Origin of the sequence: Brevundimonas balnearis, assembly GCF_042434805.1 — a bacterium.
Taxonomy (GTDB): domain Bacteria; phylum Pseudomonadota; class Alphaproteobacteria; order Caulobacterales; family Caulobacteraceae; genus Brevundimonas; species Brevundimonas balnearis.
This window is the reverse complement of record NZ_JBHLSW010000007.1, coordinates 109,955-526,893: the sequence shown is the minus strand read 5'-3', so window position 1 is coordinate 526,893 and position 416,939 is coordinate 109,955. Positions and strand designations below refer to the sequence as shown.

The window sequence follows — 416,939 nt, the reverse complement described above, 5'->3', positions numbered from 1 at the left end:
GAGCAGATTCATCGGTCTCTCCAATGAAGAGACCTTCGCCTAACAGCGAATCCCCGTCAAGCCCATATCTACTTATTCCGAAACAAGATCGCAGTCCTGCTTGGCGGGCGCGCAGAAGAGAAGATCATCTACGATCATGTCTCGACCGGGGCGGCGGACGATCTGGTCAAGGCGACCGACATCGCCCGCGCCATGGTCGCGCGGTACGGGATGGACGAAGACCTCGGGCATGTCAGCTACGACAGCGATCGGCCCGGCTTTCTCGGCACCGGCGACCAGTCGTCCTGGCTGTGACGTGACCCCCGTTTCTCATCCAGCCATAACAAGAGTCCGTAGTTGATCTGAGCTGGGGTTGTTGGGGTTGGCAAGAGGCCGGTCTGCGCAGCCATCAACCAGCGCAGCAGGCCGGCCGATCTTTCCGGCAAGCGCCTCGGCATAGGCCTTCGGCGTCAGCCAGCCGAGCTTGGAGTGCGGCCGGGCTTCGTTGTAGTCGCGCCGCCAGGATTCCAGCACGATGCGGGCGTGTGGCAGCGACCGGAACAGAGTTTCGTTCAGCAGCTCGTCCCGTAGACGGCCGTTGAAGCTCTCGTTGAAGCCGTTCTGCTGGGGCTTGCCCGGCGCGATGTAGTGCCAGCCGACGTTGGCCTCGTCGGCCCATGTCAGGATGGCGTTTGAGGTCAGCTTCGTGCCGTTATCGCTGACGATTGTCTCCGGACGCCCGCGCTGCTGGATGATGGCGTCCAGCTCGCGCGCCACGCGTGCGCCCGACAGCGACGTATCGGCCACCAGCGCCAGGCACTCGCGGGTGCAGTTGTCGATCACCATCAGGATGCGGAAGCGCCTGCCGTCGGTCAGCTGGTCGGAGACGAAGTCCAGCGACCAGCGCTGGTTGGCCCCCAACGGCGTTTCCAGCGGTCGTCGCGTGCCCATGGCCCGCTTGCGACCGCCGCGGCGGCGAACTGACAGCTTCTCCTCGCGGTAGAGCCGCTGGACCCGCTTGCGGTTCACCGCGTGGCCTTCGCGTCGAAGCAGCACGTGCAGGCGTCGATAGCCGAACCGCCGTCGTTCCTGCGCCAATGCCTTCAGTCGATCCCGGAGGACTCCGTCGTCCGGCCGGGCGGCCTGGTAGCGAACGCTCGCACGATCGACGCCCAGCACCCGGCACGCCCGCCGCTCGCTCATCTCGTAGGCAGACCGCAGGTGCGCCGCCGCCTCACGACGCGCAGCGGGCGTCACCACTTTTTTCCCAGAAGGTCCTTCAACGCGACGTTGTCCAGCATCGCGTCCGCCAACATCCGCTTCAGCTTCGCGTTCTCGTCCTCCAGCGCCTTCAGCCGCCTGGCCTCCGACACGTCCATGCCGCCGAACTTGGCCTTCCACTTGTAGAAGGTCGCCGAGCTGACGCCGTGCCGCCGGCAGACCTCCGACGTCGCTACACCGGCCTCCTGCTCCCGCAGGATCCCAATGATCTGCTCTTCCGTGAACCTTGACCGCTTCATTCTGTCCGTCCTTTCAAGGGGCGGACTCTAGCTATTCCTGGAGGAGTTTCAGGGGGTCACGTCAGCTGAACCGCCGCTACCGCGACGCCACTGCTGAGCGGATGGACGCGAAGGTGCGCGACATCGTGGATGGCGTGTTCAAGCGCACCCTCACCCTTCTTGAAACCAATCTGGATATTCTCGAGCAATCGGCGCAGGATCTCCTGCAACGAGAGACACTGGACGAGCCCAATCTTGTGGCAATTGGGTCCAAGGTGAAAAGAACGGAAGCGGCCGCTGCGTGACACTGTCACTGGCGCAGATGATAGGCGAACAACCCTGACTGGATAATGAAAACGGAGAAGACGAATGGCGAACGGAGCTTGCGATATTTGCGGTCGCCCGGCGACGGCGCGCGTGCGCGCCTCGGTGAACGGCAGGGTTCAGAACATGGAGCTTTGCGACCAGCACTACAGCGAAATGGCGCGCCGGTCGGGGAGCAGCGCCTCGCCGCTGGAGTCCTTGTTCGGACGGCGTTCCCTTCTTGACGAATTCTTCGGCGAGAGCGGTTTCGGCAGCCTCTTTGGTGACAGTCCGCTGCGAGGCGGCACGCTCGGCTCTATGGGTGATGGCGATGACGCTGTCGTCGACGCCACTTTCGGCGAGGGCGCGCCGCGGCGTGGATCGCGGCGCGGCGGCGGACGCACCATCGCCGACCGGCTGAGCGAACAGGGCAACAAGCTGCTGCAGGATGCAGCACAGAAGGCCGGGGAATTCGGGCGTAGCGAGGTCGATACCGAACATCTGCTTCTGGCATTGACCTCGTCTGACGTCGTCAAGACGATCCTGGAACAGTTCAAGGTCGATGTGGACGATCTGCGGCGCCAGATCGAGAAGGAAGCGAAGCGTGGAGACGCCAAGACGGAAGGCGAAATCGGCGTAAGTCCTCGCCTGAAGGACGCGCTGAACCGGGCCTTCATGGCCTCGAACGAACTCGGCCATTCCTATGTCGGTCCCGAGCACCTTCTGATCGGCCTTGCCGAGGAAGGTGAAGGCCTGGCCGCGTCGATCCTGCGCAAATACGGATTGACGCCGCAGGCGCTTCGCCAGCAGGTGACCAAGGTCGTGGGCAAGGGAGCCGAGGAAGGCCGCGTGGAGGCGCCTTCCAGCACGCCCGATCTCGACCAGTTCAGCCGTGACCTGACGAAGCTCGCCCGCGAGGGCAAGCTCGATCCCGTCATCGGCCGCGCCCGCGAGATCGAGACGACGATCGAAGTGCTGGCCCGCCGGAAAAAGAACAACCCGGTGCTGATCGGCGAGCCCGGCGTGGGCAAGACCGCCATCGTCGAGGGACTTGCACAACGGATCGTCGCGGGCGAAGTGCCCGAGGCGCTGCGCGACAAGCGGCTGGTCGAGCTCAACATCAACTCGATGGTGGCCGGGTCGAAGTATCGCGGCGAGTTCGAGGAGCGAGTCCAGAAGATCCTCAAGGAGATCACCGAGGAGAAGGACAGCCTGATCCTGTTCATCGACGAGATCCACACCATCGTCGGCGCCGGCCAGGGCGGTGGCGAAGGTGGTCTCGACATCGCCAACACCTTCAAGCCGGCGCTGGCGCGGGGCGAGCTGAACCTGATCGGCGCGACGACGCTCAACGAGTACCAGAAATACATCGAGAAGGACGCGGCGCTCGAGCGACGGTTCCAGCCGGTTTATGTCGAGGAACCCACGGTAGCTCAGGTCATCATGATCCTGCGCGGCCTGCGCGACACGCTGGAGGCGCACCACAAGGTGACGATCACCGACGAGGCCATCGTCGCGGCAGCCGAGCTTTCTGATCGCTACATCACTGGCCGCTTCATGCCCGACAAGGCGATCGACCTGATCGATCAGGCAGCCGCACGGGTGAAGATCAGCGCCACAGCGCGCCCTGTGGACGTCCAGGAGTTGGAGGCCGAAGCCGCGCAGATCAAGCGCGAGCAGGATTATGCCGCAGCCCGCAAGCAATTCGACCGAGCAGCAGAACTGAAGAAGGAGCTGGAGCAGAAGCAGAAGGAGCTGGACGAGCTTCTGGAAATCTGGAAGCGCGACCAGGCTTCGGCGACCGCCGAGGTGCGCGCCGATCACGTCGCGCAGATCGTCTCCAAGATCACCGGCGTTCCGGTCACGGAGCTGACCACCGAGGAGAAGGACAAGCTCCTCAAGCTCGAGGAGAAGCTGCACGAGCGCGTCATCGGCCAGGAAGAAGCGATCCGCGCCGTGGCCGATGCGGTGCGCCTGGCGCGTGCGGGTCTGCGCGAAGGTTCCGGTCCGACTGCGACCTTCCTGTTTCTCGGGCCAACCGGGGTTGGCAAGACGGAACTGGCCAAGACGCTCGCCGAGGTGATCTTCGGCGACCAGGATGCGATGATCCGTATCGACATGTCGGAGTATGGCGAGCGCCACTCGGTTGCCCGGTTGGTTGGCGCACCTCCGGGCTACGTCGGATACGACGAAGGCGGGCAGCTGACGGAGAAGGTGCGCCGTCGGCCCTACTCGGTCGTGCTCCTCGACGAGATCGAAAAGGCGCATCCCGATGTCTACAACATCCTGCTTCAGGTGTTCGACGATGGCCGCCTGACAGATGGCAAGGGCCGCGTGGTGGACTTCACTAACACCATCATCATCGCCACCTCGAACCTCGGTTCGGACATCATCCAGCGCAACCTCACGAAACGCGGCAGCAGGGAGTTCGACGAGGCCAAGCAGAAATCCGAACTGATGGAGGTGTTGCGCGGTCATTTCCGGCCAGAGTTCATCAACCGGATCGACGAGATCATCGTCTTTCATTCGCTGAATCAGTCGGAGATCCGCCAGATCGTCGAGTTGCAGCTCAACCGGGTGAAGCGGACCGCCCTTACCCAGGGCGTCGAACTCGAACTCGATGTGAGCATCCTGGATCACTTCGGCGCGGTCGGCTTCCGTCCCGAATTCGGTGCCCGCGAGCTACGCCGGCTGATCCGGTCGGAGCTGGAGACCGAGTTGGCTCGCGAACTGCTCTCGGGGCGGATCGAGGATGGCGACAAGGTCCGCGTCGCCTGGTCAGCGGACGAACAGAAGGTCGTGTTCGAAAAGATCGCAAGGGACACCGGTGACGACAGCCCGGACGATCCGGCCCAAGCCGGGATCGGCGAGTCCAGCGCAGTTGCCGAAAACAAGGCGGACGCTCCGACGCCCGATGTCCCAGTCGACGCCAATGATAAGGAGCAGTCCAAGGACGATAAGTCTACCGGGTGACGTCGTGAAGGACTGGCCGGCGCGATGACGGTCGCGCCGGCTCATCTCGTTAAAAAGCGACAAGCAAGGTCACACGGCATGGAAGTCATCAGAGCATTTCGCAATCTTGACCGGCACGGCCAACAACGCGCGCCTGAGGTCATCGAGGAAGAGGTGCGGCAACTTGAACCGCATCTTGTACGCTTCCGCGAGGATCTCGTCCGGCTCGAGGTCGTCGCTTCCCAGACAAGGAACAAGACCCGCATCCATGTCAGCCTGCGCCTGCAACTGCCTTCCGGCGTTATCGCAGCGCAGGAAGAGGGATTCGAGATCGAACCTGTCCTGCGCAAGGCCTTTGCCGACCTGCGCCGCCAGGTCGATCGGCATGTGGCGCGCCTCAAGCACGAGCCGGAGTACAAGCGTCCAGCCCGCCGGCGCCGGATCGGTGCCCCGCTGCCGCCCGCGCGGGATGCGGCGGAGGCGGAGCGGCGCCAACTCTTCTTCGACCTGATCAAGGATCATCTCGATACGGTCTACGACGCGGTCCGGCGTGAGTTGACCTATCTCGAGTGTAGCGGGTCTGTGCCGGCTGGCTACCTGAGCGTTGGCGATATCGTCGATGCGACGATCCTCAACGGGCTCAACCGCTTCGAGCGGCGGCCGACCGAATTCTCCGTCCGGGACTGGCTGACGCAGCTGGCCTTCGAGACCGTCGAGGCCGAGGCGCAGGCTGCGCGCCGCGCGGTGCCCGAGGATGCCGCCTCGATCTACGAAGCGCCCCAGGCGCCTGGCGGAGAGCTTACCGAGTCTGATGAGGAGATGTTCGAGTTCTACCAGCCCGACGACGTGTTGAGGCTGGAGGAACTCATCGCCGACGACGGCGGCACGGATCCTGAGACCGAAATGAGTCGTCATGATATCGCCGTGACGCTGCACCGGGCAATCGCCGATCTTCCGTCGGTCGAACGCCGCGTTCTCTATCGGCTCCACCTAGACGACGCCACGCTTGCGGAGACGGCGGACCTCCTCGGCCTTTCCGAAGCAGAGGTCGAAGAAATCGCCGAGAAGGCGGGCGAGACACTGCGCAGCAAGCTTGTCGAAGCGGGGTTGATCAGCGAGGCATCGGGGCGCGCGCCCATCGAACGGGAAATTGCCCTGACGCAGCGCCTGCCCCAGCCAGTCGAGTACCGGCGCCGCGTGGCTGCCGCGCTCGCCGGCGCGGCGACAAACGCAGAAAACTGAGTTGAAACAGGAACAGGAAATGGACCAATGAGAACGGCCTCTGAAAACCCGACCGACCAGATGCAAGACATGCTGTGCAGCCTGTCCCGGAATTGGTGGGCATTCGTGTTGCGCGGCGTGCTCGCATTGATCATCGCGGTGCTGGCCTTCGTCATGCCTGCGGAATCGCTTCTGGCGCTCACGCTGGTCTTCGGCGCGTTCGCCTTTGCCGACGGCGTGTTCGGCCTCGTCGCCGCGATACGTAACATCCGCAAGGGCAAACGCTGGGGCTGGCTGATGTTCAGCGGCCTCCTGGGGATCGCCACCGGCGTCGTCGTGGTTGTCTCGCCCTTTGTCGCGACGCTCGTGCTTGCGACATTCCTCTGGGCCAGCATCGCATTCTGGTCCGTGTTCTCCGGCGTCCTGGAAATCGTGGCGGCGATTCGCCTGCGCAAGGAAATCAAGGGCGAAATCTGGCTCATCCTGAGCGGCCTTCTGTCCGTCACCCTGGGGGTCTTCGTGACCTGGATGCTGCTGACGCGCCCGCTCGAAAGTTTTCTTGCGCTTGGCTGGCTTCTTGGCTTTTACGCCGCCTTCTTCGGAGCAATGATGCTCCTGCTGGGCCTGCGGCTGCGCCGCGCCAATCACACGGAGCACGACAAAGGTCCCGACGTCAACCAAGCCGCTGGCACATGACTCGCGGAATGACGACCGGGCGGCCCATCGGCAACGAGGATGATTTTACTCGATGGGACGAGACAATCTTTGACCGCTGTCTAAAGGCTGGTTTCAATCCTTTCGGCAGCGGTCCGACGCCGGTTTTCCCGCAGCCGAGTGGCGAAGAACAAAGCTGCGAGAAGCCCAATGTTCGGCTGAGGGCAGATTGCAAAGAGGACGATCGCCAATGAACTACAGACTGCGCGATCTTGCCTACCTAGTTGTCGCCACCTCGTTTGGGGTCGGCATCTATTTTATGTTTCGCGCAATGTATATGTCGGAAGAGCCTCTGCCGTTTGCCCAAGAGGTGACGCTGGTCTTTCTGGGCGCCGTCGTCACGATCGCACTTACCGCCGCTCTCCTCAATCGTCAGACAGAACTCGAGCTTCGGAAAGAAGGAAGGGTGATCATCCTTCAGCAGCAATGCGATATATACATGTCGTGCATAGAAAAGGTCGCGGAAATTGTCGAGAACGCAAAGCATGAGGCCGGGCTGATCGATGATCTGAGGGTTCTCAATCATAAGCTTGCGGTGGTAGCCAGCGAAGAGGTTGTGATCCGCTTTGAGGTCGTTCTCGACGCCCTGTTGTCCGGCTTTGCGGACGGCGCGCTTTCCGAAGCTGACGGCGAAAAGGTGATGCAGTCCGTTGCCGATCTGACAACGGCAATGCGATCTGACGTCCTCCAGAACACGGCCTTGACCTCAACGAATGCGGCGAGCGCCATTCGCCGCAACTCGACGCGAATGGAGAAACTTGACGATCTCAATTTTGAAGCGGAGGTCGCAAAGATTAAGAAGGAGAAACGTCATGATGCGCGGCCATAACCGCCCGCCCTTTCCGCCGACGATACCCGGGACCAACATGAGGTCTTGGGACGTTCCGACCGCGATCATTTACCGGCCGGCTCGTTCCGCGATGACGTCGGCGCCGCGGCCCAACTACTGGATACTGGAATTCGAGCCGTCTCGACCCCTGCAGGTCGAGCCGCTGATGGGATATACCTCCAGCAACGATCCCTACCGTTCGATCCGGCTGAAATTTCCCGACCGCGAAAGCGCCGTGGAATTCGCGGAGCGGCAGGACTGGCGCTATTTCGTGCGTGAGGACGTGGCTCACCGGCATGCGCCTGACCGCTGGCGGGGAGAGGAACGGCATCGACTCCACAAGGGAGCCGATGCGCCGGAAGCCTTCCGCATCCCGTCCCGCGTGGATCACGGTCGCTCGGATCACCGCCTCCGGCGCGCGGTCGAGCAGAAAGGCACGGTGGACCTGTCGTCGCAAGAAGAGGCCGAATTCGATCCGGTGCTCGAAGCCTCGCTCGAATCCTTCCCGGCCTCCGATCCCCCGGCCTGGACGGGCGGGACGATCGCCGGGAAAGAACAATGAACGGAATGTCTAGAGCGAGGGAGGATCTGCCGCTTGTTTCCCTACCATGACAGCGTCGCGCGCCGTTACCCGCCCGTCATCGTATGGGCGGTCATCGGCATTGACGTGCCTCTGAGTTTTCATCCAGCGGCGACCAGAGTCCTTGGGTTAGTTACGCCTCGCAGCGTGGGGTGAGCAACAGGCCGAGCCGCGCAGCTTTCAACCTGCGCAGCGGGTCGGCCTGTTGCGGTCAGACTGGCGGCAAAGGCCTCCGGGGTGAGGTAGCCGATCGACGAGTGCGGCCGGCGGGTATTGTAGTCCAGCGCCCAGGCGGCGACCTTCTGGCGGGCGTGATCGAGGCCGAAGAACAGGCTTTCGTTCAACAGTTCGTCGCGCATCCGCCCGTTGAAGGATCCACAAACCCGTTCTGGGTCGGCTTGCCCGGCGCAATGTAGCGCCAGTCGACGCTATGATCCTGCGCCCAGGCCAGGATGGCCGTGGACGTGAACTCCGTGCCGTTGTCGCTGACGATCATGGCGGGAGGTCCGCGCCGAGCGATCAGTGCTGTCAGCTCACGCGCAACGCGGCGTCCCGAGATTGAGGTGTCGGGGATCGCCGCCAGGCACTCGCGGGTGACGTCGTCGACCACGTTGAGAATGCGGAAGCGGCGGCCCGTGGCGAACTGGTCGTGCACAAAGTCCAGCGACCAGCGCGCGTTCGGCCTGGCCTCGACCAGGATCGGCGCCCGCGTGCCGATGGCGCGACGACGGAAGCGGCGCTTGCGCACCGTCAGGCCTTCCTCGCGATAGAGCCGGTAGATCCGGTTCTTGCCCGAAGGCTCGCCCTCACGCCGCAGCAGCACGAACAGCCGCCGATAGCCGAACCGTCGCCGCTCCACAGCCAGCGCGCGCAGCCGCTCCCGCAGCGCCGTGTCCGGCGGGCGGCAGGACCGATAGCGCACCGACTTACGGTCCGCCTTGATGATGGAGCAGGCCCGCCGCTCGCTGACGCCGAACGCCGCCTTCAGATGGGCGACGGCCTCGCGCATCGCCGCGGGCCCTACCACTTTTTTGAGAGCAGATCGTTCGGCGCCGCCTTGTCGAGCATGGCGTCCGCGAGCAGACGTTTCAGCCGGCCGTTCTCGTCTTCCAGGGCGCGCAGGCGCTGGGCGTCCGACACGCTCATCCCGCCGAACTTGGCTTTCCAGGCGTAGATCGTGCCCTCGGACACCCCGTGCTTGCGCGCCAGCTCGCCCGCTTTCGCGCCGGCCTCGTTCTCCCGCAGAATCCCGATGATCTGCTCTTCAGTGAATCTCGCTCGTTTCATTCCGTCCGTCCTTTCAAGGGCCGGACTCTAGCTCCGCGTGGAGGAAATTCTCAGGGGCACGTCAACCGGAAGCTGCATTCAGTAGTGGGATCTTACGTCGCGACTGCAATCTGGATTGAAGGTCTGGCGTCAGGAGTGACATCAGAGTCCGCTGCTGGCGCTGTGCTGACCTGGAGCACGCCGGCGCACTGGTCGTCCGCTATGAGTGGGTAGCGGGCCTCAGTCGGTGATCTGCGCCACGTAAATTTCATAGTAGGCAGGTCCGCCGATCTCGGCCGTCCATCGGTTTCGAACCCAGAACTGTCCACCGCCATCTGAGTAGTATTGGTCGCACAATTCGTAAGGGGCGACTTGGCCGTATCGGCGACAGACGCGGTCGCCCTTGACCTCCCACGTGCCTTCACGCGCGCCGGGCCCCACGTCCTCAACGCGTCCGTCCGCGAAGTAGCGGTGGCTGTGGGGCGTGTGGGTGACGTGCTCAAGCTCGGTCCAGCCGATCTGTCGGCCCAAGAGGAATTCCCGAAGGTTCTGGCCGGTGATCGCCTGTTTAGGACGATGTCCTGACGCCGGCTCGGCCTGATCGGCGGCCTGAGGCGCGGAAATCCCAAAGAGCACCAAGACGGCGATGAGGTTGATCATCTCGCTACTCTTAAGGCAGCAATGGCAAGCGAAGCCAAGTCGCGGAACGTCCGCTCAGGGAGGGGCGCGGTCCTTCAGCGGGCCCCGGACCGAAGGTCAGGTTCTCGCCGCGGCGGCAATGTCCGCATCTGGCGCTAAAGTCACCCGCCAACGCTAGCGCCATGGGCTAACCGCGCGACAGGCCCGCACAATCCAGGGCATTCAACCGGCGAGGGGTCAGGGAACAACAGTCGCCGGTTGTGCGTCCGCAGCTCTTTCGCCTAAGCTAATCTTGGGGGGCCGATGCTGTTTCGTGCGTTGAACGCTGACATCTTCACCTTGTTCGCGGGAGGCAATCGCCGCCTGTACGAGGCTGTTCTGCTCGACGTCTACGACGAGTTCTTTCGCGCGGAGATGTTGTTTCCGGCCCAAGGCGAGGTGGTCAGCGCCATCTATTCAAGTCTCGCGCGGAACGCCGAGCATTGGCGGGACGACGAGGCCGAGGTCGTCCTCGACACCCTTTCCGTTCGAGGATCGCGACGGCTCAGACGACGTCGGTCCGAGACCGCGGATGCGGAGGCGAGCGGGGAGGCGATGGCGCGGGCGCGCCATATTTACAATCGCCTGCTCCAGACCGGATGGCTCGACGAGAACCGCTACGGGCTGAAGGTCACCGTCGACATGCCGGCCGGCGCGTTGCGGCTGGCTGAGTTTCTCTGGAGTCTGACCCAGGGGGTCTCCGAGCAGGTCGGCGGTCTGGTGGTTCAGGTCAAGAACGCGCTGGACGCCGCGCGCGTCAATGCGCGGGACAGTGCGCTGGGCGTCAACAAGGCGGCCAAGGATGCGGCCGCCTTCGGCCGCTACCTTCGCAGCGTGCTTTCGGCCTTGCGAGACGTCGACCGTCAGGTGATGGGCAGCCAAAGCGTCGAAGAGCGGCTCAAGTACTACTTCCACGACTTCGTCGAGCAGGTGTTGCTCCGCGATTACGCCGATATCTCGACGACGTCGCATCCTTATCGATTTCGGCACCACATCTTCGAGACCATTCAGGCGATCGAGGATTCGGCCATGGACATGGACTCCCTCGCCGAAGCCTATTTCGAGGCCCGCCTAGGACAGGATATTCGGGATGCGTCCGCGGTGGTCCAGGACGATCTGCTGACGATCCGAACGGTTTTCGACCGGATCGAGGACGCCTTCCGGCGCATCCAGCAGCATCGGGGCCGCCTGGAAACCCGACTGAGGAACACGGTCCGATACGCCGGTCGCCAGACGGGTGGCTTTTTGCAGAGAAGCGAGCGCGTCGTGATCCTCCTCGATCGCATGCTACAGACGTCGGTCGCCATCGAAGCAAAGGGGCCCATGGAGGCGCAGAGGGAGTTCCTGTCTCCATTCCTGCTCGCCCGCCCGCGAAGCGCTCGCCCGGCGGTCGTGAGCGGCGTCCTCGATCTGCAAAGCCTGACGCCGTTGCAGATGTATCGCCGCGACCTCCAGCGGCGTTACCTCGACCGCCTCAATGTTCGTCCGGCGCAGGTACAGCGTTTCCTTGAACGGCGAGTGCTTCCGTTGACGAGCCAGGCGGCGAGCGATCTCCATATTGGCGATCTCGATGATTTCCTCGCCTTCGAAGCGCTTCGCGTCGCCGTGGCTGGCGCGGACGGCGGCCAGTCCGCAAAACGACTCCTGACCGCCCTGTCTCAGGATTTCGAGTTCGAGACCAGGGAGGGAGACCTCGTGGACAATGAGTGGATCGCCTGCCGAGGCTTCATCGTCCGGCGCAAGACCGACGCCATCACGCTGGAGCGCTCGCATGCTGATTGAATTTCAACAGTTGGAGGAGAAAGACGCTCGGCTGTACGCGCGTGTCACCCAGGTCATCGCCCACCTGCTTCGTCACCAGTTCCTGCATATCGACGACCGCGGCGCAGCCGGGCTGATGGAGACGCTGCGAAGAGCGGCGGCCGTCACCCTGCTCAGGGACTATTTCGATGTCGCCGGCTACCGGCTGGTCGTGCGCGAAAGTGAGGGCTGGGCCGGGCTTTTCCCGGACCTCGACCGGATCACGGCGCCGAGGATGCGCATCGAGGACTCTCTGGTCCTGCTCGTCCTGCGCAGGCTCTGGGAAGAAGAGGTCCAGAACGGCGACATACAGCCTCATGCCAGTGTTCTGCTGACCCTCAACGCGGCCTACGACGCCTATCAGGAAACAGTCTCGCGAGCTCGGCGACCGGCGCTGAAGGTCGGGGAGTTTCGCGATGTCCTGCTGTCGCTCGAACGGCGCGCCATAGTACGGCTCGGTCCGGAAGATGATCAGGCGCAGGACCGCGAACTCACGATACGGGCGCTGGTCAGCGAAGTGGCCGGCGACGATTTCCTCACCTCGCTTGAGCAGCTTCTTCAGAGACCGGATGTCGTCGAGGACGATGCCGATGAGGAGCCTGCCGCTCCCGAGGCCGATCGGGCCGAGGTGGAGGTCTCCGCATGATGACCCTCAGCCGCATCGCCCTGGTTCAGTGGCATCTGCTGGCCCGAGCCGACCTTGATATCGTCGGCAACGGCGCGATTCTGGGTGAGAACCGGTCCGGAAAATCGACCCTGATCGACCTGATCCAGACGGTGATGTCGGGCGGGGCGGCCAGCCTTTACAAATACAATCGTTCCGCCGGCGAGGGCTCCGGACGTTCAGAGCGCACGCTCCAGAGCTACTGCCTTGGACGGTTGGACGAGGGCGTGAGCCTGCGCGATCAGACAATCACCCACATCGCCCTGACGTTCGAAGACGCGGAGGGAGATCGCCCTCCGGTCACTCTCGGCCTCTGCGTGGAAGCGACCTCTCGCGACAACGCCGTAATCCTCGGGCGATATGTCGCCGAGGGCGTTCGCGCGGATTCCGCGCTGTTTGTCGAGGAGGTGGATGGCGTCGCGCGTTCTGCGGAGTGGCCGGTCGTGAAACAGAGGCTGGAGGCGGCCTGCGCAGCGGGCGGCTACGAACTCCGGCGACAGACCAAGGCGCGCGACTTCATCCGAGAGTACATGCGTCTGCTGTTCACAAAGGGACAGCGGTCTGAGCCCGAGCGCTTCGCGCGGGCGTTCGTCCTCGCCCTGTCGTTCCACCACATCCCGTCTGTCGAAGCCTTCGTTCAGACCTATCTGCTGGAAAAGGACGACATCGACATTGGCGAGCTTCGCGCGTCCATCCAGCGCTACCGCCAGATTCAGCAGGACATTCACGACCTGGAGGACAGGCTTGCCGCCCTTCGGGAACTCAAAATGCAGGCGGATTCGTTCGAGGATCTTCTGCGACGGGAACAGATCGCCCGCAGCGTCGAACAGCTTGCCCAGGTAATCGAAGCGGGCGGCGCCCTGTTCGACAATCTGCGAGCGCATCGCGAGGCCGAGGACCAACGCCGGCGGGTCGAGGAGGATCTTGATCGCTGCGAAGCAGAACTCGCGCTCGCGAAGGATCTCGTCGTGTCCCTGACGGCCCAGATTCAGGCGCAGGGTCGCGGTGCGGAGGAGGCCGTGCTGAACAGCGAAATGAAGCTCGCCTTGAAGGAACGGGCCGAGCTCCTTGGCCGGCTTCAGGCGCGCTTTCTCCGCGCCGCCCGCGGAGTGTCCCTCCTCGACCAGAGGGCGCTGCTGCAGCCGCTCCGGCTGGGTCAGCTCACGTCCACGCTCGAAGCGATTCAGAAGCAGAGCGAAGGCCGCAATCCCCCCGACTGGCCGCAGGATCCGGCCGGGATGGAAACGCTGCTGAGCACGGCGGCGATCATCGCGGCTGAGAAAGTCGACGGTGTGCGCGAAGAGCGGAACAGCCGCATCGGAGCAAGGGAGGGCATCCGCGCCGAGCTGAAGGAAGCGAAAGCGCAGCTCGACAAGAGCCAGCAGGGCGCGGCCTTGCTGGACCCGCGAACGGAAGCGCTCATGGCCAAGCTCGCGTCGCTGGGAATGGAGCCCCGCGCCGTATGTGAGGCTGTCAGTCTGACCGACGAAAGCTGGCGCAATGCTGCGGAGGCCCTGCTGGGCCGAGACCGGGAAGCGGTGATCGTTGCACCGGAGCACGCCTCACGTGCGGTCGAGATTCTTCGCGCCGGACGAGAGGCCTTCCGCGGGTGCCGGGTCGTCAACACGCGTAAGCTCCAGGGATCGGCCCGTGAAGCGACGCCGGGGTCTCTCGCCTCGGTGTTCACAAGTGAGGACGGCCTGGCCATGGCATTCGTTGTCCAGCGCGCCGGTTCCGTGCGGCTGGCCGAGACGCAGGAGGAACTGATGGCCGGCCCGCGCGCCATTATGCGGGACGGCGCCTACAACAGCGGCCTGGTCGTCGAGGTGCTTCATCCGCAAGGCCTCAAGATTGGCCGCGCCGCCGCGGGCCTCATGCAGGCTCGCCTCACCGATGAGATCCGAGACCTGACGGCCATCCTGTCCAAACACGATGCGAACGTCGCCTTCATCGATGACGTGGTGCGGCGACTGGAAGACCTCTCCAGCCCGGTAGAGGCGGCCGATCGCCTCGATACCCTCGTCTTCAGCATCGCCGACGCCGAGGAGAAGGCGGAGGACCGAAGACGACGCTTGGCCGATCTGGCGGCGAACGTCGATCCGGAGCTTGAGCAAGCGCTGGCGGTGGCGCGGCGGCGTCAAGAGATGGCGGAAGGGGAAAGGCTCGCCCTGGTCGAGCAACGCGGTTCACTGGGCCAGACCCTCCAGGATCTCCAACGCCGTCTCGAGAGCGGCGAGGCCCAGCCAGGCTCAAGGCTGTGCCTGGCCCTGAGGTGGCGAACTTTCCGCCAGCGGCTTCCGGGCCGCCAGGGGTTCCTTCCGGTGCGACAGGCCTACGCGGCGCTCAGAGCGGGCCGTCGTCCGGAGAAGATCGCCCGCGATCAGGCGGCGGAGGCCGAGACGCTTGTTGCTCAATACCGAGACGTCGAAAGCGCGCTGCGCGTCGACCTCGGTCGCTTCCGCGCGAAGTTCGGGTCCGCATCGGTCCCGGAGCCCCAGGCGCGCATCATCGCGGAAATCATGCCCTGGCTCGAAGAAGGGATCGCTCTTCTCGAGCGGAATCAGCTGATCCAGTATCGCGAACAGGCCGACCGGGCGGCCGAGGAAGTGAGCCATCTCTTCCGGACGTCCTTTGTCCATGAACTGAACGGTCGGTTCAGCGGTCTCAGGAGCGAGATGCTGGCGCTGAACGCAGCCTTGCAATCCCGGCCGCTTCACGGCGAAGTCTACTCGGTCCACTGGGAGATCAAACCCGCCTTCGACGCGCTGTACCGCCTCGCCCGCGACAGCGAGTCCGATGAAGACGTGCTCGCGGCGCTGTTCGGTCGGGGTGAGCCTCGGGACGAGAAGCACGCGCTCGCGCTCAAGGAGGTCGAGCGCCTGATGCAGGACGAAACGCTCGATTTCACGATCTACCAGGACTATCGCAACTACTACGCCTTCGAGCTCCGGATGAAGGACGTGGCCACCGGTCGGCAGACAAGTTTCGACCGGCGGCGCGGTGTGGCGAGCGGCGCTGAACTTCAGGTGCCCTTCTACGTCATCATCGGCGCCGCCCTCGCCAGCATCTATCACGGACGGCGGGTTACGCCCGGCGTCGAACGTGGCATCGGTCTGGCCGTGTTCGATGAGGCGTTCAGCAAGATGGACGGCTCGAACCAACGCATCCTGTTGGACTTCTACCGCGACATCGGTCTGCAGGTGGTTGTGGCCGCGCCGCCGGAAAAGCGTTCGGTCATCTTCGAGAATTTGGACAGCGTCATCGACGTCTACCGCTTCGGCGACGCGGTCACCGCGGAGTCGGCGCGCATCAAGCCGCTCGTTCATGAAACCCTCAGGCGGGCCAATCCGCGTAACAGGACGGATGAGGATCTGATCGCGGAGATGGCGGCCGCGCCCTTGCCTGCTCAATGACGGAGATCCAGGACCCAGTCGCGCTCCTGCACGGGCTGCTGGACCGTCACGAACGCCAGGCCGGCAGCGCGGCGGCGACGGCGCGGATCGACGAGGACCGCTTTCATTCAGTGGCCGACTGGGATGCCTTTCTCGCTGTCCTCGGGACCGTCGAGCGGAAGGGCGGGGTTCGCCTCGTTCGGACCCGCCGAGGCGGCGTAGAGCACATTCGGACGGTTCGGCTCATCGACCCCGAAGTCGTCTATCAGGTGTTGGGACGTAAACCCTCGCGGGAGGGCGCGGCCGCCGCTGTCGCCTCCGTCCCGCAAGAGGCGGATGGAGCCGGATTCGCGTCGGTCATCGCCCGGATCGAAGCGGGGTGGGCGAGGCACAGGACCATTTTTGGGCTGAGGCCTGGCCAAACCGACCGTCTCGACAAGGCGGCGCGCCTGGCGCGGGCGCTCCGACGCCGTTCGCAAACCGACGAGAGCGTCCGCCAGATCGATTACCGCAGCTTCTCCCGGGATGCGGCGGGGGACAGCAAGGCCTTGGCCGATACGCTTGTGGCGGTGGCGGCCCTGCTTCAGGCCGACGACCCCGCGAGGCTGGCCGATCTGATCCCGGAGGATGTGGTCGCACTTTACGGAGTGGAGCGTCTGCCCGCGCCGGTGCTCATCAGCGGAGCTGTCGCCTTGGATGGGGCGGTCCTCCCGCGGGCTGAGTATCTCGGGTTCCCGGGAGCGGTCGCCGAACATCTAAGCCCGGGCGCGCCTCCGGCCTACCTTCTGACCATCGAAAACTACACCTCCTTCATCCGACATTCGCGCGAATGCGCGGCAGACGATGGGGGGCTGGTCATTTACACCGGCGGCTTCCCCTCGCGCGCCGTCCTCGCCGCCCTCCTGCGCCTCGCGCGCCTGAGCCAGTCGACGGTTTATCACTGGGGCGACATCGACCCGGGCGGGCTGCGCATTTTCCGATCGCTCGAGCAGGCCTTGGCTGCGGAGGGCCGCAAGCTGCGACCTCATCTGATGAGCCTTGAGCTCCTTCGCGAACGCGGTCGTCCCGACCCTCAACGAAGGCGGCTCTCCGTCGGCGCCGCCCAGGGAAGCGCTATCGCCCCGCTCTGGGATGCGATGGCGCGAATGGAAACGCCATGGGAGCTTGAGCAGGAGGGAGTGGCGCCGTCACGTCCAGAAGACCCAGGCGCCTAGAACTGGTCGCTCTCAGCGGTGCGATGCACCGGACCGGCGCGCCTTCTCACCCGCTAGTGAAGCCGCACGCCATCCGGGGCGGACGTGACCATGACGAGGCTGTCGACCATGGCGTCGATCTCGGCGTCCAGCCCGGAAATGTCCAGGCCGGCGAACCGCTCGCGGGCGGCCTCCCGCGAGGCCGCTCTCAGGAGTTCGCGGGCCGCCTCGGGATCGAGATCCTCCAGATAGATCAAGCCTCCCTCCGCGAGCAGGCGACCGGCGACCACGCCGGCGCGCCCGGCCAGTTCCTGATAGATCTCCGCTTCTTCATCGGAGAGGTCTTCGGTCAGGGCGGTCCTCCGCGAAGACGAATGGGGGACGGGCCTGGAACTTCTGCGAGGAAGCCCGGTGTTTCGGAGCGGATCGCCGCCGACGCTTGGACGTCCCCCGGCTCCCGATCGGCCCCTATCGTCCCGGAACCCGTCACCCCCAGACTACAGCGCGAATGGGAAGGAGCAACACACCCGTTCATCGCCGACCGGAGAACGCCGCGAACAGGCGCATGCGGTGCAGGGAAGGGCTAAGGGCTCCGCCCTCGCGCAGGCCAGGGTGAAGCGGCTGCGCCGCCGGACCGGCCGGTCTCCCCCGCCTTCCGCGCCGGCGACGAGGGCAGAGCGATCAGAAGGGTCAGGCTTGTGCAGGCCGGGCGATCCCCCTCCGGCCGGTCCGCCCTGGCCCTTGCTACCCCGGTCTCGCCGACGGGCAGGGTTTCAGGCGCGCAGTTCGCGTGCCTGCAACCCTTGCCCAAAGGAGGCAGACATGACTGTTCAATCCACCCAAACCCGCGCGGCGGCTGACGCCGCCGCCACCGCAGCGGATCAGGAGCCGGGACACGGCGCGGAGATCGTGGTTCCGCTGAACCGGTTGAAGGCGTCGCCGAAGAACGCCCGGAAGGTGAAGCACACCGAGGCCGGGATCGAGGCGCTGGCCGCCTCCATCAAGGTCAAGGGGGTGTTGCAGCCGCCCGTGGTCGAGATCGAGCGCGGCGAGGGCGGCGCCGCGACCGGCGCCTACCTCGTCACCATCGGAGAGGGGCGGCGCCAAGCGCTGCGGCTGCTGGTCAAGCGCAAGGCGATCAAGCGGACTCACCCGGTCAAGGTGACGGTCGACACCGAAAACGACGCTCACGAAATCAGTCTGGACGAGAACGTCACCCGCGAGGCCATGCACCCGGCCGATCAGTTCGAGGCCTTCAAGCGGCTCGCGGACGAGCGGGGCTATGGTCCCGAGGAGATCGGCGCCCGGTTCGGGGTGTCCGCGCAGACCGTCCGTCAACGGCTGAGGCTCGGAGCGGCGGCGCCCGAACTCATGACGGCCTATCGCGACGGGACGCTGGCGCTGGACCAGCTGATGGCCTTCTGCGTCAGCGCCGATCAGGAGCGCCAGCGTCAGGTGTTCGGACAGTGCGGACCGCACACGCCGGTCTATGCGATCCGGCGGGCCATGACCGAGGCCAAGGTCCGGGCCGACGACAAGCGGGTCCGCTTCGTCGGCATCGAGGCCTATGAGGCCGAGGGCGGGACGGTCCTGCGCGACCTGTTCACCGAGGACGGCGGCGGCTGGCTGGACGACCTCGTTCTGCTGGACCGGCTGGTCGGCGACAAGCTGGCCGGGCTGGCGGACGACGCCCGTCAGCGCGAGGGCTGGAAGTGGGCCGAGGTCGGGTCGGACTATCAGGACGCCGCCGCCCTGGGCCGGGTCTACCCGGTCGAGGTGGTCCGCTCCGAGGCGGACGCCGCGCGGATCACGGCCCTGTCGGAGGAGTACGACCGGCTCGTCTCCGAGACGGATGCGGCGGACACCCTGCCCCCCGAGGTGGACGCCCGGCTGGAGGAGATCGACAAGGCCCTGCAAGCCTTCGGTCCGGACTTCGACTACCCCGCCGAGGCCAAGGCGCGGGCCGGGGTCATGGTCCTGCTCGGCCACGACGGACTGGCCCGCTTCGAGCGTGGTCTGGTCCGGGCTGAGGACGAGACGCGTCGTCCTGATCCCGAGGCGCCGGAGGGGTGGACCGAAGGCGAAGAGGAGGCCGAGACGCCCCCCGCGCCCGAGCCGGAAGCGGACGAGGGTCTGGCGCCTCTGTCCGAGCGGCTGCTGATCGACCTGACGGCCCATCGGACCATGGGGCTGCGCGACGCTGTTCAGGCCGACGTGAACGTGGCTCTGACGGTCGTGGTCCACGCGCTGGCCTTGCAGGTCTTCTATCCCGCTTGGGGGACGTGGACGCCGCTGCAACTGCGGTTGAGCGTGACCGGTCTGGAGCGGCTGGCGCCCGGCGTCAGCGACGGTCCGGCCGGACGGCGCGTAGCCGACCGGCTGGAGGCGTGGGGCGCCCGGCTCCCGGAGGAGGCCCGCGACCTCTGGGCCGTGCTGTCGCCCATGGCGCCGTCGGACCTGCTGGACCTCATGGCCTGTTGCGCGGGCGTGGGCCTCTATGCCGTGCGTGACCCCCACGACCGCAAACCGGATGCGCTGGCCCATGCCGAGACGCTGGCGACGGCTACGGGTCTCGACATGACCGGAACGTGGTCGGCCACCGCCGCCAGCTATTTCTCGCGGGTGTCCAAGGCGCGGGTGCTGGAAGCGGTGACCGAGGCCACGACGCCGGAAGAAGCCGGGCGGATCGCCGGGTTGAAGAAGGCCGATATGGCCGAGGCCGCCGAGCGGCTGGTCGAGGGGAGGGGCTGGCTACCGCCCGTGCTGCGTACGGCGCCTGCGGTCGATCCGGACGCCCCGGGGCCGCAGGGCGAGGCGACGGAGCCGCCGCCGTCCGATGACGACACCTACCGCTTCGCCGCCGAATAGACGGCGACACGTCGAAAAACTCGCCGCGCGCCCTTTGGGGGCGCGCGGCTTTTTTGCTGTCGGCGTCGGCTAGCCGGCGCCGGTGAAATAGACCATGGCCATGAGGGCCAGCACCACCACCACGGCGAGGCCGAAGCCACTGGCGGAAAGCCGCCACCCCGGGCCTTCGAAGTCGAAGCGATGGTTGTCGGGATCGTTGGTCGTCATTCGAACTCTAGCCTTTCATCAAAGGCCTCGGCTCTGTCGCGTGTTGCGGATGCAGCAGCAGGCAGAGATCCGAGACCGGTTGGGTCTGGGCCGTTCCAACCGGTCTGGCGCCGGGGGCGAACGGATATCTCGCGGAACCCGTTACAAAGGGGGTTCCATTACCTGCCGCGGTAGTCACGCTCAGACGTTCTTATGCGGCGCCACCAGGATGATTTCGAGGTGAGAGCGTCAATCCTGTAACGCGGCGCCGCCGCGCGGGTTGCACGCTGGCGGGTTCCGATTATCCGCGACGGATAGGTCACTGAACGGGGCGAGTCGTGAGCGCGATATCCAACAGCACCAAGTATAAGGCGCAGGTCTACGATCTGGCGCTGAACGCCTTCTTCCGCGCCCGCGATCTCGACGCCGAGAGCCTCGGGATGCCGAAGGCGGACGTCGGCTGGGACATCGCCGAGGCGATGGTCGCCGCCGCCGTCAGCGGCGTGACCTACAAGACCCGCAGCCAGGCGACGCTGATCGACGCCGCGATGCTGCTGCGAGGTCTGGCCGACAAGATCGAACAGGACGGGCTCGCCAGCCTCGATTGGGGCTACAAAGGCGACATGCTTTCGCGCCATGCCTGGCGACCCGACATCCGAACGTCTGAAGGCCTCGACGAGCTCGACAAGCGCACGGCCGCGCTCATCGACGGCCTGATGGGGACGACCCGGTCGCTCACCGTGGCGGACAAGCGGGCCATCGTGTGCTTGTCTTTCGTTCGCATGGCGCTCGATCAGGTCTGCGACCTGATCGATCAGGAGCCGGAGAACGCAGAACCGATCCGCAGCCTGGCGGTCGCGATCGTCGAGAACCGGCTCGAAGAACTGAAGACGACGTCGTCGGCTCAGTAAGGCGGCGGCTCGGCAAGCCGAGGGCGCGGGCTTGAGCAGAAGATTCAATCATGCCTTGCCCGCAGGCAGGTCATCGGGGAGACTCGCCGAGTGAAGAAAACCCTCGATCATCTGCCGCTGCCCAAGCAGTCCGAGCTGCGTCACGTCGTTGATGTGATCCGCGCCTCATTCGAGGAGGCGATCTCGACGCGACGCGCCGAGCGCTTGAAGAATGGCAAGATCCTTAAGGTCATCCTCTATGGCTCGTATGCGCGGGGCGACTGGGTTCACGATCCGGTCGGTCGCTATTTCTCGGACTTCGACCTGTTGGTCATCGTCGACCACGAGGACCTGACCGACGGTGAGTTCTGGTTCGACGCCACCAACCGGACCATGCCGGGCGAGGGCGAAATCCGCACGCCGGTCAGCATCATCGTTCACAGCCTCGACGATGTGAACGAGCAGCTGGATCGGGGTCGCTACTTCTTCGCCGACATCCTGCGCGACGGCGTCGTCCTTTACGACACGCCCGGCGCCAAGCTGCACAAGCCCGCCGACATCAAGGCGAAGGCCGCGCTGGCTGAAGCCGAGGGGTATTTTGCAGAATGGATGTCGAGCGCTGCTAGCTTCTCGAAGGTCGCCGCCTTCTGTGTGGCGAATGACGAGCCAAAGCTCGCTGCCTTTAATCTGCATCAAGCGTCGGAACACCTCTATCACTGCGTCTTGCTGGTGGTGACGCTGTACAGCGGCAAGGCCCACAACATCGCCTTCCTCCGCAAGAAGGCCGAGGCGATCGATGCCCGCCTCGCCGAAGCGTGGCCGCGCGAGTCAAAGTTCGAGCGCCGCTGCTTCGAGCTCCTGCGAGAGGCCTATGTGAAGGCCCGTTACTCGAAGCACTACAAGATCAGTCAAGAGGAGTTGGCCTGGCTGACGTCCCGGGTCGAGGTGCTGCGCGGGCTGGCGAAAACGGTTTGCGAGGAGCGTCTCACCCAGCTCCGTCGAGATGCCGGAGACGAAGACTAGTGATCCAGCCGGCGCGGATCGGATGAACAGGCGGCGATGAGCAGCAAGAAGCAGTTCGAAGCCCTGAAGGCTATCGGCATCCTTCCGGATGAAGGGCGGACCCAATGGCTTTCGGGCGCCGAAGACAGCGTCAAGTTTCTCGGGACGAACGCAGCGAGCGAGTTTGTCGTTCTGTACGCTAGTATGCCCTGTGCGTGGATCGCCAGCGCATTTGCACTCACTGAGCGCCTGTATCCGGTCGATCGCGAGAGTCTGCGGGAAGCGAGCGTTTCTCTCGATGACACCTGGGTCATCCAGAGGAGTTACGGCGGAGGGGAGGGACATCGGGTTTACCTTGATCCGCCTCTGTCCTTCTCCGCCAAGGCGCTGGAAGGCGGCGATCTGCCGGTCTTCCGTCGGACGTTCTACGGAATGGATCGCGTCGAGCCTTTCGAGATCAATCAGAAGCTTCTGCACTGCCTGGGACTGTTCTTCGTCGAGCACCGGAAGGCGTACTGCCGCCTCGACCCAAACGGCGACCTTGAAGACGTGATCAACATCCACTGCGAAGAGGGGACCGACTCTTTCGATCGCAGAGAAATGGTGACGATCCGCATCCAAGATCTGGCTGAGTATCTCGCGCTGAGCAAAATGACGCTTGTTCGCAGGTTTGATTTCACCCGGGTCGATCATCGCACCTTCACGGGATGGGGCGAGCCGCAGCGAGAGACCAAGGGGCAGGACGAACTCTACTACAACCTCGGCCTCGGGGGCGGGAACGGCAGCTGGGCGAACGGCTATCAGCTTTTGCGGACCTCAATCACCGTCGCGGATCTGGAAGAGCGCTTCGCCGCTGAGAGTTCGTCCAAGGCGGAGCGAGAGTACGAGACTTTCATAGCCTACGACTGGAAAAACCGGCGGGTCGTGGAGACCTCGTGTTCACCTGCCGCAACTGGAAACTACTTCACGCAGAATGATCTGCCATTTGAGCTCTCGCCGGCTTTTTTCCGCGCTGAGGTCTTGGCCCGTTATAAGGCTGACCCGGAGAAATATCGGCTCGACGACCGGTCCATCAGCTGTCGAAATGCTTGGACCCTTAAAACTTTCGACATCAACGAAGCCGGTCAGGTTCACACTTATCTGGTCTACCTCGCAGACTTGCCCATCGCGGAGCAACGCTACTGGAAGGCGTTCAATGAGGCCCCGAAAGCGGGCATTTCCAAGCGTGCCTTCGAGACCGACTTCCAAGGTGAATGGTCATCCCAATACGACCCTCTGTATGAGGTGAAGCAATCGGTCGATCTGCTGAACAAGGCCGGAGTGGATTGGTGGTCACCCCGCTCAATGACTCTGTCGGACACGACCCGCTACCCCAATACGGACTCGGAAAAGGAATGGTCCGACGAAATCTTAGCCCTCGACCAGCTTGTCGTTGAGGGTTTCATTGAGCGGGCGCTCAAGGCCCTAATCGAACATGCGGGCGGAGATTCCCCTACTCATCCTGGAGGACTAAACGCACTAGCTGCGGCGTTACGCGCTCGCGGGTTGAGAGAGGATGAGGCGGCGAAGACCGTCCAACCGTTCAAGACGCTTCGCCATCTTCGTTCGAAGGTGAAAGGTCACTCATCGCCGAGGGAAAGGGCTGACTTGGTCCGCGCCGCTCTTGAGAACCACGGTTCGTTTCCGGCTCATTTTCGAGCCCTGACTTCAGAGGTCGACGTAGCCCTCGCAAAAGTGCTGGCCTCAATGGATGTCCCTGGCCGTGCAAGCAGCACATAGCCGTTAGAAGGGGGCGACTAACGTTGGCGAGGACCCTGGCCCATCATCCGGACCGATGCGAAGGGCCTAAGGCCGTAGTGACCCCATGGGCTGGAAGGGGCCGAGCGGGCGTCCGATGTTCAACTTCCGATCCGACGAACGGTCCTTCGAAGGGTTGCACAGGTCCGATACCGGCGGACGCGCTCTTCGAGTTCACCAACCCCGAGCCCGGGCAGAAGCGGAAGATCAGGTGGCGCTTAGCCTGTCCGGCCAGCGGCTCTTCCGGGTGGCCGGCCTGATCAAGGATGGCGCCTTCGCCATGCTGACCACGGAGCCGGGCGAGGGCATGGCTCCTATCACGATCTTCAGATCATGCTCCTCCGTCCCGAGAGGGTGCGGACTGGCGCAGTCTTCATAAGCCGGGGGCCGAACTCTTGCGGGCGTTGCCCGCCGGAAGCCTCGACGTCGAAAGGTCTTCCCGCTTACGGCCTGAGCCTCGGACGTCGGGCGGGGCCTGAGCCGCCGTAGGGTTTCGTCCATGGCTTCCTGGAGCGCGGCGGCCATTGTCTCGCATCCTGCTCGCGCCAACCGGCGCGGCCTCTCGATGAGGCGGATCTGACCGAAACCCGGTCGGCTGGCGCAACCGCTCTCGCGACTTTCATCCCCGGCCTGACGGCCTTCCTCGCGAAACAAGAAAGTCTCTCATCGCGGTCCTCCGCTTCGCTGCGGGGACTCGCTTCGCTCTCCCTGCGCGCCGCCCGGGCCCCGGTCCGTCGATCGCCATCGAGGCCGCGGCAGGCGTGGCCCGAAGCAAAGGAGAGACTGACATGGCCACCATCGGCACCTTCACCGCCCAGGGCGACGGCTACACCGGGTCGATCAAGACCCTCACCCTGAACGTCAAGCAGGCGGTCCTGCGGCCCAACGAGAAGACCGACGACAAGGCCCCGGACTTCCGGATCTTCGCCGGCCAGACCGAGTTCGGCGCCGCCTGGAAGAAGACGAGCCAGCAGAACCGCGAGTACCTCTCGGTCAAGCTCGACGATCCCAGCTTCCCGGCGCCGATCTACGCCTCCCTGGTCGAGGTCGAGGGCGGGCACAGCCTGATCTGGTCCCGCTGATCCAGGAGCTGCGGCGGCGCGGGGACCGCGCCGCCGCTCCTTCTTCCCACAATCCATTTCGAGGAGGCCGCCATGACGCGCCCCACCGATTCCGCACGCCCGGACATCCATACCCGGATCACCCGACAGATCCTCGCCCAGCTCGAAGCCGGGGTCCGCCCGTGGACCCAGCCCTGGAAGGCCTCAACCTCCGTCAGCCGCCCTCTTCGCCATGACGGAACGCCCTACAACGGCATCAATGTCATCCTGCTCTGGGGCGAAGCCGCCAGCCGAGGATTCAGCCGGTCGACCTGGATGACCTTTCGCCAGGCGCTGACGCTCGGCGCCCACGTCCGCAAGGGCGAGCGCGGCGCCACCGTGGTCTACGCCAACCAGGTCGTCCGCGAAGAGACCGACGACACGGGGACGAGCGTGGAGCAGCGCATCCCGTTCCTGAAGGCCTACACCGTCTTCAACGTCGACCAGATCGATGGCCTGCCCGAACGCTACGGCGAGCCGGAGACGATCGAGATCAATCCGGACGAGCGGATCGCCCGCATCGACGCCTTCTTCAGCAACTGCGGGGCGGAGATCCGCCACGGCGGCGGCTGCGCCTATTACGCGCCGGGGCCGGACCATGTGCAGATGCCGCCGTTCGAATGCTTCGAGAACGCCGACGCCTACTACAGCAGCCTTGGCCACGAGATGACGCACTGGACGCGCCATCCCGCCCGCCTCGACCGGGACTTCGGTCGCCAGCGCTTCGGCGATCCCGGCTATGCCCGCGAAGAGCTGGTCGCCGAGATCGGCGCCGCCTTCCTCTGTGCGGATCTTGGTCTGGCGCTCGAACCCCGCGAGGACCACGCGGCCTATATCGCCAGCTGGCTGCAGGTGCTGAAGAACGACACCCGCTTCATCGTCTCGGCGGCCGCGCACGCGCAGAAGGCTATCGACTATCTGCGGTCCTTGCAGTGAAGCGATCCTCGGGCCGGCGGCGACGCCGGCCCGGGGATGGCGAAGAGCGGTCCGCTCAGGCCTCGTCGTCCCGGAGGCGCGCCAGGCGCATTCGCTCCGGCGGATGAAGCTGATCGAACCGGTCGAGCGTCGCGCGCCAGTCATCCATCGCCGGGGACAGCCAACGCGTCATGTCCGCGATCGCCCGATGATGCTTGGGAAGATCCCAGTAGAGAATGGGCTCGTGGTGGGCGATGCGGTTCCGCAGGAGACGCACCTGGGTCAACGGGGTGGCGAACGCCTTGCGCGACAGGAATTTGCCATCGCGGGTCGCGATCCGGTGCAGGGTGCGCTTCCACAGATCGTCCTGCTCGCGCCCGAACATCGAGGTCCAGAAGCTGAAGGTCAGGGCGGCGACGACGCGGCCATCCTCGATCGGCTTGCCCGCTTCCGTCAGTTCGGCGATCGCCGCACGCACCTGTTCAGCTTGACGGTCGGTGACGTGACCGGCCTCGGGCTGGAACCAGCCCGCGCCGGAGGCTTCGGTCATCACCGCGTGAATGCGGTTTCTCAGCGCCACCTCCAGAGCCTGGAGCGGCACATAGAGGGCTTCGGACACCCGGGTGTTCAGCGTATAGAGTTCGACGGCGCGGTGGCGATCGCCCCCGGCCCAGGCCACATAGCGCGCGAACCGTTCGAGGGAGAGCGCCGCCTCCACCCCGTCGGCGTCGGCGACCGCCCTTGCATCAGGGTGGGTCATGGATTATCTCTACCAGCGTACACCCCGGGATCGCCTCTGCTGCAAAGCATGCCCCCGGGGTAAATCAATTTCAGCCCCAGCGATTACGACCGTCGGCGACCCACCGGGGTGGACACGCGCGCACGCCCGGCCTCCCGTTCCTTGCGCGCTTCGGTGAACTCCGGCTCGAGCTTCTTCACCCGTTCGACCAGGCCGTCGAGGTGATAGATGTTGGACGCCCAATCCCCCGCCGCGGTCTTGCGCATTTCCCGGCGCACCAGACCGGCCTGTTCGAGCTGGCGCATGTTGGTCTGGATCGTCTTGGGCTTCACGCCGATCCGACGGCCGAGCTCCGCGCGGGACGGGAAGGGCGCGCGATGGGGGTCGCGGTAGTAGTCCAGCAGCTGAACGAGGATGTTGAACTGCATGGCGGTCAGTCCCAGCCGGGACTGGGCCTGGATCAGGATCGACGGAATGCCGGCGTATCCGTTGGCGACCACCGCCTTGCTCCAGATCTTCTCCTGGGAGGAGGCGGTCTTCGTGCTCGCCTTGGGCGGAAAGGCGAGCACCGTGGATGAGGTAGGCGCGGTCATGAGTGAACTCCTTCGCAGCGAACCTATGGGCCTCGCCGTCGCCGAACAAGAATCCCACTGCGGCAGGGTATGGTCTCTTGAGGACCTACCCGACTAGACCTGATTACGCTCGTTCCCGTGATGCGCTGATTCCCGTTGCGCTGATTCAGCGGCAGCCTGGCGCCCGAGGTGGGGCGGGAACGCGCCACACCGGTGGGTCGTCTAGATACCCTACCCGCGCGGGTCTTTGGGCGAGGATCCCCGAGCCCCCGCCCTGGATGGGGCGCCCTTCAGGGCGGCGGGCGAGCGGCCGGAACCGGCCGCCGAGGGGAGGGCGGGCAGACCCGTAGGCCTACGGGGCGAAGGGGGTGACGGTCTAGGGCAGGATAGGCTTTGCGCCGGCAATGTCTGACAGACCGACACCCCCATGGACCGCCTCACCCTTCGGGTCCCGTCCGATTTGATCCGCCGGTTCGACGCCGCCGCGGCGTCCCGGGGCGGGCGGTCGCGGCTGCTGCGACGTCTGATGGAGGAGGCAGCGCTGGCGGCCTTGCCCGAAGCCGTGGAGACGTCGTCGGCGCGGCTGAGCGGCAAGCTTGGACTTCGGCTGGCGCCCGCCGACCTGGCTGTCCTGGAGGCGGAGGCGGCGCGCGTGGGCATGACCCGGACCCAGTGGACGGTCGCCCTGATCCGGGCGCGGCTGCATCATCGGCCGCAGCTGAGCCGTGGAGACGCCCTGACGCTGATCGAGGTGCAACGCGAGCTCCGGCGTATCGGGGTCAACGTCAACCAGATCGCCCGAGCCCTGAACACGGCGGTGATGGAGGGCGCGGTGCTGGACCTGGAGGTGGCCCAGCTGGCCGCCTTCTCGGAGGAGATCCGCGGGCATCTGGTCGGGGTGCGGGACGCCTTTCAGGGCAATCTCGCCTATTGGTCGGTCGAGACGTGAACGACTTCCGCATCCCATCGGGTTTCGAGGAGGCTCTGCGTCCGCCCGTCCGCACGAGACGGGCGCGTCTCGCCCAGGCGGTTCTTCGCGTCGGCGTGTCCGGAGAGGCCGGCGCGGCCAGAGCCCAGCTCCAGCGTGTGGTGCGGCGAGCGCCCGAGGTGATGGTCAAGATCACCGGCCGGACCCGGGACGGGAGGCATCTCCAGCGCCATCTGGACTACATCACCCGCAACGGGAAACTGTCCCTGGAGGGGCCGGACGGCGAGCGTCTGATCGGCCGCGCGGAGATCCGGACGTTGGCCGAAGACTGGCGCGCCGAGCTGTCGGTGGCGCCGCAGCGGCGGGACGCGCCGGTGTCCCTGTCGATCGTTCTGAGCATGCCGGCCGGCACCGATGCGGGGCGACTACACGATGCGGCGCGCGCCTTCGCCACGGCCCTGTTCGCGCAGCGGCACCCCTATGTGTTCGCCCTGCATACCGATGACCGGCACCCGCATGTTCATCTCACCGTTCGCGCGCTCGGTCGCGACGGCGAGCGGCTCAATCCCCGCAAGGCCGACCTGCAGCTTTGGCGGGAGACCTTCGCCGCCGCCCTTCGGGATCGCGGCGTCGAGGCCGAGGCGACGCCGCGTCGTGCGCGGGGCGTGGTGCGCAAGGCCGAACGCACGCCGGTGCGCAAGTTGCGCGAACGGTTCGAGCGCGGTGAGGGGCCGATGCCGAAGACCCTGGCGGGGGTGCTGGATTCGGCGGCACGGCCACCGCCCGCCGAACCGCCTTGGGAGACGCGCCTGCGCCAGCGGCAAGCGGCCATCCGACGCACGCTGGTGGTCGAGGCCTTGCGGCTGCAGGCGTCGAAGGCGGATGACGACCGTCGGCTTGGGCAGGATCTGGAGCAGTTCATCCGCACCCTGCCGCCCGTCCTGACGCGCCGGGAGATCCTCGCCCGGGCGCTGGCGGTGGATCGAGAGAGGCCAGATCGTCGCCGCGACCTCACGCGCGAGCGGTAGCCGTGGATCCGTTCTTTCGCCTGCGCTTCGCTCGAGCGGGGCTGAAGTCTGTGAGCATCCTCTACGTCCTCTTTCCTGATTCGATAAAACGAGTATTATCGAAGTATGGACGCCAGACTCGCCACTGATTGCTTCTCCGCGCTGGGCCATCCGCGCCGCCTCGAGGTTCTCCGGTTGCTGATCAGGCACGCGCCCGAAGGAGTGAAAGCGGGGGACATCGCGCTCGAGTTCGGACAACCGCCCAGCACCATGTCGTCTCACCTGAGAATCCTGACGGACACGGGCCTTGTCTCGTCCCAACGTAAGGGCCGCGAAATCTACTTCACACCCAACATCGAGCGCTTGCGGGGCCTTGTGCTCTACCTCGTCGCCGACTGCTGCGGCGGCCAGGCCGAACAGTGCGAGCCGCTCCTGGCCGAACTCCTTCCCTGTTGCCCCTGAAGGTCGCCGTGGACATCGTCATCTATCACAACCCCGCTTGCGGGACGTCGCGCAACACGCTCGCGCTAATCCGTCACGCCGGCGTCGAGCCGCACGTCATCGAGTATCTGAAGACGCCGCCGTCGCGGACCATGGTGGCCGGGCTGGCGGCGCGTACCGGCCAACCGTTGCGGGCCTTGTTGCGGGAGAAGGGGACGCCCTACGCTGAACTCGGCCTGGACGACCCGGACCTGACCGACGACCAGCTTCTGGACGCCATCGAGGCGCATCCGATCCTGCTGAACCGGCCCCTCGTGGTGTCGCCGCGCGGGGTCCGGCTGTGCCGTCCCTCGGAGGCGGTGCTGGACCTGCTGCCGGACGAAGGTCTGAAGCCCTTCATCAAGGAGGACGGCGAGGTCGTTATCGACGAGACCGGCCGGAGGGTCCGCTGATGGTTGATACGCCCGTCCGCTACGACGCCGCCCCGCGGCGGCTGTCCTTCCTCGATCGCTGGCTGACGCTTTGGATTTTCGCGGCGATGGCGCTGGGCGTGCTGCTCGGGACGGCCGTACCGGGCCTGCCGGCCTGGCTCGACAGCCTGTCGGTGGGGACGACCAACATCCCGATCGCCATCGGCCTGATCCTGATGATGTACCCGCCGCTGGCCAAGGTGAAGTACGAAGAACTGCCTCGCGTCTTTGCCGACAAGCGGGTGCTCGCCCTGTCGCTGTTCCAGAACTGGGTGCTGGGGCCGGTGCTGATGTTCGCCTTGGCGGTGATCTTCCTGCGCGACCAGCCGGAGTACATGACTGGGGTGATCCTGATCGGCCTGGCGCGCTGTATCGCCATGGTGCTGGTCTGGAACCAGCTGGCGCGCGGCGACAACCAGTATGTCGCCGGGCTCGTGGCCTTCAATTCGGTCTTCCAGATCGTCTTCTTCAGCGCCTATGCGTGGTTCTTCCTGTCGTTCCTGCCGCCGCTGCTGGGATTGGAGGGCAGCGTCGTCGATGTCAGCTTCTGGACCGTCGCCGGCGCCGTCCTGATCTACCTCGGCCTGCCGTTTGTCGGCGGCTTTCTGACCCGCCGGACGCTGGTCGCGCGCAAGGGCGCGGACTGGTATAGCCGCCGCTTCCTGCCCCGCGTGGGGCCGATCACCCTGATCGCGCTGCTGTTCACCATCGTCGCCATGTTCAGCCTGAAAGGCGGGGATGTCGTCGCGTTGCCGCTTGACGCCCTGCGCATCGCCGCTCCGCTGACGATCTACTTCCTCGTGATGTTCGTGATCAGCTTCCTGATGGGCAGGCTGATCGAGGCCGACTATCCGCGCACCACCGCCCTGGCCTTCACCGCCGCTTCCAACAACTTCGAGCTGGCGATCGCCGTGGCCATCGCCGCCTTCGGCCTGGCCTCACCAGTCGCCTTCGCGGCGGTGATCGGCCCGCTGGTCGAGGTGCCGGTGTTGATCCTGCTGGTGTCGGTCGCGCTGTGGATGGGGCAGCGCTGGTTTTCGGCCACCGCGCCGAAGAAGGACGCCTGCTGATGACGCGCCTTCGCGAACTACCGGATGCCGATCGCCTGCCGGCGCTGGACCCCGCCTACCTCTCGCCCAGCCCGGCGCGAGGGCTGGGTCCGGACGACAAACCGCCCCGCATCCTGCTGCTCTACGGCTCACTGCGTCAGCGGTCCTACTCGCGCTTCTGCGTGGAGGAGGCGGCGCGGTTGCTGCGCTTCATGGGCTGCGAGACCCGTATCTTCGACCCCTCCGACCTCCCGTTGCCCGGTTCGCCGGGCGACGATGATCACCCGGCGGTCAAGGAGCTGCGTGAGCACGCCTTCTGGTCTGAGGGGATGGTTTGGTGCAGCCCCGAACGCCACGGGCAGGTGTCCGGCCTGATGAAACTGCAGATCGACCACCTGCCGCTCAGCATCGGCGGCTTGCGCCCGACCCAAGGCCGCACTCTGGCGGTCATGCAGGTGTCGGGCGGCTCGCAGAGCTTCAACGCGGTGAACACTCTACGCCTGTTGGGTCGCTGGATGCGCATGATCACCATCCCCAATCAGTCTAGCGTCGCGAAGGCTTTTCAGGAGTTTGACGAGGCGGGGCGGATGAGGCCGTCCAGCTATTACGACCGGATCGTGGACGTGATGGAGGAACTGGTTCGGTTCACCGTCCTGACCCGCCTGCACGCCGCCGGCCTGGTGGACCGTTACTCCGAACGCAAGGCCGCCGGCGTGACCGTCGATCCCGACGCCGGCCTTTCCGGCATCGCCGTTCGCCTCGGCTGAATGCCCATAATCGAGGCTGCTGGACGGACGCCAGCACCGACCGCGCCGCGCCCCCCGGCAGACCTTTGGGCGCCGCCGTCTGATCCGAGACACCTGCGGACAGCGTCTGAGGTGAATTGATCTGTCCTAGCGCTCCCGACGCCGCTCTGTGCGCCGGTTCCGATCGGCATCGCGGGTGCGAGGCTTCTCCCTCTCCGGCCGTACGCGAGCCCAGGCCCGTTCCATCAGGCGCGCCTGGGCGGCCGGGTCGGCGATGAGGGTGCGGACCACCACGGCCGCCATTTCGAGGCGGCGCTTGACGGTTTCGGGGGAGGGCTCTTTCCCGGGCTCTGTCGCGGTGCGCCGGCCGGCGGCGCGATCGGGGTCCTCGTTCGCCGCCTGACGGTCCCGTTCACTGGGTTTGTAGCCGACCACCTCCAGACCGAGGCTCCGCCCCTGGACCCAGACCTCGCGACGGAAGGCCTCGTCTCCCGACACCTTGATCTGCGACCAGTTCCGGTGCTGCGCGACCCGAAGCATGGACGCGACCGTGTCCGGATAGGCGTGGAGCGACGAGAGGGCGCGACCATGATCCCGGAACACGGGATCTGCGGTCTTGTGGTCGCGATAGTAGCGCTCGGGGCGACCCTGCCGGTCGCGCTCGATCAGATAGCGGTCCAGCAGCTGGGTGGGCACATCCCCCTTGTCGAGCGAACGCCACTCCTCAGAGGCGGCGGGCTGCGGCGCCAGCCGGTTAGCCGGAGCGGTTCTGGACGGCGAACGGGTCATGGTTGACGCTCAAGGCGTGGCGGAGACGCGGTCGGCGCGGCGACGACGCGGTCGAGCCAGGCCTGCACCTCGGCTTCGCCGGCGCCGGGCGGCGGCGGCCTCAGACCCTCCGCGGCGAAGCGGCGCACGATGCTGTCGAAGTTCATGTCGGTGTCCTCGATCGCCCGGGGGCCAGGCGCCGCGATGGGCGGCGAGATCGGCGTCGGGGCGCGGGCGGCTTCCGGCGCCGGACGGAGCCGGCCGGTGAAGCGCTTGTCCCGGTAGTAGACGAGCTTGCGTCCGCGGGTGGGCGACAATCCGGCCTTGAGGACAATCAGCGCCTTGTCCGAGAGCTGCATCAGCTCCTGGGGAAGCATCAGGGCGCGCTTCTGGTCGGAGTCGGTCAGGCTGCGCCGGCCCTGACCGAGGCCGGTCGGGCGGCTGCGGCTGCGCGCCCGATAGGTGTAGTAGCCGAGCCGCTCGCTAAGCTCCTGGGCCACCTTCAGCTCCTTGGGGGCGAAGACGATCTCCAGTCCGCAGTTGGTGAGAATGTCTTCGGTCAGGTCCGGGCCATACAGGGCCCGCAGCTGGGAGGGGCTCTGAATGACGGGCAGCAGGCGCAGGCCATAACCGGCCACCCAGGCGAAGGCGTGCGCCAGCACCGGAGCCCGACCGAGCCGGGCGAACTCGTCCAGCAGCACGAGGGTCGGCCGGTCGGCCGGCGCGGGAAGGGCGCGGCTGTTCAGGTCCACCAGCTGCTGGAACAGCAACCCATAGAGCGGGGCGACCCGATCCATATTCTCGGGCGAAGCAGCCAGATACAGCGACAGACGACCGCTCCGGATCGCTCGCAGATCGAAGTCGCTGCCGCTGGTGGCGGCGTCCACGAGGGGGTTGAGCCACAAACCCATTCGGGTGGTGATCGACTGACGGATCGAGGCGAAGGTGTTTTCACTGGAACTGCAGAAGTCGGTCAGCGCCGTCTCCACCCCCCTGGGCAGGGGATCGCCGTTCTTGCGGCGCTGCTCCAGCAGCTTGGGAAAACGGTCCCGCGGATCGCCCTCGGTCAGCTGGCGATAGATCTCGCCCAGGGTGAACGGCAACTCCGGCGTGGCGGCGACGTAGGCGCCCACGCCGATGAAGCCGGTGCGGGCCGCCTCCGACCAGAAGGGGTCCGCATGGCTATGGGCGGGGAACAGCATGCCCGCGATGCGCTGCAGCTCGTCCAGCACTGCGACCGGGCATGACCGGTCGATGTGGTCGAGCGGATTGAACCGCGCCGTGCGCCCGTCGGACCCCAGCGGGTCGAACAGATGGACGGTCTGGCCGGCCTCCGCGCGAAAACCGGCGGTGGCGCTGAAGTTCTCCCGCTTGATGTCCAGGACCACGACCGAGTGCGGCCAGGCCAGCAGATTGGGAATTACCACCCCGACGCCCTTGCCGGTCCGGGTCGGGGCGTAGAGCATCACATGCTCCGGCCCGTCGCTGATCAGGAGTTCGCCCGCCGCCTCGCCCAGCAGCAGCCCGCTCGTCGCGCGAAGGCCGTGCCTGCGCTGTTCGCCCGCCGTCGACCAACGGGCCGCGCCGTGAAGCGGGCGGCGCCCGCCCAGGGCCGCGGCCGTCGCAAGGATCAACAGAACGAGGCTCATCATGCCGGCGCCGATCGCCAGCCAGCGCCGGACGTCGGGATCATGACGGTAGTAGAGGAACCAGCCCGGCACGCGGGCCGGCTCGATGTCGGCGGAGAAAAGCCCCAGGCCGATCAGCGCGATGGTCAGGGCTCCGACCGCGAACAGGGCGGAGGCGGCGAGGACGGCGACCGCGACCAGACCGGCCCTAGTCGCCGGCGCGGCGCTTGCGAAGCGGGTCATGCCAGACCTCCGTCATCAGGAACCGGCCGTCCGTCTTCTTCATCTGCACCACCACATCGATCATCAGGTGCAGCAGGGTGCGGATGTCGTCGCGCGGCAGATCGCGGCCGCCCTCGGACTCGCGGACCAGCAGGGTCAGTTGCTCGAAGGCCAGGGCGGCGGAATCGGCGTGGACGGTGGTGATCGACCCGGGATGGCCGGAGTTGACGGTGCGCAGGAAGAAGAAGGCCGTTCCGTCGCGCAGTTCCTGCAGCAGAATCCGATCCGGCCGCATCCGCAGCGCGCTTTCCAGCAGCGCCTTCGGGCCGACCCTGGCCAGACCCTGGCCGTCCTTGGAGTAGACCAGGTGAACGACGTTGCGCTGGGGCAGGATCAGTTCGCGCGTGTCCTCGATGGTCAGCAGCCGCTCGTGATCGGGGATGAGCTCGACCAGCCCCTTGGCGAAGGTCGTCTTGCCGGACCCGGTCGCGCCCGAGATCAGGATGTTGCGACGGCTTTCGACCGCCAGCCGGAAGAAGCCGACCCAGTCTCCCGCTTCCCGCAGCTGGATCAGGGCGGCGTCGGTCTCGTCGATCTCCCCGCCGCGCACGGTCTCGGCCGCGTCGAACAGACCGGCGACGCGGAAGTCCTCGAGACTCATGCGCGTCGCGGACGGCTTCCGGATCGTCAGGGAGACGGCGCCGGCGGGGACGACCGGCGGCAGCACGATCTGGCAGCGCGCGTCGCCGGGGAGGACCGTCGAACAGATGGGCCGCTCGGCGTCGACATCCTGTCCCGTGCAGGCGGCGGCCGCCACCGCCAGGGTGCGCAGCCAGCTTTCCGTCAACTCGGGCACCTCATGCCAGCGCCAGCCGTCCGGGTGCTCAACCCCGACCTCCTTGGGCCGGTTGACCACCACCTCGGTGACCGACGCCGGCGCCAGGAAGGGCCGGAGCGGGGCGAGGTAATGGTCGATGACGGAGGTGTCGCGCATCATCGCGGCCGCAGGCGATAGACGTCCGCGAAGTCGAGGTCCTGCGCCACGAAGATCGACACCTCCGACCCATGGGCCTTGCGCAGGGTGGGGCGGATGCCGATCGAGCCCTGGAGGGCGACGGATGCGGCGTCTGACGGAACGCGGCCCGTGGTCTGAAGGGACTGGCCGCCGCCGGCCGCGGCGTAGGCGGCGTCGTCCACGACCGACAGCAGCAGGGCCGCGCCGAATCGGTCCCAGAACCGGGTGTCCACCGCGCCATCGAACCCGGCGCGGCCGAGCGCGTCCGCCGCGGGCGAGGCCAGGGCGACCGCGACGCCCGTGGGCGTGACCGCGCGGGTCCACAGCACGAACAGCCGACCCCGGCCAGGCTCCACCGCCCCGCGGTACTCGCCGAGCACGCGCGTTCCCCGTTCCAGCAGGACGACCGCGCCGTTCTCGGAATAGACATCCCGTGAAATCAGGCAGCTGACATAGCCTGGGGTGGCGCTGTCCATCGCCGTCTGCAGGACGCAGGGCAAGCTCGAGCCGGCGGTAATCAAGAGGTTGCGGTCCGGCAGGCGGCCCGCCCGCGCGGAGACGATCGGGCTCACCCGACGCAGTGCGTCGAGCTCATGACCCGCTTCGTCCGATCGGTCCGCGGCGACGACGGCGGCCCGATCCGGGGCGCGGCCGGGGCGGCTGTAGGCGAGCACGGGCGCGCGCTGGGCGCTTTCGGCGAGCGCGCGCCGCTGCTCCGCCGGCGTCGGCCCGGACGACGAACCGCCGGGCGGAGCCGGTTCGATCGCGGGCGCGGGGTCGCCCTCGTTCACGAGCGTCGGCGCGAAGGGGTCCGTGTCGGCGGTCTCGAGCAGGGGCGGCTCGGGTCGACGCGCCGGTTCGAACGGCGCCAGCTGGCGCGGCGGCGTGTCGTCCGCCTCCCGATCGCGGTTCCGGGTGTCGCCGCGGTCCCAAGTGGCGAACAGGAAGACGCCGCAACCCGCCGCGAGGGCGGCGAGCGTGATCATCCGCCCGTGCCGGCCCCCGAGCCGGCCCGCGACAGGGGAAACACCCCGATCTCGCACGGCCGTGGGCGTTTCCGGCGTCTCTGCGGGCGGGGGCGGGGTGTCGGCGCTCATGGATGGTCTCCGGTCACGGTCCGATCCACCGCCGGTGAGGCCGTCCCGGTGCCGGTGGCGCGCCCGCGTGGATCGAAGGCGTCGTTGAAGATGCAGAGGACCGACCCGCCATGGCGCAGGCGCAGGCCGGCGACCACGCCGTGGATCACCACGAATTCGCCGCGGACGTCATAGGGCACGAGCCGCTCGGATCCGTCGTGGGTGACTTCGAAGATGGCGGGGACCGGCTGGGCGCCGGGGAAGCGCAGCACCGTGAACCGGCCGTTATCGGTGACTTCGCTGGGCTGGAGCGCGGGATCGCCCTGGACGGAATAGGCGAGGTTGCGCCGTCCCTCGAGAGCGCCGGCCTGAAGCTCGAGACCGACGAGGCGTTCCTCCGCCGCCTCGGCCGACGCGGCGAGGGCGGCCGCCGCCCGGGCCTGTTCGTCGTCGGGATACCGGAAGCGGATCTGGTAGGCGGCCTCCCTGGCGGACCGGTCGTGAGCCCGCAGTTCGAAGACGTAATGGCGGGCGACGCCGCCCCTCTCCGTCACGACCAACAGATTGGTGGACTGGTGTCGCTCGCGCGGCTTCAGGAAGAGGACGGACCCCTCCGCGGCGACCTCCCAGGCCACGCTGTCGCCGATGGCGGCATGCCGGATCGTCTCGTCAGGCGAGAAGATGATCTGGGTCGCCGTGCGAAAGGCGCCGGAGACCTGATAGACTTCATGCGGGGCGTAGGTGAACTCCTGGATGCGGGCGCCCCCGTCCGATTGGGCCAGGGCCGGGCCGGCTGTCGCCAGGACGGCGGCGGCGAGAAGGAGCGTCGGGGTATTCATCGGATGACCTCCGGGTCGGCGCGATAGGACGTCACCTGGAAGCCGAGCGGGTTGCGGAGCCGGTCCGCCTCCGACATCGGGGCGCGGGTGTAGGCGAAGGCGATCGTGGCGATCCAGTCGCTCTCGGTGACCTGCTGGGCCTGGCGAACGGTCCGGCGGAACCGGACGTTGGCGACGCTGTCGTTGATGAAGCCGATCGCGCGGATCGACACCACGGCCTCGCCGTCTCGCCCGTAGAGGTTCTGGGGGCTGTCCGGATTGGAGCCGCGGTAGAGTTCGGCCCAGCGACGCTGTTCCGCCGGGGCGGACAGGATGGAGACCTGACGGAAGGCATCCTCGGCGGCCGGATCGAGGTAACCTTCGCGAGCCCGAACGTACTGGCCCAGGAAGTATTTGCTGACCGCCTCGTCGTAGCGAACCGGCCCGTCCTCCGCGGAGAGGCCGCGCACGACGTCCACCGATCCGGTCGTTCGGTCGACGCGGATGACGAACGGTTCGCTGGTCTTCAGCGGGGTCAGGAAGGTCACGGCTGTCGTCGCCGCGATCGCCAGGGCCGCCGCGACGCCGGCCACCGTCCAGGCCAGACCGCGCGACCGCAGGGCGCCGGCGAGACGATCCTGGTCCCACCGCCGCGCCTCTCTGAAATAGCGCTTCAGCTCGTCGGACGGGACGCCGGTCATGCGCAGCCCCCGGCGGAGGGTTCAGACGGGTTCGGCTGCGCCGCGGATGCAGGCGGAGCCGCCGGCGCAGAGGGAACGAGGATCGAGCCGTGGGGGTTGGCGGGACGGCGATCGCGCCCGTCGCACGTCGGCGGCGCATCCGCGCGGCCGGTGGCGCATCCGCCCAGCAGGGCGCTCAGGATCAACAGCAGGCGAAGGCTCATGTCAGGCTCCGTTCGGTCGGATGGTTCCACCGCCTCGGGGCGGCTGACGGCTGGCCTCCTGCGGCCCGCGGGCGCGACCGGACGAACTCGAGCCGAGCGCGGCGGCGTTGGCGAAGTCGGCGAGGCCCGCGCTTGCGCCGCCGGCGATCCCGGCGGCGATCGCCGGCGTCTGCAGGAAGAAGATCGCGCCCAGCAGGCACAGGGCGATGAAGATCAGACCGCCGATCATCGGGTCGGCGCCCTGGATCGAGCCCCACTGGTCGCGCACCAGCGACAGGACCAGCTGGAAGATGACGATGATCAGGGCGAACAGGACGAGGTAGTTCACCGCCTGGCTCAGCCAGCCGAAGAAATAGCGTCGCGTCGCGTCGAACAGGGCGCAGGCGATGAAGATCGGCCCAAGGGTGACGAGAAGCGCCAGCGCCAGCTTGGCGACCAGCACGACCCCGAAGCCGAGGGCGGCGGCCAGGGCTCCGATGATAAAGACACCGGCCGCGACGATGTAGGGAGCCGGGTTGAAGGCGGAGGCGTCCCGGGAAATATCCTCGCCCAGCCAGGCGGCGTAGGCGAAGAACTGGTCGAACGCGGCGCCCACGCTGTGCGTCTCCGAACCGCTGACGGCCCGGGTCAGGGCGTTCGGCAGGTCGGTGAACAGAGGTTCCGTGACGAAGGTGGAATAGGCGGTCGTCGTCGCCAGCGCATAGAGCAGGGCGAGCTTGATGGAGCGGACGGCGAAATCCCTTACCGGCTCGGTGATGGCGCCGCGCAGGATGGCGAAGCCGTACAGGACCACATAGAGGAGCAGGGCGACGCGCAACGGCCCGTCCACCTGGGCGATCACCGACGACAGCCGGTCGCCGAGGAACACATTGAGGCTCTCGTCGATGAAGTCGTAGCTCGGCTCGAAGACGCGGAACGACATGGTCAGGGCTCGCCGAACGTCCGGGCGTAAGCGTCCATCCGGTCGCGCCGGCGGGCTTCCGCCAGGCCTTCCCGCGAGGCTGCGCAGTCGGGGTGACGAGCCCCGGCGTCGCAGTCGGCGACGGCGCGGATAGCCGCGTCAGGGTCGTCGGCGAAGGCCTTGGCGTCGGGGGGCGGCGGCGAGCAGGCCGCGAGAGCGATGATGCCCAGGAGAAGCCCGCGCCTCACTGGAACACGCGCTCGTAGGTCGCCTGCCGCGCTGCCCGGGCGGCCTCGGCGCGCTCGCGGCTTCTCTGCTCCTCCAGCCTGGCCTCGGCCGCCTGGGTGACGGCGAGTCCCTGGAGGCGGAGTTGCTCGTTCTGGATGAGCGCCTGTTCGGCCGCCAGCCGGGCCTCGAGATCCATCACGGCCCGCGCGCTCGGCGCGGTGTCCAGGGCGCGGCGCAGCGTCTCCAGCCCTTCAAGTCGACGGTCCGAGGCTTGGCCCACGGCCTCGCCGATCGCCAGATCCCGGGCCGTTCGGGCTCCGGCCCGCTCCAGGCTGTCGCGATAGTAGGCGTCAGCCTCGGACAATTCGCCCGCGGGCGGGGTGAACAGGCGCGTCTCGCGCCGGATCGCGCCGGCCCGCTCGGCCAGGGCGCCAAGGGCCGACAGATCGCCTTCGGCGGCGGCGCGCAGGGACCGGCTGTCGGGCAGGGGATTGCGAACCTCGGGCAGGCCGAGCGCCTGAGCCAGTCCATTGACGTCGGAGATTTCGTTGAGGCTCTCGAAGAGCGCCCGCTGCTCCGCGATCTGCGCCTGCAGGGCCTGGAGCTGCTGCAGGCTGGTGCGGGCGTCCTCGATCATCTGCCCGAGGGCGCGCGGGTCGTGGACGAGCTGCTGGGCCTGGGCGGTGGGGCCGGCGAGCAGCAAAGCGCCGGCCAGGGCGGCCGACGCCAGATGGCGAAGGGTCATGACGTTCTCCTTTGGGCATCGAAGGGGGCGCGCCAGAGCGCGTAATCGTCGCCGACCTCGGCGCGGATGCGGTCCAGCAAGCCGACGGTCCCGGCGCGACCGGACAGGATCGCCAGGGCGTCGTCCATGCCGTCGAGGTTCAGTTCGACGACGACGCTGTCGTGGCCCTGCTTGACGAGGAAGCGGTGGGACTCCGGCGTAAGCTCCTCGCGCACGAGCCGGAATTCCTCCTGCGTCAGCCCGAAGCCGTCAACATAGTCGCGCGCCTGGCCGTGGGCGTTCGGCAGGAAAATCTGGGTCGCGCACTGCTCGAGGATGGCGTGGGCGATCGGCGAGCGAAGGACATCGGCCGGCGACTGGGTGCCGAACACCATGAAGGCGTTCTGCTTGCGCCAGGTCTTCAGCCCGTCCTGGGCGAGATCGGTGAAGGCGGCGTCGCCCAGCACCTTCCAGAACTCGTCGATATCCAGGACCAGCCGACGGCCATCGACCCGCTCCGTGATGCGGTGGAACAGGTAGAGCATGGCCGGGGTCCGGACCTCGTCGTGATCCAGGACGTGAGTCATGTCGAAACCGGCGAAGCGCGCCTCGAGGCTGAGCGCGTCCTCGTCGTTGTCGAGCACCCAGCCGAGAGGGCCGCCCTTCTGCCAGCGTTCCAGCCGTGCGCCGATCCCGCCGGCGTCCGCCTGACCCAGAAGGCTTCGCAGGGCCGCGATGGAGCGCCGCTCGCGCGGCAAGGCCTCGAGCGCCGAGACGCCTTCGTCGATGACCCGGGCCTGCGCCACCGACAGGGTCTCGTCGGGGCGGGCCACCAGCGCCCGGATCAACCGGACGAGGAAGGCTCGGTTGCCCGGAGACGGCGGGAGCGCCTTGAAGGGGGCGAAGCCCGTCGGCTCGCCGTTGCGAAGCGCGAGATAGGTCCCGCCGCTGGCCCTTACGAAGATTTCCGCGCCACGATCCTTGTCGATGAAGATCTGCTGGGCGCCGAACCGCTCCAGCTGCGCCAGCATGAAGTTCTGGACAACCGTCTTGCCGGAGCCGGACGGGCCGCAAATGAAGGTGTGGCCCACGTCGCCGACGTGGAAGTTGAAGTGGAAGGGCGAACCGGCCGTCGTCCGCAAAAGGGCGACCGCCGGACCCCAGTGGTTGCCGTCCGCCTTGCCGACGGGGTGGGCGTGCAGGGGCGCCAGCGCCGCGAAGTTGCGCGAGGAGATCGCCGCCGGTCGGGTGCGGCGGGAGAAGACCCCCGGAAACTGCGACCAGAACGCCCCCTCCAGCCCCAGATCTTCGCGCGCCACCACCAAGCCGGAATCAGCGAGGATGGCGCGCGCCTTCGACAGATGGTCCGCCAGGGCGGCGGGGGTGTCGCCATGGACCAGGACCGACGCCTGATGTTCGCCCATCACGAACCGGTTGCTGACCAGATCGTCCAGGGCGTCGGACAGGCCGGCGATCTGGGAGCCGGCCTTGTCGCGGGCCGACACCATCTGGTTCTGCTTGCGCTCCATCACCGCACGCGCCGCCGCCTTCGACAGGAAGGCGAAGGACTGCGACATGACGAAGCCGAAGCGGGCGTTGAGCAGCGCGTCCCAAAGGCCCGGGCGGGTCGTCGCCGGGTACTCCTTGATGGCGAGGATTCCGCCGAAACGCTCGCCGGCCGCGCCCCGCAGCTCCACGGTTTCGCGGCCGAAGATCGCCCTGATCGTATAGGCGGCCGCGCCGAGGTGGCCGAAGACGAGCGGCGCGGGCGAACGTCGTCCCGTCAGGATCAGCCCCACGACCTCTAGGGGCTCCGAGAACCAGAGACCGCCGCGCTCGTGCAGCCCCAGGCGGCGCGGGGCGTAGCGATCCAGATACTGGGCCAGATCACGACCGGCCTCCTCGAGCCGGCGGACCTGCGCGGCCATCGCCTCGCCGTCGTCGCGACGCGCCTGCCGCAGGCGTCGCATCATGGCGGCGGCGCGGTCGGCGCCGTCGCGGCCGGGATGCAGCACGAGAGTGACGAACAGCTCGTTGATCCAGAGCCGCCGGCGCGACATCTGAGTGTCGTAGTCGGCGGCCAGGCCGGCCGCGAACGCCGACCGATGGCCTCGGGAAGGCTCCGGGTGAACCTCCCGCCGGACGATATGATGCCAGACCGCCAGCCTCTCGTCGGCCAGGTTTCGCCAGGCCTGGTTCAGCTTGAGATGCCAGTCGTTGAGGTCGCGCGCGTCGGCCGTCTCGAAACTCGCGCCCGCGACCTGGAAGACCATCATGAGCGCGCCGCTGTCGAGGGCGACGACGTGGTCGTTCACATGGCGCGCATAGGGGAGCTGGGACCGGACTTCGGTCTCGCGGCGCAGACGCGACCGGGCGGCGACACCGTCAGCCACGGCGCAGCTCCCGGACGACGTAACGGCGCACGACGGGCAGGGGCGACACGGAGCTGCCGCCCCACAGCGCGCCGTTGCGGCAGCGGCCCTTGGTGTCGACGTAGACGAAGAGGAGGCGGAAGGCGTTATGATCGGCGCGGCAGATTGCCCGGAACACCAGATGAAGAGCCGGTGCGACGAGCAGGTAAAGCAGGCTCCCGCCGATGAGGAACACCACGCCCGAGAGGATGACGTTGACCCCCATCGCCTCCATCGGCACCCCCATCACCATGGCGGGACGGGTGCAGGCGAGGAAGAGGGGATCCTCCGTCAGGCGTTCCTCAGCCATGGGCGCCGCCCTCCGCGAGCCAGACGCCGGCGCAGATGAGAGCGACCCCGCCCGATGCGCCGCCCACGATCTGGGCGAACCGCTTCGGTGAGATCAGACCAAGGCCCTGGGCGAGACAGAGCGCCAGCAAGGCGGCGATCGCGCCGATCAGGAGGGTCGCCGCCGGGGAGGGCATCACGAGCCCCCGGTGATCAGGTTGACGATCTCGGCCGCACCGAAGACCACGACGATCCCGAGCACGACGATGGCCGCCCGACGAAGGTCGAAAAGCCCGAACATCCACAGAATGCCGACCACCACCACCGCGAGCACCGCAAGGAGCCGGGCGGTGTTGCCCGTGAGCATGTCGACCACATTCTGCAGCAGCCCTTCGACGTTGGCGGACGCCAGGGCGGGCTGGGCGGTCAGCGCAGTCGCGGCGAGCGCGATGCACAGGAGCGCGCCCAGATGACGGGCAGGGCGACGAAGGTGCGCAGCTGAAGTCATCGGGATCACCGTGGGGCAGGGATTGAGATGACGAACAGGTCGGCCCGGGCGCGGCCGAAGATGTCCCAGGGCGGCAGCGGCTCGGCTTCAAGCGAAAGCGAGGTCGGCGGCGCGCGCGTGTCCGTGGCGGCGGCTGCGGCCGCTGGACGGGCCAGCCCGAGCGCTATCGCGGCATCCTCGACCCGACCGACGTATCCGTTCCGGAAGCCTCGTTCCGCATCCCCGGTATTGTACCGGGAGAGCGCGATGCGCAGGGCGGCTTGCTGGTCCGAAGCGGCGCTGCTGGTAGGCCGATATCCCGTGCGCAGGACGGTCGCGGCCGCCGCGAGGTTGCGACAGGGGTCGAACGCATCTTCCACCGTCAGGCCAAGCCAGGACAGGTTGCTGCTGTTGATCTGCCCCAGACCGAGGTCGATGTTGGCCCCCCGGGCCAGCAGACCCCTCGCCAATCGCGCGGCCTCGGCGGCGTCGCGGGCGCGGGGCGGACGACGTCCGCCGCGGTTGACGCCGATCGCCAAGGGATCGAAGCGACTCTCGACGTGGGAGATGGCCGCCAACGTCTCGGGAGCGACCGAGGGCGCACAGGCCTGGGACAGGGCGAGAACGGCGACGAGATCGAGCATGCAGGGCTCCTGGCTTGAGGCCGTCACCTCATCCGATCCGTCGCCCGCGAACGACCCGCGACCTTCCCGCCGGAAATTTACGGACGGAAACTGCGGGCCTCGCCGCGGCGCTCGCCTTGGGCCAGCCGGGCAACCGCCTGAATGCGAGTCCGAACACCCAGCGCCTCGCACGCCGAGGTCAGATGCTCGTCAACTGTTCGGGGTGAGACGCCGAGTCGTTCGGCGATCGCCGCCGAGGTCAGGCCTTCGGCGGCGAGTTCGAGACACGCCTGCTGGCGCGGAGTCAGGTCGGTCAGGACGGCGTTTGATGAGGATGGGGAGGGATCAAGGCGCACCCCGCCATTGGCCGCCGACACGGCCGCCGCGTCGATCCCGGAAGGTTGCGGACGGGAATTCGCGGTCGGTCAGGCGTCGCCGGAGCCGTCGTCGCGCGCGGGCGTCACCAATCGGCCTTTCCGCTCCTCGAGCCAGGCTTCGGCTTCAGCGTCCTTGCGGACGGACTGGTCGGCCAGATCCTTCAGCGTCTTGGTGAAGGCGTTGATGATCGTCCGGGCGTCGAGGTCGGCGATCGCGTCTCCCGCTTCTTCGTCGAACTCCTGGAGGACGACCGCGATGATGGTCGCCAGCTTGTTGTCCGCGCACCGCAAGGCGAAGGCCGGAGAGCCGATCGCCAGCGCGGCGAGGATGGCGTGCGCGTCGCTGTTGGTGACCTCGGCGAAGCGGTGGATCCGCTCCAGGTTGATGCGGCCGGCGCCGGACTCGAAGTGCTCGTAGGACCTCAGGGCCATGTTCATGCCGACGGCCACATCAATGGTCCGCATTCGCCTGTGAGACCGGATGAGACGAAGGCTGGCGGAGAGCACCGCGTTGGGTGACGGGGATTGCCGACTGTCCATGCTTCGGTCCACCACCCCGTCTCTGGCTTCAGGAAGGGCTCCCTTCACCCCTGCAGGTTGAAAAATGCCTCAGCCTCGCATCAAATGAAAGCCTAACAGGATCAATAGCATAAAAGCTGCGGTAATGGCGCAATGTTCTTGCGGGTTTGAGTATAGGCGCCGTCGTCTTGCGTGCACGCCCCGAAACCCGAACGTCGGCGATTTACGGGCTGAGACCGCTTCTCCCGGCGAGGGCCCATGAGACAGCGCGACCCTTTCGGTTCAGCGGTGACCAGCCTCCGCGCGGCTCTCGAATACGGGCTCGCGCCCGGACAACATCTTTCGGTCGCCGATATCGCCGCGTCGCTGAAGCTCAGCACCAGTCCGGTTCGGGAAGCGCTGTCCCGGCTCTGCGGGGAGGGGCTCGTCGAAGATCGACGGGGTCTCGGATACTTCAGCCGGGCCGCGCCCGTGGAGGACATTGTCGGTCTGCTGGATCTCGAGGCGGCCCACGTCCGGCTCGCGGCGACCTGCTCAACCGCCGCCCCGGCCCTGTCCGGGGGATCCGACGCAGTCGTGGAGGCCTGGATCGCCGGCTTGCTGGAGCATTGCGAGAATCAGCCGCTGGTCGAGAGCCTGTTGCGGGTTCGCAGTCGCCTCGCGCCATTGCGCCGGCTGAACGGGCCGATTTCACCTTCGGACGATCCGGAGCCGGACTATCTCGAAGCCTATTACGCGCGGTGGCGCGCCGCCGCCGCCGGGCTTGCGGCGCGGGTCAGGCGGCTGGATCCCGACGGCTCGGAATACACCCGCAATATCGTTTGAATCGATTTGGGGAAGGGCGCTGATGGTCCGTCGTCGACCTTTTGTCGACCTTCAGAAAGAGGAGACGACCATGACCGCCAAGACCACCTCGCGCCTCGTTCGCCTGGGCGCCGCTCGCACCCTCACGCGCGCCAACTCGCGCGGGGAATTCGACGAGCTGAACCCCGTGCTGAAGTACACGATTCCGCCGACCGAGTAAGCGGACGGGCCGCTTCGGCGGCCCGGACGTCCGGGCTGGGCCTCGTCCCGGACCCCGCGATCAGAGGCGTTCTTCGTGACAAGGAGATGGGTCGATGAAGATCCAGACTGATGCACCGATCCTGCGACTCGGGTCCGCTCGCCGGCTGACCCGGGCCATCGCGATGGGGCCGTTCACCGAACTGAACCCGGCCCGGCACTGGACGATGCCGCCCGAATGATCCGGACGGGGTCGCCTTCGGGCGGCCCCCGACGGCTCTTCGGCCGATCCACGGAGATGACCGATGCCGATCAACAGAGTGTCTCGACCGTTGCGGTTCGGCGCCGTGCGAACGCTGACGCGAGGCGGGGGCGGAATCCTGCATGAGCGCGATTCGACGCGGCGCCTCGAACAGCCGGCGGCGTGAGATGTCCCGGGCCGACGCAACTTTCGAAGCGGCACAGCCTGACCAGGCGTCGCTGGCCGAGGGAATTCATGCCGTTCGCATCGGCGACGATCTGATCCTCCTCGACCTGACCGCTGACGACTATCTCTGCCTGCCGGAATGCGGCGAGGTCGATGTCGTGGGACGAACCGTGTCGGGACCGATGGACGCGCTGCTCCGGCTCGCCGCGGAAGAGCTGCTGCATCCCACGAAGACCGACGAGGCCCGCGGCGAGGCGCCGGCCCTGCCGTCGGCCCGTCTCCCACCGCCGCCGCACATCCGGCCCACCCTTCGCGACATCCTCACCTTCGCGGCGATCTGGGTCAGGTGCGTGCGACGGCGACCGACCCTGCTTCATCTCAAGCAGCGCCATCATCGCCGGCGCGGGCGTCGGGATCCGGCTGCCCTGGCCGCCAGGGTGGAAGTGTTCCGACAACTCCTTCCCTTCGCGCCCGCGACCGGAGCCTGCCTCCTTCAGGCGGAGATGCTGCTCCGGTTCCTCAACGCCGACGATCTCGACGCCGATTGGGTCTTCGGCGTGCGGACGTTTCCATTCCTCGCCCACTGCTGGCTGCAGTGCGGCGACCAGTGTGTCAGCGAGGCGCCCGAGACCCTGAACGTCTATCGCCCGATCATGGTGATCTGACGTGGCGGCGGACTCGGCCGTCATCCTGGTGGGCGACGATCCCGCCGCTCTTCACGCCGCCATTGCGCCGGTGCGAAAGCGGCTGAGCCGGCGGGGTTGGTCCTGCAAGGTGAACGCTCCCTTCATTGCGGTCTTCGCACCGTCCGGCGGGCGGCTGGACATCACCGGCGGCCTGGATGGTCACGGGGTCCTCGTGGGGGAGATTTTCGACGGCGCCGGAGCCGCGCTCGCGCCCGAGGCGCGCGGCGTCCTCGGCTGTCGCCCTCTGGCCGAGGCGCGCGCCCGGGCGGTGTGTTCAGACTATTGGGGCCGCTATCTCCTCATTCGCCGCTCCGCCGGTGAGGTCGCCATTCTTCGGGACCCGTCTGGTGCGATCGACTGCGTCGTCTGGCGCAGGGGCGGCGTGACCTTCGTCGCGACCGGCGCCGACGATGTCATCGATCCCTGGCTGCCGGAGAGCTCGGGGATCGACTGGGGAGAGGTAGCCGCCCTCATCCGCCGCCCCGGAGAGCACCGTCATCGTCTGCCTCTGACCGACCTGACGCCCGTGGCCGCCGGGGAGTTACGGACGATCGGGACGGCGGGTGGACGCAGTCAGCAAATCTGGAGACCCGCGGACGTTTACAGACGCCGCGATGCGAACGAGCCGCCGGATCTCAAGGCAGCCGTCGTCCTCGCCGTCACGGCGCTCGCCGGGAGCCGGCGATGGGTCGCCGAACTGAGCGGTGGACTCGACTCGGCCATTGTCGCCGCCGCCTTGTCGATCGACCAGCGCGCCAAGGTCGCGGCCTGGGTCAATCATTACGTCGATCACCGCGAGGGGGATGAGCGGGACTACGCGAGAGCGGTTGCGCGGCATCATGGCGTGGTGCTGACCGAGGTGCGCCGCGAGGGGTTGCGGCTCAACGCCCAGCGTCTCGAGGCGGGCGCGGACGCCTTCCGGCCTGCGTCCAACGACATCGACCCCGACTACAACGACGATATCGCCGAACGGATAGAGGCGCTGGAGGCCTGGGGATCGCTGACGGGGCAGGGCGGCGACGCAGTCTTCTTCCAGATGCCGACTCTTCTTGTCGGGCTCGACGAGATCTGGGAGCGCCGGCTCGGAGCCCGAGCCGAAGTCCTGCACAGCATCTCCCGATGGCTGCGCCGCCCGCTGTGGCTCACCGCGCTCGCCCGGGAGTGGCGCGAGGAGGTCCGACACCGTGCCGCCTGGACCCACCCCTGGCTCGAGGATCTCAAGAGCGTTCCGCCGGCCAAGGCGCTCCAGGTGTCGGCCCTCGCCTTCTGTCAGACGTTTCAGGGCCCGGCGGTCCGCAGCCGCCGGGGAGCCTGCGTCAATCCCCTGCTCAGCCAGCCGGTCATGGAGGCGGGCCTTGCCCTGTCCTCGGTCGATCTCACCTGGGGCGGCCGGGATCGGGCGGCGGCCCGCGCCGCCTTCGCCGACGACGTGCCGTCCCTCATCCTCGATCGTCGCTCCAAGGGCGAACTCGGCGCCTATTATGGACAGGCCGTGGTCCATCGGCTCCCGTTCCTTCGCGAGTTCCTGCTCGGAGGTGCGCTCGCCCAGGCGGGGCTGATCGACCCCGCCCTGGACGCTCGTCTGACCCGCGATCACCTCCTGTGGCGGGGCGGCCATTCCGAGTTGCTCAGTCTCGCCCAGACGGAGGCGTGGGTGCGTCGCTGGCGTGATCGCCTGGGCCGTCGGCGGATTTGAGATAGCGGTCAAACCAGCGTCTGACCTGAGCGTAGTAGAGGCGGATGTTGCCCGGACTGCGGAGACCATGCTCCTCGCCGATAAGCAGGGTCAGGGCGACCGGTCGTCCGAGTCGGTGCAGGGCGCCGTAGAGCTGTTCCGACTGGCCGAGCATGAGGTCGTATTCACCGACCACCAGCAGCGTCGGAGCCTGGATCCGATCGGCCTGATCGAAGGGACTGTTGCGACGGTAGCGGTCGGCGGCGCTCCAGTAGGAGGTCCGCATGGCGGCCTGACCGGATTCGAGCCAACGCGCGCTGGCGGCGGCCGCCAAGTCATGTCCGCCTTCCAGCCTGAGCGTCGATCCGACATCTCCGATGACCGTGGCGAAGTTCATTGGGCCGTTGAGGCCCACGACAGCGTCGAAGCGATCGGACTGGGCGGCGCTCATCACCGCGGACCAAGCCCCGAAGCTCCAGCCCCACACGCCGATCCGGTCCGCGTCCACCAGGCCTGCGGCGCCCGCGGCATCGACAACCGCGAGGATACGCTCGGCCAGCCCGTCGGCGGGCTCGCGCATGGCCCAAGATCAGGGATGAGCACGGCGTAGCCCGCAGCGACGACAAGCTGCGGAGCCATGGACAGGCTCGTCGAGCCGCGTTCCATCCACCAAGGCGGCGAGGCATAGGTGTCGCCCTGGTAGGGCACGACGATGACGGGTGGCCTCGAGCCGTTGTCGAGCGGCAGATAGAGCCAGCCGCCCACGCCGCCGACGCCGGTTATCCGTCGCGGAGCGGCCACCGCGATCCGCTCAAGTTCCGGGTTGAGGCGCCAGACGATCTCCCGCCGGCCGTCTCTCTGAAGGCGCAGAACGTCGGGCTCCCCCTCTTGACCGCTCCGATCAAGACTCACGCGTCGGCTCCAGCTGACCGCGGCCCCGGGGGCGGCGACGACGCACTCTGTCTCGGCGGTCGGGTCGGAATGGACCTGACAGAGCCGGCCGTCGGGAGTCGAAGTGATGGCGAAGCGACGCTTCATGGCGCCGCTCTGGGCTCTCAGACCGAAGGGACCTTGCGGGTCGACCGCCGATCCGGCTCTTCCGAGAACCGTCTGACGACCGTCGGGCTCCAGGCGAAGTATGTCGCCTCCGCTGCTGAAGAGGACGCTGGAGCGGCCTTCCGCGACGAGCCGCGCGCCTGCGCCCAACCCCGACAGGGGTTGGGCCTCGGCGCCGGCGATGAACCATCCTTCCGTCGATCCGGAGCGGCCCTTGAACAGCGGCCTGTCAGCGAGCCAGCCGCCCTCCGCGGTCGGCATGCCCTGGAAATCGATCGGGATCGTCGGGGCCAGGCCGGGCGGGGTGACATCCCTGACGACCCCGGCTGGTGTCACGGTCAGGAGCCTCGCCGGATCCGGTGCGATCGTCGCCACCAGCAAGGCGTCCGAGGCCGGCGACCAAGCCAGAAGGCTCGTGGAGATGTCGGCGGCCTCCGGCGGAGCGACGCGGGTCCGATCCGCAAGAGATACGATCTGAAGGCCCCGGGCGCGCCTCACCTCGGCCGCCGCGTCCGCGGCCGGAGGCGGCAAAAGGGGCCCGTCGAGAAGAAGCGCCGCGTACTGTCCGTCTGGGGACATCTCGAAATCCAGAAAGGGCCCATCGGCGATCGCGGATGCGCTGCCGGTCGCGGCGGCGATCCGCCAAAGACGGCGCGGCGCAAGGGTCTCCGGCGCGTGTTCGCCAACGATCACCGCTGCGGCGGATCCGGCCGTCGCGGCGGCCCTGAGCGTCATCAACCGGTTCTGGTCCGTGCGTGGGCCCGCCAGCCGCGTCGGGAGCGTGCCGTCCGGTGTCCCCAGGACGATCAGGGTGTCGTTCCCGACCCATTCGACGGACCTTCCCCAAAGGCCGAGCTCGGGGGCGACATCGCTCCAGATCGCCCGGCCCGACGCGAGCTCGACGATGCCGAGCCGCCATTCATCGTCCCGCAGGCGGAAAACGACCAGCCGCCGGCCGTCGGGCGAGAAAGGTCCTGCCGAGTAGCCTGCATCCTCCGCCATCGGCAGCAGGGGGCGCGGCGGCCCGGACTGGTCGAGATCGAGCCGGAAGAGACGGGCATACCGGTTGGCGCCCTCGGCCTCGACATCGTGGCGCGGCAGGTCGATGCGGCTTCGGCGCTCCTCGAAGACGGCCACGGCGCCTGACGGATCGATCGCCACGCGACCGTAGCTTTCAAGGCCGAGCACGATCTCGACGGTGAGAGGATCGGCTCGAACGACCGACGGACAGGCGAGCGCAAGCGTGCTCGCCATGAGGACCAGGGCTCTGCGCACGACGGTTCACCAGCGCTTGACGAGCTGGAGAGAGATTTGGCGGCCGAGGACGTTGGTGTTGGCGGCATCGTAGCCGATGCCGACCGGGGCGTCATAGAAGGGCGGCTCCTCATTGAGGAGGTTGAGGACGTTCAGGGTGAGCGAAAGGCCCTCCGCCCAGCCGTTCTCCAGATCGACCCGGACCTGCCCGTCGAGCGTGATCCAGTCGTCGATCGCCTTGCCGCTGGTCGTGTCCCGCCCCCCGCTGACATGGTTGAGGGCGCCGCCGACGGTGATCGGACCCTGCATCCACTGGGCGCCGAACCGGCCTCGCCAGCGGGCCGGGAAGTTCGGCGCGCCGAGAAGGTCTTCTCGCGGGGAGGCCTGCGTGATCGTCCGGTCATTGGTGAGCAAATGGCTGACGGTCGCATCGAGCGAGATATCGCCCGATCCCAGGGCGAAGCGGTATCGCGTCGACAGATCAAGCCCCTCCACCTCGACCGCCGAAGCGTTGACGTAGCGGTTGTCGATCACGGCGCCGTAGGCCGTCGCGGGAAAGATGTTGGGGTTGTAGTTGCCCGGATGGGCGAGCAGCGACTGGACGTAGGCCAGATCCTCAGCGTTCGAACCCGGGCTGACATACCGGACGAAGGGCGCGAGCGTCGGGTCGTTGAGGGCGTCGATCAGGTTCTCCGCGACCGGGGTCGCGATCCGGTCCTCGAACGTGGTCCGGAACCAGCCGCCTTCGATCCGCAAGCCTTCGAACGCCCCTGGCGTCCAGACGAACCCGGCTGTCCAGGATTCGGCCGTTTCAGGGAGAAGGTCCGGATTGCCTCCATACTGGACGATGCTGATCACATTGGCGCCCGACCGGTCGAGGAAGACCGGTCCCAGACGGTAGGCGCTGTTCAACTCCCGCAGAGACGGGGCCCGGAATGAGGTGCCGTAGCTGGTGCGCAGCAGCAGGTCCGGCGTCGGCTTGTAAAGCAATCCCACCTTCGGATTGCTGGTTCGGCCGACGCCCTCGTGATCCTCGACCCGGCCGGCGAGCGAGATCTCAAGGCGCTCGACGCCGGGCATCACGTTGTCGGGGCCGACGATCGGGATGCGCAGCTCCGCGAACGCCGCCGCCACATCGCGTTCGAACCGGGTCGGCGCCGCGATCCTCGGCGCATCTCCTGAAATGAAGTTCTCGCCGGAGGTTTCGAACCGCTCGTGCCTGAAATCGACGCCCGCCGCCATGCGAAGGTCTCCGCCCGGCAGGGTGAGCAAGACGCCGTCGGCCTTGAGGTTGATGGAGCCGACCGTGCTGACGTTCTCGGAGCGGATGTATCCGGATCCGATGAATGCGAGCAGGGCGGGGCTATGGGCGGCGGGGTCGCCGTACGGGTTGAAGTAGCCGTCGATCGCGGGGCTGAACGGGGTCGCGGGGCTGTCCGGCGTGGCGCCTATGGCCTCATCGAGCCGTGTGGTCTGGACCCGGTTCGTGGCCAACAGGCCCGTCGTCTCCTCGCCGCCGCTCAGATAGGCGGCCGCGTTCCAGCCGAGAATCGTCCCGCTGACCCCCAACGCGCCGCCTACGCTTCGGGAGAAGCCCTCGTCCTGACCAGGACCCAGATCGTTGATGAAGGAGTAGGCGATCTCCTGGAAGGGCTCGCCCGCGACGGGCGTGAAGAACGGATTGTCGGGCGTGACGAACAGAATGCCGATATCGGCCATGGTGTCCTGTTCGTACTGTCGGTCGGTGTATCGGATATCGCCGTCCAGGCTGAGCCCCCAGGGCAGCTCCTGACGGCCGGCGACGAAGACGCTATGGCGCCGTTGATGGGGAAGGCTCCACTGGCCTTCCATCTGGTTTGTCAGATTGACCTCGCCCGGGCGAAAGTCTCCGGCGGAGAGGTTGAGGCCGCTCTGATCCCGCGGAATCGCGTGGGTCGGTTCATAGGACCCGCTGACCGGGTCGAAGGCCATCAGGTTCCCCGGAGCGCTATAGAAGAAGCGCCGGTCCGAGCCGCCGAAGGGACGAAGATCGGCGTCGGCGGTCGCGCGGCGATCTGCGGCCCGCAACTCGGCACGATCATGAAACTCGTAGGCCGCCACGATCCCCCCTCCGGACCAGTCGAAACCGCCGCTGTGGGACAGCAGCACCTCCTCGGCTCCGCCGTCACTTGTCCCGCCGAGGCGAAGCCGGCTCTCGGCGCCATCGAAGCGGGACTTGAGGATGATGTTGACCACCCCGCCGACGGCGTCCGCGCCGTAGAGGGCGGACGCGCCATCGAGCAGGACGTCCGTTCGCGCGACAGCGCTGGTGGGAATGTTCGAGATGTCGGAGAAGTCGCCAGCGCTGCCCGTTCCCGCGATGCGCCTCCCATTGACGAGGACGAGGGTGGCGTCCGCCCCCAGGCCCCGCAGGTTTACACCCGTCGCGTAGGCGAGGTTGCGGCTCGTGCGGTCGGCGCCGGTGCCGGCCGACCCCTCATAGGCCGCGCCGGTGAAATTCTGCGGCAAGGCGGCGAGCGTTTCGGCGACGGTGCCCCGTCCCTGTCGATCGATGTCGGCCTGGGTGACGACCGTGACGGGCGAGGGGCTGTCGGCGCCGCGCAGATAGGTGCCGGTCACGACGATCTCTTCGAGCTGGGTCGCGTCTGTCTCGCCTGCATCCGCCCGGGCCGTCGGATCGACGAGAACGAAGACCGTGGGGCGGCTCTGGCGATAGGTCAGCCCGGAATCGCGCAGCAGCAGCGTCAGCGCGGCCTCGGGCGTCAGGTCGCCGCTGACGGCCGGCGACCGGCGACCCGCCACGAGGGCGCTCGGATAGAGGATCTGAAGGCCGCTCTGGCGGGCGAAGGCGGGCAGGGTGCGGTCGAGCGGTCCCGCCGCGATATCGAAGCGGCGCGCGACATCGCTCGATTGCGCGATGACCGGCGTCGCGACGCCCAGCATCAATGCGGCAACCGCCGTCGAAGTGAAACCCTGGCCCATGACCATCCCCCATTTTCTACCCGCGGATGTGCGGGCTGGGGAGGAGACGTTGGGTCGCGGAGGTTCCCCTAAGTCGAGGGCGGATTAATTTCAGGCCGGACCGGTGAGAATGATTCGGCCATCGTCGGTCTCCGTCGGCCGAAGGGCGTAGAGGTCGCTCAGCGCGGCGACGAAGCCGTCGACGTCGCCGGTGTTGAACACGCCGCTGATCTGGATCGATGAGATTCGTTCGTCCCGCAGCTCGATCGACACGCGGCTGTAGCGGTTCATCTCCGCCACGGCCTCGCCGATCGGCGTGCTCTCGAACGTCAGCCGCCCCGTGGTCCAGCTGGTGGCGGCCGGCAGGTTCGCGGCCGCGACCGTCGGACGATCCGTCGAGGTCGTGACCTGCTGACCGGGCGCCAGGGTCCACTGACCGTCAGACGCGGCCTCCCGCCGGACATCGACCCGCCCTTCGACGAGAACAACCCGAGCGCCTGCGCCCGATCGTCGGACATCGAAGCGGGTGCCGACCGCCGTCACCCGGGTATTGCCGGCCGCGACAACAAAGGGCCGTCCCGGATCGCCTTCGACATCGAACATGGCCTGGCCGGTTGCGAGAGTGACCGAACGGCGGGAATCGTTGAAGCGCACGGCGACCTCCGACGCCGTGTCCAGCGTGATGCGCGAGCCGTCCTCAAGTTGAAAGGTGCGTTGTTCCCCTACCGCCGTGGCGTAGCGCGTCGGCTGCTGGGACAGCCAGACGAAAGCAGTCGCGCCGAAGGCCAGCGCCAAGGCGCCGGCGGCGCCGATCGGTAGGAGGCGGCCGGTCGTCGAACGCCGTTTGGGGGGGGGGCGCAGACCTGCCGCCTCTCGCGCGAGCGCCGACATCTCCGGGCTTTTGGCCAGGGCGCCGGCCGCGTCCCACATGGCCTCGACACGACTGAAGGCCCGCGCATTCTCGGGGTCGCGGCGCCACTCGCTGAACCCCTTCACGTCCGCGGTCGTGACCGTGCGCTGGTTGAGCCGAGCAAACCACTCAGCCGCTTCCCTCCGCCTGATGTCGACGTCACCCTCGATGGTCATCCGTCTTGCCTACAGATCCAGCCGAGACGCGCAGTACTCGATCGCCCTGGCCATTCGCCATTCCACCGTCTTCACGCTTATCTCGAGCGTCAGGGCGATTTCAGGATAAGTCATACCGCCAAAGCGGTTCAGAACGAAGACGTTGCGGTAGAGCGGCGGCATCGAGCGGATGACCTGAGACAGCAGGACATGATCGAACTGGTGGGCGGCCTCCACTTCCGGAGACGGGGCCCCCTCGGTCTCCCGGTTCTTGCGGGCCTCGCGGCGGCTCTCGTCGCGCAGGAGATTCATGGCGATCCGCAGAAGGAAGGCCTTGGGATGGCGGATGTCCGCAAGGGCGTAGGGCGCCGCGCGTATATAGGTCTCCTGTACGACGTCGGCGGCGGCGTCTGGGCCCACGCGCGCGCGAAGGCGGCGACCCAGCCAGGGGGCGTATTGACGGTACAGGCGGTTCAAACCGTCCCGTCCGTCCGCGCCAAGCTGCTTCGCCTCTGTCACCACACCTCTCCGGCCTCTCCGCGAGAGGTCCGGAATCCCGACGCAGCCGCGCCGCCGGGCGCACGCGCAAGAACGCACGGGTCCGAAGCCGTCGGCAACCGACATCCGCGTCGCGCGCGGGGCCGTCGATGATCAGATGTCGCACAGGGGATTCCAGGCCCCACCGGCGCGAGCGCCGGCGGGCGAACCATGAATCAAAGGCGACCTGGGCGCAAGTCAGGCGGTGTCGGCGGAGGGCGGACGCGCGATCTGCGCAAGTTTATTGCGGGCGGCCCGCAATTCTCTGTCGTTGCCGGGTGCGCTGATTCCCGCCGAACGTGCACGGACAACTGTGAGGATCAGCCATGGACTGCGATTCCCCGTCGGAACCTCGACCAGCCACCCCATTGAGCGCGCGCGAATCCGAATGTCTGCTTTGGGTCAGTCGAGGGAAGAGCTCCGTCGATATCGGTCAAATTGTCGGGCTTTCACCCCGCACGGTCGACAGCTATCTGGAGAAAGCCTGCGCCAAATTGAGGGTGCGCACCCGGATCGAGGCCGTGGCGGTGGCGGTGCGCGCCGGGATCATCGACCCGGATGTCGATTGAAGTTCGGCCGTCGGACGGATGAGGGAAGGGGGCGGGTCTGGAACTTCTGTACGGAAGCCGGGAGTTTCAGTTCTGATCGCCGCCGACGCAAAGCGTCCCCCGGCTCAAGATCAGCGCCTATCCATTCCGGAACCCGCCGACGCGAAGTGTAGAGGCCCCCTTCACGGAGTCCAGCATTCCGGCCTGACGCGCTGCGCGATCCGCCATGAGCAGAGCGGCCAGTCGCATACCTCCCAGGACTCCGGATTTTCCGATTACATCCCGATGGTGTCGGACCTTGACGTTCGGCACCAAGGATCTGACCCAGTGCATCCGGCTCGATCTCGACTGCGTCAGGACGCTGCCAGGGCGTGCTTCGGCGAGCGGCGGGACGTCTTCACCGTTGCGCTCGCAGGGGCGGCGCCCGAGGCGGACAGGTCGGTGAGGATCGGGCAGTCCGGCCGGTCGTCGCCTGCGCAGCACCGCGCAAGGTCGCGCAGGGTGTCGGCCATGGAGGTCATCTCGGCGATCCGCGCGTCGAGGTCGGCGACATGCTTGTCGGCGATCGCCTTCACCTCCCGGCTTGATCGGTCCCGGTCCCGCCAGAGCGAGAGCAGATGGGTGATCTCCTCGACCGAGAAGCCAAGGTTGCGGGCTCGGCGAATGAATCTCAACTCGTTCACGTCACGGTCCGAGAAGTCCCGGTAGTTGCTCTCAGTCCGGTCCGCCGGCCGGATCAGGCCGACAGACTCGTAGTAGCGGATCATCTTGGTCGAAACGCCGGTCGCCTTGGAGGCCTGGCCGATATTCATGCGACAACTCCTTCGAAGCGGGTCTTGAAGCCACGGAGGCGCAGCGCGTTGGTGAGGACGCTGACGCTGGACAGGGCCATGGCGCCGGCGGCCAGCATGGGCGACAGCAACCAGCCGAACACGGGGAAGAGCAGTCCTGCGGCGACCGGGATCAGCACGACATTGTAGCCGAACGCCCAGACCAGGTTCTGGCGGATGTTGCGCATCGTCGCCCGCGAGAGGGCGACGGCGTTCACGGCGCCCCGCAGGTCGCCACCGGTCAGGACCACATCGGCGCTCTCGATCGCGACATCCGTGCCGCCGCCGACGGCGAGCCCGACATCGGCCGCCGCCAGAGCCGGCGCGTCATTGACGCCATCCCCCACGAAGGCGACCCGCCGGCCGCCGGTCTGAAGGGCGCGAACGGCCTCCACCTTGCCGTCCGGCAGAACTTCGGCGCGCACCTCGTCGATGCCCAAACGTCGAGCCACGGCCTCCGCGGTCCGGCGGTTGTCGCCGGTGACCATGGCCACCTTTAACCCGAGGGCGTGAAGGGCGGCGATAGCGGCGGAGGTGGTGGCCTTGATCGGATCGGCGACCGCGATGATGGCGGCGAGACGGCCGTCGATCGCGGCATAAAGGGGGCTCTTGCCTTCTTCACCCAGCCACTGCGCCTGATCGGCGAAGGCGGACAGGTCGAGGCCGAGACCGAGCATAAGGCGGTCAGCGCCGACTTGCACAAACCGGCCGCCGACCCGACCCTCGGCGCCGAAACCGGGACGCGAGGAGAAGGTGTCCGGATCAGGAACGGGAAGGCCTTGCGCCTCGGCGGCCTGAATGATGGCGCGGGCGATGGGGTGCTCCGAGCGCGTCTCCAGCCCGGCGACCAGGCTCAGCACCTCGTCCTCGATGAAGCCCTCGGCCACGGTGAGGTCGGTTAGTTCCGGCCGCCCCTCGGTCAGGGTGCCCGTCTTGTCGAAGGCGACGACCTCGACGCCCTGAAGCGCCTGAAGCGCCTCGCCCTTGCGGAACAGGACGCCGAGTTCGGCGGCGCGGCCGGTCCCGACCATGATCGAGGTCGGGGTGGCCAGTCCCATGGCGCAGGGGCAGGCGATGATGAGCACGGCGACGGCGTTGACCAAGGCGAAGCCCAGCGCCGGCTGCGGTCCGAACACCACCCAGACGCCGAAGGTCACGACAGCGATGGCGATGACAGCGGGAACGAACCAGCCGGTCACCTTGTCGACCAGCGCCTGGATCGGCAGCTTGGCGCCCTGGGCCGCCTCGACCATGCGCACGATCTGCGCCAGCACGGTCTCGGAACCCACCTTCTCGGCCCGGAAACGGAAGGCACCCGTCGTATTGATCGTGCCGCCGACGACCTTGGCGCCCTCGACCTTCTCCACCGGGATCGGCTCGCCGGTGAGCATGGACTCGTCAACGAAGGAGGCGCCGGACAGCACCGAGCCGTCGACCGGAACGCGCTCACCGGGCCGAACCACGATCACGTCGCCTGGCGTGACCTGATCGATCGGCAGCTCGATCTCAGACCCGTCCCGCTCCACGCGCGCCGTCTTGGCTTGGAGCGTCATCAGGCGACGAATGGCCTGGCTGGTCTGCCCTTTGGCGCGGGCCTCGAACCAGCGGCCGACAAGGATCAGCGTGACGATCACGGCGGCGGCTTCGAAATAGACGTTGGCGGTTCCGGCCGGCAGCCACTGAGGGACGAAGGTGGCGACCGTCGAGAAGGCCCAGGCGGCGGTGGCGCCCAGCACGACGAGCGAGTTCATGTCCGGCGTCAGCCGGATCAGGTTGGGCACGCCCTTTCGATAGAAGCGCAGACCCGGGACGAAGAGCACGAAGGTCGCCAGCAGGAAGCTGACGATCCGCCAGGGCGTCATGCCAATCGAGTCCATAAGCCAGGCGTGGGCGCCCGGAACGAAGTGCAGCGCCATCTCGATGACGAACAGCGGCAGGGTCGCGGCGCCCGCGATGGCGACGGCACGACCGAGACTAAGGATTTCCGCCGCCCGCGACGCCTGCTCCCGATCCTCGCTGGTCGTGTCCGGCGCGGACGCCGCCTCGGCGGTGTAGCCCGCCTTGGCCACTGCATCCGTCAAGGCGCGCGCATCAGCGGCGCCCTCCAGCACCCGGACCGTGGCTCTCTCGGTCGCCAGGTTGATGCTGGCGTCCAGAACGCCCGGCGTGGCCTTCAGCGCGCGCTCGACCCGGCCGACGCAACTCGCGCACGTCATGCCGCCGATCTTCAGTTCGATAATGCGTTCGATCGGTTCGTAGCCGGCGGAGCGGATCGCCTGGGTCACGGCCGCCGCAGACCCCACGTCATCCAGTTCCACCCGCGCACGTTCGGCGGCGAGGTTCACCGTGGCGCTTCTGACGCCGGGGGCTGCCCGGATAGCTTTCTCGACCCGCCCCACACAACTGGCGCAGGTCATGCCGAGCACGGGAATATCGAGCGTTCGCAGGGATGTGGCGGTCATCGGGATGTCTCCAGGATGGAAGTCCCTCTCCTGATGAACGTTCCAGTCATGGGAAGGTCAAGGCCCTTTTGGGAACCTCGCGCTACGCCGCCGGTTCGCTAGGCTTCACCATTGGAGAACCACCCATGTCGATAAGACTTAAGACGGGCCTTGCCGGCGTCGCCCTAGCCGCACTGCTGATGGCCTGCACTCCGGCTGAGGACCCCGAGACGAACGATGGCGATACGGCGGCTACGTCGTCCGATCCCGCAATGGCCGCCGGCCCGAGCGGTATGCCGGCCGGCCCTGATACGCCTTACTCTGCGGCTGAGCAGCAGATGCATCTCGCCATGAGCCGGGCGAACGGCGCGGACCCGTCGGAAACGTTCGCCCTCAAGATGATCGAGCACCACCGTGGCGGCATGGCCATATCGGAGGTGCTGATGCAGCAGAACCCCGACCCGGAGCTCCGCCAGATGGCGGAGAAGACCATGACCATGCAGCGGCAGGAGATCGCCGAACTGGAGCAATGGGTGGCCGAGCACCGCTCGGGCGCGGCCGCTCAAGCGCCGGGAACGGGTCAGCCGACTGGCTGATCAAACTCACGTCAGCGAAATCGCACGGGAGTCGAAACTCCCGTGCGAACTCGTCTCGCTGGTGGCTAGGCGGAAGAGCGCAACAGTTCGGAGGGGCCGTTCTTACCGAACCGCTTCTCGAATCTTCGGCTGCATCTCCGGGGTTAGAACGGCCGGGCGCGGAGGAAGGGGGCGCTCGCCGCGCTTCCCATCACGCTCAATCTCAGCGATGAGCAACTTCATTTCCTCGATCTCGCGGACCTGGCTGGCGATGATTTCGTCGGCCAGTTCCCTGACTCGGGGGTCGCTGATCTGCGAGTTGCTGGCGTTGTTGATGGCGATGGAGTGGTGCGGGATCATGGCGCGCATGAAGGTGGTGTCATCCACCAGGGTCTGTGCACGGTTCATATAGAGCATCAGGGCGCCGAGAATTGCGGCCGCCACGACGATGGCCACCTTCGTGCGTCTGCCCTCATACATGCTCCACATGAATCCCAGCATGATCATCGCCATGACGCAGCCCATGATGAGCGACGCCATCAGGCGGTTGAGGCTGAACAGTGCATGGTCGAGGCTGTAGACCAGCTGATACATCAAGAAGAACATCACGACCGTCGAGGTCGCGATCATCGCCGCGAAGCGGCCCCAGCTCATTTTCATCTTCCACGCTCCCGGAATATCGCTGTCGTCCGGCCAACGCGAACAAACGTGGCCTGTTCCAGAAAGCCCCAGCCGACAGGGCCGGGGTAGGTGGCGCCCCCGCCGGCCCAGGTCGGATCAATGCGCATGACGCCTGTGCACCACCGCGTGCCCCTTGCCTCGCGAAATCAGCCAGCGATTGACGGGGAAGGCGACGGCGCCCGCAATCACGAGCGCGGCTCCGAGGCTGCCCCAGAACAGAAACGAGTCCAGATGTGCGTCCATCGCGCCGGGAATGACCAGCATGATGGCGTTGTCGACGATCTCCATGATGGCGATCGAGACAGTGTCCGCCGCCAGAGCCAGCTTCAGAACCGCCCCGAACGCCAGTCCGGCCCGCAGCAACGGGATCATGGTGAAGGCATAGCCGAAGAGGAAGGCGAGCCCCACGGCCAGGCCGATGGTCGACAGGGCGCTCCATCCGAGCGCCGTTCCAATAACCATCCCCAGCACCTCTCCCACGGCGCAGCCTGAAAGGCAGTGCAGCGTAGCGGTAAAGGCGAGACGGTTCAGCGAGGTGCCGTGGGCTTGGACCTGCCCGGCAGGCGTCGTCGAATGGCTGTGGTGTTCATGATACATCATCGTTCTCCTCCGCGCCTCTGCTGCCCCTTCCCATCATGGCAAGGTCAAGTCCGTAGTTGCCCCTTGACCCTCCCACGCTGGGAAACCCCACCTGCCTCATCGTCGATCAATAAAGGAGATGACGATGATCGAGCTAAAGGTTGAACGCATGAGATGCGGCGGCTGCGCCGCGACGGTGAGGGCCGCCGTGGCCGAGGTGGCGCCAAAAGCCCGGATGGAGATCGAGATCGCCACCGGGACGCTGCGGGTGGAAGGCGAGGCCGACGAAGCCCGCGTCCGGGCCGCTATCGAGCGAGCCGGCTACGGCGTCGCATAAGGGTGTCGCGGCCGGTCCTTGGATCGGCCGCGATCCTCCCTCACGAGGGAAGCGCCCGTATCGCGCGTAGTGAAGCACAGGGCCGGAAGCGGCCGAATGTCTGGAGACTGAGTATGCGTAACTTCAATTCCGCGCCCTTCATCGCCGTCGCGGCGGCCGCGGCCTTCATCGCTGGGCCGGCGGCGGCCCACGCCCGTCTCGTCAGCGCGACGCCCGCGCCCAACTCGGCTGTGGCGTCGACCCGAACGCTCACCCTGACCTTTAGCGAGCGCACGGTTCCCGCCTTCTCCGGCTTCGACGTCGTCAATGCGGCGGGGGACAAGGTCGCGATCCGCACTTTGGTCGGCGAGGACGGCAAGACACTGACCGGCACTCTCGCCCGTCCGCTGGCCGCCGGCGCCTATCGCGTCGATTGGCGCATCGCATCGAGCGACGGGCACCGCATGACGGGTTCCTACACCTTCTCGGTGCGTTGACGCCGTGCTCGAAGTCGCGGTCATCGCCCTCCGCTGGCTTCAATACAGCGGCGCTGTCGTCTTGCTCGGCGCGCCGCTGTTCCTGCTCTACAGCTTCAGGCGGGACGACGGTCCGAACCTGACCTGGGCGCGGCAGACGCTGGCCTTCGCCGCGATCGTGGTCGGACTTGGATCGCTTGCTGCCTTGGTGGCCCAGACCGCCGTCATGGCGGGTTCCCTGAGCGAAGCGGTCAAGCCAGCGTCCTTGTCCTTCATGATCACCGGGACCGGACTTGGCATGGCCATGGTGGCGCGGGCCGCGATCGCCCTCCTTGGCCTTGTCGTGGTTGTCGCCTTGACGCCTGGCAGGGCGATCTGGTGGCTGATGGTGGTCCTTGGACTCCTTGTCGCCGCCAGCTTTGCCTGGACCGGCCACGGCGCGGCGACCGAAGGACCGGGCGGCGTCATCCATCTCGTCGCCGACGTCATCCACACGGTCGCAGCAGCCTTGTGGTTGGGAGCCTTGGCCGCCCTGACGATCCTGCTGCTGCGCCGAACCGCGCCGGACGATCTCGCGATTCATAGAGCCCTGCACGGGTTCGCCGGGTTGGGGACCCTCGCCGTTGCTCTGTTAGTGGTGACGGGCTTGGCGAACAGCTGGTTCCTGGTCGGCCCGGAGCGGCTCGAAGGCCTGGGAACCAGCCTCTATGGGCAGTTGCTGATCGCCAAGCTGGTGCTGTTCGTCCTGATGCTGGCGTTGGCGGCGGACAATCGCTACCGCCTCACGCCCTCGCTCGGGCTGAAGCTGCAGGGCGCGGAAGATCCAGTCGCGGCCCTCCAGCGGCTTCGACGCAGCATCGCGGTGGAGGCCGCGCTTGGCGCCGCCATCCTCGGCGTCGTCGCCGTCATGGGAACGCTCCCGCCGCCAGCCGCGCTGTAGCGCCTCTACGCAGGCGCGCCCGACTCCCCTCGCGCTGCCCTCCTCACTTTTATGTTCCGGAACCGCCCGAACGACGACGGGTTGGCTTCGCATCCCCAGCCAAGGAGAGCGCCATGCACGCCCAAGAGATGATAAGCACCCACCCGCACGTCAGGGGTTCGGTCAACACCGCCCTCGCCCGGTGCATCGACGAATGTTATGACTGCGCCCAATCCTGCGTGATCTGCGCTGACGCCTGTCTCGGCGAGGAGATGGTGCAAAGCCTGCTCCAGTGCATTCGACTGAACCAGGACTGTGCTGACATCTGCACTGCGGCTGGCGCCGTCGCCTCTCGCCGGACGGGCTCGAACGAGGGAGTCATTCGGCTGACCTTGCAGGCGTGCGCCGAAGCTTGCCGGCTGTGCGCCGAGGAGTGTGAGCGCCACGCGGACATGCATGAACACTGCCGCATCTGCGCCGAGTCTTGCCGCCGCTGCGAAGAGGCCTGCAACGCCGCCTTCCAGAGCGTTCAGTAGGGCGAGCCAGGCGGCGGCTGGCAGGCCTTCGGTGACGAGCCTTCACGCGTCGTCGTATCCTCGTCTAGCGAGGCGCGCGTGACGACCAGTGGATGTGGTGGATGCGCCAGCCGTGGGCGTGCCGCTTCAGGACCATCGTCTCCGTCGTGAGTCGATCCACGGCGCGGCCGTTGAACTGGCCAGTCGTGCGGCCCTCGCTGGTGATCCACGCGATGTCGCCGTCGGCCCAGCCCGATCTGCGCGCCACCGTCGCCTCCGAGGCGGCGGCGAAGGCGGCGTCCGATCCCAGGTGATGGGACGCATATTCGTCGCGCGACCGCTCCGCGCCGCCTTCTTCGAAGATCATCACATCGGGCGCCAGAAGCGTCAGCGCGCCGACCGTGTCGCCGGCCTTGAGCGCGGCGTGGAAAGCATCGACGGCGGTGGCCGCGTCCGCCGCTTCCGCAGCGACCGAGCCTGCGTCGGAATGGCCGTGGGCGTGGTCCTGGGCGAAAGCGGGTGTCGCCGAGAGCACAGCGAACGACAGGACGAGGGCAAGGGGTGTGCGAGACATGGCAAGCTCCGGATTGTGGATCACCTGAATGGCCTGAGCATCAGGCCGGTCGGTTGTGGCGATTGAACACGCGGGTGGCTCCTGATCGGAGCACCAGCAAAGTGTCGTAAGGTTCCTTTTGCCCCTGGGGCGTCTCCATGCCGGGCGAACCGAGCGGCATGGCCGGCACGGCGATGCCTACCGCCGTCGGTCGCTCGGCCAGCAGACGGACGACGTCAGCAGCCGGCACATGACCCTCGACGAGATAGCCGTCGATCAGCCCAGTATGACAGGAGGCCAAGGCGTCCGGCATTCCTCGACTGCTGCGGACTGACTGGAGGCTCGGAAGAACCGTGATGGTGGTGCTGAAGCCTGCCTCGCGCATGTGCCCGATCCACGCGTCGCAGCAAGCGCAGGTCGGCGTCTTGAAGACCGTCAGGTTCCTCGACGGGCGCGTCTGGGTACAGGCCGTTCCGCTCAAGCCGATGAGGACCCCCCCGCCCAGGAACAGGCGACGGTTCAGGTTCGCAGGGTTCAAAAGGGTTCTCCCTGATCGCTGTGAACGGATCGTTTGGCTTCGATGGGATCGGCGCGCTGCGGCGCCATCCGCCCCCGGAGCCAGCGGCGGCCGGGCTGCTCGACGAGGACATGGATGGCGGCGGCGACGACGAGCGTCAACACCAGCATGGCGATGAGTTCAACTACGCCCATCCGGTAATCTCCGGGCCAACCCGCGACGGCCTGCGCCGCATTGCGCCAGACCATCAGGATGGGGATGTGGACGAGGTAGAGCGCGAACGAGGCTTCGCCGGCGAACAGGGCGACGGGGTGGGACAGGAAGGTCCGAACGTCCGCCTTGGCCAACAACGCGAGCGACAGGATGAAGGGCCCAGCGGCCGCCACGATGATGCGATCGTCGGCCCCGATCTGCATCAAGGCGAGCAGCGCGACCGTGGCGGCGAGAGCACCTATGACCGACACGCGCGCTGAAGGCGTCCAGCGCTGCCCGAGGTAGTAGAGACCGATGCCGTAGAGGAATTCAGGGATGATCCGCAGGATGCCCATGCTGTCTTCGGCCCGAGGCAGCACGCGTCCGAACTGCACGCGATAGATCGCATCCAGCGCGACGAACAGTATCGCGGCGAGCGCGATCAGCACCCATGGTCGGGCCCGCAGTCGTAACGCCAAGGCGGCGTAGGCGGGAAACGCGAGATAGGCGAACCACTCCGCAGACAGTGACCAGGAGGGACCATTCCAGAGCACCAGGGTCTCACGCGGAAACCAGGCCTGAACAAGAAGGAGGGTGCCGGCGAAATCGACCGGATTGAAACGGCCCTGCTCCAGGCCGACGCCGAACAGGGGCGCCGCAAGCACGAGCCCCAGCATGGCCAGAAGGATGAACAGGTGGGCCGGATAAATGCGCGCGAACCGCGCCGCCAGGAACCGCCGATAGTCCAGCGGCCGGTCCCCTTGCAGATAGACGTGCGTCAGGATGAAGCCCGACAGGATGAAAAAGACGTCCACACCCAAGCGGGCGCGGTTCAACAAGCCTGCGCTCTCCGGCGGCAGCGTCCAGTAGAGTTGGTAATGGAACAGCACGACGCCGAGCGCGAGGAAGAACCTGACGCCGGTGAGCGGATCGAGCACGTCGGGAAACGGAGCCCTCGCGGGGCCTGACCAGGCGCTCACATCGCTTCCCCCGGACGACAGGGCCGTTCCCGGTCGTTCTCTGGTATCTACGCGGGCGACGGCTCGCCCCCTCGCGAGGGAAAGATTCAGCGGGCGCGTATGGGAGAGGGGGCGTGACGCAGGTGCGCAATGACTGACGACATAGACAGATTGATCGGCCAGGTCGCGCCGGGCGACATCGCCGGGCTCGCAGGCGTGGAGGAAGAGGTCTGGGCGCGGATCAGAGAACGCGGAGCGCGGGCTCGTATGGGGCAGGTCCGGCTCGCCGCCATCGCCTTCGCCCTGGTGATCGGCATCGCAAACGGAGGTTTGATGCTCGTGGCGCCCCGACCGGGGCCGTCCGAGTTGCGGGTTTTCACCGTGTCGGCCGGGCTCTCGCCCTTCGCCGGTCTGGAGGCTCGCGGATGAGGGCGACGTGGAAGTCCATCGTCATGACCGCGGTTTTGGCGGCCTTGGCCAGCGGCGCGGCGACCTGGGCAAGCGCAACCTGGATCATGCGCGAGCGCCAACCGCCGAGTCTGCACAGCGTCCTTCATGAAAAGCTCGATCTGAGCGCCGAGCAGGATCGCCGGCTCGACGTCATCGAGGCCCGCTTCGCCGCGAGGCGACCAGCGTTAGAGGCGGAAGTCCGCGCCGCCAATCGCGAACTGTCGGCTGCGATCGCAGCCAGCGATGGCGATACGCCCCAGGTCCAGGCCGCAGTCGATCATTTCCACGCCGCCATGGGCGATCTGCAGAAGGCGACCATCGCCCATGTCTTCGAGATGCGATCGGTGTTGACCCCGGCTCAGGCCGAGGTGTTCGACGCCGCGGTGGTCGACGCCCTGCGCGACGACGCCGGCTAAGCGCGGCGCGTGAGGGCCGAAGACAGCATAGAGGCCCGTGCGGCGCGCGGCGATGCAGCCGCGTTCACCGCCCTGATGACCGCGTCGAAGGCCGAGCTCTACCGGTTCGTTCGCCGCTATGTCGGCGACGAGGCCGAGGCTCACGACGTGCTTCAGGAAGCCTACGCCTCCGCCTGGCTGGCTTTGCGGCGGTATGATCCGGCGCGGCCATTCGATGTCTGGCTCCGCTCCATCGCCCTGAACAAATGCCGCGATTGGAGCCGTCGGCGTGCGGTGCGCCGTGTCGTGCGAGGGGTCATGGGACTGGATGCGCCCGAGGCGACCGCGGTTGGCGACGAGGCGCCCCTGCCGGAGACCCGTCTGGACGACCGGCGCAGGGCCGAGGCCCTGCAACGGGCGCTGTCCGACCTGCCGGACGCCCTCAAGGCGCCGCTCCTGCTCGCCACGCTCGAAGGGCGGTCTCATGCCGAGATCGCCTCTATCCTGCGCATCACGCCCAAGGCCGTGGAGACCCGCGTGGCTCGCGCCCGCAGGAAACTGGCGGAGGCGCTGGCCTGGTCACCGAACGCAGACGCTTGACCTTGCCATGATGGGAAGGTGCACAAGGCCACGATCCCGTTGGCTGTGGCGTCCTGACGCAAGGGGCGCGCCGCCGGGATGCGTATTTGAACGAACGGCCGAATAGCCGACCAAGGACTCAATCGCCCATGTCGACCCCAAGTCTCGATCGCCGAACGCTTCTCCGTGGCGCCGCCGCCGGCGGTGGGCTGCTGGGGCTGCAGGGCCTGCTGCCGGCTTGGGCGCAGACCGGCTCGGCCGGCCTGCGGGCGGACATGCCGACGCTGACCGGGCCGAACGTCGATCTGACGGTCGGCCACTCGCCGTTCACCGTCGGAGGTCGGACGGGGCACGCGATTACCATCAACGGCGTCCTGCCGGCGCCGCTGCTTCGCCTGCGGGAGGGCCAGAACGTCCGGCTGTCGGTGGCCAACACCCTGGACGAGGACACTTCGATCCACTGGCACGGCTTGCTGGTGCCATTCCAGATGGACGGCGTGCCCGGCATCAGCTTCCCTGGCATCAAGGCGCGTGAGACCTTCGTCTACGAGTTCCCGATCCGGCAGTCGGGGACCTTCTGGTACCACAGCCACTCCAATCTCCAGGAGGCGATGGGCCACTATGGACCGATCATCATCGATCCGGCGGGCGCCGATCCCGTCGCCTACGATCGAGAGCATGTACTGGTGCTGTCGGACTGGAGTTTCATGCACCCGCACGAAATCCTGGACAAGCTGAAGAAGAGTCCCGGCTATTTCAACCAGCAGCGAACGACCCTCGCAGGCCTGCTCGACGGCAGCGACCGGATGAGCCTGGAGGAGCGCCGCATGTGGGGCCAGATGCGGATGGACCCGCGCGACATCCTCGACGTCAACGGATCGACCTACACGTACCTCATCAACGGCCACGGACCGCAGGAGAACTGGACCGGGCTGTTCCGGCCCGGCGAGCGGGTCCGGCTGCGCGTCATCAACGCCTCGGCCATGTCGATATTTAACGTGCGTATTTCGGGGCTACCGATGACGGTGGTGCAGGCCGACGGGGAGAATGTGCGCCCGGTCGAGACCGACGAGTTCCAAATTTCGGTGGCGGAGACCTACGACGTCATCGTTCGGCCGACCGAGGACCGCGCCTACACCATCGTCTCGGAAGCCATCGACCGTTCCGGCATGGGCCGGGCGACCCTGGCGCCGCGCCTGGGCATGACCGCCGAGGTCCCGCCACTGCGTGAAGTCCCGAACCTGACGATGCGCGACATGGGCATGGGCGGGATGGACCACGGTTCGATGGACGGTATGTCCGGGATGGATCATGGCACGATGACCGGCATGGATCATGGAGCCTCGACGCAAGGCGGGGCTCCGGCGGGAGACATGGCCGGAATGTCCATGGCCGGAATGAACATGCGCGACCCCGAGAACGCTCCGCCGGACATGGCGGTCGGCGTCGGCGTAGACGCCATCGCCATGGACCCGGCCAATCGCCTGGGTGAACGGCCGATCGGGCTGGAGGACGTGCCGCACCGGGTGCTGGTCTACACCGATCTGGTGTCCCTCGCCCCCAACAAGGACCAGCGGGCCCCGTCTCGTACCATGGAAATCCATCTGACGGGCAATATGGAGCGGTTCATGTGGGGCTTCGATGGCCGCAAGTTCAGCGAGCTGGTCGAGCCCATCCGCTTCGAGCGCAACGAGCGAGTGCGGGTGACCCTGGTCAACGACACCATGATGGCCCACCCAATCCACCTGCACGGCCACTTCTTTGAACTGGTCACAGGCGGCCCGGCCGGGCACCAGCCGCTCAAACACACCGTCAACGTCGCGCCCGGCGGCAAGGTGACCTTCGATCTGACCGCCGACGCGCCTGGCGACTGGGCCTTCCACTGCCACATGCTGATGCACATGCACGCCGGGATGTTCAACGTCGTCACTGTGCGGCCCATGGACGGAGCCGCGTCATGAACCGCGTCGCCATCGCCCTCGCGCCGCTGATCCTCGCGGCCAGCCCTTTCAGCGCCCAGGCCCAGGACCCTCATGCAGGCCATGCCATGCCGGCGCCAACACGGCCCGCGGCCGAACCGGCCCCCCGCCCCCAAACGCCGGCCCGGCCGACGGCGCAGGACCCGCACGCGGGCCATGTCATGGCCCCCGCCCAAACCGCGCCGGTGAGCGATCCTCACGCCGGCCATCAGATGCCGGCTCAGCCCGCGACGCTGGATCCGCACGCGGGGCACGACATGTCGACAATGCCGCCTGTCGAGCAGATTGATCCGCACGCGGGCCACGACATGTCGACCATGACCCCCGCCCAAGCCGACCCTCACGCCGGCCACGACATGTCGGCGATGAGCATGGGGCCGCCGGACGTGCCGACCAGCGCCGACAACCCTGGGAGGCCGCCCGAGGACCCGCTTCCAGTCGCGGCCCTCGCCGGTCCGGCCCACGCGGCTGACCTGGTCTTCGGAACCGAGGCCATGGCAGCCGCCCGTCAGATCCTGGTGCGCGAGAACGGCGACGTGCGCACCACGGCTGTCATCATCGACCGCCTCGAAGCTGGGTTCGGCGACGACGAAGAGACCTATCTCTGGGACGTCCAGGGCTGGACCGGCGGAGACATTAATCGCTTCTGGTGGAAGTCGGAAGGCGAGGGCGACTTCGGGGGCGATCTCGAAGAAGCCGAACTCCAGGCGCTCTACAGCCGCGCGGTCACGCCGTTCTGGGACGTTCAGGCGGGCGTACGCCAGGATTTCCGACCCGACGGCGAGGACACGACCCATCTTGTCCTCGGGCTTCAGGGACTGGCCCCTTACTGGTGGGAGGTCGACGCTGCGGCCTTTCTGTCGACCGAGGGCGACCTGACCGCCCGCGTCGAGGCCGAGTACGACCAGCGCATAACCCAGCGCCTGATCCTCCAGCCGCGCCTCGAAATCGACGTCTCCGCCAGCGAGATTCCAGAACTGGAGATCGGCTCCGGCCTGTCCTCGGTCGAGGCAGGCCTGCGGCTGCGCTACGAGTTCCGCAAGGAGTTCGCGCCCTACGTCGGCGTCGAGTGGAGCCGCGCGCTTGGAGACACCGCCGATTACATTGAGGCCCGGGGCGGCGAGCCCGACGACACCCGCTTCGTCGTCGGTCTCAAGGCCTGGTTCTAGATTGAAGGAGACCTTCCCATGATCCGCACTCTCGCCATCACAGCCGCGCTCGCGTTCGCCGGAGCCGCCGCCGCGCAGGATCCGCATGCGGGCCACACCATGCAGGCCCCGGCGGCAGCGCCCCAGTCGGGCGTCACAACGGTCCCCGCTGACGGCGCGATGACCCATGGCTCGCCTGAGCGGTTCAGCGTGACCTTTCCCCATCCGATGATCCTGAAGACGGTGACTTTTACTGCGCAGGGTCAGGCACCGATCGTCGTCGATGTCCCAGCGGCCGCGGCCGAATCGACCGTCGAGGTTGCGTTGCCGCGCCTCGCGCCGGGGACCTATACCGCGGCGTGGACCGCCGAAGGCGCGGACGGCCACGAGATGTCCGGCTCAATTCGCTTCATGGTTCACTAGGAGGACGACGATGAATGTTTCCAAACTGCTGGCGGCGGCCGGGGCGGCGTTCGTGCTGAGCGCTGGCGCGGCGCTCGCGGCCGAAGGCTGCGAATGCTGCAAGGACATGGCGGCCGACGCCGAGATGAAGTGCTGTGACGAGACCCCTTCAGCTCAGGAAGAACCGGCGCCGCCGTCGCAGCCGGCGACCGGTTCGGCTTCGACCTCCGCGCCGGAAACCGTTCCTCATAGCTGACGTCCTGGCCGGAAGCCGGGCGTTTTAGTCCTGATCGCTGCCGCCGTGCGTCCGCCGGCTCAGGACTGCCGCCCTTTCTGTTCCTGAACTCGCGAGGCGGAGTTCCAGGTTTCCCCTCGCGGAAGGTCCAGCGGGGAGGGCGCCCCGGCAGCCTCCTTTCACCGAGCCCTCGTGACGCGTCAGTGGTGCGGACAAGTCGCATCCTGCAGGACCTCGATCACCTTGCAGGCGGACACCTGCCCGCCGGCGCAGTCCGCCGTCATGCGTGACAGTTCGCGTTCAAGCGCCTTCAGCTGTCGAATCTTTTCCGAAACCGCCCTGAGGTGCTGCTCCGCAATCCGGTTCGCTTCCGCGCAGGTGCGGTCCGGCTGGTCCGCCAGATCGAGAAGAGAGCGGATCGCATCCAGATCGAAGCCCAGTTGGCGTGCATGGCGAATGAAGGCGAGCCGGCGAAGGCCAGCGTCATCGTACAGTCTTCGATCGCTGGCGGTCCGTGGCGGCGCGGGCAACAAACCGGCCTGTTCGTAGAAACGGATCGTAGGAATCTTCACGCCCGTCGCGGCGGAGAGCTTGCCGATGGTGAGGAGAGCAGTGGCGGCCATGAGGGGAAAATAGGCGCTTGATCCTCTAGTGACTAGAGCATGTAGGCAGGTTTCATGGAACAGAATGAAGCCTCATGCGGGTCGGCCGTAGGGTGTTGCGGGTCTGCGGTTAAGTTTGACGGTGCGTCGCCTGCCTACCGGCGCGTGCTGGTCAGCGTGATAGCCATCAACCTCGTCGGCTTCGGCGCCGTCCTGATCGGAAGCATCGCCCAGGGATCTGCCGCGCTCGCGGCGAATGCGTTGGACTTCCTCGCGGACAGCGTCACCTACACCGTGAGCCTCTGGGTCATAGGGCGTTCTGTTCAGGTCCGCGCGACTGCGGCGCTCGTGAAGAGCGCGAGCCTTGCAGCGCTTGGTGTCGGCGTGCTCGCGTTCGCGACATGGCGGGCTCTGACGGGCGCAGCGCCAGAGGGAGTTGTCATCACCGGGCTTGGCGCTTTCGGATTCGCGGCCAATCTACTGGCCGCGGCCTTGCTCATTCGCTTCCGGGACGGCGACGCCAACGTGCGATCCGTTTGGCTCTGCACAAGAAACGATCTGATCCACAGCCTTGGCGTGGCTGCGGCAGGCGGGTTGGTCTGGCTGACGGGCTCGCGTTGGCCCGATCTGGTTGCGGGCGCGCTGTTGGCGGGGATCTTCCTGCATTCCGCCTGGTCGATCACACGTCAGGCGCTTGAGGAAGCTCGTGGCGTCAGAAGGCGCGAGCCTGCCGGGAGGCCGGCATGATTGCCGCCCGACACAGCACCGCCCTCTGTGGAAGCGCTCATCGCGCCGACGTTAACGCGCGGGCCCGGTCAAGCTCAGGCGAGCCGCCTCCAACGTGGCGTCGCACAGGCGCATTCATCGGCCGGTCTCCCGCCCTAGCGGGACAAGCAGCCTCTGTAACGTACTGTGTAACACATTGGCTGGGGCCCCGAACGATAGTATGGAGCGCGCGATGACCTGGTCGACGACGACATGGGCGAAGTTGATTGTGGCGATGACACTTGGCTTCGCCGCCTTTTTCCTCGCGCCCGCCGTTGATGCCGCGACGTGCATCCCGGAGCCTCCGGCCGCCCATGCCGTGGCCGAACACGATCCAGGCGAAGGAGACCACAGCAGCAAGATGGGCGGTCACGGCATCTGCGCCCACGGCCACTGTCACCATACCGCCACCGCTCGAGCCCAAGGGGCGGAACCGATCGCGGCCGCCTTCGGCGAAGCGCCGCTGCGAGGCGGCCGACAGGACGATTTCCGGGCTTCGTTCGCGCCCGAAGGTTTGAAGCGACCGCCCAGACTCTGACCGGAGACCTGCGCCCGCGCGGGCGCCTCTTCGTGATCAGAAATCTGGAAATGGAACATGTCTCCCTCGTTTCGCCGGCGACCGCGTCTCGCGGTGGGCTGCGCGCTCGTCGCCCTCACGGCGACCCTGGCCAGTCCCGCTTGGGCTGACCCCGCCCCGACCTATGCCGAGTTGCTCTCCCAGCTCGGCCAAACCCCCGCCGCCCTCGAGGCCGGCGCCAACTACGACGCCGCGGAAGCCCGCGTCCGGCAGGCGGGCGTGCGCCCCAATCCGGTGCTGGGGCTCGATGTCGAGAATGCGTTCGGCTCGGGTCCCTTCTCCGGAATGGACAACGCCGACACGACCCTGGCGCTGAGCCAGGATCTCGAGCTCTGGGGACGCAGGCCGGCGCGGATCGCCGCCGCCCGCGCCGAGGCCGGCGCTGTCGGCGTGGAGCGCGATCTTGCGGTGATCGACGCGGCCGGCCGTCTGGCCCTGGTCTATGCCGAAGCCGAAGCCGCCCAGCGCCGGGCGACCTTGGCGGAGGAGGCCCTCAATCTTACCGTGGCGGACGCCCGCGCGGCCCTGGCCCTGGTCGAGGAAGGACGCGAACCCCTGCTGCGCGGCATCCAGGGCGAGGCAGAAGCCGCCTCGGCTCGGGCGACCTTCGACGAGGCGGTCGCGGAACGCGACGCGGCCTATGCCCGCCTCACCGCCGTGGCGATGATCCCTGTGCCGGTGACGAGCATCGACGTGAGCCTGCTGGACGAGGCGCCGATGACCGGGCGCTCGGTCATCGGCGACGCTCCCACGGTGCGCGTCGCCGAGGCGCAACGTTCGGCCGCCGAGCGCCGGATCGACGTGCAGCGCACCCAGGTCCGGCCGGACATAAATGCGAGCGTGGGCATCCGTCGTTTCGAGGCGGAGGACGCCACGGCCCTGACTTTCGGGATCAGCATGCCTCTGCCCCTGTTCGACCGGAACCGGGGGAACATCGAGGCGGCACAGGCCGAGTTTCGCGCAGCGGACGCGCGTCTGATGTCGGCCCGGCAGGAGGCGCAGGCCGACCGCGCCGCCGCCGTGGCGCGCCTGTCGGCTTCGGCCAGCCGCGTGCGGGCCGCCGACGGCGGCGTCACCGCGGCCGAGGAAGCCTATCGCCTGTCGCGGATCGGCTTCGAGGCCGGGCGCATCTCGCAGGTCGAGCTGCGCGTCACCCGTACCGCCCTCATCAACGCGCGGTCCGCCGCGGTCGACGCCCGTCTCGCGCGCGTGCGCGCCGAGATCGATCTCGCGCGCCTGGATGGCCGCGCCCCGTTCCAAGGAGCCCAGTGATGCGAAAGATCACGTCCAACAAGACCCTGCTGATCGGCGGCGTCGCCGCCCTGGTGATTTTCGGTGGCGGCGGTCTCTGGCTCACCGCCCAGCGGTCGGAGCCGGCCCCCGCCGCATCGCAAGGCGAGGCCGCTCATGCCGAGAGCGAGCCCGGTCCTGAAGGCGAGGCGCCCGAGGGACGGATCGAACTCTCGGCCGCGCAGATACAGGCTGCCGGCATCACGGTGGTAAGTGTCGGCCAGGGAGGCGGTGGAGAGACCCGTCTCGCCGGTCGGGTCGAGCCCATGGTCGATGCCCGGGCCGCGGTCGCTGCGGCGGTGGGCGGCCGGATCGAACGCGTCCTGGTCGCGCCCGGCCAGTCTGTTCGCGTCGGCCAGCCCTTGGTCAGCGTCGTGAGCGGCGAGGCGGCGACCTTCCGGGCGGAAGCCGATGCGGCGGCTGCCGAGGCCGAGGCGGCGCGACAGGCCTATCAGCGCAATCGCAACCTCGCCGACCAAGGCATCGTCGCCCGGCAGGAGGTGGAGGCCTCCCGCGCCCAACTGCTGAGCGCCGAAGCGGCGACCCGCGCCGCCCGCGCACGTTCCAGCGCGGCCGGCTCGCCGAACGCGTCCGGACGATTGAGCGTAACCAGTCCCATCTCGGGGGTCGTGAGTAGCGTGCAGGTCGGACCCGGCGGCTTCGTCGCCCAAGGCGGCGTGGTCGCCGAGGTCAGCAATCCTGCCCGCGTCGAGATGGTGTTCAACGCACCGCCGGCCTTGGCCGCCAATGTTCGGGCGGGGTCCGCCATGCGGGTCACCGGACCGAACGGCGAGTTCGACGCGGTCGTCACCGGGGTCGCCGCCGACGCCGGTACGGGCGACAGCGGCGCGACCCTCATTCGCGCCCGCCCGGTTGGCGCCGGCCTCCCTCCGGCCGGCTCCGCCGTAACCGGCGCGGTCGTGACCGGTCAGGCCACCGGCGGTCTGACCGTCCCGACCGAGGCGGTCCACACCGTCGAAGGGAACACCGTCGTGTTCGTCCAGGTCGAGGGCGGCTTCCAGGCCACCCCCGTCCTGGTGGGACGCCAGGCGGCCGGCCGCACGGAGATCCTGCGGGGCCTGACCGGCAGCGAACGCATCGCCGCCGCCAACGCCTTCCTGCTCAAGGCTGAGGTGGCCAAGGGCGAAGCCGAGCACGGCCACTAGGGAGGCATCGAATGTTCAAAGCCATTATCGAGGCCTCCGTCCGCTTCCGCTGGTTCGTGGTTCTCGCCACGGCCCTGGTCGCGGCCGTGGGTCTGTTCAACCTCACCAAACTGCCGATTGACGCCGTCCCGGACATCACCAACCGGCAGGTTCAGATCACCACCGTCGCCCCGGCGCTCGCGCCGGAGCAGATCGAGCGGCAGGTCACCTATCCGCTGGAGACGGCGATGGCCGGGATTCCCGGCCTGACCTCGACCCGCTCCCTGAGCCGCAACGGCTTCAGTCAGGTCACGGTCATCTTCACCGACCAGACCGACATCTATTTCGCCCGCCAGCAGGTGGCCGAGCGGTTGGCCCAGGCCCGCGAGTCCATGCCCGACGGGGTCGAGCCGGCTCTGGCCCCGATCACGACGGGTCTTGGCGAGGTGCTGATGTGGACGGTTGATTATAGGCCGTTCAACTCCGAGAACCTCGCACGTCCGGGCCAGCCGGGCTGGCAGGCGGGCGGGGACTACCTTACGCCCGAAGGCGAACTCCTCACCACGCCCCAGGCGCGCGCCACCTATCTGCGGACCGTGCAGGACTGGATCATCGCCCCGCAGATGCGGACCGCACCCGGCCTGGCCGGCGTCGACACCGTCGGCGGCTATGTGAAGGAATACGCCGTCCGTCCGGACGCGGCCCGACTGTCGGCCTATGGCCTCGGCATGGGCGACCTGATCCAGGCGCTCGATCGAGCCAACACCCAGGCCGGCGCCGGCTACGTCCAGCGGGCCGGCGAAGCCCTGACCGTCAGGACCGACGCCCTGGCTCTCACGATCGAGGACCTCGCGCAGGCGCCGGTCGTGAACCGCAGCGGCCTGGTCGTCCGGGTCGCCGATGTCGCCACCGTCGAGATCGGACAGGCCCCGCGGCTCGGCGGCGCCAGCCGTGACGGCCACGAGGCCGTCCTCGGCACCGCTCTGATGATCGCCGGCGGCAACAGCCGCACCGTCGCCCAGGCGGCCGGCGACCGACTTGAGGAAGTGCAGAAGACCCTGCCGCCAAGCATCGAGGCGGTGACGGTCCTGGACCGCTCGGCGCTGGTCAACTCCACCATCGCCACGGTGGCGCGCAACCTGACCGAAGGGGCCCTGCTGGTCATCGTCGTCCTGTTCCTGCTGCTCGGCAACATCCGCGCCGCCTCGATCACGGCCCTGATGATCCCGATCAGCTTCCTGTTCGCGGTCATCGGCATGAACCGCTTCGGGATCAGCGGCAACCTGATGAGCCTCGGCGCGCTCGACTTCGGCCTTCTGGTCGACGGCGCGGTCGTTGTGGTCGAAAACACCCTGCTTATGCTCAGCCAGCGCCGCGCCGAACTCGGCCGGATGCTGACACGGCGCGAGAGGCTCGAGGTCGCTGGCGCGGCCGCGCGGCAGATGGTCAAGCCGGCCGCCTACGGCCAGCTGATCATCCTGCTGGTCTTCACCCCCCTGCTGATGCTGGAAGGGGTCGAGGGCAAGACCTTCATCCCGATGGGGGCGACGGTGATGCTCGCCCTGGTCGGCGCCTTCATCTTCTCCTTCACCTTCGTGCCGGCCATGACCGCGCTGCTGGTGCGGGATCCCAATAAGGTCGAGGTCGACGAACACGGTCACGCGCACGAACACGAGACCTTCATCCTACGGAAGGCCCGGCGCTGGATCGAACCCGCGATCCGCGCGGCGGTCGATCGGCCGAAGATCGTGCTGATCGCCGCTCTAGGCGCACTCGTCGTCGGCGGCGTCGCCTTCACCTCCCTAGGGCGGGAGTTCATCCCGACCCTGGACGAGGGCGACATCGCCATGCAGGCGCTGCGGGTCCCTTCGGCCTCCCTCGAGCAGTCCCTCGCCATGCAGATGGCGCTGGAGCGTGCCATCGCGGCCCAGCCCGAGGTCGAGACCATGTTCTCACGCACTGGCACAGCCGAGGCGGCTGTCGACCCGATGCCGCCGAACATCTCCGACAGCGTCATCGTTCTGAAGGACCGGCGTGACTGGCCCGATCCAAACCTCGAGAAGGAACAGCTGATCGCCCGGATCGAGGAGGTCGCCTCCCAGCAGATCGGCAACAATTTCGAGTTCAGCCAGCCAATTGAGCTTCGCTTCAACGAGCTGATCTCTGGCGTGAGGACCGATCTGGCCGTCATGGTCTACGGCGACGACTTCGCCACGATGCAGCGGGTCGCCGACCAAGTCGCGGACGCCCTGCGCCAGACCCCGGGTTCGGCCGACGTCCGTGTCGAACAGGCCTCAGGCCTGCCGACCCTGACGGTCAGCGTCGACCGGTTCGCCGCGGCCAACTACGGCCTGTCGGCCGCCGACGTGTCCGAGACGGTCTCGGCCGCCATCGGCGGCGCGGAAGCGGGCCGGATCTTCGAAGGCGACCGCCGCTTCGATGTGGTGGTCCGCCTTGCCGATGAGGCGCGCAACGATCCGGCCGCCTTGGCAGCCCTGCCCATCGTGTCCTCGACCGGGGTGACCGTGCCCCTGTCCTCGGTCGCCCGCATCCAGAGCGCCGAGGGGCCAAACCAGATCAGCCGCAACGACGGCAGCCGTCGTATGGTCGTTCAGGCCAATGTGCGCGGTCGCGATCTGGGCGGCTTCGTTTCTGACGCCCAGCAGCGGGTCGATCAGGTCCAGCTTCCGACCGGGGTGCGCCTCGACTGGGGCGGCCAGTTCGAAAACCTGAAACGCGCCGAGCAAAGGCTCGGTCTGGTCATTCCCATCGTCTTCATCCTGATCGGCGTTCTGCTGTTCATGGCTCTGGGATCGTTCGCGGAGGCCGGCCTGGTCTTCGCATGTGTGCCGCTTGCTCTTGTTGGCGGGGCCTTGGCGCTGCTGCTGAGAGGGATGCCCTTCTCGGTGTCAGCGGCTGTCGGCTTCATCGCTGTGTCTGGGGTTGCAACACTCAACGGTCTGGTGCTGATGCAGGCCATTCGGGAGCGGCTGACGGCGGGGGCAGTCCCGACCCTCGCTGCTATCGAGGGCGCCTTCAGCCGGCTTCGCGCCGTGCTCACGACCGCCATGGTCGCCATCGTCGGCTTCATCCCGATGGCGATCGCTCACGGCGCCGGAGCCGAGGTGCAGAAGCCGCTGGCCACCGTCGTCATCGGCGGCCTGCTGACGGCGACCGCCCTGACCCTTCTGGTCCTGCCCACCTTCGCGGCCAAGGCCGTGAAGCACCGGAAAGCGGAAGGGATCGAAGAATGAGCGGAGCCCACGAAACGAACCAGCTCCAGCGCCGCACTCTTCTGGTGGTGTTGGCCCTGAACGCTCTGCTGTTCGTGAGCTTGGGAGTCGGCGGCCTTGCCGCCGACTCCAGCGCCTTGCTCGCTAACGCGGTCGACAACGGGTCCGACGCCGCCGTTTACCTGATCAGTTTTATCGCCGTCGGGCGAGCCCTGATCTGGAAGACTCGCGCAGCCCAGGTCTCCGGAGTCATGCTGCTGATCTTCTCGGCTTTGGTCCTGCTCGACGCCCTGCGACGGACGCTCACCGGAACCGAGCCGGTTGGTCCCACGATGATGGTCCTCGCGGTCGTGGCCGCAGTTATCAACTTGGTGTGCTTGCTCCTGATCTGTCGGCAGCAGAGCAACGACGTCAACATGAAGGCGGCCGAGACCTTCAGCCTCAACGACTTCGCCTCCAATGGGGGCATCCTGATCGCCGGAGGACTGGTCATGTGGCTGGATCAGTCTTGGCCCGATCTCCTGGTCGGCGTCCTAGTCGCAGCCTTGGCCGCCAAGGGGGGCCTCGACATTCTTGGCGACGCGCGGGAGGTGCAGCGGGACGCCAACTCGCCGCCCCCGGGGTGAGCCATTCCTGTTCCTGACCGACACCGCCGTCGGCTTGTTGGTGATGCTGACTAGACCACTTCCGCCCGGATCACTGGCTGAACCAGCTCGTCGAAGGGTTTGAACAACCCCCGGGGCGGGCCGCCTGCGAAGGCTAAGGGCTCCGTCCAAACAGGCTGGTGCAAAAGGCAGACCTTGTTGCAAGCGACCCGGATCGTTGTTCAGCGCTTACACACTCTCTTACACAGTGGGGCGACCTGTGATAGAAAGACGAGCGGTATCAGATGGTTGGAACTGGCCTGTGTGACTTAAAATCGCTCGACCTCGGTCATGCGGGTTCGACCCCCGCCGCTCGCACCATCGGCTCACTTCGTGTTTCCGGCCGGGGCCCGCCCTTAACAGGCGCACGGATTCATTGGCACAAGGGGTCAGGGGAAACGCCGGTCGATACGGAAGCCGCATGAAGAGAGTCCGCCAATGAACCGGGCGAGGAGGGCGCGCATCGTCGCCACGCTCGGGCCCGCCAGCCGCGCGCCCGGGACGGTGAAGGCCCTGGCCCAGGCCGGGGTGGACGTGTTCCGGCTGAACTTCAGCCACGGCTCGCACGAGGACCACGCGGCGGCGCTGAAGGCGGTGCGCGGCGCGGAGATGGCGCTCAAGCGTCCGCTGGGCGTGCTGGCGGACCTACAGGGACCCAAGCTGCGCCTGGGCAAGTTCGCCGAGACCTCGATCGCGGTGAAGCCGGGCCACACCATGCGCTTCGACCTGGACCCCACGCCCGGCGACGCCACGCGCGTGCAGATGCCGCATCCGGAGATCTTCAAGGCGCTGAGGACCGGCATGGCGCTGCTGATCGACGACGGGCGGGTGCGCCTGCGCGTCGGCGAACGGGCCGACGATTGGGCCGAGGTGACGGTCGAGAGCGGAACCAAGCTGTCGGACCGCAAGGGCGTGGCCGTGCCGGACGCCGTCATCCCCGTGTCGGCGCTGACGCCCAAGGACCGCGAGGACCTGAACTTCGCGCTGCGCATCGGTGTGGACTGGGTGGCCCTCAGCTTCGTGCAGAAGGCCGAGGACATGGCCGAGCTGAAGTCCATCGTGAAGGGCCGCGCCGCGTGTCTCGCCAAGATCGAGAAGCCCCAGGCGCTGGCGGCGCTGGACAGCATCCTGGACTACTGCGACGGCGTCATGGTCGCGCGCGGCGATCTGGGCGTGGAGATGCACCCCGAAGAGGTGCCGGTGGCCCAGAAGACCATCATCCGCGCCGCCCGCCAGCGCGGCGTGCCGGTGATCGTGGCCACCCAGATGCTCGAATCGATGACGGCTTCGCCGGCGCCGACCCGCGCCGAGGCGTCCGACGTGGCCAACGCCGTCTATGAGGGCGCCGACGCCCTGATGCTGTCGGCGGAGACGGCGTCGGGCGACTATCCGCTTGAAGCCGTCGGCATCATGAACCGGATCATGGAGCGGATCGAAGGCGATCCGCTGTGGCCCAGCCTGATGGACGCCGAGCACGCCGGCATGGAGGGCTATGACGCCGACGCGCTGGTGGCCGCGGCGCGGAAGGCGGGCGAGGCGTCTTCGACCGGCTGCATCGTGGTGTTCACGACCCTGGGCGGCACGGCGCGGCGGATGGCGCGGGAGCGGCCCCTGCATCCGGTGCTGGCGCTGACGCCCAACCCGGACACGGCGCGGCGCCTGGCGCTGGTGTGGGGGCTGGAGCCCCGGCTGGGCCGTCAGCCGGCGTCGCTGGAGGAGGTCACCGACGACGCCGTCGGCGCGGCCATGGAGTATGGCCTCGCCCAGCCTGGGCAGCGCATCCTGATCCTGGCGGGCACGCCCTTCGGGGCGCCGGGCGCGGCCAACCTGCTGCGGCTCGCCCACGCCCCGAGCCAGGCCAAATCCCGGACCCGAAAAGCGGGCTAGCGGCCCGTCACAAGCTTGGCGAACAACAGGGCGGTGGTGTCGACCACGTCGTCCAGAGGCGTGTCGCCGCGCTGCATCAGGCGCAGGCCCGCGGCGACGGAATCGACCATGCTGGCGGCCTCGTAGGACGCGAGGCGGGCGTCCAGCCGAGAATCGTGGCGGCCGTTGACCCGCGCCTCGGCGATGCGCCGCTCGATGGCCAGGTGGACGCGGCGGAGGCGCCGGATGCGCTCGCGGGCGAAGGCGTCATGGCCCTCGTCGGCCAGGGCGTTCTCGATCCTGAGCACAGGCCCGTGCTCCGCCCAGATGTCCACGACCGCCAACACATAGGCGCGCGCCTGTTCGAAGGCGCGCTCGCCGGACCAGTCGGCGTCGAAAAGAGCCGCGAGGCCCTGATAGGGCGCGCCGGCGGCCTCGCACAGCGCCAGCACCGGCTCGTCGACGGTCTTGAAATAGGTGTAGAAGCTGGGCGCGCTGACGCCGGCGGCCCGGGCGACGTCGGCGGGACGCAGGTCCGCCAGCTTGTGGGTCTCGAGCAGGCCGCGCGCCGCCGCCAGCAGGGCTTCGCGGGTGCGGCCGCCGCGCCGCCCGATGCGATGTCCCAGCTTGTTGACCGGCCGCTCGCCCGTGTCGCCCATCGCCGCCTCCACGCCCACAGTGGCGGGGCGAGTGAGCAACTGCAACATGCGTCGTGGAAGCGGAGCCATTGCGGGGCAGAGACGTTGACTCGCCGAACGCTGTCTCTGGAGGATGCCTATGCGTCGCCTGATCGCCCTGTCGCTGATCCCCGCAGTGGTCGCCGCCTGCTCGCGCGAGGACGCCCAGCCGCCCCGGCCGGTCGAGGCCTCTCCGGCCACGTCGACGCCCGCCGCACCGGCGGTCGGCTACGCCTGCGAGAGCGGTCAGACGGTCAGCGTCGCCTACGCGGCCGACGAGACGGCGCGGCTGACCTATCAGGGACGGGTCTATGACCTCAGGCTGGCCCCGTCCGGCAGCGGCGCGCGCTACACCGGCTCGAGCCTGGAGTGGTGGAGCGCCAGCCGCGACGGACAGGAGCGGGCGACGCTGAGTCGGCTGGGCCCGAACGAGCAGGTCGGCGCGGCCATCCTGGAGCGCTGCGCGCGGCCGACCAGCGGGGGCGCGAGTTCGGCCGGCGAGGGCGGCATGGTCGCGGTCACGGCCGTGTGCCGCGCCGAGGATCTGTCGGCGCGCATCGCCGGCGGAGACGCGGGCGCGGGCAATCGCGGCGCGGTGGTGGAGCTGACCAACATCGGCGACGGGCCCTGTTCGCTCAGCGGCCATCCCTCGGTCCAGGCCCAGGACGCCCAGGGCCGCACCCTGACGGCGCTGAGGGTCGAGGAGCGGAGCGGCGACCTCCGGTCGGGCGAGACTCCGGCGCCGGTCAGTCTGACGCCGGAAGGCAAGGCCTTCTTCGACGTCACCTGGACGGTGGTGGAGGGGCAGGGGCCGTGCGCCCGCGTCGCGCGCCTGGCGATCACGGTGGGCGAGGACCGCACGCCGCTTCTGCTGTCGACCGAGTTCCAGCCGTGCGGCGGGCGCATCGGCGTCACCCCTTTCCGGGCCGAGGGCGGGGCCTCGGTCGGCAATCCCCCGACGGGTGCGGCGACCAAGCTCTGACCGCCGCGCTGGAAACGGCCGGCGATCCGGCGTAACCGTCCGCGCGTTCGCCGACGGAGACGCCATGCCGACCGACTTCCAAACCCGCATCGCCGCCGAACTTGCGGAGATCGACGCCCAGGGCCTGACCAAGCCGGAGCGGGTGATCCACTCGCGTCAGGGGCCGGTGATCGAGACGGGCGGGCGGCGCGTTCTGAACTTCTGCGCCAATAATTATCTGGGCCTGGCGGGCGACGAGCGGGTCGTGGCGGCGGGGAACAACGCGGCCGAGGCCTATGGCGCGGGCACCGCGTCGGTGCGCTTCATCTGCGGGACGCTGGGCATCCACAAGACGCTTGAGCGTGCGATCGCGGACTATCTCGGCTTCGAGGACGCGATCCTCTTCGCCGCCGCCTTCGACGCCAACGGCGGCCTGTTCGAGCCGCTGTTCGGGCCCGAGGACGCCATCGTGTCGGACAGCCTGAACCACGCCTCGATCATCGACGGGGTTCGGCTGTGCAAGGCCAAGCGCTATCGCTTCGCCAACTCGGACATGGCCGACCTGGAGGCGCAGCTGAAGCAGGCCCGGGCGGACGGCGCGCGCGACATCGTCATCGCCACCGACGGCGCCTTCTCGATGGACGGCTACATCGCCAAGCTGGCCGAGGTGCGGGCGCTGGCGGATCGCTACGACGCCCTGATCATGGTGGACGACTGCCACGCCACGGGTTTCCTTGGGCCTCAAGGGAAAGGCTCGTTCGCCCATTGCGGAGTGAAGGTCGACTTCGTCACCGGCACCTTCGGCAAGGCGCTGGGCGGCGCCATGGGCGGCTTCATCTGCGCCACCGCCGGGGTGGTCCAGCTGCTGAAGCAACGGGCGCGGCCCTACCTGTTCTCGAACGCGCTTTCGCCGGCCGTCTGCGGCGCTTCGCTGGAGGCGATCCGGATCAGCCAGGGCGAGGAGGGCGACGCGCTGCGGAGCCAGCTGTTCGCCAACGCCGCCCGATTCCGGGGCGCGATGACGGAGGCCGGGTTCGATCTGCTGCCCGGCGAGCATCCGATCATCCCGGTGATGCTGGGGGACGCCAGGCTGGCCCAGGATTTCGCGGCGCGGATGCTGGAGCTGGGCGTCTATGTGATCGGGTTCTCCTTCCCCGTCGTGCCGCGGGGACAGGCGCGCATCCGCACCCAGATGTCGGCGGCGCACACCTTCGAACACATTGATCAAGCGGTCGCGGCGTTCACGACGGCCGGCAGGGAACTGGGAGTGATCCGATGACGCAAATGATGAAGGCCCTGGCCAAGACCAAGCCCGCCGAGGGGCTTGAGCTGATCGAGGCGCCGGTCCCGGAGGCGGGGCCGGAGGACGTGCTGATCAAGGTGCATCGCGCGGCGGTCTGCGGCACCGACATCCACATCTGGAACTGGGACGAGTGGTCCCAGAAGAACGTGCCGGTGCCGATGATCACCGGCCATGAGTTCTCCGGCGAGATCGTCGCCATCGGCAAGGAGGTCGACCGGCCGCTGAAGATCGGCCAGCGGGTGTCGGTCGAGGGCCACGTCATCGACCTGAACTCGGAAGCCGCGCGGGCCGGCCACTTCCACCTCGATCCCGCGACCCGGGGCATCGGCGTGAACCGCCAGGGCGCCTTCGCCGAGTTCGTGGCGGCGCCGGCCTTCAACGTCATCGAGCTGCCCGACGACGTGCCCTATGAGATCGGGGCGATCCTGGACCCGTTCGGCAACGCGGTGCACACCGCCCAGCAGTTCGACCTTCTGGGCGAGGACGTGCTGGTCACCGGCGCCGGCCCGATCGGCATGATGGCGGCCGCCGTGGCGCGGCACGCGGGCGCGCGCACCGTGGTGCTGACCGACATCAACGACTTCCGGCTGGAGCTGGCCCAGAAGGTGGCGCCGGGCGTGCGGACGGTGAACACCACCCGCGAGGACCTGCACGACGTCATGAAGGAGCTGGGCCTGAAGGTCGGCTTCGACGTGGCGCTGGAGATGTCGGGCTCGCCGATCGCCTTCAAGCAGTGCGTCGACACCCTGATCATGGGCGGCGGGCTGGCGATGCTGGGCATCCCGTCCAAGCCCATGGAGACCGACTGGGGCGCGATCATCCTGAAGGCCCTCACGATCAAGGGCGTCTATGGGCGCGAGATGTTCACGACCTGGCGCAAGATGCTGGGCCTGCTGAAGGCCGGGCTGGACCTGACGCCCCTCATCACCCACGAGTTTCCCTACGACCAGTATCGCGAGGGCTTCGAGGTGATGAAGGCCGGCAAGTCGGGCAAGGTCGTCCTGGACTGGGCGGCCTAGGCCGACAGCGCCCTCGCCAGTCGGGTCTCGAAGGTCTTGGCGTCGGGCGCCGGCAATACCGTCCCCAGCAGGTCCCGCTCGAACATCTCGAACACACGCGGATGGACATAGGAGGTCCGGCAGACCGTGGGGGTGTTGCCGAGCAGGCCCGAGACCGCCTTCACGCAGACGGTGATCTTGCGCTTGGCGTCGCTCGCCGAGGTGGGCGCGGGCGTATCGCGCAGGGCCCGCGCGGCCGACACCGTCGCGGCCCAGGTGCGGAAGTCCTTGGCCGAGAAGTCCTCGCCCATGGCCCCCCGGATGTAGGCGTTCACCTCGTCCGAGGTGACGGCCACGAGGTCGCCGTCGGCGTCCCGGTACTTGAACACCTGCTGGCCCGGCAGGTCCTGGAGCGAGCGGATGACACGGGCCAGGCGCCGGTCGCGCACGCTGACGGCGTGATCCTTGCCGCTCTTGCCACGGAAGCTGAACAGCAGGGCCGAGCCGTCGACCTCGAGATGGCGCTTGTGCAGCGTCGTCAGGCCATAGCTGCGGTTCTGCTTCGCATACTGGGCGTTGCCGATGCGGATGAGCGTCAGCTCCAGCAGCCGGACGGTGGTGGCCAGCACCTTCTCGCGGCAGACGCCGCGCCGGTTCAGATCGGCCTCGACCCGGCGCCGCAGCCTGGGCAGGGCGCGGGCGAAGGCGGGCATGCGGTCGAACTTGCCGGTCGAACGGTGGCTGCTCCAGTCGGCGTGGTAGCGGTACTGTTTGCGGCCCTTCTGGTCGCGGCCGGTCGCCTGGATGTGGCCGGTGGCGCGGGGGCAGATCCAGACGTCGGTCCAGGCGGGCGGGATGGCGAGCGTGCGGATGCGGTCCAGCGTCCGCTCATCCGTCACCTCCCGGCCCTTCGCGTCGATGTAGGAGAAGGCGCCGGGCGTCCCGCGCCGGGTCAGGCCGGGCTGTTCGTCGGAACAGTAGCTGAGACCCTTCGGGATCTCGACCTCGACAGCCAGCGCGGCGGATCCGTCGGGCACGTCAGGCCTCCGACTTCGCGGCCTGCGGGAGGCGATGAGGCGCGGCGGGGTGGGAGGATGTCGCCATGGCGGGGTCCGAACGTCGGGCGCGTCCCCCGGTTCCGGCTTGACCGGAGGCCGACCCCCGCGCCACGAGGCCGCATGAACTATCGCCACAGCTTTCACGCCGGGAACTTCGCCGACCTGGTCAAGCACGCGGTGCTGATCAGCCTGACGCGCGCGCTGGCGCCGAAGGGTTCGCTGACGGTCGTCGACACCCACGCGGGGGCCGGCCTCTATGACCTGGACGGGGACGCGAAGCGCTCGCGCGAGGCCGAGGAGGGGGTGCTGAGGCTGATGGGAGCGGACGACCTGCCTGAGCCGCTGGCGCGTCTGAAGGCCGAGGTTCGGGCGCTGAACCCGGACGGGCGGACCCGGTGGTATCCGGGCTCCCCATTGCTGGCCGCGCGGCTGATGGGCGAGGGCCGATACCTGGGGTTCGAGCTGAACCCGCCGGTGGCCGAGGCGCTGAAGGACGCGTTGGCCGACCAGACTGACGCCGAGGCGATCGAGGGCGACGGCTATGAGCGGGCGCCGACCGCGTGCAGGGCGCCCGGCCTGCTGCTGATCGACCCGCCGTTCGAGCGGCCGGACGACTATCTGCGCGCGGCTGAATGCGCGGCCGAGACGCGGCGGCTGCGGCCCGGCGTGGCGGTCGCGATCTGGACGCCGCTGAAGGACCTGGAGACGTTCGACGGCTTCCTGCGCGCGCTGGCGAAGGCCGGGGCGGGGGAGGCTCTGGTGGTCGAGGCGCGCCTGCGGCCGCTGCTCAATCCGATGAAGATGAACGGCTGCGCCATGGTGCTGATCGGCGCGCCGGGCGGGGTCGAGGCCGAGGCGCGGGCGACGGCGGAATGGGTGGTGGCGAACCTGGGCGACGCGGGCGGCAAGCCCAACGTCTGGCGGACCTGACGTACCGAACGGGTTTTGAGACGGTCGGAAACCGCGTCTCTATCGTCTCGAAAGTCTCAAAACCTCCCGGGTCCGCGCTGATCGAGCGACGACGCTACCACGCCCCGGCAGGGGGGAAGGCGTGATGTCGTGCGGAACGGCGGCACGCGGTCCGGCGAATGAACCCGCACCAGGCCTTCCGGTCAGGACGTGGGAGGCGCAGCCGGCGCCGCGCGGGCGATCTCGACGACGATCGGGCTGTGGTCCGATCCCGTGGGGCGGCCCAGACGGCGCGAGACCACCGTGAGCTCGGGCGACACCCAGGCGTGGTCGATGCCGATGCGGGCGAAGGCGGGCGCGCCGGCGGGCCAGGTGCCGGGAAAGCCGCGCGCGGGCGTGAGCCCCATGTCCTTCAGCTGTCGTCCGATGCGGGCGTTGCTGACGCTGTTGAAGTCGCCGGCGGCGACGAAGGGGCCGGGCTGGGCCTCCATGCGGTCATCGAGCGCCATGGCCTGGCTGATCTGTCCCCACTGATACTGAAAGGGCCAGGGCCGGGTCAGGTGGGTGGCGAAGACGGTGATCGGGCCGAGCGCCGTCTCCACGCGCGCGCCCTGCGCGAACAGACCGTCGGCGGGGGCGCGCAAAGGCCGGAGGGGCCGTCGCGAGGCGACGATGTTCTCGCGCCAGCCGATGCGTTCCGGTGCGCGATGGGGATAGCCCGCCAGCACGCGGTCGATCTCGGCCTTCACGGCCGGCCCCACCTCCACCAAGGCCACGACGTCGGCGTCGGCCTCGGCCACCGAGGCGGCGATGCGATCCACGTCGTCGTTCTCGACGTGCAGATTGGCGACGTAGAGCGTGACCCTCGGCGAGTCCGGCTCCGGGACGCCCCGGGCGGGGAAGGCCTGGCCCCAGACCGCGACGGCGAGCAGCAGGACCGACAGCGCCGCCGAGGCCGCGGCCGCGCGGAAGCGAGCGACCAGACCCAGCACGAGCGCCACGATGGCGAGGCTCAGCGCCGGGGCCGCGAACTGGGCCAGGAGGTCGATCCAGCGATGCCCCACGCCGGAGAGCGCCGCGACGCCGACGCCAAGACACGGCAGCACCGCGACCGCCGCCAGCGCGTCGGCCAGACGCCGAATGGAAATCATCGCCCGGTCCCCGACCTGTTGAACGTCCGACGTATGACGGCGTTATGTTGCGGCTGTCAGAAGGGGAGCGCCGCATGGCCCGCCGGTCCGTAACCGATATCGAGAAAATCTGGTCCGGCGTCGAGGGGGTGAAGAAGATGTCCGACCGGGTCGTCGGGATCGGTCCCTTCGGCGTGGGGCTGGACGGCCTGCTGACCTGGGTGCCGGGGCTGGGCCTCGCCTATTCGGTCGGGGCCGGCGCCTATCTGATGATTCAGGGGATCCGCGCGAAGGCTTCCCCAGGAACGTTGGCGCGCATGCTGGCCTATCTGGTGGTCGACAGCGCCACGACCGAGCTCTTCCTGGTGGGCGACGTCGTCGACTTCTTCTTCCCCGGTCACCTGATGGCGGCGAAGGCGCTGCAGAAGGAGATCGAGGCGACACACTGGGTCGAGGGGTCCGAGCGCGACGCGCGGGCGTCCGGCGAGCATGAGCAGCATCTGGCGCGCATCCGGGGTGACCGGAAGCTGAAGCGCGTGGTCTATCTGCACGACTGACGGCTTGACCGTTGGACCCGCCGTCCGCCGAGTGGTCGCGACTGAGCAGGGCCCTTGCATGGCGAGCAGCTTGACCCGGGACGAACTCGCAGACGCGCTGGGCCGTGTCGCCGACGGCGACCGTGCGGCGTTTCGCGTCGTCTATGATGCGACCTCGGCGAAGCTGTTCGGCGTGGTGCTGCGTATCTTGGGCGATCGCCAAACCGCCGAGGATGTGTTGCAGGACGTGTATGTCACCGTGTGGAGCCGCGCCGGAGGGTTCGACGCCGGCCGCGCCAGCCCCATCACCTGGCTGGCCACGATCGCGCGGAACCGGGCGATCGACCGGCTGAGAACGCGGAAGCCCGTGTCGAGGGCCGCGCCCGTCGAGGTGCTGGAGACGGTGGCGGACGAGGCCGAGACCCCGGCCGAGGCCGTCGAGGCGGCGTCGGAGCGGAACCGGCTGAACGGGTGCCTGAACGAACTCGACGCGCGCGCGTCCGACGCCATTCGCACCGCCTTCTTCGACGGCGAGACCTATGAGACGCTGGCCGCGCGCGCGGGCGTGCCGCTGGGAACCATGAAGAGTTGGATCCGGCGCGGGCTGCTGCGCCTGAGGCAGTGTCTGGAACGATGAGCGAGGACCTGGACAGGGACGCCCCGGCCGATCTGGCGGCCGAGCTCTCGCTGAGGCTGCTGAGCCCGGCGGAGGAGGCGGGTGCGCGGGCGCGCGCGGCCTCGGACCCGGCCTTCGCCGCCGAGGTCGAGGCGTGGGACGCGCGGCTGGCGGGCATGATCGACGAGGTGGCGCCGGTCGACGCGCCGCCGGGCGCGTGGGCCGCGATCCTGCGCCGGCTGCCGGCCAACGACGACGGCCGGACCGCCTTCTGGCGGCGCTGGGCGGTCGGGGCCACCGGATTGCTGGCCGCGAGCCTCGTGGCCGTGGCCGTGCTGTCGGCGCAGCTGGCCGGCCGTCCCGCGACGGTCGAGGCGCCCGCGCCCCAGCCGATCCGGGTGGCGACGCTGAGGCTGGAGACGGGCCAGTCCGCCCTGATCCTCGCCTACGACCCGGCGACCGGCGCCCTGTTCGCCTCGCCCACCGAGGCCATGGCCGGCGACGAGCGCGTGCCGCACCTGTGGCTGGTCGGGGCCGACGGGGGCGTGACCCTGGTCGGCGCGGTGGACGGCGAGGCGGTGTCCCGCATGGCCATGCCGACCACCCTGGGGTCCGCGGCCGGGGGCGCCGTGGCGGTGGCGGTCTCCATGGAGGCGCCCGGCCATACGCCCGATCTGCACCGGCCCGACGGCCCCGTCGTGGCCTCCGGAGAACTGGAGCGCCTGTAGCTGCATCCGGGAGACGACCCCGTTCGTATCTGTGTTCGGATCGGGTGCGATGACGTCCCCCGGCGTCAGGTCCTGACAGCCCGCAACCGGTTCGGCGGGGAGGCCGCTCCAGCCCTTCCTTAGGTCTCCCCGCCCTATCCTTTCGTCCGCGCCGATCGTCCGGACTGCCTTCCGGGGCGGAAAATCAACCGCGCGATCAATCCCTTGAAGCCTCGGCAGTCCATCGGGCCTGCCAGCGTCCGCGCGTCCGTCAGCTTCGGGTCTCCAAACGCCGGAGATCGCCATGAGCCTGGACACGAGCGGCCGCCTCAACCTGCCCTATGTGGCGGCCGGGCAGTTGCAGAAGCACGTCACCGTCAACGAGGGTCTGACCCGCCTGGACGTCCTGGTCCAGGCGACGGTCCGGAGCCGAAGCGCGCCGCCGCCGACGGACCCCGAGGAGGGTGACCTCTATCTGGCGAACGAGGGCTGGGCCTTCCCCGCCGGGGCGCTGGTGCGGTTCGATCTGCCCGGCTGGCTTCAGACGCCCGTCCCGGACGGCCTGAGGGTCTGGATCGCCGACGAGGGCCGGATGGTCGTCCGGCACGCGGGCGCCTGGCGCGAGCTCGGGGAGCGACTCGGCGCGCTTCAGGCGCTTGATCGCCTCGGCCTGGGGACGACGGCCGACGCTTCCAACCCCTTCGCCGCCAAGCTGAACAAGGCGCTCTGGACGGCCCGACCGGTCGCGGAGGGCGGCGACGGGTCGCTCCGCTACACGCTGAACAAGGACGGCGCGGGCGACGTCCTGTCGGTGCTGCTGCAGAGCGGCTACGGCGGGCGGGCCGAATTCGGCCTGATCGGGGAGGACGCGTTCAGCCTGAAGGTCAGCCCCGACGGCGCGAGCTGGCGTGAGGCCCTGAGGGTCGATCCGGCGACCGGCCGCATCAGCGCGCCGGCCGGGGCCGGCCGGGTCGAGGCGACGCTGTTCTCCAGCGAGGGCGACTACGCCCCGCCCGCGTGGGCGCGGCTGCTTCTGGTGTCCGCCGTCGGCGGCGGCGGAGGGGGAGGCCCGGGGCTGGCCGGCGCGGGCGGCGGCGGCGGCGGCGCCGGCGGGCTGTCGCGACGCTGGCTGAGCGCCGACGAGATCGACGGCGAGCTCAGCGTTTCCCCGGGCGCGGGCGGGGCGCCGGGCGCGGACGGAGGCGACACGCTGGTCGCCGACGGCGGAGGCGTCATGCTGAGAGCCTTCGGCGGCCGCGCGGGCGCGACCGGGGGCGCGGGCGGTCAGGGCGGGCTCGGCGAAGTCCTGGGCAACGCGGGCGCGTCCGGCGGGTCCGAGGCTGCGCTCATCAACGGCGAGGGGCCCGGCGGCGGCGGAGGCGGCGGCTCGGGCGGCCCCGGCGGCGCGGGCGGCGTCGGCGGCGTGGTCCTGGGCGACGATGCGGGCCCTGCGGGAGTCGGCGGCGGCGCGGGCGGGGTGTCAGCCACTGGGCTGGTGGGCGGCGGCGGGAGCGGCGGCGGTCCGGAAGCGGCCGGCGGACACGGCGGGCCGGGCGCGGGCGGCGGAGGTGGCGGTGCGGGCGCCTCGCCGGGCTCTGGAGGATCGGGCGGCGCCGGCCGCGTCCTGATTCTGGCGATCGGGTGATCCATGGGCCGGACGAGAGATCGGGGCGCGACGCCCGCCTGGGACGAGCCGCCGCTGCTGGATCGGGACGTGGACGACGCGCCCGAGCGGCTGACGGATGAGGATTGGAACGCCGAGGGCGGCCCCGGCTGGGGCTGGACGCCCGCGCGCCGGATGGAGGACGACCCATGGGAGAACTGATCGAGCGAAGCCTGGCGGAGGGGCGCTGGTTGTGGCGGCGGCTGTTCGTGTTCGGGGTGACCTTCGCCCTGTGGACGCTGCTCGCCGACGTCGTAGCGCGGGCCCCGGTGCAGGACCTGCGCGCGCTCGGGCTCAATCTGATGGGCCTGCTGGCGCTGGTGCTCGTGCTCTATCTGGTGGCGCCGACGGCGCAGCAGCTGGTCGAGCTGGCGGCCAACGTCCGGCTCAGGATGCTGGAGCGCGGTCGATGAGCCTGGATGCGCGCAGCCGAGCCCGGCTGAAGGGCGTGCATCCGCGACTGGCCGCGGTGACGGAGCGGGCGGCGGAGATCACGCCGGTCGGCTTCATCGTCACAGAGGGCCTGCGAACGCGGGCGCGCCAGGCCGCCCTGGTGAAGGCGGGCGCAAGCCGCACCCTCAACAGCCGTCACCTGACGGGGCACGCGATCGACGTCGCGGCGGTGGTCGACGGCAAGGTGCGCTGGGACTGGCCCCTCTACCCGCGCATCGCCGACGCCTTCCGGCGGGCGGCCGCCGAGCAGGGGACGGCCCTGATCTGGGGCGGCGACTGGCCTCGCCTGCGCGACGGGCCCCATTTCGAGCTGGACCGAAAGGCCTTTCCGTGACGCGGGCCGGCTTGCGCACCCTGATCGGGCTCGCGCCCTGGGCGCTGGCGCTCGCGGGCGTGCTGGCGCTCGCCGGTGGGCTCGGCGTCCGCTGGGACCCGTTCGGCCTCGCCGCGCGACGGCTGGACCGCGCCGAGGCGCGGGCGATCGCGGCCGAGACCGAGGTCGAACGTCTGAACGCCGCCCTGGAGGCTGACCGCGCGCTGGCGGCCGTGCGGGAGCGGGCGGTCGAGCGGGTGACCGTGGCGCGGGCCTCGGTCGACGATCTGACACGAAGAGCTGAAGGAGCGCCCGATGCGCGCACGCCGTTGGACCCTGATCGCCTGGCTCGCCTGCGCGAGCACGACCGCCGCCTGTGCGGGATCGCCCCGCACCTCGTCGGTTGCGCCGGTGACGCTGAGCCTGCCGCAGGCGGCGGCGACGCCGTGTCGCCTGGCGGTCCTGCCGGCTGACGCGACCCTGGCGGATCTGGAGACGGCCTATGCGCGGCGGGGCGCGGACCTGGTCGCCTGCGACGCCGCCCGGGCGCTGGCGGTGGCGACGCTTGAGGCGGAGCGAAAGGCCAACCGACCCCGCTGAGCCCGGCAGTTTCTGCCGGGGCCCGGCACTTTCTGCCGGGTCAGGGTCGGAATTGCCGGGCGCCCGAGGGCCCCGAAGCGCCCGCAGAACCCCCGTGCCGTCGCGATTTGGCGCATGGCCCGGCGCTTGCTTGGAGGTCTGCCGAGCAAAATGCTCCCGACGGCCAAAATGGCGGTCGGACACCTTGAAAGAAGGACTGTCGTCATGGCGCTGAACAGCGTTAACACGAACTATGGGGCGATGATCGCCCTGCAAAACCTGAACTCGACCAACGCGGAACTCACCACCGTTCAGGGCCGGATCAACACCGGCAAGAAGGTCGCCACCGCCAAGGACAACGGCGCCATCTGGGCCATCGCCCAGGGCCAACGCGCTGAAATCGGCGCGCTGAACGCCGTGAAGGAATCCCTGCAGCGCGGTCAGTCCGCCGTCGATGTCAGCCTCGCGGCCGGCGAATCGATCTCGGACCTGCTCGTCCAGCTGAAGGAAAAGGCCCTGGCGGCCACCGACACCTCGCTGTCCAGCTCGGCCCGTGACGCCCTCAACGAGGACTTCACCGCCATCCGCGACCAGATCACCACCGTGATCGAAAACGCGGAGTTCAACGGCCTGAACCTGCTCGACGGTTCGCTGACCGGCGGCTACGCCGCGCTGGCCAACGTCTCCGGCGGCACCATCGACATCGACGGCGAGGACCTGAGCCTGTCGGGTTCGATCGTGACCCTGGGCGCGGCCGACGACATCGCCACGTCGACCGACGCCACCGCCGCGCTGAGCGCCGTCAACGCCTCGATCGCCAACGTCTCGGCCGCCCTGGCGCGCCTGGGCACCGGCTCGAAGGCGCTCGGCACCCACCTGACGTTCGTCGGCAAGCTGTCGGACGCTCTGGAAGCCGGCGTCGGCAACCTGGTGGACGCCGATCTGGCCAAGGAAAGCGCCCGACTGCAGGCCCTGCAGACCAAGCAGCAGCTTGGCGTGCAGGCGCTGTCGATCGCCAACTCCTCGACCTCGGTCCTGCTGGGTCTGTTCCGTTAATCGGAAGGGGCGGGGCCTTCGGGTTCCGCCCCACCCTTTCGCCCCTTTAGGAGGCGCCGGTCGGATACCCCGGCGTGAAAGGAGATGGGTTCAAACGTCACAGTTCTGCCGATCAACGCATCGGCTTCCGCCGCCGGGTCAGACGACTTCGGCGGTCAAGCATATAGAAACCCGCCGCAGCCGGACGTGCCGGCGCCGACGCGGCTGGTGATCGAGGAGGGGCCGAGCCCCGGCGCCTTCATCTACAAGGCCCTGGATCCGGTGACCGGCGAAGTGATTCGCCAACTGCCTCGCGAGGAGTTGCTCAGGCTCATGGGCGACCATCGCACCCCGGCCGGCTCGGTGATCGACACCCGCGCCTGACCGGCAGGTTTCTGAGCCGTCTCAACCGCTTCGGACCCGTCCGAGGCGGCGATCGTCATGGTTAGCGCGCGTTAACCATACGCTCACGACTTCGCCGATAGCGTCGGCGCAAACCGTCGGGGCCGAACGCCATGTCCACCAACAGCGTCCACACCAACACCTCAGCCGCCATCGCGCTCCAGAACCTGTCGCGCACGAACGAACGGCTCGAGGCCGTTCAGGGCCGGGTCAGCACCGGGCTGAAGGTGCAGGGCGCCAAGGACAACGCCTCCATCTGGGCCATCGCCCAGGGCCAGCGGGCCGACGTCGGCGCCCTGGCGGCGGTGAAGCAGAGCCTGGAGCGGGCCACCTCCCTGGCCGACGTGGCACTGTCGGCCGGCGAGTCGATCTCGGACCTGCTCAACCAGCTGAAGGAAAAGGTGGTCGCGGCCCAGGATACGTCGCTCAGCACCCAGTCGCGGGCTCTCCTCAACGACGACTTCCAGGCGATCCTCCGGGCCATCGCCTCGGCCGTCGAGAACGCGGAGTTCGACGGCGGGAACATCCTCAACGGCTCCCTGACGAACGGCATCGCCTTCCTGGCCAATGCGGACGCCACGTCCTTCATCACCCTGGCGTCAAAGGATCTGACGCTGTCGGGCTCGATCATCAGCCTGTCGACCAATGACACGCTGACGACCTTCAGCGGCGCGGCCCAGGCGCTGACGCGCCTCAACAGCTCGATCACCTCGCTGAACAGCGCTCTGGGCGAACTCGGCGCCCAGGCCAAGCAGATCGCGGCGCACACCACCTTCGTCTCCAAGCTGACCGATACGCTGGAGGCGGGCATCGGCAATCTGGTGGACGCCGACCTGGCCAAGGAAAGCGCGCGGTTGCAGGCGCTGCAGGTCCAGCAGCAGCTGGGCGTGCAGTCGCTGTCCATCGCCAATCAGGCGCCGCAGATCCTGCTGTCGCTGTTCCAGAGCTAAGCTCGGCGCGCTCAGCGGCTCCAGTGCAGGATGCGGATCGGCTGCGGTCGCCGGCGCGCCGGGGCCTCGACCAGTCCGTAGGCGGCGAGGCACCTCAGCAGGGCGTGCTTCAGGGCGTGCAACATCGAAACCTCCGACCCCGGATAACATGGATCGGCCGAGTCGGTTCCGCGCGCCTTAACGTCGTGTTTGCCGCAGACCGCCAGACTGGGCCCGAAAGGTGCCCGCGCGGTGATCAACAACAGCTATCTGCTGGGCCTCTACGGCGTGTCCTCGGACACGACGAGCCTGCTCGGCCAGACGGTGGCGACCCCGCGCCGCGCGGCCCAGCCGACGCCGCCCTGGTCCACCACGGTCACAGCCACGCCCGCCAGCGACCTGGTGCGGGCCGCCCTGGGCGGTCGCCGCCTGATCGACGAGAGCGCCGTCCGTCTGGACCTGAGCGACGGCTCCGACACCTACCGACAGCTTTTCAGCCTCTACCAGGGGCTTGAAACCCTCAGCGCGCTGACCAATCGCTCGCGCGAGACCGGCGTGGCCGCGACCGAACAGGCCCTGCTGCAGAAGCGGTTCGACAGCGGCCTGCAGGAGATCTCGACCTATGTCGCTGGGCTCGATCTGGAGGGCGTCCGTCTGGTTGGGGGCACGGCCGCCGCGACCGCTAAGACCAGCGCGGGGGTGGCGCGGGACCGGCCGACCTTCACCACCGCTCCGGTCCACGAGGGGGCGGTCGAGACCCCGGTCGCGGCCTTTCAGGGCGATGTGGTGTTCGACATCACCGTGGCGCGCACCGCCAGCACGACGCAGACCCTCCGTATCGACCTGTCGGAACTGGGGGGCCAGCCGCGCACGCTCGACGCGGTGACGGGGCTGATCAACGACAAGCTCGAGGCCGCCGGGCTGGAGACCCGCTTCGGGCGCGAGCAGCTGCCGTCGGAGACCCGCACGGTTCAGGTCGGCACGCGCACGGTCACCCTGCCGGACGGGCCGGACCGCTGGGCGCTGAAGATCCAAGGCACGTCGGTGGAGACCGTGTCCTTCGCCCCGGCCACGTCCGCCGACGCGGTCTATGTGGCCCAGGCCGGCGCGAACGGCGCCCAACAGCTTCTGAAGTTCTCCGCCGACGGCGTCGGCGGCTCGTCGCGCATCGGCGAGACCCAGTGGGTCGACGGTCGCCTGTCCCAGACGGCCCTGCCCGAGGGGGTGGCGGCGGTGCGCGCCAGCGCCGTCGGACCGGACGGATCGCTGTGGCTGGTCGCGGACCTGAACGCGGAGGGGCTGACCGGCCAGCCGATCAAGGGCGAGAGCGACGTCGCCCTGTTGAAGTACGACGCCTCGGGTCGGCTGGTGGCCAGCCGCGCCCTGGGGGCCGCGTCGGAGGCGTCCGGCTTCGCCATCGCCGTCGCCGCGGACGGCAAGGTCGCGGTGGCCGGATCGGTCACCGGCGCGCTGGAGCCGGGGCGCACGGTCACGGACGCGGCCGTCAGCGACAGCTTCGTCACGGTCTATGACAGCGCCGGAGTGGAGCTGTGGACCCAGCGGCGCGGCGCGCGGGCTGCGGACGAGGCGACGGCGGTGGCCTTCGCCGACGACGGCGCGGTGCTGGTGTCGGGACGCGCGGCCTCGGCCATGCCCGGCGCCGCCGGCGTCGGCGGCTGGGACGGCTATGTGGAGAGCTTCCGCGCCAGCCAGCTCTATCCCGGCGCGCCCTATACGGTGCGGGTCGAGGCCACGCGCCAGTTCGGCACCACCGGCGAGGACGGGGTCGCGGCCATGACGGTGGTCGGGTCGGACCTCTACACCGCCGGCGTCGAGAGCGGTCGGGCGGTGATCCGGCGCTTCACCCTGAACGCGCAGGGTCGGCCGACGCTGCAGTCGACGCGGGATCTCGGCGTGCTCAGCGGCGAGATCGCGACCATCGCCGTGGACGGCGGCCGCGTCATCGTCTCGGGCGCGAGCCGCAACGCGGCGCTGCAGGCGGGCTCCGTGGTCAACGCCCACGCGGGCGGAACCGACGCCTTCGTGGCCAGCCTGTCGACCGATCTCGCCGCCTCGGCCAGCGATTGGGTCAGCTACTACGGCGGGGCGGGCGAGGACACCGCCGCCGACGTCAAGGTCAGCGGCGGCAAGGTCTATGTGACCGGCGTCTCCAACCGACCGTTCGACGCCGAGGACGAGGATCCGACCCGGGGCTATCTGGCGCGCATGGACGCCGCGAGCGGCGCGGTCGACTGGGCCCGGACCTGGTCGGGCGACGGCGATCAGGCCTCGCCCGCGACCCTGGCGGTGGCCTCGGGCGGGGCGAGCGTGCTGGACCGTCTGGGCCTGCCGAACGGGGTGGTGGCCCAGAGCGATTCCCGGCTGCTGACGGCGGCGACGAGCCTTAGGGTCGGAGACCGGTTCACGGTGTCGCTCGGCGACGGCGGCCGGGCGCGCACGGTCACGGTCGACGGCCGCGACACGCTGCAATCCCTGGCGCGCAAGATCGAACAGGCTTCGCAGCGCCGGCTGATCGTCACGGTGGCGACCGGCACGGACGGCGTCCAGAGGCTGAATATCCGCCCACGCGACCCGGAGCAGGGCGCCGTGCTCAACTCCGGCGAGGCCGGGAGGGACGCCCTGGCGGGGCTGGGACTGTCGCCCGGCTACATCGGCGCGACCTCAGGCGACGACGTCACCCAGACCTTCGGCCTTAACCTCGGCTCGGGCCTCAGCCTCAAGGATGAGGAGGCCCGCCGGGCGGCCGGCGAGGCGATCCTGAAGGCGATGAGCCAGGTCCGCGCAGCCTATCGCGCGCTGGCGCCGCAATCGGAGACGCAGCGCATCACCGGCCAGGCGCCGGCCTATCTGACGGCGCAGCTGGCCAACTATCAGGCGGCGCTGAGCCGGCTGACCGGCGGCGGCTGATCGCCGCCCGCCTTATCGGTTGACGCCCGACCGCCCGCCGGGGTTATTGGCGAGAAACCCAGCCGCGCGAGCACCGATGGCCGAGCCCGACCCCGCCTCCAAGGCCTCCAACCGCACCGTCATCATCATCGGCCTGGCGCTCGCCGTCGTGGCGGCGGTGATCCTGGCCCTGGTCCTGGGCGGTCGCGGCGGCGCGCCGTCCCAGGCGGTGGACGAGGACGCGCCCGGCGGCCTGACCGTCGACGTCGCCGACGCTCCGGCGCTCGAGCCGACGCGCGAACTGCGGTGCTTCGTCGACGGGCAGTTCGTGGGCATGGCGACGCTCCAGGACTGCGCGCGCCGCAATGGGCTCGCGACCGACGCGCTGGACGTCGGGCTGGACGCCACGGGCGCGCTGGCCGCGGCGCCGACCGCCGCCTTCGATCCTCCGCCGGAGGCTCCCGCCGTGGCCCTGGTCGAGGCGCCCCGCCCGCAGCCTCAGCCGCAGCCGGTGGATCAGCCTCAGCCGACCGCCCCGGCGGCCGGGCCGGCCTGCCTTCGCTACGCCGGTTCCGAATGGCGCAACATCGGCGACGGCCTCAGCCAGACGGCCTGCGTGCGCGCCCTGTTCGCCGGGACCTGCGTGCGGCCGGGCGAGGCGCTCTACGGCCGGTACGGCGACACGACGCTGCGGCTGGTGCCGCGCCGGGTGGAGCAGTCGCCGGACAACACCAGGTTCCGCACGCTGGTCGAGCAGGACCGCAACTGTCAGTTCCCGAGCCTGGGGTGAGTATGAAGGCCGTCACCGTCACCGTCGCCGCCGCCCTGAGCCTGGGGGCCGCGGCCTGCGCAGAGCGTGTCGAGGCGCCGCGCGATCCCGGCGTCTGCTGGTATGTCGTCCTGCCCGAGGCCGAGGGCGGCGAGCCGCGCTTCAACATCGTGGCGCGCGACCAGCCCCAGATCGAGTTCTGCGCCGCGCGGCTGGAGGAGATGCGGCTGCGCTTCCTGCGGCTGGGCGGGTCGAACCGCGAGATCGTCGGCGCCTACCAGGGGCAGTTCATCTTCATCGATCGGCGCGGCGTGCAGTTCGGCAAGGATCTGAACGGTCCGCGCTTCTTCGCCCTGGCGCGGACCGGCGACGGCCGCCTGGCCATTCCGGGCGCGATCCAGCGGGACATCGACGGCCAGCCGACGGCCGTGGCTCCGGCCGCACCCGCGCCGGCGGGATAGTAGAACAAAGTTGGAACATCCGCCCGTTCACGCTATGCAGCGGGCGCAATCAGAAGAAAAGGAACCGCGCGATGGCGGGCAGCGTCAACAAGGTCATCCTGGTCGGCAACCTCGGCAAGGATCCGGAGATCCGCACCCTGAACAGCGGCGAGCGTGTCGCGAACCTGTCGCTCGCCACGTCGGAGACCTGGCGCGACAAGTCGACCGGCGAGCGCAAGGAAAAGACCGAGTGGCACCGGGTGGTGATCTTCAACGAGAACATCGTGAAGGTGGCCGAGAACTATCTGAAGAAGGGCTCGACCGTGTACGTCGAGGGCGCGCTGCAGACCCGCAAGTGGACCGACCAGCAGGGCGTGGAGAAGTACTCCACCGAGGTCGTGCTGCAGAAGTTCCGGGGTGAGCTGACCATGCTGGGCGGTCGCGACGGCGGCGGCGGGGCCTCGCGCGGCGGCGACGACGACTATTCGTCCGGCTTCTCGACCGGCGGCGCGGCCAAGCCGTCCGGCCCGCGCGAGAGCTACGACCTCAACGACGACATTCCGTTCTGAGGCCGGGGCCCGTCGGCGAAACCTGCGCTCACCGAATGTGAGGCCCGCCGCGCCGCGCCCCATGCCATAGGCGACGGGTGCCCCTCAGCGAACGCCTGACCCCGATCGAGCTCCTCGCCATCCTCGCGGTGGTGGTGATCTGGGGCGTGAACAACGCCGCGGCGGCGGTGGCGACGGATCACATTCCGCCGATGGCGACGGTGACCCTGCGCTTCTTCATGGCCGCGCTGTGCCTCGCGCCCTTCATCCGGCCGCCGTTTCCCAACTGGAGGAGCCTGCTGGTCATCGTCGGCCTGGGCGGACCGCTCCACTACGGGCTGATCTATCTGGCGTTCTGGCTGGCGCGGGACGTCAGCCCCGTCTCGGTGGCGGCGCAGCTGTGGATCCCCTTCACCAGCCTGTTCGCCTTCCTGATGCTGGGCGAGCGGCTGTCCAAGGCGGCGATGGTCGGCATGGCGGTCGCCTTCCTGGGGGTGGCATGGATGGGGATCGACCCGGCGGTGCTCAGCGAATGGGACGCCATCGCCGTGACGGTGGCGGCGTCGGCGGCCTGGGCGATCACCACGGTCGTGGCGCGACGCACCACCTCCATCCCGCCCCTGAAGATGCAGGGACTGCTGGCCCTGACGACCTTTCCGCTGGCGGGGCTGGCGTCCCTGGCGTTCGAGACCGGCCAGGTCCAGGCGGTCGCCGCCGCGCCCCCGATCGCCTGGGCGGCCGTCGCCTGGGGCGGACTGGCGTCGTCGCTGGTGGCGACGAGCCTTCTGTTCTGGCTGGTGCAGCGGCGCGAGGCGGGGCGGGTGACGCCCTATCTGCTGGCCACGCCCGTGGTCTCCATCGTCATCGGCGCGGGGGTCCTGGGCGACGTCTTGACCGCCCAGATCCTGATCGGCGCCGCGCTGACCATCTGCGGCGTGGCGGTGGTGGCCCTGGCCGAGCGCGGGCTCCGCGCCGGCGCCTCGCGGGGCTGAGCGGCCCCGCGAGGCCCGGCCTCAGAAGCGGCCGTCCGCGAGACGCCGGGCGAACCGGTCGAAGGTCCGATCCGCGTCCTGCCAGGTGGAGGAGCCCCGCACCTCCGAAAGGCTCGAGCTGTACCAGTCATAGCTCACCGGGCGGACCGACCCGTCGGCCAGGACCACTTCGCCCTCGATGTCGGCGCCGCCGATGCTGATGCTCCGGATCGGATCCAGGCCCGGCCTGTCGGAAAGCTGCTGCAGGGTCGGCCGGTTGGGCTTGGCGTCCGCGAGCACCAGGCGCACCTCGGCGCCGGCGAGCGCGCCGGAACGTTCGAGTTCGCGCTCGACGGCCCGGCGCAGGTCATCGGCCAGATCGTCGATGTCGCGCCGCCCGAGCTGCTCGGCGCGTTCCTGAAGCTCGGGACCGATGGCGACGGTGACGCGGGCCCCGGCGGCCGGCGCCTGGAGGCCGTCGGCCTGGGCCGCGCCGGCGAGCGCCGCGACGGCCGCGAAGGGAAGGAGAATGGCGAGAGGCCGCATGGCGACGACTCCTGTGTTGCAAGCCCCCTTGCCGCCTCAACATAAACCTTGGCCGTGGGCGCGCCAGTCCCCTCAGCCGGGAATTCTCAGGGCCGCCCGCAATCCGCCCAGGTCGCTGTCGTCGAGCAGGATTTCTCCCCCATGCCCCCGCGCCACGTCGCGGGCGATCGCCAGGCCCAGGCCCACGCCCTTGCGGTTCTGGTTGCGGCTTTCGTCGAGGCGGGAGAAGGGGCGGAAGGCCTCCTCACGCAGCGGCTCGGGGATGCCCGGACCGTCGTCCTCCACCGCGATCTCGACATCGCCGGAGGCCAGGCGCCGCGCGGACAGACGGACCCTCGTCCCGTGCGCGGCGGCGTTGTCGGCGAGGTTGGCGAGCGCCCGCTTCAGCGCCATGGGACGCGCCGTCAGTTCGAGATCCTGGGGCGCCACGACCTCCGCCTCGGCGCCGCGCCGGACCACGTCGGCCGCCAGGCCGCGCAGAAGGCCCGGGACGTCGACCGCCTCCGCCGCCTCTCCGGCCTCGCCGCGGGCGAAGGCCAGATACTCGTCGATCATGTGCTCCATCTCGTCGAGGTCGCGCTGCATGGCGGCGGTCCGCTTGGTGGGCTCCGCCAGGGCCAGCTCCAGCCTGAGCCGCGTCAGGGGCGTGCGCAGATCGTGGCTGACCGAGGCCAGGAGCGCCGTTCGCTGCTCGATGTAGCGCTGGATGCGCTGGCGCATGTCGATGAAGGCGAGCGCCGCCGAGCGCACTTCCCGCGCGCCGTGGGGCTTGAAGCGGGGGCTCTCGCCGCGCCCGAAGGCCTGGGCCGCGTCCGCCAGCCGCTCGATGGCCCTGACCTGGTTGCGGATGAACAGGATGGCGACCGACATCAGAAGGATCGTCGCCAGCGTCAGCCAGATGACGAAGATGTGCGCCTGGGTGGCGACCGCCCGCTCGCGCGGGGCGATGACCCGCATCACCCCGGTCGGGGTCTGGACCTGCACGTCGATGTAGGCCGGGTAGCGGGTGGTGTCGAACCAGTAGGGCTGGTCCAGCCGGGCGGCCAGGGCGCTGTCCAGGGTGCGGTCCACCACGCCGAGCAGGCCGCGCCGCTGATCACGCGGCAGGACGTCGCCCTCCTGGAAGGCGATCGACAGCTGCATCGACCGCTCGGCGCGCTCGGCGATGACGGCCATGTTCTGGGGCGTGGGGTTGTCGCCATAGGAGGCCGCCGCCCAGGCGATGTCGCCGGCGAGCCCGTCCGACAGCCGGGCGGTCACGGTCTGCCAATGGGCGTCGAAGAAGGCCCAGGTCACGGCCACCTGCATCAACAGGACGGGCAGAACGATGATCAGGAGCGATCGGCCCCAGAGGCTGGTCGGCAGCCGCCGCTTGATGAAGCGGCCCCACAGGGCGGGGGGAAGGAGCCTCACCGAGGGGTCACGAATCGGGCGCCAGCATGTAGCCGACGCCGCGAACCGTCTGCAGGTAGCGGGGATTCTTCGGATCGACCTCCAGCTTGCGGCGCAGGCGCGTCACCTGGACGTCGACCGCGCGGCCCGTGATGTCGGCCTTGTCGGGCGACAGCGCCATCCGCTCGACCGGGGCGTGGGCGTTGAGCGCCAGGGTCTTGAGCAGCTGGGCCTCGGCCTCGGTCAGCCGCAGCGGCGCGCCCTCGCGGGTGAGCTCCAGCCGTTCCATGTCGAACATGACCGGCCCCAGGCGGATCTCGCGGGGGGCCACAGGCTTCACGCCCGCGCGGCGCAGGATGGCGTCGATGCGCAGCGCCAGCTCGCGGGGATCGAACGGCTTGGACATGTAGTCGTCCGCCCCCTGCTCCAGCCCCCGGATGCGATCGGTCGGCTCGCCACGGGCGGTCAGCAGCAGCACCGGCGTGTTCGACAGCCGCGCCTTGGACCGAACCCAGCCGGTCAGGGACAGGCCGTCCTCGCCCGGCATCATGATGTCCAGCACCACGAGGTCGAACTCGATCAGCTCCAGCAGCCGCCGCGCCGCGGACGCGTGGGCCGCGCCGGTCACCCGATAGCCCTCGCGCGCCAGATACTCCTTGAGCAGCTCGCGGATGCGGTCGTCGTCGTCGACGATCAGCAGGTGACGGCCCACGCCGGGGCCCGCGATGGGGCCCGAACGACCGAAACGCGCGTCGCTCATGACCGCGCCCGGCGCGTCGCGGCGTTGACCTGGGCCGCCGAGGGGGGTCTAAGACAGCCGACGCTTGAGGAGATGTTGTGCAATGGCTCTGGTTCCTTTCGACGATCGCGACGGCTGGATCTGGGTTGACGGCGATTTCGTGCCCTGGCGGGAAGCGAAAACGCACATTCTCACCCACGCCCTGCACTACGGCTCGTCGGTGTTCGAGGGCGAGCGTATGTATGCCGGCGAAATCTTCAAGCTGACTGAGCATTCCGAGCGCCTGAAGGCGTCCGCCAACCTGCTCGATTTCGATCTGCCCTATTCGGTCGAGGAAATCGACCGGGCCTGCATCGCGACCTGCGAAAAGATGGGGCTGTCGGACTGCTACGTGCGTCCGGTGGCCTTCCGCGGCCCGGAGGCCCTGGCCGTCTCGGCCATCCACAACAAGACCCACGTCGCCATCGCCGTGTGGGACTGGCCCAGCTATTTCGACCCGGAGACCAAGAAGAAGGGCATCCGGCTGGAGTGGGCCAAGTGGCGTCGGCCGGATCCGATGACCGCGCCGTCGGCGTCCAAGGCGGCGGGCCTGTACATGATCTGCACCATGTCCAAGACGGCGGCCGAGAAGCGCGGCTTCTCCGACGCGATGATGCTGGACTGGCGCGGCTATGTCGCCGAGGCGACCGGCGCCAACGTCTTCTTCGTCCAGGACGGGGTGATCCATACGCCGCCGACCGACGCGATACTGGACGGCATCACGCGCCGGACGGTGATCGGCCTCGCCGAAGCCAAAGGCATCGAGGTGGTCGTGCGCCACATCCGGCCCGAGGAGCTGTCGGGCTTCTCCGAATGCTTCCTGACCGGCACCGCCGCGGAGGTGACGCCGGTGTCGCTGGTGGGCGAATACACCTTCACGCCGGGCGACATCAGCCTGGGCCTGATGGAGGACTACGGCCGACTGGTGCGGCGTCAACTGTAAGGCGCTTGCCAGCCTGACGCGCGTCGGACAGGAAGGGGAACCGGTGGGGAGCCCCTTTCATCCATGTTCAGCACCCTGAACCTTCAGAGCCTTCTCGGGCTCGTCGTGATCGTGCTCGCCTGCTGGGCGGTGTCGGAGAACCGGCGCGTCTTTCCCTGGCGGCTGACGCTCGGGGCGGTCGCCGTGCAGGCGGCGCTCGTGCTGGCGCTGTTCGCCATTCCTGGATCGCAGGGGGTGCTGGCGGCCGTCACAGGCGCGGTCGACGGGCTGGCGGCGGCGACGCGGGTCGGGGCCCAGTTCGTGTTCGGCTATCTGGCGGGCGGCGATCAGCCCTATGTGATCGAGAACCGGCCGGCGCTGTTCGTGTTCGCCTTCGAGGTGCTGCCGCTGATCCTGGTGATCTCGGCGCTGTCGGCGCTGTTGTGGCACTGGCGGATCCTGCGCTGGATCACGCGCGGCTTCGGCTTCCTGTTTCAGAAGACGCTGGGCCTGGGCGGCGCCTCGGCGCTGGCGGTGGCGGCCAACATCTTCCTGGGCATGATCGAGAGCCCCATCGTCATCCGCGCCTATCTGGACAAGCTGACCCGGTCCGAGATCTTCCTGATGATGGTGGTGGGGCTGGCGACCGTCGCGGGCTCCACCATGGTGGCCTATGCGACGCTTCTGGCGCCGGTCCTGCCCAATGCGGCGGGGCATGTGCTCGTGGCCTCGATCGTCTCGGCGCCGGCGGGCGTGCTTCTGGCGCGCATCATCGTGCCGGAGAAGTCGGGACAGGGCGGGGCCTACGCCGACTACAGCTCGGCGCTGAAGTACGATTCCGCCATCGACGCCATCGTGAAGGGCACGTCGGACGGGCTGATGGTGGTGCTGAACATCTCGGCCGTGCTGATCGTGTTCGTGGCGCTGGTCGCCCTGGTCAACGTCATGCTGGGGGGCTTCTGGCTGTTCGGCGAGCCGGTGACGGTGGAGCGCCTGCTGGGGTTCGTGTTCGCCCCGGTCGCGTGGCTGGTGGGGGTCGAGTGGGCCGACGCCCAGGTCGCGGGGCGGTTGCTCGGCGTGAAGCTGACCCTGACCGAGTTCGTCGCCTTCATCCAGCTGGGCGCCGTGCCCGAGGAGGGCATGAGCGAACGCACCCGGATGCTGCTCACCTATGCGCTCTGCGGCTTCGCCAACATCGGGTCGGTGGGGATCACCGTGACGGGCCTGTCGGTGCTGATCCCCGAGCGCCGGGAGGAGGTGCTGAGCCTGGTGTGGAAGGCCCTGTTCGCCGGCTTCCTGGCCACCCTGATGACCGCCTCGGTGGTCGGCGCCTTGCCCGGGAGCGTGTTCGCGCGCTAGGGCGTAGCGAATAAAAACGCGCGGAAATCGGACCGCGTCACCGGGAGGCCGCCCATGAAGCTCTACGACAGCACCCGCGCGCCCAATCCGCGCCGTGTTCGCTGGTTCCTGGCCGAGAAGGGCGTCACCGACATCGAGATCCAGCAGGTCAACATCTTCTTCGGCGAGCACCGCACGCCGGAATACCGGGCCAAGGTCGGCGTGCCGCACGTGCCGGCGCTGGAGCTGGACGACGGGACCTGCATCTCCGAGTCCATCGCCATCTGCCGCTACCTGGAGTCGCTTCACCCGGAGCCGAACATGTTCGGGCGCGATCCGAAGGAGCAGGCGGTCATCGAGATGTGGATGCGCCGCTGCGAGTTCTATCTGGCCAATCCGATGATGCTGACGGTGCGCCACACCCACCCGGCGCTGGCGGCGATCGAGACCCAGTCGCCGGAGCTGGCGGAGAGCAACAGGACGACCGCCGAAAAGTTCATGAAGACCCTGGACCGGCGCCTGGCGGACAACGAGTGGATCGCGGCCGATCGCTTCACCATCGCCGACCTGGTCGCCGTCGTGGGCCTCGATTTCGGTCGGCAGATCAAGTACGCGCCGCCGGAACAGTACATCCATCTGGCGCGCTGGCTGGAGGCGTGCCGCGCCCGCCCGGCGGCCCAGGCGGGGATGGCCTAGGCCCCCCGCGGCTCAAACTTCCGGATGACGCCTGAATAGGTCATCAGCACGCGGTCGCCGGCCTGGATCTGTCCGCGCACGAAGATCAGGCTCTTGCCCGCCCGCACGACCTCGCCCGTCGCCTCCACCAGCTCGCCGACATAGGCGCCGTCGATGAAGGTGGAGTCGAGCTGCACCGTCACGCCAGAGGCGCCCTCCATCTCCTGATAGGCGGTCTGGAACAGGGCGATGTCGGCGAAGGTCATCAAGCACCCGCCGTGCATGCGACCGCCCGCGTTCATGTGCTTGGGCTCGGCGCGGAAGGCGCAGCGCATGCGCCCGTCCGGGTCGGGACGGAAGTAGAAGGGCCCGACCACCTGATCGAAGGTGCCGTGGAGGTCGTAGGTCTTCCAGCCGGCGAACTCGCCTTCGGTGACGGTGATCTTGGCGACCATGTGCCGGGTTTCCTCCGATGCTGCGCTGCGGGATATAGGGCCATGAGCGATCCGATCGAAGACGAGATTTTCAACCAGCTGGCCCGGCGTGACGCGGGCAAGAGCATCTGTCCCTCCGAGGTGGCCAAGGTCATCGCGCCCGAGCGCTGGCAGCGAGAGATGGGCCGGGTCCGTGCGGTTGCGACCGGCCTGGCCCGTCAGGGACGGCTGGTCATCACCAAGAAGGGCAAGCCGGTGGACCCCGACGCTTTCAAGGGCGTGATCCGGCTCCGCTTGCCGCTCGCGGACGAGGGGGCCAAGTCTGGGGGCGAATGAGCCTCGACGCCGTGCTTGAGGAGATCCGCGCCTGCCGCGCCTGCGCGGGCGAACTGGCGCACGAGCCGCGACCGGTGGTGCGGGTCTTTCCGGAGACGCGGCTGCTGATCTGCGGTCAGGCCCCGGGGCGGCGGGTGCACGAGAGCGGCCTTCCGTTCACCGACCCGTCCGGCGACCGGCTGAGGGATTGGCTGGGCGTCGACGCCGAGACCTTCTATGGCGACCGGCGGATCGGGGTGGCGGCTCAGGCCTTCTGCTACCCCGGCACGGCCGTGAAGGGCGGAGACTTCCCGCCGCCGCGCCGGTGCGCCCAGCTGTGGCGGCCGCGCCTGCTGGAACAGCTGAACCGGGTCGAGCTGACCCTGCTGGTCGGCGGCCACGCCCAGGCCTGGGCGCTGGGGGATCGCGCCAGGGCCTCCATGACCGAGACCGTCAGGGCCTGGCGGGACTATCTGCCGGCGGTGCTGCCCATGCCGCATCCGTCGTGGCGCAACACCGCCTGGTTGAAGCGCGAACCGTGGTTCGAGGCGGAGGTCGTGCCCTGGCTGAGGCAGCGGGTCAGGGAGCTGCTGGCGTGAACCGGCGGGCGCTGCTTCTGGCGGGAGCGGCCCTCGCGGCCGGATGCGCCCCGAGGGTGCAGCCGCGGCTGACCCCGCCGCCCGGGTTCGCCGGGCCGCGACTGACCGAGGCGGCCTTCGTCATGGAGGACGGAGCCCGCCTGCCGCTGCTGCGCTGGCTGCCCGAGACCGAGCCGTGGGCGGCGCTGGTCTGCGTCCACGGCATGAACGACCACAAGATGGCGTTCCACCTCGCCGGTCCATGGTGGGCCGCGCGGGGCGTGGCGGTCTACGCCTATGACCAGCGCGGCTTCGGCTCCGCGCCCGGACGCGGGGTCTGGGCGGGCGAGGACCGGATGGTGGAGGACCTGCGCCAGGCGACGCGGCTGGTCCGGGCCGCGCACCCTGAGGCGACGATCGGCGTCGTGGGCGAGAGCATGGGGGGCGCGGTCGCGATCTCGGCCTTCGCCTCCGAAAGGCCGCCCGAGGCCGACCGGCTGGTCCTGTTGGCGCCCGGCGTCTGGGGCTGGTCCAGCCAACCGCTTCTGAACCGGGCGAGCCTGTGGGTCTCGGCGCGGCTGATGGGCTCGCTGGCGCTGACGCCGCCCGACTGGGCGGTCAGGGACATCCTGGCAAGCGACAACATCCCCGAGCTGCGCCGCATGGGCGCCGATCCGGAGATGATCTTCGAGACGCGGCTGGACGCGATCTACGGGCTGGTCGAGCTGATGGAGCAGGCCGCACGGCGTCTGGGCGAGATCCGGGGCCCGACGCTCCTGGCCTATGGCGGCCGGGACCAGATCATCGAGGCCGGGCCCATGCGCCGGGCCCTGGCGCGGGCGGGCGCTCCGGCGAACCTGAGGACGGCCTTCTACCCGGACGGACATCATCTGCTGGTGCGCGACCTCGGCAGGGCGAGGGTGCTGGGCGACGTGCTGAGCTTTCTGCGCGACCCCGGGCTGCCGCCGCCGTCGGAGCCGGCGCCCGTCCTGCCAGCGTTAGAGGGGCGCGCCGCGCCGGCGGCTTAACGGCCCGTTTACCACGCGGGCGGCACTTTCTGCCTAGCGGGCGTCATCGGTATCCCGCGTGTGTTCGGGGCGGGGCGCGTGGGCGGCTTCACGGCGGCGATCCAGAGATTCGGCATCGGCCGGCTCGCGGCCATCCTGGGCGTGGCCGCCGGCGTCACCGCCGTGCTGATCGCGGTCATGATGCGCATCGGCCAGCCGCCGGACGCCCTGCTCTATTCCAACCTCGACCTGCGCGAGGCCGGCGAGATCACCTCGGCGCTCGGCCAGGCGGGGATCAAATACTCCACGCGCGGGGACGGCTCGACCATCATGGTCAACCGCGACGAGGTGGGCACGGCGCGGCTGATGCTGGCCGAGCGCGGGCTCGTGACCTCCGGCTCGGTCGGCTACGAGCTGTTCGACAACCAGTCGGTGCTGGGCCAGACCGAGTTCCAGCAGCAGCTGAACGAGCAGCGCGCGCTACAGGGCGAACTGGCCCGCACGATCATGTCGATGCGCGGCGTCAGCTCGGCGCGCGTGCACATCACCCGCCCCCAGCGCGAGCTGTTCCAGTCCGAGGCCCCGGAGCCGACGGCCGCGGTGGTGGTGGGCGTGGGCGGCCGCGACCTGACCGGGGACCAGGTCCGCTCGATCCGCAACGTGGTCGCGTCCTCCGTGCCGGGCTTGAAGCCCGAGCGGGTGACCGTGGTCGACGAGAGCAACCGCACCCTGGCGGCGGGGGCCGAGGGCGACGCCTTCTCCTCCACCTCGGCCGAGGAGGCCAAGGCGTCGACGGAGGCGCAGCTGCAGGCGCGGATCAAGGACATCGTCGAGGGCGTCGTCGGCGTCGGCGCCGCTCGCGTCCAGGTCACGGCCGAGATCGACCACAGCCGCTCCACCACCCAGGAGCAACGCTTCGACCCGGACGGTCAGGTGGTGCGCTCGACCTCCACCAACGGCGCGAACAGCCAGGAGACGACGGAGCTGGCCGACGGCGGCGTGACCGCGACGAACAACATCCCCGGCGGCGAGGCGCCGAACCAGACGCCGCTGGGCTCGACGTCGACCGAGAACACCGAGACGACGAACTACGAGATCTCCAACACCACCACGACCACCATCCGAGAGCCGGGCGAGGTCAAGAAGCTGGCGATCGCCGTGGCCGTGGACGGCAAGTGGACGCCGGGCGCGGACGGGGCGGAGCCGACCTATGAGCCGCGCACCGAGGAGGAGATGGCGCAGATCGCCGCCCTGGTGCGTTCGGCCGTCGGCTACGATGAGGAGCGCGGCGACACGGTCGAGGTCGTCAACGTCCGTTTCGCCCGTGAGACGGCGACGGTCGGCGGCACCGACGGCGGCTCGTCGCTGTTCAACTTCACCAAGAACGACATCATGCGTGGCGTGGAGCTGCTGGTGCTGCTGGTCACCGGGCTGCTGCTCATCTTCTTCGTGCTGAGGCCGCTGCTGAAGACCGCGTCGTCGGCCGCGACCGGCGAGGCGGCCCCCGGCGCGACCCTGCTGCAGACGACGACGGTGGGGCCGGGCGGCCAGATGATCGCGGCGGCCCCGGGCGCGACGCCGATGCTGGCCGGACCGGCCACCGCCGTCGACGAGCGCATCGACATCGCCCGCATCGAGGGCCAGGTGAAGGCCTCCTCGGTCAAGCGCGTGGCCGAGTTCGTCGACCGGCACCCCGAGGCGTCGGTGTCCATCATCCGCAACTGGGTGGCTGAAGGCTGATGGCCGCCCGCATGATCACCAAGAAGCCGGCGGTCGAGGACGCCAAGAAGCTGACGGGGCCGGAGAAGGCCGCGGTCATCCTGCTGGCGCTCGGCGAGGATCACACCAAGCTGTGGGAAGGCCTGGACGAGGACGAGATCAAGGAGATCTCCCAGGCCATGGCCGGCCTTGGCACGGTCACGGCCCAGGTCGTCGAGGAGCTGTTGATCGAGTTCGTCTCGGGCATGAGCGGCTCGGGATCGGTCATGGGCAGCTATGACCAGACCCAGCGGCTGCTCTCGTCGTTCATGCCGCCGGACCGCGTCGACGCCCTCATGGAGGAGATCCGGGGCCCGGCGGGCCGGACCATGTGGGACAAGCTCGGCAACGTGAACGAGGCCGTGCTCGCCAACTATCTGAAGAACGAATACCCGCAGACGGTGGCGGTGGTCCTGTCCAAGGTGAAGTCGGACCACGCCGCGCGCGTGCTGACCTCGCTGCCGGAGGACTTCGCGCTGGAGTGCGTCCAGCGGATGCTGCGCATGGAGCCGGTGCAGCGCGAGATCCTGGACAAGATCGAGCAGACGCTCAGGACAGAATTCATGTCGAACCTGGCGCGCACCTCCAAGCGCGACAGCCACGAGATGATGGCGGAGATCTTCAACAGCTTCGACCGCCAGACCGAGGCCCGCTTCATCGCAGCCCTGGAGGAACGCAACCGCGAGTCCGCCGAGCGCATCCGCGCCCTGATGTTCGTGTTCGAGGACCTGGGCAAGCTGGACCCCGGCGGCATCCAGACCCTGCTGCGCGCCGTGGAGAAGGACCAGCTGGGTCTGGCCCTGAAGGGCGCGTCGGAGACCCTGCGCGAGCTGTTCTTCTCCAACATGTCCGAGCGGGCCGCCAAGATCATGCGCGAGGACATGGAGAGCATGGGCCCGGTGCGTCTGAAGGACGTCGACGCCGCCCAGATGAACATGGTCCAGGTCGCCAAGGACCTGGCCGCGAAGGGCGACATCATGCTGGTCGGCCAGGGCGCGGACGACGAGCTGATCTACTGACATGACCCAGGCCCAGCCCTCGACCCAGACCCGCCCCTTCGTCTTCGACACCGAGTTCTCCGACACGGGCGCCGTACTGCGGTCCGGCGCGTTCACGCCGACCAAGCGGGCCTATGCGCCGGCGGAGGTGGAGGCGCTGGTGGCCCAGGCGCGGGCCGAGGCGCGGACGGCGGCGCTGGCGGAGGCCGACGCCCTGCGGTCCCAGGCCCTCGCCACGATCGCGCAGGTTCTGACGCAGTCCGCCGGTGCGCTGCAGGCGGCGGCCGAACGGCACAGGGCCGGGGCCGCCGATCTGGCCCTGACCGCGGCGCGCGTGATCGCCGGCGCCGCCCTGACGCGCTTCCCCCACGGCCCCCTGAAGACGGCGCTGGAGACTCTGTCGGACGACGTAGAGGCCTCGGCCCGGCTGGTGGTGGCGGCGTCCGAACTGGACGACGCGGGTCGCGACGAGATCAGCCGCCTGTGCGCCGACGCGGGCTTTCCGGGACTGGTCGTGTTCCGCGACGAGCCCGCCCTGCCGCCCGCCGCCTTTGTGCTGGAATGGGCCGACGGGCGCGCCGCCTACGACCCCGCCTCGGCCGAGGCCCGCATCCGCCAGGCGCTGGAGACGGCGCTCGCCGCCGACGCCGGGCACGCTGAAAATCTCTCCCAAGGAGACCTGTGATGGCCACCGACGACTTCGCGCTGGAAGAGTTCGCCGATCAGACGGCGGTCGCCCTGACCGACGAGCCCGGCGAGAAGACCGCGACCGATCTGGCGCCGGTGTTCGACGTGCCGGTCAACATCTCGGCCGTGCTGGGCAAGGCGCACATGACCGTGTCGCAGCTGCTGAAGCTCAATCGGGGCAGCGTGCTGGAGCTGGATCGCCGGGTCGGCGAGGCGATCGACATCTTCGTCAACAACCGCCTGGTCGCGCGCGGCGAGGTGGTGCTGGTCGAGGACCGGCTGGGCGTGACTATGACGGAAATCATCAAGACCGAGGACCTGGGCGCCTGATCGGCGACCGGATGCAGGATTAGGGAGGACGACCCATGCGGCTTCTGGTGGTCGGCAGACTGAGCGGACAGCTCGCCAGCGCGGTGAAGATGGCCATGGCGCACGGCGCCAAGGTCAATCACGTCGAACGCGGCGACCAGGCGACCGAGCAGCTGAGGCGCGGGCAGGGGGCGGACCTGCTGATGGTCGACTACCGCGTCGACATCGCCTCGCTGATCGCCGCCAACGAGGCGGAGCGCATCCATGTCCCGGTGGTCGCCTGCGGCGTGGACGCCGACGCCCGCGACGCCGCCAACGCCATCCGGGCCGGGGCCAAGGAGTTCATCCCCCTGCCGCCCGAGGCCGACCTGATCGCGGCGGTGCTGGCGGCGGTGGCCGACGACGAGCGGCCGATGATCTCGGCCGATCCGTCGATGCAGGCGGTGATCAAGCTCGCCGACCAGGTGGCGCGGTCGGAAGCCTCCATCCTGATCACCGGCGAGAGCGGCGTCGGCAAGGAGGTGATGGCGCGTTATCTGCACACCCACTCGCGCCGGGCCGACAAGCCGTTCATCAGCGTCAACTGCGCCGCCATTCCCGACAACCTGCTGGAATCCGAGCTGTTCGGTCACGAGAAGGGCGCCTTCACCGGGGCGGTCGGTCGTCGCATCGGCAAGTTCGAGGAGGCCGACGGCGGCACGCTGCTTCTGGACGAAATCAGCGAGATGGACGCCCGGCTGCAGGCCAAGCTGCTGCGCGCCATCCAGGAGCGGGTCATCGACCGCGTCGGCGGGACCCGGCCGGTGCCGGTCAACATCCGCATCATCGCCACCTCCAACCGCGACCTGGCCAAGGCCGTGGCGGAAGGGACGTTCCGGGAGGACCTGCTCTATCGCCTGAACGTGGTGAACCTGCGCCTGCCCAGCTTGCGCGAGCGGCCCGGCGACGTCGCGGTGCTGGCCGAGCATTTCATCAAGAAGTACGCCGCCGCCAACGGCGTGCCGGTGCGACCGCTGTCCGCCGCCGCGCGCCAGGCCCTGGCCACCCATCGCTGGCCCGGCAATGTGCGGGAGCTGGAGAACGCCATGCACCGCGCGGTGCTGCTGGCGTCCGGTCCCGAGATCGACGTCGAGGCCATCCGCCTGCCGGACGGCCAGCCCCTGATGGGCGGGGCCGCGCCGGCCTCCAACGTCGTGGACCGCGCCGCCCAGGCGGCCGAGACCGTGACCCGCGCCTTCGTCGGCCAGACGGTCGCCGAGATGGAGAAGGCGCTGATCATGGACACGCTGAAGCACTGCCTGGGCAACCGCACCCACGCCGCGAACATCCTCGGGATCTCGATCCGCACGCTGCGCAACAAGCTCAACGAATACGCCCAGGAGGGGATCGACATCCCCGCGCCCCAGTCCGGCGTCGCGGCGGCGGGCTGATGGGCAGGGACGGCGTCGAAGATATCTCCTCACCCGCGCAGCGGGGGAGGAATGATGTCCTGAGGAGGTCCGTCCTGACCGGGCTCGGCGCGCTGGCGGCGGCGGCGTGCGCGCCGCGTGCCCCGGCGATGGCCGCGGAGCCGGAGGTCCAGGTGTTGGACCTATCGGCGCTGGAGACCGGCGGCGGCCGGCTGGGCGTCGCCGCGCTGGACACCGGCTCGGGTCGAAGGCTGGCGTGGCGGGGTGACGAGCGGTTCGTCTACTGCTCGACCTTCAAGGCGTTCCTGGCGGCGGCCACGTTGCTGCGGGTGCAGGCCGGGGAGGAGCGGCTGAACCGGGTCATCCCGATCACCGCCGCCGACATGATCTCCCACGCCCCGGTGACCGAACCGGCCGTCGGCTCAGGACTGACGGTCGAGGCGCTGATGAAGGGCACCGTCGAGGTGAGCGACAATCCGGCCGCCAACCTGCTGCTGAAGGCCATGGGCGGGCTGGGGCCGATGCAGGCCTTCTATCGCGGCCTGGGTGATGAGGTGACCCGGGTCGACCGCTTCGAGCCCGAGATGAACCGGCTGGACGGGGACAAGGACACCACCACCGCGAACGCGGCGGTCGCTAATCTGCAACGGCTGCTGGTGTCGGAGACGACCCCGCTGAGCGCGGACTCGAAAGCTCTCCTGCTGCGCTGGATGGTCGACAGTCCGACCGGCACGGCGCGGATCAGGGCGGGCGTCCCCGAGGGCTGGCGCGTGGCGCACAAGACCGGGACGGGCGGCTATGGTCCGACCAACGACATCGGCGTGCTGTTCCCGCCGCAGGGCGAGCCCGTCGTCCTAGCGATCTACAATCACGCGGCCCGGGAGACGGATGACGCGGTGGCCGAAGCGGTGATCGCCGAGGCGACGCGCCGGGTGATGCGCGAGTTCGGTCATGGCTGACACGCAGCTGGGGGCGCCGCGAGGCATGATGAAGGACGGCATGGCGGCGCCGACCGGTCGCGACATGCTGGGCTGGGTCGCGCGCGGCGAGGTGGCGATGGCCGTCGGCGTCATCGGCGTGATCCTGCTGCTGATCGTGCCGGTGCCGACGCTGATCCTGGATCTGCTGCTGGCCATCAGCCTGGTCAGCAGCGTGCTGATCCTGATGACCGCGCTGATGATGAAGAAGCCGCTGGACTTCGCCATCTTCCCCACGGTGCTGCTGGTGGCCACGCTGTTCCGGCTGGGTCTGAACCTGGCCTCGACCCGCCTGATCCTGAGCCACGGCCACGAGGGCGCCGACAGCGCGGGGGCCGTGATCCAGGCCTTCGGCGAGCTGATGATGAGCGGCAGCTTCATCATCGGGATCATCGTCTTCGCCATCCTTCTGGTGGTGAACTTCGTGGTCATCACCAAGGGCTCGACCCGTATCGCCGAGGTCTCGGCCCGCTTCACGCTCGACTCCATGCCGGGCAAGCAGATGGCGATCGACGCGGACCTGTCCTCCGGTCTGATCGACGAGACCGAGGCCAAGCGGCGGCGCAAGGAGCTGGAGCAGGAATCGACCTTCTTCGGCGCCATGGACGGCGCCTCGAAGTTCGTGCGCGGCGACGCGGTGGCGGGCCTGATCATCACCTTCATCAACGCCATCGGCGGCGTGCTGATCGGGGTGCTGTCACACGGCATGGCGGCCGGAGACGCGGCCAACAGCTACGTCCTCCTGACCATCGGCGACGGTCTGGTGACCCAGGTGCCGGCCCTGGTCATCTCCATCGCCGCGGGCTTCCTGGTCTCGAAGGCGGGGGTCGAGGGTTCGGCCGACAAGGCCATGGTGCAGCAGCTGGCCACCAACCCCGTGAGCCTGGGGGTCGTGTCGGGCGCCTCGGGGCTCATCGGTCTGATCCCGGGCATGCCGATCCTGCCGTTCGCGGCCCTGGCGCTGGGGGCCGGCTTCATGGCCTGGCGGCTGGGCCGGGCGCGTCTGAAACCCAAGGTCGAGCCGGTGATTGAGACCAAGCCGGCCGACGACGTCGAGGAGCCGATCGGCACCGCCCTGGCCATCGACGAGGTCAAGATCGAGTTGGGCTATTCGCTGCTCGGCCTGATCAACGAGCTGGAGGGGCGCCGCCTGACCGACCAGGTCCGGGCGCTGCGTCGCGCCCTGGCGCAGGAGTACGGCTTCGTCATGCCGAGCGTGCGCATCCTCGACAACATGCGTCTGCCGACCCAGGGCTACGCCATCCGCATCAAGGAGATGGAGGCCGGCGCCGGCGAGGTGCGGCTGGGCGCCCTGATGGCCATGGACCCCGCCGGACGCCAGGTCGAGCTCCCCGGGGAACACACGCGCGAGCCCGCCTTCGGCCTGCCCGCGACCTGGATCGACGAGAGCCTGCGCGAGGAGGCGACGTTCCGGGGCTATACGCTGGTCGATCCCTCGACGGTGCTGACGACGCACCTGACCGAGATCCTGAAGGAGAACATGGCGGACCTGCTCTCCTACGCGGAGGTGCAGAAGCTGCTGAGGGAGGTCGGGCCCGAGGAGAAGAAGCTGGTCGAGGAGCTGATCCCGGCGGTGGTCTCCACCACCACCCTGCAGAGGGTCCTACAGGCGCTGTTGCGCGAGCGGGTGTCGATCCGCGACCTGCCCACGATCCTGGAAGGCCTGGCCGAGGCCGCGCCGCACACCTCGTCGGTGACCCAGCTGGTGGAGCATGTGCGCGGACGCCTGGGACGGCAACTGTGCTGGCAGCACAAGGGCGACGACGGGGCGCTGCCGATCGTGACCCTGTCGCCCGACTGGGAGCAGGCCTTCGCCGAGAGCCTGATCGGGCCGGGCGAGGACAAGCAACTGGCCATGGCGCCGTCGCGGCTGCAGGACTTCATCCGGGGCGTGCGCGACGTGTTCGAGCGCGCCGCCATGGCCGGCGAGACGCCGGTGCTGCTGACCGCCGCCCAGACCCGGCCCTACGTGCGCTCCATCATCGAACGGTTCAGGGGCCAGACGGTGGTCATGAGCCAGAACGAGATCCACCCCAAGGCGCGGCTGAGGACGGTGGGGAGCGTCTGAACGTCCCGCCTCCCCTCGTGGGAGAAGGTGGGCGCCGGAGGCGCTCGGATGAGGGGGCTCTTTCAGCTCGCGAGCGGTCGACGATGAGCAGGCGGACGCATCCCCCTCATCCGTCATGCTCCGCATGCCACCTTCTCCCGCGAGGGGAGAAGGAGAACTAAGGCTACCGCGCCCGAACCCAGCCGCCGTCGGTGGAGGCGGTGTTGGCGGCGGCGTTGGCGGGGCGGGCGATCAGACCCGACTGGGTCAGCCACACCTCGTAGACCGCGCCGTCGGCCATCGGCATGTAGGCCGCCGAGCCGTACAGCGTATCGACCGCTCGGACGTAGCGGCCCATGCGCTGGGCCACCAGCCAGGCGTCCAGATCCCACGGCTCGCGCTCGGCCTCGGCGGGAAGGGTCAGGTCATGGGCGCTGCGCTCGTCGTTGAGTTCCTGATCGATGCTGCGATAGCGGCCGGACAGGCGCTCCAGCCGGTACTGGGCGTTCAGTCCCAGGACATTGGCCCAGGGTTCCCAGCGCAGCACCTGCGCCTCGATCCGCCACTCGTCGCCGGCGAGGGGGTAGGCGCCGGAAGATCCGTCGGGCCGCGTGACCGTCGCCTCAAATCGCTGCGGGGCGGTCTGGCGCAGCGAGATCGTCGCCACCGACTGTTCGTAGGTCAGGCGCTGCCAGGTCTGCAGGTTCATGCCGAACAGGGCGATCGCCACACCCGCCGCCGCGAGCCCGCCGCCGCCGATCGCGGCCAGCAGGCCGCTGAGGGGCCGCCCCCTGAACAGGGCCGACAGACCCGAAATCAGGAACGTCAGGCCGCAGAAGGCCAGGACCCCCGGAAGGATCCACCACCACCATACCATCTTCCCCTCCCAGCACCGGGAACTTTTCGCTCGCTCGCAACCTTAACCGTAAGCCCGAAGCCGGGCGAGAGTTCCCTGCTTCTACGCGCGGGGTGTGAAGGATAGACGGGGGCATGCCTATCGATCTTCGCCGCTGGCCGGCAGACTTGGCCGCTTTTCTGCGCACGCCGACGCTCGGGCGCTCGATCGTGCTGCTGCTGGGCGCGGCGCTTATCCTGCTGATGTCCGCGAACGTGGCGACCTTCCTGATGGTCGCGCGCACCGAAAGCTTCAACCGAAGTGTCGAACATACGCAGGAGGTCCGCCTGACCGCCCAGCGCGTCCTCACGTGGGCTGTGGACGCCGAGACCGGCCAGCGGGGCTATCTGCTGACGGGCCGGGGACAGTATCTGAGCATCTACAACGACGCGCTGCGCGCGCTGCCCGAGGATATGGACCGACTGGAACGGCTGGTCGCCGACAGTCCGGAGCAGACCGAGAAGGCTCGCCGCATCCGCTACATCGTCGATGAGCGAATGCTGACGCTCAGGCGCGGCGTCGAGCTCGCCGCCACCGGGCGGATCGGCGAGGCGGTGTCCCTGATCCGCACCGGGCGGGGCAAGATCCTGATGGACGCCATGCGCGCCGAGGTGGACGCGATCGGCGATCATGAACAGCGGCTGCTGCTGACGCGACAGGCGGCGTCGGAACGCTCGGCGAAGGCCACCCTGATCGTCAACGGCCTGGCGGGGGTGTTGATCGTCATCCTGGCGGGCGTGTCGGTCTGGCTGGTGCGCCGTTACCTCGCCGACCTCCAGGCGGCGAGGGCCGCCCTGGACCAGGCCAACGCGGGACTGGAAGAGACGGTGCGCACCCGGACCGCAGAGCTGGTCCGCGCCAACGAGGAGATCCAGCGCTTCGCCTATATCGTCAGCCACGACCTGCGCGCGCCGCTGGTCAACGTCATGGGCTACACCTCCGAACTCGAGCAGGCCGGCAAGGCGCTGGACGGCCAGATCGGCAGGATCGAGGAGGCCGCGCCCGACCTGGTGGATGCGGACGCCCGGACCGCGGTCCGCGAGGACGTGCCCGAGGCGATCGGCTTCATCCGCGCCTCGACCGCCAAGATGGACCGGCTGATCAACGCCATCCTGAAGCTGTCCCGCGAAGGGCGCCGGACGCTGACGCCGGAGACCTTGGACATGAAGAAGCTCGCCCAGGGCATCGCCGACAGCGTCCGGCACCAGACCGACGCCGCCGACGCCGAGATCGAGGTGGGCGACCTGCCCGAGATCGAGAGCGATCGCCTGTCCATGGAGCAGGTGTTCGGCAATCTGATCGACAACGCCGTGAAGTATCTGGACCCGTCGCGCCCGGGCCTGATCCGCCTCTCCGGGCAGGAGGTTCCCGGCGGTTGGATCGTCTATGAGATCGCCGACAACGGGCGCGGAGTCTCGCCCAAGGATCACGAGCGGATATTCGAGCTGTTCCGTCGCTCCGGCCGGCAGGACCGGCCCGGCGAGGGGCTCGGCCTCGCCTTCGTCAGGAACAGCGTTCGCCGGCTCGGCGGCGTCGTCGAGCTGGAGTCCGAGCTCGGCCAAGGCTCGACATTCAGACTGAAATTCCCCAAACGCCTCGTCGTTCAGGACCCGGGAGACGCCGCATGACCGCCGCCGTGAAGATCGTGATGGTCGAGGACGATCACGGTCACGCCAAGCTGATCGAGAAGAACATCCGCCGCGCCAACATCGGCAACGAGATCGTGCACTTCGCCGACGGCGGATCGGCGGTGGACTATCTGTTCAGCGCCGAGGTGCGGGCCAACGGGCCGCTGCTGATCCTGCTGGACCTCAACCTGCCCGACATGTCGGGCACCGACATCCTGGCCCAGGTGAAGGCGGACGAGCGGCTGAAGCGGGCCCCGGTCGTCGTTCTGACCACGACCGACGACAAGGTCGAAATCCAGCGCTGCTACGACCTGGGCTGCAACGTCTACATCACCAAGCCGGTCGACTACGAAGCCTTCGCCACGGCCATCAAGCAGCTGGGTCTGTTCCTGTCGGTCATGCAGGCGCCGGAGATCGAGTAGGTTTCATGATCGCCCGCGACGGACCGGTTCGTCTGCTCTACATCGATGACGACCGGGCGCTGTCGCGGCTGGTCCAGAAGGAGCTGTCGCGACACGGCTTCGAGGTGGTGTGCGCGGACGGCGGCGACGCGGGCCTGGAGCTTCTGGCGACGCAGACGTTCGACGCCTGCGCCCTGGATCACTTCATGCCGGGCCGCGACGGTCTGGACGTTCTGCCCGACATCCTGGCGCTGAACGAACCGCCGCCGGTCGTCTATGTCACCGGCGCCGAGGACGGCCGCATCGCGGTCGCGGCGCTCCGGGCCGGGGCCGCGGACTATGTCATCAAGGACGTCTCCGAGGACTTCACGGCCCTGCTGCGAGCGGCGCTCAACGACGCGGTGGAGCGTCGCCGGCTGGAGCGCGAGAACCAGCAGGCGCTGGAGGAGGTCCGCCAGGCCCGCGATCGGGCCGAGGCCCTGCTGCGGGAGGTCAACCACCGCGTCGGCAACTCGCTCCAGCTGGTCTCCAGCTTCATATCGCTGCAGCAGCGCCAGTTGAAGGACGAGGGCGCCAAGACGGCGTTGAAGGAGGCCCAGGCCCGGATCGAGGCGGTGGCCCATGTGCATCGGCGGCTCTACACCTCCGCCGACGTCGCCACGGTGGCGATGCACGACTACCTGGACGGCCTCGTCGAGGAGCTCGGCAAGTCGCTGGGCTCGGATGATCGGACCGTCACCCTTCGGCTCGACGCGGAGCCGATGCAGGTCTCCACCGATCAGGCGGTGTCCCTCGGCGTCGTGGTGACCGAACTCGTGACCAATGCGGTGAAGTACGCCTACGGCCCCGGCCAGGGCGGCGAGATTCGCGTTCACCTGCGCGCGGAGGGGGAGGGGCGCGGCGTCCTGGTGGTCGAGGACGACGGCGCGGGCATGGGCGAAAGCAAGCCCAAGGGCACCGGCCTGGGCGGCAAGATCATCGCCGCCATGGCCAAGGGTCTGCGCTCCTCAGTGGAGTTCGACCCGGCGCATCAGGGCGTCCGGGCGCGCCTGGCGTTCGACCGGTGACCATTCGGTTGAAGTTCGGGACACCCGAACCCGGGGTCGCTTACGAACCGCGCCCGACCGCCTTCGGACTGGCGTTCGACGCCCAGGGCAGGCTGGCCTGTGTGGAGGTCGATCGGGGCGAAGGTCCCTATCTCGACCTGCCGGGCGGGGCGCTGGACGGCGACGAGTCCGAGTCCGAGGCCCTGGCGCGGGAGTTCGGCGAGGAGACGGGCCTGAGGGTGCGCGCCGTCGCGCGGATCGCCGAAGCCTCCCAGCTGTTCCGCAAGACGGACGGCCATCCGGTGGACAACCAGGCCGGCTTCTGGATCGCCGAGGTGCTGGCCGCAGAGCCCGGCCTGAAATGCGAGGACGATCACGCCCTGGTCTGGATCAGGCCCGAGGAGGCGCTGCGTCGCCTTCGGCACGAGGCGCACGCCTGGGCCGTCGCCGTCTGGCTGAGACGAGGCTGAGCCATACGGAACCCCGGCTTCCGCGACGCGCTCTTTCCGGGACGCCGCATCAGCGGATTCCCAGCATGGAGAGCGAGATGAACACCGATCGTATCGAAGGCGCCGGCAAGCAGACCGAAGGCAAGCTCAAGGAAGGCGTCGGCAAGCTGACCGGCGACGAGAAGCTGAAGGCCGAAGGCAAGATGGACCAGGTCGAAGGCAAGGTTCAGAACGCCGTCGGGGGAGCCAAGGACGCCCTCAAGGGCGACGGCCGCCACTGACGATCAATCGTCGTCTCCGCCGAACAGGGTGATCGAGACCCCTCGCTCCTCACTCTGTCCGACCGGGCGGCAATCCGACGAGAAGCCCTCGGACGTCACGCGGTTGGAGCAGTCCTGTTCGACGAGAACGGGACCGTCCGACCGCGCGGCGCGCCGCTGAGGCCCGCACACGACCCCGCCGCCCGCGTCAGCAGGCCGGCAGTCCTCCACCGCCGCCGGGCGCAGCGCCGGCGGCAGGTCGTCGCCCAGCTCCGCGAGCAGCAAGCTCCGCACCCTCGCCTGACAGGCCTCCAGGGGCTCGTCTCCCCGGATCATCGGACTGCATTGCGCGCGCTCGTAGCCGAAGGGATTCTCGCGCGCCCATTCCGGCAGGGCGGCGGGAGTCTGGATCAGCAGGGCGAGGGCGAGGATCAGCATGGCGGGCTCCTTCATCGAGACCCTATCAGAGCCGTCCCCTCGCGTCAGCGGACCAAGGCGCGCATGGCGCCGTCCAGCCCCTGGAGCGTCAGCGGGAACATGCGCTCTTCCATGACCTCGCGGATCAGGCCGACGGAGGCGGTGAAGCGCCAGTGGCGTTCGGCCACCGGGTTCAGCCAGACGGAGCGCTCCCACTGACGCACGGCGCGGTTCAGCCAGACGGCGCCCGCCTCCTCGTTCCAGTGCTCGACCGAGCCGCCGGGCATGGTGACTTCATAGGGGCTCATGGTGGCGTCGCCGACGAAGATCGCGCGCCAGTCGCCGGGATACTTGTTCAGCAGCTCCCAGGTCGGCGTGCGCTCCGAATGGCGACGGCGGTTGTCCTTCCAGACGCCTTCGTAGAGGCAGTTGTGGAAGTAGAAGAACTCCAGGTTCTTGAACTCCGAACGGGCGGCCGAGAACAGCTCCTCGCAGAGCTTGACGTGCGCGTCCATGGACCCGCCGACGTCGAGGAACAGCAGCACCTTGATCGTGTTGCGCCGCTCGGGCCGCATGCGGATGTCCAGCCAGCCCTGGCGGGCGGCGCCGTCGATGGTGCCGTCGATGTCCAGTTCGTCCGGCGCGCCCTGGCGGGCGAAGCGGCGCAGGCGGCGCAGCGCCACCTTGATGTTGCGGGTGCCCAGCTCGACCGTATCGTCGAGGTTGCGATACTCGCGCTTCTCCCAGACCTTCACCGCCCGGCCCTGTTTCGCCGGGCCGCCAATGCGGACGCCCTCGGGATTGTAGCCGCCGTGGCCGAAGGGACTGGTCCCGCCCGTGCCGATCCACTTCGAGCCGCCCTCGTGACGGCCCTTCTGCTCCTCCAGCCGTTGGCGCAGCGTGTCCATGAGCTTGTCGAAGCCGCCGAGCGCCTCGATCTCGGCCTTCTCCTCGTCGGTGAGGTATTTCTCGTTCAGCAGCCGAAGCCAGTCCTCGGGGATGTCGGCGGAGACTTCCTCCCCGGCGCCGACCCGCTCCAGCCCCTTGAAGACCTCGGCGAAGACGACATCGAAGCGGTCGTAGTGCTTCTCGTCCTTGACCAGCACCGCGCGCGACAGGTGGTAGAAGTCATCCACCGCCATCCCGGTCCCGGGGCCCACGACCCCGCGATCCATGGCCTCCATCAGGTGGAGCCATTCCTTCATCGACACCGGCACGCGCCGGTCCCTGAGCGCGGAGAAGAAGGGCAGGAGCATCAGTCGAAGGTCTCAGGCGGCGGCGGCTCCGGCAACTCCGCCCTCAGTCGCGGGGCGTCCTCCGTCGCGATGGTCCGGAGCAGATGCCAGTCGATGCGACGATACTCGTGGGCGATGAGATTGCGTAGCCGTTTGGCGAAGCCCCATGCGATCCCGGGGTGCGCGGATTGCATCGCGGGACTGACTTTCCCGGCCGCTTCGCCCACCATTACGAAGAACATGGCCACGGCGTGTGGCTTCGCCGGGTCGGCCAGGAACACGTCGCGGTCCTGACCCGCCACGAGCGTGGCGATCTGGTCCAGCCTCAGGCGCATCTCCCGGATCAGCGCGGCGTCCTTCTCAGACCACAAGCGCGTCACGCTCCACGGAGTGCTTGATGTAGGGGTTCTCGATCGATCGCGCGGTCATCATCTCCACGCGCGCGCCCAGCCGATCGCCGAGTTCGTCCTCGATGCCGAAGAACCGGAAGCCCAGGGGCTTGGTCATCTCCACCAGCAGATCGACGTCGCTGTCCGGTCCGGCCGCATCGCGGGCGTAGCTGCCGAACAGGCGCACGTTGACGATGCCCTGTTCTTCCAGCCAGGGCTTCAGCTCTCGCAGTTTGGACAGCAGCTCGTCGCGGGTCATCGCCGCATTGTAGAACGCGCGCCGCCGAATGCGAACGCGCGCGCCGCCTCAGACCCGCGCGGCGATGGCGTCCAGCGGCTTCTTGTCCAGCGCCGCCAGCGGCACGGTCGCGTCCGGGGCGGGGTGTCCCGCGACCAACAGCAGGAACGGCTTCTCGTTCGCGGGCCGGCCGCAGATCTCGCTGAGGAAGCTCATGGGAGCGGGGGTGTGGGTCAGGGTGGCCAGACCGGCTTGGTGCAGCGCCGCGATCAGAAATCCCGTGGCGATGCCGACGCTCTCGGCGACATAGTAGTTCTTCCTGTCGTCCCCCGGCCTCGGCCCGCCGCGCTTCTGGGCGAAGACGGCGATCAGAACCGGCGCGACCTCGAGGAAGCTCTTGTCGGGGTCGGTGCCGAGCGGGGCCAGCGCGTCCAGCCATTCCTGAGACGCCTTCTCGGCGTAGAAGGCGCGTTCCTCGGCCTCGGCCGCCTCGCGCACCTGGCGGCGGGCGTCGGGGCTGTCGATGACGCTGAAGAACCAGGGCTGGTGGTTGGCGCCCGAGGGCGCGCTCCCGGCGGCCAGTATGGCCTGATCCACGATCTCGCGCGGCACCGGCCGGTCGCTGAACTCGCGCACCGTCCGCCGCTTCGACAGCCAGTCGCGAAACGCGACGACCCGCGCGATCCGCTCCTCGTCGCTCCACTCCGGAAGCGGGGGCAGGGGGGTGCGGGGGTGATCCTTCATGGCGGTCCCGATCGGCTGACATCGTCGGTCTAGAGGGCGACCCCCTTTCGCCGCAAGCGGGCTTGGCCGTCCCGGGCGCGGCGCGCTAGCGTGGCGCTCGAACTTCAGAGGTCCGTCCATGCCGCTTTCGTTGAACCGCCGCGCCGCCCTGACCGGAGCGGGTCTCGCCGGCGCAGCCGCCGTCGTGCCGTTCCGCGCCTGGGCCCAGGAGGCGGCGACGACGCACGGGCTGGCCGAAGCGGTCGACGCCTATGTGCGGCGCTGTCTTGAGGCCTTCCCCGACCAGCCCGGCCTGTCGGTCGCGGTGGTCAAGGATGGGGCCGACGTCCTGACGCGCGGCTATGGCGGGCGCCGGATCGGCGGGCCCGCCGACGTGGATGAGCGCACCCTGTTCGCCATCGCCTCCAACACCAAGAACGTCACCGCCGCCGCGCTGGCGATCCTGGTCGACGAGGGCAAGGTCAAGTGGGACGAGCCGGTCAGGACCTATCTGCCGGGCTTCACCCTGTCGGATCCCTTCATCGGCGAGCGGATCACGGTGCGCGACACCCTCAGCCACCGCGCCGGGTTCGGCCTGGGCGCCGGGGACCTGCTGTTCTGGCCGAACAGCGACCGGACCCGCGCCGAGATCATGGCGGCGATCCCGCACGTGCCGATCGAGCACGGGTTCCGGGCGGGCTACCACTACTGCAACCTGATGTTCGTCGTGGCCGGCGAGATCGTCGCCGCCGCCTCCGGGATGCCGTGGGAGACCTTCGTCCAGACCCGCATCCTGGACCGTGTGGGCATGGCCGACACCGTGCCGTTCACCAGCCGGGCGGACCCGGCGAGGTCGGCGCTGCCGCATGGGCGTATCGGGCCGCCGCTGCGCTATCAGGGCGAGATGGTGCTGCTGGAGGACTCCATCGCCGGCATCTGGAACTGGGACGCGGCGGGCGCGGCGGGCGCCTTCGCCTCAAACGCCGTGGACTGGGCCAGGTGGATGAAGGTGCGGCTGGCGATGGGCGAGCTGCCGGACGGCTCCCGGCTGTTCTCGCAGGCGGCGGCGCGCGAGATGTTCCGCCCCAATGTGATCTCGGGGTCGTCCGAGGGGCCGACGGCGGAGTTGCCGGGTCGCGCCATCACCTCCACCTATGCGATGGGCTGGTCGGTGCAGGACTATCGCGGCGAGCGCTTCATCACCCACGGCGGCGGGTCGCCGGGCGGCATCTCGGCGACGGTCCTGCTGCCGGGTCGTAACGCCGGCTTCTCGATCTTCTCCAACGCCGAGGAGAGCTTCCTGCTTCGGGCGCTGCGCAGCGGCATCGCCGACATCGTCATGGACAAGACCGGCTTCGACTGGATCGCCGACAGCAAACGGATCGAGGCGGAGGGCAGGCAGCGGTCTCTGGCGGCCGCGCGTGAGATCGACGCCAAGCAGGCGGCCGGCGCCCCGCCGTCCTTGCCGCTGTCGGCCTACGCCGGGACCTGGCGCGATCCCTGGTACGGCGACATCGTGATCTCCGAGCGGAACGGGGGCCTGTGGCTCGACTTCACCCGATCCTACGCCCTGAAGGGGCCCCTTGAGCCGTACGACGGCGAGACGATGCGCACCCGCTTCCCCGACAAGCGCGAGGAGGACGCCTTCGTCACCTTCGAGCTGGAGGGCGGCCGCCCGGTGCGCGCCACGCTGAAGGGCGTCAGTCCCGACATCGACTTCAGCTACGACTATCAGGACCTGAGGCTGGTACGCACCTGATCCCTTCTCCCCCCGGGGGAGAAGGTGGGCCGCGGCGCGGCTCGGATGAGGGGGCTGTGTCAGCTCGCTCGCCGTCCGACGATGAGCGTGGGCTGGGCTTCCCCCTCATCCGTCATGCTGCGCATGCCACCTTCTCCCCCAAGGGGAGAAGGATCTCACAGTCTGACCACCTCGCCGTCCTCCTTGGTGAAGGTCTCCGGGCGCCGGTCCAGCACCTCGAACACGCGCTCGGAGGGGCGGGCCAGGACGACGCCCAGCGGGGTCACGACGATCGGCCGGTTCACCAGGATCGGATGAGCGACCATCGCATCGAGGAGGGTGTCGTCCGACACGCCGTCGTCCAGCAGGCCCAGCTCGGCGGCGGGCGTGCCCTTCTCGCGCAGGACGTCGCGGGGGGAAGCGCCCATGCGGGCCAGGAGATCTGTCAGCTGGTCGCGGGTCCAGCCGGCCTTCAGGTACTCGACCACCTCCGGCGTCAGGCCCACGCCCTGAACCGCCGCCACCACGTTGCGCGAGGTGCCGCAGGCCGGGTTGTGGAAGATGGTGACGGGAAAGTCGCTCATGCGGACTCCTTCAGGGCGTTGCGGCGGACGGCGGCGCCGGCCTCGTACCAGCCGCGGCTGCGGTTCACGATCCAGACGACGGACAGCATCACAGGCACTTCGATCAGCACCCCGACCACGGTCGCCAGCGCCGCGCCCGACTGGATGCCGAACAGGCTGATGGCGGCGGCGACGGCCAGCTCGAAGAAGTTGGAGGCGCCGATCAGGGCCGAGGGGCCGGCCACGTTGTGGGCCTCGCCCGCCATCCGGTTGCCGAGATAGGCGAGGCCCGAGTTCAGATAGACCTGGATGAGGATCGGCACGGCGAGCAGCGCGATGACCAGCGGCTGGGCCAGGATCTGCTCACCCTGGAAGGCGAACAGCAGGACCAGGGTGGCCAGAAGCGCCGCGATCGACAGCGGCCCCAGCCGCGTCAGCGCCCGGTCCAGCGCGCCTTCGCCGCGCGCCAGCAGCAGGCGGCGGACCACCTGGGCGAGCAGGACCGGGATGACGATGTAGAGCAGCACCGAAAGCAGCAGGGTGTCCCACGGCACCACGATCGCGGCGATGCCGAGCAGGAGGCCGACGATCGGCGCGAAGGCGACGATCATGATGGCGTCGTTCAGCGCCACCTGGGTCAGGGTGAAGTGCGGCTCGCCGTCGGTCAGACGGCTCCACACGAAGACCATGGCGGTGCAGGGCGCGGCGGCCAGCAGGATCAGCCCGGCGATGTAGCTCTCGATCTGGGCCTCGGGGAGCCAGGGCCGGAACAGCCAGCCGATGAACACCCAGGCCAGAAGCGCCATGGAGAAGGGTTTGACCGCCCAGTTGACGAGAAGCGTCACCGCGATGCCGCGCCAGTGACGACCGACCTGCCCCAGCGCCGCGAAGTCGATGCGCAGCAACATCGGGATGATCATCAGCCAGACCAGCACCGCGACGGGCAGATTGACCCGCGCGACCTCGGCCCGGGCGATGGCGGCGAAGAGGTCCGGCGCCAGCGCGCCGAGCGCGATGCCGACGACGATGCAGAGCGCCACCCAAAGGCTGAGCCAGCGTTCGAACAGGGTCATGCGCGGGCCTCCGGCCGACCGCAGGCGGCGGTCCTCAGAACATCGGAAAGGGGAGCGCAGACTTCCGGCGCGCCCTGGCAGCAGTCGGCGGCCAGATAGGCCAGCAGCTCGGCCATCCGCTCGGTGTCGGCGGCGTAGACGATGTGGCGGCCCTCGCGGCGCGACTGGACCAGACCGGCCTGGGCGAGCACGGCCAGGTGCGTCGACGTCGTGTTGGCCGGCGCCTGCAACGCCCGCGCCACGTCGCCCGCGAACATCCCGTCCCGTCCCGCCCGGACGAGATGGCGAAAGGCGGACAGGCGTCCGGGGTGGGCGAGGGCGGACAGGGCGACGACCGCATCTGACGATTCCATATTCCGGGAAATAAAGAATCGTCGTGTCGGAGGCAAGCTGCCTATCGCACCGTCGTGACCCTCAGCGGTCCTGTCCGATTGCGGGGCGAGACGACGACGTGCCCGTCGACACGGCTGAAGTGCAGGTCCAGCGACGCGTCGCCGACGGTGAGCGATTCGGCTGTCAGGCGATCCAGGCCGTGCGGCAGGATCGGGTCGTGGATGCGGACCTCGCCCTCGATGGCGTCGATCTGCACGCCGAGCGCCGCTTGCAGCATCAGGAACACCGAGCCCGCGGCCCAGGCCTGGGGCAGGCAGGCGACGGGATAGGCGATGGGCGGCTCGCCGACCGACTTGGGAAAGCCGCAGAACAGCTCGGGCAGACGGTTGTGAAAGTGGGTCGCAGCCTCGTGCAGCTCCTCCAGCAGCAGCCGGGCGGCGTCCTTGTCGCCGTATCCGGCCATGCCGGCGGCGGCGAAGGCGACATCGTGGGGCCAGACCGAGCCGTTGTGGTAGCTCATCGGGTTGTAGCGGGGCTGACCCTCGGCGAGCGTGCGGACGCCCCAGCCGCTGCGGAAGGCGCCCGACATCAACCGTCGCGAGACCTGGCGCGCGCGATCCGGCGCGGGCAGGCCGGAGAACAGCAGGTGCCCGGCGTTGGACGTCAGCGCCTCGCAAGGGCGTCCGTCGCCGTCCAGGGCCACCGCGTAGAAGCCGGCGTCCGGCATCCAGAAACGATCCTCGACCAGCGACCGGACCGCCTCCGCCCGCGCCGCATAGGCCCCGCCGTCGCCGAGGTTCAGCAGGCGCTCCAGATCCGCCATCGCCCGCCAGGCCATGAAGGCGTAGCCCTGAACCTCCACCAGGGCGACGGGGCCCTTGGGGAAGCGGCCGTCGCGGTCGAAGATGGAATCCTCGGAGTCCTTCCAGCCCTGGTTCGACAGGCCCGTCTCGGCCGCGCGGGCGTAGTCGATCAGGCCGTCGCCGTTGGAGTCCCCGCAGGTCGCCATCCATCCCGCGGCGGCCTGGAGGTTCGGCCAGATGGCGCGGACGGTCTCCAGGTCGCCGGTGCGCCGGGCGTAGGCGCCGGCCAGCGCGACGAACAGGCAGGTGGTGTCGACGCCGCCGTAATAGAGGGCGAACGGCACCTCGCCGAGCGCGCTCATCTCGCCCTGGCGGGTCTCGTGCATGATCTTGCCGGGCTGGGAGTCCTGGAAGGCCGAGGTCTCGGTCGCCTGCCGCCCGGCGAGGTAGGTCAGGACCCCCCGCGCCAGCGACGGATCGAGCCACAGCATCTGCCAGGCGGCGATGATCCCGTCCCGCCCGAACGGCGTCGAGAACCAGGGCGTCCCGGCGTAGGGATAGGGGCCGGTGTCCAGATCGGTGGTCAGCAGCGCTATGTCGGCGCGGGACTGGTCCAGCCAGTCGTTGAAGCGCGGACTGCGGGGCCCCCGCAGGCTGGCGCCTCGCCGCCGCTTGCGGCGCATGTGCAGGCGCGCCTCGACCGAGGCGCGGCGGAAGCGGTCTCCATCCGGCGTTTCGCACCGGTCGGCGCCGCATTCGACGTAGAGATCCTGGCGGCGGCCGCGCGGCAGGCTGAACATGAACTCGGCCCGGCGACGGGTCAGCTTGTGCGGAGGCTCGGAGAAGGCGAGGCAGGTCCGCCGGATACGGTCGTCCAGCCCGTGGTAGCTGAAGGCCACGCGGCGGCCGTCCAGCTCCGGTTCGGCGACGCGACCGGTCCGTTCGCGCCGGGTCCCGCGCACCTGGAAGATGTCGGCGAAGTCGGCGTCGTAGTCGTAGGCGATGGGCAGCAAGATGTCGTCCACGCCGTGGTTGACCATCCGCAGCCGCTCATAGAGGCGGCCCTCCCACAGGAAGCGGCGGCGCTCCACGTGCACCACGCCGGCCGGCGCCGAGCGTCCGCCCATCGGCGGCAGGGGTCGGTTGGTCGTGTGGCAGCTGAAGAAGACGTTGTCGGCGCTGACGCCGGAGGTCAGCCGCGACGGCTTGGACAGGCCGATCGTCAGGACGAAGCGGGACAGGATGCGCGTGTCGGCGACGAAGAGGCCGTCGGCGGCGCCCCTCAGGTCGCCCCAGGCGTCGGCCACCAGGAAGGTGTCGCCGGACTTGAGCGCGAGCAGCTGGGACAGGCCCGCGACATCGGCGCTTTCGCCCGCCGCCGACATCGACGTGGAATAGGCGTCGTCCATATGGCCTCGATCCGTCTACGCCCCGCTCCGCCGGCTAAGGGTCAAGCCGTGAAGTCGTTTCAGGCGAGCGTAGCGAAACTGCGCGGTTCGTCGAGGGTTGGGCGGAGGATCTCGGCCGGCGCGACATCCGGTGCGAACGGGCGTCCTGCGAGCTGGGACCCGTAAACGTCGAGATAGCGGCGCGCCATGGCGATGGCCGAAAAGCGCAGCTCGAAGCGCGCGCGGATGGCCTCGCGGTCCAGTTCCGCGACGCGCGCGGTCGCGGCCACGGCCTCCTCCATGGTGTCGACCAGGAAACCGGTCTCGCCGTCCTCGATGACCTCGGGCGTCGAGCCGCAGCGGAAGGCGACCACGGGCGTGCCGCAGGCCATCGCCTCGATCATCACCAGGCCGAAGGGCTCGGGCCAGTCGATGGGAAACAGCAGCGCATCGGCGCCGCCCAGGAAGGCGGACTTCTGGTGGTCGCCGATCTCGCCGACGAACTCGACCAGCGGGTTGGACAGGACCAGGGGCTGGATCACCGTCTCCCAATAGACCTTGTCGGCGGCGTCGATCTTGGCCGCGATCTTCAGGCGCCGGCCGAGCGTGGTGGCGATCTCGATGGCGCGGTCCGGCCGCTTCTCCGGCGAGATGCGGCCCAGGAACGCCAGATAGCCGTCGGAGCGGGCCGAGGGCTCGTAGATGTCGGGCCGCATGCCGTGCTGGACCGTCGCCACCCAGTTGGCGTCCGGCAACGGACGGCGCTGATCGTCGGAGATCGAGACCAGCGGATATTGCCGCCACTTGGCGTAGACCGCCGGCAGGTCCTTCAGGTCCAGACGGCCGTGCAGGGTCGTCAGGGTGCGATCCGCGAACCGCTCGAAGAACGGGAAGTGAATCATGTCGGTGTGGAAGTGGATCACGTCGAACTGGTCGGCGCGCGCCAGCACCTCGGACAACTGCGCCATGTGGGCGGCGAGGTCGGATTTCAGCGGCGCGGGGTCCAGCCGGATCGCCTGGTCGCGCACAGGGATCAGGCGCGCCCGGGTCCGGGCGTCTGCCGAGGCGAACAGGGTGACGTCGTGGCCGAGATCGACCAGCGCATCCGTCAGGTGGGCGACCACGCGTTCGGTCCCGCCGTACAGGCGCGGCGGAACGGCTTCGTACAGGGGAGCAACCTGCGCAATCTTCATCGGTATTCGGGCTCCTGCGGCATGCCGGCGGCACGGCGCTTAATGGCCGAAAACCGCAGTCGTTCCATCAGATATCGACGGTTCAGGGGGCGCCGCCCCCACCTGTCCTCTGGCCCGCCCTCTGGCCCGCCTCCAGAATGGGCATGCCGGCTTCGGTCGGGATGTAGATGATCTGGCGATCCTGCTGGTCCGCCGTCTCACGCAGCATGTCGATATAGGCCCAGCGCAGGTAGTTTTCGGGCCCGCCCAGGCTCTCGGCCATGATGCGGTTGGCCTCGTTGGTGCCGCGCGCCCGCTCGATCTCCGCCTGGGCGGTCAGGCGCGCGGAGTCCAGGGCCGCCTGCGCCTCCAGCACCCGGATGCGGCGGTCCTGCACCGCCTGCTCATAGGCGGCGCGCCCGGCCATCTGCTTGCGATAGACGTTGTAGGTGGGCAGGGCCCAAAGGGCGAGGGCGGCCAGCGCCAGCCCCACCAGACCTAGAACGATCGTCGCGGTCACGCCACGCATCAGCTTTCCTCCCTCATCCTGGGCGCAAGCAAAGCGTCAGCGGCGCGCGCCGGTCAAGGACGAGGATCGAGCAGCAGGCCCGACACGGTCGCCGCAAGCAGGCGGGCGGCCCCGGGCGCGCGCGCGATGCGGCCCAGCACGTGGTCCCGAACCCAGGGCAGCAGCTTGCCGTCCGCCTGGTAGAAGGGGGTGAAGACCAGGCTCAGCGCCTGGTACAGCCGGATGTGCCAGCGTCGCGCCGCCGCATAGGCCCACAGCGCCCGATCGCGATCGGCTTCGCGCTCCACCGCTTCCGCCAGGCCGAAGGCGTCAAGCAGGCCCATGTTCACCCCCTGACCCAGCTGGGGGCTGGTGGCGTGGGCGGCGTCGCCGATGGCCGCCAGGCCCGGTGCGACCGGCAGGGCCAGGGTGTGATGGCCGTAGCGCGCGAGCGTCAGTTGATCCGGGGTGGTGATCCCCTCGAGCACCGGCGCGCAGGCCGGCCAGAAGGCGAGCACCTCGGCCTTCCAGGCCTCGAGCCCCGCGTCGCGCCAGCGGGCGTGATCGGCGGTCTTCAGGCTCCAGAAGAAGGTGGCGAGCGCTTGGGGCGCGTCCGGCCGGCGACCGACGGGCAGGACGCCGATCATCTTGTCGGCCGCGCGATACACCTGCTGCAAAGCCGACGGATCGAAATCGGCCGTTCGCGGCCAGGGCGTGGTGGCCCAGAGGGCACCGAACGCCAGCGCCCGCCGACGGGCGCCCAACCTCCGCTCGGCGATGAGGGAGCGGGCGCCGGTGGCGTCCACCACGAGGTCGAAACGAGGCGTTCGACGACCGTCCGCGGCGATCAGCCGGCCCTCGTCCGCGTCCACGGCGGTGAAGCCCGCCTCGAACCGGACCCCGCTCTGGAGCGCCGCGCGATGGAGCACGTCGAACAGGGCCGCGCGATGCACCCCCAGCGCCGCCTCCGAGCGCCTGAGGTGGGCGTAGCTGACGTCCAGGACGAGATCGCCGGTCGGATGACGGCGGCCGACGATATGCGTCAACGGCTGTCCCAGCGCGCGGATCTCGGCCTCAAGCCCCAGGGCGCGCATGACCGCCAGCCCCGTGGGCTGCAGCATGAAGCCCGCGCCGACCGGCGCCGGGGCGTCGAACCGTTCGTGCATCACCACCTCCCGCCCCTGACGCGCCAAGGCGATGGCGGCGGCTAGCCCCGCCGGGCCCGCGCCCGCGACGGCGATGGTGTGCGGCCTGGACACGCGGATCAGGCGGGAACGAGCTCGATCAGGTCGAGGTTGGACTCCGTCTGCGGCCACGGGATCGCTAGGCGCCAGCGGGCGGGTCCGATGCGCTCCAGCAACGCCACCATGTCGCGGTCGGGCCGCTGGCCGTAGGAGTTGGCGGGCGGCTCGGCGCCGAGCGCGAGAGAGCCCAGGAAGATCATGCGCTCGCCGTTCTCGGGAAACAGCAGGCCGGCGGGGTTCTGGGAGCCCGTCAGCTTGGAGAACTTCAGGCCGTTGGGCGTCTGCTCGATGCGGCAGCGGAACCAGCCGTAGACGACGTAGCCCAGCCCCTCCTCGCCGCTCTGGGAGCCCAGCTTGACGGTGCGGCAGCGGTAGTCGCCGACCGGCGGCGTCACGTTCGGCAAGGCCGCGCGCGGCTGAAGCAGATCGCCCACGGAGGCGAGATCGCCGGAGCCTTCCTGACGCCGCGCCTGCTCCAGGGCGAGCTCCCAGGCGGCGTCGATGCGGTTCAGGCGGTCGCGATCGAAGCTGGTGATGACGCCGCGCCAGTCGCGCAGCACCGGGCCCGACATGCCCGGGCCGGGGGGCGGCGGGGGCGGCGGGGGCGCGGCGGTGGCGCAGGCCGACACGAGCAGCAGCGAAGCGAGGATCAGGGAACGGCGCATGGAGCCTCCGGCATGTCCGGCGCCCTTATCGCCCGCGCGCTCCGGCCGGTTCAAGCCTGAGCATCGCCGCGCCGCCGTTCAGGCCGCATGGGCGGCCTCGTGGTCGCCGAGGTGCGCCGCCAGCACAGCGAGCAGGGCGGGCAGCTCGAGCGGCTTGGTCAGCCAGGCGGCGAACCCCGCCTCAGCCCCGCGCCGGGCGTGGCGGGCGGCGGCGTTGGCGGTCAGGGCGGCGACGGGAATGTTCCGCGTCATCGGATCGTCCGCCAGCGCGCGACGCACCGCCCAGCCGTCCATGTCCGGCAGATTGATGTCGAGCAGGATGAGGTCCGGCATCAGCTCCCGGGCCAGCACCAGGCCGGCCGCGCCCGTCGGCGCCGCGTACAGGCGCGCGCATTCCACGCAGGCCTGAAGGATCTGGCGCACCAGGGCGACATTGGCGGGGTTATCCTCGATGTACAGGACGACGCCGCGGCTCCCGAGGCGATCACGAGCGAGACCGGGAAGGTCCAGCGTGGTCCGCGCCGATGTCACCTCCAGCACCGCGTTCCAGCCCGAGAGCGCACGACGGACCTCGGTCAGCGTCCGGGGCTCCATCGCCACTGGCGGCAGCGAGACACGCGCGCCGTCCACGAGCGGTTCGATCCCGACCTCGAGCCGCTCGCCGGGCCGGGCGACGTGCAGCGCGGCGCGAAGCAGATCGATCAGCGCGGTCGCCAGCCGCGCCTCGTCGGCCAGGACGACGACGCCGGCGCGCGGCCTGGGGGGGATGACGCGCGGATCGCCGAGCTCGCGGATCACCCGGCTCAGCACCACGCCGGGGTCGATGCGGCGCAGCCCTCCCGGCGCGCCTTCGTCGGTGAAGGCGTTCTCGATGAGCTCCTTCAGGCGCGCGGCGGCGGCGGAAACCCGCTCGACCGCTTCGGTCTGGCGGCGGTCGAGCCGCCCGGCGCGCGCATCGCGCGCCAGCCCCTCGCAGAAGCCGACGACCGCGTTCAGCGGCGTGCGAAGCTCGTGCGCCAGCCGGTCGAGGCGATCGTCGAGCGCGCGGCGTTCGATCGCCGCGGACGCCTCCGCCGACGCCCCCTGGGCGACCGCGCGGGCGAGGGCGGCTTCAAGCTCGTCGATGCGCCGTTGTCGGATGTCCGGTCGGCGACGTGACCCGGCCAGGGCGGCCTCGAACAAGCTCTTCAGCGCACGCATGGGCGGTCCTCCCACCCCGCAGGATGGGCGTCACACCTTTAAGTTGCGTGAAGAGGATTATTCGTCTGCGGGTTGCGGCGTGCGCGGGCGGCGCGGCGCGCGCTTGCGCGGCGCGGGTTCCGCTTCGCCGTCGTTCTGGGCCGCCGGCGCTTCGGCCACGGACCTGGTCAGGAACCCAGGCAGCGCGGGGCCCTCTTCCTGTTCCGCCTCAATGGCCGCCACCGGCGGCTCCGAAGGGACCGCGGGGACGTCGGCCGCATCGACCTCGTCCTGATCAGCCTCGCCGCGCGAGCCGTCCTCCTGGAAGCGGCGGTTGCGCTCCTCGCGGCGACGCTCCCAGCGTTCGCGGCGGCTCTCGCGCCGACCGCCCTCGCGGGGCTCGCCCTCGCCGCGCGGTTCGCGGGGTTCACGCCCGTCGTCCCCCTCCTGCGCGGCCGGTTGGCGCTCCTGACGCTCCTGGCGCTCCTGCTGCTGGCGCTGGCGAGCCTCCTCGGCCTGCTGCGCCGCCACGAAAGCCGCGGCCTGGGCGCCGCTCTCGTCCTCGAAGTCGATGTCGAAGCCCTGGCTGGACAGCTCGCGCTGGGCGATCTCGGAGACCGGCCGTTGCGGCTGGAGCGCGCGCAGCACGCGGAAATAATGCTCGGCGTGCTGAAGGAAGTTCTCGGCCAGAACCCTGTCGCCGGACGAGGCGGCGTCGCGCGCCAGCTGCATGTAGCGCTCATAGACGGTCTGGGCGTTGCCCCGGACCTTCATGTTCTCGGGGCCTTGGGAGTCCCACGACCGGTTCGGGTTGGCGTTGTTGCCGCCGCCGCCGCCCGGCTTGCGGTTGCGACCGCGCTGCCGCTTCATGCCCTTGAAATCTCTCATGTGACGCCACCGTGTCGGGGAGCCTGGAACCGTGGACCGATAAGGTCCTGTTCCCGCCTGGTTCGCTGTTCCGCTTCGCTCGGGGCCAATCCCCGGTGTCGATGTGCTCGGAAAACCTGTGTCGCCCGCGTGGTGCGCCGGCCCTAAGGCCGGTCGGCCGTCACGCGTCCCAGCCGCCTTGAAAGGCGAGCCAATCGGCCCGTTCCGTCTGCGTTTGGGTGGGAGACGACACGAGACTTAGCGCGCGCCGCCTCGCATTCCAAGAGGCGCCGACGGAAATCGCCCTGCGGCGTGTTGTTGAGATTGATTTGCAGTGAAGAGAGGCCTATGGCGCTGCATCTCATTCGCAACAGAGATGTCGATGCTCCTCCCCCTCGCGCTCGTCGCCGCCGCCACGCTCCAGGACCCTCAGGCCACGGAGGTCGCGGAGATCGTCGTAACCGCGCCCCAGTACGTGTCGACGGTCGGCCGGTCGGCCACGAAGTCCGAGGCGCCGCTGATCGAGACGCCGCAGTCGATCAGCGTCATCTCGCGCGACCAGATCGAGCTGCTGGGCTGGACCAGCCTGATGCAGGCGGTGCGCTACACCTCGGGCATCACGTCGGAAAACTATGGGCCCGACGAACGCTATGACTGGCTGACGCTGCGCGGCTTCAACCCGGTGCAGTACATCGACGGCCTTCAGGCGCCGGTGGGGTCGGTGTCGAACATCGGCACGGATCTGTACGGATTCGAATCGGTCGAGGTGCTGAAGGGGCCGTCCTCGGTGCTGTATGGGCAGACCCCGCCGGGCGGGTTGGTGAACCTGACCAGCCGGCGGCCGCAGCGCCTGTTCGGCGGCGAGCTCCAGGCGCTGGCCGGCAATCGGTCCCAGCTGCAGCTGGCGGGCGACGTCACCGGGCCGCTCACCGACCGGGTGTCCGGTCGCCTGACCGCCCTGGTGCGGGATCGGGAGACCCAGCTGACCGGCGTGGGCTCCGAACGCACCTACATCGCGCCCGCCGCGACCGTGGCCCTGTCCGACCGCACCGAACTGACGCTGCTCGGCTACTGGCAGAAGGATCTGGTGACCGGCGACGGCGGCGGCTTCCTGCCGGCGCAAGGCGTGGTGTCGCCCAACCCGCTGGGCGAGGTTCCCACCAGCACCAACCTGGGCGAGCCGGACTTCAACCGTTTCGACCGGGAGCAGTCGGGCTACGGCTACGATTTCCGCCACGCCTTCTCGGACGCCTGGTCGTTCCAGCAGAACCTCAAGGTCTTCGCCAACGAGGCCTATCAGACCGGACCCTACGGCACCGGCCTGCTGGACGCGGACGCCGACGGCGTCCCGGACGACTATCGCACCGTGACCCGCTCCCAGTTCGCCTTCCTCGAGGATGTGGACTCGCTCGCCGTCGACAGCCGCGTCGCCGGCCGCTTGGTCACCGGCCCGCTGCGCCACGAGGTGCTGATCGGGCTGGACCATCGCGACACCGACAACCGACAGGCCTCCTATTTCGGCGCCGCGCCGTCGATCGACCTGTTCGACCCGCAGTACGGGGCGGCGATCGTCGAGGGGCCGCTGTTCACCTTCCTGGACCAGACCCAGACGCAGACGGGCCTCTACGTCCAGGATCAGATCCGGGCCGGCGGCTGGGTCGCGACCCTGGGGCTGCGCCAGGACTGGCTGGAGGTGGACGACCGCATCGGGGCCGCCGACAGCGAGGAGGACAAGCTGACCGGCCGCATCGGCCTGAACTACGTCTTCGCCAACGGCGTGGCCCCCTACGTTTCCTACGCCACCTCGTTCCAGCCGGTGGCCGGGGCCGACTTCGACGGCAACCTGTTCCAACCCTCGGAGGGCGAGCAGTGGGAAGCCGGGATCAAGTACGACGGCCGGAACCTGGGGCCGAACATCGACCTGTTCGCCAGCGCCGCCGTCTATGCGCTGACCCAGACCAACGTGCTGACGCCCGATCCCGTGCCCGGCCGACCCTTCTTCAACGTCCAGACCGGGGAGGTCGAGGTGAAGGGGCTGGAGCTCGAGGCGACCGCCCGCATCGACGAGCGCATCAGCCTGAACGCCTCCTACGCCTATACGGACTCCGAAGTGACCCGCTCGAACGGGGCGGACCTCGGCAAACAGCTGACGGTCACCCCGGAGCACAAGGCGTCGGTGTTCGCCGACTACACCTTCCAGACGGGCGCGCTCGCGGGTCTCGGCGCGGGTCTGGGCGTCCGGTACATGGGCGAGAGCTTCGGCGACGGCGCCAACCAGTGGCGCACGCCCAGCTACACCCTGTGGGATGCGGTGGTGCATTACGACTTCGACGACTGGCGGGTGCAGGCCACGGCCTCGAACCTGTTCGATGAGACCTATCTGTCGCGCTGCACCTCCTCGGTTCAGTGCTTCTATGGCTCGCGCGGCCTCTACGCCGTCAGCCTGACGCGCCGGTTCTGATGGCGGGGGCGAGGGCCCGGTTCGACCTGCGCGCTGTGGCCCGTCCGGTCCACCGCTACGTCGGGCTGGCGCTCGCCCTGTTCCTGGTCCTCTCGGGCCTGACCGGCTCGATCCTGGTGTTCCAGCGCGAAGTCGATCAGGCGCTGAACCCGCACCTGTGGCGTATCTCCGCAGACGGGCCGCGCTTGACGCCGGACCAGATCGCGGACCGGATCAGCGCCTGGGATCCGCGCGTCCAGGCCCGCTGGATCCCGATCGAGGATCACGTCGCCCCCGACGTCTGGGTGGATCCGCGCATCGATCCGGCGACGGGCGCGCCCTACGTCGTCGGCTTCAACCAGGTGTTCGTCGATCCGGTCAGCGGCGAGATCAACGGCGCCCGCGCCTATGGACCGTTCGCCCTATCGACCGAGGCCTTCATCCCCTGGCTGGACATGTTCCACCGCACCCTGACGATCCCGGGGATGTGGGGGACGTGGCTGATGGGGCTGGTGGCGCTGGTCTGGGCGTTCGACTGTTTCGTGGGGGCGTATCTGACCCTGCCGAAGGGCGGGCCGTTCTGGCGCAGGTGGGCGCCGGCCTGGAGCCTCAAGCGGGGCGCCTCGGCCGCCCGGCTGACGCTCGACTGGCATCGGGCCGGGGGCCTGTGGCTGTGGGGCGTGCTGCTGATCCTCGCGGTCAGCGGCGTGTCCTTCAATCTGGAGCACCAGGTGTTCGAGCCGGTGGTGTCGATGGTCTCGCCGATCGCGGAGAACCGCTTCGAGCACGCGCCCATGGACTTCGCCAATCCGAAGACGCCCGCCTTCGGCTTCGACGCCGCGATCGAGCGCGCGAGACTGGCGGGCGGAATCCCGACGGCGGTCTCGAGTTCCGGTCTCTACTATGCGCCCGAGATCGGCGGCTACGGCGTGGCGTTCGGCGACGCCTGGGCGCCCGGCATGGGGCCGACCTGGGTCTATGTCGATGGAACCACCGGTGCGCTGATCGAGAAGGTCGTGCCGGGCCAGGGCAACGGCGGCACCGTCTTCGCCCAGGCCCAGCTGCCGCTGCACAGCGGCCGTATCCTGGGACTGCCCGGCCGGCTGATCATCTTCGTCGCCGGCATCGCCACGGCGATGCTGTCGATCACCGGCGTGGCGCTGTGGGCGCGCCGCCGCATCGCGACGCTGAAGGCGGAACGGCGGCGCCGCGCCTACGCGGCCCTGCCGCAGGCCGCCGAGTAGGGATCAGCGGGTCACCGTGTCCGGTCGCATCGGCGCCAGTTTGGCCAGGAAGCGGTTCTGCTGGCGGAACGGCACGCCCTGGTCGCGCATCGCCGCCTGCAGGTGCTCGACCAGGATGGCGAAGTCCGAAGCCTGAAGCCCGATATCGTCGTGGGCGTCGGCCATGGAGCGGCCGGTGTACACACAGCCGCCCCCCAGGATGTAGCAGAACTGCTCCTTCAGGGTGCGGCGCAGCCGGACCATGTCGGTCGCCGCGAAGATGTCGGCCGTGCGCGGGTCGGCGACCGACGCGTCCAGCGTCTGATCGACGATGCGGGAGACGCCCTCCGTCTGCCCGAAGGCCAGCCACATCTCCGTGCCCTCGAAGGGCGTCGCCCCGGCGTTTTCGGGGGCGGGAACATAGGGCTCCACCGCCTCCTCGCCCGGCATGTGATGAGGCTCCTGCGCCAGGGCCGGCGAAGCGGCGGCCAGCAGGACGAGGGCGAAGGGAAGCGCGCGCATCAGAAACCCACCTGCAAGGAGAGATAGAGCCCCCGCTGGTCCTCGAAGGTCGCGACCGACCCGAGGTCCACGTAGGCGGCGGTGACGGACACGGCCTTGTTCGGCGCCCAGGCGACGAAGACGTCCGCGGCGTCGTCCTCCTCGGCGAAACCGAGGTTGTCCGGCCGGGTGCGGTACTCCGCGCCGACGACCCAGTTGGGCGACAGGAGGTAGCCGACCGATCCCTCGAACTGGGCGGTGCGATCGGCCTCCTGGTCGCCGCCGAAGCCCAGCAGACCCGTCTGGTTGGCGTTGGTGAACCGCACCGCGCCAGAGACCAGCAGGCTCTCGGCCAGAAACAGCTTGGTGGCGGCGACGTAGAGGTCGGTCCCCTCGTCGTCCTCGCCGCCGACGGCACCGATGACGGCGCCCTGGTCGGCGACCTTGTGCTGAACCCCGACGGCCACCTGCGGCAGCCAGGTGTCCGACGCATAGACCGCGTCGCCGAACAGCTTGACCTTCAGACCGTAGACGTCCTGTCGGAAGGTGAAGCCCTGGCCGAGGCCGAGCGCGGCGCCCGTCGCGCCGGTGTCGAACTCCTGGCGCGTGTAGGACAGCTCCACCCGATCCCAGAAGGCGACGGCGGCGCCGTATGCCGTGAGCTCATAGTCCGGCAGGTTGACGTAGGTGGCGTGGACGTTGCCGCCGACGCCGTCCTGGGCGCCGTAGCCGGTGGTCACCGCCCAGGTCGCCAGACCGCCGCCGCCCGCGCCCTCGAGCGCCGAAACGCCGCCGGTGAGCAGGAGCTTGCCGCCCGGGCGGTTCTCCGGCAGCCGAACCTGGGCCTGCGCCGCCTGCGCGAGGAGGACCGCAGCCAACGCCAAGCAGAGTGAGACGCGCACCCGACCCTCCGACAAAGCTTCGTCGGGCCGAGAGATGGGGTCGAATGGTTAAGCGAAGCAGAACGCGTTCGCGCGCGCCAAGTCTTTGTGCAACCGCAGGTTTTGTCCGACTTGTTTACCCGATCTTGAGTGGCTGCGGTCTATGCGGGAGGGCATGAAAACCCTCGCAGCGATCATCCTGTTGCTTCTGACCGCCACACACGTCGTGGCGGGCGATCTGACGGTCAGCGTCCGCGACGCGCAGGGACGACCGGTGCGCGACGCCGTGGTCACGGTCCATCCGGCCGCGGGCGTGCGCGGGCCCGTCCGGTTCTCGTGGCCGCTTCGCATCTCCCAGCAGGACATGCAGTTCCAGCCCTACGTCCTGGTGGCGCCGGTGGGGCAGGCGGTCAGTTTCCCGAACCTCGATCGCGTGCGCCACCACGTCTATTCGTTCTCGCGCGGGAACAGGTTCGAGATCGAGCTCTATGGGCGGGACGAGACCCGCAGCCACACCTTCCGGTCCACGGGCGTCGTGGCCATCGGCTGCAACATCCACGACCAGATGCTGGTCTATGTGAGGGTCGTCGACACGCCGTACGCCGCCAAGACCGGAGCCAACGGCGACGTCGTCCTGCAGGATGTGCCCGCAGGCGCCGCGACCCTGCGCGTCTGGCATCCCAATCTGAACGTGCGCGGCAACGAGACCTCGCGTCAGATCACCGTCGCGGCCGCCGCCGGCCGGCAGAGCGTGTCGGGCGACTTCAGCGGGCGGGCGTCCGTCCGGTGATCCGTTTCCGGAACCTTCGGTCGAAGCTGACGGTCCTCTACATGGGGCTGTTCGGCCTCGCGCTGATCCTGACGGCCATCGCCGTGGTGACGGCGGTCACGCGCAGCGCCGAACGGATGGTGCGCGCAGAGCTGATCGCGACCGGCGAGGTCTACGACCAGATCTGGAGCGCGCGCTCGGAGCAGCTGCGCCAGGGGGCGGCGGTCCTGGCCCAGGACTTCGGCTTCCGCGAGGCGGTCGCGACCGGCGACGATCCGACCGTGCAGTCGGCGCTCGCCAACCTCGCCGCGCGCCAGGGGGTCGAAGGGGCCCTGCTGATGCTGACCGACGGGCACGTGGTCGCCGAGGGCGTCCAGCTGGACGACGCGGCGCTCGACGCGCTGTGGGCCGCGCTCGACGGCGGCGAGCGGGACGACGGCGTCCTGAGAGTGGAAGGCCAGGAACATCAGGTCGTGGCGGCGCCGATCCGCGCGCCGGTGCTGCTGGGCTGGGTGATCTTCGTACAGCGTCTGGACGCCGCGCAGATGCGCGAGCTGGAGGGCCTGTCGGCCATCCCGCTGGAGGCTCGCATCGCGCCGGCGGCCGCCGAGGCGCGGACCCAGCCGATGATCGCCGACGGCCGGATGTCCCTGGCCCGTCCCCTGCCGAGCTTCGACGCCGACGGCGCGGAGCTTCTGCTGGCCTACCCGATGGCCAAGGCCATGGCGCCCTACGGCCTGCTGTTCGCCTGGCTGGGCGTGATCGCGGTCGCGGGCGCCGGGATGATGCTCGCCGGGACCTGGCTGCTGTCGCGCACCATCACGCGGCCGATCCAGGCGCTCGACGACGCCGTGCACCGGCTCCAGGCCGGCGAACGGGCCGAGGTCGAGGTGGCGTCGGACGACGAACTGGGCCGGCTGGCCCACAGTTTCAACCGCATGGCGGGCGCGATCCGCGACCGAGAGGACAAGCTCAACCACCTGGCGCTGCATGACCATGAGACGGGACTGAGGAACCGCCTGGCGCTGGAGCGCGCGCTCGCGACCCAGCCGGGCGCATGCGTCGTCGTGCTTCAGGTCGCACGGTTCGACACGGTGCGGGCCGCCGTCGGGCATGACGCGGCGGCGCAGCTTCTGACCCAGCTCGGCGCCCGGCTTCAGGCGATCACCGAGGACGCGCCGGCCCGGATCGCAGCGGGCCTTCTGGCGCTGCGGGTCGAGGGCGAGACCGACCAGGCCCTGGCCTGGGCGCGCCAGGTGAGGGCGGCGGTCGAGGGATCCTTCATCGTCAACGGCGCTCCGATCGATGTTCAGCTCATCATCGGCGTGGCGGGCCCCGCCGAGCAGACGCGCAACCTCTCGCTGATCGACCGGGCGGTGGTGGCGGTGGACCAGGCGGGTCTGGGCGCCGAGCGCGCGGCCGCTTTCGACGCCGAGGCCTATGGAGACCCGTCCGGCAATCTGTCGATCATCGGCGACCTGATGCGGGCGCTGGACAACGGCGAGTTCTCGCTCAGCTATCAGCCCAAGTACGATCTGCGCGACGGGCGCATCACGGGCGTGGAGGCCCTCGCCCGTTGGACTCACCCCCAACGCGGCTTCGTCTCGCCGGACGTCTTCATCACCATCGCCGAGGAGACCGGTCACATCCGCCAGGTCACCGACTGGGTGTTGCGCCGGGCGATCGTCGACCAGCAACGTCTCGCCGCCGACGGCGTCGAGCTGGAGATGTCGGTCAATATCTCGGGACGACTGCTGGGCGACGCGGCCTTCGTGAAGGCCGCGCTCGACCTCGCGAGCGGCGCTTCCGGCAAGCTCTGCCTGGAGATCACCGAGACGGCCGTGATCGACAACGCCGACGCCGCCATCGCGGCGATCGAACGCTTCGCGGAGGCGGGCGTGAAGATGTCGATCGACGACTATGGATCAGGCCTGTCGTCGCTGGCCTATCTGAAGCGGCTGCCGGCCAGCGAGCTGAAGATCGACAAGGCCTTCGTGATGAAGATGGACGCCGCCTCGCGCGACGCCCTGCTGGTCAAGTCGACCATCGACCTGGCGCACGCCCTGGGGATGCGGGTCACCGCCGAGGGGGTGGAGACGGACGCCGCGCTGGCGCTGCTGAAAGGCATGGGCTGCGACATGGCCCAGGGCTATCTGATCGCCCGGCCCATGAGCGTCGAGGCGCTCGTCGAGATGCTGGCGGGAGCCGGCTCCGCGGCGCCGAAGCCCCGGCGCCGGCGGGCCTGAGGCTCAGCCCGCGCGGGGATCCGGGCCGTTGGTGATCACCCGATCGCGATCGCCCAGATCCCGGACGATCTTCGCCTCGAGGCCCGCCGCCTCGAACAGCGCCCTGACCGCAGGCCCCTGATCCCAGCCGATCTCGACCGCATAGGTCCCGCCGGGCTTGAGGATGCGCGCGATCTCCGGGGCCAGGGCGCGATAGGCGTCCAGTCCGTCCGCCCCGCCGTCCAGAGCCAGATGAGGGTCGTGGTCCCGCACCTCCGGATCGAGCCCCGGAATCTCGCCCGAGGGGATGTAGGGCGGGTTGGAGACCACCACGTCGAAGCTGTCGTCGGCGAAGCCCGCCGCCCAGTCCGTGCGGATGAAGGTGGCCCGGCCGTCCAGGTCGAGGTTCGCGGCGTTCTCCCGCGCCACCGCGAGGGCCTCGGACGAGACGTCCGTGCCGACGCCCCTGGCCGCCGGGCGCTCGGCGAGAAGGGCCAGCAGGATCGCGCCGGAGCCGGTCCCCAGATCGCAGGCGGTGAAGCTGTCGCGCTCGGCGCGGGCCTTCAGGATCACGTCCAGGATCACCTCGGTGTCGGCGCGGGGGCTGAGCACGTCGGGCGTGACGTTGACCAGGATCTTCCAGAACCCCTTGCGGCCCAGGATGCGCGAGACCGGCTCGCGTCGCAGCCGACGCTCGACCATGGCGTCCAGCGCCTGAAGCTGATCTTCCGGCACGGCGCGATAGGGATCGGTCAGGATGTCCAGCCGGCTGGCCCCGGTCGCGGCCTCGAGCAGCAGGCGGGCGTCGATGGCGGGGCTGTCGATGCGGCCGGTCTTCAGGCGGCCTTGCGCGGCCTTCCACGCGGTGAGCAGGGTCTCGGACATGGGCGCTCCATGCCGCGCCGTCCGACGGGGATCAAGCGGAACGGGGAGGCGCGGGTCTCGTTGAGGAGACGATGGCGAAGCTGAACCTGACGGGACCGATCGTGCGGCTGATCGGATCGGTGGCGACGGGGCTGGCGCTGGGCGCGGCCGCGACGCACCTGCTGCACACGCGCGGACGCCTGACCCAGGTCGGCCTGTCGGCGAAGGCCGAGACGGACGCGGCCACGGAAGCGGAGGAGGACCCGGGGCCCGTCTCGCCCGAGGGGCACGAGGCCCGGGACCCCGGCCGGGGCCGGTCCGCCCATCGCCCCCACCACATCCCGCTGAAGGGCTGGCTCGACATCCTGTGGCGCTGGGCGGGCAGCTATTTCGGCGACCGGGTCGGCTTCGTGGCCGGCGGGGTGACCTTCTTCATCGTCCTGGCGCTGTTTCCGACCTTCGGGGCCTTCGTCACCGTCTATGGCCTGTTCGCCGATCCGGCCGAGGCGTGGGCGCGGCTGCAGTTCCTATACGGCTTCTTCCCGCCGAGCGTCGCCGAGTTCCTGGGCGGGCAGATGCAGCGGCTGGCGCTCAACTCCAGCGGCGAGCTGACCTTCACCCTGGTGTGGACGCTGGTGCTGTCGCTGTGGGCGGCGAACAACGGGGTGAAGACGCTCTTCTACGGTCTGAACGTCGCCTATCACGAGGTCGAGAAGCGCAACCTCGTCCGCTACAACCTGATCTGCTTCGTGTTCACCCTCTCCGGCCTGGCGGCGGTGCTTGTGACGTCGCTGCTGGTGGTGGGCGTGCCGCTGGCGCTGGGGCTGCTCGGCCTGGCGGAGGAGTGGGCCGATCTGGCGCCGCTGAGGTGGATTCCGCTGTTGCTGTTCTATGTGACGGCGCTGACGCTGATCTATCGCTACGGGCCGTGCCGGGCGCATGCGCGCTGGCGCTGGCTGACGCCGGGCGCGGTTCTGGCGGCCCTGGCGAGCCTGGGCGTGTCGGGCGTCTTCAGCTGGTATCTGCAGACGTTCGTGCGGACCGACAGCTACGGCCCGCTGGCGGCGGTGATGGGCTTCCTGCTCTGGACCTGGCTGTCGGTGCAGGTGATCCTGATGGGCGCCGAGCTGAACGCCGAGATCGAGCACCAGACGGCGGTCGACACGACCACGGGGCCGCCTGAGCCGCTTGGCCGGCGCGGCGCGGTCATGGCCGACACCGTGGGGCCGAGGCGCGGCTCACCCGCGGCGCTGGCCTTCACGCTCAAGCACGCGGAGCGGCTGGCGAGCCGCGTGCGGGGGCGCAGGACGTCCGCCTAGCCCTCCCAGCCCAGCAGCTGGTCCACCGACCCGGTCGTGACCGGGTGATACAGAGGCCGCGCCTCTCGGTAGATGCGGGTGGCCAGCGGTCGGCCCCAGTCGCCCTCGTTCCACAGGGTGGTGAACAGCGGCAGGACGAACTTGCGACGGCCCATCTCGAGCAGGAACCGCTCGGCGCTGACGGCGGCGGGCTCGTATCGATGCGCCAGGCCGATCTGCAGCCAGTCGAAGCGGACCTCGGCGTTGCCTTCGTCGGACAGGTCCAGCGCCTCGTCCAGCGCGGCGAGCTGGGCAGGCGTCAGCCAGTCCTGACCGGCCTGGAGGCCCTCCGGCCGCCAGCCGAGGAAGCGCTGGCGCTGCTGCGTGTTCCACTGATCCCACAGCGCGCGCGGCGGCGCCGCGCCTTCGGCGAAGACGGCGCGGGCGGCGGCGTCCACCGGCTGGAAGGCGTCGGACACCGGCGGGATCCAGTTCGACGGCATGCCGGGCCGATAGATCCAGGCCTCCATCATCAGCTGCGCCTCCAGCGCCGCGTCGCCCTGGACGAGGTGGGCGCGGATGTCCTCCAGGAACCGCTCGGTGGTCATGGGCCGGAAGGCGTTGCGCTCGAAATAGCCGCGCAGCCAGGCGTCGAACCGCTCGCGCCCGACGATCCGCTCGATTGTGCGCAGGAAGGCGGCACCCTTCTCATAGGCGACGTCGGTCAGCCCCTCGTCCGGATCGCGTCCGACGAGCTCCAGCTTCAGCCGGGTGTCGGCCGGCGGCAGGGAGGCCAGGGTGTCCTGAAGCGAGTCCCAGCCCAGCACCTGTTCCTGGAGCGCCCGGTCGCGGCCGTAGACCGCCTCCATGATCCGGTTCTCGAAATAGACGGTGAAGCCCTCGTTCAGCCAGAAGTCGTCCCAGGTGGCGTTGGTCACCAGGTTGCCGGACCAGCTGTGGGCCAGCTCGTGCGCCACCAGGCTGACCAGCGAGCGGTCGCCGGCGACGATCGTCGGCGTGGCGAAGGTCAGGCGCGGATTCTCCATGCCCCCGAACGGGAAGCTGGGCGGCAGGATCAGCAGGTCGTAGCGCCCCCAGATGTAGGGGCCGTAGAGGGCCTCGGCCTCGTCCACCATCTCGGCGGTCGGGATGAACTCGCGGTGCGCGGCGGCCAGCTCGGAGGGTTCGGTGAAGACGCCGGTCCGCTCGTCGATCGCCTCGAAGGCGATGTCGCCCGCGGCGATGGCCATCAGATACGGCGGCACCGGATTGTCCATCCGGAAGCGCCAGGCGCGCAGGCCCGGACCGGCGGGCTCGCCGTCCGGCGTCAGATGCTCGGCGCTCATCACGACCTTCAGCGTGTCCGGCGCGGTGATCCGGGCGGAATAGGTCTGGCGGATACCGGGGCTGTCCTGGGTCGGGACCCAGGTGCGCGTCAGGATCGCCTGGCCCTGGCTGAACAGATAGGGCAGACGGCCGCCCGCCGTCTGGGCAGGATTGAGCCACTGCAGCGCCGCCGCGTCCGGGCGGGTGGCGTAGTCGACGACGATGCGCCGCGTCTCGCCCGCCGCCAGCGGTCGACCCAGCTGAATCGTCAGGGCCTGGCCGAGCAGGGGATCGTCGGCACCTAGGCCGAACTGAAGCGGCGCCCCCCCGGCGTCGCGGACCGCGCGGATGTCGAGGTCGCGGGCGTCCAGGATGATCTCGTCCGCTCCGGTCTGGCCGGTGATCGACAGGGTCGCCGTCCCGGACAGGCGCTTCGCCTCGAAGTCGGCGGCGAGGTCCAGCGCCACGTCGACGACGCGGGCGATCTCGGGGCGGGCGTGGGAGTGGACGTCCCTGACGTAGTCGACGGGGCGGGCGGCGGGGGTCGCGGCCATCGGGCTCTCCTGAACGGGCGGGGTCGCGCAGGCGGCCAGGGTCAGGGCGGCGACGGCGCAGGCGGACAGAAGGACGCGGGACATGATCGGCTCCGGACGGCGAGGGGGCGCAGACCACCCCGCCGGAGCGCAAAGATCAAGCTTTGCCGTCCGCCCCGACCGGCGGCAGGTGCCGGGCCACGAACAGCCGCCCGCGCTCGGCCCACAGCACGAAGCCCAGCGCGACCACGCCCATGACCACGAAGCCGGTCGTCATGGGGATCACCGTGCCGTCGAACTGCTGGCCGATTCCGAAGCCGAGCAAAGCCCCGCCCAGGGTGGAGATCACCCCCTGAACCGAGGCGGCGGTGCCGGCGATGCGACCCATCGGCTCCATCGCCATGGCGCCGAAATTGCCCGCGATCAGGCCGAAACAGAACATGGTCAGGGCCTGCATGACCGCGAAGGTCCAGACGGTCTCATGGCCCGCGAGCGCGATCGCCGTGTGCGCCGCGGGCAGGGCGATGAAGCCCATGAGCGCGGCGTGGGAGATCAGGCGTGTCCCCAGCTTCTCCACGAAGCGCGCGTTGACCAGAGAGGCCACCGCGATCGCGCCGGCGATGGCCGCGAAGATCAGCGGGAACAGGTCCGGCAGGCCGAAGGCGTCGAAGAAGATCTGCTGCGAGGAGTTGATGAAGCCGAACAGCGCCCCGGACACCGCCGTCATGGCCAGGGTGTAGCCCATGGCCGTGCGGTGGGTCAGCACCTCCAGGAACCCTGCCAGCAAAGGCGCGATCCGGAGCGGCCGGCGGTTCTCCTCGGCCAGGGTCTCGGGCAGCCTCAGCGCGATCCAGGCGGCCACCGCAGCGCCCGCCAGCCCGAGCACGCCGAAGATCCACCGCCACGGCCCGACCAGCAGAACGGCGGCGCCCACGCTGGGGGCCAGGATCGGCACGCCCAGGAAGACGAGGAAGCTCAGCGACATGACCCGGGCCATGGTCCGGCCGCTGTAGAGGTCGCGCACCACCGACAGGGGCACCGCCCGGAGCGCGGCGGCGCCCAGCCCCATGCCGATGCGCGACAGGATCAGGGTCTCAAACGAAGGAGCGAAGGCCGCGAGCGCGCTGAACGCCACATAGACGCCGATGCCCGCGAGCAGCAGCGGGCGGCGACCATAGCGGTCGGCCAGCGGACCATAGATCAGCTGCGCCCCGCCGAAGCCGAGCAGATAGGCGGTGATCACCCACTGGCGGCTGTTCTCGTCCGCCACGCCCAGGGCCTCGCCGATGGCGGGCAGGGCCGGCAGCATGGCGTCGATGGCGAGCGCGTTCAGCGCCATCATCATGGCGATCAGACAGACGAACTCGGCGAAGCCCGGGCCGCGCCTCGCGACGCCGGGGGCTTGGGAGGGGGTGATCGGCGTCATGGCCGCCAGATGCGACGGGCGTGTGCGCCGCACAAGAGCCGGGCCGGTCAAATCGTGCGACGACGCTTGACGCGCGGGCGCCCAGCCCCGACGACGGGCGGGAACGGGAGACCCGCCATGACCCACAGCCGCCTGCACGTCCTCACCGCGCTGGAAGCGCAAGGCGTGTGCCCGGTCTTCTACCACGCCGATCCCGAGACCTGTCTGGAGGTCATCCGCGCCTGCGCGCGCGGCGGGGCGCCGGTGGTGGAGTTCACCAATCGCGGCGACTTCGCCTGCGACCTGTTCGGCGAGATCGCGCGGGAGCTGGCCAGGACGGACCCGGAGGTGGTGCTGGGCATCGGCTCGGTCGTGGATGCGGGCACAGCCGCCCTCTACATCAACCGCGCCGCCCGCTTCGTGGTCAGCCCGTGCCTGGTTCCGGAGGTGGCGCGGGTCTGCAACCGGCGCATGGTGGCCTACTTCCCCGGCTGCGGCTCGGTGACCGACATCGGCGAGGCGCACGAGCTGGGCTGCGAGATCGTCAAACTGTTCCCCGGCGCGTCGGTGGGCGGCGCCGACTTCGTCAAGGCGGTGAAGGGCCCGATGCCCTGGACCAAGATCATGCCGACCGGCGGGGTCGATCCGGACGAGGCGTCGCTGAAGACTTGGTTCGGCTCGGGCATCGTGGCGGCGGGCATGGGCTCGAAGCTGATCACCGACGCGGCGGTGAAGGCGCGCGACTGGGCCGGGATCGAGGCGAAGGTGCGCGAGACGGTCGAGGCGGTCCGGCGGGTTCGCGGCGCCTGACCTTCCCCCGTCGGGCGAACCGCGGTTGAGGCTGTCACAGGCCCGTGCATGATGGCGGGACTACGGCTGAAGGACCCGCCATGAAGCGCCTGATCGGCAATCTGCTCGGCCTCGCCGTGATCGCGGCGATCGCGGCCTTCTTCGCGGCGCCGGCCGTCGCCTATTTCGCCGTGCGCTCGGCCGCCGAATCCAACGATGTCGAGGCGCTGGCCCGCTTGATCGACTACCCGGCCGTGCGTCAGGGCCTGAGGCCCCAGCTGGACGGCCGGCCCGAGGCGATGGAGCCGGCGCCGACCTTCCTCGAGGATCCGATCGGGGCCGTACGCCGCCAGCTGGAGCAGACCCGCCCGGTCGAGGGGCCCCAGCCGGACGCCTATCTGACGCCGGCCGCCCTGTCCGGCCTGATGCGGGCGGAGGGGCGCTACGCCGCCCAGCGCGGGGACCCGGCGGCCGGCGAGCCCGAGGAGATGCGGGGCCCGCCGCTGCCCAAGCCCATCTACTGGGGCGTCAACCGGGCCCGCTTCGCCGTGGAGGACGAGGGCGGCTCTCGGACCATCTTCAGCTTCCAGCGCACCGGCCCCTACGACTGGCGGCTGACGCACATCGGCCTGCCCGACGGGGCGAACCCGGTCGCCGGGCCGCCCGCGCCCGGGGCGCCCGCCGCTCCCACGCCGCCCGCGCCGGCCCGTTGACGGCAACCCCTGCTTGGCCCCAGCCTTGCGGCGAGGGCAGGGAGGTTTCATGAGTCGCAGGACCGTCTGGCTGGTGGTCGGCGCCGCCGTCATCGCCGCCGTCGTCTACGCCGCCTCGCCGGTGCTGGCCGCGCGCCAGCTGGTGGCGGCCGCGCGCGCCGGCGACGAGGCGGCGCTGGAGCGGCGGGTGGACTTCCCCGCCTTTCGCGAGAGCCTGAAGGCCGAGCTGAACGCCCGCCTGATGGCCGAGATGCGCGCGGAGGAGGACGGCGCCGGCCGCGCCCTGGCCCTGCTGTTCGGGCCGGCGCTGGTGTCGGGGATGGTCGACGCCTTCGTGACGCCCCAGGCCATCGCCGCCATGGTGCGCGACGCCGAGCCGCCGGAACCGGACCCGGACGCTGCGAGACCGCCCGCCGAGCCGCCCGCCGAGGATGACCGGCGGGTGCGACAGGCCTACGGCTTCCGCGACCTGAACACCTTCACCGTGACCCTGACGCGCGAGGGCCGCGAGGACGATGCCGTGGTGCTGTTGATGGAGCGGCGCGGCGTACTGGACTGGAAGCTGGCGGGCGTCGATCTGCCCGACCGGCCGGTCGGATAGGAGAGGACGATGGAACGTTTCCTGCTTCAGGCCGTGGTGACGGCCCTGGGTCTGTGGCTTGCGGCCGAGCTGGTGCCGGGCGTGGCCTTCTCCGACACCACGACCCTGATCATCGCCGCGGTGCTCTTGGGGCTAATCAACGCCATTGTGCGGCCGATCCTGGTGGTGATCACCTTCCCGCTCACCGTCATCACCTTCGGCCTGTTCCTGCTGGTGGTGAACGCCGCGACCATCGGGCTGACGGCGGTGTTCCTGGACGGCTTCCAGGTCGACGGCCTGTGGCCGGGCGTCGGCGCCGCGATCGTCACCGGCGTGGTCAGCTGGATCGCCGGCTCGCTGATCAGCGACGAGAAGAAGAAGTAGTCCCTTCTCCCCTCGTGGGAGAAGGTGGGCGTCGGAGGCGCTCGGATGAGGGGGCTCTGTCGGTTCGCAGGCCGTCAGACGGTGAGTGGGCGGACACAGCCCCCTCATCCGTCATGCTTCGCATGCCACCTTCTCCCGCGAGGGGAGAAGGACGTCGGGGTTGTTTGATCGGCGGCGCGGGCGCGGGTAAGGCAGGCGCTCCTCCTGACCCGAAGCGCCCGCCATGCACGACATCAAAGCCATCCGCGACACCCCCGACGCCTATGTCGCCGGCTGGTCCGCGCGGGGGATGTCGGCTGACGAGGCCAAGGCGACCGTGGAGCGCATCCTGGAGCTGGACCGCGCCCTGCGCGCCGCCCAGACGGCGGAGCAGGAGGCGCTGGCGGCCAGGAACGCCGCCTCCAAGGCCATCGGCGCCGCGATGGGCAAAAAGGACATGGCCGAGGCCGAGCGCCTGAAGGCCGAGGTCGAGGCGCTCAAGAGCAAGATCGCCGCCGCCGAGGCCGACGAGCGGCGCCTGGCGGGCGAGCTGAAGGACCTGCTGGCGGGGCTGAAGAACCTCGCCGCCGCCGACGTGCCGGACGGCGAGGACGAGGCGGGCAACGTCCAGGTGGGCGAGGCCTGGGGAACGCCCCGCACCACCGGCCCGGCCAAGGATCACGCGGACCTGGGCGAGGCGCTGGGCCTGCTCGATTTCGAGGCGGCGGCGCGGATGTCCGGCGCGCGGTTCGCGGTGCTGAAGGGCCGGCTGGCCCGGCTGGAACGCGCCATCGGCCAGTTCATGCTGGACATGCAGGTCGACCGGCACGGCTACCAGGAGGTCAATCCGCCATTCCTGGTGCGGGACGAGGCGATGTTCGGCACGGGGCAGCTGCCGAAGTTCAAGGAAGATCTCTTCCGGATCGGCACAGATTGGAACGAGGTTCACAAGCTCATTCTGGAGCACCCCCATGCGCTGGAGGGGACGGCGTTCCCGGCGTATCCCAGTGAACTTGAGTTTGAGATCGCGGTTGCACGCTACTCAGCCGATCGCCGCTACCTCATCCCCACCGCCGAAGTCTCCCTGACCAACCTCGTGCGCGAGCAGATCCTGTCGGAGGACGAGCTGGCCCAGCCGATGCGGCTGACGGCGCTGACGCCCTGCTTCCGGGCCGAGGCCGGGTCGGCCGGGCGCGACACCCGCGGGCTGATCCGCCAGCACCAGTTCTCGAAGGTCGAGCTGGTCTCCATCACCCGGCCCGAGGACTCCGAGGCCGAGCACGAGCGCATGACCGAGTGCGCCGAGGCCGTGTTGAAGGCGCTGGAGCTGCCGTTCCGGCGCATGCTGCTGTGCAAGGGCGACATGGGCTTTTCGGCGCGGAAGACCTATGACCTGGAGGTCTGGCTGCCGTCGCAGGGGACGTATCGGGAGATCAGCTCCTGCTCCAACTGCGGGGACTTCCAGGCCCGGCGCATGGACGCCCGCTTCAAGCGCGCCGGCGAGAAGAAGACCGAGTTCGTCCACACCCTGAACGGCTCCGGCCTGGCGGTCGGGCGGACCCTGGTGGCGGTCATGGAGACCTATCAGGACGAGGGCGGACGGATCGCGGTGCCGGAGGCCCTGAAGCACTATATGGGGGGAATCAGCCATGTGGGCGGGTGACATCGTCCCTTCTCCCCTTGTGGGAGAAGGTGGCCCGCGCAGCGGGTCGGATGAGGGGTGTCGCCGCCGACGTGCGACCCCTCACCCCCGCCCCCTCTCCCACAAGGGGAGAGGGCAATCCTGATGCGCATCCTCCTGACCAACGACGACGGGATCGAGGCCGAGGGGCTGGCGGCGCTGGAGCGGATCGCGCGGACCCTGTCGGACGACGTCTGGACCTGTGCGCCCGCGGTGGAGCAGTCGGGCAAGGGGCGGGGGATCACCCTGACCGAGCCGTTGCGGGTGAACCGGCTTGGCGAGACGCGGTTCTCGGTCACCGGCACGCCGACGGACTGCGTGGTGCTGGCGGTCAACGACCTGATGCCGTCGCCGCCCGATCTGGTGCTGTCCGGCGTGAATCGGGGCCACAACGTCGGCGAGGACGTCAGCTATTCCGGCACGGTGGCGGGCGCGCTGCAGGGCATGGCCTTCGGCATCCGCTCGATCGCGCTGAGCCAGAGCCTGGAGCGGTTCCACGACGAGGTGGTCGCCCACTTCGAGACCGCCGAGGCCTATGCCCCGGCCATCATCCGCCGCCTGCTGGACCAGACATGGGCCGAGGGGGTGGTGATGAACCTGAACTTCCCGGCCTGTGCGCCGGAGGCGGTGACCGAGGTCGAGGTGACGCGCCAGGGCTTCCGCGACCTGGGCGAGATGCACGCCATCAAGCGCACCGACCTGCGCGGCCGCGACTACTACTGGATGAGTTTCCGGGGGGCCAAGCAGGAGCATCCGGAGGGCACCGACCTGCGCGCCATGGACGAGGGCCGCATCTCGGTGACGCCGCTGCACATCGACCTGACGCACATGCCCTCGATCCACGATCTGAAGGGCGTTCTGGGCGGCGCCCCGCCGAAGGCGGTGGCGTGAACCTCAACAACGACCGGGCCGGGCGTCTGATCCTGTCGCTGCGCCAGCGGGGGGTGACCGACCCGCGCGTGCTGGCGGCGATGGAGTCGATCGACCGCGCGGTCTTCGTGCACGAGAAGTTCCTCGACCAGGCCTGGGAAGACCAGGCCCTGCCCATCGACTGCGCCCAGACGATCAGCCAGCCCTACATCGTCGGGCTGATGACCCAGGCGCTGGATGTCCAGCCGCGCCACCGGGTGCTCGAGATCGGCACCGGCTCGGGCTACCAGTGCGCGGTGCTGAGCCGGCTGGCGCGCTACGTCTATTCCGTCGAGCGTTACAGGAGCCTGCTGGTCGAGGCGGAGGCGAAGCTGCGGACGCTGGAGATCGACAACGTCATCACCCGGCACGGCGACGGGGGCCTGGGATGGCCGGAACAGGCGCCCTTCGACCGGATCATGGTCACCGCCGCCAGCCCGCACGAGCCGACCGAACTTCTGAAGCAGCTGAAGCCGAACGGCGTGCTGGTCTGCCCCGTGGGACGCACCTCGGTGCAGATGCTGAACCGCTACGTCGGCCAGAGCGACGGCAGTTTCCGCCGCGAGAGCCTGAGCGAGGTGCGCTTCGTCCCGCTGGTGGAGGGCACGGCGAAGGAGCCGTGATGACGGGCCGGCGTCTCCTCCCCCTCGCCGAGGGGGAGGGGGACCACTAAGTGGTGGAGGGGGCGACCGGGAGCGTCGGCGCTTGACCTCGCCCCCTCCACCGCCTGCGGCGGTCCCTCTCCCCCCGCCGTGCGGGGGAGGAGATCACAGACCGCTCTCGCCCAACTTTCGCGCCGTTTACCGCGTTGGCTGAAACGATAGGGTGGGGCGAACGATTCGCGCGATGATCTCAGGAGGGGCGGCATGACCCGCGACGGCTGGCTCAGGACGACGGCGCTGGCGGCCTTGGGAATGACGGCGGCGGCGTGCTCGACCTACCCGGACGCGCCTCGCTATCCGATCCGGCCCGTGCCCCCCGGCGGCGCCTATCCGCCGGCGGCCGCGCCCGCGCCCGCAACCAGCCCCTATGTCTACACCCCGCCGGCGGACACCCTGGGGACGGCCGCGCCGGTCCCCGCGGTCGAAGGCGGGGCCCTGCCGCCGGCCGCCGGGGGCTCCGCCCTGCCGCCGGCCAACCCCGCGCCCGCCACCGGCGCGACGGGCCTGGGCCTCGTCTACCAGCTGCAGGCGGGCGACACCGTCTCGGGCGTGGCGCGCCGGTTCCGGGTGCCGGTCCAGACGCTGATCGATCTGAACGCGCTCGGTCCGCGCGGGGACGTCAGCGCCGGGCGCACGCTGCGGCTGCCCGACGGCGCGATCGACGGCGGGGTGGACCCCTATGCGACCGGCCCGTCGCCGGTGGGGGTGGAGGTGACCAACGCCGGCACGCCCGCGCCGCCGCCGCCGCCCGCGCAGCCCCGGCCGGCGTCGCCCGCTCCCACGCCGTCCCCGGCGCCCGCGGGCGATGCGGTCTTCACCTGGCCGGTGCGGGGCGAGATCGTGCGCCGCTTCGGCCCGGTGGGGGTCAGCGAGCGGAACAACGGCATCAACATCGCCGCGCCGCTCGACACGCCGGTGGTGGCCGCCGCCGGCGGTCGCGTGGCCTATGTCGGCGACGATCTGGTGGGGCAGGGCCTGACGGTCCTGATCGTCCATGCGGACGGCTGGCGCACCGTCTACGGCCACCTCGGCTCCGCGACCGTGCGCGACGGCGACCAGGTGCGCGCGGGCCAGCAGATCGGCACGGTCGGCGAGACGGCCGGCGACGGCCGCCCCTCGATGCACTTCGAGACCCGGCGCATGCGCGGCGACGATCCGGTGGCGATCGATCCGACGACGGTGCTGCCGAGGTAGCGCGCGACGTTCGCGCGCCCCCGCATTGCATCCGCCCGCGCTCGGCCCTAGGTTCCGCGCCTCTTTTTCAGCGGCGCGCGGGGGCGCGCGCCCGACCGGAGTGATCCATGACCCCGACCGCTGACGGCGGCCTCACCGCCGCGATCGTGCAGTTCCTGCCGTTCATCCTGATCTTCGTACTGTTCTACTTCCTGCTGATCCGTCCGCAGCAGAAGCGGGCCAAGGCGCACCAGGAGATGATCAAGGCGCTGAAGCGCGGCGATCAGGTGGTGCTGTCGAACGGCATGGTCGGCAAGGTCACCCGCGTCGAGGAGGCCGAGGCGATGGTGGAGATCGCCCAGGGCGTGAACGTCAGCGTGATCAAGTCGATGATCGCCGAGGTGCGCAACCGCACCGCCGTCGCCGCCAACGACCGCAAGTAACGTCGCGCGAACAAGGCCCAGGGTTTCGTTATGGTACAGCTGTCACGCTGGAAGGTCGTCGTCGTCGTCCTTTCGGTGATCCTGGGCGCGCTGTTCGCCTATCCGAACCTGCTGTCGCCCGCCCAGCGCGAGGCGTTGCCCAGCTTCGTGCCCAAGAACGCGTTGAACCTGGGTCTGGACCTTCAGGGCGGCTCCTATCTGCTGCTCGAGGTCGACGTCGACGAGATGCGGCAGGCACGGCTGGACAACCTCGTCGAAGACGTTCGCGTGTCCCTGAACGAGGCCGGCGTGCCCGTGGCCCGGATCGAGCGCGAGCCGGCGGGCGCCGTGGCCCGCGTCGCGCCGGGCAGCCAGGACGCGGCCTTCGAGGCGCTGCGCGCGCTCGGGGCCCAGCCCGGCGTCGTCGGCGCGGCGGCGGAGCGGTCGATCACCCGCGTCGGACAGGACGGCGTGCGCGTCGTCTTCACCCAGCAGGCGCTGGACCAGATGGGACCGAACGCGGTCGAGCAGTCCATCGAGGTGGTGCGCCGCCGGATCGACTCCCTGGGCACGCGCGAACCTTCGATCACCCGCCAGGGCGCGAACCGCATCGTCGTCCAGGCCCCGGGGGAGAGCGATCCGGAACAGCTGGAACGTGTCATCGGTCAGACCGCGCAGCTGACCTTCCAGATGGTGGATGACGAGAACTCCGTGGAGGAGGCCGTCGCCGGGCGCGTGCCGCCGGGCTCCGAGCTGCTCTACGACGAGTTCAACACGCCCTATCTGGTCAAAACCCGGGTGCTCGTCTCGGGCGAGAACCTGACCCGCGCAAACGTCGATCAGGATCAGAACGGTCGGCCCGCGATCGGCTTCCGTTTCGACGGCCAGGGCGCCCGGCGCTTCGCCGAAGCCACCCGGCCCGAGAACCGCGGCAAGCTGTTCGCCATCATCTTGGACGGCACCGTGATCTCGGCGCCGCGCATCAACAGCCCGATCCCCAACGGCTCGGGCATCATCGAGGGCCAGTTCTCGATCGCCGAGGCGTCCGAGATGGTGAACCTGCTGAACGGCGGGGCCCTTCCGGCCCCGCTGACGGTCGAGGAGCGCCGGGTCGTGACCGCCGAGCTGGGCGCCGACGCCGTGGCCGCCGGCGCGATCTCGGTGGCGGTCGGCTTCGTCATCATCGTCGCCTTCATGATCCTGTCCTACGGCTGGCTGTTCGGCGGCGTCTCGGTGCTGGGCCTGCTGCTGAACGGCTTGCTGATCATCGCGGCCATGTCGCTGACCCAGGCGACGCTGACGCTGCCCGGCATCGCCGGTCTGATCCTGACCTTCGCCGTGGCCGTGGACGCCAATGTGCTGATCTATGAGCGGATGCGCGACGAGGCGCGGGCGGGCCGGTCGGTCATCGCCAGCATGGACGCGGGCTTCAACCGCGCCATGGGCACGATCATCGACGCCAACCTGACGACCCTGGTGGCCGCGCTGATCATGTTCGTGTTCGGGGCCGGGCCGGTGCGCGGCTTCGCCTGGACCCTGACCATCGGCGTGTTCACCTCGATGTTCTCGGCCGTGCTGGTGGCCCAGGTGCTGCTGGCCTACTGGCTCCGGGCGACCAAGCCCAAGAAACTGCCGATCGCGGAGTGATGGCGATGCGCTGGTGGCCCCTCATCAAGACCCTGCCGGTCAAGACCAACCTGCGGTTCGTGCGGTTCTCGCGCCTGTTCGGCGTCGTGTCGGCCCTGCTGTGCGCCGCGTCGATCTTCGGCGTCTTCTATCCCGGCCTGAACCTGGGCATCGACTTCCGGGGCGGCGCGGCGATGGAGATGACCCGGCCTGAAGGCCGGACGCTGGACCTCGCCGCCGTGCGCGGCGCCGTCGACGACCTCGGCCTCGGCGACGTGCAGGTCCAGGGCATCGACAACGACGCCAGCGCCATCGTGCGCTTCCAGATCCCCGAGAGCACGGCCCAGGCCGACACCGTCAATCGCGTGCAGGCGGCGATCAGCGAGGCGGTGCCTGACGCGCGGTACTCGGGTGTCAGCGTGGTGGGCTCGAAGGTCTCCAGCGAACTGCTGACCTCGGGCGTTCTGGCGCTGGGCGTCGCGGTGGTGCTGATGTTCCTCTACATCGCCTTCCGCTTCCCGTGGCAGTTCGGCCTGGGGGCGGTCGTCGGCCTGCTGCACGACGTCATCCTGGTGTTCGGCCTGATGGTGCTGATGCGGCTCGAGTTCAGCCTGAACAGCGTGGCCGCGATCCTGACGGTCATCGGCTATTCGATGAACGACACCGTCGTGGTGTTCGACCGGCTGCGCGAGAACCTGCGCAAGTACAAGACCATGCCGCTGGGCGACATCATCGACCTGTCGGTGAACGAGACCCTGTCGCGCACGATCATCACCGGCATGACGGCGGTGATGGTGCTCGCCGCCCTGGCGTTCCTCGGCGGACCGGCCCTGTTCGGCTTCTCGATCGCCCTGATGTTCGGGATCGTGGTCGGCACCTATTCGTCGGTCTATGTCGCCGCGCCGGTGATCCTGCTGTGGGGCGTCAAGCGCGGCGAGGCGGCCGAGGACGCCCAGCCGATCGTGCTCGGCCCCGCCAGCCGTCCCTAAGACGCAAATCCAATCGCGCGGGCTACAGAACGCCCGATCTCAGCCCTCGACGTCGGCTTCGGGACGGTCGTGACCGTCGGCGCGTTCGACGATCCACTGGCCGGACGCGTCCTCGTATTCGATCATCGCGGTCTGGTCGGGCACGCGCTGCTCGCGGGATGCGGCGACCGCGGCGGCGCGCGCGGCCTCGCGAGTCCGGAAGGTCTCCGAATAGGTGTCGCCGAGCCGGTAGGCCCAGCCGCCGTCATGCTCGACGACGCGATAGGTGATGTGGGTCATGGGCGCCTCCGGTTCGGAAGCGCCCATGCGGTCACAGGACGCCTTCGCTGGCAAGACGGAGGGCGTCAGGGACGTCCCGCCGCCGCCTGAACGCCCGCCGAGACCCTAGCCTGGCGGCCCGCGCGCCACACCTCCTGACGGGGCTCCGGGGGGAGCTGCGCGATGACCTGGCGGCGCAGGCCGTCACGACAGAAACGCAAGTCGCCCATGTGGGTCGGCGTCAGGATCTCGGCGTGCGCGCGACAGTGCCGATCCACCGCGACGTCCACCCGACGGGAGAGTTCCGCGGCACGGTCCGCATGGAGGTCGAGGCCGTCGGTGGGGATGCGCAGTTCGTTGGGGTTCTGGGTCAGCGCAAGCGCGGCCAGGGCGATGATCATCATGGCGGTCTCTCCGTGCTGGGGCTATGCCCCGGTTACGCGGAGTAGAGGCGGCGAACCGGCCGGCCGGATGCCGGGTCCGGCCTTAAATCTCTTTCATGAACCGTGGGTTAGACTTGCAGCTGGATTTCGGCGAAGACCGCGAAGTGGTCTGACGGCAGTCTCGGCGAGAAGCCCGCGTCGCCGGAGACGGCCGCGGACAGGACGCGGGCGCCCGGCCCGACGAAGATGTGGTCGATCACGCGAGGCGCGTGCCCGTCGGCGGGGTTGAGGGTGGTCGGGGCCGCCCCGGCGGGCAGGGCGCTGACGAGGCGCGAGGTCAGGGGCTCCAGGCCGGCGTCGTCCAGCGTCGCGTTGAAGTCGCCCATGATCACGCGGGGCCCTGTCGGCTCCCCCAGCCATTCCAGCAGGTGCCGGGTCTGGCGCGCCCGGATGGCGGCGCCCTCGCCCGTATGGTGCAGGTGGGTGTTGACCACCTCCACCGGCCGTCCGTCCACGTCGATCATCGTCCGCACCGCCGTGCGGAAGTCGTCCAGCGGCTCCAGCGCGACGGTGTCAGACGCGAGGACGGGCCGGCGGCTGAGGATCGCGTTGCCATAGCGGCGCGGGGCGTCCGCCGCGTCGGTCGAGCTGAAGCGGACGTCATAGCCCCCGAGCGCCTGGGCGAGGGTCCGGGCCTGATTGGGCAGGCCGGTGGCCGCGTCCTCCAGCACCTCCTGCAGGCCGATCACGTCGGCGTCGATCCGACGGAGCGTCTCGGCCACCATCGGCCCACGCAGGCTCCAGTCCCCCCGGTCGTGCCAGATGTTGAAGGTGGCGACCTTCAGCGTCGCCCCGCTCCGGGCCCGGGTGGGCGAGGCGAAGGCGAGCGCGCCGGCGGCGGAGAGGATGGAGCGACGGTTCAGCATGGGGGAGGGCCTCGATTCCACATTGCCAAAGTTTCATCCGCCCGCCGCATCCACAAGACCGCCTCACGGCCTCTTGTGGTCATGAAGCGCCGGCGCGACGCTGGCGTCACGAGGTTGAAGGAGTCGGGGCATGGAGGATTTCATTCCGGTTTTCGCGATCTTCGCGGTGTTCGGGTCGCTGGTCGCCATCGTCGTGGGGCCGAGCTGGCTCAAGAGCCGGGAGCGGCGCGAGATTCAGCAGACGGTGCGGGTCGCGCTGGAAAAGGGCCAGCCTCTGCCGGCCGAGGTGATCGAGGCGCTGAGCAAGGACATCGTCAAGAACCTGCCGTCGCGGTCGAAGGACCTGAGGCGCGGGGTTTTGATCCTGTCGGCGGCCATCGGCGTGGCGCTGCTGGGCTACGCCATCGGCACCCGCGAGGGCGACGCGGTCTATCCGATGCTGGGCGTCGCGGCGATCCCGGGCATGATCGGCCTGGCGTTCATCGTGCTGAGCTTCTTCAACCCGAACAGGGACTGAGGTCCGGGGAAGGGGGAGCGCGGTCATGGCCAAGGCCTTGACGCACATGCACGACCTCGAGCTCGTCGCCCTGGCGGCGAGCGGAGGGCGCGCGGCCTTCGGGGAGCTGGTGCGCCGGCACGGCTCGGCGGTGCGGGTCACCCTGCGCCGCATGGGAGCCCAAGCCTCGCTCGCCGACGACGTGGCCCAGGACGCCTTCATCCAGGCGTTCGAGCGCTGCGCCGAGTTTCGCGGGGAGGGGGCCTTCGTCGGCTGGGTCAAGCGCATCGCGGCGCGCCTGTACCTGAAGCGGGTACGCCAGAACGCGCGCTATGTGGCGGAGCTGGAGACCGAGCCGGACCAGGACGTCGCCATCGTCGATCAGAACGGGCGCATGGACCTGGACGAGGCGCTGAAGGCGCTCCCCGAGGCGGAGAGGCTGTGCGTCTCCCTCTGCCACGGCGCGGGCCTCACCCACGCCGAGATCGCGACCGCCCTGAATTTGCCGCTTGGAACGGTGAAGTCTCATGTCAAACGTGGTCTGGATAGGCTCCGCGCGCGGCTTCAGCCGCAACGGGAGGACGCTCGTCATGTCCGCTGACGATTTCGATCCCGAGATCGAACGGCTGTTCGGCCGGACGCCGCCTCTGCCCGACGCCGACATCTTCCACGCGGAGATGCAGGCCCGCCTGGCGCGAGGCGGGCGGGTGCGGACCTGGGTGCTGTCGATCGCCGGCGCCCTCGGGGGCCTGGTCGCCGTGCGCGAACTGGCGGATATCCAGCTGAACCTCGCGAACACGCCCCGGCCGGAGATGGGTCTGTCGGCGGCGACGGCCCAGGTCCAGACGGACGCGACGCAGGTGCTGGCTCAGTACGGTCTCGGCGATCTGCTGACGGGCGGCGTGGCCGGAATGTCGGTGTTCTGGATCGGCGCGGGGCTGATCATCGCCCTGACGGCGGCGGCGGCGATGCGTCTGGCGCAGGACGTCTGACCGGCGACCGGTCGCGCCGGGGCTGTCGCCGAAGCCGGTCGGGGCCTATCTAGATCCCGAACAGGGAGGCCCTCATGTCCAGCCAGAAACAGGACGCCGTCCGCCGCCTCGCCGCGCCGGACATTCGCGCGCGCAAGTCCAGCCGCGGCCAGGGCGAGGCGATCGTCTGCCTGACCGCCTATGACGCCCCGACGGCGGAGATCCTGGACGCGCACTGCGACCTGCTGCTGGTCGGCGACAGCGTCGGCATGGTGGTCCACGGCCTGCCCAATACGGTTGGCGTGACGCTGGAGATGATGATCCTGCACGGGCAGGCGGTGATGCGCGGCGCCCGGCGGGCCATGGTCGTGGTCGACATGCCCTTCGGCTCCTACGAGGGGGGCAAGGAGATCGCCTACGAGAACTGCGCCCGCGTGATGAAGGAGACCGGCGCCCAGGCCGTGAAGCTGGAGAGCGGCCCCACCGTGCCGGAAACCATCGCCTATCTGGTGCAGCGAGGCATTCCGGTGATGGGCCACGTCGGTCTGCGGCCGCAAGCCGTGCTCACCGACGGCGCCTTCAAGGCCAAGGGCCGGACCGACGAGGAGCGGCTGCGCGTGCTGGCCGAGGCGGAGGCCACCGCCGACGCCGGCGCCTTCTCCATCGTGGTCGAGGGCGTGGCCGAGGGACTGGCGCGGGAGATCACCGAGGCGCTGGACGTCCCGACCGTCGGCATCGGCGCCTCGGCCGCCTGCGACGGGCAGATCCTGGTCACGCACGACATGCTGGGGCTGTTCGACTGGACGCCCAAGTTCGTCCGCCGCTACGGCGATCTGAAGGGAGAGATCGACCGCGCGGTCGCCGGCTACGCCGCCGATGTCCGGGCGCGCCGTTTTCCTGCCGAAGTCGAGACCTACTTCTCGAAAAAGACGGCCTGATCCGCTAGGCGACGGCCACGGCCGCGTTGCGGGCGCACGGGCGACCCTCTAGGGTCGCGCGACTTTCAGGCTGAATGCGGTTTTTGGGGCGACGACATCCGTGACTGACGTCTTCGAAGAGGTCGAGGAGGAGCTTCGCTCCGAACAGTGGCGCAAGATCGCGCGCCGCTGGCTGCCGGTGGCCGGCGTGGTCCTGGCGGTCTGCCTGGCCGCCGCCCTGGGCTACTGGGCCTGGGACAGCTGGCGCACCCGGCAGGCCGAAGCGGCCTCCCTCGCCTACAACGGCGGGGTTGAAGCGCTGCAGCGCGGCGACCTCGCGGCGGCGGAAAGCGCCTTCAACGACGCCGCCGAGCGCGGTGGAGCCTACAAGGTCCTGGCCCTGAACCAGCGCGCGGCGATCGCCCTGCAGTCGGACCGGATCGAGGACGCGGTGGCTCTGCTGGACGAGGCCGCCGACAGCACTCGCGACCCCGTGCTCAAGGACCTGTCGCGGCTGAAGGCGGCGCTGCTGCTGCTCGACACCGCGCCGCTGGACGCGCTGACCGATCGCTTGGAGCCGCTCGCCGAGGACGGCCGCCCCTACGCCGCCTTCGCCCAGGAGGCCCTGGGTATGGCGCGGATCCAGAACAACCAGATGCAGGCCGCGCGCGAGCTGTTCGTGCAGCTGTCGCTCGGTCAGGACGTGCCGGAGGGCGTGCGGCAGCGCGCCCAGGCCGCGATCCAGGCCATCGATTCCGGAACGGCCTCGGCCATCCCCGCCATCGCCGCGGCCGCCCGGGAAGCCGCCGAGGCGCCGGTCCAGGCCCCGACCGCGCCCGAAGCCGCCGCGCCGATCGAGGCGCCGGCCCAGATCCAGGAACCCGCCGAATGAGCAGCGCCCGCGCGTGGAAGATCGCCCTGATCGCGGGCGTGGCGATGAGCGTGGCCGCGTGCGGCACCGTGCGTCGCGCGCTGCCGTTCGGATTGGGCGGCGGCGACGAGCCGACCGCCACCGCCTCCGAGGGCGAGCGGATTTCGGTGCTGGCCTTCGATCAGCAGCTCGCCCCCTCGGCCGCGCTGGCCGGACGTGACTTCTTCCTGCCGGGGCCGGTCGCCGCCACGAGCTGGAACCAGGCCGGCCGGAACGCCGAGAACAACGTCGAGCACGTCATCGGCGCGCCGGACTTCCAGATCGCCTGGCGCGCGGACATCGGCGCGGGATCCTCGCGGCCGCGCCAGCTGACGGCGCCGCCGGTGGCCGACGGCGGACGCATCTACACCCTCGACGCCGACCGCACCGTCCGGGCCACCGACGAGAGCGGTCGCACGGTCTGGAGCGCCGACATCCGTCCCGAGGGACGCGAGGACGGCGGCTTCGGCGGCGGGCTGGCCGTCGTCAACGGCCGGGTCTTCGTCACCTCGGGCCACCGGGTCATCACGGCGCTGGACGCCACGACCGGCGCCCAGGTCTGGGCGACCCGTGTCGATGTCCCGATCCACAGCGCGCCGACCGTGTCGGGCGGGCGCGTCTACGCCATCGACGTCGACAACCTGATGTTCGCCCTGGACGCCGCCACCGGCCAGCAGGTCTGGACCTATCGCGGCATCCCCGAGCCCGCGCGCATCATGCGGGCCTCGAGTCCGGCGGTCTCGGCCGACACGGTCGTGGCCCCGTTCTCGTCGGGCGAAGTCGTCGCCCTGCGGGCCAACAACGGCCAGCCGGTCTGGCAGGAGGTGCTGTCGCGCACCAGCCGCACCAGCGCCCTGTCGGAGATCCGCGACATCGCCGGCCGGCCCGTGATCAGCCGCGGCTCCGTCTACGCCATCAGCCATTCGGGCGTCATCGCCGCCATGGACCAGCGGACCGGCGCGCGCCGGTGGGAGCTGCCGATCGCCGGGGTGAACGCGCCGCTGCCGGTCGGGGACGTCGTCTATGTGGTGTCCAAGGCGGGCGAGCTCACCGTCATCAACCGCGAATCCGGGCAGGTCTACTGGACCCGCGACCTCAACGAGGGCCGCGCGCGCAACGAGGGCGGGTTCCTGGGCATCGGCGACCGGGTGGTCCGACCGGACTGGACGGGCCCGATCCTCGCGTCCAACCGGCTGATCCTGGCCAACTCGGACGGCGATGTCATCGCGCTGGATCCGAAGACGGGCGAGCAGACCGCGAGCCTGCGCGTCGGCGCGCCGGTGTTCGTCTCGCCCATCGCCTACAACGGCCGTCTGTATGTCGTGACCGACGCGGGCCAGCTGGTCAGCATCCGCTGACGGACAGGGTGGGCTGACATGGCCGTCAAGGTCGCCATCGTCGGCCGCCCCAACGTGGGCAAGTCGACCCTGTTCAACCGGCTGGTGGGCAAGCGCCTGGCGCTGGTCGACGATCGGCCGGGGGTGACGCGGGACCGGCGCTACGCCGAGGGCGCGATCGGCGATCTGCCGCTGACGCTCATCGACACCGCCGGATATGAGGACGTCACCGACGAGAGCCTGGAGGCGCGCATGCGCGCCCAGACCGAGGCGGCGATCGAGGACGCGGACCTGATCCTGTTCATGGTGGACGCCCGCGAGGGGGTGACGCCGCTCGACCGCATCTTCGCGGACCGCCTGAGGAAGATCGAGAAGCCGGTCATCCTGCTCGCCAACAAGTCCGAGAGCCGCGAGTCCGGCGGCGGCGTGGGCGAGGCCCACGGCCTGGGCTTCGGCGAGCCGGTCGCCATCTCCGCCGAGCACGGCGAGGGCATGGCCGACCTCTACGCCGCCGTGGCCGCCGCCGCCGGCGACCTTGAGGCCGAGGCGGCCGAGGAGGGCGAAAAGCCTGTCCGTATCGCGGTCATCGGTCGGCCGAACGCGGGCAAGTCGACGCTGGTCAACCGCCTGCTCGGCGAGGACCGGCTGCTGACTGGGCCGGAAGCCGGGATCACGCGCGACTCCATCTCGGTGGACTGGACCTATGAGGGCCGGCCGATCCGGCTGGTGGACACCGCCGGGCTGAGGCGCAAGGCGCGGGTTCAGGAGAAGCTCGAGAAGCTGTCGGTCGCCGACACCATCCGGGCGATCACCTTCGCCGAGGTGGTGATCCTGGTCATGGACCGGGACAACGCCTTCGACACCCAGGACCTGCAGCTGGCCGATCTCGTCGAGCGCGAGGGACGGGCGCTGGTCTACGTCATCGCCAAGTGGGATCTGGAGGACGAGCCCCAGGCCCGTATGGCCGAGCTGAAGTCGACCGCCGAGCGCCAGCTTCCGCAGCTGAAGGGGTCTCCCTTCGTGGCCCTGTCGGCCTTCAACGGGCGCGGCGTGGAGCGGCTGATGCCGGCGGTGCTTCAGGCCTACGAGACCTGGTCCGCGAAGGTGAAGACCCGCGACCTGAACGACTGGCTGGCGCTGGCGGTGCAGCGGCATCCGCCCCCCGCCGTCGACGGCAAGCGGGTGAAGCCGAAGTACGTCGCCCAGACCAAGGCGCGGCCCCCCACCTTCGTCATGTTCGCAAGTCGAGCTTCGGCCATGCCGGACCACTACAAGCGCTACCTGGTCAATGGAATTCGCGAGAGTTTCGACCTGTGGGGCACGCCGATCCGCCTGACGGTCAAGGCGGGGGCGAACCCGTACGCCGAGGGCGGGGAGAAGGCCGGTCTGGTCCGCGCCCGCGCGGCGCGGCCCGTCTATCCGACGGCGAAGAAGGCCAAGGCCCCGGCCGAGGCCAGGGCGCCCGGGCTTCCCGGCAAGGCGCTGAAGGAGAAGGCCGAGGCCGCCAAGCCGGCGCCCAAGGTGCGGGTCAAGCCGCTGGGCGGGCTGAAGGCCAGCGCGTCTAAGAAGGCCGGGACCTCGGCGGTGCTGGGCAAGCGGGCCCGCGGCGGGGCGCGTCAGGTCTCGCGCTCGGGTCGCGTGCGCACCGGGGCGCCCAAGGGCAAGCGCTAGAGCCTGATCGGCTTAAGTGGAATCGCTTCGCGATTCCGCTTGAGGCGTGAATCAGGCTCTCACTGGAACTGGACCGAAATCTGAGCCCAGTTGGACTGCGTCCAACTGAACCGATTTCGGTCTAGCCGAAGAACTCCCGGCGCAGGTCGCCCGGCGAGACGCCCGAGGCCCGCAGCGACGCCAGGCTTTCCGCCTTGTCCCGCTTGGAGAGCCGCTTGCCGTCGGGGGCCAGCAGCAGGCGATGGTGGCGATAGGTCGGCGTCGGCAGGTCGAGCAGGGCCTGCAGCACGCGCTGGACCGAGGTGGTCTCGACCAGGTCCACGCCCCGAATGACATGGCTGACCCCCTGCGCCGCGTCGTCGACGACCGAGGCGATGACATAGCCCGCGCCGATGTCCTTGCGGCCCAGCACCATGTCGCCGAGCGCCTCGGGCCGGGCGGCGTGGACTCCCGCGTTCTCGCCCTCCTCGACCCAGGTCAGATCGTCGAAGCCGCCCAGCCGGGCCTTCGCCTCGGCCAGCGACAGCCGCCAGGCGAAGGGCCGCCCCTGAGCCACAAGGTCGGCCTCCTCGGCGGGATCGATCGGCCCCCCGGCGAAGGCCTGGGCGTCCTTCGGATCATCGGCGTGGGGCGCCACGCCCGCCAGCGCCATCAGCTCCTTCCGCGTGCGGAAGCAGCGGTAGAGCACGCCCATTTCGCGCAGCCGATGAAGCGCCGCGTCATAGTCGGCGCGGTGCTCGGACTGACGCCGCACCGGCCCATCCCAGCTCAGGCCGAGCCAGGCCAGTTCGTCCAGGATCGCCGCCTCGTGCTCGGGCCGGCAGCGGGTGAAGTCGGTGTCCTCGATCCGAAGCAGGAAGCGCCCGCCGGCCGCGCGCGCCGCGTCATGCGCCAGCATCGCCGAATAGGCGTGGCCCTTGTGCAGAGCCCCGGTGGGGGACGGCGCGAAGCGGGTGACGAACATCGCCTCGCTTCTAGCGGGGACGACGGAGGATTGCAGGTGGCGAGATTCGGACTCCCATGACGACACCGCTTCCCCATCCTCCCCCGCCGCGCATACTGACGCCATGCCGACCGCCCCCACGCCCGAGACCCTGCACGCCGCCCGAGAGGCCCTGGCCGCGGCCGACCCGGCGCTGGCCCGGGCGCATTCGGTCCTCCCGCCCTTCGAGTGGCGGCTCAGACCCGGCGGCTTCGAGGGGCTGTTCCGCATGATCGTGGAGCAGCAGGTCTCCGTCGCGGCCGCCGCCTCCATCTGGCGCCGCGTGTGCGAGGGGCTGGGCGAAGTCACGCCGGAGCGGCTCCTGGCGCACGAGCCGGAGACGCTCCGGACCTTCGGCCTGTCGGGACAAAAGGCGCGCTACGGCCGCGAGATCGCCCTGGCGCATGTGGATGGCCGGATCGACCTGAACGGTCTGAACGCCTTGAGCGACGACGAGGCGGCCCTGGCGCTCACCGCCATCAAGGGCGTCGGGCGCTGGACGGCGGAGACCTATCTGATGTTCTGCGAGGGGCGCACCGACGTCTTCCCCGGCGGCGACGTGGCCCTGCAGGAGGCGATGCGCTGGGCCGACGATCTGGAGGTCCGGCCCAACGAGAAGGCGGCCTATCTGCGGGCCGAGGCCTGGCGGCCGCACCGGGGCGTCGCCGCGCACCTGCTCTGGGCCTGGTACGGCGCGGTGAAGCGGGGCGAGGTCGCGGCGTAGGCCCGGAGGGACTCGAACCCCCAACCAGACCGTTATGAGCGGTCGGCTCTAACCATTGAGCTACGGGCCCGCGCGGACGCGAGGCGCTGGCTTGACCGAAATCGGCCGAGATGGACGCCGTCCATCTCAGATTTCGGTTCAGCTTCAAGCGAGAGCCTGATTCACGCCATCGGCGAAATCGCGAAGCGATCCCGCCTCTGGCGACCAGGCTCTAGCAGGGTCGGGCGCGGCGGAAAAGCGGCGCGAGATGACGGACGTCTCATGTCGATGAACGGAACCTGCAGGCGGGTCGTCCGCGTTCATTCAGCCGGGAAAGGCCAAGGTTCGGCCATCGACCGGCGCCATGGCCGGTCCGCCTCTGTCAGGAGATCCTCAATGACCCGTTCCGCCCTCGTCGCCGCCCTCGGCGCGTCCATGCTCGCCGCCGTCGCGGCCGCGCCCGCCGTGGCGCAGGTCCAGCCCATCCAGATCGTCCAGCCGACGCCGTCGCTGAACCTGTCGGCCTTCGGGGAGGTGAAGGCGGCGCCGGACATGGCGACGCTGACGTTCGGCGTCGTCACCGAAGCCCAGACGGCCGCCGAGGCGATGCGCCTGAACGCCGAGCGCATGACCGAGGTCGTCGCCGCCCTTCGCCGCGCGGGCGTCGCCGAGCGGGACATCCAGACGACCGGCCTGAACCTGTCGCCCCAGTACGACTACATCCAGAACGAGTCGCCGCGCCTGCGGGGCTATCAGGCCTCGAACCGGGTGACGGTGAACGTCCGTGAGCTGGATCGCACCGGTCAGGTGGCCGACGCGGTGGTGGCCGCCGGCGTCAACCAGATCGACGGCATCAGCTTCGGGCTGCAGGATCCCAGCGCCGCCGAGAACCAGGCCCGCCGTCTGGCGGTGCAGGCTCTGCGGGCCAAGGCCGAGCTCTACGCCCAGGCGCTGGGCGTCCCGCTTGGCCCGATCAAGAGCCTGACCGAAGCCGGCGGCTATGCGCCGCCGCCGCCCATGCCGATGTACCGGATGGCCGCGCGCGCCGAAGCCATGGACGTCTCCACGCCGGTCGCGGGCGGCGAGCTGACCGTCCGGATCGACGTCAACGGCGTGTACGAGATCGGACGGTGACGGTCAGGCCGCGCGCTTGATGTCGTTGCGGTCGTCGAGCAGCACCACGGTGGGGGCGTAGTTGCGCGCCTCCGCCTGGGGCAGCTGGCCGTAGGTGACGATGATGACGCGGTCGTTCTTCTGCACCAGACGGGCGGCCGCGCCGTTGACCCCGATGACGCGGCTGCCGCGCGGGGCCTCGATCGCATAGGTGGTGAAGCGGGCGCCGGTGGTGATGTTCAGCACGTCCACCTGCTCGTGCGGCAGGATGTCGGCGGCGTCCAGCAGGTCTCGGTCGATGGCGATCGAGCCTTCGTAATCAAGGTCGGCCTGGGTCACGACCGCCCGGTGCAGCTTGGACTTCATCAGGGTGACCAGCATACGCGGCCTCCGGTTCCGATCGGCGCGGAGGCGCCCTCCGCTTCGCAGGCGCCGCATATAGGGATTTCGGCCGGTCGCATCAATCGCGGGCGCCGCGGCGCGGACCGGCCGCGACGGGCGGTCGCGTTACACGCCCTTCATTTGACGGCGGCGGCTCGCGGTCTATGGTCGAGGCGGCCGCCACGGCCACGCTCTGAAGGAACGGCGAGCCGTCATGAAGCAGTTCTTCCTCACGCTGGCCGGGGTCTTCGCCGGGCTGGTGCTGTTCGTGATCGTCACGCCGATCGCCTTGATCGCGCTGGCGGCGGCGGGGTCGTCCGCTCCCGCTACCTCCCCGAACACGGTGCTGGAGCTGGATCTGCGCGAGGGTCTGACCGACCAGCCGCCGACCAACCCCTTCGCGGCCTTCGGCGGCGCCGAACTGTCGGTGATCGAGGTGGTCGACGCGCTGGACCGCGCCGGCGACGATCGCAACGTCAAGGCCGTGCTGATCCGCCTGCCGGAGATGGGCATGACGCCGGCGGCGGCCGACGAGGTGCGCCAGGCGGTGCGCCGCTTCCGCGCCTCGGGCAAGCCCGTGATCGCCCACAGCCAGGGCTTCCTGCCGGTCGGAGCGGTGATGTCCAGCTACATGGTCGGGGCCTCCGCGTCGGAGCTGTGGATGCAGAACACCTCCAGCTTTCAGGCGACCGGCTTCGCCGCCGACGAGGTCTTCCTGGGCGACGCCTTCGGCCGTTACGGCGTGACCGCCGACTTCGAGCAGCGCTACGAGTACAAGAACGCCGTCAACACCTTCACCGAGAGCGATTTCACCCCGGCCCACCGCGAGGCGATGCTGAGCTGGATGCGCTCGATCTACGACAGCGCGCTGGCCAACGCCGCCGCCGACCGCCGCCAGACCCCCGCCGCGATGCGTCAGGCGATCGAGAGCGGCCCGCACTCGGCCGAACAGGCGATGGCGCTGAAGCTCGTCGACAAGATCGGGCAGGTCGAGGAGGCCGAGGCCGAGGCCAAGCGCCGGGCCGGACGCAACGCCCAGCTGGTCAGTGTCGCCGACTATGTCTCGAACCACGGCCTGCAGCCGGGCTCGGGCTCGGACGCGATCGCCATCGTCAACGCCGAGGGCGCGATCGTCACCGGCCGCGACGCCGGCGGCGGTTTCGGCTCCGGCTCGACCATCTATTCCGACGACACGGCGGCGGCGATCTATGAGGCGATCGAGAACCGGGCGGTGAAGGCCATCGTCATCCGCGTGTCCTCGCCGGGCGGTTCGCCGGACGCTTCCGAACAGATCCTGGCGGCGGTGCGCGCGGCCAAGGCGGCGGGCAAGCCGGTGGTGGTCTCCATGGGGACCTATGCGGCGTCCGGCGGCTACTGGATCAGCTCCGAGGCCTCGGCGATCGTGGCGCAGCCCTCGACCCTCACGGGCTCCATCGGGGTCTTCGGCGGCAAGTTCGTGCTGACCGAGGCGCTGGGGCGGTTCGGCGTGGACCTGCGCGGCCTGTCGGTCGGCGGGGAGTACGCCGACGCCTTCTCGCCGACCGGCCGCTTCGAGGGGCAGGACCGGGCGGCCTTCGCGGCCTCGATCGACCGCACCTACGACCAGTTCATCGCCCGCGTCGCCACGGGCCGGCGCCTGCCGGAGGCGCGGGTGCGCGAGATCGCTCGGGGTCGGGTCTGGACCGGCGCCCAGGCGCGGGAGCTGGGGCTCGTCGACGAACTGGGCGGCCTGCATGAGGCGATCGCCCGGGCCAAGGCTCTGGCCGAGATTCCCGCCGACCGCTCCGTCCGCCTGATCCGCTATCCGACCCAGAAGTCGCCGTTCGAGGCCCTGTCGGAGGCGTTCGGCGTCTCCGCCGAGGGCGCCCAGGCGCTGGTGGCCGTCGGCGGCGTGCTGGCCAGCCCGGAAGCCCAGGGGGTCATCGCCCGGGCGCGGACCGAACAGTTGAGGGCGCGCGGGGCTTCGGTGCTCGCCGACCAGCCGGTCCGCTGAGGTCGCGCTCGCCCGTCACACTCGCCTGTGAACGGTCGTCGCATTGACGGCGTTGAGCATGGGACCGACACTGAAGGTTCAGGCGGGGTTCACTCCCGCCGTGGCAAGGTAGGCCGATGACCCGCATGCAAGACCGCTTCGTCCACTATCGCCTCGGCGGCCCCGCTTCCGGCGGCGGCGTCCTTCGGCCGCTCATGTGGGTGTTCGGTCTCATCGCGACGGGGCTGGCCGTGACGGTCGGCGCGGTGCTGGCGGTGCTGACCGCCGCCGCCGTGGCGGTGCTGGCGGTGGTCGCCAGCGTGATGGTCTTCTTCACCGGCATGGCGCTGCGCGCCCGCCGCACCGTCCGCGCCAAGGCTTCGGCCGAGGGCGTGATCGAGGCCAGGAAGGTCGACGGCACCTGGGTCGCCTACGGCTGGGACCGGCAGGGGCGCTGACGCCCCGTGGCGCTTGAGCTGATCGAGGCGCCGTCGCCGAACTTCGACGCGCGGCGCGGGCCGCCGGACGCGATCATGCTCCACTACACCGGCATGCAGACGGGCGAGGCCGCGATCGCGCGGCTGCGCGACCCCGAGGCGCGGGTGTCGTCCCACTATGTTGTGGAGGAGGACGGCCGCATCTTCCGCCTGGTCGACGAGGCGCGCCGCGCCTGGCACGCGGGCGTGGGGGCCTGGCAGGGCGAGACCGACTTCAACGCCGTCTCCATCGGCGTCGAGATCGTCAATCCGGGCCACGAGTGGGGCTATCGCCCGTTTCCCGAGGCGCAGATCGAGGCGGTGATCGCCCTGGTCGCCGACATCCGCTCGCGCTGGAGCGTGCCGGACGTGCGGATCATCGGCCATTCGGACTATGCGCCGTCCCGCAAGGAGGATCCCGGAGAGCTGTTCCCCTGGAGGCGGCTGGCCGAGGCCGGACACGGGCTGTGGTTCGAGCCGGCGGCGGAGCGGGTCGCGGCGCTGGGCGGCCTGTTGCAGCCCGGCGACGGCGGGGTCGGGGTGCTGGTGCTGCGCTCGGGCCTGCACCGGCTCGGCTACGGCGTCGACCCCGCCGGGGAGTACGACGAGGCGCTGCGCCAGACCGTCGTCGCCTTCCAGCGCCACTGGCGCCCCAGCCGCATCGACGGCATAGCTGACGGAGAGACCCGGGCGCGGCTGGTCGGCCTGCTACAGCTGGCCCAGGCGGAAAGCGTCACGGGCGTGTTGAACTAGGTCGTGTTCGGGCGCACTTTCCCTGCGCCAGACGGCCGGGCGGTCGCGGCGGGGTTCGCTCCGTCGAGGAAAGTCCGGGCTCCACGGTGAGAAGGCGGCGGGTAACGCCCGCCCGGGGCGACCCGAGGGACAGCGCCACAGAAAGCAAACCGCCTCCGTTCACGGAGGCAAGGGTGAAAGGGTGGGGTAAGAGCCCACCGCGGTCTCGGCAACGCGACCGGCATGGCAAGCCCCGCCTGGAGCAAGACCGAATAGGGGCGTCGCGCGGACTTCGGTCCGCAGGGTTCACCGCCTGAGACGCCCGGGTAGGTCGCGAGAACCGCTCAGCGATGGGCGGTCCAGAGGAATGACCGTCGCCGTCTCCGGACGGGACAGAACCCGGCTTACAGGCCGTCTGGCGCTTCTTCTCCCCCAACCTGGCGACGCGCCGATACTTGGCGTGTTCTGTATATGTTCGCGCCTCGGCAAGGTTATCCACAGGGCCGATCCCAGATAATCGTTAAGCGGTGTCAACCAATCCCATTGAGACCCATCGTGGCCCATGCTATCCCAATCACATGATTTGGGGCTGACGGCGCGCGGCGCGCGACCGGCGGATTGGGACAGGCCTTCGGGTCGGCGGCGGGGCAGGGCGTGTTTCTCTCGACCTATGAGAAACAACTGGACGGCAAGCGGCGCCTGCTGATCCCGCAGGAGTTCCGCACGGCCGAGAACGGCGCCGAGACCGGCGTCTTCTGCTTCTTCTCCATCACGGCGGACTGCCTGGAGGCCGGCGGCGACAAGCTGATGGCCGAGTATGTGGCGCGCATCGAGGCCCTGCCGTTCGGCTCGGAGGCGCGGACGGCGCTGGAGGAGGCCTTCTACGCCGGTCAACGGCCGCTGTCGTATGACTCCGGCGGCCGCATCACCCTGCCGGAAGGCCTGTGCGAGGACGCGGGGCTGACCGAGGACGTGGTCATCGTCGGGCTCGGCCCGCGCTTCCAGATCTGGGACCGCGCCCGCTGGCAGGCGAGGAAGGCCCGCACCCGCGAGCTGGCCCGCCAGGCCCTGACGGCTCCGGCGGGAGGCGGCCAATGAGCGGCCCGCACGCGCCGGTCCTGCTGAACGAGGTGATCGAGGCCCTGTCGCCCGTCTCCGGCGAGGTCATGATCGACGCCACCTTCGGCGCCGGCGGTTACTCCCGCGCCATGCTGGAGGCGGGCGCCGAGGTCATCGGCCTGGACCGAGACCCGACGGTCGAGCCGCACGCGACGGCGCTGGCGGCGGCCTTCCCGGGGCGCTTCACCCTGGTCCGCACGCCGTTCTCGGGACTGGCGGAGGCGTTCGCCGACAGCGGTCGGGCGCGGCTGGACGGGGCGGTCTTCGACATCGGCGTGTCGTCGATGCAGCTCGACCAGGCCGAGCGCGGCTTCTCCTTCATGCGCGACGGCCCGCTGGACATGCGCATGTCGGGGGAGGGCGAGAGCGCCGCCGACATCGTCAACGGCTGGGACCACGGTCCCATGGCCCACATCTTCAAGCAGTACGGCGAAGAGCGTCAGTCGGGCCGCATCGCCTCGGCGATCCTGCGTCGCCGAACTGAGCGCCCCTTCGAGCGCACCCTGGATCTGGCCGAGGTCATCGAAGCCGCCGTCGGCGGGCGGCGCGGGGCGCCGATCCATCCGGCGACGCGGGTGTTCCAGGCCTTGCGCATCGCGGTCAACGACGAGCTGGGCGAGCTGGAGGCGGGGCTAGAGGCGGCCGAGGCGACGCTGGCGCCCGGCGGGCGGCTGGCGGTGGTGACCTTCCATTCGCTGGAGGACCGCATCGTCAAGCGGTTCCTGGCCGAGCGCAGCGGCGCGGCGCCCGGCGGCTCGCGCCACGCCCCGGCGGCCCCTGAGCGTCGCGCGCCCAGCTTCACCCTGCTGTTCAAGGGCGCGCGCGAGGCGGGCGAGGCCGAGCGCGCCGCCAATCCCCGCGCCCGGTCGGCCAAGCTGCGGGCCGCCGTCCGCACCGAGGCTCCTGCGTGGAACGTCGTGGGGAGCCGCGCCGCATGACCGCGATCAGGCGCCTGTTCGACTGGAAGCTGCGCGGGATCCGCGTCGTCGAGATCGTCGGCGTCGGCCTGGTCGCCGTCATGGTGCTGTCGGTCTATGTCGCCAAGGCGGCGGCGGCGCGAGAGAGCGCCCGGATCGCCGAACTGGAACGGTCGATCGCCGAGACGTCCCAGCGTGTCCGGCTGCTGCGGGCCGAGGCGGCGCGGCTGGAGAGCCCGGCGCGCCTGGCGGCCCTGTCGGCCCAGGCGGGCCTGGAGCCCGTCGTCACCGAACAGCTGGTGGCCGAGCCCGAGCTGGAAGCGATCGCGCCGCCCCCTCCGGTCGTCCAGCTGCCCGAGGGCGAGGTGGTGCGATGAGCGTGCACGACCCCCGCTACGACGCCTATCGCCGTCCCGCGCCCCGGATGGCCGCGCCGCGCGCGCCCTCCCTGTCGCCCCTTTGGCGGCGCCTGATCCACTCGGTCTGGTCGATCGAGCACGCCTTCGAACGGGCCCGCGCCGACGCGCGGCCGGAAGAGGACACCCGGGTCCGCATCTCGATCGTCTTCCTGGTGTTCGCGGCGGTGTTCATTCTGCTGGCCGGCGGCGCCAGCTACGCGGCGCTGTTCCGGGGCGAGGCTCCCCGTTTCGGCGGCGGCGCGGCGGCGCTGACCCGCGGCGACCTGACCGACCGCCACGGGCGGCTGCTGGCCGCCAACATCACCCACTACGGCTTCTACATCGACCCGAGCGAGGTGTGGGATCGCGAGGCGGCGCTCCGCGACATCCGCCGCGCCCTGCCGCGGGTCAGCGAGGATCGCCTGCGTCGCGTGCTGTATGGCGACCGGCGACTGATCGTCACCACCGGCCTGACCCCGACCGAGAAGCGCCGCCTGCACGACCTGGCGCTTGGCGGCCTGTCGTTCGAGCCGGAGGATCGGCGGGTCTATCCGCTGGGCGCTTCGGCCGCGCACCTGATCGGGTTCGCGGACACGGGCGGGGAGGGGGTGTCGGGCGCCGAGCTGGCGTTCGACGGGCCCATCCGCGCGGCGGGCGCCCAGTCCGGCGCGGTCGCCCTGTCGATCGACCTGCGGGTGCAGGGCGTGCTGGAAAGCGAGCTGCGCGCCGCCGTCGAGAACGCCCAGGCCCAGGCCGGCGTCGGTCTGGTCGTGGATGCGACCACCGGCGAGGTGCTGGGCATGGCCAGCTACCCCACCTTCGACCCCGCGCACCGCGACCGGGCGTCGGAGGGCGCCACGCTGAACCGGGCCCTGTCGGCCCACTATGAGATGGGCTCGGTGTTCAAGACCTTCGTCGTCGCGGCGGGGCTGGAGACCGGCGCGGCGGACGTGAACACCACCTTCGACGCGTCCGAGCCCTTCATGATCGGCAACCGGCGGATCAGCGACTTTCACGCCCAGAACCGCGTGATGACCCTGGAGGAGGTGTTCCTGCACTCCTCCAACATCGGCACGTCGCGCCTGGCCGTGGAGATGGGGCCGGACGTGATGCGCGACTTCTACGGCCGGCTGGGCCTGCTGGAGGCCGCGCCGATCGAGCTGAAGGAGTCGGCCGCGCCGGTCGTGCCCCGGAACTGGTCCGACAGCACGCTTGCGTCGCTGTCGTTCGGCTACGCCATCATGATCACCCCGGCCCAGATGACGGCCGCCACCGCCGCCCTGGTCAACGGGGGGATCTACCGTCCGCTGTCGCTGCGGCGCGGCGGGGCCCGCGCCGAGGGCCGCCGGGTGGTGTCCGAGGCGACCTCGGCCACCATTCGCGAGCTGATGCGCGCCAACGTCCTGCGCGGCTCGGGCGCCCGGGCGGACGCGCCGGGCCTGCGGGTCGGCGGCAAGACCGGCTCGGCCAACAAGCTGGTCAACGGCCGCTATGACCCGACCCACGCGGTGGGCTCCTTCTCCGCCGTGTTTCCGGCGGACGGCCCGGCCGACGCGCGCCGCTATGTCGTCTTCGTGCTGGTCGACGAGCCCGGCGCCTATCCCCGGACCGGCGGCTTCGTGGCCGCGCCGGCGGTGGGCCGCATCATCGACCGGATCGGGCCGATGCTGGGCGTCGGCCGCCGCTTCGACCCGGCCCCGGTCGCGGAGGTCCGCCCATGAGCGCCGGCGTCCGTCTGTCCGACCTGATGCGTCGCGAGGTGGCGTCCGACCCGATCATCACCGGGGTGACCGCCGACAGCCGCAAGGTTCAGCCCGGCGTTCTGTTCGCCGCCCTTCCCGGAGCGCAGGCCGACGGCCGCGCCTTCATCCCCCAGGCTCTGTCGCAGGGCGCCGCCGCCGTGCTGGCGCCGGTCGACACGCCCGGCGAGGCCGCGCCTGTGCTGGTCACCGCCGGCGACGTGCGCCGGGCCTACGCCCTGGCGGCGCGGGGCTTCTACGGCGCCCAGCCGAAGGTCTGCGTGGCCGTGACCGGCACCAACGGCAAGACCTCGGTCGCCGGCTTCTGCCGCCAGATCTGGGCGCGGCTGGGCCTCAACGCGGCCAGTATGGGCACGCTGGGCGTCGTGGCGCAGAAGGGCGAGACCACCCAGGCCCTGACGGGACCGGGCCTGACCAGCCCGGACGCGGGCGAGGCGGCGCGGCTCCTGGCGACCCTGGCGGAAGGCGGCGTCACCCACCTGGCGCTGGAGGCTTCGTCGCACGGGATCGACCAGCGGCGGCTGGACGGGGTGACGCTGAAGGCGGCGGGATTCACCAACCTGACCCAGGACCACCTGGACTATCACGGCACGATGGAGGCCTATCGCGCCGCCAAGCTGCGCCTGTTCGACACGCTTCTCCCGCGCGGGCGCACCGCGGTGCTGAACGCCGATTCGGACGCCTATTCGGCCTTCGCCGCCGCCGGGATCATGTCGGGCGTGTCGATCATGGGCGTGGGCGAGCGCGGCCGCGACCTGACGCTGGTCGAGCGCGTGGCGGCGCCGGAGGGTCAGCGCCTGATCCTGGACGTGCGCGGCGAGCGGCGCGAGGTGCTGCTGCCGCTGGCGGGCGCCTTTCAAGCCTCGAACGTGCTGGTGGCGGCGGGCCTGTGCATCGCGGCGGGCGAGGCGCCGGACCGGGTGCTGGCCGCGCTGGAGCGGCTGGAGGGCGCGGCCGGACGGCTGCAGCGCATCGGGACCGGGCGGAACGGCGGCGAGGTCTATGTCGACTACGCCCACACGCCCGACGGTCTGGAGACGGTGCTGAAGGCGCTGAGGCCCCACGCGCGCGGGCGGCTGATCGTCGTGTTCGGCGCCGGCGGCGACCGGGACCGGGCGAAGCGGCCGCTGATGGGCGAGATCGCCGGGCGTCTGGCGGACGTCGCCATCGTCACCGACGACAACCCCCGCTCGGAGGATCCCGCCGCGATCCGCGCCCAGGTGCGGGCGGGCTGTCCCGCGGCCGCCGAGATCGGCGACCGGCGCGAGGCCATCCGCGAGGCGGTGTCGATGATGCGCGACGGCGATGTGGTGGTCGTCGCCGGAAAGGGGCATGAACAGGGTCAGATCGTGGGCGGGACGACTCACCCCTTCGACGACGCGACCGAAGTGAAGACCGCGCTGGAACTCTGACGCATGCCCGACCGCGCCCCGCCGCTGTGGACCGCCCAGGACATCGCCCAGGCCGTGGACGGCCGCATCGAGGGCGGCGTCTTCGAGGCGACCGGCGTGGGCTACAACTCCAAGGAAATCGCGCCCGGCGACCTGTTCGTGGCGCTGAAGGGCGCGCGCGACGGCCATGAGTTCGCCGGCGCCGCCTTCGCCGCCGGCGCGGTCGGGGCGCTGGTCGAGCGGGCCGTGGACGGCGGGCCGTGCATCGTCGTGGACGACACCCAGAAGGCGCTGGAGCGGCTGGCGGCGGCGGCGCGGGACCGCGCGCCCCAGGTGCGGCGCGGCGCGGTGACCGGCTCCGTGGGCAAGACCAGCGTCACCCAGGCGATCAAGGCGGGCCTGGATCTGGCCGGACCGGCCCACGCCTCGATCAAGAGCTACAACAATCACATCGGGGTGCCGCTGACGCTCGCGCGCATGCCGGAGCGCGCGGAGCGCGCCGTGTTCGAGATCGGCATGAACGCGCCGGGCGAGATCGCGCCCCTGTCGAAGATGGTCCAGCCCCACGCGGCCTGCGTCACGACCGTGGGGCCGGTGCACATCGAGGCGTTCTCGGACGGTGAGGCGGGGGTGGCGCGTGAGAAGGCGGCCATCTTCTCCGGCCTCGGTCCCGGCGGCGTCGCGGTCGTCAACGGCGACATCGCCTGGGAGCCGCAGCTGCGCCAGGCGGCGCTGCACGTCGGCGCGCGGGTCGTCACCTTCGGCTCGGCGGCCGAGCACGACGCCCGGCTGGTGGATTTCCGCGCGGAGGGCGACGGGGCCCGCGTCATCGCCGAGGTGTGGGGCCGGACCCACGTCTTCACCCTGAAGCAGTCGGGCTTCCACTGGGGCCTGAACAGCCTGGCGGTGATCCTGATGCTGGACGCGCTGGACGTGCCGGTGGAGCTGGCGCTGCAGGCGCTGGCGGAGTTCCAGCCCCTGTCCGGGCGGGGCCAGAGCCGGACGGTCCGGATCGCCGGCGGCGCCTTCACCCTGATCGACGAGAGCTACAACGCCAATCCGCTGTCGATGAAGGCGGGCTTCACCAATCTGGCGGCCAGGGACGTGGGACGCGGACGCCGCGTCGTGGTGCTCAGCGACATGCTGGAGCTGGGCGATCAGTCCCGCGCCATGCACGAGGACTTGGCCCAGGCGATCGACGCGGCGGGGCTGGACGTCGTCCACGCCGCGGGCCCGGAGATGCGCCATATGTACGAGATCCTGCGCCCGGAGCGGCGGGGGATCTGGGCCGCCACCGCCGCGGAGCTGGCGGAGCAGGCCGAGGCGCTGGTCCAGCCGGGCGACGTCGTCATGGTCAAGGGATCGAACGGATCGAAGGCCTCCCTGGTCGCCGCGGCGCTCGCGGACCTGGAGCGCCGGCTGGAGCTGTCGGAGGGCTAGGGGCGTCGATGTTCTATCTGCTTTATCTCTACTACGCGGACATCGCTCAGGATTATCCGCTGCTGAACCTGATCCAGTACCAGACGGTGCGGGTCGGGCTGGCCATGGCGACGGCGCTGATCGTGGCGGTGGCCATGGGCAGCCGCTTCATCGCCTGGATGCGGGTCAAGCAGGGCAAGGGCCAGCCGATCCGCGCCGACGGGCCGGTGACGCACCTGTCCAAGGTCGGCACGCCGACGATGGGCGGGCTGATGATCCTGGCGGGCATCGCGGTCGCGGTGCTGCTGTGGGGCGACCTGACCAGCCCCTACATCTGGATCGTGTCGCTGGTGACAGCGGCCTATGCGGTGCTGGGCTTCGTCGATGACTACGCCAAGGTGACCAAGCAGAGCTCGGCGGGCCTGACCTCCCGCCAGAAGCTCGCGGCCCAGACGGTCGTGGCGGTGATCGCCGGGGTGCTGACGGTCCTGTGGATGCAGGCTTCGCCGACCTCGCCCAATCTGGAGACCTCGATCGCCTTCCCCTTCTTCAAGGCGGTGCTGCTGAACATCGGCTGGTTCTACGTGCTGTTCGCGGCCTTCACGATCGTCGGCTTCTCCAACGCGGTGAATCTGACCGACGGGCTGGACGGGCTGGCGACGGTGCCGGTGATGATGGCGGCGGCCGCCTTCGGGATCATTTCCTACCTGGTCGGCAACTTCCTGTTCGCCGACTATCTGCAGGTCCACCACGTGCCCGGCGCGGGCGAGCTGGCGGTGTTCTGTGGTGCGATCATCGGGGGCGGCGCGGGCTTCCTCTGGTACAACGCGCCGCCGGCCAAGATATTCATGGGGGACACGGGCTCCCTGGCGCTGGGCGGCGCGCTGGGCGCGATCGCGGTCGCCACCAAGCACGAGCTGGTGCTCGGCATCGTCGGCGGTCTGTTCGTCATCGAGGCGCTGTCGGTGATGATCCAGGTCGGCTACTTCAAGGCCACCGGCAAGCGCATCTTCCTGATGGCGCCGATCCACCACCACTTCGAGAAGATGGGCTGGCCCGAGCCGACGGTGGTGATCCGCTTCTGGATCGTGGCCGGCATGCTGGCGCTCATCGGGCTCAGCACCCTGAAGCTGCGATAGCCCCATGATCCCGGTCCCCGGCTTCGAAGGGCGGCGGGTCGCGGTCTTCGGCCTGGGACGGTCGGGGATCACGGCGGCGCGCGCCCTGAGGGGCGGAGGCGCAACCCCCGTGCTGTGGGACGACGGCGTCTCGGGCCGTCTGCAGGCGGAGGCCGAGGGCTTCGCGGTCGAGGACCTGGCGCGGGCCGATTGGTCCGGTTTCGCCGCGCTGGTGCTGTCGCCGGGCCTGCCGCTGACCCATCCGACGCCGCACTGGAGCGTGGTGCGGGCGAAGGCCGCCGGGGTGGAGATCCTCGGCGACGTGGAGCTGTTCGCCCGTGCGCTCGCGGCCCTGCCCGCGGATCGCCGGCCAGGGGTGGTCGGCATCACCGGCACCAACGGCAAGTCGACCACGACCGCGCTTCTGGGCTGGGTCCTGAAGCGGGCCGGACTGACCGTTCACGTCGGCGGCAATATCGGGATCGGCGTGCTGGCCCTGCCCGAACCCACGCCGGACGCGGTCTATGTGCTGGAGGTGTCGAGCTACCAGCTGGACCTGACCACGAGCTTCGCGCCGGATGTGGCGATCCTGACCAACATCACGCCGGACCATCTGGATCGCCATGGCGGGATGGAGGGTTACGTCGCCGCCAAGGCGCGCCTGTTCCAGGCGCTGGGCCCCGCTGCGACGGCGCTGGTCGGCGTGGACGAGCCGGAGACGCAGGGCCTGGCGGCCGCGCTGGGCGACCGGGCGGTGAGGGTCGTCTCTTTCCCTTCTCCCCTCGTGGGAGAAGGTGGGCCGCAGCGCGGCTCGGATGAGCGGGCTATGTCGGCGCGCAACGTCTCGGAAGATGAGAGGGCGGCTGCATCCCCCTCATCCGTCATGCTGCGCATGCCACCTTCTCCCACGAGGGGAGAAGGAATTCAGGCGTGGCCCGGCGCCGTGAAGGCAGGCGACCATCTCATCGATCTCGCCTCGGCCCGCTCCCTACCCGGCAGGCACAACGCCCAGAACGCGGCCTTCGCCTATCTCGCGGCGCGGGCGCTCGGTGTGCCGCACGAGCTCGCCGTGGCGGGTCTGCTGACCTTTCCCGGTCTCGCGCACCGGATGGAGACGATCGGGGTCCTGGGCGAGGTTCGCTTCGTCAACGATTCCAAGGCGACCAACGCCGACGCGGCGCGCCAGGCCTTGTCGTCCTATGAGCGGGTGTTCTGGATCGCCGGCGGCCGGGCCAAGACGGGCGGTATCGACGACCTGAGCGACCTCTTCCCGCGCATCGCCCATGCCTATCTGATCGGCGAGGCGGCGGGCGATTTCGGGCGGGCCCTGGGGGCGACCCCGCACACGATCGTCGGCGACCTGTCGAGCGCCGTGACGGCCGCCGCGCGCGACGCGGCCGAAGCGGGCGGGCCGCAGATCGTGCTGCTCAGCCCCGCCGCCGCCAGCTTCGACCAGTTTCCCGATTTCGAGGTGCGGGGCGAGGCGTTCCGCGCCGCCGTTCTCGCCCTCGGCGCTGCGCCGCCTGGAGAGGCCTCATGACCACCGGCTACGCTCCCGCCTTCTCCCGCAATGACACCAGCCCTGTCGCCAAGTGGTTCTGGACCGTGGATCGCGGCCTTCTGGGCGCGGCGCTGGCGCTGATGGGGCTCGGGGTCATGCTGTCGTTCGCCTCCAGCCCGGCGGCGATCAACGCGGACGAGTCGATCACCGACCCCTTCCACTACGCCTGGCGGATGCTGGTGTTCTCGGGCGGGGGGCTGGTGGTCATGCTGACCGCGTCCCTGATGTCGCCGCGCGGGGTGCGCCGGATCGCCGTGCTGGCGCTCGTGGGCGCCATCGGGGTGATGCTGCTGCTGCCCTTCATCGGCAACGAGGTGAAGGGCGCCTCGCGCTGGGTCGATCTCGGGCCGTTCAGCCTGCAGCCGTCGGAGTTCGCCAAGCCGGGCCTGATCGTCTTCGCCGCGTGGATGTTCGCCGAGACGCAGAAGGGCAAGGGCGTGCCGGGCGTGTCGATCGCCTTCCTCGCCTATGCGATCACCGTCGGCCTGCTGCTGATCCAGCCCGACATCGGCCAGACGCTGCTGATCACCACCACCTTCATGGCGGTGTTCTTCATGGCGGGGGTGCCGTTCAAGTGGATGGCGGTGCTGATGAGCCTGGCCCTGGCCGGGATGACGTCGCTGTACTTCCTGTTCGACCATGTGCGTTCGCGCGTGGCCAAGTTCGTCTCGCCGGGCGTGGAGGACACCCACCAGATCGACCGCGCGTCCGAGGCGATCCGCGCCGGGGGGTTGGTGGGACGCGGGGTGGGCGAGGGCGTCATGAAACGCCACGTGCCGGACCTGCACACCGACTTCATCTATTCCGTCGGGGCCGAGGAGTTCGGCCTGGTGCTGTCGCTGATCCTGATCGGGCTCTACGCCTACATCGTCTTGAAGGGCATGCGCCGGGCGATGCGCCTGACCGACCCGTTCGAGCAGACGGCGGCGGCGGGGCTGTTCATGCTGATCGGGCTGCAGGCGGCGATCAATGTCGCGGTGAACCTGAACCTGATCCCCACCAAGGGCATGACCCTGCCCTTCATCAGCTACGGCGGCTCGTCGATGCTGGCCATGGCCCTGACGATGGGTTTCGCGCTCGCCCTCACGCGGCGGCGCCCGGGCGCCTACGAACCCGGCGGCACGCTGGAGCGGCGGCGGATCATCTGACCGCGCGCCGGCGGCTTCAATCCGCCAGGACGCCCAGAACCGCCTCGCCGTAACGCGCCAGCTTGGTCTGGCCGACGCCGGGCACGCGGGCAAGGTCCGCCAGCGAGCCGGGCTGGGCCGCGGCGATCTCCAGCAGGGTGCGGTCCTGGAAGATGACGTAGGGCGGCACATGCTGTTCGGCCGCGCGATCGCGACGCCAGGCGCGCAGGCGCTCGAAGCGGCCCTTCAGATCGCCGTCCAGTCCCTCCAGCGGGTCGCGGCGGCGCCGTCGCACAGGCGCCTGGGCCGCCACAGGCCGCAGCGCCGTCTCGACCCGCCGCTCGCCGCGATATACGGCGCGCACCTCGTCCGGCTCGCCCAGGCGAAGGACCGGGCGCCCGTCGTTGGGGTCCTCAACGAGCAGGCCCTCGAACAGCAGGTGGTCGATCAGGTCGCGCCAGGCGGAAAGATCGACGTTCGCGCCGACGCCCCAGGTGGACAGCCCCGCCTCCCAGTCCTGGACATCCTTGGTGCGGCCCAGCAGGTGATCGACGACACGCCCCCGCCCGAAGCGTTCGCCCAGCCGCTGCACGGCGGCCAGGGCCTTCTGCGCCTCCACCGTCGCGTCGCGCCGCGCGGGCGGGTCCAGGCACAGGTCGCAGACGCCGCAGCGGTCCGCATCCGTCTCACCGAAGTAGCGCCGGACGGCCTGGGGCCGGCAGGTCGCGCCGTCCAGCATGGCGAACAGCTGACGCGCCTTCCTCGCCTGCACCTGACGCACCGCCTCGTCCATCGGCCGCCCCTCCAGGCGACGCAGGCTCCAGGCGATGTCGGAGGGGCCGTACAGGGTCACGGCCTCGGCCGGCTCGCCGTCCCGCCCGGCGCGGCCGACCTCCTGCCAATAGGCCTCCAGCGAGCTCGGCGGGTCGGCGTGGATGACGAAGCGGACGTCGGGCTTGTCCACCCCCATGCCGAAGGCGATGGTGGCGACCATGACGGCGGCGTCTTCGGCCAGGAAGCGCGCCAGCCGTCGCTCGCGCTCGGCCGCCTCCATGCCCGCGTGATAGGCGATGGCGGGCACGCCGGCGGCCTTCAGGGCCTCCGCCAGCCGTTCGGCGCCGTCGCGGCTGCCGCAATAGACGACGCCGGAGCGGCCGCGCCGCTCGCTGACCAGTTCGATCACCCGCTGGTCGGTGCGGGCGCGCGACGCGGTCGCCTTGCGCTCCGCGGAGAGCTGCAGGTTCGGGCGCGCGAAGCTGTCGACGAAGACGCGGGCGTTCTCGAGCCGGAGGGCCTGCAGGATGTCGTCGCGGGTCCTCGGATCGGCTGTGGCGGTGACCGCCATGCGGGGCACGCCGGGGAACTGGTCCGCCAGCCGCCCGAGCGCGCGGTAGTCCGGGCGGAAGTCGTGGCCCCACTGGCTGACGCAGTGGGCCTCGTCGATGGCGATCAGGGCGAGGTCGATCTCCTTGAGCCGCTCCAGCATGGCGCCGGCGAACAGTCCCTCGGGCGAGACGTAGAGCAGGTCGAGCGCCCCCTCGCGCGCCATCGCCCAGATGCGCGACCGCTCGTCCAGCCCGACGCCGGAGTCCAGCCGCGCGGCGGCCACCCCCTGCTGTCGCAGCGCCTCGACCTGGTCGGTCATCAGCGCGATCAGCGGCGACACCACCAGGCCCACACCCGATCGCAGCATGGACGGGATCTGATAGCAGACGCTCTTGCCGCCGCCCGTCGGCAGCACCGCCAGCACGTCTCGACCCGCGAGCGCCTCGGCGACGATCGGCGCCTGCAGCCCGCGGAACTCCCCATGGCCCCAGACGCGCCTCAGGGTCTCGCGCGCGGACGCGAGCGGGTCGGGCTGGGAATCGAAGGACATCGCCCGTATGTGCCTCATCAGGCCCGGAGGCGCCACCGCGACACCGGGGCTTAACCGGTGGATGCTAAGCAGCACGCGGTTGGAGACGCGTATGGCCGGGCAGTCGGAATTGAAGGCGATCGGGTCGGGACCGTTCACGGACGTGGACGCCGCCCCCTTTCCGTCGCCGTTCGCCCAGGCGGCGGAGGATATCGCCGCCTTCTTCGACGTCTCGCTCGACATGCTCTGCATCCGCGACATGGAGGGGCGGATGCGCACCCTCAGCCGCTCGTGGGAGACCACCCTGGGCGTGCCGCTGGAGGAGCTGGAGCGGGTGCCGCTGGTCACCCTCATCCATCCCGACGACATCGAGCCGACCCGCCGGACCATGGAGATCGCCAACGCCGGCGGTCAGGTGGCGGGGTTCGTCAACCGCTATCGCCGGCGCGACGGGAGCTACCGCCATCTCGAGTGGTGGGCGCGACGGAAGGGCGACCTGATCTACGGCGTGGCGCGCGACGTCACCGACCGGCTGAAGCTCGAGGCGGAGCGCGACGCCGCGCTGAAGGCCGCCGAGGCCGCGAGCCAGGCCAAGAGCGACTTCCTGGCCAACGTCAGCCATGAGATCAGAACGCCGCTGAACGGCGTCATCGGCATCGTCGACGCCCTGTCGCGCACGGAGCTGAGCCCGCACCAGGCGGAGCTGCTTTCGCTGGTGGCGACCTCGGGGGCGACGCTCGAGGCCCTGGTCACCGACCTGCTCGACGTCGCCAAGATCGAGGCGGGCCGCATGGAGCTGGAGCTCCGCGCCTTCGCCCCCGACGCCCTGTTCGCCCCGATCCTCGAAACCTTCCGGCTCAAGGCCGAGGCGAAGGGGCTGGCGCTGCATGTCGAGAGCTGGGGCCTTGGCCGGCCGCTGATCGGCGACGGCCCCCGCATCGCCCAGGTGCTGACGAACCTTCTGTCCAACGCGGTGAAGTTCACCGGCGAGGGATCGGTGACCGCGCGTCTGGCCCATCGGGACGGCGTCCTGCGGATCGAGGTGAGCGACACCGGCGTCGGCTTCGACCCGGAGGCCGCCGGCTTCCTGTTCCAGCGCTTCAGCCAGGCGGACGCCAGCATCACGCGCCGCTTCGGAGGCACGGGCCTGGGCCTGTCGATCTGCCGCTCCCTGGTCGAGCTGATGGGCGGGACGATCGAGGCCCGCTCCGCGCCGTTCCGGGGCGCGACCTTCGACATCCGCATCCCGCTGGCGATCGCGGATAGGGTCCAGAGCGACGACTCCGAGGCCGGCGACGAGGCGGCCTCCCTGTTCGGGCGGCGCGTGCTGCTCGCCGAGGATCATCCCGTCAATCAGCGGGTGGTGCAGCTGATCCTTGAAAGCCAGGGGGTCGAGCTGGTGGTCGTCGAGGACGGCCGGGCGGCGGTGGAGGCGGTGGCGTCGGCCGCGTTCGACCTCGTGCTGATGGACATGCAGATGCCGATCATGGACGGTCTGACCGCGACCCGCATGATCCGGTCGCGCGAGGCCGTCGAAGCGCGCCCCCGGACCCCCATCTTGATGCTGAGCGCCAACGCCATGGCGGAGCACCGCCAGGCGGCGGAGGAGGCGGGCGCCGACCGCCACCTGGCCAAGCCGATCACCGCCGGGCCCCTGCTCGCGGAGATGAGCGCGGCCCTGGCCGCTCAGGCCTGAAGCGCGCCCGGCGTCACCCGCACGAACTGGGCCCGGCCCCTCAGCGCCGAGAACAGATCCTCTTCGGTGCCCGTCATGAAGGCCTGCAGGCCCAGCCGGTCGATCTCGTCGAACAGGGCCGCGCGACGCGCCTCGTCCAGGTGCGCGGGCGCCTCGTCCAGCAGCAGCAACGGCCGGGCCGCCTGTTCGCGCAGACGGGCCGCCTGGGCGAGGATCAGGTTCAGCACCAGGGCCTTCTGCTCCCCCGACGACCCCTCCGCCGCCGGCCGTCCCTGGGCGCGATGGATCGCGGTCAGATCGGTTCGATGGGGCCCGTAGAGCGACCGGCCCGCCGCCCCGTCCCGCGACCGGGCGGCCCGGAACCCGGCGGTCAGCATCTCGCCGATCGCGGAGGCGGCCGCGCCATCCGCCGCCATGCGCTCGGCGGGACCGTCGAGGCCCAGATCGGCCTGGGGAAAGGGCCGGTCGGCGCGCCGGTCCACCTCGGCCTGAAGCGCGGCCAGCGCCGAGGCGCGGGACAGGGCCGCCCGCGCCCCGCTGTCGGCCAGACGCGCCTCCAGCGCATCCACCCAGACCGGGTCGGCCTTCCGCCCGTCCTCGGCGTCGATCAGCAGGCGCAGCCGCTCGCGCAGGGCCTTCTCATAGGTCGCGACGCAGGCGGCGTGATCGGGATCGGCGGCGAACACCAGCCGGTCGAAGAACCTCAGCCGCTCGGCGCGGGCGTCGGAGAACAGCCGGTCCTGCTCCGGCGTGGCCCAGACCGGGCGCAGATGATCCAGCAGCCGGCCCGGCGGCGCGGGCTCGCCGTCGATCCGCACGACGCGGCGCGCGGCCCCCGCGCCCTGGACCCCGGTGCCCAGCCGGACGTCGCCGTCCAGCCGGACGCTGACCGCCCAGGCGCGCCCCTCGGCCTCGCCCGGCTCGCGCCGCCCCATGTCCTGCGCCGTGGCGCCGCGCAGACCCCGGCCGGGCGTCAGCAGGCTGATCGCCTCCAGCAGGTTCGTCTTGCCCGCGCCGTTCGGCCCGACCAGCACCACGGGCCCGCCGGTCGTCTCAAGCCGGGCCGAGGCGTAGGAGCGAAAGTCGGTGAGGAGGAGTTCGGTGATCAAATGGTGCGGGCGGTCGGGGTCGAACCGACACTCCTTTCGGAACCGGATTTTGAGTCCGGCGCGTCTGCCAATTCCGCCACGCCCGCTGACCCGGCGGCGGCCGGGGCGTTGGTCGTAGCTCGCGGGGGAGGGGCGGTCAACGCGGCCCCTTGCGTTTCATCGCGCTGTAACGCACATGGCGGGTCATGACCGACGCCGCGCCCGATCTGGCCATCCTCTATGAGCATCCGCAGTGGTTCGAGCCGCTGTTCGCCGCGCTGGACCGGCGCGGCGTCGCCTATGTGAAGGCGCCCTTCGCCGGGCATGTGTTCGATCCGCAGGGCTCGCCGCCGCCGGCGCCGGTGATCTTCAGCCGGCTGGCCATGTCGTCCTTCCTGCGCGAGGCCGAGCATCCGATCTTCTACGCCCAGAGCCTTTACGCCCACTGGGCGGCGCAGGGGGCCCGGGTGCTGAACGCCGAGGCCCTGGCGGTGGATGCGTCCAAGGCGCGGCAGCTCTCGGTGATCGCGTCGCTGGGCCTGCTGACGCCGGAGACGCGGGTGGTGCATCGCCGTCAGGACCTGATCGCGGCGGCGGCGGGCCTGCGCTTCCCCGTGCTGGTCAAGGCCGACATCGGCGGCTCGGGCGCCGGCATCGCGCGCTATGACTCGGCCGAGGAGCTGGCCGTCGCCGCCCAGGCCGGAGAGACCCCGGTCGGGGTCAACGGCGTGGCCCTGCTTCAGGAGTACGCCCCCCGCCGCGACGGCCGCATCCATCGCGTCGAGACCCTGAACGGGCGCTTCCTCTATGCGATGGAGGTCGAGAGCCCGGGCGACGCCTTCGACCTGTGCCCCGCCGACGCCTGTCTGGTCCGGCCCGGCGCGGCGGCCCTGACCATGACCCGGTTCGAGCCGCCCGCGGAGATCGTGGCCGCCGCCGAGGCGATCGCCGAGGCCGCGCGCCTGGACATCGGCTCAGTGGAGTATCTGGTCGACGACCGCGATGGGTCGACCCGCTTCTACGACATCAACGCCCTGTCGAACTTCGTGGCCAAGCCCGAGGAGGTGCTGGGGTTCGACCCGCACGAGGACCTGGTCGACTGGCTGGTCGAGGTCATCGCCGAAGAGAAGGAACGCGCCCGATGAGGTACGGCTATTGGGCTCCCGTCTTCGGAGGCTGGCTGAGGAACGTCGACGACGAACGCGAGGCGAGCTGGGAGAACCTGTCCCGCCTCGTCCGCCGCTCGGAGCAGATCGGCTATGATCTGACCCTGGTCGCCGAGCTGAACCTGAACGACATCAAGGGGGTTCAGGCGCCCGCCCTGGACGCCTGGTCCTCGGTCGCGGCGCTCGCGGCGGTCACCGAGCGGATCGAGCTGATGACGGCGGTCCGGCCGAACTTTCACCAGCCCGCCCTGTTCGCCAAGGCGGCGGCCAACATCGACCGGATCTCCAACGGGCGGCTGGCGCTGAACGTCGTCTCGTCCTGGTGGGCCAAGGAGGCCGAGAGCTACGGCCTGCAGTTCGACCAGCACGACGACCGCTATGCGCGCACCGCCGAGTGGCTGCGGGTGCTGGACCTGCTGTGGACGCAAGACCGCACGGACTTCGTCGGCCGCCACTATCAGCTGAAGGACGCGATCGTTGAGCCCAAGCCCGTATCGCGCCCCGACCGGCCGCGCCCCGTCATCTATGCGGGCGGGGAGTCCGAGGCCGCAAAGACCATGATCGCTCGCGACTGCGACGCCTATGTCATGCACGGCGACGACCCCGAGGTGATCGCCGAGAAGATCGCCGACATGAAGGCCCGGCGCGAAAGCTTCGGCCTGCCGCCCATGCGGTTCGGCATGGCGGCCTACGCCATCGTGCGCGACACGGCCGCCGAGGCCGAGCGGGAGCTGGAGCGGATCACGACCATTCCGGGCCTGGCCGAAGGCAAGCCGCCGCCGGGCTTCGCCAACTTCGACCAGTGGCTGTCCGGCACCGAGCTGGAGCGCGAGCTGAAGGTCAAGGAGTACAGTGTCTCGAACCGCGGCCTGCGCCCCGGCCTGATCGGCACGCCGGAACAGGTGTCGGCGCGTGTCGAGGAATTCGAGGCCGCCGGACTGGACCTGCTGCTGCTGCAGATGTCGCCGCAGGAGGAGGAGATGGAGCGCTTCTCCGCCCAGGTGATCAGGCCGAACTGACCCTCAGCGCCACTGGTTGGCGCGCTCGCCCCGGGCGGCCTTGTCTGCGGTCTCTGCGATCCGCTTGGCGCGGGTCGGCGCGGTCCTGGCGTTGAGGATCCATTCCAGCACGCCGCGCCGGACCGAGCGGGGAAAGCCCTCCCACGCCTCGGCGGCGCCGGGGCGGGCGTCGAAGGCGGCCTTGAGATCGTCCGGGACCTCCAGCCGCTCGACGGCGTCCAGCGCCGACCAGCTTCCGTCCGCCCTGGCCTGATCCACCTTGGCCTGACCGGCCGGGTGCATAAGGCCGGCCGCGGTCATCTTCTCGACCCGCGCTTTGTTCACCGCGGACCAGTTCGAGCCCGGCTTGCGCGGCGACATCAGCAGCATGGTGCGCTCGTCGTCCAGCCGACGCGGCAGGCTGTCGATCCAACCGAACGCCAGCGCCTCCTCGACCAGATCGTCATAGGGCACGCGGGGCTGCGAGGCGCCCTTCCTGTAGGTGACGACCCAGATGGAGTCCGACTGGGCGTGGTTCGCCGCCAGCCAGTCGCGCCATTCGGCGCGGGTGGTGATCTCGATACGCTCGAACTGATCGAGCGCGCGCGCCATCACACCCTCAACGGCATCAGCACATACTGCACGCCCGGGTCGCCCGGATCGAGGACCAGGGTCGGGGACGCCGGGTCGGCGAACTTGAAGCTGGCGGTCTCGCCGGTGATCTGGCCGGCGACGTCGAGCAGGTAGCGGGCGTTGAAGCCGATCTCGAACGGCTCCTCGGAATAGCCGATCTCGACCTCCTCGACGCCCTGGCCGGCCTCCATGTTGCGCACGGTCAGGGTGACGCGATCCAGCTCAAAGGCCAGTTTCACGCTGCGGCTCTTCTCGGCGGAGATGGTGGCGACGCGATCGACGGCGGAGGCGAACACGGCGTTGTCGATGTCGGCCTGCTTGTCGTTGCCCTTGGGGATGACGCGGACGTAGTCGGGGAAGGCGCCGTCGATCACCTTCGAGGTCAGGCTGGCGTGGCCGAACTCGAAGCGGATCTTCTGCGGGCTGACCTGGACCTCGACGGGCCCGGATCCGTCGTCGAGCAGACGGCGGACCTGATCGATGGTCTTGCGAGGCACGATGACGCCGGGGCCGCCGGCGGCGCCCTCTGGGGCCGGCATCTCCGCCAGGGCCAGCCGGTGACCGTCCGTCGCCACGGCGCGCAGCAGGGGCACGCCGCCCTCGGCCACGGTGTGGAGATAGAGCCCGTTCAGATAGTAGCGCGTCTCCTCCGTAGAGACGGCGAAGCGGGTCTTGTCGATCAGGCGGGCCAGGTCTTCCTTGGCCAGGGCGAAGCGGGTTCCTCCGGTCTCGGCCGACATGACCGGGAAATCCCCGGCCGGCAGGACCGGCAGATTGAAGCGCGATCGGCCGGCCTGGACCGTCAGGCGAGGATCGTCGCCGGAATAGGTCAGCGCCACCTCGGCCCCGTCCGGCAGCTTGCGCACGATCTCGTACAGGGTGTGGGCCGGGGCGGTGATCTGGCCCTCGACGTTCACCGTCGCGTCGGCCTCGTCGACCATCTCCATGTCCAGGTCGGTGGCGGCGAACGACAGCCGGTCGCGCCCCGCCGACAGCAGCACGTTGGACAGGATCGGAATGGTGTTCCGCCGTTCGACCACGCTCTGCACATGGCCCAGGGCCTTGAGGAGCGCGGAACGTTCGATGGTCAACTGCATGTGGTCTTGCCCGAAGCGCGACTCACGGGTCGCGACGCCTATGGGCCCGCGACACTAGCGCATTGGATGGGCGGGGCAAGGAAGGGGTTGGGGATAGAAAGGTTCTCCCTCCCCATGAAGGGGAGGGAGAGGCGACCGCTTCAGCCCCGCAGCTTGCGGATCAGCGCCTCGACGTCCTTGGCGATCTGATCGTCCTTGGGCATCAGCTCCTCGATCTTGCGCACGCCATGCAGCACGGTCGTGTGGTCCCGCCCGCCGAAGCGGCGGCCGATGTCCGGATAGGAGCGGGTGGTCAGCTGCTTGCACAGGTACATGGCGATCTGGCGCGGCCGGGCGATGGCGCGGGTGCGGCGCTCGCTGAGCAGGTCCGCCTGACGCAGGTTGAAGTGCTCCGCCGTCGCCTTCTGGATTTCGTCGACGGTGATGCGGCGCTCGGGCCCGCCGCGCTGGGTGGCCCCCAGGAGCGCCTTGGCCTCGTCGATCGACAGGGACGACAGGCGCGCGCCCGCCGCCGCCGCGAGGGTGTTCACCGCGCCCTCCAGCTCGCGCATCGAGCCGGAGGTGCGATCGACCAGCTGTTCCAGCACCGGGTCGGCCGGCTGGCCGTCGACGACGCCCAGCCTGATCAGGGCGTCCAGACGCTGGCGCGCCACCGACAGCTTCAGGGTCCGGTCGCCGGGCTCGATCGGGCAGGTCAGGCCGGACGCCAGGTGGCTGCGCAGACGCGGCTCGACGTCGGTCAGGGCCATCGGCGGACGGTCGGCCGACAGGACGATGCGGGCCCCGTCCTCGATCAGGGCGGTCAGGGTCGACAGCAGCTCTTCCTGGGTCGCCGCCTTGCCGCCGACGAACTGCACGTCGTCCAGCAGCAGCATGTCGGCCGAGCGCAGGCTCTCCTTGAAGGCCGCCATGGCGCGGTCCTGCAGCGCCCGCTGGAAGGTCGACAGGAAGCGTTCGGCGGTCAGATAGACCACCTTGGCGTCGGGCCGCAGCCGCTGGGCCTCCCAGGCGATGGCGTTCAAGAGGTGCGTCTTGCCGTTGCCATAGGGGCCGCAGAAGAAGATCGGGTTGAAGTGGCCGTCGATCCAGCTCGCCGCCTGGCGCGCCATGGACAGGGCGAAGGCGTTGCCTGGGCCCTCCACGAAGCTGTCGAAGGTCAGGCGCGGCTGCAGACCGGCGGCGCGCACCGCGCGGGCGCTGTCGGCCACCGGCTGCACCGTGGCGACGGGCGTCGCCCCCGACTGCGGCGCGGCGGCGAGCTGACCGACCTCGGCCCGGCAGCGGACGTCCAGCCGTCGGTTCAGGCCGTCGAGACCCAGCCACAGTTCATTGATGCGACGCTGGGCGTTCCGGCGCACCCAGTCCCGCGCATAGGCCGTGGGCGTGACCAGGACCAGCTGGCCGGCCGCGTCCACGCGCACGGCGGACGGCGCGATGTAGCTGCTGTACGGGCCTTCGCCGATCTCGCCGCGAAGACGGAGCGCCGCCTCGGTCCAGATGCGATCCGGATCGGTCAAGGAAGCCGCCACAGCGTTACCCATCGTCAAAAACCCCCGCCAGAAGGAACGAGCCCAAACCCCAGTCCCACAGCGCTTCAGGGCCGTCGTTCGGGGACGCGTTCTCCTGTCCCGCGTCGCATGCGCTTCGCGGGTCGGGCCGACCTCTCGAACAGACTTCTCCCGCCGACACGAAACGGAGTTCCGCGCCGTCTTCATCCGTGTTGGGATGGAAGTGCGTTGGGAGGCCAAATCTACGCCCGCTTAAGGGAGCGTCAACGGCGATTCGATTCGGAAAAGCGACTCTTTTCGATTGACACCGCTAAGCGGCGTTCACGCCTCGGAAAATGTATTTTTCACCCGTCCGGCGAGCGGCGTCATCGCGGGCCAGACTTATCCGCACACGGCGAAACGGCGAAGCAGGTGATCCTGCTTCGCCGTTGAAATCACTCAGATAAACCATGACAGGGCTATGACGAGCCCCGGCGGGGTCGACCTCAGGCGGCCGACAATTTCTTCAGTTGCGCGGCCAGGCGCGACACCTTGCGCGAACCGGTGTTCTTGTGAACCACGCCCTTCGAAACGGCGCGCATCAGCTCGGACTGGGCGGTGATGAAGGCGGCCTTCGCGGCCTCGACGTCGCCGCCCGAAACCGCCTCCTGGAAGCGACGCAGGTAGGTGCGGACGCGGGTGCGGCGGGCCTTGTTCACTTCGGTCCGCGCCTCGATCTTGCGAACCGCCTTACGGGCGCCGGGGTTGTTGGCCATCAGTCAAACCTGTCGATGCAAAACGCCGCGGACCACACGTCCACGGCGCGGAAATCTCAAGAGCGGGGGCCTATAGCGGAAGGCGCGGCAAGGGTCAACGCGGGTCAGCGCCCCTTGAACGCCGGTTTCCGCTTCTCGACGAAGGCCGCCATGCCCTCCTTCTGGTCCTCGAAGGCGAAGAGGGAGTGGAACAGGCGGCGTTCGAACTGCACGCCCTGGGTCAGGGTGGTCTCGAGCGCGGCGTTGACCATCTCCTTGTTGGCCATGACGGCGAGCGGGCTCTGGGCGGCGATGCGGGCGGCGATCTTGCGGGCCTCGTCCAGCAGCTGGTCGTGGGGGAAGACGCGGGACGCCAGGCCGGCGCGCTCGGCCTCCTCGGCGTCCATCATGCGGGCGGTCAGGACCATGTCCATCGCCTTGGACTTGCCGACGAGGCGGGTCAGGCGCTGGGACCCGCCGATGCCCGGCGCGACGCCCAGGTTGATCTCCGGCTGGCCGAACTTCGCCTTGTCGGACGCCACGATGAAATCGCACAGCATGGCCAGCTCGCACCCGCCGCCGAGCGCGAAGCCGTTGACGGCGGCGATGATCGGCTTCCTGAACCGGGTGATCCGGTCGTGGCCGAGCGCGAAGAAGTTGCCCGCGTACATCTGGGCATAGGTCTGGTCCGCCATCTCCTTGATGTCGGCGCCGGCCGCGAAGGCCTTGTCGCCCGCGCCGGTCAGGATCAGGCAGCGCACCGTGTCGTCATGCTCGACCGCGTCGAGGAAGGCCGCCAGGTCGGCGAACAGCGCGGAGTTCAGCGCGTTCAGCGCCTCGGGTCGGTTCAGGGTGACGACCGCATAGCCGTCGGCATGCCGCTCGATCAGCAGATTGGCGTAGGTGTCGGACATGGCGCTCTCCTGTTCGCGGCCACCCATACAAACCGATCCGTCGGCGTGAAAGGCGCTCAGGCGATCATCTCGGCCAGCTTCAGCGCCGTGTTCCAGTTCCGCGCCGTGCCCATGCCCGTCAGCCGGACCTGGGTCGCCTTCTCCGCTAGCTTGGACTTGCCGATGCCGTCGGGGTGCAGAAACCACAGAGCCCGATCGCCGGCCTCGATGCGCTCGCCCGGGGCGGCGAAGCCTCGAAGCGCCTCGACCACACCGTCCCCGACCTCGTGCTTCATGATCATCAGCAGGGCCTTCGACGGCGTCTCGGCCGCCGCGTCCGGGAAGGGACAGGCGGCGATCAGGTCCGACCATTGCGCGGGGGTGCGGACCATCGCGGCGATCTTCAGGCCGAACCGCTCCAGCATGGCGTCCTCCACCGCCGTCTCCAGCTCACCGGGCTCGCGGTCGCTCTCGACCACAAGATTGCCGCTGGCCAGCAGGGTGCGGGGGTTCCTCAGCCCCATCGCCTCAGCCATCGCGCGCTGCTCGGCCACCGGGGCCCGCACGCCGCCGGTGTTCATGCCGCGGAACAGTATGATGCGGTGGTCGCTCATCGCCGTTGGCAAATCGGGCAGTAGAACGTCGACCGCCCGCCTTGGACGATCCTGCGGATGCCGGGGTGGGCGGGGTCGCGGCGGCAGGCCTCACCCTCGCGGCCATAGACGTCGAAGGCGTGCTGGAAATAGCCCTGGCCGCCCTCGGCGTTGGCGAAGTCACGCAGCGTCGAGCCGCCCGCCGTGATGGCCTCGGTCAGGACATCGCGGATGGCGACGGTGAGGGCCTCGAGACGCGGCCGGGAGACGCGGCCCGCCGGCAGGGTGGGGGAGATCCTCGCCCGCCACAGGGCCTCGCAGACGTAGATGTTGCCCAGCCCCGCGACGATCGTCTGGTCGAGCAGGCTGACCTTGATGTTCTGGGCCTTGCCCTTGAAGGCCTCGGCGAGATGGGCGGCGGAGAAGGCGTTGCCGAGCGGCTCGGGACCGATGGCGGCGAACCAGGGGTGGGCCTCCACCGCGTCCGACGCGATCAGGCCCATGAAGCCGAAGCGGCGCGCGTCGGCGAACCCCACACGCGTCAGGGCGCCGTCACGGATCGCGCAGAGGCTCACGTGCTCGTGCTTGCCGGCGATCGGCGCGGCCTCCTCGAACTCGCCCAGCTGTTCGCCGTCCAGGGTGAAGCGGCCGGTCATGCCGAGGTGCGTCACCCAGGTCTCGCCGGTCGAGAGGGGCGCCAGCAGGTATTTGGCGCGGCGCTGGACCGCGAGCACGGTCGACCCCTCCAGCCGTTCGGGGAAGCGGTCGGGGAAGGGAAAACGCAGGTCGGGCCGGTTCTGGCGCACGCGGCTCAGGCGAGCGCCGGTCAGCACCGGCTCCAGCCCGCGCCGGACCGTCTCGACCTCGGGAAGTTCAGGCATGACGGCTGGTTAGCGCGCCGCGGAGACGGGGGAAAGGTCAGCCGCCGGGACAGGGCGAGGGCGGCCGGATCCGACCGGCCGGTCCCTCTAGGCGGAACAGCTGAAAGCGCCGCGTCGCGCCGGCGCCCGCGAACACGTCGACCGGTCCGAGCCCGGCGACCCGCGCCCAGCCCTGGAACCGGGCGGGATCGTCGCACGTCGACACCGCAAGCACCGGCCCGCCGGTCAGCGGGCGGCTCATCTCGAAGTGATCGCGAGGCGCCGCGCCGGGCGCCGACGGCCAGGCGCGGACCTCCAGCGACCGGTCGCGGCCGTAGTAGATCAGCGCGGCGACTTCGCTACGTCGATCGGCGACGACGGCGGACAGCCCCTCGGCCTCGGCGCGGTCGGCGACGGCGTCTGCGAACTCGGCCCAGCCGACCGTCCGGCCGTAGACCGGCTCGCCCGCGATGGTCAGGCTCCGGGCCCGGGGATCCGCGAGCAGCAACAGGGCCTGGATCAACAGGCCGAAGGCCAGCCCGCCTACGAGCCAGCCTCGGCCGAAGCGCATCGGGAGCAGGACGGTGGGCGCGAGGACGAAGGCCGCGATCAGAGCCGGCGCGGCCCAGTTGGCGTTGACCTCCGTGACCAGCGCCATCGCCGTCAGGGCCAGCCATAGCGGGACGGACAGGGCGAGGAGCGGCCGCGTCGCCGTAAGGGCAGGGCTCCTGGCGGCCTGCCAAGTCGCCAAAAGAACGGCCCCGAAGACCACCGGTCCCGCCAACCCGAACTGGGCGGCGAGGAACGCGAGCGCGCCACCCGGATCGATCGCGAGGCCGGATCCCGCCGCGTTGTCCGCCGTGTGACGCAGGGTGGCGAAGTCGTGCCGGGCGTTCCAGACCAGGTTCGGCGCGATCAGCAGGGCGCCGAGCGCGAGCCCTGGCCAGACCCTGACGCCTGTGAGGGCGCGGCGTCCGGCTGGATCGATCACCGCCGCCACGACCAGGCCGCCGAGCAGATAGATCATGGCGTACTTGGACAGCAGGCCCAGTCCGAAGGCGATCGCCAGGAGCGCCGTCCAGCCCCACCCGCCGCCCGCCCTCAGCCGCACCCAGGCGAGCACCGCGAGCGCCCAGAAAAACAGCAGGGGGGCGTCCGTGGAGATGATCCGCGAGGCGTAGGCGACGCCGGGGGCGAGCAGGGCGCACAGGCCGGCCCAGACGGCGACCCTGACGTCGAACAGCGTCCGGGCGATCGCGGCGACGACCAGGCTGGTGAGGCCCCACAGGATCGGCGACGGGGCCCGGACGCACGCCTCGGACGTTCCGCAGATCGTCTGCGCCCCCGCGATCAGCCAGGCCAGCAGGGGCGGCTTGGAATAGTAGCCCCAGGCCGGGCTCTGGGCCCAGGCCCAGTATTGGGCCTCGTCGACATAGAGGTCCGTGGCGTTGACGGTCAGCGCCCACAGGCGAACGAGGGTCAAGGCGGCGACGGCGGCGGCCAGAAGAGCCCAGACGCACGCCTCCGGCCCGCGCCTCATGTCACGCGGTCTGGGACGCCGGGGTCGGACGGGCCGGACGCGAGCGCCGACGCCTGGCCCGTCGGCGGGCCGCGGCGGCGGTGGGGGCGAGCATCACCTGGGCCAGCAGCGACAGGATCAGCGCCGTGACGGCCCAGGACAGCACGATGTCCGAGAGGAAATGGCCGCCGAACGCCAGTCGGTTGAGCGACAGGGCCACGGCGTAGACGACGGCGCTCCAGATCACCCCCATGCGCCATCGAGCGGGGGCCAGAACGACGGCCGCCGCGACCATCCAGGCCGCGGACGAGGCCTCGCCGGACACGAACGAGCAGTTCCGTTCGCACCAGCCGGTGATCTCCCAGACCGGCACATAGGGGGCCTCGCCTCCGAACACGTCCACGGCGTTGGGGCGGGGCCGGCCCCAGCCGTCCTTCAGCACGGTGTTCACGACCAGTCCCGGCCCGATGGCCAGCCCGGCGAGCAGGAACCAGCAGCGGCGCGCGGCTCCCAGCGCGGCCCAGTCGCGGCGGACCGCGTGGCTGATCAGCGTGGCGAGCACTCCCAGCAGGATCAGCCCCAGCACCCAGCTGGAGCTCTTGCGAAGCGCCTTGAGCAGGGGCGACTGCGCGAGGTCGAAGCCGGCGGGCGACCAGAACAGGCCGCTGGCCCACAGATCGATCTGCGGCGCCGTGAGAAACAGTATGGAGAACCCGAGAACCGCCGCCGCGGCGGCGCCGCTCGGTCGCGCGAGCCAACGCGTTCGGGGCCGACCAATCCAGCCCTGGATCCCGACATCAGCCATCGTCCCCTCCGACGCATCCCCGACGCCGGGATGCCAGAGTCCTTTGGCGCGGCCGTGATGGATCGATCACCGCCGCACGTCGAAGCCTTGCAGGATCGGCGACGGTCGTTCCGCGCGCGGAGAAGGTGTCGGACGGCTGGCCTTTTCGCCGTTCCGCCTGTATGAGGCGCGCGCCTTCAAAGACCCTCCCTCCCCCTCAGACAGAAAACGCGCCCGCGCCCGCCGCCCACTTCCGGCGGGGCCCGCCAGAGTTTGTGATGAACCTTCGAAACATCGCCATCATCGCCCACGTCGATCACGGCAAGACCACCCTGGTGGACCAGCTGCTGGCCCAGTCGGGCGTGTTCCGCGCCAATGAGGCGACCACCGAGCGCGCCATGGACTCCAACGATCAGGAGCGCGAGCGCGGCATCACCATCCTGGCGAAGGCCACCTCGGTGCTGTGGAACGGCAAGGCGGGCGAGACGCGCATCAACATCATCGACACGCCGGGCCACGCCGACTTCGGCGGCGAGGTCGAGCGCATCCTGGGCATGGTGGACGGCTGCGTCATCCTGGTGGACGCCGAAGAGGGCGTCATGCCCCAGACCAAGTTCGTGCTGACCAAGGCCCTGAAGATGGGCCTGCGTCCGATCCTGTGCATCAACAAGGTCGACCGCCCCCACGCCGACCCGGACCGGGTGCACCTGGAGACCATCGAGCTGTTCGAGGCCATCGGGGCAACGCCCGAGCAGCTGGACTTCCCGCACATCTACGCGTCCGGCCGCAACGGCTGGGCGACGCTGGACATGAGCCAGCCGTCCGACACCCTGGCCCCGCTGTTCGACCTGATCGTCGACCACGTGCCCCCGCCCGCTGTGGCCGCGAACGTCGACAAGCCGTTCCGCATGCTGAACGTTCTGATCGAGAGCGACCCCTTCCTGGGCCGTCTGCTGACCGGCCGTATCGAGAGCGGCAAGGCGGTTCCCGGCATGCCCATCAAGGCGCTGTCGCGTGACGGCAAGCAGATCGAGCAGGGCCGCATCACCAAGGTGCTGGCCTTCCGCGGCCTGAAGCGCCAGCCGCTGGACGAGGGCTCCGAGGCCGGCGACATCGTCGCCATCGCGGGCATGTCCAAGGCCACCGTGGCCGATACCCTGTGCGCGCTCGAGGTGACCGAGGCGCTGGACGCCCAGCCGATCGATCCGCCGACCATCTCCATGACCGTGGGCGTCAACGACAGCCCCCTGGCCGGTCGCGAGGGCGACAAGGTGCAGAGCCGCGTGATCCGCGACCGCCTGCTGAAGGAGGCCGAGGCCAACGTCGCCATCCGCGTCACCGAGACACCGGGCTCGGACGCCTATGAGGTCGCCGGGCGCGGCGAACTGCAGCTGGGCGTGCTGGTCGAGAACATGCGCCGCGAGGGCTTCGAACTGTCGATCAGCCGCCCGCGCGTGGTCTATCAGACCGGCGAGAACGGCGAGCGGCTGGAGCCGATCGAGGACGTCGTCATCGACGTGGACGACGAGTTCACCGGCGTGGTCATCGAGAAGCTGTCGACCCGCAAGGCCGAGCTGAAGGACATGGGCCCGTCCGGCGCCGGCAAGACCCGCATCCAGCTGGCCTGCCCGTCCCGCGCCCTGATCGGCTACCAGGGCGAGTTCCTGACCGACACCCGCGGCTCCGGCGTGCTGAACCGCGTGTTCAGCCACTATGAGCCGCACAAGGGCCCGATCGACGGCCGGCCGAAGGGGGTGCTGGTCTCCAACTCCGACGGTGAGACCGCGGCCTATGCGCTGTGGAACCTGGAGGAGCGCGGCGTCATGTTCGTCGGCGCCGGCGAGAAGACCTACCAGGGCATGATCATCGGCGAGAACAGCCGCTCCGACGACCTGGACGTCAATCCGATCAAGGGCAAGCAGCTGACGAACGTGCGCGCCTCGGGCAAGGACGAGGCCGTGCGCCTGACCCCGCCCAAGCGCATGAGCCTGGAGCAGGCCATCGCCTACATCGAGAGCGACGAGCTGGTCGAGGTGACGCCCAAGTCAATCCGGCTGCGCAAGCAGGTGCTGAACCCGTCCTTCCGCAAGAAGCGCATGAAGGAGGACTGAGGCGCCTCCGGCGCTTCTCCATCGCCACGAACGGCGTTACACGCGTCGCATCACGTCACGGGAGGGGCGACATGGCCGGACTGCTTTCGAACTTCAGGAACACCCTGATCCTCAGCCTGCTGCTGGCGGGGGTGATGATCTTCGCCTTCGGCTCGGTCTACGGCGGCTACGACGGCCAGTTCTGGCAGGCGGTGTTCCGCTGGACGCACGTCGTCTTCGGCATCCTGTGGATCGGGCTGCTCTACTACTTCAACTTCGTGCAGATCCGGGTGATGCCGAACATCCCCGGCGACCTGAAGCCGGCGGTGTCGAAGTATATCGCGCCCGAGGCCCTGTTCTGGTTCCGCTGGTCGGCGCTGGCGACCCTCGTGGCCGGTCTGGCGCTGATGGGGGCGCGCGGCCACGCCTATGCGGCCGAGACGCTGAGCTTCGGCTTCGCCGCGGGCTATGGTCCCGAGGATCGCGGCTTCACCCTTCTGGGCGTCGGCGTCTGGCTGGCGATCGTCATGTTCCTGAACGTCTGGGGCGTCATCTGGCCGAACCAGAAGCGCGCGCTGGGCATCGTGCAGGTGGACGACGAGAAGAAGGCAAAGGCCGCGCGCGTCGCCATGCTCGGCAGCCGGACCAACCTGCTCCTCAGCCTGCCGATGCTGACGTCCATGGCGATGTACCAGACCCTTTTTGGCTGATCTCGATGCACAGGTCCGCGCGGCCGATCCGGACCGCTGGCTGTCCAGCCGTCTGGTCGCCGACGCGGATCTGCGCGCGGACCTGATCGCGCTCTACGCCTTCGAGGCGGAGCTGGCGGCGATCCCGACCAAGGTCTCGCAGCCGCTGCTGGCGGAGATGCGCTTCACCTGGTGGGCCGAGCAGATGGACGGGGTGTTCGTGGGCGACCCCCGCAAGGGCCACCCCGTGCTGGAGGCGCTGTCCGGCGCCGTTGTTCGGGGCGGGCTGGTTCGGGCCGCCTTCGACGCCCTGATCGAGGCGCATGTGGACCGCGCGCACGGGCGGCCGCACGATCTGGAGGCGCTGTTCGTCGGTCCGGCGGTGGAGGCTGCGCGCCTGCTGGGAGCCGCCGAGCCGACAGCGGCCGCGTCGGCCGGCCGGCTATGGGGACTGATCCAGACTGGCCGTCTCGACGAGGCGCGGGCGCTGCGCCCCGAGGCCAACCGCGCCCTGCGGCGATTGCCGACCCAGGCCTTCCCCGCCGTGGCCCATGCCGCCCTGCTAGACCGGGAGGCGCCCGAGCCGGTCAAGCGGCTGCGGCTGGTGTGGTCGTCCCTGAGGGGACGGGTCTAGCCGCAGTTCACCGGCCGCTGGGCCTTCAACGCCGCCAGCACGTCCGGATCGCCGTCGCCGAAGAAGGCCTCGCGCGGGGCCGGCGGCGGCAGGAGGGCGCCGGTGCGCCAGTCCATGAAGGAGCGCGGCCACATCTCGGCCGCCCGCGCGTAGCCGCCCTCGCCGAAACTGCGCACCGCCGCGTGCATGATGTTGCGTCGGGCGAGGTCCACCCCCAGCGTGTCCAGGGCCTCGCGGAACACGTCGTCGGCTTGGCCGCGCCGTCCGGGCTCGCCGACCGAGTACAGCCAGTCGTGCACGACCGCCGCGATGGCGTGGCGGCCGAACGGCGGGATCAGCCAGCGACCGACCCGCGGGATCGAGGCGAAGTCCGTGACGTAGGAGGCCGGCACCCAGATGGTCCGCCCGGACGCCTCGTGGCGGTAGCCGAAGGGCTGCATCACCACCACCGTGGTGCGCCCGTCGCGTTCCCTATCGACGCCGTGGTTGACGGCGCAGACCAGCGGCAGCTCCGCGCCCTGAACGCCGTCGGCGTCGGGGCCGGTCCCCAGGACCTCGACCTGGGCTCCGTCCGCTTTGGTCGGGCTGCAGAACGACATGCCGCCCCTAAGCCGCGACCGTCGGGGAGGTTCCGCCACGCCAGGCGTCCAGCGCCTCGAGCGCGCGCAGGCTCATCAGCCGCTTCTTGGCCCGACCGCGATCCTTGGGCGGAATGCGCCGGCCCTCCGCGTCGACGCGCGGGGCTTCGAGCGGGGGGAGGAGGCCGTAGTTGACGTTCATGGGCTGGAACTTGGCGCCGTCCAGGTGCCCGCCGGTGATGTGCTCGATGAGGGCGCCCAGCGCGGTCTCCGGCGGCGGCGCCTCGATGGGCGCGCCCAGCCGCTCGGCGGCGGCGAGGCGGCCGGCGACCAGGCCCATGGCCGCGCTCTCGACATAGCCCTCCACTCCCGTCACCTGGCCGGCGAAGCGCAGGCGCGGCATGGCCTTCAGCCTCAACTGGCGGTCCAGCAGTCTGGGGCTGTTCAGGAAGGTGTTGCGGTGCAGGCCCCCCAGCCGCGCGAACTGCGCGTTCTGGAGGCCCGGGATCATGCGGAAGACCTCGGCCTGGGCGCCGTGCTTCAGCTTGGTCTGGAAGCCCACCATGTTGAACAGGGTGCCGAGCGCATTGTCCTGACGCAGCTGGACGATGGCGTGGGGCTTGACCGTAGGGTCTCGGGGGTTGGTCAGGCCGATGGGCTTCATCGGGCCGTGGCGCAGGGTCTCGCGGCCGCGCTCGGCCATCACCTCGATGGGCAGGCAGCCGTCGAAATAGGGGACGTTCTCCCACTCCTTGAACTCGGCCTTGGGGCCGGACAGGAGGGCGTCGATGAAGGCGTCGTAGGTCGCCTTGTCCATGGGGCAGTTGACGTAGGCGGCGGCGTCGCCGCCCGGGCCTTCCTTGTCGTAGCGCGACTGGCGCCAGGCGATGTCGAAGTCGATGGAGTCGGCATGCACGATCGGGGCGATGGCGTCGAAGAAGCTGAGGCTCTCCTCGCCGGTCAGGCTCAGGATGGCGTCGGCCAGGGCGGGCGAGGTCAGGGGGCCGGTGGCGACGATGACGCTGTCCCAGTCGGCGGGCGGCAGGCCCGCGATCTCCTCGCGCACGACGGTGACGTGGGGGTGGGCGTGCAGGCGCTCGGTCACGGCGTTGGAGAAGCCGTCGCGGTCGACCGCCAGCGCGCCGCCGGCGGGCACCTGATGGGCGTCGCCGCAGGCCATGATGACGGAGTCCAGCCGCCGCATCTCGGCGTGCAACAGGCCGACGGCGTTGTACTCCCAGTCGTCCGAGCGGAAGGAATTGGAGCAGACCAGCTCGGCGAGACCGTCCGTGTGGTGCGCGTCGGTCCGCACGCCCGGCCGGCGCATCTCGTGCAGGATCACGGGCACGCCGGCCTGGGCGATCTGCCAGGCGGCCTCTGAACCGGCGAGACCGCCGCCGATGACATGGATGGGGGAGGGAGAGCTCATCGCGGCTTTCTAGTCACGTCGCGCGACCGCGTCACCGTCTGGGCCCTCGGCCGCACTGGTCGCCACGCGCCCGGCGGGTTAAGGGTTGCGCCGGATCGGGAGGGGGCATGACCCGACGAAAGGCCAGTGGGCGCGCCGACGGGCGGCGCCTGAGCGTGGGCGCGGCGCTCTCGGCGGCCGCGGCGGCGATGCCGCGCATGTATCGCGAGGCCTGGGGCGCGATCGCCTTCGCCCTGGTCGCAGGCCTGCTGGCCGCGCTGGCGCCGCTGCCGGCGTCGGCCGCCTGGGTGGCCGTGCTCTTCCAGGCCCTGGCGGCGCTGATCGCCTGGGGCGCGCTGGCCCGCGTGGGATTGACGTCCAGCCTCGCGGAGGCCCGGGCCATGGGGCTGGGTCCGGCGGGGCTCCAGCTCGGCGGCGGCGAGGGCCGGATTCTCGCGGCGGCGCTCCTCAACGCGGTGTTCCTCGCCATTCTGCTGACGGTGGTGGGACTGACGCTGCTGGGCGTCGCCGGCGCTTCGGATCTCGATGCGGACGCCATCGCCGCACGGGATTGGTCGCGGGCGGGACCGCCGCTGCAGCTGGCCCTGATCGGGGCGGTGGCCTTCATCGCCCTGGCCATTCCGCTGCTTTTCGCCGTCCGGCTGTCGCTGTTCGCCCAGGCCAGCCTCGGGCGCCGCCGGGTCATCTCACTGAACACCCTGGGCATCGCCGAGGGCAGCTTCTGGCCCCTTCTGTTCCTGTTGCTGATCGCCGGCCTGCCCAAGATCATCGTGGCGATCCTTTCCGCCCAGGGGGTCTTGACCGGGGCGGGGGCGCAGGTCGCCTGGGTCCTGGTGCTCGCCCTCGTCCAGGCCCCGTTCGCCGCGGGCGCCCTGGGGTCCGCCTACCGCCAGCTCGAATACTGGTCGCCCGACACTGAGGTCACGCCATGACACGCCGCCGCCATTTCGACTTCGGTCGCGCCATCGAGGCGCCCTTCCTGCTGATGAAGCGGCCGCTGGTGCTGTTCGGGTGGGGCCTGGTGATGACGGCGCCGTTCCTGCTGCTCGCGCCCTTCGCGGCCCAGTTGTTCAGTCTGTCGCCGACCGACGCCGTTCAGGCCGTGACCGCGGAGCCGGCGGGAGAGGACTGGATCGCCTTCCAGATCGCCAACAACGCCGCCAGCGGCCTGCAGCTGCTGTTGGGGCTGCTGGTCTCCGCCTGGGCGACGAAGGCGACCCTGGATCGTCGCGCCTCGGGCTTCGGCCTCGGCATGGACGAGGTGCGCTACATCGTCGTGCTGATCGGTCTCTTCATCGGTCTGATCGTGCTGCTCTTCGCCCTGATCCTGCTCGGCCTGGGCGTCGGCGCGGCGGCCTGGTCGTTCGGCGAGGCGGCGCGCGCCTGGACCATCGGACTCTATGTGGTCGTGGCGGTGGTGGCGGTCATCTGGCTCGCGCTGCGGACCAGCCTGATGGCGCCGATGAGCATGATCACCGGCGAGTTCGCCGTCGCCGCCGGATGGCGGGCTGCGGGCGGCAACATCTGGGCGCTGCTGGGTCTGACGATCATCATCGCCATCCTGGCCCTGGTGGTCACGCTGTTCGCCTATGCGCTGATCTTCGGGATCGGCGCGGCCATCTTCTTCGGCATGGGCGGCCGGATCGATTTCCAGGCGCTCGAGCTCCAGGACATGACCGCGAACTGGACGCCGCTGCTGGTCGCCGGCGGCGTCATCGCCCTGCCGCTCATCGGATTGATGGGGCTGATGCAGGCCTTCGGGGTCGCGCCCTTCGCGTCGGCCGCGGCCGATCTGTCGCCGAGGCCCGAGACGCCTGACGCGTCCGCGCGCGTTCAGCTAGACTCCCTCTGAACCCGACCCCGAGAGGACGCCATGACCTTCTCCGCCACCGACGCCGCCTTCGAGGGCTTTCGTCTGACCCGCCGCAAGCCGCTCGCGGTGCTGCTCTGGGGTCTCGTCTACGTTCTGATGATCCTCGCGGTCTTCGGCCTGATCGGCGGGCCGATCATCTCGTTTTTCGCCGAGATGCAGCGCCTTCAGGGCGCGGCCGAGCCCTCCATGGAGGCGTTGCAGGCGCTTCTGCCGATCTACGGCGCCTTCGCCGCCGTCCTGCCGGTGGTGTTCGTGTTCAGCGCCGTCCTCAACGCCGCCGTCACGCGCGCCGTCGTCCGGCCCAAGGAGTCGGCGTTCGGGTACCTGAGGCTCGGCATGGACGAGGTGCGGGTTCTCGGCGTCTCGCTGGTCCTGGGGATCGTCTTCGGTTTCGTCAGCCTGGTCGGCTGGTCGATCGTCGGCTTCGTCGCCGGCATGGCGGCGGTGACGGAGCAGGGCCTGCTCGTGCTGGCGGCCGTCCTGCTGGGCCTGGCCATGGTGGCGGGGCTCATCTGGCTGGCGGTGCGCTTCAGCCTGGCGATCCCCATCGTGGTGGCCGAGCGGCGCTTCGCCGTCTTCGACTCCTTCGCCATGACCAAGGGCCGCTTCTGGCCGCTGCTGGGCATGGCGATCATCGCCTTCGTCCTGGCGACGATCGTCGGCTTGCTGGGCGGCATCGTCTTCCTGCCGGTGACGCTCATGACCGGCGGCATGGAGCAGCTCGCGCAGTTCGAGGGCGCGCCGCTGCAGGAGGTGATCACCGCCGCCGCCCCCGCCCTGATCGCCTATGCTGTGGTCAACGGCGTCCTGTCGGCGCTGCAGCTGGCGATCATGTACGCCCCCTTCTCGGCCGCCTATCGCGACATCAAGGCGGGCTGAACGCACAGGGGCCGCGGCGATCGCTCGCCGCGGCCCCTGCCGTGATCCAGGCTGACCGGCGTCAGGCCGCCTGCTTCTGGCCGGCGAACTTGCCGTAGAAGGTCTCGCCCTTCGCCGCCATGTCGCGCAGCAGCTGGGGCGGGCTGAACCGGTCGCCGTACTTGGCCGCATAGGCGTCCGCCTGTTCGACGAAGGCCTTCAGCCCGTACTGGTCGATGTAGGTGATCGGGCCGCCGGTCCAGGGCGCGAAGCCCCAGGCCAGGATGGCGCCGACGTCGGCCTCGCGCGGATCGTCGATCACGCCCTCTTCCCAGCAGCGGGCGACCTCGACCACCTGACGGAAGATCAGGCGGCGCTTCTGGTCCTCGACCAGCTCGGGGGTCGAGTCGTTGATGGTCACCGGCGCCAGGTCCGACAGGCCGGACCAGAGCTTCTTCGGCTTCTGATCGTAGTCGTAGAAGCCCTTGCCGTTCTTTCGGCCATAGCGCCCCAGGTCCTCGACCATGGTCTGGACGATCTTCCAGCCGGGCAGGGGGACGTAGGCGTCGCCGAGGTCTTCCTTGGTCTGCTTGGCGATCTTCACGCTGAGATCCAGCGCAACGTCGTCGTGCATCTCCAGCGGGCCGCGCGGCATGCCGGTCATGCGGCCGATGTTGTCGATCAAGGCCGGGGCATAGCCCTCCTCCAGCATGGCCAGACCTTCGGCGACGTAGGTGCCGAAGCAGCGCGAGGTGTAGAAGCCGCGGCCGTCCTGGACGACGATCGGGGTCTTCTTGATCTTCATGACGTAGTCCAGCGCCTTGGCGAGCGCCGCCTGACCCGTCTTCGCGCCCAAGATGATCTCGACCAGCATCATCTTGTCGACCGGCGAGAAGAAGTGAATGCCGATGAAGTCCTCCGGCCGGACCGAGGCCTCGGCCAAGCCCGTGATCGGAAGGGTCGAGGTGTTGGATCCGAACACGGCCCCGGGCGTCAGCTGGGCCTCGGCGCGCCTGGTCACATCGGCCTTGATCTCGCGATTCTCGAACACCGCCTCGATCACCAGGTCAGAGCCCTTGATGTGGTCGTAGTCGGTGGTGGGGATCACCGAGGCGAGCAGCGCGTCGAACGTCGCCTGGTCGATCTGGCCGCGCGACAGCCGCTTCTTCAGCAGCTCCTCGACATGGGCCTTGCCCTTGTCCGCGCTTTCCTGGTCGCGGTCGATCAGGATCGTTTCGATGCCCGCGAGCGCGTTCACATAGGCGATACCCGCGCCCATCATGCCGGCGCCGAGCACCGTGACCTTCTTGGGGTCCGACTGGGGCACGTCCTTGGGACGAACCGCGCCCTTGTCCAGCTCCTGCTTGGACAGGAACAGGGACCGGATCATGCCCTGGGCCTGGGGCGTCATCAGGGTCTTGATGAAGTAGCGGGTCTCGATGCGGAGCGCGGCGTCCATCGGCACCTGAACGCCCTCATAGACCGCCTTCATCAGGTTCAGCACGGCCGGATAGTTGCCGTAGGACTGCTTCCTCAGCATGGCGTTGCCGACCAGGAAGTTCTGGATGCCGGCCGGGTGATAGGGGCCGCCGCCGGGCAGTTTATAGCTCTTGTCGTCCCACGGCTGCTGGGCCTTGCCGCCGCCCTTGATCCAGGCCTTGGCGGCCTCGACCTCGGTCCCGGCAGGGACGACCTCATGCACGATGCCCGCGCCCTTGGCGTCGTTGGGGCGGAAGGACTTGCCCTCGCTCATGGCCATCATCGCGGCCTGGACGCCGACCAGGCGCGTCAGGCGCTGGGTGCCGCCGCCGCCGGGGAACAGGCCGACCTTGATCTCGGGCAGGCCCAGCTGGATCTTCGGGCTGTCGCCGACCACGCGGTAATGACAGGCCAGGGTGAGCTCGAGCCCGCCGCCCAAGGCGAGGCCGTTGATCGCCGCCGCCACCGGCTTGCCGCAGGTTTCGAGCGCGCGCAGCGCCCCGTTCAGCCGCCAGCCCGCGTCGAAGGCGTCCTGCAGGGAGCCGCCCGTCAGCATGCCGGCGGCCATGTCGCCCAGGTCCGCGCCGGCGCAGAAGCCCGACGTCTTGCCCGAGGTCAGGACCGCGCCCTTGATGGCGTCGTCGGACTTGATGCGTTCGACCACCTGCGGAATCTCGGCCATCACGCCCGAGGTCAGGGTGTTCATCGACCGGCCCGGCACGTCGAAGGTGACCAGGGCGATTCCGTCGGCGTCGACGTCGATCTTGAAGTTTTCCATCTTGCTTCTCCAATCCTCCCCCATCGGGGGAGGGGGACCGCGAAGCGGTGGAGGGGGTCCACCGCAGACGCCGGCGTTCGGGGCCGGCCCCCTCAGTCAGCTTCGCTGACAGCTCGCCCAACGGGGGAGCATTGCGAACATCAAACCCGCTCGATCACCGTGGCGGTGCCCATGCCGCCGCCGATGCACAGGGTGATCAGGGCGGTCTCCTTGTCGGACCGCTCCAGCTCGTCCAGCACCACGCCGGTGATCATGGCGCCGGTGGCGCCGAGCGGATGGCCCATGGCGATGGCGCCGCCGCAGACGTTGATCTTATCGTGCGGGATATCGAGCGCCTGCATGAAGCGCAGCACCACGGCGGCGAAGGCCTCGTTCAGCTCCCACAGGTCGATGTCCGACTTGGACATGCCCAGCTTGCCGAGCAGCTTGTTGGCCACGAACTCGGGCCCGGTCAGCATGATCGAAGGCTCCGACCCGATCGAGGCGGCGCCCCGGATCCTGGCGCGCGGCTTCAGGCCCAGCGCCTTGCCGGCCTCGAGGCTGCCGATCAGCACGCCCGCCGATCCATCGACGATGCCCGAGCTGTTGCCCGGCGTGTGGACGTGGTTGACCCGCTCGACCTCGGGGTAGCGCTGGTTGATCACGGCGTCGAAGGCCATCTCGCCCATCATGGCGAAGGACGGGTTCAGCGCGCCCAGCGTCTGCATGTCCGTGTTCGGACGGATCGTCTCGTCATGGTCCAGGATGGTCAGGCCCAGCTGGTCCTTGACCGGCACGACCGACTTGTTGAACCGGCCCTCGGCCCAGGATCTGGCCGACCGCTTGTGGCTCTCGACCGCATAGGCGTCGACGTCGTCGCGGGAGAAGCCCCACTTTGAGGCGATCATGTCGGCCGACACGCCCTGGGGCACGAAATAGGTCGGGAAGGCCGAAGACGGATCGACCGGCCAGGCCCCGCCGTCCGAGCCCATCGGCACGCGGCTCATGGCTTCCACGCCGCCGCCGACGGCGAAGTCGGCCTCGCCGGACTTCACCTTGGCCGCCGCCATGTTCACGGCCTCCAGGCCGGAGGCGCAGAAGCGGTTGATCTGGACGCCCGCCGTGGTCTGGGCCCAGCCCGCGTTCAGCACGGCGGTGCGGGCGATGTCGGCGCCCTGCTCGCCCACCGGCGAGACGCAGCCCAGGATGACGTCGTCCACCTTTGAGGTGTCCAGCCCGTTGCGATCGCGCAGCGCCTCCAGCACCTGGGTCGCCAGCGACAGGGCTGTGATCTCGTGCAGCGAGCCGTCCTTCTTGCCCTTGCCGCGCGGGGTGCGCACGGCGTCGTAGATGTAGGCGTCGGTCATTGGGCTGATCTCCAATCAGGACGGTTTTCAGGCTCGGGGCCAAGAACCCTACGTTTACGTCAACGTCAAGTATCGAGTTCGTGACGCCGCCCCTCGTGATCAAGGCCTCGGGCGCGGAAGCGTTCAGTCGAAATGCGAAAAGAGCCGCCGCGACCCGCGCGACGGCCCCCCTCGATCAGCCCGGGTCCTGGTCAGGCCCGCATGCGCCGCTCCAGCACGGCCAGCGGCACCGAGCCGGTGGCGAGCACGCGATCATGGAAGGCGCTGAGGTCGAAGCCGGCGCGCGCCGCCGCCTCGGCTCGCAGCCGGGCGATCACCGTATGGCCGATCTTGTAGGAGCAGGCCTGGCCCGGCATCACCGTGTAGCGGTTGATCTCGTTGTTGGCCGAGCCGACCGGCTTGGCCCCCGACGCCACCATGTACTCGACCGCGCGCTCGCGGCTCCAGCGCTTGTCGTGAAGGCCGGTGTCCACCACCAGACGCACGGCCCGGAACAGGTAGGACATCAGGAAGCCCAGCCGTCCCAGCGGGTCCTCGGCGTAGACGCCGAGATCGTCGGCGGCGACCGCCTCGGCGTACAGCGCCCAGCCCTCGTTGTAGGCCGAGAAGCCGTTGGCGCGTCGCCACTCGGGCAGGTGCGTCGACTCCCGCTGCAGCGCCACCTGCAGGTGATGGCCCGGCGACGCTTCGTGATAGGTCAGGGTCGGCAGGCTGAATTTGGGCCAGTTCGCCGTGTCCCTGAGGTTGATGTAATAGGCGCCCGGCCGCGAGCCGTCGAGCGGCGGTCCCTGGTAGTAGCCGCCCGGCGCGCCGTTCTCGATCGCCGGGGGCACGCGACGCACCTCCACCCCGGTTCGCGGCAGCCGACCGAACACCCGGGGCAACAGCGGGTCGAGCGCGCGCACCTGGGCGTTCAGGCTCTCGATCAGAGCCTCCTTGCCCGCGTCGGTGTTCGGCCAGAGCTGCGCCGGATCCTTGTTCAGGGCGTCGATCCGCTCGCCGGTCGTGCCCTGGGTCAGCCCCTGGGCGCGCAGGATGGTGTCGATCTCCGCGCTGATCTCGGCCACCTGTTCGACGCCGATGTCGTGGATCTCGGCCGCGCTCAGCGTCGTCGTCGTCCAGGCCTTCAGCGTATGGGCGTAGAGCGCCTCCCCGTCCGGCAGGCGCCAGACCCCCGCGTCATGCGCGGCGGAGGGCTTCAGCGCCTCCAGGGCGGCGACCTCGCGGGCCAGGGCGGGCTTGACCTCCGTCTCGACCAGCGCCGCGGCGCGCTCCGCATAGCCGGTCAGACCCGCCGCCTCGGCCTTGCGGGCCAGCGAGCGGATCATCGCCATCTGCGCGCCCGGCTGGGCGGCGAGGGCGTTGAGCTGTCCGGTGGTCAGGTCCAGCGTGAAGTCGGGCGGGATCACGCCCCGGGCGGCGTCGGCCTGGATCCGGGCGGTCTCGCCGTCCAGCGCCGGGCCGAACTGCGAGAGGCGCGCGAGGAAGGCCTCGGCGCCGTCGCGGTCCTCCACCCGGTGCTGGGTGTCCATGAAGTCCGGCACGTTGAAGTAGGCGCCGGCCAGCTGGCTGACCACATAGGGTCCCATGCGCCCGCCGCTGACCACGGCGCCGTAGTCGAACGCCGCGCCGCCCGCCGCCGATTCCGCCCGGAACAGGGCGACGTCGTAGTTCAGCCGCCCGTCGTCGCTGAGGCCCGCCTGGTCGAAGGCCCGAAGCGCCGCCAGCCGCTCGACCGCCTGCGCCCGCTCCGCCCGCCAGCCGGCCGGGGAGCGGTCCGACAGCCGGGAGGCGCGGCCCGCGTTCGCGCCCCTGTCGAGACCGAGGTTGGTGGCGCTCTCCGGATTGTCGTCCAGGTCCTGCTCGAACCAGGCGGCCATCAGCGTGTTCAGCGCCGTGTCGCGGTCGGACTGGGCGGCGGCGGGCAGGGCGGACAGGGCGGCCGCGCCGGCGGCGGTCGCCAGCAGGCGGCGTCGGTCGATGGTCATGACGTCTCCTCTCAGGCCGCGCGCGCCGCGACCCAGTCGTTGATGACCCGCTCCAGCACCGTCAGCGGCACGCCCCCGGCGTTCAGGCCGGTGTCATGGAAGCCCTTGATGTCGAAGCGGTCGCCGAGCCGGGCCTTCGCCGCCTCGCGCAGCGCCACCCACCTGACATGGCCGACCTTGTAGCTGCAGGCCTGACCCGGCCAGACGCAGTAGCGCTCGACCTCGGTGGCGATGCTGGACTCCTGGTCGCCCAGGGTGTCGACCATGTAGCGGATGCCCTGTTCGCGGCTCCAGCGCTTCGAATGCAGGCCGGTGTCGACCACCAGGCGCGCCGCGCGGAACATCAGCGACTGCAGATAGCCGACCTCGCCGGCCGGGTTGTCGGCATAGACCCCCATTTCGTCGGCCAGTTGCTCGGCATAGAGCCCCCAGCCCTCGGAGTAGGCCGAGAAGCCCAGCACCTTCATCAGCAGCGGCGTGTCGGGCCGCTCCTGCTGCAGCGCGATCTGGTGGTGATGCCCCGGCGACGCCTCGTGATAGGTCAGGGTCGGAAGGGTGAAGCGCGGCCACTCGGCGGTGTCGCGCAGGTTGATGTAATAGGCGCCCGGCCGCGAGCCGTCGAGGGTGGGGCTCTGGTAGTAGCCGCCGGGCGCGCCCGCTTCGATCGTGACCGGCACGCGCTTGATCTCGACCGGCGAGGTCGGGATGCGGCCGAAGTATTCCGGCAGCCGACGGTCCATGTCCGCCATCTGGGCGTTCAGGTCGGCCAGAAGCTGGGCCTTGCCCTCGTCGGTGTTGGGATAGAGCTGGGCCGGGTCCCGGCCCAGAGCGGCGATCCGTTCGCCCACCGTGCCCTGCGTCATGCCGAGGCGGCGCAGCGCCTGGTCCGCGCGGTCCGACAGCTCGGCGATCTGGTCCAGGCCAAGCTGATGGATCTCGTCGGCCGACATGGTCGAGGTCGTGAAGTAGCGCAGGCCGAAATCGTAGTAGGCGTCGCCCTGGGGCAACCGCCAGACGCCCGCGTCGTGGGTGGCGTTCGGACGCGCCTCGCGCAGGGCGGCGGCCTGACGCTCGAGCGCCGGATAGACGTCGGCCGCCACGATGGCGGCGGCGCGCGCGCCCCAGTCTCCATCGATGTTCGCCTCGCCCGCGCGGCGGGCCACGGAACGCGACAGCACCGACTCCGCCGCCGGCGTGTCGGTCAGGGCGGCGAGCTGAGTCAGGGTCTTGTCGATGACGAAGTCGGGCGGGACCGCGCCGCGCGCCATCTCGGCCCGCATGCGATCGGTCTCCTGGTCGAGCGCCACGGCGAAGGCCGCGACGCGCGACAGATAGGCCTCGGCGTCCTCGCGCGTCTCGATGGAGTGCTGGCTGTCCAGGAAGTCCGGAATCGCCTGGTACGAACCGGTCAGCTGGCTGACCACGTAGGGCGAGGGGAAGAAGCCACCGCCGTAGGGGATCTCATAGCCCGACAGCACGGTGTCGCCGAAGAACTCCAGCGTGTCGAAATAGACCTGGTCCTGGGCGGACATGGCCGTCCGATCGAGCGCCTTCAGCTGGGTCATGGAGGCTCTGAAATCCGCCTTGTCCGCCTCGAGCTTGGCGGCGGAGCGGTCGTCAAGGCGCGCCTTCATGGGCGCCGCGGCCCCCTTGTCGAGGCCCAGGCTGGTCAGCGTCTCCGGCGACGTCATCAGCTGCTTCTGGACGATGGCGTCCATCAGGGCGTGCAGTCCGGCGCCCGCGTCCTGGGACGCGGCGGCCGGCACGGGCGCGCCCGAGGCGGCCAGCCCGGCACCCGCGGCGGCGGTCATCAGAAGGCGGCGGCGATCGATCATGACAGGTCCTCCTCGCATGCGGCGGCGATAGGAGCCCGACCCGGAGCGCTCCGCAAGTTACGAAGCGCTCAGGCGGCGCGAAGCTCCTGCTTCACGCGCTCGGCCAGGGTCTTGATGTCCAGCGGCTTGGGCAGGAACGACACGCCGACTTCGTCGGCCAGGAGGTCGGAGAAGTCGCTCTCCGCATAGCCGGAGATGAACATCACCGGCGCGTCGCCCAGATACGGTCGGGCCTTCTTGAGCAGGCTGGGACCGTCCAGCCCCGGCATGATGACGTCGGAGATCAGCATGTCGATCTGGCCCGCGTGGGCTTCGGCCAGCGCCAGGGCCTCCTCGCCGTCGGCGGCCTCGATGACCTCGTAGCCGCGCTGACGCAGCAGCCGCGCGGCGATGCCGCGCACGGCGGCCTCGTCCTCGACGAACAGGATGCGGCCGGCCCCGGAAAGGTCGCGCGGCGCCTTGGCGGTCTTGACCTCGACCGGCGCCGCCTCGGCGAGCTCGGCGTCTCCGGCGGCCGGCAGGAAGATGCGGAAGACCGCGCCGGCCCCCTCCTGATTGGCCACGTTGATGTGCCCGCCCGCCTGCTCGACGATGCCGTAGACGGTGGCCAGGCCCATGCCGGTGCCCTCGTTCACCGCCTTGGTCGTGAAGAAGGGCTCGAAGATCTTGTCGATGATCTCGGGCGGCACGCCCGGTCCGGTGTCGGCGACCTCGATCAGCGCCACCTCGTCCGTGGGGGCGTCCAGCCACCCGAGCGAACGCGCCTCATCCCGGCCCAGCCGCCGCGTGCGTATGGTGACCACCCCGGCGCCCGGCGCCACCACGCCGCGCATGGCGTCGCGGGCGTTGACCGCCAGGTTCATGACCGCGGTCTCCAGCTGGCTCTTGTCGGCCAGCACCGGCGGCAGGTCGCGGCCGTAGTCGGTCTCCAGCCGCACGTCCTCGCGCAGCAGGCGGCGCAGCAGCACGGCGAACTCGCCGACCAGCTCGCCGAGGTCCAGCCGCTCTCGGCGCACCGTCGACTTGCGCGAGAAGGCCAGCAGCTTGCGGACCAGGTCGGCGGCCCGGTGCGCGGTCTGGCGGATCTCGTTCAGCCCCTCGTAGGACGGATCGCCGACGGGGTGGCGTTCCAGAAGCCCCGAGAGCTGCAGCTGGATGGCGGTCAAGAGGTTGTTGAAGTCGTGGGCCACGCCGCCCGCCAGCTGGCCGACCGCCTGCATCTTCTGGGCCTGCGACAGCTGCAGCTCCATGGACTTCTGGCCGGTGACGTCGAACAGCCAGATGCGACGCTGGTCGCCCTCGGGCGCGACGTACAGATGCAGCGCCCGGTCCGGGTGGGCGCGGGCGGTCAGCTCGATCGGGCCCGACGAGCCGCGCTCCAGCGCCTCGCGCGCGGCCTTGACCCCGTTGGGTTCGAACAGATGGCCGAAGGCGGCGTCGCGCGCGGCGCCGGGACCGGTCAGGACCGACAGCGCCTCGTTGGCCTCGGACACCCGTCCGGCGAAGAGGTCCGCGCCTGCGATGACCGCCGAGCCGAACGGCGCGCCGGCCGCCATGGCGCGGGCGTCGCCGTTGACCCGCGCCGGATGCGCGGCCACGGTCGGGACGGGCAACGGAGCGTCCGGCGCCTCGCGCACCAGGAAGCGTCCTTCGCCGGCCTGGGTGATCAGCACCTCCACCTCGCGCTCGCCGACCGCCAGGATCGCCCGACCCTGCTGGCCCTGCCGGGCCTGCGCGAAGGCCATGTAGAGGGCCTGGGGCGACTTGGGCCGGGGGAGGCTGGTCTGGGCGCCGTTGGCGGCGACCCAGGCGGCGTTGAAGGCGAGCACCTGTCCCGAGGCCCAGACCAGGGCCGCGGGTTCGCCCATCGCGTCGAGCACGTCGATCACCGCGTCCTCCAGGGGCCGCCGCGCCGGATTGCGCACGAAGACCAGCACGCCGATCAGACAGACGGCGGCGGCGGCGCAGATCAGCAGCATCCCGGCCGCCGAGAAGCGCGCCTCCCGGAAGGCGGGCCAGGCCAGGGCGGCGGCGGCCAGGGCGAACCCGGCCGCGATCACGATCGGCAGGGGATCGAGGCGGAAGCGGCTCGCTGCGGCGCTCATGGGGACCTCGGACGACGAATCAGAGGCCGATGATACGCCCGTTGGGCCGCTGGGCCGATCAGGCCTGAGCGCCCAGTCCTGTCGCCGCGTTCAGCCGGGCGAAGGCGGTCAGCGCGGCGCCCCGGGCCGAGGCCAGCTCGGCCTCGGCGTCGGCGGCCGCCCGCTGGGCCGTCAGCACCTCCAGGAAGGGGGAGACGCCGGCGCGGTATCTGCGGTCCGCCAGCCGCGCCTGATCCCGCGCCGCGCGCGCGGCCTCCTCCAGCGTGGCGGTTCGCGCCTCCGCCGAGGCGAGGGCGACCAGCGCGGTCTCCACCTCCGACAGGGCGTCCACGGCTGCCTGGCGATAGGCGATTTCGGCCTGGGCGGCGCGCGCGTCGGCGGCGTCGCGGGCGCTTTCCAGCCGGCCGAAGGTGAACAGGGGCGCGGTCAGCCCGGCGGCGAGTTGGGTCAGGAAGCCCGAGGCGGTGAAGGGCGTCTCCGGATCGACCTCCTGCCCGCCCAGGGCGGCGCTGAGCGACAGAGTCGGCCAGAAGTCGCGTCGCGCCGCCGACGCATCGGCGCCGGACGCGATCAGCTCCAGCTCGGCGGCGCGCAGGTCCGGACGGCGCGCGAGCACCGAGGCGGGGGCGGCCAGCGCCCGCACGGCGGGAGCGCCCAGGGGCTCCGTGGTCGGTCGTGCCAGCGTCTCAACCAGGGCGCCAGGATTGAGCCCGAGCAGGGCCTCCAGTCCCAGGCGCGCCTCGTCGGCCGCCTGACGGGCCGCGATCGGTCGGGCGCGGGCCGACGCCAGCGCGGCGCGCGCCGAGGCGGCGTCGAGCCCGGACGTCAGGCCGGCCCGCTCGCGCTCGTCGGCGAGCCTGAGCGACTGATCAAGCGCCTCGACGGCGCGGTCGCCCGCGGCGGCGCGGGCCTCGGCCTCGCGATAGGCGGCGTAGAGGTGCACCGCGGTGGCGCGGGCGTTCAGGCGCGCCGCCTCGACCCGCGCGGCCTGGCCTTCGGCGCGGAGACGTTCGGCCAGCGCCCGCGTGCGGACCGCGCCGTTCAGGTCGGGATCGAGACTGAACGCCACTAGCGCCTGGAAGGTGTTCTGGTCGAGGTCGTCGACGGCTTCGCGTTCGGCCGTGCCCTGGCCGGAGATCTGGGGCGCCAGCGCGGCGCGGGCGGCCCCCAGCCGGGCCTGGGCCTCGAACAGCCGCGCCTCCGCCAGTCGCACCTCCGAGGTCGCGCCGGCCTGATCCACGATCCGGTCCAGCACGGGATCGCCGACGGCCGTCCACCAGCGATCGGTCGCCGGTTCGACGGCGGGCAGGGCGGCCTCGGTCCAGGCGATCGGCGCGGCGTCCGGCGTCGATTCGGCCAGGGGGGCGCCGGCGCAGCCGGACAGGGCCAGGGCGGCGACCCCCAGCATCAGCAGGTTGCGGATCATGACCCTCGCCCCTCCGCGTCGAGGGCGGCCTGGGTGGGCGAGGCCGCGGCCTCGACGAACACGTCCATCCGTTGGCCCAGGTAGGCGTTCACCGAGGCCGGATCGAAGCTGTAGATGGCCTCCACCACGCGGGTGTCGACGCGTTCGGAGCCGCCGGCCAGGGCCCGCTTCTCGACCACCTGCGGCTCGACCCGCACGAAGGTCAGGGGGATGCGTCGCCTCGGCTGGCCGCGCAGCACGCCATAGGCGCGGCCGTCGGTGCGCAGGCGACCGGCGTCGGCCTCGTCGAACTCGGCGCGCACGTGCAGGCGCGCGTCCTCGCCTATGGCGACCAGCGGCTGGGCGGTCGCGCCGGCGGCGGCGTACTCCCCGGGCCGCACGTCGACGCGGAAGACGCGCCCGGTGATCGGCGCGGCGACCGTCAGACGTTCCAGGTCGACGGCGCGGGCGCGCGCCTGGGCGCGGGCGGCCTCGGCCGAGGCGCGGGCCTGGGCGGCCGCCGCCTCGGCGCGGCGCACGGCGAAGCGGCGGCGCTGCAGCTCGTCGGCGGACAGGGCGCGCGGATCGTCCACCGCCTCGAACAGCGACAGGCGCTGACGCTCGTCCGCCAGCGCCACCTCGGCCTGGCGGGCTGCGGCTTCGGCGGAGGCCGCGTCGGCCTGGGCCGCGGCCAGGGCGGCGCGGGCCGCGCGGGCGTCGAGCTGGAACAGGGGCTGGCCCTGGCTGACCCGGTCGCCGGGCTGCACCAGCACGTTGCGGACCACGCCCGGGATCTCGGCGGCGACCGAGATCAGTTCGGACTGCGGCTCGACCGTGCCCACGCCCGCCACGGCCGAGGCGTATGCGCTCGCGGGCGGCCGGGCCGGCGGATCGGCGCGGGTGCGCTCCGGCCGGATCACGGTCGTCACGGCGAAGATCAGGCACCCGCCGGCGATGACCGGCAGGACCAGGCGCTGGATGTGTTGGCGGCGGTTAGTGGGCATGGATTCCCTCCGGCAGCGTGCCTTCTCGGCTGTCCCCGACGATCCGGCCGTCCTCCATGGCGACGATCCGGTCGGCGTAGCGGTAGATGCGGTTGTCGTGGGTCACGACCAGGACGGCGCGGCCGGGGCCGGCGGCGGCCTCCTTGAGCAGCTCCATGACCTGGCGGCCCGTCTCGGCGTCGAGCGCGGCGGTGGGCTCGTCGCAGACGACGAGGTCCGGCTCGTGGACGATGGCGCGGGCGATCGCCACGCGCTGCTGCTGGCCGCCCGACAGCATGCGCGGCAGCTTGTCGGCGTGCGGGCCCATACCCAGCGTCTCGAGCACCGCGCGCGCCTTCTCGGCCGCCTGCTTCAGCGGCATCCCGTCGGCGACCAGGGCCATGGCCGCGTTCTCGGCGGCGGTCAGGGCGGGCAGGAGGTTGTACTGCTGGAAGATGAAGCCGATCCGGCGGCGGCGCAGGATCACCTTCTCGGCGTCCCTCATCCGGGTGATGACGTTGCCCATCACCTCCACCTCGCCGCCGGTGGGCTTCAGCGTGCCCGACAGGATGGAGAGCAGCGTGGTCTTGCCGCATCCGGACGGGCCGACCAGCATGGTCAGCTTGCCCTGCTCGACCTCCAGGTTCACGTCGAACAGCACCTGGGTCATCAGCCCGTTCGAGCCGAAGGCCATGTCGATGTGGCGCGCGGTGACGGCGGTCATGGCGATCACCCCCGGAAGACGATGGCCGGGTCGACGCGGAACACCTTCAGCAGGCTTCCGAGCACCGACACCAGAATGATGACGAAGACCACCAGGCCGGTGCCGACCAGCACCTGCCAGGGCATGTAGAAGTCCTCCAGCGCCGCGCCGCCCCGGACCAGGGTGAAGAAGAGCGCCGACCCGCCCATGCCCAGGCCGTAGCCCATCAAACCCACGACGCCGGCCTGGAGCAGCACCATGCCGGTGATCTGGCGGTTGGTGGCCCCGATGGCCTTCAGCGCGCCGAACTGGCGCAGGTTCTCGATCACGAACAGGTAGAAGGTCTGGGCCGTGACCGCCGCGCCGACGATGAAGCCCAGCATCACCGTGATGCCGAAGTTCACCGGGATGCCCGTCCGCGTCAGATAGTACTGGACGCTGCGCCAGGCGAACTGGTCCCAGGTCAGCGCCTGAAGCCCCGTTTGCGCCGAGATGCGCTCGGCCAGCGCCTTGGGGTCCTCGCCGTCGCGGGCGCGGACCAGGACGAAGGACAGCTTGTTCCGCTGCGGCGGCGTCAGGGCCATCGCCTCGGAATAGCGGACATAGGCGATGGGAAAGGTGATGAAGGGCGGCGAGGCGTCGGCGACGCCGGTGACGACCACGCGCCGATCGTTGATCTCGGCCTCCACGCCCACCTTGTCCAGCGGATCGGAGTCCGGCCAGATCAGCTGCGCGCCCTCCTTGTCGAAGACGATGCCGCCGGGGGTGCGCAGCGACTCCAGATCGCCCTTCAGCCACTCGCGCGGCGCGCCGATCAGGGTCTCGTCGTCGACGCCGACCAGGCTCACTTGGTTGATCAGGCCGTCGCGGGTGCGGAAGATCGCCAGGCCCTTGTAGAGCGGCGCGGCCCATTCGACCCCCTCCACCGACCGGACACGGCCGAGCGAGTCGTCCGGGATCGGCTCGACCTCGTCGACGTAGCGCACGCGAGGGTCCATCACCCAGACGTCGGCCTCGCGGATGTCCAGCACCTGATTGGCCGTGCGGGTCATCAGGCCCACGAAGATCGACACCTGCTGGCTCATCAGCAGCGAGGCGAAGGCCACGCCGAACACGAGCGCCAGATACTTGGCGCTGTCGCCGAGCAGCATTTTGAGCGCGACCGATCTCATCCTCGGAATCCTCTGATCCGCGGCTGGGCTTGCGCCGGGAGGGGCGCGACGAGGTAAGCTGGGGTACTGGACGTATTTAAATACTGACCGGTTCAGTATGTCAAGCGGACTTCCGCCGCGTCTTGGTATACGTGAACGTTCACGTTCATATTCGAGAGCAATCGGTCTTGAGCGAGACGGGACGACCAAAAGGTCGCAGGGTGGACGCGGAGAAGGCGGAGGCGCTGCTGAAGCACGGCTGGGCGCTGTTCCTCGAACGGGGCGTGCAGGCGGTGAGCATGGAGACGATCGCCGCCGCCGCGGGAGTGTCCAAGGTCACCGCCTACAAGCATTTCGCCGACAAGCACGCCCTGTTCCGCACCGCCATCCGTCGCGAGATGGAGCGGCTGGAGACGATCCAGGGGTCGGCCACGCTCGCGGCGGACGGCCCGATCCGCGAGGTGCTCGAGACCTTCGGGCGCGGACTGATGGCCTATTTGTTCTCAGGGCCGGCCATGGACTTCTACGCGGCCCTGGCGGGCGAGCTGCGCCGCACGCCGGAGCTCGCCCGGGCCTTCTACGACGCCGGTCCGGGCAAGACGTTCGAGAACCTGAAGGCGATCTTCAGGCGCGGGGTGGAGCGCGGCGAGCTGGCGATCGACGACCTGGACCTGGCCGCCGACCAGTTCTTGGGTTTGCTTCAAGGTTACAGCAGCTTCCAGATCTCTTTGGGCGTGGAGCCGACGCCGCTGGCGGAGACCGTGGAGCATCGCGCCCGCGCGGCCACGGACGTGTTCCTGAAGGCCTATGGGACGCGTTAAGCGTCTGATCTGGCTATGCTCGCATAATTCGTGTACTGTTGCGTCTGAAATGTCTGACGGCAATCTTCCCCCCCGACGCGGACGGCCGCGCGACGCCTCCAAGGACGAGGCCATCCTGGTGGCGGCCGGCGAACTGTTCATGGAGCGGGGTTTCGAGGCGGCGAGCCTTGATGCGGTGGCGCAGGCCGCCGGCGTGTCCAAGGCGACGATCTATTCACGCTTCCCGGACAAGGACGCCCTGTTCCGGGCGGTGCTGAACCACGAATGCAACGCGGTGGTCATGCCCCCTTCGTTTGCGCCCGATCCCGCGACGCCCGTCCGTGACACCCTGATCGCCATCGCCGAACAGTTCGTGGGCCTGGTGCTGGGCGACAAGGCGATGAGCATGCACCGCATCATCGTGGCCGAGTGCGCCCGCGCGCCCCGGGTCGCGGAGCTGTTCTTCGAAACGGCGGTGCTGTCCACGAAGGACCGCTTCGCCGGCCTGTTGCGTCTGGAGACCGAGCGCGGGCGTCTCGCGGTGAAGGATCCCGAGGGCGCGGCCTGGCGGTTCCTGGGGGCGGTGAAGGCGGAGGCGCACATGCGCGCCTCGATGTGCCTGCCGCCGATGGAGCCCGAGCGCCTGCGCGCCCACATCGAGGCCTGCGCCGACGAGTTCTGCCGGGCGCACGCCCCCGACTGAGGGCGGCGAGGGGCTCAGCCCATCGTGTCCATGATGTTGATGATCGCGGGGCCCAGGATCACGACGAACAGCACCGGCAGGAAGAACAGGATCATCGGCACGGTCAGCTGGGCGGGCAGGGCGGCGGCCTTCTTCTCGGCGGCCGAGAGGCGCAGGTCCCGGTTCTCCTTGGCCATCACGCGCAGCGCGGCGCCGAGCGGCGTGCCGTACTGCTCGGCCTGGACCATGGCGGTCGTCACCGCCTTGATGCCCGGGTGGGCGGTGCGCTTGGACAGGCCTTCGTAGGCCAGGCGTCGTTCGGGCAGGTAGCTCAGCTCCGCCGCCAGCAGCGACAGCTCCTCGGCGAGCTCGATCGACGACCCGCCGACCTCCTGGCTGACCTTGTTGATCGCCGCCTCGATCGACATGCCGGACTCCACGCAGATCAGCAGCAGGTCCAGCGAGTCCGGAAAGGCCGCCACGATCGAGGCGCGCCGCTTCGAGATGCGGTTCGAGACATAGATGTTCGGCGCGTAGAAGCCGATGGCGAAGAACACCACCACCGCCGTCAGCTTCTGAAAGCCCACCAGCCCGAAGTCGTTGACGAACGTCAGATAGAGGAAGCTGAGCGCCATCAGCACGAACGGCGAGGCGAAGCGGAAGAAGTAGAAGGTGGTCAGCGGACGCGGTCCGCGCAGGCCCGCCTGCATCAGCTTTTCGGCCACCTTCGGGTCTTCGAGCAGCTTCTGCAGGTTCAGCTGGTCGACGATGCGTTTCTTGAAGCCGTCGTCCGCCTGGCGAAGGCCGCCCTGGGTGGCGATGGCCTCCCGCGAGCGGCGGCGCAGCTCCTCGCGCCGGCCGGCGACCGACTTCATGCGCTTCTCGAGGCTGGCCCCGCTCAACCATCCGCTGGTGAGGGTCAGCACGGTCAGGAAGGTGGCGACGGCGACGCCCGCGGCGAGCCAGTTGCCCTTGTCCATGATCAGGTCTGACAGGTCGTTGATCATGGCGTCAGATCTTGAACGCGATCATCTTCTTCATGACCAGCACGCCCATGCCCATCCACACGGCCGAGCCCATCAGCATGATGTGGCCGCGCGGATCGGTGAACATCCGGCCCATGTAGTCGGGCGAGGCCACCATCACGAGGCCCATCACGACCAGCGGCAGCGAGCCGATGATCCCGGCCGACGAGATGGCCTCGGACGACAGCGCCTTGATCTTCTCGCGCATCATCCGGCGGGCGCGTAGGACGACGGTCAGGTTGCCGAGCGCCTCCGCCAGATTGCCGCCGGTCTTCTGCTGGATGGCCATGACGATGGACAGGAAACGCAGCTCCGGCGCCGGCATGCGCTCGTACATCTTGTCCAGCGCCTGCCCGAGCGTCATGCCGACGCCCACCGCCTCGACCAGCCGCTGGAACTCGGGCCCCAGCGGAGCCGGGCTCTCTCGCGCGATGATCTTGAAGCAGTCGTGGACCGGCAGGCCCGACTTGATGCCGCGCACGATCACGTCGACCGCGTTGGCGAATTCGCCGGAGAACTTCTTCATCCGGCTCTTGGCCATGAAGCCGAGCACCCAGCGCGGCAGGCCGAAGCCGGCGACGAACGTCAGGCCGAGCGCGATCAGCGGCGGCGCGCCCAGCATCAGCGGCAGCAGCAGGCCCAGCACCGCCGCCACGCCGCTGAGGATCCAGAACATGCGCAGGTTCGGCGTCAGCCCCGCCTGGGCCATGCGCGCGCTGAGCGTCATCCGCGCCTTGCGTTCGCGCCGGTCGGCCTCGCGCAGCTGCAGCATGATCTGCTTGCGCCGCGCCTCCGGCGTGTTCGCCTGGGTCGCCCGCCGGCCGGCCGGGTTGGCCTGCTTGCCGGCCTGGATCGTCTTGGCCCGCTTCAGGGCCTCGGCGCTGGAGTCATCGCCCCCGACGAAGGCCCAGCCCAGGCCGCCGATGGTGATGAAGGCCAGGATGGCGGCGATGACGGGAAGCAGCATGGCCTACTCCGCCGCGTCCAGCGCTTCGGCGAGTTCCCGCTCCAGCCCGTAGTAGCGCGCCCGGTCCCAGAAGCGCGGCCGGGCGATGCCGGTCGAGCGGTGGCGGCCGATGATCTTGCCGTTCTCGTCCTCGCCGGTGATCTCGTAGACGAACAGGTCCTGGGTGACGATCACGTCGCCTTCCAGGCCCACCACCTCGGTGATGTGGGTGATGCGGCGCGAGCCGTCGCGCAGGCGCGCGGCCTGGATGATGACGTCGACCGAGCCGACGATCATCTCGCGGATGGTCTTGGACGGCAGGCCGTAGCCGCCCATGGTGATCATGGACTCCATCCGGCTGATGGCCTCGCGCGGGCTGTTGGCGTGCAGCGTGCCCATCGAGCCGTCGTGGCCGGTGTTCATGGCCTGGAGCAGGTCGAAGGCCTCGGGGCCGCGCACCTCGCCGACGATGATGCGCTCGGGGCGCATCCGCAGGCAGTTCTTGACCAGATCGCGCATGGTGATCTGGCCCTGGCCCTCCAGGTTCGGCGGGCGGGTCTCCAGGCGCACGACGTGCGGCTGCTGCAGCTGAAGCTCCGCCGCGTCCTCGCAGGTGATGACCCGCTCGGTCGGGTCGATGAAGGCCGTCAGGGTGTTCAGAAGGGTGGTCTTGCCCGAGCCGGTGCCGCCCGAGATGACCAGATTGCATCGCGAGGCGCCGATGACGCCGAGGACCCGCGCGCCCTCGGGACTGATGGAGCCGTACTCCACCAGGTTCTTCATCGTCAGCTTGTCTTTCTTGAACTTCCGGATCGTCAGCGTCGGGCCGTCGATGGCCAGCGGCGGGGCGATGACGTTGACGCGGCTGCCGTCGGGCAGGCGGGCGTCGCAGATCGGGGAGCTCTCGTCCACGCGCCGGCCCACCTGGGACACGATGCGCTGGCAGATGTTCATCAGCTGGCCGTTGTCGCGGAATCGCACATTGGTCAGCTGCACCTTGCCGCCAACCTCGATGAAGACGCGGCCCGCGCCGTTGACCATGATGTCGGCGATGTCGTCGCGGCTGAGCAGCGGCTCCAGCGGCCCGTAGCCCAGCACGTCGTTGACGATGTCCTGGACCAGGTGCTCCTGCTCGGCCACCGACATGGAGACGTTCTTGATCGCCACCAGCTCGGCGACGATGTCGCGGATCTCCTCGGCGGCGGCCTTGGGATCGAGCTGGGCCAGCTGGGCCAGGTCGATCGTGTTCATCAGGGCGTTGAAGATCGTCGTCTTCGTGGCGTGGTAGTAGTCGCTCTGCTCGCGGACGATCTCGGTGACCGCCTGCGCCTTCTTCAGCTGTTCGAAGGCGGGCGTCGCCTTGGGGCCCGGGCCGCGTCGCTGCGTTTCCGGCTCAGGCCTGGGCTTGGGCGGAGGAGGGGCCGCGGCGAGGGCGTCGAGGCGCTCGGCCCCCGGCTGGGCGGTGAACAGGGGCTGGGCGGGCTCCTTCGCGATCGGCTCCGCTGCGTCGAAGGCGAACGCCTGGGTCTGCACGCCCTGCGCCGGCTGGGGCGGCTCGGCCGGGGCCCGGCTCACCGGCGTCTGGTCGATCACCGGCCCCGGGCCGAGGCCGACGCCGAGGCCGGGCTGGGAGGTGCGCTTTCCGAACACGCGTCAGCCGCCCTTCTTCTTGAAAAGGCCGGCGAACATCGACTTCCCCCCCGACTTCTCCGCGGCCTTGGGCGCGGACAGCGCGGGAAGCTCGCGGCGGGAGACGATCTGGGCCAGCACCTGGAAGGCCTCCGAGGCCTTCGACTTGGCGGCGGCGTCCAGGATCATCTGGCCGTTGTTGGCGGCGGCGCCGAAGACCTTCGGCTCGAACGGGATGGTCAGGGCCGGGTGGACGCCCAGGGCCGCGCCGAAGTCCTTGGCGGGAATCTCAGGCCGGCCCGGCATGCCGACCTGGTTCAGCACCAGGCGCGGGGGCGCGTCGTTCGGCCGGTTCTGCCGCAGCAGGTCGATCATGTTCTTGGCGTTGCGCAGCGACGCCAGGTCCGGCGTCGCCACCACGACCACCTCGTCGGCGGAGATCAGCGTCCGCCGCACCCAGCGTGACCAGGTGTGCGGCATGTCCAGCACCACGAACGGGGCGGTGGAGCGGATGCGCGTTGTGACCTCCTCGAAGGCCTCCGGCGTGATCTCGTAGTCGGCGTCCAGCGTGGCCGGGGCGGCGAACAGGCTGAGCTTGTCGGTGCAGCGGACCATCATCCGGTCCAGCAGCACGGGGTCCAGCCGGTCGGGCTGCGACAGGGCGTCGGCGACGCCGTTGATCGGATCCTGGTTGAAGTCCAGCCCGGCCGTGCCGAACGGCAGGTCGTAGTCGACGATGACCGTGTTGGCGCCGATCCGCTCCGACAGGGCGTAGGCGGTGTTGTGGGCGACCGCGCTGGCGCCCGACCCGCCGCGCGCGCCGACGAAGGCGATGGAGCGGCCGACGAACGGCTGGGCCGGGTCGTTGAACAGGCCGCCGATGGCCGAGATCAGCTGCAGCGGGTGCAGCGGCGCGACCAGATACTCCGACACGCCGCGCCGCATCAGCTCGCGGAACAGGATGATGTCGTTGGTGGCGCCGATGATGACCACCTTGGTGCCCGCGTCGCAGACCTCGGCCAGCCGGTCGATGTCGTAGAGCAGCGTGCGCGGATCGCCGGTGTGCTCGACGATCACCAGGGGCGGGGTCGGCTCGTGCTGATAGGTGTCGATGGCCGCGTTGACGCCGCCGACGCGAATGGTGGTCGTGGCGCGCGACAGCCGTCGGTCCTGTCCGGCCCGGTCGGCGGCGGCCAGGGTGTCCTGGCGCTCTGCGAAGACGTGGATGGCGATACGCGGCACCGACACCTCGGCCAGGGCCATGTTGGCCCCCGCGATCATGTCGCCGACCGGATTGAAGGGCTCGGCGGTCGCCATGGGCGGCGCGGGCTGGGCGACGGTGGCCGGAGGCTGGGCCTGGACCCGGGGCTGGGCCCCCGGCGTCTCGGGGGGACCGCCGAAAGGCTGCGGCTGCGCCGGCGCGGTGAACTGCAGCGGCCCGCCGCCATGGACCGGCGACGCGGCAGGGGTGAGCGGCGCGCCCGACTGGGGCGCGAACTCCAGGTCCAGATCGTCCTCGAACTCGTCGTGCGGGGACGGGGCGAAGGCGTTCATGTCTACTCCACGGCCTGGGTGACGCGGCCGCTTACGAGTTCTTCTTGCGGTGCGGAGGTCTGCCGGCCTTGCCGGTAGTTGTCGAAGACCACCACCGCGCGGTGGGAGTCGGCCAGCGGCATGGCGCGGGGCTGGACGATGTCGCGCGGGTCGGCGATCTGCGCGGCCATGTTGGCCGTGATGGCGCAGCCGAAGTTCGACGGCGTGCGGTTGGCGGTGTTCTGGGTCAGGTCGCCCCAGGCCCGGCCGCAGGCGGGCACGACCGCCTCCACGGTCTGGAAGCCGACCACGACCGGCGCGCGGGGGTCCGGCGCGGGGTAGCTGGCCAGCCGGATCGCCTCGGACGGCAGGCCCCGGGCCATCAGCGCGTCGCGCACGTTCCACGCGGTGCGCGCGGCGGCGGCGTCCTCGCCCGAGGGGGCGTCGATGTTGACCGTCGAGACGCCGCGCGCCCGATAGCGGCCCACCAGGGCGTCCAGCGCCGAGGCCTGGTTCGGCGACAGGGCGCCTTCGCGAACCGCCAGCGCGATCTGATCGGCGCTCGGCTGGACCTGCAGCGTCCAGCGGGACGTGGGGTTCAGGGGCTCCGGCTCCAGCGCGGGGGCGGTGGCGCAGGCGCCCAGGCTCAGAACGAGGGCGGCGGCTGCGAGGGTGCGGATCGTCATCGTCGGCCTCACTCGATCACATAGCCCACCGGGCCCTGCCACGACGTGGCGGGCGCGCCCGTCGGCGCCGCGGGGGCGCCGTACACCTGGTTCAGCTGCCCGAAGAGCAGGGTCTGCACGTCGCCGGCGATCCGCAGGCCGTCCGCCGGCGTCTGCAGCCGGTTCGGAGAGGTGGGGTTCACCACATAGGCCTCGACGATGATCACCAGCTCCGTCTGTCCGCTTTCGTAGTCGCGCGAGCGGAACAGGGCGCCCAGCACCGGCAGCTCGCCCAGTCCCGGCAGCTGGTCGATGTTCTGGCGCGTGTCCTCCCGCAGCAGGCCCCCGATCATCAGGGCCCCGCCGGACGGCAGCTCGATGGTGTTGGAGGCGCGCCGCACCGTCAGGCCGGGAATGATCAGCGCGTTCTCGCCCGTGCCGCCCAGGGTGAACGCCCCTTCGGCCGACAGCTCCGACACCTCGGTCGACAGCTGAAGCGAGATGCGTCCTTCCGACAGGACCACCGGGCGGAAGGCCAGCCGCACGCCGTAGGGCTTGAACTCGATGGTGACGTTGCCGTCGCGGTCGCGGCCGACCGGGACCGGGAACTCGCCCCCGGCCAGGAACTCGGCGTTCTCGCCGTTGACCGACGTCAGGTTGGTGTCCGCCAGCGTCCGAATCAGCCCGACCCGCTCGAAGGCGCGCAAGGTGCCGGTCAGGCCCTCGCCCGTGCCGTCCGAGTACCCCAGCGAGCCGCCGCCGAGCTGGTTGCCGGCGACGCCGAAGGTCGCGGTCTGGGCCAGCTCTAGACCGTCGCCGGCGTCCAGGATGGCGTTGAGGTCGACGCCGAGCTGCTTGATCACGGTGCGCTGCACCTCGATCACCCGGGCCTTGACCATGACCTGGTCCGAGCCGGTGATGCTCAGCATGTTGAGGACACGCTCGGGCTGGGCCACGAACTGCCGCGCGATCTGGGCCACGCGGTCGGACTCGCCCGGGCTGGCGACGGTTCCGGTCAAGATGATGCTCTCGTTGACCGCCTCGACGCGCACGTCGGCGCCTGGGACCACCCGGGCGATGGTGTCGCTGAGCGCCCCGACGCCCGTGTCCACCCGCACGCGCAGGCTCAGGATGGCCCGTCCCGTCGCGTCCAGGAAAACCGCGTCGGTCTCGCCGGGCGCGAGCCCGATCACCGTGATGCGGCGCGGCGAGTGCAGGACGGCCTCGGCGACGGCGGGGTTCGACACGATCACGTCGCGCGCATCGGTCGGCAGGTCGATCGCCGCCGACCGGCCGCGCGGCAGATTCAGGGACTGGGTCTCGGCGCCCATCGCCACACGCACGGACTGGGCCTGGGCCGGCGCCCAGGACGTCGAAGCGGCGGTCAGCGCCAGGGCGGCGGCGATCGCCAGCGCGCCTGAACGGGTTCGAAGGGTCCGCATCATTGCACCACCACCGTCTCGACGTCGTCGCCGCGATGAATCCGGACCGCCGAGCTTTCCGTGCGCGGCGCCGCGACCCGCCCGGAGGGACCGGCGGCGTCGGCGTAGGAGCGCAGCACGAGCGACAACTCCCCCTCCGACTTGGCCAGCGCCAGGGCCTCGGCGTCGCGCGGGCTCAGCTCCAGCGTCGCCGTCGCGCCCACCACGGCCTGCTCGTCCTCGTCGGCCTGGGTCGTCTGGTCGATAGCGAGGACCTTCACGTTCTGCATCACCGTGGAGGAGGCGAACCGGCTGCGGTCGGCCTCCTGGGTCCCGACGTTGCCCAGGGTGACCTCGCGGGTCAGCAGCACGTCGACCCTGTCGCCGGGCAGGATGAAGCCGCCGGCGGCGGTCTCGACCGTCACGCTGACGGCCATGGCCCGCATGCCCGGCTCCAGATAGGCGGCCATGTAGCCGCTGTCGCCGGCGCGGACGATCTTGCGGCCTACGATCGGCTCGCCGGCCAGGATGGGCTCGCGCACCACCGCGCCGATGAAGTCGGCCTTGGCCCCGCCGCCGCTCAGCGCCTCGGCGGCGCGCGCCACGCGCTGGGCGGCCCGTTCGCCCGCATCGACCGCGGACGAGGCCTCCTCGTCGGCCTCGGCCTTGGCGGCTTCGGCGGCGGCCTGTTGCGGGATCGGCACGGAGCCGTCGGTGATGAAGGCCGGATTGACGTCCGCCACCGCCCAGTCCTTCCACGCCAGGTCCTGGTCGGTCAGACGCTGGCCCGGCTGAAGGTCGCGGGCGGCGACCAGCACCTTGGCCATCGGGGCGGCGTCCACGGCGGCGACGGCGCTGGCGGTCGGCTCGCCGCCGGCGACCATGGCGCGCACCACGAGCGCCAGCCCGATCGCGGATATGGCGGCGACGGCGATGACGGCGATGCGGGCGGGCTTCATCCGGACGTCTCCCCTCGGCGCGACGCACGCACGTCGCCCGAACATTAACGACCATGCGTTTCGCGGGTTAACGTCGGCCTAAGCCGGATTCAGCCGCCGAACGCGACCCGGCCGATGTCGCCGGCCGGATAGGCCGCGAGCGCGCCGACGCAGATCGCCACGCCGTAGGGCAGGGGCTCTCCGGGCGTCATCAGCCGCCGCCGCCAGCCCGGTCCCCGGGCCCGCAGCCACGACGGGCCCTTCCGGGCCAGGAGGAAGATCAGCGCCACCAGACCTCCGGTGAGGGCGGTGAACAGCATGAACTGCGGCAGGGCGGCCACGCCCATGAACGGAGTCATGGCCGCCAGGATCTTGGCGTCTCCGCCGCCCAGCAGGTTGGCCGCGAACAGTCCCATGCCCGCGAACAGGGCGAGAAGACCCAGCAGCGCCCCGATCGCGATCGCGCGGGGCTCCATCCCGGCCGCCAGGGCGGCCGGAATGAAGGCGGCCAGCAGGACCGCCGACATCCAGTTCGGGATCTTGTAGGTCGCCACGTCGTGAACCGCCGCGGCGACCGCGACGACGGGCAGGATCAGGGCGAGCGGGCCTGCGAGAGCTTCCATGCTCCGGCCATGCACCGCCGCCTCTTAAGGCCAGGTTTCGGCCAATAGAAAAGGCCGGGGCGTCGCCGCCCCGGCCTTCTCCGGTTTCAGACGCTTCGGTCTGGCTTAGGCCAGGCCGTTGGCCACTTCCGTCAGGCGGGCCAGCAGGTTCTGACCGACGGTGGTCAGGATGCCGATCACGACGACGGCGATCAGGGCGGCGATGAGGCCGTATTCGATGGCCGTGGCGCCGGACTCGTTCTTGGCGAAGCGCGAAATGAACTTTTGCATGACTTTCGATCCCTTTTGTTCAGCGAGCAACTGAGGTTCCACCAACAGGGTCCTCGGTTTGCCCGCTCGACCCCAACTCACGATCGGACAATGCGCCCAGCTTCCTTAAATCCAAGTAAATCGAAAATCGCGGGCGGCGTTTTTCTTTGGTTTATGTGGCGTTTACTATGAAAACTCGAGAAAGGCCGAGTCCGCACCCGCAATATGAACGCCTCACCGATTTTAGCATTTATTGACGATTGGATTCCCATTGTGCGCCCATCGCGCGGGCTCACGCGCGGACTTATCGGAAGGTTTGCGCATGCGCCGCGTCCTGATCGCCGCTTCACTCCTGAGCCTCGCGGTTCCGGCCGTCGCGGCCGCCCAGTCGCGGCCCGTGTCGGTGGAGATCGACCACGCCGCCCGCGTGCAGCTGAGGGGACAGGCGGCCTCGGTCATCGTCGCCAACCCCGACATCGCCGACGTGACCGTCGTCGACGCCTCCACGCTCTACATCACCGGCAAGGGCTACGGCCTGACCGAGGTGGTGGCGGTGGACGCCATCGGCCGGACCCTGTTCCAGGGGCAGGTGTCGGTGGTGGCCCCCACGCAGGGCGCCGTACGCGTCTGGAGAGGGGCCCAGGTGACCGAGATGGCGTGCGGGGCCTCGTGCTCGCCCAGCATCCGCGCGACGCCCGCGGCCGCCCCCTCGGCGACGACCCCCTGATCCGACATGGCTCGCCCCCGCCTCATGCGAAGGCCGAACCGGCGGACCCGTGAGGGCGTGGCGGCGATCGAGTTCGCCTTCGTCGCCATCCCCTTCCTTCTGCTGATGTTCGCCATTCTCGAGATCGGCGGGCTCCTGGTGCTCGACGCCTCGCTCGAGAACGCCATGATCGACACCAACCGGCTGATCCGCACCGGCCAGGCCCAGGGCGGGATGAGCCAGGAGCAGTTCCGACAGGCCATCTGTGACCGGATGACGATCTTCAGGGGCGGCTGCGCGGGCAATCTGTTCATCGACGTCCGGGTGCTGCCGCAGTTCCGCAACCAGACCCCGCCCGAGCCGACGGCCCAGGGCTTTCCCCAGGAGTATCAGATCGGGCAGGCCGGCGACCTGATCCTGGTGCGCGCCTGGTACCGGCACCGCATGGTGACGCCGCTGATGCAGCAGGCGGTGTCGCGCTTCGGCGACGGAAACGCCATCGTGTCGGTCACCACCGCCTTCAAGAACGAGCCGTTCTGATGCGGGCGATCCGGCGTCTCGGAGGGCTTCCGCAGGCGCGCGACGGCGTCGCGGCGGTGGAGTTCGCGCTGATCGCGCCGCTGATGATCCTGATGTACTTCGGCATCGCGGAGTTCACCGAGGCCTATATGGCCCAGAAGCGCGCCGGCCACGTCGCCTCGGTCATCGCCGATCTGACGTCGCAGGAGACGGCGCTCAACCAGGACATGGTCGACGACATCTTCGCCGCCGGCGAGCACATCATGGACCCGTTCACGGCCACGACCCTGTCGCAGCGCCTGACCAGCATCGAACGCCGCGCCAATGGCACGACGGCGGTCCAGTGGAGCCGCACCCGGGGGTCCGGCTCGTTCGGCTCGACCGCCGCCATTCCGATCCCGGACGACGTGCTGGAGAACGGCGAGACCATCATCGTCGCCGAGGTCCAGTACGCCTACACCTCGACCGCCGCCGAGCTGCTGCCCGGGGAGGTCACCTTCCGCAGCCGGTACTATCTGAGGCCGCGTCTGACGAACCGTATCACCTGCTGCTAACCGATCAGGGCGGCGCGCAAGGCGGCCATCTTCAGATCCGTCTCGCGCAGCTCGGCTTCCGGGTCGCTGTCGGCGGTGATCCCGGCCCCTGCCGCCCCGCGCCAGGTCCAGGCGCTCGCACTCCGGCCGAAGGCCAGCGTCCGGATCAGGACGGACGCGTCGAAGCCTCCGTCCGCCCCCACATGGAACATCGAGCCGCACCACGGCCCGCGCGGCGGTTCGTGTCCGGCGATGACCCGCATCGCCTGGTGCTTCGGCGCCCCGGTGATCGATCCGGGCGGAAAGGTCGCCTCCAGCGCGTCGGCGACGCTGAGGCCCGGGCGTGGCCGCGCCGTCACCCGGGAGACCAGGTGGTGGACCCGCTCATAGCTGCGGAGCGCGAACAGCTCCTCCACCGCCACCCCGCCGGCTTGCGAAACCCGCGCCAGGTCGTTGCGCATCAGATCGACGATCATCAGGTTCTCGGCGCGATCCTTGGCGCTGGCCAGCAGGCGCGCGGCGCCGGCGGCGTCCTCGTCGGGCGTGCGCCCGCGCGGGGCCGTGCCCTTGATCGGCAGCGCCTCCAGCCGGCCCGCCTCGTCGATCCGCAGGAAGCGCTCCGGCGAGTTCGAAACCAGGGCGCGATCGCCGAGCCTCAGCCACGCCGAATAGGGGGCGGGGCCGCTGAGGGCTGACCTCAGGAAGACGTCGAACGGGTCGCGGCGCGGGGCCAGCTCTCCCTCGAAGGCGCGCCCGATGTTGGCCTGGAACAACTCCCCCTCGCCGATGCGGCGCACGACGTCGGCGACGGCGGCGCGATAGGCCTCGGGCGAAGCGGCGTCGCGCCAGCTCGCGGCGGGCGGAGACGGCGCCTGGGTCGGGCGCGCCGCGCTCAGCCAGGCCTCGCTGTCCGCCAGCCGCGCCTCCGCCCCCGCGAGGTCGGAAGCGCGTCCGATCCGAACCACCCGGCGTGCGACGTGGTCGAAGGCGACGACCGCCGGGAACCGCATGAGGATCAGGTCTGGCCAGTCGCCGGCGGCGCGCCCGATCAGGCGTCGGGCGCCGAGGTCATAGCTCGCGACTCCGATCCAGCCGCCGGCGAAGGGCGCCGGCGCGCCCGCCGCGACCGCCCTCAAGCGCAGATCGGTCAGCGGGTCGAAGCCCGACGCCTCGCCGGGACCGGCCGCCGTCACCCGGTCCGGTCCCGCCATGACGAAGGACCAGCGTCCCTCCGGCCCCCCGTCCGAGATCAGACCGACGACGCCGTCACGGTCCGCCAGCCCGTTCAGCACCTCCAGCGGCTCGCGCCACGACGCCTCTGCGACGGCGAGATGCTCCAGGCCGACGAAATCGACCGGGCCGATCACGCCGTCAGCCGCTCCGCGATCCGGTCCCGCGTCGCCCCATCCAGTCCGAGCACCCGATTCACATAGCCGTCCAGCCCGCCGCAGCGCGCCCGCATTTCGTCGAAGGCGGCGTCCAGATAGGCGGCCTCGACGCCCAGGAAGGCCACGACCGCGTCGTGCGACGCCTCGCGGCCGGTGAAGGCCTTCAGCTGTTCGGCGATCCTGGGGGCGCGGGCCTCCAGATCGACGGCGGTGTTGGTCAGCAGATAGTCCTCGACCAGGTCGTCGTGGCCGACGCCGAGCACATGGTGCGTGACCGCCGCCAGCATGCCGGTGCGGTCCTTGCCGGCCGCGCAATGGATGACGACAGGCCGCTCGCTGTCGGCCACCGCCTGAAAATAGCGGCGGAACATGTCGACGTGCGCCGGGACGAAGGGCAGCTCGCGATAGGTCGCCGTCATGAACCTGCGTCCGGAGTCCGGCGTCAGGTCCTGGGTCTTCAGGAAGGTGATGTGCGGGGCCTCGCCGCCGTCGTCCTCGTCGCTCTCGATCACCAGGGCCGAGAAGCCGGCATGGCGCCGTGACGGCTGCTGTAGGCGTTCGCTGGGGCGTCGCAGGTCCACCACCACGCCCGGATCCATCGCCTTCAGCCGCTCCAGGTCCGCGTCGGTGGCGCGCGCGTGGTGGGCCGACCGATAGAGGCGGCCGGGGCGCACGCGCCGCCCGGCCGCGGTGGCGTAGTCGCCGTAGTCGCGGAAGTTGTCGACGGCTTCGAACGGGATCAGGCGCATGGCCCCTCTATAGAGCCGCGCGCCCGCCTGCACAGCCGCCGGATCGCCTCAGCCTTTCACCAGCGCCGCCATGGCGTCGAGATAGGCGATGAAGGCCTCCCGTCCCGCCTCGGTCATCTTCGCCCGGGTGACGGGCCTTCGGTCCTGAAAGCTCTTCTGGACCTCGACGAAGCCGGCGTCCTCGAGCTTCCTCAGATGGACCGACAGATTGCCGTCGGTCAGCTCCAGCTTGGCCTTCAGGGTGGCGAAGTCGGCCGTCTCGGCGGTCGAGAGGAAGGCCATGATCCCAAGCCGGACGCGGCCGTGGATCACCTCGTCCAGCCGCCCGATGTCGAAATCGTCCGCCATCACACCACCAGGCTCGTCCGCTGCCGCACCAGCTGGAAGCCGGGCAGCATGGCGAAGGCGAACAGACCCGCCGCATAGGCCAGCCACAGGGTGGGCTCACCGGCCAGGAAGGCGATGCCGGGGGCCGCGATCCAGGCGGCGACCGCCAGCCACCACTGCCACCTCACGCCGGAAACCGTCGCCGAAACCGCCCAGCCCGCGCCATAGACGGCGAAGATCAGTGAGGGAAACAGCATGAACGTCGTCTCGGCTCCGGACTTCCAGGCCAGAACGGCCATGGATATCGACGCTGTGAAGATCACCAGCCCGACGCCCATCCAGGCGGCGCCCGCCGCCCGATTGGCCAGGCTGGCGGCGCCCGGCAGCTTGCCGATCCGATGCTGCAGCACGTTCAGCGCCACGATGAACATCAGGAACGCCGCGCCCCAAAGCCAGGCGTAGGCCACCGGGGGCAGGTCGAGGGCCCCGCTCTCGACGGCGAAGTGCACGACCGAGGCCGAGCCGAAGATGGCCCCGGCGGCGATAAGGATCGAACCGCCCAGCAGGGGCGCCCGGCGGCCCTCCTGGGCCATCGCCCGCATGTAGGCGATGTCGTCGTGGACGGACTGAAGCTGATCACGCGTCATGGATGTCTCTCCCTTGCTGAGGTGAGACATACGCAATGTGCTTTGTGATGTAAAGCACTTTATCGGAATGGCGGCTCGTCGAAGGCGCGCAGCTTGCGGCTGTGCAGGCGCTGACCCTCGTCGCGCAGCACGTCGACCGCGGCGATGCCGATCTGCAGATGCTCGGAAATCGCCCCCTCGTAGAACCGGTTCGCCTGTCCCGGCAGCTTGATCTCGCCGTGCAGCGGCTTGTCCGAGACGCACAGCAGCGTCCCGTAGGGCACCCTGAAGCGATAGCCCTGAGCGGCGATGGTGGCGCTCTCCATGTCGATGGCGACCGCCCGGCTCTGGTTGAAGCGCAGCGCGGAGTGGGTGTAGCGCAGCTCCCAGTTCCGGTCGTCGGTCGTCACCACCGTTCCCGTGCGCAGACGCCGTTTGAGCGTGTCGCGGTCCTCGCCGGTGGTGATCTCGGCGGCGCGCTGCAGGGCCTGCTGCACTTCGGCGATCGGCGGGATCGGAATTTCCGGCGGCAGGACGTCGTCCAGCACGTGATCGTCGCGCAGATAGGCGTGGGCCAGCACATAGTCGCCGATCCGCTGGGTGGGCCTGAGGCCGCCGCAGTGGCCGATCATCAGCCAGGCGTGCGGGCGGGTGACCGCCAGGTGGTCGCAGATCGTCTTGGCGTTCGACGGCCCCACCCCGATGTTGACCAGGCTGACGCCGCGCCAGCCCGGCGCGGTCAGGTGATAAGCCGGCATCTGATGCTTGCGCCAGGCGGCGTCCATCACCGCCTGCTCGGGATCGGGCGTGTCGCGGGTGATGACCGCGCCGCCGGCGCAGCTCAGCGTCTGATAGGGGCTGTGCGGATCTTGCAGCTGGGCCGTCGCCCAGCGGACGAACTCGTCGACGTAGCGGTGGTAGTTGGTGAACAGGATGAAGGACTGCACGTCCTCGACCGGCGTGCCGGTGTAGTGCCTCAGCCGGGCCAGCGAGAAGTCGGTCCTGAGGCCGTCGAAGTGCGACAGGGGAAAGGCGTCGGCGAGCGGGTCGACGAAGCCGTCGGCGATCTCGTCGCCGATGTGGGCGAGGTCCGTCGTCGGGAAGTGGCGCGCGATGTCGGCCGTCTGGCTGGCGTCCAGCGCCACCTCGGCCCCGTCCATCACATAGGGGAACGGTATCTCCTGATCCGACGCATGCACGCTGATCCGCGCACCGTAATCCTGAACCAGCAGCTCCAGCTGCTCGATCAGATAGTCGCGGTACAGGTCCGGCCGCGTGATCGTGGTCTCATAGACGCCGGGCTTGGACAGCCGCGCATAGGAGCGTCCCTGCGGCGGCGGCGGCGTGTCGCCCCACCACTCGACCCGCAGCAGCGGATAGCTGAACAGGCCCTCCAGGCGGGCTTGAGGGTCGGGTCGGGTTCCGTCGTTTATGAAGTCGCGAACCGCCTGGCGAAGCGCCGCGACGGCGGCGGCGTAGCGGTCGTTGAGGCGGTCGAGCGCCGCCTGGGGGGAGAGGGTCTCTGACATGGCCTCCCTTACCGGCAAGCCGAGCCTTTTGGCGAGACGTCAGGCGAGGGTGCGGCGCAGGAAATCGGTCATGTCCGCCAAGACCGGGGCCTTGCTCCGGAACAGCGGCGACGGGGCGGCGACGATGTCGGTGTGCGACAGGTCGGGATAGATCTTCAGCTCCGACCGTCCGCCCGCCGCCTTCATCGCCTGGTCCAGAAGATGGGCGTCCTCGACGTGGACGGTGGTGTCCGGCGCTCCGTGTCCGATCCAGATCGGCGGGGCGTCGCCCCGGGCGAAGGCGACGGGCTGGGTCTGCAGCGGATCAGGGGCGCGGCCGAAGGCGTTGATCGCGGCCGGCACGCTCAGCGGAAGGAACTCATAGGGTCCCGCCAGACCCGCCGCCGCCCGGATCAGGTCCGGGCGTCCGACCGCGGCCATGTAGCGCCGGTCCAGGGTGATCATCATGGCCAGGTGCGCCCCGGCGGAGTGACCCGCCACGCCTAGGCGGGCCGGGTCGCCGCCGAAGTCCGCCGCCGCCTCGGCGGCCTTGGCCGTGGCGGCGGCGGCGTCCTCGATGAAGGCCGGGAAATGCACGTCGGGCACGAGCCGGTAGTCGGGCAGGGCGACGACGAATCCCCGGGCCGCGATCGCTTGCGCCGCCCAGGCGTACAGGTCCCTGGAGCCTGAATCCCAGCCGCCGCCGTAGAAGAAGACCACGACCGGCCAGGACCCGGGTGACGTCGGGGCGAACACATCGAGCGCCTGGCGGGCGTCGGGACCATAGGCGATCCCGCGGGCCACCCGGCGCGCTCCCCGGTCGCGGGGCCCCAGCGCGTTCAGGGCCGCGAGCGGCGAACAGGCCGCAAGCCCGGCGCCGGCCGCCCCGGCGACCGACAGGATGGCGCGTCTGGAGAGGACGGTCATGGGCGCGTTGAAGCTTGGAAGTCCCCCGGAATCAAGCGCCTGAGGCCGGCCGCGCGCCGCGTCTGTGATCAATTTGACGCCGATCCGTCATAAAAACTTTACAGGCCGAGGAAAGCGCGCATTATTCGCTCAGGGTTCGGACTTTTTCCGACCCACCAAAAGAGCGCTGGGAGGCGCATTCGAAAAGAAATGAACATCACCGCTCGGGCCCTCGCGGCCGCTCTCGTCCTCTCCGCCGCCACGCCCGCGTTCGCCGGCGATCCGCTGCAGGCGCGCCAGGGCACGGGGCCGGGACAGCAGGTCGAGCAAAGGACGCCGCCGCGCGCGCTCTACATCTGCGCCGCCGACGCCGAGACCCGCGCCGCCTTCGAGCGCCAGCACGGTCAGGCTCCCGTCTTCATGACCGCCGAGGACGTGCTGTCGGCGCGGCGCGACGACGTCACCTGGCAGGCTCCGCGCTGCATGACCGAGCGGGAGTACGCCCGGCTGGTGCAGTCCAACTCCGCCTACGCCGAACAGCGCGACCCCCGCTGAGGGCGCGGCAGGGCGGCTCCGCTCGGGGCCGCCCTCAGGCCTTCCTGAGCTCCTCCGGCCGGTGCGCGGCCCGCGCGCCGGTCTTGTCGCTCTTGACCAGGTACTCCGGGTGATCCTTCGACGCCTTGGCGACGTGGCCCTTGATCCGGGTCCTAGAGGTCAGCTTCTTCTCGACGTGGCCCGTCGTCATGCCCTGGCTGTGGTCCCACTTGACCTTGTCGCCGGCCTTGAAGGTTTTCTCGGTCATGCTGCGCGCTCCTCGCTCTGCTGCTCGTGGTCAGCGAGCACGGCGCGCATCAGTTCCGCGTCAAGCAGGGGCGGGGCCTCGCAGAAGGTCAGCATCCAGCGCTCGGCGAGCGCGACGGTCTCGTCGGTCATTCTTCTTTCAACTCAGCGGCTTCGCGCCCTTCCGCCGACGTGAACCCGCACCGTCCCGCGTGGGTTCGCCTTAACGCCTGCGGCCATTTGCGGGCAGGGTGAACAGGCTTGGCCGCGGCCCGCTTTGCGCCGGGCCGCAGGCGCCGCTATACCGCCCGCCGACACCGAACCCACCCGAACCGACAGGACGTGCCCATGGCCAAGATCAAGGTCGACAACCCCATCGTGGACATCGACGGCGACGAGATGACCCGGATCATCTGGCAGATGATCAAGGACAAGCTGGTCTTCCCGTTCCTCGACCTTGAGCTCGACTACTACGACCTGGGCATGGAGAACCGCGACGCCACCGACGACCAGGTGACGATCGACGCGGCCCACGCCATCCAGAGGCACGGCGTCGGCGTGAAGTGCGCCACCATCACCCCGGACGAGGCGCGGGTGAAGGAGTTCGGCCTGAAGAAGATGTGGAAGTCGCCCAACGGCACCATCCGCAACATCCTGGGCGGCGTGGTCTTCCGCGAGCCGATCATCTGCTCGAACGTGCCGCGCCTGGTGCCGGGCTGGACCCAGCCGATCGTCGTCGGCCGCCATGCCTTCGGCGACCAGTACAAGGCCACCGACTTCCTGATGCCGGGGGCCGGCACCCTGTCGATCAAGTTCGTCGGCGAGGACGGCCAGGTGATCGAGCACGAGGTGTTCAAGAGCCCGTCGGCAGGCGTCGCCATGGGCATGTACAACCTGGACGACTCGATCCGCGACTTCGCCCGCGCCAGCTTCGCCTACGGCCTCAACCGGAACTATCCGGTCTATCTGTCGACCAAGAACACCATCCTCAAGGCCTATGACGGCCGCTTCAAGGACATCTTCCAGGAGGTGTTCGACGCCGAGTTCGCCGAAGAGTTCAAGGCCAGGGGCCTGACCTACGAACACCGCCTGATCGACGACATGGTGGCGGCCGCGATCAAGTGGTCGGGCGGCTTCGTCTGGGCGTGCAAGAACTACGACGGCGACGTGCAGTCCGACGTGGTGGCGCAAGGGTTCGGCTCGCTGGGCCTGATGACGTCGGTGCTGATGACGCCGGACGGCAAGGTGCTGGAATCCGAGGCCGCCCACGGCACCGTGACCCGCCACTATCGCCAGCATCAGAAGGGCGAGGCGACCTCGACCAACTCGATCGCCTCGATCTACGCCTGGACCCGCGGCTTCAAGCACCGCGGCAAGCTGGACGGCAACCAGGCCCTGATCGACTTCGCCGAGACGCTGGAGCGCGTCGTGGTCGAGACCGTCGAGGCCGGCCACATGACGAAGGATCTGGCGCTACTGGTCGGCGATCATCAGGGCTGGCTGACCACCGAGGGCTTCCTCGACAAGGTCGCCGAGAACCTGAAGGCGGCGATGGCCTGATCGAACGGCCGACCTTCGGGGCCGCGTTCACGGACGAAAAAACCCCGCAGCCTCGGCTGCGGGGTTCTTCTTTTTCCGAAGGCTACGGCGGGGTCATGACGCCCGCCGCCCGGATCAGTTCGCCGGCGTGCTCGGCGAGGTGTCCGGGGTGTTCTCGGTGGTCAGGCCGCCGTCGGCGTTGCCGGCTTCCTGCTCGATGCGGTCCGCTTCGGCGTTGAGCGCGGTTTCCTGCTCCTCGGTCGGGGCGGCCGCGGCCTGTTCCTCAAGGGCGTCGGCCTGCTGCTCGGCGGCGCGGTCGGCGGCGGACTCGCCACAGGCGGCGAGCGAGCCGGCCAGGGCGATCGAGGTGGCGGCGATGATCAGTTTGCGCATGGATGTCCTTCCTTCCAAAGGTGCGACCCGATAACGCACGAGCTCACCGACGGTTCACGCCCCCGTGAACGTGGCTCGATCGCTCAGCGCGCCTCCTGGAAGGCCACCCGCGCGGCGCCCAGCAGGGCCGCGTGCTTCTCCGTGATGACCCAGGTCGGGATGTCGCCGACATAGTCCTGGAACCGTCCCTTGCGCTCGAACCGCTCGCGGAAGGGACTGGCCTTCAGGAAGGGCAGGATGCGCGGCGCGATGCCGCCGGCGATATAGACGCCGCCCCGCGCGCCCATGGTCAGGGCGATGTCGCCGGCCACGGCGCCGAGGATGGCGCAGAACCGCGCCAGGGTCGCGCCGCAGGGGCTGTTGGGATCCTTCATCGCCGTCTCGGTGATCTCGGCGGGATCGTCGATGTGGGTCTCGCGCCCGTCGATCTCGGCGAGCGCGCGGTGCATGTTCAGAAGGCCCGGGCCGCAGATCAGCCGCTCGATCGAGACCCGGCTGTAGCGCCGACGGAGGATGCGCAGAATCTCGTCCTCCACCGGATCGCCCGGCGCGAAGCAGGCGTGGCCGCCCTCGGACGGCAGCGCCATCTCGCGGCCGTGGACGTCGCGGGCGAGCGCCGACACGCCGAACCCCGTGCCCGGCCCCAGCACCGCGATGGCCGCGTGGGGGTCGCCCGCCTCCGGCCCGCCCAGATGCGCGAGCTTGTCCGGAGTCACGATCGGCGCGCCCCAGGCCAGGGCCTCGAAGTCGTTGATCAGCCGAACCGGATCTAGGCCCAGGGTCGCGAGCTCGGTCTCGGAGGTGCGCCAGGGCGAATTGGTCAGGTCGATCGCGCCGTCCTCGATCGGCCCGGCCACGGCGATCACGCCGCCCGACGGCTTGACCTCGCACCCGTCGATGAAGGCGGCGACGCCCTCCTTGAAGGTGGGATAGCGTTCGGCCGGGAAGCTCTCGTGGTGCTCCAGCACGATGCGGTCGTCGACGCACCGGGCGATGGCGAAGCGGGCGTTGGTGCCCCCCACGTCGCCCACGAGCAGATGAAGATCCTTCATGCGTCCACCATGCGGTCGTTGACGTCGCCGTCGACGTGATCCTTGCGCGCGCCCGAGCCGTAGTCGGCCGCGAAACACACCGAGGCGCCTTCCTCGGCGGTGCTGACCAGGGCGCGGAAGCCGCTGAACAGCTCACGGCCGTAGCCCCAGGCCTGAACCTCGCCCGGCCGAACCGGCTCGCGGCTTTTCAGGTCGCCGTCCGACGTCGTCACGCTCAGTTCGCCGGTCTCGGCGTTGAGCCGCACGATGTCGCCGGTGCGCACATAGGCGAGGGGGCCGCCCTCGATCGCCTCGGGCGTGACATGGATGGCCGCCGGAGTCTTGCCCGAGGCGCCCGACATCCGCCCGTCCGTGACCAGCGCCACCTTGAAGCCCCGGTCCTGAAGCACGCTGAGCCCCGGCGACAGGCTATGCAGCTCGGGCATGCCGTTGGCCTTGGGCCCCTGGAAGCGCAGAACCGCCACGAAATCGCGTTCCAGCTCGCCCGCCTTGAAGGCGTCCAGGAACTCCTCCTGGGTCGAGAAGACCACCGCCGGCGCCTCGACCACGCGATGCTCCGGCTTGACCGCCGAGACCTTGATCACGGCCCGGCCGAGGTTGCCCTTGACCAGCCGCAGGCCGCCCTCGCGGTCGAACGGCTCGGCGGCGGGCCGCAGGATGTCCGGATCCAGCGTCTCGCCGACCCCGTCGACCCAGACCAGCTCGCCGTCCTGGAGCACCGGCTCCTTGAAGTAGTGGTGGATGCCGTCGCCCGCGATCGTCTTCACGTCGGAGTGGATGTAGCCGTTCTGGGCCAGCTCGCGCGCGACGAAGGCGACCCCGCCCGCCGCCTGGAAGGCGTTCACGTCGGCGGTCCCGTTGGGATAGACCCGCGCCAAGAGCGGCGTGACCGAGCTCAGCTCGTCCATGTCGGTCCAGTCGATCAGCACGCCCGCCGAGCGCGCCATGGCGACCAGGTGGATGGCGTGGTTGGTCGAACCGCCGGTGGCCAGGAGCGCCACGATCATGTTGACGACGGACTTCTCGTCGATGACGTCGGCCATCCGGCCCTCGCCCGAGCGCGACAGCTCCACCGCCCGCTTCGCCGCCGCCGCCGTCAGGGCGTCGCGCAGGCCCGTCTCCGGGTGCACGAAGGCGGTCGACGGCATGTGCAGCCCCGCCAGCTCCATCATCATCTGGTTGGAGTTGGCCGTGCCGTAGAAGGTGCAGGTGCCGGGCGAGTGATAGCTGGCGACCTCGCTCTCCAGCAGCGTCTGGCGGTCCACCTTGCCCTGGGCGTACTCGGCGCGGACCCGCGCCTTCTCGGCATTGGGGATGCCCGACGGCATCGGCCCGGCCGGGGCGAAGATCACCGGCAGGTGGCCGAACGCCAGCGACCCCATGAACAGGCCCGGCACGATCTTGTCGCACACGCCCAGGCAGATGACAGCGTCGAAGGCGTCATGGGTCAGCGCCACGCCGGTGGACATTGCGATGACGTCGCGGCTGAAGAGCGACAGCTCCATGCCCGGCCGACCCTGGGTGACGCCGTCGCACATGGCGGGCGTGCCGCCGGCGACCTGGGCGGTGGCGCCGACCTCGCGCGCGGCCTGCCGGATGATCTCGGGGAAACGCTCGAAGGGCTGATGCGCCGACAGCATGTCGTTGTAGGCCGTGACGATGCCGACGTTCGGCGCCTTCCCGCCCATCATGGTCAGCTTGTCGGCGACGGTCTGGCCCGCGAAGGCGTGGGCCCAGTTGGCGCATGACAGCTTGGCGCGCGCCACGCCGCGATCACGGGCGGCGTCCATGCGGCGCAGATAGTCCGAGCGGGTGCTGCGACTCCGCTCGATGATCCGCTGGGTCACCCGCGCGGTCACGGGGTGCATCTCCGCCATCAGCCGGCCTCCGTCCAGATCACGTCGAGCGCCGGAACCGACGCGACCAGCGCCGCGATGGGCGTCACGGCCGGGTCGCCGGTCAGCTCGCGCTCGAACACCTCGCGCTTCTTCGCGCCCGTCAGCGCCAGGACCACACGCCCGGCGCCCTTCAGGTAAGGTATGTTCAGGCTGATCCGTTCCAGCGAGGGCGCCAGGCCGTCGCGGCCCTTCGGCACGCCCAGCACCGTCGGTTTCAGCTTGGGCGACAGAAGCGACTTCAGGGTCGGGCTGCCGGGGAAGATCGACAGGATGTGGCCGTCCTCGCCCATGCCCAGCAGCGCCGCGTCGACACGCCCGCCGACCTGCTGCAGGGCCCGCGCGGCCAGGGCGGCCGACCGGTCCACGGTCACCGCGGCGTGGTGGAGCGGCAGAAGCGTCGCGGCCGCCGCCGGCCCGGTCATCAGCGTCTCGCGCAGCAGCCGGGCGTTGGAGTCCGGCGAGCTCTCCGGCACGTGCCGCTCATCGACCGGCAGGACGACCACCCGCGACCAGTCCAGGTCGGCTCCCGCCAGTCGGCGGTAGATGGGCGACGGCGTGGAGCCCCCCGCGCCCGCGAACACGGCCTGACCGCGCTCAGCGATGGCGACGCGAAGCGCCTCGGCCAGCCGGTCGGCCGCGGCCTCTGCCCAGGCGTCAGGGGAAGGGAAGGACTGGATCATCGCACAGTCTCCTTCTCCCCTCGTGGGAGAAGGTGGGCCGCAGCGCGGCTCGGATGAGGGGGCTGGTTCAGCTCGCACCCAGCCGACCGATGAGCGGCGGACACAGCCCCCTCATCCGTCATGCTTTGCATGCCACCTTCTCCCACAAGGGGAGAAGGGAAGTTTTCCCAACTACCCATCGTTGGTGTTCCAGGTCCGGCCGTCGCGGGCCAAGAGGCGGTCTCCGGCGTCGGGACCCCAGGTTCCCGGCCGGTAGATGTGCGGCCGGTACTCGGCCTCGGCCCAGGCTTCGGACACGCCGTCGACCCACTCCCAGGCCTTCTCCGCCTCGTCGGCGCGGACGAACAGGGTCGAGTCGCCCGCCATGGCGTCCAGCAGCAGCCGCTCATAGGCGATGCGTCGCCGCGGCGGCTTGGCGCCCTTGCCGTCCACGCCCCACGACAGGCTCATGCGGATCGGCTGCAGCTGCATGCGCTGGTCCAGGCCGGGCCGCTTGTTCATGACCGTGAGGGAGATGTCCTCCTCTGGCTGCAGCTCGATCACCATGCGGTTGGCGACGACGTCGCCGCGCTGGTCGAAGATGGAGTGGGGCACCGGCTTGAACTGGATCACGATCTCGGTGCGCTTCTCCGGCAGGCGCTTGCCGGTGCGCATGTAGAAGGGCACGCCCGCCCAGCGCCAGTTGTCGATGTCGGCCCGGAGCGCGACGTAGGTGTCGATATCGGACGGCGCGCCGCGCTCCTCCTCATAACCCTTGACCGGCCCGTCGGGCCCGTGGCCGCCGACGTACTGGCCGCGTACGGTGACGTCCCTGACGTTGGCCGCCGAGATGGGGCGCAGCGAGCGCAGCACCTTGACCTTCTCGTTGCGGACCGAGTCCGGGTCCAGATCCGACGGCGGCTCCATCGCCACCAGGCACAGCAGCTGCAGCATGTGGTTCTGCAGCATGTCGCGAAGCGCGCCGTATTCGTCGTAGTAGGGCCAGCGGTCGCCGACGCCCACCGTCTCGCCGACCGTGATCTGCACGTGGTCGATCGAGAGGTTGTTCCACAGCGGCTCGAAGATGGTGTTGCCGAACCGGAGCGCGATCAGGTTCTGGACCGTCTCCTTGCCCAGATAGTGGTCGATCCGGAACACTTGGCGCTCGTCGAAGGCGTGGGCGACCTCGGCGTCGATCTGGCGGAAGCTCTCCAGGTCCCGTCCGACCGGCTTCTCCAGCACGATGCGCGCCTGCGGGCCGGTCAGGCCCGCGGCCTTGAGCGCCCGCACGATCGGCCCGTAAAGCGAAGGCGAGACCGCCAGGAAGTAGGTCAGCTCCCGGTCGTCGCCGAGCTTTTCCTTCAGCGCGCTCAGTCCCTCGGCCGAGGTGGCGTCGACCGCCACATAGTCGATGCGCTCGGCCACGCGCGCGAAGCTCTCGTCGGACCAGTGGCCGTCGGCGCGCTTGATCACGCTGTCCTTGACGCGGGCGAGGTAGGCCTCGCGGCTCTCCTCGCTGCGGGCCGCGGCGATGATCTTCAGCCCATCGGGCAGGAGGCCGTCGTGCTCGAGGAAGTAGAGCGAGGGCAACAGCATCCGGATCGCCAGATCGCCGCCGCCGCCGAAGAGCACCAAGGCCGCCATTCCTGTCCTTTCGCGAGCTTCGCCGTCCGCTACCCGTCCCCTTTGGCCGGTCGGGCGCGATCCGCCAACACGTCCAGCACCCGCTGAAACGACATGTGACGCGCCTTCAGGAGAACGAGCAGATGATAGATCAGGTCCGCCGCCTCCGACGCAAGCTCCTCGTCCGGACCGGCGGCGCCGGCGAGGGCGGTCTCCACGCCTTCCTCCCCGACCTTCTGGGCGGCGCGCTTGGGTCCCTGGCCCAGCAGCCGCGCGGTCCAGCTGGTCTCCGGATCGGCCGCCGCGCGCTCGGCGATGGTCCGCTCCAGCGCCGCGATCCGGCCCAGACCCGGCGCGTCGGCGTCGCCGAAACAGCTGGTCGTGCCCAGATGGCACGCCGGCCCCATCGGCCGCACCGCCACCACCAGCGCATCGCCGTCGCAGTCCGGCGTGACCGACACGACCTTCAGCCGGTTGCCGCTGGTCTCGCCCTTCCTCCAGCGCCCGCCGCGAGACCGGGAGAAGAAGGTGGCCTCGCCGCTCTCCAGCGTCTCCTTCAGGGCCGCCTCGTCCATGTAGGCGAGCGTCAGCACCTGCAGGGTGTCGGCGTCCTGCACCACCGCCGGGACCAGCCCGCCGCCCTTGGCGAAGTCGAGTTCCATTATCCCTCTCCCCTTGGGGGAGAAGGAGGCATGCGGAGCATGACGGATGAGGGGGCTGTGGACCCAAAGCTCATCGTCCCGCATCGCGCGAGCTGAAACCTCCCCCTCATCCGAGCCGCGCTGCGGCCCACCTTCTCCCCCAAGGGGAGGAGGAATAAGCGTCTCATATCCTCACCTCCACCCCGGCCCGGTCCAGGTCGCGCTTCAGGTCCGGGATCCGGATCGCGCCCGAGTGGAACACGCTGGCGGCCAGGGTGCCCGAGACGTCGGCCTGGCGGAACGCCTGGATGAAATGGCCGACCGCGCCTGCGCCGCCCGACGCCACCAGCGGGATGGTCAGACGCGCGCGCGCGGCCGCCAGCTGCATCAGGTCGTAGCCCTGGCGCACCCCGTCCTGGTCGATGCAGTTCAGCACGATCTCGCCGGCTCCCAGCTCCTGCGCCTCCACGATCCATTCCATCGTCAGCCGCCCGGCGCCGCGCCGCGCGTCCGGGTCGCCGGTGTATTTGTGAACCCGCCAGTCGCCGTCCTGGAACTGGCTGTCGACGCCGACCACCACGCACTGCCGCCCCAGCCGCTCGGCCATCTCGGCGATCAGCTCCGGCCGCTCCAGCGCGGGCGAGTTGATCGACACCTTGTCGGCCCCGTGATCGAGGCAGCGCGCCGCCTGATCGACCGTACGGATGCCGCCGGCGACGCAGAAGGGGATGTCCAGCAGCCGGGCGATGTCCTCGACCCAGCCGTAGTCCAGGGTGCGCCCTTCCGGACTGGCGGTGATGTCGTAGAAGACCAGCTCGTCGGCGCCCTCGTCGCGATAGCGGGCGGCCAGTTCGGCGGCGTCGCCCATGTCGCGGTGGCCCTCGAAGCGCACGCCCTTCACGACCCGCCCGTCCTTCACGTCCAGACAGGGGATGATCCGCCGGGCGGTCATCGCACCGCCTCCAGCGCCTGTTCGACGGTGAACCGTCCCTCGTAGATGGCGCGGCCGACGATGGCCCCGGCGCAGCCCGCCGCCTTCGCCGCCGTCAGGTCGTCCAGCGCGGAGACGCCGCCGGACGCCTGGATCGCCAGATCGGGCCGCCGCCGACGGACCTCCGCCAGCAGCTCGAGGTTGGGTCCGGTCAGGGCGCCGTCGCGTCCCACGTCGGTGATCAGGACGTGCTTCAGAGTTCCCTCGCGATAGGCCTCGAGCGCCGTCCAAAGGTCGATCCCCGCCGCCTCGGTCCAGCCCTTCAGCGCGGGAACGGGCGCGCCGTCGACCAGCTTGACGTCCAGCGCCAGCGTGATCCGCTCCGGCCCGAACCGCGCCAGCCACGCGGCCACGGTCTGGGGCGCGCTGACCGCCAGCGAGCCGACCACGACCCGCGACACGCCCGCGTCCAGCAGGCGCTCGACGTCCTCCACCGCGCGCACGCCGCCGCCGGACTGGATGTTCGCCAGCCCCGCCGACGCCAGGCGTCCGATCAGCGCGTGCTGGACCGCGCGGCCCTGCTCGGCCCCGTCCAGATCGACGACGTGCACCCAGTCGGCGCCGGCCCTGGCGAACGCCGTCAGGCGCGCCAGCGAATCCTCGTCATACGCGGTCACCTGGTCGAAGCGGCCGTGCATCAGCCGCACGCAGACGCCGCCCCTCAGGTCGATGGCCGGATAGACGATCACGCGGGCAGCTCCAGGAAGTTCTTCAGAATGCGCAGGCCGGTTTCGGACGACCGTTCCGGGTGGAACTGACAGCCCATGCGCGAGCCCATCGCCACCACGCCCGGCACCGCTCCGCCGTAATCGGCCGCCGCCAGGGTCGCGGGTCCGTCGGGGCAGACGAAGCCGTGCACGAAATAGGCCCAGTCGCCGTCCTTCACCCCGTCGATCAGCGGATGGTCGCCGCGCCGGGTCAGACGGCTCCAGCCCATGTGCGGCACCGGCCGGTCGGGAGCCGGCTCGATCGCCTCCACCCGGCCGGGGATCAGGCCGAGGAGACGAACCCCGCCGTCCTCCACGCTCTCGTCGAACAGCAGCTGCTGACCCAGGCAGACCCCCAGCAGCGGGCGCGGGAACGCGCGGATCGCCTCGACCACGCCGAGCGCCTCGATCTGGCGCATGGCATAGCCCGCCGCCCCGACGCCCGGCAGCACCAGCCGCGTCGCCGAAGCGACGGCCTCGGGGGTCGAGACCAGCTCGACCGTCCCGCCCAGCCGCTCGAACGCGAACCGCACCGACGCGACGTTGCCGGCGCCGTAGGCCAGGATGGAGACGGTCATGTGGATTGTTTCAGGGTGAAGAGCGTTAGTGAGCGGAGGGGTGAGCATAGGCCCGCGACCGTCTCACGCCGCCTGCTCACTACTTGCTCACTAGCACTCCTCACTCCCGTCGCGGTGACGCCTGCCGCGGCCGCCATCACAGCACCCCCTTGGTGGACGGCACCGCTTCGCCCTCCACCCGGATGGCCTGCCGCAGGGCGCGGCCGAAACCCTTGTAGACGGCCTCGGTCTTGTGGTGGTCGTCCGCGCCCGTGACCGACACATGGATCGCCGCGCCCAGGTGCTCGGCCAGCGACCGGAACACATGGGCGGTCAGGTCGGTGCGGTACTCGCCGATGAAGGGCGTCTCGAACGTCCCCTCGAACACCGGATAGGGGCGGCCCGACAGGTCGATCGACACCTTCGCCTCCGCCTCGTCCATCGGCAGGACGAAGCCGTAGCGGGCGATGCCGCGCCGTTCGCCCAGCGCCTGTTTCAGCGCCTGGCCCAGCGCGATGGCGGAGTCCTCGATGGTGTGGTGGGGGTCGGTGTGGAGGTCGCCCTCGCACGCCAGGGTCAGCGAGAAGCCGCCGTGGGCGGCCACCTGCTCCAGCATGTGGTCGAAGAAGCCGACGCCGGTGTGGATCGACACCGGCGCGGTCGCGTCCAGATCGACGGCGCAGACGATGCGGGTCTCCTTGGTGTCGCGAACCGCCTGACCGCGCCGCGCCGGGCGCGCCGCCGCCGGCTTCAACCCGAAGCCGACCAGCAGCCGGTCGTTGACCTCGGCCCGTGTGGACACCGGCAGGCGCAGCCGCTCGCCCGCCCGTTCGACGGACACGCCCACGGCCCTGAGCTCGCGCAGGACCGCCTCGACGTCCGTGGGCCGGACGATGACGATGGGCCCGACGCCCGGCTCGACGGTCGTCTCGCGTTCCAGCTCGCGGACCAGGCGGGCCCGCTCGACCTTCACCTGGTCGATGCGGCGCCGCGTCTCGATCAGACGCGACGGATCCAGCGCCTGCAGCGCCAGCCGCGCCGACGGTTCGGGCAGGGCGTAGGGTTCGACCACCTCGGCCAGGCGCGCGATCGCGCCCGCCTGGCCGATCGCCGCCCCGACGCGGGCGCCCGCCAGCCCGTAGGCCAGCGACAGCGAGCGTAGCACCACCAGATTGTCGGCCTGGCCGATCACCGTCGTCGCCGAGGGCGCCTCGGCGTACTCGATCAGCCCCTCGTCGAGCACCAGCAGCGCCGGGGCGACGCGGCCGGCCATCTCGACCACCGCCTCGGGCGACCCGAGCGCGCGCAGGATCACCACCCCCGTCTCGGCCCCGGCGGGCGCGGCGGCGTAGAGCGCGCGCAGGCTGGCGTAGGGTTCCGCATCCGGCGCCTCCACGGCTCGTCCGTCCCGGGCCGCCAGCCGGATCGCCAGCTCCAGTCCGTGGGTCAGGCCGCGCATGGGCAGCACCTGCTCCGGCGCGACGCCATAGACGTCGGCCATCCGCGCCCGCAGCGTCTCCGCCGCGTTCGGGTACCGGTCCAGCCCGTCGCCGCCGGCCACCAGGGGCGCGAACGGGGCGGGGAGGTTGGTGAGCGGGGTCATCTTCCTTCTCCCCTTGTGGGAGAAGGTGGCATGCGGAGCATGACGGATGAGGGGGCTGCCTGCCCCGTGCTCATCCTCAAAGCGCCTGCGAGCTGAACCAGCCCCCTCATCCGAGCGCCTCCGGCGCCCACCTTCTCCCACGAGGGGAGAAGGGTCGCTGGGTCTCTCATCGTCCGCTCCTCATGTCGGCCGCTCGCGCGTGGGCCTCCAGCCCTTCCAGCCGGGCCAGCCGGGCCGCGACGGGGCCCAGTTCGCCCGCGCCGTCCTCGGTGACGGTCTGCACCGACATCGTCGTCATGAAGCTGGCGGTCGTGATGCCGCCCAGCGTCCGCGCGCCGCCGTCGGTCGGCAGGACGTGGCTGGGCCCGGCGGCGTAGTCGCCGAGCGTCTCGGCGGCGAAGCGGCCGACGAAGACCGCCCCGGCCGCGCGGATCGCGGGCAGCATCGCCTCGGGATCCTCGACCTGGAGCGCCAGATGCTCGGGGCCGTACAGGTTGATCACGTCGCAGGCGGTCGGCAGATCCCGCACCAGCACGGCGCGGGCCTCGTTCAGGCTGGCGCGCGCCACCGCCTCGCGGGGCAGGGTCGCCACCTGCCGTTCCACCTCGGTCAGGACGTAGTCCAGGTTCGCCCGGCTGGTGGAGACCAGGATGACCTGGGCGTCGGCGTCGTGCTCGGCCTGGCTGAGCAGGTCGGCCGCGGCGATCTCCGGCGCGGCGTCGCGGTCGATCACGACCATCAGCTCGGACGGGCCCGCGGGCATGTCCACGGCCGGTCCGCCAGGAAGGGCCGTCGCCTGCTTCTTGGCCTCGGCCACGAAGGCGTTGCCCGGACCGAACAGCTTATCGACGGCGGGTATCTCCCCGTCGTCCAGCGTCACGCCGTAGGTCAGGGCCGCGATCGCATGGGCCCCGCCCAGCAGCCAGACGGCGTCCAGTCCGGCCTCGGCGGCCGCCACGATCATCGCCGGGTGGACCGAGCCGTCCTTCGCCGGCGGGGTGACCACGACGCGGGTCCCGACGCCCGCCACCTCGGCCGGGATCGCCTGCATCAGCAACGACGAGAACAGCGGCGCGGTGCCGCCGGGCACATAGATCCCCGCCGCCCGGATCGGGCGCCAGACCAGCTGGGAGCGGACGCCCCGGGTCGTCTCGACCATGTCGGTGTCCACAGGCCGGGTCGCCTGGTGGAACAGTCGCACGTTCTCCGCCGCGATACGGATGGCGCGGGTGTCGGCGGGAGCCAGCGCGTCGCGCGCCGCCTTCACCGTGTCGGGCGTGATGGCGATCCGGCGCGGCGCATGGCCGTCGAAGCGCTCGGCGTAGCGCGTCACCGCCGCCCCGCCCTCGGCCGCCACCGCGTCCATCACCTCGCGCACGATGTCGACGACGTCGCGCTCGGTGCGGCGCGCCGGTCGGGCCAGCGCCGCGCGCCGCCCCGCGTCGTCCAGCGACGCCCAATCGATCAACCTGCCGAACGCGGCCGCCATCACATCATCTTCTCGATCGGCAGGACGAGGATGGCCGACGCCCCCTCGGCCTTCAGCTTCTCCAGCGTCTCCCAGAACACCGCCTCCTGGCAGACGGCGTGGACCGCCACGGCGTCGTCGCGGCCGGACAGGGGCATGACGGTCGGCGACCCGGCGCCGGGCAGCAGCGCCGTGATACGGTCCAGCGCCGCCCTGGGCGCGTTCAGCATGACGTACTTGGCCCCCTGCGAGGCGACCACGCCGCTCATCCGCTCGATGATGCTGTCCAGGAGGTGCTGAAGCTCGGGCTCCGGCGCCTGCGGGCTGCGGATCAGGACGGCCTGGCTGTCGAACACCGTCTCCTGGGCGATCAGGCCGTTGGCCTCCAGCGTCGCGCCGGTGGACACCAGGTCGCAGATGGCGTGCGCCAGCTTCAGCCGGGGCGCCACCTCGACCGCGCCGCGCATGGTGACGATGTCGGCCGACACGCCCCGGCTCTCCAGCCAACGCTTCAGGATGCGCGGATAGGAGGTGGCGATCCGCCTGTCTTCCAGCGAGGCCGGTCCTGCGTAATCCAGGCTCGGCGGCGTCGCGACCTTCAGGGTGCACTTGCCGAAGCCAAGCGGCATCAGGATTTCGGCCTGGGGCCCCCCGTTCCGCGCCTCCTCCAGCACGTTCTCGCCCACGACGCCCAGGTCGCAGACGCCGTCCGCCACAAAGGTCGGGATGTCGTCGTCGCGCACGCGCAGGAGGTCGATCGGATAGTTCTCGACCCGATAGAGCAGGTCGTTGGCCCCCTTCATGACCCGCAGGCCCGCGTCGCGGACGAGGTCGAGGCTGCGTTCGGCCAGACGGCCGGATTTCTGGACGGCGATACGCAGCCGCCCCTGCACCTTGCTCATGGAAAGCTCTCAGTCGTTCTGGCGGTCCAGCACCAGGCGATAGCCCTGATGCGGCATCTCTTTCAGGAAGCGCGCGACCCGCACCACGGTGGTGGGGCTGGCCCCCGCCTCGGCGGCGATCTCGCGATAGGACTTGCCGCCCTGGTCCAGCAGGCGCGCGACCTGCCAGCGCTCGGCGAAGGCGCGAAGCTCCGCCGGCGTGCACAGGTCCTGGAGGAAGGCGTCGACCTCCGCGCGCGACTTCAGGCTCAGCAACGCGTCATAGAGCGCGTCGCGTCCGGCCTTGCTGTCGGGTTTGGCGGCGGTGTCCGTCATGGTGCGTTCCAATATGCTGTAACGCTGGCACAGTCAACCGGGCCGTGCGTCGGGATCGCGCAACATTCTTGCGTCTCATCCGCCACGCTTCCCGCATTGCAACAAAACGGTTGCGCGCTGCGCGCCGGACGTTCCAGTGTATCCGGGATGACCGATCCCTTGGCGGCCGTTTTCGACGAGATGCGGGGTTTCGACGGGCAGGGCGTCCGGCCCGCCTATCGCGCGCTGAACGAATGGCTGGCGGCCGCGCCCCCGGATCTCCTGCGCGCCCGCGCCAAGCAGGCCGAGGTCGTCTTCCGCCGCATGGGTGTGACCTTCGCCGTCTATGGCGACGCGGAGTCGAACGAGCGGCTGATCCCCTTCGACGTGGTGCCGCGCATCATCGCCGCCGCCGAATGGGCCGAACTGGAGCGTGGCCTGAAGCAGCGGGTCGCGGCTCTGAACGCCTTTCTGAAGGACATCTACGGGGCCCAGGACTGCATCCGCGCCGGCGTCGTGCCCGCCGATCTGATCCTGACCAATCCTCAGTACCGGCCCGAGATGCAGGGCCGCCGGCCGCCGGGCGACGTCTGGTGCCACATCTGCGGCGTCGACCTGATCCGCACCGACGAGGACGGCTTCTATGTGCTGGAGGACAACGCCCGCACGCCGTCCGGCGTCTCCTACATGCTCGAGAACCGCGAGATGATGATGCGGCTCTTCCCCGACCTGTTCGCGGAGCAGGGGGTGCGGCCGGTCGACACCTATGTGGACGATCTGCTTCGCGCGCTGGAGGCCTCGGCGCCCGCCGGCTCCGGCGTCGACCCCACGATCGTGGTCCTGACGCCCGGCCCGTTCAACTCGGCCTACTACGAACATTCGTTCCTGGCCGACAAGCTGGGGGTCGAGCTGGTCGAGGGGGCGGACCTGTTCGTCAACGACGACCAGGTGTTCATGCGCACGACCGAGGGTCCGCGCCGGATCGACGTCATCTATCGCCGCATCGACGACGACTTTCTGGATCCGCTGACCTTCCGGCCGGACTCCGCCGTCGGCGTGCCCGGGCTGATGGCGGCCTATCAGGCCGGGACCGTGACCCTGGCCAACGCCGTCGGCACCGGCGTCGCCGACGACAAGGCGGTCTACACCTACATGCCCGAGATCGTGGAGTTCTTCACCGGCGAGGCGCCGATCCTGAAGAATGTCCCGACCTGGCGCTGCCGCGAGCCGGCCGCGCTGAAGGAGGTGCTGGACCGGTTGCCGGAGCTGGTGGTCAAGGAGGTCGGCGGGTCCGGCGGCTACGGCATGCTGGTCGGCCCGGCCGCGACCAAGGCCGAGATCGAGAGCTTTCGCCGGAAGCTGATCGCCGACCCGGACGACTTCATCGCCCAGCCGACCCTGAAGCTGTCGACGGCGCCGACGCTGTCGGGCGAGACCCTGGCCCCCCGCCACGTCGACCTGCGCCCCTTCGTGCTGACCAGCCCGTCGGGCGTGCGCGTCACACCCGGCGGCCTGACGCGCGTGGCGCTGAAGGCCGGGTCGCTGGTGGTCAACTCCAGCCAGGGCGGCGGCACCAAGGACACCTGGGTGCTGGACGACTGATGCTGAGCCGCACCGCAGACAGCCTTTACTGGACCGGCCGCTACATGGAGCGGGCCGATTTCCTGGCGCGCATCCTGGACGCCGCGGTCCGGCTGGCGACCCTGCCGTCGCGCGGCGAGGCGGCGGGCGCCGCCTGGGCCGGCGCCATCGCCTCGGCCGGGTGCGCCGACGCCTATCGCGCCGTCCGGGGCGAACCGACCGAGGCGGGCGTGCGGGAGTATCTGGCCTTCGCGTCGGACAACCCGTGCTCGATCCACGCCTGCATCGGCCGTGCGCGCACCAACGCCCGCTCGGTCCGCACCGCCCTGACGGTGGAGCTGTGGGAGGCGATCAACGGCGCCTGGAACGGTCTGGCCGACCACCGCAGCCCGACGCGGCGGGACGACATGGTCCGCTTTCTCGACTGGGTGAAGTCGGTCTCGCTGGCGGTCGAGGGCGCCTCGTCGCGCACCATGCTTCGGAACGACGCCTACTGGTTCCTGAGGCTCGGCGCCGCCATCGAGCGGGCGGACAACACGGCGCGCCTGCTGGACGTGAAGTATCATCTGCTGCTGCCGCCCGGCGAACGGGTCGGCGGCCAGCTCGACTACTTCCAGTGGACGACCCTGCTGCGCGAGGTGTCGGCGCTGACGGCCTACCGTTGGGTCTATCGGGAGTCGGTCCAGCCCTGGCTGGTCGCCGACCTGCTCGTCCTGAACCGCCAGATGCCGCGTTCGCTGGCCAGCTGCCAGGCGATGATCGTCAGCTATCTCGAGCGCCTGGCCAGCGACTACAACCGCCGGGGCCCGGCCCAGCGTCTGGCCGGCGCGCGGCTGAACGCCTTCAACGAGGCCAGGATCGAGGACATCTTCCAGTCCGGCCTGCACGAGTACATCCAGCGCTTCCTGGTCGAGAACAACGCCCTCGCCGAGGCCGTCCACGATCAGTACCTGGTCTGAGCCCATGCGCATCCGCATCGACCACGCCACCCGCTACGCCTATCAGGGCCCGACCCGCTTCATCCTCCAGATGCTGCGCCTGACCCCGCGCTCCCACGAGGTGCAGCAGGTGCGGAGCTGGTCGGTGGAGACCGACGTCGACGCGCGACTGAGACGGTCCGAGGACGCCTTCGGCAACATCGTGCACGCCCTCTACACCGAGCGGCCGTGCGAGGCCCTGACGATCCGGGTGTCGGGGGAGGTGCACACCTCCGAGACCGACGGCGTGCTGAAGGGCGTGCGCGAGCGCCTGTCGCCGCTGGTGTTCCTGCGCGAGACGCCGCTGACCCGTCCGGACGCCGCGCTCATCGACTTCGCCGAGTCGATCGGGGAGGGGTCGGACCTTGAGCGCCTGCACCGGCTGATGGGCGAGCTCAACGCCCGCATGGCTTTCCAGGTCGGCGCCACCGACGCCGGCCATTCGGCGGCTGAGGCCTTCGCCCAGGGCGAAGGGGTGTGCCAGGACTACGCCCAGATCTTCATCGCCTGCGCCCGGCGGCTGACCATTCCCGCCCGCTACGTCTCCGGCCATCTGTGGCGCGCCGACGGGCAAGAGGAGCAGGAAGCGGGCCACGCCTGGGCCGAGGCCTTCGTCGAGGGCCTGGGCTGGGTCGGTTTCGATCCCGCCAACGGGGTCTGTCCGACCGAGGCCTATGTGCGCGTGGCGACGGGGCTGGACAGCCTGGGCGCCTCGCCGATCCGGGGGACCAGCTACGGCGGCGGCGCCGAGACGCTGGACGTGCGCCTGACCGTGCGGCGGGTGCAGCAGCCGCAGCAGCAGCAGCAACGTCAGTCGCCCGGCCTGGGATGGTAGCGCCGCGCCGGGAATCAGCTAGCGTCCGCCGCATCGAGGGGGAGCGGTCCGCGTGACCTATTGCGTCGGCATGCTGGTGGAGGAGGGGCTCGCCCTCATCGCGGACACGCGCACCAACGCCGGCGTGGACAACATCTCGACCTATCGCAAGCTGCACGTGACCGAAGTCCCCGGCGAGCGGGTGCTGGGCGTCGCCACCGCCGGCAACCTGTCGGTCACCCAGACGGCGCTGGCCATGGTGGCCGAGGGCGTCAGGCTGCCCGACGGCGAGGCGCCCGAGACACTGGAGACCGTCCCCACCCTGTTCCGCGCCGCCCAGCTGATCGGCCACGCCATCTCCCAGGTGCGGGCGTCCTTCTCGTCCCAGATGCAGGCCGACGCGGTCGACACCGGCGCCACCATCCTGCTGGGCGGCCAGATCGGCGACGGCAAGCTGGGGCTCTATCTCATCTACGCCCAGGGCAACTTCATCGAATGCGGCGTCGAGACCCCTTATCTGCAGGTGGGGGAGCTCAAGTACGGCAAGCCGATCCTGGACCGGGCGCTGCGCCACGACACGCCGTTGGACGAGGCGGTGAAGCTCGGCCTGATCTCGTTCGACTCCACCATCCGTTCCAACATCGCCGTCGGCCCGCCGTTCGACCTGCTGGTGCTCAAGCGCGACGCCCTGGCCAGCTTCCAGAAGCGGATCGAGGCTGACGACGACTATTTCCGCGATCTGGGGCGGCGCTGGTCCGAGGCGCTGGCGGCGGCGCACCGCGCCATGCCGGCGCCGCCCTGGCTCGCGTGACGCGTAGCGGCCGCCGCGCGAACCGCCTATCTGGGCGGCCATGACCAAGGTCCTGATCATCGGCGCCGGGCACGCGGGTGGAACCGCCGCCGCCATGCTGCGCCAGTACGGCCACGAGGGTCCGATCGTGCTGATCGGCGAGGAGCCGGAGCCGCCCTATCAGCGCCCGCCGCTGTCCAAGGCCTGGCTGAAGGGCGAGGCGGGGGCCGAGGACCTGTATCTGCGTCCCGACAGCTTCTACGCCGAGCAACGGATCGAGCTGCGGCTGGGCGTCCGCGCCGAACGGATCGACGCCGCCGCGCGCACGGTCGCCTTCACGGACGGGGCGACGGAGACCTATGACGCCCTGATCCTGGCCACCGGATCGGTGTCCCGAACCCTGCCGCTTCCAGGCGCCGACCTGCCGGGGGTGCTGTCGCTCCGCTCGATGGCCGAGGCCGAGGCGCTGAAGGCGCGGCTGGAGCCCGGGCGTCGCCTGCTGGTGATCGGCGGCGGCTTCGTCGGGCTGGAGGCGGCGGCCTCGGCGCTGGCGCTGGGCTGCGAGGTCACGGTGATGGAGCGCGCGCCCCGCCTGCTCTCCAGGGTGGCGTCCGAACCGATCTCGGACCTGCTGGCCCGGCGTCACCTCGCCGAGGGCGTCGATCTCTGGCCGTTCGCCGAGATCATGGACCTGCGCCCCTACGGCCCCGAGCCGGGCGACGACCGTCCGCGCATCGGCGCCCGCACCGAAGGCGGCGGCGTCGGCATGGGCCATGTGGTGCTCGTGGGCGTGGGCGCGGACGCCTGTGACGCGCTCGCCCTGTCGGCGGGCCTGACCTGCGACGGCGGGGTGGTCGTGGACGAGGCGGCGCGCACTTCCGACCCCGCCATCTTCGCCGTCGGCGACTGCACGCGGCGACCCAGCGCCCTGCTCGGGGAAGGCCTGTTCCGTCTGGAAAGCGTCCCGAACGCCCTTGAGCAGGCCAAGCAGGCCGCCGCCGCCATCGTCGGCCGCAGCCCCCCGCCGCCCGAAGTCCCGTGGTTCTGGTCGGATCAGTACGACCTGAAGTTGCAGATGGCGGGCCTGCCGGGCGCGGCCGACCGGATCGTCACGCGCGGCGATCCGGACGAAGCGCCCTTCGCCGTCTTCCACCTGAAGGGCGATCGGCTGGTCTGCGTCGAGGCGGTCAATGCGCCTGCGGAGTTCATGGGCGGGCGTCTGCTGATCGGCAGGGGCACGCCGGTCGACGCCGCCAAGCTGGCCGACCCAGCGGTGTCCATGAAGGCCGTCGCCGCCTGATCTCCTCCCCCGCGTGCGGGGGAGGGGGACCGCGAAGCGGTGGAGGGGGCGGGGTCAAGCGCCGGTGTCCGGGGTCGCCCCCTCCACCATGCTGCGCATGGTCCCCCTCCCCCTCTTTGAGGGGGAGGAATGCAGGACCGTCAGCCGACCTGGTAGGCCCAGGTCAGCTCCACCGTCCCGCCGGCGGGCACCTGGATCCGCCAGGTCAGTTCGTTCCGTGGATTGCGCGCGCTCGGGTGGCTTTCCTCAAGGATGCGGAAGCCGGTCTCGTACTGGGCCGAGGGCAGGATCTCCACGGTGATCGGGATCGCCTTGCCGTTGCGGAGGGTGGCGGCCATGGCGGTGCGGCCGGGCCCGAAACCTCCGCCTTCCAGCTTCGGGCCCGGCTGGAAGTCCACGACCCGGGGCTGGATGTCCACGTCCCGCGCGGCGCCGAGCCCCAGCGTCAACGGCAGGCCGATCGGATTGTCGACGAAGGTCGTCGTCCCGGACACCATGCGCATGCCGGCGACCTCCTCCATCACCAGCACACGGCCGCCGGGCAGGGCGCGGCCCAGCCCTTGTTCGGGCGTGTTCAGGCTCTCGAACGTCACCTGCGGGGTTCCGCCCCCGTTCGCCTGGCCCTGGTAGGCGGAGATCCAGGTGCGATAGATTCGCTGGAAGTCGACCGTCGGCTGGTCGATGAACTGCACCTGCTTGGTCTGGCGCGCGGCGACGGTCACCGGCTCGGCGAGCGTGTAAAGCTTGTAGTCGCCGAGATCGGATTCCTCGGGACGTTGGGGGGCGCGCGGCGCGGGCGGCGGCGGCGGGGCCGGAGGCGGCGGCGGCGCCATGGCGTAGAGCCGGCTTCCCGTGACGACGATTTCCTCGAGCGCGGGGAGGCCGAACCCGGGCACCTCCGTCGTCGTATCCATGGGCCAGCAACCACGCGGACGCGAGCGTACGAGGGGCTGGACCGGACGCGTCTCGCCGCGCCGGTTCAGCTGCCCAGCGACGAGCTGAAGCTCCACCTGGTCGAACGTCGTCGCGCCGCCGTTCGTCAAGGTGATCCAGCCGGCGAGCGACAGGGTCTCGCCGTCCGCGGACGGCGTGGCGACATAGTCCGCCGACCACTGCAGCCCGGTCGCCAGATAGGCCAGGGTGACACGATGTCGTCCGGCCCGCTCGGCGCGGGTGCGCAGCGACAGCACCGGCTGGTCCGTGAGCCCTTGGGGCACGTTGTCGAAGACCAGTCGCTCCGGCTGGCCGGAGCACTGCAGCGCCTCGAGCCGTCCGTCGATCTCCAGCACCACGCCGTTCGATGCGGCGCGCAGCACGCCGACGTCGGTCGTCTCCTCGCCGGTTTCGGGATTGGTCCGGACGCGGCGGACCACCTCGCCCACGGATCCTTGGATCAGCGAACCGGGGCTCAGCAGGTCGAAGTCGGTGTTCTGTTCCGTGATCCGCGCGGGCAGGCCGTCGACGACCACCGAGGCCGTGATGATCCCGTCGGCCACGTTCTCGAAACGAATCACGCCGTCGCCCGCGGGCACGTCGATCGTGCGGGTCTCCACGATCATCGCCAGGCCCTGCTGCCTCAGCGCGGGTGACCCGCGCATCTGGGACAGCATCGCCGTATCGACCGGTTGCGCCCGATAGATCACTAGGTCGCGGGCCTCGGGCCCCGGCGAAACGGACACGGTCTGCGCCAGGGCGGGCCAGGCGAGCGCGGCCGCGCCCACAGCCAGGATCACGCGGAGCGAACGCATCCGCCCGCCCTTCACTGGATCTCGAAGGTGGCCGTCAGCCGGGTCGAGCCGTTGGCCGGGACCCGCACCTGCCAGACGCGGGTGTCCGCGTTCGGACGCTCGCCCGCCTGGCTTTCGGCCAACAGGCGCCCGGCGCGGCCCAGGCCCGACTGGCGCAGCTCGACCGTCACCGGCTCCCGCCGCGCGTTGCGGACCACATACTCCATCTCGTAGCGGGTGCGGGCGTTGTTCTGATCGATCCGGATGACTTCGCTGTTCAGGACCGTGGGCTGGACGGTGACGTCGAAGGCCGAGCCGGTGGTGATCGCCACCTCGGCGCCTGCGGAGGTGTGGCCGATCGCGTCCTCGCCCACGAAGCGCGACTGGCCGCCGACATCGTCCATGTAGACCCGCACGACCCCGCCCGGCAGGGCGCGGCCCAGGCCCGTCGCGCGGCTGTTGTCGAACACCACGGCCACGGCGGCGCTTTGCGGCGAGGAGCTGCTGAAGCCCGAGAGCTCGGAGCGATAGCGCTTGCGCGCCGGCACGTCGGTCGCGGCGTACAGGCCGACCTGCTTGGTCTGGTTGTTCGCCACCGTCACCCGCTCGGGGATCGGATAGATGTAGTAGTCCGCCAGCCCCTCGGCGTCGCCGCTGTCCGTCCCGTAGTTCTGGCCGCCGTAGTTGCCGCCCAGGCCCGAGATCATGTTCAGGTCGCCGGCCACCAGCCGTGTGTTCGCGTCGGTGAAGGTCGCGCCCGAGGTGTTGGTCAGGGTGATCCAGCCGGTCAGGTCCATGCGCCCGGCCGCCTCGTCGAAGTCGATGACATAGTCGGCCCGCCAGCTGAGCCCGGTCGTCAGGTAGCTGAGCGTCGTCTCGCGCGCCCCGGCCTGGTCGGCGTTCAGGGTGACGCTGAGGGTCGGGCGGGGGCGCAGGTTCCGCGGCACCTCGTCGAAGATGACGCGGGTCGGCACGCCGTCGTCGCGCAGCACCTCGATGCGGTCGCCGACCTGGAGCACCACGCCCTCGTTGGCGGCCAGCACGCGCGCCCGCTGCTCTGTCTCGCGACCCGTCGCCGGGTTGATGCGGATCAGGCCGATGTCGTCGCCGACCGCCGCCGTCATCAGCTTGTCCGGCGTCAGCAGGTCGAAGTCGAAGTTCTGTTCCACGACCGTCAGACCCTCGCCTGAGAGGCTGACCGTCTCGGGCCGGATGCTGGCCGAGACGCCGGGAAACTCCTGGCGGGTGCGCCCGGCGGGCAGGGTGATGCGGCGGACATCCTCCACCAGCGCCAGGTTCTGGTTGTAGATGGTGATCGAGACCCGGTCCGGGCCGGTCGGCTCCTGGGCCGGCGCGGCGGACGCGGCGCCGAGTGCGGTCAGCGCCATGAGCGCCGTCTTGAACGAAGACATCGTCCCTCCCTCGTTTCCCCGCCTTATTTGGACGGTGTTTGCCGCGGGCTGTCCAGTGAGAAACGCCCCCGGCGCGTTCCCGTCGGGTCCGGACTGGGATAAGCGGGCGCCATGAAGCGCCTTCTCTACGGCCGGCCGCCCGCCGTCTTCGATCCGCCGGCCGACGCCGTCCAGACCTCGCCGCTGATCCCCGGCTCCGCGCGGCTGGAGGACGTCGCCGAGGGCGAGGCCGACGCGGTCACGATCTACGGGCCGCCCGGCGCGATCGAGCGCCGCTACACCCTGGCCCTGGCGTTGCGGGCGCTGAAGCCGGGCGGGCGCCTGGACGTCATGGCGCCCAAGGACAAGGGCGGCGCGCGTCTGAAGAAGGAGCTTCTCGGCTTCGGCGTGGAGGCTGAGGACACCCCCAAGGCCCACCATCGTCGTTGCGTCGCCGTCCGCCCGGCGACCGTGCATGGACTTGATGAGGCCATCGTCGAGGGCGGCCCGCGCTTGGTCGAGGGGCTGGACGCCTGGTCCCAGCCCGGTGTCTTCGCCTGGGACCGGATCGATCCGGGCACGGCGCTGCTCGCCGAACACCTGCCGCCGCTGAAGGGCCGGGGCGCGGACCTGGGCTGCGGCTACGGCGCGCTGTCTCTGGTGGCGCTGCGGTCGCCGCATGTAACGGCCCTGCGCGGCGTCGATCTGGACCGGCGGGCGGTGGAGGCGGCGCGGCGCAACGTCGAGGACACGCGCGCCGCCTTCGACTGGGCCGACGCCCGCGCCCTGGGCGACGCCGACCTCGACTTCGTCCTGATGAACCCGCCCTTCCACGACGGCGGCCAGGAGGACCGGCGGCTGGGCCAGGCCTTCGTCCGCGCCGCGGCCGCCCTGCTGGGCAAGGGCGGGACCCTGTGGCTGGTGGCCAACCGGCACCTCCCCTACGAGGCCGACCTCGACGCCGCCTTCCGCCGCGTCCGTCTGGTCGAGGAGGTCGGCGGCTACAAGGTCTATGAGGCGACGAAATGAAGGCCGTCCGACTGGACAAGCTGCTGTCGGGCCTCGGCTACGGCACCCGGTCCGAGATCCAGAAGCTGGCCCGCGCGGGCGGGGTGGAGCTGGATGGGGCCGCCCTGACCGACGCCGCCGCACGCGTGCCCGTAGGTCCCGACCTGCCGGACCGGCTGAAGATCGACGGCCGCCCCGTCGATCCGCCGCCGGGCCTGGTCATCCTGATGCACAAACCGCTGGGCGCCACCTGCTCGCACAAGGAGGACGGGGCGCTGGTCCATGACCTGCTGCCCCCCCGGTGGCGGCGGCGCGATCCGGCGGTCTCGACCATCGGGCGGCTGGACAAGCAGACATCGGGGCTCCTTCTGCTCACCGACGACGGCGACCTGCTGCATCGGGTGATCAGCCCCAAACGCCATGTGGCCAAGGTCTATCGCGCCGCGCTGGCGCGGCCGCTGACGGGCCGGGAGGGCGCGATCTTCGCCTCCGGCGAGCTGATGCTCGAGGGCGAGGCCAAGCCGCTGGCGCCCGCGATCCTGGAGGTGATCTCGCCGACGGAGGCGCGGCTGACGGTGACCGAGGGGCGCTATCACCAGGTGCGTCGCATGTTCGCCGCCGTGGGCAATCACGTGGAGGCCCTGCACCGCGAGCGACTGGGCGGACTGGCCTTGCCGGACGACCTGGCCCCCGGCGAATGGCGTCTGGCGACCGAGGCGGAGGTGGTTGCGATCTTCGGATAAGGCGTCCTTCTCCCCTCGTGGGAGAAGTTGGCATGCGGATCATGACGGATGAGGGGGACGTGCCGCCCGCTCACCGTCTGACGGCGTGCCAGCTGAACCCGCCCCCTCATCCGAGCCGCGCTGCGGCCCACCTTCTCCCGCGAGGGGAGAAGGAACGCTTTGCGGCGTGCGCGATGTCGCGCTAGGGCGGGACGGGTTTGTGGAGTCCGTCATGAAGCGCCTTCTCGTCTCCTCCGTGGTCCTCGCCCTCGCGGTCGGCGCGAGCGTCGACGACGTCGACGCCTGGGGCGCGACCGGACACCGGATCATCGGCGTGGAAGCCATGCGCGCGCTTCCCGAGGAGCTGCCGGCCTTCCTGCGGACGCCTAGCGCGGCGGCCGACATCGGCGAGCTGGCGCGCGAGCCCGACCGCTGGAAGGGCGCCGGTCAGCCGCATGATCGCGAGCGCGACACCGCCCACTTCGTCGACATGCGCGAGGACGGGCGCGTCATGGTCGCCGGCGGCCCCTTGATCACGGAACTGCCGCGCTTGAAGTCGGAGTTCGACGCTGCCCTGATCGCGGCGGGCACCGACGTCGATACGGCGGGTTATCTGCCCTACGCCCTGATGGACGGCTACCAGCAGCTGGTGCGGAACTTCGGCTACTGGCGTGTGCTGACGGCGGCGGAGGCGCGCGAGACCGATCCCGGCAAGCGCGCCTGGTATCGCGAGGACCGGCTGCGGCGCGAGGCGTTGATCTTGCGCGATCTGGGCGTCCTGGCCCACTACATCGGCGACGCCAGCCAGCCGCTGCATGCGTCGATCCACTACAACGGCTGGGCCGAGGGCGAGCCGAACCCCGAGGGCTTCACCACCTCGCGGCGGACCCACGGGATGTTCGAGGGCGACTATGTCCGGCGCCACGTCCGCGCCGACGCGGTGGCCGCCGCCATGCCCGCGCCCAATCTCGACGGGTTCGAGCTGCGCGCCGCGACCGCGGCCTATCTTCTGGCGACGCTGGATCAGGTCGTCCCCTTCTACCGGCTTGAGAAGGCGGGCGCGTTCCGCGACGGCGAGACGCGCGGCGCGACCTTCGCGACCGAGCGCCTGGCCGCCGGGGCGGCCGTGCTGCGCGACTGGACGACGCTCGCCTGGCGCGACGCCGCCGACGAGCGCGTCGGCTGGCCCGCCATCAGCGTCGCCGAGGTCGAGGCCGGAACCGCCGACCCCTGGGACGCCCTGGTCGGCACGGACTGATCGGGCTCAGTTCAGCGCCCGTCTGAAGCGGCTGGGCGTCATGCCCGTGGCGTTCCTGAAGAGGCGGGCGAAACGGCTGGGGCTTTCGTAGCCGACGGCGGCGGCGACGTCGGTGATGGAGCGGGCCCGGTCCTCCAGAAGCCCCTGGGCCACCGTCAGCCGTCGCAGTCTGATCCACTCGCCCGGCGAGGCGCCCATGGAGGCCTTGAAGGCGCGCGCGCGAAGTGGAAGGGCGACAAACCGGCCACGCGCGCCAGCTCCTGAATCGGGAGCCTGCGGTGCAGGCCGCTCTCCACATGCGTCTTCAGGGCCGCCAGCTGTCGCGAGGTGAGCCCGCCGCGCGTCGCTTCGTGCGACCGCGTCCGGGCCGTCCGGACCAGCGTCAGGACCAGGGCGCGCAGCAGGCTTCGGTTGTACTCGGCATCGTCCGCCGAGGCCGGATCGGCCAGCTGCTCGACCAGTCCGGTGACCACCGGATCGACGAGCACCCGGCCGCGCAGTGAGCCAGGGGACAGCCGTCATCCGTTACGCCGAACCGCTGAAAAGTCCCGACGCCGACGGTCAGCAGCAGAACCTCCTGGGCCGCGTGGGCGGGCAGCACCGCCTCCCCGCCGACCGGGGCGAGGGTGAAATAGTCCGGGGAGACGCAGATGTTCAGCCGCGCGGTGTCGGGCCGCTCCATCGACCGTTCGCGCCAGGGAATCTGAAGATGCGCTCAACGACTGTCGCCCTCGTCGCCGCCCTGATGCTGTGGCCGATAACGACGGCTCACGCCCAGAACGCCGATCGCCAGAACAGCACGGCGCCTGCCGCGCTCGCAAGGCCGGCCCTGGACGACACTGTGCTGATCTACGTCGACTACGTCACCGGGCTGGACAATCTTATCAACACCATCCCGCGCGCCCAATTCCGCAACAACGTCACCGCCTTCGCCAAGTTCAACCCGCTGTTCCGCCTGCCGACGATCGTGCTGGGCGAGGAGAACGACTACTACGGGACCTTCCTGCCCGAGATCACCGAGCACGTGACCCACGACATCCACCGATTCAACCGGACCCAGGTGTCGGGGTATACGCCGGAAGTCGCGGCGTATCTCGCGTCCACCGGCCGCAAGACCGTCGTCATCGGCGGCATCTCGATCGACAACTGCACCCTGCACACCACGCTCGACCTGCTCAGGGCGGGCTACAAGGTCTATGTCATCACCGACGTCTCGGGCTCGAACAGCCCGATGGCCGAGGCCGACGCCATCCAGCGGATGCGGGACGCGGGCGCGGTGACGGGCGGCTGGCTGTCGATCCTGACCGACCTGGGCCAGGACTTCGCCCACCCCGGACACGGCCAGGGCATGATGGGGATCATCCAGGCCCACTGGCCCGCCTCGACCATCGGCACGGTGAGCGACAGCACCCCCGACGGCCACGGCCTGCAGCTGCCCGCCGGGTACTGAGCCTGGGACGGCCCGGTCCGGCGGGGCCGCGCCGTCCTCAGCCCGCCGCGAATTCGCTGAGCGCGTCGATGACCGCCCGGTTCTGGTCCTCGGTGCCGATGGTGATCCGCAGGCAGTCGGGCAGGCCGTAGCCGCCGACCTGGCGCACGATCACGCCCTTGGAGTTCAGATAGGCGTTCGCCGCCTCTGCCGAGAGCTTTTGATCCGGGAAGCGCACCAGGATGAAGTTCCCCGCCGACGGAAACACCTCGAAGCCGAAGCCCCGGATCGCCTGGGTCAGGCGCGGCCGCCAGGTGTGGATCAGCTCGCGCGAGGCCTTCTGGTGCGCCTCGTCGCCCAGGGCGGCCACGGCGGCCTCGATGCCGGGCGCGGAGACGTTGAAGGGCAGGCGAATGCGATCCACCGCCTCCGCGACCGCCAGCGGCGCATAGCCGAAGCCGATGCGAAGCCCCCCCAGACCGTGGATCTTCGAGAAGGTGCGGGTCACCACGATGTTGGCGCTGTCCCTGGCCAGCGGGAAGCTGGTCGCCCAGTCCGGCTCCTGGACGTATTCGGCATAGGCCTCGTCGATGACCATCAGGACGTCGGGGCGAAGGCCGGCGTGCAGCTCGGCGATCTCCTCGGTGGTGTTCCAGCTGCCGGTAGGGTTGGCGGGGCTGGAGACGTAGACGATGCGCGTGCGCTCATCGACCTGATCGAGCAGGGCCTGCGGCGTCGCCTTCAGGTTCGGCTCGGGCGCCAGCTTGACCTCGGCCTCGTTGGCCAGGGCGCTGATGCGGTAGGCGAGGAAGCCGTACTGGCCGGTCACGATGTTGTCGCCCGGCGTCAGATAGGTCTGGTTCAGAAGCGCGAACACCTCGTCCGAGCCGTTGCCGAAGATCAGCCGTTCGGGCTCCAGCCCGTGGTGCTCGGCCACCGCCGCCCGCAGCTTGTTGGCCCGCCCGTCGGGGTAGTAGTGGATGTTGGCCAGCGCCGCCGCATAGGCCTCGCGCGCCTTTTCCCCAGCGCCCAGCATGTTCTCGTTGGAGGACAGCTTCATCGGATTGGCGACGCCGTCGATCTTCGACTTGCCGCCGACGTAGGGGGCGATGTTCAGGATGCCCGGCTTGGGGCTCGGGCCGTGCGGGGTCGCGGTGTCGGTCATGACGTCGCCTTATCTCGGTTCACAGGACGGGCGCGTGTCCGATCACTCCGGAGAGCCGCCCCAGCCTCGCCACGGCCGGATCGTCCAGCCGCGGGTCTTCGCGCTGCACATAGCCCGTCAGCATGAAGAGCTTCAACCCGCCCGCCGACGCGCACGGCGCGGCGACCAAGCCCGCCGTCTCCAGCGCGGCCAGGACCCGGGCGTCGGAGGCCGGACTGTCGCTGACCCAGAAGGTGCGGTCCTCGCCGGTCGGCCCGACGCCGCCGGCGCCCACCAGCAGGGCCCTGGGGCCCGAGGCCGGGTCGTCGGGCAGGGCGCCGACCACCGCCAGATCCGGCCGCGCCAGCAGCCGCGCCCACCAGGGGCCCAGACCCTCCGCGTCGATCAGGGTCAGTCCGACGGCGGCCGCCTTCAGCGCCGCCTCCGCCGTCGGGTGAATGCGCGCCGCCCCGCCGAAACGGTCGGCGACGAGCAGCTGGGCGACCGGCCCCGCCGCGGCCACGAGGCGTTCGGCGGCGAGGATGCGGCCGGCCACGGCCTTCAGGACCGCCCGTTCGACCGCGCCGAGGCCGGTCAGCGTGGGCCGCAGCGCGATCGCCTGGGCGTCCAGCGCCGCCCCGCCGTGCGACAGCCGCGCCCGCACCGCCCGCCCCAGGGCCCGGTCGGCTGCGATCAGGTCCGCCCCGACCTCGGGCTCCTCCAGCATCAGAACAGCTTCGGCGCGGGCGCCAGCACGAACGGCCCCAGTCGCGTGCGGCCCTCGGCGAACTCGACCGACAGCGCCACGTCCCGCTCCGGCATCCGCTCGGCCGCGGGCTGGCCCGTCAGGCCCGAGATGGCCGCGCCGGGCCGGTTCGCCGTCAGCGTCAGCCGGCCCTCCAGTCGCCCGTCCTCGCCGGCGACCAGCCGGGGACTGTCGAAGGTCGCCTCGCTCCGGCCCGCCGCCAGCCGACCGCGCACGTCGCTCAGGGCGCCGCCGCTTCGCGCCCAGGCCGCGAGCACCCCCGCCGGATCGGAGCCCGACAGCCGTCGCGCGTTCTCGACGACCCCTTCGACCTCGAGCGTCAGGGTCTGATCCTGCGCCATCGCCTCGACGGGACCCTCCCGCCGGCCGCGCGCCTCGATCAGACGGAACAGCACGTCGGCGGCGTCGATGGGCGCCGTGTCGGGCTGAGCCACGGCGCGCCCGCCGTCGCGCCCTTCTGCATGCGGGCGAACGTAGAATTCGATCCGTTCGGCCGCCGAGATCGGGAAAGGCTCCGCGCCGGGGTGGGCCGTGAAGTTGGCGTCGACCAGTTCCAGCGCCAGGTTCGGGTAAGGGTTGCGCAGGCCGCTCGCGCTGGCGCGGATGCCGCGCGCCTCGACCGCCACCTTGCCCTTGTCGCCGCGCGTCAGGACCAGGCCGTCCGAGGCCACCAGCACCCAGCGGTCGGGGTTCCAGGCCATGGCCTCGGCCGCCAGCTCCGGCGCCGCGATCGCCTGGCCGGAGGGGGCGACCAGCTCCACGTGCCGCGCCTCAGCGCGGACGCGGAACGGCCAGCCGCTCAGGTTCAGATCAGCGTACTGCACGTCCCAGCCGGCCTCGCGAAGCGCCTCGACGCGCTCGACCAGCCGCGTCTCCACCGTCCGCACCAGGAAGATCCACCAACCGGTCCAGAGGGTCAGCGCGATCAGGGCGATGCCCACGGGCGCGAACAGTCCCTTTCGCGAGTGGCGGGGCGGCGGCGTCGTCGGCGTATCGGTCATGGCCGTTCCATAACGCGGAAATCGGCCGGATGGACGAGTCTATTGCGACGCTTGTGGGGCGATGCGCCCGAAGGCCTCGGCGACCGGGAGGATGTCCAGCCCCGCCGCCTTCGCCAGGCGGATGACGCGGTCCAGGTCCTGCGGGCGGCACCCATAGGGCGTCGGGCGGTCCGAGACGTCGTGGCCGTAGGCGTTCAGCCAGCCGCCGATCCGCGCGGTTTCCGCCATCAGGGCGTCCAGATCGTAGCCGGGCAGACGCCGGCTCTCCAGGCCGATGCTCTTGATCAGGCCCCGGTCCTCGCGCCCCCGGCTGATCCCGTCGCGCACCCCCCGACCCAGCGCGAAACGGGCCCGGACCGCGCGCTTCGCCCCGATCGAGGCGTCGCCGTAAGGATAGGCGAAGGTGGTCATGCGCCGGCCGTCCAGACGTTCGGCGACCCACCGGGCGTTCGTGTCCAGGCTGTCTTCCAGCTCCGCCGCGCTCATGCGCAGGACGCTCGTATGGCCGAAGGTGTGGCAGCCGACCTCGTGCCCGGCCTCGGCCAGCGCCTCAAGGTGACGGGTCGTGAACTGCGGCAGGTCCAGATTGAAGCCGCTCTCCAGCCCGCCGCACACATAGTAGGTCGCGCGGACGCCATGATCGGACAGGATCGGCCCCGCCTCGGTCCAGGCGCTCTCGGGAAAGTCGTCGAAGCTCAGGGAGAAGACGCCGCGCGCGGGGGCCACCTCGACCGCGTCGATGTCCACATAGCGGGCGGCGCGCCGGCGCATCTGGTCGATCAGCTGCATGGGCGCGAGCCTATCGGCCCAGGCTTAAGGAATCGTCGGCTCAGCCCAGCTCGGCCTCCAGGTCGGCCAGACGCGCCGCCTGATCCTCGGCGATGAGCGCGTCCGTCAGCGGTCCGAGCTCGCCCTCCAGCACCTGCGGCAGGTTGTAGAGGGTCAGGTTGATGCGGTGGTCCGTCACCCGACCTTGCGGGAAGTTGTAGGTGCGGATGCGCTCGGAGCGGTCGCCGGAGCCGACCTGGCTCTTCCTCGCGTCGGCGCGGGCCCGGTCCTTCTCCTGGCGCTGAAGGTCGTAGAGCCGGGCCTTCAGGTTGGCCATCGCCTTCCTGCGGTTCTCGTGCTGGCTCTTCTCGGAGCTGGTGGCGACGATGCCGGTCGGCAGGTGGGTGATGCGCACCGCCGAGTCGGTCTTGTTGACGTGCTGGCCGCCCGCCCCCGAGGACCGGTAGGTGTCGATGCGGATGTCCTTGTCCTCGATGACGATGTCCACGTCCTCCGCCTCCGGCAGGACGGCCACCGTCGCCGCCGAGGTGTGGATGCGCCCCCCCGCCTCGGTCACGGGCACGCGCTGCACCCGGTGGACGCCGCTCTCGAACTTCAGCCGGCCGAACACCCCGTCGCCTGTGATGGAGGCGACGATCTCCTTGTAGCCGCCCATCTCGCCTTCCGAGACGCTGTCCACCTCGACCCGCCAGCCGAGGGTCTGGGCGTAGCGGCTGTACATGCGGAACAGGTCGCCGGCGAAAAGCGCCGCCTCGTCCCCGCCGGTCCCGGCCCGCACCTCCAGGATGGCCGAGGCGTTCTCGTCCTTGTCGCGCGGCGCCAGCAACAGCGCGACCGCGCGCTCGATATCCGGCAGTCGGGCTTGAAGCGCGTCCAGCTCCTCGGCCGCCAGGGCGCCCATCTCGGGATCCTGCGCCAGGGTCTTGAGCTCTTCGACCTCGGCCCGCGCCCGCGCCAGCTCCGCCACCGCGTCGGCGACCGGCTTCAACTCGGCGTGCTCCTTGGACAGCCGCACGATCTCCGCGCCGTCGTTGGCGGCCGACATCCGCGCCTCGACCTCGTGGAAACGGTCGAGCACCTGGTCCAGTCGGGCTTGGGGCAGTCGCAAGGGAGGCGTGTCCGGGGCGGGGGCGGCGGGCGGTCGGTTTACGCGCGCGCGGCTCCGCTGTCGATGCGGACCGCTCACGCCCCGCTGGCGTGATCGTGACCGGGCCTGACAATCCCGTCAGGCGCCTTGGCGGCGGTCCGGTCCGCGCCTAGGTCGGGCCAAGTCAGGAGGGCCTCATGTACGACGCGCCTCGCGAGACCTCGGCTCGCACCCCCGATTCCATGTCTCTGATCGCCCGGCTCGACGCGGCGTTCGCCGGCGGCGCGCCGGAGCGCCCGCTCGCGGACGAGGTTCGCGCCATGGCCCGGATCTACGATCTCGAGGCGGAGGGCGACATCGCCGAGGTCTGGGCGGCCCTGCGTCGTCTGCTGGTCCGCCAGCCGGCGGCCGCCGCGATCCGGCCCGAGCCCATGACCCTGCTGGTGGCCGAGGACGATCCGGACATCGCGGCGGACCTGATGGACACCCTGGTCGGCGCCGGGCACGGCGTGGTGGGTCCGTTCAGCACGGCCGAGGCGGCGCTGGCGGCGGCGGCGCAGCATCGGATCGACGCCGCCCTGATCGACATCAACCTCGGCGGCGCGGTCAGCGGCGTGGAGCTGGCGCGGCGTCTCGGCGGCGACTGGGGCGTGCCGTCCGTCTTCACCTCGGGCGATGTGCCGAACGCGGCGCGCAACGCGGGGCTGGCGGCGGCGGTCGTGCTGAAGCCCTATACCCCCGATCAAATCCTCAGCGCGCTCGGAGCCGTCGCGCGACACGCTTGACGGTCGGCCGCAACCAACGGCCTTCTCGGGACTTGTCGCCTGGCCTCCCGACAGGCGTTCAGGGTCCCCGATGGAAGACTTCCTGCTGTTTCTTCTCGTCGGGATGCTGGCCCAGCTCGTCGATGGCTCCCTGGGCATGGCCTACGGGGCGATCTCCTCGTCCGTGCTCCTGGCGTTCGGCGTGCCGCCCGCCACCGCTTCGGCCAGCGTCCATGCCGCGGAGGTCTTCACCACGGGCGCCTCGGCGGGCTCGCACATCTGGCACAGGAACGTGGAGTGGCGGCTCTTCGTGCCGATCGCCATCGGCGGCGTGATCGGCGGCGTGGGCGGGGCCTATTTCCTCAGCGGCGTCGATGGCGACCTGATCAAGCCCTACATCGTGGCCTACCTCGCCATCATGGGCGTCTACATCCTGTGGCGCGCCACCCGCGACCTGCGACCGCGCCGCATCAGTCCGCGCTGGCTGGTCGCGCCGCTGGGCGTCGTCGGCGGCTTCTTCGACGCCATCGGCGGCGGCGGCTGGGGTCCGACCGTCTCCTCGGCCATGGTCGGCGCCGGCCAGGAGCCGCGCCGCGCCATCGGCACGGTGAACTCCGCCGAGTTCATCCTGACCAGCGCCATCTCCGCGACCTTCCTCTGGGCGCTGCTGACGGGTCATTGGCAGGAGGCCGAGGGGCTGAACAACCATCTCGCCGCCGTGGCCGGTCTGGTGGTCGGCGGGCTCCTCGCCGCGCCCTTCGCCGGGCTGGTGGTCAAGAAGGTGCCCCAGCGCGTCCTGACCTATGCGGTCGGCGGGCTTCTGATCGTGCTGGCCGGCTTCCAGGGCCTACAGCTCGCGGGCGTCGTCGGCCGCTGACGGTCAGGCCGGATAGGTCTGGCGGAAGCTGTCGCGCGTCTCCAGCGCCTCCGTCAGCGACTTCAGGCGGGGGCGACCGTCCGCCCAGCCGAGGTCCGGATGGCGAAAACCCATCCAGGTCCCGGCCACGCCCGCGGTGATCACGCCCACGTCCAGGGGGCCGCCCGGCTCCGGGACGGCGGCCTCCAGCGCATCCAGGGCGCGACCCAGGTTGGCGGTCCAGCGGGCCATCCACGACGGCGAGCGCTCGTCTTCCGGGCGCCGCTTCTCCAGCACCAGCTTCACGCCCATCTCGAGAGCCGCGTTCCCGAGCGTCTCGAGCCGCTTGACCCGCAGCCGGTCGGCGCCGCCGGGCGGAACCAGGCGAGGCCCGGCGCCGAGCTCGTCGAGATACTCGCAGATGACCGGGCTGTCGGTCAGGGGCAGGCCGTCGTCGGCGATCAGGGTCGGCACCTGCACGATGGGGTTCGAGCCCATCAGCTCCGCCGCGTTGGCGTAGGGATCGACGGCGATCTCCTGCACCCGCTCGGACAACCCCTTCTCGCGCGCCACGATCCGGCACTTGCGCGCGAAGGGGGAAGGGGTGGTGATGTAGAGGATCATGTCTGAGGGTACCGTTGGCTGGCGTGCAAGACTTGAACAACGCGGATCGCCGCCAGCTCGACGCGATAAACCAGAATGTAGTTTGGCAGGACGACCGCCTCGCGCGTGCCGGCGACTCTTCCTTCACGATAGAGGTAAGGCGCCTGTCCCAGCCCCTCTGCGGCTTCCACGAGCCGATTGCGGACGTTTCGCGCCGCGACCGGGTTGCGTTCGGCGATATAGTCGACGATCAGCTCGGCATCCTGAATTGCGGTCGCCGACCATATCGTCGGAAGCACCGTTAGGCCGCCTTGCCCTTGTGCTTCGCCAGGATGGCGTCCAGCCGCGCTACCGCCTCATCGTGCGGAATCGCCGGACGGGTATCGGCCAGGGACGCCTCCACCTTCGCCCGGAACCAGGCGTCATAGGCCTCGGCCTCTTCGGTCGTGGCGAACTCCGAGACGATGGGGTCTAGTTTGGCCATGTCTCAGATAATGCGCCTCGCCGCTCAGCCCCGCAACTACTCCGCGGCCGCCTTCGCCGCCTCGAACTCGGCGGCCTTCCGTTCGACCAGCTCGACGATGTGGTCGATCATGCCGTCGTTGGCCTGTTTGTGGGCGATCTTGCCGTTCAGGTAGATCATGCCCGAGCCCTTGCCGCCGCCGGTGAAGCCGATGTCGGTGTAGAGCGCCTCGCCCGGGCCGTTCACGACGCAGCCGATGATCGACAGCGACAGCGGCGTCGATACATGCGCCAGCCGCTCCTCCAGGACTCCGACCGTCTCGATGACGTTGAAGCCCTGCCGCGCGCACGACGGGCAGGCGATGATGTTGACGCCCCGATGGCGCAGCCCCAGCGACTTCAGGATGTCGAACCCGACCTTGATCTCTTCGACCGGATCGGCGGCCAGGCTGACCCGGATCGTGTCGCCGATGCCCGACCACAGCAGCATGCCCAGCCCGATCGAGGACTTGATGGTGCCGGTCCGAAGCGGTCCCGCCTCGGTCACGCCCAGGTGCAGCGGGCAGTCGATCACCTCGGCCAGCTGCTGATAGGCCGCGACCGTCAGGAAGGGGTCGGACGCCTTCACCGAGATCTTGAACTCGTGGAAGTCGTGGTCCTGAAGAATTCGGGCGTGGTTCAGCGCGCTCTCGACCATCGCGTCGGGGCACGGCTCCCCGTACTTCTCCAGCAGCTCCTTCTCCAGGCTGCCGGCGTTGACGCCGATGCGCATGGAGCAGCCGTGGTCCTTCGCCGCCTGGACGACCTCGCGCACGCGATCCGGGCTGCCGATGTTGCCCGGATTGATCCGCAGGCAGGCGGCGCCGGCTTGCGCCGCCTCGATGCCGCGGCGGTAGTGGAAGTGGATGTCGGCGACCAGCGGGACCTTGGCCTCCCGCGCGATGGTCCGGAAGGCGGCGGTCGAGTCCTCGTCGGGGCAGGAGACGCGGACGATGTCGGCCCCGGCCTCCTCAAGCCGGCGGATCTGGTCGATCGTCGCCGCCGCGTCGGTCGTGGGCGTGTTGGTCATCGACTGCACGCTGATCGGGGCGTCGCCGCCGACCTCCACCGAGCCGACGCGGATCTTGCGGCTCTTGCGACGTTCGATGTGGCGCCAGGGGCGGACGAGGGTGTGATCGCTCATGAGGGCGCAACATAGGCCAAGGGCGATGGCGTTTCCACGACGGCCCGCACGGCGCGCCGCGACGGATCAGCCGACGGTCGAGGGCGCCGGATCGCCGATCGGCGACACGATGGCCGGCGCAGCGAGCCCGGCCGCCGGCGCCTGGCCGCCGGACTGGGGCTGGGGCGCGGCCGCGGCCCGGCGCGCCGCCTCGGCCCGCGCCTCGGCCTCGGCCTGGGCCGCCGCCGCGCGCGCGGCGCGCTCGGCCTTGGCGTTCAGCTGGGCCAGCGGCGTCAGGGTGGCCGCCAGCACGCCGTCCGACTCGCCGTTCAGATACACCCCGATGGCGTCGGGCTCGGAGGCGTCCACGGTGGCCGGGACGCCGACGGGGGCCCGCCAGGCCTCGCCCGCGGCCAACTGGCGCGCGAAGAGGACGCGCCCGTCGGCGTGGCGCACGACCAGCGTCGTCGCCTTGCGCGCCTGCAGCGTCACCTGGGACGAGGTGGAGTCCGCGCCATAGACCGCGCCGCGCGGGTTGAAGGCCGCCTGGACGGGGGGGCGGCCGCGGGCGGCGGCGACCGCGGCGGCGGTCGCTTCGGGATCCTCCGCCTCGATCCCGAGCAGCTGAGCCTCGAGGCCCGGCGTCAGGTACATGGCCGGCACGGTCTGGTCGGCCGGCGCCGGGCGCGGCGCGCCGAGGGAGATCTCGGTCAGACCGTCGGCCTGCCCCGGAACGGCGCCCAGCGTCCAGCTCTCCGGCGTCTCGACGATCGCGGCCGGCGCCTCGGCGCGCATGAGGTTGACGCGCTGGAAGACGTTCCAGCCCACGACGGCGAGGATCAGCGCCGCCGCCGCCGCGATGACGCGCGGGGACTGGCGCCGGACTTCGGCGAAGGCGACGCCGGTCGGCGGCTGCAGCGGCGCGACCTTGTCGCCGTCCGGCGCCTCGCGCTTGTAGCGTTCGACGGCCAGCTGCTCGTCGATGCCCAGCGCCGACGCATAGGCGCGCACATAGCCCAGGGTGAAGACCCGCGACGGCAGGATCGAATGCTCGCCCTGCTCCAGCGCGATCAGATACTTCTTGTGGACGCGGGTGACGGCGGACAGTTCATCGAACGTCTTGCCCGACATCTCGCGGGCGCGGCGCAGGCCGGCGCCGAGGGAAGGCGCTTCAGCGATGGAAGGCATCGGCTCCTTCCAGTCCGGGTGGGCCCGAAACTCGTCGGGGGCGTTCCCCGCGTCCAGCGCCATTTCCTCAAACCCCGCACTCGACGAAGGAGCTCCGGCGGCGGCCCCAGACGTCGTACTGTCCCCGGACGCGGCATCCCTTAACCAATTCGGATGACGGTTCGGACCTCCCCCCGGAGGATTTGATCCAACAGCTTGTGGATAACCCATTTCCCGCGTCGCGCCAAATCGTTGTTAACCGTGGTTCCGGCGTTTGTCCCGATCGGGGACGGCTCAGACCGCCACGTTCAACTTGCGCGCCAGACTCTCGACCTCGTTGCGCACCGACCCGGCGGAGGAGCCGAGCAGGTTGGTCATCCCACGACGGGCCGCGGGAAGATCGACGGACAGGACCATGCGCTTGACGGGTCCGACTCCGCCGGCCGGCGCCGACAGGCGGGTGAAGCCCAGGGTGATCAGGGCGAAGGCCTCCAGCGGCCGGCCCGCCAACTCGCCGCAGACCGACACCGGCGTCCCCGTCTCCGCGCAGCGGGCCTGGATCTCCTGCAGCGCGCGCAGCGCCGGCGGCGACAGCGGATCGTAGCGATCCGAGACCAGCGGATTGGTCCGGTCCGCCGCGTACATGTACTGCAAGAGGTCGTTGGTCCCGACCGAGACGAAGTCCGTCAACGGCAGCAGCGCGTCCAGGTGGAACAGCAGCGACGGCGCCTCGATCATGGCGCCCACACGCAGCATGGAGGGCAGGGTGCGGCCGCGCCGCCGCGCCCAGTCGCACTCCACATCGACCATCTCGCGCGCGGCGCGGAACTCCTCGACCGTCGCGATCATCGGGAACATCACGCGGAGCTCGCGGCCCGCCGCCGCGTGCAGGAGCGCGCGCAGCTGCAGCCTCAGCAGCGATGGCCGGTCCAGGCCCAGGCGGATGGCGCGGCGCCCCAGCGCCGGGTTCTCCTCGCGCTCGGCGTCGAGGTAGGGCAGCACCTTGTCGCCGCCGATGTCGAGGGTGCGGAACGTCACCGGCCGGTCGCCGGCGGCGTCCAGCACCCGGCGGTAGAGCAGGGTCTGCGCCTCCAGCCGGGGCAGCTCCTCCGACACCATGAACTGGAACTCGGTGCGGAACAGGCCGATGCCCTCCGAGCCGGTGTCGTCCAGGCTTTCCAGGTCCACCGCCAGCCCGGCGTTGGTCAGCAGCGTGATGCGCGTGCCGTCCCGCGTGATCGCGGGCACGTCGCGCAGCAGGGCGAATTCGGCGCGGCGCTGCTCGCGCACCGCGATCCGCTGCTTGACCGCCTCCAGCATCTCGGGCCGGGGCCGCAGATAGGCCTCGCCGGTCTCGCCGTCGGCGATGACCAGGTCGCCCTCGGACAGGCGGTCCCGCAGCCCCTGCAGGCGTCCGACGCACGGGATTTGCAGCGCGCGCGCGACGATCCCGGCGTGGCTCGCGGCCGACCCCTCTTCGAGCAGCACCGCCTTCAGCCGCTCGCGCGGATACTCCAGCAGATCCGCCGGACCCAGGTTGCGGGCGACCAGGATGGCGTCCTCGGGCAGCTCGCGCTCGCCGGGCTTGTCGCCGGCCAGCACGCGCAGCAGACGGTTGGCCAGGTCCTCGAAGTCGTGCAGCCGTTCGCGGATGTAGGGGTCGCGCGCCTTGGCGAAGCGGGCGCGGTGCTCGTTGCGGACGCGGTCCACCGCCGCCTCGGCGGTCAGGCCCGAGCGGACCGCCTCCTCCAGCGACCGGTTCCAGCCCCGGTCGTCGGCGAACATGCGATAGGTCTCGAGCACCTCGAACGGCGTGCCCGACAGGCCCGTGGGACCCGCTTCCAGCATGGCGTCGATGCCCGCCTTCAGCGCATGCAGGGCCGACTGCAGCCGCGCCTCCTCCAGCACCGGGTCGTCGGCCAACAGCTGCTCGGGCGCCAGCGGCGCCTCGTGCAGCACCACATGGCCGAACGCCAGCCCCTCGGCGAACCTCTGGCCCTTCAGCCGCTCCGGCCGGTGCGGCGCCACCTCGACGTCGCGCAGCTCCTCCTGGCCCAGGAGCTCGCCCGAGGCGACCGTCTCGGCCAGCACCATGGCGATGGTCTGGATGTCCTCGATCTCGTCGGGGTCATAGTGGCGCTCGGCGCGGTTCTGAACGACAAGCACCCCGATGGCCCGGCCCCCGCGCAGCAGCGGCGCGCCCAGGAAGGCGTGATAGGGGTCCTCGCCGGTCTCCGGTCGATACGAGAAGCTGGGATGGGCCGGCGCGTCCGACAGGCTGATCGGCTCGGCCGTCCGCGCCACCTCGCCCACCAGGCCCTCGCCCGGACGCAGCCGCGTGTTGTGCACCGCCTCCCGGTTCAGACCCTCGGTGGCGAACAGCTCCAGCTCGCCCGACGCCCGGCGCAGATAGATCGAGCAGACCTCCGCAACCATCGAGCGGGCGATGGTGCGCACCACCGTGTCCAGGCGGTCCTGGGCCGGCCCGCCGTCCGCCATGGCCTCGCGGATTTGGCGCAGGAGGTTCCGCGACCCCCTCGTCATCGATCCGCCCTTGACCATTCTCGCTCCGGCCCTCCGACGGGCTATCTAGACCCTAAACCGCTTCCAGTCCGTAAGCGGCGTGCAGCGCGCGCACGGCCAGTTCCGCATAGGCCGCGTCGATCAGCACGCTGATCTTGATCTCCGAGGTGGAGATGGCCTGGAACTTGACCCCCTTGTCGGCCAGCGCCCGGAACATGGTCTGGGCGACGCCCGCATGGCTGCGCATGCCGACGCCGACCACCGAGACCTTGGCCACGTCCTCGTCGATGCGCAGCTGTTCGAAACCGATCTGATCCTGGGCCTCGCGCATCAGCTCGGCGGCGCGGGCCGCGTCCCGCCGGCCGGTGGTGAAGGTCAGGTTGACCGCCCCCTCGGTGCGCGACTGGCTCTGCACGATCATGTCGACGTTGACGTTCGCCTCGGCCAGCCGGGTGAAGACGTCGGCCGGCGCGTCGGTGCGATCCGACAGGCCGAGCAGGGTGATGCGGGCCTCGTCGCGGCTCATGGTCACGCCGGACACGATGCGCTTCTCCACGATCTCCTCCTCGTCGCAGATCAGGGTGCCGACCGCGGCCGGCAGATTTCCGTTCTCGTCGGGCTCGACGAAGCTGGACAGCACCCGCACCGGCACCCGCCGCGCCATGGCCAGCTCGACCGATCGGGTTTGCAGGACCTTGGCGCCCAGCGACGCCATCTCCAGCATCTCCTCGTAGGAGACCCTGGACAGCCGGCGGGCGCGGCTCTCGATCCTGGGGTCCGTCGTATAGACGCCGTCCACGTCGGTGTAGATGTCGCAGGGGCAGTCCAGCGCCGCCGCCACCGCCACCGCCGAGGTGTCGGACCCGCCGCGCCCCAGGGTGGTGATCCGCCCGTCACGCGTCACGCCCTGGAAGCCCGGGATGACCACGATCTCGCCGCCGTCCAGCACGCCGCTCAGCTGATCGCCGGGGATGTCCTCGATCCGCGCCTTGCCGTGGGCGTCGTCGGTCAGGATCGGAACCTGCCAGCCCATCATCGAGCGGGCGCGAAAGCCCATGTTGCGAAGCGTCAGGGCCAGGAGGCCCGAGGTCACCTGCTCGCCAGAGGCGACGACCACGTCGTATTCGTCGTCCGACAGGGGGATGCCCGCCGCCGGCGCGCCCGCGCCGTCGGTCCAGGCCACCAGCTCGTTGGTCTTGCCGGCCATGGCCGAGACCACGACCGCCACCCGCTTGCCCGCCTTGGCCTCGGCCGCGACGATCCGCGCGGCGCGCCGGATGCGCTCCAGGTCGGCCATGGAGGTGCCGCCGAACTTCATGACCAAGCGCGTCATGGCTCGGCAGGCTCCATCTGCAACATCTCGGTGTCCTAGCCGCCGGAGGGCGCGTTCACAATGGTTCTTGCACTTGAGAAATAAATATGTAAATTCTCGCAAGATAAATATGTATTATCGAGGAAACCGTGGCGGTTCCCAGCAAGCCCCTGTCGCAGGTCGACCTCAGCCATCTGACGACGACCTCCGCGCGGATCCGGTACCTGAAGGACCTTGGCTACCGTCAGGCCGATATCGCCCGGCGCCTGGGCATCCGGGATCAGCACGTCAGTAATGTCGTCCGAGGTCCCAGGCCCAAGTCGGAAGGCGCACCGGCGAACGGCCTCTCCGAGCCGGCGCACGCATCGTTCGGCCATGCGCCGGAGACGCTTCCGGCACGTGTCAGCGTGGATGCCGCCGGCCGCGTCGCCCTGCCGCCCGCCTGGGGCGTCAGCCCGGGATCGGCGTTCATCGCCCGGCGCTTCGGCGACAGCATCGTTCTCATGGACGTGCGGGAGGCCGCGCGTGTCGCCCGCGAGGCCGGTGACGCCACCTCCGCGCTGATCGCCGAGCGCCGTCTGGAAGCCATGCGCGAGTTCGAAGACTGACGTGGACTCGGAGCCTCATGTCATCGACGCCTCGGCCGCCGTCGCCTTTCTGATGAACGAGGCGGGGGGAGAGCGTGTCGGACCGCTCCTGCCCTCAGGCCTGATGAACGCGGTCAACCTCACCGAGGTCGTCACGCGTCTGCTGCGCTCGGGTCATGATCCCATTCGGGCGCATTACCTGGGATGTTCGATCGTCGATCATGGGGTCGATCTGGCGGATCGCGCCGGTCGGCTGTGGCCGATCACCGCGGCGCTCGGTCTCTCTCTCGGAGACCGGGCCTGCCTGGCGCTGGCTCAACGGGAGGGTTTGCCCGTGCTGACGGCGGACCGGGCGTGGGCTGCGCTGTCGCTGGACGTTGACGTTCGACTCATTCGCTGACACCCGTCCGTCATGTCCCATCTGCAACGCGAAGACATCGCGACAGGAACGTCCATCGACCCCGCCGACGTGGCGCGGTTCTCGGCGCTGGCGGCGACCTGGTGGGACCCCAAGGGGCCGTTCGCGCCGCTGCACAAGTTCAACCCGGCCCGCCTCGACGTGCTGCGGCGCGAGGCGGTGGACCGCTTCGGGCGCGACCCCAGCGCCATCCGCCCCTTCGAGGGCCTGAGCCTGATCGACATCGGCTGTGGCGGCGGGCTGCTGGCGGAGCCGATGCGGCGCATGGGCTTTGCCGTCACGGGCGTGGACGCCTCGGAGAAGAACATCGGCACGGCCCGCCAGCACGCGGCCGAGCAGGGATTGGACATCGACTACCGCGCCGCCACGGTCGAGCAGCTGGTGGCCGAGGGCGCGGGCCCCTTCGACGTGGTCCTGAACATGGAGGTGGTCGAGCACGTCGCCGACCCGAAACGGTTCCTGCTCGACTCCGCCTCGCTGCTGAAGCCCGGCGGCATGATGGTGGTGGCCACCCTGAACCGCACCCTGCGCTCGCTGGCGCTGGCCAAGATCGGGGCGGAGTATGTCCTGCGCTGGCTGCCCGCCGGCACCCACGACTGGCGCCAGTTCCTGAAGCCCGACGAGATACGCCTGATGCTGTCCGAGGCGCCCGTAAGGGTCCAGGGCCCGCTCGGCCTCGCGTACAACCCGCTCGCCGACCGCTGGCGCGAGACCGACGACGCGGCGGTCAACTACATGATGCTGGCCTATCGGGATTAGGTTCCTTCTCCCCTCGGGGGAGAAGGTGGCATGCGGAGCATGACGGATGAGGGGGATGTGTCCGCCCACTCATCGCCTGGTGGTGGGCCAGCCGAACCCGCCCCGTCATCCGAGCCGCGCTGCGGCCCACCTTCTCCCCCGAGGGGAGAAGGATTATTCCAGCCGCCCCCGCAAGCCCGAGATGTCGTAGCCGACCTCCGCCGCCTGGGCGATCAGGTCGTCGGCGGGACGCTCGCCGGCTTGCGTCAGCGCCCACATCACCGCCGAGCGCGTGCCGGACTTGCAGAACGCCAGCACCGGCCCCGGCAGGTCTTCCAGCGCCGCGCGCATGGCCTGGACCTGGTCGGGCCCGAGGTTCGGCATCGAGATCGGAATGTGAACGAACCCCAAGCCCTCGGCCTCGGCGGCCGCGCGCACCTGATCCGCGCTCGGCTGGCCCGGCTCCTCGCCGTCGGGCCGGTTCGAGATCACCGCGCCATAGCCCCTGGCCTTTAGCACGGCCAGGTCCTCCAGCGCGATCTGCGGCGAGACGTGGACGGCGGGATCGAGCGGGCGGACATCCATGGCGGGCTCCGGATCGTTGGACCCGGCGGCGTCCCCAGCAGGACTCGAACCTGCGACCCCAGGTTTAGGAAACCTGTGCTCTATCCGGCTGAGCTATGGAGACGGGCCGGGCGGCGGATATAGCGCGCGTGCGAAAGGGTGTCAGCCGCTGATCTGGCCGAAGTCGGCGACGCGGCCGGTCAGGTCGCGCACCTGGCCCAGCAGCCTCAGCCGGTTCTCCCGCTCGGCCGGAACGTCGGCGTTCACCAGCACCGCCTCGAAGAAGGCGTCCACCGGCGCGCGCAGCGACGCCAGGGCGGCCATGGCGGCGGTGAAGTCCTCGGCGGCGAGCGTGGCCTCCACCTTCGGCTCGGCGGCCCGGATCGCGGCGACCAGCGCCGTCTCCTCGGCCGGCGCGCCGGGCAGGTCCGTCGCCGGCCCGCTCGGCAGATCGCCCTTCTTGGCCTCGGCCTTCAGGATGTTCGACGCCCGCTTGTAACCGGCCAGCAGATTGGCCCCGTCGTCGGTCGTCAGAAAGGCGTCCAGCGCCTCGACCCGCCGCACGATGCGGACGAGGTCGTCGTCGCCCAGAGCGAACACGGCGTCCACGAGATCGTGTCGCTTGCCCTGATCGCGGAGGAGCACCTTCAGGCGGTCGGCGAAGAAGGCGAGGAGGTCGGTCGAATACCGGGTGTCGCTGCTCATCCGACGACTTGTGATGAGGATGGTCCCCGCCACATTCATCAGGCGCTCAAGCTCAATACGGGCACCATTCTCCAGCACCAGCCGGATTACGCCCAACGCCGCCCGCCTCAGCGCGAACGGGTCCTTCGAGCCCGTCGGCTTCTCGTCGATGGCGAAGAACCCGACCAGGGTGTCCAGCTTGTCGGCGAGCGCCACCGCCACCGTCAGCGGCGTGGTCGGGACCGTGTCGTTCGGGCCCTGGGGCTTGTAGTGATCGCGGATGGCGTCGGCGATCTGATCCCTTCTCCCCTCGGGGGAGAAGGTGGCATGCGGAGCATGACGGATGAGGGGGCTGCTGGCCCCAAACTCATCGCCGGATGGCGAGCGAACGGAAACAGCCCCCTCATCCGAGCCGCGCTGCGGCCCACCTTCTCCCCCGAGGGGAGAAGGAAGCGCCCGCGCGTAATACCCGCCCATGATGCCCTGAAGCTCGGGAAACTCCCCGACCATGCCGGACGCCAGGTCCGCCTTGGCGTAGCGCGCCGCCGTCGCCGCCATCTCCGGATCGGCCCCGACCAGCGGCGCGATCTCGCGGGCCAGCGCCGCGATGCGCTCCACCCGCTCCGCCATGGTCCCCAGCCTGGCGTGGAAGGTCACGCCCTCCAGCTTCTTCAGCCAGGGCTCGAAGCCGACCTTGCGGTCCTCGTCCCAGAAGAAGCGGGCGTCGTTCAGGCGCGCCGACAGGACGCGGCTGTTGCCCGCCGCCAGCGCCCGGCCGCCGTCCGACGCCTCGACATTGGCCACCACGACGAAGTTGGGCGCCAACCCGCCCGTCGCGGGGTCGCGGACGGCGAAATACTTCTGATGCGTCTTCATCGACAGCCGGATCACCTCCGGCGGCAGATCGAGGAACGACGGGTCCATCTCGCCCAGGATCGGCGTCGGCCACTCGGCCAGACCCGACACCTCTTCAAGCAGACCGTCGTCGTCGATCAGCTCCAGCCCGCGCGCGCGACAGACGGCGCGGGCGCCGTCCAGAATGCGCAGCTTGCGCTCGGCCTGGTCCAGCAGGACGAAGTCGGCCTCCAGCTGCCTGCGATAGTCCTCGAACGACCGCACCTTCAGCGGCCGACCGGCGCCCATGAAGCGGTGACCCTCGGTCACGTCGCCGCTCGGGATGCCCTCGACCGCGAACGGCACGACCGCCCCGTCGAACAGGCAGAGAATGCGCTTCAGCGGCCGCACCCAGGTCAGCCCGCGCGTGCCCCACCGCATGGATTTCGGCCACGGGAAGCCCCGGATGATCCCCTCGACCATCTCGGGGATCAGGTCTGCGGTCGCGCGCCCCCTCTGCTCGATCACGGCGTACAGCACGCCGTCGCGCTCGGTCAGCTGGTCCCGCGTCAGGCCGGTCTTCCGCAGGAAGCCCTCCAGCGCCTGTTCCGGCGCCGAGACCTTGGGCCCCTTCAGTTCCTCCGACCGATCCGGCGTGCGGCTAAGCAGACCCTCGACCACCAGCGTCAGCCGCCTCGGCCCCGCGAAGGTGGTCAGCGCCTCATACGCCAGCCCGGCCGCCTTCAGCCGCTCGCCCGCCATCCGCTCCAGATCGCGCGCGGCCCCCGCCTGCATCCGCGCGGGGATTTCCTCGGAGAAGAGTTCAAGAAGGAGCTGGGGCATCAGGCGGCCCTCTTCTCTTCTTCGACCCAGGCCAGCGCACACGCCTTGCACAGGTCCCGGATGCGGCCGATGTAGCTCTGCCGTTCCGCCACCGCGATCGCGCCGCGCGCGTCCATCAGATTGAACAGGTGCGAGGCCTTCAGCACCTGATCATAGGCCGGCAGCACCAGCGCCTGACCCTGCGGCCCCGTCATGGCCAGCAGCCGCGAGACCTCGGCCACCATGTCCTCGAACCGGCGCTTCAGCCCGTCGACGTCATAGCCGTGGAAGTTCGCCTCCGACTGCTGGCGCTCGTTCTCCAGGAACACCTCGCCGTAGGTGGTCCCCTCCTTGGTGAACTTCAGATCATAAACGTTATCAACGCCCTGAACGTACATGGCCAGGCGCTCCAGCCCATAGGTCAGCTCGCCCGACACCACCTCGACCTCGATCCCTCCGACGCCCTGGAAGTAGGTGAACTGCGTCACCTCCATGCCGTCGCACCAGACCTCCCAGCCCAGGCCCCAGGCGCCGACGGTCGGGTTCTCCCAGTCGTCCTCGACGAAGCGGATGTCGTGCAGCTTCGGATCGATGCCGATGGCCTCGAGGCTCTTCAGATAGAGCTCCTGAAGGTTGTCCGGGTTCGGCTTCAGGATGACCTGGAACTGGTAGTAGTGCTGAAGCCGGTTGGGGTTCTCGCCGTAACGCCCGTCGCCGGGGCGGCGGCTGGGCTGGACGTAGGCGGCCTTCCACGGCTTCCTGCCCAGCGCGCGCAGCACCGTCGCCGGGTGCAGGGTGCCCGCCCCCACCTCGATGTCATAGGGCTGCAGGATCGCGCAGCCCTGATCGGCCCAGTAGCGCTGGAGCGTCAGGATCAGGTCCTGGAAGGCGAGAGGTTGTGTCGGGGCCATGTTCGCGGGCGCAGCAAAATCGGAAGGCGCGGAACCTAGACGGCTCGTCGCCGCAGGCAAAGCCCCGGCGACCTCACGCGGCTTGGAGCCGGGCGATTTCCGGGCCAAGCTCGCCCCATGCTCCGCTTGATCTCCCTCGCCGCCGCCGTCGCGACCTTTCCCGCCTCCGCCGTCGCCCAGGACATGGTGCTGAGGGGCGGGACCATCCACACCGGCGTCGAGGCCGCGCCGACCGCCGAGGTGGTCGTCGTGCGGGACGGCCGAATCGTCTGGACAGGCCCGGCCGAGGGCGCGCCGGTCGAGGGCCTGCCGGTGGTCGAGCTGAACGGGGCGACCCTGTTCCCCGGCTTCACCGACGCCCATGCGCACCTGGACGGCATCGGCTGGCGCGAGCTGACGCTGAACCTGGAGGGCTCGGCCTCGGTGGCCGAGGCTATGGCGCGGCTGTCGGACTGGGCCGCGGCTCATCCCGAGGGACCGATCGTCGGTCGCGGCTGGATCGAGACCCACTGGCCCGAGGGCCGCTTCCTGACCCGCCAGGACCTGGACGCCGCCGCGCCGGGACGGATCGTGCTGCTCTCGCGCGCCGACGGCCATGCGGTGGTCGCCTCCAGCGCGGCCCTTCAGGCGGCGGGCGTGACGGCTGAGACCCAGGCGCCCTTCGGCGGCGACATCCTGAAGGATGAGGCCGGAGAGCCCAACGGCATGCTGATCGACGCGGCCGAGACCCTGGTCGCCGGCCTGATGCCCCAGGCGGACGCGGCCGCCAAGCGCGAGGCCTATCGCGCCGGCTTTTCCGTCTACGCCCGCTACGGCTGGACCGGCGTCCACTTCATGAGCGCGCCCTGGGGCGACATCCCGCTGCTGGAACAGATGGCCGAGGCCGGCGAGGCGCCGCTCAAGGTCTACAACAGCGTCACCCCCGACGGAGCCATGCCCCTGATCCAGGGCGGCCCGCGCGACGTCGGCGACGGCCGGATCATCACCCGCGCGATCAAGCTCTACGCCGATGGGGCGCTGGGCTCGCGTGGCGCGGCCCTGTTCGAGCCCTATGCCGATGCGTCCCATACCACCGGCCTGATGCAGACGACGGTCGAGGACACCATGCCGATCTATGAGGCGGCGCTCCGGGGCGGCATCCAGCTGGCCACCCACGCCATCGGCGATCGGGGCAACGCCAGCGTGGCCGACTGGTACGAGACGGCGCTGACCACGGTTCCTCCGGCCGAGCGGCCGAACGGCGCCGACGTGCGCTGGCGCATCGAGCACGCGCAGATCCTGCGGCCGTCCGACTACGCGGATTTCGAGCGGCTGCCGATCATCGCCTCCATGCAGCCCAGCCACGCCATCGGCGACCTGCACTTCGCGCCCGCGCGGCTCGGCGATGCGCGACTGGACGGCGCCTACGCCTGGAACAGCCTGGCCGACCGCGGCGTCATCGTCGCCGGCGGGTCGGACGCGCCGGTGGAGCGCGGCGATCCCTTGATCGAGTTCTACGCCGCCGTCGCGCGCCGCGACCTGAACGGCTTCCAGGGGCCGGACTGGCGCCCGGACGAGGCGGTGGACCGGCTGACGGCGCTGCGCATGTTCACCCTGTGGCCCGCCTACGCCAGCTTCCGCGAGGACGAGCTGGGCACGATCCAGGTCGGCAAGCGCGCGGACTTCACCGCCTTCGACATCGACCTGATGACCGTCCCCGCCGAGCGCATCCCAACGGGCCGCGCGGTCCTGACCATCGTCGACGGCCGCATCGTCCACGACGCGCGCTGAGCTTGCGGCCCGGCGCGTCCCGGCCTAGATCGAACGTCCAGGCGGGCATGATGTAGTGGTAGCCTGGCAGCTTCCCAAGCTGCTCGTGCGGGTTCGATTCCCGCTGCCCGCTCCAGCTTCCGGTCAGCCGCGCGCGGCGAACCACGGCCTCAGACGGCTGAGCGCCTCTTCGACCTCCGGCGTCGACACCGCGAAGCTGAAGCGCATGTGGGTGCGCCCCTCGACCGGATCGAAGTCGACGCCCGGCGCCGTCGCCACGCCGGTGTCGCGCAGCATCTGCTCGCAGAAGGCGACGCTGTCGTCGGTCAGGTGGCCGATATCGGCCCAGATGTAGAAGGCGCCGTCGGGCGGGGCGATGGTCTTGAGGCCCATATCCGGCAAGGCCTGAAGCATCAGCGCGCGGTTCCTGCGATAGACCTCCAGATGCCCCTCCAGCACCTCGTGCTCGTCCATGGCCACCAGCCCCGCGTGCTGGCTCAGCGACGGCGGCGTCAGGAACAGATTGCCGATATAGGCCTTCGCCGTCTCGATGTGGTGGTCTGGGACCAGCAGCCAGCCCAGCCGCCAGCCGGCCATGCTCCAGTATTTGCTGAAGCTGTTGATGATCATCGCCTCGGGCTCGAATCTCAGCATCGTCGGCTGCGGCCCGACGTAGCTCAGCCCGTGATAGATCTCGTCCGACACGATCCGGACGCCCCGCGCGCGGCAGACCTCGGCGATACGGGCCAGCTCGTCTTCCGCTATGACCGATCCGGTCGGATTGGCGGGGCTGGCGACGATGACCCCGGCCGGGGCGGGATCCAGCGCTTCGATCGCGGCGGCGGTCAGCTGGTAGTGCGCGTCGGGCCCGCAGGCGATCTCGACCGCCTGCATGTGCAGGCCCTTCACCACATTGCGATAGGCGACGTAGCCGGGCCGCGCCATGGCGATGCGGTCGCCGGGCTTGAAGGCGGACGACAGGGCGAGCACCAGCGCCGGCGACGCGCCGCAGGTCAGCAGCAGCCGGTCCGGCGTCACTGCGACTCCGTATCGCTCGTCATACAGCCGCGCGATGCGCGCCTTCAGCGGCGCGCTCTCCCAATAGCCCATGCCGTCGGCGTCCAGCACCCGATGCGCCTCGGCCACCGCGCGCGGCGGAGCGCCCGTCGAAGGCTGGCCGAACTCCATGTGGATGACGCTGCGCCCCTCGGCCTTCAGCGCATGCGCCAGCCGGCTGATGACGATGGCGCGGAACGGTTCGATGGCGGCGGTGGTCATGCGCTAGCTCTTTAGCGCCCGGGCCAGCCTCATGAACCCCGGCACGTCCACCGTCTCCGCCCGCGCGTCGGCGTCCACCCCCGCCGCCTCGCACAAGGCCGCGCCGCCAAGCGGCTTCAGGCTGGACCGCAGCATCTTGCGCCTCTGCCCGAAGGCGGCGGCGGTGACCCGCTCCAGGCGCTTCAGCAGCTCGGGCGCCGGGCGGTCGGCGCGGGGGATCAGGTGGACCACGGCGGACGCGACTTTTGGAGGAGGCGTGAAGGCGGCGGCCGGCAGGTGCATGACGATCCTCGCCTGCGCCGTCGCCTGGGCGATGACGGCGAGCCGGCCGTAGTCGTCTTCGCCCGGCCGGGCGACGATGCGTTCGGCCACCTCCTTCTGGAACATCAGGGTCAGGGCGTGCGGCGTCCACGGACCGGTCAGCCACTTGATCAACAGCGGCGTGCCGACGTTGTAGGGCAGGTTCGACACCAGGTGCGCCGGGCCCTGAACCAGCTCGGCCTCCCGCACCTTCAGGGCGTCGCCCTCGACGATCGTCAGCCGCCCGGACCCGTCGTCCAGCTCGGACAGCAGGGGCGCGAACCGCGCGTCCTTCTCGACCAGCACGACCTGTCCGGCGTCGCTCTCCAGCAGCGCCCGGGTCAGGCCGCCGGGCCCCGGGCCGACCTCGATCACCGGCCGCCCCTCGAACGGCCCGGCCAGGCGCACGATCTTTCGCGTGACGTTGAGATCCAGCAGGAAGTGCTGGCCGAAGCTCTTTCTCGCCAGCAGCCCGTGGGCGTCCAGCGTCTCGCGCAGGGAGGGGAGGTCGGTCACGCCGCCGCACGCCCCTCCGCCATGGCGGCGGCGAGTCGGATCGCGGCGATCAGGCTGTCGGGGCGCGCCTTGCCCCGGCCGGCGATGTCGAAACCGACTCCATGATCCGGCGAGGTCCGCACAATGGGCAGGCCCAGCGTCACATTCACCCCGCCCCAGAAGTCGATGGTCTTCACCGGGATCAGCGCCTGGTCGTGATACAGGCAAACGACCGCGTCGTAGCCGCGCCGCGCGTCCGGATGGAACAGGGTGTCGGCGGGCAGGGGATCGGTGATCTCGATCCCTTCCGCGCGCAGGGCTTGGGCGGCGGGCCGCAGCACCTCGATCTCCTCCAGCCCGATGGCGCCGCCCTCGCCGGCGTGGGGGTTCAGGCCCGCGAGCGCCAGTCGGGGCGTGGCGATGCCGAAGTCGCGCTTCATCGCCTCGTGCATGACCCGCGCGGTGCGCCGCACCCGCTCGGCGGTGATCAGCTGCGGGACATCGGCCACAGGCGCGTGGATGGTCACCAGCCCGGCGCGCAGGTCGGCGGCGGTCAGCATCATCACCGGTCCGCGGGTGCCCGCATAGGGCGCGTCGGCGGTCAGTTCGGCGATGAACTCGGTGTGCCCCGGAAACCGGAACCCGGCGGCGTAGAGCGGCGCCTTGGCGATCGGCGCGGTGACCAGGGCGGTCGTCTCGCCCGCCAGCGTCAGGGCCACGCCCTCCTCGATCCAGTCGGCGACCGACAGGGCGTTGGCGGCGTCGGGGCGGCCGGGCGCGGCGGGGGCGGGCAGGGGCCGGTGCAGCACGGGCACGCCCTGGCCGAAGACGTCGCGGGCCTCGGCGGGGCCGGGGATCGACCGGACCGGCACGTCCTGCGCCTCGATCAGGCTCGCATCCCCGATGACGGCGAACGTCAGGGACGGATCCGCCGACAGCGCCCGCCAGGCCTTGGCGACGATCTCGGGCCCGACGCCGGACGGCTCGCCCAGACTGAGCGCGAGGGGGCCCCGCGCCAGGGGGTCGGCCCCGGCCACGGCCTTACTTGAACTCGATCAGGGCGTCGGCGCGCAGATCGCGGATGTAGCGTCGCTCGAGCGCGGCCAGCTGCTCGTTCCAGAGCCGGCCCTCGACCTGCTGGGTGGTAGGCGCCTGCGGTCCGCCCGCGCGACGCCCGCAGACGGCGATGAGGTGCAGGCCGAGCGGTGTTCGCACCGGGCCGCTGACGCTGCCGATCTCGGCTTCGCGCGCGATCTGCTGGAACTGGGGCGCCAGGTCGCCGACGTCGCTCTCGCCCAGATCGGCGCCGAGCAGACCCTGTTCCGACGTGGCGCGCTGCAGGATGTTGTCGCAGCTCAGCTGCGGCTTGAGCGCGTCCAGCCGCTGCGAGGCGTCGGCGAGCTGGGCCTCGGTCGCGGTGTCGTCCGCCGCGATCATCATCTGCCTCAGGGAGACGAGATTGGTGGCCGCGCCGTCGCGCTTGTCGCGCAGGTAGATGATGTAGACGCCGCCCTCGACCGGGATCGGGTTGGACAGCTGCCCCGGCTGCAGCACGTCGAGCGCCTGCTGCACCGCCGGGGGCACCGAGCCCTGCACCAGCCAGCCGGCGTCGCCGCCGCGAACGGCCGACGGCGCCGACGAGAACTGCCGCGCCACATTCTGGAAGGGCGCGCCCTGGATCATCTGGGCCACCAGCTGGCGGGCGCCGTCCAGCGCCGCCTGCTGGCCCCCCACGCGCGCGGCGTCGATGTAGATCTCGCCGATCAGGTACTGCTGCCGGCTGGCCTGCTCGGCGATCTGGCGCATCGCCTGCTCGATCTGATTGCGGGTGGGCCGCGTGCGGGCCCGGAACCGGCCGCCGACCAGCATTCGCCAGCCGGTCTCGACCCTGACCCGCTGCTGCAGCGTCTGCGGCAGGATGCCCCCGGACTGCAGGAAGTTCAGGTAGGTGTCGGGCGTGGTGCCCGCCTCCTGCGCCATGGCGGCGATCTCCTGCTGGACCTCCTCGTCCGTGACATTGACCTCATAGCGGGCCAGTTCGGCCTGCTGCAGTTTCTCGTCGATCAGGTTCTGCAGCGCCTGGTTCTGCAGCGCGGGCAGGTTCTCCTCGGTCGGCTGGACCTGGGTCATGGCGATGAGCAGCAGCATGCGCTGGCGCAGGTCGAAGCCGGTGATGATCTGGTCGTTGACCGTGGCGACCACGCCCTCGGCCATCTGGAAGCTCGAGGCCGGGGCGGCCTGCGCCGGCGCGGCCTGGGCCGCCGGGTCCAGCGCGCCCGCGGCCTGGCCTTGCGGCGGCGTCTGCGCGACGACCGGGGACGTCAGGAGGGCGGTGACCAGCGCCAGTTTGGCGACGCCGGCCGTGTATCGGTTCAGACGCATCTTCGAATCGGGTTCCCTGAGCGCAGACGGCGGTTCGGCCGCGACGGCTGGCGATTCTCTCACGGCCGCACCGTCCGACGCCAATCCGCTTTAGCGTGTAGCGCCAAAAGTGGCGAGCGTTAGGCGCACATAGGCGCTCTCCGATGGACCGGAGGGCCGCACACGCGTGTTGTCCTTGCGATAGCCGATTTCGAAACGGATGCAGTCGTCCTCATAGAGCAGGCCCACCTCCGACCGGGTGAACAGGTCGCGCTGGACGTCATAGATGCCCGCGCCGGCCACGCCCCAGTCGCCGATCACGAACTGCTGACCGGACAGCTGCGCGAACTCGTAGTTGTCCCGGCTGGTGGGCAGGGTCGGTTGGATGTCCGGGTCGAAGGGGTTGGTCCGGTCCACCAGATAGATCAGGTCCGCCTGATTCCGCGCGCCCCAGCGGGCGTTCAGCGCCATCTCCGCGCGGCGGATCTCGCCCGAGCCGTCGATCGTCGCGTGCCCCCATCCCCGGATGCGGTCGCTGGGCGCGAACTCGGCCTGCACGACCCAGTCGGAGGCCTCGCGGGCCAGCCCCGTCGGATCGTAGAGCCGGCTGACCGTCGGATCGTTCGGATCGACCGTGACGGCGCGGAAGGCCGGTTCGCCGTCGTCGCGCACGCTGCGCCCGACGAACACCGACGCGTCGCGCCCCTCGCCCCAGCGGGCGGTGACCCGCAGGCCGACGGTGAAACGGGTCCCGCCCTCCAGCAGGTCGTAGCCGGCGAAGCGATCGGTCCGGAACAGGCTGGAAGAGTCCAGTTCGACGGTCTGCGCGTCCTCGATCGGAATGCGTGCATCGAGCTCAGGGGTGTTCGACACCGACAGCTGCGCCATCGGCTCCAGGATCAGGTCCGCGCCGTTGGCGAAGCGGCGGATCAGGGGGTAGCTGACGTCCACCCCCGCCGTCGCGCGGTAGCGCTCGATCGTGTCGCCCTCTCCCCCCAGGGCGGGCGGCAGGTCCTCCAGGGAATAGACGTCCGCGCGCAGATCGACGAAGGGTTCCAGGCGCAGGCCGGAAGCCAGGACCACGCGGCGCCAATCGACCTGGCCGGTCACGCGGCGGCTGTCCACGCCCGACGGCGTCGCGGGCAGCGCCGCGAGTTCGGGCCGCAGCACGGGCGAGCCGACATAGCCGTCGCGGTACAGCGACACCGCCGACCCCTTCAGGCGCAGCCGGCCGCCCAGGACCGGGCCCGACGGCTCCCACCGGGCCTCGACCAGCGGCGCCGCCAGGGGCAGGCTGTCCTCGTCCTCGAATTCATTCAGCGCGGGCGTCTCGTTGCCGAAATCGTCCACGCCGAAGCGGGTGATGCGCAGCGACTGGATGGAGAAGGCGGCCACCGACAGATAGCTGCGCTCTGTCTGACGCTCGGCGTAGAGCTGGCTGATCAGGCGGCGCTGGTCGCCGTAATAGAGCCCATTGTCCTGATACGGATTCTCGACGTCGTACCGGTCGAACAGCGTCTTGTCCGAGGTCCGCTCGGCGGTGAAGCCCCAGCGCCAGGGGCCGCCGGGATCGAAGGCGCCGTAGCCGAGCAGATAGCTCCGGTGATCGCGCGGCCCGAAGCGGACGTCGGTCTCCACCCGCCCGTCGCCGTCCAGGTCGAAGTCCCCGAAGTTGCGTTCATAGGTGTAGCCGCCGCGCATAACGACGGTCCCGTCGGCGAAACGCCGCCGCCATTGCACGTTCAGAAGCGGCGCGACCTGGCTGTTGAACTGCGGGCTGACCAGCCAGTCCTCGGACGGCGAGACCACGAACAGATACGGCGTCTCCACCGACAGTCCGCGCCCGGAGTTGTCGTAGTTGATCGTCGGCGACAGGAACCCGGACGCCCGTTCCACGGTCGGGTCCGGGTGGGCGAACACCGGCAGCCAGAACACCGGCACGCCGCGCACGCGGAACACCGCGTTGCGGTACAGGATCGCGCGCAGGGCCTCGTCCTGGGTGACCTTTTCCGCCGAGACCGAGATCACGGGCTCGCGCACGCCGTCCTCGGTCACACAGAGGGGGCACGGGGTGAACAGGGCGTAGTTCAGCTCGTTGACCGTCGGCGAGCGACGCACCGCGGTCGCGGCCATCAGGCCGGAGCCGTTCCTGAGCCGGGTCGCGAAGTCGACCGCGACCCCGGCGCGGAACTGGTCGTCCAGCTCCAGCCGCGAGGCGTAGACGACCGATCCGTCCACGTCGATCAGCTCGACCCGGCCCTCGGCGGAGCCCAGGCCCGTTTCCGGATCGTAGGTCAGGCTCTGGGCGCGCAGTGTGCGGCCGTCGACGCGGATCAGCGCCCGCTCCATGTCCCCCGCCGCGACGATGGCGCCGTCGGCGTTGCGGCCTGCGCTGTCGGCGCGGACATAGACCTGGCCCTCGCCGAGCCCGTCCGCGCGCGGCTCCGGCGTGGTCTGGGCCAGCGCCGGCCCGCCGCACAGGACGAACGCCAACGCCGCGCCGGCCAACAGCCGGCGCCGATCGCCACGTCCGTTCATGTGAAGCCGCGATCCGCTCATCCGCACCCGCCGTGTCCGAAGGGGTGGCCCTAGCCGTCTTCGGTATAGATGAGCAAGGTCAAGGCGGCGAGCGCCGTCAGGACCGGCGGAAGCCAGGCGGCGACGAACGGGGCCACGACCTCCGCCGACCCTAGCGCCGCCGAGAACTGGTTCAGGAAGAAGAAGCCGAACCCGAGCACCACCGCCGTCGCGCTCATCCGCGCCAGGTCGCCCAGCCGCATCAGCCTGAGCGAGAAGGCGGCCGCCAGGATCGCCATGGCGGCGAAGGTCAGCGGCAGCGACAGCTCCTGGTGCAGACGCAGCCGGTAGGCTGTGGAGGAGAAGCCCGCGTCCTCGATCCGCTGGATCTGCCGCGTCAGGGACCAGAACGGCGTCGACTGGGGCCGGGCGAATCGCTCGAAGGCTTCCTCGTCGGCGAGGGAGGAGGGCAGGTCCAGCGTGTCGTAGGCGACGGCGCGCTGCCCGACCTGGGCCCCGACCGCGTCCACCAGCCGCCAGCGTCCGGCCGACAGGCTGGCCGAGTCGGCGTCGATGCGTTCGGCGAAGCTGCGCGCGCCGTCCGGCCCGACCGCATAGATGAAGAAGGCGACGTCCATCAGGCGACCGGCCGCCCGGTCCTGCCGTTCCGCGCGAATGATGACCTGCCGCTGATCGTCGCCCTCGCGGAGCCAGATGGCCTCCTGGCGCTCGCCGGGCGCGGAGCCGCTGATGCGCCCCCGCTCCCGCTGCCACAGGCCGTCGGCAGAGGCGGCCAACGGCCCAAGCGCGGTGACCGTCAGCACCCCGACCACGAAGGCGAGGACCGCCGAGGGCGCCACGAAGCGCCAGGCTGACAGCCCCGCCGCCCGCATGGCGATCAGCTCGCTGCGCCGGTTCAGGCCGACATAGGCGCCCAGGGTCCCGAACAGAAAGACGAACGGCAGGAGCTGCAGGATCACCGCCGGCGACTTGACCAGCATCAGGCCGAACAGGCGGGCGCCCGACAGCTCGGCCTCGGATCCGAGCGTGCGGCTGATCTCGACATAGTCGATCAGCATCACTAGGCCGCCGATCACCGCCAGGGCCACGCCCAGCGCCCTGGCGGTCTGGATCAGGATGTAGCGTTCGACGCGGCCGGGCCGCCAGCTGAGGGACGCCATCATGCCGTCGCCCTCCGAAGCCTCAGCCGGAGGCGGGAGGGTCTGGGCTTGAGCTGCAGGAACAGCACGCGAACGGCCAGTGCGGCCACCGCGAGCGGAAGCGCGTACTGTAGGACGTTGAGCCAGGGGCTCCAGACCGAGGCGGCCACCAGGCCGTAGCCGACCACGCGGACCACCAGGAACACCCCCGCCGCCTTCGCGATCCTGAGGCCGTAACCGGTGCGGCTGAAGGCCCCCCCGAGGATCGACGACAGGGCCAGCGCCATGGCCGTCAGGGCGTAGAGCGGAGAGGCCAGGCGGGAATGGCCCTCCGCGGCCAGCTCAGGGCGGGGCCCCGCCGATTCGATCAGCGCCGGGCTCGGCGCGAACAGCTGCGTCAGCCACAGGTCGGACGCCCTGTACTGGACCGTCTGGTCCTCCGGCACGAAGGGCGACAGGTCGAAGGAGTAGCGGTCGAACGACAGGAAGGTCAGCACCCCGTTCGAGGCATAGCGCTGCATCGAGCCGCCGACGAGGGTCAGCACCGGCGCGCCGTCGATGCGCGAGAAGCGCGCCTCCTGGGCGTCCCAGGTGGTGACGTTGTCGCCACGCTGCAGATAGATGAACAGGTTCCTGAGCAGGCCGTTCTGCTCGATCTGCTGGACATAGACGGTGATCCCGTCGGGCCCCTGGACAAAGCGGCCCTCCTCGACCAGCAGCGCCGCGAGGTCGGTGCGGATCGCGAAGGTCGTGTCCCGCGCCTCGCGCTGGGCCCAGGGTTGCAGCCAGACGTTGGAGATCAAGCCGACGACCACGGCCGCGACAGCGATGCGCAGGGCCGGGCGCAGCGCCTGCCACCGCGTCAGCCCGCCGGCGAAGGCCGCCGTGAGCTCCTGCTCCCGCTGCAGCCGCGTCAGCGCGACCAGCGCCCCGACGAAGACGCCGATCGGCAGGATCACCGAGATGAGCTGCGGCATGGCCAGCAGCGTCAGCTTGATCATCACCCACAGGCTCTGGCCGCGTTCGACGATGATCTCCAGCTGGTCCAGGCTCTGACTCAGCAGGCCGATGGCCGCCAGCGATCCCACCGCCGCCAGGATCGGCATCGTCAGCTGGCGCTGCAGATATCGCTGGATGAGGGTCATGCGGCGGGGGGCGAGCGATGGACATCGACCGTCCGGCGAGGTTGCGGTCGCGGACGGAGCGGCGCATGTAACACATCGCGTGCGGGCCGACAGCGCCCCGTTCGCACTCACTTTCTTGTCTGTAGCAATCCCGGACCGCAGCCGGGCTGGAGTCACCCTTGATCACCATCGAGTTCGCCGCCGACGCCGGATCCGCCGAGGTACTTGCCCTGCTCGTGCACGATGGGGCCGGTCTGACCGGCCGCGCCGCCGACATCGATTCGGGTTCGGGCGGCGCGCTGACGCGGGCGATCGGCGCCAGCCGCTTCACGGGCGGCGCCCGCAGCACGCTCTCGGCCTTGGCGGTCCAGGGCGTCGAGGCGGGCCATGTGCTGCTGGTCGGGGCGGGCAAGGCCGACGGCTTCGATGATCTGGCGCTGGAGACGGCGGCGGCCCAGGCCTATCAGGCGGTGAAGACCTCCGGCGCGACGACGCTGGCGCTCGACGTCTCGCATCTGTCGCCGGAACAGGCCGCGCGGGCGGCCTTCGCCGTCGAGTTGGGCGCCTATCGCTTCGACAAGTACCTGACCAGGCAGAAGCCCGAGAAGCGGCCGTCGGTGACGACGGTTCGGATCGTGACGTCCGACGTCGAGGCGGCTCGGGCCGCCCATGGTCCCATGCACGCCGTGGCCGAGGCGATCCACTTCTCGCGCGACCTCGTGGCCGAGCCGGCCAATGTGCTCTACCCGGCCGAGTTCGCCCGCCGGGTCAAGGCGTTGGAGCCCCTGGGCCTGAAGGTCGAGATCCTCGGCGAGGCCGAGATGGAGAAGCTGGGCATGCGTCTGCTGCTGGGCGTCGGCCAGGGCAGCGTGCGCGAGAGCCAGCTGGCGGTGATCCGCTGGGACGGCGGCGCGGCGGGCGAGGCCCCCATCGCCTTCGTCGGCAAGGGCGTCTGTTTCGACACCGGCGGCATCTCCATCAAGCCCGCCCAGGGCATGGAGGACATGATCTGGGACATGGGCGGCGCGGGGGCCGTCGCCGGGCTGATGCACGCGCTGGCGGGCCGCAAGGCCAAGGTCAACGCGGTCGGCGTCCTCGGCCTGGTCGAGAACATGCCCGACGGAAACGCCCAGCGTCCGGGCGACATCGTGGTGTCCGCCTCCGGCCAGACGGTCGAGGTGATCAACACCGACGCCGAGGGCCGCCTCGTCCTGGCCGACGCCCTCTGGTACGTGCAGACGCACTTCAAGCCCCGGGCCATCGTCGATCTGGCCACCCTGACCGGCGCCATGATCATCGCCCTGGGCCTCGATTACGCGGGCCTGTTCTCCAACGACGACGAGCTCTCGGCCAACATCCTGGCCGCCTCGGGCAAGGTGGGCGAGAACGTCTGGCGCATGCCGATGCCCCCCCAGTACGACAAGATCATGGACTCCAAGCAGGCGGACATGCGCAACTCCGCCGGACGGGACGGCGGTTCCATCACCGCCGCCCTGTTCCTGCAGCGGTTCATCGAGAACACGCCCTGGGCGCACCTCGACATCGCCCCGACCGCCTGGGTCAAGGACAGCCAGCGCCCCACCGTGCCGGACGGACCGGTCGGCTTCGGCGTCCGCCTGCTCGACCAGATGGTGCGGGACTCGTACGAGTCGAACTGAACCGCCTCGCCTTGGAAATCTGGTTCTACCACCTCGAACGATCCAGCCTTGAGGAGGTCCTGCCGGGCCTCCTCGACAAGGCCCGCGAGCGGGGCTGGCGGTCGCTGGTCAAGGCGCCGGCCGGGCGTCTGGACCAGGTCGATCCCCTGCTCTGGACCTGGCGCGACGACAGCTTCCTGGCGCACGGGCGCGCCGAGGCGCCCCACGCCGCGCGCCAGCCCATCCTTCTGACCGAATCCGGCGAGAACCTGAACGGCGCTCAGGCGCTGTTCATTCTCGACGGCGCTGAGTTGGGCGAGACGAGGGATTTCGAACGTTGCTTCATCATCTTCGACGGTCGCGACGAGACGGCGCTCAGCGCGGCGCGCGCGCGCTGGAAGAGCCTCAAGGATCGCGGCGAGGCGCTGGCCTACTGGCGCCAGTCGCCCGAGGGGCGCTGGGAAAAGGCGGCCTGATGGCCTGTGTCGCGGCGCTCTCGGCCTGCGGCGGGGGCGAGGCGACACGCTCGACGCCGCCCGTCGCCACCGGCCCGGCCCCGGCGATCGTCGCCGACGCCGCCGCGAACCCGCCCGTCGGCAGCCGCCTGCCGACGCTGGACACCGACATCTGCAAGGCCGGGGAGCTTCAGTGGCTGGTCGGGCGTTCGAGGACCGAGATCCCGGTGCCGGTGGACGTCATCAACCGGCGCGTCGCCTGCACCACATGCCCGGTGACGGAGGATTATTCGCCGTACCGGCTCAACATCTTCTATGACCAGCAGACCGGCCTCGTGACCGAGGTCCGCTGCGGATGAGGGAGTTCCCGATGAAGTCCGTGCTGATCGCGCCTCTGCTGCTGGCGGCCGCCGCCTGCGCGCCGACGCCGACCGAGACCATCCTCGACGCGGGCGGCGACGCCCAGGCCTGTCCAGCGGCGCGGTACGCCTATCTGGTCGGCCGTCCTCGGTCCGAGGTCCCGCAGACCCCCGCCGGCGCGACCTGGCGGGTGACCTGCACCACCTGCCCGGTGACGATGGACTACAATCCCGGGCGCCTGAACATCCTCTACAATCAGGACACGGGCCGGGTGGAGCAGGTCAAATGCGGCTGATCCTCCTCGCGACGGCCGGCGCTTTCCTCTCGGCCTGCGCGCCGCTCGAAACGCCCGCGCCCGGCGGTCCCGAGCCCTGGCGCTGCGACGCCGACGCCGCCCGCTCCCTGATCGGCAGCCACGTCGGCGCCGTGACCTTCCCACGCGACGCGCCCGTGCGGGTGGTCTGCACCACCTGCCCGACGACGCGGGACTATCGGCCGGACCGGCTGAACGTCCGCTTCAACGAGGCGACCGGCGTTATCGAGAGCGTGGACTGCGGCTGAGCCCAGCGCCTCACGCCACCTGCGCCAGGGCCTCCTCCGCGTCCAGCCACTCCGCCTCGGCGGCGTCCAGCGCCTCCTGCGCCGCCGCGCGCCGGCGCGACAGGTCCGCCAGCTTGCCGGGATCGTCGACCGCGGCCTTGGCCAGGGCCTGATCCAGTGTCGCGATCTCGGCCGTCAGCTCGGCCATCCGCGCCTCGGCCCGTTTCGCCGCATGGCGCAGGGTCGAGGCGGACGGCCCCTTGCCCTTCGCGGCGGGCGTCGGCGGCGAAGGCGCCGCCGCCGGCGGTTCCGGCTCCGCCGGCGCATCCCGCAGCTGTCCGGGCTTCGCGCCCTGTTTCGCGCGCTCCAGCACGAAGCGCGCGTAGTCGTCCATGTCCCCGTCGAACGGCTTCACCGTGCCGTCGGCCGCAAGCCACAGTCGGTCCGCGACCAGCTCCATCAGCGACCGGTCGTGGGTGATCAGGATCACCGCCCCGGTGTACTGGTTCAGCGCATCCAGCAGCGCGCCGCGGCTGTCGATGTCCAGGTGGTTGGTCGGCTCGTCCAGGATCAGGATGTGGGGCGCGTCCATCGCCACCAGGTTCAGCAGGAGCCGCGCCCGCTCGCCGCCCGACAGGGCCGCCACCTTGGTCTCTTGCTTCTCGAACGGCAGGCCGAACTGCGCCAGGCGCGAGCGGCGGCTGGACTCCGAGGCGTCCGGCATGGCGCGGCGGATGATCTGCAGCGGCGTATCCTCTGGATCCATCGCCTCGATCTGGTGCTGGTGGAACCAGCCGACCCGCATCTTGCCGTCGCGGTGGAACTCCCCGGACTCAATCGTCAGCGCCCGCGCGATCAACTTGGCGAAGGTCGACTTGCCCGCCCCGTTGACGCCCAACAGCCCGATTCGGTCGTCCAGATCCATCCTGAGGTTCAGGTTCTTCAGGATCGGCTTGCCGGGCTCATAGCCGACGTTGGCCTTCTCCAGCCGGATCAGCGGCGGGGGCAGGGGCTTCTCCGGCGACGGCAGCACGAAGGGCGCGACCCGCTCCTCAGGCGGCAGCTCGATGCGTTGCATCTTCTCCAGTCGCTTGACCCGAGATTGCGCCTGGGCGGCCTTGGACGCCTTGGCCTTGAAGCGGTCGATGAACTTCTGCAGGTGCGCCCGCTCGGCGTCCTGCTTGACCTTGTTGGCCTCCAGCAGGCGCAGCTTCTCCGCCCGCGTCCGCTCGAAGGTGTCGTAGTCGCCGGTGTAGAGGTCGAGCTTCCGGTTCGACAGGTGCAGGATGTGGGTGCAGACCCCGTTCAACAGCTCCCGGTCGTGGCTGATGATCAGCGCCGTCGCCGGGTACTTCTTCAGCCGCGCCTCCAGCCACAGCGCGCCTTCCAGATCGAGGTAGTTGGTCGGCTCGTCCAGCAACAGCATGTCCGGCTCCGCGAACAGGGCGGCGGCCAGCGCCACCCGCATCCGCCAGCCGCCCGAGAAGTGCGCCATCGGCCGGTGCAGGTCCTCCTGGCTGAAGCCCAGGCCGACCAGGATCTCGGACGCCTTGGCGGGCGCCGCCTCGGCGTCGATCTCGATCAGCCGGGCCCAGATCTCGCCCATCTCCTCCGGCTCTGCGGTCTCCAGCCGGGTCATCAGCGTGTGCCGCTCGACGTCGGCCTCCAGGATGGTCTCAAGCACGCTGACCGGGGTCGCCGGATGCTCCTGGTCCACCGAGCCGACGCGCGCGGTCTTGGGCAGGGTGATCTCGTCGCCCCCGGCCTGGAGCTCGCCCAGGATCAGCTTGAACAGGGTCGACTTGCCGATGCCGTTGCGGCCGACCAGCCCGACCTTGGCGCCCGGCGGCAGGCTGACGGAGGCGTTATCGAGAAAGGCCCGGCCCCAGGCGTTGTAGGTCAAGTTGGTGATCTGAAGCATCGAAAGGACGGGTCTGAACTCGGGGTCTGTCTCGAAACCGCGCGGCCGGGCCGCCGGCGCGAGGGACGCCTTGGAAACGGGGGAGGCCGCGTCTATAAGCCCGCGACCTTCAAACTCCCACCCAAGAAGTCATCCATGACCGAACGCACCTTCTCGATCATCAAGCCGGACGCCACCCGCCGCAACCTGACCGGCAAGATCAACGCCGTGATCGAGGACGCCGGCCTGCGCATCGTCGCCCAGCGCCGCGTCAAGCTGACGACCGACCAGGCCAAGACGTTCTACGCCGTCCACGCCGAGCGCCCCTTCTACGGCGAGCTGGTCGAGCAGATGACCGCCGAGCCGGTCGTGGTCCAGGTGCTGGAAGGCGAGAACGCCGTGGCCCGCTACCGCGAAGTCATGGGCGCGACGAACCCGGAACAGGCCGCCGAGGGCACGATCCGCAAGCAGTTCGCCCTGTCGATCGGCGAGAACTCCGTCCACGGCTCCGATAGCCTGGAGAACGCCAAGATCGAGATCGAGCAGTTCTTCACCGAGGACCAGATCGTCGGCTGACGATCGGCCCACGCCTGTGACATCGAGGCCCGCGCCCGGAACCCGGTCGCGGGCCTTTCCGTTTTCAGCGCCGTCCTGAAACTGGAGACGACGCCATGAAGACCGTTCTGAAGTTCACGCCGCTGATCGGCGCCGCCGCCCTGCTGGCCGCCTGCGGCACGACGGTGGAGCAACGCGCCGCCACGGGCGCCGTCGCCGGCGCCGCGGCCGGCCAGGCCATCGGCGGCAACACCGGCGCGACCGTCGCGGGCGCCGCCGTGGGCGCCGTCGCCGGTGCGGCGACGAAGCCCGACAAGTAAGCGGCGGGCGGGGCTCGGGCGCGACCACCCGGGCCCTCAGCCCTGATCCGACAATCGGGATACGAACGCGGCCAGCGCGCTCGGATAGAGGCTGTGCTCGGCCTCCAGCACCCGCGCCGCGAGCGCCTCCGCCGTATCGCCCGCGAGGATGGGCACGCGCGACTGGGCCAGGATCGGGCCCTCGTCCACGCCGGCGGTCACGAGATGCACCGTACAGCCCGCCTCCGCGTCGCCCGCCGCGATCGCGCGCGCATGCGTGTCCAGACCCGGATGGCGCGGGAGCAGCGACGGATGGATGTTGAGCATGCGCCCCGACCAGCGCTCGCACAGCCAGGGCGTCAACACCCGCATGTAGCCGGCCAGCGCCACCACCTCGACGCCGTGGGCGCGCAGTCGGCCGTCGATCTCCCGCTCATGGGCCTCGCGGTCCTTGCCGAAGGGCCGGTGATCGATCGCCTCGGCGTTCACGCCCAGCGCCCGCGCCCGCTCCAGTCCGCGGGCGTCCGGCCGGTTCGAGAGCGCCAGCGCCACCCGGTAGGGACAGTCGGGCGCGCGGGCGGCCTCGATCAGCGCCGCCATGTTCGACCCGCCGCCCGAGATCAGGACGGCGACCGGGACCGGCTCAGTCCGCATCCGGAGCCGGTTCGGGGGCGTAGAAGGAGCCGGGGTCGCCCGGGAACACCACGGGGCTCTCCCAGCCGCCCTCGCCGATGGCGGACACGCCGAAGAAGTAGTCGTCGATGACCACGCCCGGCAGCGTCAGGGTCGTCGCCGCGCCGGCATCGCGATGGTGGGTCCAGTCCGGCGCGGTGGTGGCGCGCCACCACACCCGATACCCGACCGCGCCCGGAACCGGCTCCCACGTCAGGGTCGTGTCAGCCGTCACCGCCCCCGACAGGGTGACGCCCGACGGTGCCCGGGGGGCCTTGGCCAGGGCCGCCATCGTGGCGATGTTGAGCCGCGTCGCCTGGGCCAGATAGGCCCAGTTCACCCCGTCCAGGGTGTCGCCGTAGACGCGGCCGTTCTCGGTCCGCAGGTCCTGGTGCTGGCGGTCGTAGTTCTCGGCGCCCTCGGTGATGCGCACCGCCGGATAGCCGGCCCGCAGGAATTCGACCTGGTCGCCGCCCCGGCTGAATCGGTCGGTGCGATAGATCACCTCGACGTCGAAGTTGGTCAGGTAACGGTCGGCGACCGAGTCGATGAAGCGGGCCAGGTTGCGCGACGGGCTGTCGACCTCGCCGCCGTTGTAGCGCCGCCGATTGGCCTGCTCCGGAGTCTCCACCGTGCGGGTGCCCTCGGCGAAGACGCGGATGCGCGTGGTGTCGACGACGCCGCTCTGGCCCTCGACGTTGCCGACCATGTCGTTGTTCAGGTTGATGACGTCCCAGCCGCGCGCCCGGGCGTAGTCGGCGACGATCCGCGCGCCGTGCAGGCCCTGCTCCTCGCCGGTCAGGGCGGCGTAGACGAGCGTCGCGGGGAACCGCTCCTTCGACAGCACCCGCGCCGCCTCGATCAGGGCGGCCACGCCCGAGGCGTCGTCGTTGGCCCCCGGCGCGTCGTCGGTGAAGTTCATCACGTCGCTGACGCGCGAATCCAGGTGCCCCGAGATCAGGATCACCCGGTCCGGATCCGCTGTGCCGCGCTGCACGGCGATGACGCTGACCACCTCGGTGGGATTGGGGATGCGCGGCGGGGCGATGACCACGTCAGAGGGCGTATCGACGGTCAGGCAGCCGCCGCAGTCACGGCTGATGGTCTCGAACTGGCGCTGGACCCAGCGGCGAGCCGCGCCGACGCCGCGCGTGTCGCTTTCGGTCTCCGACAGGGTGTGGCGCGTGCCGAAGCCCACCATGGCCGTCACGTCGGCCCTGAGCCGCTCCGCCGACACCTGCGAGGTCAGGCGATGCACCAGCGGCTGTTCCGGCGCGGCCGCCGTCTGGGCGGCGGCGGGCAGCGCCAGGCTGGACAGGCTCACAGAGTACAGGGCGGCGATCAGCAGACGGTTCATGCGGCGATCCTCTCCTAGGCGTGTCAGGCGACCTCGAGCTGGCCGCAGACGAAGGCGGCCTCGCCCGCGTTCAGCAGGGCCGCCAGCACCGGCTCGGCGTTCTCCGGCGCGACGATCAGGATGAACCCGACGCCGCAGTTGAAGGTCCGGCGCATTTCATGGGCGTCGATCCCGCCGGTCTCGGCCAGCCACTGGAACACCGGCGGCATGGGCCAGGCCTCCCAGTCGAACACGGCCTTCAGCCCCTCGGCGACGCAGCGCGGCGGGTTCTCGATCAGGCCGCCGCCGGTGATGTGCGCCGCGCCCTTGACCAGACCCGCCTTCATCAGCGGCAGCACCGGCTTCACATAGATGCGCGTCGGCGTCATCAGCGCCTGCGCCAGCGACCGGTCCTTGGCGAAGGGCGCGTCGTCGCCCCAGCCAAGGCCCGACGCCTCGACCACGCGCCGGATCAGCGAATAGCCGTTGGAGTGCGGGCCCGACGACGCCAGGCCGATCACCACGTCGCCCGCCGCCTGACGATCCAGATAGGGCAGGGCGTGGCCCCGCTCGACCGCGCCCAGCGAGAAGCCCGCCAGGTCATAGTCGCCGCCCGCGTACATGCCCGGCATCTCGGCCGTCTCGCCGCCGACGAGCGCGCAGCCCGCCTGGCGACAGCCCTCGGCGATGCCGGCGATGACCCGGCGCGCGGCGTCCACGTCCAGCTTGCCGGTGGCGAAATAGTCGAGGAACAGCAGCGGCTCCGCGCCCTGGGCCAGCAGGTCGTTGACGCACATGGCCACCAGATCGACGCCGACCCCGTCGTGCCGCCCCGTGTCGATGGCGATCTTCAGCTTGGTGCCGACGCCGTCGGTGGTCGAGACGATCAACGGATCCTCGAACCCCGCCGCCTTCAGGTCGAACAGGGCCCCGAATCCGCCCAGCGACGGCGTCGAGCCCGGGCGCGCGGTGGATTTCGCCAGCGGCTTGATCGCGTCCACCAGCATCTCGCCGGCGTCGATGTCCACGCCCGCGTCGGCGTAGGTCAGGCCGTGGGCGGGGCGTGCGGGGGTGTCGCTCATCGGTCGCGGTCCGGAATCATGCGGCGGAAATCCGACGGGCCTCTTGCCACGACGGCGCTCGACGGGGCTATAGCATCCGAATGAAGACGATCACCACCGACGAGGCGCTCGTCGCGTTCTGCGCTGAACTGGCCAAGGCCCCCTTCATCGCCGTCGATACGGAGTTCATGCGCGAGACCACCTACTGGCCCAGGCTCTGCCTGATCCAGGCGGCCTCGACGGAACACGCGGGCATCATCGATCCCATGGCCGAGGGCCTGAACCTCGAGCCCTTCCTTGACCTCCTGCGGGACCCGAACATCGTCAAGGTGTTCCATGCGTGTCGACAGGACGTGGAGATCTTCGTGCGGCTCGGCGCCATGCCCAAGCCCCTGTTCGACACCCAGGTCGCGGCCATGGCGGCCGGTTTCGGCGAGCAGGTCGCCTACGACTCGCTCGTGCGCCAGATGATCAAGGTCGAGGTCGACAAGGGCAGCCGCTTCACCGACTGGGCGCGTCGTCCCCTGTCGGACGCCCAGCTGACCTATGCGCTCGGCGACGTGACCCATCTCGCGGCCCTCTACCCCAAGCTGCGCGAACGGCTTCGCAAGGAGGGTCGGCTGGACTGGGTGATGGCCGAGATGGCCGATCTGACCGATCCGGCGCTCTACGACACCAATCCGGACAACGCCTGGAAGCGGCTGAAGCCCAAGCGCTTCACGCCGAAGTATCTCGCCGCCTTCGTGGCCGCCGCCGTGTGGCGCGAGCGCGCGGCCCAGGAGCGTGACCAGCCGCGCGGCCGCATCCTCAAGGACGAGGCGATCGACGAGATCGCCACCCAGGGGCCGACGGATCCCGACGCCTTCAACCGCCTGCGCTCGGTCTCGAAGGGCTTCGGCGCCTCCCGGCTCGGGCTCGATCTGACCGAAGAGCTGAAGCGGGTGCTGGCGGATCCCGAGGCCCATGCGCCGAAACTCGAGCGCCCCCGCCACAACCAGCCGGCGCCGCCGTCCGTGGTCGAACTGCTGAAGGTCCTGCTGAAGGCCAAGAGCGACAACGCCGGCGTCGCCTCCAAGCTGATCGCCACAGTGTCCGACCTGGAGAAGATCGCCGTCACCGACGACGCGGACGTCGACGCGCTCAAGGGCTGGCGGCGGCAGATCTTCGGCGAGGACGCGCTGAAGCTGAAACGCGGCGAAATCGCCCTCGTTCTCAACGGCCCCCGCGTCGAGGTGGTGGAAATCGAGGGCTGAACCGAAAACCCTGTTGGACAGCGCCCGCGCCGCGTCTATGAGCGCGCGCTATGGAATTCCTCTCCTCGCCCGAATTCGCCTCGCAACTGACCGCGCTCGGTCAGGTGCTGATGATCGACCTGGTGCTGGCCGGCGACAACGCCGTCGCGGTCGGCCTCGCCGCCGCCGCCCTGGCGCCGGAGCAGCGCAAGAAGGCCATCCTGATCGGCCTGATCGCGGCGGTGGTGCTACGGATCGGCTTCGCCCTGATCACGGTGCAGCTTCTGGCCATCGTCGGCCTGCTGCTGGCGGGCGGCGTCCTGCTCCTCTGGGTGTGCTGGAAGATGTGGCGCGAGCTGCGCGAGCACGCCACCCACGACCAGGCCGAATCGACCGAGGAGATGGAGCACGCCCTCGCCGCGCACCATGGCGGCGGCGCCTCGCCCGAGGAGCTGGGGATCAAGCGCAAGACCTTCGGCGCCGCCCTGCTGCAGATCATGATCGCCGACGTGACCATGTCGCTCGACAATGTGCTGGCGGTCGCGGGCGCCGCGCATGAGCACCCCTGGATCATGGTCTTCGGCCTGGTGCTGTCGATCGCCCTGATGGGCGTGGCCGCCACCTTCATCGCCCGGATCCTGAACAGGTACCGCTGGATCGGCTACGTCGGTCTGGTCATCGTCCTGTACGTCGCGCTGCACATGATCTGGGACGGCTACCGCTCGGTGGTCGTGCGGACCGGCAACGTCGAGAGCTACAACGCCTCCGCGCCGGGCTTCCTCGAGATTCCCGCCGACGAAATCGCCAAGCACATGAAGGGCGTCCGCAGCGAGGAGAGCGAGCTCCCGGCCCCGCCGACCCCCACCCGCCCGTCGGACGCGCCGGCGCCGGTGGAGGTCCAGCCGGCGGGCTGAGGCTTAGGGCGATACGACGGGGTGATCCGCGGCCTTCGCCGCACGAGCGAGCCCCTGATCCAGCGTACGGATCGGAACCTCAAGCCTCTGCGCGACGGCGAGGTGAAGGGCGTCCGGTCCCTTCAGCTTGGCCCATCGTGATCCGGCGATCTCAGCCGCTGCGGCGAAGTCGGTGGGCTCGATCGTCCAAGTCGTGAAGGTTTGCACGAGCTCGGAGCGGAAGTGCGCCAGCGCCGACGACATGAGCACCTCGGTGATCTGCCTGGTCGAGACCTTGAACCGAAGGGCGGCTGCGAACTCCACCTCCACCCAGGCGCTGATGCCGAGAGCGCCGGCTGCTTGCGACCCCAGCCAGTCCTGCACCCGTTCAGTTGCGGGTTCGGGCGTCACGGCTGCGACGAGCACGGACGTATCGACGTAGATCATCAGTACCGATAGTCGTCACGCAGCTTGCGCATGAATTCACCGGTGCCCTCCGGCTGCATCGGCTGCCCTTCCGTCAACGCCCGCAAAGCCTTGACGTCGATGCGCTTCTTCTCCGGCGTCACCGGTGCGAGCCGCACCACCGGCTTGCCGCGCCGGGTGATCTCGATCTCCTCGCCGCGCTGGGCGCGGTCGATCAGTTCGCTCAGCCGCGCCTTGGCGTCCGCCAGATTGATCGACGTCACGGCCGCCTCCTGACCATCTTGTTGGTCAGTTTAGCACCTCGCGGCCCGAAGGTCAGCCTTGCGCCCCGCCGAGCCGTTCCGCCCTTTCGGCCTCGGCGGCGGCTCTGCGGCGGGCGTGATCGCTGAAGCGCTCACCGCCTTCGCGCTCGGTGCGCCAGCCGTTCATCTTCCACGGCTTGCACAGCTTGCAGCCCGCCCTTCGGCGGCGCGCGCGTCCTCGTTTGTGGTGCATGGGATCGCCTTCCGGTCTCGCCTTGGCGCGGAAAGGCCAAGGGACGAGAATAAGGCGAAGCCGCCGCGAGCGCCAGGCCGGGGCGATCAGCGGTCGCCGTCCGCCCCCCCGAACCGCTCCGCCCACTCCGCCACCTGGCTGTCCTCGATCTTCCTGAACAGGACCTCCGGGGCGTGCACAGCGCGGCCGGCGGGCAGGGCGGCCGGCCAGGCCTCGTCCGCGCCGGGCCAGGACAGGTCCGTCTCGCCCACCGTCGCGGCGATGCGTCCGGCTGTGAACGGCAGGATCGGCGCCGCCAGCCGCGCGAACAGGGCGACCAGGTTCAGGCCCGTGCGGACGCCGACGGCCGCGCGGTCCCAGTCCGTCTTCAGCGCCGTCCAGGGCGCCGCCTCCTGCAGGTATTCGTTGCCCAGCACCCAGGCGGCGCGCAGCGCCTGGGCGGCCTTCCTGAACTCCATGGCCTCGAACTGGGCCGTGGCGTCGGCCATCACGGCGCGGAGGTCGGCCTCCAGCTTCGCCTCCACCGGCCCGGCCTCGCCGCCATCGGGCACGACGCCGTCGAACTTGGATTCCGCGAACTTGACGATGCGGTTCACGAAGTTGCCCAGCACGTCGGCCAGGTCCTTGTTGACCGCCCCCTGGAAGGTCTCCCAGGTGAAGGCGGCGTCCGCGTGCTCCGGCCCGTAGGCCGTCAGATACCAGCGCCAGTAATCCGCCGGCAGCAGCTCCAGCGCCTGGTCCATGAAGACGCCGCGTCCCTGGCTGGTCGAGAACTTGCCGCCGTACCAGTTCAGCCAGTTGAAGGCCTTCAGCGTGTCGACCGTCTTCCACGGCTCGCCCGAGCCGAGGATCGTCGCGGGGAAGCTGACCGTGTGGAAGGCGACGTTGTCCTTGCCCATGAACTGGACGTAGCGCACGTCGTCCGCGCCTTGGTCCAGACGCCACCAGCGCTCCCAATTCTCATCACTGGCCTCGGCCCATTCCTGGGTGGCGCCGATGTATTCGATGGGGGCGTCGAACCAGACGTAGAAGACCTTCCCCTCCAGCCCCGGACGCGGGCCGCCGTCGGCGCCGACCACCGGCACGCCCCACTTCAGGTCGCGGGTGATGCCTCGGTCGATCAGGCCCTCGTCCAGATGCTTGTAGGCGATGGACCGGGCGAGGGGCTGCCAGTCGCTCTTGGAGCCGACCCAGTCGCGGATGCGGTCCGCCAGCTTGGTCTGCAGAAGATAGAGATGGCGCGTGTCGCGCACCTCCAGGTTCCGGCTGCCCGACACGGCCGAATAGGGCTCGATCAGGTCGGTGGGATCCAGCAGCCGGCCGCAGTTGTCGCACTGGTCGCCCCGCGCCTTGGGATAGGCGCAGTGGGGGCACGTCCCCTCCACGTAGCGGTCCGGCAGGAACCGCGCGTCCTCGATCGAATAGATCATCCGGTCGACCCGCTCCTCGATGAAGCCATTGCCCTCCAGCACCCGGGCGAAGTGCTGGGTCAGCCGGTGATTGGGCGCGTTCGAGGACCGGCCGAACCAGTCGTAGCTCAGGCCGAACGCCTCGCCGGCCGCCTTCTGGATCTGGTGCTGCTCGTCGCAGTAGGTCCGAACGTCCTGCCCGGCGGCGGCCGCCGCGAGCTCGGCCGGCGTGCCGTGTTCGTCGGTCGCGCAGACGTAGAGCACCTCATGTCCCTGGGCCCGCTTGAACCGGGCCCAGACGTCCGCCGGCAGCATCGAGCCCGCCAGGTTCCCCAGGTGCTTGATGCCGTTGATGTAGGGCAGCGCCGAGGTGATGAGGATGCGGGCCATGGTCGTCCGAAGGTGCGGGAAGGGCAGGCCATATAGAGACCCGCTCCTCGCCTTTCAAAGCGGGCGTGAGCGATGATCTTCGCCTGCCGGGTGCGCCGGGTTGCCGGAACCCCTCGCGGATCGCAGGGATTAGGGGCTCGTTAAGATTTCGGTAACCCCATGCTCCGCGCGCTTCGCATCGGCATCTTCATCGGCGTCTTCCTGGGCGCCTCGGCGTTCGCCGCCGCACTCTGAAGGAAACCGTGGCGCGGGCGCGCCCCGTCGCCTAGAATGCGCGCTGCGGACGCCGAATGTCGCGCCGCGTCGCGGGTTTCCCCCACCTAGATGTTAGCCGCCGCAATCGCCGTCGTACTGCTCCTCGTGGTGCTGAACGGCCTGTTCGCCATGACCGAGCTCGCGGTCGTGTCCTCCCGCAAGTCCAAGCTTCAAAGCCGCGCGGAACGCGGCGACCGCGGCGCGCGCCGGGCCCTGCGACTCGCCGAGGAGCCGACGCAGTTCCTGTCGGCCGTCCAGGTCGGCATCACCCTGATCGGCATCCTGGCCGGCGCCTTCGGCCAGGCGTCGATCGCCGGCGAGCTCGACCGGATGATCGAGACGTCGTTTCCGGCCTTCGCGCCCTATTCCGAAGCCACCGCCACCGCCATCGTGGTCGTGTTCATCACCTATGTGTCGGTGATCGTCGGCGAGCTGGTGCCCAAGCGGCTGGCGCTGATCTTCCCCGAGGCGATCGCCACCAAGACGGCGGGACCGATCTCGGTCGTGGCCAAGGTGCTGAAGCCCTTCGTGCTGCTGCTGACCGCCTCGACGTCCGCGATCCTCAAGGTCATGGGCGTGAAGGACCGCGACGGTTCCGACGTCACCCAGGAGGAGGTTGAGACCATCCTCGCCGAGGGGACCTCCGCGGGCCTGATCGAGCCGGAGGAGCAGATCATGATCGAGGAGATCCTGACGCTCGGCGACCGCCCGGTCCGCGTGGCCATGACGCCGCGTCACGAGGTCTTCTGGATCGCGCTCGACGACAGCGAGGAGCAGCTCCGTCAGGAGATCCGGACCTGCCCCTACTCGCGGATCGTGGTCGCCAAGGAGAACGACGTCGATAACCCGCTGGGCGTCGTCCACAAGAAGGACCTGCTCGACAGCCTGCTCGACAACGGCGAGTTCAATGTCGAGAAGCTGGTGGCCGAACCCGCCTTCATCCCCCAGTCGACCTCGGTGCTGAAGGCGCTGGAGATCATGAAGGGCTCGCGCGTCCACATGGCCTTCATCGTCGATGAGTTCGGCGCCTTCGAAGGCGTCGTCACCGCGACCGACCTGCTGGAGATGATCGCCGGCGACTTCAACGAAGGCCACGACGAGGCCCAGGCCTACATCCATGAGCGCGAGGACGGGTCCTGGCTCGTGGACGGCCAGACCGACCTCGACGACCTGGCCGACGCCCTGGGGGAGGACTTCGGCGAGACCGAGGGCTTTCACACCGTCGCCGGCCTGGTGCTGCACCAACTGTCGCGCGTGCCGAACGAGGGCGAGATTCTCCAGGTCGGCCGGTTCGAAGTCGAGGTCATCGACATGGACGACCGGCGCATCGACAAGCTGCTGTTCAGGCAGATCGTCCGCGCCGAGGACGAGGCCCAGGCGGTCGCGGCCCAGTACGAGGACTGAGGGACGAAGGGGTGGATTTCTATCCCCACGCCTTCACCGGCCGGATCGAGCGGCATGCGCTTGGGACCATGGTCTATACGGTGGTCTTCCTCCCCGACGACCTCGCGGCCGAACTGCCGTTCGACGAGCACCCGCGCCTGCGCATGTCGGGCGAGATCAACGACGCGCCGGTCACCGGCGCCTGGCAGCCGGTGCGCCGCCGCTGGTACCTGATGCTGAACAAGACGACGCTGCGCGCCATCGACGCCGGCGTCGGCGACGAGGTGGAGGTGCGGTTCCGCATCGAGCCGCAGGAGGCCGTGGATGCGCCCGACGACCTGCTCGAGGCCATCGCGCGTGATCCGGCCGCCGCCACCACCTGGTCGAGGATGACCGCCGGTCAGCGTCGCGGCTCCAGCCACATGCTCAGTTCGGCCCAAAGGGCGGAGACCCGCCGCAGCCGCATCCTGACGGTGGTCGCGGCCCTCGCCGCCGGAACGCCGCCGGGGCCCCCGAAGCGCACGCGGCCCCGCTGAGCCGCCTTCGCCCTTGAAATGCCCCCGCACGTCGGGCATAGGCCCGCGTCTGGCGTTCGCCGCATCCCGAGGGGACTCGAGGTGCGATCGGTCGTCGGGGCCCTAGGAGTTTAGCTCAGTTGGTAGAGCACCGGTCTCCAAAACCGGGGGTCGTGGGTTCGAGTCCCTCAACTCCTGCCATCCCTCTGTCGCCATAGCCGGGCCATCCCCATCTGGGGCGACAGGACAAGCATTCGAGAGACCCTTTACGCTCATGGCGAAGGCGAAGACACCCGGCGGGCGCCGTCCCGGCAGCCCCCAGCCCGCGCAAGGCCCCACCGTCTCGGTCGACCAGCCGACGGCCAAGCCGCGCGTGACCCCGATGCAATTCGCCAGCCAGGTCCGGGCCGAGGGTCGCAAGATCGTGTGGCCCAGCCGCAAGGAGACCTGGATCACCTCGGTGATGGTCTTCATCATGGTGGCGCTCGCCGCCGCCTTCTTCTGGATCGTCGATGCGCTGCTGACCGTCGTGTCGCAGTGGATCATCGGCTTCGGCGCCTGAGGAGACGCCAGAGATGACCGACGCCGCGCCCGCCGCCGCCGCCAACCCGCGCCACAAGTGGTACATCGTCCACGCCTACTCGAACTTCGAGAAGAAGGTGGCCGAACAGCTGCGTGAGCAGGCCCGCCAGCAGGGTCTGGAGGAGAACTTCTCCGAGATCCTCGTTCCGACCGAGGACGTCGTCGAGATCCGTCGCGGCCGCAAGGTCAACGCCGAGCGCAAGTTCTTCCCCGGCTATGTGCTGGTGAAGATGGAGATGACCGATCAGGCCTATCACCTGGTCAAGAACACGCCGAAGGTCACCGGCTTCCTCGGCGCCGCCGGCGGCACCAAGCCGCTGCCGGTGTCCGAACGCGAGGTTCAGAACATCATCGGCGCGGTGGAGGAGGGCGTTGAACGTCCCAAGCCGACCATCCGCTTCGACATCGGCGAGACCGTCAAGGTCGTCGATGGTCCCTTCGCCAGCTTCGACGGCCAGGTCGAAAGCGTCGACGAGGACAACGCCCGCCTGCGGGTGGCGGTGTCCATCTTCGGCCGCCCGACGCCGGTCGATCTGGAATACGGCCAGGTCGAAAAGACCGGCGCCTGAACCGGATCAGCGCGCGCCGAACGGCACGATCTTGTTCTCGGCGTCATGGCCGATGTCGGCCGCGCCCAGATAGGGAATGCCCGAGCGTGCGCACCAGTAGCGCGCGATCTCCTCGGCCGTCATGCCGAAGTCCGGGTCGTTCGGCGTGACGTCCGAGGCGCGGCCCATCCGGATGCCGGCCACGCGCCGGATCGAGGCCTGGCTGGTGATGTGGAACATGTACCGGTCGATGCGGTAGGCGGCCTCGGAAACCTCCTCCAGCATCAGCACATGGCCCGACAGGTCCGGCTCGATGGGCGTGCCGAGCAGCTGGCTCAGGATGGTCAGGTTGAACGCCGCCGCCGGCCGGGGGTCGTCCGCCAGCGAGGGTTCGTGACCGGTCGCGGCCCCCTTGGTCAGCCACTCGACGGCCCGACGGCCCGTCTCGGCGCCGCGCCGTGCGTCCGACGCCATCGGCCCGTGCGCCACGTGCTCGAACCCGGCCTTGTACAGCGCCGCCAGGAGGCTGCCGGCATCGGAATAGCCCAGATACCGCTTGGCCCTCGCGTGATCGTTCAGCTGCGGGATCACCGCTTCGGCGATGCGGCAGGACCCGTAGCCGCCGCGCGCGAACCAGATCGCATCCAGCCGCGGGTCGTTGGCGAACTCCACGAAGGCGCGCGCGCGCGTCGCGTCGTCGCCGGCGAAGTGTCCGTGCTTGGCGTGGACCGACGGATGGAAGACCAGCTTCGGCTCGCCCGACGGATAGTGCTCCGCCATCCAGGCCTCGACGGCCTTGGCGGTCTCGACGGAGAAGCGGGAGCTGACGGCCACGACGCCGATCTTCATGGGATGCGCTCTGGTCAGGCGTCTGACGGGCCGTTAGTCAGACCGCTCCAGCCTTCGCCGTTTCGCCCTTTCGGATCAAGTCGATGACGCAGCCCAAGGACCACTTCTTCTGCGGGATCGGCGGCTCGGGCATGTTGCCGCTCGCTCTGATCGTGAAGGCGTCCGGAGCTCGCGTCGAAGGCTCGGATCGCGCGCGGGACCAGGGCCGGACGCCCGAGAAGTTCGCCTGGCTGGAGGCGCAGGGGATCGGGCTGCACCCCCAGGACGGCTCCGGCGTGACCCGCGCGGACCAGCTCGTGGTGGCCACCGGCGCCGTCGAGGACACGGTGCCCGACATCGGCGCGGCGCGGCGGGTCGGGGCGAGCATCGTCACCCGCCCGGAGCTGCTCAGCGACCTGTTCAACCGCGCCGAGACCTCGGTGGGGATCGCGGGGACCAGCGGCAAGTCCACCATCACCGGCATGGTCGCCTGGATCCTCGACCGCGCCGGCCTCGATCCCACCGTCATGAACGGCGCGGTGATGAAGAACTACGTGGACCCCGACCACCCCTTCGCCGGCGCGCGGCTGGGCCGGCCGGGGCTGTTCGTGTCCGAGGTGGACGAGTCCGACGGCTCCATCGCCCGCTACGACCCGACGGTGGCGGTCGTGTCCAACATCTCGCTCGATCACAAGTCGATGGAGGAGTTGCGTGACCTGTTCGGCGGCTTCGTCGGGCGGGCCCGGACGGCGGTCCTGAACCTCGACAACGCCGAGACCGCCGCTCTGGCTCAGGTCTTCGCCGATGCCGCAACAGAGGTCCGCACCTTCTCGCTGGAGAATGCCGCCGCCGATCTGTCCGCGCACGGTTTGACGCCACTCGCCGACGGGATGGCGTTCGAGCTGCGATCCCGCGCCGGTCTGAGCTTGCCTGTACGCCTCACCCAGCCCGGCGCGCACAATGTGGCCAATGCGCTGGCCGCGCTGCTGGCGGCGGAGGCGCTCGGCGTGCAGCCCGAGGCGGGCGTGCGGGCCCTGGAGAGCTTCCAGGGCATCCGCCGTCGGCTGGAGGTGGTCGGGTCTCGCAACGGCGTCACCGTCATCGACGACTTCGCCCACAACCCGGACAAGATCGCCGCGACGCTGAAGACGCTGCACGCCTTCGACGGGCGGCTGCTGGTGATGTTCCAGCCTCACGGCTTCGGGCCGCTGAAGCTGATGCGTACCGAGTTCGTCGATGGATTCGCGGGCCTGCTGCGTCCCGACGACGTGCTGCTGATGCCGGAGCCGGTGTACTACGGCGGGACGACCGATCGCAGCGTGTCGTCCGGCGATCTGGTGGGCGACCTCGTCGCGCGCGGGGTCAGGGCGGAGGCGCACCCCGACCGAGCCGCCTGCGGCGAACGCTTGCTCGAACTGGCGCGGCCTGGAGACCGCATCGTCGTCATGGGGGCCCGCGACGACACCCTGTCGACCTTCGCCGAGGAGCTGCTGGGGGGCCTCTAGCGCCGGAACGCGCCCACCAGCTCCACGTGGGCGGACCACAGGAACTGGTCGATCGGCGTGACGCGCTCCAATCGGAAGCCCGCGTCGATCAGGACGCGCGCGTCGCGGGCGAAGGTCGAGGCGTTGCAGGACACGCCGACCACGACGCTCGCCGCGGTCTGGGCGATCTGGCGCGTCTGCTCCAGCGCTCCCGCGCGGGGCGGGTCGAACACCACGGCGTCCACGCCCTTCAGGTCGTGCGGCGACAGCGGGCGGCGGAACAGGTCGCGCGCCTCGGCCGTGATCGGCTTCAGGCCCGAGGCGGTCGCCGCGCCCGCCTTCAGCGCTGCTATGCCGTCGGCCGAGGCGTCCGCCGCGATCACCGGCGCGATCCTGGCCAAGGGGAAGGTGAAGGTCCCGGCGCCGCAGAACAGATCCGCGATCCGCCGGGCCCCTTCGACGGTCGCCGACGCCCGTTCGACCATCGCCGCCTCGGCCTGCGGCACGGCCTGAAGGAAGGCGCCGGCGGGCAGGGGAACGGTCGCGGGGCCGAAGGCGATCCGCGGCTGACGCGCCATCATCAGCGTCTCGCCCGCCAGGCTCAGCCGCGCCAGATCCGCCCGTCCGGCCGCCTCGATGGCTCGCATCTGGGCGTCGCGGGACAGACCGCCCGAGCGCCGCTCCACCCCGGTGACGTCCACGTCCAGTCCGGTCAGGGTCCAGGTGACATGCAGCGTCGGCGCCGACTTCGGGTGCTCCAGGAAGGGCGCGGCGACCTCGGCGAGCGCGGGAAAGGCCCGCACGACCCGGGGGTCGGCGACCGGGCATTCGCTCACCTCCACCAGCCGCCAGGACCGGCGCGCCTTGAAGCCCAGGATCGTGCGTCCGCCCGGACCCCGCCGCGCGTGCAGGGCCAGCCGTCGGCGGCTGCCGGGCGGGGTGGCGACCGTGGGCTCGATCTCGGTCTCGATGCCTTCCCGCGCCAGCGCCAGGCCCACCTGCTCGCGCTTCCAGCTCAGGTAAGGCGCGCTCGCCCAGTGCTGCAGCGAACAGCCGCCGCAGTCGCCGTAGTGGGGCGAGACGGGCGCCGACCGGTCCGCGCTCGCCGTGATCAGGCGGACGTCTTCCGCACGCCCCTCGATCACCTCCGCCTCGACCTTTTCGCCGGGCAGGGTCAGGGGGGCGAACACCGGTCCTGTCGGCGTCTCGGCCACGCCGTCGCCCTGGGCGCCCACGCGCGTGATGGTCAGCTGCTGCCGCATCCCCGCTCCATAGAGGGCCCCGCACGAGGCCGAAAGATGAACGAAGATGAACGGCGCGATCAAAGGCCGTTCAGCTAGCGGCCTCTATGCCTTGTCCTCACGGATGGGCGCCGGCGGTTCGGCGACGGTCCGAGACAGAGGGATGACCACCATGGCCGCCAAGGCTCTCCTGACCCCCGCGATCGCCGGCCTGGCCGCGCTGGCCGCGGTCGCGACGCCGACGTTCGCCTCGGCCCAGAGCTACGGCTATACCGCCCACGGCTATGGCGCGCCGGCCTATGGCGCCTCCCAGAGCTACTACGACCCCTGCGTCCGCGACCAGCGTCAGCGCCAGACGGCGGGCGGACTCCTGGGCGCGGCCATCGGGGCCATCGCCGGGTCCCAGATCGCGGCGCGCGGCCGTCGCACCGAAGGCAGCGTGCTGGGCGGCGTGGTCGGGGCCGCCATCGGCGCGGGCGTCGGCGGCGGTCAGGCCGCCTGCCGCTCCGGCTACGCCCAACCCTATCCGGCCGCCGACTACGGCCGCGACGCTTACGGCTACGGCTACGATCGCTACGAGGATCGCCGCGACTACGGCTACGATCGCTACGCCTCGCGTCCGGACTACGCCGACGACTACGGCTATCGTGACGACCGGTCGTACGGCTATCCGCGCTCGACCACGGACTACGGCTCGGCTGACGGCTGCCGCCTGGCCGAGAGCCGCATCACCCTTCCCGATGGGCGTCAGGACGTGCGCTACGTCCGCACCTGCCCCGACGCCTCGGGCCGCTATCGCGTCGTCGATTAAATCTTCAGCCCCCCTGTCGATCGACGACGTGCATGAGACCGCCGGTGGAGAGATCCGCCGGCGGTTTTCTGCTTCTTGGCGAACCCTACCGCTCGCAACGCGGTCGCCCGCTGCTTGAGGGCGAGGGTGTCAGCGGCGCGCCCAGAGCAGGTATTCGCGGTTGCCGTCGCCGCCGGTGATCGGGCTGTCGGCGGTAGCCTGGATGGCCCAGCCCTGAGCCTCCAGCCAGCCGACCACCCGCGCCAGGGCCTCCGCCCGGGCGGCGTCGTCCCGCACCACCCCGCCGCGTCCGACGTCGGCGCGACGCTCCATCTCGAACTGCGGCTTCACGAGCGTCACCAGATCCGCATCGGCGGCCGCCAATCCCAGCGCGGCGGGCAGCACCTTGGCCAGGCTTATGAAGCTGGCGTCGCAGACGATCAGATCCGGCGGCTCGAGGATGAGCGCGCTCGTCAGTTCGCGCGCGTCGGTTCGCTCCAGATCGACCACCCGCGGGTCGGCCCTGACGCGGTCGTGCAGCTGTCCGTGGCCGACATCGACGGCATAGACCTTCCGGGCGCTTCGGCGCAGGCAGACTTCGGTGAAGCCGCCGGTGGAGGCGCCGACGTCCAGCACGACCCGGCCCTCGATCGCGACGGGCCACTGCTCAAGCGCGTGCGCCAGCTTCAGGGCGCCGCGGCCGACATAGTCGTGCACGGCCCGCACCGACAGCGCCGCCTCGGGCGCGACCTTGCGGCTGGGAGACGTCTCGACCCGTCCGTCGACGGTGACGCCGCCCGCCTCGATCGCGGCCCTCGCCTGCGCCCGGCTGGGCGTCAGGCCGCGCTCGACCAGAAGGACGTCCAGCCGGATCATCGGGCGTCGAGCGCCAGGCGCGGCTGAAGGAAGTCGAGGAAGGCCCGCGCCTTTCCGGGCAGGGCGCGGCCGGTCCACACGGCGTGCAGCGGCGCCGGGTCGCCGCGCCAGGATGGAGCGACACGAACCAGCCGCCCCGCCTCGAGGCAGGCCTTCACCGCGAAATGGGGCAGGAGCGCCACCCCCACGCCCTCGCGCGCCAGCCGGTGGACGACCGCCCCGTTCGCGGCCGAGACCCGGCCCGCCAGCTCAACGTCCATGGTGGTCCTCTCGTCGGTCAGTCGCCAGCGGGCGGCCGTGCTGGTGCCGGTGAAGGCGATCCCGAGCCGCGCGAGCGCCGCCTTGAGGTCGCCCTCCGCGGCGACGCGCTCCGCCACTTCGGGCGTCGCCACCAGCCAGCGGGCGTAGCCGCCCAGCCGTCGAGCGGTCAGGCCGCTGTCGGCCAGTTCGCCCAGCCGGAACGTCAGATCGACCCCTTCCGCCACCAGATCGATACGAGCGTCGGTGGCGACGATGTCCAGCCGCACGCGCGGATAGGCCTCGAGGAAGGCGGCGGCCTGCGGCGCCAGCTCCGTCTCGCTGAACACCACGGAACCCGAGATCCGGAGGCGTCCGGCGGGCTCGCGATCGGCCCCGGACGCCACCTCGATCAGGGCCGCCTCCTCGGCGAGCAGCCGCTGGGCCTGCTCGTACACCCGCTGGCCCGCCTCGGTCGGCGACAGGCGGCGCGTGCTGCGCAGCAGCAGTCTGGCGCCCAACTGCGCCTCGAGGCCCGCGACCGCGCGGCTCGCCTGGGGCTGGGACACGTTCAGCTCCGCGCCCGCGCGCGTGAAGCTGCCGGTCTCCACCGTCCTGACGAACAACCTCAGCGCATCCAGCCGATCCATGCCGCCTTATTCATGCGCCATGCGCATAAGTCAAAGGCCGAAACCCTGTCTTCTGAACAGGGGAGGGGGCGCGCATCTTCCCCCTCGACGACGCGAGGTCGCGCCGCCGAACCATCGCAAGGAGACACGCCATGACCCAGTTCCCGATCCATACGATCGACACCGCCCCGGAAGCGTCCAAGCCCTACCTGGAGGGCGCGAAGAAGGCCTTCGGCCTCGTGCCGAACCTGGTCGGTGAGTTCGCCGAGAGCCCGGCGGTCATCGAGGGCTACCTCGGCCTGTCCGCCGCCCTGTCGAAGTCCAGCCTGACCCCGCTGGAGCGCGAGATCGTTCTGATCTCCGCCTCGGTCGAGAACGGTTGCCACTACTGCGTCGCCGCCCACACCACCGTGACCCAGGCCCAGAAGCTGGATCAGACGGTGATCCAGGCGGTCCGTGACGGCGGTCCGATCACCGATCCGCGGCTTGAGGCCCTGCGCGCCTTCACCGTCGCGGTGGTGCGCGAACGCGGCTGGGTCTCGGACGCCGAGGTGAACCGCTTCATCGGCGCCGGCTGGACCCGCGCGGCGGTGCTGGAGGTGGTGCTGGGCGTCGGCCTGAAGACCATCTCGAACTACGTGAACCACATCGCCGGCACGCCGGTGGACGCCGCCTTCCAGGCCAACGCCTTCACCCCGAAGAAGGCCGCCTGAACGCTTCTCCCTCACCCCCGAAGCGAGCCCCGGACCTCCCGGGGCTCGCGCTCCTTCAGGAGGCCCCGATGGCCCGCATCCTTTCCGTCATCCTGGCCGTCGCCATGCTCGCGGCCGTGATCAGCTTCGCAGGCCTGAACACAGGCGGGCCGCTGGTCCGCAGGGAGCCGTTGGCCATGATCGTGGCCGGCTGATCAGCTGAGCGCCGCCAGCCGTTCGCGGGCGGCGATCAGGCGCTCACGGTCGGCCTGGGCCGCCGCCAGCTTCTCGCGTTGCTCCTGGACCACCTCCGGCGCGGCGCGAGCGACGAAGTTGGGATTGTCCAGCTTCTTGGAGAACACCGCCGCATCCGCCTCCCGGGTCGCGATCTCCTTGTCCAGTCGGGCGCGTTCGGCCGAGACGTCCACCAGGCCCGCCAGCGTCAGCGCCGCCGCGCCGCCGCCGGCGACGAAGCTGACGCTGCCCTTGGGCGCGGCGTCCAACAGGGCGATCTCCGACACCCGCGCCAGACCGCCCAGCAGGTCGCGGTGGCGCTCCACCCGCGCGGCGATCTCGGTGTCCGCGGCGACGAAGGTCAGCGGCGGCCGCGACGTCGCCACCCCCATCTCGCCCTTCAGGGCCCGGATGGCCTCGACCACCTCGATCAACCAGCCGATCTCGGCCTCGGCCTCCGCATCGACGAAGGCGTCGGGCAGGTCCGGCCAGGCGGCGCCCAGCAGCATGCCTTCGTCCCGGGCCGCGCCGGCCTTCCCGAGTTCGGCCCACAGCTCCTCGGTGATGAAGGGCATGACGGGGGCGAGCAGCTTGATCGTCTGGTCCAGCGTCCAGGCGGTCATGGCGCGGGTCTCGGCCTTGGCGGCTTCGTCGGTTCCCTGGAACACCGGCTTGGCCAGCTCCAGATACCAGTCGCAGAACACCTTCCAGACGAAGCGGTAGAGGGCCGACGCCGCATCGTCGAACCGGCCGGCTTCCAACGCGGCGGAGACGGCGCGCTCGGCCTTCGTCAGCTCGCCCCGGATCCAGCGGTTCAGCGTGCCCTGGACCGTCGCAGGATCGAACCCGGCGACGCGCTCGCACCCGTTCATCTGGCTGAAGCGGGCCGCGTTCCACAGCTTGGTGCCGAAGTTGCGATAGCCCTCGATGCGCGAGGCCGACAGCTTGATGTCCCGCGTGCCCGACAGGATCGCCATGGTGAAGCGAAGCGGGTCGGCGCCCAGGTCGTCGATGATCGTCAGCGGGTCGATGACGTTGCCCTTGGACTTCGACATCTTCTGGCCCTTCTCGTCGCGGACCAGGCCGTTGATGATCACGCGGCGGAAGGGGACCTCGCCGGTGAAGTGCAGCCCCATCATCATCATCCGGGCGACCCAGAAGAAGATGATGTCCGCCGCCGTGACGAGGTCGCTGGTCGGATAGAAGCGCCTCAGGTCTTCAGTGTCCTCCGGCCAGCCCATGGTCGAGAACGGCCACAGGGCGGAAGAGAACCAGGTGTCGAGGACATCCTCGTCCTGGGTCAGCGGCAGGTCGCCTGCCTGGGTGCGCGCCTCCTCTTCCGTCTCGGCGACGAAGATCTCGCCGTTCGGGCCATACCAGGCCGGGATGCGGTGGCCCCACCACAGCTGGCGGCTGATGCACCAGGGCTCGATGTTCCTCAGCCACTCGAAATAGATCTTCTCGTAGCTCTTCGGCTCGAAGACCGTGTCGCCCTGCTCCACCGCCTTCAGCGCGGGCTGGGCCAGGACGGCGGCGTCGACGTACCATTGGTCCGTCAGCCAAGGCTCGATGACCACGCCCGAGCGGTCGCCGTGCGGGACGACGTGGCGGGTCTTCTCGATCTCCTTCAGCCAGCCCTCTTCCTCGGCGCGGGCGACGATGGCCTTTCTCGCGGCGAAGCGATCCATGCCCTCGTACTCGGCGGGCACGTCGGGCGTGTCGGCGGCGGTGATGCGGCCGAAGGCGTCCATGACGTTGAGCGCCGGAAGCCCCGCGCGCTTGCCGACGCCGAAGTCGTTGAAGTCGTGCGCCGGCGTGATCTTGACCGCGCCCGAGCCCTTGGTCGGGTCGGCGTAATCGTCGGCGACGATGGGAATGCGGCGGCTGGTGATGGGCAGGATCACCGACTTGCCGACCAGCCCGGCGTAGCGCGCGTCGTCCGGATGCACCGCCACGCCGGTGTCGCCCAGCATGGTCTCGGGCCGGGTGGTGGCGACGACGATGTGGTCCCGCGTCTCCCACTCGGTCGCCTTGCCGTCCTCGTCGAAGGCGACGGGGTGCTGATAGGTGACGCCGTCCGCCAGCGGATAGGCGAAGTGCCAGTAGGCGCCGTCGACCTCCTTCTGCTCGACCTCCAGGTCCGAGATCGCCGTCTGGAAGTGGGGGTCCCAGTTCACCAGCCGTTTGTCGCGGTAGATCAGGCCTTCCCGATACAGCTGCACGAAGACCTTGCGGACGGCCGCCGACAGGCCCTCGTCCAGGGTGAAGCGCTCGCGCGACCAGTCGCAGCTGGCGCCCAGCCGACGAAGCTGGCGCACGATCGCGCCGCCGCTCTCGGCCTTCCAGTCCCAGACCTTCCGCACGAAGGCGTCCCGGCCCATGTCGCGGCGGCCGACATTGCCCGCCGCCGCCAGCTGACGCTCCACCACCATCTGGGTGGCGATGCCCGCGTGGTCCGTGCCCGGCAGCCACAGCACGGCCTTGCCCTTCATGCGGTGGTAGCGCGCCAGGATGTCCTGAAGCGTGTTGTTGAGCGCGTGGCCGATATGCAGGCTGCCGGTCACGTTCGGCGGCGGGATGACGATCGAATAGGCGTCCGCCGCCGTGTCCTGCCGCGGCGCGAACAGGCCGCTTTCCTCCCACATCGCGTAGAGGCGCGGTTCGGCGGACTTGGGGTCGAAATTCTTTTCAAGCATGGCGGTCATTCTTTGGGCCCTACCGCGACACGCGCGGCGTGTCGCTACTTGAGGGCGTGTGGCGCAAAGGAAAAGGGCGGCCCCGCCGTGGGAGCCGCCCTTCGAAAGGCTCGCGAAGATCGCGAAGGCTCAGCCGGCGTTGCGGGCGATGCGTTCGACTTCCTTGCGTACCTGGGCCTCCACGATCGCCGGCAGGTTGGCGTCCAGCCAATCCTTCAGCATCGGGCGCAGCAGCGAGCCGACCAGCGCCTCCAGCGAGGTGCCCGAGCCCTGCGGCAGTTCGGGATCGGGCTGGCGCAGCGAGGCGGCGAGGCCGGCGAAGGCGGACGCGGCGCTGGCCGCCGCGGTCTCGCCGACGAGGGAGTCGTTCGAGGAGGACATGGGGATCGGAGCCGGGCTCGGTTCGGGTTGTTCGGTCGAGGGGAAGGGGGCGGCGGGCGACACGTCCAGATCGCCGATGGTCACGGCCTCGGCGGGCGTCTCGTAGCGGTCGGTCAGATCCAGAACGTCGTCCTCGGCGGCGGCCTCGGGCTCGAACGCCGTCTCCACGACCGGCTCGGGTTCCGGAAGGACCTCCGGCTCATGCGCCTCTTCCGGCTGGTCTTCCGCCGCCGGGGCGGCGGCTTGCGGCGTCTCCGCCGGCGCCTCGTCCTCGGAAATGATGCGCCGGATGGAGGCGAGGATCTCCTCCATCGTGGGCTCTTGAGACGACTGTTCGGTCATGTGGCGGTCCCGACGACGCTGATGACGATGTGATGTCCTGGCGGAACGCGATGCGGCGCGACGCCCCCTGCCGTCGTCGCATCATAGCCGCGTGGAATCAACGGCGGTTTTTCGCCTGCGAGGTTAATTGCAGCACGCCGTCAGGGCGCGGTGCGAACCACCTCCGACTTGAGCTGCGCGTCGATCGGCGCGTCCTCGGCGTCGTTCGCCGGGACCACGACAGGCGCCGCGATGTTGTCGAGCGCCTCGATCGCCCCGTCCCACGGCAGGCCGCCGCGGTCGCGCACCTGCTCGTAGTTCCGCGAGGGGTCGTACGCCTCGACGTCCGCCAGGCTGGGGCCGTCCAGCGAGCCCATGGCGGCGAGCAGCTGCGCCTGGGCGACGTAGTCGTTGCGCCGGGCCGAGGCGAGGTTGATCTGGGCGTTGCGCAGCTCGAGCTCGGCGTTGAGCACGTCCAGCGTGGTCCGCAGGCCGACCGACTGCTCCTGGCGCACGCCCTCAGCCGCCACGCGGGCGGCGCGAACGGCTTCCTCGTTCGCGGTGACGCCGGCGCGCGCGGACAGCAGGTTGGCGTAGGCCGCGCTGGCTTCACGCAGCACCGTCCGGCGCTCGCCCTCGACCAGGATCTGCGCGGCGTTCGCCTGCTCCAGCGCCTGGGCCACCCGCGATCGGTTCAGCCCGCCGGTGAACAGCGGCACGGTGACGGTGGCCCCGGCGCGGAACGACGTCGACTGGGACGGATCGAAGCCGCTCAGTTCGTCGCTGCCGCCATAGGAGGCGTTCAGGCTGGCGCTGGGACGGAAGGCGGCGCGCGCCTGGGCCACGCTCTCCTCGGCCTGGCGCTGGTTGTACACCGCGGCCAGAAGCGCGGGATTGCGCGCCAGCGCCACTTCCAGCGCGTCGTCGAAGTCCGCCGGCTGCGCCAGCAGCGGCGCGGGCGCCGTCAGGTTCGCCGGCGCCTGACCCACGACCGCGGCGTAGGCGGCGCGGGAGGTCGACAGCTGCGCCTCGGCCGACGCCAGTTCGGACTCGGCCTGCGCCAGGCGGGCCTCGGACTGGGCCACGTCGGTCCGGGTGATCTCGCCGACCTCGAAGCGGGCGTTCGACTCCTCGAGCTGACGGCGCAGGACCTGCAGGTTCTCACGCCGGATCTCCAGGATCTCGATGTCGCGCAGGACGTCGACGTACGCCTGCACCACGGCGACGATGACCTGCTGCTCGACGTCCCTCAGGGTTTCGCGGCCCTCCAGCACGCCCGCCTCGGCGGCCGAGATGGAGCGGGAGATGCGGCCGCCGGTGTAGAGGCTCTGGGACAGACCGATGGACACGCTGCCGCTGTCGCTTTCAGACACGCCGCCGGCGGTGACGTCGGGGAAGCCGTCGCCGTCCACGTCGACGGCGCCGCCGGCGCTGTCGGTGCGGGTGTAGTTAGCGCTCGCGGTGACATTCAGCGACGGCCGCAGCCCCGCCCGCGCCTGGACCACGGTCTCGTCCAGCGCCCGTTGGTTGGCGCGTTGAGCCAGCAGGGAAGGGTTGGTCCGATAGGCGAGCGCGATGGCGTCTCGCAGGCTCTCCGCCGACGCCGGGCCGGTCCAGAGGCCGGCGGCCAGCGCCAGGGCGGCGGCCGAAGCGATCGCGCGAGAGCGGTTGAGCATGTCGTCGTCCCACAAGCGTCGCCGTCGGGCGACGTCATCATTCCGTCCAGCCGCTAAGTGAGTGATGCCCCCTCTCATGGCCAGTTAAGTTTTTTTCACGCGCAGGCGCGCGAAGTCCGTCGTCAGAACTGGAAGGCCGGGGCCGGGCGCATCTCCGTGAGCACCTGTCCCGCCGCGTCGAAGAGTTCGCGTCGCGACACGCCCTCGCGCCCGCGGACATACAGAACCGCCCGCCCCGCCGGGCCGCGACGTTCGACCACGGCCAACCGACCGCCGATCCTGAGCGCGGCGATCCAGGGTTCGGGCCGGTCGGCGACCGCGCCCTCGCTGACGATGACGTCGTACGCCGATCCATGCGGCGCGGTCAGGGGAGCCTCGACCAGCTCCACGCCCTCATCCGCCAGGCCCGGGGCGACGACCGCCGCGACCGCCGGATCCGAGTCCTGCGCCACCACCGTCGCGCCCAGACGAGCCATCACCGCCGCGGCGTAGGGGGCCGCCAACGCCAGCGCCCGCTCTCCCGGCTGAACGTCCAGCGCCTGCAGGAGCTTGGCCACGTCGCGCGGCAGCATCAGGCGGCGATCGCCGGCGATCTCGACCGGCGTGTCCGCATAGGCCGAGAAGGCGCGCTCGGGGGCGCAGAAGCGCTCCCGCGGCACGGCCAGCATGGCGGCCTGAAGCGCGCGGTCGGTCACGTCGTTCACGCGGACCTGCGAGTCCACCATCACCTTGCGCGCGGCGGCGAAATCCATCGTCGGTCTCTCGTTCGGTACGGAAGCGGGGAGCGGAATCTGGCGCGCTTATAGGTCCGTGCGTTGCGCGCGACAATGCGATCTGATAGCCACCCCCTCCTCGCGACGACGCCCTGGACCCGGTCCAGCCGGCGGCCTGATGGCGGAGTGGTTACGCAGCGGACTGCAAATCCGTGCACCCGAGTTCGATTCTCGGTCAGGCCTCCATCGCGATTCAATCACTTAGCTCCCCTGCCGGGGGATCGGTTTGCAGCGCAGTTTGCAGCTTCCGATCCCTCTTCGTTCCGCCATAGCCGGTTCCGGAGCATCAGAGCGTTGGATTCAGCCACTTGTCCGCGAGCCGTGTAGCGCTCAAGCGTGCGCACATCCCGGATGCTGTGGCCGGTGCAAAAGATTATCTCCTCGGTCGTCCAACCCTCCTCGAACCGTTTGGTGACGAAAGTCCCACGAAGGTCATGAAAGCGGACGCCCTCGATTCCTGCCGCAGACCGAGCAGCCCGAAACGCTGATCTAAAACCGTTTCCGGTCCATGGGAGTCCCCGGCTGTTGGTGAGGATGGTTAGTGAATCGCCCCGAGGCGCGGCGTTCAATGCTCTCTGCAGAAGCGGACTTACGGGGATCACTACACGACGCCCACCCTTCTCCTGACGAAGATGAATGGTGCCGTTCTTAACGGCAGACCAAGGGAGCTTGAGCAGGTCGGCTTCCCGCTGACCTGTCTCGAGACCTAGGATCAGAGCGCGGGTCATATGCTCCGGGGCGGTTGCCAAGAACGATGCAACCTCCTCGTCGGACCAGACCATCTCACTGCGGTCTGCGCTGTAGAGTTTGTCCACTCCCGCCGCCCGGTTCGCCGTCACCAGCCCGCGTTTGCAGCCCCAGCCAAGCAGAGCGGACAGCACCTGAATCCCATAATCGGCTTGGCGCGGTGAAGCTCCCCGAGAGTCTCGCCACTTGTAGATGTGGTCCAAGATCGCGGGTGAACCCATGGCACGCAGGCTGAGTGGTCCAAAATGCGCAGCGATCCTAGAGAGCTGTTGCTCGTAATCCCGCTTCGTTCGCGGCCGTAGCTGGATGAAATCAGGCGACTGTCTGTAGCGAGTGATAAGGCTCGTCAGCGTCCCATCCTCCCCCTTTCGGTCGAGGGCTTCCGCAAGCTTCCGGTGGAACTCGGCAGTTCCTTCCCGCCCGAGGGAGATCGTTCCCGGTCCCCGTCCGAAGTAGCCGTAACGAACAATCGTTCCGTCCGAGAGCTTCTTCTTCTGAAACCAAACTCCTTTAGGCAGCATGCCGCAACATTCCCGTGAAGTGCCGGTCGATCTCATTTTGGATTTCGTCGCCAGCAGTTTCCTGAGATTGCCCTTCCGCAATCACGAGGGCGACCTCACCCGGTCTGATCCTGACCTCTTCGGGGACTAAACCATTCGCTTTCAGGGCAGCCAAGGCTTGGCTGATCTGCTGACTAGATGGGTTGCGGGAGCGTTGCTTCTTCGGGCGCTCCACAGATGGATAAGCACCATCGTGCACAAGCCGGATGGCTGGCACGCCATTAGAGTGTTCTTTCATGCGTTCGAGAGGCTGGCTTTCGGCCTGGAGCTATCCGCCCCCAACTCCCTCGGTCCGCCTACCGACCAGGGCGCGCTTGTTGCATCGCGTCGCTTCTAAGGAAGCGGCTCGTCCGGATCAAGAGCTGAAGACCGCCTCCCCTTCTCCCGAAGCCATCATGAGCTACTTTGGGCGACGGTGGCGACTTGGCCGCGGTCCCCGGTCTTGCCGAGGGGAGGCTCCTCCAAGTGTTCAAATCCTTGTGGGATATCAGGGGCCGACATCGGGCCGGGCAGCGGTTTGGACGCTATGCGTAACAGTCGCCAAGGCCCCGGATCGCTCATCAATCGCCGCCATGTGCGTTCGATTCTGACCCTCAGATAAATCGCTCGGAGGCGTGCTCGCCCCGCATCAAGAGCGCCTGCGAAGTCGAGGCTTCCAGCCTCACGTTCACGACGCTGCTCGGCTCCAAGAAGTCGAGGCGAACGGCTGTAATGGCGTGAGTGGCGAGACTGAAGATCGCCGTGACGAGCAGATGCATCGGAGGGCTCGGCAAAGTGCCGTCTCTCATTGCCCTATGCAGCTTCGTCGATGAGGAGGTCAGCACTCGGCGATTGCCGTCCCCATCGTTCCAGCTGGAGGTCGCCTTCAGTTCTAGGGCGCAGGCGAAGCCGTCTTGGGCGACTGCGCGTCTATCCGGATACCCACCCCCGGCTAGAGGTTCCACCAACAGCTGCTGACAGCCGAGTCGATCACTCACGAAATCGGCGACGACGTTCCCCCTAGACTGGTTGGATCGCTCCTCCCCAGCGTCGGTCCGCAACAAGTCAGGAACCACAGTTCCCACCAACGCCTGACACTGGGGGGCCAGACAGTCCCGGACTTGGGCTCGCCGCTCGTCTGTCCAAGAGCCGATCAGGGGGACGCCGCCGTCGCGGCCTCCTCGTGTTTCGAGAGCGGCGTAGAACCGTTCGAGCGTCCAGACGTCGTCGGCCATTATCTTCTCCTCCGACCACCGGAGTGGCATTCCCTCGATCTGCCAACTAGAACCCTAGGAGGCAACCGGGGGGAGAGCATGGCTCACAAACTGCTGTTCGAATGGGATTTGCACGCGCTGTCCGCCGCGATGGGCATTCCGTCCCAGGACGTCGAGGCCTACTTTCGAGACGGGCGACGAGTGTCGTTTCTGCTCGAACGACGCATCCGAGACTCCTTCCCAGGCTGGAAACTCGCTCCCTCTGAAGGGGCCGGGTTCGACCTCTTGGATGAGGCCGGTGGCAAGTGGGAAGTCCGTTCGGTTAGCAAGAACATCTACTTCTGCCCCAGTTACATGGTCGGCAGCGGGCGGAAGTTCGCAGAGGAGGGCTTTTTCACGAAGCTGGACGCCATTGGCGGCTACATCTGCTCTGACATCACGACCTTCCCGAAGGTGCCCGTCTACGTCATCCCTTCCGAGCTAATCCGGAGACTGTATCTGGCGGGAAAACTGGGCGGGACCACTGCTATTAGCCGTGATCGGTTCTATTCGGTCGTCGTTCCCGAGTTGAACGCCTTGGCGGCGGCCTAGGCGGGTTCCTGCGCTAGAAATCGAGCAACACGCCCTTTTCCTTGGCGAGGGCTTCGAAGAACGACCTGAAGCCCGCCATGGGCTGCAACGCAGATATGGGCGTCTTGAAGACACCGTAGGGCGTCCTGGCCCCACCTTTCATGGTCATCGGTTCCGCTGGCTTGCTCGTAGCCTGCGCGTGGGTCGCAAAGCCGCAGATTATGACCTCGGTTCCGGGCACGATCTCTTTCCGATATGCATCCGACACGTTGATTATGTTCTGGACATAGACATCCTTGAACTTTGCGCCGTAGTCTTCACGGATAACCAAGTTCAGAGACTCCCGAAACGGAAAGATCGATGTCTTGATTTCGATCAGTCCGAAGAGGTCGGCTTTCCCCCGATTCGAGCCCACCTCATTCTTGCGCCAGTCGCCGGTAAGCCATTGGGCAAAAGCGAACTCGCCCAGTATCCCCCCGAGCGTATCGACCGGGCTTACTCGGGTTCGATTCACCTGTGTTTCATGCACCAAGGCACCCGCTGCTTCGAGCATAGCGTCGGTGATTTTGACAACGGGCCGGTCCATCTTTTCCCCCAGACGTGACAGAGGACCTGCCTACCGTCTGGAGGAGATCGATGCCAGCAAAGACGCGACCACCAGACCGGCCTATTTTCGCTGAGCGATCACGATACGATTGGTGTTCGTTCCCTTCGCATTGTTGCTTACGCCCCAGCAGTTTGCGGTCTTCGTGAACTCCTGCACGTTCACGAGGACGCCAAGCGTGGTAAAGGGCAGCCCCTCCATCGCTTCCAGAACGAGGGCCTCTAGTTCGACCTTGCCGTTTCGAACCTCACCCACTTCGAAGCAGACATGACCGCCCGGCTTCACTACCCGAGCCAAATCTACAAAGACGCCCCGGACGAAGTCGCGCCACTGTTCCGGCTTCTTGTGCATCGCGATGGGCACGCCGCCGACGTCCACGTTGGCAAACCAGCACCGCAGCCAGTTGTCGGAAGCGTATTGGACGATATCCAGGAACGGCGGGGAGGTCACAACGAGATCGACCGAACCATCCGCGACCCCGACCGCGTTATCCGCAGATGATGTGACGAACTGACTGGTCCGGGGCATCGGCGGCACCCCATCCTTCAGTAGGCCCTTCGACTTCTTCAGGATGATGTCGGGAACGACGCGCCGGGGGGGCGTTTGGTTGCGCTTCTCATTGATCTTGCGCTGTGCATTGAGCGAGACTGCCTGATTAGGTGGCAAGGAGTAGACTGAGAAGAACCCGGTGGAGTGTCCGGTGAGCCTGTTGATGGCCACCATTCGTATCCAGTCGTCGATACGATCAAGCTCGCCAGACTGCTCCCGGTCGCTCAGGTAGCTCTTCAGAGCCTTTATCTCGGCAAGCGTCTCGGGATGATAGAAGACGAGCAGCTCCTCATCACCGTCGACGGCTGCGCGCCAATCGATCTCTCCCAGTCGGGTGCCGATCTCCGATATCGTCGGGGGGTCGGCCCGGGGGCGGGTCAGATAGACGCTCAAAGGATTGATGTCGTTTCCCACGCCGACGCGGCCCATCAGAACGGCCTGCAAGGGCGTGGTTCCACGCCCCATGAAGGGGTCATAAACCACGTCCCCCTCGCCAGTGAGGCGGCTGATAAAGAACTCGGGCAGCTGCGGTTTGAAGCAAGCGCGATAGCTCACTTCCTGAAGAGCGTGGCCCTGCCTTTGTCTGGCGGTCCAAAACTCATTGAAAAAGAACGGAACGCCGAAGCGTTCCTCAATGATGGTGGCTTCGCCGTTGTGGGAAAAATCCCGCAGTTCATCGGCCAAGTCCTGCTGATAAGGCGCAGCTTCGAATAGAGAGATTTGCGCTACGGCGTTCATTGCGACTCCTGTCACTCGAATCTAGCTGACGGGGTCACCCGGTCATAGTGGCATCGGTTGAGATCGGGGCGGGTTTCCCGACGGTTTTGGGACCCAGCCGCTTCTCGACCCGTTGAATGGCCGCTCGAGTGACGCCGAACTCCTTTGCGAGCGATCCCAAGGACGCTCCTGCGGCCCGCTGCGCCCGAACCTGTTCCTGCTGAGCAGCCGTTAGGGACGGAGGACGCCCAAGTCTCTTGCCTCCTTCTCTTGCGCGCTTGAGGCCTGACTGTGTCCGTTCGATCAGCAGGTCACGTTCGAACTCCGCTACAGCTGCGATGACACCCATCGTCATTTTGCCCGCAGGGCTTGTGAGATCGACGCCACCTAGGGCGAGGCAGTGGACCCGCACCCCTGCGGTCGCGAGGCGCTCAACGGTAGCTCGAACATCCATCGCGTTTCGGCCCAAACGATCCAACTTCGTCACAAGCAGGACGTCGCCAACCTCCAGGCGATCCATCAACCTCATGAACTCCGGTCGCTCCATCGCGGCGACAGACCCGGAGATTGTCTCCTCCACAATCCGCTGTTTGGCGACTGTGAACCCTGCTGCCTCGATCTCTGCTACCTGATTGCTGGTCGTCTGATCGCCCGTGCTCACACGGCAGTATGCGAATATCCGGCTCACGAGGCCCTCTCCGTATCGAAAACGTGCATTGATATAGAGGCTGTATTGAAAGACCCGTCAAGCTAGTTTTCGATACAGTCAGCTGACGTGTATCGGAAGCGGTCGGTTTCGATACGCCTGCCGCTGCGCGCAGCCGGGTCGCGCTATCGCGCGATAGCGTCAGCCCGCAGCTAGACCAGTTTGGCGCGGACACAGGCCTCCGTGTGGAGACGTAAAAAGTTGGTGCTGGCTGCGAGGCCGTCGTTCGTCAGCACCACTTCACTCGGCTCAAGCTCAACGCGAGCGCCGTCGACGACAAACCGTGTGAAACCAGCGTAGCCGCCGTAAGCGTTCTTCCCGTTCACCTCTCCGCAGACCACGGAACGACCGTCCGGCTGCTCGATTACCTCGACGGCCCGGAACTGCGCGGATGAGGGGTCACGGAGCTGAGCAGCAACAGTAGCTTCGGCTCGTGACTGCAGATCGCTGCCTCCCTCCGAGCCCAGGTCAATAAGCGCGACGTTCAGCTGGCGACTGGCGAGAAGGATGACGATGACGGCAGCCGCCGTGATGACCCACGGGATAGCTGGGTTGGCCGAAGGTCTCGGGGTCTTCTTCCGAAGCCGGAGGGCTGCCAGAGCCAGAGCTCCGGCAACAACGAGCAGAAACGACGAGGCCCAAATCGTCGTAGTCCACTGCAACAAGACGATTCCGAAAACGCCAATGACTACCGCCGCGACGATCAACGGCGACGTCCAAATCTTGCTCAAGGCACTCCCTCCCATGCACCGTTCTTCGGGTGCTCGCTCGGCGCTCCCTAGCAACGGGTCCGTTCCATTGGAAGGACCGGACGTCGAGAGTCCCGGCTGGGCATATCCGATTGATGATCCCTTGATGTAGCCGCTTATCCTCAATCGATTTCAGGAGGCTTGGGTGGCTTTGGAAGCCAGTAGTCGCTTGGGCCTTCGTCATGAGGATCGCCAACGGAGTAGTCCTCCGGTTCCTCGCGAAAGCGCTTGTATTCGAAGTTCTGCCACTCGATCACGGGCTGCTCACGCTGGTCTAGCGTCACTCGCCCGTCACCAACGCGCTGTCGCTCATCCGAGCCAACCGCCGATAGCTCAAAGGTATAGCCGCTTCTGCAGGGAAGCCGGTCCATCCAGCCACGTAAATAAGCCGTCACCTCTGTCTTCGCGGCGAAATCCCCATTAGCGGAAATAGGTCGATCCGGCCAAGTCGGCTCCCCACCGGGCCCGATGATTGCAAGAAAGTAGGCAATCATAAACATATGCTCCTTATGCTGCTTTTCTTTTACTCCTTGTAATATTACGGGCGATCGCAGCGCAAGTGATATTGACATCACATGTTATTTGCCATTCCTCTGTGATTGTCAGCCGGTATTCTGCTAATACTCTACCATTGGGGTCCGGCTGCGCAGACCGAACCCCGTGGCTCATCATGATGATTACCCAAGCTGCAGCTTGGTCGCGTGCCGATTTAGGCTTCGTGCCAGACATGGCCGGAGCTTCGCGCCCAGCGACGGCGCTACTCCTGTTGTGTCGTTGAGGAGCGTAGACACGGCCACGCTTGGCTCAACCCCGCAGTCATGGAGCTTCCAGCTCTACGACCCGACGATTCGAGGCGGGGATTTCGCTTTCAGTTTGAGAGGCTTTGCAGGGTTACAGGAAGTCGTTGTGCGTGAGGATGGTGTCGGTGGAGGCTTGTTTGACGGAATAGCTCGCGGCGCGCCGCCAATCAGATCGAAGGCGCTGCAGGTCGAAGGACGGTTCAACCGCCCCACGATGGATGATGGGACGCGGGGCTCTAGGCCGGTTCGCAATCGGCTCTAGAGGGAGGAAGGGTCTTAAGCGCCAGTCTGTCCCAGCTGGACAGACCACCGCCTCCAGGACATCTGCTCCGTGCGTGGCGTCCCGCCCGAACCGCTCGCGCAGAAATCCTCGCCAGCGCGGTTCCTCATCCGGCCCGAGAGTGATGAAATAGTTCAGGTGCGGATCGTGGTTTCCCGCCTTGTCGTAGAGTTCGACAGCGCCGACCACCGGCGCGAGATGCTCCGCCGCCAGTGAGGCCCGCTTCCGCAACCCCGAACGGACATAGCCGTATTGCCGGAACAGCACCCTGAGAGGCTTGAGGAGGTCCCGCTCGACGTCAACATGTGGCCAACCAAGGTAACCGATCTTCAGCACGCCCCAATGGGTCGCCCCCTGCTCCTCAGCAACGTCCTCGATGAGAGCGGCATAGGCGGCGCGGAGCGAGCGGGCAGGATGCATTCATTGGTTCCGAAGGGCACCTTTTGAAGAGTTCAGCGATGGAAGGTATATTACCTTCGTTCGGGCCTCTTTGCAATATACATGCTCGATTTGGTCAGAGTTTTTAGGTGGGGCAGCTCACTGGTGCCCCGGAACTCCAACAACCACAGGGGTATAAGACAAACCAAACATTCTGGAGCCTTATCCAGCGGGACACATACTGCTTTTATAAGCTTCAATCTGATCGCTCAGAAACCTTATACCCTCACTCCAACCTCAACTTCGCCGCACCGCATGAAGGTATAAGGGCCGACTAGGCGATCAATATACAGGCGCCATCAGGGTCAGCGTGCTCCGCATTTTCCTAGGGCTTCGGTTTGCAGGACAATGCGGACATTGCGGCTGATAACGACGCATCTGTGGTTGGTTTGTAGCCAAACACTTGATTTCTCGGAGAAAGCTTCGGACTGCAAATCCGTGTACGCCGGTTCGATTCCGGCTCAGGCCTCCATCGCGATGTCCCGGCTCAGACCCGACGGCTTCGGATCGCCGTCAGAATGTCCCGCCCCAGCGCCGGGATCAGGGCCCAGGGCTCCACCAGATAGCGCTGCCAGAGGCGGGCCGGGTCGCTGACCAGCCTGTAGGCCCACTCGATCCCCAGACGGCCCATCCAGCGCGGCGCGGCGCTCTGCACCCCGGCCTCGTAGTCGAAGGCAGCGCCCACCGACAGGATCACGGACGGTGGCAGGGCCTCATGGTTCTCCGCGATCCAGATCTCCTGACGGGGCATGCCCATGCCGACGAACAGGACGTGGGGGTCGAAGGCGCGGGCCTTGGCGAGGATCGCGGTGTTCGCCGCGCCGTTCCGGGTCATGTCGAAGTAGCCGTCGATCACCTCGATCCGCGCCCCCGGATAGCGCCGGGCCAATCGGCCGGCCGCGGTCGACGCCACCCCTGGGGCCCCGCCGACGTAGAGGACGCGCCAGCCCTTTCGATCCGCCAGGCTCCAGAAATGATCGCGCCAGTCCAGGTAGGTGCAGCGGTGGAACGGACGGCTGGAGACGCCGAGCGCCCGTGCGACCGCGATCAACGGTCGCGAATCGACCTCGACCAGCTCCGCCAGATCGTAGAACCGGCGCATGGGCGGCGTTCGCTGGAGCAGATAAAGGCTGTGCAGATTGTGGTTCGCCACCACCGTCTTGGTCCGGCTCTCCACGCGGCTCTCGATTAGATGAAGCACCTCCTCGGGGCGCACGAGATCCACCAGCTCCCCGAGCAGCCGGGTCCGTTCGGTGGGGCGCCGGGACTTCCTGAAGGCGGGGCGCGAGGCGCGACGCCGTTCCAGCGTCGTGACGGCGGCGTCGATGTGAGGGTCGGCGTGCATGCCCGCAGCGTGCGCGCAGCGCGTCAAATCCGGGTGCACAGACGACGTTAACGCGAGACGTCGTCGCGAAAGGATCGGTTAACCAAATCGGCTCAACGAGGAACTGTGTTCTTCGAGCACACCACCATCACCAGCCTTCAAAGGCCCGGCCCCAGCGCCGGGTCGTTTTTTCGGTGGTTGGGAGGGGAGTGGCTCCGCGGGTAGGATTCGAACCTACGACCAGCCGATTAACAGTCGGCTGCTCTACCACTGAGCTACCGCGGAACAGTCGCTCGGGAGGCGGGCCTATAGCAGCGCCCCAAGGCGCGATGCAATGCCCTTTCTCAACCGGCCGGCGTCCAGGTTCGCTGCACCGCGCCGTCGGGAAGACGCCATGCGAAGCTGACCCCTTGCGGGCTTTCGAGGTAGGCGATCGTCCCGACGTCGGGCGACTCGGCGAAGCGGGGGCTGACCGTGGCCGACCTCGCCCCGCTGCGAACCACGAGCGACGGCTCGGCCGGGACCTGGGCCTGCCACGCGCCGGCCGCGTCCGCCCGAACCGTCAGGCTCAGCCCGCCGGCGGCGTTCAGGGTCACCTCGGCCTCCGGTTCGACGGTTCCTGAAACGAGCCAGATCGCGCCGTCCGTGTCGATGGCCTCCACCAGGCGCCGGGCGCCGAAGACGAAGGATCGTCCACCGGGCGCGCCCAGGATCGCCGGCGCCGTCTCGCCGACGGCCGGCACGAGCAGCGTCGGGATGGCGCGCGCGACCGACTGGCCCTCACGGGTCTCGATCGCAAGGGCGCGAGGGGCGGGCGACGCCGGGATGACCAGACTGAATTCGCCCGCAGCGTCCGTCGAGGTGGCGAAGACCTGCTCGCCCGTCCGGAAGGCGACGCGGGTCTGTGGCGCGGCGCGCCCGCTTATCCGCCATCCGGCGGCGGTTTGCTGGACGGACAGGACCTCCGGGGACCCGCGCCACGCCGCGACATCGGCGATCCGTGTCGGCGAGGCCGCGCCCCCTCCGTCGCAACTCGCCAGCGCCAGTCCGGCAGCGGCGAACCACGCCAGTTTCCACCTTCCCGCAGGAAGGCTAGAGGAACCGCCGACCCGTGCCGTCCACGCCCGTGCGCCTTCAGGAGCTCCATGCCCGCCCCCCAAGACATCGCCCCCTTCGACGGCCTGTCGGTCTGCATCTTCTGCGGGTCTTCGGACACGGCGCATGAGACCTATCTACAGGCCGCCGCCGACCTCGGCGAGGGCCTCGCGCGGGCCGGCTATCGGCTGGTCTACGGCGGCGGCGGCGTCGGCCTGATGGGGGCCTCGGCGCGGGCGGCGCACGGCGCCGGCGGTCGTGTCGTCGGGATCATGCCCGCCTTCCTGCGGAGCCGGGAACGTCTGTTCGACGAGGTCGAGACCGTGGTCGTCACCTCCATGCATGAGCGCAAGCAGCTGATGTACGACCAGTCGGACGTCTTCGTTGTCGCGCCGGGCGGCATCGGCACCCTGGAGGAGGCGATCGAGCTGCTCTCCTGGAAACGGCTGGCGCTGCACGACAAGCCGGTCATCTTCCTGAACCTGCGCGGCTTCTGGAACGACCTGCTGGCGATGATCCGGCACAATGTCCAGGAAGGCATGACACCGGAGGCGTTCCTGCAAGCCTTCGACGTCGCCGAGACCGTCGAGGACGTTATGTCGCTGCTGCGCGGCGTCGCCCAGCCGCTTGACGCTGAACGGCGATAAGTTACCACTGTAAACATAATTGATCGGCAGCGAGGCCGCCGCCCTTGACAGTTGTCTAAAGCAACTGACTCATGGGCCGCCTCGTGTTCGGGGCCTGGTCATCGAAAGGATCGCAAAATGCGCGCTCTCGTCCTCCTCGCCGCTGTCGTCGTCGCCGCGCCCGCCGTGGCCCAGGCGCCCGCCGCCAATCGTCTGACGCTCGCGGACGCGGCCTCGGCTCCGACCCGCAGCACCATCATCGACGGGGCGACCTGGAGATGCGAACCCACCGGCGTCTGCGTGTCGTCCACCGGCGCGAACCAGCCGGCCCCGCGCGCCTGCCGCCGCGTCGTGGCGCGCCTGGGTCAGGTCACCGAGTTCGTCTGGAAGGGCGAGGCCCTTTCGGCCGAGGAACTGGCCGCCTGCAACGCCTGACGGCCGTGATCTGACCGGGCGGGACGGTCAGGCCGTCTCGCCCTTCAGCCGGCGCGCGATCCGCTCACGCCCGATCAGCGGAACCAGCATCGCCATGTCGGGTCCGTGGGCCTGACCCGTGAGCGCGAGCCGCAGCGGCATGAACAGGGCCTTGCCCTTGGCGCCGGTCACGTCCTTGACCGCGGACGTCCAGGCGCCCCAGGCGCCGGCGTCCATGTCGGACGGCAGCAGCTCGGCCGCCCGATCCAGGAAGCCCTGATCCTCCACCACCGGCGTGATGGGCCCGCGCACGATCCGGGCCAGATCGGCGACGTCGGCGAACTTCTGCAGGTTCGGCCGCACGGCGTCCCAGAAGTCGCGCCCCAGGTCGCAGTCCATCGCCCGCAGGCGCGGCTGGGCCGCTTCATAGCTCATGGCGTGAAGCGCCTGGGCGTTCAGCCGGTCGAGGTCCGCCACATCGTAGCGGGCGGGCGACCGACCCATCTTGTCGAAGGCGAAACTGTCGCCCAGCGCCTGGATCGATGCGGCGACCTCCAGCGGGTCCGAGGTGCCGATCCGCCCCAGGTGGCTGACGATGGCGATCGGCTCGTACCCCTGGTCCCGCATCTCGGCGATCGACAGAGAGCCCAGCCGCTTGGACAGCGCCTCGCCGTCGGCGCCGACCAGCAGCGGCATGTGGGCGAAGCCGGGGACCGGCCCGCCCAGGGCCTCGAAGATCTCGATCTGGGCGCCGGTGTTGGTGACGTGGTCCTCGCCGCGGATCACGTGGGTGATCCCCATGTCGATGTCGTCGACGACCGAGGGCAGGGTGTAGAGGTAGAGGCCGTCCTCGCGGATCAGCACCGGGTCGGACATGGAGGCGGTGTCGACCTCCGCGTGGCCCCGGGACAGATCCTCCCAGGCGACGCGCTTGCCCTCCAGCTTGAAGCGCCAGTGCGGGCGCCGCCCCTCGGCCTCCAGCCGGGCGCGCTCGGCGTCAGTGAGCTTCAGCGCCGCCCGGTCGTAGATCGGCGGCAGCCCGCGCGACAGCTGCACCTTGCGGCGACGATCCAGCTCCTCGGCCGTCTCGTAGCAGGGATAGAGTCGTCCCGCCGCCTTGAGCCGTTCCGCCGCGTCGGCGTAGCGGTCGAAGCGCTTGGACTGATTGTGGCGCTCGTCCCAGACGAGGCCGAGCCAGGTCAGGTCGTCCTCGATACCCCGCTCGAATTCCGGCGTGGAGCGCGCCAGGTCGGTGTCGTCGATGCGCAGGACGAACTGTCCGCCCTGACCCTTGGCGAACAGCCAGTTCACGAGCGCGGTGCGGACGTTGCCGACGTGCAGGCGACCCGTGGGGGACGGGGCGAAACGGACCTTGACGGACATGAGGGGACTTTCAGACGCGAAGGCGCGCTAGGTCGCGCTCAGACCCGGCGAAGTCAAGGACGGCGCGTTGAGCGGCCCACGGCGTCATGATAGTTTCCGCGCCATCATGAACGCACCTGTGCAAATACGTAAGGCCGACACTGTCGAGCGCCTGCGCCGCTTGGCTCAGGTCGAGGGCAAGACGATCACCGAGCTGGTGGATGAGATGGTTCGCGAACGCGACGAACGTCTCACGGCCAAGCGCGAAGCCGACATCGACCGACGGCGCAAGGCGGTGGAGGAAGCGGTCCGCCGTTTCAACGCCCTTCCAGTCATCGGGCCGATGCTGACGGACGATGATCTGTACGACGAGCTCGGGCTGCCGAAGTGATCGTCGTGGACGCCTCGGCGCTCGTGGCGATCCTGCTCGAAGAGCCGGAAGCGCGAACCTACCGCGAGTTTTTGCTGCTGAACCCAGGCGCGCGGCTGTCTCCTGTCGGTTACTGGGAAGCCGCGACACGGCTCCGGTCGCTGCGAGGCGAACGGGGACTGATCGAACTCGACATCGTAGTGGAGGGGTTGGGGATCGAAGTCACCTCCGCCACGGAAGCGACGGCGCGGCTCGCGTCAGAGGCCGAGCGCGCTTTCGGCAAGCGCTCGCCCGCCAAACTGAACCTCGGCGATTGTTTCGCCTATGCGCTGGCGAAGGAGCATGACGCGCCCCTGCTCTACAAGGGTGACGACTTCGCGCTCACGGACATTCGGCCCGCCGTCTGATCAGTCGTCGCGGTGGACGCGCTCGCGGCGTTCGTGGCGTTCCTGGGCCTCGACCGACAGGGTCGCGGTCGGGCGGGCCTCGAGCCGGCCGAGGCTGATCGGCTCGCCGGTTTCCTCGCAGTAGCCGTAGCTGCCGTCCTCGATCCGGCGGAGCGCCTCGTCGATCTTGGAGATCAGCTTGCGTTGTCGGTCCCGGGTGCGCAGCTCCAGCGCCCGGTCCGACTCCGAGGAAGCGCGGTCGACGAGATCGGGGTGGTTCTCGGTCTCGGCCTTGAGGTTGGAGACCGTTCCCTTGCTCTCGCGCAGGATGTCGTCCTTCCAGTCGAGCAGCTTCTTCTTGAAGTAGGCCAGCTGCCGTTCGTTCATGAACGGCTCGTCGTCGCTGGGACGATACCCCTCGTCGAGACCAGGCTCGACCTTCACCGCAGTCGCCAAAGCGCTCATCGCACTCACACGGTCACCCGACGCCCCCTGACGTCGCCCGCCGTATAGGGCGCGCGGAGAGTCGCGGCAACGGCGCTCGCGTTTCCGTGATGCCCGAACGCGCGAACGACGCCGCGAGCGTGGCAATTCTTCATCAGTTCTGCGGGGTTGTGACTTGCTCAGTGCGCCGGGCGGCCGGCCTTGGCGAGTTCCACGGCGGCGCGGAGCTCGATCTGGTCGATCACCGCCTTCAGGCCCGGGTGATCCACGTGACCCGCTTCCTCGCGCGCGGCTCGGGACAGGCTGTCGAGAGCGGCCCCGACCGGCTGGTCGGACAGCAGGGCGAGCTTCAAGGCGTCGAGCCGGTCCAGCAGACCCGCTCCGCGACGGATCGCCCGACGTCGGCGTTCGGTCGCATCCTCCACGCCCTGGAGCGCCATGAGGGCCGACACGCCGCCGACCGAACTGGGGCCGGCGGTCGCGGCGGGCGCGGACGTGGGCGCAGCGCCGCCGATCGGGCTGAAACCGCTCGGGGCCGCGCGGCCTGCGCGGCCTGCGGCCGATGGGGGTGTCGAGCTGGCGCCGGTGACTTTCATCGCGGGACGGAGTCCTCCTTGGGGCAACCTCGGCGCAGACGGTCACCGTTTGGTTAACGGCCCGGCAGGATTTGCCCGGGTGACCGGGCGTCCAGGGTGTTCCGTATTGTTTTCACGCTGGAAATCCGCAGGCACGAACTTCGCATGAAAGCCGTGGTGCAACGCGTATCGGACCGACCCATGCAGAAACTGCTGAGCGCCGCCTTCGCCGCCCCGGCCCTGATCCTGGCCCTCCTCGCGTCCGGCGAGGCGCTGGCTCAGTCCCGGATCAAGGACATCGCCGCCATCGAGGGCGTGCGGACCAATCAGCTGGTCGGCTACGGACTGGTGGTCGGTCTGAACGGCTCCGGCGACAGCTTGCGGAACTCGCCCTTCACCCGCCAGTCCCTGGAGGGAATGATGGAGCGGCTGGGCGTGAACATCCGCGACGCCAACGCCAACACCAAGAATCTCGCCGCCGTCATGGTCACGGCCGAGCTGCCGGCCTTCGCCACGCCGGGCTCGCGGATCGACGTCAACGTCTCCACGCTGGGCGACGCCAAGAGCCTGCAAGGAGGCACCCTGCTGGTCACCAGCCTCCAGGGCGCCGACGGCCAGGTCTATGCGGTCGCGCAGGGCTCGGTGCAGACCGGCGCGGTGTCGGGCTCCGGCTCCTCGGGCTCCTCGGTGACGCGCGGCGTGCCCACCGCGGGCCGGATCGCCTCGGGCGCGACGGTCGAGCTGGAGACCGGCTTCAGCCTGGACCAGATGCACGAGGTGCGGTTGACCCTGCGCAACCCCGACTTCACCACGGCCCAGCGGGTGGCCGCGGCCATCAACGCCGTCTATCCCAATGCGGCGCTGGCGGAGAACGGGTCGGTCGTGGCGCTGCGCCCGCCGCCCCAGCTCGGCATGGCCGGGTTCATCAGCCGGGTGGAGAACCTTCCGGTGCAGGTCGACTCGCCCGCCCGTGTCATCGTCGACGAGGTCAACGGCGTCATCGTCATGGGCGAGAACGTGCGGGTCTCCACCGTCGCCATCGCCCAGGGGAACCTGACCGTCTCGGTGCAGGAGACCCCCTTCGTCAGCCAGCCGGCGCCCTTCTCCGGCGGGGAGACCGTGGTCGTGCCGGACTCCGAGGTGACGATCGAGGAGGAACTGGGCCGCGAGATCCGGATCGTCGAGGGCTCGACCTCGCTCCAGACGCTGGTGAACGGACTGAACGCCCTCGGCGTCAGCCCGCGCGACATGATCTCGATCCTGCAGGCGGTGAAGGCGGCGGGCGCGCTTCAGGCCGAGATCGAGGTGATGTGATGAGCGATCTGACCGTCTCCCCCGATCTCCTGCGCGGCGTCGCCGGCCCCGGCGCGCCGCTGGATCAGGCCCGCATGCGTCGCGCCGCCGAGGACTTCGAAGGCGTCTTCATCGCCCAGATGCTCAAGCCCATGTTCGACAGCCTGCCGACAGACGGCCCGTTCGGCGGCGGGGAGGGCGAGGCCATGTGGCGCTCCTTCATGGTCGACGCCGTGGCGAAGCAGACCGTCCGCGCCGGGGGCCTGGGCTTGGCCGACGACATCATGGCCGAGATGATCCGGCTGCAGGAGGCGCAGGCATGAACGACCCCGCACAACGGGTCCAGGCCCTGACAAGTCTGACCCAACGCCTGACCGCCCGTCTGTCCGAAGAGGCGGCCGCCTTCGAGGCCAAGCGCCCTCAAGACATCGCCGCGGGGGTGGCGGAGACCCAGGAGCTGGCCAATCATTACCGACGCGAGTCCGCGCGGGTGAAGGCGGATCGTGCGGTGATCGCGTCCGCGCCGCTGGCCGATCGCAAGGCGCTGATTGCGGCGACCCAGGCGTTCGAGGCCGTGCTGACGCGCCACGCGCGCGCGCTGGACGCCGCCAAGACCGTGTCCGAAGGGCTGGTTCGTACGATCGCGGCAGAGGTCTCGGCCCATCGCGCCAAGGGCGTCGGCTACGGCTCCGGCGGTCAGTCGGTCGACGGCGACGCACGCGCGGTGGCGCTGAACCGCACCGCCTGAAAGGGTTGCTTCACCACGTCCGTTGGCGGAGGCCTAACGGCAGGCGTGGCCTAATCGTGGGATGACCATAAGGCGCAGTCTGCTCGGCCTGGCGTTCGCGGCGGCCGACCTTCTTCTCGAGATTGACGGCGATGGCCGTATCCGGATGGCGCTGGGGTCGTCGCCGACGGGCGCGGGCTCGGCGGAGGGGCTGGGCGGTCAGCCGCTGCTGGATGTGGTCGGCAAGGCCAGCCGCACGGTGCTGCGTCAGGCGTTGGCGGAGCTCAAGCCGGGCCGGCGAAGCCCGGCGCTCGATATCGTCCTCACCGTCGATGCGGGCCTGGTCCGGCGCGGCACGGCGCGCCTGTTCAGCCTGCCGGATCTGGCCCCGGCGATCTCGTGCGCGATCAGCTTCGAGGGCGCGCCGTTCCGGCTGGACCTTCTGAGTGCGCCGCCGGTCCTGTCCTCCGCCGGCTTCCTAGAGCGCACGCATCGCGCTCTCCTGGGGCCGGGCGAGGAGCCTTGCGAACTATCGGTCGCCTTCATCGATGTGGCGGGGCTCGCCGAGGCGGCCGGGAAGGATGAGGCGGGCCGCCGGACCCTGGACCGGGTGGAGAGCGCTCTTCAGGCGGCGTCCGTGGACGGCGCCTCGGCCGCGCGACTGGCCGACGACCGCTATGCTGTGCTCCGCGCCGCCGACGACACGCTCGATATCGTGGGCGAAGTCGCCGAGGCGGCGCGCGCCGAAGGCGTCGACATCGCCGTGCGCGGGGCCGACGTCGGGCTAGGCGGCGCCGCCGCTCCGGTCCATGCCCTGCGGGCGCTCCGCTTCGCCGTCGAGGGCTGCCTGAAGGACGAGGGACTCCAGAACCCGGAGATGACCTTCACCGCATCGCTCATGCGGACCCTGAAGGACGCCGATCGCTTCCGCGCCGTGGTGCGCGAGCGGCGGTTCGACCTGCATTACCAGCCGATCGTCGATCTGAAGACGGGCGCCGCGACCCACTTTGAAGCGCTCGCACGCTTCAGCGCCGACGCCAGTCCCGCGGACACCATCCACATGGCCGAGGAACTGGCCCTGATCGAGGGGTTCGATCTCGCGGTGGCCGAAAAGGCGATCACCCGTTTGCGCCAACCGGGCGCGGGGCTGTTCAAGTTCGCGGTGAACGTCTCGGCCTCGTCGCTCTCGGCGGACTCCTATGTCCAGAACCTGCTGCGCCTGACCGCCGTATCGCCGGAGGTGCGCAGGCGCCTGATCGTCGAGGTCACCGAAACCGCCGCACTGGCCGACCCGGCGGCGGCCGACCGTCGCCTCGCGGCCCTGCGCGGCGCGGGCATCAAGGTTTGCATCGACGACTTCGGGTCCGGTTCGGCGGGATTCGACTACCTGCGGCGGCTGTCGGTGGACGCCGTCAAGATCGACGGCGGCCTCGTGGACGGGTTCGAGCAGGACCTGCGCGCCACCCAGGTGATCCGCCACATCGTGGAAATGTGCCGTGAGATGAACCTCGCGGTCATCGCCGAGCACGTCGAGACCGAAGCGTGTCTGGAGGCCCTGGTCGCTCTGGGCGTCAATCAGGGCCAGGGATATCTGTTCGGGCGACCGGCGTCGGAGCCCCGGTTGCCGCGGACGGAGGCCGTGCGGCGCAAGGGCGAACTGGAGGCGTGGGCCTAGACCTCAGCGGCGGCGGCGAGCGCGCGCCGGGACGGGCTTCGGCTGCGGTCGACCGGCCGCGGCGAGCCCCGCGAGGCCGATCAGAACTCCGAGAACGATGGCGGTGGTCATCTTCCGCGCCTCTCACGAACAGGCCCTAGAGACTGGGGTCGGAGCGCATCCCGTGCAAGCGGATTCCGGCCGAGGCGCGAGGTCGCATGTGCGCGGCTCATTATGTTCGCGCTATGTTCTTGCTGAATCGCGCGGTTTGATACCCATATAGCGGCGTTGCCCCGGGTGCCTCGCCCGGCTTTCGCGCGTTCGCCCGGACACCATGACCGACAGCCAAGATCACATCCGCGTCCGTGGGGCGCGCGAGCACAACCTCAAGGGCGTGGACGTCGACATTCCGCGCGGCAAGCTGGTGGTCATGACCGGCCTTTCGGGGTCTGGAAAGTCGTCCCTGGCGTTCGACACCATCTACGCCGAGGGCCAGCGCCGTTACGTCGAGAGCCTGTCGGCCTATGCGCGCCAGTTCCTGGAGCTGATGGGCAAGCCGGACGTGGACCTGATCGAGGGTCTGTCGCCGGCCATCTCCATCGAACAGAAGACGACGTCCAAGAACCCGCGCTCGACCGTCGGCACGGTGACGGAAATCCACGACTACATGCGCCTGCTCTGGGCGCGGGTGGGCGTACCCTATTCCCCGGCGACGGGCCTGCCGATCGAGAGCCAGACCGTCAGCCAGATGGTCGACAAGCTGACCGCCCTGCCGGACGGCGAGCGCATCCTGCTGCTGGCCCCGGTGGTTCGGGGCCGGAAGGGCGAGTACCGCAAGGAGATCGCCGAGTGGCAGCGCCAGGGCTTTCAGCGCCTTAAGATCGACGGCGAGTTCTACGCCATCGAGGACGCGCCGACCCTCGACAAGAAATTCAAGCACGACATCGACATCGTCGTGGACCGCATCGTCACCAAGGCGGGACTTGAGGGGCGTTACGCCGACAGCCTGCAGACCGCGCTGAACCTGGCGGACGGCATCGCCGTGGCGGAATGGGCGAGCGCGGTCGAGGGCGAGACCGAGCCGCGCCGCATCGTCTTCTCCGAGAAGTTCGCCTGCCCGGTCTCGGGCTTCACGATCAGCGAGATCGAGCCCCGGCTGTTCTCGTTCAACAACCCCTTCGGGGCCTGTCCCGTGTGCGACGGGCTGGGGGTCAAGCTGGCGTTCGACGCGGACCTGGTGGTGCCCGACCGCGACAAGAGCCTGCACGGCGGCGCGGTCGCTCCGTGGGCCCGGGGGCCGTCGCCGCTCTACACCCAGACGCTGCAGTCGCTGGCGCGGCACTACGGCTTCTCGATGGACAAGCCGTGGCGCGATCTGCCGGAGAAAGCCCGGGCGGTGATACTGAACGGCTCGGGCGCTGAGAAGATCAAGTTCACCTATGACGACAACGCCCGGAAGTACGAGGTCTCCAAGGCCTTCGAGGGCGTGGTCCCCAACCTGGAGCGCCGCTGGCGCGAGACCGACTCCGCCTGGGTGCGCGAGGAGATGGCGCGCTATCAGTCCGAGACGCCCTGCGAGGCGTGCGGCGGCAAGCGCCTGAAGCCCGAGGCTTTGGCGGTCAAGGTCGGGGGAGAGGACATCGCCGAGATCAGCGGCCTGTCGATCTCCAAGGCGTTCCTGTGGTTCTCGACCCTGCCGGAAAGCCTGACCGACAAGCAGATGGAGATCGCCCGGCGGATCCTGAAGGAGATCACCGACCGGCTGCGCTTCCTGAACAACGTCGGGCTGGACTATCTCAACCTGTCGCGGTCGTCCGGCACCCTGTCGGGCGGCGAGAGCCAGCGCATCCGGCTTGCGTCACAGATCGGCTCAGGGCTGACCGGGGTGCTCTATGTGCTGGACGAGCCGTCGATCGGCCTGCACCAGCGCGACAACACCCGCCTGCTGGACAGCCTGAAGGGCCTGCGCGACCTCGGCAACTCGGTGCTGGTGGTCGAGCACGATGAAGAGGCGATCCTGACCGCCGACCACGTCATCGACATGGGCCCGGCCGCCGGGGTGCACGGCGGCGAGATCTGCGCCCAGGGCACGCCCGAGGAGATCATGGCCAGCCCCCGCTCGCTGACGGGCAAGTACCTGACCGGCGAGCGCGAGATCGAACTGCCTCCCGAGGGGCGCCGTCCGGTCAACAGGAAGAAGATGCTGAAGGTGTCCGGCGCGACCGGCAACAACCTGAAGGGCGTCACCGGCGAGATCCCGGTCGGCCTGTTCACTTGCGTGACCGGGGTCTCCGGCGGCGGCAAATCGACCTTCACCATCGAGACGCTCTACAAGGCCGCGGCGCGACGACTGAACAACGCCACCGAGGCGCCCGCTCCCTTCGACCGGATCGAGGGGCTGGAGTTCTTCGACAAGGTCATCGACATCGACCAGAGCCCGATCGGGCGCACCCCGCGATCGAACCCCGCGACCTACACCGGCGCCTTCGGGCCGATCCGCGACTGGTACGCCGGCCTGCCGGAATCCAAGGCGCGCGGCTACGGCCCCGGCCGCTTCAGCTTCAACGTGAAGGGCGGGCGCTGCGAGGCCTGCCAGGGCGACGGCGTCATCAAGATCGAGATGCACTTCCTGCCCGACGTCTATGTGACCTGCGACGTCTGCAAGGGCCGGCGCTACAACCGCGAGACGCTGGAGATCGTCTTCAAGGGCAAGTCCATCGCCGACGTGCTGGACATGACGGTGGAGGAGGCCGCGCGCTTCTTCAACGCCGTGCCGCCGATCCGCGACAAGATGCTGACGCTGGAACGGGTGGGCCTGGGCTACGTCAAGGTCGGCCAGCAGGCGACGACCCTCTCGGGCGGCGAGGCCCAGCGGGTCAAGCTGTCCAAGGAGCTGTCGAAGCGGGCGACCGGCAGGACCCTCTACATCCTCGACGAGCCCACCACGGGCCTGCACTTCGAGGACACCCGCAAGCTGCTGGAGGTGCTCCAGGAGCTGGTCGAGAGCGGCAACACCATCGTCGTGATCGAGCACAACCTGGACGTCATCAAGGTCGCCGACTGGCTGCTCGACTTCGGCCCCGAGGGCGGCGACGGCGGCGGCGAGATCGTCGCGGTCGGCACACCGGAACAGGTGGCGGACAACCCCGCCAGCTGGACAGGCCGCTACCTCAAGGAGGTGCTGGAGCGTCACGAACAGCGCCGCAAGGCGCGGGTCGCGGGACTGAAGAAGCGGGCCTAGAGCCGGCTCGCGTCAGGCTGACGGCGCTCACCCAGGCCTGGACCGCTTTAGGTCTAGGCCTCGTCGCCGGGAGTCCATCCGCCGGCCAGGGCCTTGAACAGCTCGACCTGGTAGGTGGTCACCAGCGCGTCGGAGCCGGCCAGCTGCGCCTCCGCCTGGGCCAGGGTCCGCTCGGCGTCCAAGACCGTCAGGAAGCTGTCGGCGCCCGCGTCGAACCGCTGGCGCGACAGGCGCGCGGCGCGCGCCGCCTGATCCCGCGCCTCGGTCAGGGCCGCACGACGATCCAGTTCGTTGGCGTAGTTGGACAGCGCCGTCTCGGTCTCCTGCAGCGCCACGAGCACCGTCTGGTCGAAGTCCGCGAGCGCGGCTTCCGCCAGGGCGCCCTGCTGGGCGATGCGGGCGCGGGCGGCGAAGATGTTGGGGAACGACCAGTTGATCAGCGGCCCCACGCTGAAGCGGAAGGCCGAGTCCTCGCCCAGGTCGGAGGCGTCGAGCGCTGTCGCGCCGACGGAGCCGCCCAGGCTGATGCTGGGGTAAAGCGCGGCGGTCGCCACGTTGACGCGGGCGGCCTGGGCCGCCAGCGCCCGCTCGGCCTGGCGCACGTCCGGCCGCCGGGCCAGCAGCTGAGCGCCGTCGCCGACCGGGATGGGCCGGGACAGCTGGGGCGGTCGGACGCAGGCGCGCGCGGCCTCGCTGGCCTCCGCCGGTGTCCGGCCGGTCAGCGTCGCCAGACGGAACAGCGCCCCGTCCCGCTGCGCCCGCAGCGGGGGCAGGGTGGCGCGGGTGCTCTCCACAGCGGCGCGGGCCCGCGCCACGTCCAGTCCGTCGCCGGACCCCACGTCCAGCAGGCGCTGGGTCAGTCGCGCGGTGTCCTCCTGGAGCGCGAGGGTGCGTTCGGCGACGGCGATCTGGGCGTTGGCGGAACAGGCGTCGGCATAGGCGCGCGCCGTCTCCGCCGCGACGCTGATCCGCACGACGTCCAGGGCCGCCTCGGCGGCCTCGGCGTCAGCCCGCGCGGCGCGGATCGTCGAGGCGACCCGGCCGAACAGGTCGACCTCGTAGGCGACGTCCAGTCCCACGTCATAGGAGTCCCCATCCTCGAAGGGCTCGCTCAGCCCCTCGGCCGCGGCGGCGGCGCGACCATAGCCGTAGCCGGCCGATGTGGTCGTCGTCGGCAGACGGCCGACGCGCGCCTCCGACAGGGCGGCGCGGACGGCGCGCAGGTTGGCCGCCGCCGCCTCGAGCTGGTTGTTCTCGGCGAAGGCCTCGGCGACCAGGGCGTCCAGCGTCGGGTCGGCGTAGAGCCGCCACCAGTCGTCGCGCGCGCTGGCCGAGGCGTCCACGGCGGCGCTGCTCGAAGATCCCACGAAGGCGCCCGACGCGAGGGAGGGGAGGGTTGCGTCGGGCGCCTCCGGCCCGACCGCGCAGGCGGCCGCGAGTGCGGCCATGAACCCGATTTGGGAACCGGCGGTCAGGAACTTGATCAAGCGGGTCGGGGTCATTGCGCGTCTCCGGCGCGGCGTTGCGGCTGGGCGATCGCGGTCGGCGCCGCCGGGGCGGTTTCGGGCTCGGTGCGGCGCGCCCCGCCGGGGGCGTGAACCACCTGGGGCCCCTTGGGCAGATACCCGGCCAGCTTGCGGCACAGCACATAGAAGACCGGCGTGAAGATCAGGCCGAACAGGGTGACCCCGAGCATGCCGGAGAAGACCGAGATGCCGAGCGAGCGTCGCATCTCCGCGCCTGGACCCGTGGCCAGCGCCAGGGGCACGACGCCGAGGATGAAAGCGATCGACGTCATCAGGATCGGACGCAGGCGCGTGCGGGCGGCGCGCACGGCCGCCGCGAAGCGGTCGAGGCCGTCCTCGTCCTCGGCCTGTTTGGCGAACTCCACGATCAGAATGGCGTTCTTGGCGGCCAGACCGATCAGCACCACGAGCCCGATCTGGACGAGGATGTTGTTGTCCAATCCGGCCAGGTTCACCCCGATCATCGCCGCGAGCACGCACATCGGCACGATCAGAATGACCGCGAGCGGCAGGGTCACGGCCTCGTACTGCGCGGCCAGCACCAGGAAGACGAACAGCACGGCGACGATGAAGACCACGGTGGCCCCGCCCGACGCCTGCTTCTCCTGCAGCGCCAGCTCGGTCCATTCATAGCTGAAGCCGGGCGGCAGGGTGTTCGCCGCCAGGGTCTCCATGTGGTTCAGCGCGTCGCCGGACGCCACGCCGGGCGCGGCCAGGCCCTGAAGTTCGGACGCCGGGAACAGGTTGTAGCGGACCACCCGGGACGGGCCGGAGTCGTTGGTGATCTCCGCCAGGGACCCCACGGGCACCAGGGCCCCCGACTGCGAGCGCACGCGCAGCGCGGCGATGTCGGACGGATCGTCGCGGAACATCGGCTCGGCCTGGGCGGTCACCCGGAAGGTGCGGCCCAGCAGGTTGAAGTCGTTGACGTAGGTCGAGCCGAGATAGGTGCCGAGCGTGGCGTAGACGTCCGACGGCTGGACCCCGAGCATCAGGGCCCGGTCGCGGTCCACGTTCGCCGAAATGCGCGGAGAGCCGGTGTTGTAGGTCGAGAAGACCTGCTGCACCTGGTCCGGCGTCTGGGCCGCGGCGCCCATCATGGCGAAGGTGGCCCCCTCCAGCGCCTTGTAGCCGGCGCCGGAACGGTCCTGGATCATCATCTTGAAGCCGTTGCCGTTGCCCAGCCCCTGAACGGCGGGCGGGGCGATGACGAAGATGTTCGCCTGGTCGATGCCGAAGGTCGCTCCGGTGATCGCCTGGGCCAGGCTGGCGGCCGCCATCTCCTGGCTCTCGCGATCCTCGAAGGGATCCAGACGGACGAACAAGGTGGCGGCGTTCGAGCCGAACGAGAAGCTGGAGCCGTCCAGGCCCGCGAAGCTGACGATGCCGTCGACGCCCTCGGTGCCCGCGATGATGTCGCGCGCCTGGGCCATGATCGCGTCGGTTCGCTCGAGGGACGCGCCCGCGGGCAGCTGGATCACGCCGATCAGGTAGCCCTGATCCTGCTCCGGAATGAACCCGGTCGGCGTGTCGGTGACGCGCCAGGCCGTCAGGCCCAGCAGACCGGCATAGACGATCACGACGATCAGAGAGGTGCGCACCAGCCGGGCGGTCAGGCGGCCGTAGCGGTCCGACATCCAGTCGAAGCCTTCGTTGAAGCGGGCGCCCGCCCAGCCGAGCCAGTAGAGGACGAACCCGAGCGGACCCGGCCGGCGGCGGGTCTCGTGGGCCTTGTGCGGCTTGAGCAGGAGCGCCGCCATGGCCGGCGAGAGCGTCAGCGACACCAGCAGCGAGATCAGCGCCGCCGACGCGATGGTGACCGCGAACTGGCGGTAGAAGATGCCCGGGATGCCCGGCACGAAGGCCGTCGGCACGAACACCGCGGTGAGCACGAGGCCGATGGCGATCAGGGCGCCGGACACCTCCTGCATCGAGCGATAGGCCGCCTCCTTGGGACTCAGCCCCTCGCGGATGTAGCGCTCCACGTTCTCGACCACGACGATGGCGTCATCGACCACGATGCCGACGGCCAGGATCAGGGCGAACAGGGACAGGGAGTTGATCGAATAGCCGAGCGCCAGCTGGATCGCGAAGGTGCCGACCAGCGAGACCGGAATGGCGATGATCGGGATGATCGCCGCGCGCCAGGTCTGCAGGAAGACGATGACGACGAGCACCACCAGCACCACCGCCTCGATCAGGGTGTGCTCCACCGCCTCGACCGAGGCCGCGACGTACTCCGTCGGGTTGTAGGGCACCGTGACGGCGAGGCCCTGGGGCAGGTCGGCGCGGATCGCCTCCAGCTCCTCCTGGACCAGTTCGGCGGTGCCCAGCGCATTGGCGCCGGGTTGCTGCACGATCGCGATGGCCACACCGCGGTCGCCATCGACATAGCCGCGGATGCCGTAGTCCTGGGAGCCGATCTCGACGCGGGCGACGTCGCGCACGCGGGTGACGCGGCCCTGGTCGTCGGTGCGGATGACGATGTCGGCGAACGCCTCGGGGTCTGACAGACGGCCCTGCACCTGCACCGGCAGCTGGAAGGCCGACGCGCCCGTGTCGAACGGCGGCTGGCCCAGGGATCCGGCGGCCGCCTGGATGTTCTGCGATCGCAGGGCGCTGACGATCTCGGTCGCGGTCAGGTCGCGGGCGGCCGCCCGGGTGGGGTCGATCCACACGCGCATCGAATAGTTGCCGCCGCCGAAGACGGTGACCCCGCCCACGCCGTCGATCCGAAGCAGGCGGTCGCGCAGCACCGAGTTGGCGTAGTTGCCGATGTAGTCGATGTCGTAGGTCTGATCCGGCGAGGTGACGGCGGCGATCAGCAGGAAGCCCTGGGACTCCTGCGCCACCACCACGCCGATCTGGCGCACCGCTTCGGGCAGGCGCGGTTCGGCGAGATTGACCCGGTTCTGAACCAGCACCTGGGCGTCATCCAGATCGGTGCCGGGCTGGAAGGTGACGGTGACCGTCGCCACCCCGTCCGAGGTCGAGGACGAGGTCATGTAGAGCATGCCCTCGACCCCGTTGATCTCCTGCTCGATCGGCGCGGAGACGGTCTCGGCCATGGTCTCGGCCGAGGCGCCGGGGAAGGTCGCTGTGACGGTGATCGTCGGCGGAGCGATCTCCGGATACTGCGCCAGCGGCAGCAGCGGATAGGCGAAGGCCCCGACCAGGGTGATGAACACCGAGATCACGATCGCGAAGATCGGCCGATCGATGAAGAAGCGGGAGATGTTCATGCGCGCGCCTGAACTGGGAGGAAGGGCGTAAGGCGGTTCGTGGGGGCGGGTCGGGTCAGTCGCCGGACGGCAGGGCGCCCGCCGGCGTGGCCGTGGCCGCCGGCTGCACGCTGACCGTGGGAGCTTCGCGCTCCTGCGGCGCCGGCGCGATGCGCCCGTTCTGCGGTGTGACCTTCTGGCCGGGCATGGCGCGCTGCTGCCCGCCGATGATGACCCGGTCGGTCGGCGCCAGGCCGGAGCGGATGACCCGCAGCCCCTGGGTGAGCGGACCCAGCTGGACCGGACGCGGCGTGACCGTGCCGTCCTGGGCGACGACATAGACGACCTTACGGGTCTGGTCCGTGGCGACGGCCGTATCCGGGATCAGCAAGGCCGAGTAGGCCTGCGATCCGGCCACCCGCGCGGCGCCGAACATGCCGGGGCGCAGGAAGCCGTTCGGGTTGTTCACGACCGCGCGCAGCCGAATTGCGCCAGACCTGGCGTCCAGCGCGTTGTCCGTGAAGTCGAGGCGTCCGGTCCAGCGATAGTCCGGCTCGTCCTGCAGGCGGATCGTGACCGGCACGGCGCGGCCGTTCGCGCCTTCGCGCTGATACTTCAGCAGCAGCGCCTCGGAGCCCTCGAAGGTGAAGTGGATCGGCGCGTCGGAGACCACCGTCGTCAGCACGTCTCCGGCGGAGGAGCCGCCGGCGATGACGTTGCCCGGATCGACCCGGCGGTCGGACACCCGCCCGGAGACCGGGGCGGTGACGCGGGTGAACTCCAGGTCCAGCCGGCGGGCACGGACCGCGGCCTGGGCCGCGGCGAGGTTGGCCTCGGCGGTCCTCAGCGCGGCGCGGTCGGCGTCGACCTGCGCCTGCGACACGGCCTGGCTGGCCAGCAGGCCTTCGGATCGGGCGAACTGCGCGCGGGCGAGCTCGAGGTTGGCCTCGGCCTGCCCGACCTGCGCCTGCGCCGACGCCAGGGCGGCCTGGGCCGGGCGCGGGTCCAGGGTGAACAGCAGCTGGCCCCGCCGGACGTACTGGCCGTCTCGGAAGTGCACCGCCTGGATATAGCCGCCGACCCGGGCGCGGACGTCGACATTCTGAACCGCCTCGAAGCGTCCGGTGAATTCGTCCCACTCGACGATCTCCTGGCGCAGCGGAACCGCCACCGTGACCGGCGGCGGGCCCGAGGGCGCCTGGGCCTCGGAGCGTTGCGAGCAGCCGTAGAGCGCGCCCATCAAGAGGGCGGAGACGGCGACGATCTTCAGCCTGCGCATGCGGCGCGTTCCCGTGTGTGGAATCCCTGTCGCCCGCTGAGCCGCGTGGCAGGTCAACGGACGTTGACGTAGATGTGCAGTGCGGCGCCGCTTGTCAACAGGCGATGACATGCCCATACAGGCTCTGGGGTTTTCACGGAGGTTACATTGGGTTTCGAAGCGCTGGGCCGTCAGAGGAACGCGGCGGCCACTCGCCAGGCCATTCTGGATGTGGCGACGCTGCGGTTCTCGCGCGAGGGCTACGACGACGTGGGCGTGCGCGACATCGCCGGCGACGTCGGCGTCGATCCGGCCCTGATCTCGCGCTACTTCGGCTCGAAGGAGGACCTTTTCGACGAGGTCATGAACGTCTGCATGGCCGGCTCTGACCTGATGGACGGACCCCGCGAGGACTTCGGCCGCCGGGTCGCTCACGAGATCGTCTACGGCCCCAAGAAGAAGGAGGCCAAGATGACCGGTCTCCTCATCATGCTGCGCTCGATCGGCTCGGCCAAGGCGTCGGAGGTCATTCGGCGCTCGTCCCACCGGTGCTTCTACGGCCCGTTCGCCGAATGGCTCGGCGCCCCTGACGGGGCGGTGCGGGCGCGACTGGCCGGGGGGCTGATGATGGGGGTGAGCATCGGTCGCGAAATCTCGGGCGGGTTCGACCTCAGCAAGGAGGAATGCGAAATCCTGTGCCGTCGTCTGGCCGCCGCGCTACAGGACCTCATCGACCGCTGAGGCGGCCGCTGGGGGATTGAACAGGCGATGGCGGTGTTCACGCCGGTCACGGCCGCGCAGGCTCAAGCGTTCCTTCAGGCCTACGACCTCGGGGCGCTGATCGAGCTCGCCCCCATCGCGGAGGGGGTGGAGAACTCCAACTTCCGTCTCGAGACCGAAGCGGGGCGGCACGTCCTGACGTTGTTCGAGCGACGCACGGACGCCGCGGCCCTGCCGTTCTGCCTGGGGCTGACGGCCCATCTGGCGAAGGCCGGGCGTCCCGCCGCCGAGCCGGTCGCCGACGGCTCGGGGAACTGGATCGGAACGCTCAACGGCCGCCCCGCCGCCATCGTCAAATGGGTCGAGGGCGTATGGCTGCGCGCGCCCGCCGACGCCGATCAGGCCAAGGCGGGAGCCGAGCTGGCGCGACTTCACATCGCGGCCGCAGACTATCCGGGACGCCGCGCCAATCCGGTCGGACCCGATGCGTGTCAGGCGCTGCTGGACCGCTGCCGGACCGTGGCGAAGGGCCACGACGCGGCCATGCTGGACGTGCTGGCGCGCGAGATCGGCGTCTGGCGCGCCTTGCCGGCGGACCTGCCGTCCGGCGCGATCCACGCGGACTACTTCCCGGACAACGTCCTGTTCGACCAGGGCGAGGTGTCGGGCGTCATCGACGTCTACTTCGCCTGCACCGGGGCCTGGGCCTACGACCTCGCGATCGGGCTGGCGGCCTGGGCGTTCAACGCGGACGGGAGTCTGGGACGGAGCGCCTTCGAGGCCTTCCTCAGCGGCTACGAGAGCGTGCGTCCGCTGCGGCCCGACGAGCGAGATCTGTTGCCCGCTCTCGGCCGCGCGGCGGCGACCCGGTTCACCCTGACCCGGCTGCACGACCGGCTGTTCCACGATCCCGAGGCGCTCGTCACGCCGAAGGATCCAGCCCCCTTCTTCCGACGTCTCGAGACCTGGCCGGCCTGATCACAGGACGGCGAGCACGGCCTCCAGCTCGGGCTTCACGCGGGTGAACCGTTCCGGCCGTCCGATCAGCCCCTCCAGCACCCAGGCGGGCGGCGGCTCGCGATGCACGGACTCCTTCACCGCCTCGGGGAATTTGGCCGGGTGCGCGGTGGCCAGCGCCACCACGGGGACGGCCTCCACCCTGCGCGCCGCCGCGAGGGCGACGGCGGTGTGCGGACACACGATCAGGTCGGTCTCCGCCAGCGTGCGCCGCATCTCCTGCGCGGTTTCGGCCTCGCCCACGGACACCGCCGACACCTCATCGCGCAACCGCCGGAGCAGGTCGTCGTCCAGGGTGACCGAGCCGTCGCGCGTGAAGGTCTCGAAGACCGCGCGGGTGCGCTCCGGGTCGCGACCGGCCGCCTCGAACACCAGCCGCTCGAAATTCGACGGCGCCTGCACGTCCATGCTGACGCTCATCGTCGGATTGGCCGCGGCGCGGGCGTAGACGCCGGTCTGAAGCGCCCGCGCGAGCGCATCGTTGCGGTTGACCGCCGCGATCAGCCCGCCGACCGCCGCGCCCATCCTGGCCGCGACCCATCCCGCGAAAGCGTCGCCGAAATTGCCGGTCGGTACGACATAGGTCGCCGGCGCCTCGACACCTCTGCGCCGCAGCGCCTCGGCGGCCACGACATAGTAGGGGACCTGTCCCGCCAGCCGCGCCCAGTTGATCGAATTGACCGAGCTGATCCGCCCGTCGGCCTTGAGCGACTCATGCGCCAGCAGCTGTTTCACCAGCCGCTGGCAGTCGTCGAAATCGCCCTCGACGGCGAGGTTCAGAACGTTGTCGGCGGTCGCCGTGGTCATCTGCCGCCTCTGGATGGGCGAGACCCGGTCCAGCGGATGCAGCACCACCAGGCGGACCCGGTTCATGCCCTCGAACGCCCTCACGGCCGCCGCGCCGGTGTCGCCGCTGGTCGCCACGAACAGGGTCAGCCGCTCGCCCGATCGTTCCAGCGCCGCCTCGGTCAGGCTGGCGGCCACCTGCATGGCCAGGTCCTTGAAGGCGGCGGTCGGCCCGTGGTGCAGCTCCAGCAGGAACAGCCGATCCGACAGGCGCAGAAGCGGCGTCACCTCCGGGGTGTCGAAGCCGGACAGCAGCCGCGAGACGGCGCGGTCGATCGCCGCGGCGGACAGGGCGTCGCCGGCGAAAGCGCCCATCACCTCCCGCGCCACGCGGCCGTAGTCTCCCGACAGCGCCTCCGCCGAAAGGGCGGGCCAGGTCTCCGGCACATAGAGCCCGCCGTCCGGGGCTAGGCCGTTCAGGAGGGCGTCGGTGAAGTCGGCCTCCGGCCGGCCGTCGCGCGTGCTCAGGTAACGCATGGGTGATCCTTAGCGAGACTCGGCCGTTCCGTCATCGGCGATGTCCGCGCGAGCGCGACAGCGCGGCGCTGGCCAACGGCTCGCGAACCGGCGAAGAGGAAGCCTTGGGCACGAGACGATCCTTCCTGATCCGCGCAGGCCTGGTGGCGGCCGGCCTCGGCGGCGCCTGGTGGCTGCGCGAGCACGTCATCTGGCCCGCGCCGGATGTCCGCTTCATGGCGTACGCCGATCCGCCCTGGCTGCGGTTCGCCGATGACCGCGCCCGGGCCCCGATCGTCGCGGCGAGCCTCGCCGGTCGCTCGGTCATGGCCTTGGTGGACTCCGGGGCCCAGTATTCGGTGATCGACCGCGCGCTCGTCGCGGAACTCAACCTCGGCGACACCTTCAGCATCCCCTTTCTGGCCTATGGCGTCGGCGGCGGCTCGCAGGTGGGACGCGGCGTGAGCGTCGATGTGGCGGTCGGCGGGGTCGCGCTGCAAGGGCTGCGCACGGCCATCCTGGACCTCGGTCCCCTGGCGGCCGCCGAGGGGCTGTCGACGCCGCTGATCCTCGGCCAGGACGTGCTGCAGCGCGCCGACCTGTGGCTCGATCTGCCCGGACGGCGGCTGGCCTTCGCGAGCCCCGGCGCGCCCCCGCCGTGGGCGGACCTGCGGCCGGCCGTCGTGCGCCGCCGGGGCGACGCCCTGGTCAGCGACGTCTCGATCGAAGGCGCGGTGACCACGGCCCTGGTGGATACCGGCTCCACGTCCCTTCTGGCGCTGAGCGCCGCGGCGGCGAGCGAGGTCGGCCTGCTGGACGGGCGCGAGGCGCGGGAAGGCTCCAGCCTGGTGCTCGGCGGCATGATCCGCTCGCAGGTGGTGACCGCGCGCACGGTCACCTTCGCCGACGCCCTGTTCCGCGACGTGGAGGTGGCGATCTACCCGGAGGTTGCGGGCGGAGCCTATCCCAACGGCCTGATCGGAATGGGCGCGTTCAGGGGACGCCGGGCTGTGCTGAGGCTCGGGGCCGGCGAACTGCTGGTCAGCCGCGCGATGGACGTCGACCTCGGTTGATCAGCGCGCGGCCTGGTCGGCGATCCAGGCGTCCATGCGCTGGTCCAGCAGGTCGAGCGGCAGCGGCCCGTCCACCAGAAGCGCGTCGTGGAAGTCCCGCACGTTGAAGCGCTCGCCCAGCGCCTGCTCGGCGCGTGAGCGGATGGCGCGCAGGCGGATTTCTCCGACCTTGTAGGCCAGCGCCTGACCGGGCCAGGCGATGTAGCGCTGAAGTTCCGTCTCGATGTTGTGAGGGGCCAGCGCGGAGTTCTCGGCGAAGCAGGCGCGGGCCTGTTCCAGGGTCCAACCCATGGCGTGGATACCCGTGTCCGCCACCAGCCGGCAGGCGCGCCACATCTCATAGGACAGCCGGCCGAAGCGCTCGTACGGGGTGCGGTAGAAGCCCATCTCCTCGCCCAGGAACTCGGCGTAGAGGCCCCAGCCCTCGGTGAAGGCGGTGACGTCCACCGTCCGTCGGAAATAGGGGCCGGCCTCGGCCTCCTGCTGGAGGGCGATCTGCAGGTGGTGGCCGGGCACGGCCTCGTGCAGCGTCAAGGCCGGCAGTTCGTAGAGCGGGCGCTGGTCCAGCCGGCTGGTGTTGACGATATAGCCGCCCGGCACCCCGCTCTCGGGTGACCCAGGGTGATAGCGGCCCGTCGTCGTCACCGCCTCGATCTCCGGGGCGGTCGGGCGCACGTCGTAGGGCAGGCGGGGCAGGGTGCGGAACAGGGCGGGCAGGCCTCCGTCGGCCCGCTTGGCCATCTCGGAGGCCTTCTCCAGCAGGTCCTCGCGGGTCTGGGCGTAGAACTGCGGATCGCTGCGCAGGAAGGCGAGGAAGCCCGGGAAATCGCCGGTCCAGCCGGCGGCCTCCATCTCGGTCTGCATGCGGGCGCGGATGCGGGCCACCTCGGCCAGACCCAGCTGGTGAATCTCGGCCGGGGTCATGTCGGTGGTGGTGAAGCTGCGCGCCTGGAAGGCGTAGAAGGCGTCGCCGCCCGGCCTCTGGCCGATGCCCAGCGTGTCCGGGGCGGCGGGCAGGTACTCGCTCTCGATGAAGCGCAGCATCTCGGCGCGCTTGGCGGCGACCGGACCCGCGACCAGCCGCGACAGCCGATCGCGCAGCGTCGCCTGTTCGGCGGCCGGGATCGACGCGGGCAGTTGGGCGAAGGGCTTGAGCAGCGGGTCGGTCGCGGGCGTGAACGCCACGTCGTTGCGCGCCGCCACCAGGGCGCTCTCCACCACCGAGCGCGGCTGCATGAAGCCGGTCTCGATGCCCCGGCGCGCGGCGATCATCTGCTGGTCGTAAAGAGCCGGAATGGCGTTAACCCGCGCCAGCCACGCCTCGGCGTCTTCCCGGCTCGTGATCCGGGTGGAGCCACCCAGGTAGCCGAACCAGGAGCCGGGCCCCTCATTGTCGAAGGCGAGCCGCCCGCCGTCGAGCGCGATGCGGTCGATGGACCGGACCAGCACCCAGTCCAAAAACGCATGGTTCAGACGGTCGTCGTCGTTCAGGCCTGTGGGGTCGATGGCGGCGAGCCGCGCCCGGAACGCTTCGAGCCGCGGGCGCTGGGCCAGTTCGAACTCGCGCGACACGTCGGGCCAGCGCGCCTTCGCCGTCTGGTCGCCTTCGAAGCCGGCCGAAATGGGGTCGATCTCGCGCAGATAGGCCTCATAGTCGGCGAGGACCGACGCCAGGGCCGGGTTGTCCGCCTGCGCCTCGGCGGCCGCGGGAGCCTGAGCTCCGACATCGGAGGTCGCCGCGTACGACAGGACGAGCGCGCTCGCGCAGGCAAGGATCAATCGCATGGTGCTTCCCCCAACAGCTTCGGCCCGCATGGGGCCGAAGCGAAGAGGGCGGGTCAAGCCTTCAGCGCGTCCCGGATGGCTTGCAGACCGGCCTCGGCCTTCGACCCGTCGGGAGCGCCGCCCTGGGCGAAGTCCGGCTTGCCGCCGGCTCCCTGACCACCCATCGCCAGCACTGCTGTCTTGGCCAGCTCCCTGGCGTCAAACTTCCCGACCAAGTCCGAAGTCACCACGACGGTATTTGCGACTTTGCCATCCGTGACTCCGTTCAGCACAATGATGCCAGACCCGATCTGAACCCTGAAGTCCTCGGCCACGCCGCGCAGGCCTTTGCCGTCGACGCCGTCCAGCACCCGGGCGATCAGCTTGACGCCGTTGATCTCCTCCGGCGCGGCGTTGCCGCCGGAGCCGCCGCCCAGCGCCAGCTGCTTCTTCAGGTCGGCGACCTGTTTTTCCAGGCTGCGGACGTTCGTCGACAGGGCATCGACGCGGGCCGGCACATCGGCGGGCTGCACCTTGAAGCCCTGGGCCAGCTTGCGGGCGATCCCGGCCTGGCCTTCCAGATAGAGCCGCGCGGCCTCGCCGGTCAGGGCCTCCACGCGGCGGATGCCGGCGGCGATGCCGGTCTCGGACACGATCTTGAACAGGGCGATGTCGCCGGTGCGGGCGACGTGGGTGCCGCCGCACAGCTCGACCGAATAAGCCTTGTCGTCGGTCAGCGACTTGCCGAGCGTCAGCACGCGGACCTCGTCGCCGTACTTCTCGCCGAACAGGGCGACGGCGCCGGCCTCGATGGCGGCCTGGGGCGCCATGAGTTTCGTTTCTGCCGGGATGTTCTGGCGGATGACGGCGTTCACCTCGGCCTCAATGCGGGCCAGTTCGTCCTCGGTGACCGGGGCGTTGTGGCTGAAGTCGAAGCGCATGCGCTCGGCGTCGACCAGCTGGCCCTTCTGGGCGACGTGGGGGCCCAGCACGTTCTTCAGCGCCTGGTGCACCAGGTGCGCGGCGGAGTGGTTGGCGCGCGTGGTCCGGCGCTTCTCTGCATCGACCAGCTGGGCGACGCGCGCGCCCATGGTCAGCGTTCCCGACGTGATCTCGGCCGACAGCACGTGCAGGTCGCCCGCCTGTTTCTTGACGTCGATGACCTCGGCCGCGCCGCCGGGCCATTCCAGCGTGCCGTGATCGCCCGCCTGGCCGCCGCTCTCGGCGTAGAAGGGGGTGGAGTCGAACAGGACCTCGACGATGTCGCCGGCGTTGGCGGCGTCGGCCGCCTGGCCGTCCTTCATGATCGCCAGCACCTCGCCCGAGCCGTCGACGGCGTCGTAGCCGGTGAAGACCGTCGGCCCCAGGCGGTCGCGGATCGACAGCCACTCGCCGGCGTTCGCCTGCTGGCCGGAACCCTTCCAGTGCTCGCGCGAACGGGCGCGCTGCTGGGCCATCGCGTCCTGGAAGCCGTCGACGTTGACCGAGAAGCCGCGGCGGCGCGCCTCGTCCTGCGTCAGGTCCAGGGGGAAGCCGTAGGTGTCGTAAAGGGTGAAGGCGGTCTGGCCGTCCAGCATGTCGCCGGGCTTCATGTCCTTCGCCGCATCCTCGAACAGGCTCATGCCCTTGCTGAGGGTGGTGCGGAAGCGAATCTCCTCCTGCTTCAGCGTATCCTCGACGAAGGCCTGGGCGCGCTTCAGCTCGGGATAGGCCTCGCCCATTTCGGAAACGAGCGTCGGCACCAGCCGGTGCATCAGCGGGTCCGAAGCGCCCAGCAGGTGCGCATGGCGCATGGCGCGGCGCATGATCCGGCGCAGCACATAGCCCCGGCCTTCGTTGGACGGCGTCACCCCGTCGGCGATCAGGAAGGACGAGGACCTCAGATGGTCGGCGATGACCCGGTGGCTGGCCGCCATCTCGCCGTTCGGATCGGTCGCGGTGGCCTCGGCCGAGGCGTGGATCAGCGTCTGGAACAGGTCGGTGTCGAACACCGAGTTCTTGCCCTGGAGCACGCTGGCGATGCGTTCCAGCCCCATGCCGGTGTCGACGCTGGGCTTCGGAAGGTTGCGAACGATCTCGTCGTTCTCCTTCTCGAACTGCATGAAGACGTTGTTCCAGATCTCCACGAACCGGTCGCCGTCCTCGTCCGGGCTGCCCGGAGGGCCGCCGGGGACGTGGTCGCCGTAGTCCCAGAAGATCTCGGTGCACGGACCGCACGGGCCGTTGTCGCCCATGGCCCAGAAGTTGTCCGAGCCGGCGATGCGGATGACCTTGTCGTCGGAAAAGCCCGTGACCTTCTTCCAGATCGCGGCGGCCTCGTCGTCGTCGATATAGACAGTGACCAGCAGGCGCTTCGGGTCCAGACCGAAGTCCTTGGTGACCAGCTCCCAGGCGCGCTCGATCGCGTGTTCCTTGAAATAATCCCCGAAGCTGAAGTTCCCCAGCATCTCGAAGAAGGTCAGGTGGCGCGCGGTGTAGCCGACGTTGTCCAGATCGTTGTGCTTGCCGCCGGCGCGGACGCACTTTTGCGAGCTCGTGGCGCGGGGCGCCGGCGGCTTGGCGGCGCCGGTGAAATAGTCCTTGAACGGCACCATGCCGGCGTTGACGAACAGCAGGGTCGGGTCGTTCTGCGGCACCAGGGGCGCGGAGTGGATCTTCTGGTGGCCGTCCCTCTCGAAGAAGTCGAGGAAGGTCGAGCGGATGTCTTTCAGGCTGGCCATGATAGAGGACGCGCGTCGGGAGGAATGGGAAACCGCGCGTCATATAGGCTTTCCGGCCAAAGCGCATCACCTTGGCCGGATTGTCGCCCGGAGCTCAGGGCACGACGCCGGTGACCGGCCCCACGCCCTCCTCGTTCTGCTGAACCGGAAGCTGATCCTCGAGCGCGTCAGCGGCCTCGCCGATGTCGTCGGCCTGACGCTCCAGATCGTCGGGCTTCGGCGTCTCGGCTTGGGGCGCGCCGCCCGTCACGCCTCTCGGTCCTCTTCCTCGAACGCGTCCGCCACGGCGTCGTCGTCGGACAGCAGCGCGTCGAGCGCATCGATGATCGCGTCGATCTGGTCCGGGGTCGCGCTGAGCGCGAGGCTGGAGCCGCCGTCGCCCTCGACCTCGATCAGATAGCCGTCGGGCGTCTCCGACAGGGTGAACTGGCTCAAGGCCTGAATCCGGGTATCCGCCATCATGGGCTCCTGGTTGCCGCCGCTCAACCGGCCATACGGCCAGACGTTCCGTCGCAGCGCGGCCCCCGCGCGCCCGGCGTATGAGGCGCCATGCCCGAGGTCGAGGTGTGGTTCGACGGCGACTGCCCGCTGTGCCGGCGCGAGATCGCCCTGATGCGGCGGCTGGACCGCGTCGGAGCGATCCGCTTCCACGACGTGGCGGCGGGGCAGGGGGCCTGCCCGATCGACCGCGCCCAGCTGCTCGCCCGTTTCCACGCCCGCGAGGACGGGCGTCTCGTGTCCGGCGCCGAGGCCTTCGCCGCCATGTGGCGGGCCATCCCTCTGTTGCGGCCCTTGGGTTTGCTGGCGAGGAACCACGCGGCGCTGGCGGTGATGGAGCGCCTCTATCTGTCGTTCCTGAAGGTGCGCCCCCGGCTGCAGCGGTGGCTGAAGCGGCGAGAGGGAGCACGGGCGTGAGCGATCTCTGGACGCCGACCCGGGCGGGGGGGCTGGAGCGGATGGCGGCGTTTCAGCCGCGCATGGGGCGCGCCTATGCGGCCGGCCGCAACACCGACCGGGGGCCCGGGCGCCAGGACGCCGTCTCGCAGCTGTCGCCGTGGGTGCGTCGGCGTCTGATCACGGAAGAAGAGGTCGCGCGGGCGGCCCTGGACGCGCACGGGCCGCGTCCGGCGGAGAAGTTCGTTCAGGAAGTCATCTGGCGCACCTACTGGAAGGGCTGGCTGGAGCTGCGGCCGGACATTTGGACGCGGTATCTCGCCGAGCGGGACGCGGCGCGGGTCGAGGTCGAGGCGAATGCGGGCCTCGGCCGAGCGCTGGCGGAGGCGACGGAGGGGCGTACCGGCATCGAGGGCTTCGACGACTGGGCCCGGGAGCTGGTCGAGACCGGCTGGCTGCACAATCACGCCCGCATGTGGTTCGCCTCGATCTGGATCTTCACCCTGAAGCTGCCGTGGACTCTGGGCGCGGATTTCTTCCTGAGGCATCTGATGGACGGAGACCCGGCGTCCAACACCCTGTCATGGCGGTGGGTAGGTGGGCTTCAGACGGCGGGGAAGATCTATCTTGCGACGCCCTCAAACATCGATCAGTTCACCGAGGGGCGGTTCCGACCGAGCGGCTTGGCCAAGGCGGCCGAGCCCCTGACGGAGGCCCCGATCCCGGCGGCGCGGGCGCTGCCCCCGGCGGTTGGCCAGACGCCGGACGAGCCGCATCTGCTGCTGATCACACCCGAGGACCTGTCGCCGGAAAGCCTGATCGGGCCGTGGGAGGTGGCGGGCGTGATCCTGGCGCCTGAACCGGGATCCGGGATGGCGGGTGACGCGGCGCGCGCGTTTCTGGCCGGCGCCCTGGACGACGCGGCGGCGCGGGCCGAGGCGCGGTACCGCCAGCCGGCTCGGCGGCTGGAGGCCTTGGAGCCGGAGGCCCTCATGGCGGCGGCCCAGGCCGTCGGGGTGAGGACGATCGTCACGCCCTACGCCCCGGTCGGGCCGACGGCGGAAGCGCTGGCGCGGGCGCGGCCGGTGCTCGCGGGCGAAGGGATCGTTCTGGTTCAGGTTCGCCGGGCCTGGGACGAGGCCCTCTGGCCGCTGGCGACCAGAGGCTTCTTCCCGTTCAAGGAGAAGGCCCCCGCCGCTCTGCGCGCTCTCGGGCTGCCGGCGTAGGCGAGCGTTAAGGTTTACGGCCCATCCTGCGGGCGACGTCCAAAGAGCCGCCATGCCCATCACCGCCGACGCCCTGCACGCCGATCTGGCCGAAGCCTTTCCGGACGCCGACATCCAGATCGAGGATCTGGCCGGCGACGGGGATCACTATCGCGCTCGCGTCATCTCCGCGGCCTTCGCCGGCATGCCCCGGGTGCGCCGTCACCAGGCGGTCTTTGCGGCCCTGAAGGGCAAGATGGGCGGTGATCTGCACGCGCTCGCCCTCACCACCCTGACGCCCGACGAAGCGAACGGAGGCTGACATGCGTTATCGCCCCTTCGGCAGGACCGGCGCGGCCATCTCGAGCCTGACGGTCAAGCTCGGCGCGTCCACGATCATGCGGGGGCCGGACTACACCCGGCAGCTCATCTTCCAGGCCCTCGAAGGGGGCGTGAACGCCTACGTGCTCGAAAGCGCGGACCCGGTGCTGGCTGAGGTCGTCGGCGACGCGCTCTCGGTCGTGGAGCGGGAGCTGGTGTCCGTCACCCTGACGCTCGGGGCCGGCGACGGGCGCCGCGGCTCGGAGCGTGACTTCTCGCCCGAGGGCCTGACCCACGCCATCGATCGGGTGCTGCACGTGTCCGGCCTGGGCTGGGTGGATGTGGCCTTGCTGGACCAGCCGGGCGAGGATGAGCTGCCGCAGATGGCCCTTCAGGCGCTCAAGGTCCAACGCTCCTCGGGCCGCGCCAAGATGCTGGGCGTCACCGGCGACGGACCGGTGATGGACGCCTATGTGTCCACTGGGGCGTTCGACGTCCTGATCACGCCCTACCACGTGAACTCCTCCTGGCAGGTGCGCGCGCGCATGCGCGAGGCGCGCGATCGCGACATGGCGGTCCTGGCCGTCGGCTTCTATCCCGAGGCGATCTCCCGCCGGGGACGGCCCAGCCCGGTCGTGGAGCCGCCCAAGCGGGGGTTCTTCGGCTTCGGCGCCGGACGGCCCGAGGCGCCGACGGAACAGCGGCCGGCCGATTCCTTCGCTTTCCTGCACCATATCCAAGGGTGGACGGCGGAGCAGCTCTGCCTGGCCTTCACCCTGACCGATCCTGCGGTGGCGTCCGCCGTCGTCGATATCGACACCTCGGACCGGCTGATGGCGCTGATCGACACGCCGGAGCGCGACCTGCCGGCGGGGCTCGCGGCCCAGATCGAGATGGCGCGCGTCCGCTCCGCCGCGGCCTGATGTTCGCTCACGCCCTCGCTTGACCCGGGCCTGTCGGGCGCCTAGGTGCGCCTCGAACCGAAAGGGCCCGCCCGTGACCGACACCGCCGCCGACAATCCCGCTCACGCCTTCATCGCCCAGACCGTGGCCGAGCACCCGGTGGTGCTGTTCATGAAGGGCGTGCCGGACCAGCCGCGCTGCGGCTTCTCCTCGCTGGCGGTGCAGATCCTCGACCACCTCGGCGCGCCGTTCGTCGGCGTGGACGTGCTTCAGGACGACACCCTGCGCGAGGGCATCAAGGCCTTCAGCGACTGGCCGACCATTCCGCAGCTCTACGTGAAGGGCGAGTTCGTCGGCGGCTCGGACATCATGCGCGAGATGTTCCAGTCGGGCGAGCTTCAGACCCTCATGGCCGAGAAGGGCGTGGCGCTCGGCGACGTGGACGCCTGATGGGCCGCAAGGCGCTGGAGCCGCGGGCCGATCGTGAAATCTTCGTCGTGCCGCTGACGGTCCAGCCGGAGCACATCGACGACAACGGGCACGTGAACAACGTGGTCTACGTCGGCTGGCTGCAGGAAGCCGGGACCGCGCACTGGAACGCCCGCTTCGACCTGGCGACGCGGACCCGATGGTCCTGGGTCGCGCTGCGCCATGAGGTCGATTACCTGCGCGGGATCGGGCCCGAGGCGACCGGCGTGGTCGCCCGCACCTGGGTCGGTGACCCCGACGGCCCTCGCTTCAACCGCTATGTCCGCATCGAGGACGGCGAGGGGCGGCTTTGCGCCCAGGGCGTCTCGGAATGGTGCCTGGTCGACGCGCGGACGCTGAGACCGGCCCGTATTCCGGCGGACATGCTGCCGAAGTTTCAGCGGGCCTGAACCCGGTCACAGATCGAGCCTGTGGACCTGGGCTCCGATGGCGAAGACGGACGTCCCGGTCTCGTCGCGGACGACGCGCACCTTGTTGACCGCCGGACCGAAGCCGGCAGCGGTCCAGGTCCGGCCGCCGTCCCGCGTCTCGAACCCGCCGGGGACGGCGCCGACGTAGCCATGGTCAGGGTCGACGAAGCCGATGCCGAACGCGCGGACGCGGGCGTCGTCGATCAGCGGAATCTCGGTCCAGGTCAGCCCCCCGTCCGTCGTCTTCGCGACATATCGCGCGCTGGCGGCGGCGTCGGGATTGTAGCTCTGGACGGTGACGTAGCCGATCTCGGGCGTCGGGAAGCTGGCCTTCCAGGTCAGCTCCCACGGACGCGTGCCCTCATGGACGGTGGCCCAGGTGCGCCCTGCGTCGGCGGTGCGCAGGATCCGCGCGCGGGACCGGCTGACGTCGCCGTCGGTGGCGCCGCAGATGGAGCCGACCTGGTCCGAGACGAACAGCACGTCCAGGATCATCGCGGTGTGGGCGGACATGTCCTCCGACGTCCAGGTCTCGCCGAGGTCCCGCGACGTCGCGAGGAAGGCCGGCGTGCCGACACGACCGCCGGCCCTGAGCGTCACCCGATGATCCAGAACGCCGGCGTTGATGAACGGCTGGCGGTGCACGTCGATGGCGCAGACACCCTTCACCGCCGGGCCCTCGATGGCGACGGGCTCCCAGCTCAGCCCGCCGTCGCGGGTGCGATACAGCGGCGTGGCGTCGGTCACGCCCGGGAAGTAGTCGGGCCCGATGTTGCCGAGGAATCCGAGCTGGGCGTCGACGAACCCCAGCGCGCGCGCGAAGGTTCCGGGCCGATCCAGCACCTGGGTCCAGCTGTCGCCGCCGTCCTCGGTGCGGAACAGCTTGCCCTGTCCGTTGCCGTACCACCCGTGTCGCCGGTCGACGAAGGCGATGTCGTCCTGCTTGCCCCGATAGGGTTCGGTCGGCAGCTGGGTCCAGCCCGTCGACTGGGTCCGGGCCCGGGCGCCGGCGGGCGCCGCCAGCGTCGCGCCGCCGGCGATGATGAAGTCGCGTCGATCCATGTCGGGGTCCTCCAGCCGAGGGGCTTATGGAAAGCACGCTTTACATAAAACGCAAGTGAAGCTTGCCTCATGGGCACGAAAAAGGGCCCCGGATCGCTCCGGGGCCCTTCGTCACTCTCGCCGTAGCGTCGTTTACGAGGCGTAATATTCGACGACCAGGTTCGGCTCCATCTTCACCGGATACGGCACGTCGGCCAGTTCCGGCGCGCGGACGAAGCGGACCGAGAAGCCGCGGTCGCCCAGCTCGAGGTAATCCGGCACGTCACGCTCCGACGACTGCTGGGCTTCGAGCACCAGCGCCATGCTGCGGGACTTTTCCTTCACCGAGATCACGTCGTCGGCCCTCACGCGGTAGGAGGCGATGTTCACCTTCTTGCCGTTCACCAGGATGTGGCCGTGGTTCACGAACTGGCGCGCGGCCCAGACGGTCGGCACGAACTTGGCGCGATAGACCACCGCGTCCAGGCGCGCCTCGAGCAGCGAGATCAGATTCTCCGAGGTGTTGCCCTTGCGGCGCGCGGCCTCGGCGTAGGTGCGCGAGAACTGCTTCTCGGTGATGTTGCCGTAGTAGCCCTTCAGCTTCTGCTTGGCCTTCAGCTGCAGGCCGAAGTCGGAAACCTTGGACTTGCGGCGCTGACCGTGCTGGCCGGGGCCGTAGCTGCGCTTGTTGACCGGGGACTTGGACCGGCCCCACAGGTTTTCACCCATGGCGCGGTCGATCTTGTACTTGGCGCTGTGGCGCTTCGACATGTCGTTCTCTTCAACTCGATGCGGCCCGGCATTCCCGGTATTGGGAAAGCGATCTCAACGGCGGTCCACGCATCATCCGTGTCAAAACCCGCGCACGACCGGGGCCGGCGCGAGAAAGCGGGCCTTATGGCGGCCCGCCCCCGGCAGGTCAAGTCCGGCTCAGGACTCCGGCGACCAGGCGAAGCCGTCGCCCTGACGCTGAATACGGCCCAGGCCCGGGAAGGGGAAGTGCACCGCATAGACCCGCAGGTTCTCGTCCGCCGCGCGCGCCAGAACGGCCTGCCGGCTGGCCTCGGCGACCGCTTCGTCGCCGTCGAAGGCGATGGTCCAGGTCGGGCGCTGAACCGAAATGACATGGTGGTGCACCATGTCGCCGACGTAGAGCAGCCGCTCGCCGCCGGACGCGATCAGATAGCCGGTGTGGCCGGGGGTGTGGCCGTCGATCGTGTAGGCCGTGATGGACGGTGTCACCTGTGCGCCGGGCTGGAAGGTCTCAACCTTCGGCGAGATGGCGGCGACCAGCTGGGCCAGCTGGGCATCGGCTTGGATCGCGGTCCACTCCGCCGCCGCCAGGCGGATGGTGGCGTTGGGGAAGGTCAGGGCCCCCGAGCCGTCGACCAGACCCGCGACGTGATCGCCGTGGCCATGCGAGATCAGGACGTCGGTGATCTGGCCCGGCTCCACCCCCGCGGCCGCCAGCGAGGCGCCGAGCTTGCCCGCGTTGGCGCCCATGCTGGCTCCACCGCCCGCGTCGATCAGCACCACGCGCTCGCCGTCGCGCACCAGCAGAGGCTGGATCGACAGGTCGAAGCTGTCCCCGGGCAGGCCCGCCGCAGTCAGAACCGCCGCCACCTCCTCCGGGGTGCGGTCCACGGCCAGCACGGTGTTGTCGTTCGGTACGCCCGTCATGCCGCCGTCGCGAAGCGCCGCCAGCTGAAGCTCGCCGACCGTGAACGAATGCACGTCCGCGCTTTCGGCGATGGCCGTGGCCGCTTCGGTGGTCTCGGCCTCCGGCGCGGGCGAGCAGGCGGCCAGCACGGCGCCCAGCGCGGCGGCGGCGAGCGCCAGTTTGAAGTGCAGCATGATCGGTGAGCCTCCCTGTGCGGACCTTCGCCGGGGAGACATAGGCGAGGTCTCTCGCGAAGCTAGGCCGCGACGCCAGATTTCGTCGCGGCCCCGCTCCGGGTCGTCGGCGTCAGGCCGTGGCGGCGGCGTAGAGCGCGTTGACCTTGTTCCAGTTCACCACCGACCAGAAGGCCTTCAGGTAGTCGGCACGGCGGTTCTGGTACTTCAGATAGTAGGCGTGTTCCCAGACATCGGCGCCCAGCACGACGGCGCCCTTTTCGTCCGCCACGTCCATCAGGGGATTGTCCTGGTTCGGGGTCGAGGTGACCTTCAGCTTGCCGTCCTGGACGATCAGCCAGGCCCAGCCCGAGCCGAACTGGCCGGCGCCGGCGGCGTTGAAGGCCTCCTTGAACTTGTCCATGCCGCCCAGGTCGCGGTCGATCGCGGCGGCGAGTTCCGCCGACGGCGCGCCGGTCTGGCCCTCGGGCGCCAGCAGCTCCCAGAACAGGGCATGGTTCCAGTGGCCGCCGCCGTTGTTGCGTACCGCCTTGGGCAGGCCGGAGATCGAGGCGAACAGCTCTTCCAGCGACTTGCCCTGCAGGTTCGCGTCGGCATCCACCGCCTTGTTCAGGTTGTCGACGTAGGTCTGGTGGTGCTTGTCGTGGTGGAAGGTCATCGTCTCCTTGTCGATGGCCGGCTCCAGCGCGTCATAGGCGTAGGGCAGGGGCGGCAGGGTGAAGGCCATGGGGAGACTCCTGTTCTGGATGGCTGGGTCCGCCTCAGATAGGCGCATCCGGCTTGAAGCCAACCCGCGCCAAACCGTTCCCGATCAACGCAGCCGCTCTGCGTGAAACGTCAGATGGTGGTCGACGAAACTGGCCATGAAGAAATAGCTGTGGTCGTAGCCCGGTTGCATCCGCAGAGTCAGCTTTTGGCCCGCCGCCTCCGCCGCCTCGACCAAAAGATGCGGCTTGAGCTGTTCCGCAAGGAAGCCGTCCGCGTCCCCCTGATCGACGAGGATGTCGTCGAAGCGACCCTTCGCCGCGCCGGCCTGGATCAGCAGCGCGGCGTCGTGCCGCGCCCAACGGCTGCGGTCGGAACCCAGATAGGCGCCCAGCGCCTTCTCGCCCCAAGGGCAGCGAGTCGGCGAACTGATCGGCGCGAAAGCCGAGACGGACCGGAAGAGCTCCGGGTGGTTCAGCGCCAGGGTCAGCGCCCCGTGCCCGCCCATGGAGTGGCCGAAGATGGCGCGCGTCCCGGTGGTCGGAAACGCCCCGTCGATGAGGGGGATCAGCTCCTCGACGACGTAGCTCTCCATTCGGAAATGCGGGGCCCAGGGGGCTTCGGTCGCATCGACGTAGAAGCCGGCGCCCTGGCCCAGGTCATAGGCGGGATCGTTCGCCACGCCCTCCCCGCGTGGCGAGGTGTCCGGCGCGACGACGATCAGCCCCAACTCCGCCGCCCGGCGATAGGCGCCGGCCTTGGTGGTGAAGTTGTCCTCTGTGCAGGTCAGGCCCGACAACCAGATGACGAGGGGGAAAGGGCCTTCCCCCGGCGGCGTGAAGACCGACAGCGTCATGGGCGTGCCGGTCACGGCGCTGTGGTGCTTCAGATAGCGGAGCGTGCCGCCATGGACGGCGTGATGCTTGACGATTTCCATGGCCGTTCCCCTACCGGTCGGGACGGTCCGACGTCCACATCAGGATCATTGGACGCCTCCGGCTCGCTGGCTATGCTGCAGTGTGGACGAGGGGGCGTGGATGCTGGGCGATCTGCCGGGTGACGTGCAATCGAACCTGATCGCGGGGGCGATCACGGCCGTCTTCATGGCGGCGCTTCAGTTCGGACGTCGGCAGTTCTGGGAGCTGGGCCGCTATCGCCGCCTCTGGCGGCCGATGAGCGCCGACGACGTGGCCGTCGTCACCTCCACGACGATCCGGGACCAGCAGCCGGGACACGTGCGCTTCGCCACGGGGGCCGGTCAGGTGAAAGCGCTGAGCTATCTCAATCGCGCCTTCTACAAAGCCTTTCCGAACCGGGCGATGGATCAGGTCTTCATGTCCGAGGAGGTCACGGACGCGGCTCGCTGCAAGCATCTCATCGTGGTCGGCGGGCCCCACACCAACGCCTTGACCGCCCGCATTCTCAAGGAACACGCAGCGATCCTGAAGCTGAGCATCGGCGAGAAGAACGCGATCGTCGTCGATGGCGAAAGGTTCGAGCCTGAGATCATCGACGGCAAGCTGGCCCGCGACGTCGGGGTGATCGTCGCCTGTCCGAACCCCTTCAAGGCCGGCAAGAGGGCCATCGTTTTCTTCGGCTCCCACACGTTCGGCACCGAGGGCGCCGCGCTCTTCTTCTCGGAGAACCACGGTTTCAGGAAGCCCTTCGACCAGATGCACTTCCTGGTCGTGACGCGTTCGCTGCTCGGCGACTACAGCGTCACGGAGAACGAGGTCGTGCTGGCGAGGGCGTTGACCTTTCCGGGCTCCTGAAGCTCACCCCGGCCGATGCATGGCGCAGATCTTGTTGCCCGAGGGGTCGCGCAGATAGGCCAGGATCAGCGTGCCGAACGGCCCGTTGCGCTCGCCGGGCGGGTCCTCGATGGCCTTGCCGCCGGCGGCGACGCCGGCGTCGTGGAAGGCCTGGACCATCTCCGGCGTCCTGGCGTGGAAGCCGATGGTGCCGCCGTTGGCGTGGCAGGCGGGCTCGCCGTCGATGGGCTTGCCGATGGCGAAGGCTCCCATGCGGGTTCGCCACCAGTAACGGCCCATGGCGTCGGGCCCGCTGGCAGGGTCGATACTCAGCGCGCCCAGGGCTGCGTCATAGAAACGGCGCGACGCCTCGACGTCGTTGGCCCCGACGGTGACGTGGGTGAACATGGCGGTCTCACTCCCTGTTGTCCCGCGACGCTAGCCGAGTAAGTTTTTCATTGCAACGAACTAGAAAACGACCACGCTGCGGATGCTCTCGCCCGCGTGCATCAGGTCGAAGGCCTCGTTGATGCGCTCCAGCGGCAAGGTGTGGGTGATCATCGGGTCGATCTCGATCTTGCCGTCCATGTACCAGTCGACGATGCGCGGCGTGTCGGTCCGCCCCCGCGCGCCGCCGAAGGCCGAGCCGCGCCAGACGCGGCCGGTGACCAGCTGGAACGGGCGCGTCGCGATCTCCTTGCCGGCTTCCGCCACGCCGATGATGACGCTCTCGCCCCAGCCCCGGTGACAGGCCTCCAGCGCCTGACGCATGACGGTGGTGTTGCCGGTGCAGTCGAAGGTGTAGTCCGCCCCGCCCCCGGTCAGCTCGACCAGATGAGCCACGATGTCCCCATGGTCCTTGGGGTTGACGAAGTGGGTCATGCCGAAGCGACGGCCCCATTCCTCCTTCGACGGATTGATGTCGACGCCGACGATCATGTCGGCCCCGACCATCTTCAGCCCCTGGATGACGTTCAGCCCAATGCCGCCCAGGCCGAACACGACGCAGTTGGCACCCGGCTCGACCTTGGCCGTATTGACCACCGCGCCGACGCCCGTCGTCACGCCGCAGCCGACGTAGCAGGCCTTGTCGAAGGGGGCGTCCTTCCTGATCTTGGCCACCGCGATCTCGGGCAGGACGGTGTAGTTCGAGAAGGTCGAACAGCCCATGTAGTGGGCGATCGCCTGACCCTTGTAGCTGAAGCGCGACGTGCCGTCGGGCATCAGCCCCTTGCCCTGGGTGGCGCGGATGGCGGTGCACAGGTTCGTCTTGCGGCTGAGGCACGACTTACACTGGCGGCATTCCGGGGTGTAGAGCGGGATGACGTGGTCGCCGGCGGCGACGCTGGTCACGCCCGGCCCCACCTCGACCACCACGCCTGCGCCCTCGTGGCCCAGGATGCTCGGAAAGATGCCTTCCGAGTCCAGCCCGTCCAGGGTGTAGGCGTCGGTGTGGCAGACGCCCGTCGCCTTGATCTCGACCAGCACCTCGCCCGCGCGGGGGCCTTCCAAGTCGAGCTCGACGATCTCGAGCGGCTTCTTGGCCTCGAAGGCGACGGCGGCGCGGGTCTTCATCTCAATCCCTCTCGTCGGTCGGGTCGACTCGTTCGACCCGACCGACGCTTAGGGGCTGGCGCGGCGAGGCGCCAGTGCGACGATCAGGTCAGGACGACGATCGCCACGCGACGGTTCTGGGCGCGGCCCTCCGCGGTGTCATTCGGAGCCACCGGCTGTTCCTCGCCATAGGAGATCGTCGCCATCCGGTTCAGGGCCACGCCCTGCTGGTTCAGATAGCGGCGCACGGCCTCCGCCCGCTGTTCGCCCAGGCGGTCGTTATAGGATTCCGGGCCGGTCGCGTCGGTGAAACCCTGGATCTCCAGATAGACGTTGCGGTTCTCGGCGCGCAGGCGCTGGGCCAACTCGGCCAGACGCTGCTCGGCCTCCGGCGACAGCTGGCTGGCGTCGGTGGGGAACTTCACCGAGTCGTCGGACAGCACGACCTCATACAAGAACTTGCCCTCGGCCAGGACATGGGCGGCGTTGGCGCGCTCCAGCGCCTGGCCGGCCGTGCCTTCCACCTGGGTCACGCGGCCGTCCACGGTGGTGACGCGGTCGTCCACCACGGCCACCTGATCACGCACGAAACGGTGGCTGGCGCAGCCAGAGGCGACGAGCCCCACCGACAGCAGCACGCCGGCGGTCACGGCGGTGCGAAGTTTGGATCGGGTCAACACATGTCTCCTTGATCGCCGGGGCGCGACAGCCGGCCTCACGCGCAGGTCACGACAAGGTGAGGTCCGATGGGCGCGGTCATGACGACCTTGGGGCATGAATGCGTCAGCTTGACTGTAAGATAACGAACTGTATCGCAATAATCTTGTTCGGCGAGGAACAATGGGAGGCGACAGGACGTTGTTCGCGACGATCGACGTCAAGCGCGGTTTACTGGATCGGAACGGCAGCGCTAGTCGTTTCGCCGCACACTGCGGTCGCCACGATACTGACGCGGCAAGTCGATTTTCTTCTCCACCATGATCCCTGATGGCCAAGGCCGCATGCGCCGACCCTTCGAGGCGCCGCGACGGAGCGGCCGACGTGCGCGGGCCACCCTGATCGTCGCGGGCGTGGCGGCCGTTCAGGCGGCGCTGCTGGTCATGTCCGGCTGGCGGGCGCCGCCGCCGCCGCAGCCGTCGCCCGCGCCCATCCAGGTGCGCCTCGAGCCCCCGGCGCGGGCTCCTGATCCAGTGGCGGAGCCGGCGCCTGAGGGCGATGCGCGGGCCGCATCCGAACCCGCGCCGGCTGTCGAAGCGACCGCGCCAACGCCGAGACCTGAGCCGCCTCGCCCCACGCCGCGACGAATCGTGCGGACGCCGCCGCCCGAATCGCCGGTCCCGGCTGTAGCGCCGGGACCCGTCGGACCTCCGGATCTGCCGATCCTGGGCGGCGCGCAGCTGGCCGGCGCTCTGCGCGCGAGCGGGGGCCCGGGCGGAGCCGGGAGCGGGCAGGGCGGCGGCGGCGGCCCCGGCGGGCGCGGCGGCGACTGCGACATGGTCGCCCGGCTCGAGAGAGCGCTGGCGGCTGACGCCGACATCCGAACCGCCGTCGCCGCGTCGCTCGCGGGCCGGGGCGGCGCCTCCGACGCGGTTCTGGTGTGGGATGGGGACTGGCTGCAAAGCCCTGGCGAGGCCGGCAAAGGACTGGCGGGCGTGCGTCAGGCCATCGCGGTGGAGGTCGGCTTCGCGCCCCGCGCCTGTCGCGAGGAGCTGGTGCGCGGGACCGTGGTGCTGGCCGCCGCGGCCGATCCCGGCGCGCCCCGACTGGCGCTCAGGGCCGCAACCTGGCGCTGGCGCGATTTGCTGGGCCTCTAGGCGCGGGCCGCAAGCCGGGGCACATCAGCGGGATGAGGCACAGGAACATCGTCATTCTGACCGGAGCGGGCATCTCGGCCGAATCCGGCGTCCCCACCTTTCGCGCCGACGCCGACGGTCTGTGGTTGGGCCACCGCGTCGAGGACGTGGCGACGCCCGAGGCCTTCGTCCGCGATCCGGCGAAGGTCCAGGCCTTCTACAACGCCCGCCGGGCGCAGCTGGCGACCGTTCGTCCGAACGCGGCGCATCTGGCCATCGCCCGGTTCGCGGCGAGGCATCCGGGGCGGCTGACCCTGGTCACGCAGAACGTCGACGACCTTCATGACCGGGCCCATGCCGAGATCGCGCCTGGACCGGGCTTCGAGCTGATCCACATGCACGGCGAGCTTCTGAAGGCGCGCTGCACGGCGTCGGACATGGTCTGCAACTGGCGTGAGGATCTCGAGGCCGATCACCCGTCGCCGCATCATCCGCAGGGGAGGCTGCGGCCGCATATCGTCTGGTTCGGCGAGACCCCCTTGGAGATGGACCGGATCGAGGCGGCGCTTCAGGCCTGCGACCTGTTCCTGTCGATCGGGACCTCGGGCGCGGTCTATCCGGCGGCGGGCTTCGTGCAGGCCGCGCGGTTCGCCGGCGCGCGGACGGTGGAGATCAATCTGGAGCCCACGACGGGACGTCGCCTGTTCGTAGAGGGTGTCTATGGTCCCGCCACGGAGACCGTGCCCGCCTTCCTCGACACCCTCTACTGATCAGATCAGGCCCAGGTGCTCCACCAGGATGGCGCAGCCGATCAGGATCAGCGCGACGCCGCCGATCAGCTCGGCGATCCTTCCGAAGCGCGCGCCCACCACCCTGCCGATCATCATGCCGGCGGTGGTGGCGACGAAGGTGGTGAAGCCGATCGCGACGGCGATGAGCCAGATGTTGGCGCCGATGAAGGCCAGGCCGACGCCGATGGCGGCCGCGTCGATGCTGGTGCCGATCGCCGTGGCGACGAGGGCGACGAGACCGCGCCGGGCGGCGGCGCTCTCGTCATAGGTCCCGGCCGGTCGCGTCGCCTCCCAGATCATCTTGGCGCCGACCGCGCCCAGAAGCGTGAAGGCGATCCAGTGGTCGATCTGTTCCACCATCCCGGCGGCGGCGACGCCCAGCGCCCAGCCGACGATGGGGGTCAAGGCCTCGATCAGACCGAACACCAGACCGCCGCGCACGGCGGTGGCGAAGGCGGGACGATGCGCGGCGCCCCGGCCCACGGACGCGGCGAAGGCGTCGGCCGACATGCTGAGCGACAGCACGGCGATCGAAAACGGACTCATGAACATGGACGCGAACTCCGCCGGACGCAGACGACAGCGCGTTCGCCGGGCATCCGGTGGCCCAGGCGAAGCACGCTGGTCTCGCTAGACGGACGGTGGTCCGCTGATCGCGCCACGCGGCGGGTACGGGCCCCGACGACGAGTGTGTTGACGCGACCCCGGCTGTTTGTGGGCGCCGGAAGCTACTCCCCAACGGCGCGGGTCCTAAGGCCGTTCGGCCGCAGGATCAACCCTCGGAGGGCTCGCCCCGCTTCTCCAGCAGCTTCTGCAGGCGCTGCCCGCGACCCTTGGACAGGGCGTGGATCACCCCGCGAAAGGTCGCCACCTCCTGTTCCGACATCTGGGACCGGCCCAGCATGACGCGCAGGTTCCGGACCATCGAGGGCCGCTTCTCGGGCGGGAAGAAGAAGCCGGCCTCGTCCAGTTCCTTTTCCAGATGCTCGAACATGCCGATGATCAGCTCGCCCCGCGCCGGCGGATCGGCGTCGCGGAAGGCAGGAGGCGGCGCGTCCTGGAGGGTGGTGCGCCACTCGTAGGCGTTGATCGACACCGCCTGCGCCAGGTTCAGGGAATGGTGGCGGCGGTCGATGGGGATTGTGACGATGCCCTGGCAGAGGGCGACGTCCGGCGTCTCCAGTCCCGTGCGCTCGCCGCCGAACAGCAGGCCGGTCTTCAGGCCGCGAGACGCTTCCTCGAACAGCACCTTCGCCGCCTCGCGGGGGGTGCGGACGGGCTGGCGCGTCTCGCGCGGCCGGGCGGTGGTGGCGAAGACGACGTTCAGGTCGGCCACGGCCTCGGCCACGGTGTCGAAGACCTCAACCCCCTCCAGAATCCAGTCCGCGCCCGACGCGGTCGCCCAGGCGCGCTCCTGCGGCCAGCCCTTGAGCGGCGCGACGAGGCGCAGTCGCTCCAGCCCGAAGTTGGCCATGACGCGCGCGGCCGCGCCGATGTTCTCGGCCAGCTGGGACCGGTCCAGAATGACGACGGGGGGCTCGATCATGGGCGGCTGACTAGCGCGACAGCGTCGTCAGGTCACGCGACGAGCGTCTCGGCCTGCTTCAGGTCGACGCTGACCAGCTGGGACACGCCGCGTTCCGGCATGGTGACGCCGTACAGCCGGTCCATCCGGCTCATGGTCACCGGGTTGTGGGTGATGACGAGGAAGCGGGTGTCGGTGCGTTTCCGCATCTCGTGCAGCATGCGGCAGAAGCGGTCGACGTTGGCGTCGTCGAGCGGCGCGTCCACCTCGTCCAGCACGCAGACCGGGGCCGGGTTGGCCAGGAACACCGCGAAGATCAGCGCCGCCGCCGTCAGGGCCTGCTCGCCGCCGGACATCAGGCTCATGACCGACAGGCGCTTGCCGGGCGGGCAGGCGAAGATCTCCAGGCCCGCCTCCAGCGGATCGTCGGACTCCACCAGCTTCAGCTCCGCCTGGCCGCCGTCGAACAGGGCCTCGAACAGGGTCTTGAAGTTGTCGTTGATGACGTCGAAGGCGGCGATCAGGCGTTCACGCCCCTCGGCGTTCAGCTCGTCGATGCCGTCGCGCAGCTTGGCGATGGCGGTGGTCAGGTCGGCGCGTTCGCCGCGCATGGTCTCCAGCCGCTCGGCGTATTCGTTCGCCTCGTCCTCGGCGCGCAGGTTGACGGCCCCGAGCTGTTCACGCTCGCGCTCAAGTCCGTAGAGCAGGTTCTCGGCGCCGGCCGCGTCGGGGGGGCGAGCGACCGCGTCGTCGATCAGCTTCTGGCCCAGCGCCTCGGGCGTCAGGCCGGAGGTCTCGCGCACCTGCCGGTCGGCCTCGGCCAGCTTTTCGGCCGCCGCCTCGGCGTGGGCGGCGAGGCCCGCTCGCGCCTCCCGCGCCCGGCCGGCCTCGGCCTCGGCGGCGCGCGTCAGGCGGTCGGCCTCCGACGCCTCGCCCTCGGCGACCGACAGGGCGTCGGCGGCGGCCTTGCGCCGCGTCTCGGCGGCGACCAGAGCGTCCATCAGCCTGCCGCGCTGTTCGGCCAGCGCCTCGGGCTGGGCCCTGGCGGCGGCGGCCTGGGCCTCGACGCGAACACGCTCGGCCTCCAGCGCCTCGATGCGGGCGGCGCTGTCGCGGCCCCGCGCGACCCAGCCGTCGCGGGCGCGCTCCAGCCCGCTCAGCCGCTGCTCGCGCTGCTGGTGGTCGCGCTGCTCGGCGTCGCGGGCGGCGCGGGCGGCGGCGGCGGCCTGACGCGCCTCGGCCGCCGCGCTCCGGGCCGCTTCCAGCTCGATCCGCATGGCGGTCAGGGTCTCGGTCGGGGCGTCGCCGGCGGCGCTTTCCGCCTGCGCCACGCGCGCGGCGTCCAGCTCCTCGCGCAGCCGGATCAGGGTCTCGTCCAGCGCCTGGGCGCGCGCCTCGCGGCGCGCCTGATCCCGCGCCAGGGCCTCGTGGCGGTCCCGCGCCGTCGCCACCGCGCGCTCAGCGTCGGCGGGCGCCTTCCTCAGCGTCTTAAGCTCGTCTTCGGCGGCGCGCAGCGACGCGACGGCCGAGGCGAGCGCCTCCTGCGCCGTCTTCAGGCCCGGCTTGGCCTGATCGACCTCGGCCTCCAGGTCCGCCAGCCGCGTGCGCTGGGCCAGGCGGACGGCGGCCGGCTTGGGCGCCTCGGCGCGCGCGACGTAGCCGTCCCAGCGATAGAGGTCGCCCTCCACGGTCACCAGACGCGCCCCGACGGGCAGAGCCTTCGCCAAGTCCGCCACGCGGTCGCGCGGCGCCACCGCGCACATGGCCAGGCGCGCGGCCAGTTGGGGCGGGGCCTGAACCCGCTCGGTCAGGGGCGTGACCCCGGCGGGCCAGCTGGGCGTGGGCGGCTCGGCTCCGGCCCAGTGGGCGGCGGCCGCGGGGTCCAGCGCCGCGTCCAGATCATCCCCCAGCGCCGCCGCCAGCGCCGCCTCATGGCCCTTGGCCGCCGACACCCTGTCCAGCGCCGGCGCATGTTCCCGTCGTGTGGACGTCAGCAGCTGGGCCAGCCCCCGCGCCTCGGTCTCCAGCCGTCCCAGCCGGTCCTCGGCCTGACGGGCGGCGGCGCGGGTCGCCTGTTCCGCGGCGGCCAGCTCCGAGCGGCGCGCCTCGCCCGCCTCCACAGCGTCGCGGGCGGCCCGCAGGTCCGACAGCGCCTGGTCCAGCGCGGCGCGGGCGGCCTCGACCTCAGGGGTCTGCAAGGGGCCCAGCGCCTCGCGCTCCCGTTCAGCGTTCGCCACGGCCTGTTCGGCGCGCGCCAGGCGGGCGTCGGCGTCTCGACGCCGCGCGGCCTCGGCGTTGACCCGCGCCTCGGCGGCCGCCAGCGCTCCGGCCAGACGCTCCACCTCCGCATCGCGTTCGGCCCGCGCGGCCTCGGCCGCCTGCATGGCGGCTTCCAGCTCCGGTCCTCGTTGAGGCGCCGCGGCGATCTCGCCCCTGAGGGCGGTCAGGCTGTCGTCGAGGCGCTTCAGCTCGACGCTCGCGTCCTCGTTCATCGCCGTCTCGCGGGCGGTGTCGGCGGCGATGCGGTCCAGCTCGGCCTTCAGCCGATCGACCTCGGCGCGGGCGGCCTGCTCGGCCATGTCCAGCCGGTCCCGCTCCAGGGTCGCGCGATGCAGGACGGCGGCGGCCACCGCGTCCTCCTCGCGCGCCGGCTTCATCGCCTCCTGGGCCTTCAGGGCCTCGGTCTGGGCCCGGGCGGCGGCGGCCGTCGCCTCGGCCACCAGCCGGTCGGCCTGGGCGAGCTCGTCCCTCAGCGTCTCGGCCGTCGCGCGCGCATCGTTCCAGCGCACCCACAGCAGCGAGGCCTGCAAGGCGCGGATCTCGGCGGAGATCTTCTTGTACTTCTCGGCCTGACGCGCCTCGCGCTTGAGCCGGGTCAGCGCCGTCTCCAGCTCGCGCCCGATGTCGTCCAGCCGCTCCAGATTGGCCTCGGCCGCCCGGAGGCGGAGTTCGGCCTCGTGCCGGCGGGTGTGCAGGCCGGAGACCCCGCCGGCCTCCTCCAGGATGCGCCGCCGGTTCTGCGGCTTGGCGGCGATCAGCTCCGAGATCTGTCCCTGACGCACCAGGGCCGGGGAGTTCGCGCCGGTCGAGGCGTCGGCGAACAGGAGCTGCACGTCGCGGGCGCGCACCTCCTTGCCGTTGATCCGGTAGGTCGAGCCCTGGCCGCGATCGATGCGGCGCGACACCTCCAGCACCGCCGCGTCGGTGAAGGGCTGGGGCGCGCGCCGGGCGGCGTTGTCGATGGTCAGCTGAACTTCGGCGTGGCTGCGGGGCGGACGGCCCGAGGCGCCGGCGAAGATCACGTCGTCCATGCCCTGGCCCCGCATGGCCTTGGCCGAGTTGGCCCCCATGACCCAGCGCAGCCCTTCCAGCACGTTGGACTTGCCGCAGCCGTTCGGTCCCACGACCCCGGTCAGGCCGGGCTCGATGAAGAGCTCCGTCGGGTCGACGAAGGACTTGAAGCCGACCAGCCTCAGCCGCTGGAACTGCATCGGCCCCTAGGGCGCCCCGGCGGCGCGGCCGGCCGCGAGGCGCGTCTCGATCGCGGCGGTCAGGGCTTCGAGCGTGGCGGGGACGACCTCGCCGTCGACGATGAGGGTGGGGGTGCCGGTGACGCCGGCGTTCCAGGCCGCCTCCACCATCGCCGTGAGTTCGGCCTCCGTCTCCGGAGCGTAGACGCAGGCCAGGACGTCGTGCGCGGGACGACCGGCCTGACGCACCGCCGCGCTCAGCCAGGCGTTCGGATCGCCGCCGTTCCGCATCGTCGCCTGGCCGCCGAACAGGCTGTCGACGACGTCGAAATAGGCCTCCGGCGCCGCGCACCGCGCCACCCGCGACGCGGTCTCCGACAGGGCGGCGGGCGCCGTGGGGAAGTCGCGATAGACCAGCCGCGCGCGCCCGGTGGCGATGTAGCGGCTCTTGATCTCGCTCAGCACGCGGGTGTGGAAGTCGGCGCAGTGCGGGCAGGTGAACGAGGCGTATTCGACGATCGTCACCGGGGCGTCCGGCGAGCCCATCACCCGGTCGGTCGCCGTCACCGGCGGAACCGCCGGCTGGGTTTGCGCCGTCGCCGCCGGGGCCAGCGCCAGAGCGGCGGCGAACACGACCGCTCTCATGCGCCTCAGCCTTCGGCCAGGGCGGCGTCGATCACCGTGGACAAGCCCTCGAGCGACGGATCGCTGACCCGCTCGCCGTTGACGAAGAAGGTCGGCGTGCCGTTCACCCCCTGGGCGATCGCGGCCTGGACGCGCTCCTCGACGGCGGCGATGGCCTCCCGGTCGGTGACGCACTGCTGGAACTCGTCCTGCGACAGCCCGGCCTCCTGGGCGATGCGCAGCAGCGACTGACGGGGCGGGGTGCCCGCCTGCCACTCGCGCTGGCTGTCCATGATGGCGTGGATCACGTTGAAATACTGGTCTTCGCCGGCGCAGCGCGCGATCAGGAAGCCGGCGGTGGCGACGTCGGCGGGCGGCGTCGGGAACTCGCGGAAGACGTAGCGCACCTGGTTGGTGTCGACGTACTTCTCCTTGAAGGCCGGCCACACCTGGGTGTTCCAGGCCGCGCAGACGCCGCAGGTGACCGAGGCGTACTCCACCACCGTGACCTTCGCATCGGGACCGGCGCCCAGGGCCATGTCGCCCTCGGCCGCGCCCGCGCCGCCGCCCGGGCTGCACGAGGCGAGGGCGGCCATGGCGGCGAGGGCGGCCCCCGTCACGGCGGCGCGACGGCTCATGGCGGCGAAGCGGAACTTGCGGTCGGTCATGGGGCGCCCCCGAAAGAAGGTATGACTGAGGTTCGCGCGGCTCCTGCCTGGACTCGCGCGTTCACCGGCATCGCTGACAGGTGCGGCGAAGGTTTGTCAACGCCGTCCTGTCTCGCGCGACCGGACGGCGCGGCCCAGCGCCTCCAGCGCGTCCTTGAGCCCGGGCGGCGCGCCGGCGACCTCGGCCCTCAGCGCGGCTTCGTCGGCCGCCGAGAGCGGCGGGGGGCGGGACGGGCGCGGCGCGGGCTTCGCCGCGGCGGCGAGCGGCTTGATCGGGCCCTGGGCGATGCGCAGGCGCTCGACCGCGCCCTCGCCGAGGAACAGGTTCACGCGCTGGAGAATCTCGGCCGCCTGATGCTGGACCAGAAGCGCCGCCGGGCCGGGCACGCGCAGCTCCAGCACCCCGCCGGACCCGCCGCGCCCCTTCGTCAGCTTCTGGGGGCGGGAGACGCGGGCCAGCTGCTCGCCAACGATCTCGACCCAGCGGCTCTCCAGGGCGCCCGAGCCCTGACCGAACCGGCCGTCCAGCTCCTTGATGAGGCCGGTCAGGGCGCGGCCGACCCGGGGCGCCGGGCGCGGGGCGGGCCGGGTGCGGCGCGCGGCCAGGATCTCCAGCGCCTCGCGCTCCGTGGGCAGGGGACGTCGCATGCCCCTATATAGCCCGCTCGATGCCGCCCGTCGCCGAAATCCGATCCGCCCTGCTCGCCTGGTACGACCGGCACGCGCGCGTCCTGCCGTGGCGCTCGCCGCCGGGGTCGGGAGAGCGCCCGGACCCCTATCGGGTCTGGCTGTCGGAGGTGATGCTGCAGCAGACGACGGTGCCGCACGCCACGCCCTACTTCCTGGAGTTCACGCGGCGCTGGCCGACGGTCGTCGATCTGGCGGCCGCACCGGACGAGACCCTGATGGCGGCCTGGGCGGGGCTCGGCTACTACGCCCGCGCCCGGAACCTGCTGGCGTGCGCGCGTGCCGTGGCGGTCGATCACGGGGGCGTCTTTCCGGACACCGAGGCCGGTCTGCGCGGCCTGCCCGGGGTCGGGCCCTATACGGCGGCGGCGGTGGCGGCGATCGCCTTCGACCGGCCCGCGAACGTCGTGGACGGCAATGTCGAGCGGGTGATGGCGCGGCTGTTCGCCGTCGAGACCCCGCTGCCCGCCGCCAAGCCGGAGTTGACCCGGCTGGCGGCGACGCTGGTCGCAGACCGGCGACCAGGGGATTGGGCGCAGGCCCTGATGGACCTGGGCGCGACCGTGTGCCGGCCGAAGTCGCCCCTGTGCGAGCGGTGCCCCGTCGCCTTCGCCTGCGCCGCGCTGACGACCGGCGCGCCGGACGCCTATCCGCGTCGGTCCCAGAAGGCGGATCGACCCCGGCGGCGGGGCTTCGCCTATGTGCTGCGCGACGGGCGGGGGCGGGTGGCCCTGGTGCGGCGGCCCGAAAAGGGGCTGCTCGGCGGGATGCGGGGGCTGCCGACCAGCGACTGGTCCGACGCGCCCGCCCCGGCGCCGCCGGTGGCCGCCGACTGGTGCGAGCTCGGCGAGATCGAGCATGTCTTCACCCACTTCCACCTGACGCTTCGGGTGGCGACGGCCGAGGGCGACTGGCCGGACGCCGTCTGGGTGGATGAGGTCGAGGCGGCGCAGGCGCTGCCGAGCGTATTCAGGAAGGCGCTGGCGCTCAGCCCAGGCCCGCGCGCACCTCGGCGCGGAGGGCGTCGATCGACTTGAAGCCCTGGTCGGTCTTGAAGCGCCAGTAGGTCCAGCCGTTGCAGGCCGGGGCGTTCTCGAGCAGCGCGCCGAGCTTGTGGATCGAGCCAGTCAGGTCGCCGACGACGAGCGACCCGTCGGCTCGGACCCGCGCCTCGCGCTCGCCCTTGGGGCAGTACAGCCGGTCGCCGGGCCGCAGCAGCCCGGCCTCGACCAGGGCGCCGAAGGGCACGCGGGGCTCGGTCTTCTTCGAGCCCATGACCTTCAGGTCGTCGGCGGAGGCGGGGATGACTTCGGCGATGCGTTTCTCGGCCAGATCCGCGTAGGTCGCGTCCCGTTCGACGCCGATGAAGCTCCGACCCAGCCGCCGCGCGGCCGCGCCGGTCGTGCCGGTGCCGAAGAAGGGATCGAGCACCACGTCGCCGGGGCGGGTGGCCGACAGCAGCACCCGATGCAGCAGGGCCTCGGGCTTCTGGGTCGGGTGCGCCTTCTTGCCGTCGGCGTCCTTGAGCCGCTCCTCGCCGGTGCACAGGGCCAGCGTCCAGTCCGAGCGCATCTGGACGTCCTCGTTGAAGGCCTTCAGCGCGTCGTAGTTGAAGGTGTAGCGCTTCTGGTCCCGCGACCGAGCCGCCCAGATCAGGGTCTCGTGCGCATTGGTGAAACGCGTGCCCTTGAAGTTCGGCATCGGGTTGGACTTGCGCCAGATGATGTCGTTCAGGACCCAGAAGCCCAGGTCCTGGATCGCGGCGCCCAGTCGGAAGATGTTGTGGTAGCTGCCGATCACCCAGATGGAGCCTTCGGGCTTCAGCACCCGGCGGCACTCGCTCAGCCAGGCGCGGGTGAAGGCGTCGTACTCGGCGAAGCTGCCGAACTTGTCCCAGTCGTCGTCGACGGCGTCGACCTTGGAGTTGTCGGGCCTCAGCAGGTCGCCGCCCAGCTGCAGATTGTAGGGCGGATCGGCGAAGACCATGTCGACCGACGCGTCGGGCAGGCCCTTCAGCATCTCCACGCAATCGCCGCGCAGGATCACGTCGGTCTTGAACTCGGTCATCACACGGCCCCGCTGAGCTTGAGCGCGGACGGTGAATCCTCACGGTTAAGACGGAGTTGATTCGGCGCTCACGGCGCGCCGGTCGCCGTCGGAGCGTCGGCCATCTGAACCGGCGGGGGCGGAACGAAGTCCAGCTGCAGCGGCACGCGCGGCGCGCCCGTTGCGGCGGCGTCAAGCGTGTTCAGCGGGCCGCCCATCATTCGCTGGTAGATCCAGTAGGCGGAGACGACCTTTTCGACATAGTCGCGCGCCTGGGGCACGTCGATGGTCTCGATCAGAAGCAGGGGATCGGGATCCGGGCCCAGTTTGCGGAGCGCGTCGATCATGGGCCCGGGCCCCGCGTTGTATGAGGCGACCACCCTCAGCAGATCGCCCTGCAGCGCCTCGTGCCCCAGCATCCGCTGCAGGTACATCTGGCCGATGCGCAGGTTCGTGGCCGGGACCAGCAGACGGTCCGGCTGTGCGCGGAAGCCCGCGTCGCCGGTCAGTTCGGACGCCGTGTACGGCATGACCTGCATGATCCCGTAGGCGCCGACGGAGGACCGGGCCGACGGGTCGAAGCCGGTCTCCTTGCGGGCCAGGGCGTAGACGAGCGCCCGCTCGACGACGAAGCCGCCCTCGGGTTCGAGCACCGGCATCGGGTACAGGGTGGCGTCGATCGTGCGGGCGTCCGCGTCGCGCGGGCGGGCGCCCATGACCTCGGCCAGGCGGGTCCACAGGGCGCGGGCGCCGTCGTCGATGGCGGTGCGCAGCCCCCGGCGAACCTCGGTCTGGGCCTCGGAGCGGCGACCGACCTCCAAGAGAGCGACGGCGCGGCGGGCCACGGGCTCGTCGCGGACGAAGCGGGACAGGGTCTCGATATCCTCCGCCTGGGCTTCGGTCGGGCGATAGGCGGCCCGGCGCAGCTCGCCCTGGGGCTGATAGGGTCGGGGGCCCAGGTTCTCGATCGTCGGAGTCTCGCCCAGCCGATGCAGGGCGATCTGGCCGTAGAAGGTGGCGGGCCACTGGGCCGCCAGCCGCAGCATCGGATTGATTTCCTCGAGCCGCGCCGCGCCCTCGGCGGCCTTGGCGGCCCAGACGGCGGCGCCGGCCCGGATCCACGGGTCCTCGGTGGGGTCCTCCGCCACCCGGCGGAAGGCGTCATACGACGGGATGAACCGGCCCAGGCGGTAGTTGGCGAGCGCCACGGTCCACCAGTCGCCGATCTGGGCCCCGACCTCCACGGCCTCGTCGAAGCGCTCGTTGTTCAGGGCGACGCGGGCGGCGCGGGCCGGGTCGTGCTCCATGTTGCGACCGCCGCCGGACATCATTGCGGTCCAGGTGCGCCCGCGGGACGGGGGCGTCGGGTCGGGGGCGCCGTCGGGCTTGCGGCGCAGGGCCAGGCTGTAGGCGCGGGGCGCCTCCGGCAGGTCGGCGTAGGTCTCGAGCCAGGCCGAGAGCTCTTCGTAGGTCGCGCTGTGGTCGGGGTGGAACAGGCGCTCGAACTCGAGGCGGCCCAAGAGGACCCGGTCCTGAACGGCCTGGGCCGCGCGGCGCGCCAGCTCCAGGTCGCCGCGGCTGAGCGCGTCGAAGGCGGTGGTGTAGGTGAGGCGGTCCTCGGGGCTGAGCAGGCGCACGGGCATCGTCTGCGCCTTGGCGGCGGCGGCGGCGAACACGAACGCCCCGACGATCCCCGCGAGCAGGGCGCGTGTCATCCCTATCGTCATCATCCCTTGGCGGCCCCCGTGACGCGGGCTGGGCCGTCCCGTATCGGCCATCCGCCCGCCTGCGTTCGGTCGTCAGGCAAGAAGGACGCCAGCCCCCTGCCCAGGGATCAAACGTCTCCGCCCAATGGGGCGTTTTTGAGTCGCCTCGGCCTTTGGATCAAGCCCCGGCCGCGATCAGGCGGCGGGCAGGTCGAACAGGTCCAGCTGAGGTCGCGCCTCGGGCGGGACGCGGAACTGACCCACGTCCAGGTCGTGGCGGGGGCCGTCCAGACCATAGCGCTTCACCGCCGCCTTGAACCGCGCGGCGATCAGGTCGGCCACAGGGCCCGTGCCCTTCATGCGCTGGGACCAGTCGGCGTCGTAGTCCTTGCCGCCGCGCGTCTGGCGCACCAGGGACATGACCCGGGCGGCGCGATCCGGCCGCGCCTGTTCCAGCCATTCGCGGAACAGATCCTTGATCTCCAGGGGCAGGCGCAGGGTGACGTACATCGCGGTGACGGCCCCCGCGTTCTTCGCCGCCTCGAGCACCGCCTCCAGCTCGTGGTCGTTCAGGCCGGGGATGACCGGCGCGAAGCCGACGCCCACCGGCACGCCGGCCTCGGTCAGGCGGCTGATGGCGTCGAGCCGCTTCTGCGGGGTCGAGCAGCGCGGCTCCATCGCGCGGGCGAGCGACCGGTCCAGGGTGGTGATGGAGATGAAGGCGCTGGCCAGCCGCCGCTGACCCATCGGTCCGAGAATGTCGGCGTCGCGCGTGATGAGGTGCGACTTGGTGATGATGCTGAACGGCTGGTTGAACCGCGACATCACCTGAAGGATCGCGCGGGTCGACTTCAGTTCACGCTCGGCCGGCTGATAGGGGTCGGTGTCGCCCCCGACATGGATGCGTTTGCAGACGTAGCGCGGGTTCGCGAGCTCGCGTTCCAGCAGGCGCGCGGCGTCGGGCTTGAAGAAGATCCGGCTCTCGAAATCCAGGCCCGGGGATAGGCCCAGGTAGGCATGGGACGGACGGGCGTAGCAGTAGATGCAGCCATGTTCGCAGCCCTTGTAGGGGTTGATGGACCGGTCGAAGCCCACGTCGGGGCTTGTGTTCCGCGAGATGATCGTGCGGGCGCGCTCGGGGCTCAGCGTCGTGCGGATCTGCTGGGCGGGCGGGTCCTCCGGCGTCCAGCCGTCGTCGAAATCCTCGCGCAGGTCGGCCTCGAACCGACCCGTGCGGTTCGACCGCGCGCCACGTCCTTTCATCGCAAGGGCGACCATGTGCGAACCCTACAGGGGCGCGAGAACAAAGCAAGAACAAACTTCCTTACGCGACTTTCATCTGACGGCCGCCCCTCCGCCCTGCTAGGTCTTCGGTCGAACACGGAGACGCCTTCATGCGCACCCTTCTGATCGGTCTCGCCGCCTCGGCCCTGCTCGCGGCCTGCGCCACGCCGGCGGAGCCGCCGGCCCCCGCGCCCGCGGCCGAGAGCCAGTTGATCGCGGACCTGCGCATCCTGTCGGCCGACGACATGGAGGGGCGCGACACCGGGGCGCCGGGCGGGGAGCGGGCGCGCGCCTACATCGTCCAGCGACTGGAGGCGATGGGCGTGGCCGCCCCGCCGGTCGGTCGGCTCCAGCCCTTCACCGCGCGGGGGCGCCATCCGCAGGGGCCCCGTGATTTCAGCGGAACCAACATCCTCGCGGCGATTCCCGGAACGCGCGCGGGCAATCGCTGGATCGTGGTGACGGCGCACTACGATCATGTCGGCGTGAACGCGGGGCAGATCTACAACGGCGCGGACGACAACGCCTCGGGCGTGGCGACGGCGCTGGCGCTGGCGGCGGAGCTGAAGGCCCGCCCGCCGGAGCACGGCGTCATCTTCGCCTTCGTGGACGGCGAGGAGCGGGGATTGCTTGGGGCCCGGCACTTCGTCGAGGTGCCCCCGGTTCCGCTGGATTCCATCGCGCTGAACGTCAACTACGACATGACCGCCCGGGCCGATGACGGGAAGCTGTGGGTCACGGGCACCCATCAGCATCCGAACCTGCGCCCGATCCTGGAGCCGATCGCCGCCGTCGGGAACGTGTCGCTGAGTTTCGGCAAGGACACCCCGCAGGACACGGGCGCCGACAACTGGGTCGAGGCCTCGGACCACGCGGCCTTCCACGCCGTCGGCCTGCCGTTCCTGTACTTCGGGGTCGACTACCACCCGGACTATCACCGGCCGTCGGACGACTTCGAGCGGGTGACGCCGGAGACCTTCACCAACGCCACGACCCTGTCGATCAACGCGTTCCGGGCGCTGGACCGTGCGCTCAGCCGTTAGGACGATGGCGGCGCTGGGGCTGGCGGCGCTGGCGCTCGCCGCCTGCGATCGGCTGCCCGGCCAGGGGCAGGGCGGCGGCGTTGCGGGCGGCGGATACAGCAGCCGCATCTCGGCGGATGCGTCCGGCGAGTATGCGCCGGTCGAGCCGGTGACGGTCCAGGGGCGCGCTCTGAACGGCCTCTATATCGGGCGGCCGGACGATTTCGCGGCGTGGGAGCGGGGCGAGCGGATGCCGGGCTATGCGCCGGTCATGCTGATGCTGGACGGACGCCGGATCGAGCCCGTCAGCTATCGCGTCACCGACGACGAGGTGCGCTTCGAGGGCGAGGGCGGCGTCCGGCTGAACGCGCGCATCGACCGGGATGCGCTGGATCGGGCGCGCCGGAACCTGGGCGATGAAGGCGCGGTCGTGACCGGGACCCTGACGGTCGGCGGCCGGACCGCGCCTGTGAGCCTACGGCTGCAAGGCGGCGGTTAGGCCACGGTCGCCTTGACGATCTTGCCCGGGCTGCGGGGCGGCTCGCCCTTGGGCAGGGCGTCGATGTGCTCCATGCCTTCGATCACCTGGCCCCAGACGGTGTATTGGCGATCCAGGAAGGTCGCGTCGTCGAAGCAGATGAAGAACTGGCTGTTGGCGCTGTTCGGGTCCGAGGTGCGGGCCATGGAGCAGACGCCGCGCACGTGGGGCTCGGACGAGAACTCCTGCTTCAGGTTCGGCTTCTTGGAGCCGCCCGAACCGGCGCCCGTCGGGTCGCCGCCCTGGGCCATGAAGCCGGCGATCACGCGGTGGAAGACCACGCCGTCGTAGAAGCCCTCGTTGGCCAGCTCTGTGATGCGCGCGACGTGGTTGGGCGCCAGATCGGGGCGCAGCTTGATCACCACGTCGCCGGTTCCCGCGCCGGTGTCGACGGTGAAGGTCAGGGTCTCGGCCATGTCAGCTCCTCGGCATTGAAGTCGCGCGGGTCATAGCGGCGAAACCCCGGCGGAGCTATGGAAGTTTCCATGAGCGACGAAGCGCCCCCCGAACGCCGACGCATGGTCCGACCGCCCTCGGGCGGGACCGCCGCCGGGCGCGGGCTGGGCCAGAAGATCAGGACGGCGGACAAGAAGTCCATGTCCAGCCAGCAGTGGATCAAGCGCCAGCTGGCGGACCCCTATTCCGACCGCGCCCGCGCCGAGGGCTGGCGCAGCCGGGCGGCCTTCAAGCTGATGGAGATCGACGACCGGCTGGGCCTGATCAGGCGGGGCTCTAGGGTGATCGATCTGGGCGCGGCGCCCGGCGGCTGGACCCAGGTCGCGATGAAGCGGGGCGCCGCCGCCGTGGTCGGCGTCGACCTGCTGCCGGTCGAGGCGGTGCCGGGCGCGACCCTGATCGAGGCGGACTTCACCGCGCCGGGGGTGGATCAACAGTTGATCGACCTGCTCGGCGGGCCGCCGGATCTGGTGTTGTCGGACATGGCGCACAACACCGTGGGGCACCGCAAGACCGACCACCTGAAGATCATCGTGCTGATCGAGATCGCGGCGGACTTCGCCATTCGCACGCTGAGGCCCGGCGGGACCTTCGTGACCAAGAGCTTCCAGGGCGGCGATCTGGGCGAGGTCATGGGCCGGCTGCGCGCCGCCTTCGACCGGGTGCAGATCATCAAGCCGGGCGCCAGCCGCAAGGATTCCGCCGAGGTGTTCCTGGTCGCAACGGGCAAGCGGTGAGCGAGGCCGAGGTCCGCACCGCGTTTCTGAGGCAGGCCTCGATCTGCGCCGATGCGGGCGCGCCGTTCACGGGGCGGCTGTGCCGCTTGATGGGGGAACGGCCGTGGCCGGCGGGCGCTCTGGCGAAGCGGCTCGCCCGCTGGCCCGGCAACCCCAGCCATGAGGGCGACGCCCTGCCGCTGAGATTGATGGGCGGGCTGCACGCCCTGGCGCGCTCGGGCGCGTCGCCCGGATTGACGGCGATCTATCCGCCTGGGACCGCGCCGCCCGAGGACGAGCAGGTTTGGGACATCGTCGCGGGCGCGCTCGTCGCCGACGCCGTGCGGCTGAACCCCTGGCTCGATCACCCGCCGCAGACCAACGAAGTCGGGCGCTCGGCCGGGCTGATGGCGGGGTTGCTCGTGCTGGCGGCGCGATACGGCAAGCCGTTCCGGCTGTTCGAGCTGGGCGCCAGCGCGGGGCTGAACACGGTGCTGGATCGCTACGCCTATGATCTGGGCGGGCGCCCGGCGGGGCTGGCGGGCTCGCCGGTGCTGCTCACACCGGACTGGACCGGGTCGCCGCCGCCCGAGGGCGAGGTGCGGATCGTCGGGCGCGCTGGGGTGGATCGTAACCCGCTGGACGTCGCCGATCCGGAAACCCGGACCCGGCTGGCGGCCTACGTCTGGGCCGACCAGCGCGAGCGGCTGGCCCGGCTGGAGGCCGCGCTGAAGCTGGCGGCTGCGGAGCCCGCGCCGATCACGAAGGGAGACGCGGCCGACTGGCTGGAGGCGGAGCTGGACGTCGGGCCGGAGCCCGGGGTGTGCCGCGTCGTCCTGCACACCATCGCGTTCCAGTACTTCCCGCCAAGCGCGCGGGCGCGGATCGCGCGGCGGATCGAGGACGCTGGTTCGCGGGCGACTGGCGACGGGCCCATCGCATGGCTCAGCTTCGAACAGGAGGGGACGACCGATCGGCGCACGCCGACGCTGCGGCTGAGGTCATGGCCCGGCGACCGCGACGATCGGCTCGCGGTCGGCCACCCGCACGGCGCCGCCTATGACTGGTTCGGCGCCCCGGATGTAAGCTAGGCTGTGGCCATGAATCCGAGCGCCATCCGGGATGTCGTCATCGTCGGCGGGGGCACCGCCGGGTGGATGGCGGCCGCGGGCCTCGCGCGGGTGTTCGGCGAGCTGATCCGCATCACCCTGGTGGAGTCCGAGGAGATCGGCACGGTCGGCGTCGGCGAGGCGACGATCCCGCAGATCCAGCTGTACAACCGGCTGCTCGGCATCGACGAGGACGCGTTCGTGAAGGCGACGAACGGCAGCTTCAAGCTGGGCATCGTCTTCAACGACTGGGGCGCGATCGGCGACCGCTACATCCATGCGTTCGGCGAGCCGGGCGTGCCGCTGGGCGGCCTGCCGTTCCACCACTACTGGCTGCGGGACCGGCTGGCGCGAGGCGAGCGGGGCCGGCCGGACCTGTGGGACTATTCGCTGAACGCCGAAGCCGCCTTCGCCGGCCGGTTCGCGCGCACGCCCCAGAGCGGGTTCGGGCCGCTGGGGGAGATGCCCTACGCCTTCCACTTCGACGCACACCTGTACGCCAGGTTCCTGCGCGCCTACGCCGAGCGGCTGGGAGTCAGGCGGGTCGAGGGCAAGGTCGTCGACGTGACGCCGGGCGAGCCGGACGGGCGCGTCGTCTCGATCCGGCTGGAGCGCGGCGAGGTGGTGGAGGGCGAGCTGTTCGTCGACTGCTCCGGCTTCCGGGGCCTGCTGATCGAGGGCGCGCTCAAGACCGGCTACGAGGACTGGAGCGAGTATCTGCCCGCCGATCGGGCGGTCGCCGTACCCTGCGCGTCCGTAGAGCCGCTGACGCCCTACACCCAGGCCTCGGCCGACGCGGCGGGCTGGCGCTGGCGCATCCCGCTGCAGCACCGGACGGGCAACGGCTACGTCTTCTGCAGCCGCTTCATCTCCGAGGACGAGGCGACGGCGGTGCTGCTGTCCAGGCTGGACGGCGAGGCGCTGGCCGACCCGCGCCCGCTGCGCTTCCTGACCGGCAAGCGCCGGCGCATCTGGAACAAGAATGTCGTGTCCCTCGGCCTGGCGTCGGGCTTCATGGAGCCGCTGGAATCGACGAGCATCCATCTGGTGCAGTCGTGCCTGGACAAGCTGATCCAGTACTTCCCGGACAAGGGCTTCGCCGACGCCCCGCGCGACCGGTTCAACGCCGAGGCGGACGCCGAGTATGTGGCGATCCGCGACTTCCTGGTGCTGCACTACACGGCGACGACGCGGGACGACACGCCGTTCTGGCGGCACTGCAAGGACGCGCTGCCCCGAACCGAGACCCTGAAGGCCCGGATCGACCTTTGGCGCACCGGCGGGCGGCTGCCGGTCGATGAGCGCGACCTGTTCAAGCCGAACAGCTGGTTGCAAGTGCTGGTGGGCCAGGGGATCGAGGCGGAGGGCTGCAGCCCGCTGGCCGGACGGATCGAGGACGCCAAGCTGAGCGCCTGGCTGGGCGACGTGCGCCGACTGGTGGCCCAGACCCGCGACCGTCTGCCGGGGCACGCGGACTTCATCGCCCGAACCTGTTCGTCGGCGGCGGCCTGACCCTCAGGCGAGCTTGCTCAACGCCTTGATCGCGGGCTTCAGCGGGCGCGTCGCGTCCTCGTAGCCGGCCCAGGGATCGGCTTTCAGCGCCTTCAGGGCGGTCGCGAGGGTGTAGCGTTTCGGATCGAGCTTCGCCGTCGCCTGGCTCCATTTGATGGGGGCCGAGACGGTGGCGCCGGGTCGGGCCCTCGGCGAGCCCAGCGCCACGGCTGTCGCGGTGCGGTCGTTCCGCAGATAGTCCAGGAAGATCTTGTTCCCGCGCGCCGCCTTCTTGAGGTTCAGGGTGTAGCGGTCGGGGCTGTCGGCGGCCATCCAGGCGCAGAGGTCGCGGGTGAAGGCCTTGGCGGTCTTCCAGTCGATGCCCTGAGCGTCCACCGGCGTCACGACATGCAGGCCCTTGCCGCCGGTGGTCTTCAGAAAGGGCGCCAGGCCGACGGCCTCCAGCCGGTCCTTCAGATCCTTCGCGGCCTCGACCACGCGGGCGAAGTCCATGCCCTCGTCAGGATCCAGGTCGAAGACGAAGCGGCCGGGAACCTCGGGCTCGTTCGGCGCGCAGTTCCAGGGGTGAAGCTCGGTCGCGCCGGACTGGGCCGCCGCGATGAGCGCCTCGGGGCTGTCGATCTGGAGATAGGCCTGCTTGTCGCCCTTCACCTTGACCTGGGTGAACAGGAGCGACGTTCCCGCCCCCGCATGGCGTTGGAAGAAGCGCTGCTCGCCATTGATCCCGTCGGGCGTTCGCACCAGCGAGCAGGGGCGGCCCTGGATGTGCGGCAGGATGTAGGGCGCCGCCGCCAGCAGATAGTCGGCGAGATCGCGCTTGGTGAACCCGACGTCGGCCCACAGCACCTTGTCGGGGTTTGAGAGCGGCACGTCGGCGACCTTCGGCTTCGCCGGTTTGGACGACTTGGCCGCCGCGGGGGCAGGGGCTTCGCGCACCACGTCGTTCGGCGGCTTGTCCTCGCGCAGACCCTTGAAGCTGGCGTGGCGCAGGTGGCCGTCGCCGGTCCAGCCCGTGAACTCGATCTCGGCGACCAGCTCGGGCTTGACCCATTGGACGTTGGACGCGGCCTTCGGCCCGGTCTTGCCGAAGGGCGAAGTCCTGGTCTCCAGCGGCTTCAGGCGCCGCATCAGCTCCTCGGCGACCGCGCGCGAATAGCCGGTGCCGATCCGGCCGACGTGGACCAGCTCGCCCCCCCGCATCACGCCCGCGATCAGCGAGCGGAAGGCGCCGTCGGTGGTGGCGTAGCCGGCGACGATCACCTCCTGTCCGCCCCGGCACTTGGCCTTGACCCAGAGATCGGAGCGGCCCGAACGATAGGCGGCGTCCGCCCGCTTGGAGACGATGCCCTCCAGGTCCAGCCGACAGGCCGATTTCAGCACCGCGGCGCCGGAGCTCTCGAAGTGCTCGACGTAGATCAGCCGGTGATCGGCGCCCTTCAGATGCGCCTTCAGGGCGACCTTGCGCTCGACCAGGGGGACCTTCGTCAGGTCGCGCCCGCCCGCGTGCAATAGGTCGAAGGCGTAGAAGACCAGATGCTCGGTCTCGCCGCTCGACAAGGCGGCCTGAAGTCCGGCGAAGTCCGGCTGCTCGTCGGCGTCCAGCGCGGTGGCCTCGCCGTCGATCAGGCCGTCGGGCAGGGCGGCGGCGGCCTCGGCGATCTCCGGGAAGCGGTCGGTCCAGTCCAGACCGCTGCGGGTCAGCACGCGGCAGCGGCCCTTCTCGGTTCGAAGCTGCAGGCGATAGCCGTCGAACTTGATCTCGTGCAGCCAGCCGGGGCCGGTCGGCGGGGCGTCGACCAGCTTGGCCAGCTGGGGCGGAACGAACTTCGGCAGGGCCGTAGTGTCTCCGGTGGTGGCGGCGGGCGCGTCTCTCCCTGCCGCCTTGGGCCGCCGCACGGTCTTCAGCGTCATGAACTTCGTCGGCTTCGCGCCCTGGCCGGCCGCGATCTCGTCCATGCCGCGCCCCGAGGCGATGGAGGTCATGTTCTCCTCAACGAGGCGTTCAGGGGTGTCGCCGGCATGTTCATCCCGGTGCTTGATCAGGAGCCAGTTCTTCCGTTTGCCGCCGGTGCGGTCGTTCTTGATCTCGACCAGCACCCACGAGCCCTTCATCCGCTCGCCGTCGAGGGTGAACTTCAGCTCGCCGCGCTTGAGCTGATCATCGACGGAGCGGTCGCCCTCCGGCGTCCAGAAGCCCCGGTCCCACAGCATGACGGTTCCACCGCCGTACTGACCCTTGGGGATCGTCCCTTCGAAATCGCCATAGTCCAGAGGGTGGTCCTCGGTCTGGACCGCCAGCCGCTTCTGGGACGGGTCGCAGGACGGACCGCGCGTGACCGCCCAGGACAGCATGACGCCCTCGTGCTCGAGCCGGAAATCCCAGTGGAGGCGGGTGGCGTCGTGCTTCTGGACGATGAAGCGGAGGCGCTCCGAGGCGGGCGTGGATCTGTCGCCGCGGGGCTCGGTCGTCTTCGCGAAGTCCCGCTTCGTGCGATAGGTCGCGAGCTTGGCCTTGGGCGTCGCCATGGCGTGTGAAGCGCGGGGGGACGAGCGCGGTTCCGCCGCCCTGCGGGGTTTCGAGACGCGAAACCGAGTCTCAACCGTCTCAAAAGTCTAGTTGGCGGAAATATCAGGGTTTTTCTGGGTCGACCGTTTCGAGCGCGACGCTCGACCGTCTCAAAACGCCCCGTTCGAAAGCCCGGCAGGGCTTCGCATTCTAGCTGCTTCCGCGACGGGGAAGGCCAAGGCGGCCGCACCTTCCTATCCTTGGGGCCGAGCGGTTCGCCCCTTTTGCGATGGGAGAGCGGTGTTCAGTGGATGAATCGTGGTTTGCTAGAGTTCTGGACCAGAGTGGGAGGCGGCCTTGGGCCACACGGTCACGATCACCGAGCTGTTCCTGATCGCCATGCTGATCATCTTCGCCGCACCCTATCTGGTGTGGCGGGTGTTCAAGACCGACTACTGGGCGCCGCTGGTGGTGGTGCAGATCGTCGGCGGCATCATCCTGGGCCCGGGCGTGCTGGGCGCGGCCTTCCCGGGCTACTACGCCTTCGTCTTCCGGCCGGAGGTGGTCCAGGCCCTGAACGGCGTCGCCTGGTGGGCCGTGATGATGTTCGTCTGGATCGCGGGGGTGGAGCTGGACCTTGAGGAGGTCTGGCGCCGACGGGGCGAGACCGGCGTCACCGCCGGGCTGGCGCTGGCCACGCCGCTGCTGTTCGGCGCGGCGGCGGCGGCCGTCATGCTGGCCACCGGCGGCGGTTGGGCGGGGCCGGAGGGGCGCACCTGGCAGGTGGTCCTGGGCATCGGCATGGCCTGCGCGGTCACCGCCCTGCCCATCCTGGTGCTGTTCATGGAGAAGCTCGAAATCCTGCGCCGGCCGATGGGCCAGCGGGTCCTGCGCTACGCCTCGCTGGATGACATCGCCATCTGGGGCGTGCTGGCGGTGATCCTGCTCGACTGGGAGCGGGTGGGGCGGCAGGGGGCCTTCCTGGTCGCCTTCGCCGTCGCCGCCTTCGCCATGCGCAAGCTGATGCCGCGGCTGGTCGAGCGCGACCGCTGGTTCGTGTCCTTGATCTGGCTGGCGCTGGCCGGGCTCGCCGCCGACTGGGCGGGGCTGCACTACATGGTCGGCGCGTTCCTGGCGGGCGCGGTCATGGACGCCCGCTGGTTCGACCAGGCGCGCATGGATCAGTTCAGGGACACCATCCTGATGGCGGTGATGCCGGTCTTCTTCCTGTCGACCGGGCTGCGGACCAACTGGGACGTGGGCGGCGTGGCGGTGTTCGGGGCGGCGGCTCTGCTGCTGTTCGCCTCGGTCAGCGGCAAGCTGGTGGGCGTGCACATCGCCGGCCGCATCCTGAAGTGGGCCAAGGGCGAGGCGGCGATCATCGGCTGGCTGCTTCAGACCAAGGCGCTGATCATGATCATCTTCGCCAACATCCTGCTGGACAAGGGCGTGATCACCAACGCGGCCTTCACCGCCCTGCTGCTCATGGCGGTCGGCTCCACCATGCTGACGATTCCGATGGTGTCGCCCCGGCTCAGGAAGATGGCCGGGCTGGCCGCCAAGAGCGGCTGAGGCCTATTCCCAGTCGGGCGGGCAGCCGTCGAAGCGGCCGGCCTCGACGACGGTCAGGGTGTTCATGTTCAGCGGCATGGCGGGGCGCATCGAGCCCCGTCCGTGGCCGGTGTAGAGATCGATCTTGGAGCCCTTGATCGCGCCCCCGGTGTCCGACGCGTACCAGAAGCCGTCGTGCACACGGCCGTCGGGCAGTTGCATGCCCACCGTCTCGCGGATGAACAGGCGGGTGCGGCGGGGCACGACGCGCGGGTCGATGGCGACCGTGCGCATGGCGATCGGACGACAGCCCAGCGAGTCGGCGCCCGTCGCCCCGCCGCCGCCCGCGTGATAAAGGCGCGCCGACAAACGCCAGTCGGGCTCCTCGTTCATGAAGGCGTCCGCCGCGGCGGCGGAGGCCTCGATCGCGGCCGCCTCGGCCGCCAGCACCTCGGTGTAGGGAACCGCCGTCGTCTCGGCCGCGTTGGCGGCGGGATCGGACACGGCGAGCGACCACAGAAGGGCCAGCGCGGCGGCGGCGTTCAGCACGATCTCGACTCACTGTGGCACCGTCCCCGACAGCCGACGGCGACGGGGAAGATATGCGGGCTTGGGGCGAAAAATGGGCGGCCTGATAAGCGCCTGACGCTCAACGTCTTTCCGATGCGGGCGATGGCGAAGGGTTGACCTCGACGCGCCTTCCGGCCTGAACACGCCCATGACCCTCGCCAAGATCTGCGGCCTGAAGACGCCCGAGGCGCTGGACGCGGCGCTCGGCGCCGGCGCGGCCTTCGTCGGGGCGGTGACGTTTCCCAGGAGCCCGCGCCATATCGAGCCGCTGCACGCGGCGACGCTGTATGAGCGGGCGAGGGGGCGGGCCAAGGTCGTGTCCCTGCTGGTCGATCCGGACGATGCGCTGGTCACCGAAATCGCCCTGATCCTGAAGCCGGACCTGATCCAGCTGCACGGCCATGAGACGCCGGAGCGGGTCGCGGAGGTGCGTCGTCTGTCGGGGGCGGGAATCATCAAGGCGCTGCCGGTCTCGACCCCGGCCGATCTGGACGCGGCGGCGGCCTATGCGCCTGCGGTCGGTCACCTGATGTTCGACGCCCGGCCTCCGGAGGGGTCGGCCCTGCCCGGCGGCGTGGGCGCGCGGTTCGACTGGACGATGCTTCAGGGCCGGACGTTCGACCGGCCGTGGTTCCTGGCGGGCGGCCTGACGCCGGACAATGTGGGCGAGGCCATTCGTCTCACCGGCGCCCCCCTGGTGGATGTGTCCTCTGGCGTGGAAAGCGAGCCGGGTGTTAAGGACCCGGCCCTGATCGCGGCCTTCATGGCGGCGGTCGACGCCGCCTCCCCGCGGCAGGGACGAACCAAGTGAACGCCATCCTTCCAAACACCTACAGCTGGCCCGACGACGAGGGGCGGTTCGGCCCCTACGGCGGCCGCTTCGTGGCCGAGACGCTGATGCCGCTGGTGCATGAGCTGAACGCCGCCTACGAGGCCGCCAAGGCCGATCCGAGCTTCCAGGCTGAGCTGGACCAGTACCTGGAGCACTACGTCGGCCGGCCCAGCCCCCTGTATCTGGCCGAGCGCCTGACCGAGCACTTCGCCGAGGTTTCAGGGGGGGCGGCCAACATCTGGTTCAAGCGCGACGAGCTGAACCACACCGGCGCGCACAAGGTGAACAACTGCATGGGCCAGATCCTGCTGGCCATGCGCATGGGCAAGACGCGCATCATCGCCGAGACCGGGGCCGGCCAGCACGGGGTGGCGACGGCCACCGTCTGCGCCCGCTTCGGCCTGCCGTGCGTGGTCTATATGGGCGCCACGGACGTGGAGCGGCAGAAGCCCAATGTCTTCCGCATGAAGCTGCTGGGCGCCGAGGTGGTGCCGGTGACGTCCGGGCGGGCGACGCTCAAGGACGCCATGAACGAGGCGATGCGGGACTGGGTGACCAATGTCGAGGACACCTACTACCTGATCGGGACGGCGGCGGGCCCGCACCCCTATCCGGCCATGGTGCGCGACTTCCAGAGCGTGATCGGGCGCGAGGCCCGCGCTCAGATGCTGGCGCGGCGCGGCAAGCTGCCGGACGCCTGCGTGGCGGCCATCGGCGGCGGGTCGAACGCCATCGGCCTGTTCCATCCCTTCATCGGCGACGAGGGCGTGCGGCTGATCGGGGTCGAGGCGGCGGGTCACGGGCTCGACGGGCCGGATCACGCCGCCTCGCTGCAGGGGGGCCGCCCGGGCGTGCTGCACGGCAACCGGACCTATCTGCTTCAGGACGAGGACGGCCAGATCCTCGAGGGCCACTCGATCTCCGCCGGGCTCGACTATCCCGGCATCGGTCCGGAGCACGCCTGGCTGAAGGACATCGGCCGCGCCGAGTATCGCGCCGCGACCGACAAGGAGGCGCTGGAGGCGTTCCAGCTGTGCTCGAAGCTGGAGGGCATCATCCCGGCGCTGGAGCCCAGCCATGCGCTGGCCCGCGTCGGCGAGATCGCGCGCGAGGTCGGCGAGGGCGGCGACGTGGTGCTGAACCTGTGCGGTCGGGGCGACAAGGACATCTTCGCGGTGGCCGAGCATCTGGGGGTGGAGCTGTGAGGGCGGTGTTCATCTCCTCCCCCGCAAGGCGGGGGAGGGGGACCGCGAAGCGGTGGAGGGGGCGACCGGGAGCGCCCGCGCTTGAACGCGCCCCCTCCACCATGCTGCGCATGGTCCCCCTCCCCCGTTTCGCTGCGCTACCCGGGGGAGGAGCCAAGGCATGACCACTTCACGCATCGACGCCCGTTTCGCCGCGCTGAAGGCCGAGGGCCGGGCCGGGTTCGTGGCCTATGTCATGGCCGGCGATCCCTCGCGCGACGAGGCGCTGGAAATTCTGAAGCGTCTTCCGGCGGCCGGGGCCGACATCATCGAGCTGGGCTTTCCCTTCTCTGATCCGATGGCCGAGGGGCCGCCGATCCAGCGCGCGGCGCTGCGGGGGCTGAAGGCCGGGCTGACGCTGAAGGGGACGCTGGAGCTGGCGCGCGCCTTCCGGGAGGGCGAGGCGGACACCCCCCTCATCCTCATGGGCTACCTCAACCCGATCGAGAGCCATGGCTATGAGGCCTTCGCCCGCGATGCGGCGGCGGCGGGCGTGGACGGGGTGATCGTGGTCGATTGCCCGCCGGAGGAGGCCGGGCCGCTGACCGACGCGCTGGACGCCCATCAGGTGTCGCTGATCCGGCTGGCCACCCCGACCTCGGACGACGCCCGGCTGAAGGTCGTCGCCGAGCGCACCTCGGGCTTCGTCTACTATGTGTCCGTTGCCGGGGTGACCGGCGTGAAGGAGGCGCAGGCCCTGTCCGTGGCGCCGGCGGTCGAGCGGGTGCGCCGCGCCTCGGGCCTGCCGGTGGCGGTGGGGTTCGGGGTCAAGACGCCCGAGCGGGCGGCCGAGATCGCGCGCGTGGCCGACGCGGTGGTCGCCGGCTCGGTGCTGGTCGACGAGGTGGCCGCGGCGCTGGACGCCGCAGAGCCGGCCGCGCCGCGCGTGCTGGCGAAGGTGAAGGCGCTTTCCGACGCGGTGAAGGGTGCGCGCGTCGGCGAAACCGTCTAAAGGCGCGCGCCATGGCCGATAAATCCCCTCCGGAACCCAAGCGCGGCGGCTGGCTGAGCCGGTTCGCGCCGGGCGTGCGCAAGATCGTCAGCCGGCGCGACACGCCGGACAATCTGTGGGTCAAGGACCCCGACACCGGCGACATGATCTATCGCTCGGATCTGGAGGCGGCCCTGTGGGTGACGCCGTCCGGTCGGCACATGCGGATCGATGCGCCGACGCGCCTGCGCTACACCTTCGACGACGGCGAATACGAGCCGATAGACACGCCGGACGTGCCCGAGGACCCGCTGAAGTTCTCCGACGGCAAGCCCTATCGCGAGCGCCTGGCCCAGGCGCGTAAGGCCGCGGGGCGCAAGGACACCATGGCCATCGGCGTCGGCGAGATCGGCGGCGAGGGCGCCGTGGTGATCGTCCAGGACTTCAGCTTCATGGGCGGGTCGCTGGGCATGGCGGCGGGCGAGGCCTTCATCCGCGCCGCCGAGGTCGCCCAGGCGCGCCGGCTGCCGCTGGTGTGCTTCACCGCCGCCGGCGGCGCGCGGATGCAGGAAGGCGCGCTCAGCCTGATGCAGATGGCCCGCACCACCCTGGCCATCGACGAGCTGAAGCGGGCCAGGCTGCCCTATGTGGTGGTGCTGACCGACCCGACCACGGGCGGGGTGACGGCGTCCTATGCGATGCTGGGCGATGTGCATCTGGCCGAGCCGGGCGCCCTGATCGGTTTCGCCGGCCCGCGCGTGATCGAGACCACCATCCGCGAGAAGCTGCCCCCCGGCTTCCAGCGCGCCGAGTACCTGCAGGAAAAGGGCATGGTCGACCGCGTGGTGGCCCGTGCGGACCTGCCGGAGACCCTGGCGCGGGTGCTGTCGGTGCTGACGGGCGGTCGGCGAGCGGCGTAGTCGTTATCCTCCCCCGCGCGCGGGGGAGGGGGACCGCGAAGCGGTGGAGGGGGCGAGTGCGAGCTTCCATATTGACCGCGAAGCGCGCTAGAGAGCTGCGTCGCGCCATGACGCTGCCGGAGGTGCTGCTCTGGCGCTGCCTGCGCGGAGGCCGAGCGGGCGGCCACAAGTTCCGTCGCCAGCACGCCCAAGGTCTGTTCGTAATCGACTTCTTCTGCGCCGAAGCGCGCCTCGCCGTCGAGGTGGATGGCGATGTGCATGGCCATCCGGATCAGGCTCGCCGAGACCAGGATCGCACGCGCTGGCTGGCAGAGCAGGGCGTACGGGTCATGCGGGTACCGGCGCGGGACATCCTGAATGAGGAGACCCGGGCCGGTGTCATCGAAGCGATTGTGCGTGCGGTCGCCCCCTCCACCCCTTCGGGGTCCCCCTCCCCCATGAATGGGGGAGGATGAATATGTCTGATCCCATCTCCGTCCGCCTGCGCGCGCGGCATCCGCAGCGGATCGACCTGTCGCTGGAGCGGATGCGGGCGCTGTGCGCGGCGCTGGGGGATCCGCAGGAGCGGCTGCCGCCGGTGGTGCATGTGGCCGGGACCAACGGCAAGGGCTCGACCATCGCCTTCCTGAGGGCGATGGCCGAGGCGGCGGGCTTGCGGGCGCATGTCTACACCTCGCCGCATCTGGTGCGGTTCAACGAGCGCATCCGGCTGGCGGGGGCGCTGATCTCGGATGAGGCGCTGAACGCGGTCCTGGACCGCATCGAGGCCGCGCCCGGCGAGGCGACGGTGTTCGAGAGCACGACGGCGGCTGCGTTTCTGGCGATGGCGGAGACCCCGGCCGATCTGGCCATCGTCGAGGTCGGCCTGGGCGGGCGGCTGGACGCGACCAACGTCATCGCCCGGCCGCTGCTGAGCGTCATCACGCCGGTCGATCTGGACCACGCCGAGTTCCTGGGGACCGACCTCGCGACCATCGCGGGCGAGAAGGCGGGCGTGCTGAAGGCCGGAGCGCCGGCGGTGATCGCGCGACAGGACGAGCGGGCGCTGAACGTGATCGAGGCGCGGGCAAATCTGGCGGGCTGTCCGCTGACGGTGCTGGGCCGCGACGCCGACGCCTGGTCAGAGCGGGGCGGGCTGGTGGTGCAGGCGGGCGAGCGGTTGCTGGACCTGCCGGCGCCCGCGCTGGCGGGCCCGCACCAGATCGACAACGCGGGCGTCGCGGCGGTGGCCGCGCTGGAGCTGGGGCTGTCGGAAGCGGCGATCGCCGAGGGTCTGCGGAGCGTCCGCTGGCCCGCGCGCATGCAGCGGCTGACCGTGGGCCGTCACGCCGAGACGGCGAAGGCGGCGGACGCGGAGCTGTGGCTGGACGGGGGGCATAATCCGCACGCGGGGCGCGCGCTGGCCCAGACCCTGGCGGAGCGGCAGGCGCGGGCACCCCGGCCGACGGCGCTGATCATCGGCATGCTGGCCAACAAGGACGCCGGCGGCTTCTTCGACGCGCTGGCGGGCTCGGGGGCCCACGTCTTCACCGTGCCGTTCGAGGGGGCGGCGGCGGATCCGGCGGCGCTGGCCGCGGTGGCGCAGGGACGGGGGCTCGGCGCGCAGCCGACGGCGTCGGTGGACGAGGCTCTGGCGCTGGCGATCCGGTTCGGCGCCGGGCGGATCGTGATCTGCGGCTCGCTTTATCTGGCGGGCGAGGTGCTGGGCGAGGACGAACGGACCTGGCCGACCTGAATCGGCATTGATAAGCGTTCGCAATTCATCTAAGCGGCTGCAACTCAATCGCAACGCTTGGCTGGAGTTCGCATGTCGCCCCGCACCCTTCTGTTCGCCTCGGCGGCCGCCCTGATCGCTCCTGTCGCCCATGCCCAGGACGTCGACCAGACGGCGGTGACGGAGGTCTCCGAAGTGGTGGTCACCGGTCGGGCCCAGCGTCTGTACCGCACGCCCGAAACCTCGGTGGCGCGGGGCGGCGAGAGCGTGCTCGACATCCCCCAGGCGACCACTGTCATCAACGAGGAACTGGCGGCCGACCAGGGCGCGCGGGACGTCACCGACCTGTATCGCAACATCGCCGGGGTCACGACCTTCAGCTACTCCGGCGTGACCTTCCGGGGCTTTCGCCAGGACGAGGTCTTCTACGACGGCCTGCGGGGCAATCCCTTCATCGGCTTCTCCGTGCCGCAGCTGTTCAACATCGAGCGGGTCGAGGTGCTGAAGGGGCCGGCTGGGATGCTGTACGGACCCGGTTCGCCCGGCGGCCTGATCAACTACGTCACCAAGACGCCGTCCGACGTGTTCGAGGCCGAGGCCACGGCGGTGCTGGGCGACAACGAGCGGCGCGGCGGCTCGGTCGAGGTCACCGGGCCGCTGACGGCCGACGGGCGGCTGACGGGGCGCGCGGGCGCCTTCTACGAGTATCGCGGCCCGATCCGGGTCAACACCGATTCCGAGATCGCCATCCTGGACGGCAGCGTGGGGTACGAGGTCAGCGAGGACCTGCGGCTGGTGCTGCAGGCCACGCACTATGAGCAGAAGCTGGACGGGAACCGGCTGCGCGGCGTGCCCGCGGACGACGACGGGAACTTCCTCGCGCCCATCGACTGGAACCACAACGAGCCGACCGACTATCTCGACCTCGAGGCCGACGTGGTGCAGGGGCGGCTGTTCTGGGACTTCGGGCCAGCGACGCGGCTGGACGCGGGCGTGCGCTGGGGCCAGGCGACCGAGGTGCAGCAGTATCACGAGCCGCGCGGCCTTCGGGACACCGACGGCGACGGCGTGGTGGACTTCAGCGACCGGGAGTTCCGCGACCAGGCGCGGGAGGGCGAGAGCCTGGCCTTCGCCGCGAACCTGGTCCACGAGACGCGCCTGTTCGGCCTGGAGCACCGGCTGCTGGCGGGCGGCGACTGGAGCCGGGAGGAGGCGCTGTCGTCATCGCGCATCGCCCGCACGGCGCGTCAGGCGGGCGGCGTGGTGCCGGGCCTGAGCCTGGTCAGCCCGGTATACGGACAGACTTCCGCGGACGATTACAACCTGTCGGCCATCGCGCCGTCGTTGGGGGACTCCGAGGCGGTGAGGTGGGGCGTCTATCTTCAGGACGCGGTGCGTCTGACCGAGCGGCTGAGCGTCGTCGGCGGGGTGCGATACGACCGGTTCGACGACCGGAACCGGCGGTCGGGAGCCAGCTTCGAGACCGAGGCGACCACCCTGCGCGGCGGGGTGATCTATCGCCCGGTCGAGGGGCTGTCGCTCTACGCCAGCTGGTCGGAGGGCTTCGAGCCCCAGGGCATCGGCTCGCAGGATCCGCTGGCCGGCGGGCCGTTCGATCCGGTGACCGGCGAGCAGGTCGAACTGGGGGCCAAGGGCGAGCTGATGAACGGACGGCTGCAGTTCGGCGCCGCCCTGTATGACATCAAGCGCCGGAACCTGTTGCAGAACACCGGGCTGGACGCCGGTGGCGACGGCGTCGACGACCTGGCGCCGATCGGCGAGGTGACGTCGACGGGCTTTGAGGTCGAGACCGCGTTCGACCTGACCGCGAACTGGGTGGTGACGGCGAACTACGCCTACAACGACGCCCGGATCACCGGGACCGTGCCGGGCCAGAGCCTGAGCAACGCGGTCGGCGACCGTTTCGCCAATGCGCCTGAGCATCAGGCGGGGCTGTGGACGCGCTATGACTTCGACTCCATCGGCTTCTCGGCCGCGATCGGGGCGGAGTACGTCGGCGAGCGGCTGAGCCTGGATGGCCAGAGGGTGAAGCCCTACACCATCTTCGACGCCAGCCTGATCAAGCGGTTCGGCGAGCGGTTCGAGGCGCTGGTCCGGATCGACAACCTGTTCGACGAGACCTACGCCGCGTCCGGCTTCATCGAGCGGACGGGCCACTTCCCCGGCGAGCCGCGCTCGGCCTTCGTGGAGCTGCGCGCCCGGTGGTGAAGCCGAAGGGGCAGAAGGGGCGGCGCTCGGTCTGGTGGTGGGTGCACCACTGGCTGGGGCTGAAGCTCGCCCTGTTCATGACCTTCGTGCTGCTGACGGGGACGCTGGCGACGGTGGCGCACGAGATCGACTGGCTGGCCGATCCGGCGATCCGGGTCATGCCGCGCGACGAGGCGCAGGCGAGCTGGGGCGCCTGGGCGGCGGCGGTCCAGGCGGCGGCCCCGGAGGCGGAGATCGAGGCGCTCAACCGGCCGCTGGAGCCGTGGTTCGCCGCCTCGGCGGTGCTCAGGATGCCCGACGACAGCCGCCGCATCGCCTATGTGAACCCCTGGACCGCCGAGGTTCAGGGCGTATCGACCTGGTTCAACGCCCACCGGTTCCTGCGCTTCACCCACCGGCACCTGATGCTGCCGGTGAAGTGGGGCCTGCCGATCGTCTGTTCGATGGCGCTGGTGCTGCTGGCGTCGCTGGTCACCGGCCTGATCGCCTACAAGAAGTTCTGGCGTGGATTCTTCCGGCTGCCGCGCTGGCACGCGGGGCGGAAGGGCGAGGCGCGGCGCTTCACCGGCGACCTGCATCGGTTCGCCGGCCTGTGGTCGATCTGGTTCCTGGTCCTGATCATCGCCACCAGCGTCTGGTACCTGGTGGAATGGGGCGGAGGGCAGGCGCCGCCGCAGCCGCGCCCCGAGGTGGTGACCGGCCCCGCCCAGCCGGTCGGCGCCGAGCTGGACGCCCTCATCGCCACCGCGCGGGCCGCCGATCCTGAGCTGAGGATCACCGGCGTGCGGTTTCCGGGCGAGAAGGGGCGCGGCGTGATCGTGGAAGGGCAGGCGCGGGCCGTGCTGGTGCGGGAGCGGACCAACACGGTCCAGATCGATCCGCGCGACGGCGCGGTGCTGCTGACCACCCGCGGCGAGGACCTGAACCTGCATCAGCGCATCTCGGAGATGGCCGACCCGCTGCATTTCGGCACGTTCGGAGGCCTGCTCACACGGCTGATCTGGTTCGTCTTCGGCGCGGTGATGACGGGCCTGTCGGTCACGGGCGTGATGATCTACGCCCTGCGCATGAAGCGGGCGGAGGATGAGGCGGCGATCGGCACGGCGCCCTGGCTGTGGCGCAGTCTCGGGCCGGCGGCTTACCCGTCGGCGGCGCTGATCCTGTTGAGCCTCGCCCTGACCCCCATGGTGGCCGCCGGCTTCGGACTGGGGTGAGGGCGGGCGCGGACCCTCGTCGATCCGCGCCCGCGCCCGATCAGTACTTCAGGCTGACGCCCACATAGGCGGCGCGGCCGGGCGAGACGAAGCTGAAGACCTCCTCGCGGTCCTCGTCCAACAGGTTTTCGATCCGGCCGAACAGGCTGGCGCGGTCGCCGAGCGCGAGATCCCCCGCCAGGTTCACCAGGGTGTAGGAGCCAAGCCGAACCCGGACGGGGACGTAGCTGGGATCGGTGAAGGCCACGTCATCCGTGGCGCCGACGTGCCGGACGACGAGGTTCAGGCCGCCGCGTCCGGCCGGGTCGCGCCAGTCGACCGCCAGGCTGGCGGTGTTCCCGGGCCGCCGGACCTCCTCGACGCCGTCCTCCGCCGCGTCCAGCCAGGTCGCCGCGATGTCGACGCGCCAGTCGGCGGAGGGTCGGATCGTGGAGCGCAGCTCGAGACCGGACTGGGTCGACTCGGTCGTCCGGTTCGCGGGCGTCGCGATGAAGTCCGGCGCCGGGTAGGTGGTGAAGATCTCATCCTCGAGCGTCGCGTCGAACCAGACGGCCTCGACCGACCAGGCGGCGCCGATCTCATGGCGGACCCCGGCCTCCCAACCCTCGGAGCGTTCCGGCTTCAGGTTGGGATTGCCGATGTAGCGACCGTCGGAGAAGCCGTAGAGTTCGTAGAAGCCGGGGTTCTTCACCCCGGACCCGGCGGCGGCGTGAAGGCGCGTGCCGGGCAGAACGTCCAGCGCGCCCTGGACCCGATAGGTGGTGGCGTCGGCGAAAAGGTCGTTGTCGTCATGGCGCGCCGCGGCGCCCAGGCTCCAGCCGCCGGCGAAGGCCTCGTACTGAACGACGGCGCCCCGGGTCTCGACCTCGCGTCGGCCGGTGAAGGCGAAGCCGGAGGGATCGCGGCTGCGGAAGCCCTCGGTTTCCAGGTCGATCGCGCCGGTGAGGCGCTGGGCGACGGGGCCGCCCCAGCGATAGGTCGTCTCCAGCGACGCCTTCACCCGGTCCCCGGTCCAGCCGTAGGTGCGCGTGTCGAACGCCAGGTTCTCGCGCGCGATGTCCGCGCCCTGGATCGACAGGGTCGAGGTGAGGCGGCCGTCCAGGAGGGTCAGGTCGGCGGCGGCGAGGCCATAGACCGCCTCTTCCTCGTAGCGCACGCCCGGCGAGTCGACGATCAGGCCGAAGGTGGGGCTCGTCGGATCGTTGTCGCTTTCGTTGTAGTCGCCCGACCGGTCGACGCCGCGCACGACGGCCCGCAGGCCCACGGCGTCGGACAGCCGCCAGCCGCCCTTGAAGGCGGCGGTCAGGGTCTCCCGCCCCAGGTCCCGCGAACCGCCGCGCGCGTTCGGCGCGCCGTCGGTGCTGAGGGCCGAGACCGTCAGGGCGTAATCGCCGTCGCCAGCCGCGCCCCCCAGACGCGCCGCGCCCTGGACCGTGCCGAAGGATCCCGCCTCGAGCCGGGCCTGCACGCCCGGATCCTCACGGCCGGACGCGGTGATCAGGTGGACGACGCCGCCCACGGCGTCCGAGCCGTAAAGCGCGCTCCGGGCCCCGCGCAGCACCTCCAGCCGCGCGCCGGGCGCGGACTGCAGCGAGCCGAACTCGAACTCGCCGGTGAAGGCGTCGGACGCCTCGATGCCGTCGATCAGGGTCAGGACGTGGTTGGCCTCGGTCCCGCGCAGCCGGACCTGGGTCTGGCCGGGCGCGGTCGAAACGGCGACGCCGGGAAGGTCGCGCAGCGCGTCGACGAGGTCGCGCACCTGACGCCGCTCCAGCTGTTCGGCGGTCAGGACGTCGGCGGACGCCAGGGTGGACAGGAGGGCGCCTTCGGGCGCGCGGCTGCCGGTGATGACGACCTCCGCCACCTGGGGGGCGTCGTCGGAGGGGGCGTGCGCGAAGGCGCAGGCGGGCGTGAGCGCTGTCGCCAGCGCGAGGGTCAGTCGATGGGCGTTCATGACGAACGGTCTCCGGGCGTCGAGCAAGGAGAGCCGGAGCGTCCGCGCGAAAGCGGTCGGCGCGCGCGGGCGTGCGGACGCTTCGCCCGCCGACGCGTTCCGATGCGGCCCCGGCCGCGGTCGTCGCTCAGACGAAGTCCGTTCGCGCCTGGCCAACCCCTGAGCCGGGCAAGAGCGACACGCGCCGGTCGGTCTCCTGGCTCGCGGGTCGTCGCACGCCGGACAGCCTTCCCGGTTCCGCCCGTCGCCGGGCCGTTCCAGTGACCGCGAACCCCTGTTGAGAGGGACCCGCACGTCCGTCGCGCTCGCCGCTTACAGTTGCAGGGACAGCCTCGGCCTTGGGCGATAAGCCCGCACCGCGTTCCCGTTACCGTCGCGTCGAGGGCTAGGTGCCATGTTTCGGGGCCGGCGGGAAGGTCGAGCTTGACCCCCGCCGACGCGGCTGGGGAAGATGCCGCCACAGCAGGAGACGCCCATGACCTCAGGTCCCGACCGCTATCCCGTCGATCCCGCCCGCGCCGCGCGCGCCCACATGGACAGGGCGGCCCATGAGGCGGCGGCGATCGCGGCGCGGGAGACGCCCGAGGCCTTCTGGGCCGAACGGGCGAAGCGGCTGGACTGGTTCAGCTTCCCCACCCGGATCAAGGACGTCAGCTTCGCCAAGGACGACTTCCGCATCCGCTGGTTCGAGGACGGGGTGCTGAACGTCGCCCACGAGTGCGTCGACCGGCACCTGCCCGCGCGGCGGGACGAAACGGCGATCATCTGGGAGGGCGACGACCCGAAGGACAGCCGCCGCATCACCTATGGCGAGCTCCACGCCGAAGTCTGCCGCATGGCCAATGTGCTGAAGGCGCAAGGGGTGGCGAAGGGCGACCGCGTCACGATCTACCTGCCGATGATCCCCGAGGCCGCCTACGCCATGCTGGCCTGCGCGCGGATCGGCGCGATCCACTCGGTGGTGTTCGGCGGCTTTTCGCCCGACAGCCTGGCGGGGCGGATCGAGGACTGTGGCTCGAAGGTGGTGATCACCGCCGATCAAGGCGTGCGCGGCGGCAAGGTCGTCCCGCTGAAGGCCAATGTCGATGCGGCGCTGACGAAGGCCGAGGCGGACCGGGTGATCGTGGTGCGCCACACGGGCGCCGACGTGCCGATGCGCGACGGGCGCGACGTGGACTATGCGACGGCCGCCGCCGGGGTCTCCGACGACTGCCCCTGCGAGCCCATGAACGCGGAGGACCCGCTGTTCATCCTCTACACCTCCGGTTCGACCGGGAAGCCGAAGGGGGTGATGCACACCACCGGCGGCTATCTGTTCTGGGCGTCGTGGACCCACGAACTGGTGTTCGACTATCGGCCCGGCCAGGTCTTCTGGTGCACCGCCGACGTGGGCTGGGTGACGGGGCACTCGTACGTCGTCTACGGGCCGCTGGCGAACGGCGGCACGACCCTGATGTTCGAGGGGGTGCCCAACCACCCGACGGTCAGCCGCTTCTGGGAGGTGGTGGACAGGCACCGGGTCGAGATCTTCTACACCGCCCCGACGGCGATCCGCGCTCTGATGCGGGAGGGGGAAGGGCCGGTGAAGGCGACCCGTCGCGACAGCCTGAAGCTGCTCGGCACCGTCGGCGAGCCCATCAACCCGGAGGCCTGGCGCTGGTATCACGAGGTGGTCGGCGAGGGCCGGCTGCCGATCGTGGACACCTGGTGGCAGACCGAGACCGGCGGGGTCCTGGTCTCGCCGCTGCCCGGCGCGACGGAGCTGAAGCCGGGGTCGGCCACCAAGCCGCTGCCGGGCGTGGAGCTTCAGATCGTGGACGCCGAGGGCCATGAGCTGACCGGCGCGGTCAGCGGAAATCTGTGCCTCACCGACAGCTGGCCGGGCCAGATGCGCGGCGTCTGGGGCGATCCGCAGCGGTTCTTCGACACCTATTTCTCGACCTATCCGGGCCGCTACTTCACCGGCGACGGCTGCCGCAGGGACGAGGACGGCGACTATTGGATCACCGGCCGGGTGGACGATGTGATCAACGTCTCGGGCCACCGCATGGGCACCGCCGAGGTCGAGAGCGCGCTGGTGCTGCACGAGGCCGTGGCCGAGGCGGCGGTGGTCGGCTTCCCGCACGACATCAAGGGCCAGGGCATCTACGCCTATGTCACGCTGAAGGCCGGGGTCGAGGCCAACGAGGACCTGCGCCGCGATCTGGTGGCCCATGTCAGGACGGAGATCGGGCCGATCGCCTCGCCGGACGTCATCCAGTGGGCGCCCGGTCTGCCCAAGACGCGCTCGGGCAAGATCATGCGCCGGATCCTGAGGAAGATCGCCGAGAACGAGCTCTCGAACCTCGGCGACACCTCGACCCTGGCCGATCCCGGGGTGGTCGACGAACTGGTCGCCAACCGCCCCGGGGCCTGACGGCTCTAGAAGGCCAGCCGCATGCCGAGCGACGCCACCACGCCCGACCCGGTCGCCTCGCCGCGCAGGCGCGAGACCGTGTCGGCGCCCGTGCCTTCGTACAGCACGCGGTCGTCGTTGATCGTCGCCGTGTCGATGGCGATGTAGGTCAGGGCCGCGTCCATCATCAGGCCATCGCGCGGCTGGATCGTCGCGCCGACGGAGTAGAGCATCCGGTCCTCGTCGGGGATGCGCGCGGTCCGGCGCTCGTCGCGCGTGGGCGTGGGGTCGAAGGCGACGCCGGTCCGCAGCGTGACCTGCTCGTTCAAGCGGTAGTCCAGACCGACGGCGCCGCTGGTGGTGTCCTTGTAGTCCTGAACGATGACGTCGCCGCCGCCCGGATAGGACACCCGGATGGCGTCGAACTCCGACCAGCCGATGCGGTTGATCTGGCCGTTGAGGGTCAGCCGGTCGTTCACGGCGAACCGCACGCCGGCCGAGGCCATCCAGGGGGTGGTGAAGGTCGCCACGCCGTCCGTGTCCACGTTGGCCGCCGCCAGCGGGCCGGCCAGGCCGCTGATCGTCACCTCGCCGTCCAGTTCGTGCTCGATAGCCGAGCGGTAGCTGAGCCCGGCCTCCCACCTCCCCGCGTGGGCGCGGGCGCCGACGGTCCAGCCCAGGTCGATGCCGTCGCCCTCCAGCTCCGACAGGCCGTCGGGCGAGCCGGGCGCCAGGTTCGGCAGGGCGGAGCTGAGCTCGGCCGAGACGTATTCGCCGCTGACGCCCACGCCGACGTCCAGCCAGTCGGTGACGCGCGCGGCCAGGGTCGCCTGCAGGTCGACGGTGAGCACCGAGCTCTTCAGGGCGTCGTAACGGGTGAAGGCGGCGTCGTCGTACTCGGTCGACAGGTTGTAGGGGGCCATCGCCGACAGACCCAGGACGAAGCGGTCGTTCAGCGGGATGGCGACCGCCGCGTTCGGCACGACGCCGCCCTGGACCGGATCGATGGCCACGGGCTGGCCGCCGACGGCGGTGGTCACGCCGCCCGGAGCGAGCGGACGGGTCAGGGTCGAGCCGCGATCCTCGACGCGGGAGTCCAGCAGGATGCCATGCAGGCCCAGATAGACCTCCCGGCGCGAGCAGGCGATGGAGGCCGGGTTCCACCACAGCGAGGCGACGCCGCAGTCGGCCACCTCGCCGGAGAAGGCGCGTCCGGCGCCCCTCACGGACTGTTCCTGAAGATAGAAAGAGCCCGCCTGGGCGGCGGGCGTGGCGGCGAGGGTGAACAGACAGGCGAGCGCGGTCGCGCGCGCCGAACGGTGCGTGGTCAACGGGAACTACCTCTTGCGGGCGCCGGGGGAGCGGCGCGGGGCCGGCGTGAAGCCACGCCAGCAACTCATTCCGCAAGGCCAAGTTTCAGATCGAACGCGGGTTTTCGCCCGTCTCACACAAGCGTGACGTTGATCCCGCGTTCGCCGAGCGTGGTGATCAGCGCATCGGCGGCGGCCTGGACCGCTTGCGCGTCGCGCCCCCGCACCACCAGGTTCGTCCCCATTTCGCCCACCGTGCCGTGGCCGAACGGATAGCTGCCGAAGCTGAGGTTGCGATGGGCCTGGGCCAGCTCGGCCAAGGGAGCCGCCACCTCGCCCTCGCCGACGCCGACGACCTTCAACGTCCGGGCATGCACGATCGCGCCGGTGCGCAGGCGCGGGGCCACATCCTCCAGCATGGCCTGCATGATCTTCGGCACGCCCGCCATGACGAAGACATTGCCGATCTGGAAGCCGGGCGCGTCGGTCACGGGGTTGGCGATCAGCGTCCCGCCCTCCGGGACGCGGGCCATGCGCCGCCGCGCGGCGTTGAACTGGTCGCCGTAGCGGCGTTCGAGAATGGCCACGGCGTCGGGGTGCTCCGGCAGGGCCACGCCGAACGCTTCCGCCACGCAGTCGGCGGTGATGTCGTCGTGCGTCGGCCCGATGCCGCCGGTGGTGAAGACGTAGTCGTGGGTGGCTCGCAGAGCGTTCAACGCCTCGATGAGCTGGCGCGGCCGATCGCCGACGGTGCGCGCCTCCATCAGGTCGATCCCCAGCGCCGAGAGGAAGCGGGCGATGGTGTTCAGATTGGTGTCGGCGGTCCGCCCCGACAGGATCTCGTCGCCGATGATCAGGACCGCGGCGGTCGGGGATGCGTCGCTCATGCGCGCCAGTTCTCCAGCTTCAGAGCCGGCACCCGACCGAATTCGCGCGTGTTCGCCGTCACAAGCGTGAGGTCGCGCCGTAGCGCCTGGGCCGCGATGAGGGTGTCGTAGGGGCCGATTGGGCCGCCCTGCCGCTCCATCGAGGCGCGCAGTTCACCGGCGAACCAGGCGTCGTCGGCGTCGAAATCGAGGATGGCCACGCCCCCCTGCAGAAAGGTTCTGAGCCGGTCCATGTGGGTCGGGTGAACACGTCGCTCGGCTCCATAACTCAACTCGAACAGCACGATCGAACTGAGGTGAAGCTCGCCGGCGTCACGCGCCCGACCCATGCGCTCGATCAGGCTGGGGGGCGGATGTCGCAGGAAATCTATCGCCGTCGACGAATCGAGACTGAACATCAGTCGTCCCAACCGGACGGCGGAGGCGGCATTTCCGGCTGATTGCGGCCTTCCTCCATGAAGGGAATGTCGCGAAACTTGTCCAGCGCCGCCAGCCATTCCTCGGCTGTCTCGAACATCGGTTCGAGGATGATGCGGTGACCTTCACGACGGACGCGCACCCGATCCCCTTCGACCCGAAACGCCTTGGGTAAGCGGACAGCTTGGCTGCGGCCGGTCATGAATACGCGGGCGATGGCTGTGTCGGACATGGCGGGACTCCGATATACACTCTGAATATATATCAGAGAGCGCCGAGCCGCCAGATGATCTTCAAGACGCCTCTTCGCCGCGCCATCCTGATCCGGCGCTACAAGCGGTTCCTGGCCGACGTGATGCTGGAGGACGGCGCGGAGACGACCGTCCATGTGCCAAACCCCGGCGCCATGCTGGGTCTGACCGCGCCGGGGTCGCCGGTCTGGCTGTCCGTGTCGCCGGACCCGAAACGCAAGCTGCCGCTCACGCTGGAGTTGATCGAGGCGGACGGGGGCCTGGTCGGCGTCAACACCATGAATCCCAACCGGATCGCCGAGGCCGGCATCGCGGCGGGCCTTGTGCCCGAACTGGCCGGTTACGCCGGAATGCGGCGCGAGGTGCGCTATGACCTGGACAGCCGGATCGACCTGCTGTTGACCGACGCCTCGCGGCCGCCGGCCCATGTGGAGATCAAGAACGTCCATTTCCTGCGCCGCCCCGGCCTGATCGAGTTTCCCGACTGCCGCACCACGCGCGGCGTCAAGCACCTGAAGGCGCTGGAGCGGGTGGTCGCGGCGGGCGGGCGCGCGGTGATGCTGTTCGTGGTGCAGCGGATGGACGGCGAGGTCTTCACCACCGCCGACGACCTGGACCCCGCCTACGGGCCGGCGCTGCGGGCGGCGGCCGAGGCGGGGGTTGAGGTTCTGTGCTATGCTTGCCATGTGAGCCCCGAACAGATCCGACTGGATCGCCGCCTGCCGTGGTCGCCCCACGCGCCTGAAAGCCTTTGATGTACGAACCTCAGGACCTCGAGACCGACGCCCCGGTGCGTTCCTCCACCATCCGCGTGCATCCGCCGGAAGACTTCGAGGGGATGCGCCGCGCCGGTCGGCTGGTGGCCGAGGCGCTGGACATGATCGCGCCCCACGTGAAGCCGGGCGTGACCACCGGCGAGATCGACGACCTGATCCGCGAGTTCACCCTGGACAACGGCGGGCTGCCGGCGTGCCTGGGCTACAAGGGCTATGAGAAGACCGTCTGCACCTCGATCAACCACGTGGTCTGCCACGGCATTCCCGGCGACCGGGTGCTGAAGGACGGCGACATCGTCAACATCGACCACACGGTGATCGTGGACGGCTGGCACGGCGACTCCAGCCGCATGTACGCGGTGGGCGAGATCAA

The 416,939-nt window shown here is 69.8% G+C and carries 419 protein-coding genes, 7 tRNA genes, 1 other RNA gene, 3 pseudogenes and 1 riboswitch (1 of these 431 cut by a window edge); of the genes and pseudogenes, 218 read left to right on the top strand and 212 right to left on the bottom strand.

Annotated elements, in window-relative coordinates; translation table 11 throughout:
* The first annotated feature begins 66 nt into the window (after positions 1-66).
* The gene (locus ACFFGE_RS12450; protein ID WP_376836740.1) at positions 67-294 is read left to right on the top strand and encodes a hypothetical protein; all 228 of its coding nucleotides are present in this window, start codon (positions 67-69) and stop codon (positions 292-294) included.
* A 15-nt stretch (positions 295-309) separates the two neighbouring features.
* Here ACFFGE_RS12450 and ACFFGE_RS12445 read toward each other — a convergent pair.
* A protein-coding gene (locus ACFFGE_RS12445) for an IS3 family transposase (protein WP_376836718.1) occupies positions 310-1,499 on the bottom strand; the annotation gives its coding sequence in 2 pieces (ribosomal slippage) (positions 310-1,241 and positions 1,241-1,499; 1,191 coding nt in all).
* Between the two features lie 113 nt (positions 1,500-1,612).
* Here ACFFGE_RS12445 and ACFFGE_RS12440 point away from each other — a divergent pair.
* The 6 genes from ACFFGE_RS12440 (at position 1,613) to ACFFGE_RS12415 (ending at position 8,059) form a co-directional block, all read left to right on the top strand.
* Complete coding sequence (locus ACFFGE_RS12440; RefSeq protein ID WP_376836716.1) at positions 1,613-1,783, top strand: hypothetical protein; 171 nt, start codon at positions 1,613-1,615, stop codon at positions 1,781-1,783.
* 64 nt (positions 1,784-1,847) lie between these two features.
* Positions 1,848-4,754 carry an ATP-dependent Clp protease ATP-binding subunit gene (locus ACFFGE_RS12435; protein WP_376836715.1) on the top strand — a complete coding sequence of 969 codons (2,907 nt, stop codon included), beginning with the start codon at positions 1,848-1,850 and terminating at the stop codon, positions 4,752-4,754.
* Between the two features lie 78 nt (positions 4,755-4,832).
* Positions 4,833-5,975, top strand: coding sequence for a sigma-70 family RNA polymerase sigma factor (locus ACFFGE_RS12430; RefSeq protein ID WP_376836713.1), 1,143 nt, complete (start codon positions 4,833-4,835; stop codon positions 5,973-5,975).
* 60 nt (positions 5,976-6,035) lie between these two features.
* Positions 6,036-6,650 (top strand): HdeD family acid-resistance protein, encoded by a 615-nt coding sequence (locus tag ACFFGE_RS12425; RefSeq protein ID WP_446680622.1) that lies wholly within the window; start codon positions 6,036-6,038, stop codon positions 6,648-6,650.
* A gap of 208 nt (positions 6,651-6,858) precedes the next feature.
* Positions 6,859-7,497, top strand: a complete 639-nt coding sequence (locus ACFFGE_RS12420; protein ID WP_376836711.1) for a hypothetical protein — start codon at positions 6,859-6,861, stop codon at positions 7,495-7,497.
* Complete coding sequence (locus tag ACFFGE_RS12415) at positions 7,481-8,059, top strand: NADH dehydrogenase ubiquinone Fe-S protein 4 (RefSeq protein WP_376836710.1); 579 nt, start codon at positions 7,481-7,483, stop codon at positions 8,057-8,059. The genes ACFFGE_RS12420 and ACFFGE_RS12415 overlap by 17 nt, the downstream gene beginning before the upstream one ends.
* 119 nt (positions 8,060-8,178) lie before the next feature.
* Here the strand turns inward: ACFFGE_RS12415 and ACFFGE_RS12410 are convergent.
* Together ACFFGE_RS12410 and ACFFGE_RS12405 are read right to left on the bottom strand one after the other, a co-directional pair.
* Positions 8,179-9,364 (bottom strand): annotated as a pseudogene (locus ACFFGE_RS12410) (IS3 family transposase).
* Between the two features lie 219 nt (positions 9,365-9,583).
* Positions 9,584-10,003 (bottom strand): hypothetical protein, encoded by a 420-nt coding sequence (locus tag ACFFGE_RS12405; RefSeq protein ID WP_376836709.1) that lies wholly within the window; start codon positions 10,001-10,003, stop codon positions 9,584-9,586.
* A 282-nt stretch (positions 10,004-10,285) separates the two neighbouring features.
* Between ACFFGE_RS12405 and ACFFGE_RS12400 the strand changes: the two genes are divergently transcribed.
* From ACFFGE_RS12400 to ACFFGE_RS12385, 4 genes are read left to right on the top strand one after another with little or no spacing between them, the layout of a single operon-like run.
* A complete protein-coding gene (locus ACFFGE_RS12400) occupies positions 10,286-11,803 on the top strand; it encodes a Wadjet anti-phage system protein JetA family protein (protein ID WP_376836708.1) in 1,518 nt (505 codons plus the stop codon).
* Entirely contained in the window at positions 11,793-12,467 is a 675-nt protein-coding gene (locus tag ACFFGE_RS12395) for a DUF4194 domain-containing protein (RefSeq protein WP_292259856.1), read from the top strand. The genes ACFFGE_RS12400 and ACFFGE_RS12395 overlap by 11 nt, the downstream gene beginning before the upstream one ends.
* Complete coding sequence (locus ACFFGE_RS12390) at positions 12,464-15,898, top strand: SbcC/MukB-like Walker B domain-containing protein (protein ID WP_376836707.1); 3,435 nt, start codon at positions 12,464-12,466, stop codon at positions 15,896-15,898. The genes ACFFGE_RS12395 and ACFFGE_RS12390 overlap by 4 nt, the downstream gene beginning before the upstream one ends.
* Positions 15,895-17,091 carry a Wadjet anti-phage system protein JetD domain-containing protein gene (locus tag ACFFGE_RS12385; RefSeq protein WP_376836706.1) on the top strand — a complete coding sequence of 399 codons (1,197 nt, stop codon included), beginning with the start codon at positions 15,895-15,897 and terminating at the stop codon, positions 17,089-17,091. Before ACFFGE_RS12390 ends, ACFFGE_RS12385 begins: the two co-directional genes overlap by 4 nt.
* A 53-nt stretch (positions 17,092-17,144) precedes the next feature.
* Here ACFFGE_RS12385 and ACFFGE_RS12380 read toward each other — a convergent pair whose 3' ends face one another.
* The gene (locus ACFFGE_RS12380) at positions 17,145-17,327 is read right to left on the bottom strand and encodes a hypothetical protein (RefSeq protein ID WP_376836705.1); all 183 of its coding nucleotides are present in this window, start codon (positions 17,325-17,327) and stop codon (positions 17,145-17,147) included.
* Positions 17,328-17,892: 565 nt separating this feature from the next.
* Between ACFFGE_RS12380 and ACFFGE_RS12375 the strand changes: the two genes are divergently transcribed.
* Complete coding sequence (locus tag ACFFGE_RS12375; protein ID WP_376836704.1) at positions 17,893-19,938, top strand: ParB/RepB/Spo0J family partition protein; 2,046 nt, start codon at positions 17,893-17,895, stop codon at positions 19,936-19,938.
* Positions 19,939-20,007: 69 nt separating this feature from the next.
* Here ACFFGE_RS12375 and ACFFGE_RS12370 read toward each other — a convergent pair whose 3' ends face one another.
* Positions 20,008-20,145, bottom strand: coding sequence for a hypothetical protein (locus tag ACFFGE_RS12370; protein ID WP_376836702.1), 138 nt, complete (start codon positions 20,143-20,145; stop codon positions 20,008-20,010).
* A 317-nt stretch (positions 20,146-20,462) separates the two neighbouring features.
* On the opposite strand from ACFFGE_RS12370, the gene ACFFGE_RS12365 reads away from it, so the two are divergent.
* The 5 genes from ACFFGE_RS12365 (at position 20,463) to ACFFGE_RS12345 (ending at position 25,849) form a co-directional block, all read left to right on the top strand.
* The gene (locus ACFFGE_RS12365; protein WP_376836701.1) at positions 20,463-21,035 is read left to right on the top strand and encodes a hypothetical protein; all 573 of its coding nucleotides are present in this window, start codon (positions 20,463-20,465) and stop codon (positions 21,033-21,035) included.
* Between the two features lie 90 nt (positions 21,036-21,125).
* Positions 21,126-22,037: a HEPN domain-containing protein gene (locus ACFFGE_RS12360; protein WP_376836700.1), complete on the top strand. Its 912-nt coding sequence runs from the start codon at positions 21,126-21,128 to the stop codon at positions 22,035-22,037.
* A 36-nt stretch (positions 22,038-22,073) separates the two neighbouring features.
* Positions 22,074-23,795: a hypothetical protein gene (locus ACFFGE_RS12355; RefSeq protein ID WP_376836699.1), complete on the top strand. Its 1,722-nt coding sequence runs from the start codon at positions 22,074-22,076 to the stop codon at positions 23,793-23,795.
* 806 nt (positions 23,796-24,601) lie between these two features.
* Positions 24,602-24,895, top strand: a complete 294-nt coding sequence (locus ACFFGE_RS12350; RefSeq protein ID WP_292259847.1) for a DUF736 domain-containing protein — start codon at positions 24,602-24,604, stop codon at positions 24,893-24,895.
* Positions 24,896-24,967: 72 nt separating this feature from the next.
* Positions 24,968-25,849, top strand: a complete 882-nt coding sequence (locus ACFFGE_RS12345) for an ArdC family protein (protein ID WP_376836698.1) — start codon at positions 24,968-24,970, stop codon at positions 25,847-25,849.
* Between the two features lie 55 nt (positions 25,850-25,904).
* On the opposite strand, the gene ACFFGE_RS12340 is transcribed toward ACFFGE_RS12345, so the two are convergent.
* Both ACFFGE_RS12340 and ACFFGE_RS12335 read right to left on the bottom strand, forming a co-directional pair.
* Complete coding sequence (locus ACFFGE_RS12340; RefSeq protein WP_376836697.1) at positions 25,905-26,588, bottom strand: hypothetical protein; 684 nt, start codon at positions 26,586-26,588, stop codon at positions 25,905-25,907.
* An 83-nt stretch (positions 26,589-26,671) separates the two neighbouring features.
* Positions 26,672-27,160: a helix-turn-helix domain-containing protein gene (locus ACFFGE_RS12335; RefSeq protein ID WP_376836695.1), complete on the bottom strand. Its 489-nt coding sequence runs from the start codon at positions 27,158-27,160 to the stop codon at positions 26,672-26,674.
* A 406-nt stretch (positions 27,161-27,566) separates the two neighbouring features.
* Here ACFFGE_RS12335 and ACFFGE_RS12330 point away from each other — a divergent pair, with 406 nt between their 5' ends.
* From ACFFGE_RS12330 to arsH, 6 genes are all read left to right on the top strand, one after another.
* A complete protein-coding gene (locus ACFFGE_RS12330) occupies positions 27,567-28,088 on the top strand; it encodes a MobC family plasmid mobilization relaxosome protein (RefSeq protein ID WP_376836694.1) in 522 nt (173 codons plus the stop codon).
* A complete protein-coding gene (locus tag ACFFGE_RS12325) occupies positions 28,085-29,095 on the top strand; it encodes a relaxase/mobilization nuclease domain-containing protein (protein WP_376836693.1) in 1,011 nt (336 codons plus the stop codon). The genes ACFFGE_RS12330 and ACFFGE_RS12325 overlap by 4 nt, the downstream gene beginning before the upstream one ends.
* A gap of 105 nt (positions 29,096-29,200) precedes the next feature.
* Positions 29,201-29,536, top strand: a complete 336-nt coding sequence (locus ACFFGE_RS12320; protein WP_376836692.1) for an ArsR/SmtB family transcription factor — start codon at positions 29,201-29,203, stop codon at positions 29,534-29,536.
* Positions 29,537-29,544: 8 nt separating this feature from the next.
* Positions 29,545-29,967: an arsenate reductase (glutaredoxin) gene (gene arsC, locus ACFFGE_RS12315; RefSeq protein ID WP_376836691.1), complete on the top strand. Its 423-nt coding sequence runs from the start codon at positions 29,545-29,547 to the stop codon at positions 29,965-29,967.
* Complete coding sequence (arsB, locus tag ACFFGE_RS12310) at positions 29,967-31,055, top strand: ACR3 family arsenite efflux transporter (RefSeq protein WP_376836690.1); 1,089 nt, start codon at positions 29,967-29,969, stop codon at positions 31,053-31,055. The genes arsC (ACFFGE_RS12315) and arsB (ACFFGE_RS12310) overlap by 1 nt, the downstream gene beginning before the upstream one ends.
* Positions 31,055-31,801, top strand: coding sequence for an arsenical resistance protein ArsH (gene arsH / locus ACFFGE_RS12305; protein ID WP_376836689.1), 747 nt, complete (start codon positions 31,055-31,057; stop codon positions 31,799-31,801). The genes arsB (ACFFGE_RS12310) and arsH overlap by 1 nt, the downstream gene beginning before the upstream one ends.
* 126 nt (positions 31,802-31,927) lie before the next feature.
* On the opposite strand, the gene ACFFGE_RS12300 is transcribed toward arsH, so the two are convergent.
* From ACFFGE_RS12300 to ACFFGE_RS12225, 16 genes are all read right to left on the bottom strand, one after another.
* Positions 31,928-32,569, bottom strand: a complete 642-nt coding sequence (locus ACFFGE_RS12300) for an LPD7 domain-containing protein (RefSeq protein ID WP_376836688.1) — start codon at positions 32,567-32,569, stop codon at positions 31,928-31,930.
* Positions 32,566-34,419, bottom strand: coding sequence for a type IV secretory system conjugative DNA transfer family protein (locus ACFFGE_RS12295; RefSeq protein ID WP_376836685.1), 1,854 nt, complete (start codon positions 34,417-34,419; stop codon positions 32,566-32,568). Before ACFFGE_RS12295 ends, ACFFGE_RS12300 begins: the two co-directional genes overlap by 4 nt.
* A complete protein-coding gene (gene virB11, locus ACFFGE_RS12290) occupies positions 34,385-35,392 on the bottom strand; it encodes a P-type DNA transfer ATPase VirB11 (RefSeq protein ID WP_376836684.1) in 1,008 nt (335 codons plus the stop codon). Before virB11 ends, ACFFGE_RS12295 begins: the two co-directional genes overlap by 35 nt.
* Complete coding sequence (gene virB10, locus ACFFGE_RS12285; protein ID WP_376836682.1) at positions 35,392-36,510, bottom strand: type IV secretion system protein VirB10; 1,119 nt, start codon at positions 36,508-36,510, stop codon at positions 35,392-35,394. Before virB10 ends, virB11 begins: the two co-directional genes overlap by 1 nt.
* On the bottom strand, positions 36,507-37,328 hold the full coding sequence (locus ACFFGE_RS12280; RefSeq protein WP_376836681.1) for a TrbG/VirB9 family P-type conjugative transfer protein: 822 nt from the start codon (positions 37,326-37,328) through the stop codon (positions 36,507-36,509). The genes virB10 and ACFFGE_RS12280 overlap by 4 nt, the downstream gene beginning before the upstream one ends.
* Entirely contained in the window at positions 37,325-38,008 is a 684-nt protein-coding gene (locus ACFFGE_RS12275; RefSeq protein WP_376836680.1) for a VirB8 family type IV secretion system protein, read from the bottom strand. The genes ACFFGE_RS12280 and ACFFGE_RS12275 overlap by 4 nt, the downstream gene beginning before the upstream one ends.
* Before the next feature lie 204 nt (positions 38,009-38,212).
* A complete protein-coding gene (locus ACFFGE_RS12270) occupies positions 38,213-39,133 on the bottom strand; it encodes a TrbL/VirB6 family protein (protein WP_376836679.1) in 921 nt (306 codons plus the stop codon).
* A gap of 2 nt (positions 39,134-39,135) precedes the next feature.
* On the bottom strand, positions 39,136-39,360 hold the full coding sequence (locus ACFFGE_RS12265; RefSeq protein ID WP_376836678.1) for a hypothetical protein: 225 nt from the start codon (positions 39,358-39,360) through the stop codon (positions 39,136-39,138).
* The gene (locus ACFFGE_RS12260) at positions 39,357-40,085 is read right to left on the bottom strand and encodes a type IV secretion system protein (RefSeq protein WP_376836677.1); all 729 of its coding nucleotides are present in this window, start codon (positions 40,083-40,085) and stop codon (positions 39,357-39,359) included. The genes ACFFGE_RS12265 and ACFFGE_RS12260 overlap by 4 nt, the downstream gene beginning before the upstream one ends.
* Positions 40,082-42,457, bottom strand: a complete 2,376-nt coding sequence (locus ACFFGE_RS12255; RefSeq protein WP_376836676.1) for a VirB4 family type IV secretion/conjugal transfer ATPase — start codon at positions 42,455-42,457, stop codon at positions 40,082-40,084. Before ACFFGE_RS12255 ends, ACFFGE_RS12260 begins: the two co-directional genes overlap by 4 nt.
* Positions 42,450-42,785 carry a VirB3 family type IV secretion system protein gene (locus tag ACFFGE_RS12250; protein ID WP_376836675.1) on the bottom strand — a complete coding sequence of 112 codons (336 nt, stop codon included), beginning with the start codon at positions 42,783-42,785 and terminating at the stop codon, positions 42,450-42,452. The genes ACFFGE_RS12255 and ACFFGE_RS12250 overlap by 8 nt, the downstream gene beginning before the upstream one ends.
* On the bottom strand, positions 42,778-42,960 hold the full coding sequence (locus tag ACFFGE_RS12245) for a hypothetical protein (RefSeq protein WP_376836674.1): 183 nt from the start codon (positions 42,958-42,960) through the stop codon (positions 42,778-42,780). Before ACFFGE_RS12245 ends, ACFFGE_RS12250 begins: the two co-directional genes overlap by 8 nt.
* On the bottom strand, positions 42,960-43,271 hold the full coding sequence (locus ACFFGE_RS12240; protein WP_292259809.1) for a TrbC/VirB2 family protein: 312 nt from the start codon (positions 43,269-43,271) through the stop codon (positions 42,960-42,962). Before ACFFGE_RS12240 ends, ACFFGE_RS12245 begins: the two co-directional genes overlap by 1 nt.
* Positions 43,272-43,276: 5 nt before the next feature.
* On the bottom strand, positions 43,277-43,894 hold the full coding sequence (locus ACFFGE_RS12235; RefSeq protein WP_376836673.1) for a lytic transglycosylase domain-containing protein: 618 nt from the start codon (positions 43,892-43,894) through the stop codon (positions 43,277-43,279).
* Between the two features lie 77 nt (positions 43,895-43,971).
* Positions 43,972-44,250 carry a helix-turn-helix domain-containing protein gene (locus ACFFGE_RS12230; protein ID WP_376836672.1) on the bottom strand — a complete coding sequence of 93 codons (279 nt, stop codon included), beginning with the start codon at positions 44,248-44,250 and terminating at the stop codon, positions 43,972-43,974.
* A gap of 48 nt (positions 44,251-44,298) precedes the next feature.
* Complete coding sequence (locus ACFFGE_RS12225) at positions 44,299-44,715, bottom strand: XRE family transcriptional regulator (RefSeq protein ID WP_376836670.1); 417 nt, start codon at positions 44,713-44,715, stop codon at positions 44,299-44,301.
* Between the two features lie 312 nt (positions 44,716-45,027).
* Between ACFFGE_RS12225 and ACFFGE_RS12220 the strand changes: the two genes are divergently transcribed.
* The 5 genes from ACFFGE_RS12220 (at position 45,028) to ACFFGE_RS12200 (ending at position 48,580) form a co-directional block, all read left to right on the top strand.
* The gene (locus ACFFGE_RS12220) at positions 45,028-45,594 is read left to right on the top strand and encodes a GntR family transcriptional regulator (RefSeq protein ID WP_376836669.1); all 567 of its coding nucleotides are present in this window, start codon (positions 45,028-45,030) and stop codon (positions 45,592-45,594) included.
* A gap of 70 nt (positions 45,595-45,664) precedes the next feature.
* Positions 45,665-45,793 carry a hypothetical protein gene (locus tag ACFFGE_RS12215; protein WP_376836668.1) on the top strand — a complete coding sequence of 43 codons (129 nt, stop codon included), beginning with the start codon at positions 45,665-45,667 and terminating at the stop codon, positions 45,791-45,793.
* 94 nt (positions 45,794-45,887) lie between these two features.
* Entirely contained in the window at positions 45,888-46,013 is a 126-nt protein-coding gene (locus ACFFGE_RS12210; protein ID WP_376836667.1) for a hypothetical protein, read from the top strand.
* 142 nt (positions 46,014-46,155) lie between these two features.
* Entirely contained in the window at positions 46,156-46,863 is a 708-nt protein-coding gene (locus tag ACFFGE_RS12205) for a lasso peptide biosynthesis B2 protein (RefSeq protein ID WP_376836666.1), read from the top strand.
* A 1-nt stretch (position 46,864) separates the two neighbouring features.
* Positions 46,865-48,580: an asparagine synthase-related protein gene (locus tag ACFFGE_RS12200; RefSeq protein WP_376836665.1), complete on the top strand. Its 1,716-nt coding sequence runs from the start codon at positions 46,865-46,867 to the stop codon at positions 48,578-48,580.
* Here ACFFGE_RS12200 and ACFFGE_RS12195 read toward each other — a convergent pair.
* The 5 genes from ACFFGE_RS12195 to ACFFGE_RS12175 all read right to left on the bottom strand — a co-directional run bounded on the left by ACFFGE_RS12195 (position 48,513) and on the right by ACFFGE_RS12175 (position 55,414).
* Positions 48,513-49,067: an alpha/beta hydrolase family protein gene (locus ACFFGE_RS12195; protein ID WP_376836739.1), complete on the bottom strand. Its 555-nt coding sequence runs from the start codon at positions 49,065-49,067 to the stop codon at positions 48,513-48,515. The two genes, ACFFGE_RS12200 and ACFFGE_RS12195, sit on opposite strands and share 68 nt — an antisense overlap.
* Complete coding sequence (locus ACFFGE_RS12190; protein WP_376836664.1) at positions 49,010-50,869, bottom strand: hypothetical protein; 1,860 nt, start codon at positions 50,867-50,869, stop codon at positions 49,010-49,012. Before ACFFGE_RS12190 ends, ACFFGE_RS12195 begins: the two co-directional genes overlap by 58 nt.
* A 27-nt stretch (positions 50,870-50,896) precedes the next feature.
* Complete coding sequence (locus ACFFGE_RS12185) at positions 50,897-53,812, bottom strand: TonB-dependent receptor domain-containing protein (protein WP_376836663.1); 2,916 nt, start codon at positions 53,810-53,812, stop codon at positions 50,897-50,899.
* Between the two features lie 129 nt (positions 53,813-53,941).
* On the bottom strand, positions 53,942-54,916 hold the full coding sequence (locus ACFFGE_RS12180; RefSeq protein ID WP_175359357.1) for a FecR family protein: 975 nt from the start codon (positions 54,914-54,916) through the stop codon (positions 53,942-53,944).
* Between the two features lie 9 nt (positions 54,917-54,925).
* Positions 54,926-55,414 carry an RNA polymerase sigma factor gene (locus ACFFGE_RS12175; protein ID WP_225886083.1) on the bottom strand — a complete coding sequence of 163 codons (489 nt, stop codon included), beginning with the start codon at positions 55,412-55,414 and terminating at the stop codon, positions 54,926-54,928.
* Between the two features lie 344 nt (positions 55,415-55,758).
* Between ACFFGE_RS12175 and ACFFGE_RS12170 the strand changes: the two genes are divergently transcribed.
* Positions 55,759-56,001 (top strand): response regulator transcription factor, encoded by a 243-nt coding sequence (locus ACFFGE_RS12170; protein WP_225886082.1) that lies wholly within the window; start codon positions 55,759-55,761, stop codon positions 55,999-56,001.
* A 332-nt stretch (positions 56,002-56,333) separates the two neighbouring features.
* Here ACFFGE_RS12170 and cueR read toward each other — a convergent pair whose 3' ends face one another.
* The gene (gene cueR / locus ACFFGE_RS12165) at positions 56,334-56,792 is read right to left on the bottom strand and encodes a Cu(I)-responsive transcriptional regulator (RefSeq protein ID WP_292259787.1); all 459 of its coding nucleotides are present in this window, start codon (positions 56,790-56,792) and stop codon (positions 56,334-56,336) included.
* Positions 56,789-59,272 carry a heavy metal translocating P-type ATPase gene (locus ACFFGE_RS12160; protein ID WP_376836661.1) on the bottom strand — a complete coding sequence of 828 codons (2,484 nt, stop codon included), beginning with the start codon at positions 59,270-59,272 and terminating at the stop codon, positions 56,789-56,791. The genes cueR and ACFFGE_RS12160 overlap by 4 nt, the downstream gene beginning before the upstream one ends.
* Before the next feature lie 125 nt (positions 59,273-59,397).
* On the opposite strand from ACFFGE_RS12160, the gene ACFFGE_RS12155 reads away from it, so the two are divergent.
* Entirely contained in the window at positions 59,398-59,847 is a 450-nt protein-coding gene (locus ACFFGE_RS12155; protein ID WP_292259784.1) for a DUF305 domain-containing protein, read from the top strand.
* 102 nt (positions 59,848-59,949) lie between these two features.
* Here the strand turns inward: ACFFGE_RS12155 and ACFFGE_RS12150 are convergent, their stop codons facing one another.
* Both ACFFGE_RS12150 and ACFFGE_RS12145 read right to left on the bottom strand, forming a co-directional pair.
* Positions 59,950-60,486: a DUF305 domain-containing protein gene (locus ACFFGE_RS12150; protein WP_175359352.1), complete on the bottom strand. Its 537-nt coding sequence runs from the start codon at positions 60,484-60,486 to the stop codon at positions 59,950-59,952.
* Positions 60,487-60,603: 117 nt separating this feature from the next.
* Positions 60,604-61,107: a DUF4396 domain-containing protein gene (locus ACFFGE_RS12145; RefSeq protein WP_292259781.1), complete on the bottom strand. Its 504-nt coding sequence runs from the start codon at positions 61,105-61,107 to the stop codon at positions 60,604-60,606.
* 124 nt (positions 61,108-61,231) lie between these two features.
* On the opposite strand from ACFFGE_RS12145, the gene ACFFGE_RS12140 reads away from it, so the two are divergent.
* The 4 genes from ACFFGE_RS12140 to ACFFGE_RS12125 all read left to right on the top strand — a co-directional run bounded on the left by ACFFGE_RS12140 (position 61,232) and on the right by ACFFGE_RS12125 (position 63,333).
* The gene (locus ACFFGE_RS12140) at positions 61,232-61,423 is read left to right on the top strand and encodes a heavy-metal-associated domain-containing protein (protein WP_376836659.1); all 192 of its coding nucleotides are present in this window, start codon (positions 61,232-61,234) and stop codon (positions 61,421-61,423) included.
* A gap of 113 nt (positions 61,424-61,536) precedes the next feature.
* The gene (gene copC / locus ACFFGE_RS12135) at positions 61,537-61,899 is read left to right on the top strand and encodes a copper homeostasis periplasmic binding protein CopC (protein ID WP_175359349.1); all 363 of its coding nucleotides are present in this window, start codon (positions 61,537-61,539) and stop codon (positions 61,897-61,899) included.
* A 4-nt stretch (positions 61,900-61,903) separates the two neighbouring features.
* The gene (gene copD / locus ACFFGE_RS12130; RefSeq protein WP_175359348.1) at positions 61,904-62,818 is read left to right on the top strand and encodes a copper homeostasis membrane protein CopD; all 915 of its coding nucleotides are present in this window, start codon (positions 61,904-61,906) and stop codon (positions 62,816-62,818) included.
* Positions 62,819-62,931: 113 nt separating this feature from the next.
* Positions 62,932-63,333: a four-helix bundle copper-binding protein gene (locus ACFFGE_RS12125; protein WP_175359347.1), complete on the top strand. Its 402-nt coding sequence runs from the start codon at positions 62,932-62,934 to the stop codon at positions 63,331-63,333.
* Positions 63,334-63,397: 64 nt separating this feature from the next.
* Here the strand turns inward: ACFFGE_RS12125 and ACFFGE_RS12120 are convergent, their stop codons facing one another.
* From ACFFGE_RS12120 to ACFFGE_RS12110, 3 genes are read right to left on the bottom strand one after another with little or no spacing between them, the layout of a single operon-like run.
* A complete protein-coding gene (locus tag ACFFGE_RS12120; RefSeq protein ID WP_376836657.1) occupies positions 63,398-63,886 on the bottom strand; it encodes a YybH family protein in 489 nt (162 codons plus the stop codon).
* A gap of 40 nt (positions 63,887-63,926) precedes the next feature.
* Positions 63,927-64,403, bottom strand: coding sequence for a DUF411 domain-containing protein (locus ACFFGE_RS12115; RefSeq protein WP_376836656.1), 477 nt, complete (start codon positions 64,401-64,403; stop codon positions 63,927-63,929).
* Positions 64,400-65,512 carry an acyltransferase family protein gene (locus tag ACFFGE_RS12110; protein WP_376836655.1) on the bottom strand — a complete coding sequence of 371 codons (1,113 nt, stop codon included), beginning with the start codon at positions 65,510-65,512 and terminating at the stop codon, positions 64,400-64,402. Before ACFFGE_RS12110 ends, ACFFGE_RS12115 begins: the two co-directional genes overlap by 4 nt.
* A gap of 171 nt (positions 65,513-65,683) precedes the next feature.
* Here ACFFGE_RS12110 and ACFFGE_RS12105 point away from each other — a divergent pair, with 171 nt between their 5' ends.
* The 7 genes from ACFFGE_RS12105 (at position 65,684) to ACFFGE_RS12075 (ending at position 70,742) form a co-directional block, all read left to right on the top strand.
* Positions 65,684-65,962 (top strand): hypothetical protein, encoded by a 279-nt coding sequence (locus tag ACFFGE_RS12105; RefSeq protein ID WP_376836654.1) that lies wholly within the window; start codon positions 65,684-65,686, stop codon positions 65,960-65,962.
* The gene (locus tag ACFFGE_RS12100; RefSeq protein WP_376836653.1) at positions 65,959-66,399 is read left to right on the top strand and encodes a Spy/CpxP family protein refolding chaperone; all 441 of its coding nucleotides are present in this window, start codon (positions 65,959-65,961) and stop codon (positions 66,397-66,399) included. Before ACFFGE_RS12105 ends, ACFFGE_RS12100 begins: the two co-directional genes overlap by 4 nt.
* 9 nt (positions 66,400-66,408) lie before the next feature.
* The gene (locus tag ACFFGE_RS12095; protein ID WP_376836652.1) at positions 66,409-66,978 is read left to right on the top strand and encodes an RNA polymerase sigma factor; all 570 of its coding nucleotides are present in this window, start codon (positions 66,409-66,411) and stop codon (positions 66,976-66,978) included.
* A gap of 128 nt (positions 66,979-67,106) precedes the next feature.
* A complete protein-coding gene (locus ACFFGE_RS12090; RefSeq protein ID WP_376836650.1) occupies positions 67,107-68,918 on the top strand; it encodes a copper resistance system multicopper oxidase in 1,812 nt (603 codons plus the stop codon).
* On the top strand, positions 68,915-70,105 hold the full coding sequence (locus tag ACFFGE_RS12085) for a copper resistance protein B (RefSeq protein WP_376836648.1): 1,191 nt from the start codon (positions 68,915-68,917) through the stop codon (positions 70,103-70,105). The genes ACFFGE_RS12090 and ACFFGE_RS12085 overlap by 4 nt, the downstream gene beginning before the upstream one ends.
* 18 nt (positions 70,106-70,123) lie before the next feature.
* Entirely contained in the window at positions 70,124-70,507 is a 384-nt protein-coding gene (locus ACFFGE_RS12080; RefSeq protein WP_175359338.1) for a copper resistance CopC family protein, read from the top strand.
* 10 nt (positions 70,508-70,517) lie between these two features.
* Positions 70,518-70,742: an ammonium transporter family protein gene (locus ACFFGE_RS12075; protein WP_175359337.1), complete on the top strand. Its 225-nt coding sequence runs from the start codon at positions 70,518-70,520 to the stop codon at positions 70,740-70,742.
* Positions 70,743-70,921: 179 nt separating this feature from the next.
* Here the strand turns inward: ACFFGE_RS12075 and ACFFGE_RS12070 are convergent, their stop codons facing one another.
* Positions 70,922-71,344, bottom strand: a complete 423-nt coding sequence (locus ACFFGE_RS12070; RefSeq protein WP_175359336.1) for a MerR family transcriptional regulator — start codon at positions 71,342-71,344, stop codon at positions 70,922-70,924.
* Between the two features lie 54 nt (positions 71,345-71,398).
* On the opposite strand from ACFFGE_RS12070, the gene ACFFGE_RS12065 reads away from it, so the two are divergent.
* The 7 genes from ACFFGE_RS12065 (at position 71,399) to pyk (ending at position 80,864) form a co-directional block, all read left to right on the top strand.
* Entirely contained in the window at positions 71,399-72,070 is a 672-nt protein-coding gene (locus ACFFGE_RS12065; protein ID WP_175359335.1) for a cation efflux transmembrane domain-containing protein, read from the top strand.
* Positions 72,071-72,281: 211 nt separating this feature from the next.
* Positions 72,282-72,626, top strand: coding sequence for a hypothetical protein (locus tag ACFFGE_RS12060; protein WP_292259763.1), 345 nt, complete (start codon positions 72,282-72,284; stop codon positions 72,624-72,626).
* 57 nt (positions 72,627-72,683) lie between these two features.
* A complete protein-coding gene (locus ACFFGE_RS12055) occupies positions 72,684-73,937 on the top strand; it encodes a TolC family protein (RefSeq protein ID WP_292259761.1) in 1,254 nt (417 codons plus the stop codon).
* Positions 73,937-75,121, top strand: a complete 1,185-nt coding sequence (locus ACFFGE_RS12050; protein WP_292259760.1) for an efflux RND transporter periplasmic adaptor subunit — start codon at positions 73,937-73,939, stop codon at positions 75,119-75,121. The genes ACFFGE_RS12055 and ACFFGE_RS12050 overlap by 1 nt, the downstream gene beginning before the upstream one ends.
* An 11-nt stretch (positions 75,122-75,132) precedes the next feature.
* Positions 75,133-78,354 (top strand): efflux RND transporter permease subunit, encoded by a 3,222-nt coding sequence (locus tag ACFFGE_RS12045; RefSeq protein WP_292259759.1) that lies wholly within the window; start codon positions 75,133-75,135, stop codon positions 78,352-78,354.
* Positions 78,351-78,959 carry a cation efflux transmembrane domain-containing protein gene (locus ACFFGE_RS12040; RefSeq protein WP_376836646.1) on the top strand — a complete coding sequence of 203 codons (609 nt, stop codon included), beginning with the start codon at positions 78,351-78,353 and terminating at the stop codon, positions 78,957-78,959. The genes ACFFGE_RS12045 and ACFFGE_RS12040 overlap by 4 nt, the downstream gene beginning before the upstream one ends.
* Before the next feature lie 456 nt (positions 78,960-79,415).
* Positions 79,416-80,864, top strand: coding sequence for a pyruvate kinase (pyk, locus tag ACFFGE_RS12035; protein WP_376836645.1), 1,449 nt, complete (start codon positions 79,416-79,418; stop codon positions 80,862-80,864).
* Here the strand turns inward: pyk and ACFFGE_RS12030 are convergent.
* Positions 80,861-81,547: a TetR/AcrR family transcriptional regulator gene (locus ACFFGE_RS12030; RefSeq protein ID WP_376836644.1), complete on the bottom strand. Its 687-nt coding sequence runs from the start codon at positions 81,545-81,547 to the stop codon at positions 80,861-80,863. The two genes, pyk and ACFFGE_RS12030, sit on opposite strands and share 4 nt — an antisense overlap.
* Before the next feature lie 73 nt (positions 81,548-81,620).
* Between ACFFGE_RS12030 and ACFFGE_RS12025 the strand changes: the two genes are divergently transcribed.
* The 3 genes from ACFFGE_RS12025 (at position 81,621) to tdh (ending at position 84,803) form a co-directional block, all read left to right on the top strand.
* Positions 81,621-82,502 (top strand): DUF4232 domain-containing protein, encoded by an 882-nt coding sequence (locus tag ACFFGE_RS12025; RefSeq protein ID WP_376836643.1) that lies wholly within the window; start codon positions 81,621-81,623, stop codon positions 82,500-82,502.
* Between the two features lie 64 nt (positions 82,503-82,566).
* Complete coding sequence (locus ACFFGE_RS12020) at positions 82,567-83,760, top strand: glycine C-acetyltransferase (RefSeq protein ID WP_376836642.1); 1,194 nt, start codon at positions 82,567-82,569, stop codon at positions 83,758-83,760.
* Positions 83,757-84,803, top strand: a complete 1,047-nt coding sequence (gene tdh, locus ACFFGE_RS12015) for an L-threonine 3-dehydrogenase (RefSeq protein ID WP_446680621.1) — start codon at positions 83,757-83,759, stop codon at positions 84,801-84,803. Before ACFFGE_RS12020 ends, tdh begins: the two co-directional genes overlap by 4 nt.
* Here tdh and ACFFGE_RS12010 read toward each other — a convergent pair.
* Positions 84,800-85,819, bottom strand: coding sequence for a DNA topoisomerase IB (locus tag ACFFGE_RS12010; protein ID WP_376836641.1), 1,020 nt, complete (start codon positions 85,817-85,819; stop codon positions 84,800-84,802). The genes tdh and ACFFGE_RS12010 overlap by 4 nt on opposite strands.
* Before the next feature lie 141 nt (positions 85,820-85,960).
* Here ACFFGE_RS12010 and rlmJ point away from each other — a divergent pair, with 141 nt between their 5' ends.
* Complete coding sequence (rlmJ, locus tag ACFFGE_RS12005) at positions 85,961-86,770, top strand: 23S rRNA (adenine(2030)-N(6))-methyltransferase RlmJ (RefSeq protein WP_376836640.1); 810 nt, start codon at positions 85,961-85,963, stop codon at positions 86,768-86,770.
* A gap of 182 nt (positions 86,771-86,952) precedes the next feature.
* On the opposite strand, the gene ACFFGE_RS12000 is transcribed toward rlmJ, so the two are convergent.
* A complete protein-coding gene (locus tag ACFFGE_RS12000; RefSeq protein WP_376836639.1) occupies positions 86,953-87,900 on the bottom strand; it encodes an endonuclease/exonuclease/phosphatase family protein in 948 nt (315 codons plus the stop codon).
* 74 nt (positions 87,901-87,974) lie between these two features.
* Here ACFFGE_RS12000 and ACFFGE_RS11995 point away from each other — a divergent pair, with 74 nt between their 5' ends.
* The 17 genes from ACFFGE_RS11995 (at position 87,975) to ACFFGE_RS11915 (ending at position 100,768) form a co-directional block, all read left to right on the top strand.
* The gene (locus ACFFGE_RS11995) at positions 87,975-88,436 is read left to right on the top strand and encodes a DUF4112 domain-containing protein (RefSeq protein WP_376836637.1); all 462 of its coding nucleotides are present in this window, start codon (positions 87,975-87,977) and stop codon (positions 88,434-88,436) included.
* A gap of 58 nt (positions 88,437-88,494) precedes the next feature.
* Entirely contained in the window at positions 88,495-89,052 is a 558-nt protein-coding gene (locus tag ACFFGE_RS11990) for a sigma-70 family RNA polymerase sigma factor (RefSeq protein WP_376836636.1), read from the top strand.
* Positions 89,049-89,759: an anti-sigma factor domain-containing protein gene (locus ACFFGE_RS11985; protein WP_376836635.1), complete on the top strand. Its 711-nt coding sequence runs from the start codon at positions 89,049-89,051 to the stop codon at positions 89,757-89,759. Before ACFFGE_RS11990 ends, ACFFGE_RS11985 begins: the two co-directional genes overlap by 4 nt.
* Before the next feature lie 283 nt (positions 89,760-90,042).
* Entirely contained in the window at positions 90,043-91,383 is a 1,341-nt protein-coding gene (locus tag ACFFGE_RS11980) for a DUF2793 domain-containing protein (RefSeq protein ID WP_376836634.1), read from the top strand.
* Between the two features lie 3 nt (positions 91,384-91,386).
* A complete protein-coding gene (locus tag ACFFGE_RS11975; protein WP_376836633.1) occupies positions 91,387-91,563 on the top strand; it encodes a hypothetical protein in 177 nt (58 codons plus the stop codon).
* The gene (locus tag ACFFGE_RS11970) at positions 91,551-91,814 is read left to right on the top strand and encodes a hypothetical protein (RefSeq protein WP_376836632.1); all 264 of its coding nucleotides are present in this window, start codon (positions 91,551-91,553) and stop codon (positions 91,812-91,814) included. The genes ACFFGE_RS11975 and ACFFGE_RS11970 overlap by 13 nt, the downstream gene beginning before the upstream one ends.
* Positions 91,811-92,188 carry a M15 family metallopeptidase gene (locus tag ACFFGE_RS11965; protein WP_376836631.1) on the top strand — a complete coding sequence of 126 codons (378 nt, stop codon included), beginning with the start codon at positions 91,811-91,813 and terminating at the stop codon, positions 92,186-92,188. Before ACFFGE_RS11970 ends, ACFFGE_RS11965 begins: the two co-directional genes overlap by 4 nt.
* Positions 92,185-92,640 (top strand): hypothetical protein, encoded by a 456-nt coding sequence (locus tag ACFFGE_RS11960; protein ID WP_376836630.1) that lies wholly within the window; start codon positions 92,185-92,187, stop codon positions 92,638-92,640. Before ACFFGE_RS11965 ends, ACFFGE_RS11960 begins: the two co-directional genes overlap by 4 nt.
* Positions 92,579-92,767 (top strand): hypothetical protein, encoded by a 189-nt coding sequence (locus tag ACFFGE_RS11955; RefSeq protein ID WP_376836629.1) that lies wholly within the window; start codon positions 92,579-92,581, stop codon positions 92,765-92,767. The genes ACFFGE_RS11960 and ACFFGE_RS11955 overlap by 62 nt, the downstream gene beginning before the upstream one ends.
* A gap of 204 nt (positions 92,768-92,971) precedes the next feature.
* Positions 92,972-93,802, top strand: a complete 831-nt coding sequence (locus ACFFGE_RS11950) for a flagellin (protein WP_376836628.1) — start codon at positions 92,972-92,974, stop codon at positions 93,800-93,802.
* An 84-nt stretch (positions 93,803-93,886) separates the two neighbouring features.
* The gene (locus ACFFGE_RS11945; RefSeq protein WP_376836627.1) at positions 93,887-94,165 is read left to right on the top strand and encodes a flagellar protein FlaG; all 279 of its coding nucleotides are present in this window, start codon (positions 93,887-93,889) and stop codon (positions 94,163-94,165) included.
* A 131-nt stretch (positions 94,166-94,296) separates the two neighbouring features.
* Positions 94,297-95,133, top strand: coding sequence for a flagellin (locus ACFFGE_RS11940; protein WP_376836626.1), 837 nt, complete (start codon positions 94,297-94,299; stop codon positions 95,131-95,133).
* Between the two features lie 231 nt (positions 95,134-95,364).
* Positions 95,365-98,040, top strand: a complete 2,676-nt coding sequence (locus ACFFGE_RS11935) for a transcriptional regulator (RefSeq protein ID WP_376836625.1) — start codon at positions 95,365-95,367, stop codon at positions 98,038-98,040.
* Between the two features lie 76 nt (positions 98,041-98,116).
* On the top strand, positions 98,117-98,809 hold the full coding sequence (locus tag ACFFGE_RS11930) for a hypothetical protein (protein WP_376836624.1): 693 nt from the start codon (positions 98,117-98,119) through the stop codon (positions 98,807-98,809).
* A gap of 2 nt (positions 98,810-98,811) precedes the next feature.
* The gene (locus ACFFGE_RS11925) at positions 98,812-99,249 is read left to right on the top strand and encodes a hypothetical protein (RefSeq protein ID WP_376836623.1); all 438 of its coding nucleotides are present in this window, start codon (positions 98,812-98,814) and stop codon (positions 99,247-99,249) included.
* Positions 99,250-99,320: 71 nt separating this feature from the next.
* Positions 99,321-99,797, top strand: a complete 477-nt coding sequence (gene ssb, locus ACFFGE_RS11920; RefSeq protein WP_376836622.1) for a single-stranded DNA-binding protein — start codon at positions 99,321-99,323, stop codon at positions 99,795-99,797.
* Between the two features lie 77 nt (positions 99,798-99,874).
* A complete protein-coding gene (locus ACFFGE_RS11915) occupies positions 99,875-100,768 on the top strand; it encodes a DMT family transporter (RefSeq protein ID WP_376836621.1) in 894 nt (297 codons plus the stop codon).
* Between the two features lie 21 nt (positions 100,769-100,789).
* On the opposite strand, the gene ACFFGE_RS11910 is transcribed toward ACFFGE_RS11915, so the two are convergent.
* The 3 genes from ACFFGE_RS11910 to ACFFGE_RS11900 all read right to left on the bottom strand — a co-directional run bounded on the left by ACFFGE_RS11910 (position 100,790) and on the right by ACFFGE_RS11900 (position 103,445).
* The gene (locus ACFFGE_RS11910) at positions 100,790-101,293 is read right to left on the bottom strand and encodes a DUF3313 domain-containing protein (RefSeq protein WP_376836620.1); all 504 of its coding nucleotides are present in this window, start codon (positions 101,291-101,293) and stop codon (positions 100,790-100,792) included.
* Positions 101,294-101,365: 72 nt separating this feature from the next.
* On the bottom strand, positions 101,366-102,706 hold the full coding sequence (locus tag ACFFGE_RS11905; protein WP_376836619.1) for an ATP-binding protein: 1,341 nt from the start codon (positions 102,704-102,706) through the stop codon (positions 101,366-101,368).
* Positions 102,707-102,713: 7 nt separating this feature from the next.
* Complete coding sequence (locus ACFFGE_RS11900; RefSeq protein ID WP_376836618.1) at positions 102,714-103,445, bottom strand: response regulator; 732 nt, start codon at positions 103,443-103,445, stop codon at positions 102,714-102,716.
* An 82-nt stretch (positions 103,446-103,527) separates the two neighbouring features.
* Between ACFFGE_RS11900 and ACFFGE_RS11895 the strand changes: the two genes are divergently transcribed.
* The 3 genes from ACFFGE_RS11895 (at position 103,528) to ACFFGE_RS11885 (ending at position 106,419) form a co-directional block, all read left to right on the top strand.
* The gene (locus tag ACFFGE_RS11895; protein WP_376836617.1) at positions 103,528-104,406 is read left to right on the top strand and encodes a branched-chain amino acid aminotransferase; all 879 of its coding nucleotides are present in this window, start codon (positions 103,528-103,530) and stop codon (positions 104,404-104,406) included.
* A gap of 63 nt (positions 104,407-104,469) precedes the next feature.
* Positions 104,470-105,744, top strand: a complete 1,275-nt coding sequence (locus ACFFGE_RS11890) for a NupC/NupG family nucleoside CNT transporter (RefSeq protein WP_376836616.1) — start codon at positions 104,470-104,472, stop codon at positions 105,742-105,744.
* Positions 105,745-105,798: 54 nt separating this feature from the next.
* A complete protein-coding gene (locus ACFFGE_RS11885; RefSeq protein WP_376836615.1) occupies positions 105,799-106,419 on the top strand; it encodes a glutathione S-transferase family protein in 621 nt (206 codons plus the stop codon).
* Here the strand turns inward: ACFFGE_RS11885 and ACFFGE_RS11880 are convergent.
* A complete protein-coding gene (locus ACFFGE_RS11880; RefSeq protein WP_376836614.1) occupies positions 106,416-106,853 on the bottom strand; it encodes a PaaI family thioesterase in 438 nt (145 codons plus the stop codon). The two genes, ACFFGE_RS11885 and ACFFGE_RS11880, sit on opposite strands and share 4 nt — an antisense overlap.
* A gap of 42 nt (positions 106,854-106,895) precedes the next feature.
* Between ACFFGE_RS11880 and ACFFGE_RS11875 the strand changes: the two genes are divergently transcribed.
* The 10 genes from ACFFGE_RS11875 to flhA all read left to right on the top strand — a co-directional run bounded on the left by ACFFGE_RS11875 (position 106,896) and on the right by flhA (position 116,959).
* Positions 106,896-107,168, top strand: coding sequence for a DUF3253 domain-containing protein (locus tag ACFFGE_RS11875; protein ID WP_376836613.1), 273 nt, complete (start codon positions 106,896-106,898; stop codon positions 107,166-107,168).
* On the top strand, positions 107,165-107,746 hold the full coding sequence (locus tag ACFFGE_RS11870; protein ID WP_376836612.1) for a uracil-DNA glycosylase family protein: 582 nt from the start codon (positions 107,165-107,167) through the stop codon (positions 107,744-107,746). Before ACFFGE_RS11875 ends, ACFFGE_RS11870 begins: the two co-directional genes overlap by 4 nt.
* Positions 107,743-108,753, top strand: a complete 1,011-nt coding sequence (locus ACFFGE_RS11865) for an alpha/beta fold hydrolase (RefSeq protein WP_376836611.1) — start codon at positions 107,743-107,745, stop codon at positions 108,751-108,753. Before ACFFGE_RS11870 ends, ACFFGE_RS11865 begins: the two co-directional genes overlap by 4 nt.
* Before the next feature lie 78 nt (positions 108,754-108,831).
* Complete coding sequence (fliF, locus tag ACFFGE_RS11860) at positions 108,832-110,472, top strand: flagellar basal-body MS-ring/collar protein FliF (RefSeq protein WP_376836610.1); 1,641 nt, start codon at positions 108,832-108,834, stop codon at positions 110,470-110,472.
* A gap of 14 nt (positions 110,473-110,486) precedes the next feature.
* On the top strand, positions 110,487-111,509 hold the full coding sequence (gene fliG / locus ACFFGE_RS11855) for a flagellar motor switch protein FliG (protein WP_376836737.1): 1,023 nt from the start codon (positions 110,487-110,489) through the stop codon (positions 111,507-111,509).
* A 1-nt stretch (position 111,510) separates the two neighbouring features.
* Entirely contained in the window at positions 111,511-112,173 is a 663-nt protein-coding gene (locus ACFFGE_RS11850) for a FliH/SctL family protein (protein ID WP_376836609.1), read from the top strand.
* Positions 112,173-112,505: a flagellar motor switch protein FliN gene (fliN, locus tag ACFFGE_RS11845; RefSeq protein WP_376836608.1), complete on the top strand. Its 333-nt coding sequence runs from the start codon at positions 112,173-112,175 to the stop codon at positions 112,503-112,505. The genes ACFFGE_RS11850 and fliN overlap by 1 nt, the downstream gene beginning before the upstream one ends.
* Before the next feature lie 35 nt (positions 112,506-112,540).
* Positions 112,541-113,914: a sigma-54-dependent transcriptional regulator FlbD gene (gene flbD, locus ACFFGE_RS11840; RefSeq protein ID WP_376836607.1), complete on the top strand. Its 1,374-nt coding sequence runs from the start codon at positions 112,541-112,543 to the stop codon at positions 113,912-113,914.
* A gap of 152 nt (positions 113,915-114,066) precedes the next feature.
* On the top strand, positions 114,067-114,852 hold the full coding sequence (gene bla / locus ACFFGE_RS11835) for a class A beta-lactamase (protein WP_376836606.1): 786 nt from the start codon (positions 114,067-114,069) through the stop codon (positions 114,850-114,852).
* 25 nt (positions 114,853-114,877) lie between these two features.
* Positions 114,878-116,959 carry a flagellar biosynthesis protein FlhA gene (gene flhA / locus ACFFGE_RS11830; RefSeq protein WP_376836736.1) on the top strand — a complete coding sequence of 694 codons (2,082 nt, stop codon included), beginning with the start codon at positions 114,878-114,880 and terminating at the stop codon, positions 116,957-116,959.
* Between the two features lie 163 nt (positions 116,960-117,122).
* Here the strand turns inward: flhA and ACFFGE_RS11825 are convergent, their stop codons facing one another.
* The gene (locus tag ACFFGE_RS11825; RefSeq protein ID WP_376836605.1) at positions 117,123-117,815 is read right to left on the bottom strand and encodes a hypothetical protein; all 693 of its coding nucleotides are present in this window, start codon (positions 117,813-117,815) and stop codon (positions 117,123-117,125) included.
* Between the two features lie 146 nt (positions 117,816-117,961).
* On the opposite strand from ACFFGE_RS11825, the gene ACFFGE_RS11820 reads away from it, so the two are divergent.
* The 5 genes from ACFFGE_RS11820 (at position 117,962) to ACFFGE_RS11800 (ending at position 121,638) form a co-directional block, all read left to right on the top strand.
* Positions 117,962-119,461: a sensor histidine kinase gene (locus tag ACFFGE_RS11820; protein ID WP_376836604.1), complete on the top strand. Its 1,500-nt coding sequence runs from the start codon at positions 117,962-117,964 to the stop codon at positions 119,459-119,461.
* Positions 119,458-119,883, top strand: coding sequence for a response regulator (locus ACFFGE_RS11815; protein ID WP_376836603.1), 426 nt, complete (start codon positions 119,458-119,460; stop codon positions 119,881-119,883). Before ACFFGE_RS11820 ends, ACFFGE_RS11815 begins: the two co-directional genes overlap by 4 nt.
* A gap of 5 nt (positions 119,884-119,888) precedes the next feature.
* Entirely contained in the window at positions 119,889-120,929 is a 1,041-nt protein-coding gene (locus tag ACFFGE_RS11810) for a sensor histidine kinase (RefSeq protein WP_376836602.1), read from the top strand.
* Complete coding sequence (locus tag ACFFGE_RS11805; RefSeq protein ID WP_376836601.1) at positions 120,926-121,378, top strand: NUDIX domain-containing protein; 453 nt, start codon at positions 120,926-120,928, stop codon at positions 121,376-121,378. The genes ACFFGE_RS11810 and ACFFGE_RS11805 overlap by 4 nt, the downstream gene beginning before the upstream one ends.
* Positions 121,379-121,455: 77 nt before the next feature.
* Positions 121,456-121,638: a CsbD family protein gene (locus ACFFGE_RS11800; protein ID WP_376836600.1), complete on the top strand. Its 183-nt coding sequence runs from the start codon at positions 121,456-121,458 to the stop codon at positions 121,636-121,638.
* A gap of 3 nt (positions 121,639-121,641) precedes the next feature.
* Here the strand turns inward: ACFFGE_RS11800 and ACFFGE_RS11795 are convergent, their stop codons facing one another.
* The 5 genes from ACFFGE_RS11795 to ACFFGE_RS11775 are packed head-to-tail and all read right to left on the bottom strand — an operon-like array spanning position 121,642 to position 124,640.
* The gene (locus ACFFGE_RS11795) at positions 121,642-122,055 is read right to left on the bottom strand and encodes a hypothetical protein (protein WP_376836599.1); all 414 of its coding nucleotides are present in this window, start codon (positions 122,053-122,055) and stop codon (positions 121,642-121,644) included.
* A gap of 44 nt (positions 122,056-122,099) precedes the next feature.
* Positions 122,100-123,290, bottom strand: a complete 1,191-nt coding sequence (locus ACFFGE_RS11790; protein ID WP_376836598.1) for a vWA domain-containing protein — start codon at positions 123,288-123,290, stop codon at positions 122,100-122,102.
* Positions 123,290-123,640 (bottom strand): HepT-like ribonuclease domain-containing protein, encoded by a 351-nt coding sequence (locus ACFFGE_RS11785; protein WP_376836597.1) that lies wholly within the window; start codon positions 123,638-123,640, stop codon positions 123,290-123,292. Before ACFFGE_RS11785 ends, ACFFGE_RS11790 begins: the two co-directional genes overlap by 1 nt.
* A complete protein-coding gene (locus ACFFGE_RS11780) occupies positions 123,630-123,917 on the bottom strand; it encodes a nucleotidyltransferase family protein (RefSeq protein ID WP_376836596.1) in 288 nt (95 codons plus the stop codon). The genes ACFFGE_RS11785 and ACFFGE_RS11780 overlap by 11 nt, the downstream gene beginning before the upstream one ends.
* 48 nt (positions 123,918-123,965) lie before the next feature.
* Positions 123,966-124,640: a nitroreductase family protein gene (locus tag ACFFGE_RS11775; RefSeq protein WP_376836595.1), complete on the bottom strand. Its 675-nt coding sequence runs from the start codon at positions 124,638-124,640 to the stop codon at positions 123,966-123,968.
* A gap of 118 nt (positions 124,641-124,758) precedes the next feature.
* Here ACFFGE_RS11775 and ACFFGE_RS11770 point away from each other — a divergent pair, with 118 nt between their 5' ends.
* Positions 124,759-126,378: a serine hydrolase gene (locus ACFFGE_RS11770; RefSeq protein WP_376836594.1), complete on the top strand. Its 1,620-nt coding sequence runs from the start codon at positions 124,759-124,761 to the stop codon at positions 126,376-126,378.
* 155 nt (positions 126,379-126,533) lie between these two features.
* Here ACFFGE_RS11770 and arsC (ACFFGE_RS11765) read toward each other — a convergent pair whose 3' ends face one another.
* From arsC (ACFFGE_RS11765) to ACFFGE_RS11720, 10 genes are all read right to left on the bottom strand, one after another.
* On the bottom strand, positions 126,534-126,941 hold the full coding sequence (gene arsC / locus ACFFGE_RS11765; protein ID WP_376836593.1) for an arsenate reductase (glutaredoxin): 408 nt from the start codon (positions 126,939-126,941) through the stop codon (positions 126,534-126,536).
* A complete protein-coding gene (arsB, locus tag ACFFGE_RS11760; RefSeq protein WP_376836592.1) occupies positions 126,938-127,993 on the bottom strand; it encodes an ACR3 family arsenite efflux transporter in 1,056 nt (351 codons plus the stop codon). The genes arsC (ACFFGE_RS11765) and arsB (ACFFGE_RS11760) overlap by 4 nt, the downstream gene beginning before the upstream one ends.
* Positions 127,990-128,346, bottom strand: coding sequence for an ArsR/SmtB family transcription factor (locus ACFFGE_RS11755; RefSeq protein ID WP_376836591.1), 357 nt, complete (start codon positions 128,344-128,346; stop codon positions 127,990-127,992). The genes arsB (ACFFGE_RS11760) and ACFFGE_RS11755 overlap by 4 nt, the downstream gene beginning before the upstream one ends.
* Before the next feature lie 41 nt (positions 128,347-128,387).
* Complete coding sequence (locus ACFFGE_RS11750; protein WP_376836590.1) at positions 128,388-130,538, bottom strand: amylo-alpha-1,6-glucosidase; 2,151 nt, start codon at positions 130,536-130,538, stop codon at positions 128,388-128,390.
* Between the two features lie 59 nt (positions 130,539-130,597).
* Positions 130,598-131,710 (bottom strand): glycosyltransferase family 4 protein, encoded by a 1,113-nt coding sequence (locus tag ACFFGE_RS11745; protein ID WP_376836589.1) that lies wholly within the window; start codon positions 131,708-131,710, stop codon positions 130,598-130,600.
* An 82-nt stretch (positions 131,711-131,792) separates the two neighbouring features.
* On the bottom strand, positions 131,793-132,218 hold the full coding sequence (locus ACFFGE_RS11740) for an SPFH domain-containing protein (RefSeq protein WP_376836588.1): 426 nt from the start codon (positions 132,216-132,218) through the stop codon (positions 131,793-131,795).
* 53 nt (positions 132,219-132,271) lie between these two features.
* A complete protein-coding gene (locus ACFFGE_RS11735; protein WP_376836587.1) occupies positions 132,272-133,456 on the bottom strand; it encodes an FAD-dependent oxidoreductase in 1,185 nt (394 codons plus the stop codon).
* 5 nt (positions 133,457-133,461) lie between these two features.
* Positions 133,462-134,106: a DUF4893 domain-containing protein gene (locus tag ACFFGE_RS11730; RefSeq protein ID WP_376836586.1), complete on the bottom strand. Its 645-nt coding sequence runs from the start codon at positions 134,104-134,106 to the stop codon at positions 133,462-133,464.
* Between the two features lie 78 nt (positions 134,107-134,184).
* Positions 134,185-135,306: a response regulator gene (locus ACFFGE_RS11725; protein WP_376836584.1), complete on the bottom strand. Its 1,122-nt coding sequence runs from the start codon at positions 135,304-135,306 to the stop codon at positions 134,185-134,187.
* 57 nt (positions 135,307-135,363) lie between these two features.
* On the bottom strand, positions 135,364-136,173 hold the full coding sequence (locus ACFFGE_RS11720; protein WP_376836583.1) for a DUF4167 domain-containing protein: 810 nt from the start codon (positions 136,171-136,173) through the stop codon (positions 135,364-135,366).
* Positions 136,174-136,534: 361 nt separating this feature from the next.
* Between ACFFGE_RS11720 and ACFFGE_RS11715 the strand changes: the two genes are divergently transcribed.
* Together ACFFGE_RS11715 and ACFFGE_RS11710 are read left to right on the top strand one after the other, a co-directional pair.
* Positions 136,535-138,613 (top strand): TonB-dependent siderophore receptor, encoded by a 2,079-nt coding sequence (locus ACFFGE_RS11715; protein WP_376836582.1) that lies wholly within the window; start codon positions 136,535-136,537, stop codon positions 138,611-138,613.
* Positions 138,613-139,836, top strand: coding sequence for a PepSY-associated TM helix domain-containing protein (locus tag ACFFGE_RS11710; protein ID WP_376836581.1), 1,224 nt, complete (start codon positions 138,613-138,615; stop codon positions 139,834-139,836). The genes ACFFGE_RS11715 and ACFFGE_RS11710 overlap by 1 nt, the downstream gene beginning before the upstream one ends.
* A 3-nt stretch (positions 139,837-139,839) precedes the next feature.
* Here ACFFGE_RS11710 and ACFFGE_RS11705 read toward each other — a convergent pair whose 3' ends face one another.
* Both ACFFGE_RS11705 and ACFFGE_RS11700 read right to left on the bottom strand, forming a co-directional pair.
* Complete coding sequence (locus ACFFGE_RS11705) at positions 139,840-140,337, bottom strand: group I truncated hemoglobin (RefSeq protein ID WP_376836580.1); 498 nt, start codon at positions 140,335-140,337, stop codon at positions 139,840-139,842.
* Entirely contained in the window at positions 140,337-141,218 is an 882-nt protein-coding gene (locus ACFFGE_RS11700) for a DUF3034 family protein (RefSeq protein WP_376836579.1), read from the bottom strand. Before ACFFGE_RS11700 ends, ACFFGE_RS11705 begins: the two co-directional genes overlap by 1 nt.
* Positions 141,219-141,372: 154 nt before the next feature.
* Here ACFFGE_RS11700 and ACFFGE_RS11695 point away from each other — a divergent pair, with 154 nt between their 5' ends.
* Together ACFFGE_RS11695 and ACFFGE_RS11690 are read left to right on the top strand one after the other, a co-directional pair.
* On the top strand, positions 141,373-141,987 hold the full coding sequence (locus tag ACFFGE_RS11695; RefSeq protein WP_376836578.1) for a cupredoxin domain-containing protein: 615 nt from the start codon (positions 141,373-141,375) through the stop codon (positions 141,985-141,987).
* A complete protein-coding gene (locus ACFFGE_RS11690) occupies positions 141,984-144,212 on the top strand; it encodes a putative bifunctional diguanylate cyclase/phosphodiesterase (RefSeq protein WP_376836577.1) in 2,229 nt (742 codons plus the stop codon). Before ACFFGE_RS11695 ends, ACFFGE_RS11690 begins: the two co-directional genes overlap by 4 nt.
* A gap of 3 nt (positions 144,213-144,215) precedes the next feature.
* Here the strand turns inward: ACFFGE_RS11690 and prmC are convergent, their stop codons facing one another.
* On the bottom strand, positions 144,216-145,076 hold the full coding sequence (gene prmC / locus ACFFGE_RS11685) for a peptide chain release factor N(5)-glutamine methyltransferase (protein ID WP_376836576.1): 861 nt from the start codon (positions 145,074-145,076) through the stop codon (positions 144,216-144,218).
* A 71-nt stretch (positions 145,077-145,147) separates the two neighbouring features.
* Between prmC and ACFFGE_RS11680 the strand changes: the two genes are divergently transcribed.
* The gene (locus tag ACFFGE_RS11680) at positions 145,148-146,374 is read left to right on the top strand and encodes a YihY/virulence factor BrkB family protein (protein ID WP_376836575.1); all 1,227 of its coding nucleotides are present in this window, start codon (positions 145,148-145,150) and stop codon (positions 146,372-146,374) included.
* Here the strand turns inward: ACFFGE_RS11680 and ACFFGE_RS11675 are convergent.
* Positions 146,371-148,317, bottom strand: a complete 1,947-nt coding sequence (locus ACFFGE_RS11675; protein WP_376836574.1) for a M1 family metallopeptidase — start codon at positions 148,315-148,317, stop codon at positions 146,371-146,373. The genes ACFFGE_RS11680 and ACFFGE_RS11675 overlap by 4 nt on opposite strands.
* A 52-nt stretch (positions 148,318-148,369) precedes the next feature.
* The gene (locus ACFFGE_RS11670) at positions 148,370-149,638 is read right to left on the bottom strand and encodes a multidrug effflux MFS transporter (protein WP_376836573.1); all 1,269 of its coding nucleotides are present in this window, start codon (positions 149,636-149,638) and stop codon (positions 148,370-148,372) included.
* 117 nt (positions 149,639-149,755) lie between these two features.
* Here ACFFGE_RS11670 and ACFFGE_RS11665 point away from each other — a divergent pair, with 117 nt between their 5' ends.
* The 11 genes from ACFFGE_RS11665 to secF all read left to right on the top strand — a co-directional run bounded on the left by ACFFGE_RS11665 (position 149,756) and on the right by secF (position 159,524).
* Complete coding sequence (locus ACFFGE_RS11665) at positions 149,756-150,427, top strand: bifunctional 4-hydroxy-2-oxoglutarate aldolase/2-dehydro-3-deoxy-phosphogluconate aldolase (RefSeq protein WP_376836572.1); 672 nt, start codon at positions 149,756-149,758, stop codon at positions 150,425-150,427.
* An 80-nt stretch (positions 150,428-150,507) separates the two neighbouring features.
* On the top strand, positions 150,508-151,119 hold the full coding sequence (locus ACFFGE_RS11660) for a DUF2939 domain-containing protein (protein ID WP_376836571.1): 612 nt from the start codon (positions 150,508-150,510) through the stop codon (positions 151,117-151,119).
* Positions 151,120-151,168: 49 nt separating this feature from the next.
* Positions 151,169-151,720 (top strand): DUF2939 domain-containing protein, encoded by a 552-nt coding sequence (locus ACFFGE_RS11655; RefSeq protein ID WP_376836570.1) that lies wholly within the window; start codon positions 151,169-151,171, stop codon positions 151,718-151,720.
* Positions 151,721-151,729: 9 nt separating this feature from the next.
* A complete protein-coding gene (locus ACFFGE_RS11650; RefSeq protein ID WP_376836569.1) occupies positions 151,730-152,083 on the top strand; it encodes a phage holin family protein in 354 nt (117 codons plus the stop codon).
* Between the two features lie 223 nt (positions 152,084-152,306).
* Positions 152,307-153,725 (top strand): serine--tRNA ligase, encoded by a 1,419-nt coding sequence (gene serS, locus ACFFGE_RS11645; RefSeq protein ID WP_376836568.1) that lies wholly within the window; start codon positions 152,307-152,309, stop codon positions 153,723-153,725.
* A gap of 123 nt (positions 153,726-153,848) precedes the next feature.
* Positions 153,849-154,634: a 5'/3'-nucleotidase SurE gene (surE, locus tag ACFFGE_RS11640; protein WP_376836567.1), complete on the top strand. Its 786-nt coding sequence runs from the start codon at positions 153,849-153,851 to the stop codon at positions 154,632-154,634.
* Positions 154,631-155,275, top strand: coding sequence for a protein-L-isoaspartate(D-aspartate) O-methyltransferase (locus ACFFGE_RS11635; protein WP_376836566.1), 645 nt, complete (start codon positions 154,631-154,633; stop codon positions 155,273-155,275). The genes surE and ACFFGE_RS11635 overlap by 4 nt, the downstream gene beginning before the upstream one ends.
* Positions 155,276-155,518: 243 nt before the next feature.
* Positions 155,519-156,508: a peptidoglycan DD-metalloendopeptidase family protein gene (locus tag ACFFGE_RS11630; protein WP_376836565.1), complete on the top strand. Its 990-nt coding sequence runs from the start codon at positions 155,519-155,521 to the stop codon at positions 156,506-156,508.
* A 107-nt stretch (positions 156,509-156,615) separates the two neighbouring features.
* Positions 156,616-156,930, top strand: coding sequence for a preprotein translocase subunit YajC (gene yajC / locus ACFFGE_RS11625; RefSeq protein ID WP_376836564.1), 315 nt, complete (start codon positions 156,616-156,618; stop codon positions 156,928-156,930).
* 30 nt (positions 156,931-156,960) lie between these two features.
* Positions 156,961-158,556 (top strand): protein translocase subunit SecD, encoded by a 1,596-nt coding sequence (secD, locus tag ACFFGE_RS11620; protein ID WP_376836563.1) that lies wholly within the window; start codon positions 156,961-156,963, stop codon positions 158,554-158,556.
* Positions 158,556-159,524 carry a protein translocase subunit SecF gene (secF, locus tag ACFFGE_RS11615; RefSeq protein ID WP_376836562.1) on the top strand — a complete coding sequence of 323 codons (969 nt, stop codon included), beginning with the start codon at positions 158,556-158,558 and terminating at the stop codon, positions 159,522-159,524. Before secD ends, secF begins: the two co-directional genes overlap by 1 nt.
* 39 nt (positions 159,525-159,563) lie before the next feature.
* On the opposite strand, the gene ACFFGE_RS11610 is transcribed toward secF, so the two are convergent.
* From ACFFGE_RS11610 to ACFFGE_RS11600, 3 genes are all read right to left on the bottom strand, one after another.
* Positions 159,564-159,803, bottom strand: coding sequence for a DUF2188 domain-containing protein (locus ACFFGE_RS11610; RefSeq protein WP_376836561.1), 240 nt, complete (start codon positions 159,801-159,803; stop codon positions 159,564-159,566).
* Positions 159,804-159,868: 65 nt separating this feature from the next.
* Positions 159,869-160,186 carry a hypothetical protein gene (locus ACFFGE_RS11605; protein ID WP_376836560.1) on the bottom strand — a complete coding sequence of 106 codons (318 nt, stop codon included), beginning with the start codon at positions 160,184-160,186 and terminating at the stop codon, positions 159,869-159,871.
* Positions 160,187-160,293: 107 nt separating this feature from the next.
* Positions 160,294-161,091 (bottom strand): endonuclease/exonuclease/phosphatase family protein, encoded by a 798-nt coding sequence (locus ACFFGE_RS11600; RefSeq protein ID WP_376836559.1) that lies wholly within the window; start codon positions 161,089-161,091, stop codon positions 160,294-160,296.
* A gap of 130 nt (positions 161,092-161,221) precedes the next feature.
* Here ACFFGE_RS11600 and ACFFGE_RS11595 point away from each other — a divergent pair, with 130 nt between their 5' ends.
* The 7 genes from ACFFGE_RS11595 to der all read left to right on the top strand — a co-directional run bounded on the left by ACFFGE_RS11595 (position 161,222) and on the right by der (position 167,393).
* The gene (locus tag ACFFGE_RS11595) at positions 161,222-161,608 is read left to right on the top strand and encodes a DUF6249 domain-containing protein (protein ID WP_376836558.1); all 387 of its coding nucleotides are present in this window, start codon (positions 161,222-161,224) and stop codon (positions 161,606-161,608) included.
* A gap of 25 nt (positions 161,609-161,633) precedes the next feature.
* Complete coding sequence (locus ACFFGE_RS11590) at positions 161,634-162,188, top strand: RNA polymerase sigma factor (protein ID WP_376836557.1); 555 nt, start codon at positions 161,634-161,636, stop codon at positions 162,186-162,188.
* Positions 162,178-162,579, top strand: coding sequence for a hypothetical protein (locus ACFFGE_RS11585; RefSeq protein WP_376836556.1), 402 nt, complete (start codon positions 162,178-162,180; stop codon positions 162,577-162,579). Before ACFFGE_RS11590 ends, ACFFGE_RS11585 begins: the two co-directional genes overlap by 11 nt.
* A gap of 74 nt (positions 162,580-162,653) precedes the next feature.
* Complete coding sequence (gene panB / locus ACFFGE_RS11580) at positions 162,654-163,496, top strand: 3-methyl-2-oxobutanoate hydroxymethyltransferase (protein WP_376836555.1); 843 nt, start codon at positions 162,654-162,656, stop codon at positions 163,494-163,496.
* Between the two features lie 100 nt (positions 163,497-163,596).
* Positions 163,597-164,367 (top strand): tetratricopeptide repeat protein, encoded by a 771-nt coding sequence (locus tag ACFFGE_RS11575; protein WP_376836554.1) that lies wholly within the window; start codon positions 163,597-163,599, stop codon positions 164,365-164,367.
* Positions 164,364-165,743 carry a PQQ-like beta-propeller repeat protein gene (locus ACFFGE_RS11570; RefSeq protein WP_376836553.1) on the top strand — a complete coding sequence of 460 codons (1,380 nt, stop codon included), beginning with the start codon at positions 164,364-164,366 and terminating at the stop codon, positions 165,741-165,743. The genes ACFFGE_RS11575 and ACFFGE_RS11570 overlap by 4 nt, the downstream gene beginning before the upstream one ends.
* Positions 165,744-165,761: 18 nt before the next feature.
* Positions 165,762-167,393: a ribosome biogenesis GTPase Der gene (gene der / locus ACFFGE_RS11565; protein ID WP_376836552.1), complete on the top strand. Its 1,632-nt coding sequence runs from the start codon at positions 165,762-165,764 to the stop codon at positions 167,391-167,393.
* Between the two features lie 121 nt (positions 167,394-167,514).
* On the opposite strand, the gene gluQRS is transcribed toward der, so the two are convergent.
* Positions 167,515-168,357: a tRNA glutamyl-Q(34) synthetase GluQRS gene (gene gluQRS, locus ACFFGE_RS11560; RefSeq protein WP_376836551.1), complete on the bottom strand. Its 843-nt coding sequence runs from the start codon at positions 168,355-168,357 to the stop codon at positions 167,515-167,517.
* Positions 168,358-168,460: 103 nt separating this feature from the next.
* Here gluQRS and ACFFGE_RS11555 point away from each other — a divergent pair, with 103 nt between their 5' ends.
* Positions 168,461-169,099: a DNA-3-methyladenine glycosylase family protein gene (locus ACFFGE_RS11555; RefSeq protein ID WP_376836550.1), complete on the top strand. Its 639-nt coding sequence runs from the start codon at positions 168,461-168,463 to the stop codon at positions 169,097-169,099.
* Here ACFFGE_RS11555 and ACFFGE_RS11550 read toward each other — a convergent pair.
* A tRNA-Ile gene (locus ACFFGE_RS11550) sits at positions 169,097-169,169 on the bottom strand. The genes ACFFGE_RS11555 and ACFFGE_RS11550 overlap by 3 nt on opposite strands.
* A gap of 305 nt (positions 169,170-169,474) precedes the next feature.
* Here ACFFGE_RS11550 and ACFFGE_RS11545 point away from each other — a divergent pair.
* Positions 169,475-170,212, top strand: a complete 738-nt coding sequence (locus ACFFGE_RS11545; protein WP_376836549.1) for an SIMPL domain-containing protein — start codon at positions 169,475-169,477, stop codon at positions 170,210-170,212.
* 3 nt (positions 170,213-170,215) lie between these two features.
* Here the strand turns inward: ACFFGE_RS11545 and panD are convergent, their stop codons facing one another.
* The gene (gene panD, locus ACFFGE_RS11540; RefSeq protein WP_376836548.1) at positions 170,216-170,572 is read right to left on the bottom strand and encodes an aspartate 1-decarboxylase; all 357 of its coding nucleotides are present in this window, start codon (positions 170,570-170,572) and stop codon (positions 170,216-170,218) included.
* 214 nt (positions 170,573-170,786) lie between these two features.
* On the opposite strand from panD, the gene sppA reads away from it, so the two are divergent.
* The 13 genes from sppA to ftsW all read left to right on the top strand — a co-directional run bounded on the left by sppA (position 170,787) and on the right by ftsW (position 184,583).
* A complete protein-coding gene (gene sppA / locus ACFFGE_RS11535; protein WP_376836547.1) occupies positions 170,787-172,565 on the top strand; it encodes a signal peptide peptidase SppA in 1,779 nt (592 codons plus the stop codon).
* A 116-nt stretch (positions 172,566-172,681) separates the two neighbouring features.
* Entirely contained in the window at positions 172,682-173,002 is a 321-nt protein-coding gene (locus ACFFGE_RS11530; RefSeq protein ID WP_376836546.1) for a hypothetical protein, read from the top strand.
* Positions 173,003-173,008: 6 nt separating this feature from the next.
* Positions 173,009-173,773, top strand: coding sequence for an N-acetylmuramoyl-L-alanine amidase (locus tag ACFFGE_RS11525; protein WP_376836545.1), 765 nt, complete (start codon positions 173,009-173,011; stop codon positions 173,771-173,773).
* A gap of 27 nt (positions 173,774-173,800) precedes the next feature.
* Positions 173,801-174,175, top strand: an RNA gene (rnpB, locus tag ACFFGE_RS11520) — RNase P RNA component class A.
* A 231-nt stretch (positions 174,176-174,406) separates the two neighbouring features.
* Positions 174,407-174,850 (top strand): division/cell wall cluster transcriptional repressor MraZ, encoded by a 444-nt coding sequence (locus ACFFGE_RS11515; RefSeq protein WP_376836544.1) that lies wholly within the window; start codon positions 174,407-174,409, stop codon positions 174,848-174,850.
* A complete protein-coding gene (gene rsmH / locus ACFFGE_RS11510) occupies positions 174,847-175,809 on the top strand; it encodes a 16S rRNA (cytosine(1402)-N(4))-methyltransferase RsmH (protein ID WP_376836543.1) in 963 nt (320 codons plus the stop codon). Before ACFFGE_RS11515 ends, rsmH begins: the two co-directional genes overlap by 4 nt.
* Entirely contained in the window at positions 175,806-176,165 is a 360-nt protein-coding gene (gene ftsL, locus ACFFGE_RS11505) for a cell division protein FtsL (protein WP_376836542.1), read from the top strand. The genes rsmH and ftsL overlap by 4 nt, the downstream gene beginning before the upstream one ends.
* Positions 176,162-177,907 (top strand): peptidoglycan D,D-transpeptidase FtsI family protein, encoded by a 1,746-nt coding sequence (locus ACFFGE_RS11500; RefSeq protein ID WP_446680620.1) that lies wholly within the window; start codon positions 176,162-176,164, stop codon positions 177,905-177,907. Before ftsL ends, ACFFGE_RS11500 begins: the two co-directional genes overlap by 4 nt.
* The gene (locus tag ACFFGE_RS11495) at positions 177,904-179,358 is read left to right on the top strand and encodes a UDP-N-acetylmuramoyl-L-alanyl-D-glutamate--2,6-diaminopimelate ligase (protein ID WP_376836541.1); all 1,455 of its coding nucleotides are present in this window, start codon (positions 177,904-177,906) and stop codon (positions 179,356-179,358) included. Before ACFFGE_RS11500 ends, ACFFGE_RS11495 begins: the two co-directional genes overlap by 4 nt.
* 3 nt (positions 179,359-179,361) lie before the next feature.
* The gene (locus ACFFGE_RS11490; RefSeq protein WP_376836540.1) at positions 179,362-180,777 is read left to right on the top strand and encodes a UDP-N-acetylmuramoyl-tripeptide--D-alanyl-D-alanine ligase; all 1,416 of its coding nucleotides are present in this window, start codon (positions 179,362-179,364) and stop codon (positions 180,775-180,777) included.
* Positions 180,778-180,785: 8 nt separating this feature from the next.
* A complete protein-coding gene (gene mraY, locus ACFFGE_RS11485; RefSeq protein WP_376836539.1) occupies positions 180,786-181,895 on the top strand; it encodes a phospho-N-acetylmuramoyl-pentapeptide-transferase in 1,110 nt (369 codons plus the stop codon).
* A gap of 4 nt (positions 181,896-181,899) precedes the next feature.
* A complete protein-coding gene (gene murD / locus ACFFGE_RS11480; RefSeq protein WP_376836538.1) occupies positions 181,900-183,414 on the top strand; it encodes a UDP-N-acetylmuramoyl-L-alanine--D-glutamate ligase in 1,515 nt (504 codons plus the stop codon).
* Entirely contained in the window at positions 183,411-184,583 is a 1,173-nt protein-coding gene (gene ftsW / locus ACFFGE_RS11475; protein WP_376836537.1) for a putative lipid II flippase FtsW, read from the top strand. The genes murD and ftsW overlap by 4 nt, the downstream gene beginning before the upstream one ends.
* A gap of 16 nt (positions 184,584-184,599) precedes the next feature.
* Here ftsW and recQ read toward each other — a convergent pair whose 3' ends face one another.
* The gene (gene recQ, locus ACFFGE_RS11470) at positions 184,600-186,438 is read right to left on the bottom strand and encodes a DNA helicase RecQ (protein ID WP_376836536.1); all 1,839 of its coding nucleotides are present in this window, start codon (positions 186,436-186,438) and stop codon (positions 184,600-184,602) included.
* A gap of 91 nt (positions 186,439-186,529) precedes the next feature.
* On the opposite strand from recQ, the gene ACFFGE_RS11465 reads away from it, so the two are divergent.
* The gene (locus ACFFGE_RS11465; protein ID WP_376836535.1) at positions 186,530-188,113 is read left to right on the top strand and encodes an ATP-binding protein; all 1,584 of its coding nucleotides are present in this window, start codon (positions 186,530-186,532) and stop codon (positions 188,111-188,113) included.
* Here ACFFGE_RS11465 and recF read toward each other — a convergent pair.
* Together recF and ACFFGE_RS11455 are read right to left on the bottom strand one after the other, a co-directional pair.
* Positions 188,104-189,222, bottom strand: a complete 1,119-nt coding sequence (recF, locus tag ACFFGE_RS11460) for a DNA replication/repair protein RecF (RefSeq protein ID WP_376836534.1) — start codon at positions 189,220-189,222, stop codon at positions 188,104-188,106. The genes ACFFGE_RS11465 and recF overlap by 10 nt on opposite strands.
* A 1-nt stretch (position 189,223) precedes the next feature.
* Positions 189,224-189,308: transfer RNA gene (locus ACFFGE_RS11455), tRNA-Leu, on the bottom strand.
* Positions 189,309-189,407: 99 nt separating this feature from the next.
* Here ACFFGE_RS11455 and ACFFGE_RS11450 point away from each other — a divergent pair.
* Both ACFFGE_RS11450 and ACFFGE_RS11445 read left to right on the top strand, forming a co-directional pair.
* The gene (locus ACFFGE_RS11450; RefSeq protein WP_376836533.1) at positions 189,408-190,346 is read left to right on the top strand and encodes an ATP-grasp domain-containing protein; all 939 of its coding nucleotides are present in this window, start codon (positions 189,408-189,410) and stop codon (positions 190,344-190,346) included.
* Positions 190,343-191,386, top strand: a complete 1,044-nt coding sequence (locus ACFFGE_RS11445) for an LLM class flavin-dependent oxidoreductase (RefSeq protein WP_376836532.1) — start codon at positions 190,343-190,345, stop codon at positions 191,384-191,386. Before ACFFGE_RS11450 ends, ACFFGE_RS11445 begins: the two co-directional genes overlap by 4 nt.
* A gap of 3 nt (positions 191,387-191,389) precedes the next feature.
* On the opposite strand, the gene ACFFGE_RS11440 is transcribed toward ACFFGE_RS11445, so the two are convergent.
* The 9 genes from ACFFGE_RS11440 to ACFFGE_RS11400 all read right to left on the bottom strand — a co-directional run bounded on the left by ACFFGE_RS11440 (position 191,390) and on the right by ACFFGE_RS11400 (position 200,007).
* The gene (locus tag ACFFGE_RS11440) at positions 191,390-191,977 is read right to left on the bottom strand and encodes a YdeI/OmpD-associated family protein (protein WP_376836531.1); all 588 of its coding nucleotides are present in this window, start codon (positions 191,975-191,977) and stop codon (positions 191,390-191,392) included.
* Positions 191,977-193,095 (bottom strand): DNA polymerase III subunit beta, encoded by a 1,119-nt coding sequence (gene dnaN, locus ACFFGE_RS11435; protein ID WP_376836529.1) that lies wholly within the window; start codon positions 193,093-193,095, stop codon positions 191,977-191,979. Before dnaN ends, ACFFGE_RS11440 begins: the two co-directional genes overlap by 1 nt.
* 140 nt (positions 193,096-193,235) lie before the next feature.
* Positions 193,236-194,636, bottom strand: a complete 1,401-nt coding sequence (dnaA, locus tag ACFFGE_RS11430) for a chromosomal replication initiator protein DnaA (RefSeq protein ID WP_376836528.1) — start codon at positions 194,634-194,636, stop codon at positions 193,236-193,238.
* Positions 194,637-195,088: 452 nt separating this feature from the next.
* A complete protein-coding gene (gene rpsT / locus ACFFGE_RS11425; protein ID WP_376836527.1) occupies positions 195,089-195,358 on the bottom strand; it encodes a 30S ribosomal protein S20 in 270 nt (89 codons plus the stop codon).
* A 104-nt stretch (positions 195,359-195,462) separates the two neighbouring features.
* Positions 195,463-196,251, bottom strand: a complete 789-nt coding sequence (locus ACFFGE_RS11420) for an enoyl-CoA hydratase-related protein (RefSeq protein WP_376836526.1) — start codon at positions 196,249-196,251, stop codon at positions 195,463-195,465.
* Between the two features lie 56 nt (positions 196,252-196,307).
* Positions 196,308-196,844, bottom strand: a complete 537-nt coding sequence (locus tag ACFFGE_RS11415; protein ID WP_376836525.1) for a DUF1697 domain-containing protein — start codon at positions 196,842-196,844, stop codon at positions 196,308-196,310.
* Positions 196,841-197,704 carry a bifunctional DNA-formamidopyrimidine glycosylase/DNA-(apurinic or apyrimidinic site) lyase gene (gene mutM, locus ACFFGE_RS11410; protein ID WP_376836524.1) on the bottom strand — a complete coding sequence of 288 codons (864 nt, stop codon included), beginning with the start codon at positions 197,702-197,704 and terminating at the stop codon, positions 196,841-196,843. Before mutM ends, ACFFGE_RS11415 begins: the two co-directional genes overlap by 4 nt.
* A gap of 37 nt (positions 197,705-197,741) precedes the next feature.
* Positions 197,742-199,223, bottom strand: a complete 1,482-nt coding sequence (locus ACFFGE_RS11405) for an ArnT family glycosyltransferase (protein WP_376836523.1) — start codon at positions 199,221-199,223, stop codon at positions 197,742-197,744.
* Position 199,224: 1 nt separating this feature from the next.
* Positions 199,225-200,007, bottom strand: coding sequence for a phosphatase PAP2 family protein (locus ACFFGE_RS11400; RefSeq protein ID WP_376836522.1), 783 nt, complete (start codon positions 200,005-200,007; stop codon positions 199,225-199,227).
* A gap of 257 nt (positions 200,008-200,264) precedes the next feature.
* Between ACFFGE_RS11400 and typA the strand changes: the two genes are divergently transcribed.
* From typA to ACFFGE_RS11385, 3 genes are all read left to right on the top strand, one after another.
* Complete coding sequence (gene typA, locus ACFFGE_RS11395) at positions 200,265-202,097, top strand: translational GTPase TypA (protein ID WP_376836521.1); 1,833 nt, start codon at positions 200,265-200,267, stop codon at positions 202,095-202,097.
* Between the two features lie 71 nt (positions 202,098-202,168).
* Entirely contained in the window at positions 202,169-202,786 is a 618-nt protein-coding gene (locus ACFFGE_RS11390) for a hypothetical protein (protein WP_376836520.1), read from the top strand.
* On the top strand, positions 202,779-203,399 hold the full coding sequence (locus tag ACFFGE_RS11385) for a squalene/phytoene synthase family protein (RefSeq protein ID WP_376836519.1): 621 nt from the start codon (positions 202,779-202,781) through the stop codon (positions 203,397-203,399). Before ACFFGE_RS11390 ends, ACFFGE_RS11385 begins: the two co-directional genes overlap by 8 nt.
* On the opposite strand, the gene ACFFGE_RS11380 is transcribed toward ACFFGE_RS11385, so the two are convergent.
* Both ACFFGE_RS11380 and trmFO read right to left on the bottom strand, forming a co-directional pair.
* Entirely contained in the window at positions 203,396-203,998 is a 603-nt protein-coding gene (locus ACFFGE_RS11380) for a DUF1353 domain-containing protein (RefSeq protein ID WP_376836518.1), read from the bottom strand. The two genes, ACFFGE_RS11385 and ACFFGE_RS11380, sit on opposite strands and share 4 nt — an antisense overlap.
* 7 nt (positions 203,999-204,005) lie before the next feature.
* Positions 204,006-205,406, bottom strand: coding sequence for a methylenetetrahydrofolate--tRNA-(uracil(54)-C(5))-methyltransferase (FADH(2)-oxidizing) TrmFO (trmFO, locus tag ACFFGE_RS11375; protein WP_376836517.1), 1,401 nt, complete (start codon positions 205,404-205,406; stop codon positions 204,006-204,008).
* Between the two features lie 107 nt (positions 205,407-205,513).
* Here trmFO and ACFFGE_RS11370 point away from each other — a divergent pair, with 107 nt between their 5' ends.
* From ACFFGE_RS11370 to ACFFGE_RS11360, 3 genes are read left to right on the top strand one after another with little or no spacing between them, the layout of a single operon-like run.
* Positions 205,514-206,338 carry a hypothetical protein gene (locus ACFFGE_RS11370; RefSeq protein ID WP_376836516.1) on the top strand — a complete coding sequence of 275 codons (825 nt, stop codon included), beginning with the start codon at positions 205,514-205,516 and terminating at the stop codon, positions 206,336-206,338.
* The gene (locus ACFFGE_RS11365) at positions 206,335-207,258 is read left to right on the top strand and encodes a hypothetical protein (RefSeq protein WP_376836515.1); all 924 of its coding nucleotides are present in this window, start codon (positions 206,335-206,337) and stop codon (positions 207,256-207,258) included. The genes ACFFGE_RS11370 and ACFFGE_RS11365 overlap by 4 nt, the downstream gene beginning before the upstream one ends.
* A 21-nt stretch (positions 207,259-207,279) precedes the next feature.
* On the top strand, positions 207,280-208,158 hold the full coding sequence (locus ACFFGE_RS11360; protein WP_376836514.1) for a hypothetical protein: 879 nt from the start codon (positions 207,280-207,282) through the stop codon (positions 208,156-208,158).
* Positions 208,159-208,219: 61 nt separating this feature from the next.
* Here the strand turns inward: ACFFGE_RS11360 and ACFFGE_RS11355 are convergent, their stop codons facing one another.
* The 9 genes from ACFFGE_RS11355 to ACFFGE_RS11315 all read right to left on the bottom strand — a co-directional run bounded on the left by ACFFGE_RS11355 (position 208,220) and on the right by ACFFGE_RS11315 (position 221,931).
* The gene (locus tag ACFFGE_RS11355; protein WP_376836513.1) at positions 208,220-210,394 is read right to left on the bottom strand and encodes a 3-hydroxyacyl-CoA dehydrogenase NAD-binding domain-containing protein; all 2,175 of its coding nucleotides are present in this window, start codon (positions 210,392-210,394) and stop codon (positions 208,220-208,222) included.
* 140 nt (positions 210,395-210,534) lie between these two features.
* Complete coding sequence (locus ACFFGE_RS11350) at positions 210,535-211,740, bottom strand: acetyl-CoA C-acetyltransferase (protein WP_376836512.1); 1,206 nt, start codon at positions 211,738-211,740, stop codon at positions 210,535-210,537.
* A 191-nt stretch (positions 211,741-211,931) separates the two neighbouring features.
* Positions 211,932-213,728, bottom strand: a complete 1,797-nt coding sequence (locus tag ACFFGE_RS11345; protein WP_376836511.1) for a DUF885 domain-containing protein — start codon at positions 213,726-213,728, stop codon at positions 211,932-211,934.
* 11 nt (positions 213,729-213,739) lie between these two features.
* Entirely contained in the window at positions 213,740-215,563 is a 1,824-nt protein-coding gene (locus ACFFGE_RS11340) for a DUF885 domain-containing protein (RefSeq protein ID WP_376836510.1), read from the bottom strand.
* A 68-nt stretch (positions 215,564-215,631) separates the two neighbouring features.
* Positions 215,632-217,668 (bottom strand): cell cycle histidine kinase CckA, encoded by a 2,037-nt coding sequence (cckA, locus tag ACFFGE_RS11335; RefSeq protein WP_376836509.1) that lies wholly within the window; start codon positions 217,666-217,668, stop codon positions 215,632-215,634.
* 58 nt (positions 217,669-217,726) lie between these two features.
* Positions 217,727-219,094, bottom strand: coding sequence for an efflux transporter outer membrane subunit (locus tag ACFFGE_RS11330; protein WP_376836508.1), 1,368 nt, complete (start codon positions 219,092-219,094; stop codon positions 217,727-217,729).
* On the bottom strand, positions 219,091-220,077 hold the full coding sequence (locus ACFFGE_RS11325; RefSeq protein ID WP_376836507.1) for an efflux RND transporter periplasmic adaptor subunit: 987 nt from the start codon (positions 220,075-220,077) through the stop codon (positions 219,091-219,093). Before ACFFGE_RS11325 ends, ACFFGE_RS11330 begins: the two co-directional genes overlap by 4 nt.
* Positions 220,067-220,780: an ABC transporter ATP-binding protein gene (locus ACFFGE_RS11320; protein ID WP_376836506.1), complete on the bottom strand. Its 714-nt coding sequence runs from the start codon at positions 220,778-220,780 to the stop codon at positions 220,067-220,069. Before ACFFGE_RS11320 ends, ACFFGE_RS11325 begins: the two co-directional genes overlap by 11 nt.
* 5 nt (positions 220,781-220,785) lie before the next feature.
* Positions 220,786-221,931: an ABC transporter permease gene (locus ACFFGE_RS11315; protein ID WP_376836505.1), complete on the bottom strand. Its 1,146-nt coding sequence runs from the start codon at positions 221,929-221,931 to the stop codon at positions 220,786-220,788.
* A gap of 200 nt (positions 221,932-222,131) precedes the next feature.
* Between ACFFGE_RS11315 and ACFFGE_RS11310 the strand changes: the two genes are divergently transcribed.
* Together ACFFGE_RS11310 and ACFFGE_RS11305 are read left to right on the top strand one after the other, a co-directional pair.
* Entirely contained in the window at positions 222,132-222,731 is a 600-nt protein-coding gene (locus tag ACFFGE_RS11310) for a TetR/AcrR family transcriptional regulator (protein WP_376836504.1), read from the top strand.
* 49 nt (positions 222,732-222,780) lie between these two features.
* A complete protein-coding gene (locus ACFFGE_RS11305; protein WP_376836503.1) occupies positions 222,781-223,413 on the top strand; it encodes a TetR/AcrR family transcriptional regulator in 633 nt (210 codons plus the stop codon).
* Positions 223,414-223,427: 14 nt separating this feature from the next.
* Here ACFFGE_RS11305 and ACFFGE_RS11300 read toward each other — a convergent pair whose 3' ends face one another.
* The 9 genes and pseudogenes from ACFFGE_RS11300 to ACFFGE_RS11260 form a co-directional block, all read right to left on the bottom strand.
* Positions 223,428-224,399, bottom strand: coding sequence for a type II secretion system F family protein (locus ACFFGE_RS11300; RefSeq protein ID WP_376836502.1), 972 nt, complete (start codon positions 224,397-224,399; stop codon positions 223,428-223,430).
* Between the two features lie 4 nt (positions 224,400-224,403).
* A complete protein-coding gene (locus ACFFGE_RS11295; protein WP_376836732.1) occupies positions 224,404-225,381 on the bottom strand; it encodes a type II secretion system F family protein in 978 nt (325 codons plus the stop codon).
* Positions 225,382-225,387: 6 nt separating this feature from the next.
* A pseudogene (locus ACFFGE_RS11290) lies at positions 225,388-226,837 on the bottom strand (TadA family conjugal transfer-associated ATPase); the annotation flags it as partial.
* Positions 226,838-227,016: 179 nt separating this feature from the next.
* Positions 227,017-228,546 (bottom strand): CpaE/TadZ family protein, encoded by a 1,530-nt coding sequence (locus ACFFGE_RS11285; protein ID WP_376836501.1) that lies wholly within the window; start codon positions 228,544-228,546, stop codon positions 227,017-227,019.
* Between the two features lie 2 nt (positions 228,547-228,548).
* Complete coding sequence (locus tag ACFFGE_RS11280) at positions 228,549-229,211, bottom strand: CpaD family pilus assembly protein (RefSeq protein ID WP_376836500.1); 663 nt, start codon at positions 229,209-229,211, stop codon at positions 228,549-228,551.
* A gap of 8 nt (positions 229,212-229,219) precedes the next feature.
* Positions 229,220-230,632, bottom strand: coding sequence for a type II and III secretion system protein family protein (locus ACFFGE_RS11275; protein ID WP_376836499.1), 1,413 nt, complete (start codon positions 230,630-230,632; stop codon positions 229,220-229,222).
* Entirely contained in the window at positions 230,632-231,570 is a 939-nt protein-coding gene (cpaB, locus tag ACFFGE_RS11270; RefSeq protein ID WP_376836498.1) for a Flp pilus assembly protein CpaB, read from the bottom strand. The genes ACFFGE_RS11275 and cpaB overlap by 1 nt, the downstream gene beginning before the upstream one ends.
* Before the next feature lie 89 nt (positions 231,571-231,659).
* Positions 231,660-232,172 (bottom strand): A24 family peptidase, encoded by a 513-nt coding sequence (locus tag ACFFGE_RS11265; RefSeq protein ID WP_376836497.1) that lies wholly within the window; start codon positions 232,170-232,172, stop codon positions 231,660-231,662.
* Positions 232,173-232,277: 105 nt separating this feature from the next.
* Complete coding sequence (locus ACFFGE_RS11260; RefSeq protein ID WP_376836496.1) at positions 232,278-232,442, bottom strand: Flp family type IVb pilin; 165 nt, start codon at positions 232,440-232,442, stop codon at positions 232,278-232,280.
* A gap of 301 nt (positions 232,443-232,743) precedes the next feature.
* Between ACFFGE_RS11260 and ACFFGE_RS11255 the strand changes: the two genes are divergently transcribed.
* From ACFFGE_RS11255 to ACFFGE_RS11245, 3 genes are read left to right on the top strand one after another with little or no spacing between them, the layout of a single operon-like run.
* A complete protein-coding gene (locus tag ACFFGE_RS11255; RefSeq protein WP_376836495.1) occupies positions 232,744-233,148 on the top strand; it encodes a pilus assembly protein N-terminal domain-containing protein in 405 nt (134 codons plus the stop codon).
* Positions 233,149-233,154: 6 nt separating this feature from the next.
* Positions 233,155-233,667 (top strand): TadE/TadG family type IV pilus assembly protein, encoded by a 513-nt coding sequence (locus tag ACFFGE_RS11250; RefSeq protein WP_376836494.1) that lies wholly within the window; start codon positions 233,155-233,157, stop codon positions 233,665-233,667.
* On the top strand, positions 233,667-234,200 hold the full coding sequence (locus ACFFGE_RS11245) for a TadE/TadG family type IV pilus assembly protein (protein ID WP_376836493.1): 534 nt from the start codon (positions 233,667-233,669) through the stop codon (positions 234,198-234,200). Before ACFFGE_RS11250 ends, ACFFGE_RS11245 begins: the two co-directional genes overlap by 1 nt.
* Here ACFFGE_RS11245 and ACFFGE_RS11240 read toward each other — a convergent pair.
* The 6 genes from ACFFGE_RS11240 to ACFFGE_RS11215 are packed head-to-tail and all read right to left on the bottom strand — an operon-like array spanning position 234,197 to position 239,704.
* Positions 234,197-235,546 (bottom strand): anthranilate synthase component I family protein, encoded by a 1,350-nt coding sequence (locus tag ACFFGE_RS11240; RefSeq protein WP_376836492.1) that lies wholly within the window; start codon positions 235,544-235,546, stop codon positions 234,197-234,199. The two genes, ACFFGE_RS11245 and ACFFGE_RS11240, sit on opposite strands and share 4 nt — an antisense overlap.
* Complete coding sequence (locus ACFFGE_RS11235; protein ID WP_376836491.1) at positions 235,543-236,316, bottom strand: tyrosine-protein phosphatase; 774 nt, start codon at positions 236,314-236,316, stop codon at positions 235,543-235,545. The genes ACFFGE_RS11240 and ACFFGE_RS11235 overlap by 4 nt, the downstream gene beginning before the upstream one ends.
* A gap of 48 nt (positions 236,317-236,364) precedes the next feature.
* Positions 236,365-236,664 (bottom strand): winged helix-turn-helix domain-containing protein, encoded by a 300-nt coding sequence (locus ACFFGE_RS11230; RefSeq protein WP_376836490.1) that lies wholly within the window; start codon positions 236,662-236,664, stop codon positions 236,365-236,367.
* The gene (locus ACFFGE_RS11225) at positions 236,664-237,290 is read right to left on the bottom strand and encodes a hypothetical protein (protein WP_376836489.1); all 627 of its coding nucleotides are present in this window, start codon (positions 237,288-237,290) and stop codon (positions 236,664-236,666) included. The genes ACFFGE_RS11230 and ACFFGE_RS11225 overlap by 1 nt, the downstream gene beginning before the upstream one ends.
* A gap of 59 nt (positions 237,291-237,349) precedes the next feature.
* The gene (locus ACFFGE_RS11220; RefSeq protein ID WP_376836488.1) at positions 237,350-238,798 is read right to left on the bottom strand and encodes an AMP nucleosidase; all 1,449 of its coding nucleotides are present in this window, start codon (positions 238,796-238,798) and stop codon (positions 237,350-237,352) included.
* 39 nt (positions 238,799-238,837) lie between these two features.
* On the bottom strand, positions 238,838-239,704 hold the full coding sequence (locus tag ACFFGE_RS11215) for an alpha/beta hydrolase (protein WP_376836487.1): 867 nt from the start codon (positions 239,702-239,704) through the stop codon (positions 238,838-238,840).
* Between the two features lie 189 nt (positions 239,705-239,893).
* On the opposite strand from ACFFGE_RS11215, the gene ACFFGE_RS11210 reads away from it, so the two are divergent.
* Complete coding sequence (locus ACFFGE_RS11210) at positions 239,894-240,238, top strand: hypothetical protein (RefSeq protein WP_376836486.1); 345 nt, start codon at positions 239,894-239,896, stop codon at positions 240,236-240,238.
* 34 nt (positions 240,239-240,272) lie between these two features.
* Here ACFFGE_RS11210 and ACFFGE_RS11205 read toward each other — a convergent pair whose 3' ends face one another.
* Complete coding sequence (locus ACFFGE_RS11205) at positions 240,273-240,485, bottom strand: hypervirulence associated TUDOR domain-containing protein (RefSeq protein ID WP_376836485.1); 213 nt, start codon at positions 240,483-240,485, stop codon at positions 240,273-240,275.
* Complete coding sequence (locus ACFFGE_RS11200) at positions 240,482-240,616, bottom strand: hypothetical protein (RefSeq protein ID WP_376836484.1); 135 nt, start codon at positions 240,614-240,616, stop codon at positions 240,482-240,484. Before ACFFGE_RS11200 ends, ACFFGE_RS11205 begins: the two co-directional genes overlap by 4 nt.
* Before the next feature lie 195 nt (positions 240,617-240,811).
* Between ACFFGE_RS11200 and ACFFGE_RS11195 the strand changes: the two genes are divergently transcribed.
* The gene (locus ACFFGE_RS11195; protein ID WP_376836483.1) at positions 240,812-242,023 is read left to right on the top strand and encodes an NADP-dependent isocitrate dehydrogenase; all 1,212 of its coding nucleotides are present in this window, start codon (positions 240,812-240,814) and stop codon (positions 242,021-242,023) included.
* 114 nt (positions 242,024-242,137) lie between these two features.
* Here ACFFGE_RS11195 and ACFFGE_RS11190 read toward each other — a convergent pair whose 3' ends face one another.
* The 13 genes from ACFFGE_RS11190 to ACFFGE_RS11130 form a co-directional block, all read right to left on the bottom strand.
* Positions 242,138-242,395 (bottom strand): hypothetical protein, encoded by a 258-nt coding sequence (locus ACFFGE_RS11190; RefSeq protein WP_376836482.1) that lies wholly within the window; start codon positions 242,393-242,395, stop codon positions 242,138-242,140.
* Positions 242,396-242,478: 83 nt separating this feature from the next.
* Positions 242,479-243,447, bottom strand: a complete 969-nt coding sequence (gene glk / locus ACFFGE_RS11185; RefSeq protein ID WP_376836481.1) for a glucokinase — start codon at positions 243,445-243,447, stop codon at positions 242,479-242,481.
* A complete protein-coding gene (gene edd / locus ACFFGE_RS11180; RefSeq protein ID WP_376836480.1) occupies positions 243,444-245,324 on the bottom strand; it encodes a phosphogluconate dehydratase in 1,881 nt (626 codons plus the stop codon). The genes glk and edd overlap by 4 nt, the downstream gene beginning before the upstream one ends.
* A complete protein-coding gene (gene pgl / locus ACFFGE_RS11175; RefSeq protein ID WP_376836478.1) occupies positions 245,324-246,025 on the bottom strand; it encodes a 6-phosphogluconolactonase in 702 nt (233 codons plus the stop codon). The genes edd and pgl overlap by 1 nt, the downstream gene beginning before the upstream one ends.
* A gap of 171 nt (positions 246,026-246,196) precedes the next feature.
* A complete protein-coding gene (zwf, locus tag ACFFGE_RS11170; protein ID WP_376836477.1) occupies positions 246,197-247,648 on the bottom strand; it encodes a glucose-6-phosphate dehydrogenase in 1,452 nt (483 codons plus the stop codon).
* 29 nt (positions 247,649-247,677) lie between these two features.
* Positions 247,678-248,289 (bottom strand): bifunctional phosphoribosyl-AMP cyclohydrolase/phosphoribosyl-ATP diphosphatase HisIE, encoded by a 612-nt coding sequence (hisIE, locus tag ACFFGE_RS11165; RefSeq protein WP_376836476.1) that lies wholly within the window; start codon positions 248,287-248,289, stop codon positions 247,678-247,680.
* A 163-nt stretch (positions 248,290-248,452) separates the two neighbouring features.
* Positions 248,453-249,220 carry an imidazole glycerol phosphate synthase subunit HisF gene (hisF, locus tag ACFFGE_RS11160; protein ID WP_376836475.1) on the bottom strand — a complete coding sequence of 256 codons (768 nt, stop codon included), beginning with the start codon at positions 249,218-249,220 and terminating at the stop codon, positions 248,453-248,455.
* The gene (gene hisA / locus ACFFGE_RS11155; RefSeq protein WP_376836474.1) at positions 249,217-249,948 is read right to left on the bottom strand and encodes a 1-(5-phosphoribosyl)-5-[(5-phosphoribosylamino)methylideneamino]imidazole-4-carboxamide isomerase; all 732 of its coding nucleotides are present in this window, start codon (positions 249,946-249,948) and stop codon (positions 249,217-249,219) included. The genes hisF and hisA overlap by 4 nt, the downstream gene beginning before the upstream one ends.
* Positions 249,945-250,544 (bottom strand): imidazole glycerol phosphate synthase subunit HisH, encoded by a 600-nt coding sequence (hisH, locus tag ACFFGE_RS11150; protein WP_376836473.1) that lies wholly within the window; start codon positions 250,542-250,544, stop codon positions 249,945-249,947. The genes hisA and hisH overlap by 4 nt, the downstream gene beginning before the upstream one ends.
* 136 nt (positions 250,545-250,680) lie before the next feature.
* Positions 250,681-252,126: an imidazoleglycerol-phosphate dehydratase HisB gene (hisB, locus tag ACFFGE_RS11145; RefSeq protein ID WP_376836472.1), complete on the bottom strand. Its 1,446-nt coding sequence runs from the start codon at positions 252,124-252,126 to the stop codon at positions 250,681-250,683.
* Positions 252,127-252,292: 166 nt separating this feature from the next.
* Positions 252,293-253,615 (bottom strand): histidinol dehydrogenase, encoded by a 1,323-nt coding sequence (hisD, locus tag ACFFGE_RS11140; protein ID WP_376836471.1) that lies wholly within the window; start codon positions 253,613-253,615, stop codon positions 252,293-252,295.
* Entirely contained in the window at positions 253,615-254,496 is an 882-nt protein-coding gene (hisG, locus tag ACFFGE_RS11135) for an ATP phosphoribosyltransferase (protein ID WP_376836470.1), read from the bottom strand. Before hisG ends, hisD begins: the two co-directional genes overlap by 1 nt.
* A 9-nt stretch (positions 254,497-254,505) precedes the next feature.
* Positions 254,506-254,811: a YerC/YecD family TrpR-related protein gene (locus ACFFGE_RS11130; protein ID WP_376836469.1), complete on the bottom strand. Its 306-nt coding sequence runs from the start codon at positions 254,809-254,811 to the stop codon at positions 254,506-254,508.
* A 147-nt stretch (positions 254,812-254,958) separates the two neighbouring features.
* Between ACFFGE_RS11130 and ACFFGE_RS11125 the strand changes: the two genes are divergently transcribed.
* From ACFFGE_RS11125 to ACFFGE_RS11105, 5 genes are read left to right on the top strand one after another with little or no spacing between them, the layout of a single operon-like run.
* The gene (locus ACFFGE_RS11125; RefSeq protein ID WP_376836468.1) at positions 254,959-256,392 is read left to right on the top strand and encodes a circularly permuted type 2 ATP-grasp protein; all 1,434 of its coding nucleotides are present in this window, start codon (positions 254,959-254,961) and stop codon (positions 256,390-256,392) included.
* Positions 256,392-257,330 carry an alpha-E domain-containing protein gene (locus ACFFGE_RS11120; RefSeq protein WP_376836467.1) on the top strand — a complete coding sequence of 313 codons (939 nt, stop codon included), beginning with the start codon at positions 256,392-256,394 and terminating at the stop codon, positions 257,328-257,330. The genes ACFFGE_RS11125 and ACFFGE_RS11120 overlap by 1 nt, the downstream gene beginning before the upstream one ends.
* A gap of 4 nt (positions 257,331-257,334) precedes the next feature.
* Entirely contained in the window at positions 257,335-258,183 is an 849-nt protein-coding gene (locus ACFFGE_RS11115) for a transglutaminase family protein (protein WP_376836466.1), read from the top strand.
* Between the two features lie 52 nt (positions 258,184-258,235).
* Positions 258,236-258,973 carry a proteasome-type protease gene (locus tag ACFFGE_RS11110; protein WP_376836465.1) on the top strand — a complete coding sequence of 246 codons (738 nt, stop codon included), beginning with the start codon at positions 258,236-258,238 and terminating at the stop codon, positions 258,971-258,973.
* Positions 258,974-259,013: 40 nt separating this feature from the next.
* Positions 259,014-260,252 carry an NAD(P)/FAD-dependent oxidoreductase gene (locus ACFFGE_RS11105; RefSeq protein WP_376836464.1) on the top strand — a complete coding sequence of 413 codons (1,239 nt, stop codon included), beginning with the start codon at positions 259,014-259,016 and terminating at the stop codon, positions 260,250-260,252.
* Positions 260,253-260,392: 140 nt separating this feature from the next.
* Here ACFFGE_RS11105 and ACFFGE_RS11100 read toward each other — a convergent pair whose 3' ends face one another.
* Both ACFFGE_RS11100 and ACFFGE_RS11095 read right to left on the bottom strand, forming a co-directional pair.
* The gene (locus ACFFGE_RS11100) at positions 260,393-262,000 is read right to left on the bottom strand and encodes a DUF4139 domain-containing protein (protein ID WP_376836463.1); all 1,608 of its coding nucleotides are present in this window, start codon (positions 261,998-262,000) and stop codon (positions 260,393-260,395) included.
* 11 nt (positions 262,001-262,011) lie between these two features.
* On the bottom strand, positions 262,012-263,391 hold the full coding sequence (locus ACFFGE_RS11095) for a DUF4139 domain-containing protein (protein ID WP_376836462.1): 1,380 nt from the start codon (positions 263,389-263,391) through the stop codon (positions 262,012-262,014).
* Between the two features lie 111 nt (positions 263,392-263,502).
* Here ACFFGE_RS11095 and ACFFGE_RS11090 point away from each other — a divergent pair, with 111 nt between their 5' ends.
* The 3 genes from ACFFGE_RS11090 to ACFFGE_RS11080 all read left to right on the top strand — a co-directional run bounded on the left by ACFFGE_RS11090 (position 263,503) and on the right by ACFFGE_RS11080 (position 266,358).
* A complete protein-coding gene (locus tag ACFFGE_RS11090) occupies positions 263,503-264,399 on the top strand; it encodes a class I SAM-dependent methyltransferase (RefSeq protein ID WP_376836461.1) in 897 nt (298 codons plus the stop codon).
* Positions 264,396-265,121, top strand: coding sequence for an RNA pseudouridine synthase (locus ACFFGE_RS11085; RefSeq protein ID WP_376836460.1), 726 nt, complete (start codon positions 264,396-264,398; stop codon positions 265,119-265,121). The genes ACFFGE_RS11090 and ACFFGE_RS11085 overlap by 4 nt, the downstream gene beginning before the upstream one ends.
* A gap of 211 nt (positions 265,122-265,332) precedes the next feature.
* Positions 265,333-266,358 (top strand): phospholipase C/P1 nuclease family protein, encoded by a 1,026-nt coding sequence (locus ACFFGE_RS11080; RefSeq protein ID WP_376836459.1) that lies wholly within the window; start codon positions 265,333-265,335, stop codon positions 266,356-266,358.
* A 6-nt stretch (positions 266,359-266,364) separates the two neighbouring features.
* Here the strand turns inward: ACFFGE_RS11080 and ACFFGE_RS11075 are convergent.
* A pseudogene (locus ACFFGE_RS11075) lies at positions 266,365-266,562 on the bottom strand (helix-turn-helix transcriptional regulator); the annotation flags it as partial.
* Positions 266,563-266,636: 74 nt separating this feature from the next.
* On the opposite strand from ACFFGE_RS11075, the gene ACFFGE_RS11070 reads away from it, so the two are divergent.
* Positions 266,637-266,861 carry a hypothetical protein gene (locus ACFFGE_RS11070; RefSeq protein WP_376836741.1) on the top strand — a complete coding sequence of 75 codons (225 nt, stop codon included), beginning with the start codon at positions 266,637-266,639 and terminating at the stop codon, positions 266,859-266,861.
* A 206-nt stretch (positions 266,862-267,067) separates the two neighbouring features.
* Positions 267,068-267,808 (top strand): isochorismatase family protein, encoded by a 741-nt coding sequence (locus ACFFGE_RS11065; RefSeq protein ID WP_376836458.1) that lies wholly within the window; start codon positions 267,068-267,070, stop codon positions 267,806-267,808.
* A 37-nt stretch (positions 267,809-267,845) separates the two neighbouring features.
* On the opposite strand, the gene hisC is transcribed toward ACFFGE_RS11065, so the two are convergent.
* Genes hisC through prfA form a run of 5 tightly spaced genes read right to left on the bottom strand, consistent with a single transcriptional unit; the run spans position 267,846 to position 272,595 of the window.
* Complete coding sequence (hisC, locus tag ACFFGE_RS11060; protein ID WP_376836457.1) at positions 267,846-268,952, bottom strand: histidinol-phosphate transaminase; 1,107 nt, start codon at positions 268,950-268,952, stop codon at positions 267,846-267,848.
* A 19-nt stretch (positions 268,953-268,971) separates the two neighbouring features.
* Positions 268,972-269,658, bottom strand: coding sequence for a hypothetical protein (locus tag ACFFGE_RS11055; RefSeq protein ID WP_376836456.1), 687 nt, complete (start codon positions 269,656-269,658; stop codon positions 268,972-268,974).
* On the bottom strand, positions 269,658-270,698 hold the full coding sequence (locus ACFFGE_RS11050; RefSeq protein WP_376836455.1) for a DUF2125 domain-containing protein: 1,041 nt from the start codon (positions 270,696-270,698) through the stop codon (positions 269,658-269,660). The genes ACFFGE_RS11055 and ACFFGE_RS11050 overlap by 1 nt, the downstream gene beginning before the upstream one ends.
* Positions 270,699-270,737: 39 nt before the next feature.
* Positions 270,738-271,487 carry a polysaccharide deacetylase family protein gene (locus ACFFGE_RS11045; protein WP_376836454.1) on the bottom strand — a complete coding sequence of 250 codons (750 nt, stop codon included), beginning with the start codon at positions 271,485-271,487 and terminating at the stop codon, positions 270,738-270,740.
* A gap of 40 nt (positions 271,488-271,527) precedes the next feature.
* Positions 271,528-272,595 (bottom strand): peptide chain release factor 1, encoded by a 1,068-nt coding sequence (prfA, locus tag ACFFGE_RS11040; protein ID WP_376836453.1) that lies wholly within the window; start codon positions 272,593-272,595, stop codon positions 271,528-271,530.
* Between the two features lie 176 nt (positions 272,596-272,771).
* Between prfA and ACFFGE_RS11035 the strand changes: the two genes are divergently transcribed.
* Positions 272,772-273,359 carry a response regulator gene (locus tag ACFFGE_RS11035; RefSeq protein WP_376836452.1) on the top strand — a complete coding sequence of 196 codons (588 nt, stop codon included), beginning with the start codon at positions 272,772-272,774 and terminating at the stop codon, positions 273,357-273,359.
* A gap of 70 nt (positions 273,360-273,429) precedes the next feature.
* The gene (locus ACFFGE_RS11030) at positions 273,430-274,215 is read left to right on the top strand and encodes a sulfite exporter TauE/SafE family protein (RefSeq protein WP_376836451.1); all 786 of its coding nucleotides are present in this window, start codon (positions 273,430-273,432) and stop codon (positions 274,213-274,215) included.
* A gap of 3 nt (positions 274,216-274,218) precedes the next feature.
* Here ACFFGE_RS11030 and ACFFGE_RS11025 read toward each other — a convergent pair whose 3' ends face one another.
* The 7 genes from ACFFGE_RS11025 to ACFFGE_RS10995 form a co-directional block, all read right to left on the bottom strand.
* Positions 274,219-274,818: a glutathione S-transferase N-terminal domain-containing protein gene (locus ACFFGE_RS11025; protein WP_376836450.1), complete on the bottom strand. Its 600-nt coding sequence runs from the start codon at positions 274,816-274,818 to the stop codon at positions 274,219-274,221.
* On the bottom strand, positions 274,815-275,096 hold the full coding sequence (locus ACFFGE_RS11020; protein WP_376836449.1) for a type II toxin-antitoxin system RelE/ParE family toxin: 282 nt from the start codon (positions 275,094-275,096) through the stop codon (positions 274,815-274,817). The genes ACFFGE_RS11025 and ACFFGE_RS11020 overlap by 4 nt, the downstream gene beginning before the upstream one ends.
* A 2-nt stretch (positions 275,097-275,098) precedes the next feature.
* A complete protein-coding gene (gene relB, locus ACFFGE_RS11015; protein ID WP_376836448.1) occupies positions 275,099-275,281 on the bottom strand; it encodes a type II toxin-antitoxin system RelB family antitoxin in 183 nt (60 codons plus the stop codon).
* Positions 275,282-275,317: 36 nt separating this feature from the next.
* Positions 275,318-276,442: a flavodoxin-dependent (E)-4-hydroxy-3-methylbut-2-enyl-diphosphate synthase gene (ispG, locus tag ACFFGE_RS11010; protein WP_376836447.1), complete on the bottom strand. Its 1,125-nt coding sequence runs from the start codon at positions 276,440-276,442 to the stop codon at positions 275,318-275,320.
* Positions 276,443-276,508: 66 nt separating this feature from the next.
* Positions 276,509-277,609, bottom strand: coding sequence for a helix-turn-helix domain-containing protein (locus tag ACFFGE_RS11005; protein WP_376836446.1), 1,101 nt, complete (start codon positions 277,607-277,609; stop codon positions 276,509-276,511).
* A gap of 273 nt (positions 277,610-277,882) precedes the next feature.
* Positions 277,883-280,132 (bottom strand): phosphoenolpyruvate--protein phosphotransferase, encoded by a 2,250-nt coding sequence (gene ptsP, locus ACFFGE_RS11000; RefSeq protein ID WP_376836445.1) that lies wholly within the window; start codon positions 280,130-280,132, stop codon positions 277,883-277,885.
* A gap of 52 nt (positions 280,133-280,184) precedes the next feature.
* Positions 280,185-281,444, bottom strand: coding sequence for an aspartate kinase (locus ACFFGE_RS10995; protein ID WP_376836444.1), 1,260 nt, complete (start codon positions 281,442-281,444; stop codon positions 280,185-280,187).
* A gap of 128 nt (positions 281,445-281,572) precedes the next feature.
* Between ACFFGE_RS10995 and ACFFGE_RS10990 the strand changes: the two genes are divergently transcribed.
* From ACFFGE_RS10990 to ubiG, 3 genes are read left to right on the top strand one after another with little or no spacing between them, the layout of a single operon-like run.
* A complete protein-coding gene (locus tag ACFFGE_RS10990) occupies positions 281,573-282,031 on the top strand; it encodes a hypothetical protein (protein ID WP_376836443.1) in 459 nt (152 codons plus the stop codon).
* A 1-nt stretch (position 282,032) separates the two neighbouring features.
* Complete coding sequence (locus ACFFGE_RS10985; protein ID WP_376836442.1) at positions 282,033-282,410, top strand: type II toxin-antitoxin system VapC family toxin; 378 nt, start codon at positions 282,033-282,035, stop codon at positions 282,408-282,410.
* Between the two features lie 12 nt (positions 282,411-282,422).
* Positions 282,423-283,187, top strand: coding sequence for a bifunctional 2-polyprenyl-6-hydroxyphenol methylase/3-demethylubiquinol 3-O-methyltransferase UbiG (gene ubiG / locus ACFFGE_RS10980; RefSeq protein ID WP_376836441.1), 765 nt, complete (start codon positions 282,423-282,425; stop codon positions 283,185-283,187).
* A gap of 153 nt (positions 283,188-283,340) precedes the next feature.
* Here the strand turns inward: ubiG and ACFFGE_RS10975 are convergent, their stop codons facing one another.
* From ACFFGE_RS10975 to ACFFGE_RS10960, 4 genes are all read right to left on the bottom strand, one after another.
* The gene (locus ACFFGE_RS10975) at positions 283,341-283,751 is read right to left on the bottom strand and encodes a protein tyrosine phosphatase family protein (protein ID WP_376836440.1); all 411 of its coding nucleotides are present in this window, start codon (positions 283,749-283,751) and stop codon (positions 283,341-283,343) included.
* Between the two features lie 29 nt (positions 283,752-283,780).
* A tRNA-Arg gene (locus tag ACFFGE_RS10970) sits at positions 283,781-283,854 on the bottom strand.
* Positions 283,855-283,892: 38 nt separating this feature from the next.
* Positions 283,893-286,091, bottom strand: a complete 2,199-nt coding sequence (gene glyS / locus ACFFGE_RS10965) for a glycine--tRNA ligase subunit beta (protein ID WP_376836439.1) — start codon at positions 286,089-286,091, stop codon at positions 283,893-283,895.
* Positions 286,091-286,981: a glycine--tRNA ligase subunit alpha gene (locus ACFFGE_RS10960; protein ID WP_376836438.1), complete on the bottom strand. Its 891-nt coding sequence runs from the start codon at positions 286,979-286,981 to the stop codon at positions 286,091-286,093. The genes glyS and ACFFGE_RS10960 overlap by 1 nt, the downstream gene beginning before the upstream one ends.
* 117 nt (positions 286,982-287,098) lie before the next feature.
* Here ACFFGE_RS10960 and ACFFGE_RS10955 point away from each other — a divergent pair, with 117 nt between their 5' ends.
* On the top strand, positions 287,099-288,751 hold the full coding sequence (locus tag ACFFGE_RS10955) for an amidohydrolase (RefSeq protein WP_376836437.1): 1,653 nt from the start codon (positions 287,099-287,101) through the stop codon (positions 288,749-288,751).
* Positions 288,752-288,792: 41 nt separating this feature from the next.
* A tRNA-Gly gene (locus tag ACFFGE_RS10950) sits at positions 288,793-288,866 on the top strand.
* Between the two features lie 8 nt (positions 288,867-288,874).
* Here ACFFGE_RS10950 and ACFFGE_RS10945 read toward each other — a convergent pair.
* The 7 genes from ACFFGE_RS10945 to ACFFGE_RS10915 form a co-directional block, all read right to left on the bottom strand.
* Entirely contained in the window at positions 288,875-290,008 is a 1,134-nt protein-coding gene (locus tag ACFFGE_RS10945) for a pyridoxal phosphate-dependent aminotransferase (RefSeq protein WP_376836436.1), read from the bottom strand.
* A gap of 3 nt (positions 290,009-290,011) precedes the next feature.
* Positions 290,012-290,824, bottom strand: a complete 813-nt coding sequence (gene rsmA / locus ACFFGE_RS10940; RefSeq protein ID WP_376836435.1) for a 16S rRNA (adenine(1518)-N(6)/adenine(1519)-N(6))-dimethyltransferase RsmA — start codon at positions 290,822-290,824, stop codon at positions 290,012-290,014.
* Positions 290,821-291,822, bottom strand: a complete 1,002-nt coding sequence (pdxA, locus tag ACFFGE_RS10935; RefSeq protein WP_376836731.1) for a 4-hydroxythreonine-4-phosphate dehydrogenase PdxA — start codon at positions 291,820-291,822, stop codon at positions 290,821-290,823. The genes rsmA and pdxA overlap by 4 nt, the downstream gene beginning before the upstream one ends.
* 22 nt (positions 291,823-291,844) lie before the next feature.
* A complete protein-coding gene (locus ACFFGE_RS10930) occupies positions 291,845-293,185 on the bottom strand; it encodes a peptidylprolyl isomerase (protein WP_376836434.1) in 1,341 nt (446 codons plus the stop codon).
* Between the two features lie 90 nt (positions 293,186-293,275).
* Positions 293,276-295,702 carry an LPS-assembly protein LptD gene (locus ACFFGE_RS10925; RefSeq protein WP_376836433.1) on the bottom strand — a complete coding sequence of 809 codons (2,427 nt, stop codon included), beginning with the start codon at positions 295,700-295,702 and terminating at the stop codon, positions 293,276-293,278.
* Between the two features lie 50 nt (positions 295,703-295,752).
* Positions 295,753-296,865: an LPS export ABC transporter permease LptG gene (gene lptG, locus ACFFGE_RS10920; protein ID WP_376836432.1), complete on the bottom strand. Its 1,113-nt coding sequence runs from the start codon at positions 296,863-296,865 to the stop codon at positions 295,753-295,755.
* A complete protein-coding gene (locus ACFFGE_RS10915) occupies positions 296,862-297,986 on the bottom strand; it encodes an LptF/LptG family permease (protein ID WP_376836431.1) in 1,125 nt (374 codons plus the stop codon). The genes lptG and ACFFGE_RS10915 overlap by 4 nt, the downstream gene beginning before the upstream one ends.
* 161 nt (positions 297,987-298,147) lie before the next feature.
* Here ACFFGE_RS10915 and ACFFGE_RS10910 point away from each other — a divergent pair, with 161 nt between their 5' ends.
* From ACFFGE_RS10910 to ACFFGE_RS10890, 5 genes are read left to right on the top strand one after another with little or no spacing between them, the layout of a single operon-like run.
* Entirely contained in the window at positions 298,148-299,623 is a 1,476-nt protein-coding gene (locus ACFFGE_RS10910; protein WP_376836729.1) for a leucyl aminopeptidase, read from the top strand.
* Between the two features lie 11 nt (positions 299,624-299,634).
* Positions 299,635-300,078 (top strand): DNA polymerase III subunit chi, encoded by a 444-nt coding sequence (locus ACFFGE_RS10905; protein ID WP_376836430.1) that lies wholly within the window; start codon positions 299,635-299,637, stop codon positions 300,076-300,078.
* The gene (locus tag ACFFGE_RS10900) at positions 300,078-300,416 is read left to right on the top strand and encodes a hypothetical protein (protein WP_376836429.1); all 339 of its coding nucleotides are present in this window, start codon (positions 300,078-300,080) and stop codon (positions 300,414-300,416) included. The genes ACFFGE_RS10905 and ACFFGE_RS10900 overlap by 1 nt, the downstream gene beginning before the upstream one ends.
* Positions 300,417-300,427: 11 nt before the next feature.
* On the top strand, positions 300,428-300,712 hold the full coding sequence (locus ACFFGE_RS10895; RefSeq protein WP_376836428.1) for an I78 family peptidase inhibitor: 285 nt from the start codon (positions 300,428-300,430) through the stop codon (positions 300,710-300,712).
* On the top strand, positions 300,703-300,978 hold the full coding sequence (locus tag ACFFGE_RS10890; RefSeq protein WP_376836427.1) for a hemolysin: 276 nt from the start codon (positions 300,703-300,705) through the stop codon (positions 300,976-300,978). Before ACFFGE_RS10895 ends, ACFFGE_RS10890 begins: the two co-directional genes overlap by 10 nt.
* A 10-nt stretch (positions 300,979-300,988) precedes the next feature.
* Here ACFFGE_RS10890 and ACFFGE_RS10885 read toward each other — a convergent pair whose 3' ends face one another.
* Positions 300,989-302,878, bottom strand: a complete 1,890-nt coding sequence (locus tag ACFFGE_RS10885; protein WP_376836426.1) for an ABC-F family ATP-binding cassette domain-containing protein — start codon at positions 302,876-302,878, stop codon at positions 300,989-300,991.
* A gap of 135 nt (positions 302,879-303,013) precedes the next feature.
* Here ACFFGE_RS10885 and ndk point away from each other — a divergent pair, with 135 nt between their 5' ends.
* Together ndk and ACFFGE_RS10875 are read left to right on the top strand one after the other, a co-directional pair.
* Positions 303,014-303,433 (top strand): nucleoside-diphosphate kinase, encoded by a 420-nt coding sequence (ndk, locus tag ACFFGE_RS10880; RefSeq protein ID WP_376836425.1) that lies wholly within the window; start codon positions 303,014-303,016, stop codon positions 303,431-303,433.
* Positions 303,434-303,528: 95 nt separating this feature from the next.
* The gene (locus ACFFGE_RS10875) at positions 303,529-303,732 is read left to right on the top strand and encodes a YMGG-like glycine zipper-containing protein (protein WP_376836424.1); all 204 of its coding nucleotides are present in this window, start codon (positions 303,529-303,531) and stop codon (positions 303,730-303,732) included.
* 36 nt (positions 303,733-303,768) lie between these two features.
* Here the strand turns inward: ACFFGE_RS10875 and purN are convergent, their stop codons facing one another.
* Genes purN through purM form a run of 3 tightly spaced genes read right to left on the bottom strand, consistent with a single transcriptional unit; the run spans position 303,769 to position 306,801 of the window.
* Positions 303,769-304,365 carry a phosphoribosylglycinamide formyltransferase gene (gene purN / locus ACFFGE_RS10870; RefSeq protein WP_376836423.1) on the bottom strand — a complete coding sequence of 199 codons (597 nt, stop codon included), beginning with the start codon at positions 304,363-304,365 and terminating at the stop codon, positions 303,769-303,771.
* Positions 304,355-305,740, bottom strand: coding sequence for a M28 family metallopeptidase (locus ACFFGE_RS10865; protein ID WP_376836422.1), 1,386 nt, complete (start codon positions 305,738-305,740; stop codon positions 304,355-304,357). Before ACFFGE_RS10865 ends, purN begins: the two co-directional genes overlap by 11 nt.
* A gap of 23 nt (positions 305,741-305,763) precedes the next feature.
* Positions 305,764-306,801 (bottom strand): phosphoribosylformylglycinamidine cyclo-ligase, encoded by a 1,038-nt coding sequence (gene purM / locus ACFFGE_RS10860; RefSeq protein WP_376836421.1) that lies wholly within the window; start codon positions 306,799-306,801, stop codon positions 305,764-305,766.
* Between the two features lie 80 nt (positions 306,802-306,881).
* Between purM and rnd the strand changes: the two genes are divergently transcribed.
* Positions 306,882-308,033: a ribonuclease D gene (gene rnd / locus ACFFGE_RS10855; protein WP_376836420.1), complete on the top strand. Its 1,152-nt coding sequence runs from the start codon at positions 306,882-306,884 to the stop codon at positions 308,031-308,033.
* A gap of 50 nt (positions 308,034-308,083) precedes the next feature.
* Entirely contained in the window at positions 308,084-308,926 is an 843-nt protein-coding gene (locus ACFFGE_RS10850) for a TerC family protein (protein WP_376836419.1), read from the top strand.
* Positions 308,927-308,929: 3 nt separating this feature from the next.
* Here the strand turns inward: ACFFGE_RS10850 and ACFFGE_RS10845 are convergent, their stop codons facing one another.
* The 4 genes from ACFFGE_RS10845 to metG all read right to left on the bottom strand — a co-directional run bounded on the left by ACFFGE_RS10845 (position 308,930) and on the right by metG (position 311,625).
* Positions 308,930-309,352, bottom strand: a complete 423-nt coding sequence (locus ACFFGE_RS10845) for a type II toxin-antitoxin system VapC family toxin (RefSeq protein ID WP_376836418.1) — start codon at positions 309,350-309,352, stop codon at positions 308,930-308,932.
* Positions 309,352-309,594: a type II toxin-antitoxin system Phd/YefM family antitoxin gene (locus tag ACFFGE_RS10840; protein ID WP_376836417.1), complete on the bottom strand. Its 243-nt coding sequence runs from the start codon at positions 309,592-309,594 to the stop codon at positions 309,352-309,354. Before ACFFGE_RS10840 ends, ACFFGE_RS10845 begins: the two co-directional genes overlap by 1 nt.
* Positions 309,595-309,646: 52 nt before the next feature.
* Positions 309,647-309,826: a hypothetical protein gene (locus tag ACFFGE_RS10835; protein ID WP_376836415.1), complete on the bottom strand. Its 180-nt coding sequence runs from the start codon at positions 309,824-309,826 to the stop codon at positions 309,647-309,649.
* 86 nt (positions 309,827-309,912) lie between these two features.
* Complete coding sequence (gene metG / locus ACFFGE_RS10830) at positions 309,913-311,625, bottom strand: methionine--tRNA ligase (RefSeq protein ID WP_376836413.1); 1,713 nt, start codon at positions 311,623-311,625, stop codon at positions 309,913-309,915.
* Between the two features lie 324 nt (positions 311,626-311,949).
* Between metG and ACFFGE_RS10825 the strand changes: the two genes are divergently transcribed.
* The 5 genes from ACFFGE_RS10825 to nusG all read left to right on the top strand — a co-directional run bounded on the left by ACFFGE_RS10825 (position 311,950) and on the right by nusG (position 314,929).
* Positions 311,950-313,284 (top strand): hemolysin family protein, encoded by a 1,335-nt coding sequence (locus ACFFGE_RS10825; protein ID WP_376836411.1) that lies wholly within the window; start codon positions 311,950-311,952, stop codon positions 313,282-313,284.
* 11 nt (positions 313,285-313,295) lie between these two features.
* Positions 313,296-313,799 (top strand): YdeI/OmpD-associated family protein, encoded by a 504-nt coding sequence (locus tag ACFFGE_RS10820; RefSeq protein WP_376836409.1) that lies wholly within the window; start codon positions 313,296-313,298, stop codon positions 313,797-313,799.
* 104 nt (positions 313,800-313,903) lie between these two features.
* A tRNA-Trp gene (locus ACFFGE_RS10815) sits at positions 313,904-313,979 on the top strand.
* Positions 313,980-314,052: 73 nt separating this feature from the next.
* Positions 314,053-314,340 (top strand): preprotein translocase subunit SecE, encoded by a 288-nt coding sequence (gene secE, locus ACFFGE_RS10810; protein WP_376836407.1) that lies wholly within the window; start codon positions 314,053-314,055, stop codon positions 314,338-314,340.
* A 13-nt stretch (positions 314,341-314,353) separates the two neighbouring features.
* Positions 314,354-314,929, top strand: coding sequence for a transcription termination/antitermination protein NusG (gene nusG / locus ACFFGE_RS10805; protein ID WP_376836405.1), 576 nt, complete (start codon positions 314,354-314,356; stop codon positions 314,927-314,929).
* 6 nt (positions 314,930-314,935) lie between these two features.
* Here nusG and ACFFGE_RS10800 read toward each other — a convergent pair whose 3' ends face one another.
* Positions 314,936-315,757 (bottom strand): LD-carboxypeptidase, encoded by an 822-nt coding sequence (locus ACFFGE_RS10800; RefSeq protein WP_376836403.1) that lies wholly within the window; start codon positions 315,755-315,757, stop codon positions 314,936-314,938.
* An 83-nt stretch (positions 315,758-315,840) separates the two neighbouring features.
* Here ACFFGE_RS10800 and ACFFGE_RS10795 point away from each other — a divergent pair, with 83 nt between their 5' ends.
* Positions 315,841-317,241, top strand: a complete 1,401-nt coding sequence (locus tag ACFFGE_RS10795) for a Mur ligase family protein (RefSeq protein WP_376836401.1) — start codon at positions 315,841-315,843, stop codon at positions 317,239-317,241.
* Here ACFFGE_RS10795 and ACFFGE_RS10790 read toward each other — a convergent pair.
* A complete protein-coding gene (locus ACFFGE_RS10790; protein WP_376836400.1) occupies positions 317,238-318,482 on the bottom strand; it encodes a class I SAM-dependent RNA methyltransferase in 1,245 nt (414 codons plus the stop codon). The two genes, ACFFGE_RS10795 and ACFFGE_RS10790, sit on opposite strands and share 4 nt — an antisense overlap.
* 151 nt (positions 318,483-318,633) lie before the next feature.
* On the opposite strand from ACFFGE_RS10790, the gene ACFFGE_RS10785 reads away from it, so the two are divergent.
* Positions 318,634-319,272, top strand: coding sequence for a hypothetical protein (locus ACFFGE_RS10785; RefSeq protein ID WP_376836398.1), 639 nt, complete (start codon positions 318,634-318,636; stop codon positions 319,270-319,272).
* Positions 319,273-319,401: 129 nt separating this feature from the next.
* On the opposite strand, the gene ACFFGE_RS10780 is transcribed toward ACFFGE_RS10785, so the two are convergent.
* Positions 319,402-320,127 carry a TlyA family RNA methyltransferase gene (locus ACFFGE_RS10780; protein ID WP_376836396.1) on the bottom strand — a complete coding sequence of 242 codons (726 nt, stop codon included), beginning with the start codon at positions 320,125-320,127 and terminating at the stop codon, positions 319,402-319,404.
* A complete protein-coding gene (locus tag ACFFGE_RS10775; protein WP_376836395.1) occupies positions 320,124-321,014 on the bottom strand; it encodes a LysR family transcriptional regulator in 891 nt (296 codons plus the stop codon). Before ACFFGE_RS10775 ends, ACFFGE_RS10780 begins: the two co-directional genes overlap by 4 nt.
* A gap of 131 nt (positions 321,015-321,145) precedes the next feature.
* On the opposite strand from ACFFGE_RS10775, the gene ACFFGE_RS10770 reads away from it, so the two are divergent.
* Positions 321,146-321,706: a carboxymuconolactone decarboxylase family protein gene (locus ACFFGE_RS10770; RefSeq protein WP_376836394.1), complete on the top strand. Its 561-nt coding sequence runs from the start codon at positions 321,146-321,148 to the stop codon at positions 321,704-321,706.
* Positions 321,707-321,774: 68 nt separating this feature from the next.
* A complete protein-coding gene (locus ACFFGE_RS10765; protein ID WP_376836393.1) occupies positions 321,775-321,900 on the top strand; it encodes a hypothetical protein in 126 nt (41 codons plus the stop codon).
* On the opposite strand, the gene ACFFGE_RS10760 is transcribed toward ACFFGE_RS10765, so the two are convergent.
* The 4 genes from ACFFGE_RS10760 to ACFFGE_RS10745 all read right to left on the bottom strand — a co-directional run bounded on the left by ACFFGE_RS10760 (position 321,901) and on the right by ACFFGE_RS10745 (position 327,745).
* Entirely contained in the window at positions 321,901-324,615 is a 2,715-nt protein-coding gene (locus tag ACFFGE_RS10760; protein ID WP_376836727.1) for a valine--tRNA ligase, read from the bottom strand.
* Positions 324,616-324,744: 129 nt separating this feature from the next.
* Entirely contained in the window at positions 324,745-325,338 is a 594-nt protein-coding gene (locus ACFFGE_RS10755; protein ID WP_376836392.1) for a DUF2497 domain-containing protein, read from the bottom strand.
* 140 nt (positions 325,339-325,478) lie between these two features.
* Entirely contained in the window at positions 325,479-326,993 is a 1,515-nt protein-coding gene (locus tag ACFFGE_RS10750) for a TolC family outer membrane protein (protein ID WP_376836390.1), read from the bottom strand.
* Between the two features lie 122 nt (positions 326,994-327,115).
* Positions 327,116-327,745, bottom strand: coding sequence for a protein-L-isoaspartate O-methyltransferase family protein (locus ACFFGE_RS10745; RefSeq protein WP_376836389.1), 630 nt, complete (start codon positions 327,743-327,745; stop codon positions 327,116-327,118).
* A 133-nt stretch (positions 327,746-327,878) separates the two neighbouring features.
* On the opposite strand from ACFFGE_RS10745, the gene ACFFGE_RS10740 reads away from it, so the two are divergent.
* Positions 327,879-327,952, top strand: a tRNA-Cys gene (locus ACFFGE_RS10740).
* Between the two features lie 11 nt (positions 327,953-327,963).
* Here the strand turns inward: ACFFGE_RS10740 and ACFFGE_RS10735 are convergent.
* Both ACFFGE_RS10735 and ACFFGE_RS10730 read right to left on the bottom strand, forming a co-directional pair.
* Positions 327,964-328,548, bottom strand: coding sequence for a tyrosine-type recombinase/integrase (locus ACFFGE_RS10735; protein ID WP_376836726.1), 585 nt, complete (start codon positions 328,546-328,548; stop codon positions 327,964-327,966).
* Between the two features lie 1,118 nt (positions 328,549-329,666).
* Positions 329,667-330,287 (bottom strand): hypothetical protein, encoded by a 621-nt coding sequence (locus ACFFGE_RS10730; protein ID WP_376836387.1) that lies wholly within the window; start codon positions 330,285-330,287, stop codon positions 329,667-329,669.
* Positions 330,288-330,365: 78 nt separating this feature from the next.
* Between ACFFGE_RS10730 and ACFFGE_RS10725 the strand changes: the two genes are divergently transcribed.
* Positions 330,366-330,857, top strand: coding sequence for a hypothetical protein (locus ACFFGE_RS10725; RefSeq protein WP_376836385.1), 492 nt, complete (start codon positions 330,366-330,368; stop codon positions 330,855-330,857).
* A gap of 13 nt (positions 330,858-330,870) precedes the next feature.
* On the opposite strand, the gene ACFFGE_RS10720 is transcribed toward ACFFGE_RS10725, so the two are convergent.
* From ACFFGE_RS10720 to ACFFGE_RS10680, 9 genes are all read right to left on the bottom strand, one after another.
* Complete coding sequence (locus ACFFGE_RS10720; protein ID WP_376836384.1) at positions 330,871-331,422, bottom strand: hypothetical protein; 552 nt, start codon at positions 331,420-331,422, stop codon at positions 330,871-330,873.
* Between the two features lie 81 nt (positions 331,423-331,503).
* Positions 331,504-332,727, bottom strand: a complete 1,224-nt coding sequence (locus ACFFGE_RS10715) for a DNA methyltransferase (protein WP_376836383.1) — start codon at positions 332,725-332,727, stop codon at positions 331,504-331,506.
* Between the two features lie 34 nt (positions 332,728-332,761).
* Positions 332,762-333,394: a recombinase family protein gene (locus ACFFGE_RS10710; protein ID WP_376836382.1), complete on the bottom strand. Its 633-nt coding sequence runs from the start codon at positions 333,392-333,394 to the stop codon at positions 332,762-332,764.
* Between the two features lie 170 nt (positions 333,395-333,564).
* Positions 333,565-334,143 carry a hypothetical protein gene (locus ACFFGE_RS10705; RefSeq protein ID WP_376836381.1) on the bottom strand — a complete coding sequence of 193 codons (579 nt, stop codon included), beginning with the start codon at positions 334,141-334,143 and terminating at the stop codon, positions 333,565-333,567.
* 140 nt (positions 334,144-334,283) lie between these two features.
* Positions 334,284-334,661 (bottom strand): hypothetical protein, encoded by a 378-nt coding sequence (locus ACFFGE_RS10700; protein ID WP_376836380.1) that lies wholly within the window; start codon positions 334,659-334,661, stop codon positions 334,284-334,286.
* A gap of 391 nt (positions 334,662-335,052) precedes the next feature.
* Positions 335,053-335,661: a hypothetical protein gene (locus ACFFGE_RS10695; protein WP_376836378.1), complete on the bottom strand. Its 609-nt coding sequence runs from the start codon at positions 335,659-335,661 to the stop codon at positions 335,053-335,055.
* A 505-nt stretch (positions 335,662-336,166) separates the two neighbouring features.
* Positions 336,167-337,024: a WecB/TagA/CpsF family glycosyltransferase gene (locus ACFFGE_RS10690; RefSeq protein ID WP_376836376.1), complete on the bottom strand. Its 858-nt coding sequence runs from the start codon at positions 337,022-337,024 to the stop codon at positions 336,167-336,169.
* Positions 337,025-337,213: 189 nt separating this feature from the next.
* Positions 337,214-337,288, bottom strand: a tRNA-Asn gene (locus ACFFGE_RS10685).
* A 59-nt stretch (positions 337,289-337,347) separates the two neighbouring features.
* A complete protein-coding gene (locus tag ACFFGE_RS10680; protein WP_376836375.1) occupies positions 337,348-337,746 on the bottom strand; it encodes a hypothetical protein in 399 nt (132 codons plus the stop codon).
* 402 nt (positions 337,747-338,148) lie between these two features.
* Here ACFFGE_RS10680 and ACFFGE_RS10675 point away from each other — a divergent pair, with 402 nt between their 5' ends.
* Both ACFFGE_RS10675 and ACFFGE_RS10670 read left to right on the top strand, forming a co-directional pair.
* Positions 338,149-338,745 carry an LOG family protein gene (locus ACFFGE_RS10675; RefSeq protein WP_376836374.1) on the top strand — a complete coding sequence of 199 codons (597 nt, stop codon included), beginning with the start codon at positions 338,149-338,151 and terminating at the stop codon, positions 338,743-338,745.
* A gap of 117 nt (positions 338,746-338,862) precedes the next feature.
* Positions 338,863-339,159, top strand: coding sequence for a DUF8200 family protein (locus tag ACFFGE_RS10670; RefSeq protein ID WP_376836373.1), 297 nt, complete (start codon positions 338,863-338,865; stop codon positions 339,157-339,159).
* Positions 339,160-339,186: 27 nt separating this feature from the next.
* On the opposite strand, the gene gltX is transcribed toward ACFFGE_RS10670, so the two are convergent.
* Positions 339,187-340,521: a glutamate--tRNA ligase gene (gene gltX, locus ACFFGE_RS10665; RefSeq protein WP_376836372.1), complete on the bottom strand. Its 1,335-nt coding sequence runs from the start codon at positions 340,519-340,521 to the stop codon at positions 339,187-339,189.
* 118 nt (positions 340,522-340,639) lie between these two features.
* Here gltX and ACFFGE_RS10660 point away from each other — a divergent pair, with 118 nt between their 5' ends.
* Complete coding sequence (locus tag ACFFGE_RS10660; protein ID WP_376836370.1) at positions 340,640-340,891, top strand: type II toxin-antitoxin system VapB family antitoxin; 252 nt, start codon at positions 340,640-340,642, stop codon at positions 340,889-340,891.
* The gene (locus ACFFGE_RS10655) at positions 340,888-341,277 is read left to right on the top strand and encodes a type II toxin-antitoxin system VapC family toxin (protein WP_376836369.1); all 390 of its coding nucleotides are present in this window, start codon (positions 340,888-340,890) and stop codon (positions 341,275-341,277) included. The genes ACFFGE_RS10660 and ACFFGE_RS10655 overlap by 4 nt, the downstream gene beginning before the upstream one ends.
* Here ACFFGE_RS10655 and dksA read toward each other — a convergent pair whose 3' ends face one another.
* The gene (dksA, locus tag ACFFGE_RS10650) at positions 341,278-341,721 is read right to left on the bottom strand and encodes an RNA polymerase-binding protein DksA (protein WP_376836367.1); all 444 of its coding nucleotides are present in this window, start codon (positions 341,719-341,721) and stop codon (positions 341,278-341,280) included.
* Positions 341,722-341,879: 158 nt separating this feature from the next.
* Complete coding sequence (locus tag ACFFGE_RS10645; protein WP_376836366.1) at positions 341,880-342,296, bottom strand: flagellar assembly protein FliX; 417 nt, start codon at positions 342,294-342,296, stop codon at positions 341,880-341,882.
* 180 nt (positions 342,297-342,476) lie between these two features.
* Between ACFFGE_RS10645 and ACFFGE_RS10640 the strand changes: the two genes are divergently transcribed.
* The 5 genes from ACFFGE_RS10640 (at position 342,477) to uvrA (ending at position 349,190) form a co-directional block, all read left to right on the top strand.
* Entirely contained in the window at positions 342,477-343,589 is a 1,113-nt protein-coding gene (locus ACFFGE_RS10640; RefSeq protein WP_376836365.1) for a flagellar basal body P-ring protein FlgI, read from the top strand.
* On the top strand, positions 343,589-343,891 hold the full coding sequence (locus tag ACFFGE_RS10635; RefSeq protein ID WP_376836364.1) for a rod-binding protein: 303 nt from the start codon (positions 343,589-343,591) through the stop codon (positions 343,889-343,891). The genes ACFFGE_RS10640 and ACFFGE_RS10635 overlap by 1 nt, the downstream gene beginning before the upstream one ends.
* Entirely contained in the window at positions 343,888-344,316 is a 429-nt protein-coding gene (locus ACFFGE_RS10630) for a flagellar basal-body protein FlbY (RefSeq protein ID WP_376836362.1), read from the top strand. The genes ACFFGE_RS10635 and ACFFGE_RS10630 overlap by 4 nt, the downstream gene beginning before the upstream one ends.
* A 61-nt stretch (positions 344,317-344,377) precedes the next feature.
* On the top strand, positions 344,378-345,970 hold the full coding sequence (locus tag ACFFGE_RS10625) for an EAL domain-containing protein (protein ID WP_376836361.1): 1,593 nt from the start codon (positions 344,378-344,380) through the stop codon (positions 345,968-345,970).
* A gap of 313 nt (positions 345,971-346,283) precedes the next feature.
* A complete protein-coding gene (uvrA, locus tag ACFFGE_RS10620; RefSeq protein ID WP_376836359.1) occupies positions 346,284-349,190 on the top strand; it encodes an excinuclease ABC subunit UvrA in 2,907 nt (968 codons plus the stop codon).
* Positions 349,191-349,243: 53 nt separating this feature from the next.
* On the opposite strand, the gene ACFFGE_RS10615 is transcribed toward uvrA, so the two are convergent.
* The 3 genes from ACFFGE_RS10615 to ACFFGE_RS10605 are packed head-to-tail and all read right to left on the bottom strand — an operon-like array spanning position 349,244 to position 355,216.
* Positions 349,244-350,638 (bottom strand): efflux transporter outer membrane subunit, encoded by a 1,395-nt coding sequence (locus tag ACFFGE_RS10615; protein ID WP_376836358.1) that lies wholly within the window; start codon positions 350,636-350,638, stop codon positions 349,244-349,246.
* A gap of 50 nt (positions 350,639-350,688) precedes the next feature.
* A complete protein-coding gene (locus ACFFGE_RS10610) occupies positions 350,689-353,958 on the bottom strand; it encodes an efflux RND transporter permease subunit (RefSeq protein ID WP_376836357.1) in 3,270 nt (1,089 codons plus the stop codon).
* Between the two features lie 55 nt (positions 353,959-354,013).
* The gene (locus tag ACFFGE_RS10605; protein ID WP_376836355.1) at positions 354,014-355,216 is read right to left on the bottom strand and encodes an efflux RND transporter periplasmic adaptor subunit; all 1,203 of its coding nucleotides are present in this window, start codon (positions 355,214-355,216) and stop codon (positions 354,014-354,016) included.
* 147 nt (positions 355,217-355,363) lie between these two features.
* On the opposite strand from ACFFGE_RS10605, the gene ACFFGE_RS10600 reads away from it, so the two are divergent.
* Both ACFFGE_RS10600 and thrB read left to right on the top strand, forming a co-directional pair.
* On the top strand, positions 355,364-355,936 hold the full coding sequence (locus ACFFGE_RS10600; protein ID WP_376836353.1) for a TetR/AcrR family transcriptional regulator: 573 nt from the start codon (positions 355,364-355,366) through the stop codon (positions 355,934-355,936).
* Positions 355,937-355,963: 27 nt separating this feature from the next.
* Entirely contained in the window at positions 355,964-356,893 is a 930-nt protein-coding gene (thrB, locus tag ACFFGE_RS10595; RefSeq protein WP_376836351.1) for a homoserine kinase, read from the top strand.
* On the opposite strand, the gene thrC is transcribed toward thrB, so the two are convergent.
* Complete coding sequence (thrC, locus tag ACFFGE_RS10590; protein ID WP_376836350.1) at positions 356,894-358,255, bottom strand: threonine synthase; 1,362 nt, start codon at positions 358,253-358,255, stop codon at positions 356,894-356,896.
* Positions 358,256-358,359: 104 nt separating this feature from the next.
* On the opposite strand from thrC, the gene ACFFGE_RS10585 reads away from it, so the two are divergent.
* On the top strand, positions 358,360-359,307 hold the full coding sequence (locus ACFFGE_RS10585) for an aspartyl protease family protein (protein ID WP_376836349.1): 948 nt from the start codon (positions 358,360-358,362) through the stop codon (positions 359,305-359,307).
* On the opposite strand, the gene ACFFGE_RS10580 is transcribed toward ACFFGE_RS10585, so the two are convergent.
* The 4 genes from ACFFGE_RS10580 to ACFFGE_RS10565 all read right to left on the bottom strand — a co-directional run bounded on the left by ACFFGE_RS10580 (position 359,308) and on the right by ACFFGE_RS10565 (position 364,250).
* On the bottom strand, positions 359,308-361,092 hold the full coding sequence (locus tag ACFFGE_RS10580) for a DUF885 domain-containing protein (protein WP_376836348.1): 1,785 nt from the start codon (positions 361,090-361,092) through the stop codon (positions 359,308-359,310).
* A 53-nt stretch (positions 361,093-361,145) separates the two neighbouring features.
* Complete coding sequence (alaS, locus tag ACFFGE_RS10575; RefSeq protein WP_376836347.1) at positions 361,146-363,791, bottom strand: alanine--tRNA ligase; 2,646 nt, start codon at positions 363,789-363,791, stop codon at positions 361,146-361,148.
* Between the two features lie 94 nt (positions 363,792-363,885).
* Complete coding sequence (locus ACFFGE_RS10570) at positions 363,886-364,041, bottom strand: hypothetical protein (protein ID WP_376836346.1); 156 nt, start codon at positions 364,039-364,041, stop codon at positions 363,886-363,888.
* Complete coding sequence (locus ACFFGE_RS10565; RefSeq protein WP_376836344.1) at positions 364,038-364,250, bottom strand: hypothetical protein; 213 nt, start codon at positions 364,248-364,250, stop codon at positions 364,038-364,040. Before ACFFGE_RS10565 ends, ACFFGE_RS10570 begins: the two co-directional genes overlap by 4 nt.
* Positions 364,251-364,340: 90 nt before the next feature.
* Here ACFFGE_RS10565 and ACFFGE_RS10560 point away from each other — a divergent pair, with 90 nt between their 5' ends.
* The 6 genes from ACFFGE_RS10560 (at position 364,341) to ACFFGE_RS10535 (ending at position 367,992) form a co-directional block, all read left to right on the top strand.
* A complete protein-coding gene (locus ACFFGE_RS10560) occupies positions 364,341-364,706 on the top strand; it encodes a thiol-disulfide oxidoreductase DCC family protein (protein ID WP_376836343.1) in 366 nt (121 codons plus the stop codon).
* A complete protein-coding gene (locus tag ACFFGE_RS10555) occupies positions 364,703-365,911 on the top strand; it encodes an FAD-binding domain-containing protein (protein WP_376836341.1) in 1,209 nt (402 codons plus the stop codon). Before ACFFGE_RS10560 ends, ACFFGE_RS10555 begins: the two co-directional genes overlap by 4 nt.
* A gap of 52 nt (positions 365,912-365,963) precedes the next feature.
* The gene (locus ACFFGE_RS10550) at positions 365,964-366,212 is read left to right on the top strand and encodes a BolA family protein (protein ID WP_376836340.1); all 249 of its coding nucleotides are present in this window, start codon (positions 365,964-365,966) and stop codon (positions 366,210-366,212) included.
* A gap of 1 nt (position 366,213) precedes the next feature.
* Positions 366,214-367,134: an aldo/keto reductase gene (locus ACFFGE_RS10545; protein WP_376836339.1), complete on the top strand. Its 921-nt coding sequence runs from the start codon at positions 366,214-366,216 to the stop codon at positions 367,132-367,134.
* 73 nt (positions 367,135-367,207) lie between these two features.
* Complete coding sequence (gene grxD, locus ACFFGE_RS10540; RefSeq protein ID WP_376836338.1) at positions 367,208-367,564, top strand: Grx4 family monothiol glutaredoxin; 357 nt, start codon at positions 367,208-367,210, stop codon at positions 367,562-367,564.
* On the top strand, positions 367,564-367,992 hold the full coding sequence (locus ACFFGE_RS10535) for an acyl-CoA thioesterase (protein WP_376836336.1): 429 nt from the start codon (positions 367,564-367,566) through the stop codon (positions 367,990-367,992). The genes grxD and ACFFGE_RS10535 overlap by 1 nt, the downstream gene beginning before the upstream one ends.
* 6 nt (positions 367,993-367,998) lie before the next feature.
* Here ACFFGE_RS10535 and ACFFGE_RS10530 read toward each other — a convergent pair whose 3' ends face one another.
* The 5 genes from ACFFGE_RS10530 to fghA all read right to left on the bottom strand — a co-directional run bounded on the left by ACFFGE_RS10530 (position 367,999) and on the right by fghA (position 372,550).
* The gene (locus ACFFGE_RS10530) at positions 367,999-369,075 is read right to left on the bottom strand and encodes a WD40/YVTN/BNR-like repeat-containing protein (RefSeq protein ID WP_376836335.1); all 1,077 of its coding nucleotides are present in this window, start codon (positions 369,073-369,075) and stop codon (positions 367,999-368,001) included.
* Between the two features lie 132 nt (positions 369,076-369,207).
* Entirely contained in the window at positions 369,208-369,825 is a 618-nt protein-coding gene (gene rpsD / locus ACFFGE_RS10525) for a 30S ribosomal protein S4 (RefSeq protein WP_376836334.1), read from the bottom strand.
* A 159-nt stretch (positions 369,826-369,984) separates the two neighbouring features.
* Entirely contained in the window at positions 369,985-370,908 is a 924-nt protein-coding gene (locus tag ACFFGE_RS10520; RefSeq protein WP_376836333.1) for an MBL fold metallo-hydrolase, read from the bottom strand.
* Positions 370,909-371,020: 112 nt separating this feature from the next.
* Positions 371,021-371,635 (bottom strand): superoxide dismutase, encoded by a 615-nt coding sequence (locus tag ACFFGE_RS10515; protein WP_376836332.1) that lies wholly within the window; start codon positions 371,633-371,635, stop codon positions 371,021-371,023.
* An 84-nt stretch (positions 371,636-371,719) separates the two neighbouring features.
* Positions 371,720-372,550, bottom strand: coding sequence for an S-formylglutathione hydrolase (gene fghA / locus ACFFGE_RS10510; RefSeq protein ID WP_376836331.1), 831 nt, complete (start codon positions 372,548-372,550; stop codon positions 371,720-371,722).
* A gap of 100 nt (positions 372,551-372,650) precedes the next feature.
* Between fghA and ACFFGE_RS10505 the strand changes: the two genes are divergently transcribed.
* On the top strand, positions 372,651-373,385 hold the full coding sequence (locus ACFFGE_RS10505) for a hypothetical protein (RefSeq protein ID WP_376836330.1): 735 nt from the start codon (positions 372,651-372,653) through the stop codon (positions 373,383-373,385).
* Positions 373,386-373,388: 3 nt separating this feature from the next.
* Here ACFFGE_RS10505 and ACFFGE_RS10500 read toward each other — a convergent pair whose 3' ends face one another.
* From ACFFGE_RS10500 to ACFFGE_RS10490, 3 genes are all read right to left on the bottom strand, one after another.
* On the bottom strand, positions 373,389-373,772 hold the full coding sequence (locus tag ACFFGE_RS10500; protein ID WP_376836329.1) for a VOC family protein: 384 nt from the start codon (positions 373,770-373,772) through the stop codon (positions 373,389-373,391).
* A gap of 60 nt (positions 373,773-373,832) precedes the next feature.
* On the bottom strand, positions 373,833-374,939 hold the full coding sequence (locus tag ACFFGE_RS10495; protein WP_376836328.1) for an S-(hydroxymethyl)glutathione dehydrogenase/class III alcohol dehydrogenase: 1,107 nt from the start codon (positions 374,937-374,939) through the stop codon (positions 373,833-373,835).
* Between the two features lie 83 nt (positions 374,940-375,022).
* Positions 375,023-375,595, bottom strand: a complete 573-nt coding sequence (locus tag ACFFGE_RS10490) for an OmpA family protein (RefSeq protein ID WP_376836327.1) — start codon at positions 375,593-375,595, stop codon at positions 375,023-375,025.
* A 324-nt stretch (positions 375,596-375,919) separates the two neighbouring features.
* Between ACFFGE_RS10490 and ACFFGE_RS10485 the strand changes: the two genes are divergently transcribed.
* A complete protein-coding gene (locus tag ACFFGE_RS10485) occupies positions 375,920-376,732 on the top strand; it encodes a hypothetical protein (protein ID WP_376836325.1) in 813 nt (270 codons plus the stop codon).
* A 32-nt stretch (positions 376,733-376,764) separates the two neighbouring features.
* Entirely contained in the window at positions 376,765-377,481 is a 717-nt protein-coding gene (locus ACFFGE_RS10480; RefSeq protein WP_376836324.1) for an NAD-dependent deacylase, read from the top strand.
* Here the strand turns inward: ACFFGE_RS10480 and ACFFGE_RS10475 are convergent, their stop codons facing one another.
* From ACFFGE_RS10475 to ACFFGE_RS10450, 6 genes are all read right to left on the bottom strand, one after another.
* Positions 377,482-378,054: a manganese efflux pump MntP gene (locus ACFFGE_RS10475; protein ID WP_376836323.1), complete on the bottom strand. Its 573-nt coding sequence runs from the start codon at positions 378,052-378,054 to the stop codon at positions 377,482-377,484. It lies immediately after the preceding gene.
* A gap of 220 nt (positions 378,055-378,274) precedes the next feature.
* Positions 378,275-379,048, bottom strand: a complete 774-nt coding sequence (locus tag ACFFGE_RS10470; RefSeq protein ID WP_376836322.1) for an RNA methyltransferase — start codon at positions 379,046-379,048, stop codon at positions 378,275-378,277.
* A gap of 32 nt (positions 379,049-379,080) precedes the next feature.
* Positions 379,081-382,518 carry an AAA family ATPase gene (locus tag ACFFGE_RS10465; protein WP_376836321.1) on the bottom strand — a complete coding sequence of 1,146 codons (3,438 nt, stop codon included), beginning with the start codon at positions 382,516-382,518 and terminating at the stop codon, positions 379,081-379,083.
* A 6-nt stretch (positions 382,519-382,524) separates the two neighbouring features.
* Positions 382,525-383,142 (bottom strand): DsbA family protein, encoded by a 618-nt coding sequence (locus ACFFGE_RS10460; RefSeq protein ID WP_376836320.1) that lies wholly within the window; start codon positions 383,140-383,142, stop codon positions 382,525-382,527.
* 5 nt (positions 383,143-383,147) lie between these two features.
* Positions 383,148-383,789: a DsbA family protein gene (locus ACFFGE_RS10455; protein ID WP_376836318.1), complete on the bottom strand. Its 642-nt coding sequence runs from the start codon at positions 383,787-383,789 to the stop codon at positions 383,148-383,150.
* A 96-nt stretch (positions 383,790-383,885) separates the two neighbouring features.
* Positions 383,886-384,437: a DUF721 domain-containing protein gene (locus tag ACFFGE_RS10450; protein WP_376836317.1), complete on the bottom strand. Its 552-nt coding sequence runs from the start codon at positions 384,435-384,437 to the stop codon at positions 383,886-383,888.
* Between the two features lie 20 nt (positions 384,438-384,457).
* On the opposite strand from ACFFGE_RS10450, the gene mutY reads away from it, so the two are divergent.
* Positions 384,458-385,513, top strand: a complete 1,056-nt coding sequence (gene mutY, locus ACFFGE_RS10445) for an A/G-specific adenine glycosylase (RefSeq protein ID WP_376836316.1) — start codon at positions 384,458-384,460, stop codon at positions 385,511-385,513.
* On the opposite strand, the gene ACFFGE_RS10440 is transcribed toward mutY, so the two are convergent.
* The 3 genes from ACFFGE_RS10440 to ACFFGE_RS10430 all read right to left on the bottom strand — a co-directional run bounded on the left by ACFFGE_RS10440 (position 385,464) and on the right by ACFFGE_RS10430 (position 389,506).
* On the bottom strand, positions 385,464-386,543 hold the full coding sequence (locus ACFFGE_RS10440) for a site-specific DNA-methyltransferase (RefSeq protein ID WP_376836314.1): 1,080 nt from the start codon (positions 386,541-386,543) through the stop codon (positions 385,464-385,466). The genes mutY and ACFFGE_RS10440 overlap by 50 nt on opposite strands.
* Positions 386,544-386,611: 68 nt before the next feature.
* The gene (locus tag ACFFGE_RS10435; protein WP_376836313.1) at positions 386,612-388,237 is read right to left on the bottom strand and encodes a lytic transglycosylase domain-containing protein; all 1,626 of its coding nucleotides are present in this window, start codon (positions 388,235-388,237) and stop codon (positions 386,612-386,614) included.
* A gap of 186 nt (positions 388,238-388,423) precedes the next feature.
* Positions 388,424-389,506: a PA0069 family radical SAM protein gene (locus ACFFGE_RS10430; RefSeq protein ID WP_376836312.1), complete on the bottom strand. Its 1,083-nt coding sequence runs from the start codon at positions 389,504-389,506 to the stop codon at positions 388,424-388,426.
* Positions 389,507-389,622: 116 nt separating this feature from the next.
* Here ACFFGE_RS10430 and ACFFGE_RS10425 point away from each other — a divergent pair, with 116 nt between their 5' ends.
* Positions 389,623-390,555: a M20/M25/M40 family metallo-hydrolase gene (locus tag ACFFGE_RS10425; protein WP_376836311.1), complete on the top strand. Its 933-nt coding sequence runs from the start codon at positions 389,623-389,625 to the stop codon at positions 390,553-390,555.
* Positions 390,539-391,033: a hypothetical protein gene (locus ACFFGE_RS10420; protein ID WP_376836310.1), complete on the top strand. Its 495-nt coding sequence runs from the start codon at positions 390,539-390,541 to the stop codon at positions 391,031-391,033. Before ACFFGE_RS10425 ends, ACFFGE_RS10420 begins: the two co-directional genes overlap by 17 nt.
* On the opposite strand, the gene ACFFGE_RS10415 is transcribed toward ACFFGE_RS10420, so the two are convergent.
* On the bottom strand, positions 391,030-391,488 hold the full coding sequence (locus ACFFGE_RS10415; protein WP_376836309.1) for a peptidylprolyl isomerase: 459 nt from the start codon (positions 391,486-391,488) through the stop codon (positions 391,030-391,032). The two genes, ACFFGE_RS10420 and ACFFGE_RS10415, sit on opposite strands and share 4 nt — an antisense overlap.
* 69 nt (positions 391,489-391,557) lie before the next feature.
* On the opposite strand from ACFFGE_RS10415, the gene ACFFGE_RS10410 reads away from it, so the two are divergent.
* From ACFFGE_RS10410 to ACFFGE_RS10400, 3 genes are read left to right on the top strand one after another with little or no spacing between them, the layout of a single operon-like run.
* Complete coding sequence (locus tag ACFFGE_RS10410; protein WP_376836308.1) at positions 391,558-392,265, top strand: RlmE family RNA methyltransferase; 708 nt, start codon at positions 391,558-391,560, stop codon at positions 392,263-392,265.
* Positions 392,262-393,335, top strand: coding sequence for a DUF2332 domain-containing protein (locus ACFFGE_RS10405; RefSeq protein ID WP_376836307.1), 1,074 nt, complete (start codon positions 392,262-392,264; stop codon positions 393,333-393,335). Before ACFFGE_RS10410 ends, ACFFGE_RS10405 begins: the two co-directional genes overlap by 4 nt.
* 9 nt (positions 393,336-393,344) lie before the next feature.
* A complete protein-coding gene (locus ACFFGE_RS10400) occupies positions 393,345-394,865 on the top strand; it encodes a tryptophan halogenase family protein (protein WP_376836306.1) in 1,521 nt (506 codons plus the stop codon).
* A gap of 3 nt (positions 394,866-394,868) precedes the next feature.
* Here the strand turns inward: ACFFGE_RS10400 and ligD are convergent, their stop codons facing one another.
* On the bottom strand, positions 394,869-397,391 hold the full coding sequence (gene ligD / locus ACFFGE_RS10395) for a DNA ligase D (protein WP_376836305.1): 2,523 nt from the start codon (positions 397,389-397,391) through the stop codon (positions 394,869-394,871).
* A 337-nt stretch (positions 397,392-397,728) separates the two neighbouring features.
* Between ligD and ACFFGE_RS10390 the strand changes: the two genes are divergently transcribed.
* Complete coding sequence (locus ACFFGE_RS10390) at positions 397,729-398,943, top strand: cation:proton antiporter (RefSeq protein ID WP_376836303.1); 1,215 nt, start codon at positions 397,729-397,731, stop codon at positions 398,941-398,943.
* 3 nt (positions 398,944-398,946) lie between these two features.
* Here ACFFGE_RS10390 and ACFFGE_RS10385 read toward each other — a convergent pair whose 3' ends face one another.
* Positions 398,947-399,471, bottom strand: a complete 525-nt coding sequence (locus tag ACFFGE_RS10385) for a 3D domain-containing protein (RefSeq protein WP_376836302.1) — start codon at positions 399,469-399,471, stop codon at positions 398,947-398,949.
* Positions 399,472-399,640: 169 nt separating this feature from the next.
* Here ACFFGE_RS10385 and ACFFGE_RS10380 point away from each other — a divergent pair, with 169 nt between their 5' ends.
* The 8 genes from ACFFGE_RS10380 (at position 399,641) to ACFFGE_RS10345 (ending at position 408,576) form a co-directional block, all read left to right on the top strand.
* Positions 399,641-400,303 (top strand): phosphoribosylanthranilate isomerase, encoded by a 663-nt coding sequence (locus ACFFGE_RS10380; RefSeq protein ID WP_376836301.1) that lies wholly within the window; start codon positions 399,641-399,643, stop codon positions 400,301-400,303.
* Positions 400,300-401,529 (top strand): tryptophan synthase subunit beta, encoded by a 1,230-nt coding sequence (gene trpB, locus ACFFGE_RS10375; protein WP_376836299.1) that lies wholly within the window; start codon positions 400,300-400,302, stop codon positions 401,527-401,529. The genes ACFFGE_RS10380 and trpB overlap by 4 nt, the downstream gene beginning before the upstream one ends.
* A 160-nt stretch (positions 401,530-401,689) precedes the next feature.
* A complete protein-coding gene (gene trpA / locus ACFFGE_RS10370) occupies positions 401,690-402,520 on the top strand; it encodes a tryptophan synthase subunit alpha (RefSeq protein ID WP_376836298.1) in 831 nt (276 codons plus the stop codon).
* Between the two features lie 11 nt (positions 402,521-402,531).
* Positions 402,532-403,419 carry an acetyl-CoA carboxylase carboxyltransferase subunit beta gene (locus ACFFGE_RS10365; protein ID WP_376836296.1) on the top strand — a complete coding sequence of 296 codons (888 nt, stop codon included), beginning with the start codon at positions 402,532-402,534 and terminating at the stop codon, positions 403,417-403,419.
* Positions 403,420-403,526: 107 nt separating this feature from the next.
* Positions 403,527-403,874, top strand: a complete 348-nt coding sequence (locus tag ACFFGE_RS10360; RefSeq protein ID WP_376836295.1) for an endonuclease domain-containing protein — start codon at positions 403,527-403,529, stop codon at positions 403,872-403,874.
* A 2-nt stretch (positions 403,875-403,876) separates the two neighbouring features.
* The gene (locus ACFFGE_RS10355; RefSeq protein ID WP_376836294.1) at positions 403,877-405,154 is read left to right on the top strand and encodes a bifunctional folylpolyglutamate synthase/dihydrofolate synthase; all 1,278 of its coding nucleotides are present in this window, start codon (positions 403,877-403,879) and stop codon (positions 405,152-405,154) included.
* Between the two features lie 72 nt (positions 405,155-405,226).
* A complete protein-coding gene (locus ACFFGE_RS10350; protein WP_376836293.1) occupies positions 405,227-407,362 on the top strand; it encodes a TonB-dependent siderophore receptor in 2,136 nt (711 codons plus the stop codon).
* A complete protein-coding gene (locus ACFFGE_RS10345; RefSeq protein ID WP_376836292.1) occupies positions 407,356-408,576 on the top strand; it encodes a PepSY-associated TM helix domain-containing protein in 1,221 nt (406 codons plus the stop codon). The genes ACFFGE_RS10350 and ACFFGE_RS10345 overlap by 7 nt, the downstream gene beginning before the upstream one ends.
* 40 nt (positions 408,577-408,616) lie before the next feature.
* Here ACFFGE_RS10345 and ACFFGE_RS10340 read toward each other — a convergent pair whose 3' ends face one another.
* A complete protein-coding gene (locus tag ACFFGE_RS10340; RefSeq protein ID WP_376836291.1) occupies positions 408,617-410,530 on the bottom strand; it encodes a TonB-dependent receptor plug domain-containing protein in 1,914 nt (637 codons plus the stop codon).
* A gap of 169 nt (positions 410,531-410,699) precedes the next feature.
* Positions 410,700-410,920: riboswitch (cobalamin riboswitch) on the bottom strand.
* Between the two features lie 85 nt (positions 410,921-411,005).
* Here ACFFGE_RS10340 and acs point away from each other — a divergent pair.
* Entirely contained in the window at positions 411,006-412,946 is a 1,941-nt protein-coding gene (gene acs / locus ACFFGE_RS10335) for an acetate--CoA ligase (RefSeq protein ID WP_376836290.1), read from the top strand.
* A gap of 5 nt (positions 412,947-412,951) precedes the next feature.
* On the opposite strand, the gene ACFFGE_RS10330 is transcribed toward acs, so the two are convergent.
* From ACFFGE_RS10330 to ACFFGE_RS10315, 4 genes are all read right to left on the bottom strand, one after another.
* Complete coding sequence (locus ACFFGE_RS10330) at positions 412,952-414,256, bottom strand: OmpP1/FadL family transporter (RefSeq protein ID WP_376836289.1); 1,305 nt, start codon at positions 414,254-414,256, stop codon at positions 412,952-412,954.
* A gap of 113 nt (positions 414,257-414,369) precedes the next feature.
* Entirely contained in the window at positions 414,370-415,122 is a 753-nt protein-coding gene (locus ACFFGE_RS10325) for a competence/damage-inducible protein A (protein ID WP_376836288.1), read from the bottom strand.
* Positions 415,119-415,520, bottom strand: coding sequence for a type II toxin-antitoxin system VapC family toxin (locus tag ACFFGE_RS10320; protein ID WP_376836287.1), 402 nt, complete (start codon positions 415,518-415,520; stop codon positions 415,119-415,121). The genes ACFFGE_RS10325 and ACFFGE_RS10320 overlap by 4 nt, the downstream gene beginning before the upstream one ends.
* The gene (locus ACFFGE_RS10315) at positions 415,520-415,771 is read right to left on the bottom strand and encodes an antitoxin (protein ID WP_376836286.1); all 252 of its coding nucleotides are present in this window, start codon (positions 415,769-415,771) and stop codon (positions 415,520-415,522) included. Before ACFFGE_RS10315 ends, ACFFGE_RS10320 begins: the two co-directional genes overlap by 1 nt.
* A gap of 54 nt (positions 415,772-415,825) precedes the next feature.
* On the opposite strand from ACFFGE_RS10315, the gene sfsA reads away from it, so the two are divergent.
* Positions 415,826-416,545 carry a DNA/RNA nuclease SfsA gene (sfsA, locus tag ACFFGE_RS10310; RefSeq protein ID WP_376836284.1) on the top strand — a complete coding sequence of 240 codons (720 nt, stop codon included), beginning with the start codon at positions 415,826-415,828 and terminating at the stop codon, positions 416,543-416,545.
* On the top strand, positions 416,545-416,939 hold the start of the coding sequence (gene map, locus ACFFGE_RS10305; RefSeq protein ID WP_376836282.1) for a type I methionyl aminopeptidase. The gene runs 424 nt beyond the window's last position; only the first 395 of its 819 coding nucleotides appear in the window; its start codon is at positions 416,545-416,547; the stop codon falls past the right edge of the window. Before sfsA ends, map begins: the two co-directional genes overlap by 1 nt.

What these genes read in the sequence shown, in the direction of transcription:
- ACFFGE_RS12435 (WP_376836715.1), top strand. Translation starts at nt 1,848, where the DNA reads ATGGCGAACGGAGCTTGCGATATTTGCGGTCGCCCGGCGACGGCGCGC.
- ACFFGE_RS12430 (WP_376836713.1), top strand. Translation starts at nt 4,833, where the DNA reads ATGGAAGTCATCAGAGCATTTCGCAATCTTGACCGGCACGGCCAACAA.
- ACFFGE_RS12425 (WP_446680622.1), top strand. Translation starts at nt 6,036, where the DNA reads ATGCAAGACATGCTGTGCAGCCTGTCCCGGAATTGGTGGGCATTCGTG.
- ACFFGE_RS12420 (WP_376836711.1), top strand. Translation starts at nt 6,859, where the DNA reads ATGAACTACAGACTGCGCGATCTTGCCTACCTAGTTGTCGCCACCTCG.
- ACFFGE_RS12415 (WP_376836710.1), top strand. Translation starts at nt 7,481, where the DNA reads ATGATGCGCGGCCATAACCGCCCGCCCTTTCCGCCGACGATACCCGGG.
- ACFFGE_RS12405 (WP_376836709.1), bottom strand. Translation starts at nt 10,003, where the DNA reads ATGATCAACCTCATCGCCGTCTTGGTGCTCTTTGGGATTTCCGCGCCT.
- ACFFGE_RS12400 (WP_376836708.1), top strand. Translation starts at nt 10,286, where the DNA reads ATGCTGTTTCGTGCGTTGAACGCTGACATCTTCACCTTGTTCGCGGGA.
- ACFFGE_RS12395 (WP_292259856.1), top strand. Translation starts at nt 11,793, where the DNA reads ATGCTGATTGAATTTCAACAGTTGGAGGAGAAAGACGCTCGGCTGTAC.
- ACFFGE_RS12390 (WP_376836707.1), top strand. Translation starts at nt 12,464, where the DNA reads ATGATGACCCTCAGCCGCATCGCCCTGGTTCAGTGGCATCTGCTGGCC.
- ACFFGE_RS12385 (WP_376836706.1), top strand. Translation starts at nt 15,895, where the DNA reads ATGACGGAGATCCAGGACCCAGTCGCGCTCCTGCACGGGCTGCTGGAC.
- ACFFGE_RS12375 (WP_376836704.1), top strand. Translation starts at nt 17,893, where the DNA reads ATGACTGTTCAATCCACCCAAACCCGCGCGGCGGCTGACGCCGCCGCC.
- ACFFGE_RS12370 (WP_376836702.1), bottom strand. Translation starts at nt 20,145, where the DNA reads ATGACGACCAACGATCCCGACAACCATCGCTTCGACTTCGAAGGCCCG.
- ACFFGE_RS12355 (WP_376836699.1), top strand. Translation starts at nt 22,074, where the DNA reads ATGAGCAGCAAGAAGCAGTTCGAAGCCCTGAAGGCTATCGGCATCCTT.
- ACFFGE_RS12350 (WP_292259847.1), top strand. Translation starts at nt 24,602, where the DNA reads ATGGCCACCATCGGCACCTTCACCGCCCAGGGCGACGGCTACACCGGG.
- ACFFGE_RS12345 (WP_376836698.1), top strand. Translation starts at nt 24,968, where the DNA reads ATGACGCGCCCCACCGATTCCGCACGCCCGGACATCCATACCCGGATC.
- ACFFGE_RS12340 (WP_376836697.1), bottom strand. Translation starts at nt 26,588, where the DNA reads ATGACCCACCCTGATGCAAGGGCGGTCGCCGACGCCGACGGGGTGGAG.
- ACFFGE_RS12335 (WP_376836695.1), bottom strand. Translation starts at nt 27,160, where the DNA reads ATGACCGCGCCTACCTCATCCACGGTGCTCGCCTTTCCGCCCAAGGCG.
- ACFFGE_RS12330 (WP_376836694.1), top strand. Translation starts at nt 27,567, where the DNA reads ATGGACCGCCTCACCCTTCGGGTCCCGTCCGATTTGATCCGCCGGTTC.
- ACFFGE_RS12320 (WP_376836692.1), top strand. Translation starts at nt 29,201, where the DNA reads ATGGACGCCAGACTCGCCACTGATTGCTTCTCCGCGCTGGGCCATCCG.
- arsB (WP_376836690.1), top strand. Translation starts at nt 29,967, where the DNA reads ATGGTTGATACGCCCGTCCGCTACGACGCCGCCCCGCGGCGGCTGTCC.
- arsH (WP_376836689.1), top strand. Translation starts at nt 31,055, where the DNA reads ATGACGCGCCTTCGCGAACTACCGGATGCCGATCGCCTGCCGGCGCTG.
- ACFFGE_RS12300 (WP_376836688.1), bottom strand. Translation starts at nt 32,569, where the DNA reads ATGACCCGTTCGCCGTCCAGAACCGCTCCGGCTAACCGGCTGGCGCCG.
- ACFFGE_RS12295 (WP_376836685.1), bottom strand. Translation starts at nt 34,419, where the DNA reads ATGACCCGCTTCGCAAGCGCCGCGCCGGCGACTAGGGCCGGTCTGGTC.
- virB11 (WP_376836684.1), bottom strand. Translation starts at nt 35,392, where the DNA reads ATGCGCGACACCTCCGTCATCGACCATTACCTCGCCCCGCTCCGGCCC.
- virB10 (WP_376836682.1), bottom strand. Translation starts at nt 36,510, where the DNA reads ATGAGCGCCGACACCCCGCCCCCGCCCGCAGAGACGCCGGAAACGCCC.
- ACFFGE_RS12280 (WP_376836681.1), bottom strand. Translation starts at nt 37,328, where the DNA reads ATGAATACCCCGACGCTCCTTCTCGCCGCCGCCGTCCTGGCGACAGCC.
- ACFFGE_RS12275 (WP_376836680.1), bottom strand. Translation starts at nt 38,008, where the DNA reads ATGACCGGCGTCCCGTCCGACGAGCTGAAGCGCTATTTCAGAGAGGCG.
- ACFFGE_RS12270 (WP_376836679.1), bottom strand. Translation starts at nt 39,133, where the DNA reads ATGTCGTTCCGCGTCTTCGAGCCGAGCTACGACTTCATCGACGAGAGC.
- ACFFGE_RS12260 (WP_376836677.1), bottom strand. Translation starts at nt 40,085, where the DNA reads ATGACCCTTCGCCATCTGGCGTCGGCCGCCCTGGCCGGCGCTTTGCTG.
- ACFFGE_RS12250 (WP_376836675.1), bottom strand. Translation starts at nt 42,785, where the DNA reads ATGGCTGAGGAACGCCTGACGGAGGATCCCCTCTTCCTCGCCTGCACC.
- ACFFGE_RS12245 (WP_376836674.1), bottom strand. Translation starts at nt 42,960, where the DNA reads ATGCCCTCCCCGGCGGCGACCCTCCTGATCGGCGCGATCGCCGCCTTG.
- ACFFGE_RS12240 (WP_292259809.1), bottom strand. Translation starts at nt 43,271, where the DNA reads ATGACTTCAGCTGCGCACCTTCGTCGCCCTGCCCGTCATCTGGGCGCG.
- ACFFGE_RS12235 (WP_376836673.1), bottom strand. Translation starts at nt 43,894, where the DNA reads ATGCTCGATCTCGTCGCCGTTCTCGCCCTGTCCCAGGCCTGTGCGCCC.
- ACFFGE_RS12225 (WP_376836670.1), bottom strand. Translation starts at nt 44,715, where the DNA reads ATGCGGACCATTGATGTGGCCGTCGGCATGAACATGGCCCTGAGGTCC.
- ACFFGE_RS12220 (WP_376836669.1), top strand. Translation starts at nt 45,028, where the DNA reads ATGAGACAGCGCGACCCTTTCGGTTCAGCGGTGACCAGCCTCCGCGCG.
- ACFFGE_RS12215 (WP_376836668.1), top strand. Translation starts at nt 45,665, where the DNA reads ATGACCGCCAAGACCACCTCGCGCCTCGTTCGCCTGGGCGCCGCTCGC.
- ACFFGE_RS12210 (WP_376836667.1), top strand. Translation starts at nt 45,888, where the DNA reads ATGAAGATCCAGACTGATGCACCGATCCTGCGACTCGGGTCCGCTCGC.
- ACFFGE_RS12205 (WP_376836666.1), top strand. Translation starts at nt 46,156, where the DNA reads ATGAGCGCGATTCGACGCGGCGCCTCGAACAGCCGGCGGCGTGAGATG.
- ACFFGE_RS12190 (WP_376836664.1), bottom strand. Translation starts at nt 50,869, where the DNA reads ATGGCGAGCACGCTTGCGCTCGCCTGTCCGTCGGTCGTTCGAGCCGAT.
- ACFFGE_RS12185 (WP_376836663.1), bottom strand. Translation starts at nt 53,812, where the DNA reads ATGCTGGGCGTCGCGACGCCGGTCATCGCGCAATCGAGCGATGTCGCG.
- ACFFGE_RS12180 (WP_175359357.1), bottom strand. Translation starts at nt 54,916, where the DNA reads ATGACCATCGAGGGTGACGTCGACATCAGGCGGAGGGAAGCGGCTGAG.
- ACFFGE_RS12170 (WP_225886082.1), top strand. Translation starts at nt 55,759, where the DNA reads ATGGACTGCGATTCCCCGTCGGAACCTCGACCAGCCACCCCATTGAGC.
- cueR (WP_292259787.1), bottom strand. Translation starts at nt 56,792, where the DNA reads ATGAATATCGGCCAGGCCTCCAAGGCGACCGGCGTTTCGACCAAGATG.
- ACFFGE_RS12160 (WP_376836661.1), bottom strand. Translation starts at nt 59,272, where the DNA reads ATGACCGCCACATCCCTGCGAACGCTCGATATTCCCGTGCTCGGCATG.
- ACFFGE_RS12155 (WP_292259784.1), top strand. Translation starts at nt 59,398, where the DNA reads ATGTCGATAAGACTTAAGACGGGCCTTGCCGGCGTCGCCCTAGCCGCA.
- ACFFGE_RS12150 (WP_175359352.1), bottom strand. Translation starts at nt 60,486, where the DNA reads ATGAAAATGAGCTGGGGCCGCTTCGCGGCGATGATCGCGACCTCGACG.
- ACFFGE_RS12145 (WP_292259781.1), bottom strand. Translation starts at nt 61,107, where the DNA reads ATGATGTATCATGAACACCACAGCCATTCGACGACGCCTGCCGGGCAG.
- ACFFGE_RS12140 (WP_376836659.1), top strand. Translation starts at nt 61,232, where the DNA reads ATGATCGAGCTAAAGGTTGAACGCATGAGATGCGGCGGCTGCGCCGCG.
- copC (WP_175359349.1), top strand. Translation starts at nt 61,537, where the DNA reads ATGCGTAACTTCAATTCCGCGCCCTTCATCGCCGTCGCGGCGGCCGCG.
- ACFFGE_RS12125 (WP_175359347.1), top strand. Translation starts at nt 62,932, where the DNA reads ATGCACGCCCAAGAGATGATAAGCACCCACCCGCACGTCAGGGGTTCG.
- ACFFGE_RS12120 (WP_376836657.1), bottom strand. Translation starts at nt 63,886, where the DNA reads ATGTCTCGCACACCCCTTGCCCTCGTCCTGTCGTTCGCTGTGCTCTCG.
- ACFFGE_RS12105 (WP_376836654.1), top strand. Translation starts at nt 65,684, where the DNA reads ATGACTGACGACATAGACAGATTGATCGGCCAGGTCGCGCCGGGCGAC.
- ACFFGE_RS12100 (WP_376836653.1), top strand. Translation starts at nt 65,959, where the DNA reads ATGAGGGCGACGTGGAAGTCCATCGTCATGACCGCGGTTTTGGCGGCC.
- ACFFGE_RS12090 (WP_376836650.1), top strand. Translation starts at nt 67,107, where the DNA reads ATGTCGACCCCAAGTCTCGATCGCCGAACGCTTCTCCGTGGCGCCGCC.
- ACFFGE_RS12085 (WP_376836648.1), top strand. Translation starts at nt 68,915, where the DNA reads ATGAACCGCGTCGCCATCGCCCTCGCGCCGCTGATCCTCGCGGCCAGC.
- ACFFGE_RS12080 (WP_175359338.1), top strand. Translation starts at nt 70,124, where the DNA reads ATGATCCGCACTCTCGCCATCACAGCCGCGCTCGCGTTCGCCGGAGCC.
- ACFFGE_RS12075 (WP_175359337.1), top strand. Translation starts at nt 70,518, where the DNA reads ATGAATGTTTCCAAACTGCTGGCGGCGGCCGGGGCGGCGTTCGTGCTG.
- ACFFGE_RS12070 (WP_175359336.1), bottom strand. Translation starts at nt 71,344, where the DNA reads ATGGCCGCCACTGCTCTCCTCACCATCGGCAAGCTCTCCGCCGCGACG.
- ACFFGE_RS12065 (WP_175359335.1), top strand. Translation starts at nt 71,399, where the DNA reads ATGGAACAGAATGAAGCCTCATGCGGGTCGGCCGTAGGGTGTTGCGGG.
- ACFFGE_RS12060 (WP_292259763.1), top strand. Translation starts at nt 72,282, where the DNA reads ATGACCTGGTCGACGACGACATGGGCGAAGTTGATTGTGGCGATGACA.
- ACFFGE_RS12055 (WP_292259761.1), top strand. Translation starts at nt 72,684, where the DNA reads ATGTCTCCCTCGTTTCGCCGGCGACCGCGTCTCGCGGTGGGCTGCGCG.
- ACFFGE_RS12050 (WP_292259760.1), top strand. Translation starts at nt 73,937, where the DNA reads ATGCGAAAGATCACGTCCAACAAGACCCTGCTGATCGGCGGCGTCGCC.
- ACFFGE_RS12045 (WP_292259759.1), top strand. Translation starts at nt 75,133, where the DNA reads ATGTTCAAAGCCATTATCGAGGCCTCCGTCCGCTTCCGCTGGTTCGTG.
- ACFFGE_RS12040 (WP_376836646.1), top strand. Translation starts at nt 78,351, where the DNA reads ATGAGCGGAGCCCACGAAACGAACCAGCTCCAGCGCCGCACTCTTCTG.
- pyk (WP_376836645.1), top strand. Translation starts at nt 79,416, where the DNA reads ATGAACCGGGCGAGGAGGGCGCGCATCGTCGCCACGCTCGGGCCCGCC.
- ACFFGE_RS12025 (WP_376836643.1), top strand. Translation starts at nt 81,621, where the DNA reads ATGCGTCGCCTGATCGCCCTGTCGCTGATCCCCGCAGTGGTCGCCGCC.
- ACFFGE_RS12020 (WP_376836642.1), top strand. Translation starts at nt 82,567, where the DNA reads ATGCCGACCGACTTCCAAACCCGCATCGCCGCCGAACTTGCGGAGATC.
- tdh (WP_446680621.1), top strand. Translation starts at nt 83,757, where the DNA reads ATGACGCAAATGATGAAGGCCCTGGCCAAGACCAAGCCCGCCGAGGGG.
- rlmJ (WP_376836640.1), top strand. Translation starts at nt 85,961, where the DNA reads ATGAACTATCGCCACAGCTTTCACGCCGGGAACTTCGCCGACCTGGTC.
- ACFFGE_RS12000 (WP_376836639.1), bottom strand. Translation starts at nt 87,900, where the DNA reads ATGATTTCCATTCGGCGTCTGGCCGACGCGCTGGCGGCGGTCGCGGTG.
- ACFFGE_RS11995 (WP_376836637.1), top strand. Translation starts at nt 87,975, where the DNA reads ATGGCCCGCCGGTCCGTAACCGATATCGAGAAAATCTGGTCCGGCGTC.
- ACFFGE_RS11990 (WP_376836636.1), top strand. Translation starts at nt 88,495, where the DNA reads ATGGCGAGCAGCTTGACCCGGGACGAACTCGCAGACGCGCTGGGCCGT.
- ACFFGE_RS11985 (WP_376836635.1), top strand. Translation starts at nt 89,049, where the DNA reads ATGAGCGAGGACCTGGACAGGGACGCCCCGGCCGATCTGGCGGCCGAG.
- ACFFGE_RS11980 (WP_376836634.1), top strand. Translation starts at nt 90,043, where the DNA reads ATGAGCCTGGACACGAGCGGCCGCCTCAACCTGCCCTATGTGGCGGCC.
- ACFFGE_RS11975 (WP_376836633.1), top strand. Translation starts at nt 91,387, where the DNA reads ATGGGCCGGACGAGAGATCGGGGCGCGACGCCCGCCTGGGACGAGCCG.
- ACFFGE_RS11970 (WP_376836632.1), top strand. Translation starts at nt 91,551, where the DNA reads ATGGGAGAACTGATCGAGCGAAGCCTGGCGGAGGGGCGCTGGTTGTGG.
- ACFFGE_RS11965 (WP_376836631.1), top strand. Translation starts at nt 91,811, where the DNA reads ATGAGCCTGGATGCGCGCAGCCGAGCCCGGCTGAAGGGCGTGCATCCG.
- ACFFGE_RS11950 (WP_376836628.1), top strand. Translation starts at nt 92,972, where the DNA reads ATGGCGCTGAACAGCGTTAACACGAACTATGGGGCGATGATCGCCCTG.
- ACFFGE_RS11945 (WP_376836627.1), top strand. Translation starts at nt 93,887, where the DNA reads ATGGGTTCAAACGTCACAGTTCTGCCGATCAACGCATCGGCTTCCGCC.
- ACFFGE_RS11940 (WP_376836626.1), top strand. Translation starts at nt 94,297, where the DNA reads ATGTCCACCAACAGCGTCCACACCAACACCTCAGCCGCCATCGCGCTC.
- ACFFGE_RS11930 (WP_376836624.1), top strand. Translation starts at nt 98,117, where the DNA reads ATGGCCGAGCCCGACCCCGCCTCCAAGGCCTCCAACCGCACCGTCATC.
- ACFFGE_RS11925 (WP_376836623.1), top strand. Translation starts at nt 98,812, where the DNA reads ATGAAGGCCGTCACCGTCACCGTCGCCGCCGCCCTGAGCCTGGGGGCC.
- ssb (WP_376836622.1), top strand. Translation starts at nt 99,321, where the DNA reads ATGGCGGGCAGCGTCAACAAGGTCATCCTGGTCGGCAACCTCGGCAAG.
- ACFFGE_RS11910 (WP_376836620.1), bottom strand. Translation starts at nt 101,293, where the DNA reads ATGCGGCCTCTCGCCATTCTCCTTCCCTTCGCGGCCGTCGCGGCGCTC.
- ACFFGE_RS11900 (WP_376836618.1), bottom strand. Translation starts at nt 103,445, where the DNA reads ATGAGCGACGCGCGTTTCGGTCGTTCGGGCCCCATCGCGGGCCCCGGC.
- ACFFGE_RS11895 (WP_376836617.1), top strand. Translation starts at nt 103,528, where the DNA reads ATGGCTCTGGTTCCTTTCGACGATCGCGACGGCTGGATCTGGGTTGAC.
- ACFFGE_RS11890 (WP_376836616.1), top strand. Translation starts at nt 104,470, where the DNA reads ATGTTCAGCACCCTGAACCTTCAGAGCCTTCTCGGGCTCGTCGTGATC.
- ACFFGE_RS11885 (WP_376836615.1), top strand. Translation starts at nt 105,799, where the DNA reads ATGAAGCTCTACGACAGCACCCGCGCGCCCAATCCGCGCCGTGTTCGC.
- ACFFGE_RS11880 (WP_376836614.1), bottom strand. Translation starts at nt 106,853, where the DNA reads ATGGTCGCCAAGATCACCGTCACCGAAGGCGAGTTCGCCGGCTGGAAG.
- ACFFGE_RS11875 (WP_376836613.1), top strand. Translation starts at nt 106,896, where the DNA reads ATGAGCGATCCGATCGAAGACGAGATTTTCAACCAGCTGGCCCGGCGT.
- ACFFGE_RS11870 (WP_376836612.1), top strand. Translation starts at nt 107,165, where the DNA reads ATGAGCCTCGACGCCGTGCTTGAGGAGATCCGCGCCTGCCGCGCCTGC.
- ACFFGE_RS11850 (WP_376836609.1), top strand. Translation starts at nt 111,511, where the DNA reads ATGACCCAGGCCCAGCCCTCGACCCAGACCCGCCCCTTCGTCTTCGAC.
- fliN (WP_376836608.1), top strand. Translation starts at nt 112,173, where the DNA reads ATGGCCACCGACGACTTCGCGCTGGAAGAGTTCGCCGATCAGACGGCG.
- flbD (WP_376836607.1), top strand. Translation starts at nt 112,541, where the DNA reads ATGCGGCTTCTGGTGGTCGGCAGACTGAGCGGACAGCTCGCCAGCGCG.
- flhA (WP_376836736.1), top strand. Translation starts at nt 114,878, where the DNA reads ATGATGAAGGACGGCATGGCGGCGCCGACCGGTCGCGACATGCTGGGC.
- ACFFGE_RS11825 (WP_376836605.1), bottom strand. Translation starts at nt 117,815, where the DNA reads ATGGTATGGTGGTGGTGGATCCTTCCGGGGGTCCTGGCCTTCTGCGGC.
- ACFFGE_RS11815 (WP_376836603.1), top strand. Translation starts at nt 119,458, where the DNA reads ATGACCGCCGCCGTGAAGATCGTGATGGTCGAGGACGATCACGGTCAC.
- ACFFGE_RS11810 (WP_376836602.1), top strand. Translation starts at nt 119,889, where the DNA reads ATGATCGCCCGCGACGGACCGGTTCGTCTGCTCTACATCGATGACGAC.
- ACFFGE_RS11800 (WP_376836600.1), top strand. Translation starts at nt 121,456, where the DNA reads ATGAACACCGATCGTATCGAAGGCGCCGGCAAGCAGACCGAAGGCAAG.
- ACFFGE_RS11795 (WP_376836599.1), bottom strand. Translation starts at nt 122,055, where the DNA reads ATGCTGATCCTCGCCCTCGCCCTGCTGATCCAGACTCCCGCCGCCCTG.
- ACFFGE_RS11790 (WP_376836598.1), bottom strand. Translation starts at nt 123,290, where the DNA reads ATGCTCCTGCCCTTCTTCTCCGCGCTCAGGGACCGGCGCGTGCCGGTG.
- ACFFGE_RS11780 (WP_376836596.1), bottom strand. Translation starts at nt 123,917, where the DNA reads ATGACCCGCGACGAGCTGCTGTCCAAACTGCGAGAGCTGAAGCCCTGG.
- ACFFGE_RS11775 (WP_376836595.1), bottom strand. Translation starts at nt 124,640, where the DNA reads ATGAAGGATCACCCCCGCACCCCCCTGCCCCCGCTTCCGGAGTGGAGC.
- ACFFGE_RS11770 (WP_376836594.1), top strand. Translation starts at nt 124,759, where the DNA reads ATGCCGCTTTCGTTGAACCGCCGCGCCGCCCTGACCGGAGCGGGTCTC.
- arsC (WP_376836593.1), bottom strand. Translation starts at nt 126,941, where the DNA reads ATGAGCGACTTTCCCGTCACCATCTTCCACAACCCGGCCTGCGGCACC.
- arsB (WP_376836592.1), bottom strand. Translation starts at nt 127,993, where the DNA reads ATGACCCTGTTCGAACGCTGGCTCAGCCTTTGGGTGGCGCTCTGCATC.
- ACFFGE_RS11755 (WP_376836591.1), bottom strand. Translation starts at nt 128,346, where the DNA reads ATGGAATCGTCAGATGCGGTCGTCGCCCTGTCCGCCCTCGCCCACCCC.
- ACFFGE_RS11750 (WP_376836590.1), bottom strand. Translation starts at nt 130,538, where the DNA reads ATGGACGACGCCTATTCCACGTCGATGTCGGCGGCGGGCGAAAGCGCC.
- ACFFGE_RS11745 (WP_376836589.1), bottom strand. Translation starts at nt 131,710, where the DNA reads ATGAAGATTGCGCAGGTTGCTCCCCTGTACGAAGCCGTTCCGCCGCGC.
- ACFFGE_RS11740 (WP_376836588.1), bottom strand. Translation starts at nt 132,218, where the DNA reads ATGCGTGGCGTGACCGCGACGATCGTTCTAGGTCTGGTGGGGCTGGCG.
- ACFFGE_RS11730 (WP_376836586.1), bottom strand. Translation starts at nt 134,106, where the DNA reads ATGCGCCGTTCCCTGATCCTCGCTTCGCTGCTGCTCGTGTCGGCCTGC.
- ACFFGE_RS11725 (WP_376836584.1), bottom strand. Translation starts at nt 135,306, where the DNA reads ATGCGTGCGCTGAAGAGCTTGTTCGAGGCCGCCCTGGCCGGGTCACGT.
- ACFFGE_RS11720 (WP_376836583.1), bottom strand. Translation starts at nt 136,173, where the DNA reads ATGAGAGATTTCAAGGGCATGAAGCGGCAGCGCGGTCGCAACCGCAAG.
- ACFFGE_RS11715 (WP_376836582.1), top strand. Translation starts at nt 136,535, where the DNA reads ATGCTCCTCCCCCTCGCGCTCGTCGCCGCCGCCACGCTCCAGGACCCT.
- ACFFGE_RS11710 (WP_376836581.1), top strand. Translation starts at nt 138,613, where the DNA reads ATGGCGGGGGCGAGGGCCCGGTTCGACCTGCGCGCTGTGGCCCGTCCG.
- ACFFGE_RS11705 (WP_376836580.1), bottom strand. Translation starts at nt 140,337, where the DNA reads ATGCGCGCGCTTCCCTTCGCCCTCGTCCTGCTGGCCGCCGCTTCGCCG.
- ACFFGE_RS11695 (WP_376836578.1), top strand. Translation starts at nt 141,373, where the DNA reads ATGAAAACCCTCGCAGCGATCATCCTGTTGCTTCTGACCGCCACACAC.
- prmC (WP_376836576.1), bottom strand. Translation starts at nt 145,076, where the DNA reads ATGTCCGAGACCCTGCTCACCGCGTGGAAGGCCGCGCAAGGCCGCCTG.
- ACFFGE_RS11680 (WP_376836575.1), top strand. Translation starts at nt 145,148, where the DNA reads ATGGCGAAGCTGAACCTGACGGGACCGATCGTGCGGCTGATCGGATCG.
- ACFFGE_RS11675 (WP_376836574.1), bottom strand. Translation starts at nt 148,317, where the DNA reads ATGTCCCGCGTCCTTCTGTCCGCCTGCGCCGTCGCCGCCCTGACCCTG.
- ACFFGE_RS11670 (WP_376836573.1), bottom strand. Translation starts at nt 149,638, where the DNA reads ATGACGCCGATCACCCCCTCCCAAGCCCCCGGCGTCGCGAGGCGCGGC.
- ACFFGE_RS11665 (WP_376836572.1), top strand. Translation starts at nt 149,756, where the DNA reads ATGACCCACAGCCGCCTGCACGTCCTCACCGCGCTGGAAGCGCAAGGC.
- ACFFGE_RS11660 (WP_376836571.1), top strand. Translation starts at nt 150,508, where the DNA reads ATGAAGCGCCTGATCGGCAATCTGCTCGGCCTCGCCGTGATCGCGGCG.
- ACFFGE_RS11655 (WP_376836570.1), top strand. Translation starts at nt 151,169, where the DNA reads ATGAGTCGCAGGACCGTCTGGCTGGTGGTCGGCGCCGCCGTCATCGCC.
- ACFFGE_RS11650 (WP_376836569.1), top strand. Translation starts at nt 151,730, where the DNA reads ATGGAACGTTTCCTGCTTCAGGCCGTGGTGACGGCCCTGGGTCTGTGG.
- serS (WP_376836568.1), top strand. Translation starts at nt 152,307, where the DNA reads ATGCACGACATCAAAGCCATCCGCGACACCCCCGACGCCTATGTCGCC.
- surE (WP_376836567.1), top strand. Translation starts at nt 153,849, where the DNA reads ATGCGCATCCTCCTGACCAACGACGACGGGATCGAGGCCGAGGGGCTG.
- ACFFGE_RS11630 (WP_376836565.1), top strand. Translation starts at nt 155,519, where the DNA reads ATGACCCGCGACGGCTGGCTCAGGACGACGGCGCTGGCGGCCTTGGGA.
- yajC (WP_376836564.1), top strand. Translation starts at nt 156,616, where the DNA reads ATGACCCCGACCGCTGACGGCGGCCTCACCGCCGCGATCGTGCAGTTC.
- secD (WP_376836563.1), top strand. Translation starts at nt 156,961, where the DNA reads ATGGTACAGCTGTCACGCTGGAAGGTCGTCGTCGTCGTCCTTTCGGTG.
- secF (WP_376836562.1), top strand. Translation starts at nt 158,556, where the DNA reads ATGGCGATGCGCTGGTGGCCCCTCATCAAGACCCTGCCGGTCAAGACC.
- ACFFGE_RS11610 (WP_376836561.1), bottom strand. Translation starts at nt 159,803, where the DNA reads ATGACCCACATCACCTATCGCGTCGTCGAGCATGACGGCGGCTGGGCC.
- ACFFGE_RS11605 (WP_376836560.1), bottom strand. Translation starts at nt 160,186, where the DNA reads ATGATGATCATCGCCCTGGCCGCGCTTGCGCTGACCCAGAACCCCAAC.
- ACFFGE_RS11600 (WP_376836559.1), bottom strand. Translation starts at nt 161,091, where the DNA reads ATGCTGAACCGTCGCTCCATCCTCTCCGCCGCCGGCGCGCTCGCCTTC.
- ACFFGE_RS11595 (WP_376836558.1), top strand. Translation starts at nt 161,222, where the DNA reads ATGGAGGATTTCATTCCGGTTTTCGCGATCTTCGCGGTGTTCGGGTCG.
- ACFFGE_RS11590 (WP_376836557.1), top strand. Translation starts at nt 161,634, where the DNA reads ATGGCCAAGGCCTTGACGCACATGCACGACCTCGAGCTCGTCGCCCTG.
- ACFFGE_RS11585 (WP_376836556.1), top strand. Translation starts at nt 162,178, where the DNA reads ATGTCCGCTGACGATTTCGATCCCGAGATCGAACGGCTGTTCGGCCGG.
- panB (WP_376836555.1), top strand. Translation starts at nt 162,654, where the DNA reads ATGTCCAGCCAGAAACAGGACGCCGTCCGCCGCCTCGCCGCGCCGGAC.
- ACFFGE_RS11570 (WP_376836553.1), top strand. Translation starts at nt 164,364, where the DNA reads ATGAGCAGCGCCCGCGCGTGGAAGATCGCCCTGATCGCGGGCGTGGCG.
- der (WP_376836552.1), top strand. Translation starts at nt 165,762, where the DNA reads ATGGCCGTCAAGGTCGCCATCGTCGGCCGCCCCAACGTGGGCAAGTCG.
- gluQRS (WP_376836551.1), bottom strand. Translation starts at nt 168,357, where the DNA reads ATGTTCGTCACCCGCTTCGCGCCGTCCCCCACCGGGGCTCTGCACAAG.
- ACFFGE_RS11555 (WP_376836550.1), top strand. Translation starts at nt 168,461, where the DNA reads ATGCCGACCGCCCCCACGCCCGAGACCCTGCACGCCGCCCGAGAGGCC.
- ACFFGE_RS11545 (WP_376836549.1), top strand. Translation starts at nt 169,475, where the DNA reads ATGACCCGTTCCGCCCTCGTCGCCGCCCTCGGCGCGTCCATGCTCGCC.
- panD (WP_376836548.1), bottom strand. Translation starts at nt 170,572, where the DNA reads ATGCTGGTCACCCTGATGAAGTCCAAGCTGCACCGGGCGGTCGTGACC.
- sppA (WP_376836547.1), top strand. Translation starts at nt 170,787, where the DNA reads ATGAAGCAGTTCTTCCTCACGCTGGCCGGGGTCTTCGCCGGGCTGGTG.
- ACFFGE_RS11530 (WP_376836546.1), top strand. Translation starts at nt 172,682, where the DNA reads ATGACCCGCATGCAAGACCGCTTCGTCCACTATCGCCTCGGCGGCCCC.
- rsmH (WP_376836543.1), top strand. Translation starts at nt 174,847, where the DNA reads ATGAGCGGCCCGCACGCGCCGGTCCTGCTGAACGAGGTGATCGAGGCC.
- ftsL (WP_376836542.1), top strand. Translation starts at nt 175,806, where the DNA reads ATGACCGCGATCAGGCGCCTGTTCGACTGGAAGCTGCGCGGGATCCGC.
- ACFFGE_RS11500 (WP_446680620.1), top strand. Translation starts at nt 176,162, where the DNA reads ATGAGCGTGCACGACCCCCGCTACGACGCCTATCGCCGTCCCGCGCCC.
- ACFFGE_RS11495 (WP_376836541.1), top strand. Translation starts at nt 177,904, where the DNA reads ATGAGCGCCGGCGTCCGTCTGTCCGACCTGATGCGTCGCGAGGTGGCG.
- ACFFGE_RS11490 (WP_376836540.1), top strand. Translation starts at nt 179,362, where the DNA reads ATGCCCGACCGCGCCCCGCCGCTGTGGACCGCCCAGGACATCGCCCAG.
- mraY (WP_376836539.1), top strand. Translation starts at nt 180,786, where the DNA reads ATGTTCTATCTGCTTTATCTCTACTACGCGGACATCGCTCAGGATTAT.
- murD (WP_376836538.1), top strand. Translation starts at nt 181,900, where the DNA reads ATGATCCCGGTCCCCGGCTTCGAAGGGCGGCGGGTCGCGGTCTTCGGC.
- ftsW (WP_376836537.1), top strand. Translation starts at nt 183,411, where the DNA reads ATGACCACCGGCTACGCTCCCGCCTTCTCCCGCAATGACACCAGCCCT.
- recQ (WP_376836536.1), bottom strand. Translation starts at nt 186,438, where the DNA reads ATGTCCTTCGATTCCCAGCCCGACCCGCTCGCGTCCGCGCGCGAGACC.
- ACFFGE_RS11465 (WP_376836535.1), top strand. Translation starts at nt 186,530, where the DNA reads ATGGCCGGGCAGTCGGAATTGAAGGCGATCGGGTCGGGACCGTTCACG.
- ACFFGE_RS11450 (WP_376836533.1), top strand. Translation starts at nt 189,408, where the DNA reads ATGACCGACGCCGCGCCCGATCTGGCCATCCTCTATGAGCATCCGCAG.
- ACFFGE_RS11445 (WP_376836532.1), top strand. Translation starts at nt 190,343, where the DNA reads ATGAGGTACGGCTATTGGGCTCCCGTCTTCGGAGGCTGGCTGAGGAAC.
- ACFFGE_RS11440 (WP_376836531.1), bottom strand. Translation starts at nt 191,977, where the DNA reads ATGGCGCGCGCGCTCGATCAGTTCGAGCGTATCGAGATCACCACCCGC.
- dnaN (WP_376836529.1), bottom strand. Translation starts at nt 193,095, where the DNA reads ATGCAGTTGACCATCGAACGTTCCGCGCTCCTCAAGGCCCTGGGCCAT.
- dnaA (WP_376836528.1), bottom strand. Translation starts at nt 194,636, where the DNA reads ATGGGTAACGCTGTGGCGGCTTCCTTGACCGATCCGGATCGCATCTGG.
- rpsT (WP_376836527.1), bottom strand. Translation starts at nt 195,358, where the DNA reads ATGGCCAACAACCCCGGCGCCCGTAAGGCGGTTCGCAAGATCGAGGCG.
- ACFFGE_RS11420 (WP_376836526.1), bottom strand. Translation starts at nt 196,251, where the DNA reads ATGTCCGACACCTACGCCAATCTGCTGATCGAGCGGCATGCCGACGGC.
- ACFFGE_RS11415 (WP_376836525.1), bottom strand. Translation starts at nt 196,844, where the DNA reads ATGAGCGACCACCGCATCATACTGTTCCGCGGCATGAACACCGGCGGC.
- mutM (WP_376836524.1), bottom strand. Translation starts at nt 197,704, where the DNA reads ATGCCTGAACTTCCCGAGGTCGAGACGGTCCGGCGCGGGCTGGAGCCG.
- ACFFGE_RS11405 (WP_376836523.1), bottom strand. Translation starts at nt 199,223, where the DNA reads ATGAGGCGCGGGCCGGAGGCGTGCGTCTGGGCTCTTCTGGCCGCCGCC.
- ACFFGE_RS11400 (WP_376836522.1), bottom strand. Translation starts at nt 200,007, where the DNA reads ATGGCTGATGTCGGGATCCAGGGCTGGATTGGTCGGCCCCGAACGCGT.
- typA (WP_376836521.1), top strand. Translation starts at nt 200,265, where the DNA reads ATGAACCTTCGAAACATCGCCATCATCGCCCACGTCGATCACGGCAAG.
- ACFFGE_RS11390 (WP_376836520.1), top strand. Translation starts at nt 202,169, where the DNA reads ATGGCCGGACTGCTTTCGAACTTCAGGAACACCCTGATCCTCAGCCTG.
- ACFFGE_RS11380 (WP_376836518.1), bottom strand. Translation starts at nt 203,998, where the DNA reads ATGTCGTTCTGCAGCCCGACCAAAGCGGACGGAGCCCAGGTCGAGGTC.
- trmFO (WP_376836517.1), bottom strand. Translation starts at nt 205,406, where the DNA reads ATGAGCTCTCCCTCCCCCATCCATGTCATCGGCGGCGGTCTCGCCGGT.
- ACFFGE_RS11370 (WP_376836516.1), top strand. Translation starts at nt 205,514, where the DNA reads ATGACCCGACGAAAGGCCAGTGGGCGCGCCGACGGGCGGCGCCTGAGC.
- ACFFGE_RS11365 (WP_376836515.1), top strand. Translation starts at nt 206,335, where the DNA reads ATGACACGCCGCCGCCATTTCGACTTCGGTCGCGCCATCGAGGCGCCC.
- ACFFGE_RS11360 (WP_376836514.1), top strand. Translation starts at nt 207,280, where the DNA reads ATGACCTTCTCCGCCACCGACGCCGCCTTCGAGGGCTTTCGTCTGACC.
- ACFFGE_RS11355 (WP_376836513.1), bottom strand. Translation starts at nt 210,394, where the DNA reads ATGGAAAACTTCAAGATCGACGTCGACGCCGACGGAATCGCCCTGGTC.
- ACFFGE_RS11350 (WP_376836512.1), bottom strand. Translation starts at nt 211,740, where the DNA reads ATGACCGACGCCTACATCTACGACGCCGTGCGCACCCCGCGCGGCAAG.
- ACFFGE_RS11345 (WP_376836511.1), bottom strand. Translation starts at nt 213,728, where the DNA reads ATGACCATCGACCGACGCCGCCTGCTGGCGACCGCCGCCGGCGCGGCC.
- ACFFGE_RS11340 (WP_376836510.1), bottom strand. Translation starts at nt 215,563, where the DNA reads ATGATCGATCGCCGCCGCCTTCTGATGACCGCCGCCGCGGGTGCCGGG.
- cckA (WP_376836509.1), bottom strand. Translation starts at nt 217,668, where the DNA reads ATGAGCGCCGCAGCGAGCCGCTTCCGCCTCGATCCCCTGCCGATCGTG.
- ACFFGE_RS11330 (WP_376836508.1), bottom strand. Translation starts at nt 219,094, where the DNA reads ATGATCCGCAACCTGCTGATGCTGGGGGTCGCCGCCCTGGCCCTGTCC.
- ACFFGE_RS11325 (WP_376836507.1), bottom strand. Translation starts at nt 220,077, where the DNA reads ATGCCCACTAACCGCCGCCAACACATCCAGCGCCTGGTCCTGCCGGTC.
- ACFFGE_RS11320 (WP_376836506.1), bottom strand. Translation starts at nt 220,780, where the DNA reads ATGACCGCCGTCACCGCGCGCCACATCGACATGGCCTTCGGCTCGAAC.
- ACFFGE_RS11315 (WP_376836505.1), bottom strand. Translation starts at nt 221,931, where the DNA reads ATGAGATCGGTCGCGCTCAAAATGCTGCTCGGCGACAGCGCCAAGTAT.
- ACFFGE_RS11305 (WP_376836503.1), top strand. Translation starts at nt 222,781, where the DNA reads ATGTCTGACGGCAATCTTCCCCCCCGACGCGGACGGCCGCGCGACGCC.
- ACFFGE_RS11300 (WP_376836502.1), bottom strand. Translation starts at nt 224,399, where the DNA reads ATGATCAACGACCTGTCAGACCTGATCATGGACAAGGGCAACTGGCTC.
- ACFFGE_RS11285 (WP_376836501.1), bottom strand. Translation starts at nt 228,546, where the DNA reads ATGAACGCCTTCGCCCCGTCCCCGCACGACGAGTTCGAGGACGATCTG.
- ACFFGE_RS11280 (WP_376836500.1), bottom strand. Translation starts at nt 229,211, where the DNA reads ATGACGATCCGCACCCTCGCAGCCGCCGCCCTCGTTCTGAGCCTGGGC.
- ACFFGE_RS11275 (WP_376836499.1), bottom strand. Translation starts at nt 230,632, where the DNA reads ATGCGGACCCTTCGAACCCGTTCAGGCGCGCTGGCGATCGCCGCCGCC.
- cpaB (WP_376836498.1), bottom strand. Translation starts at nt 231,570, where the DNA reads ATGAAGCCCGCCCGCATCGCCGTCATCGCCGTCGCCGCCATATCCGCG.
- ACFFGE_RS11265 (WP_376836497.1), bottom strand. Translation starts at nt 232,172, where the DNA reads ATGGAAGCTCTCGCAGGCCCGCTCGCCCTGATCCTGCCCGTCGTCGCG.
- ACFFGE_RS11260 (WP_376836496.1), bottom strand. Translation starts at nt 232,442, where the DNA reads ATGCAAAAGTTCATTTCGCGCTTCGCCAAGAACGAGTCCGGCGCCACG.
- ACFFGE_RS11255 (WP_376836495.1), top strand. Translation starts at nt 232,744, where the DNA reads ATGCGCCGCGTCCTGATCGCCGCTTCACTCCTGAGCCTCGCGGTTCCG.
- ACFFGE_RS11250 (WP_376836494.1), top strand. Translation starts at nt 233,155, where the DNA reads ATGGCTCGCCCCCGCCTCATGCGAAGGCCGAACCGGCGGACCCGTGAG.
- ACFFGE_RS11245 (WP_376836493.1), top strand. Translation starts at nt 233,667, where the DNA reads ATGCGGGCGATCCGGCGTCTCGGAGGGCTTCCGCAGGCGCGCGACGGC.
- ACFFGE_RS11235 (WP_376836491.1), bottom strand. Translation starts at nt 236,316, where the DNA reads ATGCGCCTGATCCCGTTCGAAGCCGTCGACAACTTCCGCGACTACGGC.
- ACFFGE_RS11230 (WP_376836490.1), bottom strand. Translation starts at nt 236,664, where the DNA reads ATGGCGGACGATTTCGACATCGGGCGGCTGGACGAGGTGATCCACGGC.
- ACFFGE_RS11225 (WP_376836489.1), bottom strand. Translation starts at nt 237,290, where the DNA reads ATGACGCGTGATCAGCTTCAGTCCGTCCACGACGACATCGCCTACATG.
- ACFFGE_RS11220 (WP_376836488.1), bottom strand. Translation starts at nt 238,798, where the DNA reads ATGTCAGAGACCCTCTCCCCCCAGGCGGCGCTCGACCGCCTCAACGAC.
- ACFFGE_RS11215 (WP_376836487.1), bottom strand. Translation starts at nt 239,704, where the DNA reads ATGACCGTCCTCTCCAGACGCGCCATCCTGTCGGTCGCCGGGGCGGCC.
- ACFFGE_RS11210 (WP_376836486.1), top strand. Translation starts at nt 239,894, where the DNA reads ATGAACATCACCGCTCGGGCCCTCGCGGCCGCTCTCGTCCTCTCCGCC.
- ACFFGE_RS11205 (WP_376836485.1), bottom strand. Translation starts at nt 240,485, where the DNA reads ATGACCGAGAAAACCTTCAAGGCCGGCGACAAGGTCAAGTGGGACCAC.
- ACFFGE_RS11200 (WP_376836484.1), bottom strand. Translation starts at nt 240,616, where the DNA reads ATGACCGACGAGACCGTCGCGCTCGCCGAGCGCTGGATGCTGACCTTC.
- ACFFGE_RS11195 (WP_376836483.1), top strand. Translation starts at nt 240,812, where the DNA reads ATGGCCAAGATCAAGGTCGACAACCCCATCGTGGACATCGACGGCGAC.
- ACFFGE_RS11190 (WP_376836482.1), bottom strand. Translation starts at nt 242,395, where the DNA reads ATGCGCAAACTGATCATCGCCGCCACCTCGATCGCCCTGGCCGGCTCG.
- glk (WP_376836481.1), bottom strand. Translation starts at nt 243,447, where the DNA reads ATGAAGGATCTTCATCTGCTCGTGGGCGACGTGGGGGGCACCAACGCC.
- edd (WP_376836480.1), bottom strand. Translation starts at nt 245,324, where the DNA reads ATGGCGGAGATGCACCCCGTGACCGCGCGGGTGACCCAGCGGATCATC.
- pgl (WP_376836478.1), bottom strand. Translation starts at nt 246,025, where the DNA reads ATGATCCAGTCCTTCCCTTCCCCTGACGCCTGGGCAGAGGCCGCGGCC.
- zwf (WP_376836477.1), bottom strand. Translation starts at nt 247,648, where the DNA reads ATGGCGGCCTTGGTGCTCTTCGGCGGCGGCGGCGATCTGGCGATCCGG.
- hisIE (WP_376836476.1), bottom strand. Translation starts at nt 248,289, where the DNA reads ATGGAACTCGACTTCGCCAAGGGCGGCGGGCTGGTCCCGGCGGTGGTG.
- hisF (WP_376836475.1), bottom strand. Translation starts at nt 249,220, where the DNA reads ATGACCGCCCGGCGGATCATCCCCTGTCTGGACGTGAAGGACGGGCGG.
- hisH (WP_376836473.1), bottom strand. Translation starts at nt 250,544, where the DNA reads ATGACCGTCTCCATCCTGGCCTACGGCGCCGGCAACGTCGCGTCGGTG.
- hisB (WP_376836472.1), bottom strand. Translation starts at nt 252,126, where the DNA reads ATGACCCCGCTCACCAACCTCCCCGCCCCGTTCGCGCCCCTGGTGGCC.
- hisD (WP_376836471.1), bottom strand. Translation starts at nt 253,615, where the DNA reads ATGGCGGCCGCGTTCGGCAGGTTGATCGATTGGGCGTCGCTGGACGAC.
- hisG (WP_376836470.1), bottom strand. Translation starts at nt 254,496, where the DNA reads ATGAGCAAGGTGCAGGGGCGGCTGCGTATCGCCGTCCAGAAATCCGGC.
- ACFFGE_RS11130 (WP_376836469.1), bottom strand. Translation starts at nt 254,811, where the DNA reads ATGACGGACACCGCCGCCAAACCCGACAGCAAGGCCGGACGCGACGCG.
- ACFFGE_RS11125 (WP_376836468.1), top strand. Translation starts at nt 254,959, where the DNA reads ATGACCGATCCCTTGGCGGCCGTTTTCGACGAGATGCGGGGTTTCGAC.
- ACFFGE_RS11120 (WP_376836467.1), top strand. Translation starts at nt 256,392, where the DNA reads ATGCTGAGCCGCACCGCAGACAGCCTTTACTGGACCGGCCGCTACATG.
- ACFFGE_RS11115 (WP_376836466.1), top strand. Translation starts at nt 257,335, where the DNA reads ATGCGCATCCGCATCGACCACGCCACCCGCTACGCCTATCAGGGCCCG.
- ACFFGE_RS11105 (WP_376836464.1), top strand. Translation starts at nt 259,014, where the DNA reads ATGACCAAGGTCCTGATCATCGGCGCCGGGCACGCGGGTGGAACCGCC.
- ACFFGE_RS11100 (WP_376836463.1), bottom strand. Translation starts at nt 262,000, where the DNA reads ATGCGTTCGCTCCGCGTGATCCTGGCTGTGGGCGCGGCCGCGCTCGCC.
- ACFFGE_RS11095 (WP_376836462.1), bottom strand. Translation starts at nt 263,391, where the DNA reads ATGTCTTCGTTCAAGACGGCGCTCATGGCGCTGACCGCACTCGGCGCC.
- ACFFGE_RS11090 (WP_376836461.1), top strand. Translation starts at nt 263,503, where the DNA reads ATGAAGCGCCTTCTCTACGGCCGGCCGCCCGCCGTCTTCGATCCGCCG.
- ACFFGE_RS11085 (WP_376836460.1), top strand. Translation starts at nt 264,396, where the DNA reads ATGAAGGCCGTCCGACTGGACAAGCTGCTGTCGGGCCTCGGCTACGGC.
- ACFFGE_RS11080 (WP_376836459.1), top strand. Translation starts at nt 265,333, where the DNA reads ATGAAGCGCCTTCTCGTCTCCTCCGTGGTCCTCGCCCTCGCGGTCGGC.
- ACFFGE_RS11065 (WP_376836458.1), top strand. Translation starts at nt 267,068, where the DNA reads ATGCGCTCAACGACTGTCGCCCTCGTCGCCGCCCTGATGCTGTGGCCG.
- hisC (WP_376836457.1), bottom strand. Translation starts at nt 268,952, where the DNA reads ATGACCGACACCGCGACCCCGCACGGCCCGAGCCCCAAGCCGGGCATC.
- ACFFGE_RS11055 (WP_376836456.1), bottom strand. Translation starts at nt 269,658, where the DNA reads ATGCTGGAGGAGCCCGAGGTCGGGGCGGACCTGATCGCAGCCGACCGG.
- ACFFGE_RS11050 (WP_376836455.1), bottom strand. Translation starts at nt 270,698, where the DNA reads ATGACCGATACGCCGACGACGCCGCCGCCCCGCCACTCGCGAAAGGGA.
- ACFFGE_RS11045 (WP_376836454.1), bottom strand. Translation starts at nt 271,487, where the DNA reads ATGCAGCTGATCGACCAGATGCGCCGGCGCGCCGCCCGCTATGTGGAC.
- ACFFGE_RS11035 (WP_376836452.1), top strand. Translation starts at nt 272,772, where the DNA reads ATGTACGACGCGCCTCGCGAGACCTCGGCTCGCACCCCCGATTCCATG.
- ACFFGE_RS11030 (WP_376836451.1), top strand. Translation starts at nt 273,430, where the DNA reads ATGGAAGACTTCCTGCTGTTTCTTCTCGTCGGGATGCTGGCCCAGCTC.
- ACFFGE_RS11025 (WP_376836450.1), bottom strand. Translation starts at nt 274,818, where the DNA reads ATGATCCTCTACATCACCACCCCTTCCCCCTTCGCGCGCAAGTGCCGG.
- relB (WP_376836448.1), bottom strand. Translation starts at nt 275,281, where the DNA reads ATGGCCAAACTAGACCCCATCGTCTCGGAGTTCGCCACGACCGAAGAG.
- ispG (WP_376836447.1), bottom strand. Translation starts at nt 276,442, where the DNA reads ATGAGCGATCACACCCTCGTCCGCCCCTGGCGCCACATCGAACGTCGC.
- ACFFGE_RS11005 (WP_376836446.1), bottom strand. Translation starts at nt 277,609, where the DNA reads ATGCCTTCCATCGCTGAAGCGCCTTCCCTCGGCGCCGGCCTGCGCCGC.
- ptsP (WP_376836445.1), bottom strand. Translation starts at nt 280,132, where the DNA reads ATGACGAGGGGGTCGCGGAACCTCCTGCGCCAAATCCGCGAGGCCATG.
- ACFFGE_RS10995 (WP_376836444.1), bottom strand. Translation starts at nt 281,444, where the DNA reads ATGACGCGCTTGGTCATGAAGTTCGGCGGCACCTCCATGGCCGACCTG.
- ubiG (WP_376836441.1), top strand. Translation starts at nt 282,423, where the DNA reads ATGTCCCATCTGCAACGCGAAGACATCGCGACAGGAACGTCCATCGAC.
- ACFFGE_RS10975 (WP_376836440.1), bottom strand. Translation starts at nt 283,751, where the DNA reads ATGGATGTCCGCCCGCTCGATCCCGCCGTCCACGTCTCGCCGCAGATC.
- glyS (WP_376836439.1), bottom strand. Translation starts at nt 286,091, where the DNA reads ATGCCCCAGCTCCTTCTTGAACTCTTCTCCGAGGAAATCCCCGCGCGG.
- ACFFGE_RS10960 (WP_376836438.1), bottom strand. Translation starts at nt 286,981, where the DNA reads ATGGCCCCGACACAACCTCTCGCCTTCCAGGACCTGATCCTGACGCTC.
- ACFFGE_RS10955 (WP_376836437.1), top strand. Translation starts at nt 287,099, where the DNA reads ATGCTCCGCTTGATCTCCCTCGCCGCCGCCGTCGCGACCTTTCCCGCC.
- ACFFGE_RS10945 (WP_376836436.1), bottom strand. Translation starts at nt 290,008, where the DNA reads ATGACCACCGCCGCCATCGAACCGTTCCGCGCCATCGTCATCAGCCGG.
- ACFFGE_RS10930 (WP_376836434.1), bottom strand. Translation starts at nt 293,185, where the DNA reads ATGCGTCTGAACCGATACACGGCCGGCGTCGCCAAACTGGCGCTGGTC.
- ACFFGE_RS10925 (WP_376836433.1), bottom strand. Translation starts at nt 295,702, where the DNA reads ATGAACGGACGTGGCGATCGGCGCCGGCTGTTGGCCGGCGCGGCGTTG.
- lptG (WP_376836432.1), bottom strand. Translation starts at nt 296,865, where the DNA reads ATGATGGCGTCCCTCAGCTGGCGGCCCGGCCGCGTCGAACGCTACATC.
- ACFFGE_RS10915 (WP_376836431.1), bottom strand. Translation starts at nt 297,986, where the DNA reads ATGACCCTCATCCAGCGATATCTGCAGCGCCAGCTGACGATGCCGATC.
- ACFFGE_RS10900 (WP_376836429.1), top strand. Translation starts at nt 300,078, where the DNA reads ATGGCCTGTGTCGCGGCGCTCTCGGCCTGCGGCGGGGGCGAGGCGACA.
- ACFFGE_RS10895 (WP_376836428.1), top strand. Translation starts at nt 300,428, where the DNA reads ATGAAGTCCGTGCTGATCGCGCCTCTGCTGCTGGCGGCCGCCGCCTGC.
- ACFFGE_RS10890 (WP_376836427.1), top strand. Translation starts at nt 300,703, where the DNA reads ATGCGGCTGATCCTCCTCGCGACGGCCGGCGCTTTCCTCTCGGCCTGC.
- ACFFGE_RS10885 (WP_376836426.1), bottom strand. Translation starts at nt 302,878, where the DNA reads ATGCTTCAGATCACCAACTTGACCTACAACGCCTGGGGCCGGGCCTTT.
- ndk (WP_376836425.1), top strand. Translation starts at nt 303,014, where the DNA reads ATGACCGAACGCACCTTCTCGATCATCAAGCCGGACGCCACCCGCCGC.
- ACFFGE_RS10875 (WP_376836424.1), top strand. Translation starts at nt 303,529, where the DNA reads ATGAAGACCGTTCTGAAGTTCACGCCGCTGATCGGCGCCGCCGCCCTG.
- purN (WP_376836423.1), bottom strand. Translation starts at nt 304,365, where the DNA reads ATGCGGACTGAGCCGGTCCCGGTCGCCGTCCTGATCTCGGGCGGCGGG.
- ACFFGE_RS10865 (WP_376836422.1), bottom strand. Translation starts at nt 305,740, where the DNA reads ATGAACCGTCTGCTGATCGCCGCCCTGTACTCTGTGAGCCTGTCCAGC.
- purM (WP_376836421.1), bottom strand. Translation starts at nt 306,801, where the DNA reads ATGAGCGACACCCCCGCACGCCCCGCCCACGGCCTGACCTACGCCGAC.
- rnd (WP_376836420.1), top strand. Translation starts at nt 306,882, where the DNA reads ATGAAGACGATCACCACCGACGAGGCGCTCGTCGCGTTCTGCGCTGAA.
- ACFFGE_RS10850 (WP_376836419.1), top strand. Translation starts at nt 308,084, where the DNA reads ATGGAATTCCTCTCCTCGCCCGAATTCGCCTCGCAACTGACCGCGCTC.
- ACFFGE_RS10845 (WP_376836418.1), bottom strand. Translation starts at nt 309,352, where the DNA reads ATGATCTACGTCGATACGTCCGTGCTCGTCGCAGCCGTGACGCCCGAA.
- ACFFGE_RS10835 (WP_376836415.1), bottom strand. Translation starts at nt 309,826, where the DNA reads ATGCACCACAAACGAGGACGCGCGCGCCGCCGAAGGGCGGGCTGCAAG.
- metG (WP_376836413.1), bottom strand. Translation starts at nt 311,625, where the DNA reads ATGGCCCGCATCCTCATCACCTCGGCGCTGCCCTACATCAACGGCATC.
- ACFFGE_RS10825 (WP_376836411.1), top strand. Translation starts at nt 311,950, where the DNA reads ATGTTAGCCGCCGCAATCGCCGTCGTACTGCTCCTCGTGGTGCTGAAC.
- secE (WP_376836407.1), top strand. Translation starts at nt 314,053, where the DNA reads ATGGCGAAGGCGAAGACACCCGGCGGGCGCCGTCCCGGCAGCCCCCAG.
- nusG (WP_376836405.1), top strand. Translation starts at nt 314,354, where the DNA reads ATGACCGACGCCGCGCCCGCCGCCGCCGCCAACCCGCGCCACAAGTGG.
- ACFFGE_RS10800 (WP_376836403.1), bottom strand. Translation starts at nt 315,757, where the DNA reads ATGAAGATCGGCGTCGTGGCCGTCAGCTCCCGCTTCTCCGTCGAGACC.
- ACFFGE_RS10795 (WP_376836401.1), top strand. Translation starts at nt 315,841, where the DNA reads ATGACGCAGCCCAAGGACCACTTCTTCTGCGGGATCGGCGGCTCGGGC.
- ACFFGE_RS10790 (WP_376836400.1), bottom strand. Translation starts at nt 318,482, where the DNA reads ATGCGGCAGCAGCTGACCATCACGCGCGTGGGCGCCCAGGGCGACGGC.
- ACFFGE_RS10785 (WP_376836398.1), top strand. Translation starts at nt 318,634, where the DNA reads ATGGCCGCCAAGGCTCTCCTGACCCCCGCGATCGCCGGCCTGGCCGCG.
- ACFFGE_RS10780 (WP_376836396.1), bottom strand. Translation starts at nt 320,127, where the DNA reads ATGATCCGGCTGGACGTCCTTCTGGTCGAGCGCGGCCTGACGCCCAGC.
- ACFFGE_RS10775 (WP_376836395.1), bottom strand. Translation starts at nt 321,014, where the DNA reads ATGGATCGGCTGGATGCGCTGAGGTTGTTCGTCAGGACGGTGGAGACC.
- ACFFGE_RS10770 (WP_376836394.1), top strand. Translation starts at nt 321,146, where the DNA reads ATGACCCAGTTCCCGATCCATACGATCGACACCGCCCCGGAAGCGTCC.
- ACFFGE_RS10765 (WP_376836393.1), top strand. Translation starts at nt 321,775, where the DNA reads ATGGCCCGCATCCTTTCCGTCATCCTGGCCGTCGCCATGCTCGCGGCC.
- ACFFGE_RS10760 (WP_376836727.1), bottom strand. Translation starts at nt 324,615, where the DNA reads ATGCTTGAAAAGAATTTCGACCCCAAGTCCGCCGAACCGCGCCTCTAC.
- ACFFGE_RS10755 (WP_376836392.1), bottom strand. Translation starts at nt 325,338, where the DNA reads ATGACCGAACAGTCGTCTCAAGAGCCCACGATGGAGGAGATCCTCGCC.
- ACFFGE_RS10750 (WP_376836390.1), bottom strand. Translation starts at nt 326,993, where the DNA reads ATGCTCAACCGCTCTCGCGCGATCGCTTCGGCCGCCGCCCTGGCGCTG.
- ACFFGE_RS10745 (WP_376836389.1), bottom strand. Translation starts at nt 327,745, where the DNA reads ATGGATTTCGCCGCCGCGCGCAAGGTGATGGTGGACTCGCAGGTCCGC.
- ACFFGE_RS10735 (WP_376836726.1), bottom strand. Translation starts at nt 328,548, where the DNA reads ATGGTCTGGTCCGACGAGGAGGTTGCATCGTTCTTGGCAACCGCCCCG.
- ACFFGE_RS10730 (WP_376836387.1), bottom strand. Translation starts at nt 330,287, where the DNA reads ATGGCCGACGACGTCTGGACGCTCGAACGGTTCTACGCCGCTCTCGAA.
- ACFFGE_RS10725 (WP_376836385.1), top strand. Translation starts at nt 330,366, where the DNA reads ATGGCTCACAAACTGCTGTTCGAATGGGATTTGCACGCGCTGTCCGCC.
- ACFFGE_RS10720 (WP_376836384.1), bottom strand. Translation starts at nt 331,422, where the DNA reads ATGGACCGGCCCGTTGTCAAAATCACCGACGCTATGCTCGAAGCAGCG.
- ACFFGE_RS10715 (WP_376836383.1), bottom strand. Translation starts at nt 332,727, where the DNA reads ATGAACGCCGTAGCGCAAATCTCTCTATTCGAAGCTGCGCCTTATCAG.
- ACFFGE_RS10700 (WP_376836380.1), bottom strand. Translation starts at nt 334,661, where the DNA reads ATGTTTATGATTGCCTACTTTCTTGCAATCATCGGGCCCGGTGGGGAG.
- ACFFGE_RS10695 (WP_376836378.1), bottom strand. Translation starts at nt 335,661, where the DNA reads ATGCATCCTGCCCGCTCGCTCCGCGCCGCCTATGCCGCTCTCATCGAG.
- ACFFGE_RS10690 (WP_376836376.1), bottom strand. Translation starts at nt 337,024, where the DNA reads ATGCACGCCGACCCTCACATCGACGCCGCCGTCACGACGCTGGAACGG.
- ACFFGE_RS10675 (WP_376836374.1), top strand. Translation starts at nt 338,149, where the DNA reads ATGCCCGCCCCCCAAGACATCGCCCCCTTCGACGGCCTGTCGGTCTGC.
- ACFFGE_RS10670 (WP_376836373.1), top strand. Translation starts at nt 338,863, where the DNA reads ATGCGCGCTCTCGTCCTCCTCGCCGCTGTCGTCGTCGCCGCGCCCGCC.
- gltX (WP_376836372.1), bottom strand. Translation starts at nt 340,521, where the DNA reads ATGTCCGTCAAGGTCCGTTTCGCCCCGTCCCCCACGGGTCGCCTGCAC.
- dksA (WP_376836367.1), bottom strand. Translation starts at nt 341,721, where the DNA reads ATGAGCGCTTTGGCGACTGCGGTGAAGGTCGAGCCTGGTCTCGACGAG.
- ACFFGE_RS10645 (WP_376836366.1), bottom strand. Translation starts at nt 342,296, where the DNA reads ATGAAAGTCACCGGCGCCAGCTCGACACCCCCATCGGCCGCAGGCCGC.
- ACFFGE_RS10640 (WP_376836365.1), top strand. Translation starts at nt 342,477, where the DNA reads ATGCAGAAACTGCTGAGCGCCGCCTTCGCCGCCCCGGCCCTGATCCTG.
- ACFFGE_RS10635 (WP_376836364.1), top strand. Translation starts at nt 343,589, where the DNA reads ATGAGCGATCTGACCGTCTCCCCCGATCTCCTGCGCGGCGTCGCCGGC.
- ACFFGE_RS10630 (WP_376836362.1), top strand. Translation starts at nt 343,888, where the DNA reads ATGAACGACCCCGCACAACGGGTCCAGGCCCTGACAAGTCTGACCCAA.
- ACFFGE_RS10625 (WP_376836361.1), top strand. Translation starts at nt 344,378, where the DNA reads ATGACCATAAGGCGCAGTCTGCTCGGCCTGGCGTTCGCGGCGGCCGAC.
- uvrA (WP_376836359.1), top strand. Translation starts at nt 346,284, where the DNA reads ATGACCGACAGCCAAGATCACATCCGCGTCCGTGGGGCGCGCGAGCAC.
- ACFFGE_RS10615 (WP_376836358.1), bottom strand. Translation starts at nt 350,638, where the DNA reads ATGGCCGCACTCGCGGCCGCCTGCGCGGTCGGGCCGGAGGCGCCCGAC.
- ACFFGE_RS10610 (WP_376836357.1), bottom strand. Translation starts at nt 353,958, where the DNA reads ATGAACATCTCCCGCTTCTTCATCGATCGGCCGATCTTCGCGATCGTG.
- ACFFGE_RS10605 (WP_376836355.1), bottom strand. Translation starts at nt 355,216, where the DNA reads ATGCGCAGGCTGAAGATCGTCGCCGTCTCCGCCCTCTTGATGGGCGCG.
- thrB (WP_376836351.1), top strand. Translation starts at nt 355,964, where the DNA reads ATGGCGGTGTTCACGCCGGTCACGGCCGCGCAGGCTCAAGCGTTCCTT.
- thrC (WP_376836350.1), bottom strand. Translation starts at nt 358,255, where the DNA reads ATGCGTTACCTGAGCACGCGCGACGGCCGGCCGGAGGCCGACTTCACC.
- ACFFGE_RS10580 (WP_376836348.1), bottom strand. Translation starts at nt 361,092, where the DNA reads ATGCGATTGATCCTTGCCTGCGCGAGCGCGCTCGTCCTGTCGTACGCG.
- alaS (WP_376836347.1), bottom strand. Translation starts at nt 363,791, where the DNA reads ATGGCCAGCCTGAAAGACATCCGCTCGACCTTCCTCGACTTCTTCGAG.
- ACFFGE_RS10565 (WP_376836344.1), bottom strand. Translation starts at nt 364,250, where the DNA reads ATGGCGGATACCCGGATTCAGGCCTTGAGCCAGTTCACCCTGTCGGAG.
- ACFFGE_RS10560 (WP_376836343.1), top strand. Translation starts at nt 364,341, where the DNA reads ATGCCCGAGGTCGAGGTGTGGTTCGACGGCGACTGCCCGCTGTGCCGG.
- ACFFGE_RS10550 (WP_376836340.1), top strand. Translation starts at nt 365,964, where the DNA reads ATGCCCATCACCGCCGACGCCCTGCACGCCGATCTGGCCGAAGCCTTT.
- ACFFGE_RS10545 (WP_376836339.1), top strand. Translation starts at nt 366,214, where the DNA reads ATGCGTTATCGCCCCTTCGGCAGGACCGGCGCGGCCATCTCGAGCCTG.
- ACFFGE_RS10535 (WP_376836336.1), top strand. Translation starts at nt 367,564, where the DNA reads ATGGGCCGCAAGGCGCTGGAGCCGCGGGCCGATCGTGAAATCTTCGTC.
- ACFFGE_RS10530 (WP_376836335.1), bottom strand. Translation starts at nt 369,075, where the DNA reads ATGGATCGACGCGACTTCATCATCGCCGGCGGCGCGACGCTGGCGGCG.
- rpsD (WP_376836334.1), bottom strand. Translation starts at nt 369,825, where the DNA reads ATGTCGAAGCGCCACAGCGCCAAGTACAAGATCGACCGCGCCATGGGT.
- ACFFGE_RS10520 (WP_376836333.1), bottom strand. Translation starts at nt 370,908, where the DNA reads ATGCTGCACTTCAAACTGGCGCTCGCCGCCGCCGCGCTGGGCGCCGTG.
- ACFFGE_RS10515 (WP_376836332.1), bottom strand. Translation starts at nt 371,635, where the DNA reads ATGGCCTTCACCCTGCCGCCCCTGCCCTACGCCTATGACGCGCTGGAG.
- fghA (WP_376836331.1), bottom strand. Translation starts at nt 372,550, where the DNA reads ATGGAAATCGTCAAGCATCACGCCGTCCATGGCGGCACGCTCCGCTAT.
- ACFFGE_RS10505 (WP_376836330.1), top strand. Translation starts at nt 372,651, where the DNA reads ATGCTGGGCGATCTGCCGGGTGACGTGCAATCGAACCTGATCGCGGGG.
- ACFFGE_RS10500 (WP_376836329.1), bottom strand. Translation starts at nt 373,772, where the DNA reads ATGTTCACCCACGTCACCGTCGGGGCCAACGACGTCGAGGCGTCGCGC.
- ACFFGE_RS10495 (WP_376836328.1), bottom strand. Translation starts at nt 374,939, where the DNA reads ATGAAGACCCGCGCCGCCGTCGCCTTCGAGGCCAAGAAGCCGCTCGAG.
- ACFFGE_RS10485 (WP_376836325.1), top strand. Translation starts at nt 375,920, where the DNA reads ATGCGCCGACCCTTCGAGGCGCCGCGACGGAGCGGCCGACGTGCGCGG.
- ACFFGE_RS10480 (WP_376836324.1), top strand. Translation starts at nt 376,765, where the DNA reads ATGAGGCACAGGAACATCGTCATTCTGACCGGAGCGGGCATCTCGGCC.
- ACFFGE_RS10475 (WP_376836323.1), bottom strand. Translation starts at nt 378,054, where the DNA reads ATGTTCATGAGTCCGTTTTCGATCGCCGTGCTGTCGCTCAGCATGTCG.
- ACFFGE_RS10470 (WP_376836322.1), bottom strand. Translation starts at nt 379,048, where the DNA reads ATGATCGAGCCCCCCGTCGTCATTCTGGACCGGTCCCAGCTGGCCGAG.
- ACFFGE_RS10465 (WP_376836321.1), bottom strand. Translation starts at nt 382,518, where the DNA reads ATGCAGTTCCAGCGGCTGAGGCTGGTCGGCTTCAAGTCCTTCGTCGAC.
- ACFFGE_RS10460 (WP_376836320.1), bottom strand. Translation starts at nt 383,142, where the DNA reads ATGAGAGCGGTCGTGTTCGCCGCCGCTCTGGCGCTGGCCCCGGCGGCG.
- ACFFGE_RS10455 (WP_376836318.1), bottom strand. Translation starts at nt 383,789, where the DNA reads ATGACCGACCGCAAGTTCCGCTTCGCCGCCATGAGCCGTCGCGCCGCC.
- ACFFGE_RS10450 (WP_376836317.1), bottom strand. Translation starts at nt 384,437, where the DNA reads ATGCGACGTCCCCTGCCCACGGAGCGCGAGGCGCTGGAGATCCTGGCC.
- mutY (WP_376836316.1), top strand. Translation starts at nt 384,458, where the DNA reads ATGCCGCCCGTCGCCGAAATCCGATCCGCCCTGCTCGCCTGGTACGAC.
- ACFFGE_RS10440 (WP_376836314.1), bottom strand. Translation starts at nt 386,543, where the DNA reads ATGACCGAGTTCAAGACCGACGTGATCCTGCGCGGCGATTGCGTGGAG.
- ACFFGE_RS10435 (WP_376836313.1), bottom strand. Translation starts at nt 388,237, where the DNA reads ATGACACGCGCCCTGCTCGCGGGGATCGTCGGGGCGTTCGTGTTCGCC.
- ACFFGE_RS10430 (WP_376836312.1), bottom strand. Translation starts at nt 389,506, where the DNA reads ATGGTCGCCCTTGCGATGAAAGGACGTGGCGCGCGGTCGAACCGCACG.
- ACFFGE_RS10425 (WP_376836311.1), top strand. Translation starts at nt 389,623, where the DNA reads ATGCGCACCCTTCTGATCGGTCTCGCCGCCTCGGCCCTGCTCGCGGCC.
- ACFFGE_RS10415 (WP_376836309.1), bottom strand. Translation starts at nt 391,488, where the DNA reads ATGGCCGAGACCCTGACCTTCACCGTCGACACCGGCGCGGGAACCGGC.
- ACFFGE_RS10410 (WP_376836308.1), top strand. Translation starts at nt 391,558, where the DNA reads ATGAGCGACGAAGCGCCCCCCGAACGCCGACGCATGGTCCGACCGCCC.
- ACFFGE_RS10400 (WP_376836306.1), top strand. Translation starts at nt 393,345, where the DNA reads ATGAATCCGAGCGCCATCCGGGATGTCGTCATCGTCGGCGGGGGCACC.
- ligD (WP_376836305.1), bottom strand. Translation starts at nt 397,391, where the DNA reads ATGGCGACGCCCAAGGCCAAGCTCGCGACCTATCGCACGAAGCGGGAC.
- ACFFGE_RS10380 (WP_376836301.1), top strand. Translation starts at nt 399,641, where the DNA reads ATGACCCTCGCCAAGATCTGCGGCCTGAAGACGCCCGAGGCGCTGGAC.
- trpA (WP_376836298.1), top strand. Translation starts at nt 401,690, where the DNA reads ATGACCACTTCACGCATCGACGCCCGTTTCGCCGCGCTGAAGGCCGAG.
- ACFFGE_RS10365 (WP_376836296.1), top strand. Translation starts at nt 402,532, where the DNA reads ATGGCCGATAAATCCCCTCCGGAACCCAAGCGCGGCGGCTGGCTGAGC.
- ACFFGE_RS10360 (WP_376836295.1), top strand. Translation starts at nt 403,527, where the DNA reads ATGACGCTGCCGGAGGTGCTGCTCTGGCGCTGCCTGCGCGGAGGCCGA.
- ACFFGE_RS10355 (WP_376836294.1), top strand. Translation starts at nt 403,877, where the DNA reads ATGTCTGATCCCATCTCCGTCCGCCTGCGCGCGCGGCATCCGCAGCGG.
- ACFFGE_RS10350 (WP_376836293.1), top strand. Translation starts at nt 405,227, where the DNA reads ATGTCGCCCCGCACCCTTCTGTTCGCCTCGGCGGCCGCCCTGATCGCT.
- ACFFGE_RS10340 (WP_376836291.1), bottom strand. Translation starts at nt 410,530, where the DNA reads ATGAACGCCCATCGACTGACCCTCGCGCTGGCGACAGCGCTCACGCCC.
- acs (WP_376836290.1), top strand. Translation starts at nt 411,006, where the DNA reads ATGACCTCAGGTCCCGACCGCTATCCCGTCGATCCCGCCCGCGCCGCG.
- ACFFGE_RS10325 (WP_376836288.1), bottom strand. Translation starts at nt 415,122, where the DNA reads ATGAGCGACGCATCCCCGACCGCCGCGGTCCTGATCATCGGCGACGAG.
- ACFFGE_RS10320 (WP_376836287.1), bottom strand. Translation starts at nt 415,520, where the DNA reads ATGTTCAGTCTCGATTCGTCGACGGCGATAGATTTCCTGCGACATCCG.
- ACFFGE_RS10315 (WP_376836286.1), bottom strand. Translation starts at nt 415,771, where the DNA reads ATGTCCGACACAGCCATCGCCCGCGTATTCATGACCGGCCGCAGCCAA.
- sfsA (WP_376836284.1), top strand. Translation starts at nt 415,826, where the DNA reads ATGATCTTCAAGACGCCTCTTCGCCGCGCCATCCTGATCCGGCGCTAC.